Origin of the sequence: Pseudomonas fluvialis (assembly GCF_014207935.1) — a bacterium.
Classification (GTDB): domain Bacteria; phylum Pseudomonadota; class Gammaproteobacteria; order Pseudomonadales; family Pseudomonadaceae; genus Aquipseudomonas; species Aquipseudomonas fluvialis_A.
The window spans coordinates 735808-1076008 of record NZ_JACHLL010000001.1 but is presented as its reverse complement, the minus strand read 5'-3'; the positions used below and the strand labels follow the sequence as shown (position 1 = coordinate 1076008).

Below are 340201 nucleotides of genomic sequence, written 5' to 3'. Positions count from 1 at the left end.
AGCCATGATCAAACTCTTCAGTTCAATACTGCTTGGGTTTTGAGAAAACCCTAAACTTGGCTCAGCAATCGCAAATAAACTCATGAATTCACGAGTGTTACTTGTGTTGCTGATAATCTTTCAATCATCAGTCTTACTATCACAAGCACCCACACGAATTGCTTGATTCAACTTGTTAAAGAGCGTTTGGTTAAGTCTTTCGTCTCAACCGAGGCGCGCATTCTACAGCACCTCTTCAACCTGTCAAGCTCTTTTTCGAAAATTTCTTTCTACTTCAGTCACTTGCCGCTTCGCGATTTCTACTTCGCTTCAGCGAGGCGCGCATTCTACAGCGAACCTGGTTGCTGTCAAATGTGATTTAGAAAATTTCTTTCTATTTCAATCACTTGCCGCATCTGCTTACCTAGGTACGCGTCAGCGAGGGGCGCATTCTACAGATATCAATAACCCTGTAAACCCCCTACAGCGAAAAAGTCGAATATTCTCTGTTACTTCTATATAGCCGCCTGCTGCTCAGCTCGCCAGGCTCGCGGTGGATAGCCGGTGAGGCGGCGGAAGGTGCGGGTGAAATTGGAGACATCGGCAAAGCCGAGCTGCCAGGCCACTTCGCTAATAGACAGATGGCGACTTTCCAGCAAGCGACAGCAGCGCTGGCGCAATTCGGCATCCAGCAGCAGGCGATAGCTCACCCCCTGCTCCTGGAGACGACGCTTCAAGGTGCGCGGTGACAGGTGCACACGCAGCGCCATCTCCTCGAGGGTTGGCAGCGCCTGCGCTGCATCACTCATGCGCAAGTGCTCCTCGACTTGCTGACGCACGCTGCTGCGCAGCGCCACCAACTGCCGGTATTCCTGCTCACACTGCTCCCGGGCAAAACCTGCGGCAACGGGATCGGCCAGACGCGGCCGCGCCTCGGACAGACTCACCGGCAATAGCAGCGCCCACTCTCCCGACTCGTACCGGATCGGCGCCGGCAGGCTCGCCCGGAACTGCGCCCAGTAAGCAGGCTGACGGCCAGGCATATGGATGCGCCCACCCTGCAGCGGCTGACCCAGCAGCTGCTCCGCCACATAAGCCAACCCCACCAGCACGGCCTCCATTACAAACACCTCTGGCTCACCCAACGCTACGCGGGGGCTGAAGACGATCCGCCACTGGGTACTACCACGCAGCAACTCTGCACGCAGGAAAGGCACGCGCAGGGCCATAAAGCGCATGGCAGCCTGCAGTGCCTCGCCAATATTGGGGCTGGCCAGTGCAAGCATGCCAAGCGAGCCGTGCATGGTGACATTCATGGCCCGCGCATAGATCAGCCCCAAACCCTGATCGCCAGCCAAGGCCACGGCACGCTGCGCCGCCTGAAAGCCGGTGAGCAGGGATATGCGACTATCCGGCTGCAGCAGGCCGGCGCGCGTCACCCCCAACCCCTCGATCACCTGCTGCTCATCATGTCCGAGACGCCGGACCACATCGCACAGCAGCAATAGATAGATGCCCGGCACACCCTGAAAGGCTTCCTGCACCGGCATCTGGCCCGTTTCCACCAAAGTTAGACCTCCTCCGACCAGACAGCCCATACAAGGCGCGCCACACTGCAGCGCACAAAGCACTCCCCAACGCTTCGGGGGCAGACAGATATAAGCAGCAGCAGCGCGGCCGCTCACCGGCCGAAAGGAGAGTCCGTAGATGGCCCGTAATCACCAGAAGCCTGCCCAGGTCGATATCAGCGTACGGCGCATGGACTTCGCGTTCACCGATATCCCCCGCTACTGGGCGTTGAACGACCCGGTGTGCACTCACTTCCTCAATGCCCTGTCGCTGACCTTCCCGGATGGCGAGCGCTTCTTCGTCGACTCGGTGCGCGCCCTGCGCGATCGCGTCGAGGACAAGGTCCGGCAGAAGGAAATCTCCGGCTTCATCGGCCAGGAGGCAATGCACTCCAAGGAGCACGAGACCTTCAATCAGATGCTCGAAGGCCAGGGCTATGGCCCGGTGATAGAGCCTGCGCTGAAGCTGACCCGCTTCCTCCTCACCCGCGCCCGCACGATGCTCACGCCCAAGCAGATGCTGGGCGCCACCGCGGGCCTGGAGCACATCACCGCCATCCTCGCCCAGCGCATGCTGCGCGACCCCAGGTTGATCGAAGGCCTGGATCCATCGGTACGCGCGCTGTGGGTCTGGCATGCCATCGAGGAGATCGAGCACAAGGCTGTGGCCTTCGACCTTTATCAGGACGTGGTCGGCAGCTACTGGGGGCGAGTGCGCCTGCTGCTGGCCGGCTCCACCGGCCTGCTCGGCTACTGCGTGCGCTACACCTGGGCTTTCCTCAAGGCCGACGGCCTGCATACCAACCCGAAGGTGCTGGCCCGTGGCCTGTGGCGCCTGTTCGGCTGGAACGGCATCGTCAGCGGGGTGATTCCGGACTACCTGCAGTACTTCCGTCCGGGCTTTCACCCCTGGCAGGAAGACAACAGCTCGATGATCGCGCGCTGGAAGGAAATCCTGCCGCAACCGAGCAATGCGGCAGCGAGCGCGACGGCTTGAAAAAGGAAACGGGGCGAACCGTGCTGGCGCAAGCCATTGTGCAGCACGATCCGCCCCGTTTGACTCGTCGAATCAGATCACGCCCTGCTCACGCAACTGAGCCTGAGCGGCGCTATCCAGCCCCAGCAGGCGCTGCAGCACCTCGGCGGTATGCTCGCCCAGGGTCGGTGGCGCGTTGCGGTATTGCACCGGCGTCGCCGACAGGCGCAGCGGACTGGCCACCTGCGGGGTGACGCCGCCGTAGCTGTTGGGCATGTCCACGCGCAGGCCACGGGCCTGCACCTGGGGGTCGGCGAAGACCTGGGCCAGGTCGTTGATCGGCCCGCAGGGCACGCCGGCCGCCTCCAGCAGTTGCACCCACTCGGCGGTGGTCTTGAACACCGTGGCCTGGCGGATCAGCGGGATCAGCTCGTCGCGGTTGGCCACGCGAGCCTTGTTGGTGGAAAAGCGCGAGTCACCGGCCAAAGCCGTAAGGCCGGCAACCTCGCAAAACTTGCCGAACTGACTGTCGTTGCCCACCGCCAGGATGAAATCGCCATCGGCGCTGGGGAAATCCTGGTAGGGCACGATGTTCGGGTGGGCATTGCCCAGGCGCTTGGGCGAGCGTCCGGTGCACAGGTAATTCATGGCCTGGTTGGCCAGGCAGGCCACCTGCACGTCGAGCAGGGCCACATCGATATGCTGGCCCAGACCCGACTGTTCGCGCTGGTTGAGCGCGGCCAGCACCCCGACCGTGGCGTATAGCCCGGTGAGGATATCGGTGAGCGCCACGCCGACCTTCATGGGGCCGGCGCCCGCTTCACCTTCCGGGCGCCCGGTGAGGCTCATCAAGCCTCCGAGACCCTGGATCATGAAGTCGTAGCCTGCTCGCTTGGCGTAGGGCCCGTCCTGCCCGAAGCCGGTGATGGAGCAGTAGATCAGTCGCGGGTTCACCGCTTTCAGCGATTCGTAATCGAGACCGTAGGCCTTGAGGCCACCGACCTTGAAGTTCTCCAGCACCACGTCGCACCGCGCCGCCAGCTCGCGGATCAGGCGCTGACCCTCGGCCTGGGTGAAGTCCACGGTCAGCGACTGCTTGTTGCGGTTGGCGCTCTGGAAGTAGGCCGCCTCGCGGGTGTCGTTACCCTGCGCGTCTTTCACGTAGGGCGGACCCCAGTGGCGGGTATCGTCGCCGCTGCCGGGACGCTCGACCTTGATCACCTCGGCGCCGAGATCGGCCAGGGTCTGCCCGGCCCAGGGGCCAGCCAGCACGCGGGACAAATCGAGGACGCGGATATGCGAGAGCGCACCGGACATGACGGAACCTCCATTAAACAAGGCAGCGGGATAACAACGGGCGGGGCCGGACGACCCCGCCGCAGGCAGGCTTAGTAGAAAGCCTGCAGGCCGGTCTGGGCGCGACCGAGGATCAGCGCGTGGACGTCGTGGGTACCCTCGTAGGTATTGACCACTTCCAGGTTGACCAGGTGGCGGGCCACGCCGTACTCGTCGCTGATACCGTTGCCACCGAGCATGTCACGCGCCATGCGGGCGATCTCCAGGGACTTGCCGCAGCTGTTGCGCTTCATGATGGAGGTGATTTCCACCGCGGCAGTGCCTTCGTCCTTCATGCGGCCCAGACGCAGGCAGCCTTGCAGGGCCAGGGTGATTTCGGTCTGCATGTCGGCCAGCTTCTTCTGGATCAGCTGGGTCTGCGCCAGCGGGCGGCCAAACTGCTTGCGGTCCAGGGTGTACTGGCGGGCGGTGTGCCAGCAATCCTCGGCGGCGCCCAGGGCACCCCAGCTGATGCCATAGCGGGCGGAGTTCAGGCAGGTGAACGGTCCTTTCAGGCCGCGCACGTCCGGGAAGGCGTTTTCTTCCGGACAGAACACGTTGTCCATGACGATTTCGCCGGTGATCGAGGCGCGCAGGCCGACCTTGCCGTGAATGGCCGGGGCGGACAGGCCTTCCCAGCCTTTCTCCAGCACGAAGCCGCGGATTTCGCCGGCGTCATCCTTGGCCCAGACCACGAACACGTCAGCGATTGGGCTGTTGGTGATCCACATCTTGGCGCCGGTCAGGCGATAGCCGCCCTCGACCTTCTTGGCGCGGGTGATCATCGAACCCGGATCGGAGCCGTGGTCCGGCTCGGTCAGACCGAAGCAGCCGATGTATTCGCCGCTGGCCAGCTTGGGCAGGTACTTCTGCTTGGTGGCTTCGTTGCCGAATTCGTTGATCGGCACCATCACCAGGGAGGACTGTACGCTCATCATCGAGCGGTAGCCGGAGTCGATGCGCTCCACTTCGCGGGCGATCAGGCCGTAGCACACATAGTTCAGGCCGCTGCCGCCGTAGATTTCCGGGATGGTCGCGCCGAGCAGGCCGGTCTCGCCCATTTCGCGGAAGATCTTCGGATCGGTCTGCTCGTTGCGGAAGGCCAGCTGCACGCGCGGCTTCAACTTGTCGGCAGCGAACTGCTGGGCGCTGTCACGCACCATGCGCTCTTCTTCAGTGAGTTGCTGATCGAGCAGCAGCGGGTCTTCCCAGTTGAATTGTGCTTTGCCGGCCATGAAGAAATCCTCGGTGTGGGTTGCGACAGGAGCAGTGTCGATCTGCTCTCGGTTGGCGTGGGATTGATCCTAGGCCCGCTTTGCCCATCCGGCAAACGAGTTATTCGCACTCACTTGTGCAAATAACTCACTTCGAAATAGCCTATATGGCGATAATTTATAAATTAATGTGAGCACAGTGCACTTATGCGCCGAAAGATCCCCAGCACCGCCGCGCTGATTGCCTTCGAGTCGGCGGCCCGCCACCAGAGCTTCACCCGCGCGGCCGATGAACTGCTGCTGACCCAGAGCGCCATCTGCCGGCAGATCGCCAGCCTCGAGGAGTTTCTCGGCGTCGAGCTGTTCCGCCGCTCGCGGCGCGGAGTCAAGCTCACCGAGGCCGGCCTGGCCTACAGCCGGCGTGTGGCCCTGCAGCTGGATGCGGTGGAGCGCGACACCCTGGCGGTGATGGGCCAGCAGAGTGCGCAGACCCTGGAGCTGGCGGTGGTGCCGACCTTCGGCACCCAGTGGCTGCTGCCGCGCCTGGGCGAGTTCCAGCGCCAGCACCCCGGTGTGACGGTCAACCTGTCCAGCCGCACCCGCCCCTTCCTCTTCGCCGAGACCGACTTCGACGCCGCCATCTATTACGGTGATGCCGACTGGCCCGGCAGTCAGGCGCATTTTCTGATGGCCGAGAATGCCCAGCCGGTGTGCAGCCCGGCCCTGCTGCAGGGCCGCAGCACGCTGACCGCCGCCGAACTGGCGCAACTACCGCTGCTGCAACAGAGCACCCGCCCCTATGCCTGGCGCCAGTGGTTCGCCAGCCAGGGCCTGAATGTCGGCCACGACCTGAACGGCCCGCGCCTGGAGCTCTTTTCCATGCTGGCCATGGCCGCCGGCGAGGGCATGGGCGCGGCGCTCATTCCGCCCTTCATGATCGAGCGCGAGCTGGCCGAAGGCCGGCTGGTCTGCCCGCTGCCGGTCAGCGCCGAGAACGACAAGGGCTATTACCTGGTGATTCCCGAGCGCAAGGCCGAATCCGCCGCCCTGCGCGCCTTCCGCGACTGGCTGCTGAATACCGCCGAGCGCTACCGCGCCGCTAGCGGGCCTCAAGCAAGGTCTTGAGATTGCTCAGCGCCACAGGCGACAGCACGCGCTGACGCCGCCGCAACAGCGGCATCATCAGCCGGGTGATACCACCGACATCGAAGGTCAGGGTGCGCGTCAGGCGGGTACCGACCACCGAGGGCTGCAGCTGGTAACGAATCTCCAGCCAGCCGTCGCGCATCTGCCCACGGCACAGCCAGTGCTGCCCCGGCGCGGCGGCCAGCACCTGATAGTGCGTTTCACGGTGCAGACTCGGCGGCAGAGGCGCCAGCGGCTGCACAACAATCTCTTCGTCGAAGCTGTCCCCCACCGCCAGCTCACTGACCTGCGCCTTGGCCGAGCGCGAGCTGGGGTGCCAGTGGTGCCAGTGCCACGGCTGAGTGATGAAGGCATAGACCTCGGCCGGGCTACGGGCGATATCGATGCTGTGCTGCATCTGTGCAGGCATGGTGATTCCTTATTCTTCTTATTGGATTGGGACGCGCTCGACCGGCGGCAACTGCAGGGCCGCCACCTCTTGCTGCAGATAATCGCGCAAGACATGAAAGCGTTCCTGGCCACGCCGGGCCTTCGGCCAGACCAGATAGTAGCTGCAACCACTGAATACCGCGCTGGGCCAGGGCAGGCCAAGGCGTCCCGCGCCAACATCCTCGGCCACAAGCGCCAGATCGCCGATCGACACCCCGTAGCCGCGTGCGGCGGCAACGATGCCCAGTTCCAGCATGTCGAACACCTGACCGGCCTTGAGCGGCACCTGCTCGGCGAGGCCCATGGCCGCCAGCCACTGGCGCCAATCGCGGCGGTCCGGCGTCGGGTGCAACTGTTCGGCCTGCTGCAGACGCGCCAGATCCCACGGGCCGGTCGCCGCATCCTCCGGCGCACAAACCGGAATCAGCCACTCCTCGAACAGCTTGCACACCTCCCAGTCCGGCGGAAACTGCCCGTCATTGAGCAGTACCGCGCAGTCGAAGGGCTCACGCTCGAAGTCGACCTTGTCGACATCCATCCACGCCGCGGTCAGCTGCACCTCGAAATCCGGCTGCTGCAGACGCAGGCGCGACAACCGGGCGAGCAGCCAGCGCATGGTCAGGGTCGAGGGCGCCTTCAGGCGCAACACCCCCTCCTCGCTGCGCAGGCTGGCACAGGCGCTTTCCAACGCGGCAAAGCCCTGCTGCAAACCGGGCAACAGCAGCCGGCCGGGCTCGGTCAGGCGCAGACCGCGCCCTTCGCGCTCGAACAGGCGACAGCCGAAGTCGGCCTCCAGGGTGCGGATATGCCGGCTGACCGCGCTCTGGGTAATGGCCAGCTCGGCAGCTGCACGGGTAAAGGACAGGTGCCGCGCCGCCGCCTCGAAGGCGCGCAACGCATAAAGCGGCGGCAGGCGTTCGCTCATGTTTCAAATCCATGAGTTTTAGTCATACCAGACATCAGTTCTTTCCTTTTGTGCAGCCTGCTCAGGCGCCAGGAGAATAGAGTCATTCTCGGTCAATGCTGACCGTATCGCCAATTTGCTTTCCCGAGTCTGACTCATGCCACAAGCGACCCGCGCCGAACTCTTCGCCCTGCTGCGCCTGGCCGGCCCACTGATCGCCGCGCAGCTGGCCCACGTACTGATGGTGTTCACCGACACCGTGATGATGGGCAAGCTCGGCCCCGAGGCGCTGGCCGCCGGGGGCCTGGGCGCGGCGGCCTACAACCTGGTATCGATCTTCTGCGTCGGCGTCACCGCCGCAGTGGGCAACCTGGTTGCCATCCGCCATGGCGCCGGCGATGCGCAAGGCGTGCGGCTGATGACCCAGGCCGGCATCTGGGTGGCACTGGCGCTGGCCCTGCTGTCGATGCTGCTGCTGTGGAACGCGGCGCCCTTTCTGCGTCTGGCCGGGCAGGACGAGGCCAATATCGTCGGCGCCATGCAGTTCCTGCAGACCCTGGGATTCGCCCTGCCCGGCTACCTGCTGTTCATGAGCCTGCGCGGCTTCACCAGTGCGCTGGGCAAGCCGGGGCCGGTGCTGGCCATCAGCCTGGGCGGCGCGGCGGCCAACTTCGTCCTCAACTATGTGCTGATTCACGGCCTGTTCGGCCTGCCGAAGATCGGTCTGGCCGGCATCGGTCTGGTCACCGCGCTGGTGCAGACGGCCATGGCGCTGCTGCTGGCTTTGTACCTGCGCCGGCAGCCATTCTACCGGCCCTGGCCGCTGCTGCCCGGCCTGTTCGCCGTACGCTGGACAGATATCCGCGAGAACCTGCGCCTGGGCCTGCCGATCGGCGGCACCTACATCGTCGAGTCCGGTTTGTTCTTCGTCGCCGCGCTGTGCATGGGCGCCCTGGGCAGCACGGAACTGGCGGCGCACCAGATCGCCATCCAGGCGGTGTATGTGGCCTTCATGGTGCCGGTCGGCATTTCCTACGCGGCGAGCTTTCGCATCGGCCAGCACTATGGCGCCGGCCGCTGGCAGGAGGCACGCCAGACCGGGCGGCTGGCCATCGGCCTGGGCGCGCTGTGCATGCTCGGCTTCGCCCTGCTGTTCTGGCTGGCGCCGCACTGGGTGATCGAACTATTCCTCGATGCCGAGGATGCCCAGCACCGTGCGGTGATCGAGCTGGCGGTCAGCCTGCTGGCCATCGCCGCCTGGTTCGAGCTGTTCGATGGCCTGCAGACCATTGCCATGGGCGCCATCCGCGGCCTCAAGGACGCACGCACCACCTTCTACGTGGGCCTGCTCTGCTACTGGGGCATCGGCGCCCCGACCGCCTGGATCCTGGCCATGCCGCTGGACTGGGGCGCCGCCGGGGTGTGGTGGGGGCTGGCCATCGGTCTGGCCTGCGCGGCCTGCGGCCTGATCGCCGCCTTCGAGTGGCGCACCGGGCGCCACCTGCAACCCTTACCGGTGACTCAGCGGGTATGCCTGGGCGGCGAGGATTAACTGCAGTTAATCAGCCAGCAATGCCTGACGCTGGCCAAAGACCAGAAAGCGCGCCAGTTCGGTGAGCGGTAACGGCTTGCTGATCAGGTAGCCCTGCACCTGGTCGCAGCCGAACTCGCGCAGCTGGCGCAATTGCTCCGGCTCTTCGACCCCTTCGGCCACCACTTCGAGGTGAAGGTTGTGCGCCATGTTGACCATGGCCTTGACCAGTTGCGGGCCATCGCCGCGCTGGTGCATCTCGGCAACGAAGCTCTTGTCGATCTTCAGAAGGGTGATCGGCAGGCTGGACAGATGCACGAAGGACGAGAACCCGGTGCCAAAATCGTCCAGGGAGAAGCGCACGCCCAGTTCGCTCAGGGCATCCATGGTCAGACGCACCTGATCGCTGCGGCGCATCACCGCGGTTTCGGTCAGCTCGAACTCCAGCCAGTGACCGTCCACGCCGCGTTCGTCGATCAGGCGCTGCAGGGTCGCCAACAGCTGGCTGTCCTGGAACTGGCGGAACGACAGGTTCACCGCCATGTGCAGGTCCGGCAGACCGCGACCGCGCAGCCACTGCATGTCGCGCAGGGCACGGCTGATCACCCAGTAGCCAAGCGGCACGATCAGCCCGCTTTCTTCGGCCAGCGGCACGAATTCGTTGGGCGTGAGCAGCCCGCGCTCGCGGTGATTCCAGCGCACCAGCGCTTCCAGCCCGACGATCTCGCCGGTCTTGAGGCTCAGCCGCGGCTGGTAGTGCAGCTCAAGCTCGTCGCGACGCAGGGCACGGCGCAGCTCGCTTTCCAGATCGGCCAGGCAGCGTGCACTGCGGTTGATACGTTCGTCGTAGACATGGAAGGTGCAGCCCTGCTGGCTCTTGGCCTGCTGCATGGCGATGTGCGCGTGCCACAGCAGCGGATCGGCGTCATCGCCGCTGCGCGCATGGGCCAGGCCCAGGCTGCAGCCGAGCAGCAGGCTTTCGCCATCCACCCAATAGGGCTCGGCCAGCACTTCGGTGATGCGCTCGGCCAGTTTTTCCGCCCGCGAACTGTCGCGGCGGGTATCCAGCAGCAGGGCAAATTCGTCGCTGCCCAGACGCGCAAGAATATCGCCGCCCTCCAACTGGCCGCGCAGGCGCGCCACCACCTGCAGGATCAGGCGATCGCCGCCCTGATGGCCGAGGGCGTCGTTGACGTGCTTGAAGTTGTCCAGATCGAGGTGACCGAGGGCCAGACCATGACCGGCAAACTCGGCCAGGCGTGCGGCCAGCAGGGTCTGGAAGCCCTGGCGATTGGCGATACCGGTCAGCGCATCCTGCTCGGCCAGACGCTGCACGGCACCCTGCAGGGCGGCATAGTCGGTGGCATGGCGCAGGGTGCGGCGCAGCATGGCCGGGCTCAGCTCGGTGCGGCTGAGCCAGTCGCTGACACCTTCGGGGCGTTGTTCGGGTTCGTCTTCCAGCAGCAGGATCAGCGGGAAGGGACAGCAGCCCGGCGCCGGCAGGCAGCCAGGCGTGGCCAGTACCAGCGTGCCGGGCTGTTCATCGAACAGGCCGCTGGCGGCGGACCAGGAGGGCGCGGTGATCAGGGCTGCAGCGGCGTCCAGCTGCTCCAGACGCTCACGCAGCAGCTCGGCCCAGGTGGGCGAATCTGCCAGCAACAACAAGCGCATGGGTTCGAAAAACGCGCGCAAATGACCTCCCCGGCCAACCTCTACACGGCATTGAGCCGCGACTGCTAAAGCCCTCCAGGCGTTATACGTGCACTTATCCCTGTGGGTCCTGCCTGACACGTCGCCGACTCTGCAGCCCACGCTCTCGTCAGACAATGACCGATCGTCAGCTAAGGGTACTGATTTATTGTGACTTGCCAAGCCAAGTGCATCGCACTCTGCATTTGGTCACATCCACAGTAATGCGCCGGCACAACACTCAGGCCCTGCTAAAATGCCGCTCCGTTTCCTTGCAGCCCATGTCCATGTCCCGTCTCAACCCCCGCCAGCAGGAAGCCGTGAACTACATCGGCGGCCCCATGCTGGTGCTCGCCGGCGCCGGCTCCGGCAAGACCAGCGTGATCACCCGCAAGATCGCCTACCTGATCCAGCAGTGCGGTATCCGGGCGCAGAACATCGTCGCGGTGACCTTCACCAACAAGGCCGCGCGGGAGATGAAGGAACGCGTCAGCAGCCTGCTGCGGGGCAGCGAGGGCAAGGGCCTGACGGTGTCGACCTTCCACAACCTGGGCCTGAACATCATCCGCAAGGAACATGCGCGCCTCGGCTACAAGCCCGGTTTCTCGATCTTCGACGAGGGCGACATCAAATCGCTGCTCACCGACATCATGCAGAAGGAATATTCCGGCGATGACGGTGTGGACGAGATCAAGAACTACATCGGCGGCTGGAAGAACGATCTGATCCTGCCCGACGAGGCGCTGGCCAAGGCGCGCAACCCCAAGGAGCAGACCGCCGCCATCGTCTACCTGCACTACCAGCGCACGCTCAAGGCGTACAACGCGGTAGATTTCGACGACCTGATCCTGCTGCCGGTGAAGCTGTTCCAGGAGCACCCGGACATCCTGGAAAAATGGCAGTTCCGCGTGCGCTACATGCTGGTCGACGAATACCAGGACACCAACGCCAGCCAGTACCTGCTGGTGAAGATGCTGGTGCAGGACCGCGCCCAGTTCACCGTGGTCGGCGACGACGACCAGTCGATCTACGCCTGGCGCGGCGCACGCCCGGAAAACCTGATGCAGTTGAAGGAGGACTTCCCCTCGCTGAAGGTGGTGATGCTGGAGCAGAACTACCGCTCCACCAGCCGCATCCTCAAGTGCGCCAACATCCTCATCGCCAACAACCCGCACGTGTTCGAGAAACAGCTGTGGTCGGAGATGGGCCACGGCGACCCGATCCGCATCATCCGCTGCCGCAACGAGGAAGCCGAGGCCGAACGCATCGCCCTGGAAATCCTCACCCTGCACCTGCGCACCCAGCGCCCGTACAGCGAGTTCGCCATCCTCTACCGCGGCAACTACCAGGCCAAGCTGATGGAGCTGAAACTGCAGCACCACCAGATTCCCTATCGCCTGTCCGGCGGCACCAGCTTCTTCGCCCGTCAGGAGGTGAAGGACCTGATGAGCTACTTCCGCCTGCTGGTCAACCCGGACGACGACAACGCCTTCCTTCGCGTGATCAACGTGCCGCGCCGGGAGATTGGCTCGACCACCCTGGAAAAACTCGGCAACTATGCCACCGAGCGCAAGATCAGCATGTACGCCGCCTGCGACGAGCTGGGCCTGTCCGAGCATCTGGACAACCGCTATACCGAGCGTCTGTCGCGCTTCAAACGCTACATGGACAACCTGCGTCAGCAGTGCGCGCAGAACGACCCGATCGCCGCGCTGCGCAGCATGGTGATGGACATCGACTACGAGAACTGGATCCGCACCAACAGCTCCAGCGACAAGGCCGCGGACTTCCGCATGGGCAACGTCTGGTTCCTCATCGATGCGCTGAAGAACACCCTGGAGAAGGACGAGGACGGCGGCATGACCGTCGAGGACGCCATCGGCAAGCTGGTGCTGCGCGACATGCTGGAGCGCCAGCAGGAAGAAGAGGACGGCGCCGAGGGCGTGCAGATGATGACCCTGCATGCCAGCAAGGGCCTGGAGTTCCCCTACGTGTTCATCATGGGCATGGAGGAAGAAATCCTCCCGCACCGCTCCAGCATCGAGGCCGATACGGTCGAGGAAGAACGCCGCCTGGCCTATGTGGGCATCACCCGCGCGCGGCAGAACCTGGCCATCACCTTCGCCGCCAAGCGCAAGCAATATGGCGAGATCATCGAGTGCACGCCCAGCCGCTTCCTCGACGAGCTGCCGCCCGAAGACCTGCAGTGGGAAAACCTCGAGGACGCCCCCCAGGAGGTCAAGGCCGCCACCGGCAAGTCGGCGCTGGCTGATATCCGCGCGATGCTGAAAAAATAGCAGGCATAAGAAATGGTCTGGAGCCATTTCTGACGTCGCCTCCGGGCGACGGCCCGAAGGGCGGCCGTCAGGGATGGTCGGCCACAAAAAAGCCGCCCGTAGGCGGCTTTTAAGCGAAGAGCGATCTTACAGACCGGACATCTTCTTGATGGCGCCCTTCAGCTCGTCGTCCGAGCAGGTGGCGCAGGTGCCTTTCGGCGGCATGGCATTGAGACCGGCGATGGCCGATTTCAGCAGGCCGTCGACACCGCCCTTGGCACTGGCACGGGCTTTCCAGGCCGCGGCATCGCCAATTTTCGGTGCGCCCAGCACGCCAGGCGTATGGCAGGCACCACAGTGGGCAGCGATCACGTCGTCCGGAGACTTGGCACCACCGCCGGCGGCAGCGGCAACAGCGCCAACGCCCTTGCACTCTTCGCCCTGCACACAGACTTGGCCAACCGGCTTCAGACGCTCGGCAATTACCGCCGCATCGTTATCGGCCTGGGCGTTAACAGCCCACAGGGCCAACACGGCAGCATTGGCTGCCAGCATTTTTTTAATCAGGTTCACGCTTACACCCTCATCGTGGCTGGTCACGCCCGCGACCACGGGTCTCGCGAGCGGGCGTCAGTATAGCGGCAAGCCTGCGGCACCGAAATAACCCAAGGTGTCGCAGGGGCTTAGACCATTGAATCTGCAGCTTAGAAGTTCGCCGGCGTGGTGGCGCTGATCAGTCGCGCCGGTTTGTCGCCCGGGTTACGGAAGCGATGCGGCTTACCACTGTCGAAGTAGTAGCTGTCGCCCGGCTCCAGGAGAAACACCTCGCTGCCCACGGTCAGCTCCAGGCTGCCCTCGATCAGCATGCCGGCTTCCTCACCCTCGTGACTGTACATGTCCTCACCGGTATCGGCGCCCGGCGGGTAGGTTTCGTCGAGGAAGGCCAGGGCCCGGTTGGGATGGGCCTTGCCGACCAGCTTGAAGGCCACTTCGCCGCTGCTCATGCTGAGCAGTTCGTCGGCCTTGTACACCACCTGGGTGGTGTTCTCTTCTTCCATATCGAGGGAGAAGAATTCCACCAGGGACATCGGGATGCCGGAAAGCACCTTTTTCAGCGAGCTGATCGAGGGGCTCACGCTGTTCTTCTCGATCATGGAGATGGTGCTGTTGGTCACGCCTGCCCGCTTGGCGAGCTCACGCTGAGAAAGACCTTTGAGTTTGCGAATGCCTTGCAAACGAACGCCGACGTCCAATGCGGGTGTCCTCCTTAATGGGGAGCGGTTTGTTGTCGGCGTAGTTTGGCAACGGCGTTCAGAATTTACAACACTTTGTTTTCCCAAACGCCTCAAACGCCCGTTTCACGGGCCTGGGCTCATGAACCCAGGTATTCCCGGGGCACACGCTTGAGGTTGCAGAAGATCTGATAAGGGATGGTGTCGGCCTGCTGCGCCACCGTGCTGGCCAGTACCTGCCGCCCCCACAGCTCTACCCGACTGCCTAGCCCGGCCTGCGGCAGGTCGGTCAGATCGACCGTCAGCATGTCCATCGACACCCGGCCGATGATGCGCGTGAGCTGCCCATCCACCGCCACCGGCGTGCCGGTCGGCGCATGCCGTGGATAGCCGTCGGCGTAGCCCATGGCGACCACGCCGACGCGAGTCGGGCGTTCGGCGACGAAACGCGCGGCATAACCCACCGGCTCACCGGCCGGCAGTTCGCGCACGCTGATGATCTTTGACTCCAGGGTCATCACCGGCTGCAGCTGCGCGGCCAGCGGATGTTCCTCGGCAAAGGGCGTGGCGCCGTAGAGCATGATGCCGGGCCGCACCCAGTCGCTGGGAATGGAAGGCCAGCCGAGAATCGCCGGCGAGTTGCGCAGGCTGACCTCGGCCTGCAGCTCGCCACGCGCCGCCTGGAACACCGCCACCTGCTCGGCACTGCGTGGGCAGTCCAGCTCGTCGGCACGGGCAAAGTGGCTCATCAGCACGATCTTACCGACCCGTCCGCTGGCCAGCAGACGGCGATAGGCCGCCTGGTATTCCGCCGGATGCAGACCGACCCGGTGCATGCCGGAGTCCATCTTCAGCCACAGGGTCAGCGGCGTTTTCAGCACGGCGCGCTCGATGGCCTCGATCTGCCAGGCCGAATGCACCACGCACCACAGTTGGTGCTGCTCGATCAGCGCCAGCTCCGCCGCCTCGAAAAAGCCTTCGAGCAGCAGGATCGGCCCCTGCACGCCGGCCGCGCGCAACTCCAGGGCCTCCTCGATACAGGCCACCGCATAGCCATCGGCCAGATCGGCCAGGGCCTCGGCGCAACGCACCGCGCCATGGCCATAGGCATCGGCCTTGATCACCGCCAGCGCACGGGCGCCGGTAGCCTCTCGGGCCAGTTGGTAGTTGTGCCGCAGGGCGGCGAGATCGATCAGGGCACGGGCGGGACGCATGATGAGCACTTCTTGGCGGCGGTTAAAAAAAAGCCCGGCTAGCGCCGGGCAAAACAAGGGTGTGTTCTGCCAAACACCCACCTGCATACTTCAAATGGTTAGCGCTGCGACGCTCAGAGTGCGGCAATCACCGACATCTCCACCCGCACCTGCGCGTCATACAACTTGGCCTCAACGGTGGCGCGGGCCGGCGTGGCGCCCGGCACCACCCAGGCATCCCACTCGGCATTCATGCCGGCGTAGTCGGCCATGTCCTTGAGGTAAATGGTCACCGACAGGATCTTCGACTTGTCGGTGCCAGCCTCGGCCAGAAAGCGATCAATGCTGGCCAGGGTCTCGCGGGTCTGCTGCCGAATATCGCCGCGGTAGTCATCCGCCAGTTGGCCGGCCAGGTAGACCGTGCCGTTGTGGATGACGATTTCGCTGTAGCGCGACTCAGTGTGCAGGCGCTGGATGGACATGCTTGTGACTCTCCTTGGTCGGACGGTAGCGGGAAATATCCAGGCCTTCCGGGCTGATCTGCGGACGCTTCTTCGCCATCAGGTCGGCGAGCAGGCGACCGGAGCCGCAGGCCATGGTCCAGCCAAGGGTACCGTGTCCGGTATTGAGGAACAGGTTGCGATAGGCGGTGGCGCCCACGATCGGCGTGCCATCCGGGGTGGCCGGGCGCAGGCCGGTCCAGAATTCGGCCTGCTTGAGGTCACCACCCTGCGGGTACAGGTCGCCGGTGATCATCTCCAGCGTTTCACGCCGCCGCGGGTTGAGCGACAGATCGAAACCGGCGATCTCGGCCATACCGCCAACGCGAATACGGTTGTCGAAGCGGGTGATGGCGACCTTGTAGGTCTCGTCGAGAATGGTCGAGGTCGGCGCCATCGCCGCGTTGGTAATCGGCACGGTCAGCGAGTAACCCTTGAGCGGGTAGACCGGCGCCTTGATGCCCAGCGGCTTGAGCAGTTGCGGGCTGTAGCTGCCCAGCGCCAGCACGTAGTGGTCGGCGGTTTCCAGCTTGCCGTCGATCCACACGCCATTGATGCGATCACCCACGGCATCGATGCGCTGGATGTCCTGGCCGAAGCGGAACTCCACACCCAGCTGTTTGGCCATCTCGGCCAGCTTGGTGGTGAACATCTGGCAGTCGCCGGTCTGGTCGTTGGGCAGGCGCAAGGCGCCAGCCAGCTTGTCGGTGACACCAGCCAGGGCCGGCTCTACGCGGGCGATACCAGCACGGTCCAGCACCTCGAACGGCACCCCGGACTGTTCCAGCACGGCAATATCCTTGGCCGCGCCGTCCAGCTGGGCCTGGGTGCGGAACAGCTGGGTGGTGCCCAGCTGACGACCTTCGTAGCTGATGCCGGTTTCGGCGCGCAGCTCGTCCAGGCAGTCGCGGCTGTATTCGGACAGGCGCACCATGCGCTCCTTGTTCACCGCATAGCGGGCGGCGGTGCAGTTGCGCAGCATCTGCAGCATCCAGAAATACTGGTCGGCGTCGCCGGTGAGCTTGATGGCCAGCGGCGCATGACGCTGCAGCAGCCACTTCATGGCTTTCAGCGGGATGCCCGGCGCCGCCCAGGGCGAGGCGTAGCCTGGCGAGACCTGGCCGGCGTTGGCAAAGCTGGTTTCCAGGGCGGGACCGTTCTGCCGGTCGACCACCACTACCTCGAAACCGGCCCGCGCCAGGTAATAGGCACTGGCCGTACCAATCACACCGCTGCCAAGGACCAGAACACGCATTGCCGCCTCCCACATCTGGCCTGGCCAGACGTTTGTTATTTTGATCAGAGTTGCGGCAGAGTATAGGCAGGCAAATGCAGTGTTTTTCACTGTTTGCAAAGCTATATTTGGCGATAAATCACGGCACAAGCCGCTCCAGCAAAGGCGTATCCCCCATGAGAACCCAGCATCAGAGCCGGCGCGAGCTGGATAAAATCGATCGGAATATCTTACGTATCCTGCAAGAAGAAGGACGCATATCGTTCACCGAACTGGGCGACCGCGTCGGCCTTTCCACCACGCCCTGCACCGAGCGCGTGCGCCGGCTGGAGCGCGAAGGCTTTATCCAGGGCTATCACGCCCGGCTCAACCCGCAGTTCCTCAAGGCCGGCCTGCTGGTGTTCGTCGAGATCAGCCTGGCGGCCAAGTCCGGCGACATCTTCGACGAGTTCCGCCGCGCCGTACTCAAGCTGCCGCACGTGCTGGAGTGCCACCTGGTGTCCGGCGACTTCGATTACCTGGTCAAGGCGCGCATCTCGGAGATGGCCAGCTACCGCAAGCTGCTCGGCGACATCCTCCTGCGCCTGCCCCATGTGCGCGAATCGAAGAGCTACATCGTGATGGAAGAGGTCAAGGAAACCCTCAGCCTGCCCATCGCCGACTGAATCAGACCAGGCGCTGGCGGGTACTGGCGATCAGCTGGTGCACCTGGCGCTCGACCCGTTCATCGATCGGCACCTCCGGGCCCTGGCCGCGCGGGCAGGGCAGCCGCGGCGTGGTGCCGAACAGACGGCAGATCAGCGGCCGCTGGTCATACACCTGGCACCCCTGCGGCCCCAGGTGCACGCAGCTCAGTTCGGCCAGCGCGGCGTCATGCTCGGCGGCACTCTTGACCGGCAGGCGCAGCAGCTCCTCGGACGACGCGGTGACCGGCCCGCAGCAGTCATGGCAGCCGGGCACACAGGCAAAGCGCGGGATCTGCCGACGCAGGTCATCGATCTTGTCGTCGTTACAACTCATCAGGGTTAAAACTCATCTGGCACGACTCAGGGAGGTCAGGGTAAGGCCTGACGCCGGCAAAGTCCGATCTGGGCGATAAAAGAGCAACTGTCTGGCGATTTTTTCGCCATTACCCCCCTTGGCGGACAGCAGCGGCCGCGCTTATTCTGCCGTTGCTTTTTTCACACACAACAATCAGGAAATCACACATGAACGCCCGCGTTCACCCCCCGGTGCACAGCGCCAACCACGCCCCGTCCTACTACGCCGCCAGCGCCAACCGCCAGCTGCAATACCCGCCTCTGGGAGGTGAGGTAAAGGTCGATGTGTGCGTGGTCGGCGGCGGGTTCTCGGGTCTGAACACCGCTATCGAGCTGGCTGAACGTGGTCTTTCCGTTGCACTGCTGGAAGCCCACCAGATTGGCTGGGGCGCCAGCGGACGTAACGGCGGCCAGCTGATCCGCGGCGTTGGCCATGGCGTGGAGCAGTTCGAGCCGATCATCGGCCAGGACGGCGTACGCGAACTCAAGCTGATGGGCCTGGAAGCGGTGGAACTGGTGCGCCGCCGGGTCGCCAAGTACAACATCGACTGCGACCTGACCTGGGGCTACTGCGATCTGGCCAACAAGCCCGCGCACTTTGCCGGCTTCCAGGAAGACATGGCCGAACTGCAAAGCCTGGGCTACCAGCATGAACTGCGCCTGGTGCAGCCGGACCGCATGCACGAAGTGGTCGGCTCCAGCCGCTACTGCGGCGGCATGATCGACATGGGCTCGGGCCACCTGCACCCGCTAAACCTGGCCCTCGGCGAAGCCGCCGCCGCACAGGCACTGGGTGTCCAGCTGTTCGAGCACTCGGCGGTCACACGCATCGACTACGGCCCGCAGGTCAAGGTCCACACCGCTGGCGGTCATGTACTGGCCAGCACTCTGGTGCTGGGCTGCAACGCCTACCTGAACAACCTCAACCCTAGCCTGGGTGGCAAAGTGCTCCCGGCCGGCAGCTATGTGATCGCCACCGAACCGCTGGGCGAGGAGCGCGCCCGTGCGCTGATCCCGCAGAACATGGCGCTGTGCGACCAGCGCGTGGCCCTGGACTACTACCGCCTGTCCGCTGACAACCGCCTGCTGTTCGGCGGCGCCTGCCACTACTCCGGGCGTGACCCGGCGGACATTGCCGCCTACATGCGGCCGAAGATGCTCGAAGTGTTCCCCGAACTGGCAGATGTGCGCATCGACTACCAGTGGGGGGGCATGATCGGCATCGGCGCCAACCGCCTGCCGCAGATCGGCAAGCTCAAGGACCAGCCCAACGTGTTCTACGCCCAGGCCTACTCCGGCCACGGCGTGAATGCCACCCACCTGGCCGGCAAGCTGCTCGGCGAAGCCATCGCCCTGCGCGAGAGCCGCGGCTTCGAACTGTTCGCCCAGGTGCCGCACATGACTTTCCCGGGCGGCCGTTACTTCCGTTCGCCGCTGCTGGCCCTGGGCATGGGCTGGTATCGCCTGAAGGAAGCGGTCGGCCTGGTCTGACCCGAAACCGTCCGCACTGGCGGATGGGTTACTGTCCTGGCACTGCCGTCTCCGACGGCAGTTGCTCCTCTTCACCGAAGGCCGCACGACGCCAGGCCAGCGCGACAAAACCGGCAGCTCCCAGCGCCATCAGGATGGGCAGCGCATGGCCGGTCAGCCACTGGCTGGCGGCACCGGTCGACAGCGGCCCGAGCAGGCAGCCGATTCCCCAGAGCAACGCGATCTGCGCATTGGCGCGCACCAGCGCATCGTCCCGGTAACGCTGGCCGACCAGGATCAGCGACAGGGTGTACAGGCCTCCGGCCGAAGCCCCGAACAGCACCAGCAATGGCCAGATGAAAGGCGTGTGCAACAACAGGGGAATCACCACGCTACTCAGCAGCAGGACCACCCCGCACAGACGAAACAAGGTGTGCCGCGGCATGCGGTCGGCAAGCAGGCCGATTGGCAGCTGCAACACGGCATCGCCAACCACCACCACGCTGGCCATGCGCAGCGCCATGCCCTGATCGAAACCTTCGCGCAGCAGGTAGACCGGCAGCAGCGTCAGCACCATCGCCTCGAAGGCGGCAAACAGCACCACCGCCCAGGCAATCGCCGGCGCCCGCCGACAGAACGCCAGCAACCCGCGTCCCGCCGCGCTCTGCGCATCCACCTGCGGCATACCGGAATGGCCCAGCAACAGCAGGCTGCCCATGATCAGCAGCCCTGCGGAGAACCAGAAGGCCCGGTCATCCGCCGTCCCCAACCAGGCCAGCAGCAAAGGGCCGGACAGCTGACTGAGGGCAAAGCCGGTGCCATACAGCGCCACCAGACGGCCACGCAAGTGATCGGCGACCAGCTGGTTGATCCAGCTCTCTCCGAGCACGAAAACCACCGTCAGGGAAATACCGATCAGCAGACGCAGCAGCAGCCACAGCGGGTAATAGGGCAGCAGCGCGAGCAGGGCCACCGACAGGGCGCTAGCCAGCAGGCACAGGCGCAATGCCGCGGAAACGCCCAGCCAGGCCGCCAGCCGGCCGGTCAGGCGAGCACCGAGCAGCACACCGACGGCCGGCATGGCCGCCATCACCCCGATGGCGAAGGTGTCATAGCCCCAGCCTTCCAGACGCAGCGACACCAGCGGCAGGGTCAGCCCCAGCGAAAGCCCCACCGCGATCACCGCACCACAGACGGCGAAATAGGTTCCCCAACGCATAGCCATTCCCTCCCTTTTCTGGCCGTGCCGAAATGCAAAACGGCCGGGTTTCCTAGGAAACCCGGCCGCAGGTATGGCTCACCAGGAGCCGGCCCTTCTCAAGAAGGGCGGACCTTTATAGCGCCGCTATTCGGCCTTACCTCGACCGAGTACCGCACTGGAAAAGATCTTCTGGGCTAAGGCCAGACAAGGCGCCCCGGAGCTTTTAAGCGCAGCGTACTGCGGTACGTGAGCATTAAAGCGAGGACGCAACGCAGCATGGCCGACGACCCGGAGGTCGCCCCGACAGGTTATAGCTTGATCCAGGTGGCCTTGAGCTCGGTGTACTTGTCGAAGGCATGCAGCGACTTGTCGCGGCCGTTACCGGACTGCTTGAAACCACCGAACGGCGCGGTCATGTCGCCGCCGTCGTACTGGTTCACCCACATGCTGCCCACACGCAGAGCCTTGGCCGCCAGGTGCGCCTTGGACAGGTTGCTGGTCCAGATCGCCGCCGCAAGGCCGTAGATGCTGTCGTTGGCGATCGCGATAGCTTCTTCAGTGGTGTCGAACGGAATCACGGTCAGCACCGGGCCGAAGATTTCTTCCTTGGCGATGCGCATGTCGTTATGCGCGTCGTCGAAGATGGTCGGCTCGACATACACGCCGCCGGTTTCTTCCAGAACGCGCTTGCCGCCGCAGAGCAGCTTGGCCTTATCGGCATGGCCGGCTTCGATATAGGACAGCACGGTGTTGAGGTGGCCGCCATCGACCAGGGCGCCAACCTTGGTGGCCGGTTCCAGAGCGTAACCGGCTTTCCAGCCCTTCATGGCTTCCAGCACCATCGGCATGAACTGGTCCTTGATCGAACGCTCGACCAGCAGACGCGAACCGGCGGTGCACATCTCGCCCTGGTTGAAGCAGATGGCCGCTGCCGCGGCTTCGGCGGCGTCCTGCAGGTTCGGCGCATCGGCGAAGACGATGTTGGCGCTCTTGCCACCGGCTTCCAGCCAGACGCGTTTCATGTTGGATTCGCCGGCATAGATCATCAGCTGCTTGGCGATCTTGGTCGAACCGGTAAACACCAGGGTGTCGACATCCATGTGCAGGGCCAGGGCCTTGCCCACGGTGTGACCAAAGCCCGGCAGGATGTTCAGCACGCCGGCCGGGATGCCGGCTTCCAGCGCAAGCTGGGCCATGCGGATGGCGGTCAGCGGCGACTTCTCGGAGGGTTTGACGATCACCGAGTTACCGGTCGCCAGCGCCGGGCCGAGCTTCCAGCAGGTCATGATCATCGGGAAGTTCCACGGCACGATGGCGGCAACCACACCGACCGGCTCGCGGGTGACCAGGCCCAGCTCGTTGTGCGGGGTAGCGGCCACTTCGTCGTAGATCTTGTCGATCGCCTCACCGCTCCAGCGGATGGCCCGCGAAGCGCCCGGCACGTCGACGCCCAGGGCATCGCTGATCGGCTTGCCCATGTCGAGGGTTTCCAGCAGGGCGAGCTCCTCGGCATGCGCATCCATCAGGTCGGCAAAGCGAATCATGATTTTCTTGCGTTCGACCGGGGTCATGCGCGACCACACACCGGATTCGAAGGTGGCGCGGGCATCACGCACGGCGAGCTCGGCATCGGCCGCATCACAGCTGGCCACCGTTGTCAGGAAACGCCCATCGACCGGGCTGATGCAGTCGAAGGTCTCGCCGCTGACGGCATCGCAATGCTCGCCATGGATCAGGGCCCGGCCTTCGATCTTCAGGGCCTTGGCGCGGGCTTCCCAGTCAGCGCGGGTCAGGGTGCTCATGGAGGTTTCCTCTTATTTTGCTGTGGTGGCCGCGCGTGGCGTGCCTGTCAAATATTCTGCAAGCCCATGTCGGGCCAATGCTGGCTGCCACCCTAAACCAGAGGCAGGAGGCATTTCAATATTTTTTACAGAATAAGGATTGAGCGGTTGTCACGTTCGTTTTATTAAACATAGACTGCCCAACGCCCTGTCGTTCGCACGCCCCCGCAGGCAAGAACGCCGGGCACCCGCACAGAACAATCCATAGTTGCGCGCACCGCGCCGCACCCAACCGACGGGAAGCCCCATGAGCATCGACAGCATCATCGATTTCGCCAACAGCAGCGCCACCCCGGAGCACTACCGCCCGGCCCCGGAGAAAGTCCTCAAGGGCGACCCGGCGCAAAGCGTGACCAACCACTACAGCAGCCCCTGCAGCCAGTTCCATGCCGGTGTCTGGGAAGGCGAGCCCGGCCAATGGACCATCCGCTACACCGAGCACGAGTACTGCGAGATCCTCCAGGGCGTGTCGGTGATCCGTGACGAGCAGGGCAACGCCAAGACCGTGCGCGCCGGCGACCGCTTCGTCATCCCGGCCGGCCTGGTCGGCACCTGGGAAGTGCTGGAAACCTGCCGCAAGGTCTACGTGATGTTCGAGCAGAAGTAAGCCGTCATCACGCAAAAAGGCCCGCTCAGCAGCGGGCCTTTTTCATGGGCAAGAAAAAACCCGCCGAAGCGGGTTCTTTCACAAGGGCCGGATCAATTACTTGATCTTGGCTTCCTTGTAGATCACGTGCTTGCGGACGACCGGATCGTATTTCTTGATCTCGATCTTGTCCGGGGTGGTGCGCTTGTTCTTGTCGGTGGTGTAGAAATGGCCGGTACCGGCACTGGACACCAGACGGATCAGGTCACGCATGATGGACTCCTTAGAACTTTTCGCCGCGAGCACGCAGCTCGGACAGCACTACATCAATACCACGCTTGTCGATGACACGCATGCCCTTGGCAGAAACGCGCAGACGCACGAAACGCTTCTCGGATTCAACCCAGAAACGATGGTACTGCAGGTTCGGCAGAAAACGACGACGGGTTTTGTTGTTCGCGTGGGAGATGTTGTTCCCCACAGCCGGACCCTTACCGGTCACTTGACAGACTCTCGACATACCTCAGCCCTCTAAACCACATGCCCAACCCGGCATGGGTTGGCCGCTTGAACTTTCTCGAAGTTTGGCGCAGCGCGCCGATCTTGTCGGGGTCTTACCGGGCATCTCTGCCACTGCAGGAACCGGGCCCCCAGAAAAGAGCGCTGCTTTATACCAGAACACCCCAGGCGTCGCAAGGACGACAGCCACTTACCCACAGCCCCGTAACGCCCGAGCGCCTGTACAGCGAGGCACAGCCCATCCAACCACTCGTCGGGTCACAGCCAGCCGTGCTCTGCCAGCGACAACGGCTCGCCATCGCCGACGATGAAATGATCGAGCACACGTACCTCGACCAAGGCCAGCGCCGACTTCAACTGCTGGGTCAGCAGCCGGTCCGCCTGACTGGGTTCGGCCACCCCGGAAGGATGGTTGTGGGTGAGGATCAGCGCAGCGGCGTTATGGGCCAAGGCGCGCTTGACCACCTGACGCGGATACACCGAGGCACCATCGATACTGCCGTGAAACAGGCTCTCATAGGCCAGCACCCGGTGCTTGCTGTCGAGGAACAGGCAGCCGAACACCTCATGCGGCTCGTGACGCAGGCGCGCTTTGAGGTAATCGCGCACCGCCTGCGGGCTTTCCAGCGCCGACTCGCGCCGCAGCGTCTCAGCCAGATGGCGGCGCCCCATCTCCAGCACCGCCTGCAGTTGCGCATACTTGGCCGGCCCCAGCCCGAGGCGCGCCGAGAACCCGGGAAGATCGGCCTCCAGCAGGGGCCGCAGCCCACCAAAATCACTCAGCAACTGCCGAGCCAGATCGACCGCCGACAGGCCGGCCACCCCGGTACGCAGAAAGATCGCCAGCAACTCGGCATCCGACAGCGCCAAAGCGCCCTGTTCCAGCAGTTTTTCCCGCGGCCTCTCGGCCGCTGGCCAATCACGAATACTCATGCACCTCTCCCTGGTGAGTCGGGCTGCAAGCCCCGCCGCCGCTGTTCCCGGGCGGCCTCTGTGATATCGTAGCCAAACTTTTGCGCGGCACTTGGCCTGGGGAGGCGAGCGGTGCCCGGCGCAAGCTCCGTTATTCAAATAAGGCAGGCCTATGCAGCGGCTGTTTGGTAAACGCATTGTGCTCGGCGTCGGCGGCGGCATTGCAGCCTATAAGAGTGCCGAACTGGTTCGGCGCTTGCGCGATCAGGGTGCCGAAGTCCATGTGGTGATGACCCGCGGCGGTCGTGAGTTCATCACGCCGCTGACCCTGCAGGCCCTCTCCGGCAACCCCGTGCACCTCGATCTGCTCGACCCCGCCGCCGAAGCGGCCATGGGCCATATCGAACTGGCCAAGTGGGCCGATCTGGTGCTGATTGCGCCAGCGACTGCCGACCTGATGGCGCGCCTGGCACAGGGCGTGGCCGATGACCTGCTCACCGCTCTGGTACTGGCCACAGACGCTCCCGTAGCACTGGCTCCGGCCATGAACCAGGCCATGTGGCGCGACCCAGCCACCCAGGCCAACGCCGAGCTGCTCGCCAGCCGCGGCTTCCGCCTGTTCGGTCCTGCCGCCGGCAGCCAGGCCTGCGGCGACGTCGGTTTAGGGCGCATGCTCGAAGCCGAAGAGCTGGCCCAGCGCGCCGCCGACTGCTTCGAGTTCAGGAGCCTGACCGGCCTGCGCGTGCTGATCACCGCCGGCCCGACCCAGGAAAACATCGACCCAGTGCGCTACATCACCAACCACAGCTCGGGGAAGATGGGCTTCGCCCTGGCCGAGGCCGCGGCAGAAGCCGGCGCCCAGGTGACGCTGGTCAGCGGGCCGGTGCACCTGCGCACTCCGGAGCGCGTGCAGCGCATCAACGTCACCAGCGCCCGCGACATGCTTGCCGCCTGTGAGGCCGCAATGCCCTGCGACGTGCTGATCGCCGCCGCCGCCGTGGCCGACTACCGCCCCGAAGTAGTGGCCGAACACAAGATGAAGAAAGACCCGACCAGTGGCGATGGCCTGCTGCTGCAGCTGGTGCGTAACCCGGACATCCTCGCCACGCTCGCCAGCCGCGTTGATCGCCCGTTCAGCGTCGGTTTCGCCGCCGAAACGCAGAACCTGCTGGACTACGCCGCACGCAAGCTCAAAGACAAGAACCTCGACCTGATCGTCGCCAATGACGTGGCCAACCCGAGCATCGGTTTCAACAGCGAGGAAAATGCCATCACCATCATTGACCGCGAGCTGCAACCCACCAGTTTCGCCCAGAGCAGCAAGGGCAAGATTGCCCGCCAGCTGATTGCCTTTATTGCCGACCGAGTGAAGCGCGCCTGACCATGCACAGCCTGCAAGCCAAGATTCTCGACGCCCGCCTGGGTACTGAATTCCCCCTGCCGACCTACGCCACACCGGGCTCCGCCGGCCTTGATCTGCGTGCCATGCTGCAGCAGGCAATCACCCTGGAGCCGGGCCAGACCATCCTGATCCCAACCGGCCTGGCCATCCATGTCGCCGACCCAGGGCTGGCCGCGCTGATCCTGCCGCGCTCGGGCCTCGGTCACAAGCACGGCATCGTCCTCGGCAATCTGGTCGGACTGATCGACTCGGACTACCAGGGTGAGCTGATGGTGTCCTGCTGGAACCGTGGACAGACCCCTTTCACCATCGAGATCGGCGAGCGCATCGCCCAACTGGTACTGGTTCCGGTGGTGCAGGCGCACTTCGAACTGGTCGACGAGTTCCACGCCAGCGAACGCGGCGCGGGCGGTTTCGGCCATACCGGCAGTCACTGAGCGGCACCCCTTCAGCCAGGAGAGGCTTGATGAAACTGTTGAAGCGCAAGACCAGCGAGACCGCCGAGCAGTTACCGGAAATTACCGCCAGCCAGCCCATCAGCAAGGGCTCGGCCAGCCAACTCGTGCCCTCCCTCGGCCTGGCCATTGCCGGCCTGCTGCTGGGCGGCGCCCTGCTGTGGTTCAGCCAGCAGAGTGCCGATCAGAAGAACACCGCCCAGCTGGCCGAGCTGATTGGCCAGAATCAGGCTGCAGCCCTGCGTCAGGCCCTGGCCGAGATTCAGGCCGACACCCGGCGGGCCGCCGAAAATCCGGCACTGCTGGCCGCGGTGCAGAGTCAGGATCCGCAGCGCATCCGCGAAGCCGAAGCCAGCCTCGGCTACTGGGCCGGCGTGGTCGATGCCCACCTCAATCTGCCCGGCCAGGCCCAGCAGAACAGCCAGCGTGCCGCACCGATGAACTTCGCCGCCCTCGACCTGATACGGCGCATGGAAAGCGGCCAGAACCCACCGCCGGAAGCCTACAAGGTAGAAGGCCGCTGGCTGCTCTACAGCCCGGCACTGCTGCGCCTGTCCGCCAAGGACCTGGGCAGTGGCAGCCTGCTGCTGGCCTTCGACCTGCAGCGCCTGCTGGCCGCCCTGCCGCCGCTACCGGCCGGTAACGGCCAACTGCAGCTCAGCCAACGCTTCGGCAGTACCCCGGCGCAAGTCCTGTTCAACAAGGGCAGCAGCGACGGGCAGGAGAGCCGCAGCTTCGAGGTTGGCAACCCCAACTGGAGCCTGACCCTGACCGGCGGCCCCACGCCGGCCGGCAGCCCGGATCCCCTGCTGCTGGCCCTGGCCGGCGTGCTGACCCTGCTCGGCAGCCTGATCGGCTTGTACCTGCTGCAAACCCGCCTGCAGAGCCGCCTGCATGCCGATGTTTCGCAACTCGGGCAGATGATCCAGGAGATCGCCGCGGGCAAGGCCGTGAAGTCCTTCACCCTCAGTCTGGCGCCACTGGATGCCCTGGCCCAGGCCCTGACCCGCCTGCCCAAGCGCAAAAGCGACAACGTGGCCAGTAATGCCACGCCCAAGGCTGCGCCCGCCGCACCCAGCATGCAGGTGGACGAAGGCCATGAACCCTTGTTCCAGGATGCCGACATCCTGGACATCGATGTACTCGACGAAGACCAGGACCCCTTCGGTCTCAACACTCAGGAGCAACACCCCGCGATGAGCCGCACGCAACAGGCCCCACAACTGCCCGCCAGCATCTTCCGCGCCTACGACATCCGTGGCGTGGTGGGCGACACCCTGACCACCGACTATGCCTACTGGATCGGTCGCGCCATCGGCTCGGAGAGCCTGGCCCGCGGCGAGTCCGGCGTGGTGGTGGGCCGCGATGGTCGCCTGTCCGGCCCGGAGCTGGCCGGCGCACTGATCCAGGGCCTGCTCGACTGCGGCTGCCAGGTCACCGACGTAGGCATGGTGCCGACCCCGGTGCTGTACTACGCCACCAACGTGCTGGAAGCCAGCTCCGGAGTCATGGTCACCGGCAGCCACAACCCGCCGGACTATAACGGCTTCAAGATCGTCGTCGCCGGCGACACCCTGTCCAACGAGCGCATCACCGCCCTGCTCACCCGCCTGCAGCAGAACGACCTGGCCAGCGGCGTTGGCAGTGTCGAACAGGTAGAAATCCTCGACCGCTACTTCCAGCGCATCCGTGACGACATCGCCCTCGCCAAGCCGATGCGCGTGGTGGTCGACTGCGGCAACGGCGTAGCCGGCGTAATCGCCCCGAAACTGGTGGAAGCCCTGGGCTGCAGCGTGATTCCGCTGTTCTGCGACGTGGATGGCACCTTCCCCAACCACCACCCCGATCCGGGCAAGCCGGAAAACCTGGTCGACCTGATCGCCAAGGTCAAGGCGGAGAAGGCAGACCTGGGCCTGGCCTTCGACGGCGACGGCGACCGCGTCGGCGTGGTGACCAACGCCGGGCACATGATCTACCCGGACCGCCTGATGATGCTGTTCGCCAAGGACGTGGTGTCGCGCAACCCGGGCGCCGACATCATCTTCGACGTCAAGTGCACCCGCCGCCTGCCGGCGCTGATCAGCGGCTACGGCGGTCGCCCGGTGATGTGGAAGACCGGCCACTCGCTGATCAAGGCCAAAATGAAGGAAACCGGCGCCCTGCTGGCCGGTGAGATGAGCGGCCATATCTTCTTCAAGGAACGCTGGTACGGTTTCGACGACGGCATCTACAGCGCCGTGCGCCTGCTGGAAATCCTCAGCCTGGAAGAGCGCGATGCCGAACATGTGTTCGCCGCCTTCCCGACCAGCCTGTCGACCCCGGAGATCAACATCCAGGTCACCGACGAGCGCAAGTTCCAGCTAATCGACAGCCTGCAGCGCGACGCCCAGTGGGGCGAGGCCAACCTCACCACCCTGGATGGCGTGCGGGTCGACTACGCCAAGGGCTGGGGCCTGATCCGCGCCTCCAACACCACCCCGGTACTGGTGCTGCGCTTCGAAGCGGACACCGAGGACGAACTGGCGCGTATCCAAGACGTCTTCCGCGGCCAGCTGAATGCCATCGCCCCTGACCTGAAACTGCCCTTTTGAGAGATGGCGCTCCCCCGGGAGCGCCCCCGTTACTGGAGTTCCGCATGACCCTCAGCCGTGACGCTGCCGTCCAAGTCGCCCAGGTACTGTCCGAAGCACTGCCCTACATCCGCCGCTTCGTCGGCAAGACCCTGGTGATCAAATACGGCGGCAACGCCATGGAAAGCGATGAGCTGAAGGAAGGCTTCGCCCGCGACATCGTGCTGATGAAGGCGGTGGGCATCAACCCGGTGGTGGTGCACGGCGGCGGCCCGCAGATCGGCGATCTGCTCAAGCGCCTGTCCATCGAAAGTCACTTCATCGACGGCATGCGCGTGACCGACACCGCCACCATGGATGTGGTGGAGATGGTCCTCGGCGGCCAGGTCAACAAGAGCATCGTCAATCTGATCAACCAGCATGGCGGTAGTGCCATCGGCCTGACCGGCAAGGACGCCGGGCTGATCCGCGCCAAGAAGCTCACCGTGACCCGCCAGACCCCGGAGATGACCCAGCCGGAGATCATCGATATCGGTCATGTCGGCGAAGTGACCGCCGTCAACACCGACCTGCTCAACATGCTGGTGCAAGGCGACTTCATCCCGGTGATTGCGCCGATCGGCGTCGGTGAAGGCGGCGAGTCCTACAACATCAACGCCGACCTGGTGGCCGGCAAGGTGGCCGAGGCCCTGAAGGCCGAGAAGCTGATGCTGCTGACCAACATCGCCGGCCTGATGGATAAGCAAGGCAATGTGCTCACCGGCCTGACCACCGAACAGGTCGACGGCCTGATCGCCGACGGCACCATCTACGGCGGCATGCTGCCGAAAATCCGCTGTGCCCTGGAAGCCGTACAGGCCGGCGTGACCAGCTCGCACATCATCGACGGTCGCGTGCCGAATGCCGTGCTGCTGGAAATCTTCACCGACAGCGGTGTCGGCACCCTGATCAGCAACAGCAAGCCCCGCTGATTCCGACCTGAACAAAAAAGCCCGCAATCGCGGGCTTTTTTGTGGGCAGGGCTATTCTGCGCCAGGTCATTACTGCTGGCGTTCGAGCAGGTACTTCATGCGCTGCTTGTCAGCCTGGAAGGACGCATCGATCTGCTTGCGCATCTCGGCATAGCGCTGGATTTCCTTGTCCAGGTTGGCCTGTTCGGCCCGCAGGTTGTCGATCTGCACCAGCAGGTGCTCCGGCACCTGGCGACCCGCCCGTTCGATATCGGCAGCCTGGGCCTGAAAGGCCGCCTGCTGGGTACGCAACGACTGCTGGTTGGCCTTGGCCACGCTGGTCTGCCCGTCGATTTCCTCGAGCTTGCGCGCACGCGCGCGCTCGACGTCGTCCGGCGTGCTGTACAGGCGCAGCAATTGGGCATCGGAGTCCGCCTTCTCCTTTTCTTCCGCCAGCCGCTGACGCTCGGCTTCACTGGGCGCCGGCGGCACCACCTTGACCACCCGCCCCTGCTCGTTGAGCACCTCATAACCCTTGCTGATGAACTGCGGCGGCACGCCGAGTCGATCGAGCACGGTTACACCCCTGTCGTTGACATAGCGATACAGCTCGGCAGCGCCGGCCAGAGAAGGCACAGCACTCAACAACAGCAACAACGGCAGAGCGGAGAGTCGGGTCATGTAAAACCTGTCCTTGGGTCAGATACCGTACTGCGCGCGGTAGGCCTCCACCGCCGGCAGGTGTTGTTTCAGTTCAGCATCACCGGCCAGATATTCCAGCACCTGCTCAAGCGACACAATACTGATCACCGGCATGGCGAAGTCGCGTTCAACCTCCTGGATCGCCGACAGCTCGCCCTGGCCGCGCTCCTGGCGGTTCAAGGCGATCAGTACCCCGGCCGCCTGGGCACCCTGGGCCTGGATGATCTGCATGACCTCACGAATCGCAGTGCCGGCGGTGATCACGTCATCGACGATCAGCACGCGGCCGGTCAGCGGCGCACCGACCAAGGTGCCGCCCTCGCCATGGTCCTTGGCCTCCTTACGATTGAAGCACCAGGGCAAGTCGCGCTGATGCTGCTCGGCCAGGGCTACGGCGGTGGTCGCCGCCAGTGGGATGCCCTTGTAGGCCGGGCCGAACAGCACGTCGAAATCGACGCCGCTGTCGACGATGGCCGAAGCATAGAACCTGCCCAGCTGAGCCAGAGCCAGGCCGCTGTTGAACAGACCGGCATTGAAGAAGTACGGACTGGTGCGCCCGGACTTGAGTTTGAATTCACCGAAACGCAGCACGCCGCGTTCGATGGCAAAACGGATGAAATCGCGCTGATAAGCCTGCATGTAAAAAGCCCTGAAAGGCACGGATTTAGCTAATTGGAATGAGCTCGGGTATCATACACGCACGCTTTTTTGGGGGCCATTTATGCGGATCATCAGTGTGAACGTGAATGGTATTCAGGCTGCAGTCGAGCGCGGGTTGTTCGCCTGGCTGCAAGCCCAGAATGCCGACGTGATCTGCCTGCAGGATACCCGCGCCTCCGTTTTCGAGATGGACGACCCCGCCTTCCAGCTGGATGGCTACTTCCTTTACTGCTGTGATGCCGAAGTCCCCAGCCAGGGGGGCGTAGCCCTCTATTCGCGCCAACAACCCAAAGCCGTGATCAGCGGCCTTGGCTTCGAGAGCGCTGATCGTTACGGACGCTACCTGCAGGCCGACTTCGACAAGGTCAGCATCGCCAGCCTGCTGCTGCCCAGCGGGATGAAGGGCGACGAGGACCTGAACCAGAAGTTCAAGTTCATCGACGACTTTACCCACTACCTGAACAAGCAGCGCCGCAAGCGTCGCGAGTACATCTACTGCGGCTCGCTGTACGTTGCCCAGCAGAAGCTGGACGTGAAGAACTGGCGCGACTGCCAGCAGGCACCGGGCTTCCTCGCCCCGGAACGGGCCTGGCTGGATGAAGTGTTCGGCAACCTGGGCTATGTCGACGCGCTGCGCGAAGTCAGCCGCGAAGGCGAGCAGTTCAGCTGGTGGCCGGACAGCGAGCAGGCCGAACTGCTCAACCTCGGCTACCGCTTCGACTACCAGATCCTCACTCCGGGCATGCGCCGCTCGGTACGCAGCGCCCGCCTGGTGCGCCAGCCGCGTTTCTCCCAGCATGCGCCGCTGCTGGTCGATTATGACTGGACCCTGAGCATCTAAGCCGCGATGCGCAGCCCCTTGCGCCGCACGCCGCGCCGCGCCCGTCCGCCCATGCGGGCGACGCAGTTGCCACGCATCCGCAAGCGCATCTATGTCGCCTGGCTCCTGCTGCTGCTCATGCAGCTGCTCGGAACCATCGGCTTCTACATCATGGATAACGCACCCGCCAGCCTGTCGGATGCGTTCTACATGACCCTGATCACCATCACCACCGTCGGCTATGGCGAAGCAGTAGAACTCAAGAGCATCGGCGAGCGACTGTTCGCCGGTCTGATCGCCATTGCCGGCTTCGGCACCCTGACCTTCCTCTTCACCAGCCTGGCGGCCTTCTTCCTCGAAGCCGACCTGGACTACACCCTGCGCAGGCGACGTATGGAAAAGGCAATCAAGAAACTCAAGGGCCACTACATCCTCTGCGGCTTCGGCCGGGTGGGACGCAACGTCGCCCACGAACTGGTGCACACCAAGCGCCAGTTCGTCGCCATCGACATGGACGAGCACCAGTTGCTGGCCCAGCTCGAACACTTCCCCGAGCTGCTTTACCTCAATGGCGATGCCAGCGATGACGACCTGCTGCTGGCCGCCGACATTGCCGACGCCGCCGGCGTGTTCGCCGTGACCGGCGACGACAGCCGTAACCTGATGATCACTATCACCGCCCGCCAGCTGAACCCGGATATCCGCATCGTCGCCCGCTGCCATGAAATTCGTAACGTGGCCAAGGTCAAGAAGGCCGGCGCCGACGTGGTGATTTCACCGGACTTCACCGGTGGCATGCGCATCGCTTCATCGATGATCCGTCCGCACGTGGTCAACTTCCTCGACGAAATGCTGCGCTCGGAACAGAAGATCCGCCTGGAAGAGTTGCGTCTGGAAGAGCAGCACCAGCTGTGCAGCATCGGCGAGCTGCGCGCGCGCTGCCCCGGCTGCGTGATCGTGGCACTGAAGAGTGGCGAGGATTTTCAGTTCAACCCCGGCGACGAGCTCATGCTGAGCCCGGGCCAGGTGTTGATCGTGATGCTGCCGCCACAGGGACGCAGCGAGCTGCAGGCCGCGCTCAGCTGACTACTTGAGCAGACGCCAGCTGAACGGATAGCGGTAAGCCTGGCCTTCGTTGGCCTTGATGCCGGCGATGATGGTCAGCACCAGAGCGCCGATGGACACCAGCGCCAGCAGCGGGAAGCCGATCACCACTACCATCAGCAGGACACACAGAATCGCCGCCAGGCTGACGCTGATCTGAAAGTTCAGCGCTTCCTTGCCCTGCTCGTCGACGAAGGGATCCAGCTCCTTCTTGATCTGCCAGACGATCAACGGCCCCAGCAGGTTGCCGAAGGGGAAAACCAGCCCCAGAAAGGCGGCGAAGTGGCAGAACATTGCCCACTGGCGGACTTCCTGACTGGGAACATTGTTCTGCTCACTCATGGTGCTCTCCTGATCAATCAGCCAGCGCGGCGCGCTGCAGCTCGAACAGCTCATCCAGACCCTGACGTGCCAGCAACAGCATGGCATTGAGCTCTTCCGGCTGGAACGGCGCGCCCTCGGCGGTGCCCTGCACCTCGATGAAGCCACCGGCACTGGTCATCACCACGTTCAGATCGGTCTCGGCGGCCGAGTCTTCCGGGTAGTCCAGGTCCAGCACCGGCACGCCTTCGTAGATGCCCACGGAAACCGCAGCGACCATCTGCTTGAGCGGCTCGCCCTTGAGCGCGCCACGCTTCTTCAGCACCTTCAGCGCATCGACCAGGGCCACCATGGCGCCAGTGATCGAGGCGGTGCGGGTACCGCCGTCGGCCTGGATCACGTCACAGTCGACGTACAGGGTGTTCTCGCCCAGCTTGGTCATGTCCAGCGCGGCGCGCAGCGAGCGGCCGATCAGGCGCTGGATTTCCAGGGTACGACCGCCCTGCTTGCCACGGCTGGCTTCGCGCTGGGTGCGATCCCCGGTGGCACGCGGCAGCATGCCGTATTCGGCGGTCAGCCAGCCCTGGCCCTGGCCCTTGAGGAAACGCGGCACGCCGGCCTCGGCGCTGACGGTGCAGATCACCTTGGTGTCGCCAAACTCCACCAGCACCGAGCCTTCGGCGTGTTTGGTGTAGTTGCGGGTGATACGGATCGGGCGCAGCTGATCGGCGGCGCGGCCACTGGGACGCTTCATGGGGTGTTCCTGTACGGCAGGTTTATGTCCTCGGCATTATAGGGCCATCCGGCCGGGCCGACAGAGCCAGATTGGGCCAGCCGCCGGGCTGCGCTACAATTGCCCGCTTTTCGCCCACTCTTTGCGAGGACACCTGCATGGTGCACAGCATGACCGCCTTCGCCCGCGTCGAGCGCAGCGGCCCCTACGGCACCCTCAGCTGGGAGCTACGCTCGGTCAATTCGCGCTACCTCGAACCGCACCTGCGCCTGCCGGAAACCTTCCGTGACCTCGAAGGAGCGGTACGCGAGGCGCTGCGCCAGGGCCTGTCGCGCGGCAAGCTGGAATGCACCCTGCGCCTGACCGAAGACAGCAGCGGCAAGCCGCTGCAGGTTGACCGCGAACGCGCCGCCCAGCTGATTGCCGCCGCCGAAAGCGTGGCAGCCCTGATCCAGCAGCCGGCGCCACTCAATCCGCTGGAAGTGCTGGCCTGGCCGGGCGTACTGGTGGCCGATGCCGCCGACCCGCAGGCGCTGAATGCCGCGGCGGTGGCGCTGTTCAATGAAGGGCTGAGTGAGCTGAAGAACGGCCGCGCCCGCGAAGGCGCCGAACTGGCCCGCCTGCTCAACGAACGCCTCGATGCCATGCAGGATGAAGTGCTGCAGCTGCGCGAACTGATTCCGCAGATGCTGGCCAACCAGCGGCAGAAGATCGAAACGCGCTGCGCCGAGATGAAGGTCGAGCTGGAGCCGCAGCGCCTGGAGCAGGAGCTTGTGCTGCTGGCGCAGAAGAGCGATGTGGCCGAGGAGCTGGATCGCCTCGCCACCCATATCAGCGAAGTACGCCGCGTACTCAAGGCCGGCGGTGCCGCCGGACGGCGTCTGGACTTCCTGATGCAGGAACTCAACCGGGAAGCCAACACACTCGGCTCCAAGGCCTTCGATCCGCGCTCGACCCAGGCGGCGGTCAACCTCAAGGTGTTGATCGAGCAGATGCGCGAACAAGTGCAGAACATTGAATAAGCGGCTCGCCGCCCGACTCCGCAGGAACAGCCATGAGCATCGGTAATCTCTACATCGTTTCCGCCCCCTCCGGCGCCGGCAAGACCAGCCTGGTCAAGGCTCTGCTGGAAGCCGAGCCGCGGGTGCGCGTCTCCGTCTCGCACACCACCCGCGCCATGCGCCCGGGCGAGGTCGACGGGGTCAACTACCACTTCGTCTCCCGCGAGCAGTTCACTGCCATGCTCGAACAGGACGCATTTCTCGAACATGCCCAGGTGTTCGACAACTTCTACGGCACCTCGCAGCACTGGGTGGAGCAGACCCTGGCCGAAGGTTACGACCTGATCCTCGAGATCGACTGGCAGGGCGCCCAGCAGGTACGCCGCCTGCTGCCGCAGGCCAAGTCGATCTTCATCCTGCCGCCGACTCAGGAAGCCTTGCGTCACCGCCTGACCAACCGTGGCCAGGACAGCGGCGAGATCATCGAGCGACGCATGCGCGATGCGGTCAGCGAGATGAGCCACTACGTCGAATTCGATTATCTGGTGATCAACGACGACTTCGGCCATGCGCTGGAAGACCTCAAGGCGATCTTCCGCGCCAACCAGTTGCTGCAGGCGCCCCAGCAAATGCGCCATGGCGGGCTGCTCAGCGAGCTGCTCGCCTGAAAACAATGCTTCCCTTAGGGCTGGTGATTTTTTAGACTATCCAGTCCGCTTGCCCGCCCGGGCACACCGTCAAGAGTTAGAGGAACACCATGGCCCGCGTCACCGTTGAAGATTGCCTGGACAACGTCGATAACCGCTTCGAGCTGGTCATGCTGGCCACCAAGCGCGCCCGTCAACTGGCCACCGGCGGCAAAGAGCCGAAAGTAGCCTGGGAAAACGACAAGCCGACCGTGGTGGCCCTGCGTGAAATCGCCAGCGGCCTGGTGAACTACGACGTCATCGCCGAAGAAGAGCTGGTTGAAGAAGAGCCGCTGTTCGCTGCCTTCGAGGAAGGGTCCGCCGAGGACCTGTAAGCGATGACGGGCCGAAGTCTGGCGCTGTCACGCGACGAGCAGGGAGGCCTCCCATGCCGAGCATAGACAGCCTCGCCGAACGACTTTCGACCTACCTCGGCCCGGACCAGGTCAACCTGGTCCGCCGGGCGTTCTACTACGCCGAACAGGCGCACGACGGGCAACGCCGCCGCAGCGGTGAGCCCTACGTGACCCACCCGCTGGCCGTGGCCAGCATCCTCGCCGACATGCACATGGACCATCAGAGCCTGATGGCCGCGATGCTTCACGACGTCATCGAGGACACCGGTATTCCCAAGGAAGCCCTCGCCGGGCAGTTCGGTGAAACCGTCGCCGAACTGGTCGACGGCGTCAGCAAGCTGACCCAGATGGACTTCCAGACCAAGGCCGAAGCGCAAGCCGAGAACTTCCAGAAGATGGCCATGGCCATGGCCCGCGATATCCGCGTGATCCTGGTCAAGCTGGCCGACCGCCTGCACAACATGCGCACCCTGGAAGTGCTGGCCGGCGAGAAGCGCCGGCGCATCGCCAAGGAAACCCTGGAAATCTACGCCCCCATCGCCAACCGGCTGGGCATGCACAGCATGTACGTGGAATTCGAGGACCTTGGCTTCAAGGCCATGCACCCGATGCGCTCCGAACGCATCCGTGGCGCAGTGCGCAAGGCGCGCGGCAACCGCAAGGAAATCCTGAACAAGTTGCAGGAATCGCTGGTCAACTGCCTCGAACGTGAAGGCATGCACGGCGAAATCAGCGGTCGCGAGAAGCACCTGTACAGCATCTACCAGAAGATGCGCGGCAAGCGCCGGGCGTTCAACGAGATCATGGACGTCTACGCCTTCCGCATCGTGGTCGACAAGGTCGACACCTGCTACCGCGTGCTGGGCGCCGTGCACAATCTGTACAAGCCGCTGCCCGGCCGCTTCAAGGACTACATCGCGATTCCAAAGGCCAACGGCTACCAGTCGCTGCACACCACGCTGTTCGGCATGCATGGGGTGCCCATCGAGATCCAGATCCGCACCCGCGAGATGGAAGAGCTGGCCAACCACGGCATCGCCGCGCACTGGCTGTACAAGTCGGCCGAAGACGACCAGCCCAAGGGCAGCCACGCCCGCGCGCGCCAGTGGGTCAAGGGCATCCTCGAACTGCAGCAGCGCGCCGGCAACTCGCTGGAATTCATTGAAAGCGTGAAGATCGACCTGTTCCCGGACGAGGTCTACGTGTTCACGCCCAAGGGCCGCATCATGGAGTTGCCCAAAGGCTCCACTGCGGTCGATTTCGCCTACGCCGTGCACACCGATGTCGGCAACAGCTGCATCGCCTGCCGCATCAACCGCCGCCTGGCGCCGCTGTCCGAACCGCTGCAGAGCGGCTCCACCGTGGAAATCGTCAGCGCGCCGGGCGCCCGGCCCAATCCGGCCTGGCTCAACTTCGTGGTCACCGGCAAGGCCCGCACGCACATCCGCCATGCCCTCAAGCTGCAGCGCCGCTCGGAATCGATCAGCCTCGGCGAGCGCATGCTGAACAAGGTGCTGGCCGGCTTCGACAGCCATCTGGACAAGATTTCCGAAGAGCGCATCCAGCAGATCCTCACCGAGTACCAGCTGGAGCTGCGCGAAGACCTGCTCGAAGAGATCGGTCTGGGCAACCGCATGGCCTTCGTCGTGGCCCGCCGCCTGCACAGCGAGGGCGGCGAGAGTCGTGCGCAAAGCGACGGTCCGCTGGCCATCCGTGGAACCGAAGGACTGGTGCTGAACTACGCCAAGTGCTGCACGCCGATCCCCGGCGACCCCATCGTCGGCCATCTGTCGGCGGGCAAAGGCATGGTGGTGCACCTGGAAAGCTGCAAGAACATCAGCGACATCCGCCACAACCCGGAAAAGTGCATCGCCCTGTCCTGGGCCAAGGATGTCACCGGCGAGTTCAATGTCGAACTGCGCGTCGAACTGGAACACCAGCGCGGCCTGATCGCCACCCTGGCCGGCAGCGTGGCCGCCGCCGACGGCAACATCGAAAAGATCGGCATGGATGAGCGCGACGGCCGCATCAGCGTCGTGCAATTGCTGGTCAGCGTGCATGACCGCGCGCACCTGGCGCGCGTCATCAAGAAGTTGCGCACACTCAAGGGCGTGATCCACATCACCCGCGTGCGCGCCTGACAGCCGCTCGCCAAACCTTGAGCCGGCCCTACACTGATTTGATTCCGCTGCGTCCACGCAGCCCTAGAAGGAGCATTGCATGAGCAAGACCGTCATCACCTCGCCAAACGCCCCAGCCGCCATTGGCACCTACTCCCAGGCGATCAAGGCGGGCAACACCGTCTACCTGTCCGGGCAGATTCCGCTGGACCCCAAGACCATGGAACTGGTGGAAGGTTTCGAGGAACAGACCGTACAGGTCTTCGAAAACCTCAAGGCCGTGATCGAAGCCGCCGGCGGCAGCTTCCAGGACGTGGTCAAGCTCAACATCTTCCTCACCGACCTCAGCCACTTCGCCAAGGTCAACGAAGTCATGGGCCGTTACTTCCAGCAGCCGTACCCAGCCCGCGCCGCCATCGGCGTCGCCGCGCTGCCGCGTGGCGCCATGGTCGAAATGGACGGCATCCTGGTTCTGTCCTGATGCTTGCGCGGGCGCCCCAGGGCGCCCGCTGCGTTTACGAGGTGCCGATCATGCGCATAGCCCTCAGCCTGCTCGCCCTCGGCCTGCTCCTCGGCGGCTGCAGCCAGTCCCGCTCGCCCGACGGCATCTGGATCAACCAGGACGCCATCAACGCGGCAAAGCAAAGCGGAAAGCTGCGCGAAGCCATCCTCGCCTACGGCCCCAACCTGGAATGGCAGCTGGACAGCCCGCTCAACCGGGCGCGCTTCGGCAACGGCTTCGAGATCGGAGAAGGCGCACTGCGCCAGGCCCAGGACGGTATCTGGCGTTTCGACCTGAGCGAAGAACAGCACCAGTACCTGTACCAGCGCGGCGAGCAACTGGAGCAGGGCGCCAGCGACTTCTTCCCCAAACAGATGTTTGCGCGCCCGACCATCAAGGTCGAGCCTGCCGCCCCACTGGGCAGCAGCTTCGAACAGAGCCTGTATGCCGCGCTCCTCGGTGGCCAGTGGCAGATCATCGAAGGGCCAGGGCAGGGTGGCCTGGTGCACTTCCACCCCGACGGTCAGGTCGAGGGCCTACCCGGCAGCGAGCGCTATGCCCTGTGCCTTGCAGGCGACTGCGCCGACATGGCCGGCGAACACGACAGCCTGTGGCTGCAACTGGGCGAGCAGGGCCGCGAGTGGCTGTTCAGTCTGGATGGCGATCAGCTCAGTCTGTTCGAGGCGATCAACTTCGCCGCGCCCGACGAGAAGCCCAACTACCGTCCCGGTGCCCGACGCTGGCTGCTGGAACGCGATTGAGGCCAGGCGGTCGAACCGACCATCACTGCCGCGAGAACCCCTTCATGCGCCTGTCCCTACTGTGCTGCCTGCTGCTCGGCTTCGCTGTCCACGCCGAGCAACGCCATTACGATGACAGCGGGCGCTACCTGGGCCGCACCGATGATGACGGGCGCTCCTACGACAGCAGCGGGCGTTATGTCGGGCGCGAGGACGACGACGGCCGTCGCTATGACGACAGCGGACGCTATGTGGGCCGCGAAGACCAGGACGGCCGCCAGTACGATGCCAGCGGTCGCTACACCGGGCGCGCGGACGACGATGGCCGGCGCTATGACAGCAGCGGGCGCTACCTCGGCCGGGAAGACGTTGATGGCCGCCACTACGACGACAGTGGCCGCTACACCGGGCGCAGCGACGACTGAGCCAGCAACGGACGCTTCACCCTATAACGAACAAGGGCCGCAATCGCGGCCCTTGTTTTACCTTCGCACCGCGTTAAGCGGCAGGTTTGTCGTGGCTGATGGCCTCGGCCTCACCCCGGGTCTTGTGCAGCGACAGCAGTACGCCACCAATCAGCAGGCCGATCGTCACGCTCAGCGACACCACAGCCGGGATCTTGCCGATGATGCCCACCAGGAAGATCTTCGAGCCGACGAACACCAGAATCAGCGCCAGGGCGTACTTCAGGTAGGCGAAGCGGTGGATCAGCGCGGCCAGGGCAAAATACAGCGCGCGCAGGCCCAGGATCGCAAAGATGTTCGAGGTGTAGACAATGAACGGGTCCTGGGTGATGGCGAAGATCGCCGGCACGCTGTCGACCGCGAAGACCAGGTCGGCGCACTCGATCAGGATCAACGCCAGGAACAGCGGGGTTATCCACAGCACGGTCTTGCCCGAGGCATCCGGCTGACGCACGAAGAAGCGCTGCTCATGCAGGCGATCGGTCACCCGCAGGTGGCCTCGCAGCCATTTCACCAGCCAGTTGTTCTCCAGATCCGGATGATCGTCCACCTTGGAGAACAGCATCTTCACACCGGTCAGCACCAGGAAGGCACCGAACACGTAGAGAATCCAGCTGAACTCGTGGATCAGCGCGGCACCCAGGCCGATCATCAGGGCGCGCAACACGATCACACCCATGATTCCCCAGAACAGCACCTTGTGCTGGTACTGCCGAGGGATGGCCAGGAAGCTGAAGATCAGCGCCATGACGAAGACGTTGTCCATGGACAACGATTTTTCGATCAGGAAACCGGTGAGGTAATCCATGCTGGCGTCACCGCCCTTCTGGTAGAACACCCAGACGGCGAACAACAGACCCGCTGAGATATAACCCGCCGAAAGCAGCAGGCTTTCCTTGATGCCGATCTCATGGTTGTCGCGGTGAAGGACACCCAGATCGAAGGCCAGCAGGGTAATCACTACCCCGAGGAAGACCAGCCACAACCAGGTGGCAGTGCCGAGGAAGTCGGCGAAGAGAAACGTTTCTAGGGCAGTCATGGAGCCCCTCCTTACAGTCGAAGTTGTACAGACTGTGACTCCGACATCGCGGTGTTAACCGCCAGAGGGGCCCGGTGTCACAAGCGACACCTTATTAATACTGAGCAAAACGCTCAAGCAAACAGGTTTTGCAAAGTATTGCTCGCCTCAGGCATAGGCGCGCAGACCAACCAGCCGCCAGGCCGCCAAACTGAATAGCAGCGTCAGGCTGACGCCACACAGCAGCAGGCCGGTGCTGGCTGGCAGCAGTTCCAGCAGCAGCCCGGCGCCGAGTCCGCCGGCGGCCGGAATCACCTGACTGGTCACGGTATACAGGCTCAGCAGACGGCCACGCAGGGCCGGCTCGCTTTCGTGCTGCAGCAGCGCGACGATCAGGCTGACCGCCAGCCCCGCGCCCATGCCGTTGGCGCCGAGACAGAGCAGGGCACCCAGCAGACTCTCCTGCAGGCCGAGCAGGCTCAGGGCCACGCCGCTGAGCACGGCGGCCACGAGCAGACTGCGGCCCTGGCCGAAGCGCCGCGCCAGCGGCAGGGCCAGCGCGCCGCCGAGCAGCAGCGCCAGCGCCAGGGCACCGAGGAACAGGCCACGGCCCATCTCGGAGAGCATCAACGTCTGCTGGGCAAAGCGCGGCAGCATCACCTGAATCGGCCCCATGGCCAGATAAATCAGCACCGCCGTGAGCAACGCCTGGGCCAGCAGCGGCGTGCCCAGGGCATAGGCGAAGCCCTGGCGGATGCGCTCCAGCACATGGCCCTCGCCACCCAGCGCCGGCACCTTGAGCCCCAGCAACAGCACGCTGGCGAGCATGAACAGCGCCAGGCCGCTGGCCTGCACCGCCGGCCAGCCGCCCTGGGTGCGGGCCAGTGCCAGCAGCAACGGCGCCAGGCCGAAACCGAGCATTACCAGGGCATTGAACAGCACCGCCAGCTTGGCCTGGCGCTCACCGGCCAAACGACCGAGCAGGGCCATGCGCGCCGGAGCGAGCAGCGCCCAGCCGATGCCGGCGCAGGTGGCGCCGAGCAGGTAGAAGGTCACCCCCCAGTGCTCGCTGCGGCTGGCCGCCGCCAGCCAGAGCAGGGCGGCGAGAAAGGCGCCATGGGCGATCTGCGCGATTCGCTGCGGCGAATGCTGGTCGCACCAGGCGCCGGCCGGCCAGCCGAGCAGCAGCGGCACGCCGAAGCACAGGGCAAAGCCGGCGCCGGCCAGCGCATCGCGGCCCCAGACATCCTGGGCGTAAAGGATCACTGTGTAATTGGTCAGGTGACCGGCGAGAAAACCGGCCAGACAGGCCACGAAGAAACGAATCAAATCCCAGCGGCTGTAGGGGGATGCGGACAAGACAGGTACTCCGGAAAGCGGCGGCCCGTAGCAGGCCGCCGCGAAGGCATCACTGGCCCGGCTTGAGCTCGATCAGAGTCGGCTGGCCGTCCTCGATCTGCCAGCTGGGGAAGGCGCCGTTGCTGGTGAACACGCTGCCGTCGGCGGCAATCTCGATGTCGCGGGTGAAGGTCACCTTGCGCGACATGGGGAAGGTGCGCCACTGGCCGCTGGCGATATCCAGGCGCATCAGGCTGTCCGAGGCGGTGCCGGTGACCCAGACCTGCTGGCGGGCACGGTCGACATTGAGCGAGTAGGGGGTCTCGGCACCGTTCAGCGCGGTGGGCAGCGGGTAGTCGCTGAAGCTGCCGTCGGCCGGGTGGTAGCGGACGATCTTGGCCTCGGGGAAGGCGGCGATCCAGATATCGCCCACGGCGTCGGCGCGCAGGCGGCGCGGGCCCTGGAACGGCGTGTCGATCACCTGCACGCTGTCGGTCTTGGGGTCGATCACGCCGATGGAGTCGGCATGCAGGCGGGCAAACCACACCCGGCCATCCGGTGCCACGTCGATGCCATAGGGCAGCGGCATACCGGTCACGCGCTTGTCCACCGGCAACCAGTGCATCGGCATGCCCCAGTTCATCAGCTTGCGCACCACACCATTGAGCGCCAGGCCCACTTCTTCCTTGGTGCTGCGCGCCGGCAGACCGTAGGTGCGGAAGCTCTTGGTCTGGCGGTCGAAACGGCCCACCTGGTTGGACAGCGCCAGGGTGAACCAGACGTTGTCCTGGGCATCGATGCGTACGGTGTGCGGGTACAGACCGTCGTCGAAATAGTGGGTGGTGAAAACCTTGCTCACCGGATCGAACTCGAACAGGCGCTGCTGCAGCGATGGGGTGATGAAGATGTGACCATCCTTCGGCGACTCGGCGAAGGAGTGGATGCCGGCGGTGGTCTCCAGCTTGGGGTAGGTCTTCAGGCGGCCGCTGAACAGCCCGCCGATTTCGTCACCCTCGTCCACCGGGGTCTTGTAGACCAGGGTCTGGCCGGTTTTCGGATCGATTTCCCACAGGCGGTCCTGCAGGTTGTCGCCCACATAGACCTTGCCGTTGCTGTGCAGCAGCAGGTCGTGCATCTGCGAGAAGGGGTCGCCGATCGGCCACTCGCGCACCTGTGCGCCGGCCAGATGGGTTTCCCAGGGTTTGGCGCGCAGGACTTTTTCCGGGTGCTGGCGCAGGTCGGTGTAACCCTTCTGGAACACCTCGATCAGCTTGGGCTGGTGCTCGCTGGAGGGGCGCGCGCCATAGCCGATCATGCGCTCCATCACCTGCTGCCACTCTTCTTCCGATCGTTCCCGGCGCATAAAGAAGCTGCCCTGCTGGTGGCAGAAGCTGCACTGCTCCATGGCGGTTTTCTTCAGCTCGGCATCACCGCCGAAATCCAGCGCGGCGAACCAGGCGTTGGCCGGCTGCTGAGCGGCCAGCGCGGCCGGATCGGTCTCGGCGGTTAGACGCAGTTCCAGAGTGGCATCGGCGCTGACGCCGGTCTGGGCCAGGTCCTGATAGCCCGGCACACGCACGCGCAGATTCAGCGGAACGGCTTCCGGGTAGTCAATCTGCACGCGGCCATCCGGGCCGGCGAAAGCGGTGATTTCCGGGCTGATGCGTTGCTCGGTGCGCTCACGCGGATAGCCGTTGTCGTCACCGGCGGCGCGCAGCGGGCGCTCGGCCTTCAGCGTGACCATGGCCAGCGGCAGAGGCGCACCCGCGGCATCCCGGATACTTACCTGCAGGGCCTGCGCAGGCAGGGCCGCGGCAGTGAGGGCGAGGGCAACAACGGCATTACGCATGCGGAACTCCCTGGGCATCGAGAAAGGCGATGAAGGCTTCGCGGCTGGTGTAGCGCGGGGTGTAACCGAATTCTTCCTTGAGCCGGCGGTTGGCCAGCACCGGGCGGTAGCGCAGGAAGTCGACCTGTTCCGGGCCGTACTGCGACAGGCGCAGTGGCTTGAGCACGCGCAGCACACCCTGCACCAGCCCGGCAGGCAGCGGCCGGTAGGGCTTGCGCAGGATCTCGGCGATCTCGCGCAGGCTCAGGGCGCCGTCGCCGGCCAGGTTGTAGATGCCGCTGGCGCCCTTCTCCAGGCCCTTGCGGATGATGCTCACCACGTCCTGGTCCCAGATAAATACGAAGCGGCTGTCACTGCCCTGAATGCCCAGCACCGCGCGTTTCTTGAACATGTCGGTGATCTGGTTGTTGACCCTTCTGCCGAGGATGGTGCCCGGGCGCAGGATCAGCTGGCGCAGCTCGGGGTGATTGACCCGCACGCGTACCAGCAGCTCCTCGACCTCGCGCTTGTGCTTGGCATAGGCAAAGCGGGCGTGACCACGCAGCGGGTCGTGCTCGTCGATCCACTCGGCGTTCTCCGGGTAGTAGCCGTAGGCCGCGCCGGAACTGGTGACAATCAACTGTCCAACGCCGTTGGCCACGGCCGCCTCGACAATCGCCAGGGTACCGCCCACATCAATGGCGTGCAGGGTTTCCTCGCTCATGCCCGGTGGCGGGCTGACGACCGAGGCCAGGTGGACGATGGCGTCCGGCCGGCACTGGGCGACCACCTTGTGCACTTCGTTGCGGTTGCTGATGTCCAGATGCAGCGGGTGAATGTTGTCACGCGCCGCAATCTCGCGAATGTCGGCGGCAAACAGCTGCCAGTTGGGTTGCTGCACGGCCAGGTCATTGAGGACCTGCTGGCCGATGAAACCGGCGGCGCCGGTAATCAGGACGCGCATGGCTGTTCCTCCTTGGCGGTACTCAGGTGGGGCGGATTACGGCGCCACAGGGCGACCAGCAGCAGACCGGAGACGATATGCCAGGTGCCCCACAGGGCGGCGATCAGTGCCATGTCCGGCTGGGCGCCGAACTGGGTGAAGATCAGCCCCAGCGCCAGTCCGGAGTTCTGCATGCCGACCTCGATGGTCAGCGCGCGGCGGTCGAAATCCACCAGCCCGAAGGCCCGCGCCGTGCCCCAGCCCATCAGCAGAGCGCTGGCGTTGTGCAGCACCACGATCAGCAGCAGCGGGCCGAGGCTGTCGAGCAGCAGGTGACGGTTGCCGATCACCGCCACCAGCAGGAAGCCGATGAAGGCGATCATGGTGAAACGCTTGAACCCCGGCAGGATGCGCGCGGTAAAGCGCGGCGCCAGGTTGCCCAGCAACATGCCCACCAGCAGCGGCGCCACCAGCATCAGCAACAGCCCCTGCACGATGCCACTGGCATCGACCTGCAGGGTGCTCATCTGACCGCTGAGAAAGGCCGCCGTCTCCGGGTTAAGGCTGGAGGTCAGAGCGAAGTTGAAGGGCAGGGTGATGATCGCCAGCAGACTGGAAACGCTGGTGACACTCACCGACAGGGCCGTGTTGCCCCGCGCCAGGTGAGTGATGACATTGGACAGGTTACCGCCGGGGCAGCAGGCCACCAGCAGCAGGCCCAGCTCGATACCGGGCTTGAGATCGAGCAGCAGCGTGGCCAGCAGTGTCGCCCAGGGCAGCAGCAGACACTGCGCCAACAGGCCGGTGAACACCGGCAGCGGCCGCCGCAGGACATAAGAGAAATGGCTCAGGCGCAGCTCCAGCGCCACACCAAACATCAGGCTGGCCAGCACCAGACCCAACCAGATCTGCTGGCTTTCGTCGTAATTCATCAGCTGAATATCCAGGGACATGAAGACATGTAGCAGAGCCTAGGCCAGTCGCGCCGTGGCCGCACTGGCAAGAACGGCCAGCGGATGTGGCGATTACCGCCAGGGGTGCGACATCCTGCCCTGGGGTCGCGCTTGGGGTTTGCCATGAGTCGTAATACCCTTACCAGAATTAAGCCTTTGGTCATTCCCCCACTCAGCCGTCATGACCAGTCTCATCCCTCCCCTGCAACTGCTTTGCCTGGATGCTCCGCAGGCCTGTCGCGCGCACGGCCTGCTCGATGACGCCGGCATCGACTGCCAGATTCTCAGCAGTCCCGACGCCTGCCTGCTGGCAGCGCATTGCCGAGCCATCGAGCCAGCCGACACGCAGCGCCTGAACCATCTGCAACAGGCCCTGCACGACACCGTGGCGACCCTGGAAAAGACCCGCCACGCCTTCAAGTCCCGCGACCTGGCCGAGCTGCGCAAACGCCTCGAAGAGCTGCTGCATAACTTGTCGGACACGGCAGCTTCAGGTAAAACGCCCGTACAAGGTTCCGCCCCGCTCTGACGGCGGCGGAAGCCGGCTTTGCCGGGCAGGACGCACGGGCCTGTAAGACAGAGCGCTAGCGACAACCGTTGGATCATCACGGACTGTCGCTAGCGCTTTTTTATTGCCCGCAGAAAAGTACGAGGAACAGGATGGGCAGCCCCGAAGACATTCAAGCGCTGTTGCGCAGCATCGGTCTGGATCGCCAGGAGGTGCTCACACGTCTGGAGTTCCTGCAATGGAGCACGGCCGACGGTGCACGCCTGCAGCAGGCCGTCGACCGGCTTGGCCAGGCCCATGAGGATTTCGTCGACCAGCTGTACAACCATCTCGGCAGCTTCCCCACGCCGGCCGGTCTGCTCCAGCATCCCGGCGTACTGCAACGCCTAAAGGCCAGCCAGAAGGCCTATTACCAGCGCCTGTGGCGTGGCCCGCACGATGCCGACTACGTTCGCGAGCGGCTGCGCGTGGGCTGGGTACACGAACGTGTCGGCCTGGAACTGAAGTGGTACCTGGGCGCCTACCGTCTGTACCTCGACCAGATGCTCACCAGCCTGTTCGACGGTCACCCCCAGCATGAACTGTTTGCCAGCCTGCTCAAGGCAGTGTTCTTCGACATGAGCCTGGCCGTGGACGCCTACAGCGCCACCCAGCGCCAGGCCCTGGAAAGCAGCGATGCTCGCTATGCCCGGGCCCTGCGCGGCGCCAACGACGGCATCTGGGACTGGCACATCGACCGCGACCAGCTGTACCTGTCCGAACGCTGGGCCAGCATGCTCGGCCTGGCCCGCGACGAACTGGGCGAGGGCAGCGCCGGCTGGTTCGCCCGCGTCCACCCCGAGGACCTGCCGGGCCTGCGCCTGGCCGTGCAGCAGCACCTGGGCGGCAGCAGCCCCTCGCTGCAGCACCAGTACCGCATCCGCCACCGCGAAGGCCATTACCTGTGGGTCCTGCTGCGGGGCGTGCTCAGCAGCGACGAGCGCGGTGGCCAGCGCCTGGCCGGCTCGCAGAGCGACATCAGCCAGCACAAGGCCGCCGAACAGAACCTGCAGCATGCCGCCCGGCATGACCCACTGACCGGCCTGGCCAACCGTACCCGTCTGCAGGAGCTGCTCGGTCAGGCCCAGGAGCGCCGCCAGCGGCCAGGCGCCCGGCACGCGGCGCTGCTGTTCATCGACCTCGACCGCTTCAAGCTGATCAACGACAGCCTCGGCCACAGCAGCGGCGACCTGGTGCTGGTGGAAGTGGCCCAGCGGCTCAAGCGATGCCTGCGCCCCGGCGACCATCTGGCGCGCTTCGGCGGCGACGAGTTCGTCGTCCTGCTGGATGACCTGGCCCAGCTGGAGGACGCCGAACGCGTGGCCCAGCGCATGCTCGACGAACTGCACCTGCCGCTGCAGCTGGACGAACGTCAGCTCAGCGTGAGCGCCAGCATCGGCATTGCCGGCCTCGGCGAAGCGGATATCGGCGACGACGTGCTGCGCGCCGCGGACCTCGCCATGTACCGCGCCAAGGATGCCGGCAAGGCGCGCTTCGCCCGCTACAGCGCCGAGCTGCAGGAGCGCGCGGCGCGGCGCCTGCAGCTGGAAAGCGCCCTGGCCCAGGCGCTGGAGCGCGGCGAGTTCAACCTGCATTTCCAGCCCATCTGCCGCCTGGAACGAGGCCACAACCGCGTGGTTGGGGTCGAGGCCCTGCTGCGCTGGCAGCATGAAGATCGCTGGGTATCACCGGAGGAATTCATCCCGATCCTGGAAGAGTCCGGCGACATCCTCGCGGTCGGCGAGTGGGCGCTGTTCCATGCCGCCTGGCAATGCATGTGCTGGCAGCGCGTGCAGCCGGGGCTGTACTGCGCGGTCAACCTGTCCAGCCAGCAGCTCAAGGTCAGTGACTTCGCCCGCCGCGTGGCCCGCATCCTCAGCGAAACCGGGCTGCCGGCCAGCTGCCTGATCCTGGAAATCACCGAGAGCCAGTTGATGGAAGACAGCGCACAGACCCTGGCCTGCCTGCGCGAGCTAGCCAGCCTCGGCGTGCGCCTGGCGCTGGATGACTTCGGCACCGGCTACTCCTCGCTCGGCTACCTCAAGCGCTTCCCCCTGCACATCCTCAAGGTGGACAGGAGCTTCATCGGCGGTACCAGCCATGACGAAGACCTGGCCACCATCAGCCGCGCCATCATCAAGCTCGGCCAGGGCCTGAACATGGCCGTGGTGGCCGAGGGCGTGGAGCAGAGCAGCCACCTGGACTTCCTCCGCGCCGAAGGCTGTGACTACGCCCAGGGTTACCTGCTCAGCCAGCCGCAACCGGCCTGGCAGCTCGACCCGCTGCTGCGGCAGCAACCCGCCTACCTGCACCAGAGCCGCGTCGCGACGCCGGCTGACTACTGCATCTGAACGAAGAGCTGGAACAATGAAAATAAACCTGCCCGTCAGCGGTCGCGCCATCCCCGTCAGCCCCACCGCCAACATTCTCTCCACCACCAATCTCAAGGGTGCGGTGAGCTATGTGAATGCCGATTTCATCGCCATCAGCGGCTTCACCGAGGAGGAACTGCTGGGGGTCAACCACAACATCGTGCGTCACCCGGACATGCCGCCGGCCGCCTTTGCCCACCTGTGGCAAACCCTGAAAGCCGGCAAGAGCTGGATGGGCCTGGTGAAGAACCGCAGCAAGAATGGCGACCATTACTGGGTCAGCGCCTATGCCACGCCGGTACGGCGCAACGGCGAGGTGGTCGAATACCAGTCGGTGCGCACCGCCGCGACGCCGGAACAGACGGCCGCCGCCGAACAGCTCTACGCCCGGCTGCGCGCCGGGCAGGCACAGGACTGCCTGCAACCGGCTCGCCTGAGTTACAACGCGCGCCTGCTGCTGACCGGCAGCCTGGCCTGGCCGTTGCTGCTCGGCGCGGGCGTGGCCCTCGGCGGCGTCAGCGCCATGGCCGGCGGCGGCCTGGCCCTCGCCGGGATGGGCCTGAGCGCCGCGCTGCTGGCCTGGCAGCTGACGCCGCTGCGCCGTCTCGCGGCCAGGGCACGCTCGATCGGCGACAACCCGCTGAGCCAGACCCTGTACTGCGGTCGCCGCGACGAACTGGGGCAGATCGACTTTGCCCTGCGCATGAACGAAGCCGAAGCCGGCGCGGTGATCGGCCGCATCGGTGATGCCGCCGAGCAACTGGCCGGGCATACCGAGGAGCTGGCCGAGCAACTGGCCGTCAGTCAGGCCAGTAACCAGCGCCAGCAGGGCGAAACAGACCAGGTCGCCACCGCCGTCAACCAGATGGCCGCCAGCGTGCAGGAAGTCGCCAACAGCGCCCAGCTCAGCGCCGTGGCTGCCGGATGTGCCGATCAGGAAACCGTGCAGGGCCAGCAACTGGTCAACCAGACCAGCGCCACCATCAGCCGCCTGGCCGACGAGGTGCAGCAGGCCGCCGGCGTCATCCATCAGCTGGAACAGCACAGCAGCGAGATTTCCAGCGTACTGGAAGTGATCCGCGGCATTGCCGAGCAGACCAACCTGCTCGCCCTGAATGCCGCCATCGAAGCGGCGCGCGCCGGCGAACAGGGGCGCGGCTTTGCCGTGGTCGCCGACGAGGTACGCGGCCTGGCCTCCCGCACCCAGCAGTCCACCGCCGAGATCCAGCGCATGATCAGCTCTCTGCAGGACGGCGCCCATGCCGCCGTGGCGGTCATGCAGCGCAGCCGCGAGCAGGCCGGGCACAGCGTGCAGCAGGCCAGTGAGGCGGCCCAGGCGCTGCTCGGCATCGGCTCGCGGGTCAACCAGATCACCGACATGAGCGTGCAGATCGCCGCCGCGGTGGAGCAGCAGAGCGCCGTCAGCGAAGAGATCAACCGCAACATCACGCGCATTCGCCAGGCCGCCGACAGCAACGTGGTAGCCGCCGAACAGAGCCAGATCGCCGCCCATCAGGTGGCCGGTCTGGCCCAGTCGCTGCGTCTGCTCGCCGAGCAGTTCTGGCACCGCCGGTAGGCCTGACGCAACACCTTAGGGAAAGCGGTTCTCAGGACACGGAGGGGCCAGTATCCTGCACGCTTTTGCCCAGGCCCCTGCGTCGTGACCGCTCTGAAACAACGGCTGTTTGCCCTGCTCGAACTGATCCAGCGCCATCCACGGGCCATGGCGCTGTTCGGCTTCTGCTCCGGCGTGCTCAGTTTCTTCCTGGTCGACCGGCAGATCCGCGTGGCCAAGGTGGTGGCCGTGCTGATGCTGGTCAGCTGGCTCTGGTTGATGCTGGAAAACCTGCTGCGCAGCCAGCTGCAGCGCTGGTTCAACTGGCACCTGCCGGCCGGCCTGCTGCGTTACCTGACGCAGATGATCCACCAGGAAAGCCTGTTCTTCGTCCTGCCCTTTGCCTTCATCACCACCAGCTGGAACAGCAGCCAGGCGCTGTTCACCGGCCTGCTCGGCGCCTGTGCGCTGATCACCATCATCGATCCGCTGTACAACCAGCAACTGGCCCCCCGACGCTGGCTGTACCTGATTTTCCACAGCCTGACCCTGTTCGCCCTGCTGCTCACGGCGCTGCCGATCCTGTTCCACCTGTCCACCGCGCAGAGCTACCCGCTGGCCCTCGGCGTGGCCATGCTGCTGTCGTTCGCCAGCCTGGTGGTGGTCCTGCGCGAGCAGCGCTGGAGGCAGCGCGTCGGCCTGCTGGCCCTGACCCTGGCCCTGGGCGTGGGTGGCTGGTATGGCCGTGCCGTAGTGCCGCCGGCCAGCCTGTGGCTGACCGAGGTGGCGGTCAGCAGCGACCGTCAGGGCCGCCAGGCCGCCGGCAAGCTCAAGCAGATCAGTCAGGTCGAACTCAGACGCACCGGCCTGTACGCCTTCACCGCGATCAATGCGCCACGCGGGCTGAAGGAGCGCATCTTCCACGTCTGGCTGCACGAAGGCCGCGAGGTCGACCGCATCGCCCTCAACATCAACGGCGGCCGCGAGGCCGGCTACCGCGCCTGGACCCGCAAACAGCGCTTCCCGACGGACGCCGTCGGCCGCTGGCAGGTCAAGGTGCTGACCGAATCGGGACAGTTGCTTGGCACGCTGAGATTCAGGGTTACCGAATAGGCAGGTAAATCACCACAGCGGTAATGCCATGCCCTTACGGGGCATCAACTGCACTTGCCCATTTGGGCAAGTGCAGTTGATAGCTTCATGCTCAAGCCAGCTATTGGCGCGGCCTGAAATCTCCGGTTTCGCCCTCCCGGGCGACCTTCTTTTGCCAGTCGCGGCAAAAGAAGGCAAAACCGCTTGCCCCTCCATACGGCCCCGGCTGCGCCGGGGTTCGCTCGCTCCATCATTGCTCCGAGGGTCGGCGTACAAGGCCCATCCCTAGACCTTTACGCCTCTCGCGGCCATCCGGGCCGCTCACCCCTCTACACAACGATTCCGCTCGCCCTTCTGGCAAGGGGCGTTTGGCGCGCGTGCACCCTCCCAGCGAAGGCAAGGCTTTGAGCTGTCTGATTCGGACTGTCAGGCAGCACTCAGGCGCCCCTTTCGTCCGACTGAGTGCAGTCGTTGTGTAGAGGGGTAAGCCGCAGGGAGCGGCGCAAGCGGCGATGGGCCAGGGATGGCCCTTCGCCGAGGCCCCTCGGAGCAATGACGGAACGAAGGCACCCGGAGCGCAGCGCAGGGTCGGATGACGGGGCTAGACCTTTTGGTTTCTTTTGGGGCAATGCCAAAAGAAACTCGCCCAGCAGGGCGAAACCGGCCGATCCAGCCACTTCGAAAAGAAGCCCTGCCAACCCTCGGCCAATAAAAACGCCGCGATCCCGAAGGGGAAACGCGGCGTTCTCTCACGCGGCAGATGTCGCCTACAACAAACCGCCGGCTACAGGCGGAAGCGCGACACCATCTGGCTCAGCTGCCCGGCCAGACGCGCCAGTTCGTCGCTGGCGGTGGAGGTCTGGCTGGCGCCGTCGGCGCTCTGTTCGGAGATATCGCGGATGGCCACCAGATTGCGGTCGACCTCGCGGGCCACCTGGGCCTGCTCCTCGGCGGCGCTGGCAATCACCAGGTTCATCTCGTTGATCTGGCTGATGCGCTCGGCGATCTGCGCCAGAGCAGTGTCCGCCTCGCTGGCCAGCTCCTGGCTGCGGTTGGCAAATTCGCTGCTCTGCTGCATGGCGCCCACCGACTCCTGGCTGGCGCTCTGGATGGCGCTGATCATGCGCTCGATCTCCTGGGTCGAACTCTGCGTGCGCTGGGCCAGGGCGCGCACCTCGTCCGCCACCACGGCAAAGCCACGACCCTGGTCGCCGGCGCGGGCGGCCTCGATCGCGGCGTTAAGCGCCAGAAGGTTGGTCTGCTCGGCGATGGTACGGATCACTTCCAGCACCTGGCCGATGGCGATGGCTTCCTGAGCCAGGCGGCTGATGGTGGCCGAGGTGCCGTCCAGCTTGTTGGTCAGCTGCACGATGGTGTCGCGGGTAACGCCGACCTGCTTGCGCCCGGCCTGAGCCGTCTGCTCGGCATCCCGCGAGGAGTCGGAGGTGTGGTTGGCGTTGCGCGCCACCTCGTCCACGGCGGCCGACATCTCGGTGACGGCGGTGGCCGCCATCTGGATTTCCTCGTTCTGCTGGTGGATGCCGCGCGAGGTCTGCTCGGTGATCGCGTGCATTTCCTCGGCGGCCGATGCCAGCTGGGTGGCCGAGCCCTGGATGGCGTGCAGGGTATCGCGCAGGCTGCCCTGCATCTGCTCCAGGGAGCGCTGCACATCGGTGATTTCGTCACTGCCTTCACAGCGCACGGCCTGGCTCAGGTCGCCCCCGGCAATGCGCGCGGCCACAGCCTTCAATTCTTCCAATGGCTGGGTGATGCTGCGGCTGAGCAGCCAGGCCGTGAACAGGGTCAGCAGCAGGCCCACCACCAGCAGCACGGTGAAGACCACTTCTGCCTGATCGGCACTCGCCTCGGCATGCTGACCCGCCGTCAGCGCACCCTGGCGGTTGAGTTCGACCAGCTCGTCGAGGGCGATGATCATCTCGCGGTAGCTGGTCTGGCTGGCACCGATGCTGCCCAGGTCCGGGTTGCCGCTGCGCAGGCTGGCCAGCACGTCCTGCAGGGCACGCTCGTAGGTCTGGCTGCGCTGGCGGTAGGTATCGAACAGGCGACGGTCCGCATCGGTGGTGATGGTGGTCTCGTAGTTGCTGTCATACTTGTCGAGATCCGCCTTGAGGGTGCGAATCTCCTCGCTGAAGGTGTCGATCTGGTCCGGCATGGTCATCGCCAGGCTTTCCTGCAGGCGGATGTTCAGCCGGTCGGCCTTGATCTGACCCATGAAGTCGAGGCCCTGCATCCACACATCGCGGATCTCCAGGGCATTTTCGCGCAGGCTGTTGATCTGCTTCAGGGCGGCCAGGCCGACCACCAGCAGGATCAGACCGAGCAGACCGAAGCCGATCAGGTTGCGCGCACGCACGGTGAGGTTACGAAGGGACATCGCGAACTCCAGCAATTCGATCAAACGTATGGGGTTAACGTCAGTGTTGCCCGGAAGTTGAGACGCTGCCGGAAATTCTTCTGTCAATGGCCAGATATGACTTGCCCTCGATCAGCCAAAGAACCAGTAGCACACGCCGATGGCCGCCAGTACGCCGGCCAGCTCCGCCGCCAGGGCACAGCCGACCGCATGGCGGGCGCGCTGGATACCCACCGCGCCGAAGTACACGGCAAGCACGTAGAAGGTGGTCTCGGTACTGCCCTGCACGGTGGCGGCCACCAATGCCGGGAAGCTGTCGACGCCATGGGTCTGCATGGTTTCGATCAGCATGGCGCGCGCCGCACTGCCGGAGAACGGCTTGACCAGCGCGGTGGGCAGCGCCTCGACAAAGCGGGTGTCCCAGCCCAGGCCCTCGACACACCAGCGGATGCCGTCGAGCAGTACCTCCAGCGCGCCGGAGCTGCGCAGCACACCGACAGCGCAGAGCATCGCCACCAGGTAGGGCAGCAGGTTTTTGGCCACCTCGAAACCTTCCCTGGCGCCATCGACGAAGGTTTCGTAGACCGGCACCTTCTTCAGCGACCCCAGCAGCAGAAACAGCAGGATCAGGCTGAACAGCGTGAGGTTGCCGAGCAGCGAGGACAGGGACGCCAGCGCCGTAGCACTGAGCCCGGCCAGTAGTGCCATAAAGCCGCCCAACAGCAAGGCTCCGGGAATCAGGTAGGCCAGCACCACCGGGTCCCACAGTTTCAGGCGCTGCACCAGAGCCACGCTGAGCAGGCCAACCAGGGTCGAGGCGCTGGTGGCAAGCAGGATGGGCAGGAACACCAGGGTCGGGTCGGCCGCCCCCTGTTGGGCGCGGTACATGAAGATCGACACCGGCAGCAAAGTCAGCGAGGAGGCGTTGAGCACCAGAAACAGGATCTGCGCATTGCTCGCCGTGTGCGGTAGCGGATTGAGTTCCTGCAGCGCCTTCATGGCCTTGAGGCCGATGGGGGTGGCGGCGTTATCCAGGCCCAGGCCATTGGCGGCGAAGTTGAGGGTGATCAGGCCTAGGGCCGGATGGCCGCGCGGCACCTCCGGCATCAGGCGGGCAAACAGCGGTGCCAGGGCTCGTCCCAGGGCATCGACCAGACCGGCCCTCTCGGCGATGCGCAACAGGCCGAGCCACAGGGTGAGGGTGCCGAACAGCAGGATCATCACCTCGACCGACAGCTTGGCCATGGCGAACAGGCTTTCCACCATGGCCGCCCAGACGCCAGGGTCGCCACCGATCCAGCGGGTCACCCCGGCAATTGCCGCCACCACGAAAAAGCCCAGCCACAAGCCGTTGAGCATTACCCATCTCCCTCAATCCGAGCGGCGATCATAGCGAGACTCGACGCATTCTCAAGCGCCATGGCCATTACCTGCGCACTGGCGTGCCCCTGTGGAGGGCAAGCAACCGCTGGGTGGCAATCTGATTCAGAAACGGCAGGATTTGCCGAGCAGTCTGGTCTGGCGAGGACAGCCCATCAACGCCCTGAATACGGCTTGTCTGAGCAGCGGGTACAGCACAGGATGTATTCCCCATCCTGCTAGGAGTTTGCCATGTCCAGCTTGAACCCCAGCCGCGAACAACTGGCCAACTTTACCCGGGACATGCCCGATGAAGGCCCCATCCTCATGCTCAACCTGCTGCGCTATCGCGACGCGGCAGCCTATCCGGACGATTGTGGTCATAGTCCCTGCACCGGCCGAGAGGCCTACAAACGTTACAGCCGCACCGCGCTGAATAAAGTGCAGGGCGTGGGTGGCCGGGTCGAGCTGATGGCGCCAGCCAGGGCGATGCTGATTGCGCCTGAGGAAGAGCAGTGGGATGAGCTGTTGCTGGTGCGCTATCCGTCCAAGAGCGCCTTTCTCGGCATGTTGGCCGACCCGGAGTACCGGGCGGCCACCGTGCACCGTACTGCGGCGCTGGCCGACTCGCGCCTGGTGGGCTGCCTGCCGAGCAACTGAATCAGTGCTGCTCGACAAATGCCCGGAACGACTGGGCATCCAGCGGCTTGGCAAACAGCCAGCCCTGACCGATCTGCGCCCCCAGCTCAGCCAGTAGCACGGCCTGGCGTTCATGCTCGACCCCTTCGGCAATCACCTTGAGGCCGAGATCGCGGGCCATCTCGATCACGTGCGGCGCCACCGGGCTGCTGGCGGCCTCAGTGCCCAGCGCATCGACAAAACTCTTGTCGATCTTCAGCACATCCACCGGCAGTTGTTGCAGGTAGGAAAGGCTGGAGTAGCCGGTGCCGAAATCGTCGATGGCGATGCGGTGGCCATCGGCACGCAACTGCCCCAGCAGGCGGGTGGCCAGTTCGACATCCACCAGGCCGCGCTCGGTGACTTCCCAGACCAGCTGTGCCGGGGCCACGCCGGCCTCGCGCAGCAGACGGCGGGCCGGCTCGACAAAGGCCGCTCCGGCGATATCAGCGGCGGCCAGATTGACCGAGACGTACAGCTGCGGGTGCGTCCGCAACAACTCACCCACCTCGGCGACGACCAGCTCGATTACCCGCTGGGTAATGGCGCAGATCTGCCCGCTGTCCTCGGCCTGGGGGATGAACAGGTCGGGACGCACACGCTGACCATCGGCACGCCGCCAGCGCACCAGCGCTTCGGCGCCCACGCAGCGACGCGTCTGCAAATCCACCAGCGGCTGGTAATCGACTTCCAGCTCACCGCGGCGCAAGGCCAGACTCAGCGCCTTCTCAAGGGACTGCTCATGGCGGATCAGCAATGCCGCCAGCCAGCCCGTCAGGACGGAGAACAGCAGCGCACCCACACTGAACAGGCGCTGGTAGTAACGGGTAGCCTCCTGCAAACGGCTGTCATCGGCCACCAGCAACAGGCGCATACCGTTCTTGTCACCAGGCCCGCGCAGATAAACATGCTGCCCGGCGACGGACAGCGGCTGCGGCGAGTGCGCCGCTGCCTGCTCGGCAGCCGTGGTGGCCGAGCGAAGTCCACTGTAATCGAGCATGCGCTGCCCCTGGGCATCGGTCAGCAACGCCTGATAACCCTCTGGCAAGGCAATCACATCCTGGAAATAGCGCAGGCTGCTGGCCACCTGTACACGCTCCGACTGCAGCATCAGCGAGGGCTCACTGGATGCGTTCAATTGCTGCGGGTTCCACCACAGGCGCACCGAATCAAACTGCCAGGCCTTATAGGCCTGCAAACTCTGCTCGTCCGGCAGCGGCAGGCTCTGGCACCATTGCCCATCGGCCATACGTACCGCTACCGCCTGGACATACAACATGCCGCGCCGCAGTGTACGCAGCTGTTGCCGGGCGTTTTCGTCGCAGTGCTCGATCCGCTGCTGACCCAACGCCTGCAGGTGGCCAGCCAGCCCACTGAACAGGCCAGAGGTGCGCCGGACCACCTCCGCATGCAACGCGCCAAGACGCTGCTGCTCGGCCTGCCGAGCCTGCCAGGAACCCAGGTGCCAGGCTCCGCTCAGCAGCAGCAGGCCACTCAGCACAGCCACCAGCAAGCCCAGTGGCCAGGGTCGATAGCACCAGCGCCAGAATCGAGTCCACTGATCGTTCATGCCAAGCTCCTTGCGTGATTCATGTCATTGCTGCGTCAGGCTGGCCAGCAACGCGGCTGTTTCACTGTCGACCTGGCCATCGTAGCGCACTGGCCGGTACTTCATCTGGAAGGCCGCCAGCACGTTGCGCGTCTGCTCGTCGAACTCGCCGCTAAAGGCAATGCTGTAGCCCACTTCAGCCAGCTGCTGCTGGAACCACAGGGCATCGGGCAGGCGCTGAGCGAACCCGGGTTGCAGGGCGGCCACCTGGTGGGCGTCCGGCCAGCGGATCAGACCAGCATCGGCCAGACGCTTCCACGGAAACAGCGGACCGGGATCGACCTTGCGCTGCGGGGCAATGTCGCTGTGGCCGATGATGCTGTCGATAGGCAGATGATGGCGCAGCACGATGTCCTTGAGCAGAGCAATCAGCGCACTGATCTGCGCCTCGCTGTAGGGCTGCCACTGGCGCCCATCAGCCCCGTCGCGATAACCCTCGTTGACCAGTTCGATGCCGATGCTGCTGGCGTTCAGCCAGGTGCGCCCGCGCCACTGACTGTCACCGGCATGCCAGGCGCGGCGGTCTTCGTCCACCAGTTGGTAGACGGTGGCCGGTGCCGCATCGATCAGGTAATGGCTGCTGACGCTGCCCTGGGTGAGCAGCTGCAGCGAGCGCTCGACACCCGTTGAGGTGTAGTGCACCACCACATACTGCACGCGGCTGCTGTGATTGGCGGAAGGGTGCTCGCGATTGATCTTCAGGCCGCCGGCACAACCGGCCAGCAGCAGGCACAGACTCAGGGACAGCAGGAAACGGCTCATGGGGTGATATGCAGGATGCTCTGTAGGTTATCCAGCAGCATATCGACACTGAGCATGATCAGCAGCATCCCGGTCAGGCGCTCCACCGCATTCAGCCCGCGCGCGCCCAGCCATTTGTGCAGACGGGTGGCCTGCGAGAGGATCAGCGCCGTGCCGGCCCAGGCCAGCAGGACCGCCGCATACAGCTCCCACAGCGGGCCGTCGTGGGTATTGCGCAGGGTCATCAGCAGCGCCAGCGCCGAAGGGCCGGCCACCGCCGGAGTGGCCAGCGGCACCAGCAGCGGCTCACCGTCTGGCACCTCGCCGAGCAGCCCCTGGGGCGAGGGAAAGATCAGGCGCAGGGCAATGATGAAGAGGATGATGCCGCCGGCGATGGCGATCGACTCGCGCGACAAACCCAGGCCCTTGAGCAGCCATTCGCCGAAGGTGAGAAACAGCAGGAGCAAGCCGAGGGCGAACAGCAGTTCGCGCAGCGCCACGCGCAGGCGGCGCTCGGGCGCCACCCCTTTGAGTGCGGCGAGGAAGATGGCGATGTTGCCGAAGGGGTCGGTGACCAGAAAGATCAGTACGGCGATGCCGAGAATATCCATGGTGCGGTTCCTGAAGAGCGCAGCGTCTGAAGCGCAATGACTGCAGTGTAGGGCCTCGGGCAAACGTGACGAAACGCCGATTTCCGACCTAAACCACCGGCAAATGCGACCAACGGCCAGCGCCGGGTGCCCGCGGACCTTTCGCCCCGGCCTGGTCAGTTTATGCTCAAGGTATCGCTACCCCGCCGAGGGTCTGGTCATGCTCCGTTCGCTGCTGTGGTTCAAACAGGATTTGCGCCTTGATGATCACCCGGCGCTGCAGGCCGCCGAGGCGGCCGACGAGCTGCTCGCCGTGTATGTCCTCGACCCGCAGCTGTTCGAGGCCAGCGCCCTGGGCCCACGCCGCCTCGGCGTGCACCGCACGCGCTTTCTCCTCGAGTCGCTGACCACCCTCGACCATGGTCTACGTCAGCTCGGCTCGCGCCTGCTGGTGCTCCAGGGGCAGGCCGAGCAGCTGATCCCCGAACTGGTCCAGCGCCTGCAGCTCGACGAGGTGCTGACCCTTGAGGAAATTGCCCCGGAAGAGCGCCAGCAGGTCCAGCGTGTGCGTCAGCAGCTGGGGCAGGTCAGCCTGCGCGAGCTGCCCGGCAACCACCTGCTCAGCCGCGAGCAGCTGCCCTGCCTGGTCGCCCAGTTGCCCTCGATGTTCAGCCAGTTCCGCCAGTTGCTGGAAGAACGCGTGCTGGTGTTCCAGCCCCGGCCGCTGCCTGCCCGCCTGCCGATGCCACCCCAGGGCAGCGCCCAGCTTTTCGGGCCCTTGCCGACACTCAACCAGCTCGGCCTCGGCGAGCCAGTACCGGTTGCCAACAGCGCCTTTCCCTTTGCCGGTGGCGAAAGTGCGGCGCAGGCACGCCTGCGCGACTACCTGTGGGTCAGCCAGAATGTGCGTACTTATCAGGAGACGCGCAACGGCCTGATCGGCAGCGAATACTCCAGCAAGCTGTCGCCCTGGCTGGCCAATGGCAGTCTGTCGCCACGTCGGGTGATGGCCGAGCTGCGCCGCCACGAGAGCCGCTATGGGCGCAACGAGTCGACCCTGGCGCTGACCGATGAGCTGTACTGGCGTGAGTTTTTCCGCTGGACGCTGGTGCGCCATGGCAGCGCCCTGTTCCAGGCGGGCGGGCTGAAAGCCACCGTTCTGGCACCGCAACAGGTCGACCAGCGCTACCAGCAATGGTGCCAGGGGCGTACGGGGATGCCGCTGGTGGATGCCAACATGCGCGAGCTGGCGGCCACCGGCTTCATGTCCAACCGCGGGCGTCAGATCGTCGCCAGCTACCTGATCAACGATCTGCAGCAGGACTGGCGACATGGTGCCGCCTGGTTCGAGGAACACCTGCTGGATTACGACCCGGCCAGCAACTGGGGCAACTGGGCCTACCTGGCCGGTGTCGGTAGCGACCCACGTCGCCAGCGCCTGTTCAACGCCTTGCGTCAGGCCCGCCAGTACGACCCGCAGGCCGACTACATCAGTCTGTGGCTACCGGAGCTGCGCAGCGTACCGCAGCACCTGCGGCACACGCCCTTCCTGCTCTCCGGACTGCAACTGGATGCCCTGCGCTACCCGCGCCTGGAGCAGGTGCCGGACAGCTGGAAACCCTATCTGCCGGTCGCCGCCTGAGTCTTAGCCAGCGGCGCGAATGATGCGATTGCGGCCGCTGCCCTTGGCCTGGTACAGCGCCTGATCGGCGCGTTCGAAGGCCTGCTCCAGGCTGTCGCCACTGGTAAATCCGGTCAGGCCGCCGGAGAGGGTGATGACCAGACGCTCACCCTTGAAGTGGAACGGACAGGCCTCAATGGCCGCACGCAGGGTTTCCAGCAACTGCTCCGCGCCCTCCAGGGGGGTGGCCGGCAGCAGCACGACGAATTCCTCGCCCCCGAAACGGGCAATGAAGTCGGTCTTGCGCAGGCGCTTGGCCAGCTCCTGCGCGATGATTTTCAGCACCCGATCGCCGGCCAGGTGACCGTAGTTGTCGTTGATGCGCTTGAACAGGTCGACATCCAGCACCGCCAGTTGCAGCTCGCCGCCATAACGCTGCCAGCGCGCGACCTCCAGTGCCGAGCGCTCGTTCCAGGCGGCGCGGTTGGGCAGGCCGGTCAGCGGGTCGACCAGAGCTTTCTGGCGCTGCTCCTCGATGCTGTCGCGGAAGCTCTGCGCTTCCTGCTCCATCTCGTTGACCCGCGCCACCAGCGTCTGCAGGCGATCGACCATTTCCTGTTCGCGACTGTCGCGCTGCTCTTGGAAAGCGCTGACCGTACTCAGCAGGCCCTCCAGGCGACTGTCCACAGTGCGCTTGAGGCTCTCCAGATCGGTCGCTTCCTGCACACTGGTCTGCAGACCGCTGACCTGCTGGCGTAGCTCGTCGCTAAAGGCCTTGGCGCTGTCCAGCGACTCCTGGTAGCCGGTGTGGGTTTCACTGATGCTGCCGATGAAGGCGGCCAGGCGCTCATTGAGCTGCTTGAGGTAATGGGCAAACTCCTTCTGCCCGCTATTGCTGGCCGCCAGCACCAGCACGGCCAGGTCATCCAGTACGGGCACCAGCTCGTACCAGTTGAGCCCGCTCTGCAGGCGCTCGCGCAGCTGATCGCCCTGCTCGGTATGCGCCGGTGGCAACTCCAGCTCACCGAGTAGGCTGAGCAGACTGGCGGCGATATGCTCGGCCACCTGGCTGTAGCCGGGCTCATCGGCCACCGGCAGGGCATATTCATCACCCGCTGCGATCACCGGCGCCATTTCTGTTGACCGCGCTGCCATCGACTCAGGCAACGGCGCGGCCGGCTCGGGCAGTGCATCCTCTGTCCGAGTCTCCGCCACAGCCATTGCATCAGCCCGTATCGGTACATTCGGTGCAGCTGGCGCCTCGCCGGATTCACCGCGCCCGCCAAACAGGCGCTGCAACAGACCCGGGCGCTCACTCTCGGAGGATCCCAGTACGCTCAGAGCCTGCTGCTGCAGGCGGCTCAGCTCACCCAGCAGCGCCGGCAACTCACGTGGGTTGCCGGCACGTTCCTCGATCTGCTTGCTGAATTTTTTCAGGGGTTTACGCACTTCGCCCGGCAACTCGAGCTTCAGCAGTTGCTGGGTCAACCCCTCGATGGCATTGGCGTTCTGCTCAACGCGCTCCTGGCGGCGCTGCTCGGAATCCAGCACGGCTTTTTCCAAACGCGGAATCAGCGCCGAAAGCCCTGCATCGATATCGTCGCGACGAAGGATCTCGCGCAGCTCGACCATGCACTGGTCCACCGCCTTGTCCACGCCTTCAGCCGCCAGGGAGCTGCGCACCAGGCCGCGGCGCAGCAGGTCGAGGCGGGCATCCCAACGGCGCTCGAGCTTTTCCTGCTGTTCCAGGCTTTCCAGGTACTTGGCTTTCCAGCGTTGCTCGTCGCTCATACCGCCACTCCGCGCTATCTCAGCCCTTGAGCATAGTCGGCAAGCACTCGACCAGGCCAGTCGGCAGACGTATGTCCACGGCCACGGGCAGGTGGTCGGAGATCGCCTGATCGAGCACTTCGACCCGTTCCAGAGTCAGGCCGGAGCTCAGCAGGATGTGATCCAGGCAGCGCTGCGGCTGCCAGCTGGGAAAGGTCGCCTCGACCTGCGGAGCGATCAGGCCGAGTTCGCGCAGCGGCGAATGCTCCAGCAGGTCACCGGCATGGGTGTTCATGTCGCCCATCAGCACCAGATGCCGATAATCCTGCAAATGCTCGCGGATGTAGGCCAGCTGCCGGGTGCGCGTGCGCGCGCCAAGGGCCAGGTGCATGACCACCACCACCAGTGCCTCGGGACCTTCGCCGAACCGCACGAAGATCGCCCCGCGACCGCGCGGGCCAGGCAATGGATGGTCTTCCAGAACGGTTGGGCAGAGGCGGCTGAGCACGCCATTGCTGTGCTGGGCCAGGCGCCCGAGGTTGCGGTTGAGCTGCTGATACCAGTAGGGAAAGTCACCGAGCTGGGCCAGGTGCTCGACCTGATTGATGTAGCCGGAGCGCAGACTGCCACCGTCGGCTTCCTGCAGGGCCACCAGGTCGAAGCCCTGCAGCAACTCGCCGATACGCTGCAGGTTGCCGGCACGCCCGGCATGCGGCAGCAGGTGCTGCCAGCTGCGGGTCAGGTAGTGGTGATAGCGCTGTGTGCTGATCCCGACCTGAATATTGAAGCTAAGCAGGCGCAAGCGCCCATCCGCGGGCAGCTCGCCACCACGCCAGCCCGAATTGACCTGCGTCTGGCAGGTTCCGGCCTGGCGTGGTGACGACCAACGGCGCAGCATGGCGACTTACTGCGCCGCACGTTCCTTGGCAATCAGGTGATCGGCCACTTCCAGAGCCTTCTCCGGGCCGCCCGAGGAGCCGATGTCGAAGCGGTATTTGCCGTTGACGATCAGCACCGGCACACCGGTGATCTGGTAAGCCATGGCCAGCTTCTTGGCTTTCTCGACCTGGCCCTTCACGCCGAAGGAGTTGTAGGTCTTGAGGAATGCGGCCTTGTCCACACCCTGAGTGGCGACAAAGTCGGCCATCTCTTCCGGGGTTGCCAGTTTCTTGCCTTCCTTGTGGATGGCATCGAACACGGCGCTGTGCACCTTGTGCTCGACCTTCATGGCCTCAAGGGTAATGAACATCTGCCCATGGATGTCCCATACACGGCCGAACATGGCCGGTACACGGACGAAATTCACATCTTCCGGCAGCTTGTCAGCCCAGGGATTGAGGGTCGATTCGAACTGATAGCAATGCGGGCAGCCGTACCAGAACAGCTCCACCACTTCGATCTTGCCAGGCTTGGCCACCGGGACCGGGGTGGACAGCTCGACATATTGCTTGCCGGCTTCAATACCCTCGGCCTGAGCAGCAGGGCTGAGCAGGGCAGTGGCAGCGAGCAGGGCAGAGAACATCAGGTTACGCATGCTTGACTCCTTGGCAGATGGTCCGCGACGCGGCGGCAGGGGTTCGACCGGCGGATGCGACGCAGGTTCCGGCATTCTAGCCGGGGCACAAATGAAAAAGGGTGGCCGAAGCCACCCTTTTCCGCAACAACAGTAGCAAGGATCAGTGCAGACCCTGGATGTAGCTGGAGATCGCCTGGATGTCCTTGTTGGACAGTTTGGCGGCTACCGAGCGCATCATCATGCTGTCGCCGTCGTTGGTACGGTTGCCTTCGCGGAAGTCGGTCAGCTGCTTGGCCACATACTGGGCATGCTGGCCACCCAGCTGCGGGAAGCCGGCAGCGTCGTTGCCGGCGCCATTCGGCGAGTGGCAACCGGTACAGGCCGGCATGCCTTCGGCCAGCTTGCCACCGCGGTACAGGGCCTCACCGGCCTTGACCAGTGCCGGATCGGCAGCACCCACACCCATGTTCTGGCTGGCGAAGTAGGCGGCGATATCGGCCATGTCCTGCTCGCTCATGTTGGTCAGCAGACCAGTCATTTCCAGCACGTTGCGGTTGCCGCTCTTGATGTCGTTCATCTGCTTGAGCAGGTAACGCTCACCCTGGCCAGCCAGTTTCGGGAAGTTCGGCGCGGCGCTGTTGCCGTCCGCACCGTGGCAGGCACCACACATGGCGGCTTTGGCCTGGCCAGCTTTGGCATCGCCGGCGGCCTGAGCCAGACCGGTGATACCCAGGGTCAACAGCAGAGTCACGAGTACTTTGTTCATCAGCTAATCCAACTAACGGCTAAGAGTAATAGGGGGTCAGTTTAGTTGCTCATCGACCGGATGACGCTCACGTTCTGACTGGCATAGAAGGCGGCAATATCCGCCAAATCCTGGTCGCTCAACTTGTCGAGCAAACCGGTCATTTCCACCGTTTTGCGCTTGCCGCTCCGCATGTCGGTCAGCTGCTTGAGCAGGTAAGCCTCGCTCTGGCCGGCCAGCGTGGGGAAGGTCGGCGCAGCGGTTTCACCATCCGGGCCATGGCAGGCGGCACACACCGCCGTCTTGGCCAGACCGGCCTTTGCATCACCTTCGGCGTGAACCACGCCGAAGGTGCCCAAGGTCAACAGCAGACTCACAAGCAGTTTGCTCATCGGCATGATCCAGTCCCTCGGAAGCTTGGGTTCGCGCGGATTACTTGCTCATCCACTCGATGGTGGCCTTGTAATCCTCGGCAGTGCAATCCATGCACATGCCACGCGGCGGCATGGCATTGAAGCCGTTGGTCACGTGCTGCACCAGAGTATCCATGCCCTGTTTCAGGCGCGGTTCCCAGGCAGCGGCGTCACCCTTCTTCGGTGCCATCGGCAGTTGACCGTTGTGGCAAACGCCACAGGCGCGGTTGAACACCGCTTCAGGATCCTGCGCGGCCTGAACACCAGCGGACAGCACGAGCATGCTTGCAGCGATAAGCAATTTCTTCATGGTGAAACCTCATCAGAGAGGAAGGGAACGTTCCGCCATTCTAGTCGAGCGGGCTATCTACATCGCTCCCGTGGACACTCAACCCTGCGGGATAAAGCGCACACTAAATCTGCGGCATTATATACTGGCGGGACATAAACGGAAACGAAACCGCCCCCTGCGACTGCGTGTCGCACCAGTGGAAACCCCATGTCCCCGAAGAATCCGATTCTCGGCCTGTGCCAACAGGCCCGCTTTCTCATCAGTGCCGCCAAGGTCGATCAGTGCCCGCCCGACGAGGGCTATGAAGTTGCTTTTGCCGGTCGCTCCAACGCCGGCAAATCCAGTGCGCTGAACACCCTGACCCACGCCAGCCTGGCGCGCACCTCGAAGACCCCGGGGCGCACCCAGCTGCTCAACTTCTTTACCCTCGATGAAGAACGACGCCTGGTCGACCTGCCGGGCTACGGCTACGCCAAGGTGCCGATTCCGCTCAAACAGCACTGGCAACGCCACCTGGAAGCCTACCTGGGCAGCCGCGAAAGCCTGGTCGGCCTGGTGCTGATGATGGACATTCGGCACCCGCTGACCGACTTCGACCGCCTGATGCTCGACTGGGCCCAGGTCAGTCGCCTGCCCGTGCACGTTCTGCTGACCAAGGCCGACAAGTTGGCCTACGGCGCCGCCAAGAATGCTCTGCTCAAGGTACGCCAGGAGGTGCATCAGGGCTGGGGTGATGTCGCCAGCCTGCAGCTGTTCTCGGCTCCCAAGCGCCTTGGCGTGGAGGAAGCCCAGCATGTGCTGGCCAGCTGGCTGGGCCTGCTGGATGAGGAAGAGGAGAGCGAGGAGGCCTGAAGTGGCAAAACGCGTGCCCTAGAGGGCCCGGCAGGTTTTCTGCGGACAAAAAAAACCCCGAGCTTCGGATGGGGAGGGAGAAGTTCGGGGTCTAACTCCGGACCTGATGAGTGGGTCCAGATTCTGCCAACACAATGAGCACAAACTCAGGAGCAATGAAGGTTTCACCAACCATTCACGTACTCTGACCCGGTGTTCAGAAAGATAGTTCCGCTGGCAGAAAATCTCTTTGCGATAACCGCGTAACCACTTATTACCGAAGACGTCTGACCGACCGGAAGCCGGCCAGACCCTGGCGCATCAGTGGGCCTCATCCCAGTTATCGCCCACCCCCGCCTCGACCAGCAGCGGTACGTCCAGTGCCGCGGCGCCGCTCATCAGCGGCAGCAGGCCGGCCTTGAGCGCCTCGACCTGATCCTCGCGCACCTCCAGCACCAGTTCGTCGTGAACCTGCAGGATCACCTTGGCATCCAGCCCACAGGTGCCCAGCCAGCTGTCCACGGCAACCATCGCCCGCTTCATGATGTCGGCCGCAGTCCCCTGCATCGGCGCGTTGATCGCGGTGCGCTCGGCGCCTTTGCGCAGCGCCGGGTTCTTCGCCTGAATATCCGGCAGGTACAGGCGGCGGCCGAAAAGGGTCTCGACATAGCCCTGCTGCGCGGCCTGCTCGCGGGTGCGCTCCATGTAGGCCAGCACGCCGGGATAACGGTGGAAATACACGTCGATGTAAGCCTGCGCCTGCTTGCGGTCGCAGCCGATCTGCTTGGCCAGGCCAAAGGCGCTCATGCCGTAGATCAGGCCGAAGTTGATCGCCTTGGCGCTGCGGCGCTGATCACTGGTCACCTCGTCCTGGGCGACGCCAAACACCTCGGCGGCGGTTGCCTTGTGCACGTCGCGGCCGTGGCGGAAGGCGTCCAGCAGCCCCTCGTCCTGAGCCAGGTGCGCCATGATGCGCAGCTCGATCTGCGAGTAGTCGGCCGCCACCAGCTTGTAGCCCCTGGGCGCGACGAAGGCCTGACGGATGCGCCGGCCTTCGGCGGTGCGGATCGGGATGTTCTGCAGGTTCGGGTCGGACGAGGACAGGCGCCCGGTGGCGGTGACCGCCTGGTGGTAGCTGGTGTGAATGCGTCCGGTGCGCGGATTGATCTGCTCCGGCAGGCGGTCGGTGTAGGTGCTTTTCAGCTTGCTCAGGGAGCGGTACTGCATCAGCACCTTGGGCAGCTCGTAGTCCTGCTCGGCCAGTTCGGCCAGCACCGCTTCGGCGGTCGAGGCCTGGCCGGTGGCAGTCTTGCTGATGATCGGCAAGCCGAGCTTCTCGTAGAGGATCGCGCCGAGCTGTTTGGGCGAACCCAGGTTGAACTCCTCGCCGGCGATGGCGAAGGCCTGGCGCTCCAGTTCGACCAGGCGCTCACCCAGCTCGACACTGTGCTGGCCGAGCAGCTTGGCATCGACCAGCGCGCCCTGGCGTTCGATGCGCGCCAGTACCGGCACCAGCGGCATTTCAATCTCCTGCAGCACCTTGGCCAGCACCGGGGTCTGCTTCAGCTTGGCCCACAGCGTCTGGTGCAGACGCAGGGTCACATCGGCGTCTTCCGCCGCGTAGGGACCGGCCTGCTCCAGGGCGATCTGATCGAAGGTCAGCTGCTTGGCACCCTTGCCGGCGATGTCTTCGAAACGGATGGTGCTGTGATCGAGGTACTTCAGCGCCAGACTGTCCATATCGTGGCGCGTTGCCGTCGAGTCGAGCACATAGGATTCGAGCATGGTGTCAAAGGCCACGCCCTGGACACTGATCGGCGTCGAGGCATTGGCCAGTACGTTGATGTCGTACTTGGCGTGCTGGCCGACCTTGGCCTTGGCCGGGTCTTCGAGAATCGGCTTGAGCGCGCGCAGCACCGCATCGCGATCCAGCTGTGCCGGCACGCCCATGTAGCTGTGCGCGAGCGGCACATAGACGGCCTCGCCAGCGGTGACAGCGAAGGACACGCCAACCACCTGGGCCTGCTGCGGGTCGAGGCTGGTGGTTTCGGTGTCAAAGGCGATCAGCTCGGCCTGCTCCAGCTTCTTCAGCCAGGCATCGAACTGCGCCTGCTCCAGCACGGTTTCGTAGCGGTTTTCCGTCACGGCCACGGGCTCAGCGGCGATTTCAGTCGCGGCCTCAACCATGGCCTCGCCCGACGCAGCGGCAAACAGATCCCCGGCCGGCTGTGGCGCACTCGGCGCCGCAACGGTTCTGCTTTCGCGCGGCAGAGCATCCAGCCAGCTGCGGAACTCCAGCGTGCGGTACAGCTCGGCCAGGGCCGGCGTGTCCTGCTCGCCAGGGTGCAGGCTGTCGATCACGATATTCAGCGCCACATCGGTCTTGATGGTGGCCAGCTCGTAGGACAGGTAGGCCATCTCCTTGTGCTCGGCGAGCTTGGCGCCGAGGGTCTTGGCGCCGCGAATCGGCAGCTCGGCGACCTTGTCGAGGTTGGCATAGAGCACGTCGAGACCGCCGCCCAAACCAACCAGCAGGCCCAGCGCGGTCTTCTCGCCGACGCCTGGCACGCCGGGGATGTTGTCGACCTTGTCGCCCATCAGCGCCAGGTAGTCGATGATCAGTTCCGGGCCGACCCCGAATTTGGCCTTGACCCCTTCGATGTCGTAGACACTGCCGGTCATGGTGTTGACCAAGGTGACGTGCGGGCAGACCAGCTGGGCCATGTCCTTGTCACCGGTGGAAATCACCACATCGCGGCGCTCGCCGGCAGCCTGGCGGGCGAGGGTACCGATCACGTCATCGGCCTCGACACCCTCCACGCACAGCAGCGGATAACCCAGCGCCCTGACTGCCGCATGCAGCGGCTCGATCTGCAGGCGCAGCTCGTCCGGCATCGGCGGGCGGTTGGCCTTGTACTGCTCGAACATGGCATCGCGGAAGGTCGGCCCCTTGGCATCGAAGACCACCGCGAACGGGCTCTTCGGGTACTGCTTGCGCAGGCTTTTCAGCATGTTCAGCACACCCTTCACCGCACCGGTCGGCAGACCGGTGGAGGTGTTCAGCGGCGGCAGGGCGTGGAAGGCGCGGTACAGGTAGGACGAACCGTCGACCAGGACCAGGGGTGCATTTGACATGCTCGGAATCAACCTTTTGCCAGGGGCGGGCGCTAGAATGAACCCACCAACCAGAGAAAGGGACAAGGTTACCATGCGCACACTTCCCCGCCTGATGCTCGCCAGCCTGCTGGCCCTCAGCCCACTGCCCCTGCTGGCCGAGGATGCGCCCAGCGCCGAGCCGGACGTGACCATCCGTCAGGAGGGCGACAAGACCATCCAGGAATACCGGGTGAATGGTTTCCTCTATGCCATCAAGGTGGTGCCCAAGGTCGGCAAGCCGTACTTCCTGGTGCGCTCCGACGGCGCCGACCACTGGATGCGTTCGGACAAGCCGGACATGCTGATTCCTTCCTGGGAAATCTACAGCTGGTAAACGGCCATGTCGGTGTTCACTCCGCTTGAGCGCGCCGAACTGGAGGCCTTCCTCGCTCCCTACGGACTGGGACGCCTGCTGGATTTCCAGGGCATCGCTGCGGGCGTGGAAAACAGCAACTACTTCATCAGCCTGGAGCAGGGCGAGTTCGTCCTGACCCTGATCGAGCGTGGCCCGTTGGCCGACCTGCCGTTCTTCCTGCAACTGCTTGAGCGCCTGCACCAGGCGCAGTTGCCGGTGCCCTTCGCCATCGCCACCGCGCAAGGGGAAACCCTGCGCCAGCTGGCGGAAAAACCGGCCCTGCTGCAGCCGCGCCTGCCCGGCAAGCACGTGGTGCAGCCCAACGCCCAGCACTGCGCAGAGATCGGCCGCTGGCTGGCGCGCCTGCACACGACGACCCAACGCGAGCCGCTGGAGCGGGCCAGTGATCGTGGCCTGGCGTGGATGCTGGAAGAAGGCCCGCTGCAGGCCATGCAGCTGGAAGGCGAGGCGCTGCAGTTACTGCGCCTGGCCCTGGAAGATGCCCGAGAGCTGAGCGCTCATCTGCCGCAGCTGCCACGCGCCAACCTGCATGCCGATCTGTTCCGTGACAACGCGCTGTTCGATGGCAATCACCTGTCTGGAGTGATCGACTTCTACAACGCCTGCTCCGGTCCGATGCTCTACGACCTGGCCATTGCCCTGAATGACTGGTGCCTGGATGAACAGGACGGCCTCGACCCGCACCTGACCCAGGCCCTGCTAGGCGCCTACGCGGCGCTGAGGCCGTTCACCCGCGCCGAGGCCAATGCCTGGCCCCTGATGCTGCGCGTGGCCTGCCTACGCTTCTGGCTGTCGCGACTGATCGCCGCCAGCCAACCGGCGCAACCCGGCGTGCGGATCAAACCGCCGACCGAGTTTCAGCTGCGCCTGCAGCTGCGCCGCGAACAGCCTGCGCCGTCACTGCCACTGGCGCTGTAAATCAGCTCTCCATCTGCCCGGCCGGCGGCAGAGGCGGTGCGTCCTTGGCAGGGGCTTCAGGGGCCTGTTGCGTTTCCGGTTTGAGCAACTCATTGGCCGACTGCTGCGCCTCATCGACGCTCTGGTTGAGCTGCTCGACGGTTTCACTCAGGACTTCACGGGCCTTTTCCTTGGCGACTTCCTCGGTTTGCTCAAGCAGTTGCTGCGCCGACTGCTCAAGCTGGTCGCAGCCACTCAGGGTCAGCAACAGCCCTGCACCAGCGGCGAAGGCCATGAATGATGGGATAGTCCGCATGCTCTGTACTCCGACGATGTTTAACGTGGCGTACATGATCAGCGCAGGTGAAAACGCTGCCTAGCGACAATCTATGAGCAGTTTTTTCAGACGTCAGGGCGCAGGCTGCACGCCGTAATGCCAGCGCGCCCCGGCCGCTTCGGGCGCCGGCCGCAGTTCGGGAAACTCGGCCTTGTCGATCAGCACTTCCAGACGCGCCTGAGCGTTGTACTCGCAGAAGCGCACCCGCAGCAGGGTATCGGCGGGAATGTGCACGCCACGCGCGTCGGTGAGTGCGATGCGCGTGCGATAGTCCTCGAAATCACCGGCACACAGCACATCCAGCGCACCACTCTGCCAGCGCGCCAACCCATACCCCAGCAGCGCCGTGGCGGAGCAGAGCCCCAGCACGACGAAGCCCTTGAGCCATCCCTTGCCCGTCATCATGCGTCCTCAGTCGACTTGCAGACAGCTGGCCAATGTCTCGGCCAGCCCCTCGAGCAACTGCTCGTAACCTTGCGGCCCCGGCGCCACCTCACTGCCCAGTGCATCCAGCTCCGCCAGCTGTACCGGCAGACCTTCGCTGAGGGTCTGCGCCAAGCGTGGTTGCAACGGTGGTTCGCTGAACACGCAACTGGGCCCGGCCGCCTTGAGCTGTTCGCGCATATCCGCCACATGCCGTGCACCCGGCTGGACCTCGCTGCCCAGGCTGAACACACCGGCATGGCGCAGCCCGTAGGCCTGCTCGAAGTAGTCGTAGGTTTCGTGGAAGACGAAGAACGGCTTGCCGGCGAGCGGCGCCAGGCGCTTTTGCAGGCGCTGATCAAGCTGCTTCAGCCGCGCCTCGAACGCTGTCAGGTTGGCCTGGTAGCGCGCCGCATTGGCCGGGTCGATGGCCGCCAGGTCGCTGGCCATGCGCGCGGCAATCAGGCGGGCATTGGCCGGCAGCAGCCACAGGTGCACATCAATGCTGCCGGGGCGGTGATCGTGGTCATGCTCGGCAGGATGCTCATGTTCATCGGCGTGAGCGGCATGCTCCTCGGCGCTTTCGCCGAAGTGCCGCAGAGTCAGTCCCGGCAGGCTCTGCAGCGCCAGGCTCCGGCCTTCGCGGGCGGCCAGTGGCTTGCCCAGAAAACCCTCCAGATCAGGCCCGACCCAATAGAACAGGCTGGCCTCGCGCAGCCGGCGTATGTCCGACGGACGCAGGGCAAAGCGGTGCGGCGAAGCCCCCGGCGGCAGCAGCACGGCGGGCTGACCGACACCCTCCTGCACCGCCGCAGCGATCAGCTGCAGGGGCTTGATGCTGGTGAGCAGCTGAACCTCGGCACGGGCCAGCTGGGAAAGAACGAGACTGCTGCACAGCGCCAGCAGGAGCGCAACGGAACGCATCACGGAGAAGACCACGGCTTGAGCGGAAAAGTAATATAATAACGTTCTGTCACTGTTTCGTCCCGCGCCGTGCACCGCGCAGAGAGAATCCCCATGCTCAAACCCTTTACCGGCAAGGCACCGCTGGCCTGCCGCCCGCATGATCATTCGCACTGTGTCAGCCAGGCACTGGGCACTGCGGAGAATCTTTGCCTGGCCCAGGGCGTGCGCCTGACCGCCCTGCGCAAGCGCGTGCTGGAGTTGGTCTGGCAGAGCCACAAGCCGCTGGGGGCCTACGACATCCTTGCCGTGCTGAGCGAGGAAGATGGCCGCAAGGCCGCGCCGCCCACGGTCTACCGTGCCCTCGATTTCCTCCTCGAACAGGGTCTGGTGCACCGCATCGCCTCGCTCAACGCCTTTATCGGCTGCAACCATCCCGGCGAAGTCCACCAGGGCCAGTTCCTCATCTGCCGCCAGTGTCATGCCGCCGTGGAACTGGAACACAGCGCCATCGACGCCGCAGTCCAGGCCAGCGCCAGCAGCCTCGGCTTCATCGTCGAGGCGCAGACCGTGGAAGTGCTCGGCCTCTGCGCCCAGTGCCGGGAGGCGGCATGAGCGAGCCTCTGATTCGTCTGCAGCAGGTCAGCGTCGGCTTCCGCCAGGAAAGCGTGCTGGAGAATGTGCAGCTGACGGTGAACGCCGGGGAAATCGTCACCCTGATCGGCCCCAATGGTGCCGGCAAGACCACCCTGGTGCGCGCCGTGCTCGGCCTGCTCAAGCCCGACAGCGGCTCGGTCTGGCGCAAGCCCAGGCTGCGCATTGGCTACATGCCGCAGAAGCTGACGGTTGATCCGACCCTGCCGCTGTCGGTACTGCGCTTCCTCCGCCTGGTGCCCGGCGTTGACCGCGCCGCAGCCCTGGCGGCGCTGGCCGAAGTCGGTGCCGAGCAGGTCATCGACAGCCCGCTGCAGAACATCTCCGGAGGGGAACTGCAGCGCGTGCTGCTGGCCCGGGCGCTGCTGCGCGAGCCGGAACTGCTGGTGCTGGACGAACCCGTACAGGGCGTCGATGTGGCCGGCCAGGCCGAGCTGTACCGCCTGATCACCCAGCTGCGCGACCGACATGGCTGCGGCGTACTGATGGTCTCCCACGACCTGCACCTGGTGATGAGCACCACCGACCAGGTGGTGTGCCTGAACCGCCATGTCTGCTGCTCCGGCCATCCCGAGCAGGTCAGTGGCGATCCGGCCTTCGTCGAATTGTTCGGTCAGGACGCCCAGAGCCTGGCGATCTACCACCACCATCATGACCACAGCCACGACCTGCACGGCGCGGTGATCAGCCCTGGCGGGCTGACCATCCACGGCCCGGCGCATGTCCACGGCCCCGACTGCAAACACTGACCATGCCTGATTTTCTGCTCCACGCCCTGCTCGCCGGCCTGGCCCTGGCGCTGGTCGCCGGCCCCCTCGGCTCCTTCGTGGTCTGGCGACGCATGGCCTACTTCGGCGATACCCTGTCGCACTCGGCGCTGCTCGGCGTGGCCCTCGGCCTGCTGCTGGATATCAGCCCGACCCTGGCGGTCACCCTCGGCTGCGTGCTGCTGGCCGTGCTGCTGGTGACCCTGCAACAGCGCCAGCCGCTGGCGTCCGACACCCTGCTGGGTATCCTCGCGCACAGCTCGCTGTCCCTCGGCCTGGTGACCCTGAGCTTCATGCCGGAAGTGCGCATCGACCTGATGAGCTACCTGTTCGGCGACCTGCTGGCGGTCAGCCGCAGCGACCTGTACTGGATTCTTGCCGGCAGCGCCGCCGTACTGGTGGCCCTCGGCCTGCTCTGGCGGCCGCTGCTGGCCATCACCGTGCATGAGGAACTGGCCCGGGTCGAAGGCCTGCCGGTAGCCGCCATCCGTCTCGGCCTGATGCTGCTGATAGCCGTTGTCATCGCCGTGGCCATGAAGATCGTCGGCGTGCTGCTGATCACCTCGCTGCTGATCATTCCGGCCGCCGCGGCGCAGCGCCATGCGCGCACCCCGGAGCAGATGGCCGGCGGCGCCAGCGCCCTCGGCCTGCTGGCGGTGTGTGGCGGACTGTCGCTGTCCTGGTACGAGGACACGCCGGCCGGGCCGTCCATCGTGGTCTGCGCGGCGGCGCTGTTTCTTCTCAGTTTTGTGCTGCCCAAACGGTCAGGTTAAAGTACGCGGCTCGCGCCAGATGCCGGCCGTCTCAGCCAATAATTCAGGCCGTTCACGCCCAATCGCCCCATTCGCCTTATTGCACAGGTTTGTTTCGCCATGCTGTCGCCGCGTCTCCGTCTTCTTGCTCTCGCCCTGGCTAGCCTGCTCGGTCCCGTCAACGGTCTGGCGGACGACTACCCGGAAGCCAACCTGCCGGTCGACCCCGATGTGCAGGCGCTCAAGCAGCTGGAACAGAGCCTGACCCAGGGCCAGATGAGCCAGGCGGAAAGCCAGCTCAATGCGCTCAAGCAGCGCCTGGCCGGCGACACCCGCCTGGAGCAGGCGCAGCGCCAGCTCAGCGACGGTTACCTGAAACAGGGCGAGCAGGCCGCCCGCCAGGGTGATCTGGCCGCCGCTCAACAGGCCGCCCAGCAGGCCCAGCGCCTGTTGCCGAACAACCCCAAGACTGCCGCCCTGCAACAGTCCATCGAGCAGGCCAAGGCCAAACAGGCTGCCCAGCTCGCGGCTGAGCGTCAGGCCGCCGAACAGAAGGCTATCGCCGCTCGCGCCGAACAGGCCCGCCAACAGCAACTGGCCGCCCAGCGTCAGGCTGCCGCCAAGGCCGCGGCCAAGCCACAGGCCCAGCTGATCGACCCCAAGGCCAGCCAGACCCAGATTGCCCTGCCGATGCTCGACACCCAGGACCGCGATGCCCTGCGCGCCCTCATGGACAAGGCCGCCGCCGACGTGGTGACCTTCCGCTGCGCCGTGCAGGTCCAGGTGCGCCAGGCCAAGGACTACCCCTTCGTCGCCGCCCTGCTGTCGGCGCGGGTGAAGAAGCTTGATCCGGCCTTCAAGCTGCAGATCAGCCAGCAACTGGCCGCCGAACAGGAGCCCAGCCTGCAGCTGAGCCCGCAGCCGAAGTCCTGACGCCCATCCAGTCAGGCACAAGACCGGGTCATGCCCGGTCTTGTGCTTTCTGCGGCTAAACTGGAGCAGGTGGTCAGGATTCCGGCCTTTGGTTATAACCATAGAGCCACAAAGTTTTTTCCGACCTAAAGCACCGCAGGTAAACTGCCGCCCGCGCCCAACCGGCGCGTGTACTGCCTGCGCGCAGTGGGTTCCGGCCAATCCCGCCGTCACCTGAAACCCAGACCCAAAAGGTTGATCCGTGATCGAATTCCACCAGGTGCACAAGGCCTATCCGGTGCAGGGCCACACCATCACCGCCCTGCACCCCAGCGACCTGCGCATCGAAACCGGCCAGGTGTTCGGCCTGATCGGCCACTCCGGCGCCGGCAAAAGCACGCTGCTGCGCCTGATCAATCGCCTCGAAGAGCCCAGCGGCGGCCGTATCGTCATCGATGGCGAAGACATCACCGCCCTCGACGCCCAGGGCCTGCGGCGCTTTCGCCAGCAGGTCGGGATGATCTTCCAGCACTTCAACCTGCTCGCCTCGAAAACCGTGGCCGCCAACGTGGCGCTACCGCTGCAGCTGGCCGGTGAACTCGGCAGCAGCGAGATCGCCAGCCGGGTCAGCCAGTTGCTGCAACGCGTGGGTCTCGCCGAGCACGCCCACAAGTACCCGGCGCAACTGTCAGGCGGGCAGAAGCAGCGTGTCGGCATCGCTCGTGCCCTGGCCACCGAACCGAAGATCCTGCTGTGCGACGAAGCCACCAGCGCCCTCGACCCGCAGACCACCGGCCAGGTTCTGCAACTGCTGGCCGAGATCAACCGCGAACTGGGCCTGAGCATCGTGCTGATCACCCACGAGATGGACGTGATCCGCCGTGTCTGCGATCAGGTGGCGGTGATGGATGCCGGCGTCATCGTCGAGCAGGGGCCGGTGGCCCAGGTCTTCCTCCATCCGCAGCATGCGACTACCCAGCGCTTCGTCCGCGAATCCGAGCACGTCGACGAGGGCGAACAGCACGATGATTTTGCCCATGTGAGCGGACGCATCCTGCGCCTGACCTTCCAGGGAGAGGCCACCTACGCCCCGCTGCTGGGCACGGTCGCCCGCGAGACGGGGGTGGACTACAGCATCCTCGCCGGGCGCATCGACCGCATCAAGGACAACCCCTACGGCCAGCTGACCCTGGCCCTTACCGGCGGTGACATCGACGCTGCGCTGGCGCGCTTCCGGGCGGCCGACGTGCATCTGGAGGTGCTGCGATGAGCGAATCCCTGCTCGCCACCTGGCTGCCCAATGTCGACTGGCAGGAGATCGGCTACGCCAGTCTCGACACCCTCAACATGCTCGGCGGTTCGCTGCTGTTCACCGTGCTGCTCGGCCTGCCGCTGGGCGTGCTGCTGTTCCTCACCGGGCCACGCCAGCTGTTTGAACAGAAAGCGCTGTACGGCCTGCTGTCGCTGCTAGTCAACGTGCTGCGCTCGGTGCCGTTCGTGATCCTGCTGATCCTGATGATCCCGCTGACCGTACTGATCACCGGCACCTCGCTGGGCGTGGCCGGTGCCATTCCACCGCTGGTGGTCGGCGCCACGCCATTCTTCGCCCGGCTGGTGGAAACCGCCCTGCGCGAGGTCGACCGCGGCATCATCGAGGCGCTGCAGGCCATGGGCGCCAGCACCCTGCAGATCATCACCCGTGCACTGCTGCCCGAAGCCCTGCCGGGGCTGATTGCTGCCATCACCGTCACCGCCATCACCCTGGTGTCCTACACCGCCATGAGCGGCCTGATCGGCGGCGGCGGCCTCGGCGACCTGGCCGTGCGCTACGGCTACCAGCGCTACCAGCCGGATGTCATGGCCGTGACCGTGATTCTCCTGCTGGTCCTGGTGCAGGTCCTGCAAACCGCCGGCGACAAGCTGGTGGTGCACTTTTCCCGCAAGTAATCCCGAGAACAGCGGGCAACCGGCTACCCGCCGGACCCCGCGCCAAAATCCCACAAGGAGTTGAACCATGAAGAAACTGCTGACTGCCCTCGCCACCGCGGCGGCCCTGACCAGTGCTGCCGCCCAGGCCGCCGATAGCCTCAGCGTGGCGGCCACCGCCGTACCGCACGCGGAAATCCTCGAATTCGTCAAACCGGCTCTGGCCAAGGAAGGGGTCGAGCTGAAGATCAAGGTCTTCACCGATTACGTGCAGCCCAACGTGCAGGTGGCCGAAGAGCGCCTGGACGCCAACTTCTTCCAGCACCAGCCGTACCTGGATGAGTTCAACAAGAGCCGCGGCACCGAGCTGGTAAGCATCGCCGGCGTACACGTCGAGCCCTTCGGCGCCTATTCGAGCAAGATCAAGAACCTCAGCGAGCTGAGCGAAGGCGCCCAGGTGGTGATTCCCAACGACGCCACCAACGGCGGCCGCGCCCTGCTCCTGCTGCAGAAGACCGGCCTGATCAGCCTCAAGCCGGAAGCCGGCATCACCGCCACGGTGAAGGACATTGCCGACAACCCGAAGAACCTGAAGATTCGCGAGCTGGAAGCAGCCACCCTGCCGCGCGTGCTGGATCAGGTCGACCTGGCCCTGATCAACACCAACTATGCGCTGGAAGCCAAGCTCAACCCGACCAAGGACGCCCTGGCCATCGAAGGCAGCGACTCGCCCTACGTCAACATCCTGGTGGTACGCGCCGACCGCAAGGACGACGCCGCCCTGCAAAAACTGGCCAAGGCCCTCAACAGCGCCGAGGTGAAGACCTTCATCACCGAGAAGTACCAGGGCGCCGTGGTTCCGGCGTTCTGATCGCCGCCCGGACGCAACGGAAAAGCCCGCTCAATGAGCGGGCTTTTTCATTCCGGATGACGCCACAGCCAGACCGCCAGCCAGAGGAACCAGAGCAGGGCGAACAGCGAAGCCGGCATGCTCCAGTTCATGGCCCGCTCGGAGAAGCCGTCGTGCCCCTGCAGCAACGCGGCCAGCAGATTGGTGCCACCCGCCAGCAACACACCGAGTGCCAGGCCGCGCGGCGCCAGGCGGCTCAACCACAGCGCCGGGGCATACAGCAGCAGACTGATGGAGAAGCTCAGCGCGAACAGTGCAGCCAGGCCCGCCTCGATCTGGCGTACCCCATAGGTGGCAGCAAACAGCTGAGCCCTGAGCGGTTCCTCGGCCCCGGCCCACTGGTCGACCATCAGCTTGAGCGCCACGCCATCCACCGCTTGCAGGGCGAAGGCCAGGGTCATACTGGCGACGGCACAGGCGGCACCAAACAGGGCCCAGACCCCGGCCTTGCCGTCCCGCAGGCGCCAGGCCAGCGCCAGCAGGGCGAGCACGCCCAGCAGCACGCCCAGCAGCTGGACCAGGTGGCTGGTCAGCCAGTGATGATCGGCGGCGTATTCCGCGAAGGCCGCGGCAGCATCCCAGGGCGGCGCCTGCATCGGATGCAGCAAAGTACCCAGCATCAGCAACAGGGCGCCGAGCAGGGCGGCGCTGGCCCCCAGGCGCGAGCAGTATCGCGTGTCGAGCATCCGTGCCTCAGCCTCCACTCTGCAGCAGCGTCGGCAGCTGCGTTTTGAGCTTCTCGTTGTTCAGTGGCGCGCGGATGAAGCCGCGCTGACGCCCGTCAGGCCCCAGCAGCACGAGGTTGCCACTGTGATCGACGGTGTAGTTTTCCTTGCTGGTATCGCCCGGAATGAAAGGGATGCTCACGGCATTGGCCAGGGTCTGGATATCCGCCAGCGGCCCGGTCAGGCCCAGGTAGGCCGGGTCGAAAAAGCCCAGGTACTGCTTGAGCTTCTCCGGGGTATCGCGGTGCGGGTCGAGGCTGACCATGAGGATCTGCAGCTGGCTGCGCGCCTCGGCCGGTAGCAGACCGTTGAGCTGACGCAGCTGGGCCAGGGTGGTCGGGCAGATATCCGGGCAGAAGGTGTAGCCGAAGAACACCAGAGTCCACTTGCCCTTGAGACTGGCCAGCGCCTGCGGCTGGCCGTCGACGTTACTCAGGGTCAGCTCCGGCAGCTCACGGCTCTGCGGCAGGAGAATGATGCCGGCATCCAGCAGGGCTGCCTTGTCCAGGCCGTCGCCCTTGCTGCCAAGGACTTTGTGCACGGTGAGACCGAGGACGATGGCCACCAGGGCCGCGAGAACAACAACGGTTTTCTGAATTGAGGTCATAGGTTCAGCAGCAGGTAGTGATCGGCAAGCAGCGCGATGAACAACAGGAACAGGTACCAGATACTGTACTTGAAGGTGTTGATCGCCGCGTGCGGTTGGCTGTCACGGTACAGCACCCAGGCCCAGTGCAGGAAGCGCCCGCCGAGCACGAGCGCACAGCCGAGATAGAGCGCCCCGCTCATGTGGATGGCATAGGGCAGCAGCGTCACCGCAAACATGATCAGGGTGTACAGCAGGATGTGCACCTTGGTGTAGTGCTCACCATGGGTCACCGGCAGCATGGGGATATCGGCCTTGGCGTATTCGGCCTTGCGATGGATGGCCAGCGCCCAGAAATGCGGCGGCGTCCAGGCGAAGATGATCAGCACCAGCAGCAGCGGCTCGGCGCTGATATGCCCGGTGACCGCCACCCACCCAAGCAGTGGCGGGGCGGCGCCGGCCAGACCGCCGATAACGATGTTCTGCGGCGTGGCGCGCTTGAGAAAGCCGGTATAGAGCACCGCATAGCCGAGCAGGGATGCCAGGGTCAGCCAGGCGGCCAGCTCGTTGGTGAAGGTCAGCAGCAGGATCAACCCCATTAGCGCCAGCACCGCCGCAAAGAGCAGAGCGGCGACCGGTGAAACCCGCCCGGCGGTGACCGGGCGCTTGTAGGTGCGCGCCATGATCGAGTCGATGCGCCGGTCCACCACATGGTTGACTGCCGCCGCCCCTCCGGCACACAGGCCGATGCCGAGGTTGCCGAACAGCAGCACCGTCCAGGGCACACCGGCGCGGGTTGCGAGGAACATGCCGACCAGGGAGGTGATCAGCATCAGCAGCACCACGCGCGGCTTGGTCAGTTCCAGATAGTCGCGCCAGCTTGCGGGCTCCTGACGGGTTTGCAGCAGAGTAGCCATGTGGGTCTCTCCTTATCGTTATTTGCCGGTCTGGACCAGGCCGGCGGCAACCGGGACGTCGGCGGATTCGCGAGCAGCGCTCGCGAACGCGGCAACGCCACGCAGGCGGTAATTGATCAGCACCAGCACCAGCAGCAGGACAGCGCCGCCGCCGTTGTGTGCCACCGCCACGGCCAGCGGCAGATGCAGCAGCACATTGCTGATGCCCAGACTGACCTGGGTAGCCAGAGCCAGCACCAGCACAGCGGCCAGCCGGCCCTGGCCGGCAGCCCGCAGGCGCCAGGCCAGCACCAGCACCAGCAGCGTGACCAGCAGGGCGCCAAGCCGGTGGCTCATGTGGATGGCGGTGCGTGCCTCGCTGTCGAGCTGGCCACCGAGGTAGTTGGGGCCGATGTGCTGGGTCAGGTGGAAGCCGTTGGCAAAGTCCATCGCCGGAAGCCACTCGCCATGGCAGGTGGGCAGGTCGACGCAGGCCACCGCCGCGTAGTTGGAGCTGACCCAGCCGCCCAGGGCGATCTGCCCGATCACCAGGGCCAGTGCCAGCGCCGCCAGCCCGCACAGGCGCCGGGGAATGCCGGGCAGCACCGGCAGCGCGCCGGACAGGCGCAGGGTGAGAAGGAAGAGCAGCGAAAGGGTGGTAAAGCCACCCAGCAGGTGCGCGGTGACCACCTGCGGCCACAGCTTGAGCGTCACAGTCCACATGCCGAAAGCGGCCTGGGCAATGACCACGCCGAGCAGCAGCAGCGGCAGTTTCAACGGCTGTCCGGGTTCGCCCCGGCGGCGTAGCGCCTGCACCGCCAGGCCTAGAATGACTAGGCCGAGACTGCCGGCAAAATAGCGGTGGACCATCTCGTTCCAGCCCTTTTCCACCTCAACGGGCGCCTCGGGGAAGCGTGCCTCAGCCAGGCTCTGCTTGTGCTCGCTCATCGGCACGCCGATGAAACCGTAGCAGCCCGGCCAGTCCGGACAGCCGAGGCCGGCGTGGGTCAGGCGGGTGTAGGCGCCCAGCAGCACCACCACGGCCGCCAGCAGCGTGGCAAACAGGGCCAGGCGGAATCCCGGTTTGGCCATGGCGGACTCCTCAGCCGATGTTGGAGAGCTTGAGCAGCAGGCGCAGGTCGGTCAGCACCTGTTTGCCATTGGCATCGGCGTCATAGCGCAGCACCAGGTTGCCGTGGGGATCGACGATCCACAGCTGGGCCGCCTGGCCCCGCTCGGCCGGATAGCGGTCCGCCGCCAGGGTGAAGCGCTGCAGTTGCGGGTATTCCCGCGCCAGCTGGGCGGCGAAATCCTCCGGGGTACTCCCGGTCGCCAGTGCATGAGCGCCCCGCGCCGCTTCACGACCCAGACCGATATGGATCTGCCGCGCCAGGTAGACCAGCTGCTGGCAATCTGCCGCGCACTCGCCCGGCGCCGTGACCAGCAGCTGCCAGCGGCTTTCCTCCAGCACCGGCAGGCCGAGATCGGCCCGACTCAGGGCGCCGCCGATCAGCTCGCCGTGGTAGCTGCGCCCTTCCGGCACCCAGAAGCGCCAGTGGTACATGGCCGAGGCCAGCAGCATCGGGCCGATTACCACCGCCAGGATCAGCAGCAACTGCAAACGCCCGCGGCCCACCCGCGGCGAGGAGGATTCAGACAGCGTCAGACTGTGCGACATGGGCAAGCTCCTGCGCTCGGCGCCAGCCGAGGTAGCTATAGAGAAGGATGAGTGCCAGGCCCAGGGCAAACCACTGCACGGCATAGCCGAGGTGTTTTTCCGGGCCCATGGCCACGATGGGCCAGTCCACTGCATAAGCAGCCGGACCGGGATTCAGACGCAGTTCATAGGGCCAGCCGGCGCGCCCCAATTCGCTCCACAGGGCGCGAGCCTCGACCCGGTTGATCAGCCGGGGCCAGTCACGCGAGGGCGTGGCCGACAGTTGCAGCGGCTCGCCCGGGGAACGGTAGACCCAGGCGGTCAGGTCCAGCTCCTGATCGGGGGTGCTGAACTGCACCGTCTGGCGGCGATCGGGCCAGGGCAGCCAGCCGCGGTTGACCAGCAGCCACAGGCCGCTGGCCTGGTCATAGAAGGGTTGCAGCAGCTCGACACCTACCTGACCGTGGCGAATGCGGCTGTCCAGCAACAGGGCATGCCGGTCGTCGAAGCGGCCGTGCAGGCGTACCTGGCGAAACGCGGGATCGGCCAGCTCTTCCAACTGACTCAGCGGCTGAGCCGGGGCCTCGCGCTGAAGCGCCTCGGCGGCGAGCAACTGGCGCTTTTCCTCGGCACGCTGCAGTTGCCACACACCCAGACCGATCAGCAGCGGCAGCATCAACAGCACCAGCACGGTCGGCGCCAGACCGGGACGAAAGCCGTTCATGCCCGCCCCCCTGGCTGCTGCGTGCCACTGCCTATACTGCCGTTTACCCGCATGTCCTTCCCCCGGAGTCACCACCATGCTCAAGCTGGCGATTGTCCTGATGCTGCTGGCCACCGTGATCAGCCTGTTCAGTGGCCTGGTGTTTCTGGTTCGCGATGCCGGCCAGGGCTCCCGGCTGGTCAATGCCCTGACGGTGCGGGTGTGTCTCACTGCCATCACCCTGGCGCTGATCGCCTGGGGCTTCTACAGCGGCCAACTGGTCAGCCACGCCACCTGGTGAGCCCCCCCGCTCAGAGCACATAGACAAAAACGAACAGGCCCAACCAGACCACATCGACGAAGTGCCAGTACCAACTGGCCGCCTCGAAACCGAAGTGCTGATCCGCCGTGAAATGCCCCTTGAGCACGCGGATCAGCATCACCGTGAGGATGATCGCGCCGAGCGTTACGTGGGCACCGTGAAAGCCGGTGAGCATGAAGAAGGTGGCGCCGTAGATGCCCGAGCCGAGGGTCAGGCCCAGCTCGGTGTAGGCGTGCACATACTCCTCGACCTGCAGCACCAGGAACGACGCGCCCAGCAGCACGGTCAGCGCCAGCCAGGCCTTGAGCGCCGTGCGGTGGTTCTTCTTCAGCGCGTGGTGGGCGAAGGTCACCGTGAAGCTGGAGGTGACCAGCAGGATGGTGTTGATCAGCGGCAGATGCCACGGATCGATGATGCCCTTGGGTGCCGGATACAGCTTGGGGTCGGGGGTATTGAGCAGCGGCCAGGTGTAATCGAAGTTCGGCCAGAGCATCTCGGCGATGCCCTTGGCACCCTCACCACCCAGCCAAGGCCCGGCGAAGGTGCGCACGTAGAACAGGGCGCCGAAGAAGGCGGCAAAGAACATCACCTCGGAGAAGATGAACCAGCTCATGCCCCAGCGGAACGAGCGGTCCATCTGCGCGCTGTACAGGCCACCACGGCTCTCGCGGATCACGTTGCCGAACCAGCCGAACAGCATGTAGGCGAGGAACAGACCGCCGATGAAGAAGATCAGCGGGCCGTTGGATTCGGCTCGGTCGGCCTTGAGGTCGTTGAACCAGGTGCCCAGGCCGTAGACGGAAAACAGCATGCCCAGGGTGGCGATGATCGGCCACTTGCTCTGGGCGGGAACGTAGTACTGCTCGTGAGTCGACATAGCATGCTTCTCCTTATCGTCCTGCCACGGGGACAGGCGGTTTCCGCGCAGTGATATCGAACAGGGTGTAGGCCAGCGTCAGGTGGCGTACATCCGCGGGCAGGTCGCGGTCGACGATGAAACGCACCGGCATCTCGATGCGCTCGCCCGGCTGCAGCACCTGCTGGGTAAAGCAGAAACATTCGGTCTTGTGGAAAAAGGCCGCGGCCTTGGACGGCGCCACGCTGGGAATGGCCTGGGCAGTCATCGGCTTGTCGGTGGGGTTGAAGGCGACAAACCGCATCTCGCTCACCGCCCCCGGATGCACCGCGACCTCATCGGCCAGTGGCTGAAACTCCCAGACCATGTCGGCGGCATTGGTGGCGAGGAACTGCACCCGCACCTGGCGCGCCTCGTCCACCGTCTGCTCGCCCTGATAGGCGCCGGCGGTCTTGCCGTTGATGCCGAAGGCCTGGCACATGACCTCGTAGATCGGCACCAGGGCAAAGCCGAAACCGAACATCACCAGCACCAGCAGCAACAGGCGCTGGATCAGTTGGCGGGTGCTCATGCCCTGGGCCATGGCCGCGCCTCCCTACTTCACATCCGGCGGTGTGCTGAAGGTGTGGTAAGGCGCCGGCGAAGGCACTGTCCACTCCAGCCCTTCGGCGCCATCCCAGGGCTTGGCCGGGGCGGGCTTGCCGCCACGGATGCACTTGATGACGATGAACAGGAAGAGGAACTGGGTCGCCCCGAAAGTGAAGGCGCCCACCGACGACACCATGTTGAAGTCGGCGAACTGCAGGTTGTAGTCGGGGATGCGCCGCGGCATGCCGGCCAGGCCGACGAAGTGCATCGGGAAGAACGCCAGGTTCATGCCGATGAAGCTCATCCAGAAATGCAGCTTGGCCAGAGTCTCGTCGTACATGTGCCCGGTCCACTTGGGCAGCCAGTAGTAGGCCGAGGCGAAGATGCCGAAAATCGCGCCGGGCACCAGCACGTAGTGGAAGTGCGCGACCACGAAGTAGGTGTCGTGGTACTGGAAGTCCGCCGGGGCGATGGCCAGCATCAGCCCGGAGAAGCCGCCGATGGTGAACAGGATGACGAAGGCCACGGCAAACAGCATGGGCGCCTCGAAGGTCATCGAGCCCTGCCACATGGTCGACACCCAGTTGAACACCTTCACCCCGGTCGGCACGGCGATCAGCATGGTGGCGTACATGAAGAACAGCTCGCCGGTGAGAGGAATACCCACGGTGAACATGTGGTGCGCCCAGACGATGAACGACAGGAAGGCGATGCTCGCCGTCGCATAGACCATCGAGGTGTAGCCGAACAGCGGCTTGCGCGCGAAGGCCGGTATGATCGAGCTGACGGCGCCGAAGGCCGGCAGGATCATGATGTACACCTCGGGGTGGCCGAAGAACCAGAACACATGCTGGAACAGCACCGGATCGCCACCGCCGGCCGCACTGAAGAAGCTGGTGCCGAAGTGGATGTCCATCAGCATCATGGTCACGCAACCTGCCAGCACCGGCATCACCGCGATCAGCAGGAAGGCGGTGATCAGCCAGGTCCAGACGAACAGCGGCATCTTCATCAGGGTCATGCCGGGGGCACGCAGGTTGAGGATGGTGGCGACCACGTTGATCGCCCCCATGATCGAGCTGATGCCCATCAGGTGCACGGCGAAGATGAAGAAGGTCACCGACTCCGGCGCATAGGTGGTCGACAGCGGCGCGTAGAAGGTCCAGCCGAAGTTGGGCCCGCCGCCTTCACTGAACAGAGTGCTGACCAGCATGCCGAAGGCGGCCGGCAGCAACCAGAAGCTGAAGTTGTTCATCCGCGGCAGGGCCATGTCCGGCGCGCCAATCATCAGCGGAATCATCCAGTTGGCCAGGCCGACGAAGGCCGGCATCACCGCGCCGAAGACCATGATCAGGCCGTGCATGGTGGTCATCTGGTTGAAGAATTCCGGCTGCACGATCTGCAGGCCGGGCTGGAACAGCTCGGCGCGGATCACCATGGCCATGGACCCGCCAAGCAGGAACATGGCAAAGCTGAACCACAGGTACATCGTGCCGATGTCCTTGTGATTGGTGGTCAGCACCCAGCGCATAAGGCCCTTGGCCGGGCCATGGGCGTGGTCAGTATGACCGTGGTCGATCACTGCACTCATGTCCGTTACTCCTGAGCCTTTTTGAACGCGACAATGTCCTTGGGCGTGACCATGTCACCCACCTTGTTGCCCCAGGCGTTGCGTTCGTAGGTGATGATCGCGGCGATATCGACTTCCGACAGCTGCTTGCCGAAAGCCGCCATGGCCGTGCCCGCCTTGCCGTTGACGACGATGCCGATATGCCCGGCCGCCGGGCCGGTGGCGATCTTCGAACCCTTGAGTGGCGGGAACATCGGTGGCAGGCCTTCGCCGGTCGGCTGGTGGCAGGAGGCACAGTTGGTCTGGTAGGCCTTTTCGCCACGCGCCACCAGCTCGTCCAGAGTCCAGACCTTGCTGGTCAGCTCCTTCTCGGCCAGGGCAGCCTGCTTGCGCTCGGCCAGCCACTTGGAAAAGTCTTCCTTCGACTTGACCTCGACCACCACCGGCATGAAGCCGTGGTCCTTGCCGCACAGCTCGGTGCACTGGCCGCGGTAGATGCCGGGCGTGTCGATGCGTGTCCAGGACTCGTTGACGAAGCCGGGAATGGCGTCCTTCTTCACCGCTAGCGCCGGCACCCACCAGGAATGGATCACATCGGCAGCGGTGACCAGAAAGCGCACCTTGGTGCCCACCGGAATCACCAGCGGCTGGTCGACCTCCAGCAGGTAGTGCTCATCCTTGGCTGTTTTGTTGTGGATCTGCGCACTGGGCGTGGCCAGATTGCTGAAAAACTCCACGTCCTGACCCAGGTACTTGTAGTGCCACTTCCACTGGTAACCGGTGATCTGGATATCCAGTTCTGATTCGCTGGTGTCGTAGATGTCTATCAGGGTCTTGGTCGCCGGTATCGCCATCACCACCAGAATCACCAGCGGCACGATGGTCCAGAGGATCTCCACCGTGGTGCTTTCATGGAAGTGGGCCGGCTGCTGGCCGCTGGCGCGACGGTGGATCAGCATCGACCAGAACATGACGCCGAACACCACCACACCGATGACCACACAGATCCAGAAGATGGTCATGTGCAGATCGAAGACGGAGCGACTGACTTCGGTGGCCCCGGGAGACATGTTTACTGCCCATTCTGCATGGGCAGGTGCAAACACAAGGCATAGCAGTGAAGCCATCCATACACGTGGATGTCGCATCATCGCGAGTTCCCCATTGTTCTTGTTTTATCGCCGACTTGAGTCGCGCGCGGGAACGGCAGCCCATACCACTGACCAGAATCGCCGTACTCTCACGGAGCACTCAATCGGGGTTCCAGGTAAAGCCCATCGAGGGGGAGTATAGACAGGCCCTGCGACAGGGCGCCGCAGTAAGCAACTTTTTTCCTGAAACAGGTAACAGAATGGCTGTAAGCCACGCCGCACTAAGCACGGCCAATTTATGGCCAAGCGTGAAGCAGCTCGCCTTTGGAAAAACTTCTGTCTTATGAAGATTAATTCTTGGTCTTAAATGGAGAGCGACTAAGGTCTTCTTGTTTTCTTCATTTATCCGTCATGTCCTTGTGCAGGAGCCGTCATGAATACCGCTGCTCTCCGTTCCCTGATCCAGCACGCTCACCAGCACGAAGCCGCCAACGGCCTCCTGCGGCAACAGCTGGAAGCCCAGCTGGAGCGCCTGCATCCGGCCATTCAGCTACCGGACGTGGATGCCCTGACGGTAATGGCGCGCTTCGTCGCGGCCTATATCGATCAGGTTCCGGAGATGCTCGAAGCCGCCGCCAGCGTGGCCGAGGAGGCCGGCATCCATGAGCAGATCCTGCCGGTGCTGAAAGTGGCGGAAACCTTCTTCATCCAGCCACCCGCTCTGCTCGAAGGCCATCAGGGTCTGAATGCCCTGCTCGATGAGGCCTACCTCGCCCATCGCCTGGTCGAGGAGGTCAACGACCGCTACATCAGCCATCTCGGTCAGGTGCTGATTCCGCTGGACACCACCATGGCCAATCTGATTGCCCACCAGCTGATCGGCGAGCCCTTTGCCAACCAGCTCGATGAAGCCGTGCACCATGCCGTCGACGGCCTGCTCAACGAGGCCATCTTCCAGCGCGCTTCGGTGCAGGCCTACCGCGAGCGCCTGGCCAACCCGCACACCGTGTCGGCGTGGAAGCGCTGGCCCTGCCTGTCACGCGAGCTGGGCGTCGAACTGCAGCTCAATCGCCAGCGGGCCTGATCCACACCGTTCAGAGCAGCGACAACTGACCGCCCGGCGGCGCGAAAGCGCTGCAGTCCAGCTCCGGCTCCGGGCGGCGGTTGAGGCCCAGCCGTTTGCAGGCCACGGCAAAGCGCTGCTGCAGCAGTTCGGCAAACACACCTTCGCCGGTGAAACGTGCGCCAAAGCGGCTGTCATACAACTCGCCGCCACGGCTCTGGCGGATCAGGCTGAGCACATGGGCCGCGCGTTGCGGGTAATGGGCCTGCAGCCATTCCTCGAACAGCGGCGCCACCTCGCGCGGCAGACGCAGCAGCATGTAGCGCGCCGATCGGGCACCCGCGCCCTTGGCGGACTCCAGCAGGCTCTCCAGCTCGCAGTCGTTGATCTGCGGAATCATCGGCGAACAGAGCACGCCCACCGGCACCCCGGCGCCGCGCAGCACGCGGATCGTGCGAAGACGCGCGCTGGGGGCGGCGGCGCGCGGTTCGAGGATGCGCTTCAACTCATCGTCCAACGTGGTCAGGCTGATATAGACCCGCAGCAAGTGACGCTCGGCCAGCTCGCTCAAGAGGTCGAGGTCTCGCAGGATCAGCGCGCCCTTGGTGACGATGGTGACGGGATGGCGGTAGCGCAGCAGCACCTCCAGGCAGCGCCGGGTCAGCTGCTGCTGGCGCTCGATGGGCTGGTAGGGGTCGGTGTTGGCCCCCAGGTTGATCGGCGCCGGCACGTAGCCGGGCTTGCTTAGCTGCTGTTCGAGCACGGCGGCCGCGTTGGTCTTGGCGATCAGCCGGGTCTCGAAATCCAGCCCCGGCGACAGGTCCCAGTAGGCGTGGCTGGGCCGCGCATAGCAGTAGATGCAGCCATGCTCACAGCCCCTGTAGGGATTGAGCGAGCGGTCGAAAGGCAGGTCCGGCGACTGGTTGCGGGTAATGATGGTCTTGGCCGTCTCCGCCCGCACCTCGGTAGCGCGACTGGGCGGCACTTCCTGATACCAGCCGTCATCGCTGGCGATGATACGCTGGGCGGCAAAGCGGTTGTGCGGGTTGCTGGCGGTACCGCGACCGCGCGGCGGCAGAGAAACGGACATGGGCAGCCCTCGAAAAAATACTGTTTAAATATACAGTTATTTATCGAGAACGACAGCCCATCGCCGAATCAACAAGCCAGCGGTGGACGACGTTAAAAATAGCTCCCTGCTATTTTTTCAGTTTGGGATTGGGGAAGAACTGCACGGTCTGACCCTTGGGTGCCGCCGGCTTGGCCGCCACCTTGTTGACCCGGGTCGGCACCTCGCGCGGCACCGAGTTGCCCTGGGCATCCAGGGTGTCGGAGAAGCCACAGGCCACGCATTCGCGGTGTGGCACACCGTCCACGTCCCACATCTGGATCTTGTCCATCTCGCTGCAGGCCGGGCACACGGCGCCGGCGATGAAGCGCTTCTTCGGCTGGCTCATGCCGCCTCCTCACTCAGACCGCTGTGGCGCAGCAGCGCATCAATGGACGGCTCGCGGCCACGGAAGTCAACGAACAGGCGCATGGCTTCCTGCGAGCCGCCACGGGCCAGAATAGCCTCGCGGAAGGCACGGCCGGTTTCGGGGTTGAGCACACCCTGCTCCTCGAACAGCGAGAAGGCATCGGCGGAGAGCACCTCGGCCCACTTGTAGCTGTAGTAACCGGCCGCGTAACCGCCGGCGAAGATGTGCGCGAAGCTGTTGGCGAAGCGGTTGAAGGCCGGCGGGCGGATCACCGCCACTTCATCGCGGATGCCATCCAGCACGTCCAGCACGCTGCGACCGTCGCCGTGGGTGGCGTGCAGCTCGAAGTCGAACAGCGAGAACTCCAGCTGGCGCACCATCATCAGGCCGGACTGGAAGTTCTTCGCCGCCAGCATCTTGTCCAGCAGGTCCTTGGGCAGTGGCTCGCCGCTCTCGAAATTGCCGGAGATCAGCGCCAGACCTTCCGGCTCCCAGCACCAGTTCTCCATGAACTGGCTGGGCAGCTCGACCGCATCCCAGGCCACGCCGTTGATGCCGGACACGCCGGCATGCTCGATGCGGGTCAGCAGGTGGTGCAGGCCGTGGCCGAACTCGTGGAACAGGGTGGTGACCTCGTCGTGGGTCAGCAGTGCCGGCTGGCCTTCCACTGCGGGAGTGAAGTTGCACACCAGATTGGCTACCGGGCTGATCAGCTCGCCGGCAGCCGAGCGGCGCTTGTCGCGCGCGCCGTCCATCCAGGCGCCGCCGCGCTTGTTGGCCCGGGCGTAGAGGTCGAAGAAGAAGCGCCCGACATGCTGGCCGTTCTCACGGATCTCGAACAGGCGCACATCCGGATGCCAGCTGTCGAAGCCGGACAGCTCCGCGATCTCGATGCCGTAGAGCTTTTGCACGATGGCGAACAGGCCGGACAGCACCTTGTCGATCGGGAACCAGGCGCGCACCTGCTCTTGGGAGATGCTGTAGCGCTGCTGGCGCAACTTCTCGCTGTAGTAGCCGACATCCCAGCTCTGCAGATCGGCGCAGCCCTGCTCCGCAGCAAAGGCTTTCAGTTCCTGCAGATCGCGCTGGGCAAACGGCTTGCTGCGCACGGCCAGATCACGCAGGAAGTGCAGCACCTGCTCGGTATTCTCGGCCATCTTGCTGGCTAGGCTCAGCTCGCTGTAGTGGGCAAAGCCGAGCAGGCGGGCCAACTCCTGGCGCAGGTCGAGGATCTGCTCCATCAGCGGGCCGTTGTCGAACTGACCGGCATTCGGCCCCTGATCGGAGGCGCGGGTGCAGTAGGCGGCGTACAGCTCCTCGCGCAGGGCACGGTCGTCGGCGTAGGTCATCACCGCGTAGTAGCTGGGGAATTCCAGGCTGATCAGCCAGCCGTCCAGCTCCTTGGCCTTGGCGGCCTGGGCCATCTGCGCCTTGGCCGAATCCGGCAGGCCGGCGAGCTGGGATTGGTCGGTGATGTGCTTGGTCCAGGCCTGCGTCGCGTCGAGCAACTGGTTGGAGAAGCGGCTGGTCAGCTCGGACAGCTTCATCTGGATCTCGCCGTAGCGTTGCTGCTCGGCCGGCGGCAGGTCGATACCGGACAGGCGGAAGTCGCGCAGGGCGTGTTCGAGGATGGTCTTCTGCGCCACTTCGAAACCTTCGGCGGCCGGGCTCTTGGCCAGCGCCTCATAGGCCTCGAACAGCGGCTTGTTCTGCCCCATCTCGGTCCAGAACTCGGACAGCTTGGGCAGGCAGGCCTCGTACGCGGCGCGCAGTTCGGCGCTGTTGCACACGGCATTGAGGTGGCTGACCGGGCTCCAGGCACGGCCCAGGCGCGCATTCAGCTCATCCAGCGCCAGCACCAGACCGCTCCAGCTCGGGTTGTTCTGCTGGGTTTCCAGCAGCGCAGAGATGGCGGCACGGTTGTCGGCGAGGATCTGGTCGATCGCCGGCTCGACATGCTCGGGCTTGATCAGGGAGTAGGGCGGCAGGTCGAAGTCTTGCAGCAGCGGATTGATCGCAGTCACGATGGCACCTTGTACGGATGGGCGCGGCAGCGCCGGATGCGCGCATCTTATTACAATCAGCCGCCTACCTTCCTTTGGAGATCGCTATCGTGGCCATTAGACCTTTTCAGGACATGACACCCAGCCTCGGCGAGCGGGTGTTCATCGACGACTCGGCCGTGGTCATCGGCGATGTCAGCCTTGGCGACGACAGCTCGGTGTGGCCGCTGGCGGTAATCCGCGGCGATATGCACCGGATCCGAATTGGTCAGCGCAGCAGTGTGCAGGATGGCAGCGTGCTGCACATCACTCACGCCGGCCCCTTCAATGCCGACGGCTGGCCACTGACCATCGGCGATGACGTGACCATCGGCCACAAGGCGCTGCTGCACGGCTGCCGTGTAGGCAACCGGGTGCTGATCGGCATGGGCGCCATCGTCATGGACGGCGCGGTGATCGAGGACGATGTGGTGCTCGGCGCCGGCAGCCTGGTGCCGCCGGGCAAGACTCTGTACAGCGGCTACCTGTATGTCGGCAGTCCGGTGAAGCAGGCGCGGGCGCTGAGCGACAAGGAAAAGGCCTTCTTCACCTACAGCGCGGCCAACTACGTGCGCCTCAAGGACAGCTACCTGGCCGAGAGCTGATCACCGGCGCACACGCCTGACTGGGCAAACAGGATTCTTGTTCTACGCTTGCAGCATATCCGTCGCGGTTGCAGCGCAGCCCTTGGCGCGCGCGGCCTGGACGCTCTTCGCACCCTCACCGCGGAGCAAGGAAGAACCATGTCAGGCATCGACTTGTGGGATGACGACCTCGGCGCAGACAGCACCACGGTCGAAGTGGCGCCACTACACATCCATCTGATTGCCGCCAGCGAGCATGAGGCTTTCTGGCGGCTCGGCCTGGAGGATCACGGCGTACGCCTGGGTGACGCCGACGCGGCCGAATGCCAGCTGATCCTGGTCGATGAGCGCTGCCCGGACTACGAACAGCGCCTGGCCCAACTGCCGAAGCGCGATGGCAGTGCCCGCCCGCCGATCTTCTTCCTGGTCAGCAACGGCACCGAGCCGGACTGCATGCGCGCCTTTTCCTGTGGCGCCGATGATTATGTGCACCTGCCGATCAGCCCAGAAGCCCTGGCCGTTCGCCTCAAGCGGGTCGAGAGCCAGCTGCGCGACAACTCGGCCATGCGCTTGCAGCTCAGCCAGTCCTCGCAGATCGCCTTCCAGTCGATGACCCTGAACGCCGAACTGGGCCGCATCCTGCAGTACATGGAATATGGTTTTGCCTGCGAGGATTTCGCCGCACTGGCTGCGCTGACGCTGCGCACATTCAATGAATTCGGCCTGCACGCCAGCATGGGTATTTTCCACGACCGCGGCATGGCCTTCTTCTTCGACGACAACCTGCGCCGACCCATCGAGCAGGAAGTGCTGGAGAACTCCCGACATCTGGGGCGCATTTCCGATTTCGGCTCGCGCACCATCCTCAACTACGCCCATGTCGCCGTGCTGATCCGCAACATGCCGGTCGACGATCCGATGCGCTACGGCATCCTCAAGGACCATATCTGCTACATCGCCAACGGCCTGGAAGCCCGCACCCTGGCGATGATCAACGAGCTGCGTTCTCTGGAGCGGGCCATCCGCATCCAGACCACGGCCAGCGTGCTGCAGCAGATGATCGCCGAGATGGAGCAGGCCAAGCTGGAGGTGACCAAACGCAGCACCGAGGAGCTGCAGGCCATGCTCGACACCCTCAACCTGGAGTTCTCCCAGCTGTGCCTGACCGGCAACGAGGAGCAGCGCCTGATGACCCTGCTGGCCGACTCCAGCGACCGCATCCATACCCTGTTCCGCGGCGCCGCCGAGCAGGACCAGCTATTCCAACAACTGCTCAGCAGCGTGGCCCAGACCCTCGAACGTTAGGGCTCAATCAGCACTAATAGCTGTGCCTGACGCTCTGCCGCCGGCTGCTTGGCCAGTCGTGCGACAGCTGCATAAAAGCGCGGCCAGTCACCATCACTCTGCGCAAACAGCCTGGCAAAGGCCGGCAGCCACTGTTCGTAAAGACCCACGGGCAACAGGCGGGCATTGTTCAGTGGCGCGTTGATCCAGGCATCGAAGCGGCGGTCGCCCTGCCACTGCTGGTCACGTAGCTGACGGTAGTCGTGGCGCAGCCGGGCAAACTCGGCCTGCTTGGCCTGTCGCATGGCGGGTGCCGACAACGTCTGCGCATAGAGGGTCTCCAGGCGCCCACGACTGGCCAGCAGCAGCGCGGTGAACTGCTCGCGCTGACGCTCCAGGCGACCGTCGGCGGCAGGCAGACCGCGCTGCTCACGCCACTGGCGCAGCCCCTCCAGTTCGACGAAGCGGGCAAAGGATTCGTTGAAGGCCGTATCGCCGGGCAGGTAGAACTGCTGATGCGCCAGCTCGTGGAATATCAGCCCGGCCAGCTCGGCGTCGCTGCGGCGGAGCATGCTGCTGAGCAGCGGGTCGTCGAACCAGCCCAGGGTGGAATAGGCCTCGATACCGACCACCGCGGTATCCCAGCCCTGCTGTCGGAGCAGCGCCGCCGCCCCCCGCGCCCGGCCCGGCGCAAAGTAGCCACGGTAGGCCACGCAACCGGCCAGCGGGAAGCAGTGGGTCAGCGGCTGCAGGGAAAACTCCGGGCTGGCGAACAGATTCCACACCACATAGGGCCGGCCCAGTTCGACATAACTGCGGTAGCTGCCATTGTCCGGCAGGGCCAGCCGCCGACTGGCGAAATCCCGGGCGAGCGCCGCCTCGCGCAAACGCGCCTTGAGCGCAGCGGGCTGTGCCGGGTCGGCGAGCAGGTTGGGCACAGCCTGACGCTCATGCAACAGCTGCCACTGCCCGGCCGCCAGATGCGGCAGATCGCGCAGCTGACTACAGGCCGTGAGCAGCAACAGACTGAACAGGAGTAGGGCAGTTTTCATCGGCAGCACTACAGAAGGGCGCTTTAGCGTTAGGCTAGATCGTAATCCTTGGAGGCTAGCACCATGCGCGCTGTGATTGTTTCTCTCCTGCTACTGACCGGCTGTGCCACGCCACTGCCGGCCGTCGATCCGCAGCAGGTCTGGATCGACCTGCGGCCAGAACCTGGTCAGGTGCTGATGGCCGATGAGCTGGACCGCCGCGACCTGCGCGATGGCCGCTATTTCCAGATGGCGCCCGGCGCCCACGAACTGCTCCTGCGCTATCAGTTCGAGCGCCCGGGAGGCGGCGGCCTGAGCGACCCAGGCGGCGGGCCGGAGTGGATCACCTGCCAGCTGCGCGTGACCTATGAGCACTTTGCCGCCGGCCAGCGCTACCGTATCGACGCCCGCCCCATCGCCGGCTACCGCGCCCAGGCCTGGTTGCGCGATGCGCAGGGTCAGGTGCTGGGCCGTGCCCAGGTGCTGCGCTGCGGCAGCTACTGAAACGACAAAGGCCGGAACAGGTCCGGCCTTTGTCATGTCTACAGGGCGTTACTGGCGCTGGTAGACAATCTCCTTGCTACCGGCCTCGCAGCTGCCGACCACGGTCTTGTCGGTCACGCTGCCCTTGGCCACGATCTCCAGGCTGTAGGCGGCAACGCCCTTGTCCTTGAGCTTGGCTTCGATTTCAGCCTTGAGTTCCTCGCAGGGCTTGGGCGCCGCCAGTGCCTGACCGGCCACCATCATCAACCCCACAGCCCAGAATGCCTGTTTCATGCGTACGCTCCTTCGTTGCGTGAATGCTGCCGCGACAGGCGGCAGTGCCAGTCTAGCTCGCCTGAGATGACCGCCTGATGGCCGGCCATCGACAACAGCCGACCACTCGGCCGGCCAATCAGCTGTCGGCGATGCGGAAACCGATCTTCAGGCCGACCTGATAGTGCGCCACCTTGCCGTTGACGATATGCCCACGGGTTTCGGTGACCTCGAACCAGTCCATGTTGCGCACGGACTTGGCGCACTCGGCCAGGGCGTTGTTGATGGCATCCTCGATGCTGACGGTGGAAGAGCCGACGACTTCGATTTTCTTGTAGGTGCGATGGTCCGACATGAGCGTTCTCCGTTGCGGGGTGTACCCGCAAGCCTAGTCGAGAAGCATCATCTCAGCCGGTCAGTCACGCAGCTCGCGGGCCAGCCAGGCGGCCAGTTGCTCGGCTCGGCGATCGCTGCGGCGGCCCGGCACCCACAGCGCCAGGCGCCCGCCGGTGGCGGTGAAACCCCAGGGTGCCAGCAGACGACCAGCCGCCAGGTCATCGGCCACCAGCTGCTGCGGGGCAATCGCCACGCCAAGCCCGGCCATCGCCGCCTCCAGCAGGTAATAGAGATGCTCGAAGCCCTGCCCCAGCTGTAACGGCCCCCCCCCCAACCCCTGGCTGACCGCCCACTGCGGCCAGGCCTGCGGGCGCGACACGGTGTGCAGCAACGCTTCGCCCAGCAGGGCACTGGCTGGCGCCTGAACCAGCTCGGTAGCCCGCGCATGACGCGGACTGAACACCGGGCCGATGCGCTCGGCCGCCAGCTCGTACACCTGCAAGTCCGCCGGCCACGGCGGGCTGGCAAAGCACAGGGTGGCATCCACCCCAGGGCGACGCGGGTCCAGCTCGCCCTCGCTGGCCGAGAGCTGCAGACGCAGCTCCGGCAACTCGCGGTTGAGGCGATCCAGCCGCGGAATGAACCAGCGCGCCAGCAGACTGCCGGGGCAGGCCAGCACGAAGGGGGCATCTTCGCTCTGCCGGCGCAGGTCGGCACAGGTACTGCGCAGACGCTCGAAGGCATCGAAGGCGGCATCGCGCAGGCGCAGGCCGGCATCGGTGAGTTTTACGCCACGACCCTCCTTGACGAACAAGGCCAGGCCAAGCTGTTCCTCCAGCGCACGTATCTGTCGGCTCACGGCGCCATGGGTGACGCTCAGTTCCTCCGCGGCCTGACTGACACTCTGCAGGCGGGCAGCGGCTTCAAAGGCGCGCAGGGCATTCAGCGGGGGCAGTTCTCGGCTCATGCTATTGGTGAGTTTTCCTGACAGGTCAGCGCAATCTAATCGCTTTTCAGGGCAGCGGCCAGGGGTAGAATGGCGCCATTGTCCACCCACCCTCTCTGCCGATGCGGGGAGGACAGCACGCCTGGGAGCACCCTCATGACTTCATTGCGCAATGGCCCTGACGCCAAGGGCCTGTTTGGCCACTTCGGCGGTCAGTACGTCGCCGAAACCCTGATGCCGCTGATCCACGACCTGGCCCACGAGTACGAAGCGGCCAAGGCCGACCCAGCCTTCATCGAGGAGCTGGCGTACTTCCAGCGCGACTACGTCGGCCGGCCCAACCCGCTGTATTTCGCCGAGCGCCTGACCGAGTACTGCGGCGGCGCGAAGATCTACTTCAAGCGTGAAGAGCTGAACCACACCGGCGCGCACAAGATCAACAACTGCATCGGCCAGATCCTGCTGGCCAAACGCATGGGCAAGAAACGCATCATCGCCGAGACCGGCGCCGGCATGCACGGCGTGGCCACCGCCACCGTGGCCGCGCGCTTCGGCATGGAATGCGTGATCTTCATGGGCACCACCGACATCGACCGCCAGCAGGCCAACGTGTTCCGCATGAAGCTGCTGGGCGCCACCGTGATCCCGGTCGTCGCCGGCACCGGCACCCTGAAGGACGCCATGAACGAAGCCCTGCGCGACTGGGTGACCAACGTCGACAGCACCTTCTACATGATCGGCACCGTAGCCGGCCCGCATCCGTACCCGGCGATGGTGCGCGACTTCCAGGCCATCATCGGCAAGGAAACCCGCGAGCAACTGTTCGAGAAGGAAGGTCGTCTGCCCGACAGCCTGGTGGCCTGCATCGGCGGTGGCTCCAATGCCATGGGCCTGTTCCACCCGTTCCTGGATGAAGCCAGCGTGCAGATGGTCGGCGTCGAAGCGGCCGGTCACGGCATCGCCACCGGCAAGCACGCCGCCAGCCTGAACGGCGGTGTACCGGGCGTGCTGCACGGCAACCGCACCTTTCTGCTGCAGGACGACGATGGCCAGATCATCGACGCCCACTCGATTTCCGCCGGCCTCGACTACCCTGGCATCGGCCCGGAACACGCCTGGTTGTATGAAATCGGCCGCGTCGAGTACTGCTCGGTCAAGGACGACGAAGCCCTGGAAGCCTTCCACAAGTGCTGCCGCCTGGAAGGCATCATCCCCGCCTTGGAAAGCGCCCACGCCCTGGCCGAAGTGTTCAAGCGCGCACCGACCCTGCCCAAGGATCACCTGATGGTGGTCAACCTGTCCGGGCGTGGCGACAAAGACATGCAAACCGTCATGCACTACATGCAAGCAGAACAGCAACAAGCCGAGCAGGAGCAACACGCATGAGCCGCCTACAGAGCCGCTTCGCCGCGTTGAAACAACAGAACCGCGCCGCCCTGGTCACCTTCGTCACCGCTGGCGATCCGGACTACGCCACGTCTTTATCCATCCTGAAAGGACTGCCGGTCGCCGGTGCCGACGTGATCGAACTGGGCATGCCGTTCACCGACCCGATGGCCGACGGCCCGGCCATTCAGCTGGCCAACATCCGCGCCCTTGGCGGCCACCAGGACATGATCAAGACCCTGCAGATGGTCCGCGAATTCCGCGCCGGCAACAGCGAGACCCCGTTGGTGCTGATGGGCTACTTCAACCCGATCCACCACTACGGCGTGCCACGCTTTATCGAAGAAGCCAAGGCCGCTGGCGTCGATGGCCTGATCGTCGTCGACCTGCCGCCGGAGCACAACGAAGACCTTTGCGACCCGGCTCAGGCCGCCGGTCTGGACTTCATCCGCCTGACCACGCCGACCACCGACGATGCGCGCCTGCCGGTCGTGCTCAACGGCAGCTCGGGCTTCGTCTACTACGTCTCGGTGGCCGGCGTGACCGGTGCCGGCGCGGCGACCATGGACCACGTCGAGCAGGCCGTCGCCCGCCTGCGTCGCCATACCGACCTGCCACTGTGCATCGGTTTCGGCATCCGCACCCCCGAGCACGCCGCCGACGTGGCGCGCCGCGCCGATGGCGTGGTGGTTGGCTCGGCGCTGGTCGATCAGGTCGCCAAGGCCGAGTCGCCGGCCCAGGCCATCGACGGCGTACTCAGCCTGTGCCGCGAACTGGCAGAAGGCGTGCGCAACGCCCGCCAGTAAGCAGCACCCAGGCGTGACCGAAAAGGCCAATCCTATGATTGGCCTTTTTTGTTTTGGCTCGGCGTAGCAAAGAGCCAGTGGCACGAAGCCACTGGTCGGCACCGCCACCCAGGCAGACCAACGGCCTGGCGGCCAGGCACCGGGCGAACTAGCGTGAACGAATAGCCCGACGTGATGCCCTGCTGCACACCTGCGGCAGGCGTCGGAGTCTTGGGAGATCTGTCATGCCCCTCGACACCGTTCCACCCAGCGCCAAAGCCGTGTTCGAAGCCCGCGAGCTCAGCCGTCCAACCAGCGTCTATCAGGTCGACGGCCGCAGCAAAAGCGATCGCCGGCAGACGCCGGATCGCCGCGAGATGATCCGCTTCCAGGAAGACCGCCGTAGCGGTAAGGACCGAAGGCCGGTCAGTGGCTGGAGTCGTAGCTACGACCTGTAGCGGCCACACAGATCTGACTTGCTAAGCGCGCCCCAATAGCCGGACGCGCGTCGACCACGCTTGCGATGGATGCGCTTTTGTTGCTTCATCTCGCCTCGTTCCCAGACGAGAAGACGCATGTCAGCTCTTGCAGCAGCCACCATAGTCGCCAAGCGCCATCTGGCACTGGCTCGCGTAATCAGTCACTCCTTCCGTCAACATCATCCTGGCGTACCTTTTTTCGTCCTGCTTGCCGATGAGCCAAACGAGCTACTCGACTCAAACACCGAAGACTTTGAACTACTGACCCTGGATACGCTCGGCAAGGAAGACCTTTTGCCCTGGTGCCTGCGCTACGAGCAGCTGCCCCTGAGCTACGCCCTGACACCCGTGTTGCTCCAGCACCTGCTGGGGCGTTTCCAACGAGTGATATTCATCAAACAGGAAAGCCTGGTACTCGGGCGACTGGACTCGTTGCTCCAGGCCCTGGAAAAAGCCAGCCTGGTACTTACCCCCCACCTGCTTGAGCCGCTGCGAGGGGAAAACCACCTGCAACGCGAACTGGCTATTCTGCAGGCCGGCACCTACAACGGCGGTATCCTCGGCCTGCGCGATTGCCGCAGCACCCATGACTTCCTGGCCTGGTGGCGACAGCGAGTGGAACTGAGTTGTCGCCATGATGTAGCCGCTGGATTGCATTACGAGCAACGCTGGCTGGATCTGGCACCCTGGCTTTTCGAAAACGTAGAGGTGTTACGCGATCCGGGCTGCAATGTTGGCCACTGGCACCTGCCGGAACGGAAGGTGTGCTGGTCGGGCACACAGCCATTGGTCGACGGCGTTCCCTGCAGCCTGTTCCGCTTCAGCGGCTTCGACGGCGCGGCGCCGAATCAGGCCACCCGCTACTTCGACCGATTGACACTGGACCAATTGAGCGACGCAGGCCGGGTATTCCAGCACTACAAGGAAGAGTTGCTAGCAGCCGGGCATGAACGCTGCCGGCAATGGCCCTATGCCTGGGATCGCTTCGCCAACGGCATGGCGATTCCACCGATCGTCCGCGAACTCTATCTTGGTATGGGCAAGGATATCGTGCAGTTCGGTAACCCCTTTGCATGCGGCATCAACAGCTTCTTCGCCTGGCTGCGCCAGCCTCAGCGGACCGATCGCCCGGCACTGACGCGCCTGTGGTTCGCGCTCTACCAGCGTCGCGAGGATGTGATGGCTGCCTATCCCGATCCGTTCGGCGCTGACCATGCAGGCCTTATCGGCTGGATTCGCAATACCGGCTGGCGCGAATTCGCCCTGGATCGAGCGTGGCTGCCGGAGTCAGAGGCATGACGCTCATTGCCAGCATTGCCGCAAAGAATTACCTGCCACGAGTACGCGTTCTAGCCAACTCGCTGCGCCAGCAGCATCCCGAGTTGCGACTGCAGGTGCTGCTGGCAGACGAACTCGCTGGAGAACTGGACCCGGCCACCGAACCGTACGACCTGCTGCCCTTTGCCCGACTCGGTATAACGGAGCAACGTCTGTTCTGCTTTCGTTACGACATCAAGCAGCGTGCCGCCGCGCTCAAGCCCTTCCTGCTGGAGTATCTACTCGACCAAGGGCATCAGCATGTCCTGTTCCTTGATCCGGACATGCTGGTTACCGCGCCACTGAGCCCACTGCTGGAAGCGCTACAGCAACAGGCCGTATTGCTCACACCGCATTTGCTCCAGCCTGCCAGCGGCCCAATGGCCACAGAGCGCGAACTGGAAATACTCAGGGCGGGACAGTTCAACGGCGGGGTAATCGGCGTCAGCGACGAACCCCAGGGCCGCGCCTTCCTCGCCTGGTGGCAGGAACGCCTGGTCCAGCACGCGCAGAACTCGGTGGCCGAAGGTATGTATTACGACCAACGCTGGCTGGATCTGGCACCTGCCCTGTTCGAGCGCCTAGGAGTGCTTCGAAATTCCGGGTGCAATCTGGCCCACTGGAACCTTGCCGAGAATCCGTTGAGCCAGGACGAGGAGGCCCTGTACTGCGGCGACCAGCTCTGCCGCCTGGTGCATTTCAGTGGCTTCGACCCACTGCGTCCCGAGCTCTTGAGCGGGCATGCCGAATGGCTGGACCCCAGAGGCAACTCAACGCTGCTGGAGTTGATGCACAGCTACAGCAGGCGCCTGCTTGACGCTGGTCACGAGCAAGCGCTGGGCTGGTGCAGCTCTTGGGAGCATTTTGCCAATGGCCAACCGATCACCGCAGAAATGCGCAGCCTGTACCGCCGAACCGCCAAAGCCTGGCCGCTTGAAGATCCATTCGCCTGCGGCCCTGGAAGCTTTCTAGACTGGCTGAACCACCATCACCCGCAGGACAGACATTAGGCGCTCAAGCCGATTGGACAAGCAACCCACGGCCACCGTCCTGACACTTTCGGCTCTGCTCACTCGTCACTCACAAACGTGTCACGAACTCAGGTGCCGTGCACTGCTCATTCAGTTCCCCGGCTGGTTCCTGTTCATGCCACCTCTGTCGCTCAAGCTCCAGGCTGTACGCATACTGTTCCGCCAGCTCAGCCCGGCATATGGTCGACTCGAGCGCCTCATGCAGACGGAGGTGCTCGTCCGCTTGTCGCTGCAGGGCCACATGCAGATCCAGCGCATAGTGCTGAGCGGCCTGCGCGCTGTCCTTCCAGTGGTCGACACTGGCCTGAAGCTCGAGCCAGTCCGCCAACCGGCGCTCAAGTTCCAGACTGTGCGCATACTGCTCCGCCAGCTCGGCCCGGCGAATGGTCGACTCGAGCGTCTCATGCAGGCGGCGGCGCTCGTCCGCCTGTCGCTGCAGGGCCATATGCAAGTCCTGCACATAGTGCTGAGCAGCCTGCGCGCTATCCTGCCAATAGTCGACACTGGCCTGAAGCTCAAGCTCCCTGGCCTGTACCTGGTGTGCCTGAGCCGTCCCGCTCAGCAGATGGGCCAGAGCAGCCAATCGCCCATCATCGACATAGCCTGGTGCCGGCGTGGGCAATCCCTGCTGCCGCCGCTCCAGCCAGTCCGCCAACCGTCGTTCGCGCTCTCGGATATGCCCATCCAAGCGAACCTGCCAAGCCGGCACAGGCTGCACCGGACAACGGCAACGCTGGATGATCACCTGCGCCAAGCCGTCCCAGCGACGCGCGCGCATCACCAGCAACTCTGAGTCCAGGCCGGCATGGGCCAACGCGCCCTGCAGCTTGATCAGCGTGTAGGAGTCGCAGGCTAACCCCAGACACGGGCAGCTCTCGGCCAAGGCGAAGATCAACGGGTGATAGCGAGAACTCACCACCAGATCGGCCTGGCGGGTGAGCCAGGCCGTCTGAGCAGCATCCTGCACTGGCAGAACATGAAGGGCGGAGGGCCGCTGCAAGCGCTCGCGCAAGGCCAGCCCCACGCTACGATCCCCTTCGTCCTGGCCATCCTTCCAATCACTGCAATGGGGAATGAACAAAAGACGCGCATCCAGCTCGGCCACGACCCTATCCAGCTCAATAGTCAGGGCGTCGAGCCAACAGGCACGTGTCTCGCCCAAGAACTGCGGATGCAAGGTCAAAGCAATCAACGGACCTTGCTTGCGAGCCGCAGGCCAGGCGCTTTGCAGCAAATCGCAGGGTGTGGAAAGCAACCCCATGGCATCGTCGAGCTGAAAGTCGATGCGTGACGGCTCAAGCCCAAGTTCAACAGCCAAGGCAAGCGAAGGCGCTTCGCGCACGCCAACCCAGGCGGCTGAGTCGAGAATTTCTGCCACCAGCTCACGATCAACCGCAGTCAGATTGGGGCCCAGGGTCTGACCGAAAATCAATACTGGAATTCTTCGCTGCCGGGCAATGCGCACCAGCGCCAGACGGTCCAGAATGTGCTCGGGCCAAGAGCTGGACAGGTTACCGCCACCCGAGATGATCAGCAGATCGGCCTCAAGTAATGCCTGCAGCGACGCCGGCAAGTGCTCGGGGGAAACCTCGGCCTGTTGCTGCCAAGTATCGATCCGACCTAGTTCGAGTCGCCGATCGGCAGAAACCTCGGCAAAACCAGGGGGGCACAGCGCGTCTGCAGCATAACGTGTGGCGCTAGCCGAAGGATCGCGCGAAAGCAGTGTGAAACGGGCATTCGGCAACAGCCTGCGCAGCATCGACAGATTGCACGCCAGCATCGCCTCGTCGCCAACATGAAACTGGGCCGGCCCAGCCAGATCGCCGACCATTAGCACGTGCCGGATGGATTCAACCTGCTCTGCCGCCACCGGCCGGCGCATCAATGCGCTCCATCTCCGCGCAACCGCGCCAGCCATCCCCGCCGCGGTGCTGCGCTTGCCTGAAGCGGCACCGTTGAATCCTGCAACAGCCGGGCAGCGCGTTCCTGCTCCAGACTCCGCGCATAGCTCTCGGCCTCGCCGAGCTTGGCGCGCAGACGCTCGACCTCAGCCTCGAGATCATGGGCATAGTGCTCGGCAGTACCATGAGCATGCCGAAGAGCGGCGAGATCGACATGCAACTGGCGGACATAGTGGTGCGGCGCCGGATCGAGACGGCCAAATATCACTGGAAAGTGATTACCGGTCAGCACGCCACGGGTACGGCCATCCAGATAGCAGGCGGTGAATGCCCGGCGAGGCTGACTGGACGGATTGATGCCCGAGCGATGCAACAGCCAGTTATGTAGCAGCAGTCCATGACCCGCTTCCAGCTCTAGCGACAACACTCGGTCGGCAGGGCAGTGACGCTCTGCGTCCTCCGTACTCAAGGTGCTGCCCCGCTCGCTGAGCAGACCTAGGCGGTGAGAACCCGGGATCACCTCAAGGCAGCCATTGGCACGAGTAGCCGGATCAAGTGCCACCCAGACCGTCACCAGCGGATCGCGATCCAGCGCCCAGACATCCCCGCCATCCTGATGCCAGGGCAGGTAAGTGCCCTGGCCCGCAGGCTTGTTCATGATCATCGCGCGAAACAGGGAAACGGGAGCGTGCGGACCGTATAGACGAGCGCAGATACCCTCAAACACCGGGTGTCTGACCAGCGGCAGGAACAGCTCGTCATGCTCCAGCCCCTGCACCTTGCGGTACAGCCGAGTACCTTCGGTCAGTTGGCTAACCACCCCTGGCAAGGCGTCATAATCACCGCCTGTATCCAGCTGCAGCTGGATCTGGGGATTGACGAGCGTTCCGCTGGCCAGTTCATCGGCCCGCCGCGCGAACTCGACAATGGATTCCGGTTCCAGCAACTGGCCCAGACGAACGAAACCATTCTCGTCAAAGTCGCGCCACTGTTGCTCACTTAGCCTGTCCATATCGCCTGACTCCCTCCGACATTCCCCAAAAGGTACGAATCCATCTTTCTCGCTACGCTCGAACAGCGCACTTCCGCCTGGCCGGTTAGCGCAATTACTGCGCCGCCTGTACCAAACGGGCGCGCTGGGCCATCTTCTGCTGCTTGTAAGCCAGCGCCGCCGGCGCCACCGGGGTGATCTTGCCGGTTTCGATCCACTTCTTCAGGCGGTTGGCGTCGGCCATGTGCGTCAGCTTGCCGAAGGAGTCGAGCACCACGAAGGCCACCGGCTTGCCGGCCATCTGCGTGCGCATCACCAGGCAGTGACCGGCGGCGTTGGTGAAGCCGGTCTTGGTCAGCTGGATGCTCCAGTTGGGCTTGTGCACCAGACTGTTGGTGTTGCGAAAACCCAGGGTGTAGTTTGGCTTGCGGAAGGCCTGGGTCTTCTCGCGGGTGGTGCTGAACTGGCTGATCAGCGGGTACTGCTGGCTGGCTCTGAGCAGCTTGACCAGATCATTGGCGGTGGAGACATTGCCCTCGGACAGCCCGGTCGGATCACGGTAGCGCGTGTGGCTCATGCCCAGCGCCTTGGCCTTGGCGTTCATCGCCGCGATGAACGCCGGCACACCGCCCGGGTAATGGTGCGCCAGGCTGGCGGCCGCGCGGTTCTCGGAACTCATCAGGGTCAGTTGCAGCATGTCACGGCGACTCAGTTCGCTGCCCAGGCGCACGCGCGAATAGATGCCGCGCATTTCCGGCACATCCTTGATCACCACCGGCAGCTGCTGATCCAGCGGCAGCTTGGCGTCGAGGGTGACCATGGCGGTCATCAGCTTGGTCACCGAGGCGATCGGCGCCTGCAGGTCGGGGTTGCTGGAATAGAGCACCTGATTGGTCTTCAGGTCGACCAGCAGGGCGCTGCCGGAGGCCAGCTCCTGCACCGCAGGAGCCTTGTTGGCAGCGACGGCCAGCGGGGAGAGCAGGGCGCTGCCGAGCAGCAGGCCGATAAGGGTTTGGCGAATCTTCACGGACATCTCTACCGGGAAATGAAAAAAGGACGGCGCAGTATAACCGCGCCGCCCGCTCGGACTGATCTGTGAAAGACGACTTACAGCAGCGGCACATCCGCCACGTGCTCGCCGCGCTCGTAGACCACATTGGCGCGGCCGACGATCAACGGGTCGAGAGCGCCGATGGCCTTCAGGTCCTTGCCGGCATACGGCAGCTTGTGTAGCACGTAGCGCATGGCATTCAGACGTGCGCGCTTCTTGCAGTTGGACTTGATCACCGTCCACGGCGCATCGGCAGTATCGGTGTAGAAGAACATCGCTTCCTTGGCCTTGGTGTAATCGTCCCACTTGTCCAGCGAAGCCAGGTCGATGGGGCTGAGTTTCCACTGCTTGAGCGGGTGTTTTTCGCGCTCCTTGAAACGCCGGCGCTGCTCTTCGCGGCTGACCGAGAACCAGAACTTGATCAGGTGGATGTTGTTGCGCGCCAGCATGCGTTCGAACTCCGGCGCCTGACGCATGAACTCCAGGTACTCCTCGTCCGAGCAGAAGCCCATGACCCGCTCGACCCCGGCGCGGTTGTACCAGCTGCGGTCGAACATGACGATTTCGCCTGCGGTCGGCAGGTGCTGCACGTAACGCTGGAAGTACCACTGGCCGCGCTCGGCCTCGCTGGGTTTTTCCAGGGCGACGATGTGCGCGCCGCGCGGGTTGAGGTGTTCCATGAAGCGCTTGATCGACCCCCCCTTGCCGGCGGCATCACGGCCCTCGAAGAGGATCACCACCTTCTGCCCGGTCTCCTTGACCCAGGCCTGCAGCTTGAGCAGCTCGACCTGCAGGCGGTACTTCTCGCGCTCGTAATTGCGCCGCGACATCAGGTTCTTGTACGGGTAGCCGCCGTGGCGCCAGTCCTTGGCCAGCTCGTCGTCCGGGTGCACCGGCTGCTTGTTGAACGGCAGTGCGTTCTCCTGGCTGAGCAGGGCATTGCGCAGCGCCAGCGCATCATCGGCGGAGAGGCCGGTCATGAAGGTTTCCAGGGTTTTCAGCTGCGTATCAGTATCGCCCGGCGGAATCTGCGCGAGGATGTCCTTGAGCGCCGCGCTGGTGGCCTGCTGCGCCGCGTCGGTCTTTTCCTGCACGGCGTGGCGCTCAAGTTGCCGGGGCTGCAGCGAGGGCGCGGTATCACCGGCCTGGGCACGGCGCGGCCGCGGGCTGCGGGGCGGGCTCTTCTTGGCCGGAGAGGTCGTCAGGGCGGGGGCAGGTGTGGTGTTGGGGGTATCGGTCATGGGGTTCCTTCCGGGAGCAGAAGCGCGAGTTCGCACAGGGTGATCGTTTCAGTTATACGCCCGGGGTCATGTGGCATATAGACGCAGATCAATGCCGCGCGGCCCTGCCGGCCGACGCCAGCAGGGCTGTCCGGAAAGCTTAGTCGGCGGGTGCCTGAGGCGCCGGGCCACTGGGCAGCAACTGAGGCGCCTGCTGCTGCAGCTGACTTTGCAGCTGCTCCAGCTGGACCAGCGCGGCACGCGCTTCATCCAGCTCGGCGTTGCTGCGATCCCCCGCCTGCTCGGCCTGGGCAATGCGCTCGCGAATCGCCGGAATCTGCTCGACGCCGCGGGTCCAGGCCTGCACCTGGCTGCGCGTCTGCTCATCCTCGAAGGCCGCATAAGCCTGCGGATCGGCCAGTTGCTCCGCCGAGGCAGGCTGCCGCGGCTTGAGCCCGCCCTTGGCCGGCATGCGCGGATCACCCTGCTCGGCCATCAGCTGCATCAGCACCTGCGCCTCGACCGGAGAAAGCGTTGGCGCCGCAACCTCCGCCGGCGCCTCCGCGGCGGCTGGCAATGCTTCGACCGTGAATACCACCGGGTCTGGCTGCAAGGGCGCTACCTGACGTGCTGGCGCTGCAACAGTTACCGGCGGGGCAGTCATAGGCTCCGCCGCCGGTGGCAACGAGCCAAACCAGACCACGCTGGCCGCTACTGCGGCTGCAGCCAGCACGCTGCCTCCCAGCAGCCAGCGCCTCACAGCCCCTGCACCTTGGCGCTGGCCAGCAGCGCATCCAGGCGCGCCTGAAACTGGCCGGAGAGCTGCTGACGGGCCACCGCCTGATTGACCTCGAAGCGCACGCTGGGATCACTCAGCGGCAGCTGGCGATCCTCACGCTGGCGCACCTGGATGATCTCGAAGGCGCCGTCGATCAGCATCGGCTGCGAGACAGTGCCGGCCTTCTGGATCAGCGCCGTCTTGCGCAGGAAATCCAGACCTGGATCGTTATGGCGGATCAGGCCGAGATCACCGGGTACGGCCCGCTGCTTGTCCTCTGCCAGCGAGTAGCGGCGCACCGCCTCGGCAAACGGCAAGCCCTGCTGGATCTCGTTGTAGACCCGGTCGGCACTGGCCTGATCGGCCAGTCGCAGGTGAGCCGCCTGCACGCTGCCGACATTGCGGTACTGGGCCAGATTGGCCTGGTAATAACGCTCGGCGTCGGCATCGCTGACCCGCGCGGCCAGCGCCTTGAGGCTGGGGGTTTCATGGTGGAAGTCGTTGTACAGGCCGATCTGGTGCAGGTACTTGTGACGCACCAGCTTGTCGCGCACCAGACGGCGGATGCCGTCCTGCTCCGCCTGGCTATAGCCCATCCGGCCGAGCTGGTACCACAGGTAGTCACGCTGGGCGTACTCGCGCACCAGCTCGCCCATGAAGCGCAGATTGCCCTGTTGCAGCTCGACCTGCGCCTGCACGCTGCCGGCCTGGTACAGCTGCAGCAGGTTCAGCCGTTGCCGCGGTTGCCCGGGAAACTGCCAGCCGATCAGCTCGACCGTCGCCGCCTCGGCCTGTTGCGCCTCGCTCAGCCACAGACTGTTGAGCACCAGCCCCTGCGCCCGGGGTGCCAGCACCTGTTGCAGGCGCTGGGCACTGAGCGCCTTGGGCTCCTGCAGGTAAGGGCGGATGTCATGGTCGAAGCGCCGGCCGTACACCTGATCGATCAGCTTGGCCGCTTCGCTCTCCACCAGCGCATCGAGATCCTGACGGTTGGCCGGGGTCAGCTCCACCTCGACCTCGCGGGCCAGCAGGTGGTTTTCCACCAGACCCTTGCGCAGACTGGCCGGGTCGGTATTGAACTTGATGAGGGTCAGCGCCTGCTGCAGCAAGGCAATGCTGCGGGCCGGCAGCACCTCGCCATTGATGCGCAATTCCGGCGAAGCGCTGGCTGCCAGGCCAAAGCCTGCCAGCCAGAGCCCGCACAACGCGCTGCGCCAACTGCACCGCAGCGAAACGGCCACCTTACAGACCACCCTGGCCGTAGAAGTGATTGGCACCCTTGGTCAGCACGCTGACGGTCAGGGCAATCGACTGCGGAATCAGCTCCTTGGCCACCCGCAGGCGGGTGTCATAGCTACTGTCATACAGCGGTTCAGGATGCTGATAGGCCACCTGCGCGGTCTGGGTCAGAAGATCGCGCACCGGCTTGCGCGCATCGTACTGGCTGACCAGGTTGGCCACGGCCACCGGGTTGTTCAGCTGTTCGCTGGCATAGTGATCGTCGACCCAGCCTTCCCAGCTGGAGTGACCATTGGCCGAGGTGATCCAGGTGTGGTGCGGCTGCGCCACGTCGCCGGTGGCATGCAGGGCAAAGCCGATGGTCTGCAGCGAAGGCGCGGCCTTGAACTGGTCGAACCAGTACTTGGCCAGGTTGTCGATGGGCTGGAAGGCCGCCACCTGGAAGTCGCCATAATGCTCATCCCAGTTCGAACGGCTGCCCTGCCTGTAGTGCGCCTCGGTGCTGTTGTAGTCCTCGGTCTTCAGGCCACGGTTGTACAGGTAGACCATGGCGTACCAGTCGACATCGCTGATGCCACCGTCGACCTTGTGGTAGCGGTAGTCGTAGCCGCCGCGATCGTTGCCGTGGCTGTCGCCCTGGCGGCCCATGTTGATGAAGTGCCAGTAGGACGTGTAGTTGACCAGCGACGCCGCGGCATTCCATACCGGGGCGTATTCGTAGCCGACCCACCAGCCACCCAGACGGGTGTCCTTGAAGTCATCCACATCGTAGGCGGCCTGGCCGAGAATCTCCCCGGCCCTGGCCTCGGAGCCGGCCGCGCCGACATAGAACTGGTAGGCCCGGCGCATCTCGGCGCTGGCATTGGCCGAGTTCATGAAGGCGAGGGCATCCTTGACGATGTTCTTGTGCGTGGGTTGCGACCAGGCGGCAGCCTGACCGGCCGAAAAGGCCAGGCCTAGACCAGCCGCTAACAGCGACAGTTTTTTCATGGTGAGGCGCTCTTTTGTTGTTGGAGTGGCGCAGGATGATCAACCTGAAAGACAAGACCATGACGGTTCTTTTTCAGGTTGAGCGCCGAGTAGAGCGCGGTATTAAGGATTAAGCCCAGCCAACCAAATGCTGGGCTAGACCAGAATCATGTTTCGCTGAGTAACAACCGCAGGTGACGCAGTACGGGAGCCGAGTCGGGACGCACACCGCGCCACAGGAAGAAGGCTTCGGCGGCCTGCTCGACCAGCATGCCCAGACCATCGATCACCCGCGCAGCGCCCTGCTCGGTCGCCCAGCGGTTGAAGGCGGTGAGCTCCTTGCCGTACATCATGTCGTAGCAGACGGTATGCCCGGCCTGGATCAGGCTCGGTGCAATCGCCGGCAGCTCACCGGCCAGGCTGGCCGAGGTACCGTTGATGATCAGGTCGACCGGTTCGTCCAGCCAGTCGAAGCCGGCAGCCAGCACCGGGCCCAGATCGGCAAACTCCCGGGCCAGTTGCTCGGCCTTGGCCACCGTGCGGTTGGCGATTACCAGAGCTGCCGGGCGCTGTGCCAGCAGCGGCTCAAGCACGCCGCGCACAGCGCCGCCGGCACCCAGCAAAAGGATGCGCTGGCCCGTCAGGGTAAGCCCGGCATTGACCGTGAGATCACGCACCAGACCGGCGCCGTCGGTGTTGTCGCCCAGCAGGCGGCCATCGTCGAGCTTCTTCAGGGTGTTCACCGCACCGGCACGGCGGGCTCGCTCGCTCAGGCTGTCGGCCAGACGGAAGGCTTCTTCCTTGAACGGGACGGTGACATTGGCGCCACGGCCTTCGGCAAAGAAGGCCCGGGCAAAGCCGGCAAAATCGTCCAGCGGCGCCAGGAGCGCCTCGTAGCTGAGCGCCTGGCCGGTTTGCTCGGCAAACAGACGGTGGATCAGCGGCGACTTGCTGTGGCCGATGGGATTGCCGAATACGCCGTAGCGGTCCATCAGGCTTCCTCTTGCAGATTGGCGATTTCGATCAGGTTCCGATCAGGGTCGCGGATATAGACGGACAGCAGCGCCCCGGTGGCGCCGGTGCGCGGCACAGGGCCTTCTTCGATGGCGACGTCACAGCGCTGCAGATGCGCAATCACTTCCACCAGCGGGGTACTGACGATCAGGCACAGGTCGGCGGAACCGGGCGTGGGGCGCAGGGCCTTGGGCTCGAACTCGGCGCCGTGGCGGTGCAGGTTGATCTTCTGCTGGCCAAAGGCGAGCGCCTGGCGGCCCTGGCCGAAGGTGACCACCTGCATCCCCAGCACGCGCTGGTAGAAGGCACAGCTGGCGTCGATATCCGCCACGGTCAGCACCAGATGATCAAGGCGCTCGACACGCACGGGCTCAGACCTCCAGCTGCAACCAGTCTCGATCCTGCAGGAAGTACTCGGTCAGGCGCGCTTCCTCGCTGCCCGGCGCCGGTTTCCAGTCGTAACCCCAGCGCACATGCGGCGGCAGCGACATGAGGATCGACTCGGTGCGCCCGCCCGATTGCAGGCCGAACAGGGTGCCGCGGTCGAAGACCAGATTGAACTCCACATAGCGGCCCCGGCGGTAGGCCTGGAATTCGCGCTGAGCTTCGGTGAACGGCATGGACTTGCGCTTCTGCACGATGGGCAGGTAGGCGGTGATGTAGGCATCACCGATGGCGCGCATGAAGGCGAAGCAGGTGTCGAAATCCCACTCGTTGAGATCGTCGAAGAACAGGCCGCCAATGCCACGCGGCTCGCCGCGGTGCTTGAGGTGGAAGTAGCGGTCACACCAGGCCTTGTACTTGGGATACACGTCGGCACCGAAAGGCTCACAGGCTTGCTGGGCGACGCGGTGCCAGTGCACGCAGTCTTCCTCGTTGCCGTAGTAGGGCGTCAGGTCGAAGCCACCACCGAACCACCAGACCGGCGTCTCGCCTTCCTTCTCGGCAATAAAGAAACGCACGTTGGCGTGAGAGGTCGGCACCTGCGGGCTTTCCGGGTGGATCACCAGCGACACGCCGAGGGCCTGGAAGGTGCGCCCGGCCAGTTCGGGACGGTGGGCGCTGGCCGAGGGAGGCAGGTTGTCGCCGAACACCTGGGAGAAGTTGACTCCGCCCTTCTCGATCACCGCACCGTTCTCGATCACCCGGGTACGGCCACCACCACCCGCCGGCCGCTGCCAGCTGTCTTCGAAGAAGCGGGCCTTGCCGTCTTCGGCTTCCAGGGCAGCGCAGATGCGGTCTTGCAGGTCGAGCAGGTAAGCCTTGACGGCGTCGATGGCAGCAGCGGTGTTCATCAGCAGGTCTCAATAGGCTGGAAGGCGGCGGGCGTCAGCCCGGCCGGACGATATCGCCAGTAATCAGGTCGCGAATGATACTGGGGTTGCGCCGCCCACCCAAAGCACCACCGCACACGGCATCGAGCTGGTCATGGAAGTACTGCTCGACGCGCAGGCGCGTGCGCGCCGCAGGGCGGCCGCCGGGATTGGCCGAGGTGGAGACCAGTGGGCCATAGAGCGAGCACAGCTCGCGCACCACCGGGTGATCGGACACGCGCAGGGCAACGCTCTCGTGCTGGCCGGTAATCCACTGAGGCAGGCGGCCCTGGTGCGGCACCAGCCAGGTATGCGGACCCGGCCAGGTGCTGCTCAGGCGATCCTGCCAGCGCTGCGGCAGGTCCTCAAGCAGGAAGTCGAACTGTTCGATACCCGCCGCCACCAGGATCAACCCTTTGGCCATGGGGCGGTCTTTGAGTTCGAGCAAACGCAATACCGCGGCCTCATTCCACGGATCACAACCCAGCCCCCAGACCGCTTCAGTGGGATAGGCAATCACACCGCCAGCACGCAGCACACGCGCCAGCTGCAAGGTTTTCCAATGACTCACAGACACCTCCCGGAAAGAGGCGCCAGTGTAGCCTGCACCAGTGCCGAAACGGGAACAAACCCTAGCGGCAGGCCAGCCAGAGATTACCCTCCCGAGCGATCAGGCCGTCCAGCTCCAGCTCGGTCAACTGCGCCAGCACCTCCGGCAGCGCCTGCCGACTGCTGAGGGCCAGACTTTCGCTGCTGGCCGGCGCGGCGCGCAACAACGCCAGCAGGGGATGATCCGTCGCGGAAGCAACTTCTTCGACACTGGCCAGCGGCATCTGCCAACCCTGCAGGCTCTCCAGAATATGCGCTACCGACTCCACCAGCTGCGCCCCCTCACGGATCAGCTGGTGGCAGCCATGGGCACCGGGATGATGAATCGAGCCGGGCAAGGCCCAGACCTCGCGCCCCTGCTCGGCGGCCAGGCGGGCCGTAATCAGCGAGCCGCTGGAAGGGGACGCCTCAACCACCAGCACGCCAAGCGACAGCCCGCTGATCAGGCGATTACGCCGCGGAAAGTTGGCCGCCTGCGGCGGACAGTCCAGCGGCAGTTCGGAAACCAGCGCCCCGCCAGCGGCCACGATGTCATCCGCCAGCCCGGCATGCCGCTGCGGATACAGGCACTGCAGGCCGGTGCCGAGTACCGCAACCGTCCGGCCACCCGCCAGAGCGCCGCGATGAGCCGCACCATCGATGCCCAGTGCCAGACCGCTGGTGACCACGAAACCGCTCTGCGCCAGACAGCGGGCAAAAGCCTCTGCACTCTGCAGGCCCGGTTTGGAAGCGCGACGACTACCGACCATAGCAATCTGCGGACGCTCCAGCAGTGCCGGATCGCCCCGTACGAACAGCAGCGGCGGGGCATCCGTAAGCTCTGCCAGCAGAGCAGGGTAATCCGAGTCGTGCAGACAGAGCAGGTGATGATTCGCCTGTTCCAGCCAGGCCAGGGCGCTGGCGGCGCTGTCCCGGGTAGAGGGGCTGCGTCGCTGTTCGGCCGCCTCGGCCGGCAAGCCCAGCGAGCGCCAGGCGGAGGCGGGAGCACTGAGTGCCGCACTGGCACTGCCAAACACCTCAAGCAGACGGGACATGCGCCGCGGACCAATGGCTGGCAGGGCATGCAGACGGAGACGGGCTTCCAGCTCAGCCGGAGAGAGTGCGGCCATATCGATCATCCTTGATCGGCCACCTGCCAGAGCAGGCGTTGTTGCAGGGGTACGGAAGAAAGAAAAACCCCCGCACTTGGCGGGGGTTGGTCGATCAGGGGTTGCGCACCTTGTCCTGCAGCTCCAGCTGCCGGGTGGCCACTAGGACCAGCCCGTAGCTGAGCTTGTCATAGGTACGGAACACCATCATCAGCCCGGCGCGCTCGTCCGGCACCTTGACCATTTCACCGGTTACGCGGTCGCGCACGGTTTCACCGGTCTTGTACACCGCCAGGACATTGCCCTCGGCCAGACCGTCGCGAGCGCCCTTGTTGATGGTGACCACGTCATATTGGCCAATCTGGGTGACGCCACGCGGTACGTCGAGAATCACGCCACTAACTTCCTGAGCCGGAGCACTGGGCATGAAGGTGGAGGTGATGCCACGCTCTTCGGTGGGCAGCAGGCGGTCAGCGAGGCGGGTTTCCTGGGTGGTGCGCAGCAGGTTGAGGGTGGCAATGTCGCCCTCGGTCGCAACCACTTCGACACTACCGATATCGTCGGCGTTGATACCGAGGAATTCGTTGGTTTCCGGATCGATGTAGGTCTTGCCCTGGCGGAAGATGCCGAACACCGACTGATCCGGCGCGAAAGCACCGCGGGCGTAAATGCGGTCACCGGCACCACTCACCACACGCTCGGCATTGCCCGCAACAATATAGGGAGCGCTACTGAATTCGGCATCCGAATCGACGATGCGATTGCTCAGCAGGAAGCTGTTGATCTTCTCCAGCGGAATGGTCGGAATCGCTTCGGCCATTGGCGTGCTGCGCACTTGCGGCGACAGCTTGATGGTGCCGCGGGAGGCGCCGCGATTAAGCATCAGACGCGGCTGGCCGTCGATGTACACCAGGTTCAGCGTGTCGCCCGGGTAGATGAGATGGGGATTCTCCACCTGTGGGTTGGCGTGCCAGATTTCCGGCCACTTCCACGGCTGGCTGAGGAATTTGCCGGAAATGTCCCAGAGGGTGTCACCGCGAACCACGGTATAACGCTCCGGATGACCTTCTTTGAGCTGCACCTGAGCCTGAGCCAGGCCGCCAGCGGCGAGGAGCAGCAGGGCGAGTAGTGATTTCCTCATGCGGTGAATCCCTTTATTATGTTGGTGCGCCCGAAAGCCGCGAAGAATGCGGCTTGAAGCCCATTTTCAATGCTGTTCATCATCTTAGCAGCGGATTTTGACTTTATTCCACAAGTGCATCACAAACGCATATGGCTATCCTCACCATCCTCGAGTTTCCTGACCCGCGTCTGCGGACCATTGCCAAACCGGTCGAGGTGGTGGACGACGCCCTGCGCCAGCTGATCGACGACATGTTCGAGACCATGTATGCCGCCCCCGGCATCGGTCTGGCCGCTACTCAGGTCAACGTACACAAGCGTCTGGTGGTGATGGATCTGTCCGAGGACAAGTCCGAGCCCATGGTGTTCATCAACCCGGAATTCGAACCGCTGACCGAGCAGATGGACCAGTACCAGGAAGGCTGCCTGTCGGTGCCGGGCTTCTACGAGAACGTCGACCGTCCGCAACAGGTGCGGATCAAGGCGCTGGACCGCAATGGTGAGCCTTTCGAGCTGGTGGCCGAGGGCCTACTGGCCGTGTGCATCCAGCACGAGTGTGATCACCTCAATGGCAAGCTGTTCGTCGACTACCTGTCCAGTCTCAAGCGTGACCGGATCAAGAAGAAGCTGGAAAAACAGCACCGTCAGCAAGCTTGATCCCAGAACCCCAAAGGCTTGCTCCGGCAAGCCTTTTTCTTTTCCTGTAGCGAGTCATTCCATGCGCATCGTCTTTGCTGGTACCCCGGAGTTCGCCGCCGAACACCTCAAGGCCCTGCTCGGCACCCAGCATCAGGTCATCGCCGTCTACACCCAGCCGGATCGCCCGGCCGGCCGCGGCCACAAGCTGATGCCCAGCCCGGTCAAGCAGTTGGCCATTGAGCACGGCATTCCGGTGTATCAACCCGCCACCCTGCGGGCGCCGGAAGCGCAGGCCGAACTGGCCGCGCTGCAACCGGACCTGATGGTCGTGGTGGCGTACGGCCTGATCCTGCCCCAGGTAGTGCTGGACACCCCGCGCCTGGGCTGTATCAACAGCCATGCCTCGCTGCTGCCGCGCTGGCGCGGTGCCGCACCGATCCAACGCGCCGTGCAGGCGGGCGACGGTGAAAGCGGCGTCACCGTGATGCAGATGGAAGCAGGGCTGGATACCGGGCCGATGCTGCTCAAGGTGAGTACGCCCATTGCACCCTCCGATACCGGTGGCAGCCTGCATGACCGTCTCGCCGCCCTGGGTTCGCAGGCCGTGATCCAGGCCGTCGACGCACTGGCGGCCGGCACCCTCAAGGGCGAAGTGCAGGACGACAGACTGGCCAATTACGCGCACAAGCTGAACAAGGACGAAGCGCGCCTCGACTGGAGTCGCCCGGCCGACGAACTGGAGCGTCTGGTACGCGCCTTCAACCCCTGGCCGATCTGCCACAGCACGCTGAACGGCGAGCCGCTGAAAGTGCTGGCCGCTACCCTAGGCGAGGGCAGCGGCCAGCCCGGACAGATTCTCGCCGCCAGCAAAGATGGCCTGACCGTCGCCTGCGGTGAAGGCGCCCTGCGCCTAACTCGCCTGCAGTTGCCCGGCGGCAAGCCGCTGAACTTTTCCGACCTGTACAACAGCCGTCGCGAGCAGTTCGCTCCCGGCCTGGTGCTGTTGTAATGAGGGGGCGTCAATGAATCCCCGCCTGGCCGCCGCCCGCGCCCTGGCCGCCGTACTCAACGGCAAGGCCTCACTGGGCAGCAGCCTGCCGCCGCTGCTGGACAGGGTCGAGCCGCGTGATCGCGGCCTGGCCCAGGACCTGGCCTTTGGCACCGCCCGCTGGCAGCCACGCCTGGCGCTGCTGATGGACAAGCTGCTGCAGAAGCCATTCAAGGCCGCCGACCGCGACGTCGAGGCGCTGCTGCTGGTCGGGCTGTATCAACTGCTGCACACCCGTATCCCGCCGCATGCCGCCATCGGCGAGACGGTGGCCTGTGTCGACAAACTGAAGAAAAGCTCGCTCAAGGGCCTGCTCAATGCCGTACTGCGCAACGCCCAGCGTGACCACGAAGCCTTGCTGGCCGAACTGGATCGCGATCCGGTGCTGCACACGGCCCATCCGCGCTGGCTGCAGAAGCGCCTGAAGGCCGACTGGCCCGAAAAGTGGCAGGCCATCTGCGCGTCCAACAATCAGCATCCGCCGCTGCTGCTGCGGATCAATCGCCGCCAGGGCAGCCGCGAAGCGTATCTGGCCAAGCTACAGGCCGCCGGTATTGGCGCCGAACCCTGCGCCTTCAGCCGCGATGGCATTCGCCTGCTCGAAGCCTGCGATGTGAAGACCCTGCCCGGTTTCATGGAGGGCCATGTCAGCGTGCAGGATGAAGCCGCCCAGCTGGCCGCCGACCTGCTAGACCTGGCACCCGGCCAGCGCGTGCTGGATGCCTGCGCGGCACCCGGCGGCAAGACCTGCCACCTGCTGGAGGCAGAGCCAGGCCTCAGCCATGTCACCGCCATTGATCTGGAACAAAGCCGCCTGGCACGGGTGCGCGAGAATCTCGACCGTCTCGGCCTGGATGCCGAGCTGATTGCCGCCGACGGTCGCGCGACCAAGGTCTGGTGGGACGGCAAGCCTTTCCAGCGCATTCTGCTGGATGCACCGTGCTCGGCCACCGGCGTGATCCGCCGCCACCCGGACATCAAGCTGACCCGCCAGGAGGCCGACATCGCCGCCCTGGCCCAGCTGCAAGGCGAGCTGCTGGATGCCCTGTGGCCGACCCTGGAAGTGGGCGGCATCCTGCTGTACGCCACCTGCTCGGTGCTGCCGCAGGAGAACTCGGACAACATCGGTGCCTTTCTCGCCCGCACCCCAGGGGCGCGCGAGCTGGACATCACCGGGCCCTTTGGCCTGAAACAGGCGCATGGTCGTCAGTTGCTGCCGCAGGACGGCGGCCACGACGGCTTCTACTATGCCAAGCTGATCAAGATTGCCGCGTCACCACGCGGCTGATGGAGTGACTGCGTGAAGATCATCATTCTCGGCGCCGGCCAGGTCGGTGGAACCCTGGCCGAACACCTGGCCAGCGAAGCCAACGACATCACGGTGGTCGACACCGATACCGAGCGCCTGCGCAATCTCAGCGACCGCCTGGATATCCGTACGGTCGCCGGTCGCGGCTCATTTCCCACCGTACTGCGCCAGGCCGGCGCCGATGACGCCGACATGCTGGTGGCGGTGACCAACAGCGACGAAGTCAACATGATCGCCTGCCAGGTTGCCTACACCCTGTTCAGCACCCCGACCAAGATTGCCCGGGTGCGCGAAGCGGCCTACCTGACCCGCAGCGGTCTGTTCGACAACGAGGCCATTCCGGTCGACGTGCTGATCAGCCCGGAACAGGTGGTGACCAACTACATCAAGCGCCTGATCGAATACCCAGGCGCCCTGCAGGTACTCGACTTCGCCGAGGGCAAGGCCCAGCTGGTGGGCGTGCGCGCCTACTACGGCGGCCCGCTGGTGGGCCACGAACTACGCCAGCTGCGCCAGCACATGCCCAACGTCGATACCCGCGTGGCCGCCATCTACCGTCGCGGTCGGGCCATCATCCCCCAGGGCGATACCGTGATCGAGGCCGATGATGAAGTGTTCTTCATCGCCGCCAAGGCCCACATCCGCGCGGTAATGAGCGAGCTGCGGCGCATGGAAGACAGCTACAAGCGCATCGTCATCGCTGGCGGCGGCAACATCGGCGAGCGCCTGGCTGAGGCCATCGAAAGCCGCTATCAGGTGAAGATCATCGAGATGAACCCGGCACGCTGCCGCTACCTCTCGGAAAGCCTGGAAAGCACCATCGTCCTGCAGGGCAGCGCTTCCGACCGCGACCTGCTGGTGGAAGAGAACATCAACGAGGCAGACATCTTCCTCTCGCTGACCAACGATGATGAAGCCAACATCATGTCGTCCCTGCTGGCCAAGCGTCTGGGCGCGCGCAAGGTGATGACGCTGATCAACAACCCGGCCTACGTCGACCTGGTGCAGGGCGGCGAGATCGACATTGCCATCAGCCCGCAGCTGGCCACCATCGGCACCCTGCTGACCCATGTGCGCCGCGGCGATATCGTCAGCGTGCACTCGCTGCGCCGTGGTGCTGCCGAGGCCATCGAGGCCATTGCCCACGGCGATGCCAAGTCGAGCAAGGTGGTCGGTCGCAGCGTGGAAAACATTGCCCTGCCGCCCGGTACTACCATCGGCGCGATCATCCGCGACGAAGAAGTGCTGATCGCCCACGACGACACCCGGATCGAGTCGGGCGACCATGTGATCCTGTTCCTGGTCGACAAGAAGTACATTCGCGATGTCGAGCGCCTGTTCCAGGTCGGCCTGGCGTTCTTCTGACGAGCACGATCATTCGGGAGCAAGCATGCGCGAAGGACTGGAAAAGATGCTGGCGCGCGGCGTGGACAACTCGCTGCTGCGCTTCGGCCTGGGCAAGGCCTGCCTCGATGAGGGCGATGCCGAGCAGGCCATGCAGCATCTGCAGAAGTGCCTGAGTTTCGATCCGGCCTATTCGGCGGCGTGGAAACTGCTCGGCCAGGCCTGCCTCAAGCAGGGCCTGGAGGCCGAAGCGCGCCTGGCCTGGGAGAACGGTCTGGAAATCGCCCGCCAGCGTGGCGACAAGCAGACCGAAAAGGAAATGCTGGTGTTCCTGCGCCGACTGGACAAGAGCGCCGGCGCGTCCTAATCACTCGCCGAGAAAGCGCAGGCCAACGCCGAGCGTTTCGACCCGAATCACTTCCATGCGCAGGATGGGCGCCTCCATCGGCAGCCCCTGCACCTGACCCTGGACCTGTTCACCCACTTTTAGCAGTGAGTGCGCCTGATCCAGCAGGATATAGACCCCGCAATCGGAGATATCCCGAGTGGTCACCATCATCTCGCCATGCAGTGGGTGCTCCAGCTTGAGCTTGACCTTCAAAGGGGTCCGCGGATTGCCACGTTGGTTTGTCATGCGCCTCCGGCTCTGGCCTGGAACTACGGGTTAATTCATTAAAGCAGGTTTCGTTAGTACCACTTCTTCTCGCCATCGGGGCGTTTCTTGAAGCGCTTCATGCTCCACATGTACTGGCTGGGCGCCTGCCGCACCTGCTTCTCGATGCCCTGATTGAGCGCCGTCACGGCCAGCTCGACGTCATTGCCATACAGCGCTTCGGGCGCAGCCTCGATGATCACGCGGTAACCGCTGCCATCATCCAGGCGCAGCGCATGGATAAATACCGCTACCGCCTTGTGCCCGTGCACCAATGACGGCACGAACTTGCTGGTCAGCGTCGGCACGCCGAAGAACGGCACGAACACGCCACTGGTGCGGCTGGGTTCCGGGTCGGCGGCGATACCAGCAATGCCGCCACTGCGCACGCGCTTGACCAGGCTGACGATGCCTTCGCGCGTCGAGGGCGCCAGCTCGTTGCCCAGTTGCGTGCGCTGACGTACCAGCAGTTCATCCACGGCCTTGAGCTTGGGCGGACGATAGAGAATGCTCGGCTGGCACAGAGAACAGACGTACTGCAGGAGCATTTCCCAGTTACCCAGGTGGCTGCTGATCAGCACCACACCCTTGCCCGACTGCAGCGCCTGCTGCAGCACGTCCATGCCCTCGACTTGGCGAATCAGGCCCAGCGATTTCTGCGCCGGCCAGATCCAGGCACAGGCGCTTTCGGTCAGGGTCTTGCCGATGTCCTTGAGCGTTTGCCCGACCAGCGCCTCGCGCGCATCGGCAGCCATATCCGGGAAGCATTTGCCCAGATTGACCCGCACCACCTGGCGCGAACTATTCGGCAGCTTCCACATCAACCAGCCAATTGCACTGCCCACGGCCTGTACGGCGCGCCAGGGCAGCAGGGCAAACAGACGGAGGAAGCCAACCACCAGGCGGCCTTTCAGATCATCCACAGCGGACTCCAGGCAAAACGGCAAAGGCGGCCATTGTAACCGTCTGCCAGTCGCTGTCAGCGCCTGGCCTGCAGTTCGGCATAACGATCACAATCGGTGGTGTGATCCATGACCATGCCAGCGGCCTGCATGTAGGCATAGCAGATGGTCGGGCCGACGAAGCTGAAGCCAAGCTTCTTCAGCGCCTTGCTCATGGCCTCGGCCTCTGGCGTGACGGCCGGAACCTCGGCGCGTCCGGCGAAATGGTTGATCTTCGGCACGCCACCGACAAACGACCAGAGCAGCATCACCGGGTCCTCCAGCTTCAGCCAGGCTCGCGCGTTCTGCCGCGCGGCCTGCAGCTTGAGGCGATTGCGAATGATGCCGGGGTCCTGCAGGCGATCCTCGATCTCGCCATCGCTCATCCGCGCCAGGCGCTCGACATCGAAGCCCCACAACACCTGCCGATAGCGATCGCGCTTCTTCAGCACGGTGATCCACGACAGCCCGGCCTGGAAGCCTTCCAGCAACAGCAGTTCGAAAAGACGCTGCGGATCGCGCAGCGGCACTCCCCATTCCTCATCGTGATAGGCGATGTACAGCGGGTCGTTGGTGCACCAGAAGCAGCGTGGCATAAGGCGTTCCATGCGGATTGCGCAGAATTGATCGGGTATACTGCGGCGTTTTACGACATCGTCTCGATACCGGTGAAATTCGTGAGCCAGACTACGCCTGACGTCAGCACCTTCCAAGGATTGATCCTCGCCCTGCAAAGCTACTGGGCCGAGCAGGGCTGCGTGATCCTGCAGCCCTACGACATGGAAATGGGGGCCGGCACCTTCCATACCGCCACCTTCCTGCGCGCCATCGGTCCTGAGACCTGGAACGCCGCCTACGTACAGCCGTCCCGCCGCCCGGCCGACGGCCGCTACGGCGAGAACCCCAACCGCCTGCAGCACTACTACCAGTTTCAGGTAGTGCTCAAGCCGAACCCGGAGAACATCCAGGACCTGTACCTGGAGTCGCTGCGCCGCATCGGCGTCGACACCCTGGTGCACGACATCCGCTTCGTCGAGGACAACTGGGAATCGCCAACCCTCGGCGCCTGGGGTCTGGGCTGGGAAGTCTGGCTCAACGGCATGGAAGTCACCCAGTTCACCTACTTCCAGCAGGTCGGCGGCGTCGAGTGCTACCCGGTCACCGGCGAGATCACCTACGGTCTGGAACGCCTAGCCATGTACCTGCAGGGTGTCGACTCGGTATATGACCTGGTCTACTCCGACGGCCCGTTCGGCAAGGTCACCTACGGCGACGTGTTCCACCAGAACGAAGTGGAGCAGTCCACCTTCAACTTCGAACACGCCAACGTCGACAAGCTGTTCGACCTGTTCGACTTCTATGAATCCGAAGCCAACCGCCTGATGGAACTGCAGCTGCCGCTGCCGGCCTATGAAATGGTGATCAAGGCCTCGCACAGCTTCAACCTGCTGGATGCTCGCCGTGCCATCTCGGTGACCGCGCGTCAGCAGTACATCCTGCGCGTGCGCACGCTGGCACGGAACATCGCCCAGAGCTACCTGCTGGCCCGCGCCAAACTCGGCTTCCCGATGGCCACCCCCGAACTGCGTGACGAAGTACTGGCGAAGCTGGAGATTGCAGAATGAGTGCACATGATTTCCTGGTCGAACTGGGCACCGAAGAGCTGCCACCCAAGGCCCTGAAAAGCCTCGGCGAAGCCTTCCTGGCCGGCGTCGAGAAGGGCCTCAAGGCCGCCGGCCTGAGCTATCAGAGCGCCCGCTACTACGCCGCCCCGCGCCGCCTGGCCGTGCTGGTCGAAGCGCTGGCCAGCCAGCAGCCGGACCGCACCGTCAACCTCGACGGCCCGCCCGTGCAGGCGGCCTTCGACAAGGACGGTAACCCGACCCAGGCCGCACTGGGCTTCGCCAAGAAGTGTGGCGTCGAACTGAGCCAGATCGATCAGAGCGGGCCCAAGCTGAAGTTCAGCCAGTCCATCGCAGGGCAGAACACCGCTAGCCTGCTGCCGGGTATCGTCGAGGCCTCCCTGGCCGACCTGCCAATCCCGAAGCGCATGCGTTGGGCTGCGCGCAAGGAAGAGTTCGTCCGTCCGACCCAGTGGCTGGTGATGCTGTTCGGTCACCATGTGGTCGACTGCGAAATCCTCGCGCAGAAGGCAGGGCGCCTGTCCCGTGGCCATCGCTTCCACGCCAACTACGAGGTGGTGATCGAGAGCCCGGCCAGCTACTCCCACGACCTGCGCGGCGCCTTCGTGGTTGCCGACTTCGCCAAGCGCCGCGAGCAGATCGCCCAACGCGTCGAGGAACTGGCCAAGGCCGAGAACGGCACTGCCATCGTGCCGCCGGCGCTGCTGGATGAAGTGGCTGCCCTGGTCGAATGGCCTGTGCCGCTGGTCTGTTCGTTCGAGGAGCGTTTCCTCAAGGTGCCGCAGGAAGCCCTGATCACTACCATGCAGGACAACCAGAAGTACTTCTGCCTGCTGGACGGCAACGGCAAGCTGCTACCGCGCTTCATCACCGTGGCCAACATCGAGTCGAAGGACCCGGCGCAGATCGTTGCCGGCAACGAGAAAGTCGTGCGCCCGCGCCTGACCGACGCCGAGTTCTTCTTCAAGCAGGACAAACGCCAGCCGCTTGAAAAGCGCAACGAGCGCCTGGCCAACGTGGTGTTCCAGGCTCAGCTGGGCAGCGTGTTCAACAAGGCCGAGCGGGTTTCCGCCCTGGCCGGCTTTATCGCCGAGCGCATTGGCGGCGACGCCACTCGTGCCGCCCGCGCCGGCATCCTGTCCAAGTGCGACCTGGCCAGCGAGATGGTCGGCGAGTTCCCGGAAATGCAGGGCATCGCCGGCTACTACTACGCCAAGCACGACGGCGAAGCCGAGGACGTGGCCCAGGCCCTGAACGAGCAATACATGCCGCGCGGGGCAGGGGCAGAATTGCCGAGCACCCTCACCGGTGCTGCCGTGGCCGTGGCCGACAAGCTCGATACCCTGGTCGGTATCTTCGGTATCGGCATGCTGCCGACTGGCTCCAAGGACCCCTACGCCCTGCGCCGCGCCGCGCTCGGCGTGCTGCGTATCCTCATTGAGAAGCAGCTGGATCTGGACCTGGTGGAAGCCGTGACCTTCGCCATCGGCCAATACGGTGACAAGGTCAAAGCCGAAGGCCTGGCCCAGCAGGTGCTGGACTTCATCTTCGACCGCCTGCGCGCTCGTTATGAAGATGAAGGCATCGACGTGGCCGTCTACCAAGCGGTGCGCGCCCTGAGCCCGGCGGCGCCGCTGGACTTCGACCAGCGCGTACAGGCCGTGCAGGCCTTCCGCCAGTTGCCGGAAGCTGCTGCTCTGGCTGCCGCCAACAAGCGCGTGTCGAACATCCTGGCCAAGGCCGAAGGCCAGCTGCCTGCTGCGGTGGACGCCAAGCTGCTGGAAGCCGGCGCCGAACAGGCCCTGGCTCAGGCCGTGGCTGCCGCCGCCCAGGCCGTGACGCCGATGGCCGCCGCCCGTTGCTACCGTGAAGCGCTGACCCAGCTGGCCAGCCTGCGCGAGCCAGTGGATGCCTTCTTCGAAGCGGTTCTGGTCAATGCAGATGACGCTGCCGTGCGGGCCAATCGCCTGGCCTTGCTCAACCAGCTGCGCGGCCTGTTCCTCGGCGTCGCCGATATCTCCCTGCTTGGCTGACGGGTGACCGGGCGGAGCCATACCGCCCGGTCGCTTCGGTAACTGCATGAAACTGCTGATCCTCGATCGCGACGGCGTCATCAACGAAGACTCCGACGCCTATATCAAATCTCTCGACGAGTGGATTCCGATCCCCGGTTCGGTCGCGGCTATCGCCCGCCTGAGCCAGGCAGGCTGGACCGTGGCTGTGGCAACCAACCAGTCGGGGCTGGCTCGCGGTTATTACGACGAAGCTACCCTCGAGTCCATGCACACCCGTCTGCGCCAACTGGTGGCGGAGCAGGGCGGCGAGGTTGGCCTGATCGTCCATTGCCCGCACGGGCCGGATGACGGCTGTAGCTGCCGCAAACCACTGCCTGGCATGCTCGAACAGATAGCCGCCTACTATGGCGTCGATCTGAGCGGCCAGTGGTTTGTCGGTGACAGCCGTGGTGACCTTGATGCGGCCCTGGCCGTCCATTGTCAGCCGGTTCTGGTAAAAACCGGCAAAGGCCTGCGCACCCTGGCCAAAGGCCTGCCGGAGCGCACATTGGTATTCGATGATCTGGCGGCGGTTGCCGCTCACTTGCTCGACTAAGGACGCACCATGACAGCATTGCAGGCGATACGGACCTTCCTCTTCTACCTGCTGCTGTCGTCCAGCTCTCTGATCTGGTGCACGCTGTGCTTCTTCATCGCGCCGTTCCTGCCGTTCCGCGCGCGCTATCGCCTGATCAACCAGGCCTGGTGCCACTGCGCCGTGTGGCTGAGCAAGGTCATCGTCGGTATTCGCTACGAAGTCAGCGGCCTGGAAAACATCCCACCGCAACCCTGTGTGATCCTGGCCAAACACCAGAGCACCTGGGAAACCTTCTACCTTTCTGCCCTGTTTGAACCGCTGTCGCAGGTGGTCAAGCGCGAACTGCTCTACGTCCCTTTCTTCGGCTGGGCCATGGCCATGCTCAAGCCGATCGCCATTGATCGCAGTAATCCCAAAGCGGCCCTCAAACAGGTCGCTCAGCGCGGCCATGAATGCCTGCAGCAGGGGGCCTGGGTGCTGATTTTTCCCGAGGGCACCCGCGTGCCGGTGGGGCAGATGGGCAAGTTCTCCCGCAGTGGTGCAGCACTGGCCGTGAACGCCAGCCTGCCGGTATTGCCGATTGCCCACAATGCCGGTCGCTTCTGGCCCAAACAGGGCTGGGGGAAAACACCGGGAACCGTGCAGGTGGTCATAGGCCCACTGATGCACGCCAGTGGTACAGGTCCACGCGCCATTGCCGAACTCAACGACCGCGCCCAGCAATGGGTAGCAGAGCAGCAGCAACGCATCGACGGCTATCAGCCGCTGAGCACACCCGAGCGGGAAGAGGTTGCCGACAGCGTTTGATCGGTTCTGTGGATAAGCTGTGCAGGAAAAAACAGCAAAGTGCTATCACCTTAAGCAAGACACTGACTTTAAAAGCTTTTTATTCAAACGTCTGAAACAGTTGAAAAGTGCATAAGTCTTTTCTGGAATAAAAAAACCGGCCCTTCAAGGCCGGTTTTTTATTTACAGCGATAACCCATCAGACATCGAGGTTGGACACCGCCAGGGCGTTGCTCTCGATGAAGTCACGGCGGGGTTCTACGGCATCGCCCATCAGGGTGTTGAAGATCTGGTCCGCTGCAATCGCGTCTTCGATGGTCACCTTGAGCATACGGCGCACGTTCGGATCCATGGTGGTTTCCCACAGCTGTTCCGGGTTCATCTCACCGAGACCCTTATAGCGCTGAATGTTGTGGCGCTTGGTGCTTTCCGTCATCAGCCAGTTGAGCGCTTCCTTGAAGGTCGTGACCGGCTTCTTGCGCTCACCGCGCTGCACATAGGCACCGTCCTCGAGGAGGTTGTTCAGCTGCTCGCCCAGAGTGGTAACGGTCTTGTAATCGTTACTAGCAAAGAAGTCGCGATTGAAGGTGACGTAGTTGGACAGGCCGTGGGCGATCAGCTCCACCTCTGGCAACCACAGGTGACGCTCGCGGTCTTCACGCAGGCTCACGTTGTAGTTCAGACCGGAACGCTCGACGTTCTTCAGGCGGGCGCTGAAGCCATCCAGCCACCCCTGCATGGCGGCTTGGTCACCCAACTGCTCGACGCTGACGCGCGGCAGATAGACCATGTGCTCGGTCAGATCCTGCGGGTACAGGCGTGAAAGGCGCTTGAGGGTGCGCATCACCGCACGGTAATCGTTGACCAAGCGCTCCAGCGCAGCACCGGACAGGCCCGGGGCGCTTTCGTTGACGTGCAGGCTGGCGTCTTCCAGGGCCGACTGGGTCATGTATTCATCCATGGCCTCGTCGTCCTTGATGTACTGCTCCTGCTTGCCCTTCTTGACCTTATACAGCGGAGGCTGGGCGATGTAGATGTAGCCACGCTCGATCAGTTCCGGCAGCTGACGGAAGAAGAAGGTCAGCAGCAGGGTACGGATGTGCGAACCGTCGACGTCGGCGTCGGTCATGATGATGATGTTGTGGTAACGCAGTTTCTCGATGTTGTACTCCTCGCGCCCGATACCACAGCCGAGGGCGGTGATCAGCGTGCCGACTTCCTGGGAGGAGAGCATCTTGTCGAAACGGGCTTTTTCCACGTTGAGGATCTTGCCCTTGAGCGGCAGGATCGCCTGGGTCTTGCGGTTACGCCCCTGCTTGGCAGAGCCGCCCGCGGAGTCCCCTTCCACGATGTACAGTTCGGACAGCGCCGGGTCTTTTTCCTGGCAGTCAGCCAGTTTGCCAGGCAGGCCGGCAATATCCAGAGCGCCCTTGCGACGGGTCATCTCGCGGGCCTTGCGCGCGGCTTCACGAGCACGGGCGGCATCGATCATCTTGCCGACCACGGCCTTGGCTTCGTTGGGGTTTTCCAGCAGGAAGTCGGCGAAATACTTGCCCATTTCCTGTTCGACCGCGGTTTTCACTTCGCTGGAAACCAGCTTGTCCTTGGTCTGCGAGCTGAACTTCGGATCCGGCACCTTGACCGAGATGATGGCGGTCAGACCTTCACGGGCGTCATCACCGGTCGTGGCAATCTTGAACTTCTTCGCCAGACCTTCGGCCTCGATGTAGTTGTTCAGGTGACGGGTGAGGGCAGAGCGGAAGCCCGCCAGGTGGGTGCCACCATCGCGCTGCGGAATGTTGTTGGTGAAGCAGAGGATGTTCTCGTTGAAGCTGTCGTTCCACTGCAGCGCCACCTCGACACCCACGCCATCTTCCTCGCGCTGGATATTGAAGTGGAACACCTGGTTGACGATGGTCTTGTTGGTGTTGAGATATTCAACGAATGCCTTCAGACCACCCTCGTACTTGAACAGCTCTTCCTTGCCGCTGCGCTCATCCTTGAGGACGATGCCAACGCCGGAGTTGAGGAAGGACAGTTCGCGCAGACGCTTGGCCAGGATGTCCCAGCTGAAGTGAATATTCTTGAAGGTCTCGTCCGACGGTTTGAAGTGAATCTGCGTGCCGGTACCCTCGCTATCGCCAACCGGGCCGAGCGGAGCTTGCGGTACACCATGGACGTAGGTCTGTTCCCAGATCTTGCCGCTGCGACGAATAGTCAGGATCAGCTCTTTGGAGAGCGCGTTGACCACCGAGACGCCCACGCCGTGGAGGCCACCGGAGACCTTGTAGCTGTTGTCGTCGAACTTACCGCCAGCGTGCAGGACGGTCATGATGACCTCTGCTGCCGAGACACCTTCTTCCTTGTGCATGTCCACCGGGATACCGCGACCGTTATCGCGGACAGTGATGGACTCGTCGGTATGAATGGTGATGCTGATTTCGGAGCAGTGCCCGGCCAGCGCTTCGTCGATGGAGTTATCCACCACTTCGAACACCATGTGGTGCAGGCCGGTGCCATCGTCGGTATCACCGATGTACATGCCCGGGCGTTTGCGTACGGCATCCAGACCTTTGAGCACCTTGATGCTTGTCGAGTCGTACGTGTTGTTTTCGCTCATGCCTACACTCCCACTGGTGTAATTCGACCTTGTTCCACGTGGAACATGGCGACCGGCGTATCCGTGCGCCAGCCATCCTGTAATAGTTCTTGGTCAACGCAGGTGATGAATACCTGACATTGCAAATCTTCCAGCAAGCGACACAACGCTTGGCGGTGCTGATCGTCGAGTTCCGAAGGAAGATCGTCGACCAGATAAACACAACGGCCCTTCTTGGCCTGATTGAGCAGATGCCCCTGGGCAATGCGCAGCGCACAGACCACCAGCTTTTGCTGACCACGCGAGAGAATATCTGCCGCGCTATGACTACCAAGACGCAGACGCAAGTCGGCACGTTGAGGCCCGGCCTGGGTATGGCCCAAGTGCTGGTCCCGTTGCAGGCTGGCAGACAGAACATCCTGCAGATCCCGCTCCTTATCCCAGCCCCGGTAGTAACTCAGGGTCAGTTCCGGCAGCTCGATCAACTGAGCCAGCGTTGCCTCAAACTCCGGTTTGAGTGCCTGGATATAACTGCGCCGATAACCATCTAGCTCGTCGCTGGCAGCACAGAGTTCACGGTCCCAGGCTGCCTGCGCAACGGCGTCCAGTTTACCATGCCGCAGCCACGAGTTCCGCTGGCGCAGGGCTTTCTGCAGGCGCTGCCAGGCCTGAAGAAAACGTGGTTCCACGTGGAACACACCCCAGTCGAGAAACTGCCGACGCACCTTTGGCGAGCCTTCCAGCAAACGGAAGCTGTCGGGGTTGATCAACTGGATCGGCAGGATCTCGGCCAGTTGCGCCGCACTGCGCGCATTCTGCCCGTCGATACGAATCTGAAACTCCCCCTCACGCTCACGCGCAACGCCCAGATTGCTCAGACGACCATCTTCCTGGTACACCTGACCGAACACGGTACAGCCAACCTGCTCGTGCTGGATAACCGGTTGCAAGCGGGTGCTGCGAAAGGAGCGGGCCAGCCCGAGCAAATGCACAGCCTCAAGCAGACTGGTCTTGCCACTGCCATTGGCGCCAAAGAGGATGTTGATGCGGGGGGAGGGGGAGATCGTCACCGGGTGCAGATTGCGCACCGCGGTGACGGAAACACGGGTGAGGGACATTCAGTGAGGATCAGAGACGCATCGGCATGACGACATACGCGGAGTCGTCGTTGCCGGCTTCCTGTACCAGCGCACTGCTGTTGGAGTCGGACAGGGTCAGACGCACCTGATCGGTGGTCATCACGCCGAGTACATCGAGCAGGTAACTAACGTTGAAGCCGATTTCCAGATTGCCGCCGCTGTAGTCGACGGCCACCTCTTCTTCAGCCTCTTCCTGCTCCGGGTTGTTGGCCTGAATTTTCAGCAGCCCGGCAGCGAGAGTAAGGCGGATGCCGCGGTACTTCTCGTTGGAGAGAATGGCCGTACGGCTGAACGCTTCACGCAGCGACTGACGCTCACCAATCACCAGCTTGTCACCGCCGCGCGGCAGTACACGCTCGTAATCCGGGAACTTGCCATCAACCAGCTTGGACGTGAAGGTGAACTCGCCCGTGGTCGCACGGATATGGTGCTGGCCGAGGACGATGCCAACTTCGGCTTCCTGTTCGGTGAGCAGGCGGGCCAGCTCGAGAATACCCTTGCGTGGCACGATGACCTGGTGACGGCCTTCATGTTCGATCTCGGCCTGCATCGAGCACATGGCCAGGCGGTGACCGTCGGTGGCGACCGCACGCAGTACACCGGTACTGACTTCAAGCAACATGCCGTTGAGGTAGTAACGAACATCCTGCTGAGCCATGGCAAAGCTGGTGCGTTCGATCAGGCGACGTACCTTGGCCTGCGGCAGGTTCAGGGTAAACGAACCCGGGCCTTCTTCGACGGTGGGGAAATCATTGGCCGGCAGCGTCGACAGGGTGAATCGGCTGCGACCGGCCTTCACCAGCAGCTTCTGCTCGTCGATGCGGATATCAATCAGCGCATCACTCGGCAAGCTCTTGCAGATGTCCATCAGCTTGCGCGCCGGCACGGTGATCTCGCCAGCTTCGGCAGGCTCTTCCAGAGTGACCCGACCCACCAGCTCGACTTCCAGGTCAGTACCGGTCAGTGACAGCTGCTGGCCTTCGACCACCAGCAGCACATTGGACAGCACCGGCAGGGTCTGCCGGCGTTCCACGACGCCCGCGACCAGTTGCAGGGGTTTCAACAGGGCCTCGCGTTGAATGGTGAAGTGCATGGTCTAGTCCCTTGCCTCAAGGCGTAAGTGTTGGAATCAGGTAGTCAGGGTTCGCAACAGATTCTTGTAGTCTTCACAGATGTCCGCGTCAGATTCCCTCAGCTCGGCAATCTTACGACAGGCATGCAGCACTGTGGTGTGGTCGCGTCCACCAAAGGCATCGCCAATTTCCGGCAGGCTATGGTTGGTCAGTTCCTTGGACAAAGCCATGGCGACCTGACGCGGACGTGCCACCGAGCGCGAACGACGCTTGGACAGCAGATCGGAAATCTTGATCTTGTAGTACTCGGCCGTGGTGCGCTGGATATTGTCGATACTGACCAATTTATCCTGCAGCGCCAACAGGTCCTTGAGCGACTCGCGAATCAGTTCGATGGTGATCGGCCGTCCCATGAAATGCGAGTGAGCGATTACCCGCTTGAGAGCACCTTCCAGCTCACGCACGTTGGAACGAATGCGCTGGGCGATGAAGAAAGCTGCATCGTGGGGCAGATCGACCTTGGCCTGGTCGGCCTTCTTCATCAGGATCGCCACGCGGGTTTCAAGCTCGGGCGGTTCGACCGCCACCGTCAGCCCCCAACCGAAACGCGATTTCAGCCGCTCTTCAAGGCCTTCGATTTCCTTCGGGTAGCGGTCGCTGGTGAGAATCACCTGCTGGCCGCCTTCGAGCAGGGCGTTAAAGGTATGGAAGAACTCTTCCTGAGACCGCTCTTTCTTGGCGAAGAATTGAATGTCGTCGATCAGCAGCGCATCGACCGAACGGTAGAAGCGCTTGAACTCGTTGATCGCGTTGAGCTGCAGGGCCTTGACCATGTCAGCCACAAAACGCTCGGAATGCAGGTAGACCACCTTGGCATTCGGGTTCTTCTTCAGCAGGTGGTTACCCACGGCATGCATCAGGTGGGTCTTGCCCAGGCCGACGCCCCCATAAAGGAACAGCGGGTTGTAACCGTGCTTGGGATTGTCCGCCACCTGCCAGGCCGCGGCACGGGCCAACTGGTTGGATTTACCCTCGACAAAATTCTCGAAGGTAAAGGTACGATTAAGGTAGCTGGTGTGCTTGAGCGCACCTTCAACCTGAACTTCACGCTCACTGCGCACCGGCTGCTTGGGCGCAGCCTGCAGCGGATCCTCGCCACGCGCGGCAGCTTCATCGGCACCCGGCGTCTCGCCACGCACCACGGTCACAGTGGGCTGCACATTGGTAGAGGCTGGCGTAACCGGCGTTTCATTATTAGGAAGCGCTACTGCTGCCACCTTGGGAGCCGCCGCACGTTTGCTGCCGATCAGCAACGACAAGGCCGGCACACTGCCGTTACCGCGCTCGCCCAGTAGCTCCAGCAGACGCCCCAGGTACTTCTCGTTGACCCAGTCGAGCACGAAGCGGTTAGGTGCAAACACGCGCAACTCATCCGGCGCGGCTTCTACCTGCAAAGGACGGATCCAGGTGTTGAATTGCTGGGCCGGCAGTTCGTCGCGCAAAAGCTCGATGCACTGCTGCCAAAGTTCCACAGACACGGACCATCCCCCAGGACAAGGCAAAAAACAGCCGCCATTGTAGCCCTGCGCAGGGGTAGTTATCCACACCCGAATGGGCGGCAACGCCAAGTAAAATCAAGGCTTTATTCAGGAAATCAATAAGTAATGAAGGCTGTGGATAAGGCCGCCTGAGCTCCCCCTGAAAAGCTGTGCAAAAAAAGCCGCCAAAACCGCCTGTAGATAAAACGGCCTTTCATCCCCAGCTTTCCAGCAGGCTCGGCACAGCCCATGCTCAGCTTTAACACCCTTTTATCCTGCTCTGAAAACCAGTAATCATGGGCTCTTGGGTGACTTACCCACAGAAACTGCGATCACCATTAAGCTCTATAACATCAAGCTCTTTTTCAAAGAGAAAAACCTTTTATCTATTAATCAAAGCCAAAGCGGATGAGAAATTGACCTTGCCGGCACATTTCTCTAGAATCGCGTGCTCTTTGAACCGGGGGCCCACTGGCCACCAGTGAACTTTCAGGTAAATCAACATGAAACGCACTTTCCAACCCAGCACTCTGAAGCGCGCTCGCGTTCACGGTTTCCGCGCACGCATGGCCACCAAGAACGGTCGTGCCGTCCTGTCGCGTCGTCGCGCCAAGGGCCGCAAGCGCCTGACCGTCTGATAGTCCGGAACGGGTGGTGAATCGGGGCTTCGGCCGGGAAAAGCGCCTGCTGACTCCTCGGCAATTCAAGGCAGTCTTCGATTCACCCACCGGCAAGGTTCCCGGTAAGAACCTGCTGATCCTCGCTCGCGACAACGGTCTCGATCATCCCCGTCTGGGTCTGGTGATCGGCAAGAAGAGCGTCAAGCTCTCCGTTGAACGCAATCGCATCAAGCGCCAGATTCGTGAATCACTTCGTCTGAACCAGGACCAGTTGTCCGGTTTTGATATTGTCGTGGTTGCTCGCAAGGGCCTGGCTGACGCGGAAAACGCCGAACTCAGCCAACACTTCAGCAAACTCTGGAAGCGCTTGTCGCGAAGCCGCAGCAAACCGGAAAACCCTGCCGTTGCCCGTCAGGCTGGATCTGACCATGCGTAAACTGGCGATTGCCCCGATCCAGTTCTATCGCTATGCCATCAGCCCGTTGATGGCCAGTCACTGTCGTTTCTATCCCAGTTGTTCCTGCTACGCCCAAGAAGCCATCGAGACTCATGGTTTCCTGCGTGGCAGCTGGCTCGCCGTGCGTCGCCTCGGCCGCTGCCACCCCTGGAATCCGGGCGGTTATGATCCGGTTCCAGCCGCACCCACTTCCCGATCCTCTTCGATGGCCGAGTAATCATGGATATCCAACGCTCGATCCTGATCGTCGCCCTGGCAGTCGTGTCCTACCTGATGGTTCTCCAGTGGAACAAGGACTACGGCCAGCCGGTCATGCCGACTGCACAAACCACCACCAGTGCTCCGGCCAGCAATTTGCCGGACACCACCGCAGCAGGTCAGGCTTCGGCCGATGTGCCGCCGGCCAGCAACGAAGGCAGTGTGGTTCCTCAGGCCGCGGTCAGCACCAATACTGCCCTGATCAATGTGAAGACCGACGTACTCAACCTGGCCATCGATCCGCTCGGCGGTGATGTCGTGCAGCTGAGCCTGCCGAAGTTTCCGCGCAGCCTGCAGTACAAGGACGTGCCGTTCCAGCTGTTCGACAACGGTAACGAGCGTACCTACCTGGCGCAGAGCGGCCTGACCGGCGCCAATGGCCCGGATGCGCGCTCTACCGGCCGCCCGCTATACAGCAGCGAAGCCAGCAGTTACAGCCTCAATGAAGGTAAGGACCAACTGGTGGTCGATCTACGCTTCAGCGAAGCCGGGGTCAACTACATCAAGCGCTTCACCTTCAAGCGCGGGCAGTACGATTTCGCCGTTCGCTACCTGATCGACAACCAGAGCGCCCAACCCTGGACAGGCAGCCTGTTTGCCCAGATCAAGCGCGACAACAGCGCCGACCCGTCCTCGACTACCGCTACCGGCACCGCCACCTACCTGGGCGCCGCACTGTGGACAGCCGACGAGCCTTACAAGAAGGTTTCGCTGGATAACATGGACGACAAAGCGATCAAGGAAAGCGTGCAGGGCGGCTGGGTTGCCTGGCTGCAACACTACTTCGTCACTGCCTGGATTGCCGACAAGGATCAGACCAATCAGGTCATGACCCGCAAGGATGCCCAGGGCAACTACATCATCGGCTATACCGCTCCGGCCCTGAACATTCCGGCGGGTGGCAAGGCCGAAGTCGGTGCGACCCTGTATGCAGGTCCGAAGGATCAGGACAACCTGGGCAAGCTCTCTCCCGGTCTGGAGCTGACCGTCGACTACGGCTTCCTCTGGTTTATCGCCCAACCGATCTTCTGGCTGCTGGAACATATCCACAGCATCTTCGGTAACTGGGGCTGGTCGATCATTGCCCTGACCATCATCATCAAACTGGCCTTCTTCCCGCTCTCCGCCGCCAGCTACAAGTCCATGGCGCGCATGCGTGCAGTAGCGCCGAAGATGCAGGCTCTGAAAGAGCAGTACGGCGACGACCGTCAGAAAATGTCGCAAGGCATGATGGAGCTGTACAAGAAGGAGAAGATCAATCCGCTGGGTGGCTGCCTGCCGATTCTGGTGCAGATGCCGGTGTTCCTGGCCCTCTACTGGGTGCTGCTGGAAAGCGTGGAAATGCGCCAGGCCCCTTGGCTGGGCTGGATCGTCGACCTGTCGATCAAGGACCCGTTCTTCATCCTGCCGTTGATCATGGGTGCCACCATGTTCATTCAGCAGCAGCTCAACCCGACGCCGCCGGACCCGATGCAGGCCAAGGTGCTCAAGCTGATGCCGGTGATCTTCACCTTCTTCTTCCTGTGGTTCCCGGCTGGTCTGGTGCTGTACTGGGTGGTCAACAACATCCTGTCCATTGCCCAGCAGTGGTACATTACCCGGCAGATCGAACAGGCCGCGAAAACCGCCTGATTCACCAACTGCTGAAAAGACGCCCCCTCGTGGGGCGTCTTGCTATCCGCCATTCGCATTCAGGGAGCGCGCCATGAATCCCAACCAGGACACCATCGCCGCTGTCGCCACCGCTACAGGTCGTGGCGGTGTCGGCATTATCCGCGTCTCTGGCCCACGGGCCCGTGCCATGGCGATCACTCTCGGCGGGCGCGAACCCAAGCCCCGCTACGCCCATTACGGCCCGCTGTTCGCCGACAGTGGCGACGTGCTGGATGAAGGCTTGCTGCTGTTCTTCCCCGGCCCGCACTCTTTTACCGGTGAAGATGTCCTGGAGCTGCAGGGCCATGGCGGGCCTGTGGTACTCGATATGCTGCTGCGCCGCTGCCTGCAACTAGGCGCGCGCATGGCGCGTCCCGGTGAATTCAGCGAACGAGCCTTCCTCAACGACAAGCTCGACCTGGCTCAGGCCGAGGCCATTGCCGACCTGATCGAAGCCAGCTCGGAACAGGCCGCGCGCAATGCACTGCGCTCACTGCAAGGCGAGTTCTCCCGGCGCGTCCACGCCCTGACCGAAAAGCTCATCGGCTTGCGTATCTACGTCGAGGCGGCGATCGACTTTCCTGAAGAGGAAATCGATTTCCTCGCCGACGGCCATGTGCTGTCGCAGCTGGATGCCGTACGCCAGGAACTCGCCGGTGTGCTGCGTGAAGCCGGGCAGGGCGCGTTGCTGCGCGATGGCATGACCGTGGTCATCGCCGGCCGCCCGAATGCCGGTAAATCCAGCCTGCTCAATGCCCTGGCCGGACGAGAAGCCGCCATCGTCACCGATATCGCCGGCACCACCCGTGATGTCCTGCGCGAACATATCCACATCGATGGTATGCCGTTACACGTGGTGGATACAGCAGGACTGCGCGATACCAATGATCAGGTTGAACGAATCGGTGTCGAGCGGGCGCTCAAGGCCATTGGCGAGGCCGATCGTATTCTGCTGGTGGTGGATTCCACAGCCCCCGAGGCCGATGATCCCTTTGCCTTGTGGCCGGAGTTTCTCGAGCAGCGCCCCGATCCGCACAAGGTCACCCTGATCCGCAACAAGGCGGATCTCTCGGGCGAGACCGTCGATCTGGAAACCTGCACCGATGGCCATGTCACGCTGACCCTCAGCGCACGCGGACTGGAGGGGCTGGATCTGCTACGTGAGCACCTCAAGGCTTGTATGGGCTACGAGCAAACCAGCGAGGGCAGCTTCAGCGCCCGCCGTCGGCACTTGCAGGCCCTGCAGCAGGCTTCGGCGAGCATCGAACATGGCCGTGAGCAACTCACGGTCCTGGGCGCTGGCGAACTGCTGGCCGAAGACCTGCGCATGGCTCAGCAGGCATTGGGCGAGATCACGGGCGCCTTTACCCCCGACGACCTGCTCGGGCGGATCTTCTCCAGCTTCTGCATCGGCAAATAACGCCGACTGCATTCACTTCATCTGACTCAGCTGACGCTCTGCATTCTCGTGCAAGGCGTGTTTTCGCCTCTCTAATGACGGGCAAGCCCTGTGGATAAGGGACCATAAGATGGCTGGATAAGCCCGGTATGAAAAAGTGGATAAGGGTTGCTGTGCATAAGTAGCTATTCCATCCACAGGTTCAGGACGCTTTTCCCAAAGGCTCAAGGCCGGTTATACGCAGGGTTATTTCAGGATGAATCCCTTGAATGGTGAGCTCTACAGCGATCTATCCACAGAAAAGTGCCTCTAAAGAAATAAACATAAAAATAAGTCTTTAAAAGAAAAACTCTTCTTTAAATCTTTTAAGAGCACCAGCAAGAGCTGGTTGTTTTTTGTCCAGAAGGCTTCTGTCCACAGCGTGAAGTCCCTATACTGTTCGGCCTTCCCGCTTTTCAATCAAAAGCCCCCTTCAGAACAGGCACGAGGTGCGTGGTGGATTTCCCTTCCCGTTTTGATGTGATCGTGATCGGTGGCGGCCATGCCGGCACCGAAGCGGCACTGGCAGCCGCACGCATGGGTGTGAAAACCCTGCTGCTGACCCACAACGTGGAAACGCTGGGCCAGATGAGCTGCAACCCGGCGATCGGCGGGATTGGCAAGAGCCATCTGGTCAAGGAAATCGATGCTCTGGGCGGCGCCATGGCGCGCGCGACCGACAAGGGTGGCATCCAGTTCCGCGTGCTGAACAGTCGCAAGGGCCCAGCCGTACGTGCCACCCGCGCACAAGCCGACCGCGTGCTGTACAAGGCGGCTGTCCGCGAGATTCTGGAAAACCAGGCCAACCTGTGGATATTTCAGCAGGCCTGTGATGATCTGATCGTCGAACACGATCAGGTCAAAGGCGTGATTACCCAGATGGGCCTGCGCTTTCATGCCGAAAGCGTCGTGCTCACGGCCGGCACCTTCCTTGCCGGTCTGATTCATATCGGCTTGCAGAATTATTCCGGTGGCCGTGCAGGCGACCCGCCCTCGATTGCCCTGGCCAAGCGTTTACGCGAGTTGCCTCTGCGCGTGGGTCGTCTGAAGACCGGTACACCACCGCGCATCGATGGCCGCTCGGTGGATTTCTCGGTGATGACCGAGCAGCCGGGCGACACGCCGATCCCGGTCATGTCGTTCCTCGGCTCGCGTGAGGAGCATCCGCGGCAGGTCAGCTGCTGGATCACCCACACCAATGCGCGTACCCACGAGATCATTGCCAGCAACCTCGATCGCTCTCCGATGTATTCCGGGGTGATCGAGGGCATTGGCCCGCGTTATTGCCCGTCGATCGAAGACAAGATCCATCGCTTCGCCGACAAGAGCAGCCACCAGGTGTTCCTCGAGCCGGAAGGCCTGACCACCCACGAGCTGTACCCGAACGGTATATCCACTTCGCTGCCGTTCGATGTGCAGTTGGAGATCGTCCGTTCCATCCGTGGTATGGAGAACGCGCACATCGTCCGCCCAGGCTACGCGATCGAATACGACTACTTCGATCCGCGCGACCTCAAGTACAGCCTGGAGACCAAGGTCATCGGCGGGCTGTTCTTTGCCGGGCAGATCAACGGCACCACCGGTTACGAAGAAGCCGGCGCCCAGGGCCTGCTGGCCGGTACCAATGCGGCACTGCGAGCGCAGGGCAAGGAAAGCTGGTGCCCGCGGCGTGACGAGGCCTACATCGGCGTTCTCGTGGATGATCTGATCACGCTCGGCACTCAAGAGCCCTACCGCATGTTCACCTCGCGCGCTGAGTACCGTCTGATCCTGCGCGAGGACAATGCCGACCTGCGTCTGACCGAGAAGGGCCGTGAGCTCGGCCTGGTCGATGATGAACGCTGGGCCGCCTTCGAAGCCAAGCGCGAAGGCATCGTCCGTGAAGAGCAACGTCTGAAGAGCACCTGGGTACGCCCGGGCACACCGCAGGGCGATGCCATTGCCACACGTTTCGGTACGCCGCTGGCTCACGAGTACAACCTGCTCAACCTGCTGTCGCGTCCGGAAATCGATTACGCCAGCCTGGTTGAGGTAACCGGCGATGCCGAGGTGGATGCCCAGGTTGCCGAGCAGGTCGAGATCAAGACCAAGTACGCCGGCTACATCGATCGCCAGCAGGAAGAGATAGAGCGTTTGCGCGCCAGTGAAAACACCCGTCTGCCGGCTGATATCGACTATGCCGGTATCTCCGGGCTGTCCAAGGAGATTCAGCACAAGCTCGGCAATGCCCGTCCGGAAACTCTCGGTCAGGCCGGACGGATTCCAGGCGTGACCCCGGCGGCGATCTCGCTGCTGCTGATCCACCTGAAAAAACGCGGCGCCGGCCGCCAGCTGGAGCAGCGCGCCTGATGTCGGTCACCGCACAACACGCCGCCGAACTGCAGCAGGGCGCTGCCACGTTGGGTGTAACGCTCAGCGAGCGTCAGCAGGAACTGCTGCTGGCCTACCTAGCGCTACTGATCAAGTGGAACAAGGCCTACAACCTGACCGCCGTGCGCAACCCGGACGAAATGGTCTCGCGTCACCTGCTCGACAGTCTGTCGGTGGTGCCTTACGTGGCGGCCGGCGGTGACACCTGGCTGGACGTCGGCAGTGGTGGTGGCATGCCGGGCATTCCGCTGGCCATCCTGTTTCCCGAGCGGCAGTTCACCCTGCTCGACTCCAACGGCAAAAAGACCCGCTTCCTCACTCAGGTCAAACTCGAGCTCAAGCTCGACAACCTGCAGGTGGTGCATGCCCGGGTCGAAGCCTTCCAGCCGGAACAGCCTTTTGCCGGCATCTGCTCGCGGGCCTTCAGCTCTCTGGAAGACTTCAGTAACTGGACCCGTCACCTCGGCAACGGCGCTACGCAGTGGCTGGCAATGAAGGGCGTGCAACCGGATGACGAGCTGCAGGCACTGCCGCAGGACTTCCGCGTCGAGCACTGTCATGTGCTCAAGGTTCCCGGTTGCCAAGGTCAGCGCCATCTGCTGATACTGCGCCGCACGATTTAAGGGAGAAGCAGCATGGCCAAGGTGTTCGCAATCGCCAACCAGAAAGGCGGGGTGGGAAAGACCACCACTTGCATCAATCTGGCCGCTTCGCTGGTGGCGACCAAGCGCCGCGTGCTGCTGATCGACCTCGACCCGCAGGGCAATGCCACCATGGGCAGCGGCGTCGACAAGCAGGCCCTTGACCATTCGATCTACGACGTACTGATCGGCGAATGTTCGGTTGGTGATGCCATGCAGTTTTCCGAGCATGGCGGCTACCAGCTGTTGCCGGCCAACCGCGACCTTACCGCGGCGGAAGTCGCGCTGCTGGATATGCCTGGCAAGGAGCAACGTCTGCGCGAAGCGCTCAAGCCGATCCGCGACAACTACGACTTCATCCTCATCGACTGCCCGCCGGCACTATCGATGCTCACGGTCAATGCCCTGGTTGCCGCCGATGGCGTGATCATTCCCATGCAGTGCGAGTACTACGCACTCGAAGGGCTATCCGATCTGCTCAACAGCGTGCAGCGCATTGCCGAGCGTCTGAACCCGACGCTGAAGATCGAGGGCCTGCTGCGCACCATGTACGATCCGCGCATCGGCCTGACCAACGATGTCAGCGCCCAACTCAAGCAGCATTTCGCCGACCAGCTGTACGACGCGGTCATCCCGCGCAACGTGCGCCTGGCCGAAGCACCCAGCTATGGCATGCCGGCGCTGGTCTACGACAAGCAGTCGCGCGGCGCCCTTGCCTATCTGGCGCTGGCCGGCGAAGTGGTTCGCCGTCAGCGCAGCAAAGCCAACTCAGTTCCCGCTTAAGGAAAGCCATGGCCATCAAGAAACGCGGACTCGGGCGCGGGCTCGACGCGCTGCTGGGCGGTTCCAGCCCGGCGACCCTGGAAGAAGAAGCGACCAAGGTCGACAGCCGCGAGCTGCAGCACCTGCCGCTGGACCTGATTCAGCGTGGCAAATACCAGCCGCGCCGTGACATGGATCCGCAGGCACTGGAAGAGCTGGCCAACTCGATCAAGGTTCAGGGCGTGATGCAGCCGATCGTGGTGCGCCCCATTGGCGCCGGCCGCTTCGAGATCATCGCCGGTGAGCGTCGCTGGCGTGCCAGCCAGCAGGCCGGGCTGGACAAGATTCCGGCCATGGTCCGTGAAGTGCCCGATGAAGCGGCTATTGCCATGGCGCTGATCGAAAACATCCAGCGCGAGGATCTCAATCCGGTTGAGGAGGCGGTCGCCCTGCAGCGTCTGCAGCAGGAGTTCGAGCTGACCCAGCAGCAGGTCGCCGATGCAGTGGGCAAATCGCGGGCGACAGTGACCAACCTGCTGCGCCTGATCGCCCTGCCGGAAGAGATCAAGACCATGCTTTCCCACGGTGACCTGGAAATGGGCCACGCCCGTGCCCTGCTGGGTTTGCCACTGGAACAGCAGGTGGAAGGTGCGCGGCACGTTGTCGCACGTGGCCTGACTGTGCGACAGACCGAGGCGCTTGTCCGTCAGTGGCTGAACAGCAAAAGCCAGCCCGTGGAGAAGCTCAAGGCCGATCCGGACATTACCCGTCTGGAACAGCGCCTGGCCGAGAAACTGGGCTCTCCGGTGCAGATCAAGCACGGCCAGAAGGGCAAAGGGCAACTGGTCATTCGCTACAGTTCGCTGGATGAGCTGCAGGGCGTACTGGCTCACATTCGCTAACAAATGCACCAACCGGCGAATGATCGGAAATAGTGCGTCAGCAGTTGAATAGGGGGGGTTAGCCACCTATACTCTGCGCGCAATTTTGTCGGCACAAAGTATGCCAAGTTGCAGACTTAACCGGCCGACAGAGAGGACTGTGAGCACGATGGGAACCCGCAAGCCAGATAGCCTGCCCTTCCATCGATCACCAGCGATTCGCTTGTTGCTCGTCCAGTTGTGTGTGCTGCTGAGTGCAGCCTTGGCCCTGTATGGACTGCGTGGGCATGTAGCCGGTTATTCCGGCGTGGCAGGTGGCCTGATTGCGCTGCTGCCGAATGCGTACTTTGCCCACAAGGCGTTTCGTTACCGCGGAGCGCGGGCAGCCCGGGAAATCGTCCGTTCTTTCTACGCGGGTGAAGCCGGCAAACTGATTCTGACGGCAGCGTTGTTCACGCTGGCGTTTGCAGGAGTGAAACCACTGGATGTGCCGGCTCTCTTCGGTACATACCTGCTGACCCTGATGGTCAGCTGGTTCGCCCCCCTGCTGATGGGCAAACTTTCGAGACCTTAGAGCGTTTGAGGCAAACATGGCAGAACAAACCGCTTCGGGCTATATCCAGCACCACCTGCAGAACCTGACTTACGGGCAACTGCCGAATGGTGACTGGGGCTTCGCCCACACTGCAGCTGAAGCAAAGGCAATGGGCTTTTGGGCTTTTCACGTCGACACCCTGGGCTGGTCCCTGGCGCTCGGCCTGATCTTCATCCTGCTGTTCCGCATGGCCGCCAAGCGTGCCACCAGCGGCCAGCCGGGAGCCTTGCAGAACTTCGTTGAAGTTGTCGTCGAATTCGTCGATGGCAGCGTGAAAGACACCTTCCATGCGCGCAACCCGCTGATTGCACCGCTGGCCCTGACCATCTTCGTCTGGATCTTCCTGATGAACCTGATGGACCTGGTGCCGGTGGACTTCCTGCCGATGCTGGCTGCCAAGTTGACTGGTGATCCGCACCTGTTCTTCCGCGTGGTGCCGTCCACCGACCCGAACGCTACCCTGGGTCTGGCCTTCTCCGTATTTGCCCTGATCGTGTTCTACAGCATCAAGGTCAAGGGTATTGGCGGTTTCTTGGCCGAACTGACTCTGCACCCGTTCAGCAGCAAGAACATTGCCCTTCAGATCCTGCTGATCCCGGTGAACTTCCTGCTTGAGTTCGTGACTCTGGTTGCCAAGCCGATTTCGCTGGCCCTGCGTCTGTTCGGCAACATGTATGCCGGCGAACTGATCTTCATCCTGATTGCCGTGATGTTCGGCAGTGGCATGTTCCTGCTCAGCACCCTGGGTGTTGCGCTGAACTGGGCGTGGGCGGTGTTCCACATCCTGATCATCACCCTGCAGGCCTTCATCTTCATGATGCTGACCATCGTCTACCTGGCAATGGCGCACGAAGACAACCACTAAGGGGCTCCTGCCCCTTTAGGTAACAAAAAAGCTTTACCGCTTCACTTTGAAAACCCCTAACCAATACGACGTAAAAAGTCGGGAGGAAAAATGGAAACTGTAGTTGGTCTCACCGCGATTGCTGTTGCCCTGCTGATCGGTCTGGGCGCTCTGGGTACTGCCATTGGCTTCGGCCTGCTGGGCGGCAAGTTCCTGGAAGGCGCTGCTCGCCAGCCGGAAATGGTTCCGATGCTGCAAGTTAAAATGTTCATCGTGGCTGGTCTGCTCGACGCCGTGACCATGATCGGTGTGGGTATCGCCCTGTTCTTCACCTTCGCGAACCCCTTCGTTGGTCAAATCGCCGGCTAATCACTCGTTTTCGAGTGATTGGTGTGACGAACAACGAACGAGCGAGGTGTTGGCGTGAACATTAATGCAACCCTGATTGGCCAGGCCGTTGCCTTCTTCGTTTTTGTACTGTTCTGCATGAAGTTCGTATGGCCGCCGGTCATTACTGCTTTGCGCGAACGTCAAAAGAAGATCGCTGATGGCCTGGACGCTGCCAACCGTGCGGCTCGTGACCTGGAGCTGGCCCAAGAGAAAGTGGGTCAGCAACTGCGCGAAGCCAAGACACAGGCAGCCGAAATCGTTGAGCAAGCCAAGAAGCGTGCTACCCAGATCGTCGACGAAGCTCGCGATCAGGCCCGCACCGAAGGCGAGCGCCTGAAGGCGCAAGCTCAAGCCGAGATCGAACAGGAACTGAACAGCGTTAAAGACGCCCTGCGTGCCCAACTGGGTGCTCTGGCCGTCACCGGTGCTGAGAAGATCCTGGGTGCCAGTATCGATCAAAACGCGCACGCGGAGCTGGTTAACAAACTGGCCGCCGAAATTTAAGCGAGGGCGATCATGGCAGAACTGACCACGTTGGCCCGACCTTACGCTAAGGCAGCTTTTGAGCACGCCCAGGCAAATCAGCAGCTGGCCTCCTGGTCGGCCGTGCTGAGTCTGGCTGCTGCGGTTTCGCAAGACGAAACCCTGCAGCAGGTGCTCAAGGCCCCGCGTCTGACGAGCGTAGAAAAGGCCAATACCTTTAACGAGGTAGTTGGCGACAAGTTCGACGCCCAGGCACAGAATTTCATCCACGTGCTGGCCGAAAATGAGCGTCTCCTGCTGTTGCCGGAGATTGCCGCCCTGTTCGAGGTCTTCAAGGCCGAGCAGGAAAAATCGGTAGACGTGGAAGTTACCAGTGCCTTCGCATTGAGCACAGAACAGCAAGACAAACTCGCCAAGGTTCTCAGCGCACGGCTCAGCCGAGAAGTGCGTCTGCACGCTGCGGAAGACTCCACCCTTATCGGTGGTGTCATCATCCGCGCGGGCGACCTGGTTATCGATGGCTCGGTTCGCGGCAAAATCGCGAAACTGGCCGAAGCGTTGAAATCTTGAGTTTGAAGGGGCAGCAGAGCAATGCAGCAACTCAATCCTTCCGAAATTAGTGAAATCATCAAGGGACGTATCGAGAAACTCGACGTCTCTTCCCAGGCCCGTAACGAAGGCACCATCGTCAGCCTGTCTGACGGTATCGTGCGTATTCACGGTCTCGCCGATGTTATGTACGGCGAAATGATCGAGTTCCCGGGCGGCGTCTATGGCATGGCCATGAACCTTGAGCGCGACTCCGTCGGTGCTGTGGTTCTGGGTGCCTACCAGTCGCTGGCCGAAGGCATGAGCGCCAAGTGCACCGGCCGCATCCTCGAAGTTCCGGTTGGTCCGGAACTGCTGGGTCGCGTCGTTGACGCACTGGGTAACCCGATCGACGGCAAAGGCCCGCTGAACAACGTCGCTACCGACGCTGTTGAAAAGGTTGCACCGGGCGTGATCTGGCGTAAGTCGGTCGACCAGCCGGTACAGACCGGTTACAAGTCGGTCGATGCCATGATCCCGGTAGGCCGTGGCCAGCGCGAGCTGATCATCGGTGACCGTCAGATCGGTAAGACCGCTCTGGCCATCGACGCCATCATCAACCAGAAGAACAGCGGCATCCGCTGCGTCTACGTCGCCATTGGTCAGAAGCAATCGACCATCGCCAACGTGGTACGCAAGCTGGAAGAAGCTGGTGCTCTGGGCAACACCATCGTGGTTGCTGCTTCGGCTTCCGAATCGGCTGCCCTGCAGTTCATTGCACCGTACGCCGGCTGCACCATGGGCGAATACTTCCGCGACCGCGGTGAAGACGCCCTGATCGTGTACGACGACCTGTCCAAGCAGGCCGTGGCCTACCGTCAGATCTCCCTGCTGCTGCGCCGTCCGCCGGGCCGCGAAGCTTACCCGGGCGACGTGTTCTATCTCCACAGCCGTCTGCTGGAGCGCGCTTCCCGCGTTTCCGAAGAGTACGTCGAGAAGTTCACCAACGGCGCTGTGACTGGCAAAACCGGTTCCCTGACCGCTCTGCCGATCATTGAAACCCAGGCTGGTGACGTTTCCGCATTCGTTCCGACCAACGTGATCTCCATCACCGACGGTCAGATCTTCCTGGAATCGTCCATGTTCAACTCGGGTCTGCGTCCGGCGGTCAACGCCGGTATCTCGGTATCCCGCGTGGGTGGTGCTGCTCAGACCAAGATCATCAAGAAGCTCTCCGGTGGTATCCGTACCGCTCTGGCTCAGTACCGTGAACTGGCGGCTTTCGCCCAGTTCGCTTCTGACCTGGACGAAGCCACCCGTAAGCAGCTTGACCATGGTCAGCGCGTTACCGAGCTGATGAAGCAGAAGCAATACGCGCCGATGTCCATCGCTGAGATGTCTCTGTCGCTGTACGCCGCCGAGCGTGGCTTCCTGGTGGACGTCGAAGTCGCCAAGATCATCAGCTTTGAGCAGGCCCTGATCGCCTACTTCAACCGTGAGAACGCCGCTCTGATGGCGAAGATCAACGAGAAGGGCGACTTCAATGACGATATCGACGCTCAGCTGAAAGCTGGCATCGAGAAGTTCAAGGCCACCCAAACCTGGTAAGCCGCAGCGGGGGTCGCAAGATCCCCGCTTGCTAACCTGATAGGTGTCAAATGGCAGGCGCAAAAGAGATTCGCAGCAAGATTGCGAGCATCAAAAGCACGCAGAAGATCACCAGCGCCATGGAAAAGGTGGCGGTCAGCAAAATGCGCAGAGCTCAAATGCGCATGGCGTCGAGCCGTCCCTACGCGGAGCGTATCCGCCAGGTAATTGGTCATTTGGCCAACGCCAACCCGGAATACCGCCACCCGTTCATGATCGACCGTGAAATCAAGCGTGTCGGTTATATCGTGGTGAGCTCGGACCGTGGTCTGTGCGGTGGTCTGAATACCAACCTGTTCAAGGCTCTGGTCAAGGACATGTCGAGCAATCGTGAGCAAGGCGTGGAGATCGATCTCTGCGTGGTTGGCAGCAAGGGTGCGGCATTCTTCCGCAACTTTGGTGGCAACGTCGTTGCTGCGATCAGCCACCTGGGCGACGAACCGTCGATCAACGATCTGATCGGTAGCGTCAAGGTCATGCTCGATGCTTACCTCGAAGGTCGCATCGATCGTCTGTCCGTGGTCTCGAACAAGTTCATCAATACCATGACGCAAACGCCGACTGTGGAACAACTCGTTCCGCTGGTGGCGACTCCGGAAGCTGAACTCAAGCACCACTGGGACTACCTGTACGAACCCGACGCCAAACAGCTGCTCGACGGCCTGATGGTGCGTTATGTGGAGTCGCAGGTTTACCAGGCCGTGGTTGAGAACATCGCTGCTGAACAAGCGGCGCGGATGATCGCGATGAAGAACGCCACCGACAACGCTGGCGATCTGATCAAAGAGTTGCAGTTGATCTACAACAAGGCTCGTCAGGCTGCGATCACCCAGGAAATTTCGGAAATCGTCGGCGGCGCTGCCGCGGTTTAAGAACGGTTCAAATATTCAGAGGAACCAAAGATGAGTAGCGGACGTATCGTTCAAATCATCGGCGCCGTTATCGACGTGGAATTCCCGCGTGATCAAGTGCCGAATATCTATGAAGCGCTGAAAGTAGTCGGCGCCGAAACCACCCTGGAAGTTCAGCAGCAGCTGGGCGACGGTGTGGTTCGTTCCATCGCCATGGGTTCGACCGAAGGTCTGAAGCGTGGTCTGGACGTGACCAGCACTGGTAAAGCCATCTCCGTACCGGTCGGTAAAGCGACCCTGGGCCGGATCATGGACGTACTGGGCAACCCGATTGACGAAGCCGGCCCGATTGGCGAAGAAGAGCAGTGGGAAATCCACCGCGCTGCGCCGTCCTATGCCGAGCAAGCTGGCGGCAACGAGCTGCTGGAAACCGGCATCAAGGTTATCGACCTGGTTTGCCCGTTCGCCAAGGGTGGTAAGGTCGGTCTGTTCGGTGGTGCCGGTGTAGGCAAAACCGTAAACATGATGGAACTGATCCGTAACATCGCCATGGAACACAGCGGTTATTCCGTGTTCGCTGGTGTGGGTGAGCGTACTCGTGAGGGTAACGACTTCTACCACGAGATGAAGGATTCCAACGTTCTCGACAAAGTGGCCCTGGTTTACGGCCAGATGAACGAGCCGCCAGGCAACCGTCTGCGCGTGGCACTGACCGGCCTGACCATGGCCGAGAAGTTCCGTGACGAAGGCCGTGACGTTCTGCTGTTCGTCGACAACATCTACCGTTACACCCTCGCCGGTACCGAAGTATCCGCACTGCTGGGCCGTATGCCTTCCGCAGTAGGTTACCAGCCGACTCTGGCCGAAGAGATGGGCGTTCTGCAGGAGCGTATTACCTCCACCAAGAACGGCTCGATCACCTCGGTACAGGCCGTATACGTACCTGCGGACGACCTGACCGACCCGAGCCCGGCGACCACCTTCGCCCACTTGGACGCCACCGTCGTACTGTCCCGTGACATCGCTTCCCTGGGTATCTACCCGGCCGTGGATCCGCTGGACTCCACCTCCCGCCAGCTCGATCCGCTGGTTGTTGGTGTTGACCACTACGAGACCGCGCGTGGCGTGCAGTACGTGCTGCAGCGTTACAAGGAACTGAAGGACATCATCGCGATCCTGGGTATGGACGAACTGTCGGAAGCCGACAAGCAGCTCGTATCCCGTGCGCGTAAGATCCAGCGCTTCCTGTCTCAGCCGTTCTTCGTGGCCGAAGTCTTCACCGGTTCGCCAGGCAAGTACGTTTCCCTGAAGGACACCATCGCTGGTTTCAGCGGCATTCTGAAAGGTGACTACGATCACCTGCCGGAGCAGGCGTTCTACATGGTTGGCAGCATCGAAGAAGCCATCGAGAAAGCCAAGAAACTGTAATCCCCTGTGCGCCCGGCAACGGGCGCTCGTGAGGCAAGCGTATGGCCATAACAGTCCATTGCGATATCGTCAGCGCCGAAGCGGAGATGTTCTCCGGTCTGGTGGAGATGGTGGTTGCGCACGGCAATCTGGGTGATCTGGGTATCGCTCCGGGTCACGCGCCGCTGATCACTGATCTCAAGCCGGGTCCGATCCGCGTGATCAAGCAGGGCGGCGAGCAGGAGGTGTTCTACATCTCCGGTGGCTTCCTCGAAGTGCAACCGAACATGGTCAAGGTTCTTGCCGACACCGTGATTCGCGCAGCCGATCTCGATGAAGCAGCTGCCCAGCAGTCGCTGCAAGATGCCGAGAAGGCTCTGCACTCCAAGGGTGCCGAGTTCGACTACGGTTCTGCTGCGGCTCGTCTGTCGGAAGCTGCTGCTCAGCTGCGTACCGTGCGTCAGCTGCGTAACCGCTACTGATACACGGCTACAAGCGTAGTGAAGGAAAAAGGGTAGCCTTGGCTACCCTTTTTCTTGTCTGTCATTTACCCGTTCCAGGGAATTCAGGAAGTCGTCATGTCTCTCGATATCGTCATTCTCGCGGCTGGCCAGGGCACGCGCATGCGCTCGGCACTGCCCAAGGTGCTGCACCCGGTAGCAGGGAAATCCATGCTCGGCCATGTGATCGACACGGCTCGTCAGCTCTCACCGCGCAAGATCCATGTGGTGATCGGCCATGGTGCGGAACTGGTCCGTGAGCGCTTGGCGGCGGACGATGTCGACTTTGTCCTGCAGGCCGAACAACTTGGCACTGGCCACGCCGTGGCGCAGGCATTGCCGCATATCGAGGCGGACAAGGTACTGATTCTTTACGGTGATGTGCCGCTGACCCGGGTCGAGACCCTCGGCCGGCTGCTGGAACAGGCCACTGACACCCAGTTGGGCCTGCTCACCGTTCAGCTGGCCGATCCCACCGGCTATGGCCGCATCATTCGTGACCAGGCCGGCGTGGTACAGGCCATTGTCGAGCACAAGGACGCCACGGAAACCCAGCGTGCCATTCGCGAAGGCAACACCGGCATTCTCGCCGTACCGGGCAAGCGCCTGGGCGATTGGCTGGGTCGTCTGTCCAACAGCAATGCCCAGGGTGAGTACTACCTGACCGACGTGATTGCCATGGCTGTGGCCGATGGCCTGGTGGTGGCCACCGAAACCGCGCAGGAAGAAATGGAAGTACTGGGTGCCAACGACCGCATCCAGCTGGCGCAACTGGAGCGCTACTACCAGCAGCGTGCCGCCCGCCGCCTGATGACTCAGGGTGTGACCCTGCTGGACCCGGCCCGCTTCGACCTGCGTGGCGAGGTGACTGTTGGCCGCGATGTGCAGATCGACATCAACGTGATCCTCGAAGGCAAGGTCATCATCGAGGACTTTGTTTCGATCGGCCCCAACTGTGTGATCAAGGATTCCACCTTGCGCCGGGGCGCCATCGTCAAAGCCAACAGCCACCTGGATGGCGCCGAGCTGGGTGAGGGTGCTGACTGCGGTCCGTTTGCCCGTTTGCGTCCGGGCGCGAAGCTGGGTGCGAAAGCCCATGTCGGCAACTTCGTCGAATTGAAGAATGCCGTCCTGGGTGAGGGTGCCAAGGCCGGTCACCTGACTTATCTCGGCGATGCCGAGATTGGCGCGCGCACCAACATCGGTGCCGGCACCATTACCTGCAACTACGACGGTGCTAACAAGTTCAAGACGGTGATGGGCGAGGACGTTTTCATCGGCTCCAACAGCTCCCTGGTTGCGCCCGTGACCCTGGGCGATGGCGCTACCACCGGGGCCGGCTCCACCGTGACCCAGGACGTACCGGCCAAGGCTCTGGCGGTTGGCCGTGCCAAACAGCGCAATATCGAAGGCTGGAAGCGTCCGACCAAGCAGTAACAAGCAAGGCCCTAGGGGCAGGTAAAAGGCGGCTCAGGCCGCCTTTTGTCGTTTTCCGGGTTGACCTTGTCGTCAGCTTAGGTTTTGATTCGCGTCATTATCTTTCGAATCGAAACTTTTAGATGTCGAAACGCAACACGCCACAACGTCGCCATGCCATCCTTGCCTTGCTCAATGAGCAGGGCGAGGTGAGTGTCGATGCGCTGGCCAAGGCGTTTGCCACGTCGGAAGTGACCATTCGCAAGGATCTTGCCGAGCTGGAGAAAAACGGCCTGCTGCTGCGCCGCTATGGTGGCGCGCAATCGATGCCGCAGGAACTGATTGGCGAGCCGGCGCAACCCTTGTCGCCGTACAAGCTGGCGATTGCCAAGGCGGCAGTACAGCTGATTCGCGAACACGCACGGGTGATCATCGACAGTGGCAGCACCACGGCGGCGATGATCCCGCAGCTGGGGCACAAGCCCGGTCTGGTGGTGATGACCAATTCGCTGAACGTGGCCAATGCCCTGCGCGAGCTGGAGCATGAGCCGGTGCTGCTGATGACCGGTGGCACCTGGGATCCGCACTCGGAATCCTTCCAGGGCCAGGTGGCCGAACAGGTGCTGCGTTCCTACGATTTCGATCAGCTGTTCATTGGCGCCGCCGGGCTCGATCCTGAGCGGGGCACCACCACCTTTAATGAACTGCTGGGCCTGTCACGGGTCATGGCTGAGGTGGCGCGCGAAGTCATCGTCCTGGCCGAGAGCGACAAGCTCGGGCGCAAGATGCCCAATCTGGAGCTGCCCTGGAGCAGCATCCACACCCTGATTACCGATACGCGTCTGCCCGAGGCAGCGCAGGAACAACTGGTCGCGCGAGGAATCCGGGTGATCCTCGCCAGTCCGACTGCTTAAGGAGCATTGCCTATGTGTGGCATCGTTGGCGCCATTGCCGAGCGGCAGATCAGCGCGATTCTGATCGAAGGCCTGAAACGTCTGGAATACCGTGGCTACGACAGCGCCGGTGTGGCGGTATTTACCGATAACCAGCAGCTGCAGCGATGCCGGCGTATCGGCAAGGTAGCCGAGCTGGAGCAGGCGCTGACGGCCGCGCCGCTGGTCGGTCGCCTGGGCATCGCTCACACCCGCTGGGCCACCCACGGTGCGCCGACCGAGGCCAATGCCCACCCGCATTTTTCCGCCAATGATCTTGCCGTGGTGCATAACGGCATCATCGAGAACCATGAAGAACTGCGCGCACGCCTGCAGGGCCTGGGCTATGTGTTCAGCTCTCAGACCGATACCGAAACCATCGTGCACCTGCTGCATCACCTGCAGAAAACCCATGCCGATCTGGGCGATGCACTCAAGGCGGCCGTCCAGCAGCTGCATGGCGCCTACGGCCTGGCCGTGATCAGCGCCAAGCAGCCGGATCGCATTCTCGCGGCCCGTAGCGGTAGTCCCTTGGTGATCGGTCTGGGCATTGGCGAGAACTTCCTGGCTTCCGATCCGCTGGCCCTGCGCCAGGTCACCGACCGCTTCATCTACCTGGAAGAAGGCGATATCGCCGAGATCCGCCGCGACAGCCTGCAGATCTGGGATCAGGCCGGCCAACCGGTACAGCGTGAAACGGTGCACTACAAGGAAAGCGCCGAGGCCGCCGAGAAGGGCGCCTACCGTCACTTCATGCTCAAGGAAATCCACGAGCAGCCCAAGGTCGTGCAGCGCACCCTGGAAGATCGCCTGGCCGCCGACCATGTGCTGATTCAGGCCTTCGGCCCGCAGGCCGCCGAGCTGTTCAGCCAGGTGCGCAACGTACAGATTGTCGCCTGTGGCACTAGCTACCACGCCGGCATGGTGGCGCGCTACTGGCTGGAGAGCCTGACCGGCATTCCCTGTCAGGTCGAAGTCGCCAGCGAATTCCGCTACCGCAAGGTGGCCGTGCAACCCGGTTCGCTGTTTGTCAGCATTTCCCAGTCCGGTGAAACCGCCGACACCCTGGCCGCCCTGCGCAATGCCAAGGACAGCGGCTACTTGGCCAGCCTGGCGATCTGCAACGTCGGCACCAGCTCGCTGGTGCGCGAATCCGACCTGACCCTGCTGACGCGTGCCGGCCCGGAAATCGGCGTGGCCTCGACCAAGGCCTTCACCACCCAACTGGTCGGTCTGCTGCTGCTGACCCTGGCCCTCGGGCGCGCCCGCGGCACTCTGGATGCGGCAGTCGAAGCGCAGGCGGTGCAGGCCCTGCGCGGTCTGCCGAACCTGCTGGAGCAGGCACTCGGCATGGATCGTCAGATCGAGAAGGTCGCCGAGCTGTTTGCCGAGAAGCACCACACCCTGTTCCTCGGCCGTGGCGAGCAGTACCCGGTGGCGATGGAAGGGGCGCTCAAGCTCAAGGAAATTTCCTACATCCACGCTGAAGCCTATCCGGCCGGTGAACTCAAGCATGGCCCGCTGGCCCTGGTCGACAGCGACATGCCGGTGGTCACCGTGGCGCCGAACAACGAGCTGTTGGAAAAGCTCAAATCCAACCTGCAGGAAGTCCGTGCCCGTGGCGGTCAACTGATAGTGTTTGCCGATGAAGAGGCGCGTATGGAGAACGGCGAGGGCACCCTGGTGGTGAACATGCCGCATGCCCACGAACTGCTGGCACCGATTCTCTACACCCTGCCGCTGCAGCTGCTGTCGTACCACGTCGCCGTGCTCAAGGGCACCGACGTCGACCAGCCGCGTAACCTGGCCAAGAGCGTGACTGTCGAATAAGCGCCGTGGTTACGAACCATGCGGTAGCCGGGGGCAGCTGCGATGGCTGGCTCCGTCAGTCGAAGGAGCACGACCCAGATAAGAAGTTAATGTAAATCACTCGCAATAACTTGCATCCCTTATTGCTGTAAATGATAATTAATCCTGATTGATCGGGTTTTCCGGTCGTGCCAATGGCCGTCCTGGCAGAGGCCAGGTCGTGGATTGCAGCAAGGGGGAGTGCGGGGGAAACAGGGCAAGAGTCGAGTGGTGCGGGGCGTGGCCTCGCTGTTGGCGTTAAGCGCCAGCGGCTGTCTGCAGGCGCAGCAGCAGGTGGTCGAGGAGCTTCAGCCGATCATGGTGCAGGAGCAGGAAGCCAGCGAGGCCGATAGCTACCAGGCGCAGAACAGCAGTGCGGCAACCAAGCTCAATCTGGCGCCCAAGGAAACTCCGCAGTCAGTCAGTACCATCACCCGCGCGCGGATCGATGACTTCCAGCTCAACAGCGTCAACGACGTGCTGGAGAACACCACCGGGGTCAATGTGGAAGAGGTCGAGACCGATCGCACCTACTACACCGCCCGTGGTTTCGATATCACCAACTTCCAGTTCGACGGTGTCGGCGTTCCCTTCATCTACGGCAGCCAGGCCGGCGATCTGGACACCGCGCTGTTCGAGCGCATCGAGGTGCTGCGCGGCGCCAACGGGCTGATGACCGGCATCGGCAACCCGTCTGCCACGGTGAACTTCGTGCGCAAGCGACCGACCGCCGAGACCGAGGCCCGGGTGGCCCTGACGGCCGGCTCCTGGGACATGCGCCGGCTCGACACCGATCTATCCGGCGCGCTGACCGAGTCCGGCAATGTGCGCGGCCGTGTGGTGTACGCCAACGAGAACAAGAACTCCTACCTGGACCGCTACGGCCGCGAGAAGAACGTGTTCCTCGGTGTGGTGGAGATGGACCTGACCGACACCACGCTGTTTACGCTTGGCCACTCGCTGCAGAAGAGCGATGCCGACAGCCCGCTGTGGGGTGCCCTGCCGACCGCCTACAGCGATGGCAGTGAGACCGACTACTCGCGCTCGACCAACACCTCTTCGGACTGGGCCTACTGGAACAACCAGGAGAACCGCACCTTCGCCGAACTGACCCAGCAACTGGGCGCCGACTGGGAGCTCAAGGGCGTGCTGACCCGCGCCGAGCTGAAGAACGATGGTCGCCTGTTCTACATGTACGGCAGCCCGGCTCCCGATACGGGGCTGGGACTGTTCAGCTATCCGTCGCTTTATGAAGCCAAGAACACCCAGCACATTGCCGATGTCTATGCCTCGGGCCCCTTCAGCCTGGCAGGCCGCGAGCACGAACTGGTGGTGGGCGGCAGCTGGTCGAAATCCGAACTGCAAGACCTTTCCCATTACGGTCAAGGCATTGGCACGGCGTTGCCACCGCTGGAAGAGTGGGATGGCAATTACCTGATGCCATCGTTCGATGCGCGCGTTGACGGCAGCGAGTTCACCGACAAGCAGAAGAGTGCCTACAGCGCGGCGCGCTGGAGCCTGATGGATGACCTCAAGCTGATTACCGGCGCGCGGGTCATCGATGTCGACAACCAGGGCACCAGCTACGGCAAGAGCAAGTCCACGCAGTACAACGGCAAGACCGTGCCCTATGCCGGCCTGACCTACGACCTCAGCGACGATTACACGCTGTACGCCAGCTACACCGAAATCTTCAATCCGCAGACCCAACTGGACCAAGCTGGCAATCGCTTGGAGGCGCTGCAGGGCGAGAACTACGAGGTCGGCGTCAAGGCTTCCCTGTTCGAGTCGGCGGAGCTGACCCTGGCCATGTTCCAGACCAAGCAGGACAACCTTGCCGAGCTGGTCGGCTACAACGGCGGCCAGGCCTACTACCGCGCCCTGCAGGGCATCGAGAGCCAGGGCTGGGAAGCCGAGCTGTCCGGCGAGCTGTTGCCGGGGTTGCAGGCCAGTGCCGGCTACACCTTTGTCGATATCACCGATGAGCAGAACCAGCATGCTCGCGCCTATGCGCCCAAGCACCTGCTGCGCAGTTCGGCGACCTACCGCCTGCCACAGCTGCCCAAGGCCAAGGTGGGGGCCAGCTACAACTGGCAGAGCCAGACCGAGAACGCCAGCGTCGAGCAGGATGCCTATGGCCTGCTCAACCTGATGGCCAGCTACGAAATCGATCCGAACTGGACGGTGGCCGCCAACCTGAACAACGTCACCGACGAGAAGTACTGGGCCAGCCTGTACTGGGATCAGGCCTATTACGGCGCGCCGCGCAACGCCAGCATGAGTGTCAGCTGGAACTACTGATGAGCTGAAGGCAGTCGCCGCCCTGCCGCACGCGGTCGGGCGGCGTTGTCATGAGTGGAGGAAGCCCTGCATGCGCAGCATCTGGGTCAAGTTGCACCGTTGGCTGGGCCTGTTCATGGCCCTGTTTCTGTTTGTCAGCGGCCTGACGGGCGCGCTGATTGCCTGGGATCACGAGCTGGATGAATGGCTCAACCCGCAGCTGTTCCATGCCCAGCCGTCCACTCAGCCACCGCTCAAGCCGCTGCAGCTGGCCGATCGTCTGGAGGCCGGCGACACCCGTCTGCGTGTCAGCTACCTGCCGCTGCACCTGGAGGAGGGGCATAACCTGGGGGTGGTGGTCGAGCCACGCCGGGATGCCCAGGGGCAATTGCCCAGCCTGGACTTTGACCAGGTAGCGCTGGATCCGCGCAGTGGCGAGGTGGTGGGATCACGGCTGTGGGGCGAGATCAGCCTGGCGCGGGAAAACCTCATGCCGTTTCTCTACAAGCTGCACTACACCCTGCATCTGCCGGATGGCTTTGGCGTCGAGCTGGGTGTGCTGCTGCTCGGTATCGTCGCCCTGGTCTGGGTGTTCGACTGCTTCATCGCCCTGTGGATATCCTTTCCGTCACGGCGGACCTGGCGCAAGTCGTTTGAATTTCGCTGGAAGCAGGGTGGGCACAAGCTGACCTTTGACCTGCACCGTTCCGGCGGGGTGTGGATCTGGGCCTTGCTACTGACCCTCGCGGTGACTTCGGTGTCGATGAACCTGCCGTTCCAGGTGACCCGGCCGCTGGTCAACCTGTTCTCGCCGCTGACCCCGAGCCCCTTCGAGCAGCGCACCCCGACCACCCTGGCCGAGGCCGTCGAACCCAGGCTGACGCGCGCCGAGGCGATTGCCAGGGCGCAGGCCGAGGCCCGGCAGCGTGGTATTCAGGCGCCGCCCGGTGGCATCTATTACTCGGCGGAGTTCGGCCTCTATGGCATCGGATTCTTTGCCGCCGGTGCCGATCACGGCGATGGCGGGCTGGGCAATCCCTGGCTGACCATCGACGCACAGAACGGGCAATTGCTGTCGGCCGATATCCCCGGTCGCGGCAGTGCCGGGGATGTGTTCATGCAGGCGCAGTTCCCTCTGCATTCCGGGCGCATCCTCGGCCTGCCGGGGCGCATCCTGGTGTCGCTGCTGGGCCTGGCGGTCGCCACGCTGTCGCTGACCGGCATTCTTATCTGGCTGCGCAAGCGCGCCGGGCGGGTGGCGGCGCGCCAGCGTGCCGGCAAAGCGCAGCCAGTCACGCCAGGCGACGCGTTGATGCAGTAGCCTTGTCGTCCTGCGTGTCGGCCATTCCGGGCGGCACAGGACGAGGGTGGCGGGATGGGTCAGGGAACGCTGATTGTGCTGCTCAGCGGCGTGGCACTGCTGGGTTGGGGCGTGTGGGTCTACAACCGCCTGGTGTTCAACCGCCAGCGGGTGGCCGAGGCCAGCAGCGGCGTGGATGTGCAGCTCAAGCGCCGTTCCAGCCTGATTCCGGCGCTGGTCGGTTGCGTGCGCCAGTACATGGCCCATGAGCAGGGCACGCTGCAGGCGCTGGTGAGCGAACGCAGCCGTGCGCTGGAGCTGGGCGAAGCGGCCCTGGCGGCGCGGGCGCCGGTGGAGGCACAGCTGTCCGGCAGCCTGCGCCAGCTGTTCGCCCTGGTCGAGGGCTACCCGGAGCTCAAGGCCGATGGCCAGTTCCTCGAACTGCAACAAGCCATCAGCGAGTGCGAGGAGCATATCCAGATGGCGCGCCGCTATTACAACGGCGCGGTGCGCGAGCTCAACGTGCTGGTCGAGTCGGCCCCGAGCAACCTGCTGGCGTGGCTGTTCAACTTCGCCCCGGCCGAGTACTTTGCCCTGGCGGCGCCCGAGGAAGGGCAGTCCCCCAAACTGGAGTTCTGAGATGCAAGGATGCTGGCGAGTACTGTTGCTCAGTCTGTGCCTGTGGCCGCTGGGGTTGTCGGCGGCCGAGGTGATCGAGGATTTTGCCGTCGAACTCGGCCTCGGCCGTGACGGCATGCTGACGGTGACCGAACGGATCACCGTGCAGGCCGAGGGGCGTGAGATCCGCCGGGGCATCTACCGCGATATTCCGGTGCGCTACAGCCTGCCCTGGGGACTGGTGCGGCAGACGCCGATCGACAAACTCAGCGCCACCCGCAACGGCCGGCCTGAGTCGGTCAAACGCGAGCGCCAGGGCGCCTTCCAGCGCTTCTACCTGGGCTCGCCGAACATCCTGCTGGAGCCTGGGCGTTACACCTACGAACTGCGCTACCGCGTCGACCCGCAGCTGATTGCCCGCCCGGGCGCTGACGAGCTGTACTGGAATGTCACCGGTAATGGCTGGAGTTTCCCTATCCAGCAGGCCTCCCTCGACCTGAGCCTGCCCACCGGTGCGCGCATTGCCGCGCTGGCCGGCTACACCGGTGGCAATGGCTCGCGCGGCCAGGACTACGAAGTGCTGGAGCAGAGCGACAATCGCCTGCGCCTGCGCACCACCGCGCCGCTGGAGGCCTACCAGGGGCTGACGGTGGCCGTGGCCTGGCCGGCGGGTGTGATCGAGCGGCCGGGGGCGGGTCAGCGCTTTCTGCGCGTGCTGTTCGACAACGCCGGTCTGAGCTTTGGCCTGGCTCTGTTGCTGACTACCCTGGGCTACTACTGGCAGACCTGGCGCAGGGTTGGTCGTGATCCGCACAAGGGCATCCTGATCCCGCGCTTTGTCGCGCCGAAGGGGCTGCTGCCGTCGGATGTCGCCTACCTGTGGACGCGTGGCGCTCTGGATGAAGCCAAGGCGCTGGGCATCTGTTTCACCGACTGGGCCATTCGCGGCCATGTGCGCCTGGAGGATCGGCCGCGCGCCGACGGCTTTCTGCTCAAGCCCGGCAGTCAGCCACGCGACGATCTGCAGCCGGCAGAAGTGGAGCCACTGCGCCTGCTGTTTCCCAGCGGCGCGCAGAGCAAGACGCTGACCCTGGGCAGCAGCTATGAGCCGAAGCTGGCCGAGGCGCACAAGCGCCTGTGCGATCGCCTGGATACCGAGGGGGCGCTGTGGTTCAGCCGCAATCGCGGAGCCTGGGCGCGCGGTCTGGTGCTGGCGATCATCGGCATTCTCGGCAGCGTGCTGCTGGGCGTTGCTCCAGGCGATGATCTGGGCATGGCCATCGGCGGCCTGCTGTTCACCTTCGGTTTCGGTCTGCCGGGAGGGCTGCTGGCCAAGCTGGCGATCGGCGAAAGCAGTTGGGGCACGCGGATACCACTGCTGTTCGGCGGCGGCATGTTCCTGCTGGCTGCCTGTATCGGCCTGGGTCTGCTGGTATCGGCCAGTTCGCCGTTGCTACTGGTGATACTGGCCGGTCTTCTGGCACTGGTGATCGGTTTCTTCTTCTGGCTGGAAGCGCCCACGGTCGAGGGTCGCCGTTTGCTCGACGAGGCCGAGGGCTACCGTGAATACCTCAGCCTGGCCGAGAGCGATGTGCTGGCGCGGGCGGCCGACGCGCCGGCCATGAGTATCGCCCTGTACGAGCAGCACCTGCCCTATGCCATGGCGCTAGGGGTTGAGGAGCAATGGAGTGCGCGCTTCAGTGCCGCCCTGCAAAGCGGCCTGATCGACCAGAACCAGCGTGACTATCAGCCGGACTGGTACCGCGCGCGCAGCGCCTTCAGCTCGCCGCAGGCACTTAGCACGGCGCTCTCGAGCAGTCTGGTCAGTGCCACCGCCAGTGCGGCGGCCCCGCCGGCCAGCTCATCGTCGTCCAGCGGCTCCTCGGGTGGCGGCTCATCCGGTGGTGGCAGTGGCGGCGGTGGCGGCGGTGGCTGGTAGGCCTGTTGTCGATGCACTGCACGGGCTGTCGAGGAATGCTCATCGACAGTCTTTTTCATGAAAGATGTCAGCATTTTCATGAATTTTAGCCAGAAATTATCCGCATAACCTTGGCCGCCCGGTTCGTCTGATCCGGCGCTGCCAGCGCAGATGGTAGCGGCCGTTCCACGTGAAACCCCCGTGTCATTCGACTGTTCGGCCTTCTGTTAGGCGGGCCCATCGACTGCCTGCTACCTATGCTTGGCAGCGTTGCTCAACGGTAAGCCGGAAGCGGGCGCTGGGGCCTGCAAGCCGTTGGCTGGGCTCTCCGGTGAAAGAGAATGGCGTTTTATGATTGCGGATAATGTTATGTTATAACAATAAATATCAGCCATCCCGAGAGATCAAGGCCATGCCCGCTATTCCCCCAGTGCTCGATTCACGCCTCCCCGTCACCGTGCTGTCCGGCTTTCTCGGTGCCGGCAAGAGCACCTTGCTCAACCATGTGCTGAGAAACCGCGAAGGTCTGCGCGTGGCGCTGATCGTCAACGACATGAGTGAAATCAATATCGACGGCAGCGAGGTGCAGCGCGACGTCAGCCTCAACCGCGCCGACGAGAAGCTGGTGGAGATGAGCAATGGCTGTATCTGCTGCACCCTGCGCGAAGACCTGCTGGAGGAAGTGGCGCGGTTGGCCCGCGATGGTCGCTTTGACTACCTGCTGATCGAGTCCACCGGCATCAGCGAGCCGCTGCCGGTGGCCGAGACCTTCACCTTTCGCGACAAGCAGGGCCAAAGCCTGTCCGACCTGGCGCGCCTGGACACCTTGGTGACGGTGGTCGACGGGGTGAACTTCCTGCGCGACTTCCACGCCGCCGAAAGCCTGGCCAGCCGTGGCGAGACCCTGGGTGAGGAAGACGAGCGCTCGATCACCGACCTGCTGATCGAGCAGGTGGAGTTCGCCGACGTCATCCTCATCAGCAAGACTGATCTGATCTCCGGCGCCGAGCGCGAGGAGCTGAGCGCCATTCTGCGTCGTCTGAACACCCAGGCCGAGATCGTGCCAGTAACCATGGGCCAGGCGCCGCTGGCGAAGATCCTCAACACCGGCCGCTTCGATTTTGACCGTGCTTCCCAGGCGCCCGGCTGGCTCAAGGAGCTGCGCGGCGAGCATGTGCCGGAGACCGAGGAATATGGCATCGCCTCGACCGCCTACCAGGCGCGCCGGCCCTTCCACCCCGAGCGCTTCTTCGCTTTTCTCAACCGCGAGTGGGTCAACGGCCGCCTGCTGCGCTCGAAGGGTTACTTCTGGCTGGCCAGCAAGTTCGAGGAAGCAGGCAGTTGGTCGCAGGCCGGCGGGCTGATGCGCTACGACTATGCCGGGCGCTGGTGGCGCTTCGTGCCCAGGGCGCAGTGGCCGCAGGATGACGATAGCCAGCAGGGCATCCGGCGTAAGTGGCAGGAAGGTGTCGGTGACTGCCGCCAAGAGCTGGTTTTCATCGGCCAGCACATCGACTTTGCGCGCCTGCGCGCCGAGTTGGATGCCTGCCTGCTGAATGATGTGGAAATGGCCATGGGCATCGAAGGCTGGCGGCAGCTTCGTGACCCTTTCGGTCCCTGGACTGAGCAGGTGGCCTGATCTGCCCGGCTGAGGCGGCAGCGGTGTGCGTGGCCTAGGCTTAAGGTAACGACCCGGCCACTTCGGAGTGTGTGCATGATTTACCCGCCGCTGTTTGCGTGCCGCGCTGCGCATGGCCCCCGTTTGCTCTGGTCGTGGCGATGAGGCCGTGGCTAAGGCCGCCGGTAGGCGATGAGTCATTTGAGGCGCTGCGCGAACGTCTGTTCAGCAATGTGATCAGCCTGATTGCCCTGCTGACATCCGTGGGGGTGCTGATTCTGCTGATGCGCCTTTACCTGATAGGTCTTCAGCCCTTCATGCTGGCGCAGGCGCTGGCCCTGTTCGGAGTGATCGGTCTGGCGCTTCTGGGGTCGCGGCGTTCGATACAGTGGCGGCTGGTGGGGTTGACGGCCTGCTTCCTGTTGTATGTCACAGCCTCTACTGTGCAGCTGGGGCCCGCGGCGGACTCTCGAGGTTTTCTGCTGTTTCTGGCCTTTCTCGCCGGGGTGTTCCTCAGCCCGCGCGCCGGGTTGCGGGTGACGTTGCTCCTGCTGCTGTGGGTGACGTTGATTGGCGCGCTGGCGATCTTCTGGGGCTTGCCACTGAGCCTGCGGGATTACGCCGCCTACAGCGCCCACCCCTCGACCTGGATCAGCATGGCTGCGGTACTCGGCACCTTCAGCGGCATCATCGGTTATGTTGGTGCGGTGCTGGTCCAGCAGTTGCGCCAGCAGGCCGAGGCGCTCAAGCACAGCGAGACGCGCCTGCGCGGCCTGTTCCAGCTGTCACCCATCGGCATTGCCCTCAACGATGTGGCCGACGGCAGGTTCCTGGAGGTCAATCAGGCCCTGCTGGACATGAGCGGCTACAGCCGCGAGGCCTTCCTCGCCCTAGACTATTGGCAGCTAACGCCGCACGAATATGCAACGTCGGAGCAGGACCAGCTGCGTCAGTTGCTCGAGCAGGGGCGTTTCGGGCCCTACGAGAAGGAACTGCTGTGCCGGGATGGGCAGCGTCTGCCAGTGCGGGTGCAGGGCATGTTGGTGACTGACAACGAGGGGCGGCGCCAGGTTTGGTCGATGGTTGAGGATATCCGTGCTGAACAGCGTCTGGCGCGCATGCAGCGCGAGTTCGTGTCCACCGTCAGTCATGAGTTGCGCACACCCCTGACCTCGATCAGCGGCGCACTGGGTCTGGTCGCCGGCGGTGTGCTGGGCGAGCTGCCCAGGCAGGCGGGCGAGATGGTTGGCATTGCCCTGCAGAACAGCCAGCAGCTGACCCTGCTGGTCAACGACCTGCTGGACATGGAAAAGCTGCTGGCCGGCAAGATGAGCTTTGATCTGCAGCGCCACGATCTGCTGACGCTGGTGCAGAGTGCGCTGCGTCATAACCAGAGCTATGCCGCGCAGCATGCCGTGGAGCTGCTGCTGGTCAGCCCGGCCGAGGCGTCAGTGGTGGTGGACAGCCTGCGGCTGGAGCAGGTGTTGAACAACCTGCTGTCCAATGCCGCCAAGTTCTCGCCGCCGCAGGGGCGGGTCGAGGTGGCCATCACCCAGGCTGACGGTTGGGTACGGGTCAGTGTGCGCGATCATGGCCCGGGAATTCCGCAGGTTTTCCGTGCGCGCATCTTCGAGCATTTTTCCCAGGCAGACTCCACCGATACCCGGCAGAAAGGCGGCACCGGCTTGGGTCTGGCGATCAGCCGGCAGCTGATCGAGCGGATGGGGGGACGACTGGCGTTCGACAGCCAGGAGGGCGTGGGCAGTACCTTTTACTTCGAACTGCCACTGGCGCCCGAGGTGGCCTAGCGCGCCATCCACACGCCCTTGTACTGCTGCTCGCAGGCGGGCTTGAGGTAGGCCGCATCGGTGGCCACGCCGTAGTAATGGATGTCCTGCTGGTAGGGCGTGCCGCTGACTTTGGCGCCGCGGCATACGCCGTAGCTGCTGTTTGGGCATTGCGGGGCGAAGCTGACTTCGACCTTTTGCCCTTTCAGCTGCGGAGCGCAGAAGCCGCTGCGGAACAGCTGCTGGGGGATGGTGCGGTTTTCCTGGCACAGCTTCACATCCAGCTGGTTGCTCTGGCTGTGGATGATGCAGGCCTCGGCCTGGGCCAGCAGGGGCAGGCCGGCCAGCAGGGCGGCCAGGACAATACGCATGATCAGCAATCCGCAGAAAATAAGGCGCGACTCTAGCAAGCTCGGGCTTCCGGCAAAACCCACCGCTTGAGTGGCCGGGAGGCTTGATGCCTAATCGGCGCTTTGCAGCACCCGAGAGAAGTCATGCTCAGCCATATTCCCACTCACCTGATTGCCGGCCCGCTGGGCGCGGGCAAGACCAGCCTGATCCGCCACCTACTGGCGCACAAGCCGGCGGATGAGCGCTGGGCGGTGCTGATCAACGAGTTTGGCCAGATCGGTCTGGACGCGGCGCTGCTGACCACCGGCGCGGATGGCATCGGTCTGGCCGAGATTCCTGGCGGCTGCCTGTGCTGCGTGAATGGCGTGCCGTTTCAGGTCGGGCTCGCGCGACTGTTGCGCCAGGCCCGGCCCGACCGTCTGCTGATCGAGCCGTCCGGGCTTGGCCATCCTGCCGAGCTGCTGCAGCAACTGGCCGAGGCGCCCTGGGAGGATGTGCTGGCGCTGCAGCCCAGCGTGCTGGTGCTGGATGCCCAGGCGCTGGCCAGCGGTGAACCTCTGCCCGCCAGTCAGCAGGCGGCGCTGGCCGGGGCAGGCCTGCTGGTGTTGAACAAGGCGGAGCAGCTGGACGCAGAGGCACGCTCCCGGCTGCTGGCCGACCTGCCGCCCCGTCCGCTGATCTGGACCAGCCAGGGAGCGCTGGCGTTCGATCAGTTGCCGGGTTATCAAGTGCGTGCCGCTGCCCATCGGGACGGCTTGGCGTTGCCAACCGGGACGGCGCCGCTGGCGCAGATCTGGACATCGCCCGAGCAGCCGATCTGCCAGATACAGCAGGCCGCCGAGGGCTGGAGCATCGGCTGGCGCTGGCATCCCAGTCAGCAGTTCGAGCTGCTGCATGTGCAGCAGTGGCTCGGCTCCTTGAGCTGGCGACGGGCCAAACTGGTGCTGCAGACCAATGCCGGCTGGCTGTCCGCGAACGCCCTGGACGGCGCGCCGCTGCACTGGCAGAGCAGTGAATGGCGCAAGGATTCGCGGCTGGAGCTGATCTTCGCCGAGGCCCAGGATGAGGCCGTCCTGCGGGCGGCGATGGCGGCTTGCAGGCTCTAGCACGGGCACTGGCCTGCTAAACTGCGCGCGGTTTCCCTGTCGATGGTCCGCGCCATGCACCTGCAACCCTGGTCCCACTCCTGTTCCGCCGGTTTTACCCTGCGTGGCTGGCACACGCCGCCATCGGGCAAGCCGCTGCTGCATTTCCTGCATGGCAATGGCTATTGCGGGCGGGTCTATGAGCCGCTGCTGGCGCTATTGGCCGAGGATTTCGACCTGTGGCTGTGCGATGTCCAGGGCCATGGCGACAGCGATCACGGCGGGCGTTTTCACGGCTGGAACCGCAGCGCCGAGCTGGCCGTGGAGGCCTTCGAGACGGGGCGCGGGATATTCGGCGCGGTGCCCTGTTTCGCCGTCGGCCACAGCTTTGGCGGCGTGCTGACCAGCCTGATCCTGGCGCGCCACCCCGAGCTGTTCCAGCGCGCCGTGCTGCTCGATCCGGTGCTGTTCACGCCGGCCATGATCGGGGTGATGGCGTTGTCCGATGTGGTCGGCCTGGGCCAGCGAAATACCCTGGCGCAGAAAGCCCGTGGCCGCCGCCGCGAGTGGCCGGACCGGCCGAGCGCCTGGCAGGCCCTGCACAACCGCGGCATGTTCCGTGGCTGGGATGCGGCGGCCTTCAATGCCTATATCGAGCATGCCCTGAAGGATGTGGAAGGTGGCGTGGCGCTCAAGTGCAAGCCGAGCCGCGAGGCGGAAATCTTCGGTTCTTTTCCGCGGCGCCTGTGGCCGAACCTGGCCAGGGTACAGACGCCGACTCAGGTGCTCTATGGCGAGCGCAGCTATCCCTTCGTGGCCAAGTCGGTGGCGCGCTGCTGCGCCAGCAACCCGAACTTCAGCGGCCAGGTGGTGACCGGTGGGCACTGCTTCATGCAGGAGTTTCCGGCCGCCAGTGCGGCGCGCGTGCGTGACTTCCTGCTGCGCTGAGCCGGTTACAGGCTCGGCAGTAACTGGCCGCGCAGGAGCAGAATCAGGGTTCGTACGCTCAGGTAGGCGACGATCAGGCTGACCAGCGCGACTGCCGTATAGGCCACCGCCAGCGGCCAGTGACCGCGCAGCACCACCTCGACGATCACCGAGGCCAGCGCCGCCAGCGGAAAGGAGAACGACCAGAAGCCGAAGGTGAAGGGCGTGCTGCTCCACCAGTGCCAGCGGGTCAGCACGGCCACCACCGGGCCGAGGGCCACGCCCAGGCCGATCAGCAGGTAGTCGGCCGGCAGCGCCGGCCACAGGCTGGCCACGCAGAGCGCGGTGACCGCCGCCGGCGCCATCTCGATGCCCAGGGTCGGGCGCAGGGCCAGCGGCAGCGGGCCGTCGAACAGGCGGTGGAGGATGCGCATTTCCAGGAGTGCCCAGCCGCCCAGGCTCATGCCCAGCAGGAGCATGGCAAAACCGTGCAGCTGCAGGGCGGCCAGCGCCATGGCGCCGAGCAGGCCACCGGGCACGATGGGCAGATACAGCGCCGGGGTGATCAGCTCCTCGGGCATCTGCCCGGTACTCAGCTGGCTGACGATGCGCCAGGCGATCACGCCCTGCAGGGTCAGGGCGAGCAGGCTGGCGGCGAGCAGCCAGGATGACCAGTGCGGCAGCAGCGGCGCCAGCTGACTGACCGCCAGCAGGATGGACACCGGCAGCAGTGCCAGTTGCGCACCCTGCACCGGGTGGACGAATTCGCGCTTGATCTGCGCCCAGTGGCGCGCGGCCTTGAACAGCCAGAGCAGGCTCAGCACACCGAGCACCAGCAGCCCGGCGAGCATCAGCAGCCGCGCCGGGCGCGGTTGGCCGAGGCGCGACCAGGCTCCATCCAGAGCCAGCAGGCCGAGGGCAATGGCGAACAGGCCTGGGTGCAGGCGGGCCAGCCAGGGACGGGTGGCGAGGGGTTCGTGCAAGGCCTGGTTCATGGCTGTGCGGGTTGGTTCATGCTGGTCGGATTCAACCGTCGCTGCCATCACGCCTGGGCGGCAGGCTCGGGTGGCTACGCTTCCATTCGGCGATATGCACCACGTTGGCGCTATCCTGTGCCGTGGTTTGGTGCGGGTGGGCGTCCAGCTCGATGTGTCCGAGCTGCTGGCCGAACATGCTCAGGTTGCCACGCAGGCGCTGGTCGCCGGTGACGGTGAACTCGAAATCGTACAACCGCGCCAGGCGCAGATGGCCGCGTCCGTCGCGTTGCAGGCGCAGGCCGCGCAGGGCGACATTCTCGTCGAGCAGTTCGATATCCAGCTTGGCGCAGTGCTGGCGGGCCAGGCGCAGGGCGCGCTCGCGAATGCCGTGGCCGCGCCACAGCCAGGCGCAGCAGGCGACGAAAAGCATAACCAGGGTCATATCGGCGAGGCTGAACATGCGGGCGTTCCTCAGCGGCTTGCTGTCAGCTTAAACCATGCGCTGCAGTAGCCGCAGCCGGGATGGCTGGAAACGACCATCGGCGCACCATCCTGCGTCAGCGGCGTGCCTCAATGCTGCTCGGCAATCGCCTGGTAGCGGGCTTCCAGTTCCTGACGCAGGGCACGGCGCTGCTGGGCCTGGGCGAAGCGGCGCTTGCCTTCGGCGGTCTGCGGCTGCAGTGGCGGCACAGCCACCGATTTGCCCTGTTCGTCCACGGCCACCATGGTGAAGAAGCAGCTGTTGGTGTGGCGCACCAGACGCTTGTGGATGTCTTCGGCGACCACTTTGATGCCGACTTCCATGGAGCTGCGCCCCGTGTAGTTGACCGTGGCGAGGAAGGTCACCAGGTCGCCGACATGGATCGGCTGGCGGAAGTTGACCTGATCCACCGACAAGGTCACCACGTAGCAGCCGGCATAGCGGCTGGCGCAGGCATAGGCGACCTGGTCCAGGTACTTGAGCAGGTTGCCGCCGTGCACATTGCCGGAAAAGTTGGCCATGTCCGGGGTCATCAGCACGGTCATCGAGAGTTCGGGGTTGGCAGCGTCCATCGGATACCTCGTTGCGGGGTGGGCTTGATACGCCGAGCGGCGCGTCGGGTCAAGCGTTCGGGCGTTGCCCGTATGCAAGAGTCTGACCAGACTACTCGGCTATCCCGTAGTGCCGCTGCAGTGTCGGCAGCAGCTGCGGCTGCTCGTCGAGGAAGCGATCGAAGCGTTCCAGCAGGTCGCCGCGCTGGCTGCTGGACAGGTGGTATCGAGTCACCAGTTTGGGCAGGGCCGGATCGAGACGCACGCTGTCAGCGGCCAGGCCCATCTGTTGCAGGCGCTGGCGGACCACTTCGGGGTTGGCGTAGATGGCATCGATGCGGCCGCGTTGCAGCATCTGGATCAGCGCTTTCAGATCACTGGCTTCGACCAGTTGCAGCTGCCCCCTGGCCAGTTGCGCCTGCCAGGCCTCGGGAGTGAAGCCACGCACCAGGCCGAGCAGGCGGATGGCCGCTTCGCCCAGGCCCAGGCGCGAGCTGTTGACCAGAGTGCCATCCAGTACCGGCAGGCTGTGGCGGCTGTAGTAGAGCGGCAGGCCCTGCTTGAGTGGCAGCGCCCAGTCCGGGTTGTCCGGGTAGGCCAGGTCGATACTCGGGTCGGCGCGCAGCTGGTGGTAAACCCGCTTGATTGGCAGCGGCAGGAAGCTCAGCTGATAGCCTTCGTGCTCGGCGAAGCGGCGCAGCAGTTCTGGGCCGAGGCCCGTGGCGGATTGCCCGGCGTCGACCCGGTAGTGCGGGTAGTAGTCGTGCTGATCGATCACCACGCGCAGGGTTTCCGCGGTGGCGGATAGGCTGGTCAGCAACAACAGGAGCAGGCACCACGGACGCAGCATCGGCATCGGCCTCAAGGAGATAGCTGCAGTCTAGCTTCTACTTGCCGGCCGAGAGCCCCAGGTCGATGGCCAGGTCGGCACCGGTGATGGCGCTGGCCGCCGGCTGGCAGAGGAAGTACACCAGCTCGGCCACTTCGGCGGGCTGGACGAAGCGGGCCTTGTCACCCTGCGGGTACTTGTCCAGCAGGCCGCGGTAGTAGGCCATCGGGTTGCCGTTGCCATATTGCTGGGCCTGGAAGGCCAGCATGGGCGTGTCGATATCGCCCGGCGACACCGTGTTGACCCGCACGCCATGGGGCGCCAGGTCCAGCGCCAGGGTCTTGCCGAGCAGGGTCAGGCCGCCCTTGCTGGCGCAGTAGGCGGCGGCGTTCTGGTTGCCCTGATGGCCGGCATCGCTGGAGATATTGACGATGCAGCCGCGGGTTTCCTTCAGGTGCGGGATGGCCGCCGAGCACATGAAGAAGGGCGCCTTGAGGTTGACCGCCATGACCAGATCGAAGTCTTCCTCGGAGAAGCTATCTACCGGGCCTTCGCGCCAGATGCCTGCGGCGTTGACCAGTGCATCCAGGCGGCCGACGCGGCCGAGCGTGCGCTCGACTACGTCACGGCAGGCCGCGGCGCTGCGCAGGTCGGCGGTGATGGAGCCGGCCAGCGGCATTTCGTGGCCCAGCTGGGACAGGCCGGAGGCGTTCTGGTCGGTGACCACGACGCGCCAGTTGCCCTGGTGAAAACGCTGCGCCAGGGCGCGGCCCAGGCCGCCGGCGGCGCCGGTGATCAGTACGACGGGTTGCATAGGAGCTCCTAGAGGGGGGGAGTTGTGGGGGCGAGAGGCGTCGCGAGCGATGAGCAGGCTAGGCGGAGGGCCGCTCGAAAAGCGGAGTTGGCTGATAGCCAATGAGCATTTTCGAGTGGTCCTCCAACAACGCCTGATTGAGCGCAGCAGCCTCTCAGGCGTGGGTCAGGTACCAGCGCCAATCCTGCTCACCCACTTCACCGACGAACTGGCGGAACTCTTCCCACTTGATCGCCAGGAAGATCTTCAGGAAGTCCTCGCCGAGGGCTTCCTTGGCCCAGGCCGACTGCTCCAGGGTGCGCAGCGCGGTCAGCCAGTCGGTCGGCAGGGTTTCGCGGGCCTGCTCGTAGCCGTTGCCGACGATGGCTTCGCCCGGGTCGATCTGGTGCTGGATGCCATGGTGGATGCCGGCCAGGATCGCCGCGGCGGCCAGGTAGGGGTTGGCGTCTGCACCGCAGATGCGGTGCTCCACGTGGCGGCTCTTGGCCGGGCCGCCGGGCACGCGGAACGACACGGTGCGGTTGTTCACGCCCCAGCTCTTGGCCAGCGGCGCATAGCTGTTGGCCTGGAAGCGGCGGTAGGAGTTGGCGTTGGGGCAGAAGATCGCCAGCGCGTCGTTGAGCGTGGCCATCATGCCGCCGATGGCATGGCGCAGCAGCGGAGTGCCGTGCGGGTCTTCCGAGGCCATCAGGTTGTTGCCTTCGGCATCCGCCAGGCTGACGTGCATGTGCAGGCCGCTGCCGGCCAGGTCGCCGAACGGCTTGGCCATAAAGCAGGCGATCAGTCCGTGCTTGTTGGCCACGCCTTTGACCAGACGTTTGTAGCGGATGCCTTCATCTACCGCTTGCAGGGCGTCGAAGCGGTGCTCCAGGGTCAGCTCCAGCTGGCCGGGGGCGTACTCGGAAATCGCCGTGCGCACCGGCAGACCCTGGGCCTCGCAGGCGCTGTAGAGGTCGTCGAGGAAGGCCTGCTGCTGCTCCAGCTCCAGCACGCCATACACCTGCGGCGCCTGCGGGCGCACGCCGTTGGCCTGCACGGCCGGTTGCGGGCGGCCGTTGGCATCGCGATTCTTGTCCAGCAGGTAGAACTCCAGCTCCACCGCCATCACCGGGTGGTAGCCGTCGGCCTTGAGGCGCTCGATGGCGCGCGCCAGCACATGGCGCGGATCACCGGCGGCGGCAGGCTGGCCCTGGGTCGGGTGCATGCTCACCTGCACCTGGCCGGTGGGCGTGGCGCGCCAGGTCTGCAGGGTCAGGCTGCCGGGGATCGGGTAGGTCCAGCAGTCGGCATCGGCGACTTCCCAGACCAGGCCGCTTTCCTCGACGTCCTCGCCCTGGATGGTCAGCGAGAGGATGGAGCTGGGCAGCGGGCGGCCGTTCTCGTAGATCGCCAGCAGCTCGTCGCGGTGCAGCAGCTTGCCGCGCGGGATGCCGTTGGCGTCGATCAGGATCAGCTCGATCAGGCGCACCTCGGGGTGGGCGGCGAGGAAGTCGCGGGCTTCCTGAATGTCGGCAAATTTCATCATGGTGTCCTTGCTTCTATTCCCCTCGCCCCCCTGGAGAGGGGCGAGGGGTGAGGGCGGTTCAGAGACGGGCGCCGGGAATGGCCAGCAGCTCGGTAAGGGCCTGGTCCAGCATGCTGATCAGCTTGTCCACATCCTCGGCCGAGGTGCTCGGGCAGCACAGGGTCATGTTGTGGAACGGGGTAATCAGGATGCCGCGGTTGATCAGGTACAGGTGGATGGCCATCTGCAGCTCATCGTGGAAGGCGGCCTCGGCCTCGGCACCGGTGCGTGGCGATACCGGGCAGAACTGGAATTCGCTGCGCGCGCCCAGCTCGGTCACCGACCACTTCAGGTCGTGCTTGGCGATCAGGCCACGGAAGCCGTCGGCCAGGCGTTTGGCCAGTGGCAGCATGTGGTCGTAGGCGGCCTGGGTCATCACCTGTTCCAGGTTGGCGCGCATGCAGTGCATGGCCAGGGCGTTGGCCGAGAGGGTGGTGCCCATGCCGCTGTGGCCGTGGCCATGGCTGTCTTCCTGAGCCTGCTTGCGCGAGGCGAGCATCTTCTCGGCCATCTCGGCGCTGCAGCCGAAGATGCCGCAGGGCACGCCGCCGGCGATCGGCTTGCCGACCACGAAGAAGTCCGGGTCGAGGTTCCACAGCTTGGTGCAGCCACCGATATTGGTGGAGATGGTGTGGGTCTCGTCGATGATCAGCAGGCTGCCGTACTTGCGGGTCAGCTCGCGGCACTTCTGCATGAAACCGGGATCGGGCAGGACCATGCCGATATTGGTCATGGCCGGCTCGCACAGCAGGGCGCAGACGTCGCCCTGGGCCAGCGCCGCTTCCAGCGCTTCGACATCGTTGAACGGGATGGCGCGGCTGTATTCGGTCAGGTCGTAGGCCTGGCCGACCAGGCCGGAGCGGTGCACGGTCTCGCCGTCGCGGCAGCGCACCATCACGTCGTCCACGGTGCCGTGGTAGCAGCCGTCGAACACCAGCAGGGTCTTGCGCCCCGTGACCGCACGGGCCCAGCGCAGCACGTAGCGGTTGGAGTCGGTGGCGGTGGCGGTGACCTGCCAGAACGGCAGGCCGAAGCGCGCGGCCAGCAGCTCGCCGCAGACCACGGCGTCTTCGCCCGGCAGCATGGTGGTCAGGCCGTTGTTGGCCTGCTCGGCGATGGCCTTGGCAATCGGGTCCGGCGAATGACCGAACATGGTGCCGGTGTCGCCCAGGCAGAAGTCGATGTACTCATGGCCGTCGACATCATAGAAGCGCGCACCTTTGGCGCGCTCGACGAACAGCGGGCAGGGGGTCGACCAGTCGGCCATCCAGTGCATCGGCACGCCGGCGTACAGCGAGCTGCGCGCCCGCTCGGCAAGGGCGACGGACTTCGGATTGCGTTCGAGGAAGCGGGCACGCTCACGGGCGGCGAAGGTTTCCACGGCGGCTTGGCTGATACCACTGGCAGTCATTGTTGAACACCTCGTTCGGATTTCCGCACATCCTGCATTTGTGATCACATTTATGTCAATAGGTGTGCGATGAAGGGTTTTAGGCTAGCCTATTCTCATATTTGTGATCACAAAGAGGTGGGCATGACGCAATCAGTATGGCTGGGCCGGGTCGCCCTGGTGAGCGGCGCAGGCGCCGCGGATGGTATCGGCATGGCCATCGCCCGCCGACTCGGCCAGGCTGGTGCCCGGCTGATCATCAGCGCCAGCAGCGCACGCATCCATGAGCGGGTCGCCGAGCTGCGCGCCGAGGGCTTCGAGGTGGAAGGCCGCCCGGCCGATCTCACCGACGAGGCCCAGGTGCGCGAGCTGGCGACCTGGGCAGAGAGTCTCTGGGGTCGCATCGACGTACTGGTGAACAACGCCGGCATGGCCATGCAGGGTAGTCCGGAGCCCTTCGCCGAACTGGCGGACATGGACCTGATGACCTGGAACCTGTCCCTCGCTCGCAACCTGACCAGCGCCTTCCTGCTGACCCGCGCCGTGCTGCCAGGCATGCAGGCGCGCGGCTTTGGTCGCATCGTCAACATCAGCTCCACCACCGGCACCCGTGGCAGCAATCCGGGCGAGTCGGCCTACAGCGCGGCCAAGGCGGCCATGCTCGGCATGAGCATGGGCCTGGCACTGGAGGTGGCCAAGCAGGGCATCACGGTCAACAGCGTGGCGCCGGGCTGGATCGCCACCGGTTCCAGCACCGACGAGGAACGCCATGCCGCCGAGTACACGCCGATCGGCCGCGCCGGTCGCCCGGAAGAAATTGCCGCTGCGGTGGCTTTCCTGGCGTCGCCCGAGGCCAGCTATATCACCGGCGAAGTGCTGGTGGTCGATGGCGGAAATTGCCTGATCGAAAACAAAGCCCCCTGAACGTTTCTGCGTCGGTCAGGCGTCGTTGCGCCAATGTCCGAAAATGCTCATTGGCTGCAGCCAGCTGCGCTTTTCGGTCACTTCCGCGCCTAGCCTGCCTCTAGCAGAATCGCTCAGCTGATTTTTCCATCATCTGGAGAGCACCATGCGCGATTGTTTGCTGACCCTTTCCCAACTGCCTGCTCCGCCACGGGAGCACTGACCCATGGCCGACAACCTGCAGGAGCAGCTGTACCAGAACCTTCGTGCCGCCTTGCTGGCGGGCACATTCAAGCCCGGCGAACGCCTGAAGATCCGCGACCTGGCCGCTGCCTGGGGCACCAGTCCGATGCCGGTGCGCGCGGCGTTGCAGCGTCTGGTTGCCGAGGGTGCGCTGGAGGGCGAGCAGCAGCGCTCCGTGCGCGTGCCGGCGATGACCCGCGAGCGTTTCCAGCAACTGTTCCAGGTGCGTCTGAGCCTGGAAGGCCTGGCCGCCGAGGAGGGGGCCAGGCGCCTGAGTCCCCGCGAGCGGGACATCCTGCGCGATTGCGTGGCCGAGATGGAACGTGCACTGGAGCAGCGCGACGTGCAGGGCTACCTGACGCACAACAGCCAGTTCCACCTGACCCTCTACCAGGCCTGCGCCAACCCCGTACTGCTGCGACTGATTGAGGCGCTGTGGCTGCAGGTCGGGCCCTTCTTCAACCGCCTGTTCACCGAGGCAGATCTGTCGTTGCGCCTCAACGATTTCCACGAAGACTGCCTGGCCGCCATCGAGCGGGGCGAGCCTTCCGGCGCGCGCGCGGCGATCGAGGCGGACCTGTCCTACTTCGGCAAGTTCCTCCTCAACCTGCTTGATCTGGAGGCTGGAGAACGGCCCGCCCGCTAAGGCGACCGGGCAGTTTGGCGCCGGGAAACTACACTCAGTTCTACTTTCTTCCTGTTGCACCAGGACCTACCCGATGCAGGATTACAGCCGTACCCGCTTTCTCATCGTCGATGACTTCTCCGACTTCCGCAGCTCGGTCAAGGCCATGCTGCGCGACATCGGCGCCAAGGACGTGGATACCGCCGACCGCGGCGAAGACACCCTGGTGATGTGCCGCAACAAGCGCTACGACATCATCCTGCACGACTACAACCTGGGCTCCGGCAAGAATGGCCAGCAGGTGCTGGAGGAGCTGATCGCCGGCAAGCTGATCAGCCACCAGTGCATCTTCGTCATGGTTACCGCCGAGAGCAGCCAGGCCATGGTGCTCAGCGCCCTCGAACATGAGCCGGATGCCTACCTGACCAAGCCGTTCAACCGCGCCAGCCTGCTGCAGCGCCTGGACAAGCTGGTCGAGCGCAAGACCGCGCTCAAGCCCATCCTGCAGGCGCTGGACAAGGGTGAGCATGCCGCCGTGCTGGCTGCCTGCGACGAGCTGAGTCGTCAGGACAAGCGTTACGCCCCGCTGTGCCTACGCTACAAGGCCGGCGCCCTGCGCGAGCTGAGTCGTCACGACGAACTCGAACAGCTGCTGACCCAACTGCTTGCCGACCGCCCGCTGCCATGGGCCTACATGGCCCTGGGCAGCCTGCTGCACAGCCGCAACCAGCTGCAGCGTGCCCGCGAGGTGTATGAAAAGGGCCTGCAACAGTTCGCCATGCTGCCCGGTCTGTACGATGGCCTGGCCGCCGTACTGGAGGCACTGGGCGAGGAAAAGAAGGCGCAGCACCTGCTGGAAGAGGCGATCAAGCTGTCGCCACTGGCCATTCGCCGACAGATGCACCTGGGCAAGCTGGCCATGGCCAACGAAGACTTCGAGGTGGCCTCCAAGGCCTACCGGCATGCCGTCGAACAGGGCCGCACCTCGCGCTTCAAGAACCCGGAGAATTACCTCGGCCTCAGCCAGGCGCTGACCGCCCAGGCGGGTGACGGCAGCCTGGACAAACGCGTGCAGCAGGAGATCGGCCAGACCCTCGGCGAGCTGGAAAAGACCTACAGCGACAACCCGGCGGTGCAGGTACGCGCGCGCCTGGCTCATGCCCAGAGCCTGGTGAAGTCCGGTGATGCGGCGCAGGCGAAAAAGCTCACCGAGGAGGCCATGGCGCGCATGACCGACCTGCCACAGTTTTTCTCCGCCGAGGTGGCCCTGCAGGTGGCCGGTCAGCTGCGTGACCTGGGTCAGCCGGGCGCCGGCGACGAGCTGCTGAAGAACTGCGTGGAAATCTACGGTGACGACCCGGCGGTGCTGCAGAAGGTGGCCGGGCAAACCAGCGATCCGGCCATTCTCGGCGGCGGCAAGGAGGCGGTGGAACTCAACCGCCAGGGCGTGCGCTGCTACCAGCAGGGCCAGCACGACGAGGCGCTGGCGCTGTTCCGCCGGGCTCTGCTGCTGCAGCCGAAGAACATCAGTATCGCCCTCAATACCGCCCAGTCATTGCTGCGTCTGGCTACTGGTCAGGGCAGCGAGGCATTGCTGGGCGAGTGCCGTGCCTGCCTGGATGCGGTGCGCATGATCCCCGATACGGACCCGCGCCAGGAACGCTACCAGCAACTGCGTCAGCGGGCGTTCGGTGCATGAGCGAGTCACGCGAGGGGCTGGATTTCTCCACGGTGATCGCCTCCACCGTGCACGACATGAAGAACTCCCTGGCCATGCTGACCCAGACCCACAACCAGTGGATCCGCCAGATGCCCGAGGCCCTGCTGCACACCCGTGAGCACGGCGTCATCGAATACGAGTTCGCCCGCCTCAACGGCATGCTGGTGCAGCTGCTTGGCCTGTACAAACTGGGGGTCAACCAGCTGCCGCTGCAGCCGGCCTACCTGGAGGTCGAGGACTTTCTCGAGGAACAGATCGCCCGGCATTTCGAGGTCCTGCAGAGTAGGCACATCGAGGCGCGTTGTGAGGTCGAGGAGTTCGGCCTGATGGGTGTGTTCGACCACAACCTGATCGGCTCGGTGGTGGCCAACATCATCACCAACTCGATCCGCTATGCCCGCCAGCAACTGTTGCTGCGCGCCTGGGAAGAGCAGGGCACGCTGGTGCTGTCGGTCTGCGACGACGGCGAGGGCTACCCCGAGGCCATGCTGGCCAAACAGTCCGACTATGTCCTGGGCATCAACCACAGCACCGGCAGCACCGGCCTGGGCCTGTACTTCTCCGGGCGCATCGCCGAGCTGCACGAGCGCAATGGCGTGCGCGGGCATATCGAGATCAGCAACGGCGGGCCGCTGGGCGGCGGCGAGTTTCGTATCTACCTGCCCTGAGTCTGCGCATCCTTGGTTGGGCTTCGTCGCTTTGCTCCTCAACCCAACCTACGGTTCGCTGAACGTCGCACCACGTGGTGCATTGTTCAGCCCGCGGCCGGTTCTTCACGCCGCGGCTGGGCCAGAGCGAAGTAGTAGATCACCACGCCCAGCACCATCACTCCAAGTACCCCGGCGCCAACAAACAGGCTCTGATAGCCGAACCACTTGGCCAGCAAGCCGCTGCTGGCGCCGACCAGGCCGGCGAGAATGAGCTGGGCGCTGGCCTGCAGGGTGAAGTCGGCGCCTTCGTGCTCGGCACGGCATTGGCGCATCATCACGGCAAACAGGGCGACGGTGGACATGCCGTCGGCCACTTGCTCGAACAGCGCGAGGGGGTATACCGCCCAGGCGCTGGCGCCATGGCTGGCCAGCACGGCCAGGCTGCAGATGCCGGCGGCCTGCAGGGCGCCGAACAGCAGCAGTGACTTCAGGGCGCCTAGACGCGCATAGAGCAGGCCGCCGAGCAGGGCGCCGCCGATGCCGGCGAGGCTGCTGATCAGGGTCAGCTGGCCGAGTTCGGCATTGCTCCAGCCGTGGTCCACCAGCATCGGCTTGATCATCGGCGAACCCAGCGCATCGCCGAGCTTGAAGGTCAACACCACCGCCAGCCAGGCGAGCATGCCCGGCTGCGCCAGCAGGCCGCGGTAGTGGGCCAGCAGCAGGCGCGGGCCGAAGGCCTGCTCTGCCCGGGCTGGCTGGAAGGGCAGTTGCGTGCGTTCGTCGAAACGCCAGATGGGCAGGGTGAGGGCGGCGAGGATCAGTGCCAGCAGCGCCAGGCTGAGGTTCCAGCCGAGGCCGTCGGCCACCAGCAGCAGGCCGCTGCCGCTGAGCAGCATGCCGACCTTGTAGCCGCCCACCTGCAGGCTGTTGCCCAGGCCGCGCCAGCGTTCGGGCAGCAGGCGCACGGTGAGACCGTCGGTGGCGACGTCCTGAGTGGCGGCGGCAAGGTTCACCACCAGCAGCACGCCGATCAGCAGCACGAACTGGCTGCTGAACAGCCGGTCCGGATCAAGCAGGGCCAGGCCGGCCAGACACAGCACCACCAGCCCCTGCAATGGCAGGATCCAGCCACGGTGATGACCGAGACGGGGCGAGGCCATGCGGTCGACCCAGGGCGCCCACAGCACCTTGAGCAGCCAGGGCAGGGCGAGCAGCTTGAGCAGGCCGATCCAGGCCAGGTCGACGCCCTGCTGGCGCAGCAGGCTGGGCAGCGAATGGGCGATCAGCCCGGAAGGCAGGCCCTGGGCGCAGTACAGCGCAGCCAGCAGGATCAGGGTGGCGTTGGCGGGGCGTGCGGCGTTGGGCATGGCGGGCTCGTCCGTGGCGATGGCGCGACAGTAGCCGGCGCCATCGCCACGGGCAAGACGGTTCAGCGTGGTGCGGGCAGGGCAATCTGGGCGAATGGCACAGGCAGCTTCAGCTCGCCATCGGCCGGCAGATTGGCGCGGGTGGTCCGTACCATGCCCTGGATGTCCTGCAGGCGCAGGCCCTGGGGCTGGCGCGGGTCGTTGCCGAAGAAGTCTTCCCAGTGGCCCAGAATGGCCAGGCGCGGCTGCAGGCGCTTGAGCAACACATCCGGGTAGGCCGGCACCTGCTGCCAGGAGCCGACGCAGAGGATGGCCACGTCCACCGCCTTGGTGTCATCCAGTTGTGGTGGCAGGCCCTGCGGTGGGGTGCTGGCCGAATCCTGATAGTGCAGGCGATAGACCGGACGGCCCTGTTCATCGAGCAGGTCGACCAGCCAGGACAGCGTCTGGCCCTCCTTCCATGCCCACACCGACTTGGGCAGTGCGGTCAGGTCCTGGTCATAGCTGCCGCCGAGGAACTTGATGCCGAAGATGTGCGGCGCATGCATGCTCTTGATCGGCATGGCGCGGATGCGCTTCTCCGGGGAATAGAACCACTGGCCGGGCTTGGCGCCATCGGCCATCACGCGCTCGGCATCGACAATGCGCTCGCGTGGCAGCACGGCCGCCATGATGTGGCCCATGGTCTTGGAGCCATATACCTTGGCTTTGGGCGCATGTTTTTCGAGGATGCGCGGCACGTCCATCAAGTGGTCGTAGTGGGCATGGCCGACCAGCAGCATGCTGACGTCATCGGCTTTGGGCATCAGTTCGTCGATCTTGGCGTTGTCGGCCTGTACCACCAGCGGCGGCTGGCCCAGGGTGGCGGGGTTGCTGAACGAGGGAGCAAACAGCAGGGCTTCGTCCTGCCAGCGCAGCAGATAGCCGCCCACCCCGAGGTACTGCAGGCTCGGCGGGGCAACCTGGCGCTCCTGCCACAGCGGCAGGCCGGCCGGATTTTGTGCACAGCCGGCAAGGGCGATCAGCAGGGACAGCAGCATTCCACGCAGCATGAGGAGCATTCCTTGGAAAGAGGGCAGAGGACTACGCTACTGGAATAGTCCACGTCCGTCGCCGAACCTGCGGTTGGCGCGCAATTGCCGTAAAATCGCCCACCTTCCGAGCGTCAACCGAGTAACCAGCATGTCCGCCCCGTTCAAACCCGAATTGCTTTCCCCTGCCGGCACCCTGCGCAACATGCGCTATGCCTTCGCCTATGGCGCTGACGCGGTGTATGCCGGTCAGCCGCGCTACAGTCTGCGGGTGCGCAACAACGAGTTCGACCACGCCAACCTGGCGCTGGGGATCAACGAGGCGCATGCCCAGGGCAAGCAGTTCTACGTGGTGGTCAACATCGCTCCGCACAACGCCAAGCTGAAGACCTTCATCAAGGATCTGGAGCCGGTGGTGGCGATGGGGCCGGATGCGCTGATCATGTCCGACCCGGGGCTGATCATGATGGTGCGCGAGCACTTCCCGCACATGCACATCCACCTGTCAGTGCAGGCCAACGCGGTGAACTGGGCCAGCGTCGAGTTCTGGCGCCGCCAGGGCCTGACCCGCGCCATTCTTTCGCGCGAACTGTCGCTGGAAGAGATCGGCGAGATCCGCGAAAAGGTGCCGGGCATGGAGCTGGAGGTGTTCGTCCACGGCGCGCTGTGCATGGCCTATTCCGGCCGCTGTCTGCTGTCGGGCTACATCAACAAGCGCGACCCCAACCAGGGCACCTGCACCAACGCCTGCCGCTGGGAATACAAGACCCACGAGGCCAAGGAAAACGAAGTCGGCGACATCGTGCATGTCTACGAGCCGATTGCCGTGCAGGCGGCCGAGCCGACCCTGGGCGTGGGCGCGCCGACCAAGGAAGTGTTCCTCCTCGAGGACAGCAGCCGTCCGGGCGAGTACATGTCCGCCTACGAGGACGAGCACGGCACCTACATCATGAACTCCAAGGACCTGCGTGCCGTACAGCACGTCGAGCGCCTGGTGCAGATGGGCGTGCACTCGCTGAAGATCGAGGGCCGCACCAAGAGCCACTACTACTGTGCGCGCACCGCACAGGTGTACCGCAAGGCCATCGATGATGCGGTGGCCGGCCGGCCGTTCGACATGAGCCTGATGGACACCCTCGAATCCCTGGCTCACCGTGGCTACACCGAGGGCTTCCTGCGCCGTCACGTGCACGACGAGTACCAGAATTATGAGCGCGGCAACTCCGTCTCCGAGCGCCAGCAGTTCGTCGGCGAGCTGACCGGTGAGCGTCGCGGCGCCCTGGCCGAGGTCAAGGTGAAGAACCGCTTCGCCGTGGGCGACCGCCTGGAACTGATGACCCCGCAGGGCAACGTGCATTTCACCCTTGATGCCATGGAGAAGGGCAACGGCGAGCGTACCGACCTGGCGCCGGGCGATGGCCACACCCTCTACCTGCCGCTGCCAGAGGACATCGATCTGAACTACGCCCTGCTGATGCGCCATCTGGACAACGGCAGCACCACCCGCGGCTGAAGCTGCGTTTCAGCGCCGGGGCGCGCTGCGCCCCTAGGGTTTGCGCCGAAACGGCAACAGACCCTAGCTGCCCTTCCCGTTGTTCCCTGTGCAGGCACCGGGCGCGCTGATGCGTGCGGCGAGTAGTAGTACTTGCCGGTTGCCGTCATACCCGCCTCGCTCGAAATGCGTATTTACGCGCCTTGCCGCTGACGGGCCCGGTTGCGTCGATTAGGCTCGAACCTGACCGCACGCCCCGAGTGCCCGCTCCCATAACAAGAATCCAGCCCGCCCAGGTGAGCCCGCCAGCGCATGGCCAATGGCGCGCGGCGGTGCCGATGGCGCGGGCCACGCGCGACCTCCGGGGTATGTTTTCTCATTCAGCCAGGGCAAGCAGGAAGGAATCCAGATGAAACAGCTTTCGCCGATGGACTCGCACTTCTTCTATTTCGAGACGCCCAACCAGCCGATGGTCATCGGCAGCCTCTGGCTGTGTGACCAGAATGCCGCGCCCAACGGCATTGTCCGTCACAAGGAAATCCTTCAGTACATCGGTGACCGCCTGAACACCACGCCGATGTTCCGCCGCCGCCTGGCGCAGGCCCCGCTGCGCCTGGACGATCCCTACTGGCTGGAGGACGAAAGCTTCGACCTCGAATACCACGTGCGCCATGTCGGCCTGCCGCAACCGGGAGACTGGCGCCAGTTGTGCATCTTCACCGCGCGCACCATGTCGCGGACCCTGGACATGGATCGGGCGCCCTGGGAGATCTACATCATCGAGGGGCTGAACAACGTCAAGGGCATCCCGCAGAACAGCTTCGCTGTGCTCATCCGTTTCCACCATGCCTATGCCGACGGCAAGTCCGCTCTCGAACTGAGTACCGCGCTGATGGAGGACACCCCGCAGCACGAGTTCGGCAAGCGCAGCAACGTCGAGTACGTCGAGCGCACGCCCACGCCGCTGGAAATGTGGGCGCGGACCACGCCGCGCCTGTTCAATCAGTCGCTGCGCAGCCTGAAGGCCGGCGTCAACGTGGCCCGGAAGGGGGCGCAACTGCTCGCCCACATGCGTGGCGACTCCCGCCCCGAGCAGAGGCGCGTGCCGCAGAGCATCTTCAACGCGGCCGTCACGCCGCACCGCGCCTATGGCGGGCACGTCTGGCCGCTCAAGGATCTCAAGCGCATCCGCCAGCTGCACAGGGACGTTTCGCTCAACGACATCATCATCAGCATCATCGCCGGCGGGCTGCGCCGCTACCTGATCAGCCATGGCAAGCTGCCGGCCGATGGCTCGCTGGTGTCCCTGTGCCCGGTGTCACTGCGTGCGGAAGAGGCGCGCAAGGATGGCGGTAACCTGATCTCGGCCATGTACATAGCCATCGGCACCGACATCGAAGACCCTGTCACCCGTCTGGAGGCCGTTCACCGACGCACCCTGCGCGGCATCCCGCTGGCCAAGGAAGTGCTCTACGGCCTGAGTAACTCCGCCGGCGAGCTGTTCCCACCCTACCTGCGCTCGCTGGCGACCTGGGTGCAGACCAAGACGCGCTTCTACAGCAAGATTCCGCTGATCAACACCATCATCACCAACGTGCCCGGCATCCCCGGCATGGTGCCGCGCTACTTTGCCGGCGCGCCCATTCTTTCGGTCTTTCCGGTGGTGCCGGTGGCCGACGGCATGGCCATCAGCCATGGCATCACCGGCATCTACGACAACCTCAACCTAGGCGTGCTGGCCGACCGCAGCGTGATGCCCGACATGGATCACTACATCGCCTGCATCGAGGCCTCTACCGAGCAGTACCTGGCGCTGGCGACGCAGCATGAGGCCCGGCTTGCCGAGCAGCGCGCGGCCGCTGCCTCAGCCGATCAGGCCGAGGCCGGCCCTGCAGCGGTGGCGCTCCGGCGCAGCCGCAAGGGTGCGTCAGAACAGGCCGCGGCTGAACGCGGCTGAACACACGGGGCTCAGCCCCAGGGCGGAACAGCGGAGGTACTAATGATGGTATTGGCACGCCTGCAATCCCGGCAGTTGCTCAAGAAGATGGATGCCGCGCAAAGCTACGGCGAATGGTCGGAACAGGCTGCGGCCTACGACCAGGAAAATGGCCTGGGCGACTGGAAGAGCGCGGATGCCTCGAAGAGCTACGACTACCGATCGATTCGCCAGCGTCTGGATCTGATCCGCGACCTGCGCTTTCGCCAGGATTACCAACAGCTGCTCTTCACCCTCAACGAGGGCATTCACGGCAATGTCGGCGGCATGGGCAAACCGGCCCTGTACAACAAGGCCAAGCTGGGCACCAAGAACCTCATCCACCAGTTCGTCCGCGAGGTTTGTGGGGCTCTGCACGATATCGACGAAGTCGACGAGTCGATCATTTCGCTGCAGGAGAAGGAGGATTTCTTCATCCGTGCCGGTCACTGCTTCGGACGCTCGGCCCTGATGCTCAGTGGCGGCGCCGTGCTCGGTTTCTTCCATGCCGGCGTGGTCAAGGCCCTCTTCGAACAGGGGTTGTTGCCGGACATCATCTCCGGCTCCAGCGCTGGCTCGATCATCGCCGCCACTGCCTGCACCCACACCGACGAGGAGCTGTCGCAGCGCCTGAGCATCGACAATCTGCACCATGAGGTCGAGCAGACCTCGTCGATCCGGCCACGGCTGTCGCCTTTTGTCAGCCGCAACCAGCCGATGGACGCCAGCAACCTGCGCGCCTATCTGGAGAAGATCATTCCCGATCTGACCTTTCAGGAGGCCTACGCGCTGACCGGGCGCAAGCTCAACATCACGGTCACCGGTTTGGCGCCGGAGCAGGCGCCGCGCCTGCTCAACGCCATCACCTCGCCTAATGTGCTGATCCGTCCGGCGGTCATGGCCTCCTGTGCGATCTATGGCATCTACCCGCCGGTGACCCTGCAGTGCCGCAATGCCAAGGGTGAAGCCGTGCCCTACCTGCCGGATCTGCGCTGGATCGACGGCTCCTTCGTCGACGACCTGCCTGCCAAGCGCCTGACTCGCCTGTACGGGGTCAATCACTTCATCGCCAGCATGACCAACCCGGCGGCACTGGCCATCACCCCTGATCCGGATGCGCCGGGCAATGTGCTGCGCCAGGCGTTCAACTACCAGAGCCGGATCGTCAAAAACGTCACCACCGAGATGCTCAAGATCAGCCGCGATACCCTGCGCTTCAAGTCACCGGCGCTGAACCTGATCCAGCACCTGAGTTACGGCGTGCTGGCGCAGGACTACACCGCCGACATCAACATCTTCCTGCGCAACCGCTGGAGCCATCCGCTGCGCCTGCTTGCCCCGCCATCGCGGCAGGTCATGCTGCGGTTGATCCGTGAGGGCGAGCTGGCCACCTGGGAGCGGATCGAGATGGTGCGCAACTGTACGGCCATCAGCCGAACGCTGGACGAAATCCTCCAGCGCAGGGGCTGGGAGCAGTAGCGCGGGTCGCTCTGCGCTCCCGGGAAAACAGTTGGTGGCTGACTCGGGCAGTACAGTGGCTTATTCGTGGCGACTGCTGCGCTACTGTTTCAGTCGGCTGTCTCTGCCGCGTCGCTCGCCGCGGCCCGATCATGGCACTCCATAGCCCGCGCTTTCGCGCAAGGAGATCGCCATGTCGCGCAGCCTGCCGCACACCCTGCCAGCCAGCCGCCCGTCCCTGCTTAGCCCCGGCTGGCCGCTGCGCCTGCTGGCCCGTCTGCTGCACTGGCAGCAGAACATCCGCACCCGCCGCCAACTGGCCCAGCTCGATCCTCGCCTGCTGGGCGATGCCGGCATCGACCTGGCCGCGCGTGCGGAGGAGTTGCGCAAGCCCTTCTGGCGCGACTGAGACTCAGACTTCTTCGGCGGCAAACTGCAGCTGCAGTCTTTCTGGCAGGCGTTCGCGCAGGGCTTCGCCGCTCTGCGCCAGCAGGCCCGGCAGTACGGCCTTGAGGGTGGTGGGCTTGAGCGCGGCGCAGACTTCGGCCTGGCGCTGCACGGTGAGGCCGGCCAGCACCTGCTGGGAAATCTCCGGGTTGTTGTCGCGCACGGCGGCATCGGCCAGCTTGCTGAGGAAGGCCGCGGAGAAGGTGCGCAGGCTTTCGATGATCAGTGGCAGGTTGGTGATATGGCGGGCGATCTGCAGCACATGGTCGGGTTCCAGGCCGAAGATCAGGTTGCGCAGTCGCGCCGGTGGCAGGCATTCGGCGAACTGGGCGGCCGTCTGGTAGAGGTGCTGGATGCACAGCTCGCGGGCCACGGCCAGGTGCAGGCTGTCCGGCAAGGCCAGGTAGGTATCGAGAATCCAGGCCGGTTGCAGGTGGCTGATGACCTGGGCGACAAAGGCGCTGGGCAGCTCCGGCACCAGGTCCTTGAGTTGCCCCGGCGGCATGTGCGGGGCGAGCAGGGCGGCGTTCTGCGCACCCAGTTGCTGCACCACGGCGGCCTTGACCGCCAGCGGGGCCATGCCCTGGGAAGCCAGGACAAGTTTCAGACGCAGCGGCAACGCTGGCGGTTTGGACATGACGCACTCCTCAATCGCAATGAACGAGCAGTCCGTCAGGTATCGCCGCTACAGCACCGCCACCTGCTCCTCAAGAAGCTTGGCGAAGGCGGTGGCGGTCACCGCAGGACTGATCAGGTATCCCTGCACCTCGTCGCAGCGCTGGCTTTTCAGGTACTCCAGCTGCGCTTCGGTTTCCACACCCTCGGCCACCACCTGCAGTTCCAGGCTATGGGCCATGGCGATGATCGCCCGGGTAATCGCGGCGTCTTCGCTGCCCACCGACAGGTCGCGGATGAACGACTGGTCGATCTTCACGTAGTCCACCGGGAAGCGCTTGAGGTAGCTGAGCGAGGAGTAGCCGGTGCCGAAGTCGTCGATCGACAGCTTCACGCCCAGCGTGCGCAGCTGATGGAAGGTGGTGATGACGTTCTCCACGTTATCCAGCAGTTGCGACTCGGTCAGCTCCAGCTCCAGCAGGCGGGCCGGCAGTTCGGTTTCGTCGAGCACCTGACGCACCAGACTGGTCAGGTTGCCCTGGCGTAGCTGGTGCATCGACAGGTTGACCGACACGCGGATATCCGCCTGCCCGCCTCGCTGCCACTCGCGCGCCTGGCGACAGGCCTCGCGCAGCACGAACTCGCCGATGGCGCCGATCAGTCCGGTTTCCTCGGCCAGACCGATGAAGTCCGCCGGTGGTACCAGGCCGAGCTGTGGGTGCTGCCAGCGCACCAGCGCCTCGGCGGCATTGATGCTGTCGTCAGCCAGGCACAGCTTGGGCTGGTAGTACACTTCCAGTTGCCCCTCGCCGATCGCCTTGCGCAGCTGGTTCTCCAGTTGCAGCCGCTCCAGGGTGCAGGCCTGCAGGTTATCGGTGAAGAACTGGAAGGTGTTCCCCCCCAAATGTTTGGCGTGCTGCATGGCCATGTTGGCCTGACTGATCAGTGCGCTGATTTCGCGGGCGTTGTCCGGCATCAGACTGATACCGAGGGAAGCACTGATCACCAGTTCGTGGCCGCCGACTTCCATCGGCGTGCGCAGCTTGGCCAGCAGGCGGCTGGCGATACGCGCCAGGCTGGAGAGGCTGCCGTAGTCGTCGAGCACCACGGCGAATTCGTCGGAGGACAGGCGCGCGAGGGTGTCTGCCTCGGGGATGGCCTGGGTCAGACGCCGGCTCATCTGCCGCAGCAGCTGGTCGGCCACTTCATGGCCGAGGCTGTCATTGAGCAGCTTGAAGCGGTCCAGGTCGATGTGCAGCAGGGCCAGGCTCTGCCCGTTCTGGCGCACGCGCTGGGCGGCTTCATGCAGGCGCTCCTTGAACAGGGTGCGGTTGGCCAGGCCGGTCAGCTCGTCGTAGTGCGACAGGTAGCGCAGGCGCTCCTCGGCTTCGCGGCGGGCCGAAAGGTCGGCGAAGAAACCGACGATATGGCTGATGGCCCCACGCGAGTCGCGCACCACGTCAAGGCGCAACCACTGTGGGTATAGCTCGCCGTTCTTGCGTGTTTCGATCAGTTCGCCCTGCCAGTGCGAGTGGTTTTCCAGCTCCTGGCGGATCAGTTCGTATTGGCGGCGCGCCTCGCGGCTGCTGACCAGGGTGGTCACGCTCTGCTCCAGCACTTCGTCCTGGCGGTAGCCGGTGACGCGGGTGAAGGCGTCGTTGACCGAGAGGAAGCGGTAGTCGGCGTCGAGGATGACGATGCCCTCGCTGGCGGCCTCGAATACCGTGGCGGCCAGTTGCTGCTGTTCCTGCAGGCGCTTGCGCAGGCTGATGTCGCGGCGCGTGCCGATCATGCGGATCACCGCGCCATTGGCGTCACGCTCCACCGCGCGGCCACGGTCCTCGATCCAGATCCAGCGGCCGTCGGCGTGGCGGAAGCGGTATTCCACCGCATAGCCTTCGCTGTCGCCCTTGAGGTGGGCGACCAGGGCGCGCTTGAGCAGGCCGGTATCATCCGGGTGCAGGCGCGGCTTGAGGTCGGTGAGCACGGCGCGAACCTGGTCCTGGCCGAGGCCGAACAGTTCCTGCAGATTGCTGTGGTGGACTTCGTCAGTGACCAGGTTCCAGTCCCACAGGCCCAGGTGGCTGGCCTCCAGGGCGAGGGACAGGCGTGCCTCGCTCTTGCTCAGTTCGTGGGTGGTTTCATCCAGCTCCAGGGTGCGCTCGGCCACGCGCATTTCCAGCTGGTCGTGGGCCTGGCGCAGGCCGCGTTCGGCGCGCCGGCGCTGCTCCACTTCGCGCGCCAGCTCCAGGTTCAGCCCTTCGGCCTGCTGGCGGGCGTGCTCTAGGTTGTCGATCAGCGCCTGGTTCTGGAAGCGCCGCAGCAGGCTGTGCTGCACCAGGCGGCTGATCTGCCAGGCCACCACAATCACTGCCAGGCTGAGGATCAGGCTGAGCACGCCCCAGCCACGCAGCAGCTCGGCGTCGCTGTTGAGCAGGTAGACGATCGAGGGCATCAGGCAGGGCAGGGCGAAGGCCAGGAAGGCGCGCAGGCTCACTGCATAGGCCACGCAGGCGGAGAGCACGGCGGCGGCGATCAGTCCGTAGACCAGCGCCTGCTGCAGGTAGGCCTGGCTGGGCACCAGCATGATCACGGCGAAGGCCAGGGTGGCCCCGGATACCATGGCGCCCAGGTGGAAGTTGCGGCGCCAGTGCGGTGCGGCCTGCTGCGAAGGCAGCGCGTCCTTGAACGAGGCCACCTGTACCAGGCGCAGCACGGCCAGCAGCACCAGCCACAGCAGCCAGCCGCCGAGCAGCCAGGCGTCGGCTGAATTCCACAGCAGCCAGGAACAGGCCAGGCCGTTGAGCAGCATGAACAGGGTGGGAATCTGTGAGCCCTGGTAGAGCAGGCGGGTGCGCTCAAGGGCGAGATCGGTGGCGAAATGCTCACGCACCGCTTGGGTTTCAAGCGGATTGGGCGCAGTGACTGCAGCGCTGGGTGTGGCAGACATAGGCGGTATTCTTATAGTGGTTGCCTAGAGCGTCGACGGAGAATACCCGAGCTAGACGCGTTGCCAAAGAATTAAGTCCACCCCGTGACAAGCGATCACCCATCTTTTGATGGGCTAAAGCCTGATTGTTTTACTCAGCCGACCAGCTGCAGTTTCTTCCGCGGCAGCGCCGCGCGGCGCATCCGCGTAGAATGCCGGCCCATGCGCGACGATATCTCCTACCTGCTGAACTCTCTCAATGACGCCCAACGCCAGGCTGTGGCGGCTCCGCTCGGCCGCCAGCTGGTGCTGGCCGGCGCCGGTTCGGGCAAGACCCGTGTGCTGGTGCACCGCATCGCCTGGCTGATCCAGGTCGAGGGCGCCTCCCCGCACAGCGTGCTGTCGGTCACTTTCACCAACAAGGCCGCGGCCGAGATGCGCCAGCGCATCGAACAGATGCTCGGCATGAGCCCGCAGGGCATGTGGGTGGGCACCTTCCACGGCCTGGCCCATCGCCTGCTGCGGGCGCACTGGCAGGAAGCCAAGCTGCCGGAAAGCTTCCAGATTCTCGATTCTGACGACCAGCAGCGCCTGGTCAAGCGAGTGATCCGCGAGCTGGGCCTGGATGAGCAGCGCTGGCCGGCGCGCCAGGCTCAGTGGTTCATCAACGGGCAGAAGGACGAAGGTCTGCGCCCGCACAATATCCAGGCCTCGGGCGATCACTTCCTCGCCACCATGGTCAGCATCTACGCCGCCTACGAGGCCGCCTGCGCCCGCGCCGGTGTGGTCGATTTTGCCGAGCTGCTGCTGCGCTCGCTGGAGCTGTGGCGCGACAACCCCGGCCTGCTCGAACACTACCAGCGGCGCTTCCGCCACATCCTGGTGGACGAGTTCCAGGACACCAACGCCGTGCAGTACGCCTGGCTGAAGTTCCTCGCCACCGGTGGCGACAGCCTGATGGTGGTGGGCGACGACGACCAGTCGATCTACGGCTGGCGCGGCGCGCGGATCGAGAATATCCAGCGCTTCGCCGATGACTTCGCGCCGGTGGAAACCATCCGCCTGGAACAGAACTACCGCTCCACCGCCGGCATCCTCAAGGCCGCCAACGCGGTGATCGCCAACAACAGCGAGCGCCTGGGCAAGGAGCTGTGGACCGAGGGTGGCGACGGTGAGCCGATCGGCCTGTACGCCGCCTTCAACGAGCATGACGAAGCCCGCTACGTGGTCGAATCAATCGAGGACGCCCTGCGCAAGGACGGTCTCAAGCGCAGCGAGATCGCCATCCTCTACCGCTCCAACGCGCAATCGCGCGTGCTTGAAGAAGCGCTGCTGCGCGAGAAGATTCCCTACCGCATCTACGGTGGCCAGCGCTTCTTCGAGCGCGCCGAGATCAAGAACGCCATGGCTTACCTGCGCCTGATCCGCCTGCGCGACGACGACGCGGCGCTGGAGCGGGTGATCAACGTGCCGGCCCGTGGCATCGGCGAGAAGACAGTTGAAGGTCTGCGCGAAGCTGCCCGCGCCTCCGGCACCTCCATGTGGCGGGCGCTGCAACAACTGGTGGCGACCAAGGCCGTTTCCGGCCGTGCGGCCAGTGCCTTGGGCGCCTTCGCCGAGCTGATCGAGAATCTGGCGGCCAAGGTGCAGGACTTCCCCCTGCACCTGATGACCCAGACGGTGATCGAGCAGACCGGGCTGATCACCTTCCACAAGGAAGAGAAGGGCGAGAAGGGCCAGGCGCGGGTGGAAAACCTGCAGGAATTGGTCAGCGCCGCCCGTGCCTTCGAGTTCGATGACGATGCGGTGTCGCCGCTGGCGGCCTTCCTCGACCATGCCGCGCTGGAATCCGGCGATACCCAGGCCGAGGAGTTCGAGGACAGCGTGCAGCTGATGACCCTGCACAGCGCCAAGGGCCTGGAGTTCCCGCTGGTATTCCTGGTCGGCATGGAGGAGGGGCTGTTCCCGCACAAGATGAGCCTGGAGGAGTCCGGTCGTCTGGAGGAGGAGCGCCGTCTGGCCTACGTCGGCATCACCCGCGCCATGCACAAGCTGGTGATGACCTACGCCGAGACCCGTCGTCTGTACGGCAGCGAGACCTACAACAAGGTGTCGCGTTTCGTCCGCGAGATTCCCTCGGCGCTGATCCACGAAGTGCGTCTGTCCAACAGCCTCAGCCGTCCCTACGGCGGTGGGCGCAACATGGCTGGCAGCTCGATGTTCGCTGGCGCCGAAGTGCCGGACACCGGCTTCAGCCTCGGCCAGCGCGTGCATCACCCGCTGTTCGGCGAGGGCGTGATTCTCAACTTCGAAGGTTCCGCCGCCCAGGCGCGGGTGCAGGTCAACTTTGACGGCGAAGGCAGCAAGTGGCTGATGCTGGCCTACGCCAAGCTGGAAGCCCTGTAGCGGTCCTGCTCATCCGACTGGCGTTCGTCGACCGGGCCGGCAACACTGTGGCTCTTGAGGATTTGCGGGAGCACGGCCATGCGCTGGGAACGGGGACGACGCAGTGACAATGTGGTGGATGCCCGTGGTGGCGGCCGCTTCGGCGGCGGCAAGCGCCTGAGCCTGGGCGGCGTGGCGGTGGTCGTGGTGGTGGGTTTGCTGATGGGCCAGGACCCGCTGCAGATACTCGGCAACCTGGCCAACCAGGCGCTGCAGGCCCCGCCTTCCAGCGCGCCATCTCAGCGCCCTGCTGCAGATGATCCGCAGCGCGAGTTCGTCCGCGCCGTGCTGGGTGATACCGAGGACACCTGGCACGCTCTGTTCCAGTCCGCCGGCAAGGCCTACCAGGAACCCAAACTGGTGCTGTTCGAGGGCGGCGTGCGCTCGGCCTGCGGCTTTGCCGATGCCGCCGTAGGGCCGTTCTACTGCCCGGGCGATCGGCAGGTCTATCTCGACCTGGGCTTCTTCCGCGAACTGGAAACCCGCTTCGCCGCCGCCGGCGACTTTGCCCAGGCCTATGTGATCGCCCATGAGGTCGGCCATCACGTGCAGACGCTGCTCGGCGTCTCGGCCAGAATCAGTGCTGCCCGCCAGCGTGGCGAGCGTCTGGAAGGCGACAACGGCCTGCTGGTGCGCCAGGAGCTGCAGGCCGACTGCCTGGCCGGGGTCTGGGCGCACCACGCCCAGCGGCGTCTGCAGTGGCTGGAACCGGGTGATCTGGAGGAGGCGCTGAACGCCGCCAATGCCATCGGCGATGACCACCTGCAACGCCAGGCCCGTGGTCAGGTGCGGCCGGACGCCTTTACCCACGGCACCTCGGCGCAACGGGTGCGCTGGTTCCGCAGCGGTTTCGACTCGGGTCTGCCCGGCCGCTGCGATACCTTCAAGGCGCGCCAGCTGTAAGGGCATAAATCCGGAAACATTCTCTTGCTGGCCCTGACGGTCCCCGACCGGCATCATGCGCGCGTGGATTTCCTATCAAGAGTGCCGACCATGCAACGCTTTCTCAGCCTCGCCCTGGCCCTGTGCCTGGGTCTGACCCTCAGCCTCGATGCCAGCGCCAAGCGCCTGGGCGGCGGCAAGAGCTTCGGCAGTGCGCCGAGCCACCAGACCACCCAGATGAACAAGCAGCAGGCCGCCCCGGCGCCAGCTGCTGGCACTGCAGCCGCTGCTGCCCGTCCGGCCAGTGGCGCTTCGCGCTGGCTCGGCCCGCTGGCCGGTATCGCCGCTGGTGGCCTGCTCGCCTCGATGTTCATGGGTGATGGCTTCGAAGGCATGCAGATCTTCGACATCCTGATCTTCGGCCTGATCGCCTTCGTCATCTTCAAGCTGATCGCTTCCCGTCGCCGCCAGGCCCAGCCGGCCATGGCTGGTGGTGCGCCTTATGCCCGCGAAAGTGCCCCGGGCGCGCCGATCTTCGGCGGCGCCAGCGTGGCGCGTGCGCCGCTGCAAACGCCGGCCTGGTTCAATCAGGCGCGTTTCATCGAGCAGGGCCGCGAGCACTTCCTCGCCCTGCAGCAGCACTGGGACGCCAACGAGATGGACAAGATCGCCGAGTTCTTCACCCCGCAGATGACCGCCTTCCTGACCCAGGAGCGCGCCAATCTGGGTGACGGCTTCCAGTCCACCTATATCGATAACCTGGACGTGCAGCTGGACGGTCTGGACGATCAGGCCGACAAGACCATCGCCACCCTGACCTTCAGCGGTTTGGCCAAGACCTCGCGTTTCGACCAGGGCGAAGCGTTCAGCGAAAGCTGGCGTCTGGAACGCGCTCAGGGCGACAATCAGCCATGGCTTGTAGCCGGTATTCGCCAGAACGGCTGAGAACCTGCCTACGACTGCTGCGCGTCGGCGATACCGCGTTAAAAACAGCCTCAGAATGCTCATTTACCACACGTAAACTGCGCTTCTTCGGATGTTTTTGCCTTGTCTCGCTCTAGCTCGCGAGATCGTGAACAGGTTCTACGTTTGACTCCCCCACGAAGAACCCGGGCTTGTCCCGGGTTTTTCGTTTCTGCTCTCTGCTAGAGTCAAACGCTCTGCCACTCCACCACACGAGGACTGCACGATGATCGGATACGCAATGGTCGGCACCGCCGATCTGGACAAGGCCAAGGCGTTCTACGGCGCACTGTTCGCCGAGATGGGCGGCAAGCTGGTGATGGATGTCGGCCGCGCCGCGTTCTACGGCACCGGTATGGGCCAGCCGATGTTCGGCGTGTGCACGCCGTACGACAAGCAGGCGCCCAGTGCCGGCAACGGCAACATGATCGCCCTGGTCGGCGGCTCCCGCGAGGGCGTGGACAAGCTCTACGCCAAGGCCATCAGCCTGGGCGCCAGCGATGAGGGCGCGCCGGGCGAGCGCATGCCGGGCTTCTACGCCGGTTACTTCCGCGATCTGGATGGCAACAAGCTGGCCTTCTTCCACATGGGCTAACCCACGTTGGGTGGGTGCCTGAGTGTGCACGCCCGCCTTCTCCGGATGCCCATGCGCAGACTGTTTCTCGATACCGAATTTACCTCCCTCAGCCGGCACCGGCGCCTGATCAGTCTGGCGCTGGTCGACCCGTCGGGCCCCGAGTGCTACGTGGAACTCGGTGAAGGCTGGGCGCTGGAGGATTGCTCCGAGTTTGTCGTGCAGATCGTCCTGCCGCAGCTCGATCTGCCTGCTCGCGGGATGTCGCGGGAAGAGGCGCGCACCGCGTTGCTGCGCTTTCTCGATGGCGATGCCGAGGTGGAAATCATCAGCGATGCCCTGGCCTGGGACTGGCCGCTGCTGCTGGAGCTGCTCGCCCCGGCGCCGCTGCCGCCCGGCATCGTCAGCCGTGAAATTCGCGGCCTGCTGGCCGGGCTGGAGGAATCGCAGGTTCCCCACCATGCGCTGCTTGACGCGCGGCTGATGGCTGAGCAATACGCCCTGCGTGGCTGATCCCCTGTAAGGCCCACTCTGCAAACAAAGCGTCACCAAGTCGTCGCTTTCGCCCGTTAGCGTCAAGGTTCCTGCAACCCACCTTCTGCAAGGAGCCAACCGTGTCCCATGATGAGAACAACGCCGTGCTGTTCGGCAGCGGCGACGAAGCACCGAGCAACCACTCGCACAATCCGCACTTCAACGAGCTGGTCGACGCCCGTCGTCGGCAGATCCTCGCCGGTGGCGCCGCGCTCGGCGTGCTGGGTTTTCTCGGCGTCGGCCTGCCGGGCGAGAGCCAGGCCGGTGAGCGCCATCTGCCACCGTTCGGTCGTCGCAACCGCCTGCCGTTCACTGCCGTGGCGGTCGGCCGCGCAGACGGTATCAGCGTGCCGGCCGGTTACCGTGCCACGCCGTTCATTCCATGGGGCACACCGATTACCGGTGGCTACCCGGCGTTCCTCGAGGATGCCAGCAACAGCGCTCAGGATCAGGCCGAGCAGATCGGCATGCACCATGACGGCATGCACTTCTTCCCCATCGATGCCCAATACGGCGCCGGCCTGAACTCACGGCACGGCCTGCTGGTGCTCAACCACGAGTACATCGATGCGCCGCTGCTGCACCCCAACGGCCCGACTGTGGTCGACGGCAAGCGGGTGAGTGCCGAGCAAGTGCGCAAGGAGATCAATGCCCATGGCGTGTCCGTGGTCGAGATCCGCCGCGATGTGCGCGGCGAATGGCAGGTGCAGCCCAGCGCCCGCAACCGCCGCATCACCGCCGCCACGCCGATGCAGATGAGCGGCCCGGCACGCGGTCACGCGCTGCTGCGCACCCGCTACAGCCCGGAAGGCACCGCCAGCCGTGGCACGCAGAACAACTGCGCCAGCGGCTTCACACCCTGGGGTACCTACGTGACCTGCGAGGAAAACTGGGCCGGTTACTTCGCCAGCCGCGACAGCGACCTGCCGCGCGAACTCAAGCGCTATGGCCTGCGCAGCAGCAGCCGCTTCGGCTGGGACACCCTGAGCGGCGACGAATTCGAGCGCTTCGATGCCACGCGCAAGGGGGCCGATGCCCGCGCCGACTACCGCAACGAGCCCAACCATTTCGGCTGGATCGTCGAGATCGACCCGTTCGATCCGGACTCGGTGCCGGTCAAGCGCAGCGCCCTCGGCCGCTTCGCCCACGAAGGCCTGGTGTTTGCCAAGCCGCGCGCCGGCAAACCGGTGGTCTGCTATTCCGGCGACGATGCGCAGAACGAATACATCTACAAATACGTCAGCCGGGGCAAATACCGTCCCGGCCGCAGCGATGGCCGCCTGCTGGACGACGGCGTGCTCTACGCGGCGCGGTTCAATGCCGATGGCAGCGGCGACTGGCTGGCGCTGGACCTGCAGGATGCGGCGTTCCAGCAGGCCTGTGCGGCCGCCGGGGTCAGCTTCGCCGATCAGGGCGAGGTGCTGATCAACACCCGTCTGGCCGCCGACATTGCCGGTGCAACCAAGATGGACCGCCCGGAGTGGGGCGCGGTGCACCCGGACAGCAACGAGGTGTACTTCACCCTGACCAACAACAGCGCGCGGACCACGGCCGATGCCGCCAACCCGCGGGTGAAGAATGCCTACGGCCATATCATCCGCTGGCGTGAAGAGCGCCGCGACAACAGCGGTGTGCGTTTTGCCTGGGACCTGTTCCTGCTGGCCGGCCCGGAGAGCGACAGCCGTGGGCCGAATGGCCAGGCGCTGGGCGCCGACAACATGCTCGCCAGCCCGGATGGTCTGTGGTTCGACGAGGATGGCCGGCTGTGGATTCAGACCGACATGAGTGGCAGTCAGCTGGCCAGTGGCCCGTTCGGCAACAACCAGATGCTGGTGGCCGACCCGCATACGGGAGATATGAAACGCTTCCTGGTCGGCCCGCTGGGCGCCGAGATCACCGGCATTACCGCCACCCCGGACTTCCGCACGCTGTTCATCAACGTGCAGCACCCCGGTGAAGGATCGACGGCCAACAACCTGCTCAGCACCTGGCCGGACGGCCCGGGCAAGCGCCCGCGTTCGGCCACGGTGATCATCACCCGCGAAGACCGCAAACGCCTGCTGTAAGAGTCTGTTCAGCGGCCGTCTGCGGTTATCCCCGGGAGCACTGGATGGCTCTGTGGATAAGCGCTGGACAGCTGGCTACACCCCAGACGCCCCGCGGCTTCCCGCGGGGCGTTTGTTTTTTGAGCAATATCAGAGGGTTAGCCTGTGAGTTAAACACAGCAGCTGTGCGCCAGCCTGTGCATAAGCTTGGGGTAGTTGTGCACAGGCCACGGTTGGCGGGGCGTGCAGAAGGTTGCACAAAAAACGCTCAGCGGGGTTTCACCTGCTCCAGTCCGTTGAGCAGTGTCTGGCTGTGTCGGAACCAGTTGAGCAGGTAGTCCACCAGCGCCTCGGCCCGCCGTGGCAGGCGACCCTGCCAGGGATGCACCAGAAAAACCGGTGTCTGCTGTGTCCGGTAGTCGCGCAGCAACCAGACCAGCTCTCCGGCGGCCAGCTCCTGATGCAGCATGTAGGAGGGCAGGCGGGCGATGCCGGCGTGGTTGAGCGTGGCCTTCTTCAACAGGCTGTAGTGGTTGCTGGCCAGATGGCCGTTGACCCGGATGCGCTCTACGTCGTGTTGCCGGTGGTATAGCCACTCCTCATAGCCACTGTAATGGCTGTTGAGCAGGCAGTTGTGGCCGGCCAGCGCCTGCGGATCGGCCGGCTCACCGTGTTGCGCCAGGTAGGTTGGCGTCGCGCAGGTGATTTCCTCCATGGAAAACAGCGGGCGGGCCACCAGGCGCTCATCCAGATTGCGCCCCGAGCGGATCGCCAGATCGAAACCGTCACGCAGCAGGTCACGGTAGCCGTTGAACAGATCCAGTTCGATGCGGATTCCCGGGTACTGCCGGCAGAACTCCAGCAGCAGGCCGTCGAAAAAGGTTTCCCCAAGCGACACCGGCACACTCAGGCGCAGGGTGCCGCTGGGCTGATCCTGCACCTCGGCAATGCGCTGCAGGGCGAGCTGCCCCTGACGGGCCAGCGCCTGAGCCTCGGGCAGCAGCGCCTGCCCTGCGGCGGTCAGATGCAGCCGGCGTGTGGTGCGGTGCAGCAGGCGCGTGCCGAGCTGTTGCTCAAGCGAGCTGATGCGCTTGGATAACTGGCCCTTGCTGCAGCCCAACCCTTCGGCGGCAGCGGTAAAGCTGCCAACTTCGATCAGGCGGGCAAAGGCGACGAGGTCATCGAGGCTGGGCATGATTGTTTCCATATGGAAACCAAAGGTTCGTGATTGGCTGGATTATCTGTGCAAAGCCCGACTCTACACTGGCCTTGTCAGTCCTCACCAGCGTACGGAGTCAGTGTCATGAAGATTGTTCTTATCGGTGCCAGCGGCACCCTGGGCCAGGCCATCGATGCGGCATTGAGCGAGCGTCACCAGATCATCCGGGTTGGCCGGCAGAGCGGCGACCTGCATGTCGATATTACCGACAGCGGCTCGATTCGTCGGCTGTTCGAGCAGGTTGGGCAGTTTGATGCGCTGGTCAGTGCGGCCGGCAATCTGCACTTCGGGGCGCTCGCGGAAATGAGCGAGGCGGAGTATCTGATCGGGCTGCGCGACAAGCTGATGGGCCAGGTCAATCTGGTGCTGATCGGCCGTGAGTTCATCACGGACGGAGGCTCCTTCACCCTGACCTCGGGCATCCTCAGCGACGATCCAATTCGTTTTGGCAGCTCGGCCAGCATGGTCAATGCGGCGATTGACGGCTTTGTCCGTGGGGCGGCCATCGAGTTGCCGCGGGGTCTGCGCGTGAACAGTGTCAGCCCGACCGTGGTCACTGAGTCGATGCCGGGCTATGCCCCGTATTTCCGTGGCTTCAAGCCGATTCCGGCGGCCGAGGCGGCGCTGGGTTATGTGCGCAGTGTGGAAGGTGCGCAGACCGGGCAGGTTTACCCAATGCGCTGATGCCGAGTGTTACCCCCAGCAGGCGTGGATGGCCCTGTGGATAAGCTGTCCATGCCTGTGGCCAGCCCAGAGGTGCCGCAGGGTCCCGTCGTCTGTTGTTTTTTTGAACGATTTCAGCAGCTTGCCGAATAGTTAAACACACTGGCTGTGCAGTGCCTTGTGGATAAGCTGTGCGGCCTGGGCTACAGCCCAGTCCAGGCGCAGGCTCTGGCCGTCTGGCTGTTAATTAACCAATTCACCAGGGCGCAGCTATCATTGGTTTGTTGGCACGTTCGTTCAGGCTGACCTTTACTGGCAGGGTCCATCTGACGCCGGAGGTTCCATGCAGACACGTGTGTATCTGATGCTGGGCACAGTGAGCGCCGCCCTGGCGGTTGGCGCCAGTCTGTGGTTCACCGCCACTCCTCCGGCCACGCCGAGCGTGCCATCGACTGCCACGGTTGCCGGGGGGCAGACCACTGCAACGCCTCAGTCTTCTGCGGCGGAACCGGCGGATACTGCGCCGCTAGCCGGTCTGCCTGATCCGGCAGCGGTCAGGGCCTATGAGGCCCGGCAGGTCTTTCATGAGCAGTACCGGCAGTTCATGGCGACGGCAGATCAACTGCTCGCGTCCCAGCGCGACGAGCAGGCCCAGGCGCTGGCGCTGGCCATCGATGAGCGTGAGGCGCAGGGCGAGCTGGCGCTCAGTGAGGCCTTGTTGTTGCAGCTGGGCCTGATCAAGGCCACCAACCCGGATGAGACGGCGCAGAAGGCCGCCGCCGAAGCGTTGGTGGCCCGTTACCAGGCGCGCAGTGCCGCGCGTGAAGCTCAGCGCCCGGTGCAGGCGGATCAGCGCTTTGTGGCCTACAAGGAGCGGGAAAAGGCCATCGTCAGCGAAGTGCTGGCGCTGCAGAGCATTCCGGGTGGGTTGAGCCGGGATGAGTATCTGCGCCAGCGCCTTCAGGAGGCCCGCGAGCAGAGTTATCAGTAGTGGTATGACACAAGAGAAGGGGGCCTCAAGGCCCCCTTCTTGTTGGCTGACCGGCTGTCAGAGCAGCTGGTCGAGTGTGTAGTAGAGCAGGTTGAACGGTTTGTTGCGGTCGGCGACGTCGCTGGACTCCGAGGCGTCCATGACCGGGCCGCTGCCTTCCATGACGTTGTTGATGAAGTGATCGAGCTGCAGGTTCTGCTCCTGAATATCCGAGTTGGCGAACTCGATGATGCTGGTGCAGTGGCTCTCGTTCACGGCCCGGTACTGCGGCAGATAGCTGCCCACATTCGGCAGGTTGGCCAGCTCGTTGCGCAGGCGCTGGGTATCCACACCCCACTTGGCATGGATCAGCGCCTCCTTGGCAGCCTGGGTCGGTGCGTTGGCGATTTCCGGGTAGAACCGCTCATAGGAGTAGGACGAGTAGTTGAGGTCCTGCCAGAAGTGCGTGTGCCCCATGCGGTCTCCCGGCAGCGTGGCGGAGAGCGCCGGGTACAGGGTGCCCAGATTCTGCGGGTCCACACCCGGCACGCGTGCCTGCAGGTACTGCAGCGGGCCGTTGTCCAGGCCCCAGGCACTGCGGATCAGGTTCTGCAGCGGCAGTGACGGGTAGCTGGCACTGTCGCCGTTGCGGGGCGCGGTGAACACCGGACCGGAGTCGTTGATCATGTAGCTGCGGGTGGGCGCAATGTCCTGGCGCAGGGCCGCGTAGTTGGTCAGGCTGCCGGCGCCGCCGGCGCTGCAGCCGGTGGTCAGCATCTGTCCGGGACGTGGCAGGTTGTCCTTCATCCAGCCGACGATTGCCCGCATGTTGCGCAGACCGTTGTGGTGCCATACCAGCGGTGGTTTCTGGTTCTGCGGGTCGTTGTACACCGCTACCTTGTCGCCGGAGTAGATATCACCGGTGCAGTAAGGCACGTAGACCATGTTCCAGTTCTGGCTCTTGGTGCGGGTCCAGGGGTGCAGGCGTACCACGAACGGACTGGCCAGACTGGCGCCGGGATTGAGCAGGCTCATGTAATCGTCCGGAATGCCATTGGGGTTGCGTGCGCCGCGGATGCCCGTGAGGCCGCTGCAGCTCTCGTAGTCCCAGCAGGCGCCGCCGCCCTCCAGGTAAAAAATGGTGTTGCTGGTGTTGGGCACGCGGTTGACGAAGAACTTGTAGGGCGAGCCATCGCCGCACACGGCACCGGTTTGCGGCGCCAGCTCAACCTTCTGCCAGGCGTAATAGTTAGCGGGCTTGAAGCCGCTGTTGAAACCCGAGGGATTGCCCAGCAGGGGGTAGGGGCCAACGCGCTGTTCAGCGCTGACCGGGTTATCCGCCGATGGTGGGGAGCTGAGGTTGAGCAGGGTTTTCCAGAAGCTGTAGTCACCGGTTTCCGCATGGGCCAGTGGGGCGCCCAGCGTGGCAGAGCTGATGCAGCAGGCCAGTAGCAATCGTTGCATGGTGAAGCCCTCATCTTGTTATTGTCTGCAGGGTTGGCTGAAGGCAGGACGGCCGACCCTGTGCTGTACCGCTTCATGTGCGGCGCATCTGGCACGCTAGTGCATGATTTGGACTATGCCAGTGCGCTGGCCGGAACCCGACTTTGGATCGGCCTGCTGACCGCGCCGGCAACCGACGAGGGCGCTGCAGTCATTGCCAGCGACCGATCCAGCCCGCAGGATGCGCGCCTGCTCGGGGTGAGGAGGTAGGTCGGTGAATCTGCTGGTTCGACTGTTTTGGTTGGCGTTGCGCGTCTGGTGTCGCGTGCCGCGGGATGTGCACGCGGTTTCGCGGCTGCACTTTCGGGTCTGGCTGCACGACCTGGGCTGGCGCGACCATTTGCCCAATTACCGTTTCATGAGCTTCTTCGAGCTGGGTCGCTTCGACTTCTGGCATGCCAGCCGTTTGCCATTTCGGCGGCGCTACCGCACGCGGCTGATAGCGGCTCAGGAGGTGGTTTACCTGCGTCCGATTGCCCCTTTGGCGCGCTTTTCCTGCAGCACTCGGTTATTGGGGTGGGATGAGAAGTACTGCTACTTCCTGCATCAGGTGCACTGCGGGGAGACGCTGATGGCCGTGGGCCTGGTCAAGGAGGTCTGTCTTTGGGGAGGGCGTGTGGTGTCGCCCGCACAGGTGTTGCAGTTACCCGCTCAGGATGTGCCGGTGATGCAGCAGTGGCAGCGCCTGCAGGATGAGCTGAAGACGCTGTGCTGAGGTGTCAGGGTGTTGCCGGTGTCTGTGCCTGTGGTGCCAATGGCGTCGGCCGTGCAGGCAACTCGCCCTTGGCTTCCAGTGACCATTTCTGCAGCTCGGTGACGCGCTTGCGGCTGCTGACCTGAGCCTGGTCGATGGCTTCGCTGTAATCGCTCAGCCAGCTGCGCGAGCCCGGCAGCATATTGGCCAGATCGCGCATGCCGTTTTTCAGGCCATCCATGACTTGCTGGTAATCCTTTTCCTGCGCCTGCAGCACCAGTGATACGCGGCCAACGCTGCTCTTGTCGTCAATCGGCGCATGCAGGCCGGTGAACTGGTTGGCTTTGAGGCTGGCCAGCTGTTCGTCCTGCATGGCCACCAGTCGCTCCAGGCGTTCGACGCTCTTTTCCAGCGTCGCCACGCGCTGTTCCATGGCCTGAACGTTATCCACAGAGAGCACTTCGCTTTCGACACCCAGGCTGCTGATCAGGCTCATCACCAGCCAGACCAGCAAGGCAAAGCCACCCACCAGGCTGACTACCCACAGCCAGATGCGGTCGGACTTTTCCTCATGTTCGAGCAGCTCGATGCGCTCTTCTTCACTGAGGCTGCTGTCGCTGGCTTCTTCCTGCTCTTTCATGGCTCGCTCCGGGCCTTGGCAAAATGGCGGCGCCTTTTAATTGACGATAGCAGAGTTATCCACCGGCCCCGTCGCGAGCTCGCCTGCGCTAGGGTATAAAGCCATCCCCCAGCAGAGGAGCCATATCGTGGAAGAAGTCATCGAACAGCTGCGCGAACTCAATGAGCCGGTGCCGGTTGCGCTGGAGCTGCCGGACGAGGAAACCCTGGTGGAAATCCAGGAAGAAATCCTTATCCACCTGCCGTTCGAGCTGCGCGAGTTTCTGCTCAAGGTCAGTGATGTGGTCTATGGCCGCCTGGAGCCGGTGACCGCCAGCGATCCGCAGTCGCACACCTACCTGCCGGAAGTCGCCTCGGTGGCCTGGGATCGTGGCCTGCCGCGCGATCTGGTTCCGCTGTGTCAGGACGGTCGTGACTACTACGCCGTGGACGTCGAGGGCCAGGTCTGGCTGTGGGACGGCAGCGAGGGCGAGCTGACCGACGAGAGCTGGGATTCGGTCTGGCACTGGTGTCGGGATGTCTGGCTGGAAAGCTGACCGACGCTGAACAGGGAGCGTGAATCATGGATGAATCGACCGTACCGCGTTGGCTGCGCGTATGGGCCCAGTTGCCGCGCGAGGTGCGTGGCCAGCTGAGCAAGCTGCTCTTGGTCTGCTTGCTGTTCGGCGTCCTGTTGCTGATGTATGCCTCGGTCATGCTTTTTGCCGGAGGGATGCGGCTGGTGGAGTGGCTGCAGGAGCAGCCCTCACCCTATGCCGTGATGGATGACCGCTACTTCACCTACTGCCTCGGTCAGGTGGAAGCGCTGCGCCAGGCGGCGGTCGAGCTGCAACGCCGCGAGAGCACCCCGGGCGTAGCCAGCGACAGCGCCTATGCCAGCTGGCACTCGCTATCCCAGCGTTTTGAGCGCGACTGCTCCGGCCGCCATTGGCCGGGCCAGGGCGTGCCGGAGAGTCCCGTGGACTGGCTGCCGCACCTGGGCCTGACCGCTCAGGACTGGCCGGCTTCGGTGCCGACCCGTCCTGACGAGTAGCCGGATCAGGCTGGTTCGGTGCTGGCGGGTGTCTCGCTGGTGGTTTTGCCGCGCCACTCCTTCAGCAACTGCCCTACCTTGTAGCCGCGCCAGCCGAGCATGCAGCTGGCGGTCAGCACGCCGGCCATCAGCGCGCCACCCACGCCGGCGGTGACGGTGTCGGCGCCGGTCAGGTAGAGGCCCTTGATCGGCGTCTGGCTGTGGATCCAGTGCTGGTCGAAGCGCTGCACCGTGTGCTCGATGCCGTAGATCTCGCCCTGCTCGTTCCACTGGAACCATTCGGTGGACAACGGCGTGCCCAGCTCGCAGAAATCCAGGTGTTCACGCAGCTGTGGCTGGAAGCGGTAGAGGGTTTCCAGCAACTGCTCGGTGAGTTTGGCCTTGAACGCTTCGTAGTCCTCGCCGCGTTTGCCCCAGGTGCTGCCTTTCCACTGGGCGAACCATTCCGGCAGGGTCGCTGCGACGATCTCCACCGTGGCCTTGTGCGGGTAGCGCGCATCCCAGGACGGATCCTTGGCCGAGGGGAAGGAGATGTAGATCAGCGGCATCGTCTCGCTCTGCCGGCTTTCGAAGGCCTGCACGTTGCCGTCGTGATCGGCCGAGGGGTAGACCCAGTAGTTGGTCTTCGGCAGGCCCAGCTCGCTGGCGCTGCCCTTGAAGCCGGCATACAGGCAGAGGGTGGCGGCGGACAGTTCCACCTGCTTGAGGTTGGTCAGCAGGCCTGCCGACTCGGCGGCTTCGCGCGGCACCAGGCGGGTATAGGTCGGCACCAGCCCGGCGCAGCTGACGATCTGCGGCGCGCGCAGTTCGACGCCGTCCTTCTGCAGGCGCACGCCCACGGCGCGGCCGTTCTCGATCAGGATCTTGTCCACGCCGGCGTAGGTGAACACCTGACCGCCGGCGGCCTCGATCACCGGGATGATGGTCTCGGCCATGCTCACCGCGCCGCCCACCGGGTAGTTGCCGCCGGTGATGTAGTGCTTGGCCACCATGGCGTGCATGAGGAAGGACGACTCGCTCGGCGGCAGGCCGTAGTCCCCCCACTGGGCGGTGAGCGCGCCGATCAGTTGCTCGTTGCGGGTCAGCCCTTCGAGCACTTCGCGGGTGCTCTTGAAGCAGTAGTCCGGCATCCACCAGCGGCGCAGCTTGGCGTAGAGCAGACCGAGGGTGCGCGGCATGGCCTGACCGGCGAAGAACTTCGGTACCCGTGCGCTGACCTCGCTGAGCAGCTCGACATAACGGTCGATGGCGGCCGCCTCGCCGGGGAAGTGGCGCTTCATCTCGGCCTTGAACTGCTCGCGGCCGGCGACGTAGTCGATCACCTGCTCGCCCAGCACGATACGGTCGTAATGGTCGTCCATCGGCGCCCAGTGCAGGTTGCCGTCGCTGATCACGTCGAACACCCGGCGGATCACCGACCAGGGTTTGTGCACCTCGCCGATGTAGTGCACGCCAACGTCCCACTCGTAGCCTTCGCGCTCGTAGCTGTGGGTGTAGCCGCCGGCGGTGTAGTGCTGCTCCAGCACGCAGACGCGCTTGCCCAGCTTGCTCAGCAGCGCGGCGGTGGTCAGGCCGCCAATGCCCGAGCCGATGATGATGGCGTCGTAGTTGTCTTGGGCGAGGCGGGTGCGGAAGCGGGTGCCAGTGCGTTTCATGGAAGGATCTCCGGGCGGATGTTGTTCTTGTTATGCAATGTTTTGCATATTAGGTGCGCCCGGGAGATTTATGCAACTTCTTGCATAGTCCGTATACTGCCAAGCACTTCCCGCCTTATGCCGAATCTGCGTCCATGTCCCTCAAGCACGCCATCCTCATTCTTCTCGAAAGCGAACCGGGCAGCGGCTACGATCTGGTCAAGCGCTTCAAGGCCGGGCTTGGCTACTTCTGGAACGCCAAGCACCAGCAGGTCTATCTGGAGCTGAAGAAGCTGAGCGAGGCCGGCTGGCTGGCCTTCGAGGAAGAGGCGCAGGACAGCCGGCCGGACAAGAAGGTCTACCGCCTGACTCCGGCAGGCCACGCCGAGCTGCTGCGCTGGCTGAGTGAGCCGGTGGCACCGAACCGGATCAACGATGCCCTGCTGGTCAAACTCTACGGCGGTACGCTGACCGACGAAGCCAACCTGCGCGAGGAGATGGCCCGGCACGTGGCCATTCACCTCAAGACCCTGGACAGCCTGCAGGCCATCGAGCGCGAACTGCTTGCCCTGCCCGAGGCCGAGCGACTGGCCTGGCGCCTGCCCTATCTGACCCTGCGCCGCGGCATTCTCGGCGAGCAAGCCTGGCTGGCCTGGGCCGACGAAGTGGCGCAGACCCTGCGCAGTGCCGACTGATCGGCAGTTCTGCCAATCCATCTGTGACGGGTTCTGCGCTTGCGTCATTTGTGCCTGTCGAGTGGCGCGGTGGCCGCGAATAATCGGACTTAATACTGCCGTGTGGCAGGCCGGGGTGGTCGACCCCGGAGAGCGCTGATTGTCGAGAGGTTTCCCATGATTCAGGCACGTCGTCTGCTGCTGGCTCTGGCCGTGGCATCCACCAGCTCCCTGAGCGTACCGGCCTGGGCGCTGGGGATTGGCGAAGTTCATGTGCAGTCGGCCCTGAGCCAGCCGCTGCGCGCACAGATCCCGCTGAGCGATGTCGGCGACCTGGGTGCCGGCGAGGTGCTGGTGCGTCTGGCCTCGGCCGAGGACTATCTGAAGGCCGGGATCGAGCGCAGTCAGTTCCTCGGTGATCTGCAGTTCAGCCCCGAGCTCCGCGCCGCGGGCGGCAGCGTGATCCGCGTGACCTCGCGCCAGCCGGTGCGTGAGCCCTACCTCAACCTGCTGCTGGAAGTGACCTGGCCCAACGGTCGCCAGCTGCGCGAATTCAACCTGCTGCTCGACCCGCCCAGCTACAGCTTCCAGGCCCCTGTTGCCTCGCCGGTCGTGGCCAGCACAGTGCGCCAGGCCGTGTCGGCCCCGGCATCCGTGCCTGCACCGCAGCAAGCGCCGGCAAACAGCAGCGGCCCGCAGCTGGGCAGCCAGTACCAGACCCGCGAAAACGACCGCCTGTGGGACATCGCCCGCGCCATTCGTGGCCCGCAGGCCACGCCGCAGCAGGCCATGCTGGCGATTCAGCGGCTCAACCCGCAGGCGTTCGATGGCGGCAACATCAACCGCCTCAAGCGCAACCAGACCCTGCAGCTGCCGACCGCCGAGCAGATGCAGCAGCACTCGGCCAGCGAGGCGCTGGCGCAGGTCGAACAGCAGCACCAGAGCTGGCGCGCGCCGTCCGCACCGGCGCAGATGGATGCGACCCGGCGTACCGCTGCAGCGGCGGCTCCCGCATCGGTGGCCAAGGGTGACACGCTCAGTCTGGTAGGCGCCTCGACAGCCAAGGGCGCAGCGGATGCCGCGCAGGGCAAAGACCAGGCTGGCACCAGCAAGGCGCTCAAGGAGCAGCTGGCACTGACCCAGGAAGGGCTGGACCAGGCCCGCCGCGAGCGGGAGGAGCTGAACAGCCGCATCGCCGACCTGCAGTCGCAGCTGGACAAGCTGCAGCGGCTGGTGCAGCTCAAGGACAGTCACCTGGCGCAGTTGCAGGCACGTCTGGCGGAGGCAGACAGGGTGGCCCAATCGGCTAAGCAGCTGACTCAGAAAGAGGCTGCCCAGACCAACTGAGCGTTGCTCGGGGTTTTCAGGGTTCGCCGGGCAGCGGCGTCGCCATTGCTCCGATCATGAGCCAAGGCCATCAAACCGGGCTTCATTCAGGCCTGTCCACACAGGCCTGTGCGCTCATTGGTGGGTGACCCAATTGTCGGTGCCGCGCGCGGCCTGTTTGCAGTGGCGAAGTTGATATTCAGTGCCGTATCGATGTTGTCAGGAAAGGATTAATTACTATCTAGGTTTGTAATTAATCCTTTTTATTTTATCTATGCGCTGTCATTTGACTCTGGTAGATTTCACCGCTACTCGCCATGAGTGGCCGTGCATTTATATGTTGCCATTCAAACTGCTATATAAGTTTTAAGTGTGGCGAATTATTAAATTAAAAATATAAAGTACACAATCTGATCGGCTCCAATCACCTACTGAGGGAATAGTTGTGAAATCGAAAAGTTTTAAAAACTTCATTGCTGCAGCGGCTACAGTTCTTGTCTCGGTTGGCGCCCAGGCAACGGTAATCGACTTTGAGTCGACCGGTACTCCCCGCAATTACAACGCCCTTGACTATGCAGTCGATGGATTCGTCTTCAACCAGACAATGGACAACGTCGATATCAGTGCCGGCGCTCCTTGGGCGGGTAATGGCCCTGCGCACAGTGGCAGTTTTGCTGCGCTGAACAACTACGGTGGTATTGGCGAAATTACCAAGGCTGGTGGCGGAACTTTCTCCTTTGAAAGCCTGTGGTTGAAGAGCTGGTATAACCAGCAAATCAGCGGCACCATTACTGGCCTGTTCCAAGGGACCGAAGTGGGCAGTATCAGCGGCGTATTCAACGGCTGGACACTGTTCAGCGGCAACTTCACCGGCATCGATACCCTGCGGATTTCCACTAACAGCATTTTCCTGGTGGATGATATTTCCCTGGATTCGGTGGTGAGTCCTGTGCCTGAGCCGGAAACCTATGCACTGCTGCTGGCGGGTCTGGGTCTCATGGGTGTGGCTGCCCGTCGTCGCAAGCAACAGGAAATGGCCGTCTGATCCTCAGGTACTCCATCTCAAAACGGGAGCTTCGGCTCCCGTTTTGTTTGTCCGGCAGTTATCACGCGAACGTCCGGGCTCTGGTCTCCCCTTCGCTCGACGATTTTTCGTACAGAACCAAGAATCCTGTGCTGACAAGGCAACAAGAGCAGCATATGACTCGAGGTAGGATTTCGTTCTGGTCGTGTGTGTGTCTGAGCCCAGTTGGCTGGTGCAGGGTTTATTCACTGAAGTGGAAGAGGGCAGCCGGATCGGCCGGGCGGTGATTGGCTTTGATCGTCATGTCAGTAGCATGGACATTCAGTTGCAGGTCAGTGACCTGAGCCTTGCGCCGCCCATCAGTCCGTCTCTGTTTCTCGGGACGGTCAAGGAGCCGAGCAAATTGCCCGGCGCTATCGTGACCTGAAATTCCTATATCGCGGCCGCCAAGTTTGCTCTGGATAAACAGGCCGCCCGATAGGATATCGAGCTAGCGGCACATGCGATTTTCGAAAGGGTGCTGCAGTTCCGCGCCGAGGTTGCGGTCAGTCGTTAGGGGCCCAGTAATGGTCTGGTGACGGTGGGTCAGGTAGTGCGTTTCCAGATCGGCGGTACGATTTTCCGCGCCAAATCATCCATGATGGAAATGAGTGGACAGATTTACTTTCCCGGCTGGAGAGGGCTGATTAATCGGTTTCCTTTTCCGAAATTGAATATTTTTCTTTGCCAAAGGATAGCGTTGTGCTTGGATTTATTAAGTATGCTTTTTCTAGCGTTTATTCGTATTTCCTTGCCCCGCTTATTTCTGTAATTTTGTTTGCTGCTACAGTTAGGCTTGGTGCTTTCTTTGGAGGAGCAGAATCAATATTGCTTTATCCTGGTATTTTTCTAGGCGGGGTTGTGGCTTTGTTTTTCATCTTGGCGGCTGCGCTCTATTGGGGTAGTTGTTGGGTTTTCCTAGGTTTTTTGTTATTGGTTTTACTTGATATATCGATAATTTACATGGTAGGTAGTGTGATTCTGAGTTGGCTGTGGGTTCCGGTGAATTTTTTGTTCTCGTATTGGATCTATTCGGCTAAGCGATGAAATGGAGGATTAGCCGGAGGCGTAATCAGCCGAGCAATATATCGGCCCGCATCATGCGCTGTGCCGCCCCGCCAACCAGCAGCACCCTGTAGAGGCAAGCACAGATCAGCGCGGGTCAAATGACCCGCCCTACAAGGCTTACCCACAGGTCGAGCACGGGTCAAATGAAAAATCGAACAACTCTAGAAGTAATCACCTTCAATAGAACAAGAATCCCCCCCAAAAAAAAGCCAACACCTATAGAAAATCCACGGCCAAAGCTAGCAGAAGACCTAAGGAATATGACTTCAGAAATATCGAGACCTCTTACAGAAGACAAAACCAAATAAACCACGCAAACTGAAAAGCCAGAGAAAATCATAAAAAACGATAGCGAAGCTTGTTTTTCTTTTCTAGCAAATGAAATGAGGAATATTAAAACAGCATTCACAGCCACAAAGAGCATTCCCATTACTTGTTTATGATCAAGAGGAAAGAAATCAATCATCGACTTTACAATCTCCACTCCCGCCACCATCCTTATCATCCTTACACTCAGGCTTTTTCTTGCGATTAGTTATACAAGTTGCAAGCTTATATGCGCCGTCAGCTTTATTAAAAGACTTCGCACCATGAGCTAAAACCTGCCCCATCGTTCGCCAGATATATCCAGAAAAACCACGCCCAACCAAATCAGTAGCTTTATCCTGGGTCGGATCAAAGTAATCCGCAATGCATTTTGCTATACACTTATCACACTTAGGAATAAGCGGATTTGGAAGAACACCCGCCGCATATTCTGCCGTTGCGCACTCCGCAGGATCGCTACCATCAGTCTTGCATATATAAATCTGCGGAAACTTATCTTCATTGCCCGGATGAGCCTTGTAGGGCGGGTCACAGACCCGCGCTATTCGGTGCGCATAAGCCAATCCATGGCTAATGGCTAATAGGGGGAAGACCACGTTTTCTCTCTGCTTAAATCGTGGTCTGTCCCCTATTACTTTTGGCCGGTATGGAGGCGAGGCAGAGATGTTCCCTGTGTGCTGTTCCATCTCTGGCGTATGCCCTGTAGCGCGACCCTAGCCCGGTGGCGGGCGGCAGGTAAACCGGGCTTCAGTCGTGCCACTCGCGGCCGGCCAGTTCCAGCAGGCTCTGGGCCTGCTCCGGGCCGTTGCTGCCGGCGGGGTAGGGACGCGAGTTGGGGTAGTAGCTGTCCCAGCCCGAGAGGATGGGGTCGACCCAGGCCCAGGCGGCTTCCACCTCGTCGCGGCGCATAAAGAGCGTCGAGTCGCCCTCGATCACGTCCAGCAGCAGGCGCTCGTAGGCGTCCCAGCGACGCTTCTGCGGGAATACCTGAGCCAGGTTCAGGTCCAGCTCCATGGGCGTCAGGCGCATGCCCTTGCCGGGGCTCTTGCCCATCAGCTGCAGGCTGATGCGTTCCTCCGGCTGCAGGCGGATCAGTAGGCGGTTGGCCTGGCTGCCGTCGAACAGGCGGTGCGGCACCGGCTTGAACTGGATGACGATCTCCGAGCATTTCCTCGCCATGCGCTTGCCGGTGCGCAGGTAGAAGGGCACGCCGGCCCAGCGCCAGTTGTCGATTTCGGCCTGCACGGCGACGAAGGTTTCGGTGTCGCTGTCGTTGTCGACGTTCTTCTCGAAGTAGTAGGCCGGCACTTCCTGGCCGCCGATATGGCCGGCGCTGTACTGGCCGCGCACGGTCTTGTCCTGCACGTCGAGGCCGCTGATCGGCTTGAGCGCCTGGAGGATCTTCACCTTTTCGTTGCGCACCGATTCGGCGTCGAAGTGCACCGGCGCTTCCATGGCTACCAGGCAGAGCAGTTGCAGCAGGTGGTTCTGCAGCATGTCGCGCATGGCGCCGGTGTGGTCGTAGTAGGCGCCACGGTTTTCCACGCCGAGGGTTTCGCTCACGGTGATCTGCACGTGGTCGATGTGGCCGGCGCGCCATACCGGCTCGAACAGGGCGTTGGCAAAGCGCAGCGCCATGAGGTTCTGCACCGTCTCCTTGCCCAGGTAGTGGTCGATGCGGAAGACCTGCGATTCCTCGAACACCCGGCCAATGGAGCGGTTGATCTCGCGGGCAGACTCCAGCGAGTGGCCGATCGGCTTTTCCAGCACGATGCGCGTGTGCGGGCCGGCGAGGCCTGCGTTGTGCAGGTGCTCGGCAATGGGCTCGAAGAGGTCGGGGGCGGTGGCCAGGTAATAGACGCGCCCGCGCTGGCAGCCATCGCCCAGCCATTTACCGAGGCGGTTGAAGTCGGCGCTCTGGCTGAGGTCCATGCTGAAGTAGTCGATGCGCGCGGCAAAGCCCTGCCAGGTGTCGTTGTCGAATTCGCTGCGCGCTACCTGAGCGCGGCAGTTGCGCTCGGCCAGCGCCAGGTAGGCGTCGCGGCTGAGGCTGTCGAGGGCGGCGGTGTGGATGCGCATGTCGCCGGGCAGGCGACCTTCGCGGTGCAGGTGATAGAGCGCCGGCAGTAGCTTGTGCAGGGACAGGTCACCGGTACCGCCGAGCACCAGCATGTCGCAAGGGGGCGTATTCACGAGCTTCTCCACCGCGGTGCCGAGCCGCGGTACTAAGGAATTCGAGGTTGCTTGACGGATTCATGTAGTATAACTACATAAGAACTACATTCCGGCTTTGCCGATCATAACCGAGTCCCGCCCGTGAACCTTCTGCAGCATATCGCCCAGTCTCGTGAGGAGCTGCGCAAATCCGAACTCAAGGTCGCCGAGCATGTGCTGGCCGACCCTTCTGCGGTGATGCACAGCTCCATGGCCGACCTGGCCCACGAAGTGGGCGTCAGCGAGCCGACCATCGTGCGCTTCTGCCGTGCCATCGGCTGCGCCGGGTTTCAGGACCTCAAGCTCAAGCTGGCGCAGAGCCTGGCCTCGGGGTCGAGCTTCGGCCAGTTCTCGATCAGCGAAGGCGACTCGGTGGCCGATGTCAGCCTGAAGATCTTCGATGCCACCCTGCACACCCTGATCGAGGTGCGCGAGCACCTGGACACCAGCGCCGTGGAGCGCGCGGTGCAGGCCATCGCCGCGGCCAAGCAGGTCAACTTCTATGGCTTCGGCGCTTCCGGCGCGGTGGCGGCCGATGCCCAGCACAAGTTCTTCCGTCTGCTGCTCTCGGCCGCGGCCTACTCCGACCCGCACATGCAGGCGATGTCGGCGGTTACCCTGCAGCCGGGCGATGTGGCCATCTGCATCTCTCAGTCGGGACGCTCCAAGGACCTGCTGATCACCGCCAACCTGGTGCGCGAAAGCGGGGCCACGCTGATCGCCCTGTGTCCGGGGCAGACGCCGCTGGCCGATCTGGCCACGGTCAACCTCGCCATCGACGTGCAGGAAGACACCGACATCTACACCCCGCTCAGCTCGCGCATCGCCCACCTGGTGGTGATCGACGTGCTGGCCATGGGCGTGGCTATGGCCCGCGGCCCGGACCTGGTCAATCATCTCAAGAGCGTCAAGCGCAGCCTGCGCAGCCTGCGTCTGTCGCCCAAGAGCGTGCGCCACGACGACTGACATCGCGGCGTCACGGGCAATTCACGGGCCTGTCGACAAAGCGTCACCTGCGCGGTGGATGCTGGTGCTCCTGCCACTCGAAGGGGAGTACCTGCGATGTCCATGCATCATCAAGAACCGATCCTCGACAGCAAGACCCGTCGCAAGCTGGAAGACCAGCGCCGCATGGTCTATCGCCGGGCCATTGAGGATCGCGCCGAACTGCGCCGTCTGGAGAGCGAGTTCGACGACATTCCGCGCCAGATCGCTACTAACTACCTGAATCTGGCTCTGGCGCCCTTCCCGCGAAGCGCTCGCTGAGGGCGCTGATCTGCGCCCGCTCGGTGCGGATGAAATCGAGGAAGGCCTGCGCCACCGGTGACAGGCGTTTGCCGCGGGCGTGTACCGCGCACCAGGTGCGGTACAGCGGCAGCTCCTCCACCGGCAGCTCCTTGAGCAGTCCGGCGGCCAGCTCCAGCCCCACCGCGTGACGCGGCAGCAAGGCAATGCCCAGCCCGGCGACCACGCATTCGCGCAGCGCCTCCAGTGAGCTGACTTCCTGGGCGGCGGCGAAGTGCACGCGTTTCTGCTGGAAGTATTCCTCGCAGGCCTTGCGCGTGCCCGAGCCGCGCTCGCGCACCAGCAGCGGATAGCTTTCCAGGTCCTGCAGGCGCAGGGTTTCGGCCTGTGCCAGCGGGTGGCCGGGTGGTGCCACGGCGACAATCGGATTGTTGAGGAAGGGCAGGAACTCCAGGGCCATATCCGGCGGCACCAGCGACATGATCACCAGATCGTCGCGGTTGTCCGACAGGCGCTTGATCACCTGGGCGCGGTTGACCACGCTGAGGTTGAGGATGACCTCAGGGTTGTGCTGGCGAAAGGCGGCGAACAGGTGCGGCACGATGTACTTGGCGCTGGATTCCACCGCCAGGGTCAGCTGGCCCTGCAGCGAGCCCTGCATCTCGGAGAGCTGCATGTCGAGGCTTTCCAGGCGCTGGAAAATATCGCTGCTGGCGCGCCGCAGGGCCTCGGCGGCTTGGGTCAGGTAGAGCTTCTTGCCGATGTAGTCGAACAGCGGCTGCCCTACCAACTCTTCCAGTTGGCGAATCTGCAGGCTCACGGCCGGCTGGGTCAGCGCCATTTCCTCCGCGGCGCGGCTGTAGGAGCGGCTGTCGCACACCGCGCGGAAAACCTGAAGCTGGCGTAATGTCATTCGCATCAATGACTTGCGCATGTTGTTCGTCCCCGTCACGGTGGTTCTGGAGTCATATATTAGCCATTGCTAATGGCCAGCCCAATAAATATTGATTTTGGATTATCAGCCTGCCGGGCGTAGGGTATGACAAGACTGCCAGGCCCAAGGCGGTCACGCGCCGACCGTTTCGTCCGGTCGCCTGTTCACGTGAGCGAGGACCCAGGCTCGTGATCAAGAAAATCCTCATTGCCAACCGCGGCGAGATCGCCGTGCGCATCGTGCGCGCCTGCGCCGAGATGGGCATTCGTTCGGTGGCCGTCTACGCCGAAGCCGACCGCCATGCCCTGCATGTGAAGCGCGCCGACGAGGCGCACTGCATCAGCGAAGAGCCGCTGGCCGGCTACCTGAACCCGCGCAAGCTGGTCAATCTGGCGGTCGAGGCCGGTTGCGATGCGTTGCACCCGGGCTATGGCTTTCTCTCGGAAAACGCCGAACTGGCGGATATCTGCGCCGAGCGCGGGATCAAGTTTATCGGCCCGTCGGCCGAGGTCATCCGCCGCATGGGCGACAAGACCGAGGCCCGGCGCAGCATGATCAAGGCCGGGGTGCCGGTGACGCCGGGCACCGAGGGCAACGTGGCGGATATCGCCGAAGCCCTGCGCGAAGGTGACCGCATCGGCTACCCGGTGATGCTCAAGGCCACCTCCGGCGGTGGCGGCCGCGGTATCCGCCGCTGCAACAGCCGCGAGGAGCTGGAGCAGAATTTCCCGCGGGTGATTTCCGAGGCGACCAAGGCCTTCGGCTCGGCCGAAGTGTTCCTGGAAAAGTGCATCGTCAACCCGAAGCACATCGAGGCACAGATCCTCGCCGACAGCTTCGGCAACACCGTGCACCTGTACGAGCGCGACTGCTCGATCCAGCGCCGCAACCAGAAGCTCATCGAGATCGCCCCCAGCCCGCAGCTGACCCCCGAGCAGCGCGCCTACATCGGCGATCTGGCCGTGCGCGCGGCCAAGGCGGTGGGCTACGAGAACGCCGGCACCGTTGAGTTCCTGCTCGCCGAAGGCGAGGTGTACTTCATGGAGATGAACACCCGGGTGCAGGTGGAACACACCATCACCGAGGAAATCACCGGGCTGGACATCGTCCGTGAGCAGATCCGCATTGCCTCGGGCCTGCCCCTGTCGGTCAAGCAGGAAGACATCATCCACCGCGGCTATGCCCTGCAGTTCCGCATCAACGCCGAGGACCCGAAGAACAACTTCCTGCCGTCCTTCGGCAAGATCACCCGCTACTACGCCCCCGGCGGCCCCGGCGTGCGCACCGACACGGCGATCTACACCGGCTACACCATCCCGCCGTACTACGACTCGATGTGCCTGAAGCTGATCGTCTGGGCGCTGACCTGGGAAGAGGCGCTGGACCGTGGCCTGCGCGCGCTGGACGACATGCGCGTGCAGGGCGTGAAGACCACCGCGCCGTACTACCAGGAAATCCTGCGTAACGCGGAGTTCCGCAGCGGCGAGTTCAACACCAGCTTCGTTGAAAGCCATCCGGAACTGCTCGACTACTCGATCAAGCGCAACCCGTCCCACCTGGCGCTGGCCATTGCCACCGCCATTGCCGCCCACGCCGGCCTGTGAGGAGCACAACCATGCCGAACAAGATTCATGTGACCGACACCATCCTGCGTGACGCCCACCAGTCGCTGATCGCCACCCGCATGCGCACCGAAGACATGCTGCCGATCTGCCCCAAGCTCGATCAGGTCGGCTACTGGTCGCTGGAAGTCTGGGGCGGCGCGACCTTCGACGCCTGCGTGCGCTTCCTCAAGGAAGACCCGTGGGAGCGCCTGCGTCTGCTCAAGGCAGCGCTGCCCAACACCCGTCTGCAGATGCTCCTGCGCGGGCAGAACCTGCTGGGCTACCGCCACTACAGCGATGACGTGGTGCGTGCCTTCGTCGCTAAGGCGGCAGTGAATGGCATCGATGTGTTCCGCATCTTCGACGCGATGAACGACGTGCGTAACCTGCGCGTGTCCATCGAAGCGGTGAAGGCCGCCGGCAAGCATGCCCAGGGCACGCTCTGCTACACCACCAGCCCGGTGCACACCGTGCAGGCATTCGTCGACCAGGCCAAGCAGATGGAAGCCATGGGTTGCGACTCGGTGGCGATCAAGGACATGGCCGGTCTGCTGACTCCCTACGCCACCTTCGAGCTGGTCAAGGCGCTGAAGGCCGAGCAGGGCCTGCCGATCTTCATCCACAGCCACGACACCGCCGGCCTGGCCTCCATGTGCCAGATGAAGGCCATCGAGGCCGGTGCCAGCCATATCGACACCGCCATCTCCAGCTTCGCCTGGGGCACCAGCCACGCCGGCACCGAGTCGATGGTCGCCGCCCTGCGCGGCAGCAAATATGACACCGGCCTGAACCTGGAGCTGATCCAGGAGATCGGCCTGTACTTCTACAACGTGCGCAAGAAGTACCACCAGTTCGAGAGCGAGTTCACCGGCGTGGACACCCGCGTGCAGATCAACCAAGTGCCGGGCGGCATGATGTCCAACCTGGCCAACCAGCTCAAAGAGCAGGGCGCGCTCAACCGCATCAACGAAGTCTTCGCCGAGATCCCGAAAGTGCGCGAAGACCTCGGCTTCCCGCCGCTGGTGACGCCGACCTCGCAGATCGTCGGCACACAGGCCGTGTTCAACGTGCTGGCCGGCGAGCGCTACAAGACCATCACCAACGAGGTGAAGCTGTATCTGCAGGGCCGTTACGGCCGCGCCGCCGGTACCATCAACGAGCAGCTGCGGGCCCAGGCCATCGGCAGCGAGGAAGTGATCGACGTGCGTCCGGCCGATCTGCTTAAGCCGGAAATGGCCAAGCTGCGCGAGGAAATCGGCACCCTGGCCAAATCCGAAGAAGACGTGCTGACCTACGCCATGTTCCCGGACATCGGCCGCAAGTTCCTCGAAGAGCGTGCCGCCGGCACCCTCAAGCCCGAAGCCCTGCTGCCGGTGCCGGACGTGGCCGGCCTGTGCCCGGTGCCGGGCGAGGGCGTGCCGACCGAGTTCGTCATCGACGTACACGGCGAGACCTATCGCGTGGACATCACCGGCGTGGGCGTGAAGACCGACGGCAAGCGACACTTCTACCTGGCCATCGACGGCATGCCCGAAGAGGTGGTGTTCGAGCCGCTCAACCAGTTCGTCGCGGGCGGCGGCAACAAGCGCAAGCAGGCCAGCGCGCCGGGCGACGTGGCCACCACCATGCCGGGCAACATCGTCGACGTGCTGGTCAAGGAAGGCGACGTGGTCAAGGCCGGCCAGCCGCTGCTGGTCACCGAGGCGATGAAGATGGAAACCGAAGTGCCGTCGCCGCTGGCCGGTAAGGTCAAGGCCATCCATGTGGCCAAGGGCGACCGGGTGAACCCGGGTGAGGTCCTGATCGAGATCGAGGGTTGATCCAGGGCTGTGTGATGTCCAGAGCCTGCCAGGGCTCTGGACATGATTTGCAAGCATTGCGATGTGACGCCAGGGAGCGGCTGCAGCATCTTCCCGTCGTGCATCGTGAAGCCATTTCCCACCCTCCGGCTGGCGGAGGGCGTGTATAGGCAACCGCCGCTGCACGACGCCTGGGTCGAACCGATCCGGGTCGCCGCCCCTGCCTCATGAGGGCAGGGTTTTCATTTCTTTATGGAGTGTGTGATGGGCCTTGATCCAGTGGTGCTGTTCTTCATCTTCGGTTTGCTGGCCGGGCTGGTGAAAAGCGAACTGAAGCTGCCCCCGGCACTCTATGAAACCCTGTCGATCATCCTGCTGCTGGCCATCGGTCTGCACGGCGGGGTGGAGCTGGCCGAGCAGGCCAGTCCGACGCTGCTGGGCCAGTCACTGCTGGTGCTGGGCCTCGGTGTGCTACTGCCGGTACTGGCCTTCGGCCTGCTGCGCGGCCTGCGTTTCGACCGCATCAACGCCGCCGCAGTCGCCGCGCACTACGGCTCGGTGAGTGCCGGTACCTTCGCCGTGGTGGTCGCCTACCTGGCGGCCCGGCAGGTGGAGTTCGAGAGCTACATGCCGCTGTTCGTGGCGATTCTGGAAATCCCGGCGATTCTGGTCGGCATCCTGCTGGCCAAGGGCGTGTCGCGCGATACCCAGTGGAAGGAACTGGGTCGCGAGATCTTCCTCGGCAAGTCGATCATGCTGCTGCTCGGCGGCCTGGTGATCGGTGCGGTGGCCGGCAAGGAGGCGATCAAGCCGCTGGAGCCGCTGTACACCAGCATGTTCAAGCCGGTGCTGGCGTTCTTCCTGCTGGAGATGGGCCTGATCGCCTCCGGGCAGTTGGGCGCCCTGAAGAAGCATGGCGTGCGACTGGCGGTGTTTGCCCTGTGCATGCCGCTGCTCGGCGCCCTGATCGGCGCGTTGCTGGCGCGGGCCATGGGCCTGTCGCTGGGCGGTACTGCCATGCTCGCCACCCTGGCGGCTTCGGCGTCCTATATCGCGGTGCCGGCGGCCATGCGTCTGGCGGTGCCCGAGGCCAATCCCTCGCTGTCGCTGACGGCATCGCTGGGCATCACCTTTCCCTTCAACATTCTGGTCGGCATTCCGCTCTATCTGGCGCTGGCCGAGCATCTGATCGCCTGGGGGCTATGACATGAGCATCCATCAACGCACCCTGCTCACGGTGATCTGTGAGGCTGCGCTGGAGAAGAAGCTGGTGGCTGACCTGGAGCAGCTGGGCGCGCCCGGGTGGACCATTTCCGATGCCCGTGGCCGTGGCAATCGCGGCGTGCGTAGCGCCGGCTGGGACACCGAGGGCAATATCCGCGTGGAGATCATCTGCGCCCGTGATGTCGCCGAGCGCATTGCCGCGCACCTGCAGGCCAAGTACTACGCCAACTACGCCATGGTCTGCTACCTGGCGCAGGTCGAGGTATTGCGCCCGGAACGCTTCTGACCCTGCTCTGCTAGGCTGAACCCAGGAGGCAGAGCCGCTGCTTGGGAGAGGTCCGGGATGGCACAGTGCGGTTGGGTGGCGTTACTGGCAGGGCTGTTGCTGCAGGGCGTGCAGGCGGCTGAACCCTTGCGCGTGCTGACCGAGCATTCACCGCCTGGCGAATACCTGGCGGCCGATGGCCGCGTTACCGGCCCTACCGCCGAGATGGTCCGCGAGCTGCTGCAACGGGCCGGCGAGTCGGCCGAGATCGAGCTGCTGCCGTGGATGCGCGCCTATCAGATCGCCAGCACCGCCACGGCGCCCGTGGCTCTGTTCGAGACATCGCGTACCCCGGAGCGGGAAGTGCAGTTCAAGTGGGTGGGGCCGATCAAGCGCATTCGCTGGGGGCTGTATGACCGTGCGGAAAGGGCCAGGCCATTGGCTGATCTGGAGCAGGCACGGCAGGCCACGTCGATCTGTACCTACATTGGCGATGGCAAGGGCGACCTGCTGGCGCAGCGCGGCTTCAGCAACCTGTTTCGTCCGGCCAAATCGCAGCAGTGCTTCGATATGCTCCGTCTGGGCCGCGATACGCTGTGGCTGTCCAGCGATATCGAAATGGAAAATATCCGCAGCGGGACTGACCTGGCCTTGCAGCAGGTACTGGCCATCGACAGCCTGGACCTCTATATCGCCTTTTCCCGGGCCACGCCCGATGCCACCGTCCGGCACTGGCAAGCCACGCTGGACGCCATGAAGCGTGATGGCAGCCTGGCTCGCCATTACAGGGGCACTTACGCCGATAGCCTGATTGAGGAAGTCAGCCAGGTATCGGTCGCGCCCTGATTCAAGATTTTCTCAATAGCCCTTATTGAATCGATTGCTTTGCTCAATAGGTGGAGCCTGGCCGATGCTTGCCCCGTGATTGTTATTGCTCGGGGGAACTCAGATGAAAACCGTGGCCCAGATGCTCCATGCCAAGTCCAGCCAGGACGTCCACACCATCACGCCGGAAGCTACCGTGCTCGATGCGCTGTGGCTGATGGCTGAGTGCAACGTCGGTGCCCTGCCGGTGTGCGATGAGCAGGGCCGGTTGGTCGGCATCTTCAGCGAGCGCGACTATGCGCGCAAAGGCGTGCTGCTGGGACGCTCCTCGATCGGCACCCAGGTCCGCGAGGTCATGAGCACGCCGGTGCTGACCGTGGTGGCCCGGCAGGGTATCCGCGAGTGCATGGAGCTGATGACCGAGCACCATCTGCGGCACTTGCCGGTGGTGGAGGGGCAGCGCCTGGTCGGCCTGCTGTCGATAGGTGACCTGATCAAGGCCACTCTCGCCGAGCAGGATGGCCTGATCCATTCGCTGGAGCAGTACATCCGCGGCGCGGCCTGAGCTTCAGGCCAGCAGATGGGCCAGCCAGGTACCCAGCGCGATCAGGCTGGCAAGACCCACCAGTAGCGGAATGAGGCTTTCCAGCACGCCGGCCTGGTCGTGTTGATGGATGGTGCAGCTAGGGTAGCGGCCACCCGTGAGGGTGCGCAGGATCAGCCAGCCGAGCATCCACGGCAGCTTGTACAGCGACAGTTCGATAATGCCCCAGAGCAGCACGCGGACCAGCAGGTACAGAGCCCGGCCGAACAGGCGCAGGCCGCCCTCGATCAGCTCTTCCATGGGCTCAGTCCGCCAGCTCGCCGCACAGGTCGAGGGCGAACAGGCGCTCGCATTCCTGCTGGCAGAGGCCGGCACCGAGCAGGGCGAACAGCTTGCCCAGCGCCGCTTCGCGGGTCATGCCGCCACCGCTGATCAGGCCGCAGCCGGCCAGGGCGCTGCCGGCGGCATACACGCCGAACTCGATATGGCCCTGCGGGCACTGACTGATCGCCGCCAGCACCACGCCACGCTCGTGGGCCTCGTGCAATGCGGCGAGCATCTCCGGGTTGTCCGAGGGCCCAGTGCCGCTGCCGTAGCACTCCAGCAGCAGGCCCTGCACTCCGCTGGCCAGCAGGGCGTTCAGTTGCGCGGCCTGCAGGCCAGGGTAGAGCGGCAGGACGGCGAGGTTCACCACGTGGCGCGGATGGCGGTAGTCAAGGTTGGCCGGTAGCGCAGCCAGGCGCTGGCCGTGGCGTGGCCGTTGCGCTTCACCAAAGGCATCGAAGGCTTCGCTCTTGCCCTTGCTGACCCGCGCGCCATGCAGCAGCTGACCGTTGAAGAACACCTGTACGCCTGGTGACAGCCCGCCCTGCAGGGCGGCCAGTGCGCCGAACAGATTGGGCCAGGCATCACTGCCCGCCACGCCCGCCGGCTGCATGGAGCCGGTCAGCACCACGGGGATCTCCATGCCCAGCAGCAGGAAGCTCAGGGCCGCCGCGCTGTAGGCCAGGGTATCGGTGCCGTGCAGCAGCAGCACGGCATCGCAACCTTCTTCTTCCACCGCCTCGATGATCGTTGTGCGCATGGCCAGCCAGTGACGCTGGGTCATGTTGGCGCTGTCCAGCAGCGGGCTCAGCTCGCGGAACAGCCAGTGCGGCACCGGGCGCTCGGGGTGTGCCTGCTGCTCGGCCCTGAGGCGTGCCTCGAAGCCGCCGGCCGGCACCAGACCCTCGGCGCTCTGTTGCATGCCGATGGTGCCGCCGGTGTAGAGAATCAGCAGCTTGTGCGGACTGGGCATGGTGAAGGTCCTTGATCGACGACGGAAAATGGCGAAACGGCCGGGCGGCAGACCGGCTCTGGCTGGTCGAGTTTAACGGGGAATCGGCGTGCTTTGGACGAACAAAAGGGGGCGCTCGGCCCCCTTCTGGTCACGCCCGGCCTGTCAGCGTTGCAGCTGGGCGTTGCCTGGCGCCGGCTCGCGCTGAGCCTGCCCGACGGCGCCGTTCCAGACCTGCGGGTCGAGGTCGAGGTCGGCAAACTGCTTGGCATCCAGTACCGGGCTTTGCACGCCGGCCTGGATCTGGCTGTCGTAGTCGCGCATCAGGCGCAGGCCGACCTTGAACAGCATGAACAGCGCGGCCAGGTTGACCAGTGCCAGCAGGCCCATGGTCACGTCGGCGAAGCCGAACACGGTGGACAGGTCCTGCATCGAACCCCACAGCACCAGGGCCATCACCAGCACGCGGTAGACCTGCACCAGCCAGCGCTTCTGGCTGAAAAAGCCCAGCGCGTTCTCACCCAGGTAGTAGTTGTACACCAGGGTGGTGAAGACGAAGAGCAGCAGCGCCAGGCTGACAAAGACGCGGCCCCATTCGCCCACCTCGGCGGCCAGGGCGGCCTGGGTCAGCACCACGCCGGCCTGCTCCATGCCCGGCTGGTAGACGCCGGAGAGCAGAATGATCAGCGCGGTGCTGGTGCACACCAGGATGGTGTCGATGAACACGCTCAGCGACTGCACGATGCCCTGTGCCGCCGGGTGCTTGACCTCGGCCACCGCCGCCACGTTCGGCGCACTGCCCAGGCCCGCTTCGTTGGAGAACAGGCCGCGCTTCACGCCCATCAGGATGGCCGCGCCGATGCCGCCGGCGAAGGCCGGCTCCAGGCCGAAGGCACTCTTGACGATCAGCGCCAGGGTCGCCGGCACTTCGCCGATGTTCATGCCCAGCACCACCAGCGCCATGCCGATGTAGGAGAAGGCCATGATCGGCACCAGCACGTCGGCCATGCTGGCGATGCGCTTGATGCCGCCGAAGATGATCAGGCCGATCACCAGCACCAGGGCGATGCCGCTGAAGTGGGTGGGCAGGCCGAAGGTGTCATGCAGCGAGGTGGCCACGGTGTAGGACTGCACGGCGTTGAAGCCGAAGCCGAAGGTCACCAGCAGCAGGATCGAAAAGACAATCGCCAGCCAGCGCAGACCGAGGCCGTGCTGGATGTAGAAGGCCGGACCGCCACGGTAACCGCCATCCGGTTCGCGACGCTTGAACAGCTGGGCCAGCGAGCATTCGAAGTAGCTGGTGGCCATGCCGAGCAGCGCCACCAGCCACATCCAGAACACCGCGCCCGGGCCGCCGAGCATGATGGCCACGGCGACACCGGCGATATTGCCGGCACCCACGCGGCCGGCCACCGAAAGCATCAGGGCCTGGAATGAGCTGAGTTGACCGGGTTTACGTTGGAAGGCCTCGGCGAAGATGCTGAACATGTTGCCGAAGTAGCGGAATTGCACGAAGCGCGAGGCAATCGAGAAATACAGGCCGAGACCGACCAGGGCGACAATGAGGACCTTGCTCCAGAGCAGGTCATTGAGTAGATCAAGCATGGCGGATGTCTCTCTTGTTGTAGTGGTGGCGGTGCCGGTCGGGGTTGGCGTCCGGGGACCTTGGCATGGTTGGCCAAGGTTGGCGTCCCGGCAATTTCGCAGGTCGCGGCGAGTTGGCGCGAGTTGATGCTAGAATCGCTCCACTCGCATCATCCGGAGCGGCACCATGGCGGAACACCTGGGCGACAACCTCAAGCTGCTCTGCAGCCACTACCGCTCGATTGCCGAGGTGTGCCGACAACTGGCGATCAACCGCGCCCAGTTCAACAAGTACCTCAGCGGTCAGAGCCGGCCCACGCCCTACAACCTCAAGCGCATCGGCGACTTCTTCGGCGTCGAGGACTACGAGCTGGCGCTGCCGCCGGAGCAGTTCGCCCGCCTGATCGGCGCGCGGGCCGGCGAGGCATCGCGAGCGCCGACCCGCGATCCCCTGCAGCGCCTGCTGCAGCCGCTGCGAGAGCACACCGGCGACCTGCGCCGCTACTGCGGTTACTACTTCGAGTACTCCAACTGCATGTCGGTGCCCGGCTGCGTGCTGTTGTCACTGGTACAGCTGTGGGAGGAAGACGGGGTATTCCTCTTCGAGCGTCAGGAGCGTCAGGAGCGTGCCGCGTCAGGCGACGACGAGGACTGGGTGCGCTGCCGCTACCTGGGCGCGGCCTTTGCCCTGCATGACCGACTGTTCCTTACCGACTATGAGTCGCTGACCCTCAACGAGATGAGTCAGACCATCCTCATTCCCAGCTACAAGAGCCGCATCACCCGCCTCAACGGCCTGAAAACCGGCGTCTCCAGCGGCGACCGGCGCAACCCGGCCTGCACCCGCGTGGTCTGGGAATACCTGGGCGCCGAGATCAACCGCATCAACGCCTATCGTCAGGTGCGCCTCTACGCCCCGGATGACCCGCGTCTGGACGACGACATCCGCCAGCGCCTGGCCGAGGCGCCGCTGAAGAACGGCCTGTTCGAGATCGAGTAGCCCACCCATGAATCCTGTCACCACTGGAATACCCAGCATGCCCACCCGAACCCTGATCTGTCTGATGGCATTGGCCGCGCTGCTGCTAAGCGGCTGTGGTGGCATCCAGGGGCAGGGTTATCTGTTCACCGAAGGCGGCAAGCCGCTGCGGCTGAATGATGAGGTCACGCTGACGCAGGGGCATATGAGTCTGGTGTTCGACGCCGAGCCGGGGCTGTGGTCGCGGCTGCGTCTGCACAACGAACGGGTCGATTTCAGTACCCCGGTGAATGACGAGGCTTATGCCGGCAATGGCTTCTTCCTGCGCAGCCAGGACAGCGGGCTGGCCTATGACATCCGCGCCAGCTGGCGAGAGGAGCGTGGTCTGCTGACCGAGCGGGATAACCGGGAAAACTGCACCACGGCCGGCTACTGCCGCAAACAGGTGGCGCGGCTGGTGTGCGACCGCAAGAGCTACCGTCCGGGCACCGAACGTTACGAGGAGCATCTGGACGATGCCAACTGCGTGCAGGAGCCGGTGTATGTGACCGACTACTTCCCCGACTGCCCCGGTACCCGGCAGGTGCGCACGCGCAATCGGCAGTACCAGTTGCTGGTGCAGGTGGACTTCCTTCAGCCCCGGGCGGAGCGCCCGCCAGTGGCCGTGTTCGACGGGCAAACCCGGCCGCGCGAACGCGAACTGGAAGTCCTCAGTGAGGGGCGCTGCCTAATCCGCTGAGCCGCGCAGCGCCGCCAGCCGCTGTATCTGTTTCCCGGCGGCATCGAAGTTGTCCGCCGCCAGCCAGTGCTCGAAGGCCGCGCGGCAGGCCGGCCATTCGCCGTCGATCAGGGAGTACCAGGCGGTGTCACGGTTCTCGCCCTTGACGATCATGTGCTGGCGGAACAGCCCTTCATAAACGAAGCCGAAACGCTCGGCGGCGCGCCGCGAGCGGGCGTTGCGCGCATTGCACTTCCACTCCAGGCGGCGGTAGCCGAGCCCGTCGAAGGCCTGGCGGGCCAGCAGGAATACCGCCTCGCTGGCGCCCGGCGTGTGCTGCAGGGCGGCGCCGAAGGCAATATGGCCGATCTCGATGCAGCCGTCCTTGGGCGTGACGCGCAGGTAGGCGAGCAGGCCGAGGGCGCGCAGGTTGCCCTGGTCGATCACCGTATAGAACTGCGGATCGAGGCTGGTGGTATTGCCGGCCAGCCAGGTGTCGAAGGCCGCGCGTGTGGCGAAGGGGCCGTAGGGCAGGTAATCCCACAGCGCCGGGTCCGGCCCCTGCAGTTCCCGCCACAGGTCGTCGCTGTGGCACGCGGCGTCCAGCGGCTCCAGGCGCACGAAGCGGCCCACCAGCGCCTCGTGCGGTGGAAAGGGCCGCGCCTGCCATCGGCTCAGATCGGCACTCACAGGATTTTCCGGTACTGGATAAAGCCGGAGCGGTCGGCTATGCGGTCGTACAGCATGCGCCCCTGGTAGTTGGTCTCCTGGGTCAGCCAGTGCACGCGGCTGGCGCCGGCCCGGGCGGCCTCGGCATAGACATGCTCGATCAGCGCGCGGCCGATGCCGCCGCCGCGAATGCCTTCGGCGACGAACAGGTCCTGCAGGTAGCAGTAGTCGCCCGGGGTCCAGCAGCTGCGGTGATAGATGAAGTGCACCAGGCCGACGGCCACGCCGTCGCGCCACGCTAGAGCCGCGTGCATGGGCTCGGCCGGGTCGAGAAAGCGTTGCCAGGTCAGGGCGCTGGTCTCGGCCGGGATTTCGGCCTGGTAGAAGCGCTGGTAGCCCTGCCACAGCGGCAGCCAGGCGGCGTGGTCGTCAGCCGTAATGGGGCGGATTTGCAGAGTGTTCATCGAGTGCTCCTTGCGGGTTTTCAGGGTGTCATCCGCGCGGCCAGTTCACGGTCGCGCGGGTTGTCGGAGGCGGCCAGGCCCTCGCGCACGCCGGCGCGGTCGGCGGCCTGGCGGTTCTGCGAGAGCTTCCACTGGCCTTCGAGGCGGCGGATCGGCAGGGCGAAGCCGACGATGGCGCGCAGCATGCGCTCCAGGTATTCGGATGGCGCGTCGTCCAGCGCCCAGGGCCGGGGCCGGCCGGCTTCATGGCGGGCGGTCAGGCGTTCGAGCAGTAGACGTAAACGGTCGGCATCGTCGAAGACTTCGACCTGCCCCCAGGCATGCACGGCGATGTAGTTCCAGGTCGGCACCACCTGCCCATGCTCGGCCTTGCCGGGATACCAACCGGGATGCACATAGGCATCAGGGCCGCTGAATACCGTCAGCGCCTCTTGCCCGGTAAGGTCCTGCCAGTGCGGGTTGGCGCGGGCGAAGTGGCCGTAGAGGGTGCCGAACTCACCTTCATCCGCCGCCAGCAGCAGCGGCAGATGGGTGGCCTGCAGCCCGGCCGGGCCATTGCTGGTGAGCAGCGCCAGGCCAGTGCTGTCGATCTGGGCGTGCAGGGTGGTCAGGTCATCCTGCCGGAAGGCGGTGGGGCGGTACATGGCGTTTACCTCGCTGGGAATGGCCCCATGCTAGGCGCTGGATTGGTCTGTTATAAGATCCACTTCCAGCCAGTTTAAAGGTGCCAATTAATGCGCGAGACGCCGCCACTGCCGGTCGACCTGTCCGGCATCCGCCTCGACCCCACTGCCGGGCTGTCGCGCCAGCTGTACCTGGCCCTGCGCGAGCGCATCCTCGACGGTCGTCTGGCCGGACGCACGCGCCTGCCGGCCAGCCGTGATCTCGCGGACCTGCTGGGTATTTCCCGCAATACCGTGACGCGCGCCTTCGACCAGCTCTACGCCGAGGGTTATATCGAGGGGCGGGTGGGTGCCGGTACCTTTGTGGCCGATCTGCGTCAGCCGGCAGCGGCAGCTGCCGTGGCGGCGCCGGCCGCTCTGCCCGGCCCGCCGCCGGGGCCGGCGCTGCAGTTGCTTGCCGAGCACCGCCTCAATCCCCGGCCGCAGGGGCCGCCGCGGGCCTTCCGTGTCGGCGTGCCGGCCTTCGACCTGTTTCCCTTCGAGACCTGGGCGCGGCTGATGGCGCGCTTCTGGCGTCGCCCGCCGGCCGAGGCGCTGGGCTATGGCGACCCGGCCGGGGACCGGCGCCTGCGCGAGCTGGTGGCGGCCTACCTGCGCAGCAGCCGGGGGCTGGCCTGCGAACCCGAGCAGGTGCTGATCACCTGTGGCTCGCAGCAGGCCATCAGCCTGTGTGCCCAGTTGCTAGTGCAGCCGGGCGAGCGGGTGGCGATCGAGAACCCCGGCTACCGCGCCGCCGGGCATGCCTTTGCCGTGGCCGGTGGCCGGCTGTGCGGCGTGCCGGTGGACGGCGAGGGGCTGGATATCGCCGCGCTGGAGCGCCTAGGCGCCTGCCGGCTGGCCTATGTCACGCCCTCGCACCAGTACCCCACGGGCGTCACCCTGTCGCTGGCGCGGCGTCTGGAGCTGCTGGCCTGGGCCGAGCGCCACGACGCCTGGGTGATCGAGGACGACTACGACGGCGAGTACCGCTACCGCGGCGTCCCTTTGGCGCCGCTGGCCTCCCTCGACCGGCAGGGGCGGGTGCTCTATGTCGGCACCTTCTGCAAGATCGCCTTTCCCGGCCTGCGTCTGGGCTATCTGGTGCTGCCGCAGGCCCTGGTCGAGCCCTTTGCCCAGCGCCGCGCGCTGGACATACGTCATTCGGAAGCCGGCAGTCAGGCGGTGATGGCCGAATTCATCGCCGCCGGGCATTTCCAGCGCCATGTGCGGCGCATGCGCGGTGCCGCCCGTTCCCGGCGTGATGCGCTGCTGCAGGGCTGGCCGCAGGTGCCGGGCTGCGCCGCGCTGCCGGTGGTGGAGGCGGGCCTGCACCTGAGCGTGGCGGTCGACAGCCTGGCCCGCGAGCGCGAGCTGATTGCCCAGGCGGCGGCAGTCGGAGTGGAGATCAATGCCCTGAGCGGCTACTGGCTACCGGACAGCGCCATCCCCGAAGACGAGCGCGCCGGGTTGGTACTGGGCTTTGCCGCGGTGCCCGAGGCGCGGATCGCCGAGGCGCTGACCGCGCTGCGCCGGGCCTGGCGGCTGTAGCCAGGATCTGATCCGGGATGCAGGCATCCGGGTTACGCGGGCGCAAAAAAAACGGGATGCGTTGGGGCGCATCCCGTGAAGATGAGGGTGGAGACCCCTCAGGCTGGTGAGTCTGTGAGCCCGCCTCAGGCGGGTTTGACCGGTGTCTGGCCGCTGCGGGGCAGGGGCTCGCACGGGCCGTCGTAACGGGTTCTGACCGGGGCCGGCCAGGCCCGCCGCAGTGGCGGCAGGGCTTTGACCGGCGGGCGCGGCGTGCTGCTCATGGCTTAGCCCTTCAGCGGCACCAGGCGCGGCGCGATCATGTTTTCCGGGCGCAGGATGTCGGCCAGGGTGGCGTCGTCCAGCAGCTTCTCCTCGCGTACCAGCTCCAGCACGCCGCGCCCGGTATCCAGCGCCACCTTGGCGATGCGGGTGGCGTTCTCGTAGCCGATGTAGGGGTTAAGCGCGGTGATCAGGCCAATGGAGTTTTCCATCAGCTGGCGGCAATGGGCTTCGTTGGCGGTGATGCCGTCGATGCACAGCTCGCGCAGCATGTCCATGGAGCGGGTCAGCAGGCGGATCGAGTCAAGGATCTTGTAGGCGATCAGCGGCTCCATCACGTTCAGCTGCAGCTGGCCACCTTCGGCGGCGATGGTCAGGGCCAGGTCGTTGCCGATCACTTCGAAGGCCACCTGATTGACCGCTTCCGGAATCACCGGATTGACCTTGCCCGGCATGATCGAGCTGCCCGGCTGGCGTGCCGGCAGGTTGATCTCGTTGATCCCGGTGCGCGGGCCGCTGGAGAGCAGGCGCAGGTCGTTGCAGATCTTCGACAGCTTGACCGCGGTGCGCTTGAGCATGCCGGAGAACAGCACGAAGGCGCCCATGTCCGAGGTGGCTTCGATCAGGTCGGCGGCCTGTACTACCGGATGACCGCTGATGATCGCCAGGCGCTCGACCGCCAGCTTCTGGTAGGCCGGGTCGGCGTTGATGCCGGTGCCGATCGCGGTACCGCCCAGGTTCACTTCGGTCAGCAGCTGCGGGGCCATGCGCTTGAGGTGCTGCAGGTCTTCGCCGAGGGTGGTGGCGAAGGCGCGGAATTCCTGGCCGAGGGTCATCGGCACGGCGTCCTGCAGCTGGGTGCGGCCCATCTTCAGCACATGACCGAATTCCAGGCCCTTGGCGGCGAACGACTGGATCAGCTTGTCCAGCGCGGTGAGCAGGAAGTCATGGCCGAGCAGCAGGCCGACGCGGATGGCGGTGGGGTAGGCGTCGTTGGTCGACTGCGCCATGTTCACGTCGTTGTTCGGGTGCAGGTACTGGTACTCGCCCTTCTCATGGCCCATGGCTTCGAGCGCAATGTTCGCAATGACTTCGTTGGCGTTCATGTTGGTCGAGGTGCCGGCGCCGCCCTGGATCATGTCCACCACGAACTGCTCGTGGAACTCGCCCTGGATGATGCGGGCACAGGCGGTGCTGATCGCGGTGTGCTTGGCGGCGGACAGGTGGCCCAGCTCGCGGTTGGCGTCGGCGGCGGCCTGCTTGACCATGGCCAGAGCGATCACCAGTTTCGGGTAGTGCGACAGCGGTACACCAGACAGTCGAAAATTCTGCACAGCACGCAGGGTCTGAATGCCGTAATAGGCCTCGGCAGGGACTTCCAGTTTGCCAAGCAGATCTTTTTCGATACGGAAGGATGCAGCAGCGGACATGATGAGGTTAACTCTGTGGAATACGGCTGTAGCCGCGATGTGCCGTAGAGTAGGGGCTTGAGTCGGGATAAGGCCAATGCCGTTGCTTGCTGGGGTATGCATGATCGGCATAATGTCGCCGTGACTCGGTATTCATGTCGCGCGTGCATAATTCTGAACGATATATGGATGCCTGGCCCCTCACCCCAGCCCTCTCTCCAAGGGCCGAGGGAGTGGCATTGTGTGGGCGCTCGGGTGTAGGCATGGCTGCATGGATAACCCCCTCTCCCTGCGAGAGGGTTGGGGTAAGGGCAAAGGAGGATTGATGAACCTGGAAACCAAATGGCTGGAGGACTTCGTCACCCTGGCCGCCACCCGCAGCTTTTCCCAGGCGGCGCAGAAGCGGCACGTCACCCAGCCGGCCTTCAGCCGGCGCATCCGCAGCCTGGAATCGGTCCTCGGCCTGACCCTGGTCGACCGCAGTCACACGCCTGTGGAACTGACCGAGGCCGGGCAGCTATTCCTGGTCACCGCGCGCAACCTCAGCGAGCAACTGGGCGAGGTGGTGCGTCACCTGCACAACCTCGAAGGCCAGCAGGGCGAGGTGCTGCAGATTGCCGCCGCGCATTCGCTGACCCTGGGTTTCTTTCCCGAATGGATTGCCCGCCTGCGCCGCGAGGGCCTGCCGCTCAATACCCGGCTGGTGGCGACCAACGTCGGCGAGGCGGTGCACTCGCTGCGCGAAGGCAGCTGCGACTTGATTCTCGCCTACTACGATCCGGATGCGGCGCTGCAACTGACGGCGGAGATCTTTCCGTCGCTGCACCTGGGCGTGACCTCAATGCTGCCGGTGTGCGCGGTGACGGACGAGGGGGCGCCGCTGTTCGACCTCGACAGTGGGCAGAGCGTGCCGCTGCTGGCCTACAGCGCCGGGGCGTTTCTTGGACGTTCGGTTAATAGCCTGCTGCGCCAGCGCGGGCTACGCTCGACCACCGTGTATGAAACGGCCATGGCCGACAGCCTGAAAAGCATGGCCCTGCAGGGCCTGGGCGTGGCCTGGGTGCCGCGCCTGTCGGTGACCGCCGAGCTGGCCCGTGGCGAGCTGGTGGTCTGTGGTGACGAGCGCTGGCAGCTGCCGCTGGAGATTCGCCTGTATCGCTGCGCGCTGGTGCGCAAGGCGTCGGTGCGCCTGCTCTGGCGCAAGCTGGAAGCGGGCCTGGGGGCGCCGGCGCTTTAGTCTACGCTGGTTGAGAGTGCTTATTACCTGACGTGCCGGTCAGTGATATTATTTTGACATCATTTTTCCGTCACCGTGGTCCAGGGTTCAGGAGTCGTCGTGCCCAAGCAATCCCTCATCAGCCTTCGCCAGTGGATCTGGCGAGTCTTCGCGCAGAGCGCCCTGATCCCCTTGCTGCTGGTGGAGACGGTACTGATTGCCGTCTATTTGCTGACCAACAGCTCGATCCGCGATGCCCAGATCGAACACCTGCGCGAAACCGCCCTGGCTGACTTGCAGGCTTCGGCAGCGCTGGAGTCGCGCATCGTCGACGAGCAACTGGCCAAGGTCGACGCTCTGACCAACCTGTACCGCAACCTGACCGTGCAGGCGCTGGCCAAGCCGGCCACGGAGGTGCCCGGCAACCTCGCCCTGAGCGCCGATGGAGTGCGCTACACCCCGCGCGATGAGGGCGGCGCGGCGGTGTTCTACGCCAATGTCACGCCGCCGGAGAAACAGGACCTGGGCAAGATTGCCCGTCTGGCGCCGCTGGAACCGCTGATGAAGGAGATCAAGGATCAACATCCGCTGGTGGCGGCGCTGTACTTCAACAGCTGGGACAGCCTCAACCATATCTACCCCTGGTTCCTCACCCCGGACCAGTACCCGCACGATATGGACATCCCCGACTACAACTTCTATTACCTGGCCGATGCCGAGCACAACCCCTCGCGCGAGGTGGTGTGGACCGACGTCTACCTCGATCCGGCCGGACAGGGCTGGATGATGTCGGCCATTGCGCCGGTCTATCGCGAGACGTTCCTCGAAGGCGTGGTGGGCATCGACATCACCGTCGGCGGCATTCTCAAGGAGATCGGCCAGCTTTCCGTGCCGTGGAACGGCTACGCGATGCTGGTGAGCAAGGATCTCAACATCATGGCCCTGCCCAAAGTCGGCGAGGACGACTTCGGCCTGCGCGAGCTGACCGAGCACTCCTATGACGAAGCCATCCGCCGCGAGCTGTTCAAGCCCGAGGACTTCAATCTGGCCAAGCGTGCCGAGACCATCAGCCTGGCCAGGGCCGTGGCGAGCAAGGCCAGCGGTATCGAACGCGTGGTGCTCGGCGGCAAGCCGCACTTGGTGGCCTGGTCGACCATTGCCCAGACCGACTGGCACCTGCTGACCGTGGTGGCCGAGGCCGATGTGTTCGCCCAGACCAACCTGCTGGCCGGGCGCTACAAGCAGATCGGCTACCTGCTGATTGCCGGCCTGGTGCTGTTCTATGTGCTGTTCTTCAGCTTCATGTGGGTGCGCGCGCTGCAGCTCAGTCGCCAGTTGCGCGGGCCGATCACCGGGATTTCCACCATGATGGCCGAGATCGGCCAGGGCAACTGGCGTCCGCAGCGGGTGCAGGCGCAGATCCGCGAACTGGATGACATGGCCGGCCATGCTCTCGAAGTGGGCGGGCAGCTGGAGCGCAGCGAGGTGCAGCGCAATGCGATCCAGAGCCGTCTGGAGATGATCCTCGAAAGCGTTACCGAGAGCCTGTGGGAAGGTGACTTCCGCTCTGGCCAACTGAGCCTGCGCGGCCGTTTTACGACGCGCTTCGGGCTGCCGGGTGAGCAGATCAGCTTCGAGGACTTCTACCGGCGCGTGCACCCCGATGACCGTGAACGGGTTCAGCTGGCCCAGCGCCGCGCCCAGGATGGCCGCGATCAGCAGTACTCCAGCGAGTTTCGCTTTGCCGATGCCGAGGGCCATTACCACTGGCTGCTTAGCCGTGGCCGGGTCATGGAGCGTGATCCGCAGTCTGGCCTGGCCGTGCTGCTGGCCGGTACCCATGTCGATATCGACAAGCTGAAGAAGGTTGAAGAGGACCTGCGCCAGGCCATTGTCGAGGCGCAGGCGGCCAGTCGGGCCAAGTCGCGCTTCATCTCCAGCATCAGTCATGAGCTGCGCACGCCGCTCAATGCCATCCAGGGCTTTGCCCAGCTGATGCGCATGGAGCGGCCGGTCGTTGGCGAGGAAGGTCCGGATTACCTGGACGAGATTCTCACCGCCAGCGAACACCTCAACCAGCTGGTTGGCGATATTCTCGAGTGGTCCAGCGTCCAGGCCGACAAGGCCAGGGTGGAGCTGGGGCCGGTGACGGTGCACAACCTGCTCAACGAGTGCGCCGAGCTGGTCCGGGTCGAGGTGGACAAGCAGGGTCTGACCCTCAATCTGGACCTGCCCGATACCGCCCTGCAGGTTATCGCCGATCCGCGCCGCCTGCGTCAGGTGATGCTCAACCTGCTGTCCAATGCCATCAAGTACAACCAGCCGGCGGGGCAGATCACCCTGAGCTACCAGGTGGCGGCCGGGCATGTGCGGCTGCTGGTCGAGGACACCGGCCTGGGCATCAGCCTGGAACTGCAGGATCAGGTCTTCGAGCCGTTCGAGCGGGTTGGCCGGCAGAACACGGCGATTCAGGGCACCGGTCTGGGGTTGGCGCTGTGTCAGCAGTTCGCCACCTTGATGAATGGGCGCATGGGCCTGCACAGCGAGCCCGGCATTGGCAGCAGCTTCTGGATCGAACTGCCACTGGCCGGGGCTGTGGCGGCTCTGGCCCCCGCTGTGGCAGCGGGCGCACGGCCGCGGGTGTTCTATGTCGAGGACAACCCGGCCAGCCAGTTCGTGGTGCGCAAGGCCCTCGAGGATCTGGCCGATATCGAAGTGGTCAGCGATGGGCGGGTGGCCGTCGAGCGCCTGCTGGCCTCGCCGCCGGCCCTGCTGCTGCTCGACTATCACCTGCCGGGCCTGAACGGCGAGCAGGTGCTCAGCCAGTTGCGGGCGGCGCCACAGACCCATGATCTGCCGGTGGTGGTGCTCAGTGCCGCCGCCGATACGGCGAAATTGCTCAGTCTGGATTGCCAGGGCTTTCTGGCCAAACCGCTGGACCTGGATGAACTGCGCGGGCTGGTCAGTGCCCTGCTGCACGAGGTGAATAATGATGCTGTCTGATGCTCTGCGGTTTGCCACGGTGGTGGTGATAGACGACATGGCGCCCAACCTGCGCCTGCTGGAGTCCAGCCTCAAGGCCTTCGGTCTGCGGGAGGTGCATGCGTTCAGCAACTCGGGCGAAGGCCTGGAGTGGCTGCAGCGCAATCACTGGGACCTGCTCCTGCTCGATCTGGACATGCCGGCGCCCAATGGTTTCGACATCCTCCAGCAACTGGCCGGGCGTGACCGCAACGCCGCGCCGGTGATCATCGTCACCGCCCTGAGTGGCGTGGAGGATCGTCGCCGTGGCTTGGAGCTGGGCGCCAACGACTACATCTGCAAGCCGCTGGACCTGCCCGAACTGCTCCTGCGGGTGCGCAACAACCTGCAGTTGAGCCTGGCCAGCCAGACCCTGCAGCATGAACGCGACCAGCTGGAGGCGCGGGTGACTCGGCGTACCGCGCAGTTGCGCGAAAGCTTCCAGGCGGTGATTCGCAGCCTGGGCCGGGCGGCCTGCTACAAGGACAACGAAACCGGCAATCACATCCTGCGCATGGGCGAGTCGGCTGCGCTGATAGCCGGTGCCCTGGGCCTGGAGCCGGAGTTCGTCGAGCGCATCCGCCTGGCCGCGCCCATGCACGATGTCGGCAAGATCGGCATCCCCGATGCCATCCTCGGCAAGCCCGGTCCCTTTACTCCCGCCGAGCGCGAGATCATGAACCACCATGCGCGCATCGGTTACGAGATTCTCTTCGACGAGCAGCGCTCGCCATTGACCGATCTGGCCGCCGAGATTGCCCTGAATCACCATGAACGCTGGGATGGCTCCGGCTACCCGCAGGGCCTCAAGGGCGAGGATATTCCTCTGGCGGCGAGGATTGTCGCGCTCAGCGATGTCTACGACGCGCTGCGCTCGCCGCGCCCCTACAAGAATGCGTGGAATGCCGAGGCAACCCAGGCCTACATCCTCGAACAGTCCGGCAAGCAGTTCGATCCGCGGCTGGTGACAGTGATGGCCAGCCTGTTCACCCAGCTGGAAGACCTGATTGCGCGCCTGGCCGACGATGAGGAGGATAACCTCGGCGAGCTGCGCCATAGTCTGCAGGTGGCGGCGGCCGGCAGCGAATCCTGAGGCGGTCGGGCCTCAGGACGAACGGTCATCCCGGGGGGGCGACATTGGTGCCTTTCCGGTATACTGCGCCGCCTCCAGGCCAGCCCGCCCGCTGTGCCGGAACCGAACATGACAAGCCACGCCCTCTGCGTGGCTTGTTGGTTTTTGTCGCGCCACTCCGGCGCCCGAGCAAGAGGCAAGACGATGAGCGCACTGGTAGGCGTGATCATGGGTTCCAAATCCGACTGGAGCACCCTCTGTCACACCGTCGAGATGCTGGACAAGCTGGGCATCCCCAATGAAGTGAAGGTGGTTTCCGCCCACCGCACCCCGGACCTGCTGTTCCAGTATGCCGAAGAGGCCGAAGACCGTGGCATCCAGGTGATCATCGCCGGTGCCGGCGGTGCCGCCCACCTGCCGGGCATGTGCGCGGCCAAGACCCATCTGCCGGTGCTCGGCGTGCCGGTGCAGTCGGCCGTGCTCTCGGGTGTCGATTCGCTGCTGTCCATAGTGCAGATGCCGGCCGGCATTCCGGTCGCCACCCTGGCCATCGGCAAGGCCGGCGCGATCAACGCCGCTCTGCTGGCCGCCAGCATCCTCGGCCACCAGCACCCGCAGTTCCATGCCGCGCTCAAGCAGTTCCGCACCGAGCAGACCGAAACGGTGCTGGAAAACCCGGATCCGCGTTCCTGACAGGGGCCTGAACTATGAAGATCGGTGTCATCGGTGGCGGCCAGCTGGGCCGCATGCTGGCCCTGGCGGGTACGCCGCTGGGCATGAGTTTCGCCTTCCTCGATCCGGCGCCGGATGCCTGCTCCCAGGCGCTGGGCGAGCACCTGCGCGGTGACTACAACGACCACGAGCACCTGCGCCGCCTGGCCGATGATGTCGATCTGGTGACCTTCGAGTTCGAAAGCGTGCCGGCCGAGACCGTGGCTTTCCTCTCCCAGTTCGTACCGGTGTATCCGAGCGCCGAGGCGCTGCGCATCGCCCGTGACCGCTGGTTCGAGAAGTCGATGTTCAAGGACCTCGGCATCCCGACTCCGGACTTTGCCGATATCCAGTCGCAGGCCGATCTCGACGCCGCTGTGGCCGCCATCGGCCTGCCGGCCGTGATGAAGACCCGTACCCTGGGTTACGACGGCAAGGGCCAGAAGGTCCTGCGCAAGCCCGAAGATGTGGTCGGCGCCTTTGCCGAGCTGGGCAGCGTGCCGTGCATCCTCGAAGGCTTCGTGCCCTTCACCGGCGAAGTCTCGCTGGTGGCCGTGCGTGCCCGCGACGGCGAGACCCGCTTCTACCCGCTGGTACACAACCGCCACGACAGCGGCGTGCTGGCCCTGTCCATCGCCAGTACCGAACATCCGCTGCAGGCGCTTGCCGAGGACTATGTCGGCCGCGTGCTCAAGCAGCTCGACTACGTTGGCGTGCTGGCCTTCGAGTTCTTCGAGGTCGACGGTGGTCTGAAGGCCAACGAGATCGCCCCGCGCGTGCACAACTCCGGGCACTGGACCATCGAAGGCGCCGAGTGCAGCCAGTTCGAGAACCACCTGCGCGCCGTCGCCGGTCTGCCGCTGGGCTCGACCGCCAAGGTCGGTGAAAGCGCCATGCTCAACTTCCTCGGCGAAGTGCCGGCGGTGGAGAAGGTGACGGCGATTGCGGACTGCCACCTGCACCACTACGGCAAGGCCTTCAAGGCCGGGCGAAAGGTCGGTCATGCCACTCTGCGCTGCAAGGACATGGCAACGCTCAAGGCGCGTATTGCCGAGGTCGAGGCCCTGATTCAGGGTTGATCTGCACCGGCGGTTCGCCGCCGGTTCCACCGCCAAAGGAAAAGCCCCATGCGCCGACTGCTGCTGTCCCTGTTGCTGCTGCCGCTGCTGGCTCAGGCCGAGCTGGCGGAAACCGACTGGCTCGATCTGATGCCGCCCGAGGATCAGCGCGCGCTGGAAACCATGCCGGAGATCAGCCACGACAGCCCGGAAACCGCCGACGGTTTTTCCAGTCAGGGTGGCCTGCGTCAGCGCGAGCAGAGCCTGCCGCCGGTGATGTACTCCAACAAGACGGTGGCCAAGCTCGATGGCCAGCGCATCCGCCTCGGCGGCTACCCGGTGCCGCTGGAAAATGACGCCCACGGCCGCAGCACGCTGTTTTTCCTGGTGCCTTACCCGGGCGCCTGCATCCACGTGCCGCCGCCACCGCCGAACCAGATCGTGCTGGTGCGCTACGCCAAGGGCATCAGCCTCGACGATATCTACGCGCCGCTGTGGGTCGAGGGGCCGCTGAAGATCAAGGCGGTCAGCAATGATCTTGCCGATGCCGCCTATACCCTGAAGGCCACGAAGGTGCGTTTGGTCGAAGACACCGACCTCTGAGAACCTGTGCAAAGTCTGCTGCGCGTCGGCCAGGCTGTGTTGAAATTGGGCTCAGAATGCTCATTTACCACTCGTAAACTGCGCTTCTTCGCCCAATTCCGCCTTGCCTGGCTCTAGCTCGCGAGCCTTTGAACAGGTTCTAACGGCCTTTCTAGAGTGCCTGACTGCTCAGGCGCAGGCTCAGGCAGTGGCTTTCGCCCGGTGCCAGCTGCAGGCAGTCATCCCAGACGTTGGCGGTTTCGATGCACAGCATGCGCTGCCAGGCGTCCGCGGCGAACTGCGACAGGCGCCCCGCCTTGTCGATCCACGGGTTCCACACGATGGCCGAACGCGAGCCGCTGACCTCCAGAACCAGCCGGCGCTGCCAGCCGTGGTCGAGCAGTTCCAGGCGAGCCGGCACGTCGAGGTAGATGCGGTCGGTTTCGCCGGTAAAACCGAGGTCGCCCTGCTGCCGGCGCTCGGCCCAGTCTTCCAGCGTCTCGATATAGCGGCAGCCGTCCAGCCCGTGCAGCTGCACCTGCTGGATATCGCTGATGGCGAAGTAGCTGTGCAGGGCCTGGCTGATGGCTGCTGTTTGCTCGCTGGGGTTATGGTTGTGCAGCTCAATCAGCAGGTCATCGCCCAGCGTCAGCTGCAGGCGCGGCTGCACCTCGCCGTGCCAGCCGGGCAGGGCGCTGCCGGCTGGCAGTGACAGGCTGACGCGCACGCCCGTATCGAGGGTTTCCACCGTATCCAGCTGCCAGTCCAGCGTGCGCACCAGGCCATGGAAGGGCGCCTCGCCACTGGCCATGGCCTGCACGGCCGGTGGATTGCGCGTCAGGTCGCCAAACCACGGCCAGCACACCGGCACTCCGCCGCGCACGCTCTGCCCGCGCTGATAGGCGGCCTGCTCGCTGAGCCAGATCAGCGGTGGCTGAGCGCCCCGGCGGTAGCTGAGAATCTGCGCGCCCTGCTGCGCCAGCAGCAGCTCGGCATCGCCGTGGCGGATGCGCCAGGCGGCCAGCGAGTCGAGTTGGATGGCTTCAACGGTGGGGGATTGCGGGCTCATGCGGCGCCTCCTGCGAACGAGGCGCGCAGATTTACCCCAGCGCCAGCTAAAACGCCAGCGCCGGGGCGCGTCTTAGCAGGCTGTTGAAAAACTACCTGCGTTGCCATCGCAGCGTTAAAAACAGGCTCAAAATGCTCATTTACCACTCGTAAACTGCGCTTTTTCGCCTGCTTTTGCCTTGCGCTGGCGGCCTCGCCAACGTTTTTCAACGGCCTGCTAGATTTCGACCTGTGTGCCGAGCTCGATCACCCGGTTGGTCGGCAGCTGGAAGTAGCGCATGGTGCTGTTGGCATTCTTCAGCAGGAAGGCGAACAGGCTTTCGCGCCACGGGATCATGCCGATGCGCTTGCTCGGGATGATGGTTTCGCGGCTGAGGAAGTAGGTGGTGTGCATCGGCGTGAAGTCGAGGAAGTCGTACGGGCTCTGCGCCAGCGCGGCCGGCACGTTGGGCGCATCCATGTAGCCGAAGTGCAGGGTCATGCGGAAGAAGCCGGTGCCGAAGCTTTCCACCGCGAAGCGCTCGCTGCGCGGCACGTGCGGGTGATCAGCGATGCGTACGGTGAGCATCACCACCTGATTGTGCAGCACCTGGTTGTGCAGCAGGTTGTGCAGCAGGGCATGGGGTACCGAGTCCGGGCGGGCATTGAGGAACACGGCGGTGCCGTTGACCCGGTGCGGCGGTTGCATGGCGATGCTGGAGACGAACACCGGCAGGGGCAGGGCTGTTTCGTCCAGGCGGTCCATCAGCAGCTCGCGACCGCGCTTCCAGGTGGTCATCAGGATGAACAGCGCCAGGCCGGCGACCACCGGGAAGGCACCGCCTTCGGCGATCTTCGGCACGTTGGCGGCAAAGAACAGGCTGTCGACCACGAAGAAGCACAGCAGCAGCGGGATGGCCACCCAGCGCGGGCTTTTCCAGAGCAGCAGGGCCACCGCCGAGACCAGCAGGGTGTCGATCAGCATGGTGGTGGTCACCGCCACGCCATAGGCCGAGGCCAGTGCGCCGGAACTCTGGAAGCCCAGTACCAGCAGGATGACCCCGACCATCAGCGACCAGTTGACCACGCCGACGTAGATCTGCCCTTCCTCATCGCTAGAGGTGTGCTGGATCAGCATGCGCGGCACGTAGCCGAGCTGGATGGCCTGGCGGGTCAGGGAAAAGGCGCCGGAAATCACCGCCTGCGAGGCGATGATGGTCGACAGGGTAGCCAGCGCGATCATCGGCATCAGCGCCCAGGCCGGGGCCAGCAGGTAGAAGGGGTTGCGGGCCGCTTCGGGGTTGTCGAGCAGCAGAGCGCCCTGACCGAAATAGTTGAGCACCAGGCCCGGCAGCACCAGGCTGAACCAGGCGCGGGCAATGGGTTTGCGGCCGAAGTGGCCCATGTCGGCATACAGGGCTTCGGCACCGGTCAGTGCCAGTACCACGGCGGCGAGGATGGTGATACCGATGCCGGGGTGGCTGTGGAAGAACTGATAGGCCCACCAGGGGTTGAGGGCGTGCAGCACTTCCGGGTGACGGATGATGCCGTAGATGCCCAGGGCGCCGAGGGTGGTGAACCACAGGCCCATCACCGGTCCGAACAAGATGCCGATGCGCGCGGTGCCGTGCTTCTGGATCAGGAACAGGCCGATCAGCAGGATCACGGTGATCGGGACTACCCAGTGGCCGACTCCCGGCAACGCCACATCGAGGCCTTCGACGGCGGAGAGCACGGAAATCGCCGGGGTGATCATGCTGTCGCCGTAGAACAGCGCGGTACCGGCCAGACCGAGCAGCACCAGCAGGCGCGACAGCCGTGGGTAGGCACTGGTGGCACGGCGGGCCAGGGCGGTCAGGGCCATGACCCCGCCTTCGCCTTCGTTGTCGGCGCGCAGGATGACCAGTACGTATTTCAGCGCCACCACCCAGATCAGTGACCAGAAGATCAGCGAGAGAATGCCGTAGACGCCGGACGGGTCGACGCTGACGCCGTAGTGCCCGGCGAAGACTTCCTTGAGGGTGTACAGCGGGCTGGTGCCGATATCGCCGTAGACCACGCCGAGGGCGGCGACGGTCAGGCTGAGACTGCCGGTTTTGCTGTCGTGACTCATGAAAAAGACCTGCTATTGGACAGGCGGCGCATGCTGCGCCGATTCAGTCGGACGGACAAGTGCTCCAGATCAGGCCGCTGTGCAGCGTGACTGAGGCATAGTGTCGCAGCCTAGTCGGGTTTTCAGCGCCGTGGCGGCAGGGGGCGGGTGCGGCCGCTGCCGTCGATGGCAACGAACACGAACAGCGCTTCGGTGACCTTGCGCCATTCGCTGGACAGTGGATCGTCGCTCCACACCTCGACCAGCATCTTCACCGAGCTGCGGCCGATTTCCTGGGCCTGGGTATAGAAGGTCAGCTGGGCGCCGACGGCGACCGGCACGAGGAAGGCCATGCGGTCGATGGCCACGGTGGCAACTCGGCCGCCGGCAATCTTGCTGGCCGCGGCGGTGCCGGCGAGGTCCATCTGCGACACCAGCCAGCCGCCGTAGATATCGCCAAACCCATTGGTTTCGCGCGGCAGGGCGGTGATCTGCATGGCCAGATCGCCTTGGGGGGTAGGTTCGTCCTGCTCGTATGCGTCGATCATGCCGATGGGCCTCAGACCCTGTTGTCATTGTTATGGCAGTGCCGCAAAGCCGGTGGCAGAGGGCGCGGCGCATTATATAGGTCCTGTCGGACAATCGCGACCGGGCAGTTTCGCGGCACTTTGATGAGTGGCGAGCGGTGCGCCGGCCCGGCGGAGTTTGTTATCTTCGCCGCGCCCGGTGCCCTGCGTGCCGTCCACCCCTGACAAGAAGGCCACACCATGTCTGTGACCACCGCTCCCGCCGACCTGCATCGCCCGCTGAACCGCAGCGACTACAAGACCCTGTCGCTGTCCGCCCTCGGCGGCGCGCTGGAGTTTTACGACTTCATCATCTTCGTGTTCTTCGCCGCCGTGGTCAGCGAGCTGTTCTTCCCGGCGGACATGCCCGAGTGGCTTCGCCAGTTGCAGACTTTCGGCCTGTTCGCCGCTGGTTACCTGGCCCGCCCGCTGGGCGGCGTGGTGATGGCGCACTTCGGCGACCTGCTCGGGCGCAAGCGCATGTTCACCCTGAGCATCTTCCTGATGGCGGTGCCCACGCTGATCATGGGCCTGCTGCCCACCTATGCGCAGATCGGCATCTGGGCGCCGCTGGCGCTGCTGCTGATGCGCATCCTGCAGGGCGCGGCGATCGGCGGGGAAGTGCCGGGGGCCTGGGTGTTCGTCGCCGAGCATGTGCCGCACAAACGCATCGGTCTGGCCTGCGGCACCCTCACCTCCGGCCTGACTGCCGGCATTCTGCTTGGCTCGCTGGTGGCGACGCTGATCAACTCGGTCTATAGCCCGGAAGAGGTCAAGGATTACGCCTGGCGTCTGCCGTTCGTGCTGGGTGGTGTGTTCGGTTTCTTCGCCGTGTGGCTGCGCCAGTGGCTGCACGAGACGCCGGTGTTTGCCGAACTGCAGCAGCGCCAGGCGCTGGCCGCCGAGCTGCCGCTCAAGGCGGTGGTGCGTGATCACCGCAGCGCAGTGGTGTTGTCCATGCTGCTGACCTGGCTGCTCTCGGCCGGCATCGTGGTGATGATCCTGATGACCCCCACCGTGCTGCAGAAGGCCTTTGGCTTTGCCCCGGTCGATACGCTCCGGGCCAACAGCCTGGCCATTGTGGCGCTGAGCATTGGCTGCGTGCTGGCCGGCATGCTGGCCGACCGCTTTGGCGCCGGCAAGGTCTTCACCCTTGGCAGCCTGGCCCTGGGCGGCTCCAGCTGGCTGCTCTACAGCAGTGTCGGCGCGCATCCGGACTGGCTGTTCCCGCTGTATGCGCTGACCGGCCTGTGCGTCGGCGTGATCGGCGCGGTGCCTTTCGTGCTGGTGCAGGCGTTCCCGGCGGTGGTGCGTTTCTCCGGGCTGTCGTTCTCCTACAACCTGGCCTACGCCATCTTCGGCGGGCTGACGCCGATGGTGGTGGCCGGTCTGCTCAAGTACAGCGCCATGGGCCCGGCCTGGTATGTACTGGGCCTTAGCGCACTGGGCTGTGCCATTGGTCTTTACCTGTGGCGCCGCCCCGCGCAGGCGTGACTGCCACTGATCCGAAAATGGCCCCGCGGGGCCATTTTTTATTGGTGGGCCGCTTTAATCGAATTGTCACAATTGGGTCATAGAGTGTTCATGCGGCCTCAAGATACTGGCCCCCGAATTCGCTTATCCCCATAAGCACTCACCCTCGTCCTGCTTAGGAGCAAGGCATGAAACTCAAGCGTTTGATGGCGGCCCTGACGTTTGCCGCTGCTGGTGTTAGCGCAGCTTCCGCTGTTGCTGGTGTTGATCCGTCGATTCCGTCCTATACCAAGGGCGCGGGTGTTTCCGGCAACCTGTCGAGCATCGGTTCCGATTCCCTGGCTAACCTGATGACTCTGTGGGCCGAGGAATACAAGAAGCAGTACCCAAGCGTGAACATCCAGATCCAGGCTGCCGGTTCTTCCACTGCGCCGCCCGCGCTGACCGAAGGCACCGCCAACCTCGGCCCGATGAGCCGCGAGATGAAGGATGTCGAGCTGCAGGCCTTCGAAGCCAAGTATGGCTACAAGCCGACTGCCGTACCGGTGGCCGTGGACGCCCTGGCGGTGTTCGTGCACAAGGACAACCCGATCAAGTCCCTGGACATGGCTCAGGTTGACGGCATTTTCTCCAGCAACCGCCTGTGCGGTGGCAGCAACATCCAGAAGTGGGGCGACCTGGGTCTGACCGGCGAGTGGGCTGACAAGCCGATCCAGCTGTTCGGTCGTAACTCGGTGTCCGGCACCTACGGTTACTTCAAGGAAACCGCGCTGTGCAAGGGCGACTTCCGTGGCAACGTCAACGAGCAGCCGGGTTCTGCCTCGGTGGTGCAGTCGGTCAGCCAGTCGCTGAACGGTATCGGCTACTCTGGCATCGGCTACAAGACTGCGTCGGTCAAGGCTGTGCCGCTGTCGAAGAAAGGCGGCGAAGCGTTTGAGGCCAACGAAGTCAACGCCCTGGCTGGCAAGTTCCCGCTGGCGCGCTTCTTCTTCGTCTACGTGAACAAGGCGCCGAACAAGCCGCTGGCTCCGCTGGAGGCCGAGTTCCTGAAGATGGTGCTGTCCCAGCAGGGTCAGCAGGTCGTGGCCAAGGATGGTTACATCCCGCTGCCGGCCAAGATTGTTGAGAAAACCCGCAAGGACCTCGGCCTGTAAGGTCTGAGTAACGGGCGCCAAACAGCGCCCGCACAGGGAAGTGAAGCCCGCCCGGCGTGATCCGCCGAGCGGGCTTTGTTGCGAAATATGATTGTCATCTTTGTGTCACAAATAATCGTTAGGGTGCGCGCATGACAGATTTGGCCTCCGCAAACATGAACGCTAATACCTCTCCCGCGCGCATTGATTTCAATACGCCGGCCTTGCAGCGCAAGCGCCGTATCCGAGCTTTCAAGGATCACCTGACCCGCTGGTACGTGGGCGTGGGTGGTCTGGCCGTGCTGGCCGCCATTACCCTGATCTTCTTCTACCTGGCCTATGTGGTGCTGCCGCTGTTTCAGGGCGCCTCGCTGACCAAGAAGGCCGACTACACCCCGAGCTGGGCCGCCGAGCTGGGCAAGCCGCTGCTGCTGTCCGTCGAGGAGCAGAACGAGATCGGCCTGTTCCTCGACAAGCAGGGCCAGGCCGTGTTCTTCAGCGTTGCCGACGGTGCCGAGCGCCAGCGCTTCCAGTTGCCGCTGCCGACCGGCGCGAGCATCAGCGCCATCGGCGAAGACCAGCCGGGCAGCCAGCGCTTTGTCCTCGGTCTGTCCAACGGCCAGGCGCTGGTGGTGCAGGCCGGTACCAAGGTCAGCTACCCGAATGACCAGAAACTGGTCGAGCCGGTGCTCAACTACCCCTACGGCAACAGCCCGCTGACCCTCGATCCGCAGGGGCGCGCCCTGGAGCACGTGGGTGTCGCCGCGGGTGATGAAAGCCTGCTGCTGAGCGCCTCGGTGGGCAGCGAAGTGCTGGTACTCAACGTCACCGAAGAGTCCAACATGTTCACCGGCGAGACCACTCTGACCGAGGAGCGCATCGCCCTGCCGCAGATCGCCGACCCGATCAAGGCGGTCATCGTCGAGCCACGTCAGCAGTGGCTGTACGTGATCAACGGCCGTGCCACCGCGGATGTGTTCAACCTGCGCAGCAAGCAGCTGCTGGGTCGCTACAAGCTAAGCGAAGACGGCAACGTTGAGGTCACCAGCGCAAGCCTGCTGCTGGGCGGCATCTCGCTGATGGTGGGTGACTCCAAGGGCGGTATCGGCCAGTGGTTCATGGTCCGTGACAAGGACGACAACTTCGCGCTCAAGCACATTCGCCAGTTCCAGCAGGGCGATGCGCCGATCGTGCAGGTCTCGGCTGAACAGCGCCGCAAGGGCTTCGTGGCCCTCGACCAGGCTGGCCAGCTGGGCGTGTTCCACAGCACCGCCGAACGCACCCTGCTGATCGAGCCGCTGCAGGGTGGCGCCCAGGCCCTGGCCCTGTCGCCGCGCGCCAACCGCGTGCTGAGCGTGGATGACAAGGGCGAGTTCCACCTGCAGCGCCTGGACAACAAGCACCCGGAAATCTCCTGGAGCTCGCTGTGGAGCAAGGTCTGGTACGAGACCTACGACAAGCCCGAGTACATCTGGCAGTCCACCGCCGCCAACACCGACTTCGAGCCGAAGATGAGCCTGGCGCCGCTGACGTTCGGCACCCTCAAGGCTGCCTTCTACGCCATGCTGCTGGCCGCGCCGCTGGCCATTGCCGCGGCCATCTACACCGCCTACTTCATGGCCCCGGCCATGCGCCGCAAGGTCAAGCCGGTGATCGAGCTGATGGAAGCGCTGCCGACGGTGATCCTCGGCTTCTTTGCCGGCCTGTTCCTGGCGCCCTATGTCGAGAACCATCTGCCGGGCATCTTCAGCCTGTTGATTCTCACCCCGCTGGGCATCCTGCTGGCCGGCTTCATCTGGAGCCGCCTGCCCGAGAACATCCGCCTGTCGGTACCGGCCGGCTGGGAAGCGGCCATCCTGATTCCGGTGGTGCTGGCTACGGCGGCCTTTGCCCTGTCGATCAGCCCGACCCTGGAAGTGGCCTTCTTCAACGGCGACATGCGCCTGTGGATCAGCAATGACCTGGGCATCACCTACGACCAGCGCAACGCCCTGATCGTCGGTCTGGCCATGGGCTTCGCGGTGATCCCGAACATCTTCTCGATCGCCGAAGACGCCGTGTTCAGCGTGCCCAAGAGCCTCACCTACGGTTCCCTGGCTCTGGGCGCCACGCCGTGGCAGACCCTCACCCGCGTGGTGATTCTGACCGCCAGCCCGGGCATCTTCTCGGCGCTGATGATCGGCATGGGCCGCGCCGTGGGCGAAACCATGATCGTGCTGATGTCCACCGGCAACACCCCGCTGATGGAGGCCAACCTGTTCGAGGGCATGCGCACCCTAGCGGCCAACGTAGCGGTGGAAATGCCGGAATCGGAGCTGGGCAGTACCCACTACCGGGTGCTGTTCCTGTCGGCGCTGGTGTTGCTGTCGTTCACCTTCGTGATGAATACCCTGGCCGAACTGATCCGTCAGCGCCTGCGCGTGAAATACGCCTCGCTGTAACCGGCGGATGAAGAGGAAAGAATCGTGAGCAAGCAGTCCTTCAAGAGCTGGTACAAGAGCGGCGAACCGGGCATCTGGATGAGCGGTGGCGCCGTGGCCATTGCGGTGATCATGACCATCGGCCTGATGGCGGTGATTGCCGTGCGCGGCCTCGGCCACTTCTGGCCGTCCGATGTGATCGAGGCGCGCTACAGCGTGCCGGGCCAGCCGGTGCAAATGCTGCTCGGCGAGCTGGTGCAGGAAGAAGAGGTTACCCGCGAGCGTCTGGCCGGTGCCGGCCTGCCGATTCCGGCGGATGCCCCCGAGTTCATGCGTCGCGACCTGTTCAAGGTCGGCAACCGTGACCTGACCGGCGCCGATTTCACCTGGCTGGTCGGCGACTGGCTCAGTGAGCACAAGACCCCGGAAGACATCGTGGTGCTGGAGCGCCGCGAGTGGGGCAATTTCTACGGTCGCCTGGTCAACGTGCAGGAAGCCGGCAAGGTGGTCGCCGAAGGCGACGCCGCCTGGGCCGAGCTGCAAAAGCGCATCGAACGTGTCGACGGCCTGCAGGCCAAGCTGAACAAGCTGCACAAGGGCGAGATCGGCGCGATCAACCACGGCCTGGAGCGCCTGCGTCTGCAGGAGCGCCGCCTGGAGCTGGATGGCCAGCTGAGCGATCAGGCCAAGGCCGACCTGGCGGCCGAGCGCGCCGAGCTGAATGCCCGCTACCAGGGCCTGGAAGCCGAGCTGGTGGCTCTCAATGCCGAGTTCGACCGCGACAGCGCCACCTTCAAGGCTATCGATGGCCGCGAAGTGAACCTGACCCTGGGCAAGCTGGTGCATGCCTACAAGCCCAACGCCATGGGCCCGCTGGACAAGACCGGCTTCTACTTCGCCAAGCTGTGGGAGTTCCTCAGCGACGAGCCGCGCGAAGCCAACACCGAGGGCGGCATCTTCCCGGCCATCTTCGGCACCGTGATGATGACCCTGATCATGGCCATCCTGGTCACTCCGTTCGGTGTGCTGGCCGCGGTGTACCTGCGCGAATATGCCAAGCAGGGCGCGATGACCCGCATCATCCGCATCGCCGTGAACAACCTGGCCGGCGTACCGGCCATCGTCTACGGCGTGTTCGGTCTGGGCTTCTTCGTCTATATGGTCGGTGGCTCCATCGACCGCCTGTTCTTCCCGGAAGCCGCGCCGGCGCCGACCTTCGGCACCCCGGGCCTGCTCTGGGCCTCGGTGACCCTGGCGATCCTCGCCGTGCCGGTGGTGATCGTCGCCACCGAGGAAGGCCTGGCGCGTATCCCGCGGGCCGTGCGTGAAGGCTCCCTGGCCCTCGGTGCGACCAAGGCCGAGACCCTGTGGAAGGTGGTGCTGCCGATGGCCAGCCCGGCCATGATGACCGGCCTGATCCTCGCCGTGGCGCGTGCCGCGGGTGAGGTGGCGCCGCTGATGCTGGTGGGCGTGGTCAAGCTGGCACCGACCCTGCCGGTCGATGGCAACTATCCCTTCGTGCACCTGGATCAGAAGATCATGCACCTGGGCTTCCATATCTACGACGTCGGCTTCCAGAGCCCGAACGTCGAGGCCGCGCGGCCGCTGGTGTTCGCTACAGCGCTGCTGCTGGTGCTGGTGATTGCCTTGCTCAACTTCGCCGCGGTGGCCATTCGTAACCGCCTGCGCGAGAAGTACAAGGCGCTGGAAAACTGATTTCGACGTGAACGCCGCGGCCGGCCGACTGCCGCCACGGCAACCCAGAATTGATAGCGTAGGGAGTTCCCCATGCAGCATGAAACCCACAGCCACGGCATGAACATGGCCGCCCTCGGTCGTGACAAGCAGGACCTCAACCTGGCCAACGAGAGCACCTGCCTCGACGTGCCCGGCCTGTCTCTGTTCTACGGCGACAAGCAGGCCCTGTACGACGTGCGCATGAGCATTCCGCGGCAGCGCGTGACCGCCTTCATCGGCCCGTCGGGCTGCGGCAAGTCGACCCTGCTGCGCTGCTTCAACCGCATGAACGATCTGGTCGATGGCTGCCGCGTGGACGGCGAGATCCTCCTCGACGGGCAGAACATCTACCGCAAGGGCGAGGACGTGGCCGAGCTGCGCCGTCGCGTCGGCATGGTGTTCCAGAAGCCCAACCCGTTCCCCAAGAGCATCTACGAGAACGTCGCCTACGGCCTGCGCATTCAGGGCATCAACCAGAAGCGCGTGCTCGACGAAGCGGTGGAACAGTCGCTGCGTGGCGCGGCCCTGTGGGACGAGGTCAAGGACCGTCTCGACGAGTCGGCCCTGGGCATGTCCGGTGGTCAGCAGCAGCGTCTGGTGATTGCCCGTACCATCGCCGTGCAGCCGGAAGTGCTGCTGCTCGACGAACCCTGCTCGGCGCTGGACCCGATCTCGACGCTGAAGGTCGAAGAGCTGATCTACGAACTGAAATCCAAGTTCACGATCGTCATCGTGACCCACAACATGCAGCAGGCGGCGCGCGTCTCCGACTACACCGCGTTCATGTACATGGGCAAGCTGATCGAGTTCGGTGACACCGATACGCTGTTTACCAACCCGGCGAAAAAACAAACTGAAGATTACATCACCGGTCGTTACGGCTAAGGCACAGCAGTTCCCTCTCCCAGTGGGAGAGGGTTAGGGTGAGGGGCAGCGACTCCCTCATCCGAACGCGGCCCGCCCCGCCCCTCTCCGGCGGGAGAGGGGAGAACAACCCGGCTCAGGATTCCCAGATGATCAATAAAGACAACCTCTCCCAGCACATCTCCCAACAGTTCAACGCCGAGCTGGAGGAGGTGCGCAGCCACCTGCTGGCCATGGGCGGCCTGGTCGAGAAGCAGGTCAACGATGCCGTCACCGCGCTGATCGAGGCCGACTCCGGCCTGGCCCAGCAGGTGCGTCTGATCGACGATCAGATCAACCAGATGGAAAGCAGCATCGACGAGGAATGCATCCGCATTCTCGCCCGTCGCCAGCCGGCCGCCTCCGACCTGCGCCTGATCATCAGCATCAGCAAGTCGGTGATCGACCTGGAGCGCATCGGTGACGAAGCCTCGAAGATCGCCAAGCGCGCCCTTGATCTGTGCGAAGACGGCGAGGCCCCGCGTGGCTATGTCGAGGTTCGCCACATCGGCGAGCAGGTGCGCAAGATGGTGCAGGAGGCGCTGGATGCCTTCGCCCGCTTCGACGCCGACCTGGCGCTGTCCGTCGCGCAGTACGACAAGCAGGTCGACCGCGAGTACAAGAGTGCCCTGCGCGAGCTGGTCACCTACATGATGGAAGACCCCCGTTCGATTGGCCGCGTGCTCAGCGTGATCTGGGTACTGCGCTCGCTGGAGCGTATCGGCGACCACGCGCGCAATATCGCCGAGCTGGTGATCTATCTGGTGCGCGGTACCGATGTGCGGCACATGGGCCTCAAGCGCATGGAGCAGGAAGTGAAGGGCGACGAGGCCCAATAAGCCTGTTGCGCTCACCACAACGCCCGGTTTGCCGGGCGTTGTGCTTTCTGCGGCCTGGGTTTGCCACAGCGGGGCGGTTGGCGACTATGCTTAAGCCATTCCCCTGAGGAGCGGGCAATGGCCAAAGTCAGTGTGCTGGTGGTGGATGACGCGACGTTCATCCGCGACCTAGTGAAGAAAGGTTTGCGCGACAATTTTCCCGGTATCCAGATCGAGGAAGCCATCAACGGGCGCAAGGCCCAGCAGCTGCTGGGGCGGCAGGCTGTCGATCTGATTCTGTGCGACTGGGAAATGCCCGAGTTGTCCGGCCTGGAACTGCTCACTTGGTGCCGTGCCGAGGAGGCGCACAAGATCACCCCGTTCATCATGGTCACCAGCCGCGGCGACAAGGAAAACGTTGTGCAGGCCATTCAGGCCGGGGTGTCCGACTACATCGGCAAGCCGTTTTCCACCGAACAGCTGGTGACCAAGGTGAAGAAGGCCCTGCACCGCGCCGGTAAACTGCAGGCCCTGATGAGCAGCGCGCCGCCGAAGATGCTCAGCACCGGTGCCTTCGCCAATGACTCGCTGTCGGCGCTGACCGGCGGCAATGCCGAGGTGGTCAAGCCCGCGGCCAAACCCGCCGCTGCTGCGGCCGTCAGCGCCTTTGCCAAGCCCACAGCGTCGGCCAAACCGCCCAGCGCTGCCAGCGGTGGGCGTGGCCAGGGCCAGTTGCGCCTGCCCGGTGGCAGCATGGACTGCGTGATCAAAGCGTTGAGCCTCAAGGAGGCACTGCTGGTGGTCAAACGTGGCGAGCCGCTGCCGCAGGTGCTGGAAAGCGCGGTGCTGGACCTAGAGCAGGGGGAGGCCGCCGAGACCGCACGGCTCAACGGCTACCTGCATGCGGTCGCGGCACTGGAACCCAAGCCTGACAGCGAATGGTTGCAGGTCACTTTCAAGTTCGTCGACCGCGACCCGCAGAAGCTCGACTACCTGTCGCGCCTGATTGCCCGCGGCAGCGCGCAGAAGCATTTTGTTCCCGGTGCCTGATCGCGCACCGCCGGCTTGCAATGGCGACTCCGCCACAGGCCGGGGCGCGGGCTGTCGCAACGCCGCTGGCGCGCTGCTAGTCTTGTTGTCCCAGTCCGTCACTGAAGCCTGATCGTCCGCCTATGCTGCCGCGTATTGCTGTCCTCCTCGCCGCCCTGCTGCTGGCCAGTCCGAGCATGGCGCTGACCATCTACAAGTATGTCGACGCCAACGGCGTGGTGACCTACAGCGACAAGGCCGTGGCGGGCGCCCAGGTGTTCGTCTTCCGTGACCGCATGATCGAGCGCCTCGATACGGTGGTGAAGCTGGAGACGGTCAAGCACGAGGGTGGCGAAACCCTCAAGGTGCGCAACGATCTTTATGCCCCGGTGCAGATCGAACTGCGCCTGGACAATGTGCAGAACGCCGTCGGTGCGCCGGATAAGCCGATTCACTGGGTACTGCCACCGCGCAGCTCAATCCGTCTGGTCAGCCTGGCACCGGCCGAACCGGGTAAGCCGATGAGCTACAAGAGCAAGCTGCGTTCGGTGCTGGGTGACCCGCGCCTGGTGCCGCTCAGCTATGCCTACCCGCTGCCCTGGCGCGGCGGGCCGTTCAAGCTGACCCAGGGCGCCAACGGCAAGTACAGCCACTTCACCCCCAAGGGCCGCTATGCCCAGGACATCGCCATGCCCGAGGGCACGCCGATCGTGGCCGCCCGCGGCGGGGTGGTGGTCAAGACCGAGAATCACCAGAGCGGGCGTGGCAACAACCCGTCCGGCAACTTCGTACGCATCCTCCATGACGACGGCACCATGGGTGTGTACCTGCACCTGATGCGCGGTTCGGTGATGGTCCAGGAAGGTCAGCAGGTGGCCGTCGGCACCCCGCTGGCGCGCTCGGGCAACACCGGCAACAGCACCGGCCCGCACCTGCACTTCGTCATCCAGCGCAATGTTGGCCTGGCCCTGGAGTCGATCCCCTTCGACTTCGCCCGACCGGTGGGCAGCCTGCCCAACTTCGCCGTCGCCGGCGGCGAGTAGCCGATGCCGAGCCCGCGCCGCTGCATAGCGTCGATTACTGGGCGCTGGTGGATGGCGCTGGCACTGCTTGGCAGCTATCTGGCGCAGGCCGAGGAAATCGTTCTGGCTTCGCCGGACTACTGGTGCCCTTTCACCTGTCAGGCGGGTGCGGCGCAGGAAGGCTTCACCGTCGAGATCATCCGGCGCATCTTTGCCCCGCACGGCATCAGCGTGAGGCTGCACAACGAGAACTACAGTCGCGCCCTGCGTCATGTGCGCGAGGGCCGTTATACCGCGACCGCCTCGACCTTCAAGGATGAGGCGCCGGATTTCATCTTTCCCGGCCTACCAGTGTCGTTCAATCGCTTCTGTTTCTACACCCGCAGTGAGGATCTTTGGGACTATGCCGGCCCGGCCAGCCTGGCCGACCGGCAACTGGGTGTGGTGCAGGACTATGCCTACGGCAGCGAGATCGACGGTTTCATCCAGGCCAACCCGCGACAGGTGCAGCGCCTGAGCGGCGATCAGGTTACCGCCAGGCTGATCAAGCTGCTGCGGCGCCAGCGACTGGATGCCTTTGTCGAGGAGCAGAACCTGGTGCGCTACACGCTCCGCCAGCAGTCGCAGCTGCCACTGCGCGAGGCTGGCTGTGAAACGACCAAATACGCCTACATGGCCATCTCGCCCAATCATCCGCGGGCCGCGGAGTACGCGCAGATGTTCAGTCGTGGCATGCGTCAGTTACGCGCCAGCGGCGAGCTTGAACAGATTCTCCGGAGCTATGGTCTGCGTGACTGGCAACGTTGAGCGGCGGATAGGCTGCCGGCGACTGGATACTTGAGTCGTCGGGGCCAGACTCTGCGGTGTCTGCCAATGCCAGGGCTCTGGCCGGACTTGTCCCAGGCGCTCTGTTCCGGTACTTTCCGCGCCCCTCGGGCGGCTCCGCCGCCTTTCAGTCGCCCCGGAGCGCCCATGAGTCCCGCCGATCTCGTCATGCAGAGTTATGGCCGTTGCTGTGCCAGCAGCGGTTTCTTCGACAGTTTTTACCAGTACTTCCTCGCCAGTTCGCCGGAGATCCGCGACAAGTTCGCCCATACCAACATGCCGGCGCAGAAGCAGCTGTTGCGCCAGGGCATCCTCAACCTGGTGATGCACGCCCGCGGCATGCCCGATACCAAGCTGCGCGCCCTTGGCTGCAGCCATTCCCGCGCCGCCCTTGATATCCGCCCGGAGCTCTACGACCTGTGGCTGCAGGCCCTGCTGCAGAGCATCGGCGAGCACGACGGCCAGTGTGATGCGAGCACGCGCCTGGCCTGGCACGAGGTGCTGAACAAGGGCATCAGCGTGATAAAGGCGCAGTACTGAGCTGTCCCGTCCCGCTGCCCGGTCAGCGCGCTATGGCAGAAACCCTATATAATGCGCGCCTTTCAAACCTTACCCTGAGGTCAAGCCTGTGAGCACTCTGCCACCCTGCCCGAAATGCAACTCCGAATACACCTACGAGGACGGCGCCATGCTGGTCTGCCCGGAGTGTGCCCATGAGTGGTCGGCCACGGCCGCTGCCGACAGCGCCGCGGAAGGCGACAAGGTGATCAAGGATTCGGTCGGCAACGTGCTGCAGGATGGCGACACCATCACCGTGATCAAGGACCTCAAGGTCAAAGGCAGCTCGCTGGTGGTCAAGGTCGGCACCAAGGTGAAGAACATCCGCCTGTGCGATGGCGACCACGACATTGATTGCAAGATCGACGGCATCGGCGCCATGAAGCTCAAGTCCGAGTTCGTGCGCAAGGTCTGACCCGGTGCGCCCGGCGGGGCAGACTCTGCCGGGATTGGCTACCCTGCATAAGGCGTTGTGTGCTGGCGGAGGGCGTCATGAAAGAACTGTGGGTGGCCGCGCTGATACTGCTGGCGGCACCGCTGGCTGCCGAGGAATGGCGCGTGGTGGGCGACGAGCAGTTTGCCCCCTACAGCTTCGTCAGCCAGGACGATGACACGCCGCGTGGTCTGGATGTCGAACTGGTGCGCGCGGTACTCGACGAAACCGGCCAGCCCTACACCCTGCGCCTGTATCCCTGGGCGCGAGTCAAGCAGATGCTCGAACGGGGCGAGGTCGACATGGCCTTCCAGTTCGCCGGCACGCCCGAGCGCCAGGCCCAGTACGAGCTGGTCGGCCCGCTGCGCAGCGGTTCCACGGTATTCATGAGTTCCACCCGGGTGGTGCTGCAGGACTGGCACAGCCTCGACGATCTGTCGCCCTACGTGATCGGCCAGGTGCGCGGCTATGCCTACGAGGCGGCCTTCGACAAGGCCGATCTGCGCCGCGACAGCAGCGCCAGCAACCCGCGCCAGCTGGTGTCCATGCTGCTGGCCGGACGCATCGACATCATCGTCGGTGATCGCGAGCAGTTGCTGTATTTCGTCCGCGAGCAGCGCGCCGATGCCGAGGTGCGCATCCTGCCTACGCCACTGGTGCAGATGCCGCGCTACGTGGCTTTCGCCAAGGGTGACAAGCACCGTGCCGAGCGCTTTGCCAAGGCACTGGAAAAGCTCCGTGCGGATGGTCGCTTGCAGACCCTGCTGCAACGCTGGACGCACTGACTCCAGTAAAAGCCCGTCAAACCGGGCTTTTACTGTTCTTGGGCGTGGCTGTTCAGGCGGCAGACTGGCCTTTCAGATCGGCAATGATCTCCTTGGCACAACGCTGGCCGGTTTCCACGGCGCCGTTGAGGTAGCCCTGCGACTCGATCGAGGTGTGTTCGCCGCAGAAGTGGCAGTTGCCCTGGCGCGCCCCCTCATAGCCGACGAAGCGGGTGTAGTTGCCTGGGGCGTAATAGCCATAGGCCCCTTTGGTCCACTTGTAGCCGGGCCAGTAGTTGAGAATTACCCGGCCATTCCACTCGTTGGTAATACCCGGAATGAGTCGTTCGAACTGCCCAAGGAACTGCGCCGCCTTGGTATCCAGCGAGGCGGTGTTCATCGCCACGGCCGTGGCGCCGCCGGTGAAGTTGTTGATGATGCCCTCGGCGCCGGCCTGGGCCCGGGTCACTTCCCAGGTATCCTGATAGCCGGTGTCGCTGTAGGTCGCCCCGTTGCAGTTCTGCTGACGCCAGATGCGGTTGCGGAACTGCAGCTGGAACTTGCTGTTGTTGCCCATCGGCATTTCGCGAATGGCGGTGGTCTTGAGTGCATCGAAACCGGCGCCGGAGAAGTCCACGCTGCTACGCAGGATGGTGAACGGAATGGCCATCACCACATGCTGACTGACAACTCGCAGGGGGCCGCCCGCCGTCTTGAAGTCCAGTGTGTAGCTGCCGTCGGGGTTCAGTGCGATGCGGGTCAGCTCATGACCAAGCTGGATCTGGCTGCCTGACAGGCGGGCCGCCATGCCGCTGACCAGTTGATCGTTGCCACCGCGGATGTGGAAGCGCTCGTTGGATTCGCCGAACATCTGCAGGCTGTTCTGCTTGGAGTAGCCCAGCAGGTAGATCAGGTTCAGGGCGCTCTGTTCGTTGCAGGCAGCGCCGTATTCGATCTCGTAGGCGATATCCAGCAGGCGGCCCAGGCGCGAGGTGATGCCGCCCGGCACATAGAGGTTGATCCACTGGGTAATGGTCATCCGATCCAGTTCCTGACCGCGGGCCGTGTAGCTGTTCCACAGGGTTGGGAAGGGCGCCTTGGCCACATCGGTATTGAGCTGCTTCTGGATCGCCTTGAAATCGTTGTAGGCCTCTTCGACGCTGTAACGCTGGCCCTGCAGAAAGTAGAAATCTTCGCCGCCGACGGCTTCGTCGTAGACTTGCAGGTCATCGACGGTCAGCCCCAGCTCGGCGGCCAGGTTGAGAATCTCCACCTGATAGGTGTCGATCAGCTCGCCGCCGTTTTCGGCGATTTGCCCCGGGAAGGTGTTGCGATTGCTGAAGCAGCGGCCGCCCAGGCGCGTTGCCGCCTCGTAGACCACGGCATCGATGCCGACCTTCTTCAGTTCATAAGCGGCTGCCAGCCCGCCCAGGCCGCCACCGATCACGGCGACGCTGGTGGTGCCGTTACCGTTACCGAGGGCGGCCTGGACCACGCCCGGCAGGCCGGCGCCGGCGGCTGCCATACCGGCCAGCCCCATGCCCTTGAGCACGGTGCGGCGGCTGTGCTGCGCGGCAATCGCCTGCTGCAGATCGAGGTCGGTGTCTTGGGTGTCTGCGGCGAGGCGGCTTAGGGCCTGCAGCCGGCGCAGAAGGGGAGTACGAGCCATCTATCAATCTCCGTTGTTATAAGTATCGGACTGCATAGAACAACTGCGTTTACATCGGGTGAGGCTGGCGCCTTCTTGCCGTGACGTCGGAGGCGCTGCTGTGCCGCAGGGGGAAACCACGCAGCACGGCGCTAACCAGGCCAGGTGGGCCAGAGCGTCCTCCCGCCACCACTGTGCGTAGTGACAGCAGGAGGACATCTGGAGGCTAATGAGAGGAGTGCTCAGAAACAAATGCGTAATAACGATAGGGTCTTTCGATAAAAGCGAAGGCTTGGGGTGTGCGCATCACACTGGTGCGCCGGCAGCTGCCCTGTGCTGTCGAAGGGCGTATTCAGGGCGATTCGGGGAGATTGCGGGGCTGCCAGTGGGCAATCAGATCGGGCACTTCTGCCTCGTCATCCAGCTCGGCCAGCTGGGCGCTGTCGACCAGCGCGCGCACCTGCGGGTCGGCCATTTGCAGGCCGAGCGCGCCATCGGGCAGGCAGGCGGTGATGCGATAGGGTTGCCCCTGGTCGTCGACGCAGATCCTGGCCAGGTCGAGAAAGCGTGGCGAGCAGCGCTGGCCATCGCGGTCGACCAGTACCACCACCTTGGGGCGCAGCTGCAACCGGGGGTTCTTCTCCAGCACCACACCCACCTCGCCGGTGTGCAGCTCGACCAGGGTGCCGACCGGGAAGATGCCCAGCCACTCGATAAAGCGCATGACCAGCTCGGCGTCGAACTGCGTGTCGCGCTCGTCCATCAGCACCTTGAAGGCATCCTTGACGCTGCGCGCGCGGTCATAGACGCGCTGGCTGGTGATGGCATCGAAGCAGTCGATGACGCTGATGATGCGGGTGAAATAGGGAATCTGCTCTTCATTCAGCCCCTGCGGATAGCCTGTGCCGTCGAGGCGCTCATGATGGCCGTGGGCAGTCTGGCTGACGATGGCCGCGAGGTCGGCATGCTGCTTGAGCAGCTCGTGGCCCAGCCGGGCGTGGCCCTGGATGTGTTCGAACTCCTCAGGGGTGAGTTTGTCCGGCTTGTTGAGGATGTGCGGGTCGACGCGGATCTTGCCGACATCGTGCAGCAGGCCGCACAGGCCCAGCTGCTCCAGCGCTTCATTGGCCAGACCGAGGTGCTGGCCGAAGCCCATGGCCATGATCGACACGGCAATGCAGTGCTGGCTGGTGTACTCGTCCTGCGACTTGATGCGTGTCAGCCAGAGCAGGGCACTCTCGTTGCGCAGCAGGCTGTCGAGGTTGTCGCGGACCACTGCCCGGCAGGCCGGTATATCGATCTGGTGACCGTGCAGGATGCGGTCGAAAACGTGTTCGATCAGTCTCGTGCTGGCCTGCTGCTGATGGCGTGCCTGCTGCAGTTCGTGTGACAGCGGCTGGCGCCTGTGGCTGGGCGTGGGAGTGCCGGCGGGGCTGACCTGCACCTGTTGCAGCTCGTCGATGAACACATACTGGCAGCAGGCCTGAACGGCCTGGATATCCTCGGCGGTCAGTAGCGGAAAGCCCTGGAACAGGAATGGAGTTTCCCGCCAGGGGCGGTCCACCTCGCACACATACATGCCAATCTTCAGTTGCCAGGCATCCAGCCGGCGACGGGTCAATCGCGTGCCTCTTGGCATACAGCGCTACTCCGGCCCTACAGGTGTTCTCCCGTCAGTGTAGCTGCTGGTGGCGGCTCGCCGCCGGCCGTTCAGGGAGCGGCGGCCGTGACCGGCGCGCTCGGGAAGTTCTGCAGGTAGGCGGCCAGGCCGGCGATGTCGGCATCGCTGAAGTTGGCAGCGATCGACATCATCACCGAGCCGGCGCGGCTCGGGTCCTTGTCGCGGAAGCGCGTCAGCGCCTTGCGCAGGTATTCCGCCGGCTGGCCGGCCAGGCGCGGCGTGTTCTCGCGCCCTTCGGCCTGCTGGCCATGGCATGCCACGCAGATGGTCTTGAACTTCACTTCGCCCTGCTGGGCGAGCGCGCTGTCCGCCGGCTCGGGGTGCGGCAGCACCTTCTGCTGGCCGAAGTAGATGGCAATGTTGACCCGGTCCTCGGTGGTCAGGGTCGGTGCCAGCTTGGACATGACGAAGTCGGTGCGCTCGCCGCTAGCGAATTTCTCGAAGGCATTGAACAGGTAGATCGGATTCTGCTGTGCCAGGTTGGGAATGTGCGGGCGCTTGCTGTTGCCGTTGGCGCCATGGCAGTTGCCACAGAAGCGGATGCGCTCCTGACCGGCGGCGTAGGCCTGCTCGCGCAGGGCCGGGTCGGCATTGAGCTGGGTGAAGCGCAGCAGGGCTTCCTCGTTGGCCTGGGCCAGGCCGGCCAGGCTGGCGAGCAGTAGCAGGGCAATCAGTCGCATGGCAGAGATCCTTTCCTCGAAACGCCGTGGGGCGGGGGAATTGGCGGCGACTATAGAGGGACCGATTGCCGCAGATGCTGGCACAGATCAAGCAAAACGCAGGTTATTCCGCGGCCGGCGCCGGGTAGGCGTACAGCAGGATCGCCTCGGCCAGTTGCAGGTCGCTGTAGTGGCGGCTGGCCGGGCGTTCGCGCAGCAGGCGCAGCGCGGCCTCCAGCTCCACGCCACGGATGGCGCCCTGGCTGGCGACGAAGCTGGCCGCGTCTTCGCCTGCCGCGCGGATCAGCTTGTCCTCGCGGCTGCTGGTACTGCTCTGGCTGGTGAAGTCCGGCGCCTCATAGGTGAACAGGACGGTGACCAGGCTGACGTAGAGCGTCATGTATGGCGGATCATCGGGCAGGGGAAACGCGTCATAGTCCTGCACCTGAGCCTGAGTGGCAGACAGTGGCAGGCAGCTCAGCAGCAGGATGGGCAATAGGCGGTAGGTCACGGACGCTCCCTGTCGTGATGGCAGCCGGCATCCTAGGAGCTTTTTCCGTGTTGGCGCAAACTGCGCCCCCCGAATGGCTGCGCCGTCACGGAGAAGCCCTGGCACAGGCCTCGTACGCCTTCCTGTCGCGGACTTGCTGGGCTTCGACTTGCGGGGTGGCGGCTTTGCGACAATGCTTGTCTGGCCCACCCGCCGAGGATTCCTCTTGCCTGTCCGCCTGCTGATCCTGTTGTTCTGCCTGCTGACCAGCGCTACCTGCCAAGCGACCATTCTCGAACTGCGCGATGGCCAGGTTCCGGTTCGCCTGGTCGAGCAGCTCGAATACCTGATCCCGGCGCAACCTCTGGACTTCGCCGAGGCTACGCTGGCGCAAGGTTGGCAGAGGGGGCGCGGTTCGGCGCTGAACCTGCGCCGCCAAACCGGCCCAGTGTGGGTGCGCTTGGCGCTGTACAACGCCAGCCAGGTGGACGACTGGCAGCTGGAGGTGGAGTGGCCGGTGCTCGACCGCGTCGAGCTGCGCCTGTACGACCCGCAGCGTCGGCAATGGGGCGCGCCGATGGTGGCGGGGGACCACTTGCCGCTGGCGCAGTGGCCGCTGCCGGCGCGCCAGCCGACCTTCCCGCTGCAGCTGCCGGCGCAGGAGCTGCGCTGGGTCTACTTGCAGGTGCAGAGCACGGAAAATCTGGTATTGCCCATGCAGCTGCTCAGCGCCCGGGACCGCGTGCAGCAGGAGCTGGAGCAGAGCATTCTGCTGGCCCTGTTCTTTGGCGCCATGCTCTCCATTCTTCTGTATAACGCGAGCCTGTACCTGTTCACCCGCCAGCCGGACTACATCTGGTACAACCTCTACCTGTTCGGCGTGGTGCTCTACGAACTCAGCCTGAGCGGTTTTGGCACGCTCTACCTGTGGCCGGGCCTGGGGCTGCCGGGCGGCCTGATCTACGCCGGCTCGGCCATGTGGAGCTTCCTCGCCGCGACCCTGTTCATCCGGGCTTTCCTGCGTATTCCGCGTTACGGTGGCTGGCCGCTGTGGGTCAGTAATGCACTGCTTGTCTATTGGGGACTGGCGCTGGCGTTGGTGTTTATCGAGCCGCACTGGCTGTTCGCGCTGGGCGTCAACTCGATGGCCCTGCTGACCTGCCTGCTCGGTCTGGCCATCGGCTTCAGCCTGTGGCGGCGGGGCAATCAGTCTGCGCCGCTGTTCATGCTCGCCTGGCTGTCGCTGATCGTTTTCACCTTCATTCATGTGGCGGCCATCGAAGGCCTGCTGCCGGTCAACGCGCTTACCCTGCGCATCCAGACGCTCGGTTTCTTCACCGAGTTCATCCTGCTGTCGGTCGCCTTGGCCGATCGCATCAACCGCGAACGGGCGGCGCGGGTCGAGGCGCAGCGGCAAATGCTCAAGGTGCAGAAGAACATCAACGAAGAACTGGATCGTCGTGTTCAGGAGCGCACCGAGCAGCTGCAACAGACCCATGAAGAGCTGGAGCGGGCCAACGCCGAGCTGACCCGCCTGAGCTACACCGATGCCCTGACCCGCCTGGCCAACCGGCGCCACGTCGAGGCTCAGCTGCCGCTCATGCAAGGCAGCGACCTGGCCGTGCTGATGCTCGACATCGACCACTTCAAGCGGATCAACGACAGCTATGGCCACCCCTTTGGAGACCGCTGCATCGCTGCGGTCGGTGAGGTGCTGCGCCAGCAGGTGCGGCGCAGCGGCGATCTGGCCGCGCGTTATGGCGGCGAGGAATTCATCGTGCTGCTGCGTGGTTGTCCGCTGTCGGCCGCCGAGCTGATTGCCGAGCGCATCCGCGCGGCGGTGGCTCAGCTGAGCCTGGAGCACGAAGGCCTGCCGGTGAGCCTGACCATCAGCGTTGGCCTGGCCCATAGCGGCGAGGCTGGCACGGAGGTGCGTGCCCTGATCGGTATCGCGGATCAGGCGCTGTACCAGGCCAAGCAGGGTGGCCGCAATCGCGTGGCCGTGGCCAGGTAGGGACTCTCCTGCAGCGCAGCGATCTCAGGGGCCTCGCCCCTTGAGCAAGCTGCGAACGGGCATGGCGGCGATGGCTGACGATTGCATCAGCGAGGTTCAGCGGGCGTGCTGCATGGGATGGAGACGCTCCCACGGGGCCCGTGGGAGCTGAGGCAGGCGCGAGACTCAGTTCTTCAGAGAAACCTGCTTGGCCTCGATTTTCAGATCGCTCAGGCGCTGGAGCAGGGCATCGATATTGGCCCGTGCGGAGCCTTCGTTGGCCAGGCGCAGGCGCTTGATGGCAATGAACGAATCGCCGACGCCGGCCGTGAAGGGAGTGCGCACGATTTCGCGGAGGATCACCTTGTCGCTGGCGGTATCGATCAGGGTGTACTCGACTTCGCTGGTGACCTCGAAGTCCAGTCCGAAGATCGGCTGGTCGACGCGCAGCAGGTTGGCGCGCAGGGCATAGGGTGCCGAGTTGTCACCAAGCAGGTCGGCATTGTCGAGAGACTGTTGCAGCGCGGCGCGGAAGTCCGGGCCATTGATTTCAGACGTCCACAGCGGGTTGGTTGCTTCGCCACCATTGACCTCTGTCAGCTGCACATTGTTTTGCAGCTTGGCATCGTAGCTATGGGCTTTGGCCTGGGTGTCAGTGACAGTCATGCCAGGAATCTGGGCGGAGGAAGCACAACCGGTGAGGATGGCGGCGAACAGCGATACAGCAAGCAAACGGAGCATAGAGTTTCCTTAACGTGCTCTGATGGTGACACGCCGCCAAGGGCGGTGGCATGGCGTCTGGGGCCAAGCACTGAGCTCAGCGCTCGTCCCTGAACGCGCCCAGAGCATAAAGTCTCAAGGGCTGCTCCTCAATGCTTGGCGTAGTGCCAGTGGCTGTATCGTGTAAGCCACAGAGTGGTTCAGTCCCAGATGAAGGTATCGGGCCAGGGGTTGGCCTGGATGCCCAGCAGGTAACCGTCGGCGGTGCGCTGACGCAGCTGTTCGGCATTGCCGACCTGGCGACCGTTGCCGGTGTGGCGGCTGGGTTCCTTGAGCTGTGGGGTGAGCAACCAATGGCCAGGCTGGTCCTGACTGATGCGGGTGCCCGCGGCGTGCTGCCATTCGCCCAGGGTCAGCGGGCGGGCGAGGGCGCCCGACCAGCCCAGCAGTTCACCGTCGTTGCTGAGGCTCATTTCCAGGCTGCGCAGGAGCAGGCCGTCGAAGCTCAGTTCGCTGTTGTCGGCCGCGCGCAGGCGCCAGCCGTAGATCTCGCGCTTAACCAGACTGCCCGCCGGCCAGTCCAGGCCGCCGCGCTGGTTGCCGGCGGCCAGCTGGCAGTGTTTCCAGCGCCACTGGCTAGGCCGGTACTGCGCCTCGATCTCGCGGGCGAACTCGGCCCACTCGCCAGCCGCGCATTGCCAGCCTTCAAGCGCTTGGTCAGCGACCAGTCGCACACGGCTGAAGTAATGGTTGGGCGGCAGGTCGAGGGCATCGATGCGCAGGCCAAGCACCTCGATGGGCTCGCTCAACTCGGCTTCCTTGATGCTCTGCAGGCCGTGCGCCTGCGGCTGTTGCTGCCAGTCCAGCGGCTCCAGCGTGTTGAGAGTCACCCGGCTGCCGGCCGGCAGGGTCAGCTCGCCCAGCGTCAGCGGCTCGCTGAGGGTCGGGTGCAGCGCCGCCTGGCGGGCGTTTTGTTCTGTCTCGATCTGCCTGAACTCGTGCTGGATCAGCAGGCCGGGTAGGCTCAGCGCCACCAGCAGCAGGCCGCAGATCACGGCGCGCCATGGGCGCTGGCGCCAGTACCGGCTTGGTCGCGGCCAGGCCAGGCTGAGCAGCCCACCGGCGAGCGCCGCCAGCGCCAGCCAGGCCAGCAGAACCAGTAGCGAAGCCAGCAGCAGGCCAGTGGGATTGGGGACTGGAATCATCGGTGGCGCCCGTTGCGAAGCAGTCGCCAGTATGCGGCAGCCCGCGCTTTTCTGGTTTGCGCCAGTGCAGCTTTTGCCAGATGCTCAGCGCCTACCCCATCTGCACGGAGAGCTGGGATGAGTGATCACGAACGCCGCATCAGCTGCGGCGAACATGGCGAGGGCAGCGCCTGCTTTGTATGCCGTCACCTCAAGGATGGCGAGGGGCTGGGCTTCAATGTCGGCTACGACCCCGAATGCCCGGACGAGCTACACCCGGCCGCCTGGTGTGATGCCTGCGAGGCACTGCTGGAGGAGGAGGGCGAATGGACCGAGCGGGCCCAGGCCGATGCGGATATCCAGCTGCTTTGCAGCGCCTGTTATGAGCTGATCCGGGCGCGCAACTGGCGGCAGGACGACGAGGTGCTGGTCGAGCTGATCAGCAGCAGCTTCGCCTACCTGCAGGCGCAGCAGGAGCGCTTCATGGCCGACTACCGCATCGGCAGTCACGAGCGCTGGGACTGGGACCAGCACAGCGGCACGCTGCTGTTCTCCCAGGCCGGGCAGCCCGTGGTGGAGTGCCGGATCGACTTCGTCGGCAGTTTCTCGAACCGCTCCGACAGCTGGCGCTGGGCCTGGGCCAACGACTCCTTCGTCGAGCCGGTTAAGGCGCGCAGTCGCGAAGTGCGGGCGCTAGGCGAGGAGCTGGGGCTGCTGCCGCTGGCCTGTGCCCAGTGGGCTGGCGATCCGGTGGATGGTTGGGAGATGACCGCCGTGATGGCCCGGCAACTGGGCGCCATCGGTGCCTACCGGGTGCCCAGTGATTCGGGTTTTCTCTACATGACCGTGAGCGAAGCGCGCTGGTTGGACGCTTCGACGTAGTTCACGGGCTCGGGGTCGGCATGCGGTAAACAGCCCGCGGCGATGAGCTCGAAAACCAGTGCGCAGGAATTCGAGACGCCAACCTTATTCTGCAAGTTCGCCCGGTGTTTGCGCGCAGTCAGGTGGCTGATACCAAGCCGTTGCGCGATTTGCTTGTCGCTGAGGCCATTGGCAATCAGCAGCGCAATATCCAGTTCGCGTCGGGTCAACGCGACAGCAGGCTCAGCAGCCTTCTGCGGGGGCAACGCCACTGGTGGCGAAGAACTGCGGGATTAATTGCACGGACTTGTTGGCGGAAAACTTGGTTAATAAGTTTTCTCGATGTTTTCGCGCGCTGGCCAGAGAAAACTTCAATAAATCAGCCACTTCCCTGTCGGTATAGCCTCTGGCAATAAGCGACAAGACCTCAAGTTCCCTTCGGGTAGTTTTTATATCCACCGCGGCCACCGCCAGCTGCTCATAACACATCCCTGTATGTAGGCAACGCCCGGCAAACTAGCACCCTTGGCGGAAACCGGGCAATCCCGGTTTTGTGCAGCCAATCAATTAATAGTTATTTGCCGTCGAAGTTCCTTGCCACTCAGTCTGTCCCAATTTCGGGGCTCGCTAATGGCCAACTTTTTCAATACCGCATTTGCCGAATTCCAACCACCGCACCCGGAATGCAGGATCAAACCGCCGCGAACATTGTCGCCGTGCTTCCAGTCGTGAACGCCGTCCATGCCAGGCAAAAACTGCACAGGCAGTCAGAAAACTGCCGAGTACCACGCCTTGAAAGGAATAAATCGATGAATTGGAATCTTTCGTTTACCAAGTTGATTCGTGACGGCCGCGCTGCTTATTGGGGCAACTGGACGCTGGACCCGACTATCAAAGTTGGCGCTGTGGGGATTGTTGCGCCGGATAGCGGCAACTTCACGCTGGTTAAAGAGCAGTTGCCAAACTTCAGTAGTGCCAGCCGCAGCGTGCCCAACCAGTGGAAGCTTTCCTCCACCAATGTTCACCGCACGCAAAGCAATATTCAGCTCGATGGCTCCGCCACCGACCCGGAAACCGGAACCAAGATTACGGCTGGCACCGAGGTCAAATGGACCTTCTCCTCCGTCGGTTCGATCGCCTCGGAGTTCGGGATTGCGTCGGAAGCCTATGCCACCGATCTCACCGAGCTGACCCAGGCTGACAGCCTGAATTGGCTGGCCAGCCAGGCTGCATCAGTCAGTATGAGTGCCAATGGCGGCATGGCGCAGGGCTTTGGCGTGATCACCAGTGTGATCTATGCCAACAGCGGGTTGAATGTCGGCTCCCAGGATGACAGCTCATCGTTTTCGATCAGCGGCTCGGCCGGTGCCGTGCAGGACATGCTGGCGGGTGCTGATGGAAAGGGTTCCTACGTGTCCACCAACCAGACCCAAAGTGTCGATCAACACCTGTGGCCTTTCCAGGCGGATACCCTGGCCAGCGCGCCGGTGCCCATTGCTTATACCTTTGCCTCGTTTGACGGAAATTTGCTGATTCCCAATTGGATTACGCAGTTGGGCGCCTTCAAGATTCTCTTCAACAACAAGCCAGGCTGCACATATATCACCAGCATCAGTCTGACCTACGACACGCCGCAGGGCCCGGTCAAAGAAGACTTCAAGCTCAGTGGTGGTATTTCCAAAACCGTCGGCAATATTCCGCTGACCGCGACCAATATCCAGGCCAAGGTCACCTTCAAGGGTGTATCGAATGATGATCACTACAACTTCAGTTGGCCAAGTCCGCTGGGGCAGTGGCTGACCGGTGCTCGGGAAATTGACATGAGCGGTGTCTGGCCGGGGAAAACCAGTGCTACCGATAAACCGCTTTAAGTTTCAGCTACTGACGCACTGACGGGCAGTCCAGTTGTGGTGACTGTCTGCTGGTGAGTCTTGCTCAGTGTGCAATCAATTATTGAATAGTGAGAATAACGATGAAATCGATCAGCATTAAACTGTGCGCCTTGCTGCTGTGTGTAGGTGCTTCATCCGTTTTCGCCGGCGGCAAGATTCCGGTTTGCAAAAGTGTCATTCCGGCCGCAGAGCGCGAAGATTATCGCGATGCCAAGGTTGAGGCCGTTGCCGGTCGGGGTACGGTATTCAACAACAATGAAAAACTGTTGCCGGCTGCCGGCAAGAACGAAACCTATCGTGAGTACGATCTGGGCATGAACCAGGCGGGTGGCCGCGGTGCACATCGGCTGGTGCTGCTTGTGCTGGGGGGCGAGAAGAACCAGGTGCTGGATCAGTACTACACCGACACGCACTACAGCAGTTTCTGTGAGGTCCGGCAGTAATACAGGCGCGGTGTGATAACGCGGCTCGTTAGAAGCGAGCCGCGTTCGTTGGGAAGACGCAAGTGCGAGACCAAGCGGGGCTCTCAGCATTGCCATTTGCCTCTTCGTATGCCGTGACCACCCGTCTGGGTAGCCGCCAAAAAGGAGCGCCTGCTTAATACTCGTACAGTTCGGCAAACACTCTCTCGGCAGCCAAAGGCCTCGCCCATGGACATCCCGCGCTATCTGCTCGCGGCACTCCTGTCTGTCCTGATCGGCCAGGCACATGCCGAGCGTATCCTGATTGCCGCCGAGGATGACTGGCCGCCCTATTCGGCCAGGCAGGCCGACAGTCCGGAGCCTGCGGGTTTCACCCCGGCGCTGGTACGCGAGATATTTGCCCGCCGCGATATTGCGGTGGAGTTCATTACCGTGCCCTTCTCGCGCTGCCTGCATTACGCACAAACCGGCTACGCCGTGGCCTGCTTCAACGTCACCATCACCGATGCCAATCGCGACCAATACTATTGGCATCCCACGCCCATGTTTCATGAGGGGCTGGCCATTTTTGCCCGGCGTGGGCGCTTCCAGCCAGAGTTGAGCGGCAAGGATCTGCAAGGCCACCGCGTTGGCATCACCAATGCCTACACCTATCCCAGCGACTTCATGCAGAACCCGAAGATTGAACGCGCGGTGGCGCGCTCGGATGCCAATTTGCTGAACATGCTGATCAAGGGCCGGGTGGATTTCATCATCATGAACAGCCTGCCGGGGCAGTTGCGGATTCTCGAAGAGAAGCTCGGCCCGCAGATCGAGCGTGTCGGGATGATTTCACTCGACGGCTTCTGGCTGAGCTTTTCCAGGAACCATCCGGACGGCGAGCGCCTGTCGAAGATATTCGAAGAGGAACTGGTCAGGCTCATGGCCAGCGGGCGTGTGGCGGAGCTGGAGCTGGAGATGAAGACACGCCTGGGGCTGCGTCTGCCGCAGGATGCCCAGGCAGGGCAATAGCCCTCCCGGCTCTGCCCTCGGCGCCGGCCGCCGCCAGCCGTTTCAGCCGGCGCCGTGCAGCTGGCTGATCAGCAGAAACAGCAGCAGACCCAGCGGGCCGAACATCAGCGTCAGCAGGTAGCAGGGCACCATCCACAGGTGGCTGATGCCCTGCAGCGCCCCCTGCTGCTGGATGTACAGCCCGGCCAGCAGATCGAAGGCGAGGATATGAATCCACGCCGCCAGCACCGCCTTGGGATTGCTGAACAGGGCCAGTACGCCGCGCAGGCTGAAGAAGCCCGGCTTGCCCAGGCTGCGGTCGCCCCGGCTGGTCAGCGCCTGTACCAGCCCGGCGCCGTACAGCACGCACAGCAGCACCACCGCCACGCCCAGCACCACCTTGGGCCCCATGGCCCAGCCGGGCAGTACCAGCAGAATGCTCCAGCCGCCGAGTGCGACCAGGCTGGAGAGTTGGAACAGGCGTTTCTGGCTGAGCGCCGGCATGGGGAGTGTCCTCGATAGATGGGTATGAGTGTTTTAGCGGATGGCCGCCCGGTTGCGCCGCCATCAGTGAGACGGTGAATGGCGGGTGATTACCCTTGAGAGGGCTTTGCACTGCCGACTGATCTGGCGGGGGCTGCGCTGACTGGTCTGGCATGCGCGCTGGCGCTGGTTTGTGACGGGCGTTCCGGTTAAGGTCGAGCTTTCTTTTTGTGCTCAGGGATGAGGCATGGCGCAGTGTCGGATTGTTGGGGATGGGGGCGTTAGCCGTGCGGTTAGTCCGCAGCGCTTTCCTCGGCGTTTGGCGACTGGTTGCGCCTTGCACGGCGCGTCACTTTCTCTTGTCTGGCCAAGAGAAAGTAACCAAAGAGAAGGCCACCCCGACATCCGGGTTTCGCTGCGCGAACCTGATTCGCTTCGCTCACCCTTCGGGCCAGCCTGCGGCTGTTACTTCGCTTCGCTCCTCCGGTGCCGCTCCGGGGGCCGGCTTACAAGGGCCGTCGTGGCCCTTTAAGCCTCGCTCCCTGTCTCGCATCCCCCTCCACAACACCTGCGCTCGGCCTTCTGACGGGGACGGTAGCGCGACCGAATCTCCAGCGTTTGGCTCGTAACCGGGCAGCGACTTCAGGCTTTTCAAAATCAGCTTTTTGCTCAATGCACGGCCTTGCGGGCTGGGATCGGGTCCCGTCAGGAGGCCGAGTGGAATCGACGTGGAAGGGGATTGGCGGCAGGGATGCCGCCAAAGGCGTAAAGGGGCTTGGATGCCCCTTGTACGCCGGCCCCTGGAACGGCGATGTAGCGAGGGAAGTCTGGTGGCGCAGCCGCCAGACCCGGATGCCGGGTGTGTTTTCTCTTTGGTTACTTTCTCTTTGCACACGCAAAGAGAAAGTAACTCGCCGAAAAGGCGAAAAGCGATGTTGCGGGATTAAATGAGGCGTGTCCCCGCTTGCTATAAGTAGTCGTTTTTGAGGTTGCAGTCCCCCCACAAGACTTTTCTCCCGGACTCTGAACGAACTCTATATAAGGGTTTTCGAGAATTAACTTTTGTCTCGATTATATATGAGTCATTTTCTAGAATGTCGATCCACATGCATCTTGTGATGACAGTCCAACCGGTTAAGCCTAGGGGCGGGGTAAGCTTTGGTATGGATATCTCGAGCTCTATTCGATGCCTTCCGGGTGGGGTGTATATACTGTCAGGCATGGTCTTGAGTAGGTTCTTTAATTCTTTATTTTCAATTCTTTTTATGCCTGACTCATATCCCGGGGCTAGATTTACGATTTTCAAATTTGGTGGTTCTGATAATTTTTCTAGCGGGGTGAGAGTGCACCCAAATATCGATGATGTAAGTAGGGTTATTAAGGCAGTGCGCCGCAATTTATTATTCGACCCAATCATCGCCTTTCTCTTCGCATAGAAGGGAGCCGGTATTGTTGTTGTTTGATATTAGTTCCACAAAGCTTTGCTGATTATTTGTTATGTCTGTTCGCGTGCCATTGTTGTCGAATTTGTATAGTTTCACATCGCAGTTGCCGGGGGCGATTGAAAAATCAATCTGGTAGTTTCCAGACTCTTCTGGGGTGAACATGGGAACTCTACATGCACCCAAGGTAAGTCCTACGTACTTCGATGGACTACTCACTAGGTCGCCAAAGTCAATGTCTTGGAATAACATTAGTGGGGCAATTGAAAATGTCTTGTTGCTGGGGATTTTCCTCTCTAGAACACCATCTCTTGGTGGAACAGATTCTGGCATGCCCAGTCGCTTCTCGTCTGCCTCAGGTCTGCAGCTAATGCCGCCAATAATTTTGTCGCCTTTGCACGTGGTGGGGTTAACAGTTGCAACGGCCAAACAGAATTTGAATTCTGTTGGATTTGATGTGGTTATCCTAAGGTTTGCTGCTTTATGGTCGGTCGGTTCTGTGTACATGTCGGCTGTAGAGCAGCCGTGTAACATGGCTGCTGCTATCAATAAGTATGAATTTTTGATTTTCATGTTTTTTATTTATTGCTGGTTATTTTGATTTTATATGCGGGAATTGTATTTTATTTGTTGGTTGAAGCAAAAGGCCCGTCTCTCGACGGGCCTTCTTATTTAACGCTCAGGCGCATTCACCACCTCAGGCCATCGCCACGGCCTCTTTCCTCCGTTCAGACTTTTTTGCCTGATACGCCCTCGCCGCCTCATGGAAGGCGCCCAGCAGCGCGTTGTACTGCGCGTTCTCCCAATAGCGGTATTCGGGGTGCCACTGCACACCCATGGCAAACGCCTTAGCGCCTTTCACGCTGACCGCCTCGATCTGCCCGTCCTCACACACCGCCTCCACCTGCAGGCCCTCGCCCAGACGGTCGATGCCCTGACCGTGCAGCGAGTTCACCTTCATCTCGCTGGCACCGATGATGCGCTGCAGCAGGCCGCCCTCGGTCAGCTTCACGGTATGAATCGGGCCGTAGGCTACATCGTCCGGCACGTCCTTCACCTCGCGGTGATCCAGGCGACCATCGACGTTGTGCACTTCGCGGTGCAGGGTGCCGCCGTGTAGGACGTTGAGCTCCTGCACGCCACGGCAGATGCCGAGGAAGGGGATGCCACGGTCGATACAGGCGCGCATCAGGCGCAGTACGGTGGCGTCGCGGGGTTTGTCGGCCAGGCCCAGGCCGGGATGCTCGTCGCCGTAGAAGCTGGGGTGCACGTTGGACAGCGAGCCGCCGAACATGATGCCGGAGACGCTGTTCAGCACGGTGTCCATGTCCAGGTCATCGCCAAAGGCCGGGATCATCAGCGGGAAGGCGCCGTAGCCGGTGACGGACTGGATGTATTTCTCGCCCACCAGGTGGAACCAGCCGATGTCGCGGTCAGTCAGCTGCCAGCGGCACAGGGGGAGACCAATCATGGGTTTGCTCATTGCAGGGAAGTCCTCTTCTGTTGATTGAAGTGGGCTGCCCTTGGGAGAGCGGGCTTGCCGGTCACGTTGGCCGTGAACCCGCTCACCCAAGGGGTGCCGTAACCGGTGGAACCGGGTCACTGCACCAACGCCGCGCCCGCGCGGCTGGTTTACTGCGTACATCGGTTTTGCAGGGGCGTCGGCTTATGGTCGCCGGCGCTGGTACAAAACCGCTTGATGCACAAAGGGCTGATCCTGCGATCAGCCCTCTGGTGTTCAGCTTAGCCGTTGCTCGGGAAGGCGAACTGCGCGGCCTCGTGGGAGGCGCGCTGCGGCCAGCGCTGGGTGATGGTCTTGCGCTTGGTGTAGAAGCGCACACCGTCCGGGCCGTAGGCGTGCAGGTCGCCGAACAGCGAGCGCTTCCAGCCGCCAAAGCTGTGGTAGCTGACCGGCACCGGCAGCGGCACGTTGATGCCGACCATGCCCACTTCGATCTCGTCGCAGAACAGGCGGGCGGCTTCGCCGTCACGGGTGAACAGGCAGGTGCCGTTGCCGTATTCGTGGTCGTTGATCAGCTGCATGGCGTCTTCCAGGCTGTTGACGCGGACGATGCAGAGGACCGGGCCGAAGATTTCCTCGCGGTAGATGGTCATGTCCGGGGTGACGTGATCGAACAGGGTGCCGCCGAGGAAGAAGCCGGCCTCATTGCCCGGCACGACCAGGCCGCGGCCATCGACCACCAGCTTGGCGCCCTGCGCTTCGCCAGCGTCGATGTAGCCCTTGACCTTGTCGCGCGCCGCGCCGGTGACCAGCGGGCCCATGTCGAGGCCGCAGGAGGTGCCGGCGCCGACTTTCAGGGCCTGGATTTTCGGGACCAGTTTTTCCACCAGCGCGTCGGCCACGTGGTCACCCACGGTCACGACCACGGAGATGGCCATGCAGCGCTCGCCGCAGGAGCCGTAGGCGGCACCCATCAGGGCGTTGACGGTGTTGTCCAGGTCGGCGTCCGGCAGCACCACGGCGTGGTTCTTGGCGCCACCGAGGGCCTGCACGCGCTTACCGCGGCGGTTGGCTTCGGTGTAGATGTATTCGGCGATCGGGGTGGAGCCGACGAAGCTGATGGCTTTGACTTCCGGGGCTTCGATCAGGGCGTCCACGGCAGCCTTGTCACCGTTGATGACGTTCAGCACGCCCTTGGGCAGGCCGGCTTCGTGCAGCAGTTCGGCGATGTACAGGGTGGAGCTCGGGTCGCGCTCGGACGGCTTCAGGATGAAGCAGTTGCCGCAGACGATGGCCAGCGGGTACATCCACAGCGGCACCATGGCCGGGAAGTTGAACGGGGTGATGCCGGCGACCACGCCCAGCGGCTGGTGATCGGACCAGCTGTCGATGTTCGGGCCGACGTTGCGGTTGTATTCGCCTTTCAGCAGTTCCGGCGCGCCACAGGCGTACTCGACGTTTTCGATACCGCGCTGCAGCTCGCCCACGGCGTCTTCGAGGGTCTTGCCGTGCTCTTCGCTGATCATCGCAGCGATCTTGTCCTTGTTGGCTTCCAGCAGTTGCTTGAAGCGGAACATGACCTGGGCGCGCTTGGCCGGCGGGGTGTTGCGCCAGGCCGGGAAGGCAGCCTTGGCGGAATCGATGGCGAGCTGGATGGTGGCGGCGTCGGCCAGTTCGACCTGGCGGATGGCCTCACCCATGGACGGGTTGAAGACCGGGGTGGTGCGGCCGCTGCGGAAAACGATTTCGCCGTTGATCAGGTGGGCGATGGTGCTCATGGGCATCTCTCTCAATGTGAATTCGGGTCGTACGCCCTCTCCCGCAGGAGAGGGGTGCCAAAGGCGTATCAGTCGAGGCTGTTCAGCACATCGCCGACGGCGTTGAACAGGCTGTCCAGCTGCTCGGGCTTGGTGTTGAAGGTCGGGCCGAACTGCAGGGTGTCGCCGCCGAAGCGCACGTAGAAACCGGCCTTCCACAGTTTGATGCCGGCCTCGAACGGGCGGATCACCGGGTCGCCGTCACGCGGTGTCAGCTGCAGGGCACCGGCCAGACCGCAGTTGCGGATGTCGACCACGTGCTGGCTGCCTTTGAGGCTGTGCAGTTTTTCCTCGAACACCGGGGCCAGGGCAGCGGACTGCTCGATCAGGTGGTCGCGCTGCAGCAGCTCCAGGGTGGCGAGGCCCGCGGCACAGGCCACCGGGTGGCCGGAGTAGGTGTAGCCGTGGCCGAACTCGACCATGTGCTCCGGGGTCGGCTGCTGCATGAAGGTGTTGTAGATCTCGCTGGAGGCGATCACCGCGCCCAGCGGGATGGCACCGTTGGTGACCTGCTTGGCGGTGTTCATGATGTCCGGGGTAACGCCGAAGTATTCGGCACCGGTCCATTTGCCCATACGACCGAAGGCGGTGATCACTTCGTCGAAGATCAGCAGGATGTTGTGCTGGGTGCAGATCTCGCGCAGGCGCTGCAGGTAGCCCTTGGGCGGCACGATCACACCGGCGGAACCGGACATCGGCTCGACGATCACGGCGGCGATGTTGGAGGCGTCGTGCAGTTCGATGAGTTTCAGCAGCTCGTTGGCCAGCTCCACGCCACCGGTTTCAGCCATGCCCTTGGTGAAGGCCAGGTGCGGTTGCAGGGTGTGCGGCAGGTGGTCGGCGTCCATCATCTGGCCGAACATCTTGCGGTTGCCGCCGATGCCGCCGAGGCTGGTGCCGGCGATATTCACGCCATGGTAGCCACGGGCGCGGCCGATGAACTTGGTCTTGCTCGGCTGGCCCTTCAGGCGCCAGTAGGCACGCGCCATCTTCACCGCGGTGTCGGCGCACTCGGAGCCCGAGCCGGTGTAGAACACGTGGTCGAGGCCGGCCGGGGTCAGCTCGGTGATCTTCTCGGCCAGCAGGTAGGACAGCGGGTGGCCGTACTGGAAGCCCGGGGCGTAGTCGAGGGTACCCAGCTGGCGGGCGACCGCTTCCTGAATCTCGGCGCGGTTGTGGCCGGCACCGCAGGTCCATAGACCCGACAGGCTGTCGAACACGCGACGGCCCTTGTCGTCGATGAAGTAGTTGCCGTCGGCCCCGACAATGATGCGCGGGTCGCGCTTGAAGTTGCGGTTGGCGGAGAACGGCATCCAGTGAGCGTCGAGCTTCAGCTGGCTGGCAAGGGACGGGGCAGTTTCAGGCATGGTCATGGCTCTTATCTCGCACAGGCGATCTGTTCTGCATGGGACGGTCGGGCCGTTCCACGGGTTGCAGCTACGTTGCCAGAGGCCTAAAGTCTGGAAAATCCGACTTTTCCAATCTTAAGTTTCGTATTTATCAAACTAAGTGGTTCACCATGAGCACCCGCAGAACCGATCCACTGGCCCAGGTCAGCGACTTTGAAATCCGCCTGCTGCGCATCTTCCGCAGCGTGGTCGAGTGCGGTGGCTTCTCCGCCGCCGAGAGCGTGCTGGGCATCGGCCGCTCGGCCATCAGCCTGCACATGAGCGATCTGGAGCAGCGCCTCGGTCTGCGCCTGTGCCAGCGCGGTCGCGCCGGGTTCGCCCTGACCGAGGAAGGCCGCGAGGTGTATCAGTCGACCCTGCAGCTGCTGGGCGCCATCGAGAGCTTCCGCAGCGAGGTCAACGGTCTGCACCGCAACCTGCGCGGCGAGCTGAACATCGGCCTGACCGACAACCTCGTCACCGTGCCGCACATGCGCATCACCAACGCCCTGGCCCAGCTCAAGCAGCAGGGGCCGGATGTGCAGATCAATATCCGCATGACGCCGCCGGGCGAGGTGGAGCAGGGCGTGCTCGGCGGCAGCTTGCACGTGGGCGTGGTGCCGCAGGTGGGCGCGCTGTCCGGGCTTGAGTACCAGAGCCTCTACAGCGAGCGCTCGCTGCTCTACTGCGCGGTGGGCCATCCGCTGTTCTATGCCGCCGACGACAGCCTGGACGATGCGCGGCTGGATGCTCAGGACGCCATCTCCCCGACCTTCCGCCTGCCGGCCGAGGTGCAGGCGCACTACCAGCGGCTCAACTGCACGGCCAGCGCCAGCGACCGCGAGGGCGTGGCCTTCCTGCTGCTGACCGGACGCTACATCGGCTACCTGGCCGATCACTACGCCGAAGCCTGGGTCACCCAGGGCCGCTTGCGTGCCCTGAAGCCGACGCAGCGCTTCTATGAGGTGAACATGGCCGCCGTGACCCGCAAGGGCCGCCGGCCCAATCTGGTATTGGAAGCCTTTCTCGAGGCCCTGGGCAGTAGCCGCTGAATCTGACCGGAGTGATCAATGCTCAATTACTGGATTGGCATGGCCGCCATCTGCGCCTTTGCCATGGCCGGGGTGCTGGCCGCCGGGCGGCGTGGCATGGACATCATCGCGCTGCTGTTCATGGGCGTGATTACCGCCGTGGGCGGCGGCACCCTGCGCGACCTGCTGCTGGGCGTGCCGGTGTTCTGGATGATCGACTTCAACTACGTCTGGGTCGCCAGCGCCGCCTCGCTGGCCGCCTTCGCCCTGGCCCGCCATCTGCGCGACGAGACGGTGTGGGCGGCGATTCTCTACTTGGACGCCTTCGGCATCGCCCTGTTCGGCGTGCAGTCCATCGACAAGGCGCTGGCCCATGGTTTTGCCGCGCCGGTGGCCATCGTCATGGCGACCATCACCGGTATCGGCGGCGGGCTGATCCGCGATGTGCTGGCGCAACGGGAAAACCTGCTGAGCAGCCGTGAGATCTACGCCACCACCATCATCACCGGCGGCATGCTCTACACCTTCCTGCTGGCCCAGGGCGGCGCCTCGCACGGCGCCAGCCTGTGCGGCGTTGCCTTCACCTTCGCCTTCCGCGGCCTGGCCATCCACTTCGGCTGGCAGATGCCGAAGTGGCTGACGCTCAGACACTAGTAGCTAGAACTTGCAGTCCAGGATCAGTTGCTGCTGCCGGGGCAGGCACAGGTCGTGCAGGTCATAGCGACGGACCACTGTTTCGCGCGCGGCCTGGCGCAGGTACTGGTGTGAGGGATCGTTCTCCAGCGCGGCGGCGGTGCGTTCGGCCAGGGCGCGTGGGTCGAAGAAATCCACCAGACAGCCGTTTTCGCCATCCACCAGGACCTCCTGAACCGGGGAGGTAGCCGAGCCGATAACCAGGCAGCCGAGTGCCATGGCTTCGAGCATCGACCAGGACAGCACGAAGGGGTAGGTCAGGTAGACATGCGCGGCGCTGACCTGCAGCAGTCGCACATAGTCGGGGTAGGGCAGCTTGCCGACGAAGTGGATGCGGGTCAGGTCCAGCTGGCCGTCCAGCTCCTTCAGCAAGGCGGCGCGGTAACCGCCTTCTACGCGGCGGCCGTAGGACACTTCATCGCCGCCGACTATGACAATCTCGGCATCCGGCCGCAGCCGTTGCAGTTCCGGCAGTGCGCGCATGAACTGGTGAAAGCCGCGGTAAGGTTCCAGGTTGCGGTTGACGAAGGTTACCACCGGCTGGCTGCGATCAAGTGCGCGACCATCGGGCAGGATGAAGCGTGCGACGGGGTCGGGCTGCAGCAGGCGGGTGTCGATGCCGTCGTGCACCACCGCCAGCTTGTGCTGCAGCTCACGTGGGTGAACCGACTTCTGCCAGTGGGTTGGTGCCATGCCCAGATCGCAGTCGAGCAGGGCCTGGTTGAGCACCGAGTTCTTGATACGCAGGGCGCAGAAGTCATTCAGCTCCACCGGGTACTCGGGGTCGAAGTCGAAATCGGCCCCGTGCGGCTGGTAGTAGAACTCGCAGAAGGTGACTACGCGTGCGCGCGGGAAGACCTCGCGCACGAACAGCGCCTCGCCCCAGCCGGGATGGACGCAGACGACGTCTGGCGAGAACCCCTGCTTCTTCAACTGCAGGGCGACACGGGCCCAGTCTTGCCCTCGGCGTATGGCCGCTTCATATCCTCGCAAGTAAGCATGGGTGTGTGCGCCGGCAGGCGCCGGGGTGCCGTATCCCATGAGCATCGCATTGCGCGGCAGTTGCCAGCCATGAGTGTTGCGCGCCAGGTTGGCCTGCTCGCCCATGCCGACGACCTGATGTTCGCCGCTGTGGGCCAGGCGGTGGAACAGATGACGATACTGGCCGGGGAAGTTCTGGTGGATGAACAGCAGGCGCACGACGGTCTCTCGATGTGGGCAGGCGGCGAGAATAGGCCGGGCTGCCGCCTGAGGGAAGTGCTCCGGGGTCTGGTTCAGGCCTGGAACAGATAGTCGCCGATGGCGGTCTGCGCCGAGTTCAGGGTGCCCAGCAGTTTCAGTTCGTGGCTTTCCACTGCGGCATCGGTATCCACGGCCTTGAACTGGTAGACCGCCGTCTGGCTGCCATTGTCGACGGCGAAGATGCGGGAGTCGCCGATGGCATAGGCACTGGTGGCGCTGCCGATGTTGGCGGACGCGGCGGTAGCGGTGATGCTGCCGCTGATGTTGCTGCTGAATACCACCAGCTCCGCTGATGTGCTGAAACCGCCGGCGGCGCTGCGCAGCAGGGCGCCTTCGAGCAGTGCGTCCTTGTCGCCGATGCCGCCCAGTCCCGAGTTGTCCAGCACCAGCTTGTCGGTGCCGCTGAGGAAGTCGCTGATCAGGTCGCCGGTGGCCGAGTTGTCCAGCACGAAGCGGTCGGCGCCACCACCACCGGTCAGGGTGTCGCTGCCGGCGCCGCCATTGAGTGTATTGGCGGCGGCATTGCCGGCCAGGCTGTTGGCCAGGCTGTTACCCATGCCGTTGATGGCGGTGGAGCCGACCAGCAGCAGGTTTTCCAGGTTGGCGCCCAGGGTCCAGTTGACCAGGGACAGGACGCCATCGACCTCGCTGCCCAGCGTGCTGGTTTCGCTGATGACGTCGCCGCTGTTGTCGACCACATAGGTGTCGTTGCCGAGGCCGCCGGTCAGGGTGTCGGCGCCGGCGCCGCCATTGAGGACGTTGGCGGCGGCATTGCCGGTGAGGGCGTTGGTCAGGCCATTGCCTGTGCCATTGATGGCGGTGGAACCGCCCAGCAGCAGGTTTTCCTGATTGGCGCCCAGGGTCCAGCTGATCAGGGACAGGACGCCATCGACCTCGCTGCCCAGCGTGCTGGTCTCGCTGATGACGTCGTGACTGTTGTCGACCACGTAGAGGTCGTTGCCGAGGCCTCCCGCCAGGGTGTCGGCGCCGGCGCCACCATTGAGAATGTTGTTGCCGGTGTTGCCGGTGAGGGTATTGGCCAGAGCGTTGCCCGTGCCATTGATGGCGTTGGAGCCCGTGAGCGTGAGTCTTTCCAGGTTGGCGCCGAGGGTCCAGGTGACGCTGGACTGCACGCTGTCGGTCTCCGCGGTCAGGGTGCTCGACTCGATGATGCGGTCGCCACTGCTGTCGATTACATAGGTGTCATTGCCCAGGCCTCCGGTCAGGGTATCTGTGCCTGTGCCGCCGTTCAGTCGGTCATTGCCACTGCCGCCCTCAAGGTGGTCATTGCCTCCTGCGCCTTCGAGCTCGATGCTTTGCAGGCCGCTGAATTGCAGCCAGTTGTCGTGTTGGTCGCCCGTCAGGGTTGGCGTGCCTGTGCCCACAGGGGCGCCAGCGGCAGAGTAGCGCTGCTGGTAGATGCCACTGCTGGTGTCTTCCTGTTCATAGGAGGTCCAACTGATCACCCAGCCTCCATCGGGCAGGGCCGCGACACTGGGTGTGCCTTGGCTGCCGGAGGTGAAACTGTTGACGCGAACCTCACCGCCCTGAGCAATACCCTGTGCGTTGTAGCGTTGCTGGTAGACGCCGTAGCCTGAACCATCCTGGTTGTAAGACTCCCAGCACACCAGCCAGCCGCCATCAGCCAGGCCGCATGTACTGGCATTGAGTTGATAGTCGGCCACGGTGCTGTTGACCCGGGTTTCACCGGCTGCCGGGTTGCCGTTGGCGGCATAGCGCTGCTGGTAGATATCAGTGGCATTGCCGTCGGCCTGGGGGGCCTGCCAGGTCACCAGCCAGCCGCCGTCCAGCAGGGCGGTGGTACGCGGGGATTCCTGCAGTGTTCCGCTGCTGCTGTTGACGGTGGTTTCAGTTCCGACTGGCAGTCCTGTGGATGCATAGTGTTGTTGCAGGATGTCGCTTTGCAGTCCGTCTTCGCTGTAGGCCATCCAGGAAACCAGCCATCCGCCATCCGTCAGAGCGGTCACGCTGGCCGTGTTCTGGCTGCCCGTGGTGAGTGTATTGACGCGGCTTTCTTCTCCGCTGGCCAGCCCGTCGGCACCATAGCGCTGCTGATAGACGCCATAGCCGGAGCCATCCTGGGCATAGGATTCCCAGCACACCAGCCAGCCGCCATCGTTCAGGCTGGTGACGCTGGCGTTCAGTTGATAGTCCTCGACCTGGCTGTTGACCTGCTGCTCTGCGCCCGCCGTCTCGCCGGCACGGTTATAGCGTTGCTGATACAACCCGGTGGCCGAACCGTCCTGGTCATAGCTGGTCCAGCACACCAGCCATCCACCATCCGCGAGCCCTGTCACGACGGGCGTGTCCTGGCTGCTGGCGGTGGTGGTGTTGACCCGCGCCTCTCCCCCGACTGCTTTGCCGTCGGCACCATAACGCTGCTGATAGACGCCATAGCCGGAGCCATCCTGAGTGTAGGACTGCCAGGTCACCAGCCAGCCGCCGTCGGCCAGCGCGGCAACCGACTGATTCAGCTGGTAGTCGGAGGTGGTGTGGTTGACATGCTGTTCGGCCATGCCGGCTACGAGGCGCTGCGCAAGGCTCAGCTGGCTCTGATCGGCCATGACCAGGCGCTCGACGCCCAGCAACAGGTCACGGCCCTGTGTGCTCTCTACCACCCACTGACCAAATGCATTGAGGCTGAGGCGGATTGCTGCCGGATTGGCATTGAGTGACAGACTGTCGGTGCCAAGGCCGCCCAGCACCGTGTCATCCTCGGCGGTTCCGATCAGTGAGTCAGCGCTGGGTGTTCCGGTTATCTGCATGGCGGCTCTCCTTGGCGTTGATGAGCCGATGCTAGTGATCATTCAGGCGGCGGGAAGGGGCCTCTCGCGGGGAGTGTCGATCAGCCCGCAATAATCGGCGGGCACTGGTCGGCTGACGAACGTCACGGTCTGTGACCACCGGGGATCTAGCCTGCCTAAGGCGGAGCCGTGCCCATCTCTGGGATGTGATGGGCACGGCTCCGCGCCATTCTGCTTCTGATGCGTTGTATCTGCCGCTCAAGGGCCGGCGCGCAGAGTCAGGCGGGCGTCGACCTTGCCGGTGCCGGCGCGGTCCAGGCTGACTTCGGCCAGTTGCACGCCCTGCTGTTCCAGCTCCGCCAGCCAGGGCAGCAGGGTGGCGAACGGCACCTGGGTGAGGCTCAGGCTGAGGCCGCTGCCGTCGTTGTCGTAGCGCTCGATGGTCAGGCCGGCCTGCTGCGCGCTGGTGGTGACCAGCCCCTGCAGTTGTTCGGCATCGATGTTGGCGGCCGGGCTGGCGGCGCTCTGCCGGGCCAGTTCGGCGTTGCTCTGGATGTACTGGTGCAGCTCGCGCTGAGTCTCATACCACTGGCGGGCGTCCTTGAGCTGGCGCTGCACCGGCAGCCAGACGGCGGCATACAGCAGGACCAGGGCGAGGAAGCCGGCCAACAGGCTCAGGGCCAGGCGGTCGCGCGGCGGCAGCTGCTGCCAGCGCAGGTACAGCGGCGAGGTGCTGGCGCGCGCGCCGAGGCGGCTCTTCAGGCTGACCATGGCGTTCATGCGCCACCTCCAATCACTACGCGGGCGCTGACGCCCTGTTCATCGCGGTTGGCCGAGCCCAGCTGGGCCGGCAGGCCCGCTTCGCTCAGGCGCTGGCGCAGTTGTTCGAGTTCGCCGAAGTTGCCGGCGCGTACCTGCAGGGCGAGGTCGCCGCGCTCCTGGCTGTAGTCGAGCTGATCGACCGTCAGCGGTGCTTCGCCGATGGCGCTGCGAATCTGTTGCAGCTGACCGAGCAGGCCCTGGCTCTGGCCGCTGCCAGCCTGGCTCAGGTGGTCGGCGAACTGGGCCTTGAGGTTGACGATGCGGGTGTCCTGGGGAAAAAGCTCCTGATACAGGGCGCGGCTTTGATCGGCGAAGGCATCTCCCTGGTGCTGGAAGTACCAGGCCTGGCCGATGTCGAAGGCCAGTTGCAGGACCAGCCACAGACCGAGCAGGCCGGCCACCGGTTGCCAGGCCTGCCAGCGTCCGCTGCTGCGCTGCACGGCGAACTCGCCCTGGGCCAGGTCGATGGCGTGGCCGCGCTGCTGGGCCTGCCAGGCGAACGGGTCGTGGGGTTGATGCAGCTGAACGTCATCGAGCTGGGCCTGTAGCTGCGGCCAGTCGCCGGCGGGGAACACCAGACGGCTGTCGCCGGCGCCGCCGAGCAGGCCGCGTTCACCCTGAATCAGGGCGTGGCAACCTTCGGCCGGCAGCAGGTCGAAGTCGGCGTGCAGGGCATCGATCTGCAGGCCGGCGGCCTGGGCTTCGGCGAGCAGAGCCTTGAGCCAGTCGCGGCGCACCGCGATAACGCGTACGCGACCGTCGGCCTGGGGCTCGCCCATGGCCAGGTGCAGTTGCTCGACGTCCTCGGCCAGCTGTTCTTCCACGGCGTACTGCAGGGCCTGGCGTAGCCAGCGCGCCTTGCTGGTTGGCAGCGCCACGGCGCAGGCGCTCAGGCGCTCGCCCGGCAGCACCAGGGCCAGTGGCACGCCGGCCAGCTCGGCGCCAAGCGCCGGCAGGTCGAGCCAGCGTCCGCCGCCCTGTGCGGGCTGCCAGTACAGGCGGCTGTCGGCGAGGCCGTGGCCGCCGGGAGCCATGAAGAGGCAATCGATCATCGGGGGTCCTGCTCGGTGGTAGTGGTGGGTTCGGCGAGCAGGGCGGCCTGGCCGAAATCTCGGCCGAGCACCAGCACTTCACCTTCCGCACTGCGTTGGAGGGTACTTAGCAGCACCAGGCGGCGTTCGCCAAGCCTGACTTCGCTGTGCACTTCGAAAAACTGGCTGCCAACCGCCAGGCCGGCGCCCTGTACGCCCAGGCCGGCCAGCGCCGGCTGGCCGAGAAACGCGGCCAGGTCGCGATAGCCTTCGCGACCGGCAGCAGCTTGCAGGCTGCGCGCGCTGGCCAGGCTCAGGCCGTCGGCCAGGCTGGCCAGCACCGGCGCGCTGGCGGTGTTGACGTTGAGCGGGGTCTGCGCCGGCAGGGCGCTGACATGGGGCAGCAGACGCCGGTAGTCGGCCTCGGTCATGCCCAGCAACAGGCGCAGCTCGCTGACGGCCGTCAGGGCCTGGCCGCCGGTGCGGTAGGGCGGCGTGGCCAGCAGGTATTGGTTGTCCTCGGCACCGCCTTCGCCATTGAGCTGCTGGTCCTCATCCAGCCAGTCGACCAGTGCCGGGGCGTAGTTGCGTTCGATGCCAAGCAGGCGCAGCAGACGCTGGAAGCGTTCCAGGGCGATGCGGTTGACCTGTTTGCCCTGCACCAGGCTGTTGAGGTTGAAGCGCCCGGACAGGTCGCTGATGCGCACGGCGATTTCGCCCTGCTCGATGGCGAACGGCGGCAGCGGGCGTGCCCAGGCTTCGCCCGGATGATCGACGGGCTGGCGCGGGTCGCCACCGCTGCCTTTCAGGTCGCGCAGGAGAATGCCTTGGGCCAGGGCCTCGCCGCCGGTGGCGTAGTGCAGGGCCTGGCGGGCGCCGAGCTGATTGGCGCTGCTGCGGATGGCCAGGTGCTGGCGGGCGACCAGCGCGGCGGTGACCACGGTGACGATGGCCACGATCAGCAGCACGGTGATCAGCGCGACGCCCCGTTCGTGCTTCATGGCTGCTCCCCGGTGCTGGTGTCGCCGCTGCCGTTGGCGCCTTCAGCGTCATTGGCGGTGTTGCCATCGCTGTCGACGACCGGGCCGCCGGCATCCTGCTGCGGCGGGCTGTCGGGTAGACGGTAGAGGCGGCGCAATTCGCCGTAGTGCTGATGGGTCAGGGTCAGCTCGACGGCCTGCGGCTGCAGGCGCAGCAGCTGTTCCTCGGTCAGGTCGCCACGTGCCGGCGGCCACTGCGGCTGCCAGTTGCCCTCGATATCGAGAAAGCGCACGCGCAGCTCGCTGACGCCCTTGAGCACCTGCTGTTCCTGCACGGCCGTGTCCACGGCCTGATCCAGCACCGGCCAGTACAGGCGTTGCAGCACATCGCCGCGCAGTTGCCAGCGCACCCGCTGCAGCTGCGAGCGGGGAGCGCCGAGCGGGTTGCGCCAGCCGCTGCGGGTCAGCTCCAGGGCGGCCTGTTCCAGGTTCAGGCTGTCGCCGCCGAGCAGCGCGCCGCGTGGCTCGCCATAGGTGTCGCGCACGGTGCGCGGGATGGCCTGCAGCAGGTCGCGGTCCAGCGCGGCCATGGCGCGGGTCAGTTCGCGCAGCTGGCGCTCGTGGCGGCGGGTACTTTCGTCGCTCTGCAGCACGCTCTGCAGCATGCGGTAGGTGCCCATGGCGAGCAGGGCGAAGATGGCGATGGCGATCAGCAGTTCCAGCAGGGTGAAACCGCGATGCTGATGCGGAGGGCGCGCAGCGGTCATTCGCGCACCCCGATAAAACCGGTAAGCACCAGGCTGGCACGCTCCTCGATGCTGTCGTTGCTGCGCCGGTCGCGTGGGGCCACCCACAGGGTGACGCGGCGCATGGCCGGGTCGCTGGTGCTGTCGATGGTTTCCTGCAGCTGCCAGTCGCGGCCGGCGTAGCTGACCTCGCGCTGGTTGCGTCCGGTGCCGGGGCTGGGGCGTTGCAGTTGCAGCTCGACCAGCTGGTTGTCGGCGATCCAGCCGGCCAGGGCCTTTTCCTCCAGGCGTGCGGCATTGCGCACGCTGCTGGCGGCGGCGGTGAGCACGGCGGCGGCGACCGTGGCGAAGATGGCCAGCGCCACCAGCACTTCCAGCAGGGTAAAGGCGCGCTGGCGGGTCACGGTCAGAATCATTGCGCGGCACGCTCGGCCAGCGGCAGGGCAAAACCGTCGCTGGCGAGCCTGAAGGCGGCACCGTTGGCGGCGCGCTCTTCGATGCGCAGGCTGAAGGGCGACAGCTCGCCGCTGGAGAGAATCAGCAGCTGCGGGGCGGCGGTTACCGGCGTGCGCTCGGCTTCGTCACCCTCGCTGAGCCCCGGATTGTCCTGTTTGGCCAGCACCGGCGCGGCCAGCTTGAGCGGCTGGCCTTCGAGCTTGAGCTCCAGGCGGGCGAATTCCGGCAGGCGGTGTTCGCGCTGGCCCGGTGCGGCCTGCCACACGGCCTGACGTTCGTCGTAGCGCAGCACACGGTAGCCTTGGTCATCCAGCAGCAGGCCGTACTCGCGGTTGTCCAGGGTCGCTTCCTCGCTGAGTACGCCGATCAGCGCGGCCAGACGTTCGGCTTCGTCCTGCAGCAGGCGGCCCTGATTGCCGCCGACCGAGAGCATGGCCAGGCTGACCAGGCTGCCGATGATGACAATGACCACCAACAGCTCGATCAGGGTGAAACCGGCGGCGGATGTGCTGCGCGTCGGAAAAACTGCGTTGAAAGCGGCTTCGGATTGCTCATTTACCATCTGTAAACTCCGCATCCTCAGCCTCTTTCGCCTTGTTTTTCTCTAGCTCGCGACATCCGCATCATGGAATGACTCAGTTGTCCCAGTTGCCGATATCGGCGTCGTTGTCGCTGCCGCCATCCTTGCCGTCGGCGCCCAGCGAGTAGAGGTCGAACGGGCCCTTGGTGCCCGGCGCCAGGTACTGGTAGGGGTTGCCCCACGGATCGACCGGCAGCTTCTTCAGGTAGCCGTCCTTGTTCCAGTTGCGCGGCTGCGGGTTGCCGGAAGGCTTTTTCACCAAGGCGTCGAGGCCCTGCTGGGTGCTCGGGTAGGCCTGGTTGTCCAGCTTGTACATGTCCAGCGAGGCGGCAATCGCCTTGATGTCGCCCTTGGCGACCGTGACCTTGGCCTGATCCGGGCGGCTCATCACCTGCGGCACCACCAGGGCGGCGAGGATGCCGAGGATGACTACTACCACCATGATTTCGATCAGGGTGAAACCGGATTGACGTCGTTGCATCGGGGTTAGCCCACCAGTTGGTTGAGGGAAAGGATTGGCAGCAGGATGGCCAGCACGATGACCAGCACCACGGCGCCCATGAACACCAGCATGAACGGCTCGAACAGGCCGACCAGCAGGGCGATCTGTGCGGCCAGGTCGTTTTCCTGATTGCGAGCGGTGCGCGCCAGCATCTGGTCCAGCTCGCCGGACTTTTCGCCGCTGGCGATCATGTGCAGCATCATCGGCGGAAACTCTTCGGTGGCGTCCAGCGCACGGGTCAGGCTGGAGCCTTCGCGAACCTTCTGCGCCGCTTCGATGACCTTGTCGCGGATGCGCAGGTTGGCGATCACCGCGGCGGCAATCGACAGCGCCTCCACCAGCGGCACACCGCTGCGGGTGAGGATGGCCAGGGTCGAGGCGAAGCGCGCGGTGTTGGTGGCGCGGGCCAGCCGACCGACCAGCGGGATGCGCAGGATCAGGGCATGCCAGCGGCGGCGCAGGTTTTCGTCGCGCAGCGCCTGGCGCAGGCCGAACACGCCGGCGCCGCCGAGCAGCAGGAACAGCCAGCCCCAGTGTTTGACCAGATCGCTGGCGGCGATCAGGCCACGGGTCAGTGCCGGTAGCTCCTGCCCGGTGTTGACGAACACCTTGACCACGTCCGGCACCACGTAACCGAGCAGGAAGCCGACGATGGTCAGCGAGGCGACCATCAGGATCACCGGGTAGAGCAGTGCCAGCTGGATCTTCTGCCGCGACTGCTGGCGCTGTTCGGTGTAATCGGCCAGCTGTTCGAGCACCAGAGCCAGGTGCCCGGCATGCTCGCCGGCGGCCACGGTGGCGCGGTACAGGTCGGGGAAGGCCGAGGGGTATTCCTTTAGGCTGGCGGCCAGGCTGTGGCCTTCCATCACCCGGGCGCGCACGGCCAGCAGCATCGACTTGATGCGCGGGGTGGTCGACTGCGCCGCGGCGGCGCGCAGGGCTTCCTCGATGGGCAGGGCGGCCTGCACCAGGGTGGCCAGCTGGCGGGTGACCAGCGCCAGATCGCGGGCCGACAGACCCTGGCCGAAGCTCAGGCCGCTGCGGCTCTTTTCTTCGCGGGCCTTGGCCTGCTTGATCTCCAGCGGCGACCAGTTGCGCTCGCGCAGCTGCTGACGTGCCTGACGCGGGCTGTCGGCTTCGAGCAGGCCCTTTTGCTGGCGGCCCTGATTGTCCAGGGCCAGGTATTCGAAGGCGGCCATGGGCGCTTATTCCTCGCGGGTCACGCGCAGCACTTCTTCGAGGGTGGTGACCCCCTCGCGTACCTTGCGCATGCCGTCCTCGCGGATGCTCGGGCCCAGCGTGCGGGCGCGGCGGGTCATGTCCTGCTCGCTGGCGCCGTTGTGGATCAGGGTGCGCAGCTCGTCATCCAGCACCACCAGCTCGTAGATGCCGGTACGTCCGCGATAGCCGAGCTGGCGGCAGTCGTCGCAACCCTCGGCGTGGTAGAGGGTCGGCGGCTGCGCCGGGTCGGCGCCGAGCAGCGCGCACTCGGCGGCGTCGGCCTGGTAGGGGCGCTTGCAGCTGGGGCAGAGCACGCGCACCAGACGCTGGGCCAGCACGCCGAGCAGCGAGGAGGACAGCAGGAAGGGTTCCACGCCCATGTCCACCAGGCGGGTGACCGCACCGATGGCGCTGTTGGTGTGCAGGGTGGAGAGCACCAGGTGGCCGGTGAGCGAGGCCTGCACGGCGATCTCGGCGGTTTCCTTGTCGCGGATCTCGCCGACCATCACCACGTCCGGGTCCTGGCGCAGGATGGCGCGCAGGCCGCGGGCGAAGGTCATCTCGACCTTGGTGTTGACCTGAGTCTGGCCGATGCCTTCGAGGTGGTATTCGATCGGGTCCTCGACGGTGAGGATATTGCGCGTGCCGGTATTGAGCGTGACCAGGCTGGCGTACAGCGTGGTGGTCTTGCCCGAGCCGGTGGGGCCGGTGACCAGAATGATGCCGTGGGGCTTCTGCACGGTTTCCTGCATCAACTGGCGGTCGCGCGCGCTCATGCCCAGATGCTGCAGGGTCAGGCGCCCGGCCTGCTTGTCGAGCAGACGCAGTACCACGCGCTCGCCGTTGGCCGAGGGCAGGGTGGAGACGCGGATGTCCACCTCGCGGCCGCCGACCTTGAGCGAGATGCGCCCGTCCTGCGGCACGCGCTTCTCGGCGATATCCAGCTTGGCCATGACCTTGATCCGCGACACCAGCAGGGCGGCCAGCTCGCGCTTGGGCTGGACCATCTCGCGCAGCATGCCGTCGATGCGGAAGCGGATCACCAGACGCTTCTCGAAGGTCTCGATATGGATGTCGGAGGCGTTCTCCTTGATCGCCTCGCCGAGAATGGCGTTGATCAGGCGGATGATCGGCGCGTCGTCTTCCTGCTCCAGCAGGTCCTCGGTTTCAGGCACCTGCTCGGCGAGGCTGGCCAGGTCCATATCGGCGCCCAGGCCTTCGACCATCTGCATGGCGGCGGAGGAATCGTGCTGGTAGGCCGCGCCCAGGGCCTGTTCGAAATCGCCGGGTGCCAGCCACTGGCAGGGCAGTACCTGCCCGGCGAAGCGCTGGGCTTCCTGTAGGGCGTTCAGGCTGGCGTCATGCCGGGCCTGCAGGCGGCTGCCGTCGAGCAGCACGCCGTGGCGTTTGGCAAAGGCGAACGGCAGGCGGCGCAGCGGCTGCTGGAGGGAGCTTTCCATCGTTATTGTCGTGCCCTGGGCAAATAAGGTTGCGGTGGCCGCGCTTCTCGTGGCGCAGACAGCTTTAAACCGCAGAACGCTGCCCGGGTCAATCGCCCTAAGGAATGGCTCGGGGCTTTTCTCCCGGCAACGAGACGCCGGCCGCGAGATTCATTCGATTTGCTGTCTCGGCCTGTTCGGTAGTGCCTGCAGGCAGGCTGCTACATGGATGTATAAGCTTCGGCTGATGCTTATCATAAAGATCATTAATTTCTAGTAATCAAACGACCGGAAATCCTGGCCTGGCGTGGACCTTTGGCCTGCGTTTTCGTCTGATGAATGGTCATTCAGGGCTCCGATTGTGAATCAAACGATTGAAACGCCTGTTTGACTGCAGCCCGCGCCAGCTCTGCTGCTCAGTGGGGTGTTCAAAATTCTGGTCGGGGCGTGACTTGTAGTAGATGTTTCGTCCGACTACAGAACTCCTTGATGCGCATCCGTCGCCTGTGCAAAATGCCGCCCCCGCCCTGATGCATGACCTGCATCCCGCGGTTTTTGTGCTGATCAGCCGCCCGGCCTGCCAACGTAGTGGGTCGGTTCATCAATGAGATCACACGCAGGAGATTAGAAGTGCACATCGGTGTTCCTCTCGAAACCCACGCTGGTGAAACGCGCGTCGCCGCGACGCCGGAAACCATCAAGAAGCTGATCGCCCAAGGCCATCAGGTGACTGTGCAGAGCGGTGCCGGCGTGAAAGCCAGCCTGCCCGACCACGTTTATGAAGTCGTCGGCGCCAATATTGGCGATGCCGCCACCGTGTTTGGTGCCGATCTGGTGCTGAAAGTCGTGGCACCTGATGACGCCGAACTGGCGCTGATGAAGTCCGGCGCGGTACTGGTTGGCATGCTCAACCCGTTCTGCAACGAGACCATCGCGCGCATGGCTGCTCGTGGCATTACCGCCTTCGCCCTGGAGGCCGCTCCGCGTACCTCCCGCGCACAGAGCCTGGACGTGCTGAGCTCGCAAGCCAACATCGCCGGCTACAAGGCCGTGATGCTGGGTGCCAACCACTACCCGCGCTTCATGCCGATGCTGATGACCGCGGCCGGTACCGTGAAGGCCGCTCGCGTGCTGATCCTCGGTGCCGGTGTGGCCGGCCTGCAGGCCATCGCCACCGCCAAGCGTCTGGGTGCGGTGATCGAGGCCTCCGACGTGCGTCCTGCCGTTAAGGAACAGATCGAATCGCTCGGCGCCAAGTTCGTCGATGTGCCGTTCGAGACCGACGAAGAGCGCGAATGCGCCCAGGGCGTTGGCGGTTATGCCCGTCCGATGCCTGCCTCCTGGATGCAGCGTCAGGCCGGTGCCGTGCACGAGCGCGCCAAGCAGGCCGACATCGTCATCACCACCGCGCTGATTCCGGGCCGCAAGGCGCCAACCCTGCTGCACGCAGCGACCGTGGAAGAGATGAAGCCGGGCTCGGTGGTCATCGACCTCGCGGCGGCCCAGGGCGGCAACTGCCCGCTGACCGAAGTCGATCAGGTCGTCGTCAAGCATGGCGTCACCATCGTCGGCTACAGCAACCTGGCGGCCATGGTGCCGGCGGATGCTTCGGCTCTGTACGCGCGCAACCTGCTGGACTTCCTCAAGCTCGTCATCGACAAGGAAGGCCATTTCCACCTCAACCTGGAAGACGACATCGTCGCCGCGTGCCTGATGTGCCGCGATGGCAACGTCGTGCGCACCAACGGCTAAGGAGTAGAGACATGGAACTGATTTCCCCCAGCATCTACAACCTGATCATCTTTGTGCTGGCCATCTACGTGGGCTACCACGTGGTATGGAACGTGACCCCGGCCCTGCACACCCCGCTGATGGCCGTGACCAACGCCATCTCGGCGATCGTCATCGTCGGCGCCATGCTGGCCGCCGCCCTGACCGAAACCGTACTGGGCAAGTCCATGGGCACCCTGGCGGTGGCGCTGGCCGCCGTTAACGTGTTCGGCGGCTTCCTGGTGACTCGCCGCATGCTGGAAATGTTCAAGAAGAAGGCGCCGAAAGCGCCGGCGGAGAAGCACTGACCATGAGCATGAATCTGATCACTCTTCTTTACCTGGTCGCCTCGATCTGCTTCATCCAGGCGCTCAAGGGCCTGTCGCACCCGACTTCGTCGCGCCAGGGCAACCTGTTTGGCATGATCGGTATGGCCATCGCCGTGGTCACCACTGTGTTCCTGGTGTTCAAGCTGGGCTCGGAAATGACCGAAGGTGGCGCTGCCAAGGGCCTGGGCTTCGTGCTGGTCGGCCTGCTGGTCGGCGGTACTGCCGGTTCGATCATGGCCAAGCGCGTCGAGATGACCAAGATGCCGGAACTGGTCGCCTTCATGCACAGCATGATCGGTCTGGCCGCCGTGTTCATCGCCATTGCCGCCGTGGTTGAGCCGCAGTCGCTGGGTATCGTCGCTCACCTGGGCGATGCGATTCCTGCCGGTAACCGTCTGGAGCTGTTCCTCGGTGCCGCCATCGGTGCCATCACCTTCTCCGGTTCGGTGATCGCCTTCGGCAAGCTGTCGGGCAAGTACAAGCTCCGCCTGTTCCAGGGTGCTCCGGTGCAGTTCAAGGGCCAGCACCTGGTCAACCTGGTGATCGGTCTGACCATCCTCGGCCTGGGCCTGGTGTACATGTTCACCGGCAACCTGCAGGCGTTCGCGGTGATGCTGGCCCTGGCCTTCATCATCGGCGTGCTGATCATCATCCCGATCGGCGGTGCCGACATGCCGGTCGTGGTGTCGATGCTGAACTCCTACTCGGGCTGGGCGGCGGCCGGTATCGGTTTCTCGCTGAACAACTCGATGCTGATCGTGGCTGGTTCGCTGGTCGGTTCGTCCGGTGCCATCCTCTCGTACATCATGTGCAAGGCGATGAACCGTTCGTTCTTCAACGTGATCCTCGGTGGTTTCGGTGGCGCGGCTGAAGCTGCTGGCCCGGCCGGTGCCCAGGAAGCGCGCCCGGTGAAGTCCGGCTCGTCTGACGACGCCGCCTTCCTGCTGACCAACGCCGACACCGTGATCATCGTTCCGGGTTACGGCCTGGCGGTAGCCCGTGCCCAGCACGCGCTGATGGAGCTGGCCGAGAAGCTGACCCACCGCGGCGTGACCGTGAAGTACGCGATCCACCCGGTAGCGGGTCGTATGCCTGGCCACATGAACGTCCTGCTGGCCGAGGCCGAAGTGCCTTACGAGCAGGTGTTCGAGATGGAAGACATCAACTCCGAGTTCGGCCAAGCCGACGTGGTGCTGGTGCTGGGCGCCAACGACGTGGTCAACCCGGCCGCGAAGAACGATCCGAAGTCGCCGATCGCCGGCATGCCGATCCTCGAGGCCTACAAAGCCAAGACCGTGATCGTCAACAAGCGCTCGATGGCCAGCGGCTACGCCGGCCTGGACAACGAACTGTTCTACCTGGACAAGACCATGATGGTCTTCGGCGACGCCAAGAAAGTCATCGAAGACATGGTCAAGGCGGTCGATTAAGACCTCTTGCTCCAGCAACGAAAAACCCGGCCTAGTGCCGGGTTTTTCGTTTCATAACGGTCGGTTATTCTGCTGCGCCCGCGAACAGGACAAGCTGCGAATGCTCTTTAGCTCCCCCGTTTTCATCTATGCCTTTCTGCCTATCGCCCTGGTTGGTTACTTTTTGCTGGCCCGTCTGCAGCAGGGAACGTTCTCGCGCTTGTGGCTGGCCGCAGCATCGTTGTTCTTCTATGGCTACTGGGAGCCGAAATATCTGCTTCTGATCGGTCTGTCGATCATCGTCAACTATGTGCTTGGCACTCGCATTTCACGCGTGCTAATGGCCGCCGGTAGACCCTCGGCATACAGCAGGGGGCTCCTGCTGATCGGTATTGTGCTTAACGTCGCCGGCCTCGTTTACTTCAAGTACACCGATTTCTTCATCGAGACGTTCAACACATTGAGCGGCAGTCAGCTGGCCGCTCTCAACCTCCTGCTACCGCTGGGCATCAGCTTCTTTACGTTTACTCAGATCGCCTATCTGGTGGACTGCAGCCGTTCAGGGGTCAGGGATTACAACCTGATTAACTACACCCTGTTTGTGACCTTCTTCCCCCACCTGATCGCCGGGCCGATAGTCCACCACAAGGATCTGATGCCGCAGTTCGCGAGCACCGGCAACCTGCGCTTCCGCCTGGATAACTTCTCGCTCGGCCTGTTCATCTTTGCCATTGGACTGATCAAGAAGCTACTGATCGCGGACAATCTTGGGCAATGGGCTAATGCCGGCTACGCCAGCGCGCAGGCACTGACGATGATTGAAGCCTGGAGCACCAGTCTGCTCTACAGCTTTCAGCTCTACTTCGACTTTTCCGGGTACTCGGATATGGCCATTGGTCTTGGCCTGATGTTTAACATTAGCCTTCCCTTGAATTTCAACTCGCCGTATCAGGCCCGCAACATCCAGGATTTCTGGAGGCGCTGGCACATGACACTGTCCAGCTGGCTGCGCGACTACATCTACATCCCCCTTGGTGGTAAGCGCGCCGCGCTACCGCGCATCTACTTCAATCTGTTCGCCACCTTTCTGATTGGGGGTATCTGGCATGGTGCAGGTTGGACCTTTCTGATTTGGGGCGCACTGCATGGCAGTGCCGTCGTACTGCACCGTTATTGGCAGGATTTGGGCATTCGATTGCCGGGCTGGTTGGGTTGGGCAGTAACCTTCCTGTTCGTCAACTTCGCCTGGGTGTTCTTCCGCGCTGAAGATCTGCCAGCGGCGCAGCGCATGCTATCCAGTATGTTTGGCCTGAGTGGCACGGGTCTGGGCTATGCCGCTGGCGACCTGCTACCGCTTGAGGCGATGCTGGCCCTGGGTTTAGCAGCGCTGCTGGCATTTCTCGCCCCGAACTCCCAGCAGATCGCCGGGATCGCCCCTTATGATGGGCGCCTGCGATTCAAGGAGGGGCTGTTAGCTGCGTTGCTGGTCGGCTTTGCCTTTTTCTACGCGATGGTTGCTCAGATCCAGAACACACCCTCCGATTTTCTCTATTTCAACTTCTGATGCTGGCTACCGAGATGTATAAAGCACGATTTGTCCTCGCCAGCCTGGCCAGCTTTGTACTGCTTGCAGTGGGTTACTTCCTGCTCATTGATCGCCTGGCAATTGTCGATACCAACCTGGGAGTGTCGTATCGCCAGTTCTTGCTTCAGGCCTCCGATGACATTCCCAAGCGCATCATCGTGGAAAGTGGCTCCAACGCTATTCACTCCATCGATGCTCAGGCCATCGAGCAGCATTTCGGTCGACTGACAATCATTGTGTCGGATAACGCCGGATACCCACTGCGCCACAAGATAGAGCGTCTGGCCAATCACCTTAAGGCCGACGACACGCTTATTCTTCCACTGGAATGGTTGCAGTATCGTGCCGACGACAAGCTGCCTGCGGACTATGTCTCGTCCGTTCTCGACGAGCGTGGCTCCAACGCTTTCTACTACCGAGAGTTGAGCTGGCCCGAGCGTATTCGCTTCGTGTACCAAAGCGTGCCTTTTAAGCTCGGACTTCAAGCGGCATTTCGGCTCAACGCGCTCCAGTCGCATAATCCGCATATCGCTGCTGCGAGGCAGGATTCGCTAAGCCGATTCGAGGGTCAGATACGTCAATCTGCGCGAGGCAGTCAGTTGATTGAAAAGGGGGCAGAGTTAAACAATCTGGCCCGTGGGCTGAAGTGTGATTATTACCTGTTCGGGCTTTGGGAGTTTCCGCCGATAAGTGCAACCTTCATCGAAAACCTGCAGCGTCTGGCGGAGGTGCGTGATGCCAGCGGGGCAAAGATTTTCTTTGCCTGGCCTGCCGTCACTGCGCGAGACGATAATGAGTGTTACCAGATTTATGAACAGCAGATACGTGACTATGCCTCTAGCATTCAAAGTTTGGTGGAAGCGCAAGGTTTCAGTTTTCTTGGTACACCTGAACAGAGTCGCTTTGATCATCAGTGCATGCTGGACACGTACTACCATGTCCGCGCCACATGTGCTGCGATTCGAACTCGGCAGTTGATCTCAGCTTTGCAAACTCAGGGGCTGGAGTCGGGCTTAAGGCTCGATCAGCGTAGCTTGCAAGAGAGTTTTCTGAGCCATCTTCGGCAATAACTGTTCATTCTTGAGCGCGCAGCGTCCACTCTGGAAAATATAGCTTTTATATTGCCTCTGGATCTTGCTTTACCGTTTGTTCTTCGAGCGTAAAAGTCTATCCCTGAGCACGCGTTGCATGGGTAACTCAAATGTGCGATGAGTCACGATGCTTAGACCAAGTAGGGTGGCGAAGTAAGCAAGCCATACATATGGGTTGTAGAAGATATGCTGGTCAAACCCAAGAGATTTGGCGCTCATAAAGAAAATTAATTGCAAGGGGAAATGGATCAAGTAAGACGAGTAGCTTATTTCTCCAAGCCATTTGCCTGGAAAGCGTCTGCTTTCACTGCGCTGCTCTAGCATTGCCAGGCACAGTAGGCTTATTGGCAGCAATAAGCCGACTATCCATAAACTTCCCGTTTTTGCTGGCAGGCTGTCGCCAGGCAATAGGCTATTCAGTAGTTTTCCTGAAAGTCTTGTCATGAGTCCTGTCAGGGTTAAAGTCCACGCAGAGAGGCTGATCACTAATAAGCCGTGAGTCCAAAAAGCGATATATTTACTTCTGAGCAGCAGTTGGAATAATAAAAAAGTCAGCCCTCCAGTATAGAAGGCAAATAAGCCTCGCCCAATTAGCTCGGAGTAGCCTTGCAGTATGAATCCGAAAAATGCAAGAAATAGTGAGGGCCAGAGCTTGGCTTGAAATATTCGCGCCACTATAAAGAATATACCATATAGAAGCAGCTCGATGGATACAGACCAGACGGGGGCGTTGAACGAGAAGCCTTTTTGTAACCCCCATGCAGGAGCAAGAAAAACATTAAGGATAAAGTGATAGGTGTCGTTCAATTGATAAATAAATGGTTTTCCGGATGTTTTTATTGATAACCATTGCAATGTGGCGACCAACAAGAGGGTTAGTAAGTGGAGAGGGTAAAGCCTGGAGAAACGCAGGATAAAAAAGTCTCGCGCTCCGATTTTTCTCTCACTGACGGACTGTCCATAAATTCGAAAAAAAATGAATCCAGAAAGTACAAAGAAAAAATCAACTGCCATCCAGCCATGTTCATAGAAAATTGAGAGGTAAGTATAAAATGGCTGATTTAGACGCTCAAAGGCTCCGGGGAATGGGCCTGTAAAAAAGAAGTGTTGCCAGTGCCATAGTACAACAGCTAGTGCCGCGATTCCGCGGGCTATATCCAGTGAGCCCAAGTATTTTGGGCGGCTGTCAATGTATGGTTCGATTTGCATTTGCAGTTATTTAGTGTGGTTTATGTTTTTGTAATTATGGTCTGCGTGGCGGAGTCTTGACCCAGATTGTATGCGAGTAACCGGATCGAATTTCAGATAGAGAGTACCATCTGCAAAATCTCTGTGTGTGTCGAATGCAGGTCGGCGGGTTAGGCTGGATTTCTGCTTTTATCTCATGCCAGAATCGCATGCCAAACATGCAGAAATGCATCATGATGACTGGGTTTATTCTGCGCTACACGCATTAAAAAGTCACTTGCCCTTCTCCTTCATTCCTCTTGCTTTGAAACTGAGTCCTCGTATGAAAATCGATTTTTTGGTTCCAGGTATTAACAAATGTGGCACGACCACTCTCTGTTACCTGCTTGGCCAACACCCACAGATATTCATTCCTGAAATGAAAGAGCCGCATCATTTCAATCGCCCAGACGTTGTAGAGCATCGCGCGGCTTACGAGGGATTGTTTGCTCCTGCGTCGAGTGGCCAGCTGTTGGGTGAAGGCTCACAAATGTATTCGACCCTGGAGTTTGCCGAGCTCGTTTGTGAGCGGCTCAAGCAAGAGAATCCGCAGATGAAGTTCATTTTCAGCGTTCGTAATCCGCTCAAGCGCATTGAGTCGAGCTATCGCGAATTTCACCACAGTGGTCCGCACTATGCGGTCAATGCCCCCTTTGGTTTGGGGCGGGCGATTGCAGAGCTGCCAGCGTTGCTTGATGACTCACATTACTGGGCGCGTATTCAGCCGTTCCGCGAGCACTTTTCGGACGAGCAGATCATGGTGGTCTTTCTCGAAGACTTACAACGTGACCCCGCGATCGAGCTGGCTCGTTGTTACGAGTTTCTCGGTGTGGATACTGCCTTTCAAAATCCCTCGGCCGGGGCGCAGCTCAATTCCCGCGATGAAAAATTTTACGACACGCGGTTACTACGCCTGTTGCGCACGAATCGCTTTACCGGTTTCAAATTGGCCAAGATCAGCGTGCCGCGACAGAACGAGCTGTTTAGCAGGTTGGGCCTCAGGCAAAAATTCGCCAAGTCTCTGCAGTGGGAGGACACGTCTAAAGCCGACACGGTCAATGCCTTGCGCCAGGACGTTCAGCAGTTTCTGGCGTTCTACGGCAAACCCGCCGACTATTGGCCGGAGTTTGTCTGACGCTTGTTCCTGGACTCTGTCGGTCAGGCAGGACTGTTGGCCAGCAGCTGACGATAGAGGTGGGCCATTTGCAGGCCCATTTGTTCTGAGGTGAAATGGCTTCGGTATCGTGCTGCAGCGCGCGCACCCATTTGCAGTCCCAGCTCTGGCGATGCCCACAGGTTTTGCATGGCCGCGCGCAAGGCTTTGGGGTCGCTGGGGGGAACCACCAAGCCTGTTTCATTGTGGATATTGATATAGCTGGTTCCGGTTCCGATCTCGCTGGAGATCATCGGCTTGCCGAACATGGCCCCTTCAAGCAGAGAAATACCGAAGGCTTCCGAGCGTAGGTGCGATGGAAAGACAATGGAGCTGCAAAGCTGAAGCAGCGCCACTTTGTCTTCATCACCAAGCCGGCCCACGAAATGCACATTGTCTAGCTTGAGGCGTTGCGCTTGCGCCTTCAGTTCGTCTTCCAGCGGTCCTGCCCCTACTATCACTACAGGTAGGGTGGTTCCCTGGACGGCCTCCAGCAGAATGTGCAGCCCTTTGTAATAGCGCATGACTCCTACGAACAGAAAGAAGCGACTGCCAAAACGCTGTGACCAGTAGGCCAGCCTGCTTTCGTCGGCCTGCGGATAGCTGTTCATGTCCAGGCCGTACGGGATGACAACGGTCTTGTCCTTATAGCGGTGCAATACAGGGCTGGTAGCTAGGTAGTTGGGCGAAGCGACAACAATTCGATCGGCCTGGCGCAGGAACCGGTGCATCAATGGGCTGTACAGGCGCAGCAGATGTTTCTGTCTCACAATATCCGAGTGATAGGTGACGACTGTCGGCTTGCGCACCTGAGCCAGAAAGTGCACCACATCCATATAAGGCCAGGGAAAGTGATAGTGGATGATGTCAGCCTGGCTGGCGAGTTCACGGAAGCGCCGAATAACACTGATGGATAACCCTGTAGAGGCAAGCTGCAGGTCAAGTTTGGCCTGATGGACGAGGTGGTCGGCGACATGTACTGGGCTCGCTTCGGGGTGCTCGCTGAGGGTCAGCACTTCGCTCTGCACTCCATAGGCGAGTGTGCTTTGACAGAGCTGATAGATGACTTGTTCGATGCCGCCCATGGAGTCGGGCAGATAGGTTTTGAAAAAGTGCAAGACGCGCATCACGGCCTCAGTAAATCGAAGTAAGTTTCTGCGGTGATCTGTGCGCAGCGCTGCCAACTGAATCGAGTTGCTTGATTGAGACCCGCCTGACGTTTCAGATGCCATTCGGCATCGTCTTCCAACAGCCTGCACAGCGCTGCCTTAAATTCATCTTCGTCCTGAGGGTTGACGTACGTGCCCGCGCACCCTGCGACCTCTGGTAACGAGGCTGTAGAGCTTGTTATCACGGGAGTCCCGCTCGCCATGGACTCGAGAACCGGCAGGCCAAACCCTTCGTAGAGAGAGGGGTAGAGCAACAGGCGAGCGCCAGCCACGAGTTCGGCTAGGGTGACGTCATCCTGATAGCCGAGCAAGCGGATATGATTATCGCGCACTGCATGCCGGAAGGTTTCACCCATCTGATCCTGCTGCCAGCCTGGTAAGCCAGCCAGAAGCATCGGATAGCGCTCCCGCAATGCACGTGGAAGAGAGAGGTAGCTGCGAATCGCCAACGCAAGATTCTTCCGAGGCTCCAGCGTCCCAACACAGAGCAGGTATTGCCGGTGTGTGATGCCGAAAGTGTGCAGTGTCGTGGCCAGTTCGCCGGCGCTGCGTGGATGAAAGCGGGGCGCAAAGCCAAGCGGGGCTACGACCAGCTTGTGCTCGGGTACTCCGTAGTATTGCCGCGCTTCCTCGGCAATAAACTGGGAATCGACCAGAATCCGTGCACACCGCTCAATGCTTCGGTGAATGTGCTTTTCAATTTCTCTAAGCCGATCGGGTGGTTGCGTGTGCGGGAAGTGCACATGGGTCAGGTCGTGCAGAGTCATGATGCTTGGCCCTTCGAAATTGAAAGGCCATAAGCTGGGTTCGTGATACAGCGCCGGCTTCAGCTTCCCGATTCCATTAGAGAATCGGTGCTGCTCGACTCTTCTGCGCCAGGCATAGGCGTTCGGCAAGAGCCGTTTGACCAACTGGCTGGCAGGTGCGTACCCGGGCATGGCTGCTTCGGGTAAGTCATGTTGCCAATTCCAGCCAGAGAATATCTCCAGATGGAGATCGCCCCGTGCTTGCAGAGCACGACAAAGTTCTACCGCGTACTGGCCAATCCCCGTACGCGGTGCGCGCAGTATGCTGGCATTAAACGCGACCGAAGTCGGCATCTTGTTCAGGCGTCGCCTGTGGCTGTGAGTTCTGTGCCATGCGGTGAGTGATCCGCGCCATCAATTGCTCGGCCGAATCTTTCCAGGATAGCCAGCGCCATTCCTTCAGGCTTTTCGCGGCTGGGAATACCCCCGTATTCTCATAGTTTCGGACCAAGCGGCACAGGGTTTCGGGTTCGGAGAGGCCAAAATAGGCCATCGACTCGCCGCCAATTTCTCGAAAGACCGGGATGTCGCTGGCCATTGCAGGTAGGCCGCGTTGCATGGCCTCTACCAGCGGTAGGCCAAACCCTTCCACGAATGAAGGGAAGACCAGTGCTTTCGAATTGCTGTAGCAGTACTCCAGCTCGCGGTCGCTCAAGTCATTGAACATGAAGAGCCGCTTGCCCAGCTCTGGGTGGTTGACGATACGGTCGATCAGCTCCTGGGTTTTCCAGCCGATCTTGCCAACAAAGCACAAGGCAACCTCGTCGCCCTCGGCCCAGAGTGCCTCGAAGGCTTTCAGCAGGTAGGCGTGATTTTTTCGAGGCTCAATCGTGCTAACCATCAGGTAGACCGAGCGCTTTTTGCACATCTGCTGTACATCCTGACGTACCACCGCCGCAGGATTGGCCTGATCAAGTTCGCTCCCGAGGTGGAAGTGGTCGAACCAGCGCGCCGCGGCGACTTCGCGGCCAAGTCGCCATTGTGCTTCGGTCTGCACCTGGTTGCTGATGGTTTCAGAGATAGCGATGAATCCATCGGCGGTGCGGATTATCCAGTCAAACCATTGCTCGAATACCCGCACCAGGCCCTCATCGCAGAATTGCGGATGTGTCAGAGGAATCAGATCGTAAATGACTGAAACGATGCCGACGCCCTTTGCCTTGAGTCCTTCTGCCACGGAAAAGAAGTCAGCGTGCCAAGAGGAGTCGAGGAGCACCAGCGTATCGCCTGCATGGCATTCCAGTTCGATGGCGCGAGACTGGTCTACGTAGTTTAGAGACACGAGAGCCAGCAGCTTTTGCGGGATAGCCAGCGATGCGCTCAGTGCTCGATAGCATTGGCGAAGACAGAAACGCAGGAGCGGGGCATTGTGGAATGGCCACTGACGCTCACGCTTTGCATAAGAGAGCCAAAGCCTGTTGCGCAGGCGTGCGCAGCGATCATGGTTCTGTGAGAGCCAGGTCTGCATTGAGGCAACGCCACGATCCTTGCTTGGCGGCGTCAATTGAGTCACTCGGTAGACCTTGCCATTCTTGAGAATGACCGGAATGCACTCGGCGCTGGCGTTGATCTGCTTCAGATTGTTGACGATGTTGCGGACGACCCGTTGTATCCCTGAGTTGTCTTGTGGATGTTCATAAACGTACGTGCATTCGATTAGAAAGCGCATTGCCGAGTTAACCCATTACGACGGAGGGGCTGGACTGCTCGATCTCAAGTTGTGCGTCGAGCGAAGTACAGCCGACAAAGTCTGGTTTGCGAGTGTTGATGACGTGGAAAATCAGTGCAAAGTCGCGCCACTCATAGTTGGTATCGATATGAGAGTCGAAGCGCGACAGGCTGGTGGCTACCGAGTAGTTACCTTTGCCGATATTGGCTGGGAAGGTGAAGCGGAACTTCACGGAGTCTCCGGCGGCAAGATTTTCCAGCGAGCGGTGTAGGCGGTGTGTGTTGATACCGTAAATTGCTTGGCCCAGACGATCCTTGATCATGAAGCCCAGCACCAGCCGGGGTACGTCGACTTTGATCGATACGCTGACTTCTAGAGTTGCTGTAGCGCCGACCTCAAGAAGTTCGACGCGCTGCCCTTTCTCGTTGATCAGACAGATATCCGAGACTTCTGCCTCGCCGGTGCCTGAGACTGTGCGAACCTTGCCGTTGGCCAGGCGCTCCTGGCGAATGGTGTTTTGCTCGCGCTCTGCCAGCATGGCGCTGTAAAAGTCCATGACCTCTTCGGGCGAGCCTTGCAGGGCCATGCGCCCGTGGTCGAGCAGGATGGCGCGATCACAAATCGACTGGATGGCGTCCCGGCTGTGGGAAACGATCAGCAGGGTGGTACCCGCCTTGCGAAACTCACGAATGCGGTCAGCACTCTTGTGCTGAAAGTAGGCATCGCCCACGGAAAGGGCTTCGTCGACGATCAGAACATCGGGACGGCGAGCCGTGGCGACACTGAAGGCCAGACGCATCTGCATGCCGCTGGAGTAGACCCTGACCGGCTGATCGATGTAGTCGCCGATTTCTGCGAAGGCTTCGATTTCCGGCATGAGCTCATGCAGTTCATCGATATGGAGCCCCAGCAACTGTCCGGCCATGAACACATTCTGCCGACCGGTGAACTCCGGATGGAAACCCATCCCCAGTTCCAGAAGGGCTGCCACCCGTCCGGATATCTGAATATCCCCCGTGGTTGGCTGTGTGGTGCCGGTAATCATCTTCAGCAGCGTGCTCTTGCCCGCACCGTTGACGCCAATAATGCCGACAGCTTCGCCTGGCTGTACGTGGAAGCTGATGTTCTGCAGCACCCATTTGAGCTGGTGCTGCGGCTTGATGAACGGGACCGTCCATTCTCTCAGGCGAGCCCAGCGCGAAGGGTACTGCTTGTAAGCTTTGCCTACCCCGGAGACACGTATTTCACCCATTAGAGCTCGTCCACCATTTCACCCGCGCGTTTGCGGAACAGTCCGATTGCCAGAATGCAAAGCACAAAGGTGGCAAGCAGTGTGGGGGTCAGGCTTTGCCAGTGAGGCCACTGCTCATGCACAAATATGCCCTGATAGGCACCAACGATCTGAGTCATCGGATTCAGCAAGGCAATCGCCTGAATATTCTCGGGGAGGATATCCAGCGGATACACAATCGGCGTGAACCAGAACCAGAATTGCAGAATCACCCCGGTCAGGTGGGCCACATCTCTGAAGAAGACATTCAGTACACCCAGGATGGTCCCCAGGCTCAGTGCCAGCAGAGCCTGGAGCAGCAGTACCGGGATGACCGCCAGAATGACCAGCCCCGGCATGTTCTGAGTAATCAGCAGGAATCCGATGAACAGGGCAAAAATAATCGAGAAGTTGATCGAGGCATTCAGCAGCACCACGATCGGTAGGCAAATACGTGGGAAGCTCAGTTTCTTGAGCAGGCGAGCATGCTCAAGAAACATGGACTGACCGCGCCCGATCAATTCTGAGAAGAAGCCCCATGTGAGCACGCCGGCACACAGGTAGATGCCATACGCCAAGCTGTTGTCGCTACCAGGCAATCGAGCGCGCATCAGCTGGGAGAACACCAGCGTGTAGACAAGGATCATCGCCAGCGGATTGATGACGGTCCAGACTCCTCCCAGCAGGGAGTTCTGATAACGGCTCTGAAACTCCCGTTTGACGCTACTCAGGATGAATCCGCGGAACTGCCAGGCCGCTCTAGTCAGATCGGGCAGCATCAACGAGTCCTGCCGTACTTGTCGTCAAAGCGGACAATATCGTCTTCGCCAAGGTACTCGCCGCTCTGGACCTCAATCATGACCAGATCGAGTACTCCTGGATTTTCCAGGCGATGCCGATGGCCGGCTGGAATAAAGGTCGACTCATTGGTATTGATCAGGAGAGGGGTTTCCCCTCCATTGATGACCTTGGCCATGCCTTGCACCACGATCCAGTGTTCGCTGCGATGGTGATGCATCTGCAGTGAGAGCGAGGCACCAGGCTTTACCACAATCCGCTTGATCTTGAATCGCGGGCCTTCCTCGAGAACGGTGTAGGTTCCCCAGGGGCGGGCAACGGTCCGGTGCAGGCGGTAGGCCTCATGCTTGAGTTTCTTGAGTTGCTTGGCAACCTGCCGAACTTCCTGTGTGCGGTCCGCGTGTGCCACGAGCACGGCGTCAGCCGTATCAATGACGATCAGATCTTCGACGCCGACCGTGGCAACCAGTCGACTCTCGCTGTGTACGAAGGTATTGCGGGTATCGATCAGGATTGCATCGCCGTGAATACGGTTGTGTTCAGCATCGGCAGGTACCAACTGAGACAAAGCGTTCCATGAACCAATGTCGCTCCAGTCGAACTGTGCTGGCACAACCGCTACGTTGGTGGATTGCTCCATGACGGCATAGTCGATGGAGATGTCCGGCAACTTGGCGAAGCTGACACCGTCGAGCTCCTGTAGTACCACACCTGCGCTTTCCTGCGCTGGGCTGCTGGCAATGCACTCATTGGCCAAGGGAGCAATTTCTGGAGCGTGCATTTGCAGCTCCTTCAGGATGCTGCCAACCGTGAAACAGAACATGCCCGAGTTCCACAGGAAGTTACCGCTGCGCAAGTAGTCTTGCGCGGTTGCAAGATCAGGCTTCTCGACAAAACGAGCGACTTTGCAGCCACCAAGGTCATCAAGGGACGTTCCGCTCTCGATATAGCCGAAGCCTGTTTCGGGCGCTGTTGGGTGAATGCCGTAAGTGACCAGAAGGCCTCGTTGCGCCAGCGCAACGGCATGATCGGTAGCTTTCTTGAAGGCCGCAATATCCTGAATCAGGTGATCCGCCGCCATGACGACCATGACCGCATCTTCACCATATTCAGCTGCAAGCGCGGCCGCAGCCACCGCGATAGCTGGCGCAGTGTTACGGCCTTCAGGCTCAAGCAGAAACCGCGCCTGGTGTTGAGGCAGGCGAGCTTCCGCAAAGTGATCCTTGCTGGCGAAGTAATGCTCGCGGTTTGTGACCGTCACGATCGTGCCGCCCTGTGGCAGCAGTGCGGCGGCTCGACCGTAGGTTTTGCTCAGTAGTGACTGCCCGTCAGGCAGGCGCATGAACGGCTTTGGGTGGCTTTCCCGGGAGACCGGCCACAGCCGGGTGCCCGCACCGCCCGACATGATGACGGGAATGACAGTCATGGGTACTACTCCCGGCCTACGCGGCGCAGATCGGCGTCCACCATCATCTGGATCAGCTCAGCCAGGCTGGTTTTCGGTTTCCAGTTGAGATTGCGCCCAGCCTTGTCCGGATTACCCAGCAGAACATCGACTTCAGCTGGTCGGAAGAACGCCGGGTCGATGATGACGTGGTCCTCGTAATTGAGGCCGACATGCTCGAAGGCCAATTTGCACATGTCACGAACGGTGGTGGTAATGCCGGTGGCGACCACGTAGTCGTCGGCTTGCTCCTGCTGCAGCATCAGCCACATGGCTTCGACATAGTCGCCTGCGAAGCCCCAGTCACGCTTGGCGTCGATATTGCCAAGGCGCAGCTCCTGCTGTTTGCCCAGTTTGATGCGAGCGACTGCATCGGTCACCTTGCGGGTAACGAACTCGATGCCGCGCAGCGGGGATTCGTGGTTGAACAGAATGCCGCTTGAGGCGTGCAGGTTGAAGCTTTCGCGGTAGTTAACGGTAATCCAGTGACCGTACAGCTTTGCCACGCCATAGGGGCTGCGCGGATAGAAGGGGGTGTTCTCATCCTGGCGTTCAGCCTGGATCAGACCGAACATTTCGCTGGTCGATGCTTGGTAGAAACGTGTTTCCGGAGTGAATTGACGAATGGCTTCCAGCAGGTGCGTTACACCCAGGCCATCAACCACAGCAGTAGTCACTGGTTGATCCCAGGAACTGCCCACGAAGCTCTGCGCCCCCAGGTTGTACACTTCGACCGGTTTGCTTTTGATCACCGCGCGCTGAATTGAGCAAGCGTCGGCAAGATCGCCCTCGATGTAGCGAATGTCGTTCTCAATACCGAGCTCGCGCAGGCGCCAACGAGTATCGGTGCTACGACGTGCTACCAGTCCATGTACTTCGTAGCCTTTGCTCAGCAGCAGTTGCGCCAGATAAGCGCCATCCTGGCCGGTGATACCTGTGATCAGTGCTGACTTCATCATGCTCTTACTCTTTGTTGCCAGTCATCCAGAATTGACTGAAGGGTTGCGGTAATTGTTTTTGTGGGTGTCCAGCCGGTATCCAATCGAAGCTTGTCGGATGAGCCCTGTACACGGCGCTGGTCGGCGGGTCTTAGACGAGTGACGTCTTGAGTCAGTTCCACCTCCAGAGCTGCTAGCTTGGCCATGGCCAAGATGAGTGCTCTAACGGAATGCTCGACGCCGGAGCAGACGTTGTAGATCTCTCCCGTCTGGCCATGCTGGAGTAGTGCGAGATAGGCCGATATTACGTCATCAACGTGCAAAAAGTCGCGGGTTACGTCGACATCTCCGACACTTAGTGAGGTCTTGCTCAGGCCGGTCAGCCCGGCTTGGACCAGTTGCTCTGCGATGCCTGGCAGGACAAAGGTTGGAGCTTGTCCTGGGCCAATGTGATTAAACGGGCGCGCGATGAGGATTCGCCAGGGCTCGGTAACGCTCCACTGCTGGCAGAGCAACTCTGCAGACAATTTACTGACTGCGTAAGGGTTGCGTGGGTGCGGAAAAAGCTTTTCGTCTATCGGCAGCTGGGTCTCTTCTACCTGGCCGTAGACATCCCCCGAGCTGACAAACAGGAAGGTTCCGCAGAAACCTCTACGCTTCAATGCTTGCAGCAAATTCAGCGTTCCTAGCAGATTGACCTCAAAGGTTTTGTGCGGATCGCGGAACGATTCGGGGACAAAGGTTTGCCCCGCCAGATGAATCACTGCATCCGGAACCTCCTGAGACAGCCAGTTATCCAGGGAAGAAGTATCTGTGAGGTCGTGTGCCAGGTGAGGAATCAGGTGCCATTCCGGATGATCCACCAGCAGATGGGTCAGGCGCTTGCCAACGAATCCGGTCAGTCCAGTGACAAGAAGTTTTTTCATTTGTCCTAATGCTTTATCGAGGCGACTGATGCGCAATCTGGAGAGCGCCCTGCTATTGGGGGCTAGCGTTAGTCTTCGCCAAAAAGGTCGCGTGTGTAAACCTTGTGTTGAACATCTTCAAGCGGGGGCGACATTCTGTTGCAGATGATCACATCAGCAGCTTCTTTGAAATCGTCAAAATTTGCAATGACGCGCGAGTTGAAGAAGTGTGAGTCCTGCAGGCTCGGCTCATAAATAATGACTTCTACACCCTTGGCTTTTATTCGCTTCATGATGCCCTGGATGCTGGAGGCTCTGAAGTTGTCTGAGCCGCTTTTCATGATTAAGCGATACACTCCGACCGTTTGGGGCTTGAGACTCAGAATCTGATCGGCAACAAAGTCTTTTCGAGTTGTGTTTGATTGAACAATTGCCTGGATGAGGTTCTGAGGTACGTCTTTGTAGTTGGCTAGTAACTGTTTGGTGTCTTTCGGCAGGCAATAACCTCCGTAGCCGAATGAAGGGTTGTTGTAATGACTGCCGATGCGTGGGTCTAGACCGATACCATTGATTATCTGACGTGAATCGAGCCCATGAGTTGCTGCATAGCTGTCCAATTCATTGAAGAATGAAACACGCATGGCGAGATAGGTATTGGCAAATAGCTTGATGGCTTCGGCTTCGGTTGCGTCAGTCAGAAGTACCGGAATATTCTGCTTTACGGCGCCTTCTTGTAGCAATTCAGCAAAGCGCTCTGCTCTCGGAGACTGTTCGCCGATGACAATGCGTGACGGATAGAGATTGTCATGCAGTGCGCGGCCCTCGCGGAGAAATTCTGGTGAGAAAATAATGTTGTTGCAGTTGAGTGTTTTGCTAATGTGGGCGGTAAAACCGACTGGTACCGTCGATTTTATTATCATTACCGCTTGGGGATTGATTTGGATAATGTCAGCAATGACTGACTCGACCGAGCTTGTGTCGAAGAAATTGGTCTTCGGGTCGTAATCGGTGGGCGTGGCAATGATTACAAAATCGGCATTCTCATAAGCTTCTTTCTTGCTTAAGGTCGCCCGGAAATTGATACGGCCTTCCTGAAGGAATTGCTCAATGCCATCGTCGACAATCGGTGATTTTCTGTCGTTAAGTTGGTGGACTCGACCGGTATCAATATCAAATGCAACCACTTCATGGTGCTGCGCAAGAAGTATGCCGTTGGCTAGGCCAACATAGCCTGTGCCTGCGATTGCGATTTTCATTGCCTTCTGTCCTTCATTTAGCTTCATTCATTGAACTTGATGCCTGCTTGGTTAGGCGAAGGCTACTCAGGCTAAGTATGTCTGAGCCGTCGGTGAAAATACGAACTTCAACATCTCTATGGTTTTCCTGAATTCTTATGTTGTCAGTAACTAGTGCCTGATTACTTGTCAATATGCTCTTGACAGGTGTTTTATAAATTAAAGTTTGCCCTTTGTTGGCGCTGATGTCGAGCCAAGCATTTTTTGCTCCTTTGAACTCACCTTTGACATGTAAGGTGTAGGTCCCTTTGTTGAGGGCCTGATAGGGGCCAAAAATTAAGAAGCCGGGCTTTCCAGTAGTGTGGAGCTTCCCGTCGATAATGACGCCGCATTGGGTGGGCGTGCTAGTTGAGAATTCGTCAAGGTTTAGGCAATTCGGACTTGTGCAGGCGCTCTGAATTATCGCTTGACTTGGGGAGACTCCGGTTTTTGCTTCGAAGCTTCTTGATAGACGTATGGTGATGTAGCTTTCACGATCAACAATCTCGAGATAAGGAGATTTGGCTAGCTTCGTGACTACATCTGCGATTTCGTTTCGCCAAGGAGGAGGGGGTGATGGCCAGGAGTGGGCACCCCATAGCGGGTCAAATTTTGGAATTATTATTACTTCTGCGAGGTTGTTTGCTAGAAATAATTGAGAGCGTATGTGGAAATTGGGGTCAATGGTTCGGGGTGGGAACTGTAACAAGATTTCCGGCCAGTGGGTCTTCGCAATATCGAGGTTTTTGTCTCCCCCGATATTAAATGTTCTGGTCTTTAGTCGGGCCGATATGTAGTTGGCCATGAAATCATTAGTCCAGGGTAGAAAAACTAGCGTTTCACCCGGGGCTGTATCTTGGCGCAAGGGTTCCAGGAGCTGAGTGTCAATTCGCTCGAGCATTGTCTTATATGATCTGGTCTCATTCGATTTCTTTGCTAGGTCTGGAATGTTGAAGGCGGTGCATGCCAGTAGTGCAAGTCCGACAATTAGCTGTGAGTGCTTGCTTGGCTGTTTGTTGGCGGTAAGCATGATAAGCCATAGGCAAAACAGACTAAGTGCTGTCCATCTGTAACTAGCTCGCATACTTTTAAAGGCGGGGATATTTTCAGATATCCATGCGGAGCCTGTAGGTAAGACTGCGCTTTCTTCAGGCATCAAAAGGGTCTTTTCCATGCCTTCTGGTTTTGTTGAATTTATTTTCAGGGATGGCCCTAAAGCCATGTAGGTACTGAAGATGAATACGATAATTGGTAAGGCCAGTGCTTTGTGGGGGCGGCGATTCACTGCTAAGCAAAGTGCACATGCTGCGATGCTTGGGAGAATGAATGTAGTTGTCCAGACAGATGCGTCGCCGTACCAGTTCGCTTGATTTCTTGCAATGCTGAGGTTCAGGTAGTCAGCAAGCCAGTGCGTGCCTTTTGTCGGGATGATTAGGAAGCTCAAATCAACACCCCAGCCACGGAAGAACTCAATTTCTTCGGGGGAATGCTGCATTCGGCCGATATATTTGGCGTAGAGTAAATATGCGCCTGCAAGGCAAGCTAAATGCGTGATGCCTAGTAAAATTCTACTGGAGAATGATTTTCTTCCGGTAAGAAAGTGAATGGAAAATGCGGCGGTTGATATCACGCTGAAAAATATGAATGTATATCCATCCATGAATACGGATATTGTGCAGGCTACGAAGTAAAGTAAGGTTTGCGCTATTCTCTTGCGCGTTGTGGAGTCGGAGCTTTCTTGCAGGGATAGATAGGCAAGAAAATACATTGGTAGCAGAGCAATGCCAAGTGCGAGCATTGAGTAACTAGTGTGCCCCCATGTGGTTGGCATGCAGAGCCAGGCCGTGGCTGCAGCTAATGATATGCCGTGGCCGTTTTCGAGATTTCGACTGAGTTTGTAAGAGAAAAAGAAGGCTATGCCAAGCCATAGGGCATACATATAGGTATAAGAAATGCCAGGCTCTAAGCCTACATTGATGAGTGCTGCGGCTGTAATTGCGCCGCTTAAACCGAATGAAATTGCTGCCGGTTGCGGGATTCCAAAGTTATATGCGTATAAATCTAGGGATTCATTATTTGCAATGGATTGTGCAAAGCCGGTTGTCCAGATGGATTGGCCAAGTGTTGGTATCGAGTAGTGAGGAACGGCGCCAAATACGAATAGTACCAGGAGCAGCATGAGTGCTGCTGGTGCTAGCTTGAGTAGACTATTGGTGGCTTTTCTGAATGCTGGCATTTTCATTTATAAGTGATGCGTGGGCAAAATAAAGAAGGTCGCCCACTACGGTGATTAACCTGCCGAACAGTACGCACAGAAGTAAATCTGAGGCCGGTAAGTTGTTTTCGAATAAGATCAGTAGTACAGCCTCCCTCACCCCCACGCCTGCCGGAGCGCCGGGCGTAAGAAGTCCAGCTAGCCATGCTATGACGAAACCGCCAGCCAGGGTGATTGGGTAATAGTCGATTAGAGATGGCGCTATACAGATGGTCAGGATGGGAAAAATGGCGCCTGATATAGTCAGAAAAAGCAGGTAAGCCAATTGCGCCTGTGCGGCGTATGTGCCAATGATTCGCTGGATCAACGCGGCGCTGGTTATAACGAGGAGTAGAAATAATACGCTTGCCCAGACTGTCGGTATCTGGGGGTAGAGTGCTGGAATAACTAGAGCGGCAAATAGACTGCCGCTGATGCACAGCAGGGCTAGCTCCCAGAGTGTTGAGCGTGCCAGCACCCAGCCGCTTATTCCATGGCTCATGCCCATGGCCTGACGTCCGGCGAAGTGAAAAATATTGCCTGGAACATATTTGGCAATTTGGCTGAGCCCGTAGGTTTTTATGCACCAACGAGTGTTTGCCTGCTGGCCTAATTGAGCGAGGAGTTTTTGCCAGCCTAAGGCAAGTAATAGGTTGGCGCAGCCGTATGTGATGGCTAGGCCGGCTACTACGGTCCATAAAGCTGGCGTTAGACGAGAGAGATCAATCTCTCCCGCATAACCCCAGATTTTTATACAGACGAAGCCGATGCCGATTATGGCCAGGATATTGCCGGCCAGATGCAGCAAGGGTTTGATTCGAGTGCGCATACGGGGCTATTGCCTAGGCAGGCGGCACAGCAGCATGGTCCAGGGCAGCGGTGAGCGAATCTCTAGGACTTCAAAATGTTTTGCCACGAAGGCGGTGAATCCGTTTTTTGTCCAGTGCTGGATGTGCCCTGGAGTGTTGCCGCCCTGCAACCAATACTTGCCGCGAGCCATGTTAAGCGCGCACCAGATCGGTTCGCGTGGCACGCTGAGGATGACATAGTCTCGTGCAACGCGTTTAAGCGCGAGAAGGCCCTGTTCTGGATCCTCAAGGTGTTCGAGCACTTCGCAGCAGACCATGAGGTCGGCGGAGTCTGTTGGTGCCTGGAGGTCATAAATACTCAACGGTTTGAATCGTGAGGCTTCGATGCCTTTGTCGCGGGCATTGGTCTGGGCGATATCGATAACTTGGCTTGAGAAGTCGCTGCCGCGCGCATCGATTCCTTGTGCGCTCCAATGCATGACCCAGTAGCCTTCGCCGCAGCCGACTTCATGAATCGATTTTGGTTTCGCAATGCCTACGAGCTCGCTCAAGGCATCATCGAAGCCTTGCATGAGGTGACGCACGATTGGGTTTCTCGAGCCGTATTTATCGTAGGCATTGCCGACTACGATTCCGTCTTCTTTTAGTCCACCGGAAATCTTCACTTCACAGTTCCTTGTCTTGGTCGATACGGCTGGCGATCAGTTCTGTGCCGGGTTTGTCGGTATGTTGGCGAACGCGTATGTCTTCTATCAGTTTGCGGTTGGCTGCCAGCAGGTCTGCCAGGAAGGCCACCATGAAGGTCTGAAATCCCATTACCAGCAAAGTCGAGGCGAGGATCAGCGATTGCACGTGGCCATCGCCATTGCCCTGGAGGTAGAAGTTGACGAACCTCAATCCAAGTAGCGCGCCCAGGCCGAACAGTACTGTGCCTATCGCAGCGAAGAAGCGAAAAGGCCGATAAATGATGAAAATTCGAATGATGGTGATGATTGAGCGCTTGATGTAGGAGGGGATGCTCTTCACCAGGCGCGAGGGCCGCAAGTCATCATTGACTCGAATCGGAACCGAGGTAATCGCCATGTTCTTTTGGCCAGCCTGGATGATGGTTTCCAGGGTGTAGGTGTAGTCATTGAATACCATCAGACGCTGTGCAGCCGCCCGGCTCATGGCGCGAAAGCCGCTTGGTGCGTCGGGAATATCGGTTTTACTGGCTATACGAACAACCCAGCTGCCCAGTTTTTGCAGAGCTTTTTTGATTGGCGAGAAGTGTTCGATGGTTTCAATAGGGCGCGCGCCTACCACGATGTCCGCCTTCTTTTCGAGTATCGGCGTGGTCAGTGCGGGAATATCTTCGGCCTGGTATTGATTGTCTGCGTCTGTATTGACTATTACGTCTGCGCCTAGACGCAGGCAGGCATCAAGGCCGGTCATGAAGCCTTTGGCCAAGCCTTGGTTGCGGGTGTGGCGAATGATGTGATCCACACCATTTTCTCGGGCAACCTTTACGGTTTCATCGGTGCTGCCGTCATCAATGATTAGCCATTCAACGCTGTCGAAACCGACGACTTGGCGAGGGAGGGCGTTGAGTGCAATGGCCAGGGTGCCAGCCTCGTTGTAACAGGGTATCTGGATGATCAGTTTCACTAATGGGCTCCTAGCCTCTTTGTTGCTTGGATGGGCTTATGGCTGTTTGCTAATGACCAAAACCTGGCTCTTGGGCATCGCGGTATCAAGAGCTGTTTTGATCCGCATGCCGTCAGGGGTGTCGAGCAGGATCGACCAGGTTTCTGCCCATTTTTCCAGCAATGGATGCCATGGCGGGCTCAGGCTCTGGTTCTCACAGGCCCAGAACAGCGACCACCAGACGGCATGGTAGAAACCGTACTGGGTTTCCAGTTCGATCTTCAGGCCCAGGGCCGTGACGATCTTGGCCAGTTCGCCGCGCTTGAAAATGCGGATGTGGTTGGGGCGTTCGAAATAGACAGGTGGGGCGATCTGTTTCTGGATGTTCTCGATGCGCTCATCGGGAACCGTCAACAGGATCAGGCCTCCGGGTGCGGTCACTCTTGCCAGTTCACGTACGAAGGCGGTGGGGTCGTCGACATGCTCCAGGACCTCCATGGCGACGACTCGGCTGAAGGTGTTGTCTGCCGCTGGAATCGGTGCTGCATCGGTGGTGAGCGTGGTGACCTTGACCGCTCCGGCTGCCTCAAGGCGTTGCCGAGCGATTTCAAGTTTGCCGGCGTCGATATCTGCCAGCACGATTTCCGCACCGCGCCTCGCGCTGAACAGGGCGTACCCGCCTTCGCCACAGCCAATATCCAGCAGTTTGTCCTCCGGGCCAACCGGGAACCCGCTCATCAGCTCTCCGCTGGCCTTGTTCATCCAGCCGCTCAGAACCATGTCTTTCAGGCCAATGCCCGCCGCGCTTTTGGTCGCTGCAGGCTGTGGCTGAGGTGGCTGAGGTGGCTGAGCAGCCTCGCGTTTGCGCAGGGCTTTGAGGAATTTCATCATGTCGTCGGAATGGCTCAGGGTTTGCGGGCGATGATCAGCTGGCTTTTGGGCATTGTCGCATCGAGAGCACTCTTGATTCGAGGGCCGTCGGGCATGGAGAGCAAAAGGTTCCATGTATCGTGCCAGCTCTGCAGCAGAGGGTGCCACGGTGGTGAAAGATCTTGTTTACAGGCCCAGAACATCGACCACCAGACCACCCAGTAGAAGCCGTAGGCTGACTTCTGCTCAATCTGCAGTCCCGCCTCGCGGATCAACTGTTCGAACTGGCTGCGTTCGAAAACCCGGATATGGTTGGGGTGCTGGAAGTAGGAGTCGGGTGCCAGGTGTTTCTGTACTTCTTCACCCAGTGGGTCAGGCACGGTAAACAGATAGAGTGCGCCAGGCTGGCCGACGCGTACTAGCTCGGCGACAAACTGGGCCGGATCCGCAACATGTTCGAGCACCTCCATGGCGATGATGCGGTTGACCCGGGCATCAGGCAGCGGCAGCGGATTGGCATCGGTGACGAGGGGCGTGACGGCGCGGGCCTGCGACTGCCGCAGTAGCTGCTCGACTGCGGCAACTTTGCCCGGGTCGATATCGGCAAAAATGACTTCGGCGCCTTGTTGGGCGCAGAACTGGGCGAATGGTCCGTCACCGCAGCCTATGTCGAGTACGCTGTCCTCGGCCGAGATGGGGAAGCCAGTGAAAAGCTCGCCTCGCTCATGCTGAAACCAGCCGCTCAGATAGGCCTCTGTCAATTTCGAAGGCTCGGCAGGCGCGGCGGTTGCCTCTGCAGCAGGCGCTGTGGTTTCAGCAGTTTTATTCAGCAGTCTTTTCAATAGAGCCAGCATGGCGGGTCCTTCTTGGAATTTGAGGCGATGCCGGCGCGACGGGTGTCGAGCGGGCCATTATTGCGTTGGCCTGCCTGGCGCCATAACGCCGAAGCGGGCTTTCCAGCCAGCGGAAGTTCAGTTCGGTTGCAATCAGCAGGAGCGCCAGCGCAGTCAGCAAGTAGGTGAGCAGCAGTAGATGTGAGGGTGCTGCGTCCAGTCCTGCTCGATGAAAAAGTTCTCGGGTAGCAAAAAATGCCGGCACATGGATCAGATAAAGGGCATAGGAGCGCTCACCAATCCAGATCATCACGCGTTTGGGGCGGCCGTGTTCCAGCAGCAGGTTCTGATTCTGTGCTGCGATGCAAACGACTAAGGCAGCAAGAATGGCAATCAGCCCAACGTTGTAGACGGTTGGGGGGTGTGGGGTGCTGAGCAGCGCCATGATGGCGATGCTTGAAAGCACAAGGATCTGGCTGGTCCGGCGACCGATACTGGCGAAAAACTGCCGCAGTCGATACCAGGAGGGTTGCTGGCTCCAGATGGCAAGCAGAATGCCCAGTGCCAGTGCATCCGTGCGGAACATCATCAGATAGGGGTGTTGTCGCGGCGTTGCTATTTGCAGCAAGGCAACCACTAGCAGCAGCCAAACCAGCTTCTTGCGCAGAGCCAGGATCAGTAGTGGGAATATCAGGTAGAACTGTTCCTCCAGCGAAAGGCTCCAGTAGACGAAGCTGGCGCCGTACTCGCTGCGCATGAAGGTCTCTGCGAAACGGAGATTGGCAAAATTAAGGGCACCGGCGATGGTCGCATCCAGATTGGCAGCCAAGCTCCCGAAGGCGCCGCTCAGGTTGAACGAACTGGCTGCCAGCAGCACCACGAGTAACCAGAACCATGCCGCTGGTAAAAGGCGCCAGCAACGTCGTGTCCAGAACGATAGGGCGGTGCGCCACTGGGTTTGCCAGTCCGGGGCTGCAAGCATCCGAGGGATCAGGTCTCGTGCAATAACAAAGCCAGATACCGCGAAAAACAGATCAACCCCAAACATTCCCCCGCCATAGCTATATAGCTCGTTAAGCCCTGGAATCTTCCAGGGAAACAGATTGCGTAGATGCTGGTAGATCACCGCGAGTACAGCGACTGCGCGCAGTACCTCAATATCGCTGATGCGTGTTTGCTCGGTCATGCGGATGGCTTGCGGGCGATGATGACCTGGCTCTTGGGTAGCAGTTCGTCCAGTGCGGCTTTCATCGGCGCGGCTTCCGGCATCTTGATCAGGTCGTGCCAGAGCTTGGCCCAGGTATTGAGCAGAGGGGGGTACGGCGGCTGAACAATGTCATGCGAGGCGCCGTCCAGTTCAATCTTGGCGTTGCGGGCCATAACCCAGTACATGAACATCCACATGGTCCAGTAAAAGCCGAAAGTGGTGCGCTGGACGATTTCCAGGCCAGCGGCCTCTACCAGTGCGGCAAAGTCGGCGCGCTCGAAGATGTGGATATGGTTGGGGTGCTGGAAGTAGTAATCCGGCGCGAAGGCCTTCTGGATGCGCTCGCCGGTCGCATCGGGGACCGCCAGCAGATAGAGCGCATCGGGCTCACCCACGCGCGCGAGTTCGGCGACGAAGGCGGCAGGGTCTTCGACGTGCTCAATCACTTCCATACAGATGATGCGGCTCATGCACTGATCTGGCAGCGGCAACTGGGTGCTGTCGACTACTAGCCCTGTGCTGCTGCGTGCCTTTGTCTGTGCAACCTTCTCGCGCAGGGCTGCAATTTTCTCTTCAACGACGTCGGTAAAGGTGACGGCAGCGCCACGATTGGCGCAAAACAGCGTGGCCCCGCCAGCGCCGCAACCGACATCGAGAACACGATCGTCTGCGCTGATTGGAAACCCTTTGAAAAGCTCATCCGTCGCTGACTGGTACCAGCCACTTTGCACTGCATCCAGCAGGCCGCAGTTTCGTGAATCGATGAAGTCCGGTGCAGACTTCATGGCCTGCCAGGCTGCTGTAACACTCTCTGGCGTGTTTTCAATACCGGTCAGGCGGCTGAAAATTTCAAAGTGATTCATGAGTGCCAAATACGTTGTTTTTCAGGAATAGCTCAAGGCGCTGTTTGGCCGTTTCTTTCGAGCAATGTTGCTGCATGCGTGCGGCGGCGGCTTCGGACATGAGTCGATAGCGCGATGGTTCAAGTTTTGCGCAGTCATAGGCCGCTCGATAAGCCGCCACCAGCGATGACCAGTCGATTTGATGCCGGCAGGTTCTGTAGGCCAGGCGAGGGTCTTGAGGCCAGGCGGTGGCGTCGAGCCAGCTTGCCATGAGAAATGCAACCTGACCGTCGATATAGTCGAGCATTGCCGAGTGGAGCGGGGCAACAGCCGGCTTGCCACAAGACATGAACTCCATCAGCGGCAGGCATTGCCCCTCGCCGTGTGACGTGTTGACCACGAAGCTGCTTATCCCAATCAGTGCTTCAAATTCGGCTTTTTCCAGGTAGCCGTGGATGATCACAACGCGACACTGGAAAGCAGGCAGGCGGGCAATGCACATCAGGATGCCATTGATTGCATCCTGATATTCGTGGTGGCCCAGCTTTAAGACCAGCGTTGCATCCTGAGTATTGCGAAAGGCCTCGCAAAAAGCCGTCAGCATATCGACCCAGTTCTTTCGTCCATCGTAGGGATTGAACAGCGAGGTGAAGACTACTCCGGACAGTTCGATGTTGCCTGCATCGGGTTGCATGAGTGGTTGCCGGGGGCGCAGGCCACTCCCAGTTGGCACTACCGGCTCCACCTGGTTGCGTGGCTCGAGTTTTTGAGGCTCTGCCGCCGTCTCTAGTGTGAGCTGCACATGCTGCTTGGGCTTGCGCTGATGGTTCAAATAACATGCTACCAGTTCAAGCCATTGAGTCAGGTAGGTACGAGTGATCTTGCGCTTGTAGGCTTGTGCAGCATCTTTGGCCAGAGCGGTCTTTTTGTCCTTGATGCCGTAGGGCGAGCGGGCATTGGCTACCGCTTTGGCAACGGCATCCAGATCCGGCATGTAGGGGTCAAGTGCAATGTCATGAGTGTCGAGAATAATCCCTGACTGGATCTGGATATTGCACTTCGCCGTGGTCGATGGTTCTTCTTCGAGAAGTTTGCTGCGAAGTTTTGAAAATTTGTCCCAGACGGGCGAAGGGATCGAGATAATCGGAAAGTCTGCGCCGAGCTTTTCCTTGACTGCTCTAACGGTCAACTCGCTGTGAGTGATGGCGCTTCCGCACGTCTTAAGGACGTGGCACCAGTCTTGTCTAGGGTCATTCAGCCAGTGCTCGTTCGGGACGCTGTCAAATTCCCAAGCGAATACCGGAATGGTCGGGCAGCGCAAGCCTAGGCAAGTATTATGTGGCGGCGTAAAGGAGAGAAATACGCAGGCCTCATGATTGGCCGTGGCCATATCGTAATGGTGGTCGACTTCCAGTGCCGGGTTGCCAATTACGATAACCTCGCCGAGCATCTCTAATACTGACTTGAAGTCACGCAATACAAAGTAGTAGCTATAGTCAGGAAGGCCGAGGCTGTGGGAAATATTTTCGGCATTGATTTCCGAATACACCAGAAACTTCATTTCTTTTTCTTCCTTCCTGGGTTTTTCGCATGGCTTAGGGCCTTTTCAAATAGTGAAGTCAATTGCGGTGCAATAGCTTCAATTGAAGCGAACTGGCGCATTTTCTGATACGCCTGTCCAGAAAGATTTCGATAGTGTGGGGTTGTCGAAGTTGCGACTGCATGGCTGTAGCGGAAGGCTTCCATGAGCGACTGCCAATTTAACCGATGTTTGTGTGTATGCAGCATTCCTGTTGGATCATGGGGCCAGCAGGCAGGTTCAAGGCTGGTCTTTAGCACGAAGCCTAGGTCGTCGTTGATATAATCGGCCATGGCTGTGTGCTTGGGTGCAATCGCTGGTTTTCCACCGGCGAGAAACTCCATCAACGGCAGGCACAACCCTTCACCTGTTGATGCATTAACGTAGTAAGTGCTGGCTGCGATCAAGCCTTGATATTGAGCGTCATCAAGAAAGCCGTGCAGGACTACAACCCGGCAGCGAAATGGCGATAGCCGAGAAAGCAATGTGACAAGAACGACCCGGTAGTATTCAAGATCATGGTGGGTCATCTTGAGCACAAGGGTTGCATTGTCCGTTTCTTTGAAGGCCCAGCAAAATGCAGTTATTAGCTCAACCCAGTTCTTACGCCCATCCGCGGGATTCAGGACTGCGCTATAGACCACCCCTGCCACAGAAATCACCTGTTCCTGCTCAGGCTGATGTTTGGGTTTTGCAGGTGCGAGGGTTTCGCTTACAGGTGATGTGGTGACTTTAGCGATGGTGTCATCAATGGTTGCCAGTTCATTGCGCCAGTCCCGGAATATCTGTCGCGTGAACCGGGCAAGTGCACGCAATGTTTGGGGGGCTTCTAACTTATGTTGTTCGGTTCGGGAGAGGAGCGGCTCTTTGGGTGTTGTCTCGCCGTGAGTTTCTAAGGCGTTGGAAACAAGGCCGTCAGCACTTAAACCCAGTACTGCGCTGTCGATTACTATGCCGTGAAACGTGATGTGTCGCTCCGCGAGTGCCGGCTCATGCCCCACCGCTTTACCTAGTGCGGCATAACGATTCCAGATTGGAGCTGGCATGGCGGTGACTGGCAGTTGGGCGGGTGCTGCTTGTGATACTAGTTGCGCTGTTTCCCGGCTGGTGCTGATGACACCCGCTATGCGAGAAAAAACATAGCGCCAATCATTCTTTGGATTGCCATCCCACGCGACGTTTGGCAGGCTGTCAAACTCCCAAGCGAAGAGACATATGGTCGGGCACTTTAACCCAAGGGGTGTCTGGTGTGGCGGGCTAACGCTAAGAAATACAATCTCTTCGCCGAGATTAGTAAAACAGTCATGTAGTGCTTCAACTTCTTCCTCGGATTGCACGTGAAAAACACGGCCAACACGCTCCAGCGCTGGAAGAAAGTCCTTCATCAGGAAGTAGTAACTGTATTCGGGCTTCCCTAGAGAGTCGTGAATATTCTTCTGGCTTATTTTTGAGCTGACGAGAATGATCATTGCGTGACTTAATGAATGACTGCGTTAACTAGGCGGAAGCGAGCGTCTAGAGCGAGATATGATAAACGTACCATCTCCGCTCTGCCGGTCTGCACAATAACATGCGCTGAGATCCTCACCTAGGCGCTAATGGCGCGTCTGTCGGCTTGTGCGGTATCTGCGATGCGGACGTTGCCTCACGTCTCGGGGTGAGTGCTTGCCATAGACTAACGCGCGGTCAGCCTGCACCATGTTCCATCGGCTCAGGATTATGAAGAGGAAGCGGTACGTGTCGAGCATTGATGCCACTAAAGGATCACAGAATGTCGTATGGCATCCTCATTCAGTTGACTCCCATGTTCGGTCAACGCTATTCCAGCAGCGGCCAGTGACGTTGTGGCTGACAGGCTTGAGTGGGGCAGGGAAGTCCACATTGGGCTTTGCGCTGGAGCATGCCTTGATAGCTGCAGGGCATGCGGGCTTCGTTCTGGATGGCGATAACGTCCGTCATGGCTTGAACCGGGATTTAGGTTTTTCCGCTGAAGATCGTCAGGAAAACATCCGGCGAATCGCCGAGGTTGCGAGGCTGATGAATGCGGCAGGGCTTATCGTCATCGCTTCGTTCATTTCGCCCTATCGCGAGGATCGCCAGGCAGCACGGGAAATCATTGGTGCTGATAACTTCCGTGAGATCCATGTCAGTACCTCGCTGAGTGCATGCGAGCAGCGCGACGTGAAGGGGCTCTACCGCAAGGCGCGTGAGGGGCTTATTGCTGAGTTCACTGGAATTTCTTCGCCTTATGAGGCGCCCTTGAGTCCGGATCTTTCGCTTGATACCGCTGTGCTCAGCATTGATCAGGCTGTTGCGCAGATGCTCGAATTGATCAAGGACCGATTGGTGGTTTGATCTTCTTTGGCGTCAGGGGCTAAGCTCCAACCAGTTTTTAACAAGGAGAGAGATCATGATCCGTTCGATTCGCTTGCTGAGCTCTGCCGCATTGCTGGCTTTTGCCGCCAGCGCTTCCGCCACCAGTTTCGTGGTAACCACCGATGCCATCGTCGGCGCTATTGGCGCTACTTCCGATGCGACTTCGTCGTCGACCAAGGACGACAAGATCGTCAAGGCAGCGCGTGACGATGCGGCCAGCTTTGTTGCCAGCCAGGGCGATATTCGTGGCGCCCACCTGCAGGCCGCACTGACACATATCCGTGCGCAGCAGCCGCAGCTGCAGGCCAGCGATATGCAGATCGCCGAGGCGATTCTGGCGCAGTAATCGCCCTGCGATGTGATGCCCTGTCAGCCCGCCCATTGGCGGGCTGATGCTTTATGGGCCGTGGGCGCTTGCGAGCCTGGCAGGCTTCACGTCCAATAGGCATCTCCCTGGTTTGCTCTGGTTGAACTGTCATGCGCTCCCTGCTGATTGCCGCTGTGGCGGCTGTTTCCGTTCTGAGTCCTCTGGCCCACGCGCAGAGCGTGGTGGCCACCAGCAACATCATCGTGCGTGCACTGGATCGTTCGCTGGACTTCACCTCCGACACCACCACCTCAATCCGTGACATGAAGGTCGTGGCGGCGGCGCGTGAGGATGCGGCCAGTTTTGTCGCCAGCGAAGGCGCCATTCGCGGTGTGCAGCTGGAGGCCGCCCTGCAGCTGCTGCGTGAGCGCCTGCCGGACGCGCGTCAGGCAGACGATCTGGCGCTGGCCGAAGCCATCCTGGCGCACTGAGTCTGATCATGCGCCGTTGGCTGGCGGGCCTGGCGCTGCTTGCCTGTCTGGCACCGGCTCAGGCGGAGCTGCGCCTGCGGCTGGATACAGAGGGCCTGAGCGTTGCCGAGCGTCAGGCCAGTCAGCGATTGCTGGAGGAAGCCCGGCAGGCGCTGCCGCCGACCTTCCGCCAGCGCCTGGACCGCACGGTCGAGGTGCGTTGGGATGCCGATCTGCCGGCGCAGAGCTACGGGCAGAGCAATGGTCGTCAGCGCCTGCTGCTCAATCGCCGTCTGCTGCCGGGGCTGGTCAGTGGTGAGCTGGCCCGGCAGCGCATGGAGCGCAGTCACGGCACGCAGCGGCGCGAACTGCTCGCCACCGTCCTGCATGAGCTGTTGCACCTCTATGACCGCGCCCGCCTCTGGTCGCCAGAGCAGAAGACGCTGCTGGCGCGCTGTCGTCTGCAGCGTGAAACGGCTGGCCCGGTCGGTTTGCCGGGGGAATGCCGCAGCCAGGATCAGCGCCGTTTCACCTTGAGCGACGAGCCGCGCCTGCTCGATCTGGCCGGCTGGCCGCAGCAGGTAGGACGACGGGGCGCGCGCGAGGCGGGCAATGCCTTTGTCGATCGCTCGCCGGATGACTACGAACTGAGCAATCCGCGCGAGTTCGTTGCGGTCAACTTCGAGTATTTCCTCCTCGATCCGCAGTACGCCTGCCGCCGCCCGGCGCTGCAGCGCTTCTACCGCGAGCATTTTGCCTGGCAGCCGGCCGAGCAGGCGTCCTGTGCGGCGCAGCAGGTCTACCTGAATGCCGGCAGTGATTTCCGTCGTCAGCCGCTAGGACGCCTCGATCCCGAGCGAATCTACGAGGTCGACTACCTGTTTGCCGAGGCCAATGCCAACTGGGTCAGTCGCTGGGGGCACAGCATGCTGCGGCTGGTCATCTGTGCGCCGGGCCGGCCGCGTGGGCCAGATTGCCGACTGGATCTGGATGAGCACCTGGTGCTGTCCTACCGCGCTTTCGTCGGCGATGTGCAGCTGTCGACCTGGGATGGTCTGACCGGGGCCTATCCGTCACGCCTGTTCATCCTTCCGCTGGGGCAGGTGGTGGACGAGTACACCAAGGTTGAGCTGCGCAGCCTGGCCTCGGTGCCACTGCGACTGAGTCGTGCGCAGATTGACCAGTTGGCGGTGCAGGCGGCGCAGGCGCACTGGAGCTATGACGGGCGCTACTACTTCTTCTCCAACAACTGCGCGGTGGAAACCCTCAAGCTGCTGCGCGCCGGCACCGATCACCCGCAACTGCGCGACCTCGACAGCATCATGCCTAACGGCCTGCTGGCATTGCTCGAGGGGCGCGGCATCGCCGATCGCACGCCATTGCAGGACCCGCGCGAGGCCTTGCGTCTGGGGTATCGCTTCGACTCCTTCCGGGAGCGCTTCCAGGCCATGTTCAAGGTGCTCAAGGCACAGCTGGCCGTGCCGCAGGATCAGGTCGAGGAGTGGCTGGCCCTGCCGGCCCAAGAGCGTCGGCCATGGTTCGCCCAGGCCGACCTGCGCAGCAGCGCGGCCTTGCTGCTGCTGGAGCAGGCGGCGCAGCGGCGCCAGTTGCTGCTGGCTCAGGAAGAGCTCAAACAGCGCTACCTGGCGGCGCGTGAAGGGCGCAGCGGGGAACGGCTGGACAGCGCCGACAGCACGCTGCAGCAGATTCTCGGCAACAGCGGTTTCCTCAGTCGCCCGGCCGAGCTGTTGCCGGCGGGGTATGGCTTGCCCCAACCCGATGAATGGGCAGTGCTGGAGGCGCAGAGTCGCGAGCGTCAGGGGCGATTGCGCCAGCTCAGTGATCATCTGGACGAGGAGATCCGCCGCCTGCTGGAGCCGCAGCGCCTGGCCGAGCTGGAGGCGGGCGAGGCCAATACCCAGGCGCTGGCAACCCGGCTGCGCGAGCTGCATCGCGCCAAGGGCGGGATCATCCTGCCAGGGGCAGCCAAGGACTCCTAATAGTCTTCCTCGCGCTCTTCCGGCAGCTGCGGATCAAGGTGCAGCCAGGGAAGGCGTGTGCTCACCCAGATATGCCGACGGACGGTGATCTGCTCCGGATCATCCAGTGTTGCGATGGTGATATCGATGCTGTCGGAGCTGCGCGTGGTGAAAAGAGCCAGTTGTGCCCCGCAATTGGGGCAGAAGTAGCGGGTGCAGGTGGCGGATGAGTGATAGCTCCGTGGCTTACCCTGAAGCCAGGTAAAGGCATTGAGCGGTATGGTTGCCCAGGTCGTAATGGTGCCGCCGCTGCAGCGTCGGCAGATACTGCAGTGGCAGTGGGCGACATCGTCGAGCGGGGCCTGGATTCGGTAGCGCAGTTCGCCGCAATGGCAGCCACCGCTATGATCTTGCTGCATCGTTATCAGTCTCCTGATGCTCGCCTCCCGAGCCATCTTCGGGCAGACTGCGCAGCCTTGAAAATGTCACTGCTTCGTCGAGGATCGCGACATGCTGGAAATTCTGAGCAACCCGGAAATCTGGATTGCCTTTCTGACCCTGACGGCCCTGGAAATTGTCCTGGGTATCGACAACATCATCATGATCGCCATTCTAGTTGGGCGCATGCCGCCGCACCTGCAGGCGCGTACCCGTTTCTTCGGTCTGGCACTGGCCATGGTCACGCGCATCCTGCTGCTGCTGTCGATCACCTGGATCATGCGTCTGACTGCCGATCTGTTCGAGGTGTTTGGCCAGGGTATCTCCGGCCGTGACCTGATCCTGTTCTTCGGTGGCCTGTTCCTGTTGTGGAAGAGCAGTACCGAGATGTACCACAGCCTGGAGGGCGAGGATGAGACCGCCAATGAGCCCAAGAGCATGGCAGGCGGCTTCATCGGTACCATCATCCAGATCGCCATCATCGACATCGTGTTCAGCCTCGATTCAGTGATCACCGCGGTCGGCATGGTGTCCAACGTGCCGGTCATGGTGGCCGCGATCATCGTCGCTGTACTGGTGATGATGCTGGCTGCTGGCACCATCAGCGATTTCATCGACAAGCACCCGAGCCTGAAGATGCTGGCGCTGTCGTTCCTGGTGGTGGTCGGTACGGTGCTGATCGCCGAGTCCTTCGAAGTGCATGTGCCGAAGGGCTACGTCTACTTCGCCATGGCCTTCTCGCTGGCTGTGGAGGCGCTGAATATCCGCATGCGCACGGCGCGGCAGAAAGCGGTCAAGCTGCGCAAGGACATTCCGGGCGAATAAGGCCGGATGCTGTTGCACAACGGGGCCTGCGGGCCCCGTTGTCGTTTCAGCGACAGCGTCGCAAGATGAACCGAGGGAGGTGTCCATGTCGATCAATGCCGATTTTTCCCAGCGGGTGGTCATCCATACTGCCGAACTGGCCTGGCAGCCCTCGCCGCAGGCCGGCGTCGAGCGCATTCCGCTGGATCGCATCGGTGCCGAGGTGGCGCGCGCCACCAGCCTGGTGCGCTATGCGCCGGGCAGTACTTTCCCTTCCCATGGGCATGGCGGTGGCGAGGAAATCCTCGTGCTGGCCGGCGTGTTCAGTGACGAGCACGGCGACTATCCGGCAGGCAGCTACCTGCGCAACCCTCCCGGCACCCGCCATGCGCCCTTTACCCGTGAGGGTTGCACCCTGCTGGTCAAACTCTGGCAGTTTGCCCCGGATGATGACGGGCAGCTTTGCCTGGATACGGCAAATGCGCTGTGGCAGCCCGGTCTGGTGGAAGGCCTGCGGGTCTTGCCGCTACACGAGCATGACGGGGTCAGTACCGCGCTGGTGAACTGGGCGCCGGGTACGCATTTCGCCGCACACACCCATCCGGGGGGCGAGGAAATCTTCGTGATCGAGGGTGAGTTGCGCGACGAGGCGGGCGTCTATCCGGCCGGCAGTTGGCTGCGCAATCCGCGCTGGAGCCGGCATGCGCCCTGGAGCGACAAGGGCGCACTGATCTATGTGAAGGTTGGCCATCTTGGCGCCACTACCTGCTGGGAGCTGGCGTACCCTTCGGCATAGCCGGTTGTCCCAGCCCGCCGGGCGGCCAGCTCAGTTCGCCGCGGGCATCGAAGCGCGCGCCGCCCAGCCAGCCACCGGCCAGCTTGCCGCGCAGGCGGTAGGGCAACTGCTGTTGCGCCTGTTGATTGGCCATGCCCCAGGCCTGACGCAGCAGGGAAAACGCCGAAACGCTCACCGGTACGCGGATCACCTGCTCGGAAAAACCGGCGATCTGCCCTCGCTGATCACTCACGCCGCTGGCCAGCGGCTGGCCGTTGACCTGCAGGTCAACGGCGATGCCCTGATAGTCAATGGTGCGGCTGTTGGGATTCTGGATGCGCAGCGCCAGGGCGAACCGCGCTTCCAGTCCCTCGCCAGGTAGTGGCTCCAGGCCGACCACCTGGATTTGCGGCGGATCGCCCGGCAGCAGGCTGCTGCAGGCGCCGAGGGTGGCGCACAGAAGCAATATGAGCAGGGTGTGGAGCCGATGTGACAGTCTTGCAGACATGACCGGTTTCCTTGCAGGGACGGCTTCAGCCTAAACGCCGAAAGCGGGCAGGGCCAGTGGCTGTGCGTCGGGCTCACGTTGCGGTGGCTGCTCAGATGACTCATGGGCGCCTGGATTGTCAAGAATAATCAACTGACGTTTGTCGGTGGATTTTAATAAGTGCTTTCAAATCAAATGGATATGAATTTTACGCGCTGACTCTGTGCGGTTCGTTCATCGGCTTTGTGCAGAAAATCGTTTCAATTGTTTGACATATTTTACGCATCTGCGAGACTGCGCCACCCTGGGGTGTGTCGGGCACGGTACCGCTGATGGCGCCCCCAAAGAGCATAAGAAAAAACGTTGCCGGCTTAGGTTGAGATGAGCCCAGCGCGCGGGATGCCGCGGAGCAATCAACCGGCGGGCCAGAGCCTTTGGAACATAAAGCGATGTTGATCTGGTTTGTTGTGCTGTATCTGCTGGTCACCGTTGGGATCGGCGTTTATGCATCCACCCGGGTGCACAACTCCAAGGACTTCGCGGCCGGTGGCCGTAGCATGGGATTCCCGATCGTGGCGGCAATGGTGTTCGCCACCTGGTTCGGTTCCGAAGCGGTGCTGGGCATTCCGGCGACGTTTATCGAAGAGGGTTTTGCCGGCATCGTCGAGGATCCGTTCGGCTCCTTCGGCTGCCTGATGCTGGTCGGCCTGATCATTGCCCGCCCGCTGTACCGCCTGAACCTGCTGACCATTGGCGACTACTTCCGCAAGCGCTTCGGGCCGAATGTGGAACTGATCATCTCGCTGGTGATCATCGCCTCCTACCTGGGCTGGATCGCCGCCCAGCTGACCGCCCTCGGCCTGGTGTTCAACGTGCTCTCCGACGGTGCCATCAGTACCACCCAGGGCATGCTGCTGGGCACCGCCATCGTGCTGGTCTACACCCTGTTCGGCGGCATGTGGTCGGTGGCGCTGACCGACACCTTCCAGATGGGCATCATCGTCATCGGCCTGATCTACCTGACCTGGCTGATCGGTGACATGGCCGGTGGTGCCGATGTGGTCATCGCCCATGCGGCCGATGCCGGCAAGTTCACCTTCATGCACAGCTTCGAGCCCAAGGATGTGGTGGCCTTCATCGGCGCCGCCGTGACCATGATGCTAGGCTCCATCCCGCAGCAGGACGTGTACGCCCGCGTCATGTCGGCCAAGACCGAGAACATCGCCGCGCGTGCCTCGATGTTTGGTGCCGCCTTCTATCTGACGTTCTGCATGCTGCCGATTTTCCTCACCTACGCCGCGTCGATGATCGACCCGCAGATGGTGCAGCGCTGGCTGGCGGAGGATTCGCAGATGATCCTGCCGCACCTGATCCTTGAGCGCACGCCGCTGTTTGCCCAGATCATGTTCTTCGGCGCGCTGCTGTCGGCGATCATGTCTACCGCCTCGGGCACCCTGCTGGCACCGTCGGTAACCTTTACCGAAAACGTGCTCAAGCGCTTCCTGCCGGCGATGAAGGATCACCAGTTCCTGCGCGCCATGCGCCTGAGCATTGTGGCCTTCACCATCTTCACCTGCGCCTTCGCCCTGTACTCGGACGCCAGCATCTACGAGATGGTCGGCAATGCCTACAAGGTCACCCTGGTGGCCGCCGTGGTGCCGCTGCTCTGCGGCCTGTTCTGGAAGCGTGCCAGCACCCAGGGCGCGCTGCTGGCGATCGGCTTCGGTCTGGTTTCGTGGGTTTACCTCGAAGTGACCCTGACCGACGAGGCCTTCTGGCCGCCGCAACTGGCTGGTCTGCTGTTCAGCCTGGCCGGTATGCTGATCGGCAGCCTGGCGCCGCAATGGGGCGGCAGCCGTGCGCTGGTGGTCAAGGCCGAGACCAGCTACTGAGTTCGCGTCCGGCGTGATGCTGGTTAATGTGTGATGCAACGGCCCGGCTTGTCCGGGCCGTTGTCGTTTCAGGGCTGCAGACGTTGCTGCAGGCCGGCGCCGAGGCTGGCGAGAAAGGCCTCGACCTGGCGGGTGTAGGCGTTATCCAGCCCCAGCTCATGGTTGATCGCCTTGTGCGACAGCGGCTGCGGCAGGACTTCGGCACGACTACCAAGGCGCTGCAGGCTGTCTGCAAAGGCGCGAGCCTGCGCGCAGGGCTGATCCGGGCGCTGGCTGGAACACACGGCCAGCACGGGCGGTGCACCTTTTCGCAGCTGGTGCAGTGGCGAGAGCTGGCGCCAGTAGGCTGGGTCTATACCGAAGGCCTGATCATAGAAGCGGTAGTGCGGCTTGCGCATGATCGCCGGCAGGTCCAGCACGGCGCTGTCGAGCAGTACGGCGCCGCGCCAGGGCTGGATGCCCTGGCGGGTACTGGCCGCGAGGTCGGCATTGAGCAGGGCGACCAGGTGGGCACCGGCGGAATGGCCGAGCAGCACCATCTGCGCCGGATCGCCGCCCCATTCGGCGGCTTGCTGCTGGGTGCGTTGCAGCGCCAGGCGCAAATCGGCCAGTTGCTCGGCTACCGAGGCCTCGGGCAGCAGGCGATAGTTCACCGAGACCAGGACAAAGCCCTGCGGCTGCCAGCGTGCCACCTTGTTGTCGATCACCCCGTTGTTGCGCTTGTCGCCGGTGCGCCAGGCGCCACCGTGGACCATCCACAGAATCGGCGCTGGTTGTGTGCCGGCCGGGCGATAGATATCCAGACGCTGACGTGGGTCTTCGCCGTAGGCGATCTCCAAAGGAACAGGATTGTCCGCACGCCGTTCCGCCAGCCAGTCCCGCAGCGGTCCGGCCTGTGCGCTCTGGGCGAGCAGCAGAGTGTACAGGGCAAGCGATGGCCAACGCATGACAGTCATCCTCTATTCAACTTGGGGGCAAACAGCTGCTAACTCAGGGCCGGGTTGGCCGGCCGGTACTGCAGGGCTTCGGCCAGATGGGCGCGCTGGATCTGGCTCTGCTGCTGCAGATCGGCCAGGGTGCGCGCGACCTTCATCACACGATGGGCGGCGCGCAGCGACAGGCCGAGCCGCTCGCAGGCGCTTTCCAGCCAGTGCTGATCGTCCGTGGTCAGGGCGCAGTGCTGACGCAGGCCGGCCAGGTCGAGCTGGGCATTGGCGCGGCCCTGGCGGGCGAGCTGGCGCTGCCGCGCCTCGGCAACCTGGCTCGCCGCCTCGGCACTGCTGGGGCCCTGACCTGGCTCGGGTTGCAGCGAGGTGGCCTCGCGCGCCACGCACAGGTGCAGGTCGATGCGGTCGAGCAGCGGGCCGGACAGCTTGCCGCGATAACGCTGGATCTGCTCCGGGGTACAGCGGCAGCGTCCGCTGGGGTCGCCGAGATAGCCACAGGGGCAGGGGTTCATCGCCGCCACCAGCTGGAAGCGCGCCGGGAAACGCACCTTGTCGTGGGCCCGGGCGATGACGATTTCGCCGGACTCCATCGGTTCTCTTAAAACCTCCAGCACCTTGCGGTCGAACTCTGGCAACTCGTCGAGAAACAGCACGCCCTGATGGGCCAGGCTGATTTCGCCGGGCTTGGGCCGGCTGCCCCCGCCGACCAAAGCCGGCCCCGAGGCGCTGTGGTGCGGTTGGCGGAAGGGCCGCTGCGGCCAGGCATCCAGCGGGGTATGGCTGGCGACGGAATGAATGGCCGCGACCTGCAGCGCTTCTTCTTCATTCAGTGGCGGCAGCAGGCCGGGCAGGCGGCTGGCCAGCAGGGTCTTGCCGGTACCGGGCGGGCCGGAAAACAGCAGGTTGTGCTGGCCGGCGGCGGCAATCAGCAAGGCACGCTTGGCGGCTTGCTGGCCCTGGACATCGGCCAGGTCCGGGTAGGCGGCGCTCTGCCTTTGCAGGCCGTGGGCCTGGTAGGGCATCAGCGGCGTTTGTCCGCTGAGGTGCGCGGCCAGCTGCAGCAGGTGCTCGACGGCGTACACGGTCAGGCCCGAGGCCAGGCAGGCTTCTTCGGCATTGGCCTGGGGCACCGCCAGGGCGCGCCCGGCGGCGCGGGCGGCGAGGGCAGCGGGCAGCACGCCCTGCACCGGCCGGATGGCGCCGGATAGCGCCAGCTCGCCGAGGCATTCCAGCCCGTTCAGGGCCTCCGCTGGAACCTGTCCGCTGGCGGCGAGAATGCCCAGGGCGATGGCCAGATCGAAGCGGCCACCATCCTTGGTCTGAGATATTATGATATATGACAAGGATAACTATGGAGTTTGATAGTGAAGCGCTCCCGCCCCTTCATCAAGGATGTTTCGCCGGCCTATTTCGGGGCCTGGCTCGATCGACTGTTCGAGGGGCATGAGATGGCTGCTCGAAAAATCGGCAGGAGTGCGTATAGCGTCACTGGCTATGTCGCGACGGAGAAAGCCGCCAAGGTCCAGAGGACGGAGTCTGCTTTGGAGCAGGATTTTCTCACCTTGCTGGAGTACGACTGGCGTGTCCTTCGATACGCCACTCAGCCCTTCAAGATTCAATGGAAGGACGAGACGGGGCGGCTCCGTCGCTTTACCCCTGATGTAGCGGTTGCCTACAACGACATGGCAGTTCGATCCGACCCGGCGTTGCGGACCACCATCTTTGAGGTCAAGGCGCGTGCTCAACTGAAGGCTCGGTGGGCTGAGGAGAAGCCTCGGCTTAAGGCAGCTTTTGCCTGGGCTAAAGATTATGGCTGCAGATTTAAGGTCATGACTGAGCGTGAGATACGTACTCCCTATCTAGAGAACGTTCGGTTCTTGTTGCGTTACCAGAAGATGTATGGCGATCAGGATCTATACGACGCGCGCATTCCTCACATCTGCGAGCTGCTTGTGCGGCTCGGGCCGACTACTCCACAAGCCCTTTTGGGCACGGTCCGAGGGGATGCCGTTCATCGTGGTGAGTACATCCCGTATCTCTGGCACCTGGTTACCCAGCAGATCGTGGGTATCGACCTTGCGAAGCCTCTAAACATGAAAGCTCCGATCTGGCCGACTGCCCAGGCGCGGGCCATTGCAGGAGATCGTGTATGACCCCCACAACCGTTGCTATCCACGTAGGTGCGGTCATCTCCTGCTTCGGCCGAACTTATTGCGTTAAGAAGTTTGTTTCCGCAAATGAGGTTCTGGCTTCGGATGTGTTGGCGGGCCAAGACCAAGTGCTGAAAGTCAGCGAAATAACCGAGAGCTATGGGAAAGCGGCTGCGCAAGCTGGCGAGCAAATCGATCTGGCTGCAATCCCTGAAGAAGACTGGAAGATCGCTATTGAGCGATACAACGCGATTGCCCCCCTGATTGGTATGCCGTCGCGAACAGAGGCACACGTCAAGGAGGTTGCGGATGGGCTCCTTGTATCAGTACCGACGCTCTATCGATGGTTGGCGCGCGTAGAGCGACATGGATCTGTGACCTGCTTGCTCCGCAAGCGTCGATTCGATGCTGGCGGGAAACGACTTGATCCGAGGGTTGAAGAGATCATTGAGAAGGCGATCCGCTCGGACTACCTCACCGAGCTTAAGAAAAGCCCGACTGCAGTAACGCGTGTAATCGAAACGCGCTGCAAGAACGAAGGCCTTCCCGCTCCCAGTAAGGTCGCGGTCATGGCGCGGATCGAGGAGATCCTTCCTGAAGAGCAGGCTGCAAAGCGCGAAGGTCGTAACGCTGCCCTCGACTTCAGGTCGATAAGAGGCTCGATGCCGGGCGCCGATACTCTGAATGCGGTGTGGCAGATCGATCACACGCCAGCTGACGTGATCTTGGTCGACGAGCAAGACCGAATCCCTATCGGCAAGCCTTGGATCACGCTTGCGATTGATGTTTTCTCGAGGATGGTGGTTGGCTGGTACATCTCTTTCGATCCACCAGGTGCATTGGCCACGGGCCTATGTATTTCGAACGCCATTCTGCCTAAGGACGGAATGCTTGGCCGGCTCGGTGTTGATTTCCCTTGGATCTGCCAGAGCAAGCCTGCGGTCATTCAGGCCGACAATGCCAAGGAATTCCACGGCGAGATGCTTCAGGAGGCGGCTCAAGAGCACGGCTTCAACATGAAGTTTCGCAAGCTCAAGAAGCCAAACTACGGCGCGCACATCGAGAGATTGTTCGGCACATTTGCTGAGCGTATCCACGAGCTGGACGGCACCACGTTCTCTAACACCGCCCAGAAAGGGGAATACAAGTCTGAGAAGAACGCCACCATGACTCTTGTCGAGTTCGAGCGCTGGTTCGCGAATCTGATCCTTGGGGAATACCACCACAAGAAGCATTCGGCGCTAGGTGTTTCGCCGATCCAACGTTATGAAGAGGGACTTTACGGTAACGACGAAGTCCCTGGGCTAGGGGTGATCCGAGTGGCTTCGAACCCCGATAAGCTAAGGATCGACTTCATGCCGCTGTTGCGTCGGACCATCCAGACGTATGGGGTGGTATCGGACTTCATCTTCTACCACGACCCTGTACTCGATAAGTGGATTGGCGCACCTGAGCCGGGCAACAAGCGGAAGGCCCGGGAATTCATCTTCAGGTACGACCCCCGGGACATTAGCTACCTGTTCTTCTGGGATCCCCAGATACGAGAGTACTTCCGTATTCCTTATCGCAACACCGCCTATCCACGGATCAGTACTTGGGAGCTGAAGGCAATCAAATCCTTCCTCAAGGACCGAGGGATCAAGCTCGAGAACGAGGAGCAGATATTCCGAGCGCGAAACGAAATGATGCGGATCGAGGAACAGTCCAGATGTGACACGCACAATAGGCGTGGCGCAGGGCAATCTACTACGGCTCCGCGGAAGAAGCGGATGGCCAAGGAGCGTGATCGCCTCCACAAGGCTATGCCTCCCATGCCACTGCCATCTGACCGCATCGACTCGCCGTCCTCGGACTCAGCAAAAGCTGTAGTCGATGACTTCTCTCATCTGACTCCCTTTGAAGAGCGGTAGGTGTTGATGAGCAAGTTAGATGTCGGCTGCTTTACTGTGCGTCCCACTCCGGAGATGAAGGTACGTCTGGCTGCCTTTCGTGAGGAGCGCTGGATTGGCTATGACAGTGCGGTTCGGATTCGTGAGCAGATTGAGAGCCTGCTCGACCACCCGAAGACGCACCGGATGCCCAATCTCGTGCTGCTTGGCGAGAGCAATAGTGGCAAGTCGATGATCCTAAATAGCGTTCGAGATCGGGCTAATCCCCCCTACGACCTGAACGCCCACAAAATAGAACTACCGGTAATCATGGTGCAGGCGCCGCCATCACCTGATGAAGGACGCATGTACACGAGGATCATGGAAAGCCTCGGGATGCACGTCGCATCGAGGGAGCCAGAGGACTCGAAGCTGCGGCGGATCAAGGTTATGTGTCAGCACCTGAACGTGAAGATGTTGATACTGGATGACTTCTTCAACATCGCCGCAGGGTCGATTGCACGTCGGCGCAAATTTCTCAATGCTCTGAGGAACCTGAGCATGGAGCTCAGCATTCCGATCGTCCTTTCGGGCGTACCGGAAAGCCAGAACATCCTGACTGCGGACTCTTCCATTGCGAATCGCTTCAAACCTATTTTCGTCCGTAGGTGGACCGAGGAGCGCATTGAGGAGTACGCGACCTTCGTCGTGAGCATACGGCCGCGCCTGGAACTCGAGAAGGGAATGGATATCCTGCAGCGCGCCACGCTGACGCGGTTGCTTCAATTCAGTGAAGGGTTACTGGGTGAGACGGTGGAGATACTCCGACTCTTTGCGAGCTGGGCTGTGCGTAGCGGTACGGAGCATGTCACTGGAGACATGGTGACCTGGGAAAACCTGCATGCCCTGGGCTATGTCTTGCCCTCCGATCGAACTCGACACTTGGAGCGCTGAGCATGATTGCCTGGCTCTACCGGACCTCACCCTTTCGAGGGTGAGCTATTCAGCTCGTGGCTGTGCCGGCTTGCTTGGGGAAACGGTACCAAGCTGCTTCCGTTCGTTACTCACCATCTCCTTCTTCCGCCCCAGTTTCTGAATCAGGATATTGATCGGGTTGTTTCTGACTCGGTCATCATTGGTGTTGGGGCAGGCTGTGGTGTTGCCGATGCGACGGCTCGTGCGACGAAGCTTTCGGTATTCGAGGGCATCTTATGGGAGCGGCTAGCGAAGAAAGGCTCTTGTGATTGGGTTCTGACACACATCCGCGGTGCTCGTAATCCCAGGCAACGGGCCGGCCATTCTCTGCAGTTCTGCCGGCGTTGCCTGGCCGAAGACACTGAGCCTCATTTTCGTTGTACCTGGCGCCTCGCTCTAAGTGTGATTTGCCCTATCCATGGCATTTACCTGGCCGATGAGTGCCCCCGGTGCCACAGCCCTGTAGTACCGACCATCTGTGATCGTGGTCAGCGGTTGCTGCAGCTCAGTACGCCGCTTGCGAGCTGTTACCGGTGCGGTACGGATTTGCGAGAGCCGTTGATTGACGATCTCTTCGCTGATGCTGAAAGCCGAATTTTCCAAGAGATGGTCCTTGATGCGTTGGGTCAGGGGCGGTCGGCCCATTTACCGGGGGGAAATTGCTACTCCTTCCTTTTGTTCCGAGGGCTAAAGCGCCTTCTGCAGTTACTTGGGGGAGAGGGTAGGTTCAAGCGGGTTCGCGAGCTGATGTTTCTTGAGGAAGGGCTGCTGGATCTGCCACTGCAAGCCGGCGCGCACTTTTGTTTAGAAACGCTTCGGATTGGCGATCGTGCACTCATGCTCGCTCTGCTTCGGCTGTTATTGGAAGACTGGCCTAGCGTCATGATTGATGTTTGTCGTAGGTCGCGCGTCTCGAGCTCCTACCTTCTGAGCTACAAGGGCGATTTACCATATTGGCTCTATCAACCCATCCGCGATCAACTATTCGACAAGCCATACTCACCGACCCCGCTGGAGCGGCATGAGGCAAGGCAGTACCTAATTCGTAACGGTGAGCCTGCGCACGCCAGTGCAGTAAGGCAATTACTCGGTATGTGGACCGCGAGTGATAGCTGGAAGCTTGAACATCCCCCGTGGAACCGCCGTCGACCGTTGTGACCTTGGGTCAGCCCTGTCTAATTTTCGATCAGCTCCTCGCGGCTGATCTTGACCTGCTGAGGAGCCTCTATTCCGATTCGAATATGCCCATTGCGCGGAGGCCGGTTCAGATGGATGGTGATCCCGTCGCGAAGAAGTAGGCGCAGCAGTTTCTCGGTGTCGACATCTGGGTCGATGGTGAGGCGTAGGTTCTCGCCCTCACGGCGGGTAACTGTTAGAAATCCCATGTCGAAATCCTTTCCGGTGGGGAATGTCCTTTTAAGTAGTCTAGAGCCGCGAAACCGAGAGTGAATGTGCAACAGTGCGAAATTGCAGTGACTTGATCACTCATTTGCACAACCACTGACCAGTCAATTGCATTCCAACTGACCATCTGCTTGCATTCGACTTGACCAGCGCGCGCCTTAGCGATGACTGGCAGGAACCGGCCATAAGCAGCCTAATGGCTAACCAGATAGTTCGGCTCACTTATGATCGACTTTGATTGCCTTGGCAGGCAATGGCCACTCAATTAGCAAAAACGAAACGGCTCTATCCACGACTCGCAAGGTGAGCGCCGGAAAAATTGAATCCGTAAATCACTGCGATCCACACTAATTTAAAAATATAGAGATTTTGGCTGGCGCAAGGTATATCCCCAAGGTAAGGCTGTCGTATCGGTTGTAAAAAGTTTCAAAGCGAAAAATATGTTTTTGGCCGCTATCATCGTCAAGAACGACCTCGTCCTCACCAAGAATTCCACCGCTTTGGCTTCCGCAGTAAGCAGAAATAGATTTAAAAACCTCCAATTCCGATACATTAGAAAACTTCTGAGCGAACGCTGGCGACTGAATAAAATGCCTGCAGGGGTTGGCAGCGTCAAACTTGCTTGTTCTTTTTGAAATGTGAGGATGTCCTGATATCACCCCTAAAACCGGTTTCTCAGCGCCAATGCTTTCCACAAAGCGGTAAAGGGTGGTAGATAATGTATTGCCGAAAGTGGCTTGGAGGTTCTTTATTGAGGTGAACCTTTCTGCCATTGCGCGGGCTTCCTCAGTGAATCTGTCGCGCAAAAATAATAGCCGCGCAGCCGCAAAATTAGCTTCCAGCTCTATGTGTTCATGGCAGTGCTGAGATAACGTGCTTTCATCATCTCCATGCATCATTTCTTGGTGCCATGGCAGTAAGCTATGTCCAATTTCGTGAGCTTCATTCCAGCGATGTTTTAGTTTGGGCACATTGTTGTCGAGAAGGATTCTTTTACGGTCCGGCAAATAAAGTGCCTGCAGCGAAAGCTTGCTGATCGCATCCATCAATAAAGCTGGTCGCTGCAAGACCTGTTTCGCCCCAACAAATATTCGGCTCGTGACCTCTTGGAGATAGCTCGGGTTGTCAGCGGTATAAAATTTCAAGTCAAGCTTTAAAAGCTCCCTAACATCTTCCAATCGCAGCGGCGGTTCAGGATAGCCTAAACCCTTCAACACCCGATCGACTCTATCGTCGATGTCTTTTACTGTTTTTGGAGAAATTATTAAGCTTTTAGTCACAGGCATCCCTACTCTTGGCTATCTAGCGCCTTGATAAATGCATCTAGCGCAATGCTTTCTTCTCTTGATAGTGACGCTGACGGGTCTGAGCGAGCTGCAAATCTTACTGACTCACTTGCTAGTCTTTCGTCTTTTCTTGTGGTTAATCCAGCTATTTGCATTAAATTTGATTTATTAACGTGGAAGTAATTGGCTAACTGGTAAACCGTTCTAGGCTCCGGTCTATGCCTAGTATCTCCCTCGATTTCCACAAGATCGGATAGTTCAATGTCAGCTTTCTCAGCTAATCCTTCTAAGCTTAGCCCTTGCTTTCTTCTCATCAGACAAACGAAGCGTCCAAATGCTAAGTTTGCCTCGTTTGCTTGATGAGCTATAAAATCTTTAAATGATCTTGCGGCGGGATCTCTAGCAATCGGGCCTGCACCTACAATAGAGTTCCCTTCTATTGTCGCCATGCGGCGAATCCATTCTTTGGAAATTTCAATTTTCATATTAATCGCCCTTCCGAAAGAAAGCAGTTGCTTGTTCTGCTGTCATCTCGAAATATCGCAAGCCTTCAGAACTTTCATCTATACCCAGATCCGACATACCGACATTGTCGTAGAACGACTCAGACCCTGGTAGTGAGTGAAGACCTATGCGCCCTTTGAAGCCCTCTTGTCGACTTAGCTCAATCGCTGCCGCTAAGAGGGCACTACCTATGCCGCCAAACCTTGCTTGCTCCTGTACCAGGTCACCGCGATTCCAGGGGGCGACCTCCAAGTACTCAACATAGACGAGGTCCTTTCCTTTCTGCTCTTCCAAACGACACCGATGTACTGATAGGTCGTAAATCATGAGCCCTTGAGTCACACCCTCATAGACGATGCTGAACCCGTTTTTGCTGAGCAGTCCTTGGACCGCTTCAATTTTTACTTTCCAGTTCCAGCGTGGGATTTGATTCACGTCAACGATGGCGGTTTGGCTCAAGGCTTGCTGCAAGCCGTTTTGAATAGCCGGTACCCAGTACTGTGCCCAGTCGGAAGCATCCTTCTGAGTTATAGGCTGAAGGCTTGCTTCTACCCATGACTGGGTGCTCGGTTGCCACAGAGGGACAGTACTGATCGTCATAGCATCATGACCTCCGCTTTCTGCTTGGTCTTTTCGTCCTCGAAAAACAGCTTGTCCCCTTTCTCCATCCTGGCTTCGATCAGTTGATACAGGCGCAAGGCCTGACGGACCACAGAGGTCTTGCTCAGATCCTTCTTCTCGCAAAGCTCTTCCAGAGCTGCCATCTCTGCATCTGTCAGGTTCAGAGTCATGGTCTTTTTGGCGGCAGCCATTGATGAATCCTTCGAGCGAATTTATGGATGATCCAGTGACGCTATCACCATAAAACAGCCATGTCAAAGCTATTGACTAGCTAAAAAATAGCTATAAATTACTCACATGGTCGTAAGCCGACTGCCTACCTAATAGGTGAAGCTATGAACGATGAAATCGAAGATGTGAAGGATGCAATCCGCTCGGGTCGTGATGTGCGCGAGCACGGCCCCTACCTGATCCAAGTCGGCAACGACCAACTGGAATATCGGCCTGTCAAACTGGAGGACCCGGTGCCTACCGGCCGTCAGATCCTGGAAGCTGCTGGGTATCGACCGATCGAAGAGCATGTGGTGTTTCAGGTGCTCTTGAGCGGTCTCCTGGAAGAGCTTCGTCCGGATGAAACTACCGACCTGCGGACCCGCGGAGTGGAGGCGTTTCTCATCTTCCGCAGCGATCGCTCGTTTCGCTTTGAGCTCGATGGCCGCATCTTCGAATGGGGTGGGACCCGTATATCCGGCCTCACGCTGAAGAAGCTGGCCGCTGTTGATCTCGCGACCTACGGGGTGTGGCTGGAGGTTCACCGCGGTGAAGATCAGCGTATCGGCGATCAGGAGCTCTTTGATCTGTCGCGGCCAGGTGTTGAGCGCTTCTTCACTGGCATCGTCGAAACCACGGAGGGCTGATCAATGGCCTTCCTCCCGCTCAAATGCCGTCGCTATCTGGACGATCGAGGCGTGGATTTTCAGGAAGTCGAAGCAGAGGGCCAAAAGGCCCTCCTTCTGAAAAATGTCTTTCTGCCGGAGGGGCGCTTCGATGTGCCGGCAGCGGACGTGCTCATCCTGCTGCCAACGAGTTACCCGGACAGTGCACCAGACATGTTCTACACACTGCCTTGGCTCAAGTTGGCAAGCTCCACCACCTACCCTCGGGCAGCCGACGTAGCGCATTCCTACCTAGGGCAATCGTGGCAACGATGGTCCCGGCACAACAATCAATGGCGCCCGGGTATCGATGGTATCTGGACCATGCTGAAACGAATAGAGACCGCGATGGAGGTGGCCGCATGAATCTCACGGACCTAACCCTTCAGGAGCAGCATCTTGGGCAGCTCCGCGAGCTGACGCATCGAGATGATGGCAGCGAGGGCGCAGCTTATGTGCTTTTTGGCCAAACCCGTATCACCTCCGACCCCTGGGATCGTCGCAGCCGGACTCGTTATAGCTCGCATGAGGTGATTGTCATTCCTGAAGAGGACTGGATATCCAGCAGTCCCGTTCACGTTACATGGTCTACGCGGTCTTTCATCCGTCTGCTCAAACGCGCGGCCAAGGAAAAGCTGGTAGTGGGTGTGGTCCATACACACCCGGACGGACCAGCAGAGTTTTCCAGGCAGGATGATGTCAATGAAGCAGAATTGTTTCGCTTGGCGAGAAACCGAAATGGCGCTGGTACCGCGATGGTTAGCATTCTGTTGGCCGGAGCGGGCGAAGTGCGTGCTCGCGTCTGGCTAGACGAACAGGAGCCAGTTGCGATCAATCCTGTTCGAGTTATCGGACGTAACCTGAAAGTATTTGATGTCACCGACGGACAATGCCGCCAAGACGAAGCGTTTTCCCGCCAAGCGCTTGCGTTTGGGCCCACTATCAATACTCGGCTCCGAGGGCTCAAAGTTGGAATTGTTGGCTGCGGCGGAACGGGTAGTCCAACGGCACTGCTCCTGGCACGCCTGGGGGTAGGTCAGATCGTCCTCTTTGATGAGGACATTGTTGAGGTAACAAACCTTAACCGTCTGCACGGAGCAAGGAGAGCAGATGCCGACGCTATGCGCCCCAAAGTGGAAGTGCTCGCACGTGAAATAACCGAGCTCGCCCTTGGGGTGCGCGTGGTGCCGATTCAGAGTTGGATTGGGTCTCTTGAGTGCCGGGACGCCCTGAAGTCTTGCGACGTGATTTTCGGCTGCACCGATGATCACGATGGGCGATTGATGCTCAATAGATTGGCGTATTTCTACCTCATACCGATCATCGATATGGGCTTGGCCATCCAACCAGGCCAGCAGCACGTTGGAATGCAGGACCTAAGCGGTCGAGTCACAATTCTTGTGCCGGGCTCGTCTTGCCTACTGTGTCGGGGCATTGTTAACCCTACACGTGCGCGTGAAGAAAGCCTTCGGCGTCAAAGCCCAGAAGAGTATGAGCGCAGAAAGCGAGAAGCATACGTCCGTGGCGGTGAGAACCCCGCTCCGGCGGTTGTAACCTTCACAACAGCAACTGCTTGTTTGGCAATCGATGAGTTGCTGCAAGGGTTAACGAACTTTCGGGGGGAACAGGGTTGGTCTTGGCAGAGAGTCCGGCGATTTGACCTTCTTCAGGATCGCAAGCCAGGTGCGCTACACAATCCAAACTGCCCGGTTTGTACTGATATGACTTACTGGGGGCGCGGTGACATCGAACCATTCTTGGACCGGGTGGGCTAGAGCATGCTGAAACATTTGATTAGAAGCGCTTTAGTCGCATTTCGAGTAATTCCAAGCCCTCGCTTTACGTTAAGGACGGTCGAGCGTCACCCTGCACCTAACGAAATTTCAGCTGATGAGTTAGTTTTAGTTAAAAGTGGCGGGCAGGAGAAGTGGGCCTGTTTTATTTGTCCCTGTGGATGTGGAAATCGAATGCAACTCTCTCTCAATCCTAAGGTCAGACCTAACTGGAGAGTGTTGTCGGACTGGCTTAACCGGCCCACTATTCACCCATCTATACGACAGTTGAATGCCTGCTGGGGGCATTACTGGATTCGAAGTGGAGAGGTTGACTGGTGCGCCGATACTGGGCGAGAGAGCCATTCAGAGTAATATTTGCCTGCCCAGCCAATATCGGAAATTTCTATTTCGTCTGATTGCATTTACCAATCTGTGAAGTCGAGAATATTTTGCATGCGTATTAGGTCGAAATGTTCTGTGCGGAGTGTCCTTTCCCAATAATCCTCTCGATTCGCCTGACTGCCAGCACCTTGCCATTCGACAACCCGGACACCAGCAGTTCTGGCATACGCGGCCAAGACATTATTCAGGTGTGTATCGAAACCGGAGTAACCAAATACGATGATTTCCTCTGCTTCATGGCAACAAGCCTGCAAATAGTCCCAGTATGTAGAGAGTACTGCGGATGCGCCAATAACAGATCGCTTATGGGTGACATGCGTCAGGACGATATGATTGGAAATAGTGCGGGAGTCCATCGTTAACATATCCCGCGTCATCTTGCGAGCGATGCCGTTGTTATCATCATAGAACAGGGGTGATCCATGTAGATGGAGATAGTATCCAAAATCATTCCCCCACAAGCGGTGAAGCCGGTTTTCGGAGAATCCAGCGTCGACCATACCATCGACCAGATGGCCCCTATATCCACCGGCCATAAGGCCTTCGTCTACTAGAGCCCCGTAAAGCAATCTATCGTAATTGAGGGTTGCTATATTTGATTTGGTTTCACGGATGAAGTCGAATAGGGGTTGAAGAAACCGAGCTGGCAGTTCTCCGTCATAGAGGTGCAAGTCTGATGCAACCCTGTGAATATATTTTGCGACAGCTTTTGGGAAATCCTGCCCATCGTCTGTTAGCCAGTGGACATCATCGTCACCTATCTTATTGAGCATGTTGCACGCGGCAACGACCACATGCAGAGTATCTAATTGATCCTCGCTGTTTGGAGCATCCCCGTTGTTCTCAACGCAGCGGTCAACCATTCTCTTTTGGTCGCGCGGAACGTGACGTGGATGATTCCACACATCCCTCAGTGCACGTGATAGGGAAAAGTGTTCAGCATCCAATGCCATGCCCAAACCGTTACCGAAAATCAACATTTTCCGCGCCATTAATATTCCTTCGTGAGTTTGGAGCTAGATGGGGAAATGGCGGAAATTAGCTAGGGAAACTCCGAACAAGCCAGCACCAATCCGGCTGTAGCTTGTTCAACGCACTTCCAGGCCGGCCGCAGCTGGCTGATTCATCCAGAAGCCCGGGTTCAGCCCGGGTTTCTGCGTTTTACAGGCGCACCTCTCCTGCATTCGCCAGCAAATGTTGGCGGGCCATCCACAGATTCGACAGCGCAAACAGCGTCATCAACTGCGCCGTGTTCTTGGCCAATCCACGGAAACGCACCTTGGTGTAGCCGAACTGCCGCTTGATCACCCGGAACGGGTGCTCGACCTTGGCGCGCACCTGCGCCTTGGCCTTCTCGATCTTGCGTTTGGCCTTGTATAGGGCACTGCGCTTACTCAGCGTCTTGTAGGTACTGCGCCGTGCCGCGATCTGCCAGATAACCTCACGTCCAGCATGCTCAGGCCGCTTCTCTACTCCGGTATAACCGGCGTCGGCACAGACCACGTTCTCCTCGCCGTGCAGCAGTTGGTCGACCTGGGTGACATCGGCCACGTTGGCCGCCGTGCCTACTACGCTATGCACCAACCCGGACTCGGCATCGGCACCGATATGCGCCTTCATGCCGAAGAAGTACTGATTGCCCTTCTTCGTTTGGTGCATCTGCGGGTCGCGTTTGCCTTCCTTGTTCTTGGTCGAACTGGGGGCATGAATGATGGTCGCATCGACGATGGTGCCCTGACGTAGCGACAGCCCTCGCTCGCCCAGATGGCCATTGATTACGGCCAGGATGCCCGCTGCCAGTCCGTGTTGCTCCAGCAGGTGACGGAAGTTCATGATCGTCGTGTCTTCCGGGATGCTGCCCTGGGTCAGCGACAGCTTGGCGAACTGACGTAGAGAGGTGATTTCGTACAGCGCTTCCTCCATCGCCGGATCGCTGAGGGCAAACCAGTTTTGCAGCAGGTGTATGCGCAGCATGGTTTCCAGCGGATACGGTGGGCGACCATTGCCCGCCTTGGGATAGAACGGCTCGATCAACTCCAGCAGCCCTGCCCAGGGCACCACTTGCTGCATCTCTGCCAGAAAGCGCTCGCGCCGGGTTTGTTTGCGTTTGCCGGCGTACTCGGCATCGGAAAAGCTCATCTGGGTCATGCGGCTGGGCTCGGGGTTAGCGGGAGCGCCATTTCAGCAGATCGCCCAGGACTTTTCCGGAGTTTCCCTAGCTAAATGGAGACTGTCTAGGTGGGGCGATGTGAGCTTTCTGCTATCGGAGCTTCTCTGCCTGACCAATGAGCGAAGTTATGCAGCCAAGCATCATTGAGAGTCCGCTTCTGGCCGGTTCCTGTCCCTCACAAGAGGCGGCTCCCGGCCAATAGCTGCCTTTGATGGGCGGTTGCTGCTGGCTAAAGTCGCTCCCTTTCTGCCTCCCATCTAGACATGCTGGTGTCGAATTGCCCCCTGGGGGAGGTATTAAAAGAGATGCGTAGTACTACGCCAAGGAGGAGGCAGCGTGTCGATCATAACGATATATAGGTATGTGGACGAACTTAACAGTTTTCGTCAACTGAGGTCGGGCTCGGCTGAGTTCACCGCCTGGGCAGTAAATTCGTAGCATGCCTTTAGAAGGTCCTTCTGCGTCGCTTTGCTGGACATCCCACCGGCCAATACCAACGCCCCGACACTAAGAGCAATCACCGCCCATGCGGTATCACCGCCAATAATCATCCCCATATCCTCCTGCATCTTAGAGATCGCATCTTCATAAGCCTGCTTAGTACTGTCGTCCGCCCTCGCCACTTCACTGCTAAGGCGCGGCAGCACGCAACCTGACTCAGCATTCTCTAAGTGCTTGATGCTCATATAGGAACGGACCTGCCTGACCAGTTCTGCCTTGGAACCGTCCATGCGCCCCATCAACAGATTGCGCGACCCCTCAATCTCATGCTCGATGATATCTTTCAGGAGTTCGCCTTTAGTGCTGAAGTGGTGGTAGAAGGACGAGCCTTTTAAACCCGCAGCCCCCATCAAACCGTCGACACCAGTGGTGCCAAAACCTTGCTTTTTGGCAATGGCTCCGGCCGCCTCGACTACCCGGCGACGGGTCTCTTCTTTATGTTCTGCTGTGTAGCGCATAGGACACCTAGAAATTGTGAATACCGCAAATATAGCAGAACGAACGTTAGCTGAAAGCCACCTTGTTACCGGCCCGGATATAGGTAACGTCGACGCATCGCACTAGATATGGGGGGACTCACCGTGAACTGCCGATCTAGCTCATTCGCTGCGACAGCATTTTCATCAGTAGGCCTCCCGATAGCGATGCTTGCGACATTCCAAGCTAGACAGTCACGCCTCTTTGATCCGGCGTCCGGCCAGAAAACGCCCCACCGAGACACCCTGTATCCGCATTGCCGATGACAACGTTCTGGCTCCAGCTGAGCCACAACTCTATAGATGAAAATCAGTGGCCAACAGGCGTAATGCTATCCGCCGATGATCTATCCGATGGCGTCGCAAGACTCAAGTGCGAGCCAAGGTCGCGCAACCATTCAGGGTGATCACGCACCACTTCGGTCATGTGAAGACGCGCTTCAGCGGCCTGGCAAAGAACACCACGCCACTGGAGACGCTGTTTGCCTTATCGAACCTATGGATGGCACGCCAGCGATTACTGACCAATACGCCCAGAATGCGGGATAAGGCTGCCGCGAGGTGCTCGCGGCAGCTGAAAACACAGAAATGAGCGGGTGATTTGATCGCCATTGATCGATTCGCTGCTTTCAAAACCGGCAGTGGCTGAAATCATTCAGAATCACATGGCGAATTCAGACCTTCCTTAGCTATTTCTCGACGAAGGCCCGCTCGATGACGTAATCGCCAGGTGCATGGCTAGTACCTTCGACAAAGCCACGCTTCTCTAGAATTGTCACCAGATCTTTGAGCATCGAGGGGCTACCGCAGATCATTACCCGATCTGTCTCGGGATCGAAAGGCGGGAGACCAATGTCTTCAAATAGGGCTCCGGATTCGATCAGATCGGTCAGTCGCCCCTGATTTTCAAATTCTTCGCGAGTGACCGTCGGGTAGTAAATAAGCTTTTCCTTCACCATATCGCCGAAGAACTCATTATCCGGCAGGTCATCCGTGATGTGCTCGAAGTAGCCCAACTCGCTTTTCCAACGAACACCGTGTGTGAGAACGATCTTTTCGAAGTTCTCATAGAATTCAGGGTCTCTGACAACACTCATGAAGGGTGCCAGGCCAGTGCCGGTCGACAA

At 62.8% G+C, this 340201-nt stretch carries 328 protein-coding genes and 5 pseudogenes (1 of these 333 cut by a window edge); 167 read left to right on the top strand and 166 right to left on the bottom strand.

The annotated features are described in order from the left end of the window. Positions 1–494: 494 nt before the first annotated feature. Complete coding sequence (locus HNP49_RS05005; RefSeq protein ID WP_184681092.1) at positions 495–1529, bottom strand: AraC family transcriptional regulator; 1035 nt, start codon at positions 1527–1529, stop codon at positions 495–497. A 157-nt stretch (positions 1530–1686) separates the two neighbouring features. Here HNP49_RS05005 and HNP49_RS05000 point away from each other — a divergent pair, with 157 nt between their 5' ends. Then, a complete protein-coding gene (locus HNP49_RS05000; protein ID WP_184681090.1) occupies positions 1687–2544 on the top strand; it encodes a metal-dependent hydrolase in 858 nt (285 codons plus the stop codon). A 72-nt stretch (positions 2545–2616) separates the two neighbouring features. Here HNP49_RS05000 and HNP49_RS04995 read toward each other — a convergent pair whose 3' ends face one another. After that, on the bottom strand, positions 2617–3840 hold the full coding sequence (locus HNP49_RS04995) for a CaiB/BaiF CoA-transferase family protein (RefSeq protein ID WP_184681088.1): 1224 nt from the start codon (positions 3838–3840) through the stop codon (positions 2617–2619). Positions 3841–3911: 71 nt separating this feature from the next. Next, positions 3912–5093 carry an acyl-CoA dehydrogenase gene (locus HNP49_RS04990; RefSeq protein WP_184681085.1) on the bottom strand — a complete coding sequence of 394 codons (1182 nt, stop codon included), beginning with the start codon at positions 5091–5093 and terminating at the stop codon, positions 3912–3914. Positions 5094–5279: 186 nt separating this feature from the next. Here HNP49_RS04990 and gcvA point away from each other — a divergent pair, with 186 nt between their 5' ends. Continuing rightward, the gene (gene gcvA, locus HNP49_RS04985) at positions 5280–6197 is read left to right on the top strand and encodes a LysR family transcriptional regulator (protein WP_184681083.1); all 918 of its coding nucleotides are present in this window, start codon (positions 5280–5282) and stop codon (positions 6195–6197) included. Here gcvA and HNP49_RS04980 read toward each other — a convergent pair. After that, positions 6172–6627: an SRPBCC family protein gene (locus HNP49_RS04980; RefSeq protein WP_184681081.1), complete on the bottom strand. Its 456-nt coding sequence runs from the start codon at positions 6625–6627 to the stop codon at positions 6172–6174. The two genes, gcvA and HNP49_RS04980, sit on opposite strands and share 26 nt — an antisense overlap. A gap of 18 nt (positions 6628–6645) precedes the next feature. Then, positions 6646–7572, bottom strand: a complete 927-nt coding sequence (locus HNP49_RS04975) for a LysR substrate-binding domain-containing protein (protein ID WP_184681079.1) — start codon at positions 7570–7572, stop codon at positions 6646–6648. Between the two features lie 136 nt (positions 7573–7708). Between HNP49_RS04975 and HNP49_RS04970 the strand changes: the two genes are divergently transcribed. Then, complete coding sequence (locus tag HNP49_RS04970; protein WP_184681078.1) at positions 7709–9103, top strand: NorM family multidrug efflux MATE transporter; 1395 nt, start codon at positions 7709–7711, stop codon at positions 9101–9103. A gap of 6 nt (positions 9104–9109) precedes the next feature. Here HNP49_RS04970 and HNP49_RS04965 read toward each other — a convergent pair whose 3' ends face one another. Continuing rightward, complete coding sequence (locus HNP49_RS04965; protein WP_260407045.1) at positions 9110–10774, bottom strand: bifunctional diguanylate cyclase/phosphodiesterase; 1665 nt, start codon at positions 10772–10774, stop codon at positions 9110–9112. A 284-nt stretch (positions 10775–11058) separates the two neighbouring features. Here HNP49_RS04965 and rep point away from each other — a divergent pair, with 284 nt between their 5' ends. After that, positions 11059–13068 (top strand): DNA helicase Rep, encoded by a 2010-nt coding sequence (gene rep / locus HNP49_RS04960; protein WP_184681077.1) that lies wholly within the window; start codon positions 11059–11061, stop codon positions 13066–13068. A 126-nt stretch (positions 13069–13194) separates the two neighbouring features. On the opposite strand, the gene HNP49_RS04955 is transcribed toward rep, so the two are convergent. The 5 genes from HNP49_RS04955 to dadA all read right to left on the bottom strand — a co-directional run bounded on the left by HNP49_RS04955 (position 13195) and on the right by dadA (position 17227). Continuing rightward, positions 13195–13620, bottom strand: coding sequence for a cytochrome c5 family protein (locus HNP49_RS04955; protein WP_184681076.1), 426 nt, complete (start codon positions 13618–13620; stop codon positions 13195–13197). A 131-nt stretch (positions 13621–13751) separates the two neighbouring features. Next, the gene (locus tag HNP49_RS04950; RefSeq protein WP_184681075.1) at positions 13752–14300 is read right to left on the bottom strand and encodes a cupin domain-containing protein; all 549 of its coding nucleotides are present in this window, start codon (positions 14298–14300) and stop codon (positions 13752–13754) included. A gap of 119 nt (positions 14301–14419) precedes the next feature. After that, entirely contained in the window at positions 14420–15493 is a 1074-nt protein-coding gene (gene alr / locus HNP49_RS04945; protein ID WP_184681074.1) for an alanine racemase, read from the bottom strand. A 113-nt stretch (positions 15494–15606) separates the two neighbouring features. Beyond that, complete coding sequence (locus tag HNP49_RS04940; protein ID WP_184681073.1) at positions 15607–15954, bottom strand: RidA family protein; 348 nt, start codon at positions 15952–15954, stop codon at positions 15607–15609. Further along, positions 15929–17227 (bottom strand): D-amino acid dehydrogenase, encoded by a 1299-nt coding sequence (gene dadA, locus HNP49_RS04935; protein ID WP_184681071.1) that lies wholly within the window; start codon positions 17225–17227, stop codon positions 15929–15931. The genes HNP49_RS04940 and dadA overlap by 26 nt, the downstream gene beginning before the upstream one ends. 155 nt (positions 17228–17382) lie before the next feature. On the opposite strand from dadA, the gene HNP49_RS04930 reads away from it, so the two are divergent. Further along, entirely contained in the window at positions 17383–17871 is a 489-nt protein-coding gene (locus HNP49_RS04930; protein ID WP_184681069.1) for an Lrp/AsnC ligand binding domain-containing protein, read from the top strand. Between the two features lies 1 nt (position 17872). Here HNP49_RS04930 and HNP49_RS04925 read toward each other — a convergent pair whose 3' ends face one another. Further along, positions 17873–18226: a YkgJ family cysteine cluster protein gene (locus HNP49_RS04925; RefSeq protein ID WP_184681068.1), complete on the bottom strand. Its 354-nt coding sequence runs from the start codon at positions 18224–18226 to the stop codon at positions 17873–17875. Positions 18227–18414: 188 nt separating this feature from the next. Between HNP49_RS04925 and HNP49_RS04920 the strand changes: the two genes are divergently transcribed. Next, positions 18415–19737: an FAD-binding oxidoreductase gene (locus tag HNP49_RS04920; RefSeq protein WP_184681067.1), complete on the top strand. Its 1323-nt coding sequence runs from the start codon at positions 18415–18417 to the stop codon at positions 19735–19737. A gap of 28 nt (positions 19738–19765) precedes the next feature. On the opposite strand, the gene HNP49_RS04915 is transcribed toward HNP49_RS04920, so the two are convergent. Together HNP49_RS04915 and HNP49_RS04910 are read right to left on the bottom strand one after the other, a co-directional pair. Beyond that, positions 19766–20935, bottom strand: a complete 1170-nt coding sequence (locus HNP49_RS04915; protein WP_184681066.1) for an MFS transporter — start codon at positions 20933–20935, stop codon at positions 19766–19768. Positions 20936–21225: 290 nt separating this feature from the next. Continuing rightward, the gene (locus HNP49_RS04910; RefSeq protein WP_184681065.1) at positions 21226–22719 is read right to left on the bottom strand and encodes an aldehyde dehydrogenase; all 1494 of its coding nucleotides are present in this window, start codon (positions 22717–22719) and stop codon (positions 21226–21228) included. Between the two features lie 286 nt (positions 22720–23005). On the opposite strand from HNP49_RS04910, the gene HNP49_RS04905 reads away from it, so the two are divergent. After that, a complete protein-coding gene (locus HNP49_RS04905; protein WP_184681064.1) occupies positions 23006–23365 on the top strand; it encodes a cupin domain-containing protein in 360 nt (119 codons plus the stop codon). A 96-nt stretch (positions 23366–23461) separates the two neighbouring features. Here the strand turns inward: HNP49_RS04905 and rpmG are convergent, their stop codons facing one another. The 3 genes from rpmG to radC all read right to left on the bottom strand — a co-directional run bounded on the left by rpmG (position 23462) and on the right by radC (position 24796). Further along, complete coding sequence (gene rpmG / locus HNP49_RS04900; RefSeq protein ID WP_014854577.1) at positions 23462–23617, bottom strand: 50S ribosomal protein L33; 156 nt, start codon at positions 23615–23617, stop codon at positions 23462–23464. Between the two features lie 10 nt (positions 23618–23627). After that, positions 23628–23864, bottom strand: coding sequence for a 50S ribosomal protein L28 (gene rpmB / locus HNP49_RS04895; protein WP_184681063.1), 237 nt, complete (start codon positions 23862–23864; stop codon positions 23628–23630). Between the two features lie 257 nt (positions 23865–24121). Continuing rightward, the gene (radC, locus tag HNP49_RS04890) at positions 24122–24796 is read right to left on the bottom strand and encodes a RadC family protein (RefSeq protein ID WP_184681062.1); all 675 of its coding nucleotides are present in this window, start codon (positions 24794–24796) and stop codon (positions 24122–24124) included. Between the two features lie 151 nt (positions 24797–24947). Here radC and coaBC point away from each other — a divergent pair, with 151 nt between their 5' ends. From coaBC to argB, 4 genes are all read left to right on the top strand, one after another. Beyond that, positions 24948–26156 carry a bifunctional phosphopantothenoylcysteine decarboxylase/phosphopantothenate--cysteine ligase CoaBC gene (coaBC, locus tag HNP49_RS04885; protein ID WP_184681060.1) on the top strand — a complete coding sequence of 403 codons (1209 nt, stop codon included), beginning with the start codon at positions 24948–24950 and terminating at the stop codon, positions 26154–26156. A 2-nt stretch (positions 26157–26158) separates the two neighbouring features. After that, the gene (gene dut, locus HNP49_RS04880; protein WP_184681059.1) at positions 26159–26614 is read left to right on the top strand and encodes a dUTP diphosphatase; all 456 of its coding nucleotides are present in this window, start codon (positions 26159–26161) and stop codon (positions 26612–26614) included. A 1214-nt stretch (positions 26615–27828) separates the two neighbouring features. After that, on the top strand, positions 27829–29223 hold the full coding sequence (gene algC / locus HNP49_RS18535; protein ID WP_221445112.1) for a phosphomannomutase/phosphoglucomutase: 1395 nt from the start codon (positions 27829–27831) through the stop codon (positions 29221–29223). A 44-nt stretch (positions 29224–29267) separates the two neighbouring features. Then, the gene (argB, locus tag HNP49_RS04870) at positions 29268–30173 is read left to right on the top strand and encodes an acetylglutamate kinase (RefSeq protein ID WP_184681056.1); all 906 of its coding nucleotides are present in this window, start codon (positions 29268–29270) and stop codon (positions 30171–30173) included. A gap of 69 nt (positions 30174–30242) precedes the next feature. Here argB and HNP49_RS04865 read toward each other — a convergent pair whose 3' ends face one another. After that, on the bottom strand, positions 30243–30833 hold the full coding sequence (locus HNP49_RS04865; RefSeq protein ID WP_184681055.1) for a DUF4124 domain-containing protein: 591 nt from the start codon (positions 30831–30833) through the stop codon (positions 30243–30245). A gap of 18 nt (positions 30834–30851) precedes the next feature. Next, the gene (gene pyrE / locus HNP49_RS04860; protein WP_095941303.1) at positions 30852–31493 is read right to left on the bottom strand and encodes an orotate phosphoribosyltransferase; all 642 of its coding nucleotides are present in this window, start codon (positions 31491–31493) and stop codon (positions 30852–30854) included. 82 nt (positions 31494–31575) lie between these two features. Between pyrE and HNP49_RS04855 the strand changes: the two genes are divergently transcribed. Both HNP49_RS04855 and HNP49_RS04850 read left to right on the top strand, forming a co-directional pair. After that, positions 31576–32355 (top strand): exodeoxyribonuclease III, encoded by a 780-nt coding sequence (locus HNP49_RS04855; RefSeq protein WP_184681054.1) that lies wholly within the window; start codon positions 31576–31578, stop codon positions 32353–32355. A gap of 6 nt (positions 32356–32361) precedes the next feature. Beyond that, on the top strand, positions 32362–33420 hold the full coding sequence (locus HNP49_RS04850) for a TrkA family potassium uptake protein (protein ID WP_184681053.1): 1059 nt from the start codon (positions 32362–32364) through the stop codon (positions 33418–33420). On the opposite strand, the gene HNP49_RS04845 is transcribed toward HNP49_RS04850, so the two are convergent. After that, positions 33421–33780 (bottom strand): DUF4870 domain-containing protein, encoded by a 360-nt coding sequence (locus HNP49_RS04845; protein WP_184681052.1) that lies wholly within the window; start codon positions 33778–33780, stop codon positions 33421–33423. It abuts the gene before it with no gap. Positions 33781–33793: 13 nt separating this feature from the next. Beyond that, positions 33794–34513 carry a ribonuclease PH gene (rph, locus tag HNP49_RS04840; RefSeq protein ID WP_184681051.1) on the bottom strand — a complete coding sequence of 240 codons (720 nt, stop codon included), beginning with the start codon at positions 34511–34513 and terminating at the stop codon, positions 33794–33796. Positions 34514–34650: 137 nt separating this feature from the next. Between rph and HNP49_RS04835 the strand changes: the two genes are divergently transcribed. From HNP49_RS04835 to HNP49_RS04805, 7 genes are all read left to right on the top strand, one after another. Further along, positions 34651–35514, top strand: a complete 864-nt coding sequence (locus tag HNP49_RS04835; RefSeq protein WP_184681050.1) for a YicC/YloC family endoribonuclease — start codon at positions 34651–34653, stop codon at positions 35512–35514. A 32-nt stretch (positions 35515–35546) separates the two neighbouring features. After that, on the top strand, positions 35547–36161 hold the full coding sequence (gene gmk, locus HNP49_RS04830) for a guanylate kinase (protein ID WP_184681049.1): 615 nt from the start codon (positions 35547–35549) through the stop codon (positions 36159–36161). 89 nt (positions 36162–36250) lie between these two features. Next, positions 36251–36514, top strand: coding sequence for a DNA-directed RNA polymerase subunit omega (gene rpoZ / locus HNP49_RS04825; RefSeq protein ID WP_095941310.1), 264 nt, complete (start codon positions 36251–36253; stop codon positions 36512–36514). Positions 36515–36567: 53 nt separating this feature from the next. After that, positions 36568–38676, top strand: a complete 2109-nt coding sequence (gene spoT / locus HNP49_RS04820) for a bifunctional GTP diphosphokinase/guanosine-3',5'-bis pyrophosphate 3'-pyrophosphohydrolase (RefSeq protein WP_184681048.1) — start codon at positions 36568–36570, stop codon at positions 38674–38676. Between the two features lie 79 nt (positions 38677–38755). Further along, a complete protein-coding gene (locus HNP49_RS04815) occupies positions 38756–39136 on the top strand; it encodes a RidA family protein (RefSeq protein WP_184681047.1) in 381 nt (126 codons plus the stop codon). A 50-nt stretch (positions 39137–39186) separates the two neighbouring features. After that, on the top strand, positions 39187–39918 hold the full coding sequence (locus HNP49_RS04810; protein ID WP_184681045.1) for a hypothetical protein: 732 nt from the start codon (positions 39187–39189) through the stop codon (positions 39916–39918). 44 nt (positions 39919–39962) lie between these two features. Beyond that, a complete protein-coding gene (locus HNP49_RS04805) occupies positions 39963–40322 on the top strand; it encodes a type IV secretion protein Rhs (RefSeq protein ID WP_184681044.1) in 360 nt (119 codons plus the stop codon). 73 nt (positions 40323–40395) lie between these two features. On the opposite strand, the gene HNP49_RS04800 is transcribed toward HNP49_RS04805, so the two are convergent. The 5 genes from HNP49_RS04800 to HNP49_RS04780 form a co-directional block, all read right to left on the bottom strand. Next, on the bottom strand, positions 40396–41400 hold the full coding sequence (locus HNP49_RS04800) for a TerC family protein (RefSeq protein ID WP_184681043.1): 1005 nt from the start codon (positions 41398–41400) through the stop codon (positions 40396–40398). 147 nt (positions 41401–41547) lie between these two features. Further along, the gene (locus tag HNP49_RS04795; protein WP_184681041.1) at positions 41548–42738 is read right to left on the bottom strand and encodes an MFS transporter; all 1191 of its coding nucleotides are present in this window, start codon (positions 42736–42738) and stop codon (positions 41548–41550) included. Between the two features lie 49 nt (positions 42739–42787). Beyond that, entirely contained in the window at positions 42788–44566 is a 1779-nt protein-coding gene (locus HNP49_RS04790; protein ID WP_184681040.1) for a lyase, read from the bottom strand. Beyond that, positions 44559–45509 carry an NAD-dependent epimerase/dehydratase family protein gene (locus HNP49_RS04785; RefSeq protein WP_184681038.1) on the bottom strand — a complete coding sequence of 317 codons (951 nt, stop codon included), beginning with the start codon at positions 45507–45509 and terminating at the stop codon, positions 44559–44561. Before HNP49_RS04785 ends, HNP49_RS04790 begins: the two co-directional genes overlap by 8 nt. Further along, positions 45497–46441: a bile acid:sodium symporter family protein gene (locus HNP49_RS04780; RefSeq protein WP_260407044.1), complete on the bottom strand. Its 945-nt coding sequence runs from the start codon at positions 46439–46441 to the stop codon at positions 45497–45499. Before HNP49_RS04780 ends, HNP49_RS04785 begins: the two co-directional genes overlap by 13 nt. Positions 46442–46622: 181 nt before the next feature. Between HNP49_RS04780 and HNP49_RS04775 the strand changes: the two genes are divergently transcribed. The 5 genes and pseudogenes from HNP49_RS04775 to HNP49_RS04760 all read left to right on the top strand — a co-directional run bounded on the left by HNP49_RS04775 (position 46623) and on the right by HNP49_RS04760 (position 52028). Then, positions 46623–46970, top strand: coding sequence for a hypothetical protein (locus tag HNP49_RS04775; protein WP_184681203.1), 348 nt, complete (start codon positions 46623–46625; stop codon positions 46968–46970). A gap of 131 nt (positions 46971–47101) precedes the next feature. Then, complete coding sequence (locus tag HNP49_RS04770; RefSeq protein ID WP_184681036.1) at positions 47102–49339, top strand: bifunctional diguanylate cyclase/phosphodiesterase; 2238 nt, start codon at positions 47102–47104, stop codon at positions 49337–49339. A 16-nt stretch (positions 49340–49355) separates the two neighbouring features. Then, positions 49356–50036: pseudogene (locus HNP49_RS18945) on the top strand (PAS domain-containing protein); the annotation flags it as partial. Between the two features lie 27 nt (positions 50037–50063). Next, positions 50064–50936 (top strand): methyl-accepting chemotaxis protein, encoded by an 873-nt coding sequence (locus HNP49_RS18940; RefSeq protein WP_409372526.1) that lies wholly within the window; start codon positions 50064–50066, stop codon positions 50934–50936. A gap of 84 nt (positions 50937–51020) precedes the next feature. Next, positions 51021–52028, top strand: a complete 1008-nt coding sequence (locus HNP49_RS04760) for a DUF5924 family protein (RefSeq protein ID WP_311772065.1) — start codon at positions 51021–51023, stop codon at positions 52026–52028. Positions 52029–52791: 763 nt separating this feature from the next. Here the strand turns inward: HNP49_RS04760 and HNP49_RS04755 are convergent. The 3 genes and pseudogenes from HNP49_RS04755 to HNP49_RS04750 all read right to left on the bottom strand — a co-directional run bounded on the left by HNP49_RS04755 (position 52792) and on the right by HNP49_RS04750 (position 55740). Continuing rightward, entirely contained in the window at positions 52792–53895 is a 1104-nt protein-coding gene (locus tag HNP49_RS04755) for a methyl-accepting chemotaxis protein (protein WP_409372525.1), read from the bottom strand. Beyond that, positions 53878–54402 (bottom strand): annotated as a pseudogene (locus tag HNP49_RS18935) (MCP four helix bundle domain-containing protein); the annotation flags it as partial. The gene HNP49_RS04755 and the pseudogene HNP49_RS18935, both read right to left, overlap by 18 nt. Before the next feature lie 111 nt (positions 54403–54513). Further along, positions 54514–55740, bottom strand: coding sequence for a nucleoside recognition domain-containing protein (locus HNP49_RS04750; protein WP_184681030.1), 1227 nt, complete (start codon positions 55738–55740; stop codon positions 54514–54516). Positions 55741–55992: 252 nt separating this feature from the next. Here HNP49_RS04750 and HNP49_RS04745 point away from each other — a divergent pair, with 252 nt between their 5' ends. Continuing rightward, positions 55993–56400 (top strand): DUF1330 domain-containing protein, encoded by a 408-nt coding sequence (locus tag HNP49_RS04745; RefSeq protein ID WP_184681028.1) that lies wholly within the window; start codon positions 55993–55995, stop codon positions 56398–56400. Between the two features lies 1 nt (position 56401). Here the strand turns inward: HNP49_RS04745 and HNP49_RS04740 are convergent, their stop codons facing one another. The 3 genes from HNP49_RS04740 to HNP49_RS04730 are packed head-to-tail and all read right to left on the bottom strand — an operon-like array spanning position 56402 to position 59379. After that, positions 56402–57988: an EAL domain-containing protein gene (locus tag HNP49_RS04740; RefSeq protein ID WP_184681026.1), complete on the bottom strand. Its 1587-nt coding sequence runs from the start codon at positions 57986–57988 to the stop codon at positions 56402–56404. A gap of 24 nt (positions 57989–58012) precedes the next feature. Next, on the bottom strand, positions 58013–58789 hold the full coding sequence (locus HNP49_RS04735) for an N-acetylmuramoyl-L-alanine amidase (RefSeq protein WP_184681024.1): 777 nt from the start codon (positions 58787–58789) through the stop codon (positions 58013–58015). Then, a complete protein-coding gene (locus tag HNP49_RS04730; protein WP_095941003.1) occupies positions 58786–59379 on the bottom strand; it encodes a MarC family protein in 594 nt (197 codons plus the stop codon). Before HNP49_RS04730 ends, HNP49_RS04735 begins: the two co-directional genes overlap by 4 nt. Positions 59380–59578: 199 nt before the next feature. Between HNP49_RS04730 and HNP49_RS04725 the strand changes: the two genes are divergently transcribed. After that, a complete protein-coding gene (locus HNP49_RS04725; protein ID WP_184681022.1) occupies positions 59579–61000 on the top strand; it encodes a DASH family cryptochrome in 1422 nt (473 codons plus the stop codon). A gap of 3 nt (positions 61001–61003) precedes the next feature. Here the strand turns inward: HNP49_RS04725 and HNP49_RS04720 are convergent, their stop codons facing one another. The 6 genes and pseudogenes from HNP49_RS04720 to HNP49_RS04695 form a co-directional block, all read right to left on the bottom strand. Continuing rightward, on the bottom strand, positions 61004–62770 hold the full coding sequence (locus HNP49_RS04720; protein WP_184681020.1) for a GGDEF domain-containing protein: 1767 nt from the start codon (positions 62768–62770) through the stop codon (positions 61004–61006). Positions 62771–62789: 19 nt separating this feature from the next. Further along, entirely contained in the window at positions 62790–63647 is an 858-nt protein-coding gene (locus tag HNP49_RS04715) for an endonuclease/exonuclease/phosphatase family protein (RefSeq protein ID WP_184681018.1), read from the bottom strand. A gap of 6 nt (positions 63648–63653) precedes the next feature. Further along, positions 63654–64283: a thiol:disulfide interchange protein DsbA/DsbL gene (locus tag HNP49_RS04710; RefSeq protein ID WP_184681016.1), complete on the bottom strand. Its 630-nt coding sequence runs from the start codon at positions 64281–64283 to the stop codon at positions 63654–63656. Positions 64284–64425: 142 nt separating this feature from the next. Beyond that, positions 64426–65031, bottom strand: a complete 606-nt coding sequence (locus tag HNP49_RS04705) for a cytochrome c (protein ID WP_184681014.1) — start codon at positions 65029–65031, stop codon at positions 64426–64428. Between the two features lie 62 nt (positions 65032–65093). Continuing rightward, positions 65094–65402: pseudogene (locus HNP49_RS04700) on the bottom strand (c-type cytochrome); the annotation flags it as partial. Positions 65403–65442: 40 nt separating this feature from the next. Then, positions 65443–65733 carry a cytochrome c5 family protein gene (locus HNP49_RS04695; protein ID WP_184681010.1) on the bottom strand — a complete coding sequence of 97 codons (291 nt, stop codon included), beginning with the start codon at positions 65731–65733 and terminating at the stop codon, positions 65443–65445. A 189-nt stretch (positions 65734–65922) separates the two neighbouring features. Here HNP49_RS04695 and yihA point away from each other — a divergent pair, with 189 nt between their 5' ends. After that, entirely contained in the window at positions 65923–66567 is a 645-nt protein-coding gene (yihA, locus tag HNP49_RS04690) for a ribosome biogenesis GTP-binding protein YihA/YsxC (RefSeq protein WP_184681009.1), read from the top strand. A 300-nt stretch (positions 66568–66867) separates the two neighbouring features. Here yihA and polA read toward each other — a convergent pair whose 3' ends face one another. Beyond that, entirely contained in the window at positions 66868–69681 is a 2814-nt protein-coding gene (gene polA / locus HNP49_RS04685) for a DNA polymerase I (RefSeq protein WP_184681008.1), read from the bottom strand. A 73-nt stretch (positions 69682–69754) separates the two neighbouring features. Between polA and HNP49_RS04680 the strand changes: the two genes are divergently transcribed. Beyond that, positions 69755–70036 carry a DUF2782 domain-containing protein gene (locus tag HNP49_RS04680; RefSeq protein WP_184681007.1) on the top strand — a complete coding sequence of 94 codons (282 nt, stop codon included), beginning with the start codon at positions 69755–69757 and terminating at the stop codon, positions 70034–70036. Positions 70037–70042: 6 nt separating this feature from the next. Next, positions 70043–70996, top strand: a complete 954-nt coding sequence (locus HNP49_RS04675; protein ID WP_184681006.1) for a homoserine kinase — start codon at positions 70043–70045, stop codon at positions 70994–70996. 1 nt (position 70997) lies between these two features. Here the strand turns inward: HNP49_RS04675 and HNP49_RS04670 are convergent, their stop codons facing one another. The 3 genes from HNP49_RS04670 to znuA form a co-directional block, all read right to left on the bottom strand. Next, positions 70998–71291: a hypothetical protein gene (locus tag HNP49_RS04670; RefSeq protein WP_184681005.1), complete on the bottom strand. Its 294-nt coding sequence runs from the start codon at positions 71289–71291 to the stop codon at positions 70998–71000. A gap of 93 nt (positions 71292–71384) precedes the next feature. Next, entirely contained in the window at positions 71385–71714 is a 330-nt protein-coding gene (locus HNP49_RS04665) for a hypothetical protein (protein ID WP_184681004.1), read from the bottom strand. A 9-nt stretch (positions 71715–71723) separates the two neighbouring features. After that, entirely contained in the window at positions 71724–72659 is a 936-nt protein-coding gene (gene znuA / locus HNP49_RS04660) for a zinc ABC transporter substrate-binding protein ZnuA (RefSeq protein ID WP_260407076.1), read from the bottom strand. Between the two features lie 93 nt (positions 72660–72752). Here znuA and HNP49_RS18610 point away from each other — a divergent pair, with 93 nt between their 5' ends. From HNP49_RS18610 to HNP49_RS04630, 7 genes are all read left to right on the top strand, one after another. Next, positions 72753–73253 (top strand): Fur family transcriptional regulator, encoded by a 501-nt coding sequence (locus tag HNP49_RS18610; protein ID WP_260407043.1) that lies wholly within the window; start codon positions 72753–72755, stop codon positions 73251–73253. Further along, a complete protein-coding gene (gene znuC / locus HNP49_RS04655) occupies positions 73250–74041 on the top strand; it encodes a zinc ABC transporter ATP-binding protein ZnuC (RefSeq protein WP_184681003.1) in 792 nt (263 codons plus the stop codon). Before HNP49_RS18610 ends, znuC begins: the two co-directional genes overlap by 4 nt. A gap of 2 nt (positions 74042–74043) precedes the next feature. Further along, complete coding sequence (gene znuB, locus HNP49_RS04650; protein ID WP_184681002.1) at positions 74044–74832, top strand: zinc ABC transporter permease subunit ZnuB; 789 nt, start codon at positions 74044–74046, stop codon at positions 74830–74832. 99 nt (positions 74833–74931) lie between these two features. Then, positions 74932–75744 (top strand): hypothetical protein, encoded by an 813-nt coding sequence (locus HNP49_RS04645; RefSeq protein ID WP_184681000.1) that lies wholly within the window; start codon positions 74932–74934, stop codon positions 75742–75744. Between the two features lie 241 nt (positions 75745–75985). Further along, positions 75986–76993, top strand: coding sequence for a methionine ABC transporter ATP-binding protein (locus tag HNP49_RS04640; protein ID WP_184680998.1), 1008 nt, complete (start codon positions 75986–75988; stop codon positions 76991–76993). Beyond that, positions 76990–77670: a methionine ABC transporter permease gene (locus tag HNP49_RS04635; protein ID WP_184680996.1), complete on the top strand. Its 681-nt coding sequence runs from the start codon at positions 76990–76992 to the stop codon at positions 77668–77670. Before HNP49_RS04640 ends, HNP49_RS04635 begins: the two co-directional genes overlap by 4 nt. A gap of 67 nt (positions 77671–77737) precedes the next feature. Continuing rightward, on the top strand, positions 77738–78520 hold the full coding sequence (locus tag HNP49_RS04630) for a MetQ/NlpA family ABC transporter substrate-binding protein (RefSeq protein ID WP_184680994.1): 783 nt from the start codon (positions 77738–77740) through the stop codon (positions 78518–78520). A 47-nt stretch (positions 78521–78567) separates the two neighbouring features. Here the strand turns inward: HNP49_RS04630 and HNP49_RS04625 are convergent, their stop codons facing one another. Genes HNP49_RS04625 through HNP49_RS04600 form a run of 6 tightly spaced genes read right to left on the bottom strand, consistent with a single transcriptional unit; the run spans position 78568 to position 83147 of the window. Beyond that, positions 78568–79245 carry a hypothetical protein gene (locus tag HNP49_RS04625; RefSeq protein WP_184680993.1) on the bottom strand — a complete coding sequence of 226 codons (678 nt, stop codon included), beginning with the start codon at positions 79243–79245 and terminating at the stop codon, positions 78568–78570. Positions 79246–79252: 7 nt separating this feature from the next. Continuing rightward, positions 79253–79891, bottom strand: a complete 639-nt coding sequence (locus HNP49_RS04620) for an SCO family protein (protein WP_184680992.1) — start codon at positions 79889–79891, stop codon at positions 79253–79255. Further along, positions 79888–80787: a heme o synthase gene (gene cyoE, locus HNP49_RS04615; protein WP_184680990.1), complete on the bottom strand. Its 900-nt coding sequence runs from the start codon at positions 80785–80787 to the stop codon at positions 79888–79890. Before cyoE ends, HNP49_RS04620 begins: the two co-directional genes overlap by 4 nt. 18 nt (positions 80788–80805) lie before the next feature. Continuing rightward, the gene (locus tag HNP49_RS04610; RefSeq protein WP_184680989.1) at positions 80806–81858 is read right to left on the bottom strand and encodes a heme A synthase; all 1053 of its coding nucleotides are present in this window, start codon (positions 81856–81858) and stop codon (positions 80806–80808) included. Between the two features lie 10 nt (positions 81859–81868). Next, complete coding sequence (locus HNP49_RS04605) at positions 81869–82444, bottom strand: hypothetical protein (protein ID WP_184680987.1); 576 nt, start codon at positions 82442–82444, stop codon at positions 81869–81871. Further along, positions 82419–83147: an SURF1 family protein gene (locus HNP49_RS04600; protein WP_184680986.1), complete on the bottom strand. Its 729-nt coding sequence runs from the start codon at positions 83145–83147 to the stop codon at positions 82419–82421. The genes HNP49_RS04605 and HNP49_RS04600 overlap by 26 nt, the downstream gene beginning before the upstream one ends. A gap of 76 nt (positions 83148–83223) precedes the next feature. Here HNP49_RS04600 and HNP49_RS04595 point away from each other — a divergent pair, with 76 nt between their 5' ends. Continuing rightward, the gene (locus HNP49_RS04595) at positions 83224–83427 is read left to right on the top strand and encodes a twin transmembrane helix small protein (protein WP_184680984.1); all 204 of its coding nucleotides are present in this window, start codon (positions 83224–83226) and stop codon (positions 83425–83427) included. Positions 83428–83437: 10 nt separating this feature from the next. Here the strand turns inward: HNP49_RS04595 and HNP49_RS04590 are convergent, their stop codons facing one another. From HNP49_RS04590 to coxB, 4 genes are read right to left on the bottom strand one after another with little or no spacing between them, the layout of a single operon-like run. Next, positions 83438–84325 carry a cytochrome c oxidase subunit 3 gene (locus tag HNP49_RS04590; protein ID WP_184680982.1) on the bottom strand — a complete coding sequence of 296 codons (888 nt, stop codon included), beginning with the start codon at positions 84323–84325 and terminating at the stop codon, positions 83438–83440. Positions 84326–84338: 13 nt separating this feature from the next. Beyond that, complete coding sequence (locus HNP49_RS04585; RefSeq protein WP_184680980.1) at positions 84339–84887, bottom strand: cytochrome c oxidase assembly protein; 549 nt, start codon at positions 84885–84887, stop codon at positions 84339–84341. 12 nt (positions 84888–84899) lie between these two features. Beyond that, positions 84900–86483 carry a cytochrome c oxidase subunit I gene (gene ctaD, locus HNP49_RS04580; RefSeq protein WP_184680979.1) on the bottom strand — a complete coding sequence of 528 codons (1584 nt, stop codon included), beginning with the start codon at positions 86481–86483 and terminating at the stop codon, positions 84900–84902. Between the two features lie 5 nt (positions 86484–86488). Next, the gene (gene coxB / locus HNP49_RS04575) at positions 86489–87613 is read right to left on the bottom strand and encodes a cytochrome c oxidase subunit II (RefSeq protein WP_184680977.1); all 1125 of its coding nucleotides are present in this window, start codon (positions 87611–87613) and stop codon (positions 86489–86491) included. 373 nt (positions 87614–87986) lie between these two features. On the opposite strand from coxB, the gene HNP49_RS04570 reads away from it, so the two are divergent. Then, positions 87987–88637 (top strand): hypothetical protein, encoded by a 651-nt coding sequence (locus HNP49_RS04570; protein WP_184680976.1) that lies wholly within the window; start codon positions 87987–87989, stop codon positions 88635–88637. Between the two features lie 10 nt (positions 88638–88647). On the opposite strand, the gene HNP49_RS04565 is transcribed toward HNP49_RS04570, so the two are convergent. From HNP49_RS04565 to prlC, 3 genes are all read right to left on the bottom strand, one after another. Further along, positions 88648–89706 carry a PA0069 family radical SAM protein gene (locus tag HNP49_RS04565; protein ID WP_184680974.1) on the bottom strand — a complete coding sequence of 353 codons (1059 nt, stop codon included), beginning with the start codon at positions 89704–89706 and terminating at the stop codon, positions 88648–88650. Between the two features lie 109 nt (positions 89707–89815). Further along, complete coding sequence (locus HNP49_RS04560; protein WP_184680972.1) at positions 89816–90073, bottom strand: YheV family putative zinc ribbon protein; 258 nt, start codon at positions 90071–90073, stop codon at positions 89816–89818. Continuing rightward, positions 90070–92118 carry an oligopeptidase A gene (prlC, locus tag HNP49_RS04555; RefSeq protein WP_184680970.1) on the bottom strand — a complete coding sequence of 683 codons (2049 nt, stop codon included), beginning with the start codon at positions 92116–92118 and terminating at the stop codon, positions 90070–90072. Before prlC ends, HNP49_RS04560 begins: the two co-directional genes overlap by 4 nt. Positions 92119–92207: 89 nt before the next feature. Between prlC and HNP49_RS04550 the strand changes: the two genes are divergently transcribed. Next, positions 92208–92741 carry a gamma carbonic anhydrase family protein gene (locus HNP49_RS04550; protein ID WP_184680968.1) on the top strand — a complete coding sequence of 178 codons (534 nt, stop codon included), beginning with the start codon at positions 92208–92210 and terminating at the stop codon, positions 92739–92741. Positions 92742–92879: 138 nt separating this feature from the next. Then, a complete protein-coding gene (locus tag HNP49_RS04545; protein ID WP_184680966.1) occupies positions 92880–94025 on the top strand; it encodes a response regulator transcription factor in 1146 nt (381 codons plus the stop codon). On the opposite strand, the gene HNP49_RS04540 is transcribed toward HNP49_RS04545, so the two are convergent. Continuing rightward, on the bottom strand, positions 94022–95056 hold the full coding sequence (locus HNP49_RS04540; RefSeq protein ID WP_184680965.1) for an aminopeptidase: 1035 nt from the start codon (positions 95054–95056) through the stop codon (positions 94022–94024). The two genes, HNP49_RS04545 and HNP49_RS04540, sit on opposite strands and share 4 nt — an antisense overlap. A gap of 63 nt (positions 95057–95119) precedes the next feature. On the opposite strand from HNP49_RS04540, the gene HNP49_RS04535 reads away from it, so the two are divergent. Continuing rightward, positions 95120–95539 (top strand): hypothetical protein, encoded by a 420-nt coding sequence (locus HNP49_RS04535; protein WP_184680963.1) that lies wholly within the window; start codon positions 95120–95122, stop codon positions 95537–95539. A 48-nt stretch (positions 95540–95587) separates the two neighbouring features. Here HNP49_RS04535 and HNP49_RS04530 read toward each other — a convergent pair whose 3' ends face one another. The 3 genes from HNP49_RS04530 to HNP49_RS04520 form a co-directional block, all read right to left on the bottom strand. Beyond that, positions 95588–95812, bottom strand: coding sequence for a DUF1161 domain-containing protein (locus tag HNP49_RS04530; RefSeq protein WP_184680961.1), 225 nt, complete (start codon positions 95810–95812; stop codon positions 95588–95590). A gap of 118 nt (positions 95813–95930) precedes the next feature. Then, positions 95931–96146 carry a dodecin gene (locus HNP49_RS04525; protein WP_184680960.1) on the bottom strand — a complete coding sequence of 72 codons (216 nt, stop codon included), beginning with the start codon at positions 96144–96146 and terminating at the stop codon, positions 95931–95933. Between the two features lie 60 nt (positions 96147–96206). Further along, on the bottom strand, positions 96207–97094 hold the full coding sequence (locus tag HNP49_RS04520) for a LysR family transcriptional regulator (RefSeq protein ID WP_184680958.1): 888 nt from the start codon (positions 97092–97094) through the stop codon (positions 96207–96209). A 135-nt stretch (positions 97095–97229) separates the two neighbouring features. Here HNP49_RS04520 and trpB point away from each other — a divergent pair, with 135 nt between their 5' ends. The 5 genes from trpB to HNP49_RS04495 all read left to right on the top strand — a co-directional run bounded on the left by trpB (position 97230) and on the right by HNP49_RS04495 (position 102050). After that, complete coding sequence (trpB, locus tag HNP49_RS04515; RefSeq protein WP_184680956.1) at positions 97230–98459, top strand: tryptophan synthase subunit beta; 1230 nt, start codon at positions 97230–97232, stop codon at positions 98457–98459. Next, on the top strand, positions 98456–99265 hold the full coding sequence (trpA, locus tag HNP49_RS04510; protein ID WP_184680954.1) for a tryptophan synthase subunit alpha: 810 nt from the start codon (positions 98456–98458) through the stop codon (positions 99263–99265). The genes trpB and trpA overlap by 4 nt, the downstream gene beginning before the upstream one ends. Positions 99266–99489: 224 nt before the next feature. Further along, positions 99490–99702 carry a hypothetical protein gene (locus HNP49_RS04505; RefSeq protein WP_184681202.1) on the top strand — a complete coding sequence of 71 codons (213 nt, stop codon included), beginning with the start codon at positions 99490–99492 and terminating at the stop codon, positions 99700–99702. 117 nt (positions 99703–99819) lie between these two features. Further along, a complete protein-coding gene (locus HNP49_RS04500; RefSeq protein WP_184680952.1) occupies positions 99820–101022 on the top strand; it encodes a hypothetical protein in 1203 nt (400 codons plus the stop codon). After that, entirely contained in the window at positions 101019–102050 is a 1032-nt protein-coding gene (locus tag HNP49_RS04495) for a hypothetical protein (RefSeq protein WP_184680950.1), read from the top strand. The genes HNP49_RS04500 and HNP49_RS04495 overlap by 4 nt, the downstream gene beginning before the upstream one ends. Positions 102051–102120: 70 nt before the next feature. On the opposite strand, the gene HNP49_RS04490 is transcribed toward HNP49_RS04495, so the two are convergent. The 13 genes from HNP49_RS04490 to HNP49_RS04430 form a co-directional block, all read right to left on the bottom strand. Beyond that, the gene (locus HNP49_RS04490) at positions 102121–103953 is read right to left on the bottom strand and encodes a polysaccharide pyruvyl transferase family protein (protein WP_184680948.1); all 1833 of its coding nucleotides are present in this window, start codon (positions 103951–103953) and stop codon (positions 102121–102123) included. Beyond that, on the bottom strand, positions 103953–104984 hold the full coding sequence (locus HNP49_RS04485) for a phytanoyl-CoA dioxygenase family protein (protein WP_184680946.1): 1032 nt from the start codon (positions 104982–104984) through the stop codon (positions 103953–103955). Before HNP49_RS04485 ends, HNP49_RS04490 begins: the two co-directional genes overlap by 1 nt. A 94-nt stretch (positions 104985–105078) precedes the next feature. Further along, a complete protein-coding gene (gene pbpG / locus HNP49_RS04480) occupies positions 105079–105990 on the bottom strand; it encodes a D-alanyl-D-alanine endopeptidase (protein ID WP_311772064.1) in 912 nt (303 codons plus the stop codon). Between the two features lie 80 nt (positions 105991–106070). Further along, entirely contained in the window at positions 106071–106994 is a 924-nt protein-coding gene (ppk2, locus tag HNP49_RS04475) for a polyphosphate kinase 2 (protein WP_221445108.1), read from the bottom strand. Positions 106995–107394: 400 nt separating this feature from the next. Next, positions 107395–107994, bottom strand: coding sequence for a hypothetical protein (locus HNP49_RS04470; RefSeq protein ID WP_184680940.1), 600 nt, complete (start codon positions 107992–107994; stop codon positions 107395–107397). Beyond that, a complete protein-coding gene (locus HNP49_RS18800) occupies positions 107991–109253 on the bottom strand; it encodes a peptidylprolyl isomerase (RefSeq protein WP_184680938.1) in 1263 nt (420 codons plus the stop codon). Before HNP49_RS18800 ends, HNP49_RS04470 begins: the two co-directional genes overlap by 4 nt. A gap of 1 nt (position 109254) precedes the next feature. After that, a complete protein-coding gene (locus tag HNP49_RS04460) occupies positions 109255–110241 on the bottom strand; it encodes a phospholipase (protein WP_184680936.1) in 987 nt (328 codons plus the stop codon). Between the two features lie 146 nt (positions 110242–110387). Continuing rightward, positions 110388–111212 carry a shikimate dehydrogenase gene (gene aroE / locus HNP49_RS04455; RefSeq protein WP_184680934.1) on the bottom strand — a complete coding sequence of 275 codons (825 nt, stop codon included), beginning with the start codon at positions 111210–111212 and terminating at the stop codon, positions 110388–110390. Continuing rightward, a complete protein-coding gene (locus HNP49_RS04450) occupies positions 111212–111601 on the bottom strand; it encodes a VOC family protein (RefSeq protein ID WP_184680932.1) in 390 nt (129 codons plus the stop codon). The genes aroE and HNP49_RS04450 overlap by 1 nt, the downstream gene beginning before the upstream one ends. 4 nt (positions 111602–111605) lie before the next feature. Next, complete coding sequence (hemF, locus tag HNP49_RS04445) at positions 111606–112529, bottom strand: oxygen-dependent coproporphyrinogen oxidase (protein WP_184680930.1); 924 nt, start codon at positions 112527–112529, stop codon at positions 111606–111608. Positions 112530–112563: 34 nt separating this feature from the next. After that, positions 112564–113118, bottom strand: coding sequence for an L-threonylcarbamoyladenylate synthase (locus HNP49_RS04440; RefSeq protein WP_184680928.1), 555 nt, complete (start codon positions 113116–113118; stop codon positions 112564–112566). A gap of 61 nt (positions 113119–113179) precedes the next feature. Continuing rightward, positions 113180–114265 (bottom strand): DNA-processing protein DprA, encoded by a 1086-nt coding sequence (gene dprA, locus HNP49_RS04435; RefSeq protein WP_184680926.1) that lies wholly within the window; start codon positions 114263–114265, stop codon positions 113180–113182. A 94-nt stretch (positions 114266–114359) separates the two neighbouring features. Beyond that, on the bottom strand, positions 114360–115385 hold the full coding sequence (locus HNP49_RS04430; RefSeq protein ID WP_184680924.1) for a LysM peptidoglycan-binding domain-containing protein: 1026 nt from the start codon (positions 115383–115385) through the stop codon (positions 114360–114362). A 131-nt stretch (positions 115386–115516) separates the two neighbouring features. Here HNP49_RS04430 and def point away from each other — a divergent pair, with 131 nt between their 5' ends. The 5 genes from def (at position 115517) to HNP49_RS04405 (ending at position 120073) form a co-directional block, all read left to right on the top strand. Beyond that, positions 115517–116023 (top strand): peptide deformylase, encoded by a 507-nt coding sequence (gene def, locus HNP49_RS04425; RefSeq protein ID WP_184680922.1) that lies wholly within the window; start codon positions 115517–115519, stop codon positions 116021–116023. Positions 116024–116084: 61 nt separating this feature from the next. Continuing rightward, positions 116085–117014, top strand: coding sequence for a methionyl-tRNA formyltransferase (fmt, locus tag HNP49_RS04420; protein ID WP_184680920.1), 930 nt, complete (start codon positions 116085–116087; stop codon positions 117012–117014). Positions 117015–117027: 13 nt separating this feature from the next. After that, positions 117028–118341, top strand: a complete 1314-nt coding sequence (gene rsmB / locus HNP49_RS04415; RefSeq protein ID WP_184680918.1) for a 16S rRNA (cytosine(967)-C(5))-methyltransferase RsmB — start codon at positions 117028–117030, stop codon at positions 118339–118341. Positions 118342–118353: 12 nt separating this feature from the next. Continuing rightward, entirely contained in the window at positions 118354–119727 is a 1374-nt protein-coding gene (gene trkA / locus HNP49_RS04410) for a Trk system potassium transporter TrkA (protein WP_184680916.1), read from the top strand. 25 nt (positions 119728–119752) lie between these two features. Further along, positions 119753–120073, top strand: coding sequence for a tetratricopeptide repeat protein (locus tag HNP49_RS04405; RefSeq protein WP_184680914.1), 321 nt, complete (start codon positions 119753–119755; stop codon positions 120071–120073). Here HNP49_RS04405 and HNP49_RS04400 read toward each other — a convergent pair whose 3' ends face one another. The 3 genes from HNP49_RS04400 to HNP49_RS04390 are packed head-to-tail and all read right to left on the bottom strand — an operon-like array spanning position 120074 to position 121895. Next, the gene (locus HNP49_RS04400; RefSeq protein WP_184680912.1) at positions 120074–120340 is read right to left on the bottom strand and encodes a PilZ domain-containing protein; all 267 of its coding nucleotides are present in this window, start codon (positions 120338–120340) and stop codon (positions 120074–120076) included. It abuts the gene before it with no gap. A 53-nt stretch (positions 120341–120393) separates the two neighbouring features. After that, on the bottom strand, positions 120394–121281 hold the full coding sequence (locus HNP49_RS04395; RefSeq protein WP_184680910.1) for a lysophospholipid acyltransferase: 888 nt from the start codon (positions 121279–121281) through the stop codon (positions 120394–120396). 56 nt (positions 121282–121337) lie between these two features. Beyond that, positions 121338–121895, bottom strand: a complete 558-nt coding sequence (locus tag HNP49_RS04390; protein ID WP_184680909.1) for a DNA-3-methyladenine glycosylase I — start codon at positions 121893–121895, stop codon at positions 121338–121340. An 81-nt stretch (positions 121896–121976) separates the two neighbouring features. Here HNP49_RS04390 and glyQ point away from each other — a divergent pair, with 81 nt between their 5' ends. From glyQ to HNP49_RS04370, 4 genes are read left to right on the top strand one after another with little or no spacing between them, the layout of a single operon-like run. Further along, positions 121977–122924: a glycine--tRNA ligase subunit alpha gene (glyQ, locus tag HNP49_RS04385; RefSeq protein WP_095941014.1), complete on the top strand. Its 948-nt coding sequence runs from the start codon at positions 121977–121979 to the stop codon at positions 122922–122924. Then, positions 122921–124975 carry a glycine--tRNA ligase subunit beta gene (gene glyS, locus HNP49_RS04380; protein WP_184680907.1) on the top strand — a complete coding sequence of 685 codons (2055 nt, stop codon included), beginning with the start codon at positions 122921–122923 and terminating at the stop codon, positions 124973–124975. The genes glyQ and glyS overlap by 4 nt, the downstream gene beginning before the upstream one ends. Positions 124976–125021: 46 nt before the next feature. Then, the gene (gene gmhB, locus HNP49_RS04375) at positions 125022–125552 is read left to right on the top strand and encodes a D-glycero-beta-D-manno-heptose 1,7-bisphosphate 7-phosphatase (protein WP_184680905.1); all 531 of its coding nucleotides are present in this window, start codon (positions 125022–125024) and stop codon (positions 125550–125552) included. A gap of 9 nt (positions 125553–125561) precedes the next feature. Continuing rightward, entirely contained in the window at positions 125562–126341 is a 780-nt protein-coding gene (locus HNP49_RS04370; RefSeq protein WP_184680903.1) for a 1-acyl-sn-glycerol-3-phosphate acyltransferase, read from the top strand. A gap of 178 nt (positions 126342–126519) precedes the next feature. Here the strand turns inward: HNP49_RS04370 and gyrB are convergent, their stop codons facing one another. From gyrB to dnaA, 4 genes are read right to left on the bottom strand one after another with little or no spacing between them, the layout of a single operon-like run. Then, positions 126520–128940 carry a DNA topoisomerase (ATP-hydrolyzing) subunit B gene (gene gyrB / locus HNP49_RS04365; protein WP_184680901.1) on the bottom strand — a complete coding sequence of 807 codons (2421 nt, stop codon included), beginning with the start codon at positions 128938–128940 and terminating at the stop codon, positions 126520–126522. Positions 128941–128942: 2 nt separating this feature from the next. Further along, on the bottom strand, positions 128943–130037 hold the full coding sequence (gene recF / locus HNP49_RS04360; RefSeq protein WP_184680899.1) for a DNA replication/repair protein RecF: 1095 nt from the start codon (positions 130035–130037) through the stop codon (positions 128943–128945). A gap of 10 nt (positions 130038–130047) precedes the next feature. Beyond that, on the bottom strand, positions 130048–131151 hold the full coding sequence (dnaN, locus tag HNP49_RS04355; protein WP_184680897.1) for a DNA polymerase III subunit beta: 1104 nt from the start codon (positions 131149–131151) through the stop codon (positions 130048–130050). Positions 131152–131187: 36 nt separating this feature from the next. Next, on the bottom strand, positions 131188–132669 hold the full coding sequence (gene dnaA, locus HNP49_RS04350) for a chromosomal replication initiator protein DnaA (RefSeq protein ID WP_184680895.1): 1482 nt from the start codon (positions 132667–132669) through the stop codon (positions 131188–131190). A gap of 503 nt (positions 132670–133172) precedes the next feature. Here dnaA and rpmH point away from each other — a divergent pair. From rpmH to HNP49_RS04215, 27 genes are all read left to right on the top strand, one after another. After that, on the top strand, positions 133173–133307 hold the full coding sequence (gene rpmH / locus HNP49_RS04345) for a 50S ribosomal protein L34 (RefSeq protein WP_021702523.1): 135 nt from the start codon (positions 133173–133175) through the stop codon (positions 133305–133307). 13 nt (positions 133308–133320) lie between these two features. Continuing rightward, a complete protein-coding gene (gene rnpA, locus HNP49_RS04340; RefSeq protein ID WP_184680893.1) occupies positions 133321–133725 on the top strand; it encodes a ribonuclease P protein component in 405 nt (134 codons plus the stop codon). Then, positions 133718–133963 carry a membrane protein insertion efficiency factor YidD gene (yidD, locus tag HNP49_RS04335; protein WP_184680892.1) on the top strand — a complete coding sequence of 82 codons (246 nt, stop codon included), beginning with the start codon at positions 133718–133720 and terminating at the stop codon, positions 133961–133963. Before rnpA ends, yidD begins: the two co-directional genes overlap by 8 nt. A 2-nt stretch (positions 133964–133965) precedes the next feature. After that, entirely contained in the window at positions 133966–135636 is a 1671-nt protein-coding gene (gene yidC, locus HNP49_RS04330) for a membrane protein insertase YidC (protein ID WP_184680890.1), read from the top strand. A 73-nt stretch (positions 135637–135709) separates the two neighbouring features. Beyond that, positions 135710–137077, top strand: coding sequence for a tRNA uridine-5-carboxymethylaminomethyl(34) synthesis GTPase MnmE (gene mnmE / locus HNP49_RS04325; RefSeq protein ID WP_184680888.1), 1368 nt, complete (start codon positions 135710–135712; stop codon positions 137075–137077). A gap of 474 nt (positions 137078–137551) precedes the next feature. Next, positions 137552–139444 carry a tRNA uridine-5-carboxymethylaminomethyl(34) synthesis enzyme MnmG gene (mnmG, locus tag HNP49_RS04320; RefSeq protein ID WP_184680887.1) on the top strand — a complete coding sequence of 631 codons (1893 nt, stop codon included), beginning with the start codon at positions 137552–137554 and terminating at the stop codon, positions 139442–139444. Then, a complete protein-coding gene (gene rsmG, locus HNP49_RS04315; RefSeq protein WP_409372518.1) occupies positions 139444–140088 on the top strand; it encodes a 16S rRNA (guanine(527)-N(7))-methyltransferase RsmG in 645 nt (214 codons plus the stop codon). The genes mnmG and rsmG overlap by 1 nt, the downstream gene beginning before the upstream one ends. Before the next feature lie 12 nt (positions 140089–140100). Beyond that, positions 140101–140889, top strand: coding sequence for a ParA family protein (locus HNP49_RS04310; RefSeq protein WP_184680885.1), 789 nt, complete (start codon positions 140101–140103; stop codon positions 140887–140889). Positions 140890–140897: 8 nt separating this feature from the next. Then, positions 140898–141770 carry a ParB/RepB/Spo0J family partition protein gene (locus HNP49_RS04305; protein WP_184680884.1) on the top strand — a complete coding sequence of 291 codons (873 nt, stop codon included), beginning with the start codon at positions 140898–140900 and terminating at the stop codon, positions 141768–141770. 148 nt (positions 141771–141918) lie between these two features. Next, complete coding sequence (locus HNP49_RS04300; protein ID WP_371915504.1) at positions 141919–142323, top strand: F0F1 ATP synthase subunit I; 405 nt, start codon at positions 141919–141921, stop codon at positions 142321–142323. A 16-nt stretch (positions 142324–142339) separates the two neighbouring features. Beyond that, entirely contained in the window at positions 142340–143209 is an 870-nt protein-coding gene (gene atpB, locus HNP49_RS04295; protein WP_184680883.1) for a F0F1 ATP synthase subunit A, read from the top strand. A gap of 90 nt (positions 143210–143299) precedes the next feature. Continuing rightward, entirely contained in the window at positions 143300–143557 is a 258-nt protein-coding gene (atpE, locus tag HNP49_RS04290) for a F0F1 ATP synthase subunit C (RefSeq protein WP_003097235.1), read from the top strand. Positions 143558–143611: 54 nt separating this feature from the next. Next, positions 143612–144082, top strand: a complete 471-nt coding sequence (locus HNP49_RS04285) for a F0F1 ATP synthase subunit B (RefSeq protein ID WP_184680882.1) — start codon at positions 143612–143614, stop codon at positions 144080–144082. 12 nt (positions 144083–144094) lie between these two features. Further along, the gene (locus HNP49_RS04280) at positions 144095–144631 is read left to right on the top strand and encodes a F0F1 ATP synthase subunit delta (RefSeq protein WP_184680881.1); all 537 of its coding nucleotides are present in this window, start codon (positions 144095–144097) and stop codon (positions 144629–144631) included. Between the two features lie 21 nt (positions 144632–144652). Then, the gene (gene atpA, locus HNP49_RS04275) at positions 144653–146197 is read left to right on the top strand and encodes a F0F1 ATP synthase subunit alpha (RefSeq protein ID WP_184680880.1); all 1545 of its coding nucleotides are present in this window, start codon (positions 144653–144655) and stop codon (positions 146195–146197) included. Between the two features lie 50 nt (positions 146198–146247). Further along, complete coding sequence (gene atpG / locus HNP49_RS04270) at positions 146248–147108, top strand: F0F1 ATP synthase subunit gamma (protein WP_184680879.1); 861 nt, start codon at positions 146248–146250, stop codon at positions 147106–147108. Positions 147109–147138: 30 nt separating this feature from the next. After that, positions 147139–148515: a F0F1 ATP synthase subunit beta gene (gene atpD, locus HNP49_RS04265; RefSeq protein ID WP_184680878.1), complete on the top strand. Its 1377-nt coding sequence runs from the start codon at positions 147139–147141 to the stop codon at positions 148513–148515. 41 nt (positions 148516–148556) lie between these two features. Beyond that, positions 148557–148976 carry a F0F1 ATP synthase subunit epsilon gene (locus HNP49_RS04260; protein WP_184680877.1) on the top strand — a complete coding sequence of 140 codons (420 nt, stop codon included), beginning with the start codon at positions 148557–148559 and terminating at the stop codon, positions 148974–148976. A gap of 96 nt (positions 148977–149072) precedes the next feature. After that, positions 149073–150431 carry a bifunctional UDP-N-acetylglucosamine diphosphorylase/glucosamine-1-phosphate N-acetyltransferase GlmU gene (gene glmU, locus HNP49_RS04255; protein ID WP_184680876.1) on the top strand — a complete coding sequence of 453 codons (1359 nt, stop codon included), beginning with the start codon at positions 149073–149075 and terminating at the stop codon, positions 150429–150431. A 122-nt stretch (positions 150432–150553) separates the two neighbouring features. After that, positions 150554–151324, top strand: coding sequence for a DeoR/GlpR family DNA-binding transcription regulator (locus HNP49_RS04250; protein WP_184680874.1), 771 nt, complete (start codon positions 150554–150556; stop codon positions 151322–151324). A gap of 12 nt (positions 151325–151336) precedes the next feature. Continuing rightward, the gene (glmS, locus tag HNP49_RS04245) at positions 151337–153172 is read left to right on the top strand and encodes a glutamine--fructose-6-phosphate transaminase (isomerizing) (protein WP_184680872.1); all 1836 of its coding nucleotides are present in this window, start codon (positions 151337–151339) and stop codon (positions 153170–153172) included. 258 nt (positions 153173–153430) lie between these two features. Beyond that, positions 153431–155491, top strand: a complete 2061-nt coding sequence (locus HNP49_RS04240) for a TonB-dependent siderophore receptor (protein ID WP_311772063.1) — start codon at positions 153431–153433, stop codon at positions 155489–155491. A 70-nt stretch (positions 155492–155561) separates the two neighbouring features. Further along, complete coding sequence (locus tag HNP49_RS04235; protein WP_184680870.1) at positions 155562–156791, top strand: PepSY domain-containing protein; 1230 nt, start codon at positions 155562–155564, stop codon at positions 156789–156791. A 54-nt stretch (positions 156792–156845) separates the two neighbouring features. Beyond that, positions 156846–157409 (top strand): LemA family protein, encoded by a 564-nt coding sequence (locus HNP49_RS04230; RefSeq protein WP_221445049.1) that lies wholly within the window; start codon positions 156846–156848, stop codon positions 157407–157409. Between the two features lies 1 nt (position 157410). Beyond that, positions 157411–159327 carry a DUF2207 domain-containing protein gene (locus tag HNP49_RS04225; protein WP_184680868.1) on the top strand — a complete coding sequence of 639 codons (1917 nt, stop codon included), beginning with the start codon at positions 157411–157413 and terminating at the stop codon, positions 159325–159327. Positions 159328–159718: 391 nt separating this feature from the next. Further along, positions 159719–160945 (top strand): zinc metallochaperone GTPase ZigA, encoded by a 1227-nt coding sequence (zigA, locus tag HNP49_RS04220; RefSeq protein ID WP_184680866.1) that lies wholly within the window; start codon positions 159719–159721, stop codon positions 160943–160945. Between the two features lie 140 nt (positions 160946–161085). Beyond that, positions 161086–162732: a cell wall metabolism sensor histidine kinase WalK gene (locus HNP49_RS04215; RefSeq protein ID WP_184680864.1), complete on the top strand. Its 1647-nt coding sequence runs from the start codon at positions 161086–161088 to the stop codon at positions 162730–162732. Here the strand turns inward: HNP49_RS04215 and HNP49_RS04210 are convergent. Continuing rightward, positions 162729–163082, bottom strand: coding sequence for an NADH:ubiquinone oxidoreductase (locus HNP49_RS04210; RefSeq protein ID WP_184680862.1), 354 nt, complete (start codon positions 163080–163082; stop codon positions 162729–162731). The two genes, HNP49_RS04215 and HNP49_RS04210, sit on opposite strands and share 4 nt — an antisense overlap. Before the next feature lie 123 nt (positions 163083–163205). On the opposite strand from HNP49_RS04210, the gene HNP49_RS04205 reads away from it, so the two are divergent. Further along, positions 163206–164168: a GTP-binding protein gene (locus HNP49_RS04205; protein WP_184680860.1), complete on the top strand. Its 963-nt coding sequence runs from the start codon at positions 163206–163208 to the stop codon at positions 164166–164168. Positions 164169–164222: 54 nt separating this feature from the next. Continuing rightward, positions 164223–165095, top strand: coding sequence for an alpha/beta fold hydrolase (locus HNP49_RS04200; RefSeq protein WP_184680858.1), 873 nt, complete (start codon positions 164223–164225; stop codon positions 165093–165095). 5 nt (positions 165096–165100) lie between these two features. On the opposite strand, the gene HNP49_RS04195 is transcribed toward HNP49_RS04200, so the two are convergent. The 7 genes from HNP49_RS04195 to HNP49_RS04165 all read right to left on the bottom strand — a co-directional run bounded on the left by HNP49_RS04195 (position 165101) and on the right by HNP49_RS04165 (position 171701). Further along, the gene (locus HNP49_RS04195; protein WP_184680856.1) at positions 165101–166057 is read right to left on the bottom strand and encodes a hypothetical protein; all 957 of its coding nucleotides are present in this window, start codon (positions 166055–166057) and stop codon (positions 165101–165103) included. A 43-nt stretch (positions 166058–166100) separates the two neighbouring features. Continuing rightward, complete coding sequence (locus HNP49_RS04190) at positions 166101–166511, bottom strand: DUF3301 domain-containing protein (RefSeq protein WP_184680854.1); 411 nt, start codon at positions 166509–166511, stop codon at positions 166101–166103. A 110-nt stretch (positions 166512–166621) separates the two neighbouring features. Continuing rightward, positions 166622–167104: an acyl-CoA thioesterase gene (locus HNP49_RS04185; RefSeq protein ID WP_184680852.1), complete on the bottom strand. Its 483-nt coding sequence runs from the start codon at positions 167102–167104 to the stop codon at positions 166622–166624. A 91-nt stretch (positions 167105–167195) separates the two neighbouring features. Continuing rightward, positions 167196–167933, bottom strand: coding sequence for an ABC transporter substrate-binding protein (locus HNP49_RS04180; RefSeq protein ID WP_184680850.1), 738 nt, complete (start codon positions 167931–167933; stop codon positions 167196–167198). Positions 167934–167970: 37 nt separating this feature from the next. Next, positions 167971–168726, bottom strand: coding sequence for an SDR family NAD(P)-dependent oxidoreductase (locus tag HNP49_RS04175; RefSeq protein WP_184680848.1), 756 nt, complete (start codon positions 168724–168726; stop codon positions 167971–167973). A gap of 154 nt (positions 168727–168880) precedes the next feature. Further along, positions 168881–170248 carry a glutamine synthetase family protein gene (locus HNP49_RS04170; protein ID WP_184680846.1) on the bottom strand — a complete coding sequence of 456 codons (1368 nt, stop codon included), beginning with the start codon at positions 170246–170248 and terminating at the stop codon, positions 168881–168883. A 61-nt stretch (positions 170249–170309) separates the two neighbouring features. Beyond that, positions 170310–171701, bottom strand: coding sequence for an aspartate aminotransferase family protein (locus HNP49_RS04165; RefSeq protein WP_184680844.1), 1392 nt, complete (start codon positions 171699–171701; stop codon positions 170310–170312). Positions 171702–171824: 123 nt separating this feature from the next. Between HNP49_RS04165 and HNP49_RS04160 the strand changes: the two genes are divergently transcribed. From HNP49_RS04160 to HNP49_RS04145, 4 genes are all read left to right on the top strand, one after another. Beyond that, the gene (locus HNP49_RS04160) at positions 171825–172604 is read left to right on the top strand and encodes an SDR family NAD(P)-dependent oxidoreductase (RefSeq protein WP_184680842.1); all 780 of its coding nucleotides are present in this window, start codon (positions 171825–171827) and stop codon (positions 172602–172604) included. A gap of 205 nt (positions 172605–172809) precedes the next feature. Next, on the top strand, positions 172810–173472 hold the full coding sequence (locus tag HNP49_RS04155; RefSeq protein WP_184680840.1) for a GntR family transcriptional regulator: 663 nt from the start codon (positions 172810–172812) through the stop codon (positions 173470–173472). 73 nt (positions 173473–173545) lie between these two features. Beyond that, entirely contained in the window at positions 173546–175150 is a 1605-nt protein-coding gene (locus HNP49_RS04150; RefSeq protein WP_184680838.1) for a tetratricopeptide repeat-containing response regulator, read from the top strand. After that, entirely contained in the window at positions 175147–175839 is a 693-nt protein-coding gene (locus tag HNP49_RS04145) for a sensor histidine kinase KdpD (RefSeq protein ID WP_184680836.1), read from the top strand. The genes HNP49_RS04150 and HNP49_RS04145 overlap by 4 nt, the downstream gene beginning before the upstream one ends. 86 nt (positions 175840–175925) lie before the next feature. On the opposite strand, the gene HNP49_RS04140 is transcribed toward HNP49_RS04145, so the two are convergent. Next, the gene (locus tag HNP49_RS04140; protein ID WP_184680834.1) at positions 175926–177188 is read right to left on the bottom strand and encodes an MFS transporter; all 1263 of its coding nucleotides are present in this window, start codon (positions 177186–177188) and stop codon (positions 175926–175928) included. Between the two features lie 62 nt (positions 177189–177250). Then, positions 177251–178240, bottom strand: a complete 990-nt coding sequence (locus HNP49_RS04135; RefSeq protein ID WP_184680832.1) for an MBL fold metallo-hydrolase — start codon at positions 178238–178240, stop codon at positions 177251–177253. A 130-nt stretch (positions 178241–178370) separates the two neighbouring features. On the opposite strand from HNP49_RS04135, the gene yegQ reads away from it, so the two are divergent. The 4 genes from yegQ (at position 178371) to HNP49_RS04115 (ending at position 183553) form a co-directional block, all read left to right on the top strand. Further along, positions 178371–179732 carry a tRNA 5-hydroxyuridine modification protein YegQ gene (gene yegQ, locus HNP49_RS04130; protein WP_184680830.1) on the top strand — a complete coding sequence of 454 codons (1362 nt, stop codon included), beginning with the start codon at positions 178371–178373 and terminating at the stop codon, positions 179730–179732. Between the two features lie 388 nt (positions 179733–180120). Beyond that, positions 180121–181668 (top strand): wax ester/triacylglycerol synthase family O-acyltransferase, encoded by a 1548-nt coding sequence (locus HNP49_RS04125; RefSeq protein WP_184680828.1) that lies wholly within the window; start codon positions 180121–180123, stop codon positions 181666–181668. A 42-nt stretch (positions 181669–181710) separates the two neighbouring features. Next, positions 181711–183165: a DUF3336 domain-containing protein gene (locus HNP49_RS04120; protein WP_184680826.1), complete on the top strand. Its 1455-nt coding sequence runs from the start codon at positions 181711–181713 to the stop codon at positions 183163–183165. A 172-nt stretch (positions 183166–183337) separates the two neighbouring features. Beyond that, a complete protein-coding gene (locus tag HNP49_RS04115) occupies positions 183338–183553 on the top strand; it encodes a DUF1127 domain-containing protein (protein WP_184680823.1) in 216 nt (71 codons plus the stop codon). 3 nt (positions 183554–183556) lie between these two features. Here HNP49_RS04115 and HNP49_RS04110 read toward each other — a convergent pair whose 3' ends face one another. Together HNP49_RS04110 and HNP49_RS04105 are read right to left on the bottom strand one after the other, a co-directional pair. Beyond that, positions 183557–184228, bottom strand: coding sequence for a hypothetical protein (locus tag HNP49_RS04110; protein WP_184680821.1), 672 nt, complete (start codon positions 184226–184228; stop codon positions 183557–183559). A 48-nt stretch (positions 184229–184276) separates the two neighbouring features. Beyond that, a complete protein-coding gene (locus HNP49_RS04105) occupies positions 184277–187156 on the bottom strand; it encodes a bifunctional diguanylate cyclase/phosphodiesterase (protein ID WP_184680819.1) in 2880 nt (959 codons plus the stop codon). A gap of 201 nt (positions 187157–187357) precedes the next feature. Here HNP49_RS04105 and uvrD point away from each other — a divergent pair, with 201 nt between their 5' ends. The 6 genes from uvrD to HNP49_RS04075 all read left to right on the top strand — a co-directional run bounded on the left by uvrD (position 187358) and on the right by HNP49_RS04075 (position 194599). Further along, positions 187358–189541 carry a DNA helicase II gene (gene uvrD, locus HNP49_RS04100; protein ID WP_184680817.1) on the top strand — a complete coding sequence of 728 codons (2184 nt, stop codon included), beginning with the start codon at positions 187358–187360 and terminating at the stop codon, positions 189539–189541. A gap of 78 nt (positions 189542–189619) precedes the next feature. Continuing rightward, positions 189620–190483 (top strand): neutral zinc metallopeptidase, encoded by an 864-nt coding sequence (locus tag HNP49_RS04095; RefSeq protein ID WP_184680815.1) that lies wholly within the window; start codon positions 189620–189622, stop codon positions 190481–190483. A 90-nt stretch (positions 190484–190573) separates the two neighbouring features. Continuing rightward, entirely contained in the window at positions 190574–191407 is an 834-nt protein-coding gene (locus HNP49_RS04090) for a Tim44 domain-containing protein (RefSeq protein WP_184680814.1), read from the top strand. Positions 191408–191651: 244 nt separating this feature from the next. Then, the gene (locus HNP49_RS04085) at positions 191652–192020 is read left to right on the top strand and encodes a VOC family protein (protein WP_184680813.1); all 369 of its coding nucleotides are present in this window, start codon (positions 191652–191654) and stop codon (positions 192018–192020) included. A gap of 51 nt (positions 192021–192071) precedes the next feature. Further along, a complete protein-coding gene (locus HNP49_RS04080) occupies positions 192072–192512 on the top strand; it encodes a hypothetical protein (RefSeq protein WP_260407042.1) in 441 nt (146 codons plus the stop codon). A gap of 101 nt (positions 192513–192613) precedes the next feature. Beyond that, positions 192614–194599 carry a PhoX family phosphatase gene (locus HNP49_RS04075; protein WP_184680811.1) on the top strand — a complete coding sequence of 662 codons (1986 nt, stop codon included), beginning with the start codon at positions 192614–192616 and terminating at the stop codon, positions 194597–194599. Positions 194600–194846: 247 nt separating this feature from the next. Here HNP49_RS04075 and HNP49_RS04070 read toward each other — a convergent pair whose 3' ends face one another. Next, the gene (locus tag HNP49_RS04070) at positions 194847–195773 is read right to left on the bottom strand and encodes a LysR family transcriptional regulator (RefSeq protein ID WP_184680810.1); all 927 of its coding nucleotides are present in this window, start codon (positions 195771–195773) and stop codon (positions 194847–194849) included. A gap of 108 nt (positions 195774–195881) precedes the next feature. Here HNP49_RS04070 and HNP49_RS04065 point away from each other — a divergent pair, with 108 nt between their 5' ends. Both HNP49_RS04065 and HNP49_RS04060 read left to right on the top strand, forming a co-directional pair. Further along, positions 195882–196481 (top strand): short chain dehydrogenase, encoded by a 600-nt coding sequence (locus tag HNP49_RS04065; RefSeq protein ID WP_184680809.1) that lies wholly within the window; start codon positions 195882–195884, stop codon positions 196479–196481. Between the two features lie 322 nt (positions 196482–196803). Continuing rightward, on the top strand, positions 196804–197451 hold the full coding sequence (locus HNP49_RS04060; protein WP_184680807.1) for a hypothetical protein: 648 nt from the start codon (positions 196804–196806) through the stop codon (positions 197449–197451). 57 nt (positions 197452–197508) lie between these two features. On the opposite strand, the gene HNP49_RS04055 is transcribed toward HNP49_RS04060, so the two are convergent. Further along, entirely contained in the window at positions 197509–198894 is a 1386-nt protein-coding gene (locus HNP49_RS04055; RefSeq protein ID WP_184680806.1) for a pectin acetylesterase-family hydrolase, read from the bottom strand. A 253-nt stretch (positions 198895–199147) separates the two neighbouring features. Here HNP49_RS04055 and HNP49_RS04050 point away from each other — a divergent pair, with 253 nt between their 5' ends. Further along, positions 199148–199648, top strand: a complete 501-nt coding sequence (locus tag HNP49_RS04050; protein WP_184680805.1) for an acyl-CoA thioesterase — start codon at positions 199148–199150, stop codon at positions 199646–199648. Between the two features lie 4 nt (positions 199649–199652). Here HNP49_RS04050 and HNP49_RS04045 read toward each other — a convergent pair whose 3' ends face one another. Continuing rightward, complete coding sequence (locus tag HNP49_RS04045; RefSeq protein WP_184680804.1) at positions 199653–200267, bottom strand: hypothetical protein; 615 nt, start codon at positions 200265–200267, stop codon at positions 199653–199655. Positions 200268–200394: 127 nt separating this feature from the next. Here HNP49_RS04045 and HNP49_RS04040 point away from each other — a divergent pair, with 127 nt between their 5' ends. Then, on the top strand, positions 200395–200802 hold the full coding sequence (locus tag HNP49_RS04040; protein WP_184680803.1) for an SMI1/KNR4 family protein: 408 nt from the start codon (positions 200395–200397) through the stop codon (positions 200800–200802). Positions 200803–200828: 26 nt separating this feature from the next. Continuing rightward, complete coding sequence (locus tag HNP49_RS04035) at positions 200829–201299, top strand: hypothetical protein (protein ID WP_184680802.1); 471 nt, start codon at positions 200829–200831, stop codon at positions 201297–201299. Positions 201300–201304: 5 nt separating this feature from the next. Here the strand turns inward: HNP49_RS04035 and HNP49_RS04030 are convergent, their stop codons facing one another. Further along, complete coding sequence (locus HNP49_RS04030; protein WP_184680801.1) at positions 201305–202954, bottom strand: NAD(P)/FAD-dependent oxidoreductase; 1650 nt, start codon at positions 202952–202954, stop codon at positions 201305–201307. 134 nt (positions 202955–203088) lie between these two features. On the opposite strand from HNP49_RS04030, the gene HNP49_RS04025 reads away from it, so the two are divergent. The 5 genes from HNP49_RS04025 (at position 203089) to HNP49_RS04005 (ending at position 207043) form a co-directional block, all read left to right on the top strand. Further along, positions 203089–203628, top strand: a complete 540-nt coding sequence (locus HNP49_RS04025) for a PadR family transcriptional regulator (RefSeq protein WP_184680799.1) — start codon at positions 203089–203091, stop codon at positions 203626–203628. A gap of 156 nt (positions 203629–203784) precedes the next feature. After that, positions 203785–204954: a FimV family protein gene (locus HNP49_RS04020; protein ID WP_184680798.1), complete on the top strand. Its 1170-nt coding sequence runs from the start codon at positions 203785–203787 to the stop codon at positions 204952–204954. Between the two features lie 424 nt (positions 204955–205378). Further along, on the top strand, positions 205379–205978 hold the full coding sequence (locus HNP49_RS18530; RefSeq protein WP_221445048.1) for a PEP-CTERM sorting domain-containing protein: 600 nt from the start codon (positions 205379–205381) through the stop codon (positions 205976–205978). Positions 205979–206168: 190 nt separating this feature from the next. After that, entirely contained in the window at positions 206169–206384 is a 216-nt protein-coding gene (locus HNP49_RS04010; protein WP_184680796.1) for a DUF4410 domain-containing protein, read from the top strand. Positions 206385–206698: 314 nt separating this feature from the next. Next, positions 206699–207043 carry a hypothetical protein gene (locus HNP49_RS04005; protein ID WP_184680794.1) on the top strand — a complete coding sequence of 115 codons (345 nt, stop codon included), beginning with the start codon at positions 206699–206701 and terminating at the stop codon, positions 207041–207043. Between the two features lie 160 nt (positions 207044–207203). Here the strand turns inward: HNP49_RS04005 and HNP49_RS04000 are convergent, their stop codons facing one another. The 3 genes from HNP49_RS04000 to zwf all read right to left on the bottom strand — a co-directional run bounded on the left by HNP49_RS04000 (position 207204) and on the right by zwf (position 209563). Then, positions 207204–207530 (bottom strand): hypothetical protein, encoded by a 327-nt coding sequence (locus HNP49_RS04000; RefSeq protein WP_184680793.1) that lies wholly within the window; start codon positions 207528–207530, stop codon positions 207204–207206. Further along, on the bottom strand, positions 207523–207987 hold the full coding sequence (locus HNP49_RS03995) for a hypothetical protein (RefSeq protein ID WP_184680792.1): 465 nt from the start codon (positions 207985–207987) through the stop codon (positions 207523–207525). The genes HNP49_RS04000 and HNP49_RS03995 overlap by 8 nt, the downstream gene beginning before the upstream one ends. 151 nt (positions 207988–208138) lie before the next feature. Beyond that, positions 208139–209563, bottom strand: a complete 1425-nt coding sequence (gene zwf / locus HNP49_RS03990) for a glucose-6-phosphate dehydrogenase (RefSeq protein WP_221445097.1) — start codon at positions 209561–209563, stop codon at positions 208139–208141. 144 nt (positions 209564–209707) lie between these two features. Here zwf and hexR point away from each other — a divergent pair, with 144 nt between their 5' ends. Both hexR and HNP49_RS03980 read left to right on the top strand, forming a co-directional pair. After that, positions 209708–210571, top strand: coding sequence for a transcriptional regulator HexR (gene hexR, locus HNP49_RS03985; protein ID WP_184680789.1), 864 nt, complete (start codon positions 209708–209710; stop codon positions 210569–210571). A gap of 96 nt (positions 210572–210667) precedes the next feature. Continuing rightward, positions 210668–210871: a PA3496 family putative envelope integrity protein gene (locus HNP49_RS03980; protein ID WP_184680787.1), complete on the top strand. Its 204-nt coding sequence runs from the start codon at positions 210668–210670 to the stop codon at positions 210869–210871. On the opposite strand, the gene HNP49_RS03975 is transcribed toward HNP49_RS03980, so the two are convergent. Next, positions 210822–211769: a LysR family transcriptional regulator gene (locus tag HNP49_RS03975; RefSeq protein ID WP_184681187.1), complete on the bottom strand. Its 948-nt coding sequence runs from the start codon at positions 211767–211769 to the stop codon at positions 210822–210824. The two genes, HNP49_RS03980 and HNP49_RS03975, sit on opposite strands and share 50 nt — an antisense overlap. 203 nt (positions 211770–211972) lie before the next feature. Here HNP49_RS03975 and HNP49_RS03970 point away from each other — a divergent pair, with 203 nt between their 5' ends. The 6 genes from HNP49_RS03970 (at position 211973) to HNP49_RS03945 (ending at position 218066) form a co-directional block, all read left to right on the top strand. After that, entirely contained in the window at positions 211973–213388 is a 1416-nt protein-coding gene (locus HNP49_RS03970; RefSeq protein WP_184680786.1) for an acetyl-CoA carboxylase biotin carboxylase subunit, read from the top strand. A gap of 11 nt (positions 213389–213399) precedes the next feature. Then, positions 213400–215208, top strand: coding sequence for a sodium-extruding oxaloacetate decarboxylase subunit alpha (gene oadA / locus HNP49_RS03965; protein WP_184680784.1), 1809 nt, complete (start codon positions 213400–213402; stop codon positions 215206–215208). A gap of 243 nt (positions 215209–215451) precedes the next feature. After that, positions 215452–216393, top strand: a complete 942-nt coding sequence (locus HNP49_RS03960) for a sodium-dependent bicarbonate transport family permease (protein ID WP_184680782.1) — start codon at positions 215452–215454, stop codon at positions 216391–216393. A 1-nt stretch (position 216394) separates the two neighbouring features. Next, on the top strand, positions 216395–216697 hold the full coding sequence (locus HNP49_RS03955; protein ID WP_184680780.1) for a DUF3240 family protein: 303 nt from the start codon (positions 216395–216397) through the stop codon (positions 216695–216697). A gap of 57 nt (positions 216698–216754) precedes the next feature. Beyond that, positions 216755–217522 carry an ABC transporter substrate-binding protein gene (locus HNP49_RS03950; protein ID WP_184680779.1) on the top strand — a complete coding sequence of 256 codons (768 nt, stop codon included), beginning with the start codon at positions 216755–216757 and terminating at the stop codon, positions 217520–217522. Positions 217523–217625: 103 nt separating this feature from the next. Next, positions 217626–218066, top strand: a complete 441-nt coding sequence (locus HNP49_RS03945) for a CBS domain-containing protein (RefSeq protein ID WP_184680777.1) — start codon at positions 217626–217628, stop codon at positions 218064–218066. A gap of 3 nt (positions 218067–218069) precedes the next feature. Here the strand turns inward: HNP49_RS03945 and HNP49_RS03940 are convergent, their stop codons facing one another. The 3 genes from HNP49_RS03940 to HNP49_RS03930 form a co-directional block, all read right to left on the bottom strand. Next, complete coding sequence (locus tag HNP49_RS03940) at positions 218070–218345, bottom strand: hypothetical protein (protein WP_184680775.1); 276 nt, start codon at positions 218343–218345, stop codon at positions 218070–218072. Positions 218346–218349: 4 nt separating this feature from the next. Further along, entirely contained in the window at positions 218350–219342 is a 993-nt protein-coding gene (locus HNP49_RS03935; RefSeq protein WP_184680774.1) for an asparaginase, read from the bottom strand. Positions 219343–219486: 144 nt separating this feature from the next. Beyond that, on the bottom strand, positions 219487–220926 hold the full coding sequence (locus HNP49_RS03930; protein WP_184680772.1) for a sodium:alanine symporter family protein: 1440 nt from the start codon (positions 220924–220926) through the stop codon (positions 219487–219489). A 166-nt stretch (positions 220927–221092) separates the two neighbouring features. On the opposite strand from HNP49_RS03930, the gene HNP49_RS03925 reads away from it, so the two are divergent. Together HNP49_RS03925 and HNP49_RS03920 are read left to right on the top strand one after the other, a co-directional pair. Then, positions 221093–221905 (top strand): helix-turn-helix transcriptional regulator, encoded by an 813-nt coding sequence (locus tag HNP49_RS03925; RefSeq protein ID WP_184680770.1) that lies wholly within the window; start codon positions 221093–221095, stop codon positions 221903–221905. Positions 221906–221942: 37 nt separating this feature from the next. Next, entirely contained in the window at positions 221943–222623 is a 681-nt protein-coding gene (locus HNP49_RS03920) for a hypothetical protein (protein WP_184680769.1), read from the top strand. Here HNP49_RS03920 and HNP49_RS03915 read toward each other — a convergent pair. From HNP49_RS03915 to HNP49_RS03905, 3 genes are read right to left on the bottom strand one after another with little or no spacing between them, the layout of a single operon-like run. Beyond that, on the bottom strand, positions 222612–223292 hold the full coding sequence (locus tag HNP49_RS03915; protein WP_184680768.1) for a GNAT family N-acetyltransferase: 681 nt from the start codon (positions 223290–223292) through the stop codon (positions 222612–222614). The two genes, HNP49_RS03920 and HNP49_RS03915, sit on opposite strands and share 12 nt — an antisense overlap. Then, positions 223289–223735 carry a GNAT family N-acetyltransferase gene (locus HNP49_RS03910; protein ID WP_184680767.1) on the bottom strand — a complete coding sequence of 149 codons (447 nt, stop codon included), beginning with the start codon at positions 223733–223735 and terminating at the stop codon, positions 223289–223291. The genes HNP49_RS03915 and HNP49_RS03910 overlap by 4 nt, the downstream gene beginning before the upstream one ends. A 20-nt stretch (positions 223736–223755) precedes the next feature. Further along, positions 223756–224379, bottom strand: coding sequence for an FMN-binding negative transcriptional regulator (locus HNP49_RS03905; RefSeq protein WP_184680766.1), 624 nt, complete (start codon positions 224377–224379; stop codon positions 223756–223758). A gap of 90 nt (positions 224380–224469) precedes the next feature. Here HNP49_RS03905 and HNP49_RS03900 point away from each other — a divergent pair, with 90 nt between their 5' ends. Further along, the gene (locus tag HNP49_RS03900; RefSeq protein ID WP_184680765.1) at positions 224470–225945 is read left to right on the top strand and encodes a PLP-dependent aminotransferase family protein; all 1476 of its coding nucleotides are present in this window, start codon (positions 224470–224472) and stop codon (positions 225943–225945) included. Positions 225946–226211: 266 nt separating this feature from the next. On the opposite strand, the gene aspA is transcribed toward HNP49_RS03900, so the two are convergent. Beyond that, positions 226212–227636 carry an aspartate ammonia-lyase gene (aspA, locus tag HNP49_RS03895; RefSeq protein ID WP_184680764.1) on the bottom strand — a complete coding sequence of 475 codons (1425 nt, stop codon included), beginning with the start codon at positions 227634–227636 and terminating at the stop codon, positions 226212–226214. 304 nt (positions 227637–227940) lie between these two features. On the opposite strand from aspA, the gene HNP49_RS03890 reads away from it, so the two are divergent. From HNP49_RS03890 to HNP49_RS03865, 6 genes are all read left to right on the top strand, one after another. After that, positions 227941–228852, top strand: coding sequence for a LysR substrate-binding domain-containing protein (locus HNP49_RS03890; RefSeq protein ID WP_184680763.1), 912 nt, complete (start codon positions 227941–227943; stop codon positions 228850–228852). Positions 228853–228951: 99 nt separating this feature from the next. Then, positions 228952–231834 (top strand): ATP-binding protein, encoded by a 2883-nt coding sequence (locus tag HNP49_RS03885; RefSeq protein WP_184680761.1) that lies wholly within the window; start codon positions 228952–228954, stop codon positions 231832–231834. Beyond that, positions 231824–232945 (top strand): HD-GYP domain-containing protein, encoded by a 1122-nt coding sequence (locus tag HNP49_RS03880; protein WP_184681185.1) that lies wholly within the window; start codon positions 231824–231826, stop codon positions 232943–232945. Before HNP49_RS03885 ends, HNP49_RS03880 begins: the two co-directional genes overlap by 11 nt. A 183-nt stretch (positions 232946–233128) precedes the next feature. Next, positions 233129–233617, top strand: a complete 489-nt coding sequence (purE, locus tag HNP49_RS03875) for a 5-(carboxyamino)imidazole ribonucleotide mutase (RefSeq protein ID WP_184680760.1) — start codon at positions 233129–233131, stop codon at positions 233615–233617. Between the two features lie 14 nt (positions 233618–233631). Next, positions 233632–234714, top strand: a complete 1083-nt coding sequence (locus HNP49_RS03870) for a 5-(carboxyamino)imidazole ribonucleotide synthase (RefSeq protein ID WP_184680758.1) — start codon at positions 233632–233634, stop codon at positions 234712–234714. 48 nt (positions 234715–234762) lie between these two features. Next, the gene (locus tag HNP49_RS03865; RefSeq protein ID WP_184680757.1) at positions 234763–235296 is read left to right on the top strand and encodes a DUF3299 domain-containing protein; all 534 of its coding nucleotides are present in this window, start codon (positions 234763–234765) and stop codon (positions 235294–235296) included. A gap of 151 nt (positions 235297–235447) precedes the next feature. Here the strand turns inward: HNP49_RS03865 and HNP49_RS03860 are convergent, their stop codons facing one another. The 3 genes from HNP49_RS03860 to HNP49_RS03850 form a co-directional block, all read right to left on the bottom strand. Then, the gene (locus HNP49_RS03860) at positions 235448–236344 is read right to left on the bottom strand and encodes a D-hexose-6-phosphate mutarotase (RefSeq protein WP_184680756.1); all 897 of its coding nucleotides are present in this window, start codon (positions 236342–236344) and stop codon (positions 235448–235450) included. A 216-nt stretch (positions 236345–236560) separates the two neighbouring features. Then, the gene (locus HNP49_RS03855; protein ID WP_184680754.1) at positions 236561–238435 is read right to left on the bottom strand and encodes a potassium transporter Kup; all 1875 of its coding nucleotides are present in this window, start codon (positions 238433–238435) and stop codon (positions 236561–236563) included. Between the two features lie 122 nt (positions 238436–238557). Beyond that, positions 238558–238962 carry an acyl-CoA thioesterase gene (locus tag HNP49_RS03850; RefSeq protein WP_184680752.1) on the bottom strand — a complete coding sequence of 135 codons (405 nt, stop codon included), beginning with the start codon at positions 238960–238962 and terminating at the stop codon, positions 238558–238560. A 219-nt stretch (positions 238963–239181) separates the two neighbouring features. On the opposite strand from HNP49_RS03850, the gene HNP49_RS03845 reads away from it, so the two are divergent. From HNP49_RS03845 to HNP49_RS03790, 12 genes are all read left to right on the top strand, one after another. Then, positions 239182–240474 carry an MFS transporter gene (locus HNP49_RS03845; RefSeq protein ID WP_184680750.1) on the top strand — a complete coding sequence of 431 codons (1293 nt, stop codon included), beginning with the start codon at positions 239182–239184 and terminating at the stop codon, positions 240472–240474. A 167-nt stretch (positions 240475–240641) separates the two neighbouring features. Then, positions 240642–241607, top strand: a complete 966-nt coding sequence (locus HNP49_RS03840) for a PstS family phosphate ABC transporter substrate-binding protein (protein ID WP_184680748.1) — start codon at positions 240642–240644, stop codon at positions 241605–241607. Between the two features lie 131 nt (positions 241608–241738). Further along, positions 241739–244027 carry an ABC transporter permease subunit gene (locus HNP49_RS03835; RefSeq protein WP_184680745.1) on the top strand — a complete coding sequence of 763 codons (2289 nt, stop codon included), beginning with the start codon at positions 241739–241741 and terminating at the stop codon, positions 244025–244027. 78 nt (positions 244028–244105) lie between these two features. After that, the gene (gene pstA / locus HNP49_RS03830) at positions 244106–245722 is read left to right on the top strand and encodes a phosphate ABC transporter permease PstA (RefSeq protein WP_221445093.1); all 1617 of its coding nucleotides are present in this window, start codon (positions 244106–244108) and stop codon (positions 245720–245722) included. A gap of 72 nt (positions 245723–245794) precedes the next feature. After that, positions 245795–246628, top strand: a complete 834-nt coding sequence (gene pstB / locus HNP49_RS03825) for a phosphate ABC transporter ATP-binding protein PstB (RefSeq protein WP_184680743.1) — start codon at positions 245795–245797, stop codon at positions 246626–246628. 128 nt (positions 246629–246756) lie between these two features. Then, complete coding sequence (gene phoU, locus HNP49_RS03820) at positions 246757–247485, top strand: phosphate signaling complex protein PhoU (RefSeq protein WP_184680741.1); 729 nt, start codon at positions 246757–246759, stop codon at positions 247483–247485. Between the two features lie 117 nt (positions 247486–247602). After that, positions 247603–248514 carry a response regulator gene (locus tag HNP49_RS03815; RefSeq protein WP_184680739.1) on the top strand — a complete coding sequence of 304 codons (912 nt, stop codon included), beginning with the start codon at positions 247603–247605 and terminating at the stop codon, positions 248512–248514. A 122-nt stretch (positions 248515–248636) separates the two neighbouring features. Next, complete coding sequence (locus tag HNP49_RS03810; RefSeq protein ID WP_184680737.1) at positions 248637–249536, top strand: M23 family metallopeptidase; 900 nt, start codon at positions 248637–248639, stop codon at positions 249534–249536. A gap of 3 nt (positions 249537–249539) precedes the next feature. Continuing rightward, positions 249540–250322: an ABC transporter substrate-binding protein gene (locus HNP49_RS03805; protein WP_184680735.1), complete on the top strand. Its 783-nt coding sequence runs from the start codon at positions 249540–249542 to the stop codon at positions 250320–250322. A gap of 165 nt (positions 250323–250487) precedes the next feature. Continuing rightward, on the top strand, positions 250488–250880 hold the full coding sequence (locus HNP49_RS03800; RefSeq protein WP_184680733.1) for a globin: 393 nt from the start codon (positions 250488–250490) through the stop codon (positions 250878–250880). An 88-nt stretch (positions 250881–250968) separates the two neighbouring features. Further along, the gene (locus tag HNP49_RS03795; protein WP_184680731.1) at positions 250969–251313 is read left to right on the top strand and encodes a zinc ribbon domain-containing protein YjdM; all 345 of its coding nucleotides are present in this window, start codon (positions 250969–250971) and stop codon (positions 251311–251313) included. 77 nt (positions 251314–251390) lie between these two features. After that, positions 251391–252116, top strand: a complete 726-nt coding sequence (locus tag HNP49_RS03790; protein ID WP_184680729.1) for an ABC transporter substrate-binding protein — start codon at positions 251391–251393, stop codon at positions 252114–252116. Between the two features lie 52 nt (positions 252117–252168). Here HNP49_RS03790 and HNP49_RS03785 read toward each other — a convergent pair whose 3' ends face one another. From HNP49_RS03785 to HNP49_RS03770, 4 genes are all read right to left on the bottom strand, one after another. Further along, positions 252169–253764, bottom strand: a complete 1596-nt coding sequence (locus HNP49_RS03785; RefSeq protein WP_184680727.1) for an NAD(P)/FAD-dependent oxidoreductase — start codon at positions 253762–253764, stop codon at positions 252169–252171. Positions 253765–254095: 331 nt separating this feature from the next. Continuing rightward, positions 254096–255364, bottom strand: a complete 1269-nt coding sequence (locus HNP49_RS03780; protein WP_260407041.1) for an HD-GYP domain-containing protein — start codon at positions 255362–255364, stop codon at positions 254096–254098. A gap of 89 nt (positions 255365–255453) precedes the next feature. Continuing rightward, positions 255454–256104 (bottom strand): c-type cytochrome, encoded by a 651-nt coding sequence (locus HNP49_RS03775; protein ID WP_184680723.1) that lies wholly within the window; start codon positions 256102–256104, stop codon positions 255454–255456. Positions 256105–256207: 103 nt separating this feature from the next. Further along, positions 256208–256594, bottom strand: coding sequence for a DUF2388 domain-containing protein (locus tag HNP49_RS03770; protein WP_409372517.1), 387 nt, complete (start codon positions 256592–256594; stop codon positions 256208–256210). Positions 256595–256799: 205 nt separating this feature from the next. Here HNP49_RS03770 and HNP49_RS03765 point away from each other — a divergent pair, with 205 nt between their 5' ends. Next, complete coding sequence (locus HNP49_RS03765) at positions 256800–258587, top strand: diguanylate cyclase (protein WP_184680721.1); 1788 nt, start codon at positions 256800–256802, stop codon at positions 258585–258587. A 165-nt stretch (positions 258588–258752) separates the two neighbouring features. Here the strand turns inward: HNP49_RS03765 and HNP49_RS03760 are convergent, their stop codons facing one another. Both HNP49_RS03760 and HNP49_RS03755 read right to left on the bottom strand, forming a co-directional pair. After that, positions 258753–259307: a hypothetical protein gene (locus HNP49_RS03760; protein ID WP_260407040.1), complete on the bottom strand. Its 555-nt coding sequence runs from the start codon at positions 259305–259307 to the stop codon at positions 258753–258755. Between the two features lie 179 nt (positions 259308–259486). Continuing rightward, complete coding sequence (locus HNP49_RS03755; RefSeq protein WP_184680718.1) at positions 259487–260491, bottom strand: hypothetical protein; 1005 nt, start codon at positions 260489–260491, stop codon at positions 259487–259489. A 117-nt stretch (positions 260492–260608) separates the two neighbouring features. Between HNP49_RS03755 and HNP49_RS03750 the strand changes: the two genes are divergently transcribed. Further along, entirely contained in the window at positions 260609–261352 is a 744-nt protein-coding gene (locus tag HNP49_RS03750) for a DUF6882 domain-containing protein (RefSeq protein WP_184680716.1), read from the top strand. Here the strand turns inward: HNP49_RS03750 and HNP49_RS03745 are convergent. Then, on the bottom strand, positions 261307–261603 hold the full coding sequence (locus HNP49_RS03745) for a helix-turn-helix transcriptional regulator (protein ID WP_311772062.1): 297 nt from the start codon (positions 261601–261603) through the stop codon (positions 261307–261309). The genes HNP49_RS03750 and HNP49_RS03745 overlap by 46 nt on opposite strands. Next, complete coding sequence (locus tag HNP49_RS03740) at positions 261575–261820, bottom strand: response regulator transcription factor (RefSeq protein ID WP_260407039.1); 246 nt, start codon at positions 261818–261820, stop codon at positions 261575–261577. Before HNP49_RS03740 ends, HNP49_RS03745 begins: the two co-directional genes overlap by 29 nt. Positions 261821–262140: 320 nt before the next feature. Between HNP49_RS03740 and HNP49_RS03735 the strand changes: the two genes are divergently transcribed. The 3 genes from HNP49_RS03735 to HNP49_RS03725 all read left to right on the top strand — a co-directional run bounded on the left by HNP49_RS03735 (position 262141) and on the right by HNP49_RS03725 (position 264656). Continuing rightward, positions 262141–263202: a hypothetical protein gene (locus tag HNP49_RS03735; RefSeq protein WP_184680710.1), complete on the top strand. Its 1062-nt coding sequence runs from the start codon at positions 262141–262143 to the stop codon at positions 263200–263202. Positions 263203–263303: 101 nt separating this feature from the next. After that, the gene (locus HNP49_RS03730) at positions 263304–263666 is read left to right on the top strand and encodes a ribonuclease domain-containing protein (RefSeq protein WP_184680708.1); all 363 of its coding nucleotides are present in this window, start codon (positions 263304–263306) and stop codon (positions 263664–263666) included. Positions 263667–263873: 207 nt separating this feature from the next. Further along, positions 263874–264656: an ABC transporter substrate-binding protein gene (locus HNP49_RS03725; RefSeq protein ID WP_184680706.1), complete on the top strand. Its 783-nt coding sequence runs from the start codon at positions 263874–263876 to the stop codon at positions 264654–264656. Between the two features lie 42 nt (positions 264657–264698). Here HNP49_RS03725 and HNP49_RS03720 read toward each other — a convergent pair whose 3' ends face one another. The 5 genes from HNP49_RS03720 to HNP49_RS03700 form a co-directional block, all read right to left on the bottom strand. Then, positions 264699–265139, bottom strand: a complete 441-nt coding sequence (locus HNP49_RS03720) for an abscisic acid-deficient protein Aba4 family protein (RefSeq protein ID WP_184680704.1) — start codon at positions 265137–265139, stop codon at positions 264699–264701. Between the two features lie 1379 nt (positions 265140–266518). Beyond that, a complete protein-coding gene (locus HNP49_RS03715) occupies positions 266519–267133 on the bottom strand; it encodes a hypothetical protein (protein ID WP_184680702.1) in 615 nt (204 codons plus the stop codon). 124 nt (positions 267134–267257) lie between these two features. Then, positions 267258–268031: a gamma-glutamyl-gamma-aminobutyrate hydrolase family protein gene (locus HNP49_RS03710; protein ID WP_221445046.1), complete on the bottom strand. Its 774-nt coding sequence runs from the start codon at positions 268029–268031 to the stop codon at positions 267258–267260. A 272-nt stretch (positions 268032–268303) separates the two neighbouring features. Further along, positions 268304–269800 carry a CoA-acylating methylmalonate-semialdehyde dehydrogenase gene (locus HNP49_RS03705; RefSeq protein ID WP_184680698.1) on the bottom strand — a complete coding sequence of 499 codons (1497 nt, stop codon included), beginning with the start codon at positions 269798–269800 and terminating at the stop codon, positions 268304–268306. A gap of 68 nt (positions 269801–269868) precedes the next feature. Then, complete coding sequence (locus tag HNP49_RS03700; protein WP_184680696.1) at positions 269869–271212, bottom strand: aspartate aminotransferase family protein; 1344 nt, start codon at positions 271210–271212, stop codon at positions 269869–269871. 146 nt (positions 271213–271358) lie between these two features. On the opposite strand from HNP49_RS03700, the gene HNP49_RS03695 reads away from it, so the two are divergent. Together HNP49_RS03695 and HNP49_RS03690 are read left to right on the top strand one after the other, a co-directional pair. Beyond that, positions 271359–272279: a LysR family transcriptional regulator gene (locus HNP49_RS03695; protein WP_184680693.1), complete on the top strand. Its 921-nt coding sequence runs from the start codon at positions 271359–271361 to the stop codon at positions 272277–272279. Positions 272280–272297: 18 nt separating this feature from the next. Beyond that, the gene (locus HNP49_RS03690) at positions 272298–272912 is read left to right on the top strand and encodes a trimeric intracellular cation channel family protein (protein WP_184680691.1); all 615 of its coding nucleotides are present in this window, start codon (positions 272298–272300) and stop codon (positions 272910–272912) included. A gap of 3 nt (positions 272913–272915) precedes the next feature. Here HNP49_RS03690 and HNP49_RS03685 read toward each other — a convergent pair whose 3' ends face one another. From HNP49_RS03685 to gspE, 11 genes are all read right to left on the bottom strand, one after another. After that, complete coding sequence (locus HNP49_RS03685) at positions 272916–274151, bottom strand: glycosyltransferase family 4 protein (RefSeq protein ID WP_184680689.1); 1236 nt, start codon at positions 274149–274151, stop codon at positions 272916–272918. A 74-nt stretch (positions 274152–274225) separates the two neighbouring features. Further along, the gene (locus HNP49_RS03680) at positions 274226–276979 is read right to left on the bottom strand and encodes a calcium-binding protein (protein ID WP_184680688.1); all 2754 of its coding nucleotides are present in this window, start codon (positions 276977–276979) and stop codon (positions 274226–274228) included. 237 nt (positions 276980–277216) lie between these two features. Continuing rightward, on the bottom strand, positions 277217–277738 hold the full coding sequence (locus tag HNP49_RS03675; protein WP_311772061.1) for a type II secretion system protein M: 522 nt from the start codon (positions 277736–277738) through the stop codon (positions 277217–277219). Continuing rightward, positions 277735–278829, bottom strand: coding sequence for a type II secretion system protein GspL (gene gspL, locus HNP49_RS03670; protein WP_409372524.1), 1095 nt, complete (start codon positions 278827–278829; stop codon positions 277735–277737). The genes HNP49_RS03675 and gspL overlap by 4 nt, the downstream gene beginning before the upstream one ends. After that, complete coding sequence (gene gspK / locus HNP49_RS03665) at positions 278829–279812, bottom strand: type II secretion system minor pseudopilin GspK (protein ID WP_184680684.1); 984 nt, start codon at positions 279810–279812, stop codon at positions 278829–278831. Before gspK ends, gspL begins: the two co-directional genes overlap by 1 nt. Then, complete coding sequence (gspJ, locus tag HNP49_RS03660) at positions 279809–280558, bottom strand: type II secretion system minor pseudopilin GspJ (RefSeq protein ID WP_184680682.1); 750 nt, start codon at positions 280556–280558, stop codon at positions 279809–279811. The genes gspK and gspJ overlap by 4 nt, the downstream gene beginning before the upstream one ends. Then, a complete protein-coding gene (gene gspI, locus HNP49_RS03655) occupies positions 280555–280941 on the bottom strand; it encodes a type II secretion system minor pseudopilin GspI (RefSeq protein WP_184681174.1) in 387 nt (128 codons plus the stop codon). The genes gspJ and gspI overlap by 4 nt, the downstream gene beginning before the upstream one ends. Positions 280942–280949: 8 nt before the next feature. After that, complete coding sequence (gene gspH / locus HNP49_RS03650) at positions 280950–281555, bottom strand: type II secretion system minor pseudopilin GspH (RefSeq protein WP_184680681.1); 606 nt, start codon at positions 281553–281555, stop codon at positions 280950–280952. A 73-nt stretch (positions 281556–281628) separates the two neighbouring features. Beyond that, positions 281629–282054, bottom strand: a complete 426-nt coding sequence (gene xcpT / locus HNP49_RS03645; protein WP_184680679.1) for a GspG family T2SS major pseudopilin variant XcpT — start codon at positions 282052–282054, stop codon at positions 281629–281631. A gap of 5 nt (positions 282055–282059) precedes the next feature. Next, positions 282060–283274 (bottom strand): GspF family T2SS innner membrane protein variant XcpS, encoded by a 1215-nt coding sequence (gene xcpS / locus HNP49_RS03640; protein WP_184680678.1) that lies wholly within the window; start codon positions 283272–283274, stop codon positions 282060–282062. A 6-nt stretch (positions 283275–283280) separates the two neighbouring features. Then, a complete protein-coding gene (gene gspE / locus HNP49_RS03635; RefSeq protein WP_184680676.1) occupies positions 283281–284756 on the bottom strand; it encodes a type II secretion system ATPase GspE in 1476 nt (491 codons plus the stop codon). A 609-nt stretch (positions 284757–285365) separates the two neighbouring features. On the opposite strand from gspE, the gene HNP49_RS03630 reads away from it, so the two are divergent. The 5 genes from HNP49_RS03630 to HNP49_RS03610 all read left to right on the top strand — a co-directional run bounded on the left by HNP49_RS03630 (position 285366) and on the right by HNP49_RS03610 (position 290898). Then, positions 285366–286487, top strand: a complete 1122-nt coding sequence (locus HNP49_RS03630; protein ID WP_184680675.1) for a Re/Si-specific NAD(P)(+) transhydrogenase subunit alpha — start codon at positions 285366–285368, stop codon at positions 286485–286487. A gap of 11 nt (positions 286488–286498) precedes the next feature. After that, on the top strand, positions 286499–286813 hold the full coding sequence (locus HNP49_RS03625; protein ID WP_076423377.1) for an NAD(P) transhydrogenase subunit alpha: 315 nt from the start codon (positions 286499–286501) through the stop codon (positions 286811–286813). Positions 286814–286815: 2 nt separating this feature from the next. After that, complete coding sequence (locus tag HNP49_RS03620) at positions 286816–288264, top strand: NAD(P)(+) transhydrogenase (Re/Si-specific) subunit beta (RefSeq protein WP_184680673.1); 1449 nt, start codon at positions 286816–286818, stop codon at positions 288262–288264. A 100-nt stretch (positions 288265–288364) separates the two neighbouring features. Next, entirely contained in the window at positions 288365–289807 is a 1443-nt protein-coding gene (locus HNP49_RS03615) for an MBOAT family protein (protein WP_184680671.1), read from the top strand. Then, on the top strand, positions 289807–290898 hold the full coding sequence (locus tag HNP49_RS03610; RefSeq protein ID WP_184680670.1) for a hypothetical protein: 1092 nt from the start codon (positions 289807–289809) through the stop codon (positions 290896–290898). The genes HNP49_RS03615 and HNP49_RS03610 overlap by 1 nt, the downstream gene beginning before the upstream one ends. Positions 290899–290967: 69 nt before the next feature. Here the strand turns inward: HNP49_RS03610 and HNP49_RS03605 are convergent, their stop codons facing one another. Beyond that, on the bottom strand, positions 290968–292128 hold the full coding sequence (locus HNP49_RS03605) for an acyltransferase (protein ID WP_184680668.1): 1161 nt from the start codon (positions 292126–292128) through the stop codon (positions 290968–290970). 301 nt (positions 292129–292429) lie between these two features. Here HNP49_RS03605 and HNP49_RS03600 point away from each other — a divergent pair, with 301 nt between their 5' ends. Further along, entirely contained in the window at positions 292430–293281 is an 852-nt protein-coding gene (locus tag HNP49_RS03600) for a sulfotransferase (RefSeq protein WP_184680667.1), read from the top strand. 23 nt (positions 293282–293304) lie between these two features. On the opposite strand, the gene HNP49_RS03595 is transcribed toward HNP49_RS03600, so the two are convergent. The 19 genes from HNP49_RS03595 to HNP49_RS03505 form a co-directional block, all read right to left on the bottom strand. Next, on the bottom strand, positions 293305–294426 hold the full coding sequence (locus HNP49_RS03595; protein ID WP_184680665.1) for a glycosyltransferase family 4 protein: 1122 nt from the start codon (positions 294424–294426) through the stop codon (positions 293305–293307). Next, on the bottom strand, positions 294426–295568 hold the full coding sequence (locus HNP49_RS03590) for a glycosyltransferase family 1 protein (protein ID WP_184680663.1): 1143 nt from the start codon (positions 295566–295568) through the stop codon (positions 294426–294428). Before HNP49_RS03590 ends, HNP49_RS03595 begins: the two co-directional genes overlap by 1 nt. After that, positions 295546–296943, bottom strand: a complete 1398-nt coding sequence (locus HNP49_RS03585; protein WP_184680662.1) for a glycosyltransferase family 1 protein — start codon at positions 296941–296943, stop codon at positions 295546–295548. Before HNP49_RS03585 ends, HNP49_RS03590 begins: the two co-directional genes overlap by 23 nt. Before the next feature lie 7 nt (positions 296944–296950). Then, positions 296951–298195 (bottom strand): ABC transporter ATP-binding protein, encoded by a 1245-nt coding sequence (locus HNP49_RS03580; protein ID WP_184680660.1) that lies wholly within the window; start codon positions 298193–298195, stop codon positions 296951–296953. Then, positions 298195–298992 carry an ABC transporter permease gene (locus HNP49_RS03575; RefSeq protein WP_184680658.1) on the bottom strand — a complete coding sequence of 266 codons (798 nt, stop codon included), beginning with the start codon at positions 298990–298992 and terminating at the stop codon, positions 298195–298197. The genes HNP49_RS03580 and HNP49_RS03575 overlap by 1 nt, the downstream gene beginning before the upstream one ends. Beyond that, positions 298992–300437, bottom strand: a complete 1446-nt coding sequence (locus HNP49_RS03570; RefSeq protein ID WP_184680657.1) for a mannose-1-phosphate guanylyltransferase/mannose-6-phosphate isomerase — start codon at positions 300435–300437, stop codon at positions 298992–298994. The genes HNP49_RS03575 and HNP49_RS03570 overlap by 1 nt, the downstream gene beginning before the upstream one ends. A gap of 5 nt (positions 300438–300442) precedes the next feature. Beyond that, complete coding sequence (gene gmd / locus HNP49_RS03565) at positions 300443–301414, bottom strand: GDP-mannose 4,6-dehydratase (RefSeq protein WP_184680655.1); 972 nt, start codon at positions 301412–301414, stop codon at positions 300443–300445. After that, the gene (locus HNP49_RS03560; RefSeq protein WP_184680653.1) at positions 301411–302319 is read right to left on the bottom strand and encodes a GDP-mannose 4,6-dehydratase; all 909 of its coding nucleotides are present in this window, start codon (positions 302317–302319) and stop codon (positions 301411–301413) included. Before HNP49_RS03560 ends, gmd begins: the two co-directional genes overlap by 4 nt. 68 nt (positions 302320–302387) lie before the next feature. Continuing rightward, positions 302388–303554 carry a nucleotide sugar dehydrogenase gene (locus HNP49_RS03555; protein WP_184680651.1) on the bottom strand — a complete coding sequence of 389 codons (1167 nt, stop codon included), beginning with the start codon at positions 303552–303554 and terminating at the stop codon, positions 302388–302390. Positions 303555–303567: 13 nt separating this feature from the next. Continuing rightward, on the bottom strand, positions 303568–305751 hold the full coding sequence (locus HNP49_RS03550) for a hypothetical protein (protein WP_184680649.1): 2184 nt from the start codon (positions 305749–305751) through the stop codon (positions 303568–303570). Positions 305752–305779: 28 nt separating this feature from the next. Beyond that, the gene (locus HNP49_RS03545; RefSeq protein ID WP_184680647.1) at positions 305780–306655 is read right to left on the bottom strand and encodes a hypothetical protein; all 876 of its coding nucleotides are present in this window, start codon (positions 306653–306655) and stop codon (positions 305780–305782) included. A gap of 6 nt (positions 306656–306661) precedes the next feature. Next, positions 306662–307300, bottom strand: a complete 639-nt coding sequence (locus HNP49_RS03540; RefSeq protein ID WP_184680645.1) for a bifunctional 2-polyprenyl-6-hydroxyphenol methylase/3-demethylubiquinol 3-O-methyltransferase UbiG — start codon at positions 307298–307300, stop codon at positions 306662–306664. A 1-nt stretch (position 307301) separates the two neighbouring features. Beyond that, positions 307302–308282, bottom strand: coding sequence for a glycosyltransferase family 2 protein (locus HNP49_RS03535; RefSeq protein WP_184680643.1), 981 nt, complete (start codon positions 308280–308282; stop codon positions 307302–307304). Between the two features lie 36 nt (positions 308283–308318). After that, the gene (locus HNP49_RS03530) at positions 308319–309266 is read right to left on the bottom strand and encodes a class I SAM-dependent methyltransferase (RefSeq protein WP_260407038.1); all 948 of its coding nucleotides are present in this window, start codon (positions 309264–309266) and stop codon (positions 308319–308321) included. Next, the gene (locus HNP49_RS03525) at positions 309167–309985 is read right to left on the bottom strand and encodes a bifunctional 2-polyprenyl-6-hydroxyphenol methylase/3-demethylubiquinol 3-O-methyltransferase UbiG (RefSeq protein WP_184680641.1); all 819 of its coding nucleotides are present in this window, start codon (positions 309983–309985) and stop codon (positions 309167–309169) included. The genes HNP49_RS03530 and HNP49_RS03525 overlap by 100 nt, the downstream gene beginning before the upstream one ends. Then, positions 309954–311150 carry an acyltransferase gene (locus tag HNP49_RS03520; RefSeq protein WP_184680639.1) on the bottom strand — a complete coding sequence of 399 codons (1197 nt, stop codon included), beginning with the start codon at positions 311148–311150 and terminating at the stop codon, positions 309954–309956. Before HNP49_RS03520 ends, HNP49_RS03525 begins: the two co-directional genes overlap by 32 nt. After that, complete coding sequence (locus HNP49_RS03515; RefSeq protein ID WP_260407037.1) at positions 311147–312034, bottom strand: bifunctional 2-polyprenyl-6-hydroxyphenol methylase/3-demethylubiquinol 3-O-methyltransferase UbiG; 888 nt, start codon at positions 312032–312034, stop codon at positions 311147–311149. The genes HNP49_RS03520 and HNP49_RS03515 overlap by 4 nt, the downstream gene beginning before the upstream one ends. Next, entirely contained in the window at positions 312021–313574 is a 1554-nt protein-coding gene (locus HNP49_RS03510) for a glycosyltransferase (RefSeq protein WP_184680637.1), read from the bottom strand. Before HNP49_RS03510 ends, HNP49_RS03515 begins: the two co-directional genes overlap by 14 nt. Next, the gene (locus HNP49_RS03505; RefSeq protein ID WP_184680634.1) at positions 313571–315061 is read right to left on the bottom strand and encodes a glycosyltransferase; all 1491 of its coding nucleotides are present in this window, start codon (positions 315059–315061) and stop codon (positions 313571–313573) included. The genes HNP49_RS03510 and HNP49_RS03505 overlap by 4 nt, the downstream gene beginning before the upstream one ends. A 277-nt stretch (positions 315062–315338) precedes the next feature. Here HNP49_RS03505 and cysC point away from each other — a divergent pair, with 277 nt between their 5' ends. The 4 genes from cysC to HNP49_RS03485 all read left to right on the top strand — a co-directional run bounded on the left by cysC (position 315339) and on the right by HNP49_RS03485 (position 318745). Then, positions 315339–315947 (top strand): adenylyl-sulfate kinase, encoded by a 609-nt coding sequence (gene cysC / locus HNP49_RS03500; RefSeq protein WP_311772069.1) that lies wholly within the window; start codon positions 315339–315341, stop codon positions 315945–315947. A gap of 55 nt (positions 315948–316002) precedes the next feature. Continuing rightward, positions 316003–316314 carry a DUF2388 domain-containing protein gene (locus tag HNP49_RS03495; protein WP_221445043.1) on the top strand — a complete coding sequence of 104 codons (312 nt, stop codon included), beginning with the start codon at positions 316003–316005 and terminating at the stop codon, positions 316312–316314. 131 nt (positions 316315–316445) lie between these two features. Beyond that, positions 316446–316766, top strand: coding sequence for a DUF2388 domain-containing protein (locus tag HNP49_RS03490; RefSeq protein ID WP_184680632.1), 321 nt, complete (start codon positions 316446–316448; stop codon positions 316764–316766). 8 nt (positions 316767–316774) lie between these two features. Continuing rightward, positions 316775–318745 (top strand): DUF4105 domain-containing protein, encoded by a 1971-nt coding sequence (locus tag HNP49_RS03485; RefSeq protein ID WP_184680630.1) that lies wholly within the window; start codon positions 316775–316777, stop codon positions 318743–318745. On the opposite strand, the gene HNP49_RS03480 is transcribed toward HNP49_RS03485, so the two are convergent. Continuing rightward, a complete protein-coding gene (locus tag HNP49_RS03480; protein ID WP_184680628.1) occupies positions 318742–319143 on the bottom strand; it encodes a GFA family protein in 402 nt (133 codons plus the stop codon). The two genes, HNP49_RS03485 and HNP49_RS03480, sit on opposite strands and share 4 nt — an antisense overlap. A gap of 94 nt (positions 319144–319237) precedes the next feature. Between HNP49_RS03480 and HNP49_RS03475 the strand changes: the two genes are divergently transcribed. Together HNP49_RS03475 and HNP49_RS03470 are read left to right on the top strand one after the other, a co-directional pair. Further along, the gene (locus HNP49_RS03475) at positions 319238–319987 is read left to right on the top strand and encodes a TerC family protein (RefSeq protein WP_184681165.1); all 750 of its coding nucleotides are present in this window, start codon (positions 319238–319240) and stop codon (positions 319985–319987) included. An 85-nt stretch (positions 319988–320072) separates the two neighbouring features. After that, entirely contained in the window at positions 320073–320762 is a 690-nt protein-coding gene (locus HNP49_RS03470) for a cupin domain-containing protein (RefSeq protein ID WP_184680626.1), read from the top strand. On the opposite strand, the gene HNP49_RS03465 is transcribed toward HNP49_RS03470, so the two are convergent. Next, positions 320728–321249: an LEA type 2 family protein gene (locus tag HNP49_RS03465; protein ID WP_184680624.1), complete on the bottom strand. Its 522-nt coding sequence runs from the start codon at positions 321247–321249 to the stop codon at positions 320728–320730. The two genes, HNP49_RS03470 and HNP49_RS03465, sit on opposite strands and share 35 nt — an antisense overlap. A 428-nt stretch (positions 321250–321677) precedes the next feature. Here HNP49_RS03465 and HNP49_RS03460 point away from each other — a divergent pair, with 428 nt between their 5' ends. Beyond that, positions 321678–323120 (top strand): sodium:solute symporter family protein, encoded by a 1443-nt coding sequence (locus HNP49_RS03460; protein ID WP_184680622.1) that lies wholly within the window; start codon positions 321678–321680, stop codon positions 323118–323120. Positions 323121–323188: 68 nt separating this feature from the next. Here HNP49_RS03460 and HNP49_RS03455 read toward each other — a convergent pair whose 3' ends face one another. Together HNP49_RS03455 and HNP49_RS03450 are read right to left on the bottom strand one after the other, a co-directional pair. Next, a complete protein-coding gene (locus HNP49_RS03455; RefSeq protein WP_184680620.1) occupies positions 323189–324067 on the bottom strand; it encodes an alpha/beta hydrolase in 879 nt (292 codons plus the stop codon). A gap of 38 nt (positions 324068–324105) precedes the next feature. Continuing rightward, positions 324106–325383: pseudogene (locus HNP49_RS03450) on the bottom strand (YifB family Mg chelatase-like AAA ATPase); the annotation flags it as partial. A 48-nt stretch (positions 325384–325431) separates the two neighbouring features. Here HNP49_RS03450 and HNP49_RS03445 point away from each other — a divergent pair. The 4 genes from HNP49_RS03445 to HNP49_RS18930 are packed head-to-tail and all read left to right on the top strand — an operon-like array spanning position 325432 to position 330218. Then, positions 325432–326220: a TnsA endonuclease N-terminal domain-containing protein gene (locus tag HNP49_RS03445; protein WP_184680618.1), complete on the top strand. Its 789-nt coding sequence runs from the start codon at positions 325432–325434 to the stop codon at positions 326218–326220. Beyond that, on the top strand, positions 326217–328127 hold the full coding sequence (locus HNP49_RS03440) for a Mu transposase C-terminal domain-containing protein (protein ID WP_184680615.1): 1911 nt from the start codon (positions 326217–326219) through the stop codon (positions 328125–328127). The genes HNP49_RS03445 and HNP49_RS03440 overlap by 4 nt, the downstream gene beginning before the upstream one ends. Positions 328128–328133: 6 nt before the next feature. Then, positions 328134–329039, top strand: a complete 906-nt coding sequence (locus tag HNP49_RS03435) for a TniB family NTP-binding protein (RefSeq protein WP_184680613.1) — start codon at positions 328134–328136, stop codon at positions 329037–329039. A 6-nt stretch (positions 329040–329045) separates the two neighbouring features. Continuing rightward, the gene (locus tag HNP49_RS18930) at positions 329046–330218 is read left to right on the top strand and encodes a TniQ family protein (protein ID WP_184680611.1); all 1173 of its coding nucleotides are present in this window, start codon (positions 329046–329048) and stop codon (positions 330216–330218) included. Positions 330219–330235: 17 nt separating this feature from the next. Here HNP49_RS18930 and HNP49_RS03425 read toward each other — a convergent pair whose 3' ends face one another. From HNP49_RS03425 to HNP49_RS03405, 5 genes are all read right to left on the bottom strand, one after another. Next, positions 330236–330445, bottom strand: coding sequence for a carbon storage regulator (locus HNP49_RS03425; protein ID WP_184680609.1), 210 nt, complete (start codon positions 330443–330445; stop codon positions 330236–330238). Positions 330446–330811: 366 nt separating this feature from the next. Further along, positions 330812–331750: an ImmA/IrrE family metallo-endopeptidase gene (locus tag HNP49_RS03420; RefSeq protein ID WP_184680607.1), complete on the bottom strand. Its 939-nt coding sequence runs from the start codon at positions 331748–331750 to the stop codon at positions 330812–330814. Positions 331751–331752: 2 nt separating this feature from the next. Continuing rightward, positions 331753–332235, bottom strand: a complete 483-nt coding sequence (locus HNP49_RS03415) for a helix-turn-helix transcriptional regulator (RefSeq protein WP_184680605.1) — start codon at positions 332233–332235, stop codon at positions 331753–331755. 1 nt (position 332236) lies between these two features. After that, complete coding sequence (locus HNP49_RS03410; RefSeq protein WP_184680603.1) at positions 332237–332854, bottom strand: GNAT family N-acetyltransferase; 618 nt, start codon at positions 332852–332854, stop codon at positions 332237–332239. Further along, positions 332851–333066 (bottom strand): ribbon-helix-helix protein, CopG family, encoded by a 216-nt coding sequence (locus HNP49_RS03405; RefSeq protein ID WP_120652736.1) that lies wholly within the window; start codon positions 333064–333066, stop codon positions 332851–332853. The genes HNP49_RS03410 and HNP49_RS03405 overlap by 4 nt, the downstream gene beginning before the upstream one ends. Positions 333067–333210: 144 nt before the next feature. Here HNP49_RS03405 and HNP49_RS18600 point away from each other — a divergent pair, with 144 nt between their 5' ends. The 4 genes from HNP49_RS18600 to HNP49_RS18925 are packed head-to-tail and all read left to right on the top strand — an operon-like array spanning position 333211 to position 335897. Continuing rightward, complete coding sequence (locus HNP49_RS18600) at positions 333211–333732, top strand: multiubiquitin domain-containing protein (RefSeq protein WP_260407036.1); 522 nt, start codon at positions 333211–333213, stop codon at positions 333730–333732. Positions 333733–333735: 3 nt separating this feature from the next. Next, complete coding sequence (locus tag HNP49_RS18595) at positions 333736–334116, top strand: E2/UBC family protein (RefSeq protein WP_260407035.1); 381 nt, start codon at positions 333736–333738, stop codon at positions 334114–334116. Further along, positions 334113–335525: a ThiF family adenylyltransferase gene (locus HNP49_RS03395; protein WP_184680601.1), complete on the top strand. Its 1413-nt coding sequence runs from the start codon at positions 334113–334115 to the stop codon at positions 335523–335525. The genes HNP49_RS18595 and HNP49_RS03395 overlap by 4 nt, the downstream gene beginning before the upstream one ends. A 3-nt stretch (positions 335526–335528) precedes the next feature. Further along, the gene (locus HNP49_RS18925) at positions 335529–335897 is read left to right on the top strand and encodes a DUF6527 family protein (RefSeq protein WP_221445042.1); all 369 of its coding nucleotides are present in this window, start codon (positions 335529–335531) and stop codon (positions 335895–335897) included. Positions 335898–335947: 50 nt separating this feature from the next. Here HNP49_RS18925 and HNP49_RS03390 read toward each other — a convergent pair whose 3' ends face one another. The 3 genes from HNP49_RS03390 to HNP49_RS03380 all read right to left on the bottom strand — a co-directional run bounded on the left by HNP49_RS03390 (position 335948) and on the right by HNP49_RS03380 (position 339056). Next, positions 335948–336919, bottom strand: coding sequence for an SIR2 family protein (locus HNP49_RS03390; RefSeq protein ID WP_184680599.1), 972 nt, complete (start codon positions 336917–336919; stop codon positions 335948–335950). A gap of 169 nt (positions 336920–337088) precedes the next feature. Continuing rightward, complete coding sequence (locus tag HNP49_RS03385; RefSeq protein ID WP_184680597.1) at positions 337089–338075, bottom strand: IS5 family transposase; 987 nt, start codon at positions 338073–338075, stop codon at positions 337089–337091. Positions 338076–338483: 408 nt separating this feature from the next. Then, positions 338484–339056 (bottom strand): TetR/AcrR family transcriptional regulator, encoded by a 573-nt coding sequence (locus HNP49_RS03380; protein ID WP_184680595.1) that lies wholly within the window; start codon positions 339054–339056, stop codon positions 338484–338486. Between the two features lie 376 nt (positions 339057–339432). Here HNP49_RS03380 and HNP49_RS03375 point away from each other — a divergent pair. After that, positions 339433–339666: pseudogene (locus HNP49_RS03375) on the top strand (hypothetical protein); the annotation flags it as partial. Positions 339667–339763: 97 nt separating this feature from the next. Here the strand turns inward: HNP49_RS03375 and HNP49_RS03370 are convergent. Beyond that, positions 339764–340201, bottom strand: partial view of a ferredoxin--NADP reductase gene (locus HNP49_RS03370; protein WP_184680593.1) — the 3' portion only. 336 nt of this gene lie beyond the right edge of the window; the window shows 438 of its 774 coding nt (coding positions 337–774); the start codon falls outside the window, past its right edge — the gene reads right to left on this strand; the stop codon is at positions 339764–339766.

Excerpts from the sequence above, each read along its gene's own strand:
- HNP49_RS03465 (WP_184680624.1), bottom strand. The coding sequence starts at position 321,249 with ATGTCTGCAAGACTGTCACATCGGCTCCACACCCTGCTCATATTGCTT.
- HNP49_RS04810 (WP_184681045.1), top strand. The coding sequence starts at position 39,187 with ATGCGCATAGCCCTCAGCCTGCTCGCCCTCGGCCTGCTCCTCGGCGGC.
- HNP49_RS04225 (WP_184680868.1), top strand. The coding sequence starts at position 157,411 with ATGCAAGGATGCTGGCGAGTACTGTTGCTCAGTCTGTGCCTGTGGCCG.
- HNP49_RS03495 (WP_221445043.1), top strand. The coding sequence starts at position 316,003 with ATGATCCGTTCGATTCGCTTGCTGAGCTCTGCCGCATTGCTGGCTTTT.
- gyrB (WP_184680901.1), bottom strand. The coding sequence starts at position 128,940 with ATGAGCGAAAACAACACGTACGACTCGACAAGCATCAAGGTGCTCAAA.
- fmt (WP_184680920.1), top strand. The coding sequence starts at position 116,085 with ATGCGCATCGTCTTTGCTGGTACCCCGGAGTTCGCCGCCGAACACCTC.
- HNP49_RS04495 (WP_184680950.1), top strand. The coding sequence starts at position 101,019 with ATGACGCTCATTGCCAGCATTGCCGCAAAGAATTACCTGCCACGAGTA.
- HNP49_RS03880 (WP_184681185.1), top strand. The coding sequence starts at position 231,824 with ATGCTGTCTGATGCTCTGCGGTTTGCCACGGTGGTGGTGATAGACGAC.
- HNP49_RS04990 (WP_184681085.1), bottom strand. The coding sequence starts at position 5,093 with ATGGCCGGCAAAGCACAATTCAACTGGGAAGACCCGCTGCTGCTCGAT.
- HNP49_RS03750 (WP_184680716.1), top strand. The coding sequence starts at position 260,609 with ATGAGTGATCACGAACGCCGCATCAGCTGCGGCGAACATGGCGAGGGC.
- gspH (WP_184680681.1), bottom strand. The coding sequence starts at position 281,555 with ATGGTAAATGAGCAATCCGAAGCCGCTTTCAACGCAGTTTTTCCGACG.
- HNP49_RS04970 (WP_184681078.1), top strand. The coding sequence starts at position 7,709 with ATGCCACAAGCGACCCGCGCCGAACTCTTCGCCCTGCTGCGCCTGGCC.
- HNP49_RS03905 (WP_184680766.1), bottom strand. The coding sequence starts at position 224,379 with ATGTACCGCCCCACCGCCTTCCGGCAGGATGACCTGACCACCCTGCAC.
- atpD (WP_184680878.1), top strand. The coding sequence starts at position 147,139 with ATGAGTAGCGGACGTATCGTTCAAATCATCGGCGCCGTTATCGACGTG.
- HNP49_RS04730 (WP_095941003.1), bottom strand. The coding sequence starts at position 59,379 with ATGGATATTCTCGGCATCGCCGTACTGATCTTTCTGGTCACCGACCCC.
- HNP49_RS04540 (WP_184680965.1), bottom strand. The coding sequence starts at position 95,056 with ATGAAAACTGCCCTACTCCTGTTCAGTCTGTTGCTGCTCACGGCCTGT.
- HNP49_RS04665 (WP_184681004.1), bottom strand. The coding sequence starts at position 71,714 with ATGACGGGCAAGGGATGGCTCAAGGGCTTCGTCGTGCTGGGGCTCTGC.
- HNP49_RS04300 (WP_371915504.1), top strand. The coding sequence starts at position 141,919 with ATGGGAACCCGCAAGCCAGATAGCCTGCCCTTCCATCGATCACCAGCG.
- HNP49_RS04770 (WP_184681036.1), top strand. The coding sequence starts at position 47,102 with ATGGGCAGCCCCGAAGACATTCAAGCGCTGTTGCGCAGCATCGGTCTG.
- HNP49_RS03560 (WP_184680653.1), bottom strand. The coding sequence starts at position 302,319 with ATGAAAAAACTTCTTGTCACTGGACTGACCGGATTCGTTGGCAAGCGC.
- coxB (WP_184680977.1), bottom strand. The coding sequence starts at position 87,613 with ATGATGCGACATCCACGTGTATGGATGGCTTCACTGCTATGCCTTGTG.
- HNP49_RS03730 (WP_184680708.1), top strand. The coding sequence starts at position 263,304 with ATGAAATCGATCAGCATTAAACTGTGCGCCTTGCTGCTGTGTGTAGGT.
- HNP49_RS03760 (WP_260407040.1), bottom strand. The coding sequence starts at position 259,307 with ATGCTCCGTTTGCTTGCTGTATCGCTGTTCGCCGCCATCCTCACCGGT.
- HNP49_RS03470 (WP_184680626.1), top strand. The coding sequence starts at position 320,073 with ATGTCGATCAATGCCGATTTTTCCCAGCGGGTGGTCATCCATACTGCC.
- HNP49_RS04035 (WP_184680802.1), top strand. The coding sequence starts at position 200,829 with ATGGATGAATCGACCGTACCGCGTTGGCTGCGCGTATGGGCCCAGTTG.
- HNP49_RS03675 (WP_311772061.1), bottom strand. The coding sequence starts at position 277,738 with ATGAACGCCATGGTCAGCCTGAAGAGCCGCCTCGGCGCGCGCGCCAGC.
- HNP49_RS03485 (WP_184680630.1), top strand. The coding sequence starts at position 316,775 with ATGCGCCGTTGGCTGGCGGGCCTGGCGCTGCTTGCCTGTCTGGCACCG.
- HNP49_RS03940 (WP_184680775.1), bottom strand. The coding sequence starts at position 218,345 with ATGGAAGAGCTGATCGAGGGCGGCCTGCGCCTGTTCGGCCGGGCTCTG.
- HNP49_RS04400 (WP_184680912.1), bottom strand. The coding sequence starts at position 120,340 with ATGACAAACCAACGTGGCAATCCGCGGACCCCTTTGAAGGTCAAGCTC.
- HNP49_RS04305 (WP_184680884.1), top strand. The coding sequence starts at position 140,898 with ATGGCCATCAAGAAACGCGGACTCGGGCGCGGGCTCGACGCGCTGCTG.
- HNP49_RS03975 (WP_184681187.1), bottom strand. The coding sequence starts at position 211,769 with ATGCGAATGACATTACGCCAGCTTCAGGTTTTCCGCGCGGTGTGCGAC.
- HNP49_RS03870 (WP_184680758.1), top strand. The coding sequence starts at position 233,632 with ATGAAGATCGGTGTCATCGGTGGCGGCCAGCTGGGCCGCATGCTGGCC.
- spoT (WP_184681048.1), top strand. The coding sequence starts at position 36,568 with ATGCCGAGCATAGACAGCCTCGCCGAACGACTTTCGACCTACCTCGGC.
- HNP49_RS04940 (WP_184681073.1), bottom strand. The coding sequence starts at position 15,954 with ATGTCCATCCAGCGCCTGCACACTGAGTCGCGCTACAGCGAAATCGTC.
- HNP49_RS03815 (WP_184680739.1), top strand. The coding sequence starts at position 247,603 with ATGGCCAAAGTCAGTGTGCTGGTGGTGGATGACGCGACGTTCATCCGC.
- rpmG (WP_014854577.1), bottom strand. The coding sequence starts at position 23,617 with ATGCGTGACCTGATCCGTCTGGTGTCCAGTGCCGGTACCGGCCATTTC.
- HNP49_RS04170 (WP_184680846.1), bottom strand. The coding sequence starts at position 170,248 with ATGAAATTTGCCGACATTCAGGAAGCCCGCGACTTCCTCGCCGCCCAC.
- HNP49_RS04635 (WP_184680996.1), top strand. The coding sequence starts at position 76,990 with ATGAGCGAATCCCTGCTCGCCACCTGGCTGCCCAATGTCGACTGGCAG.
- HNP49_RS03460 (WP_184680622.1), top strand. The coding sequence starts at position 321,678 with ATGTTGATCTGGTTTGTTGTGCTGTATCTGCTGGTCACCGTTGGGATC.
- HNP49_RS03525 (WP_184680641.1), bottom strand. The coding sequence starts at position 309,985 with ATGCTGGCTCTATTGAAAAGACTGCTGAATAAAACTGCTGAAACCACA.
- HNP49_RS03980 (WP_184680787.1), top strand. The coding sequence starts at position 210,668 with ATGTCCATGCATCATCAAGAACCGATCCTCGACAGCAAGACCCGTCGC.
- HNP49_RS03405 (WP_120652736.1), bottom strand. The coding sequence starts at position 333,066 with ATGGCTGCCGCCAAAAAGACCATGACTCTGAACCTGACAGATGCAGAG.
- HNP49_RS04800 (WP_184681043.1), bottom strand. The coding sequence starts at position 41,400 with ATGACTGCCCTAGAAACGTTTCTCTTCGCCGACTTCCTCGGCACTGCC.
- HNP49_RS04105 (WP_184680819.1), bottom strand. The coding sequence starts at position 187,156 with ATGTCTGCCACACCCAGCGCTGCAGTCACTGCGCCCAATCCGCTTGAA.
- HNP49_RS03510 (WP_184680637.1), bottom strand. The coding sequence starts at position 313,574 with ATGAAGTTTCTGGTGTATTCGGAAATCAATGCCGAAAATATTTCCCAC.
- atpG (WP_184680879.1), top strand. The coding sequence starts at position 146,248 with ATGGCAGGCGCAAAAGAGATTCGCAGCAAGATTGCGAGCATCAAAAGC.
- HNP49_RS03920 (WP_184680769.1), top strand. The coding sequence starts at position 221,943 with ATGCCCACCCGAACCCTGATCTGTCTGATGGCATTGGCCGCGCTGCTG.
- HNP49_RS03890 (WP_184680763.1), top strand. The coding sequence starts at position 227,941 with ATGAACCTGGAAACCAAATGGCTGGAGGACTTCGTCACCCTGGCCGCC.
- HNP49_RS04565 (WP_184680974.1), bottom strand. The coding sequence starts at position 89,706 with ATGTCCGTTTCTCTGCCGCCGCGCGGTCGCGGTACCGCCAGCAACCCG.
- atpA (WP_184680880.1), top strand. The coding sequence starts at position 144,653 with ATGCAGCAACTCAATCCTTCCGAAATTAGTGAAATCATCAAGGGACGT.
- HNP49_RS04620 (WP_184680992.1), bottom strand. The coding sequence starts at position 79,891 with ATGACCTCAATTCAGAAAACCGTTGTTGTTCTCGCGGCCCTGGTGGCC.
- zigA (WP_184680866.1), top strand. The coding sequence starts at position 159,719 with ATGCCCGCTATTCCCCCAGTGCTCGATTCACGCCTCCCCGTCACCGTG.
- HNP49_RS04745 (WP_184681028.1), top strand. The coding sequence starts at position 55,993 with ATGTCCAGCTTGAACCCCAGCCGCGAACAACTGGCCAACTTTACCCGG.
- HNP49_RS04490 (WP_184680948.1), bottom strand. The coding sequence starts at position 103,953 with ATGCGCCGGCCGGTGGCGGCAGAGCAGGTTGAATCCATCCGGCACGTG.
- phoU (WP_184680741.1), top strand. The coding sequence starts at position 246,757 with ATGATCAATAAAGACAACCTCTCCCAGCACATCTCCCAACAGTTCAAC.
- pyrE (WP_095941303.1), bottom strand. The coding sequence starts at position 31,493 with ATGCAGGCTTATCAGCGCGATTTCATCCGTTTTGCCATCGAACGCGGC.
- HNP49_RS04710 (WP_184681016.1), bottom strand. The coding sequence starts at position 64,283 with ATGCGTAACCTGATGTTCTCTGCCCTGCTCGCTGCCACTGCCCTGCTC.
- HNP49_RS04610 (WP_184680989.1), bottom strand. The coding sequence starts at position 81,858 with ATGGCCAAACCGGGATTCCGCCTGGCCCTGTTTGCCACGCTGCTGGCG.
- HNP49_RS04150 (WP_184680838.1), top strand. The coding sequence starts at position 173,546 with ATGCAGGATTACAGCCGTACCCGCTTTCTCATCGTCGATGACTTCTCC.
- HNP49_RS04485 (WP_184680946.1), bottom strand. The coding sequence starts at position 104,984 with ATGGACAGGCTAAGTGAGCAACAGTGGCGCGACTTTGACGAGAATGGT.
- HNP49_RS04070 (WP_184680810.1), bottom strand. The coding sequence starts at position 195,773 with ATGCCCAGCCTCGATGACCTCGTCGCCTTTGCCCGCCTGATCGAAGTT.
- HNP49_RS04185 (WP_184680852.1), bottom strand. The coding sequence starts at position 167,104 with ATGGACGCTGCCAACCCCGAACTCTCGATGACCGTGCTGATGACCCCG.
- glmS (WP_184680872.1), top strand. The coding sequence starts at position 151,337 with ATGTGTGGCATCGTTGGCGCCATTGCCGAGCGGCAGATCAGCGCGATT.
- HNP49_RS03950 (WP_184680779.1), top strand. The coding sequence starts at position 216,755 with ATGGCACAGTGCGGTTGGGTGGCGTTACTGGCAGGGCTGTTGCTGCAG.
- HNP49_RS04235 (WP_184680870.1), top strand. The coding sequence starts at position 155,562 with ATGCGCAGCATCTGGGTCAAGTTGCACCGTTGGCTGGGCCTGTTCATG.
- gmhB (WP_184680905.1), top strand. The coding sequence starts at position 125,022 with ATGAAACTGCTGATCCTCGATCGCGACGGCGTCATCAACGAAGACTCC.
- HNP49_RS04280 (WP_184680881.1), top strand. The coding sequence starts at position 144,095 with ATGGCAGAACTGACCACGTTGGCCCGACCTTACGCTAAGGCAGCTTTT.
- HNP49_RS03515 (WP_260407037.1), bottom strand. The coding sequence starts at position 312,034 with ATGAATCACTTTGAAATTTTCAGCCGCCTGACCGGTATTGAAAACACG.
- gspK (WP_184680684.1), bottom strand. The coding sequence starts at position 279,812 with ATGAAGCACGAACGGGGCGTCGCGCTGATCACCGTGCTGCTGATCGTG.
- HNP49_RS03620 (WP_184680673.1), top strand. The coding sequence starts at position 286,816 with ATGAGCATGAATCTGATCACTCTTCTTTACCTGGTCGCCTCGATCTGC.
- HNP49_RS04310 (WP_184680885.1), top strand. The coding sequence starts at position 140,101 with ATGGCCAAGGTGTTCGCAATCGCCAACCAGAAAGGCGGGGTGGGAAAG.
- gcvA (WP_184681083.1), top strand. The coding sequence starts at position 5,280 with ATGCGCCGAAAGATCCCCAGCACCGCCGCGCTGATTGCCTTCGAGTCG.
- HNP49_RS04905 (WP_184681064.1), top strand. The coding sequence starts at position 23,006 with ATGAGCATCGACAGCATCATCGATTTCGCCAACAGCAGCGCCACCCCG.
- HNP49_RS03775 (WP_184680723.1), bottom strand. The coding sequence starts at position 256,104 with ATGCGACTGATTGCCCTGCTACTGCTCGCCAGCCTGGCCGGCCTGGCC.
- HNP49_RS03440 (WP_184680615.1), top strand. The coding sequence starts at position 326,217 with ATGACCCCCACAACCGTTGCTATCCACGTAGGTGCGGTCATCTCCTGC.
- HNP49_RS04785 (WP_184681038.1), bottom strand. The coding sequence starts at position 45,509 with ATGCGCGTCCTGATTACCGGCGCCGCCGGTTTCATCGGCCAGCAGGTC.
- HNP49_RS04740 (WP_184681026.1), bottom strand. The coding sequence starts at position 57,988 with ATGAACGATCAGTGGACTCGATTCTGGCGCTGGTGCTATCGACCCTGG.
- radC (WP_184681062.1), bottom strand. The coding sequence starts at position 24,796 with ATGAGTATTCGTGATTGGCCAGCGGCCGAGAGGCCGCGGGAAAAACTG.
- HNP49_RS04080 (WP_260407042.1), top strand. The coding sequence starts at position 192,072 with ATGCGCAGACTGTTTCTCGATACCGAATTTACCTCCCTCAGCCGGCAC.
- HNP49_RS03945 (WP_184680777.1), top strand. The coding sequence starts at position 217,626 with ATGAAAACCGTGGCCCAGATGCTCCATGCCAAGTCCAGCCAGGACGTC.
- yidD (WP_184680892.1), top strand. The coding sequence starts at position 133,718 with ATGCGTAAACTGGCGATTGCCCCGATCCAGTTCTATCGCTATGCCATC.
- HNP49_RS03720 (WP_184680704.1), bottom strand. The coding sequence starts at position 265,139 with ATGCCGGCGCTCAGCCAGAAACGCCTGTTCCAACTCTCCAGCCTGGTC.
- HNP49_RS04780 (WP_260407044.1), bottom strand. The coding sequence starts at position 46,441 with ATGTCCCTGGATATTCAGCTGATGAATTACGACGAAAGCCAGCAGATC.
- HNP49_RS04460 (WP_184680936.1), bottom strand. The coding sequence starts at position 110,241 with ATGAAAAAACTGTCGCTGTTAGCGGCTGGTCTAGGCCTGGCCTTTTCG.
- HNP49_RS04145 (WP_184680836.1), top strand. The coding sequence starts at position 175,147 with ATGAGCGAGTCACGCGAGGGGCTGGATTTCTCCACGGTGATCGCCTCC.
- rph (WP_184681051.1), bottom strand. The coding sequence starts at position 34,513 with ATGAAGCGTCCCAGTGGCCGCGCCGCCGATCAGCTGCGCCCGATCCGT.
- HNP49_RS04045 (WP_184680804.1), bottom strand. The coding sequence starts at position 200,267 with ATGAAAGAGCAGGAAGAAGCCAGCGACAGCAGCCTCAGTGAAGAAGAG.
- HNP49_RS04430 (WP_184680924.1), bottom strand. The coding sequence starts at position 115,385 with ATGAGGAAATCACTACTCGCCCTGCTGCTCCTCGCCGCTGGCGGCCTG.
- HNP49_RS04140 (WP_184680834.1), bottom strand. The coding sequence starts at position 177,188 with ATGCCCAACGCCGCACGCCCCGCCAACGCCACCCTGATCCTGCTGGCT.
- HNP49_RS04030 (WP_184680801.1), bottom strand. The coding sequence starts at position 202,954 with ATGAAACGCACTGGCACCCGCTTCCGCACCCGCCTCGCCCAAGACAAC.
- HNP49_RS03595 (WP_184680665.1), bottom strand. The coding sequence starts at position 294,426 with ATGCGCGTCTTGCACTTTTTCAAAACCTATCTGCCCGACTCCATGGGC.
- HNP49_RS04845 (WP_184681052.1), bottom strand. The coding sequence starts at position 33,780 with ATGAGTGAGCAGAACAATGTTCCCAGTCAGGAAGTCCGCCAGTGGGCA.
- HNP49_RS04915 (WP_184681066.1), bottom strand. The coding sequence starts at position 20,935 with ATGCGTTGGGGAACCTATTTCGCCGTCTGTGGTGCGGTGATCGCGGTG.
- HNP49_RS03420 (WP_184680607.1), bottom strand. The coding sequence starts at position 331,750 with ATGCCTGTGACTAAAAGCTTAATAATTTCTCCAAAAACAGTAAAAGAC.
- HNP49_RS03590 (WP_184680663.1), bottom strand. The coding sequence starts at position 295,568 with ATGCCGACTTCGGTCGCGTTTAATGCCAGCATACTGCGCGCACCGCGT.
- HNP49_RS03580 (WP_184680660.1), bottom strand. The coding sequence starts at position 298,195 with ATGGGTGAAATACGTGTCTCCGGGGTAGGCAAAGCTTACAAGCAGTAC.
- HNP49_RS04695 (WP_184681010.1), bottom strand. The coding sequence starts at position 65,733 with ATGAAGAAATTGCTTATCGCTGCAAGCATGCTCGTGCTGTCCGCTGGT.
- HNP49_RS03410 (WP_184680603.1), bottom strand. The coding sequence starts at position 332,854 with ATGACGATCAGTACTGTCCCTCTGTGGCAACCGAGCACCCAGTCATGG.
- HNP49_RS03835 (WP_184680745.1), top strand. The coding sequence starts at position 241,739 with ATGACAGATTTGGCCTCCGCAAACATGAACGCTAATACCTCTCCCGCG.
- HNP49_RS03695 (WP_184680693.1), top strand. The coding sequence starts at position 271,359 with ATGAGCACCCGCAGAACCGATCCACTGGCCCAGGTCAGCGACTTTGAA.
- znuC (WP_184681003.1), top strand. The coding sequence starts at position 73,250 with ATGAGCGAGCCTCTGATTCGTCTGCAGCAGGTCAGCGTCGGCTTCCGC.
- HNP49_RS03955 (WP_184680780.1), top strand. The coding sequence starts at position 216,395 with ATGAGCATCCATCAACGCACCCTGCTCACGGTGATCTGTGAGGCTGCG.
- HNP49_RS03710 (WP_221445046.1), bottom strand. The coding sequence starts at position 268,031 with ATGATTGGTCTCCCCCTGTGCCGCTGGCAGCTGACTGACCGCGACATC.
- HNP49_RS03680 (WP_184680688.1), bottom strand. The coding sequence starts at position 276,979 with ATGCAGATAACCGGAACACCCAGCGCTGACTCACTGATCGGAACCGCC.
- HNP49_RS04925 (WP_184681068.1), bottom strand. The coding sequence starts at position 18,226 with ATGAGTTGTAACGACGACAAGATCGATGACCTGCGTCGGCAGATCCCG.
- HNP49_RS04115 (WP_184680823.1), top strand. The coding sequence starts at position 183,338 with ATGTCGCGCAGCCTGCCGCACACCCTGCCAGCCAGCCGCCCGTCCCTG.
- pstA (WP_221445093.1), top strand. The coding sequence starts at position 244,106 with ATGAGCGGTGGCGCCGTGGCCATTGCGGTGATCATGACCATCGGCCTG.
- HNP49_RS04605 (WP_184680987.1), bottom strand. The coding sequence starts at position 82,444 with ATGTCGCACAGTCTGACGCTGTCTGAATCCTCCTCGCCGCGGGTGGGC.
- dut (WP_184681059.1), top strand. The coding sequence starts at position 26,159 with ATGCACAGCCTGCAAGCCAAGATTCTCGACGCCCGCCTGGGTACTGAA.
- gmd (WP_184680655.1), bottom strand. The coding sequence starts at position 301,414 with ATGATGAAGTCAGCACTGATCACAGGTATCACCGGCCAGGATGGCGCT.
- zwf (WP_221445097.1), bottom strand. The coding sequence starts at position 209,563 with ATGCTGGTGCTCGGCGGTACCGGTGACCTGTCCCTGCACAAGCTACTG.
- HNP49_RS04600 (WP_184680986.1), bottom strand. The coding sequence starts at position 83,147 with ATGAACGGCTTTCGTCCCGGTCTGGCGCCGACCGTGCTGGTGCTGTTG.
- HNP49_RS03520 (WP_184680639.1), bottom strand. The coding sequence starts at position 311,150 with ATGACCGAGCAAACACGCATCAGCGATATTGAGGTACTGCGCGCAGTC.
- znuB (WP_184681002.1), top strand. The coding sequence starts at position 74,044 with ATGCCTGATTTTCTGCTCCACGCCCTGCTCGCCGGCCTGGCCCTGGCG.
- HNP49_RS03390 (WP_184680599.1), bottom strand. The coding sequence starts at position 336,919 with ATGGCGCGGAAAATGTTGATTTTCGGTAACGGTTTGGGCATGGCATTG.
- dadA (WP_184681071.1), bottom strand. The coding sequence starts at position 17,227 with ATGCGTGTTCTGGTCCTTGGCAGCGGTGTGATTGGTACGGCCAGTGCC.
- HNP49_RS18600 (WP_260407036.1), top strand. The coding sequence starts at position 333,211 with ATGAACGATGAAATCGAAGATGTGAAGGATGCAATCCGCTCGGGTCGT.
- HNP49_RS03740 (WP_260407039.1), bottom strand. The coding sequence starts at position 261,820 with ATGTGTTATGAGCAGCTGGCGGTGGCCGCGGTGGATATAAAAACTACC.
- HNP49_RS03705 (WP_184680698.1), bottom strand. The coding sequence starts at position 269,800 with ATGAGCACCATCGCCCACCTGATCAACGGCGAAATCGTTTTCCGCAGC.
- HNP49_RS04165 (WP_184680844.1), bottom strand. The coding sequence starts at position 171,701 with ATGACTGCCAGTGGTATCAGCCAAGCCGCCGTGGAAACCTTCGCCGCC.
- HNP49_RS03850 (WP_184680752.1), bottom strand. The coding sequence starts at position 238,962 with ATGATCGACGCATACGAGCAGGACGAACCTACCCCCCAAGGCGATCTG.
- coaBC (WP_184681060.1), top strand. The coding sequence starts at position 24,948 with ATGCAGCGGCTGTTTGGTAAACGCATTGTGCTCGGCGTCGGCGGCGGC.
- HNP49_RS04630 (WP_184680994.1), top strand. The coding sequence starts at position 77,738 with ATGAAGAAACTGCTGACTGCCCTCGCCACCGCGGCGGCCCTGACCAGT.
- HNP49_RS04390 (WP_184680909.1), bottom strand. The coding sequence starts at position 121,895 with ATGCCACGCTGCTTCTGGTGCACCAACGACCCGCTGTACATCGCCTAT.
- HNP49_RS03435 (WP_184680613.1), top strand. The coding sequence starts at position 328,134 with ATGAGCAAGTTAGATGTCGGCTGCTTTACTGTGCGTCCCACTCCGGAG.
- oadA (WP_184680784.1), top strand. The coding sequence starts at position 213,400 with ATGCCGAACAAGATTCATGTGACCGACACCATCCTGCGTGACGCCCAC.
- HNP49_RS03910 (WP_184680767.1), bottom strand. The coding sequence starts at position 223,735 with ATGAACACTCTGCAAATCCGCCCCATTACGGCTGACGACCACGCCGCC.
- HNP49_RS04135 (WP_184680832.1), bottom strand. The coding sequence starts at position 178,240 with ATGCTGCGTGGAATGCTGCTGTCCCTGCTGATCGCCCTTGCCGGCTGT.
- hemF (WP_184680930.1), bottom strand. The coding sequence starts at position 112,529 with ATGAACACCGCTGCTGCCATCGACGCCGTCAAGGCTTACCTGCTCGAC.
- HNP49_RS04125 (WP_184680828.1), top strand. The coding sequence starts at position 180,121 with ATGAAACAGCTTTCGCCGATGGACTCGCACTTCTTCTATTTCGAGACG.
- HNP49_RS04505 (WP_184681202.1), top strand. The coding sequence starts at position 99,490 with ATGCCCCTCGACACCGTTCCACCCAGCGCCAAAGCCGTGTTCGAAGCC.
- HNP49_RS03865 (WP_184680757.1), top strand. The coding sequence starts at position 234,763 with ATGCGCCGACTGCTGCTGTCCCTGTTGCTGCTGCCGCTGCTGGCTCAG.
- rep (WP_184681077.1), top strand. The coding sequence starts at position 11,059 with ATGTCCCGTCTCAACCCCCGCCAGCAGGAAGCCGTGAACTACATCGGC.
- HNP49_RS04570 (WP_184680976.1), top strand. The coding sequence starts at position 87,987 with ATGAATACCGCTGCTCTCCGTTCCCTGATCCAGCACGCTCACCAGCAC.
- xcpS (WP_184680678.1), bottom strand. The coding sequence starts at position 283,274 with ATGGCCGCCTTCGAATACCTGGCCCTGGACAATCAGGGCCGCCAGCAA.
- glyS (WP_184680907.1), top strand. The coding sequence starts at position 122,921 with ATGAGTGCACATGATTTCCTGGTCGAACTGGGCACCGAAGAGCTGCCA.
- HNP49_RS18925 (WP_221445042.1), top strand. The coding sequence starts at position 335,529 with ATGCTGAAACATTTGATTAGAAGCGCTTTAGTCGCATTTCGAGTAATT.
- HNP49_RS04680 (WP_184681007.1), top strand. The coding sequence starts at position 69,755 with ATGCGCACACTTCCCCGCCTGATGCTCGCCAGCCTGCTGGCCCTCAGC.
- xcpT (WP_184680679.1), bottom strand. The coding sequence starts at position 282,054 with ATGCAACGACGTCAATCCGGTTTCACCCTGATCGAAATCATGGTGGTA.
- HNP49_RS04175 (WP_184680848.1), bottom strand. The coding sequence starts at position 168,726 with ATGCAACCCGTCGTACTGATCACCGGCGCCGCCGGCGGCCTGGGCCGC.
- HNP49_RS04370 (WP_184680903.1), top strand. The coding sequence starts at position 125,562 with ATGACAGCATTGCAGGCGATACGGACCTTCCTCTTCTACCTGCTGCTG.
- rsmB (WP_184680918.1), top strand. The coding sequence starts at position 117,028 with ATGAATCCCCGCCTGGCCGCCGCCCGCGCCCTGGCCGCCGTACTCAAC.
- HNP49_RS04835 (WP_184681050.1), top strand. The coding sequence starts at position 34,651 with ATGGTGCACAGCATGACCGCCTTCGCCCGCGTCGAGCGCAGCGGCCCC.
- HNP49_RS04980 (WP_184681081.1), bottom strand. The coding sequence starts at position 6,627 with ATGCCTGCACAGATGCAGCACAGCATCGATATCGCCCGTAGCCCGGCC.
- HNP49_RS03800 (WP_184680733.1), top strand. The coding sequence starts at position 250,488 with ATGAGTCCCGCCGATCTCGTCATGCAGAGTTATGGCCGTTGCTGTGCC.
- HNP49_RS03900 (WP_184680765.1), top strand. The coding sequence starts at position 224,470 with ATGCGCGAGACGCCGCCACTGCCGGTCGACCTGTCCGGCATCCGCCTC.
- HNP49_RS03725 (WP_184680706.1), top strand. The coding sequence starts at position 263,874 with ATGGACATCCCGCGCTATCTGCTCGCGGCACTCCTGTCTGTCCTGATC.
- HNP49_RS05005 (WP_184681092.1), bottom strand. The coding sequence starts at position 1,529 with ATGCCGGTGCAGGAAGCCTTTCAGGGTGTGCCGGGCATCTATCTATTG.
- HNP49_RS04250 (WP_184680874.1), top strand. The coding sequence starts at position 150,554 with ATGTCGAAACGCAACACGCCACAACGTCGCCATGCCATCCTTGCCTTG.
- HNP49_RS03860 (WP_184680756.1), bottom strand. The coding sequence starts at position 236,344 with ATGAGCCCGCAATCCCCCACCGTTGAAGCCATCCAACTCGACTCGCTG.
- rpoZ (WP_095941310.1), top strand. The coding sequence starts at position 36,251 with ATGGCCCGCGTCACCGTTGAAGATTGCCTGGACAACGTCGATAACCGC.
- HNP49_RS03490 (WP_184680632.1), top strand. The coding sequence starts at position 316,446 with ATGCGCTCCCTGCTGATTGCCGCTGTGGCGGCTGTTTCCGTTCTGAGT.
- HNP49_RS03615 (WP_184680671.1), top strand. The coding sequence starts at position 288,365 with ATGCTCTTTAGCTCCCCCGTTTTCATCTATGCCTTTCTGCCTATCGCC.
- HNP49_RS04855 (WP_184681054.1), top strand. The coding sequence starts at position 31,576 with ATGCGGATCATCAGTGTGAACGTGAATGGTATTCAGGCTGCAGTCGAG.
- ctaD (WP_184680979.1), bottom strand. The coding sequence starts at position 86,483 with ATGAGTGCAGTGATCGACCACGGTCATACTGACCACGCCCATGGCCCG.
- HNP49_RS04735 (WP_184681024.1), bottom strand. The coding sequence starts at position 58,789 with ATGAGCCGTTTCCTGCTGTCCCTGAGTCTGTGCCTGCTGCTGGCCGGT.
- HNP49_RS04865 (WP_184681055.1), bottom strand. The coding sequence starts at position 30,833 with ATGACCCGACTCTCCGCTCTGCCGTTGTTGCTGTTGTTGAGTGCTGTG.
- HNP49_RS04595 (WP_184680984.1), top strand. The coding sequence starts at position 83,224 with ATGCTCAAGCTGGCGATTGTCCTGATGCTGCTGGCCACCGTGATCAGC.
- def (WP_184680922.1), top strand. The coding sequence starts at position 115,517 with ATGGCTATCCTCACCATCCTCGAGTTTCCTGACCCGCGTCTGCGGACC.
- ppk2 (WP_221445108.1), bottom strand. The coding sequence starts at position 106,994 with ATGACCGGCCTCTCCGCCGATGATGCGCTGGCGCTGCGCAATGCCCTG.
- HNP49_RS04090 (WP_184680814.1), top strand. The coding sequence starts at position 190,574 with ATGCAACGCTTTCTCAGCCTCGCCCTGGCCCTGTGCCTGGGTCTGACC.
- HNP49_RS18610 (WP_260407043.1), top strand. The coding sequence starts at position 72,753 with ATGCTCAAACCCTTTACCGGCAAGGCACCGCTGGCCTGCCGCCCGCAT.
- polA (WP_184681008.1), bottom strand. The coding sequence starts at position 69,681 with ATGTCAAATGCACCCCTGGTCCTGGTCGACGGTTCGTCCTACCTGTAC.
- HNP49_RS04850 (WP_184681053.1), top strand. The coding sequence starts at position 32,362 with ATGCGCAGCCCCTTGCGCCGCACGCCGCGCCGCGCCCGTCCGCCCATG.
- atpB (WP_184680883.1), top strand. The coding sequence starts at position 142,340 with ATGGCAGAACAAACCGCTTCGGGCTATATCCAGCACCACCTGCAGAAC.
- atpE (WP_003097235.1), top strand. The coding sequence starts at position 143,300 with ATGGAAACTGTAGTTGGTCTCACCGCGATTGCTGTTGCCCTGCTGATC.
- HNP49_RS03385 (WP_184680597.1), bottom strand. The coding sequence starts at position 338,075 with ATGACCCAGATGAGCTTTTCCGATGCCGAGTACGCCGGCAAACGCAAA.
- HNP49_RS04095 (WP_184680815.1), top strand. The coding sequence starts at position 189,620 with ATGCGCTGGGAACGGGGACGACGCAGTGACAATGTGGTGGATGCCCGT.
- znuA (WP_260407076.1), bottom strand. The coding sequence starts at position 72,659 with ATGCGTTCCGTTGCGCTCCTGCTGGCGCTGTGCAGCAGTCTCGTTCTT.
- HNP49_RS03810 (WP_184680737.1), top strand. The coding sequence starts at position 248,637 with ATGCTGCCGCGTATTGCTGTCCTCCTCGCCGCCCTGCTGCTGGCCAGT.
- HNP49_RS03930 (WP_184680772.1), bottom strand. The coding sequence starts at position 220,926 with ATGCTTGATCTACTCAATGACCTGCTCTGGAGCAAGGTCCTCATTGTC.
- HNP49_RS04585 (WP_184680980.1), bottom strand. The coding sequence starts at position 84,887 with ATGGCCCAGGGCATGAGCACCCGCCAACTGATCCAGCGCCTGTTGCTG.
- HNP49_RS04545 (WP_184680966.1), top strand. The coding sequence starts at position 92,880 with ATGTCAGGCATCGACTTGTGGGATGACGACCTCGGCGCAGACAGCACC.
- HNP49_RS04975 (WP_184681079.1), bottom strand. The coding sequence starts at position 7,572 with ATGAGCGAACGCCTGCCGCCGCTTTATGCGTTGCGCGCCTTCGAGGCG.
- HNP49_RS04705 (WP_184681014.1), bottom strand. The coding sequence starts at position 65,031 with ATGAACAAAGTACTCGTGACTCTGCTGTTGACCCTGGGTATCACCGGT.
- HNP49_RS04645 (WP_184681000.1), top strand. The coding sequence starts at position 74,932 with ATGCTGTCGCCGCGTCTCCGTCTTCTTGCTCTCGCCCTGGCTAGCCTG.
- HNP49_RS03925 (WP_184680770.1), top strand. The coding sequence starts at position 221,093 with ATGGCGGAACACCTGGGCGACAACCTCAAGCTGCTCTGCAGCCACTAC.
- HNP49_RS04535 (WP_184680963.1), top strand. The coding sequence starts at position 95,120 with ATGCGCGCTGTGATTGTTTCTCTCCTGCTACTGACCGGCTGTGCCACG.
- HNP49_RS04215 (WP_184680864.1), top strand. The coding sequence starts at position 161,086 with ATGAGGCCGTGGCTAAGGCCGCCGGTAGGCGATGAGTCATTTGAGGCG.
- HNP49_RS04675 (WP_184681006.1), top strand. The coding sequence starts at position 70,043 with ATGTCGGTGTTCACTCCGCTTGAGCGCGCCGAACTGGAGGCCTTCCTC.
- HNP49_RS03805 (WP_184680735.1), top strand. The coding sequence starts at position 249,540 with ATGCCGAGCCCGCGCCGCTGCATAGCGTCGATTACTGGGCGCTGGTGG.
- HNP49_RS04405 (WP_184680914.1), top strand. The coding sequence starts at position 119,753 with ATGCGCGAAGGACTGGAAAAGATGCTGGCGCGCGGCGTGGACAACTCG.
- HNP49_RS04805 (WP_184681044.1), top strand. The coding sequence starts at position 39,963 with ATGCGCCTGTCCCTACTGTGCTGCCTGCTGCTCGGCTTCGCTGTCCAC.
- HNP49_RS04025 (WP_184680799.1), top strand. The coding sequence starts at position 203,089 with ATGTCCCTCAAGCACGCCATCCTCATTCTTCTCGAAAGCGAACCGGGC.
- HNP49_RS04775 (WP_184681203.1), top strand. The coding sequence starts at position 46,623 with ATGACCAGTCTCATCCCTCCCCTGCAACTGCTTTGCCTGGATGCTCCG.
- HNP49_RS03715 (WP_184680702.1), bottom strand. The coding sequence starts at position 267,133 with ATGAAAATCAAAAATTCATACTTATTGATAGCAGCAGCCATGTTACAC.
- yidC (WP_184680890.1), top strand. The coding sequence starts at position 133,966 with ATGGATATCCAACGCTCGATCCTGATCGTCGCCCTGGCAGTCGTGTCC.
- HNP49_RS04155 (WP_184680840.1), top strand. The coding sequence starts at position 172,810 with ATGGCCGACAACCTGCAGGAGCAGCTGTACCAGAACCTTCGTGCCGCC.
- HNP49_RS03550 (WP_184680649.1), bottom strand. The coding sequence starts at position 305,751 with ATGCTGCTCCTGGTACTATTCGTATTTGGCGCCGTTCCTCACTACTCG.
- HNP49_RS04930 (WP_184681069.1), top strand. The coding sequence starts at position 17,383 with ATGAGAACCCAGCATCAGAGCCGGCGCGAGCTGGATAAAATCGATCGG.
- HNP49_RS04525 (WP_184680960.1), bottom strand. The coding sequence starts at position 96,146 with ATGTCGGACCATCGCACCTACAAGAAAATCGAAGTCGTCGGCTCTTCC.
- HNP49_RS03395 (WP_184680601.1), top strand. The coding sequence starts at position 334,113 with ATGAATCTCACGGACCTAACCCTTCAGGAGCAGCATCTTGGGCAGCTC.
- HNP49_RS03555 (WP_184680651.1), bottom strand. The coding sequence starts at position 303,554 with ATGAAAATCGCAATCGCAGGCACAGGCTATGTTGGCCTAGCCAACGGC.
- HNP49_RS03755 (WP_184680718.1), bottom strand. The coding sequence starts at position 260,491 with ATGATTCCAGTCCCCAATCCCACTGGCCTGCTGCTGGCTTCGCTACTG.
- HNP49_RS05000 (WP_184681090.1), top strand. The coding sequence starts at position 1,687 with ATGGCCCGTAATCACCAGAAGCCTGCCCAGGTCGATATCAGCGTACGG.
- mnmE (WP_184680888.1), top strand. The coding sequence starts at position 135,710 with ATGAATCCCAACCAGGACACCATCGCCGCTGTCGCCACCGCTACAGGT.
- HNP49_RS04715 (WP_184681018.1), bottom strand. The coding sequence starts at position 63,647 with ATGCTGCGCCGTTGGTCGTCACCACGCCAGGCCGGAACCTGCCAGACG.
- yegQ (WP_184680830.1), top strand. The coding sequence starts at position 178,371 with ATGTCCGCCCCGTTCAAACCCGAATTGCTTTCCCCTGCCGGCACCCTG.
- rpmH (WP_021702523.1), top strand. The coding sequence starts at position 133,173 with ATGAAACGCACTTTCCAACCCAGCACTCTGAAGCGCGCTCGCGTTCAC.
- HNP49_RS03425 (WP_184680609.1), bottom strand. The coding sequence starts at position 330,445 with ATGGGATTTCTAACAGTTACCCGCCGTGAGGGCGAGAACCTACGCCTC.
- HNP49_RS04230 (WP_221445049.1), top strand. The coding sequence starts at position 156,846 with ATGGGTCAGGGAACGCTGATTGTGCTGCTCAGCGGCGTGGCACTGCTG.
- aroE (WP_184680934.1), bottom strand. The coding sequence starts at position 111,212 with ATGGACCGCTACGGCGTATTCGGCAATCCCATCGGCCACAGCAAGTCG.
- HNP49_RS04920 (WP_184681067.1), top strand. The coding sequence starts at position 18,415 with ATGAACGCCCGCGTTCACCCCCCGGTGCACAGCGCCAACCACGCCCCG.
- HNP49_RS03935 (WP_184680774.1), bottom strand. The coding sequence starts at position 219,342 with ATGCCCAGTCCGCACAAGCTGCTGATTCTCTACACCGGCGGCACCATC.
- HNP49_RS04720 (WP_184681020.1), bottom strand. The coding sequence starts at position 62,770 with ATGAGCGACGAGCAACGCTGGAAAGCCAAGTACCTGGAAAGCCTGGAA.
- HNP49_RS04205 (WP_184680860.1), top strand. The coding sequence starts at position 163,206 with ATGCTCAGCCATATTCCCACTCACCTGATTGCCGGCCCGCTGGGCGCG.
- HNP49_RS04530 (WP_184680961.1), bottom strand. The coding sequence starts at position 95,812 with ATGAAACAGGCATTCTGGGCTGTGGGGTTGATGATGGTGGCCGGTCAG.
- cyoE (WP_184680990.1), bottom strand. The coding sequence starts at position 80,787 with ATGGCTACTCTGCTGCAAACCCGTCAGGAGCCCGCAAGCTGGCGCGAC.
- HNP49_RS03960 (WP_184680782.1), top strand. The coding sequence starts at position 215,452 with ATGGGCCTTGATCCAGTGGTGCTGTTCTTCATCTTCGGTTTGCTGGCC.
- HNP49_RS03570 (WP_184680657.1), bottom strand. The coding sequence starts at position 300,437 with ATGACTGTCATTCCCGTCATCATGTCGGGCGGTGCGGGCACCCGGCTG.
- HNP49_RS03845 (WP_184680750.1), top strand. The coding sequence starts at position 239,182 with ATGTCTGTGACCACCGCTCCCGCCGACCTGCATCGCCCGCTGAACCGC.
- HNP49_RS04560 (WP_184680972.1), bottom strand. The coding sequence starts at position 90,073 with ATGAGCCAGCCGAAGAAGCGCTTCATCGCCGGCGCCGTGTGCCCGGCC.
- HNP49_RS04180 (WP_184680850.1), bottom strand. The coding sequence starts at position 167,933 with ATGCTGCGTCCGTGGTGCCTGCTCCTGTTGTTGCTGACCAGCCTATCC.
- gspE (WP_184680676.1), bottom strand. The coding sequence starts at position 284,756 with ATGGAAAGCTCCCTCCAGCAGCCGCTGCGCCGCCTGCCGTTCGCCTTT.
- HNP49_RS03380 (WP_184680595.1), bottom strand. The coding sequence starts at position 339,056 with ATGCGCTACACAGCAGAACATAAAGAAGAGACCCGTCGCCGGGTAGTC.
- HNP49_RS04160 (WP_184680842.1), top strand. The coding sequence starts at position 171,825 with ATGACGCAATCAGTATGGCTGGGCCGGGTCGCCCTGGTGAGCGGCGCA.
- rsmG (WP_409372518.1), top strand. The coding sequence starts at position 139,444 with ATGTCGGTCACCGCACAACACGCCGCCGAACTGCAGCAGGGCGCTGCC.
- HNP49_RS04065 (WP_184680809.1), top strand. The coding sequence starts at position 195,882 with ATGAAGATTGTTCTTATCGGTGCCAGCGGCACCCTGGGCCAGGCCATC.
- HNP49_RS03480 (WP_184680628.1), bottom strand. The coding sequence starts at position 319,143 with ATGCAGCAAGATCATAGCGGTGGCTGCCATTGCGGCGAACTGCGCTAC.
- purE (WP_184680760.1), top strand. The coding sequence starts at position 233,129 with ATGAGCGCACTGGTAGGCGTGATCATGGGTTCCAAATCCGACTGGAGC.
- HNP49_RS03545 (WP_184680647.1), bottom strand. The coding sequence starts at position 306,655 with ATGCGCACTCGAATCAAACCCTTGCTGCATCTGGCCGGCAATATCCTG.
- trpA (WP_184680954.1), top strand. The coding sequence starts at position 98,456 with ATGAGCCGCCTACAGAGCCGCTTCGCCGCGTTGAAACAACAGAACCGC.
- HNP49_RS04725 (WP_184681022.1), top strand. The coding sequence starts at position 59,579 with ATGCTCCGTTCGCTGCTGTGGTTCAAACAGGATTTGCGCCTTGATGAT.
- HNP49_RS03575 (WP_184680658.1), bottom strand. The coding sequence starts at position 298,992 with ATGCTGCCCGATCTGACTAGAGCGGCCTGGCAGTTCCGCGGATTCATC.
- gmk (WP_184681049.1), top strand. The coding sequence starts at position 35,547 with ATGAGCATCGGTAATCTCTACATCGTTTCCGCCCCCTCCGGCGCCGGC.
- HNP49_RS03840 (WP_184680748.1), top strand. The coding sequence starts at position 240,642 with ATGAAACTCAAGCGTTTGATGGCGGCCCTGACGTTTGCCGCTGCTGGT.
- HNP49_RS04500 (WP_184680952.1), top strand. The coding sequence starts at position 99,820 with ATGTCAGCTCTTGCAGCAGCCACCATAGTCGCCAAGCGCCATCTGGCA.
- HNP49_RS04190 (WP_184680854.1), bottom strand. The coding sequence starts at position 166,511 with ATGTTCAGCCTCGCCGATATGACCCTGGTTATGCTTTTCGTCGCCTGC.
- HNP49_RS04590 (WP_184680982.1), bottom strand. The coding sequence starts at position 84,325 with ATGTCGACTCACGAGCAGTACTACGTTCCCGCCCAGAGCAAGTGGCCG.
- aspA (WP_184680764.1), bottom strand. The coding sequence starts at position 227,636 with ATGTCCGCTGCTGCATCCTTCCGTATCGAAAAAGATCTGCTTGGCAAA.
- HNP49_RS03785 (WP_184680727.1), bottom strand. The coding sequence starts at position 253,764 with ATGGCTCGTACTCCCCTTCTGCGCCGGCTGCAGGCCCTAAGCCGCCTC.
- pstB (WP_184680743.1), top strand. The coding sequence starts at position 245,795 with ATGCAGCATGAAACCCACAGCCACGGCATGAACATGGCCGCCCTCGGT.
- uvrD (WP_184680817.1), top strand. The coding sequence starts at position 187,358 with ATGCGCGACGATATCTCCTACCTGCTGAACTCTCTCAATGACGCCCAA.
- alr (WP_184681074.1), bottom strand. The coding sequence starts at position 15,493 with ATGCGTCCCGCCCGTGCCCTGATCGATCTCGCCGCCCTGCGGCACAAC.
- HNP49_RS03610 (WP_184680670.1), top strand. The coding sequence starts at position 289,807 with ATGCTGGCTACCGAGATGTATAAAGCACGATTTGTCCTCGCCAGCCTG.
- HNP49_RS04020 (WP_184680798.1), top strand. The coding sequence starts at position 203,785 with ATGATTCAGGCACGTCGTCTGCTGCTGGCTCTGGCCGTGGCATCCACC.
- HNP49_RS03505 (WP_184680634.1), bottom strand. The coding sequence starts at position 315,061 with ATGATCATTCTCGTCAGCTCAAAAATAAGCCAGAAGAATATTCACGAC.
- yihA (WP_184681009.1), top strand. The coding sequence starts at position 65,923 with ATGTCCCCGAAGAATCCGATTCTCGGCCTGTGCCAACAGGCCCGCTTT.
- argB (WP_184681056.1), top strand. The coding sequence starts at position 29,268 with ATGACCCTCAGCCGTGACGCTGCCGTCCAAGTCGCCCAGGTACTGTCC.
- HNP49_RS03415 (WP_184680605.1), bottom strand. The coding sequence starts at position 332,235 with ATGAAAATTGAAATTTCCAAAGAATGGATTCGCCGCATGGCGACAATA.
- HNP49_RS04790 (WP_184681040.1), bottom strand. The coding sequence starts at position 44,566 with ATGCGTAATGCCGTTGTTGCCCTCGCCCTCACTGCCGCGGCCCTGCCT.
- HNP49_RS04625 (WP_184680993.1), bottom strand. The coding sequence starts at position 79,245 with ATGCTCGACACGCGATACTGCTCGCGCCTGGGGGCCAGCGCCGCCCTG.
- HNP49_RS04750 (WP_184681030.1), bottom strand. The coding sequence starts at position 55,740 with ATGCTCAACGGCTTGTGGCTGGGCTTTTTCGTGGTGGCGGCAATTGCC.
- recF (WP_184680899.1), bottom strand. The coding sequence starts at position 130,037 with ATGTCCCTCACCCGTGTTTCCGTCACCGCGGTGCGCAATCTGCACCCG.
- HNP49_RS03735 (WP_184680710.1), top strand. The coding sequence starts at position 262,141 with ATGAATTGGAATCTTTCGTTTACCAAGTTGATTCGTGACGGCCGCGCT.
- glmU (WP_184680876.1), top strand. The coding sequence starts at position 149,073 with ATGTCTCTCGATATCGTCATTCTCGCGGCTGGCCAGGGCACGCGCATG.
- HNP49_RS03790 (WP_184680729.1), top strand. The coding sequence starts at position 251,391 with ATGAAAGAACTGTGGGTGGCCGCGCTGATACTGCTGGCGGCACCGCTG.
- HNP49_RS04260 (WP_184680877.1), top strand. The coding sequence starts at position 148,557 with ATGGCCATAACAGTCCATTGCGATATCGTCAGCGCCGAAGCGGAGATG.
- HNP49_RS04995 (WP_184681088.1), bottom strand. The coding sequence starts at position 3,840 with ATGTCCGGTGCGCTCTCGCATATCCGCGTCCTCGATTTGTCCCGCGTG.
- HNP49_RS04060 (WP_184680807.1), top strand. The coding sequence starts at position 196,804 with ATGCAGACACGTGTGTATCTGATGCTGGGCACAGTGAGCGCCGCCCTG.
- HNP49_RS04110 (WP_184680821.1), bottom strand. The coding sequence starts at position 184,228 with ATGTCCAAACCGCCAGCGTTGCCGCTGCGTCTGAAACTTGTCCTGGCT.
- HNP49_RS18595 (WP_260407035.1), top strand. The coding sequence starts at position 333,736 with ATGGCCTTCCTCCCGCTCAAATGCCGTCGCTATCTGGACGATCGAGGC.
- HNP49_RS04910 (WP_184681065.1), bottom strand. The coding sequence starts at position 22,719 with ATGAGCACCCTGACCCGCGCTGACTGGGAAGCCCGCGCCAAGGCCCTG.
- HNP49_RS04670 (WP_184681005.1), bottom strand. The coding sequence starts at position 71,291 with ATGCGGACTATCCCATCATTCATGGCCTTCGCCGCTGGTGCAGGGCTG.
- HNP49_RS03605 (WP_184680668.1), bottom strand. The coding sequence starts at position 292,128 with ATGCAAATCGAACCATACATTGACAGCCGCCCAAAATACTTGGGCTCA.
- HNP49_RS04815 (WP_184681047.1), top strand. The coding sequence starts at position 38,756 with ATGAGCAAGACCGTCATCACCTCGCCAAACGCCCCAGCCGCCATTGGC.
- HNP49_RS04055 (WP_184680806.1), bottom strand. The coding sequence starts at position 198,894 with ATGCAACGATTGCTACTGGCCTGCTGCATCAGCTCTGCCACGCTGGGC.
- HNP49_RS04000 (WP_184680793.1), bottom strand. The coding sequence starts at position 207,530 with ATGATTGATTTCTTTCCTCTTGATCATAAACAAGTAATGGGAATGCTC.
- algC (WP_221445112.1), top strand. The coding sequence starts at position 27,829 with ATGAGCCGCACGCAACAGGCCCCACAACTGCCCGCCAGCATCTTCCGC.
- HNP49_RS03585 (WP_184680662.1), bottom strand. The coding sequence starts at position 296,943 with ATGCGCTTTCTAATCGAATGCACGTACGTTTATGAACATCCACAAGAC.
- gspJ (WP_184680682.1), bottom strand. The coding sequence starts at position 280,558 with ATGACCGCTGCGCGCCCTCCGCATCAGCATCGCGGTTTCACCCTGCTG.
- HNP49_RS03690 (WP_184680691.1), top strand. The coding sequence starts at position 272,298 with ATGCTCAATTACTGGATTGGCATGGCCGCCATCTGCGCCTTTGCCATG.
- HNP49_RS04200 (WP_184680858.1), top strand. The coding sequence starts at position 164,223 with ATGCACCTGCAACCCTGGTCCCACTCCTGTTCCGCCGGTTTTACCCTG.
- HNP49_RS03455 (WP_184680620.1), bottom strand. The coding sequence starts at position 324,067 with ATGCGTTGGCCATCGCTTGCCCTGTACACTCTGCTGCTCGCCCAGAGC.
- HNP49_RS03700 (WP_184680696.1), bottom strand. The coding sequence starts at position 271,212 with ATGACCATGCCTGAAACTGCCCCGTCCCTTGCCAGCCAGCTGAAGCTC.
- HNP49_RS04520 (WP_184680958.1), bottom strand. The coding sequence starts at position 97,094 with ATGAGCCGAGAACTGCCCCCGCTGAATGCCCTGCGCGCCTTTGAAGCC.
- rpmB (WP_184681063.1), bottom strand. The coding sequence starts at position 23,864 with ATGTCGAGAGTCTGTCAAGTGACCGGTAAGGGTCCGGCTGTGGGGAAC.
- dnaN (WP_184680897.1), bottom strand. The coding sequence starts at position 131,151 with ATGCACTTCACCATTCAACGCGAGGCCCTGTTGAAACCCCTGCAACTG.
- HNP49_RS03530 (WP_260407038.1), bottom strand. The coding sequence starts at position 309,266 with ATGGAACCTTTTGCTCTCCATGCCCGACGGCCCTCGAATCAAGAGTGC.
- HNP49_RS04085 (WP_184680813.1), top strand. The coding sequence starts at position 191,652 with ATGATCGGATACGCAATGGTCGGCACCGCCGATCTGGACAAGGCCAAG.
- HNP49_RS03600 (WP_184680667.1), top strand. The coding sequence starts at position 292,430 with ATGAAAATCGATTTTTTGGTTCCAGGTATTAACAAATGTGGCACGACC.
- dprA (WP_184680926.1), bottom strand. The coding sequence starts at position 114,265 with ATGGCCGCACTCTCTCCGGCTGAGCTGGAAGCCCGTCTCCGTCTGCAT.
- HNP49_RS03855 (WP_184680754.1), bottom strand. The coding sequence starts at position 238,435 with ATGAGTCACGACAGCAAAACCGGCAGTCTCAGCCTGACCGTCGCCGCC.
- HNP49_RS18940 (WP_409372526.1), top strand. The coding sequence starts at position 50,064 with ATGAACGAAGCCGAAGCCGGCGCGGTGATCGGCCGCATCGGTGATGCC.
- HNP49_RS03625 (WP_076423377.1), top strand. The coding sequence starts at position 286,499 with ATGGAACTGATTTCCCCCAGCATCTACAACCTGATCATCTTTGTGCTG.
- HNP49_RS04120 (WP_184680826.1), top strand. The coding sequence starts at position 181,711 with ATGATGGTATTGGCACGCCTGCAATCCCGGCAGTTGCTCAAGAAGATG.
- trpB (WP_184680956.1), top strand. The coding sequence starts at position 97,230 with ATGACTTCATTGCGCAATGGCCCTGACGCCAAGGGCCTGTTTGGCCAC.
- HNP49_RS04210 (WP_184680862.1), bottom strand. The coding sequence starts at position 163,082 with ATGCGTATTGTCCTGGCCGCCCTGCTGGCCGGCCTGCCCCTGCTGGCC.